Here is a 461,373-nt window from a genome sequence, read left to right on the forward strand (position 1 = left end):
GCTGATTTGTGTCCATCGTCAGGTTTGTTACTTTAATGCGGCTATTTGTTAAAGCAGCTAAAGCGAAAAAATAACTTGCTGTTGAAGCATCTGCTTCTAGATCAAGTGTTTGACCATTATATGCGGCAGGAGGGATGACCATTGTTGTTAGCTCATCATTTGCTTCAACCTTTGCGCCAAAACGTTCCATTAGGTCAATCGTAATCTTTACATAAGCATGTTGAACAATGTGATCTGGAATCGTCACAGTGACTTCGTTCTCAGCATAAGGACTAGCAATCAGTAATCCACTAATAAATTGGCTCGATTGTGCACCAGAGATTGTGACAGGACCACCTTTAAGGCCTTGGCCTTTCACTTTTAGTGGGTAATAGCCCTCTGATTCAATCGATGCACCTAATGTACGAAGACCTTCAAGCAGTAATGCAACAGGTCTTTGGCTCATGCGTTCACTTGCTTCAACAAACCATTCTCCACTTTTTGCGGCAGCAAGTGTACCTGGAAGAAATCTAGCAGTGGTCCCAGCTGCCCCGATATAAAGGTCAGCTTCTTTTACTGGCCAATCACCTGCGCACCCTTCAATCTCAATCGTGTCGCCCTCTACTTTTGTTTGAATCCCCAGTTTGTTTAGTGTATCAATGCACCAATAGGAATCATCACTACGTAAAATACCTGAAAGCTTGGAAGGACCTTTCGCCATTGCAGCAATAATGAGGGCGCGATTTGTGAAGCTTTTACTTCCTGGAATACGGATATCTCGATCAATTGTGTTCTCAAGTGGACTAATCGTTACAGTTTGAACACCATTTAATGATGACCAATCTGAGCGAGCCCGAGAATCTGGAGTATGCACAGAATCACCTCGGTTAAAATTATTTTAACCCTACTATATCATGAAAAGCCGGATAATGATGGTGTCCTCTAGCATTTCCTCTCATTTAGAAGGTATGGAGCTACACATCGATCGTTCTAAAATCAAGGTTTGCTAATGCCTGAGCGATGGATGGGTAGATGTTAAACCCAGTAAACTTAATGCCGAGCTGAACCGCTGTTTGTGCGATCTCCGGGCGAATCCCTGACAAGGAGGTACGTGTGCCGATTAGCGTAAGACCTTGAATAAGCTCTGATAACTGACTGGCGACCATGGTATCGATGTGAGAAACTCCAGATAGATCAATTAATAAACAACCGACTTCATACTCTGCACAAAACTTTATCGTATTTGAGACAATGACTTTTGCCCGTTCAGTATTTATTTCACCAACTAGAGGCAGCAAAGAAATATGATGGTTTAGTTGAATGACAGGTGAACTCAATTCATTAATCAAATTCGTTTGAGCCAAAATAAACTGCTTTGACTTTTCCTGGTTTTTTTTGCTGTAAAGCACAACGACACGTTGAAAGGTATCTGTGACTTTTTGTATGTATGATTGATAATCGTTAAAGTTAAAGTCATCACTGTGATGTTGAAAATATGTATGTAGGTAATCCAAATAGATTTGCTGGTTTTCTAAAAATTCCTCTACCACCTCAGGTAGAAGGGTATTAAGATGTGCTTCATCCGAAGTTACTTCATCAAGCCATTGTTTAAATGTCTCATCCTCTAAAACACTTTCATCATTAAAAAGCTCAATAAAAATACGATGGAACCGTAAATTCTGTTCTTTTAATGTAGCAATTTCATCGGGATCCTCTGTCCCGTAAACCCCGCCTTTATGCTTATCCAAGCTAGCGTACCAAGCATCAGTAATGGACTCTGCATTGGATTTGAAAAAATCATAAAGTGTCACTTTTATACCCTCCTTTTAATCTACTACCTGTTCTTTACCCATATTAATAGAGATTAATTCATCTTTTTTACAAAACCTTAAGGGGATGAGACATTTAATCCAACAAAAAGCATCGGATGATTCTTGGTAGAATCACCCGATGCTTAATTAGTTCCTTTGGTTAATTTGCATTCTCTTTCATTTCCTTAGAAGTCAATACACGTTCATTTCCCATAAATGCCACCGTAACTGCAGCGATCGCAATGGGAATGAGAGCCAGTGTGAACACAAAGGTAACAGAATCAGACATGGCCTCAGTAAGCTGTGTTAACAGTTCAGGTGAAATACTGCCTCTTGTTTCTGGCTGGAAGATTTGTTGGATATCACCTGGTTCGTTCATAGAGTCTGATCCAACGCTTGACTCACTAATTCTTGATGCAAATATACTTGTTTGAATCGTTCCATAGATTGTAACGCCCACTGTCATCCCGAATGAACGTAGGAATGAGTTGGTGGAGTTGGCAGATCCACGATGACGAGGGGAGATTCCATTGATTGATGCGGCAGGCAGCAATGAAAAGGAGAACCCGACGCCAAACCCAACAAGTGCAATATAGGCGCTTAAAGCAATTCTCGATGTTTCAACAGACATTCCTGATAAAAGGAACATTCCAATAAAGAAAAAAGCAACGGATACAGCCATTAATCGTCTGAAAGTAACCTTCGTTTGAAGCATACCACCAACCATGCTTCCTGCAACCGATCCAAGCATCATCGGCATAAGCACAAATCCAGCACTTGTGGCTGAACCTCCGTATACGGCTTGAACATAGATAGGAACAAACACAGCCAGGATGATAAACGTACCACCATATAAGAAAGCTAGAATTTGCGAGGTGGCAAATAATCTGTTCTTAAACATCCAGAACGAAATAATAGGTTCGGATGCTTTTCGCTCGGCAAAAAAGAAAGCAGTAAACATGACCGCAAACCCGACAAATAAACCGATGATTGGTGCAGAACTCCAGGCGAATGACTTCCCGCCTAACTCAAGCGCAAACATCAAACAGACGATGGCGATGACCAATGTCGAAGCACCAAGCCAGTCAATTTTTTGCTTAATCGTGTTTCGTTCTTCATGATAGTTCCGAAGAATAAGGAAGAAAGCAACAGCACCAATTGGGATGTTAATATAAAACACCCAGTGCCAGCTTAACGCATCTGTAATAAACGCACCGAGCAATGGCCCGAGAACACTTGATAATCCAAAGACAGCACCAAATAATCCAGTCATTTTTCCTCGTTTTTCAGGTGGGAACAAATCAAAGATAATAGTGAAAGCAATTGGCATTAAGGCTCCGCCACCAATCCCTTGAACCACTCGATAGGCAATGAGCTGTTCCATACTTGTAGTTGTTCCACAGAGAACAGATCCAATGAGAAAAGCGAGTAACCCAAAAAGAAAAAAGCGTTTACGACCGTACATGTCAGATAATTTACCATAGATCGGCATACCGGCCATCACTGCAACCATATAGCCTGCCGTTACCCATACAAATTTTTCATAGCTGCCAAGATCAGACACAATCGTTCCCATTGCTGTAGCGACAATGGTGTTGTCGATGGCTGCCATGAATATCCCTAGTAGTAAACCTGCTACAACAAGTTTACTTTGCGAAGATTCGTTCATATTCTATCTCCCACTATACTGTTTTATTTCGTTATTTTACCATATATTGCACCCGCAATGAATCATAGATAAGTCATGAGATCGATACCGAAGAACTAGGTCTATTGACGAATACATTCAGCTTAGAGAATGAGAGCTCAATCGTTCAATTAAAAAACCTCCCTGTATTTTCCCAATGTTCATGGTAGAGAATGTTTGCTAGGGTTGTACCAAGCCAGAACATTCTGGTAAATCATCTAGGAGGGATTTCATGCAGTTTCAAGCACGCAAATGGACGGTTGGTCTATCATTAGTGGTTACCCTATCAGCAATACCGGCAATTGCAGGGGCGGAAGATGTGAAGGAAAGGTATCTAATCGGATTTAAAGAAGAAGCCGATGCGAATACATTCTCGACCCAAGCAGAAACATCTGAAAACCAAGTAGACGTAGATATTTTAAGAGAATACGAGAATTTACCCATTATTAATGCAGAATTAACAGAAGAGGAGGCAGAAGCACTCGAAGCAGAAGCCTCTATCGAATATGTAGAAAAAGACGTCAAGATGAGCACAATGCAAGAGATTCCATACGGGATTCCGCAGGTCAATGCACCAGCCGTGCATGAAGCAGGGAACGTTGGTTCAGGTGTATCCGTAGCTGTCATCGATACAGGGATTGCGCAACATGAGGATTTAAATATCGTAGGCGGGGAAAGCTTTGTCAGCTCAGAGCCTTCTTATGAAGACTTAAATGGGCATGGAACACACGTAGCCGGGACCGTGGCTGCGCTTGATAATTCAGTTGGAGTTCTAGGTGTTGCTCCAGAGGCAGACCTTTATGCCGTGAAGGTGCTGGATCAATTTGGAGACGGCTATACAAGCGATATTGCAGCAGGCATTGAGTGGGCAGCTAACCAGGACATTGATATTGCCAATCTCAGCTTAGGCGGTCCAATCGGTTCTCCGGTACTTGAACAAGCGGTGGACTACGCTGAAGAGCAAGGCACACTTCTCATTGCAGCAGCAGGAAATTCAGGAACACGAGGAATTGGATTCCCCGCAGCTTATGAGAATGTCGTTTCTGTCGCAGCAGTTGATTCAGAAAATAACAAAGCCAGCTTCTCAAGCTTTGGACCTGAGAACAACATCGCCGCACCTGGCGTCGACACCTTGAGCACGTACCCAGGTGGACAATATGCAGAGCTTAGTGGAACCTCAATGGCCTCTCCACACGTAGCAGGAGTTGCCGCACTCGTACAAGCAGCAAACCCATCCGCAACGGCTACAGAGATTCGCGAAACACTACAAGCATCAGCCACACCACTTGGAAACCAAGAATACTTTGGTAGTGGATTGGTGAATGCAGAGGCGGCAGTGGGTAGGTAAGGGAGAGTATAAAGAAAAAGCACCTCTAGGTTAAATTGATAACCGTAGAGGTGCTTTTTCTCAATCGTTGTTCATTAGATTGGTTTTGCTACAGGAGGTAGATAGGGACCAGAAAGTGTTTCAAAAGATGCTAAATTAAATTGTGTAACATCTGTTTGAAGTGCTAATATAGCAACTACTAGTAGTGAGCTAGTTAAAAGAACTTTTTTCAATTTTTAACACCTCCTTAATATAGTTGAATGTACAACTTATAAAAATTATTTGATAAGGTATGACGGTTGTTATTACTATGCCATTCTGCTAACTCCAATAATGCTGGTTTGGAATAGCTATACATATCATTTTTTTGAAAATAGTGTATATATTCTTTCTCAAGAAAAGAATAATATTTTTCTTTCTCAAAGATACTATACTTCAATTTTTTAGCTTGGAGTTTATAAATTTTCGAGGAACATTTAGATATATAAGAATCAATTTCCTCTATGTAAATCTGTAACTCTGAATCCTCTATTTTCATTTCAATAAGAACTTCGACTAAAGAAGTTAAAGAAATAAGCATATCATCGTACTTACTTTGACTATCAGGAAGGCTCTTATAATATTCAATGCACTTTTTAAGATATTCACTAGCTTTTGCGTACTTTTTGTTCGTTTTTAATAATAATGAGTAGTTGTGAAGTAATTTATGATAGATGTCAGTTTGATTTAAGAGTCGAGCATTTCTTAAGAGAGTACTATAAATAGATTTAGACTCTGCAAACAGATGCATATTCTCATAGTTAACTGCTAAAATCATTTGAATATGGATTATTCGGATGTAATTATTACGATCTTTGAATAATCTTAAAGCTTCTTGTGCATAAGGTATAGATTTTTCGTATTGACCTAACTTAGTGAAGTTGAGAGCAAGATTGTACGATATTTCGAGTACGGTAACATTATTACTATTTGCTTTAAGTTTCAGGAAATGTTCTATTGCTTCATGGTATTTCCCCTCTACTGCAAGATAAACACCAATTAAATTTTGGAACAGTAAATCCTCTAAAGGAGTAAGATTTGATCGGTTTCTCTCAATAACTTTAATATGCTCATTACCTAGATCATTCTTATTCTTTTGTAAGTAGTATCTACCCAAATTAATATGATAAAGATTTACGAGATTAGTACGATTATAATAACTTTCTTCACTTTCAATCTGTTTACATAGTTCGTCAGACCGCTCTTTATCGTAATAATAGATTGCATCTGAAAACTCTTCCAACTGCTCCGAAAGTACCCCGTACCTCTCAACCTCATCATTTATATCAAGTCCTAGGCGTTCCATTAGCATGGCTGCCGTTTCTTTGTTGACACTGTAGGCGTTGTTCTCGATTTTGGATAGGTGAGGGATTGAGCAGATACCATCTGCTAGTTCTGCCTGGGTAATTCCACTTTTTAACCGGTAGTATTTGATTATTGGTCCAAATTCCATGATTCACCAACCCATGTCTATAGTTTTCATTATAAAACAAAATCCGTGTTGATGGAGAGGATAATGTTGTTTTTCTGTTGGGAAAAACAAGGTCAGCGACTAGGTCTTATCTCTTATGTAAGGCGATTGTAGCAAGCTATTCCTTTATGTTCAAGAAATATATTGGAATAATTAGGTGAAAACGGTCTTATGAATCGTCTTACTGGAAAATTAAGAAAAGCTAGTGTCTGTATGGTTATTTGATAGGTCTAACCTCCTTCTGAATTAGGCATGCAGTATTTTGATTTAATTTTTAAAGAGGTTGGGAAATATGATAAGGTCATAAAAAGTAAGACTCTTCACAAGAGAAATATGAGCTTATTTTTGTTTTAATATAATAAGGAAATCATTCGTTTTCTATAGGAGGGACCACTATGTCGGACGTATCACAAATAGCTGCATTCATCAAAAAAGCATCGGCCATTACAGTCTTGACAGGAGCTGGTGTATCCACTGCCAGTGGTATTCCTGATTTCCGGTCTGCAAGCGGTGTGTGGACTGAGGACCGTTCAAGGGAATATTATATGTCCACTCGTTATTTTTCACGGGATCCCGTTGATTTCTGGAAACGGTATAAGGAAATCTTTCACATAAAGCTCATGCAGAGTTACAAGCCAAATTTGGTTCATACGTTTCTGAAGGAGCTTGAGAAAGAAAAACAAGTGTATGTGGTGACTCAAAATGTGGACGGGCTTCATCAAGCGGCGCGAAGCTCTTCTGTGATTGAATACCACGGGTCTCTGCGGACCGCCACTTGTCCTGCTTGTGGATCAAAAAAGTCGGCTGCGCAAATTGTTGAAGAAGAGATCCCGAGATGTGACAACGAAAGCTGCCAGACCATCGTCCGACCAGATATCGTCTTGTTTGGAGATCGAATTTTAAAGCATAGTGAGGCAGAGCAGGTCATTGATTCAAGTGATTTCATTCTGACACTGGGCACATCGCTTCAGGTAAGTCCATTTAACCTGTTACCTGAATATGCGGTTTACGAACGTGGGTTACCAGCTGCTTTATTAAATGGAGAGCGGACAATGATGGATTCTTTGTTTACTTTAACACTACGTGGAGATTTAAGTCAGACGATTACTGCATTAAAAAAAGAGCTCTCAAAATGAAGAAAGCTCTCTACTCATGTGGAGGGTAATACCCATTCTGAAGGTCGTTAATGGAATACCCAAAGTCCATTTGAAGATGAGGATAATCTTTAAAGCGTGACCAGTCTCCACCCCAGGTAAAGCCAAGTGCCTTCGCCAAATCCACGACTTCCAGCCAATCCGCTTTTCCGTTATTATTCCCGTCATAGTTCATATCCCATATGACATCTCCATCATTTGTACGGAGGGCAAAGTCAACGGCAAGGCCGTAATTGTGGTAGGACTCTCCACCTCTTGCATTTGTAACGACCTGACCATTGGCGTCTCTACCACGATCATATAGGGAATTTTGTTCTTCTATTGAGCGAAAGTCGTCAGTAATGACTACTTGGATATTCAGTTCTTCAGCTTGTTCAACTAATTGGTTCACTTTATCAGCAACCGTCGGATGAAGGTCTGTTGTTGGTTCAGCTGCTTCATTCTTTTGTTTAGCAAAGGCTTCGTGTGGGCCTTCTAACTGCTTCTCTTGATAGAGGATAACTAAAAAAAGAGAGATAAGAATGAGAATGAAGCTCCACGAAAGAAGTACGCCTACTGTTCCTTTCATTCTATGAAACTCCTTTACACGGAAGATGTCGAAACTCCACTTATTGTAACGCATATGAGGTGAGATTCCTATTGAACGTTCTATGAAAATCATGGCAGAAAAAAGAGACTGGAACATAACTAAAAACCAATAGAAAAATGGCGAATGATTCAATTGCATAATCATTCGCCATTCGTGATTTTATTTGAACAAGCGGAAGGAGAACCTGAGACTCCTACGGAACAGAACGCGGTGAAGACACTGTAGCGGCGTCCTTTCCGCGAAAGGGGCTGAGGCCGTTCCCGTGGAAAGCGAAGGATTCTCCTGTAGCGGATATATTTCTATGTTCGTGTTTAGCTACCCATATTAATGTTAAGTCCCAGCCTGTTTTCTCATCGTTCCTGTAAATTCAACACAAAATTTGGGTTGCGGCGAATTTTAATAATAAAGTAAATCAATCCAAGTAAAAGCCATGCAGATCCAATGATTAATGCATTTGTACTAATGCTGCCGAGTAGCCAGATACAGAATGCAGCACCTGCTCCTGGAACAATTAAGTAGCGCAGGGTCTGAGTGAAGCTTCGATTCTGACCGCGGATATAATAATGTGCAATCACAGACGCATTTACACTTGTAAAGCCGATCAATGCGCCAAAGCTAATGAAGGAATAGATAATCTCAAGCTCACCAAAGATAGCCGTTGTTGAAATGGCACCTACAAATAAAACGTTAAATAATGGCGTCTTAAGCTTAGGATGCACATACCCAAAGAACCGTCTTGGTAGGGAATCGTCTCGCCCCATTGCAAATAACAGCCTTGATGCACTTGCATGAGAGGATAGAGAAGAAGAGATAACCGCAACCATCGTCCCCGCTAAGAATAATGAGTGCATGAAGCTTCCGCCGATATACCCAGCGATTTCAAGAGAGACAGCTTCTGCATTCGCGTAGTTTTGAAAGTTAGGATAAACCTGATGCAGAAAATAAGATGTTACGGTAAAAAGAACCCCACCGATCAGAACGACTAAAAAGATGGCACGGGGGATATTCTTCTTTGGATTGATCGTTTCCTCTGACATGGTCGAGATCGCATCAAATCCAAGGAAGGAAAAGCAAAGGATGGATGCTCCCGTAAAAATAAGTGACATATCAAGTGAAGAACTGTAAAAAGGGACGGGTGAGAGTAACTCTCCTGTACCAAGTCCTGCTGTGAGACCTTTAATAATGAAACCAACAAACACAAGAGCAACAATCACTTGAAAGGTCACGAAAATAGCTGTGATGTTTGCCGTTAGTTTAATTCCAAACACATTAATGATCGTAATACTAAACGCTAAAATCAAAACCCATATAAATGGAGGAACGGACGGAAAGGCTGCGTCTAGATAAGCCGCTCCAATGGCAAAGTTCACCATAGGTAAAAAGAGATAATCGAGTAATAAGGTCCATCCCGCAATGAAGCCGGCATGAGGGTGAATGCTTTTCTGCGCATACGTATACGCTGAGCCCGCTTTTGGATACGCCTGTACCATTTTTCCGTAGCTGTATGCGGTGAGTAAAAGTGCTACAATCGTAAAAATGTAGGCAGCAGCCACGTGTCCTTGCGTTAATTGAGCAACGATTCCATAAGAATCAAATACAACAAGCGGATCCATATAGGCTAGTCCGATTACAATAAGCGGAACCAGCGTAAGCGTACGCTTTAATTTCTGTTCTTTCTCCAAGTTAACCACATCCTTTATTTGAACTGAAATCAGTTTAGTCGATCACACGACCCCTTTCAACAATTAATTTTACATAAAGCCTAATGTAAGCGATACCAGATAAAAATAGGTGAAAGTCGGTATTTTGTGGTGAATTTTATATTGATTTTTTAGTCACCAGATAATAGTATGAATCCATATTCTAGTGAAATAGACATATGTCTTTATGAGGGGGAATTGCTAGAGATGGAAGTGACGTTATATGCATGGTTAATTGTTTCCAGTGCAGTACTCATAGTCTTTTACATATTATCAAGAAAATATAACTGGTCTAAGCAGGTGCTCATCGCACTCTTTTTAGCCATTAATGCAATCTATCTTGGCTGGCGTGCCGTTTATACGCTACCAACAATGAACACGATTAGCATCATTGCGGGTGTTTTGCTTTTACTAACTGAGGTTGCTGGGTTTCTTCAGTCGATTGTCTTTAGTGTGATTTCGTGGAAACCATTTAAGCGGAAGCATATTCCGTTATCTGAATTTGAGAATCTACCAACCGTAGATATCTTTATTGCTACGTATAACGAATCTGAGGATCTATTAAAACGAACGATTGCTGCGTGTACACTCATCCGTTATCCAAAGAATCTAGTCTCGATTTATGTGTGTGATGACGGAAGAAGAGCGAGCGTCCGTGAGCTTTGTGAGGAATTTGGAATTGGCTATATTGATCGGAAAGATAATAGCCACGCCAAAGCGGGAAACCTTAATCACGCGCTTACCAAAACAAACGGGGAAATTGTTGTGACAATGGATGCGGACATGGTACCTCAAGCCAATTTCTTAGAACGGACACTCGGACAGTTTACTGATCCGGAAATGGTGTTTGTTCAGGCCCCGCAAGTGTTCTATAATGATGATCCGTTTCAGTACAACTTGTTTTTTGAAGACCAGATTACTAATGAACAAGACTTCTTTATGCGTCAGCTAGAAGAAGGAAAAGACCGGTTCAATGCCACGATGTACGTGGGAAGTAATGCATTGTTTCGCAGAACAGCCCTTGATGAAGTAGGTGGTTTTGCTACAGGTGTCATTACTGAAGATATGGCAACGGGTATGCTACTACAATCAGATAACCGGAAAACAGCCTTTATTAATGAAACATTGGCTGTCGGTCTGTCACCTGAAACGTATGCTGATCTGTTGAAGCAACGCGATCGCTGGTGCCGTGGGAACATTCAGGTTATCCGTAAGTTTAATCCGTTAAAGATGAAGGGATTAAGCTTTATGCAGAAGCTTCTGTACATGGACGGCATTCATTACTGGTTCTTTGGCATTTATAAGATGGTGTTTCTACTTGCGCCATTGTTGTTCCTTGTTTTTAATATTTATAGCTTGGACGTCGCCTTCACCCAGCTATTATGGTTCTGGGTACCAGCTTTTATTTCGTCACAGCTGATGTTTAAGTCCCTTGCCAATAAAAAGCGAACGGTGCTTTGGAGTCATGTCTATGAAGTGGCGATGACGCCCTATATGGCGATCTCCGTACTATCAGAGATTTTTCTCAAGAAGAAATTTAAATTTAACGTGACAAGAAAAGGTGTTCAAACGAATCAAAGACGTTTTCTTTGGGTTACAAGCATTCCGTACTTGCTTCTAGCGGCACTCACTCTTGTCGCTTTGGTAAAAGTGGGTCTTTACTACGTGTATCCAGACAGGTACTCGGTTAACCCGGATGTACTATATATTAATATTTTCTGGGTGCTTTATAACGCAGCAGCTATTATTCTAGCGATCTTTCTTACGTTTGAACGCCCGCGTCATCGGAACTCAGAGCGCTTTTCCGTTGATCTACAAGGGGTTCTTCATGGAAGTGAGACCTCTGTCTCGTTCAACATTTTAAATATTAGTGAAAGTGGTGCTCGTATTGAGTTAGATGCGCTTTCCCTTGAAGAGCATTTATCTAAGGAACAGAGCTTTGTGATCGATTTTGCCGGAGTCGAAGGCCTAGCAGTAAAAAAGGAATGGATTAACGAGAAGAACGGGAAGCTGTTAATGGGTGTTTCATTTATCGATCCGGATCTTGATCAATATGCCGAAACGATTCGTGTATTGTTCAGTGAGCCAGTCAATGCAGAGATTGAAAAGTATTATGACAAGGCCCTCTTAACAACGGCGATGTACCGGTTCCTTCGCCGGACAAAAAGGGAGGATCCAAGCTTTCATCGTCAATCCATCCGCAAAAATGTCTCTCTTCCTGGACAATTAAACATTGATGGCCAAACAGTAGAAATGACCGTACTGGATTACAGTGAGGCAGGTTGTAGCGTACGGCTTAACCGGAGTCTTCGGGTGGACCAGTTGGTAAAAGTATCTACAAACGAACGAGAACTAGCAGGACGAACGGCACAAATATGCTGGGTTCGTAAAAAAGGCAGAAATCGATATGTCGGACTGAAATTTGTCGCTTGATTTTTAGTATACGGGGAGAAAACAACTTGAGAGAAAGACAGAAGATTTGATGAGACAATCGACTGTCGTTTGTTATTACACAGAACAAGCGGAGGGAGAATGCGAGACTCCTGTGGATACAGTACGTGGTGAAGACACTGTAGTGGTGGGTTTCCACGAAAGTGGCTGAGGCCGTACCCCATAGCCGTCAAGTTAAGTAAAATCGGTTTAATTATAGACGATTCTTCGTTAGGATGGGGGTTTAACCAGTCCTAGGGAGGGATCGTTTGTGTCTTTAAAAGAGGAGTTCAGTACGTTTGCGAAAACCGTGTTGGACGTTTTATCTGTACCGAACCTTCGCCAATCTGCCCGAGACGTTGGGTTTGTACAGCGTCTAAAGAAATTAAAACCTGAGGATTTCTTGAGTATTTGTGCGTTTCTGCCTCAACCCGTGGGTTCTACAGAGTTAACACAGCTTTGTGGAGCTCTTTCGCGTGAATCGAATACCCAGCTCTCCAAACAAGCCTTACACCAACGCTTCGATGAAAAAGGAGCCGCTTTTTTGAAGCATGTGTTTTTTCAATTGGCGGGCAAACAAGAGGTCATCGCCATGCCACCTCTTCCGGAGACCCCGTTTTCTCGGATCCGCATCTTAGATGCGACTTCATTTGAACGACCAAGGAAAGAAGGTACTTCTTCAGATGGAGCGAAAATTCATTTAGAGTATGAGCTATATGAGGGGAAATTTTTGCATACCTTACTTTGCGGTTCAAGAGAAAGTGACCATCACGCCGCCTATGCATTAGCCGATACGATCCAGCCAGGAGATTTGATCATCCGTGATCTCGGCTACTTTTCTGGCGACCATTTGAAACAAATTGATCGTGCAGGCGCTTCTTATATCACGCGGACGCCGGCCAATATGACCTATTGGACTAGAGATGATCAAGGGGAACGAATCCAAATCAAACCAGAAGAAGATGCGAAGCAGCTAGAACCGGGAGCGATCAAAGATTATGGGGTCATCCAATTAGGGGTCAAAGGAAAGAACACCCTTCAAACCCGTGTCATCGTGCAACGATTGACAGAGGATCAACAAAACAAGAGGAAAGCCGGTTTACGAAAAAGAAGACGGAAAGGGGGTCATACCCAATCCGCCGACAAAAAGGATCATACCCAAATCCTTGCCACTAACCTAACACAGGAAGAAATGGATGTGCAAGCATTGTATCCGATGTATTCCTTACGCTGGCAAGTCGAGATTCTTTTCAAAACGTGGAAATCCCTTTTCGCCATTGATCACGTGCGCGCGATGAATCCAGATCGGTTTCTCTGCCACATGTATGGGAAACTTATACACATTCTGCTTTCTTCGATGGTGGCGTTTCAATGCCGGTTCTATCTTCATCAAAAACACCACCTCGAAGGCAGTGAATACAAGTGTATCCATCATGCCAAAAGGGCTATAGAAGAGTCAAAAGGATACGCTCTCTATCATCGTTCTTCATTAGAAGACGTTCTAGAAAATATCTACGAGAACATTTACCGATATGGACGAAAAGACCATCGCCACCGCCATCAAAGTCCCTATGACATCTTACAGATCGCCTATGAAACACATGCGCGTATGGAGTAAAACGGTAGAATCCGGTGCAAAAAAATATAAAAAGAGCCAATCTATCCATACGTACCCTGATGGAAAATACTAGATCCACTACAAGATAAAGGATGAGCTCTTTCTTTTTCCTTTCTTAACTTGACGGCTATGGGCCGTACCCACGGAAAGCGAGCATTTCTCCCGGAGCGGATATATCTATAGAATTAGTGTTTTCAAATCTAATTTATTGTGTTGTCCCAGCCCCTTATTTTTAATAGAAATATGATACGATAGCTTAAAAGAAGGGAGCGAATCACAATGAAACGATTGAAGCCAGAAGAGTTGAAGAAACAGATGGATTCAGGTACATCAAATCTTGTAATTGTTGATGTTCGCTATGCTCTGTCAGATACAGATAAAGGAAAACAACTATACGCGGAGTCACACATCCCAGGAGCCATCTACCTGCACATGAGTCATGATCTATCAGGCGAGGCAAAAGAACACGGAGGACGACATCCGATTCCAGAAACAGAAGAGATCTCTAAAAGACTAGGCGAAGTCGGAATAGATCAAGATACAATTGTGATCGCCTATGATGATAAAAAAGGTTCGTTTGCAAGCAGATTATGCTGGCAGCTTTATTACTTGGGACACGACAAACATTACATCTTAGAGGGTGGATTTGAAGCCTGGGTTGAAGCAGGTTACTCTACAACAACTGACATACCGAAATACTCTGAAAAAACATTTGTTCCTACTTTACGCAAAGAGGCAAGAGTTACGCGGGAAGACGTCTTGAAGAGACTTGGATCAACGGATTCCATACTCATTGATGCAAGAGCACCCGAGCGTTATGCGGGTGGAGCCGATTCACTTGATGCCAAAAGTGGACATATTCCTGGTGCGCTTAATTATTTTTGGGAGGACCTCCTGGACCATTCAGGGAATTGGAAAAGTGGGGCTGAGCTTGTTGAGCATTTCAAAGCCCTACCAAAGGATAAAGAAATCATCATCTACTGTGGTTCAGGCGTAACGGCATGCCCGAATGTATTTGCGCTAAGGGAAGCTGGGTTTGAACACGTGAAACTTTATTCGGGTAGCTGGAGTGACTGGACGAGTTATGAAGATAGTCCGATTGAAACAGGAAGATAAAAAAAGAATATTTTTACAAAAAGCTAATGACTTGGTCGCAGTCATTAGCTTTTTGTTATAGATGGATGGAATTAGATTCGAATCGCTTTGTAACAAGCAGCTATAGCAGATAGGAGCACTTTAGGTACTCTTTTTGGAAAAAATCGGTAGACTTTAAACGCAAATTTTAGATCATTCCACTGATTGCATTGTTTACTTTGTTTGAAACGGGCAACATCAATCACTTTAACTGAACCTTCTTCTGTCAGCATCAAATTGTGTAGATGGATATCAGAAGGATTTAATCCCTTCAAACGCGCCCCCTCAATCGCTTGATCAACTGATTTTACATTCTCGGTCCTCACCCGAATTCCGTGCAGTAAGCATTGGAAAAAGGTTTGTCCTTTAATATAATCAATCACAAGATATCCGTGGCCAACCTCATATAAAGCAGGATAATGCGCAGTATCAGCTAACAGTTGATAAATTTCTGCTTCTTGGTACGCTAGCTTTTCATAAGGTGGATAAAATACCTTTAACACTCGATTAACAGTTGGTAGCTTAAAAACATAAGCGCTTCTCCCACTACCAACGAGGGTTAAGCTTTGATCATAATTTAAGACAACGGTCTGCCTCCCCTTATTACTAAATGTTACACTGCCAGCGAGGCGCGAAACAGAGGTTGGACGTACTTGCGCCTTCTCACTCATCGACAACACTACCCCTTTTTCGTTTGTTTACGTTTTGTTAGTTCTTGCTTTATCTTAGGTAAGACGTGTTTTTGAGCTTCTTTTAGCCCCTTTTTCACCATCGGATTTCCCAAGAGCTTTATAAGTTTAGACATATATGACTCTCCTCTCGTCTTTTCTTAACCAAATAAAAGAGACCCAAGCCACTGTGACTTGGGTCTACCAACTAAAAAGAGACCTTTGCCACGAAAATGTGACAAAGGTCTCGCAAACAACAATGATATGTTGCCAACAGTACCGAGGGACAATATCCCTGTAATGACGATAGCTGCTGAACTGCTACTCCCCTTTGGAGTATTTAATTAAGTGTTTTCAGTATAATCGGTATATATGAGAGGGTCAATCGTTTCCATTGTTTCACATGAAATCTTTACAAAACGTTTAAAAAATATGTTAATTACTTAATTATAAATCAATTTATCCGCTGGTGGGTCACTCAATGTATCCTTGTGACTAAAGTATGAAAAGCGATGATTTGTCCTTATTTTAGGTTTTAGACCTATCTGTAGGGGTAATTGGTAAATTGTAGATAAAACTGGGTTCGCTAAAAGGTCTAATGGAGTAAGTAGTTCAATAATAAGATAGACATAAAAAAGGAGAGAATTATCTTGAAAATAAATAAAACAGGGGTTGCCGTATTACTAATAAGTGTTAGTATCCTGAATGCGTGTGGTAACAATGAAGGTCAGTCATCAGAGGACATGACCACTAGTGGATCTGAACAAAGCGATGCAAATAGCCAAGTCGAGGGGAGTTCAGAAGGATTAACGGAGAAGATAGATTCCAGTTCAGATGATGGAGATACTGAAAAAGATTCAAGTCCAAATTTAGGTGAAGGAACAACGGAGGATCAACTAGATCTTCGTATTGGTGATACAGGTCAAATTGAAACATCACTAAATATGTTTGAGTTGACGGTTAACTCAGTTGAAATGATGGATGATATCAATGGAGAAACGCCTGAGATTGATAAGATTATTTTAACTAATGTTACATTAAAGAATCTTTCAGATACAACGATGGATATTTCAGAGGCGTTAGATGTAATAGAAATTACGTCAATGCTAGAAGGGTCTGGTTTTCCTGATTTTTCAAAATACTACGATAGTGTAGAAACATTAGAAGGTCAGCTAGATAGTGGAGAAGAGATTAAAGGTCAGTTGGTATTTGAAGAAAATGAAAGTGATGAATACTTCATTAGGGTAAGTGAAGGACTGATCGCAGCTGGTGGAGCGAAAAACCAAGCGATCTGGACATTTGCGAAGGATGACGCTGAATAACTTAAAGGGGAACAAGCCTGGAATGATCAGAATTATGGAAGAGTCCATGAACTTGCCCAGGGTGAGCTTAATGAAAGTGAGCGAGCACAGAAGCTTTCTGCTGAAAGCTATTATCAAGAGGATAATTTAGATGAGGCTTGGAAGAAGGCAAATGAATTAAACAACACGGATCTGAAAATACGAATCAAAGAAAAAGACATAAAAAAGGTTGAAGAAGATGACGATTTAGACGATGATGAAAAAGAAGATCGTATCAATAAATTTAAAGATGACATTAAAGAATTAAAGGAACAAAACGATTAAAGGGTAACCGCTGTACCTAGGTCTACACGACAGGTACAGCTTTTTTGAACAACTAAATAGATGGCTTAGGGAGGATTAGGAATGAAGTACAGCTATGTGTCACACCTAGAATGTCCAAAATGTTATGAAGTGTATCCAAAAGGGGAGGTCCATCATCTCTGTTCATGTGGTTCGCCGCTTCTTGTTCGTTATGATTTGAAGGCGTTATCAGAAGCGATGAATCCAAAAGATCTAATGGAACGGGAACTTACTTTATGGAGATATCATGAGCTGTTACCTGTTGAAGATTCGGGCTCGGTTGTCAGCCTGGGCGAAGGCATGACTCCACTTGTTCCTATGACAAAGCTTGGCAGGGAGATGGGACTCTTTCACTTATATATGAAGGATGAGGGTATGGTGCCGACGGGTTCATTTAAAGCTCGTGGTGCCGCAGTTGGTGTGTCAAAAGCAAAGGAGCTTGGCGTCAAACAAATTGCGATGCCAACCAACGGCAATGCCGGTGCGGCGTGGTCCCTTTATGCCGCCAGAGCGGACATCAAAGCGACCATTGTCATGCCGGTGGATGCACCTGAGATCACACGCAAGGAGTGTATCGTGGCAGGAGCCGACCTTCATTTAATTGATGGACTGATTAGTGATGCAGGACAGGTTGTGGCTAAAGCTGTAGCGGAGCACGGAATCTATGATGCCTCTACTCTTAAGGAGCCGTATCGCATTGAAGGAAAGAAAACAATGGGACTTGAGCTCGTTGAACAAATGAACTGGTCGATGCCTAATGTCATTCTTTACCCAACAGGCGGTGGAGTGGGGTTAATTGGGATCTATAAGGCATTACTTGAACTAAGAGAAATGGGTTGGATTGAAGGCAATCTTCCACGTTTGGTGGCTGTACAATCTACAGGCTGTGCCCCAATCGTTAAGGCATGGCAGGATAAGAGCCGCTCCTCCGAATACTTTGAGAATGCCTATACCCAGGCATTTGGAATCAATGTACCAAAAGCCATTGGAGACTTTCTTGTGCTTGATGCCATTTATGAAACAAATGGCTGTGCAGTCGCCATAGATGATGCCACAATGCTTAAAGAGCTTGAAACCATAGGTCGGACAGAAGGAGCCTTTGTTTGCCCAGAAGGTGCTGCAGCCTTTGCGGCGGCTAGAGAACTGAAGCAAAAAGGGTGGATTGGCGAAGAAGAAACCGTTGTTATCCTGAACACCGGACAAGGCATTAAGTACCCAGAGACCGTGCAAGTAGACGTAGAGGTTCTGAGGAAAGGTGAAAGCTTGTCGCGTGTGTAGGTGAGTGGAGCGTTAGCAGTGAAAGTGGAGTATTAACCAATCGAATTGGAGCGTTGAAGGAAGGAATGGAGCCTCAACCATCTAAATTCGAGCTTTAGCCATCAAATAATGGACACGAATCAAAAAAGACGATGACCCAATTGAATTGGATGTCATCGTCTTTTTCTACTATGAGGAAAAGCTGATCTATGCTGTTCCTCCGCAATATTTCTGAAAATATATAAGGGCAAGATACGGTTGATTAAAATACGAATGAAAGAATAGCACCGATTACAACAATAGCACCAACGATCATAAAAATTGTGCGAATCATCTTTATCATCCTCTCCTTGTTTCTTACCTCTATCATTCCTTAATTCACAGATTCGAAACATATTTGGACCACAGGTTCGTAAAAATAGTCTAATCTGCTCATATTATGGGTAAAGAAGAAAGAAAACTGATTCGATGGTTTAGAAAGCAGGGGACACAATGGGAACAACGGTTGTTTGGTTTAGAAGAGATTTACGTTTGCATGATCATACTGCGCTGTCAAAGGCTCTTTCATCACTTGAGAAGGATGATTCGTTAGTTGCGTTATTTTATATTCAACCTACGTTAAACGATAAATTTACAGCTAGACATGATTATTACTATGAGACATTAATGAAGCATGTCGAAAAGTGTGAGAAGGAAGGATTTCCGGTGCACTTTGTTACAGGAAGTTTTGAAGAAGCGTTCCATCAGATGCAGAATCAGCTGCCAGATGTGGATCAGCTTTATTTCAATGCGGATGAAACAGGTGGAGGTGCTAAAAGAGATCAAGAGGTAATGGATTATTTTGAGTCGACCTCAATTAGTGTCTTCCCATGTATTGACCACACGATTCATGGGGCGACTGAAGTGAAGAAGCAGGATGGCTCTCTTTATAAAGTATTCTCCTCTTACTATAAGCAGTGGCAGCAGCTAGATAAGCCATCTATTCAAAAAGTTGACCTGAAGAAAGTGAAGGAGCATGCGATCGACATACGTGATTCCTTTAAGCGTGGTGCGAATGCCTATCAAAAGCTAATGGAATCAAAGACAGGTAAATGGAAGTATGCAGGTGAGGATCATGGACTCGAACGATTAGAGGAGTTTACGCATAGTAAGATGTATGACTATAAGAAAAAGCGGGACTACCCGTCTATAGCTGGAACAAGTATGCTTTCACCTTACTTGCGCACAGGAGCCGTCTCAGCTAGAACAGTGTATTACACGATCTTAGATGAGTTGGGTGATCAAGCAAACGGTCAAGGACCTGAGACATATATTCAAGAGCTTGCTTGGCGTGACTTTTACAATATGGTCTTTTATCAATTCCCTGAAAGCAAGGATCAGGAGCTAATTGAAAAGTACCGGGGCATGGATTGGAATCAGGATGATGAGCTTTTTGAAGCATGGAAAAAAGGAGAAACTGGTTTTCCGATCATTGATGGAGCTATGAGACAGTTGAATCAGATTGGATGGATGCATAACCGTCTCCGCATGGCCGTAGCATCCTTTCTAACAAAGGATATGCTGATGGATTGGCGCAAAGGTGAGCGTTATTTTGAGGAGCAGTTAATCGACTACGAGCCGGCCTCAAATATTGGAGGGTGGCAGTGGGCATCTTCTACAGGTACAGATGCGGCACCGTACTTCCGCATTTTTAATCCGACCAGACAATCAGAACGCTTTGATCAAGATGGAGAGTTTATTCGAAAGTATGTCCCTGAATTAAAAGATGTACCGAAAAAATACATTCATTCACCTGAAAAGATGCCAGAGGATCTTCAGAAGGAAGTAGGCTGTGAAATTGGGAAGGACTACCCGCATCCTATCGTTGATCACAGTACCATGCGCAAGCGAGCACTCGAGCTTTATAAGGAGAAGGGCTAAACCCTATAGTCAGGCTCGTTGTCTGCTTGTTATAATAAGGTAAAAAGCGCTTCAGCCAGTAAGATTGCGAGGAATGCTATGACACAAACAACTTCTCACGTTTTTCGCCAGCCATTTCGCTCTCTAGAAGAGTTTGCCGAGATGATTAGTTATTATTTACATTGTCCAGTAACGATTGAAGATGCCAATCATCAGTTGCTTGCTTATAGTACACATGGAGATGGGGCGGATAAAGCACGCATCTCTACGATCATTTCAAGAAGAGTACCAGAGAGACTTATTAATCGTTTCTGGAAAGACGGCATCATTCCAGCATTAAATCAGACGAGAGAACCCGTTCGAGTACCTGAGATGAAGGAGTATGATCTTGGAAGCCGTGTAGCGGTCTCGATTTGGAAGCATCAAGAGGTGCTCGGGTACATCTGGGTATCTGATCATTTACAAAAGCTATCTGATACAGATCTCCTCCTGTTAAAGGAAGCGGCCGCAACGGCGAAGCAAGAGCTTCTTAAATTAAGCAGGCAACGCAAGCAAACGCATAAAAGCCGAACGGAATTGCTTTGGCAGTTAATAGTTGGAGATGAATCAGAGCACATTCAATCAGAACTTCATCTTGCGCAAATGCAGCCCGATGAACAAGTATTTGTAAGCTTATTTGTATTTGACGAACAGGACGAGGAAGCGAGGCGTCATATTGACTACATGCTTCAGGCTTCTTATCAGGATACGATTCCTCTGTTTCTTTGGGATGAACATCAGCTTGTCTGTTTAGTGAGGGCAGCAGACGTGCAATCGAGACACTACTTTCTAAAAAAGTTAACAGGGCAGCTTCAGGAGCGGTTTGTCATTAAACAGAAGGAGAGCTGTTCCGGGTCTTATGTAACAGGCTTTGATCACATTTCAGAAAGCTACCAGGAAGCAAAACGAGTTCTTTCTTTAAAGAAGAGGTATCCGGAAGAGCTTGATACGGCTCACACCTTCTCAGATTTAGGTGTGTTTAAATACATTGATCAGATTCCACAAGGAACAAAGGTGCATCCAGGCATCGAACGTATTGTGGAATATGACAAAAAGCAAGGCACCCAACTTTATGAAACGTTGATTCTCTTTTTAAAGAAAGATGGTAATGCGAATGAAGTAGCTAAGCAGCTGCATGTACACGTAAACACGCTAACCTATCGAATCAAACGCCTTGAGAGCATTGGGCGCTTTTTGTTAAAAGACCCTGCACAGCGAATGGGGCTGTATCTAGATCTGCTCCTCTCAAGAAAGTAACATAAATCCTTTTTGTGAAAATCAACAAAGGGAGGCCGTTGTTTTCTTCATATCCCACGATGTCAGATTGTCCGGCTCTTTACTATACTAAAAAAAGGGAATAGTAGAGAGTGAAGGAGGAGTCAATATGATTATTGCGGTACCGAAGGAAGTAAAGAATAACGAAAACCGAGTAGCGATCACACCTGCTGGGGTATCTACACTGGTCAATGGCGGACACGAATTATTTATCGAAGCGGGAGCAGGTGAGGGCAGCGGCTTCACTGATCACGAGTATAAGACAGCCGGTGCAACGATCATGGCGACGCCTGAGGAAACATGGCAGGTAGCCGAGATGATTCTGAAGGTGAAGGAGCCGCTTGAATCGGAGTACGGTTACTTCCGCCAAGGACTGATTTTATTTACGTATCTTCATCTTGCAGCGGAGCCGAAGCTTGCCAAGGCACTGGCTGAAAGTGGTGTGACGGCCATTGCGTATGAAACGGTTGAGGTGAACCGGACGCTTCCATTACTCACACCGATGAGTGAAGTAGCAGGACGCATGGCCACTCAGATTGGAGCACAATTCTTGGAAAAACCTAAAGGAGGGAAGGGCATTCTTTTAGGTGGCGTACCAGGTGTAAAGCGTGGGAAGGTAGCTATTATTGGAGCAGGTGTCGTTGGAACAAATGCAGCTAAGATTGCGGTTGGACTTGGTGCGGATGTCACGATGCTTGATCTGAGTGCAGAGCGCCTTCGTCAAATCGACGACCAATTCGGAAGAGATGTACAGACGATTATGTCCAATCCAATGAACATTGCAGACGCGGTCCGAGAGGCAGATCTTGTGGTTGGCGCCGTTCTCATCCCAGGAGCGAAGGCACCAAAGCTTGTAACAGAAGAGATGATTAAGTCAATGAAGCCAGGTAGCGTGGTTGTGGATGTCGCTGTCGACCAAGGTGGAATCATTGAAACGGCTGACAAGATTACAACACATGACGATCCAACCTATACAAAGCATGATGTCATTCACTACGCAGTAGCAAATATGCCTGGAGCCGTTCCACGTACCTCAACGATTGCACTAACAAACGTAACCATTCCGTACGCAAAGCAAATTGCAGATAAAGGAGTCAAGCAAGCATTGACGGACAACCCATCACTTGCTCTCGGCTTAAATGTCGCAAATGGACAGATCACATACGAAGCCGTGGCACGTGACTTAGGCTACACCTACGCAACTGTTGAAGAAGCGTTAGGCGAATAAGGAGGAAGGACCATCACTGAGTTGTGATGGTTTTTTTCAAAAAGAGGAGAGTGCAGTGGTAAGTATCGATGTGCAGTGGGGAGACGCAAAGGTGAACCTAACGTGGAACCCAAGTGAGACTCTTCCACAAACAGATCTTGTCACAAGTGTGCATGGTTTTTGCTTTCAAGGTGATGACATGCTGTTAGTACATTTGCAAGATAGAGGCTGGGACTTTCCTGGAGGACATGTAGATGAAGGAGAAACCCCTGAGCAATGTTTTCACAGAGAGGTGTTTGAGGAGGCAGCTGTCAGAGGAGAGGCTAAATGTCTTGGATCTATCATCGTTGATCACACGGAGAATGACTTGTGGAATGACACAAGTCCTTACCCTAAGATTGGCTATCAAGTCTTTTATAAGATGACGATTAAAGAGCTGCAACCCTTTCATCCAAATGAAGAGTCGACTGAACGTCGGTTTGTAAGCCCGCATAAGGTCTCTTCCTACTACAAAAACTGGCATCCGGTCTATCAAGCGATTTTGGATCGAGCATTAGATATAAAAACGGACTGATTCCTTGAAGTGAATCAGTCCGTTTTTTAATATGAGTAGATACTGCGATGTAATTAGGCCTTAGTCCGATGTATTGCAGAGAAACGCGATGTAATTAGGGCGCAACCCGATGTATTGCAGAGAAACGCGATGTATTTAGGGCGCAACCCGATGTATTGAGTGAAAGCGCGATGTATTTGAGCTGTAACCCGATGTATTGAGTGAAAGCGCGATGTATTTAAGCCACAACGCGATGTATTCCACTCAACTCCGATGTATTCGACACATTCTTCTTACTAAACTAAACCTACCCAACCTCACGCACGACATTCAGATTTCGTCCGGCACCAAGGCCAACGCCTGTCATTGCGATGAGGACAACCATAAACATGAGCAAGGGTGCGGTCCAGTTATGGAACCAGTCAAAGACGAGTCCAATTATGATAGGGCCTGATGCGGCAAGCAGGTACCCAAGTGATTGAGCCATGCCGGATAGCTTGGATGCTTGTTTGGCATTGGCACTACGCAATCCGATAAATGTAAGGGCGAGACTGATACTTGATCCAGAGGCAAGTCCCATGAATAAGATGGACACGACTAGGAACGGCGTTGAGCCTCCGTAGATGAGCCCTATAAGTCCGATAAAATAAAGAATACTAATCACAATCACTAATCCGCGTTGATCCTTTAGTTTTCCAGCGATGATAGGCGCGAGAAAGTTTCCTGGAACTCCGGCAAATTGCATGATGGATAGCATCCAGCCTGCAGTTACAATACTCATGCCGTGGCTTCGCATGATTTCAGGTAACCATGCCACAGAGGAGTAAAAGAGAAAGGACTGTAATCCCATAAAAAGTGTGACCTGCCATGCGATTGAGGATTTCCACATGGAGCTTGAGACAGGTTGAACATCAACTGGTTTTGGTTCGCTGTTTTTGCCACGAAGCTGTGGAACCCACACGGCGAGTCCAAGTAAAACGAGTGCTCCCCACAACAGTAATGTGGTATTCCAGCCGAGGCCTAAGCCATCGGCCATAGGAACGGTGATTCCTGATGCAAGTGCAGCAAAGATCGACATAAGTGTCGAATAAATACTGGTGATTAAACCAACTTTTAAAGGGAAGTGAAGCTTTGCAAGTCCGGGTAAAAGGACATTACAAATGGCAATCCCGACACCGACTAAGGCTGTTCCGATAAATAGAAAAGATAAAAGTCCCGTTGCGCGCAAAAGGATTCCAAGCAGTAACAGGCTTAGTCCGGCAACGATGGCGCCTTCAAAGCCAAGCTTTTGACCAAGCTTTGGTGTGAGCGGTGAAAGGGCAGCAAATGAAAGCAGGGGCAGGGTTGTAATTAATCCCGCTGCACCATTGGATAATCCAAAGTCTGCGCGGATTTCACCAATCACTGGTCCAACCGATGTAATGGCAGGACGTAAATTAAAGGCAATCACTGCAATGCCTATGATAAGTAGGATCGTATGTTTTTTTGATAAACCTTGTTGGTGAGTCATGATGTTGTAGCTCCTTTTTAGATTCAGGCCAAAAAATGGGCTTCTATACAGAGTGTCTGCATAGAAGCCAGTTGCATTCGTTTAGTTTAAGAATTTAAGACATACAGGCTTGGACACTTCAAGTGTTGAATCAAGCTGTGTAATCGTACCTTTTTCCGGATCGCGTTCAAATAGTACAACATTTCCTGTTTCTTCATTTGAAACAACGACAAAGGCTTCCGTTGGATCAAGGACAAAGTCTCTTGGCCAGTTCCCAGCAGATGGGACACGTTGGATGAGTGAAAGCTCTCCAGAGTATGGATTTACTTCGTACACGACGATTCTGTCATGACCTCTGTTTGCTGCATACACGAAACGGCCATCAGATGAAATGTGGATCGCACTTCCTTGGCTGTTTTCTAGGAAATCATCCGGTAATGTAGGAACAACTTGTACTTCTTTAAATGCGTTAATTCCGTCTTCATAGGAAAGAGTAATGATTTCGTTACTTAGTTCAGTAAAGACATACACATACTTTTCTTTTGGATGGAAGGCTAAATGTCTTGGACCAGAACCTGGGTTACATGTGTAGCTTCCAGCTTCCGTTAGCTTGCCATCTTCATAAGAGTACGTCACGATCTTGTCCGTTCCAAGATCGACGGCAATCACGTATTGATTGTCAGGAGTGAAACCAGCAAAGTGAGCGTGTGGTTTTTCTTGACGTTCGTGTGGGCCTGTCCCTTCGTGTTGTGCATAGGATGAAGCAGGAGCGACACTGCCATCTGCTTGTAGTGGGAATGCTGTAATTCTTCCACTATGGTAGTTTGCAGTCACCGCTAGAGACTCGTTAACACTTACGTGGCAAGGAGAGCCATCTTCTGTTAGTTCCGTTGTTAGATGAGTGAGCTTACCTGAATCTTTGTCAATCTTATAAGAGGCCACTCCACCTTCAGAGCCTGCTTTCACAACGGCATAAAGGTGTGTTTGCTCAGCGTCAAGATTTACATATGTTGGATTATCTAGCTCTGCAGCCACCTCAAGCTCTTGGAGGCGCTTCGCTTCCGTATCCAGTGTGAAAGTATAAATTCCTTTACTATCTGCTTTTGTGTAGGTACCAATGTACCCTCTAAATGTACTCATGTTTGAACAATCTCCTTTCAAATGAAAACACTAAGCTGGTTGTTGTGTTGCACGTGTGACTTTCTTCAAGCGTCTTCTCGTTTGTAGCTTTGAATACGTGAACAAGCCCAAAGCAATCCAGATACAGATAAATGCAAGAAGCTGGATGCTTGAGAATGGTTCCTTGTAAAGAAAGACTCCAATGATAAGCATAAACGTCGGAGCGATATACTGCAAGAATCCGATCACTGTGAAGCTAAGCTTCTGAGCAGCGGCTGCAAATAATAGCAGTGGAACAGCCGTGATTACTCCTGCACCGGCTAAAACTAACATCGTCGGAACCGATTCAGAAAAATAGGAGGCTTCCGGTAATAAAAACAAGAACAGAAGGGCAAAGGGTGTCATCAATAAAGTCTCAACCGTCAAACCAGTCCAGGGACGGATTGAGACGGAGCGTTTAATGAAGCCATACGAGCAAAATGAGATCGCAAGTAAAATCGATGCCCACGGTACGTGACCATAATATAGAGTTAACACAATGACTCCAACAAAAGCGAGTGCTACAGCCACTTTTTCAAGGTTGGCTAGCTTCTCTTTTAAAATGACAGTTGCAAGCACAACATTCATCAAGGGATTAATATAATAACCGAGGCTTGCATCAATAATGCGGTCACTATTCACCGCGAAAATAAAAATAAACCAATTCACTGTAATTAAAACGGAGGCAGCTGAAATAGCGAGAAGACTTCTCTTATGATTCCAGATCTTCTTTATCTCTTGAATCACTTCCATTAGCTTACCCATCAAAGCGAGCGCAATAATCATAAAAAGAAACGCCCAAATAATACGGTAGGCAAGGATTTCTGCTGAAGAAACGTCCTCAGCCATTTTCCAATACAAGGGCATAATTCCCCAAAGAACATACGCACCAGCCCCGAGCAAAACAGCTATAGCGGACTCATTTTGTTTATTCATTCTTTCACCTGATTTACATCGAAATTTTATACGTTATGATGTCTAATCATACATCACTTATTTAGGGAATGGAAAGATTTAAATTTCTCACCTCTACCCATTTGATTGAAAATTCGCTAGACTACAACAAAGGAAGTGATAAAGATGAATCAATCATATGATGTCATCATTATTGGTGGAGGTTCAATGGGGATTGCTGCGGCCTATTATGTAGCTAAATCTGGTTGTAAAGTAGCCGTCCTGGACCGTGATACGATTCCAAATGAAACAGGGAGTCACCACGGACAAACAAGAATGATGCGCTTTGGATACAGTGAAGGCGAAAGCTACGTGCCACTTGTTAAACATGCGTACGAGCTTTGGAGGGGGCTTGAGCAACAATCCAATCGTTCTCTTTATGTACAAACAGGAGCACTGCTCATGGGAGAAGAAGGATCAGATTTTTTAAATGAAGTATTACATAGTTCAACCACTCACTCGCTTCCTCATGAAGTGTTAACAGCAAGGGACATTCATGACAGATGGCCGGAGATTACCCTGCCAGAAACGTTTAAAGGAGTGCTGGATACATTAGCTGGTTTCTTGTTAAGCGAGGAATGTGTACAAGCTTACAAGGAGCTTGCACTGGAACTCGGGGTAGATATCTTTGAAGATGAATCCGTCATACATGTGAATCCAGTAGCAGAGGGTGTAGACGTGGTTTCAGAGCAGCGTACACTTCATGCGGGTAAAGTCATTGTGACTGCAGGTGCTTGGACTCACAAGCTTTTGCCAGAAGTGAAAATGCCCATCCAGCCGATCCGAAAAACAATTGCCTGGTTCAAGCCTAAAACAGAGGATGCATTCGATTCGTCTTCTTTTCCATGTGTTGTCTTTAACACGTCATTCGGATTATATTATGCCTTCCCAGACTACAAGGGAGCAGGCTTTAAGATTGGCAGACATGACGGGGGCCAGCTTGTTGAACCCGAGGAACTAAATCGTAGATTCGGTGCGTACGAAGAAGATGAACCGGAGCTAAGACAACTACTTGATGTACATGTTCCAAAAGCAGCGGGTGCGCTTAAGCGTGGTGCCGTTTGTATTTATGACCAATCGCCGGATGAAGACTTTATCATCGATTGGCACCCAACTGATGAGCGCATCATTCTTGCAGGAGGATTCTCCGGACATGGATTCAAATTTGCAAGTGTGATTGGAAAGCTCTTAAGTGAAATGGCATTAGATCAACCATTAATCCATCCAATCGACTCCTTTAAGCTGAGCCGTTTTTCGTAATGAATATAGAAGAGCTTGGGACGTAACTTAAAATCATTAAGAATGGCGAATGATTCAATTGTAGAATCATTCGCCATTCGTGATTTTATCAGAACAAGCGGAAGGAAAACCCGAGACTCCTACGGAACAGAACGCGGTGAAGACACTGTAACGGTGCCCTTTCCGCGAAAGGGGCTGAGGCCGTTCCCGTGGAAAGCGAGGGCTTCTCTTGGAGCGAATTTGTTGCTATGTTTGTGTTTTAATCGTTGCTGTAATGTTATGCCCCGCTCTCGTTCAATTTTCTTTTTAACTTCTTGAGCTTGACGGTCTTTCTAAAAGCTTTCTAATTAAATTAAAAACGAAGAAAAAGAGTAAAGCACTAATAAGAACTGTAATGGCAAACTAGATCATAATTAAATACCATTTGGAACCTGCATCAATCAAGGATGAACCTAGCCCCATTCTTGCTGCAGTAGTAAACGCACCAAAAAATAAGGCGAAATAAAATGTGCTCATTATGTTAAGTAAAGAACTCATTATATTCTCCTCCCTCATTTAATGGTTATCATTTCCCAAATCCTTCAAGTAGCAAACGTATAAAAAGTTGAATTAAGAAGATAAGAGACACGAGGTTCAATTATGTTTTTAAATCGATATCTTTTCTATTGAAATCCAAATAAAGGAACAGGTATACTAATGTAAGAAAACGCTTTCATTAAATATGATACACCCTAGTTTTTGTCATATAACCTCACGAACTGCTTTTCAATTTGTCTGATTTCTTTGATAATTAGGTAACTAAATGGAATTTCATCAACGAGGAGGATGCTATGAAGCTCTATTTATCAGTGGATATGGAAGGAATTACGGGTTTCGCAGATGATCAATTTGTTGATTCATCAAACAGACATTATAGGCGTGGACAGTCGTTGATGACGGCTGAAGCAAATCATGTGATTGAAGAAGCCTTCAAGCAGGGAGGCAAAGAGGTGATCGTGAATGATAGTCATTCAAAGATGAACAACCTTTTAATTGAAGAGTTACATACGGAAGCAAAGCTAATTACAGGAGATGTGAAGCCATTTTCGATGGTTCAAGGGTTAAACGATACGTTTAGCGGAGCTTTTTTTCTTGGATACCATGCGCGTGCCTCTCAAAGAGGAGTAATGAGCCATACGATGATCTTTGGTGTTCGTACGATGTACATTAACGATCACGAAATAGGCGAAATGGGCTTTAATGCGTATGTCGCAGGGTATTACGGTGTACCTGTATTAATGGTTAGTGGAGATGACGAGACAGCAAAAGAGGCTGAAGCGCTCATTCCGAATGTGACCACAGCCGTTGTAAAAGAACAACAATCAAGATCCTCTGCCCTGTGTTTATCTCCTCAAAAAGCAGGAGAACTGCTCAGGGAAAAAACAAAGCTTGCCTTACATAATCAGCACAACGTCAAACCACTCATCCCACCAGATCACCCGGTCCTACGAATTGAATTTGCAAACTATGGTCAAGCAGAATGGGCAGCATTAATGCCAGGTGCAACCATTGAGGAAGGCACAACAACGGTTCGTTTTGAAGCGAAGGATATCTTAGAAGCCTATAGGGCGATGCTTGTTATGACAGAGCTTGCCATGAGAACAGCATTCTGCTGAGAAGGTAGGTGAATCATGCTCAAATACATTGGAAAACGAGTGCTCGGGATGATTGTTACCATGTGGGTCATCATCACCTTAACATTTATTCTGATGCACGCCGTTCCCGGTTCCCCGCTTAACACAGAACAAACAACGAATGCAGCGGTACAAGCAAATATGGAAGAGCACTTTGGGCTGAATGATCCGTTATATGTGCGCTATGTTGATTATCTTGTCTCACTCGCACAGTTTGATTTCGGACCATCGATTAAACAATCTCCAACCACTGTAAATGAGTTAATCTCACGTGGCTTTCCCGTTTCACTTGAACTGGGAATTGTTGCATTAGTTGTTGCCATCATTTCAGGGATTACACTTGGGATCCTTGCTGCCCTTAGACGAAACGGTGTAATTGACTACGGTATGATGACTTTTGCAGTGATCGGGATTTCTGTTCCCAATTTTATTCTAGCTACTCTATTAATCTATCAGGTAGCCGGTCAATGGCGGCTGTTACCAGTCGGCACGTGGGCGAGCTGGAAGCATATGATTCTGCCTGCCTTAGCACTTGGCACAACACCAATGGCCATTATTGCGAGACTCACTCGTTCAAGTATGGTTGAGGTATTAACACAGGATTATATTCGAACAGCGAAGGCAAAGGGGATCTCTCCCTTCAAGATTGTCGTCAAACACGCGCTGAGAAATGCTTTGCTTCCTGTGGTTACAATCCTTGGAACATTAGTAGCATCCATCTTAACGGGTAGCTTCGTCATTGAGAAAATTTTTGCGATTCCTGGAATGGGCCGCTACTTTGTAGAAAGTATTAACAGCCGAGATTATCCCGTCATTATGGGTACAACCATTTTTTACAGTGGAATCTTGATGATTATGCTGTTGATTGTTGATATCATGTACGGCATCCTTGATCCGCGGATTAAGCTCCATAAGAAGGAGGAGTGAGCTTATGCCTCAAACGAACTCACCTGTTTCAGATGAACTCTTTAAAAGAAGAAAACCGGATCATAAAAAGGCAGAGAGAGTCGTCCGGCCCTCCTTAAGCTATTGGCAGGCTGCCTGGTTAAGTCTACGAAAAAATAAGCTGGCGATGGCGGGGCTCATCATGATGATTCTACTTGTGGTGATGGCTATTATCGGACCGATCATTAGTCCGCATAGTGTAACGGAGCAGTTGCGAACCAATGCTAACCAGCCTCCCTCCATGGATCACTGGTTTGGTACAGATAGTTTAGGAAGAGATATGTTTGCACGAACATGGTACGGCGCGCGTATTAGTTTGTTTGTTGGGTTTATGGCTGCATTAATAGATTGTGTGATTGGGATTATCTATGGTGGGATATCCGGATATAAGGGAGGACGCACGGATAACGCGATGATGCGTGTCGTTGAAGTGTTATACGGTCTCCCGTATCTATTAGTTGTCATTCTTCTCATGGTTGTGATGGGACCAGGTTTATTTACCATCATTGTTGCGTTAACCGTTACAGGATGGGTAGGAATGGCTCGAATTGTTCGAGGGCAGGTCCTGCAACTGAAAACAAATGAATATGTTTTAGCTTCAAGGACCCTCGGCGGAAAAGCGAGCCATATCATTCGAAGAGCACTTCTTCCCAATGCAGTGGGCGCCATCATTGTTCAAATGACATTAACCGTGCCGTCAGCTATATTCGCAGAGGCTTTTCTCAGTTTTCTAGGACTAGGCGTGCAAGCTCCTTATGCGAGCTGGGGAGTGATGGCTGAAGATGCGCTCGGAACATTAACATCAGGAGCATGGTGGAGGTTGTTTTTCCCGGCATTCTTCATATCAATTACGATGTTTGCATTTAATGTGTTAGGAGACGGTTTGCAGGATGCGCTCGATCCTAAGCTAAGGAGGTAATAAGTAGTGAGCGATCCATTGTTAGACGTTCGTAATTTGCATGTTTCATTTCATACGTATGGTGGACGCGTTCATGCGGTTCGCGGTGTGAATCTGACGCTTAAAAAAGGAGAAACACTGGCGATTGTAGGAGAAAGCGGGTGCGGGAAAAGTGTGACGGCACAAAGTATCATGCGTCTTCTTGCCGAGCCTCCGGGAAAGATCACTGAGGGCACGATTCATTTTAAAGGGGAGAACCTGCTCTCTTATTCGGATAAGAAAATGAGATCAATCCGTGGTCACGACATGGCGATGATCTTCCAAGATCCAATGACATCGTTGAATCCGACACTTACAATCGGCGATCAGCTTACTGAAGGACTAATTAGTCATCAGAAACTCTCAAAAGCAGAAGCCCAAAAGAGAGCTTTAGCAATGCTTGATCTAGTAGGAATCTCTAATGCGAAGGAACGGTTAAAGCAATTCCCGCACCAATTTAGTGGCGGAATGAGACAGCGAATCATGATTGCTATGGCTCTTATGTGTGATCCAGAGGTCTTAATTGCCGATGAACCAACCACAGCCTTAGACGTAACAATCCAAGCTCAAATTCTAGATCTCTTTAAAGAGATTCAACGAAAGCTGGGTGTAGCGATCATTATGATTACGCATGACCTAGGTGTCGTGGCGCAATTAGCTGACCGAATTCATGTGATGTACGCAGGCAAGATTGTAGAAGAAGGGAATCGCAGAGAATTGTTTTACAAGGCTCAGCATCCGTATACGCGTGGACTACTCCATTCTGTGCCAAGAATGGATGCGGATCGAAGTATACCTCTTGTTCCCATTCCAGGTACGCCGCCAGATTTATTTTCGCCACCACCGGGATGTGCGTTTGCTGATCGATGTGACTATGCCATGGATGTGTGTACGCAAGTGGAACCACAGCGAATGAACGTTGAAAAGGGACACCATGTGGCTTGTTGGTTGCAGGATGAACGCGCACAACAGGCATTAGGTAAAGAATTCCCGCTCCACAAGAAATCCGTCTAATCTTTTAATCTTATAAGGAGGTCATGGTATGAAAAAATGGTTAGTGATGATGCTTGTTGCGCTTGGGTTAATGGTCGTCTTAGCTGCTTGTACCACTACGGGAGGGACAGGTACAGATGGAGGAGACAGTGGAGATGATGAAACTGAAACAACGGACAATGAAGGTGGAGGAGAGAAGATCTTACGTTTGAACAACGAAAATGAGCCGACTTCACTGGATTCAACCAAGGCCTTTGATAATGTTTCGTATAACATCTTAAATAACTTAATGGAAGGATTAACGAGACTCGGAGATACACATGAACCAGAAGAGGCAACAGCTGAGAGTTGGGACGTATCCGATGATGGCCTGACTTACACGTTCACGATTCGTGAGGAGGCCAATTGGTCGAACGGTGAACCAGTAACGGCTGGAGACTTTGAATTTGCTTGGAAACGTCTTGCTAATCCTGAAACAGCGGCTGATGCTGCGTTTCTAACAGACTTAATTGAAGGAGCGAGCGAGTACAACAGTGGAGAGGGTTCAGCTGATGATATGGCTGTTACTGCTCTGGATGATAAAACGCTTGAAGTGACATTAAACAGTCCGCAGGCTTATTTTCTAAGTATCATTTCCAATCCAGCCTTTTTCCCGGTTCATCAAGAAACGGTAGAGGCTGATGATAACTGGGCGGCTGAAGCAGACACGTTTGTAGGGAATGGACCCTTTGCTCTATCAAGCTGGAGCCATAATTCAAATCTAGTGATGGACAAAAGTGCTGAATACTGGGACGCGGGTAATGTGAAGCTTGACGGTGTGGTTTGGGAAATGGTCAGTGACCGTAACACCGAGTATCAACTGTTTGAAACAGGCGAGCTTCACACATCTTCTATCCCAACGGAACTGGCTGAGCAGCTTATAGCCGATGGTGAGGTAGAGTTTGAAGATCAATCGGGTACGTATTTTTACCGCTTTAACACGGAAATGGAGCCTTTCCAAAATCAGAACATCCGCAAAGCCTTTTCAATGGCTGTAGATCAGCAAGAGATTGTTGACTACGTAACCAAACGTGAAGAAAACGCAGCGCATGGATTTGTCGCATATGGATTTCCAGAACCATCAGGACAGGACTTCCGTGATGTGGGTGGTGATCTGCTTAGCTTTGATCCTGAAGAAGCAAAAGCGTTACTAGAGCAAGGAATGGAAGAAGAGGGATACGCTGAGCTACCTGAGATTACGTTATCGTATAACACAAGCGATGAGCATAAGCTGATTGCAGAGGTGCTTCAGGATATGTACAAGGAGCATCTTGATGTAGAGGTAACTCTAGCAAATACAGAGTGGAATGTGTTTTTAGAAGCGCAACAAAACTTAGAAATGCAGTTCTCACGTTCGTCGTTTATTGCAGACTTTGCAGACCCGATCAATTACTTGGAAAGCTTTATCACAGGAAGCTCCATGAACCGAACGGGCTGGAGTAAGGAAGAGTACGATCAGCTTATTGCTGATGCGAAATCTGAGGCAAATGAAGAAGCTCGATTTGACCTGATGCATCAGGCAGAAGAGATTCTACTTGAAGAAGCTCCTATCTTCCCGATCTATTTCTACAATCAGCCTTTGCTACAGGCAGATGAAGTGACTGGGATTGTTCGTCACCCAGTTGGATACATTGAGCTGAAATGGGCAGATTTGCAATAGTTCTTAAAGGAGGGTCTGGGAAACTGGACCCTTTTTCTACAGAAGAGGGAGGCACAACATGAAGCCACCATCATTAAAACCAGGAGACACGATTGGGCTAATTGCACCGTCAAGTCCTCCGAATCTTAATCAGCTTGAAAAAGGAATCAAGCTTTATGAAGGGTATGGATTAAACGTAAAGATAGGACGCTCTATCCACTTAACAGATGGTTATTTAGCTGGTGGAGATAGGGACCGGGCGGACGATCTAATGGAAATGTTTCAAGATCCTGAGATTAAAGGTGTGTTTTGTGTTTATGGGGGGTATGGATCAGCAAGAATGGTTGAGCTCCTTGATTTTGACGTCATACAAGCGAATCCAAAAGTGTTCTGGGGTTATAGTGATGTCACGTTTTTACATCAAGTCATCTATCAAAAAACCGGAATGATCACCTTTCATGGACCAATGATGAGTAGTGATTTAGGAGGAGAGGTTCATCCTTTTACAGAGAACTATCTAAAGCAGGTGTTTAAGCCCACAACCATAACCTATGATACAGCCATCTCGGATCTCACTATCTTAAACCCTAATGAAAAAAGGAAAGTGAGTGGACCGATTGTTGGAGGGAATCTCTCACTGATTATTAGTTCGCTTGGAACACCGTACGAAATAGATACAAAAGATAAGCTCTTATTTATTGAAGATGTAGGAGAGGAACCGTACAGACTGGATCGTATGTTTAATCAGTTAAGGCTCGCTAACAAGCTACAGGATGCAGCTGGTATCATTATTGGAGACTTTCACGCATGTGAGCCTCTAAAACGAACCGATTCACAAAACGTAGATGAGGTTGTTACCCATCATCTAACAATGGCCGGCACACAAGCGATTGTTGGTTTGCAAGCGGGTCACTGTACGCCTACTCTTTCATTTCCTCTTGGAGCGATGGCAACGATTGATTTAACCGAACGTAGAATCTCAATTGAACCTGGTGTAAAAGGAGAGTGATTCATATGAAACGATGTGCAGTTCGGACCGCAGTCGCAACCATTTGGACAGATCCCCATTCCAGCCGAGAGATCGATGAACCGGCTTTGCAGTACCCTGTGCACATTCAAGATTGGCTGAGTCAGCTCACGCATGAACAACGGCTTGACCTCTGCACCTCTAATCGAACACAAACGCAAGCACTGTTTGGTCAGGAAATTCTAAAAGTAAGAGAAGAGAATGGTTGGGCAGAGGTACATGTGGTTGACCAGCCAACGGCTAAATCAGAGCTTGGTTATCCTGGATGGATGCCTACAAATCAGCTTGAAGCCATTCCAAATCTGATTGAGACCTATCCTTACGCATTTATTCAAGCAAAAACAACGACGCTTTATCACATGAATCATGAAGTTGGAATGGAGATTAGCTTTCAAACACGTCTTCCAATCATTGAATCTGATGCGGCTTGGGTCGTTGTTCAAACACCAATCGGTAAAGGGAAGCTGCGTAAGGAAGATATTCGAGTCGTGTATCCGGATGATCGCTTATGGCCGGATTCTGGTGAGGAGCTTGTAGAGCTGGCAAGAACATTCAGAGGGCTTCCCTATCTATGGGCAGGTATGAGTGGATTCGGATTTGATTGCTCAGGGTTTGTCTATCAGCTTCATCGAGCCTTTGATCAAACGATTCCAAGAGATGCTTCGGAACAAGCAAAGCAAGGCATGGAGATCAATACAGATGACCTGCAGCCTGGGGATCTTCTTTACTTTGCGTATGAAAAGGGCAAGGGACGTGTACATCATGTAGCAATGTATACAGGAGACGGTCGAATGATCCATGCGCCAAACACAGGCAAACAGATAGAAGAAATCCCAATCAGTGGGATCTATGCGAAAGAACACTGCATCTCAAGAAGATATTGGTCCCCTTTGAATGAAGGAGGAACGAGGTATGTCTGATCAGCGCTCAGAAGACATCTTAACTGTAACTCATCTTAAAAAGCACTTCTCAGTTGGTAAAAATCAAACGTTAAAGGCAGTAAATGATGTCTCCTTCTCCTTAAAAAGAGGGGAAACCTTTGGACTGGTTGGAGAATCCGGGTGCGGCAAATCAACACTTGGAAGAACCTTGATTCGCTTATATCAAAAAACAGCCGGGGAGGTGACATTTAACGGAATTGATGTGTTTCGAGCAACTGAAGCAGAAAAAAAGAAGCTCACCCGACAGATTCAAATGATCTTCCAGGATCCATACGCTTCACTTAATCCTCGTGCGACTGTTATGGACAGTATCGCAGAAGGAATGGATATTCAAGGGTTACATAAAGGTAAAAAAAGAAAAGAGCGAGTGCATGAACTTCTTGAGACGGTTGGATTAAATGCAGAGCATGCCCAAAGGTATCCGCATGAATTTAGTGGAGGGCAAAGACAGCGCATTGGCATTGCACGCGCGTTAGCCCTTGAACCAGAACTCATTATTGCGGATGAACCGATCTCTGCATTGGACGTATCCATTCAAGCACAGGTTGTGAATTTATTAAAGAAGCTGCAGCAAGAAAGAGGGCTGACCTACTTATTCATCGCGCATGATCTGTCGATGGTCAAGCACATTAGTGATCGAATTGCCGTGATGTATTTAGGGGAAATTGTAGAGCTTACGAGCAGTGATTCTCTTTATGCAAATCCGCTTCACCCTTACACACAAGCACTCCTTTCAGCGATCCCGATCCCGGATCCGGATCTTGAAGATAAACGTGAGCGAATCATCTTAAGAGGGGAGCTTCCAAGTCCCATTGATCCACCGAGTGGCTGTGTGTTTCGGACGCGCTGTGTTCACGCGATGGACGTCTGTGCAAAAACAAAGCCAGAGCTCAAAGAGTGGACAAATGGTCACTTAGCCGCTTGCCATTTGCTCGACGAAACAAAGGCTCAAAAGGAAGCGGCTGCGAGCAAAACATCTTAATCTGTAGCAATTACTCGGTCAACTGCTTGAATGAAATGTTGAACATACGAATCACTATGAGGAACAAAATCCTTTTTAGTAATAGATACAGTGGAGACACTCTTTTGGTTATTTTCTAGCAGGAAACCAGTTGCATGAGCCTCTTCATTGGTCGTAGAGAAAATACGTTTAAAGTCCGACCACTTCATACGGAACATTCCTGAAATTTCTTCTACCTGGATGGAATAGTGCAACACGGATTCTGGGATGGCTTCACAAAGGTACACATGACAGAACTCATTATCGTAAATCGATGGAGTCGTAATGGCATCAGCAAACGTACCAAGTGGCAATAAGTGTTCATAAGCGACTTTAATCCCGAGCTCCTCTTCCAGCTCGCGGACGCCGTTTTCCTTAACCTCGTGACTCTGCAGGTGACCTGCTGCTGAGATATCGTACATGGACGGAAAATCCTTTTTATCAGCACTTCTTAATTGAATGTCTACATAATATGTTTGGTCTCGTTTGCCAATCATCCAGCAATGAAAGGTTTCATGCCAATCACCGTTACTATGAACATCTGCTCTGGATTTAACACCGATTGGTTTACCTTGCTCATTGAAGATTCGTACTTGTTCGGTTTGCATGGCTCCACATCCTTTTTTCATAAAACTAGCACAAATCTGTTTTTTTCGCTTGTTTCAAGAACCCATATACTGTATGATAAAACAAATAACTTGAGGAGGGATGCTTTATGGCAAACGCATATGTAGGAACGCAGAATTTCATAAAGCAGCCCATCTAACGGATCAATTTCTTTTTTTATTGAGCATGTATATACATGGTGGGCTGCGACAATGTCCGCAGGTATATGTACGAGAAGACCGCGGAGAACCGCGGTCTTTTTTTGATGCTCAATTATAAGGAGATGACCAAAATTGATTGAAACAAAATATGGTTGGAATGCAAAAAGACAAGAAGAGTGGGAGCAGCTTCAAACGGATGAATGGATTCCTGGACGAGTAATTTTGGAGCATAAACGTTTGTACCGGGTGATTACGGCTTCGGGTGAACTTTTAAGTGAAGTGTCGGGCAAATTTTCATTTGACGCATTTGATCGACAGGACTTTCCTGCGGTTGGTGACTGGGTGGCCGTATCTGTGCGAGAGGGTGAGGGCAAAGCCATCATTCATAAGGTACTGGAGAGGTCGAGTCAATTTAGTCGCAAAGCAGCTGGTTATACGTTTGAAGAGCAATTGGTAGCGGTAAATGTAGATACGGTCATGCTCGTTATGGCTTTAACAAACGATTTTAACCCGAGAAGAATGGAGCGTTATGTGTTATTGGCTTATGAGAGTGGAGCAAACCCGGTGATTGTCTTAAGCAAACGAGATTTGTGCCAAGACCTTGAAACGCCAATCGATCAGCTTGAAAGGGCTTGCCCTGGTGTACCTATCTATGCAGTGAGTTCATTAACTGGAGAAGGAATGGAGCAGCTTTCAGGTTACCTTCAAGAAGGAAAAACGGTTGCGCTACTTGGCTCATCTGGAGCAGGCAAGTCCAGCCTGACAAATGCTTTTATGGATTATCAGTTACAAAAGGTGAACGAGACCAGGCTATCTGATGATCGTGGAAAACACACGACCACACATCGTGAGCTTTTTCTATTACCAAATGGTGCAGCCATTATTGATACACCCGGCATGCGTGAAATCCAACTGCTTGGTGCTGAAGCTGGCTTGGAACAAAGCTATGAGGATATTTATGCCCTTGCTGACTCGTGTAAGTTTAATGATTGTAAGCATCATCACGAGCCAGGGTGCCGTGTGCAGGAGGCAATCCAAACAGGGGAGCTAAGCGAGCAACGATACCAGGGGTACGTTAAGCTATTAAAAGAACAGGCCTTTGCTAAAAGACAGACAGATAAGCGAGAGATGATTAAAGAAAAGAAACGCTGGAAACAAATCACTAAAAGCAGGAGAAAGTAACCGATCAAGCGACTCTTTTTAGGTGAAAAAGTTTGAAGCCTGAAAAAAGAGGAATCCTTCCAATAAGAGAGGAAGGGAGCAAGTAGATGGGGAAACGAATGGCTTTATACGCATTTGCACTCGTGTTTGTTGTAGCAGGAATAGGTCACTTTACCATGGATGACGGGTTTGCGCGGATGTTTCCAGAGTGGGTCCCGTTTAAATATCCGATTGTCTATGTAACTGGAATTATTGAATGGATATTGGCCGTGTTTCTGCTTGTACCGAAAACACGGCGACTAACTGGAATCATCACGGCCATTTATTTAATCTTAATCTTTCCGGCAAATATTTATATGGCGATTGAGGAAATTCCTGCGCCGTGGGATGATTATACGAATCCAGTCATTCTTTGGATTCGGCTATTGTTTCAGCCATTACTGATATGGTGGGTGCTAGCGGTTTCCAAAGAATAGAGCATAAAAAGAGCTTGTGACAGAACTAAAAATTAATTAAAAAATGGCGAATGATTCTACGATTGAATCATTCGCCATTCATGTTTTTCGGATTATTTAGTAAGACGAGCGGAGGGATTCTCCTGAAGCGGGTTTATTGCTATATCCGTGTCTTACTAGCTACATTCGCGTTTTATCATTTACTTCTCTTCAAACGGGTATGTAAGACCCCATTCGGCACGTACCTGGTCAAGTAGTCGCATAATATCAAGTGATTCATCCAGTGTAATGACTGAGCTTTCTTTTTTGCCTTCAAGAAGAGCACGTCCTACTTCTTCTGCTTCGAACTTGTATCCAGAAATGCCTTGATCTGCTCTGTTGTCCTTGAATAGCTCAGGTTCTTCCCCGTTCACATGAAGGGTGGCCTGATCAGCAAACAAGAATTGTGGGACATGAATGTAACCCTTTGTACCGTGTATAAAAGCATCGTTTGGTAAATGAAGGCGAACCCCACCGTGAAGGGAAGCGGTTTTTCCTTCACCGTAATCAAGAAGGATAGAGAAATGTTCGTCCACACCTGTTTCACCAATATGAGCCGTTGTCCAAAGTCGTTCTGGGTTCGGACCAAAAATCATTGAGGCAAATGAAACAGGGTAAATGCCGGCATCAAGAAGGGCACCACCACCAAGCGCAGGATTTAACAATCGACCTTCTGGGTCCCAGCCGATGTGAAAGCCAAACTCTGCTTTTACAATCTTAACCTCACCGATTTTTCCAGCATCAATCCACTCACGTACTTTTATTAAAGCAGGTAAAAAGCGTGACCACATCGCTTCCATAAGGAATAGGTTTTTCTCGCGTGCAGTTGCCACTAGTTCCTCGAGCTCTTTTGCATTAACAGTCATAGGCTTTTCACATAGGACCGCTTTTCCTGCGTGAAGAGCGCTTAGCACATTTTCTTTGTGAAACGGATGAGGTGTCGCGACATAGATCGCCTCAACATCTGGATCCTGTACCAATTCATCATAGCTTCCGTAAGCATGCGGAATGGAATATTTCTCAGCGAATGATGCTGCCTTTTCTTTTGTGCGGGAGCCAGCTGCATAGAGCTCTCCGTTCTCTGCATGAACTAAGTCCGTTGCAAACTTCTCGGCAATTCCACCAGTACCAAGGATTCCCCATTTGATTTTACGTGACGATTCAGCCATTTCAATGTCCTCCTTTTAATTCCGTACATTTTTGTAAACGCTTCATTCGCTAATAGTGTATCAGATCTTTTAAAGTAAATGGTGAAATTACTCTTAATCATCAAAATAAAAAAGACTGCCTTTTCAAAGACAGTCCGACTTTATCGGTTATGCATTATGTTCTTGAAGGGATTCATTCTCTTCTAGGTCTTTCAAATGCTTAGCATGTTTGCTTCCCCATTCGTGCATGGCATCTAAAAGCGGTTGAAGACTTTTACCGTATTCCGTCATGGAGTACTCCACTTTTGGCGGAATTTGAGCATAGACCTTACGGATCACAATATCGTGATGCTCGAGCTCACGTAATTGAGCGGTAAGCATCTTTTGAGTAATTCCAGGAATCGCACGTTTTAATTCATTAAAACGCATCACATCATTTTTAGATAGCTCAAACAAAATTCTATGTTTCCATTTGCCCATAAGAATCTCAAGGGCTGTGTCTACTTTGCACGTTTCCATTGTGTAGCCTCCTTTAGTTTCCATAATGACACTATACTACTTTTAAGTGCCTACTTCTATAAAAATCTTTTATGAAGCATACTAAACGTATCGGAAATTAAAATAGGAGGTAGATATAGTATGAGTATTCATCCAGAGACAACACTTGGCCATGTAAGGCTTCGAGTTTCAAACCTAGAGAAGTCCATTCAATTTTATAAGGAAGTAATTGGTTTTTCAATCGCGCAGATTGAAGGTAAGGTTGCTTACTTAAAGGTAGAGGAAGGGGATACTCTTCTTGTATTAGAAGAAATTCCACATGCGACACGCTTACCGGAACGATCTGCTGCAGGCCTTTATCATGTAGCCATTCTGCTTCCGGATCGTCCATCCCTTGCAAGCATTCTGTATCATTTTGCAGATAAACGAATTCAAATCGGGCAAGCGGATCACTTAGTAAGTGAAGCATTGTATTTAGCTGACCCTGATGGTAATGGCCTTGAGATTTATCGGGACCGCGATCGATCTGTATGGGAAGTGGAACAAAATGGCGACTATAAGATGGCGACAGATCCGATTAATATAGAGAGCTTAATTCAAGAGGCAGAGGAACACTCAAGGAAAGGGCTTCCTCAAGGAACGATCATAGGGCACGTACACATGCATGTGTCTAATTTAGAAGAGACTGAGGCCTTTTATCGCGATGTAATTGGCTTTGAAACAGTAGGGGATTACAGTCGGATGTCCGCTAAATTTATGGCAGCTGGCCGGTACCACCATCATCTAGGCTTTAATATTTGGGCAGGTCAGGGTGTTACACCAACGCCAGATACGGCTGTAGGCATGTCGTATTACACTGTGAAGCTTGTAGACGATCTAGAGAGAGAACAGCTTGTTAGACGACTACAGAAGGCGAATCATCCGTTTAAAGAAGAAAGCTCCATCATTTGGGTAGTAGATCCTTCCGGTATGAACGTAAGATTTGAGTAAAAAAGGTTGCTTTAACAAACAATAATAATTCCGTTGACTGTCTATAATAGGACGGATCATATCTATAGGAGGCACCCAACATGAATAAAGACTTTTTTCAAGCAATTGCAGATCGACGTTCTTATTACGCTGTAAGTAAAGAGCATGTGGTTGAGGACGAGCGTATCACTGAAATCGTTGAGCACGCAGTGAAATATGTACCATCAGCATTTAACTCACAAACGACACGCGTGATTGTCTTATTAGGAGAGAATCATGATAAGTTCTGGGAGTTAACAACAGGTGTACTGAAGAAGATTGTACCAGCCGAGAATTTTGCTGCGACACAAGAGAAAATGGACTTATTTGGGAATGCGTATGGGACAGTACTCTTTTTTGAAGATGAGGAAATAGTAAAGGGTCTTCAGGAGCAGTTTGCTTTGTATGCAGATAACTTCCCGATTTGGTCAGAACAAACAAGTGGCATGCATCAGTTTGCTGTGTGGACAGGGTTAGAAATAGAAGGCTTTGGAGCGTCCCTTCAACACTACAATCCAATTGTGGATGAAGAAGTGAGAAAAGAGTGGAATGTACCGTCTACTTGGAAGCTTAGAGCACAGATGCCATTCGGAAAACCAGTAGCATCTCCTGGAGATAAGGACTTTAAACCACTTGAAGAACGAGTGAAAGTATATAAGTAAGAGAGTCATACAAAAAAGCACCCCTCAAACGAGGAGTGCTTTTTACTACTTAGTTTTTGTTGTTAAGAAGTTCTTTTTTGAACTTCTCTGTACAGGAGTCCACAACTTCTGGCTCTGTCACACTGTCATCTGTTACATGAACTTGCATCATTTGATTGTTGTTCATGAACTTAAACACACCATTGTTAAAGTCTGTTCCTTGCTCTTTAAAGAAAATCCCTTCAAACAGTGCATCTTTTGGATGTGAGAAGCTTAAACGATAAGCACCTTCGTTATCTTTAGTCAGATACGCACGGCAGCCTTTTTCGTAATGGCCTTCCTCGCCCTTAAGAGCACGGTCTACTGAAACAACATGGAAATCAACAAACGGAACTTCACGAAGCAACACATTCATAAACGAACCTTTTGTAATCTCTTCCCAACGACTTTTCGCTGTTTGACCGATAATAATTTGTGTAATATGTTTTTCGCGAGCAATTTCCGCAATAACTTTTACAGCTGGACGCTTTTCATTGTCACGAATGATAAATTCCTCAACGTTGTGCTCTTCGGCAAGCTGTTTCCAGCGATCAATGTAATCGGATTTCTCCGCATCTAATTCATCGTAAGGAAGTGCATCAATTGTTAGGATGTAGAGTGGACAATCCAGCATGCTAGCGATTTTACAGCCACGCTTGATTAAACGCTCACCGTTAGGTCCGTAGTACACACACACTAATATGCTTTCATCCATTCTTCCTTTAATTTTCTTCATTGTATACTCTCCTTGTTCTTTTCAAGAATTAATCTATTTTAAATAGTTGTCGTATGCATATGTTTTGGCGTTAGCACAGTATATACTGAAACATTCAACATTTCAATTTAAACTTATGATTTTTTTTGAGGGAAATTTGACTGGGTGAATGTCTGATTATAAGCGTAGAAATGGGTTTGTCGAAAAAACAAAAATTAGGGGAAATTGTTACGATTTTGAGACATGACCCAAATCTAGTCTCTATGAAGTGCATTCATGTGAAATTTATTATATACTTTTCATTGAAGAGTAATGGTTCTTTGTATTGTTTACGTTCCCATCTACACTTGAGTAACAAGTATGTCCACTTGTCATTAGGTTACTCCTACTTTCATAAAGCAATCCCTGCACGTAATCTATACCATGCTCATGTAGACTGCGCTTAATTTTGCACAGTCCTATTGGAATGGTCAAAATTAGCTTTTCCACGCGAATTCCATTATTTGCTTACATCATACACCTATATTACATCCAATTCAAGGACTACTTCACATCGTAAATGAAATCATGATGTGAGGGAATTAATATAAAAAAACGTCAGTATCTGAACATTCAGGTGTCCTGGTCGAAAATCTAGGAGGTCATGCTTTGAGCTGGTTAAATTTCGCCATATTTCTACCGATTCTGTACGCTGTTTTTATTCCATTCTTTTATAAGAAGGTACCCTCGGTTCACACAGGTTGGTTTGTCTTACCGATTCCATTCGTATTATTTATTTATCTCACAACCTCTATTCCGGATATCGCAAATGGCGGTTGGTTTATGCATACGGTTTCTTGGATTCCGTCCCTCGGTATAAACTTCACAACATATCTTGATGGGTTAAGCTTAATTCTAGCTTTGCTAATAACAGGAGTGGGAACGCTTGTTATTGCCTATTCAATCTTTTATCTATCCATGAAAAGAGAAGCCCTTCATAATTTCTATATTTACTTGCTATTATTTATGGGGGCAATGTTAGGTGTTGTATTATCTGATAATTTAATGGTTCTTTATCTTTTCTGGGAGTTAACAAGTGTATCTTCCTTCTTATTAATTGCTTTTTGGTATCAACGTGATAAATCACGCTATGGTGCCCAAAAATCTATGCTAATCACCGTAAGTGGTGGAATTTCCATGCTTGCTGGTTTTATTATGCTTCATTCAATGACTGGGTCTTGGAGTGTACGTTACATTATCGAAGAAGTAGGATCACTTTCTGACTCTAGTTTGTTTATTCCAGCCATGTTACTAATCTTACTTGGAGCCTTTACGAAATCAGCCCAGTTTCCTTTCCATATCTGGTTACCTGATGCGATGGAAGCACCAACTCCAGTTAGTGCGTATCTTCACTCAGCAACCATGGTTAAAGCAGGAATTTATCTTGTTGCTAGATTCACGCCTGTTTTTGGTGGAGAGGCAACCTGGTTCTGGATCGTAAGTATGATTGGACTCGTCACGCTGTTCTGGGGTTCCTTTACCGCAGTTAGACAGACGGACTTAAAGGCTTTACTTGCCTACTCCACAATCAGTCAGCTTGGAATGATTATGAGTATGCTTGGAATGGGGTCGGCTGCATATTATTTTGCTCCTGATTCCAAAGCGTTTGAGTATTCATCAATGGCAATCCTTGCAGCGTTGTTTCATCTAATTAACCATTCAACCTTTAAAGGTGCTCTCTTTATGGTGGTTGGAATTGTCGACCATGAAACAGGGACCCGAGATATACGTAGACTTGGCGGTTTAATGACCATTATGCCGATCACGTTTACCTTTGCTGCGATTGGAAGCTTTGCGATGGCAGGGTTGCCACCGTTTAATGGATTCCTGAGTAAGGAAATGTTCTTCTCTGCTGTACTGACGGCATCAGATCTTGGCATCTTCCATATGGAAACGGTTGGACTGATGTTTCCAATCATCGCTTGGGTAGCAAGTGTACTCACATTTGTTTATTGTATGATTCTTGTCTTCCGAACGTTTACCGGAAATTACAATCCGGAGAAACTTGAGAAAAGCGCACATGAAGCTCCTATCGGAATGTTGATTCCACCAGGTATTCTCGTTTCATTTGTTGTTGTCATTTTCTTCTTTCCACAAACAATGGCTGATTACATCTTAAATCCAGGTGTGGAGGCTGTATTGCCAATACCAATAGAAGATGTTAATTATTACACTCAAATTTCTGCGTGGCATGGCTGGCATGCACCTGAACTTTGGATGACTGTAGCTGTAGTAATCTTAGGAAGCCTGTTATTTGTATTCCTGCGTAGCTGGCAGGGTGTATACAGCCTGTTCCCAAGAGACTGGTCATTTAACACGGTATACAATGCCATTCTTGTTGGCTCAGAAAAGGGCTCAGAGAAACTAACTGAAAAATATATGACAGGATCATTAAGACATTATCTGCTGTATATTTTCGCTTTCTTAATTCTGGCAGTTGGAACTGTCATCTTTGCTACAAATGGATTTGTGATTGACAGGTCTAATGATGCACCTGTGAACATCTACGAATTGATTCTGATTAGTATCATTGCCATCGCAGCCGTTGGAATCATCTTTGCCAAATCAAGATTAACTGCCATTATCTTAAATGGTGTACTTGGTTATATGGTTGCCATCTTCTTTGTTATCTTCCGTGCGCCGGATTTGGCTCTTACACAGCTCGTAATTGAAACAGTGTCAGCTGCCTTGTTCCTGTTATGTTTCTTCTTCCTTCCTGAATGGAAGAAAGAGAACGTGACTCGAAAGGTGAAAGGTTTTAACCTAGTGATTTCACTAGGTGTCGGTACAATTGTGACGCTTGTGATGTTGTCTATTCAAGGCAATCGATTATTTGATAGTATTTCAAGCTACTTTGAAGATGCCTATAAGTTAGCTGGTGGTAAAAATATCGTAAACGCCATTTTGGCTGACTTCCGTGCATTTGATACGATGCTTGAAATTCTTGTACTAGCAATTGCAGGACTCGGAGTCTATACATTGATTAAATTAAAATCGTCGGAAGGGAATGATAAACGTGAAAGTAAATGATGTGATTCTACAAACTGTCAGTAAGATAGCTACGTTTATCATTCTCACTTTTGGTGTCTACTTGTTCTTAGCTGGACACCATGAGCCCGGTGGTGGGTTTATCGGTGGCTTAGTGCTCGCATCTGCCTTAGTTCTGCTGTATCTTGCCTTTGATATACAGACTGTAGAAAAGGGAATTCCGATTAACTACCGTCTGATGGCTGGGATTGGTGTTCTGGTTTCTGTTTGTACAGGTATTAGTTCGTTATTCTACGGAACGAATTTCTTGAATATGGAGTTCGATTACTTTAACCTTCCGATCTTTGGAGAGACTGAGCTAACAACAGTTACGATCTTTGAAATTGGCGTATCTCTAGCTGTTATCGGGACGGCGCTAACAATTATTCTAAGCATAAGTGAGGATGTTGATTAATGGAGACACTTATGGCGTTATTAGTTGGATTATTATTCACGGTAGGAACCTACATGGTTCTATCAAAAAATATTGTTCGTATCATTCTGGGCACTGCAGTCTTTTCACATGGTGCGCACTTACTGCTTATTACAATGGGAGGATTAAAGGGAGGCGCAGCTCCATTACTTGATCAAGGTAATGATGCTTTTGTCGATTCGTTGCCTCAAGCTTTGATTCTAACCGCCATTGTTATTAACTTCGGTGTAACGGCATTTTTCCTTGTGTTAGCTTACAGAGGATATACCGAGCTTGGGACAGATGATATGAATCAGCTAAGGGGGAATAAAGATGAATAATCTTGTTATCTTCCCGATGCTCATTCCGGTCATTGCGGGACTTATCATGATTGTCTTTAGACATCAAATTACATTCCAGCGGGTATTGAGTATCGTTTCTACACTTGCGATTGCAGGAGTAACGGTTGTTCTGATTCAACAGGTTAAGGCTCAGGGAATACAAACCATTCACCTCGGAGGCTGGGAGCCACCATTTGGAATTGTGTTTGTAGGAGATATGTTTGCACTTATTCTTGTACTAACCTCTGCAGTTGTTGCGATTGCTTGCTTATTTTATGCTTTCTCATCAATTGGAAGGAAACGAGAGACGTTTTACTTCTATGCCTTTGTACAATTTTTACTTGCAGGTGTCATTGGGTCATTCTTAACTGGAGATTTGTTTAACTTATTCGTCTGCTTTGAGGTGATGTTACTCGCTTCGTATGTGTTAATCGCGCTTGGTGGCGAGAAGATTCAGTTAAGAGAGTCATTAAAATATGTATTAATCAATGTTCTTTCTTCCATGCTATTCCTTATTTCGGCAGGGTTTTTGTACGGGGCTGTTGGAACACTGAACATGGCTCAGTTGGCTGAGCGTGTAGCTGAGGCGGAGCAGGGAGGAATTTTAACAACGATTGCCATCTTATTCCTCATTGTCTTTGGCTTAAAGTCTGCGTTGTTCTTATTCTTCTGGCTGCCTGGTGCATATGGAGCTCCACCAACTGCTGTAGCAGCACTATTTGGTGCTCTTTTAACGAAAGTAGGTATCTATGCATTATTTAGAACCTTTACGTTGATTTTCCCACATGAGCCCGGTATTACTCATACATTGCTAGGGATCATGGCGGGCGCGACCATGCTGCTAGGAGCAATAGGGGCCATTGCTTATCAGGATATTAAGCGAATTGTATCCTATAATGTAATTGTAGCGGTTGGATTTATTATTGCTGGACTGGCGATCTTTACAATGCCATCGATTGAAGGGGCAATTTATTACTTGATTCACGATATGATTGCGAAAGCCTTGTTGTTCTTGTTGGCTGGTACGGTGATCTACCTTACGGGTCAAAAGTGGTTAAAAGAGATAGGCGGTTTGATTCGTCACTTCCCTGTACTCGGTTGGACATTCTTCATTGTTGTTCTTGCATTAGCTGGTATTCCACCGCTAAGTGGATTTATTGGGAAGGTTCTTGTCACACAAGGAGCCATCATGGAAGGATCTTACGTGCTTGCAGCGATTGCGCTAGGCTCAAGTATTCTTGTTCTTTATTCACTCCTTAAGATTTTCAAGAACTCTTTCTGGGGAGAGGCTATTATGGGCAAGGAAGAGATGGAGCCACTTAAGTTGGGCATGCTGATTCCATGTGTGTTCCTAGCTGCACTAAGTCTTGCATTTGGTTTAGGAATCGAAGGGATCTCAGCTTACGTCACGCAAGCTGCAGAGACTTTAATGGAACCTTCCAAATATATTGATGCTGTTCTCTATAACCAGTAAGCTACCAGCTTAAAAGAAAGAAGGTGAAGAGTTGTCTATCCAGTTACTTTTAAATATATTCATTGCTCTCCTATGGGTGTTCTTGCAAGACTCGTTTGAGATTACAAACTTTATTACAGGATTTCTAGTTGGGTTGAGTTTAATCTTTATCATGAGAAGATTTTTTCCAACACCTTTTTACCTTAAAAAAGTCTTCTCGATCATTCACCTGCTCTACCTGTTTATTATGGAGCTTATCATTTCAAGTGTCCTGATCATCAAACAAATTCTTCGCCCGAAGTTAAATATCACACCAGGTATTTTTAGCTTCGAGACGGAGCTTGAAGGCGACATGGAAGTAACAGTGCTTGCATTGTTACTAACCTTAACGCCGGGATCCGTTGTACTTGAAATTGCAGAAGACAATAAAGTGTTCTATATACACGCGATGGACATTCCTGAGTCCAGAGATGCGGTTCTTAAAGCAAAAGAAACGTTTGAAAAAGCAATTATGGAGGTGACAAGATAATGTTAGAAGTTGTAGGGTACATTGCTTTAATCTTTCTCTCCATATCCATTTGCATCGGGCTATACAGAGTCATTAAAGGTCCTTCTATGCCGGATCGAGTCATTGCCCTTGATACAATCGGTATTAACTTAATTTCTGCAGTAGCGGTTATTTCAATTACTCTTGATACAGGGGCTTTTCTAGAGGTTATCTTGTTACTTGGAATTTTATCCTTTATTACAACTGTAGCCTTTTCAAAATTCTTGGAGAGGGGTGTAGTCATTGAGCGTAAGCGGGACAGGTGAGATCATTGCAGCCGTTCTGATCTTAATTGGAACATTAATGAGTGTCATAAGTGCGTTTGGACTGATTCGATTACCTGATGTGTACACCCGTTCTCATGCAGGGACGAAAAGTGCGACACTTGGAGTATTATCTACATTAACAGGAACGTTTATATTTTTCTGGTTCGTAAATGATTTTATAAGTGTACGTTTGATTCTAGGAATTGTGTTTGTATTTCTAACAGCACCAGTGGCAGGTCATTTAATTAGTCGTGCAGCTTATCATTCAGGTGTACCAATGACTGAAGACAGTGTACAGGATCAATTAAAAGAAGATATGGACAAGAAGAAAAAAGCAGAAGCAAGAAAAGAAGAAGAATGAAAAAGCCGACTGGATGCTGATCCAGTCGGCTTTTCATTTAGTTAGCCTCTTCCCAATAGGGAGAACGGTCATAGTGAGCGTATAATCTGCTCTCGTGTTCTCTTGTAAATGGCTCGTGAATTTCATAATCAGGTGCACTTTCAATTAATTCTTTTTCAACGCTTACGGTAATGGTTTTATCCTGCCAAGAAATATCTGTGATCCATTCAGCCGCGAGTGGAACCGGTTCTCGTGTGAATGTTCCACCAACATCTACAATAATGTAGTTAATTGTCCAGTCATGTTCATTTAACATAAAGTCCAATGCTTTACCGACCTCACCATTCTTGGCATGAATCTTGTACCCGCGCAAATCATTAATACTTTGCAGCGTATTTTGTTCTGTCTGCTGCGTCATTGCATCTTGTTCATCTTCTGTACGATTAAGGTTAGGATTGGCAACCGGATGTGGCACCATCATGCCAGGTGCCGCAGGGTAAGCTCCAGGGGATCCTAGTCCCGCGCTTGCTCCACCTATTGGCGCTCCCCAATAATGTCGCCATCCATAATGATCACGAAGCTCAGCTTCATATTGACGTGAAACGGGTTCGTGTGCAGAAGGCTTAGGGCTATCTTTAATTTGTTCTTTTGTTAAATTAACATCTATTCGTTCATTTTCCTGTTCAATTGAAGTAACGGATTCAGGACTTAGTAGAACTTTTCCACCAAAAAACCAAGTACGCGTATCTCCAACAAAGTAACGAAGGGTAAATGTATCGGATTCAAAATAGAGATCATCGATTGAACCTAGCTCGCCGTCTGTGGCATTCATTGAAAAGCTTTCTAAGGTTTTTGCTTGAATAAACATTCTACTCTCCCTTTCCACATGAATCATTTATTTGTACTCTGTATAACCGCTTTCATCTGTTTTGAAACACGTGAGCATTTGTAGATGCAGGTTGGGAAAATTTCAGAATGTATGAATGATCCAACTTCTACTAAGAAAAATCATGTATAATGAAAGCGCTTTAATCAATTACATAAGGAGGAGTTCTATGTCGAAAAAAAGGCGTAGTAAGAAGGTTTTAGTCGGACTTATGGTTGGGGTATTGGCATGTGGGAACATATCCGTACATGAAGCGTTAGGGGAAGAAAAGATGCATGAATTATCCGTAACAGAAGTGACAGACACCGAAGTCAAATTGTCTTGGGAAAAAGAAAAGGGTGCAGAATCTTATAATGTTTACTGGGCCGATAAAGACACAGAGAACATGGAGTACCGCTTAGTTGATAATGTAACGGACACGACTTACACCTACGAACGATCCACACATATTCCTCACTATTTCAAAATAGCTCCAGTTATCAATGGAACCGAACAAGAGACGTCAAACACTGTACGATCGAGTATACAAAAGGAATTTAATCCACAGCTTGAAGAACTAGATCGTGGAGTCGTTGCTGTTGCAACATCTGAAGGGGTTTTTCTTAGCTGGCGATTAATGAAGGAAGAAGCAACCGGACATTCAGATACAGGTCTAACCGGGGTAGACTTCCATGTGTATCGGGATGGAAACAAAATTGCTGAAGTGACGGACAGCACTAACTATCTAGATGCTAGCGGTACGGAGGGATCTGAATATACCGTGAAAGCTGTTGAAGAAGGCGCTGAGATCGATGAAAGTGAGCCGGTCAGTCCGTGGGCTGATGGTTATTATGACCTGCCTCTTCAAAAGCCTGAAGATGGAGTAACGCCAGCTGGTGAGCACTATACGTATCATGCAAATGATATGAGCGTAGGTGATGTGGATGGGGATGGACAATACGAATTTATTGTGAAATGGGATCCATCTAATTCGAAGGACGTTTCTCAAAAAGGATATACAGGAAATACGTATATCGATACGTATACCTTTAGTGGGGAGTTGTTATATCGCATTGATCTAGGTGTAAATGTTCGATCTGGTGCACATTATACGCAGTTTCTAGTTTACGATTTTGACGGTGATGGCAAAGCTGAAATGATGTTTAAGACAGCGCCTGGCACAAAGATCATTAAGTATTCTGATGATGGGACGGTAGAATCAGAAGAGTACATCACGATGCCGGAAGAAGATCTAGCTGAAGGCTATAGCCATGAAGATGATTACCGTATGAGCTCAGATGATTACTACGAGCATTTGGTAGAGATGTTTATGGGCTGGCACGAGCATGAGGAAGTAGTTGCGGGCAATTGGCCAGAGACACTGGAAGAAAGCTTTGGGATTGACCCTCAATATGAGTACCCTCTATCAAAAGAAGATGCAGAAGCGTTAGTTGATCATTTTATTGACGATTATGCGCCCTCTCGTAGCAGCCGAAATGATCTTCGTGATTTCGAAGGTTTTATCGTTGATGGGCCTGAGTACTTAACTGTCTTTGAAGGAGAGTCAGGTAAAGAGTTAGAAACCATTCACTATAAACCAGGTAGATCCGATGATGGCTTAATGTGGGGAGACTACGCGATGGCACGTATTGAGCCAGGAAATCGTGTAGATCGGTTCCTCGCGGGGGTTGCTTATTTAGATGGAGAAAAACCTTCTGCTGTATTTGCGAGAGGGTACTATACGCGAACAACACTTGTTTCATACGATTGGAATGGGAAGAATATAGAAGAAAAATGGTATGTAGACAGTGGCTGGACGCCAATGTCCAACCCATTTAATGATGGTCCACACGGAACAGATGGAACAGATGAGGAATTTGGGACGATTACCACACAAGGGGCGCATTCCTTAAGTGTTGCTGATGTAGATGGGGATGGAAAACACGAAATCATTTACGGAGGAGCAACCATAGATCATGATGGCTCTCTTCTCTATAGCTCATTTGATACGCTCCCTCCTGGAAGTGGTAATCCTGGGTCTGAAGCAAGACTTGGACACGGAGATGCACTTCATGTAGCCGACGTCAATCCAGATCGACCAGGGCTTGAAAGCTTTATGGTATTTGAGGGTGGACAGTGGGCTCCTTATGGATACGCGTTGCGTGACGCTGAATCGGGTGATGTTCTTTACGGAGGTTACACAGGTAGAGATACAGGCCGAGGTATGGTAGGGGACGTGAATCCAAATACAAGAGGACTTGAAACGTGGGCCGTTGGTTTATGGACGGCTGATGGTGAGAAGCTAAGCGACAGAATGCCTGGCACAAATTTTAACATTAAATGGTCTGGTGATCTTACTACTCAAATTGTGAATGGTTCCATTGATCAGACACCAACGATTGATGATTGGCAAAGAGGCAGACTTCTTACTGCAGAAGGGACCCTCACAAACAACTATACAAAAGGGACGCCTTCGCTTGTAGCAGATATCTTTGGTGATTTTCGAGAGGAGCTTCTTGTTCGCACAACAGATAGCTCTGCGATTCGAATTTATACAAGTACAGAGGTGACTGAGCATAAGCTGTATACACTGATGCACGATACACAGTATCGGACCGGGATTGCATGGCAGAATGTCACGTACAACCAGCCTTCTTATCCTAGCTTTTATTATGCATCAGATATGGACTGGGAGTATGTACCTGTGTCAGAGACGGAGCAGCAGGTGGATCCACTTGGGGAGCTGGAGTCTTCTTTAACGGCTTTTGTGGATGCGGGAGATGTGACGGAGCCTTTATCCAAGACGTTATTTAGAGAAATTGATCGGGCGAAAATTCATGCTGAGAGTGGATCGAAGAAACAGATTATAAGAGGCATGGAGGCATTTAAAGCAGAGCTACATGAGGATAAGAATAAAGCGTATGCTACTGATGAAGCGAGAACGGTGTTAACGGAATGGGTGGAGCAGGTTATTGATGAATCATCTAATTAATCCGGGAGAACGTTGAGCTTAGAGCTTCGACCATCGCTACCGAGATGGGGGCACGCTTTCCATGGGCGGGCGCTGAACTAAACCGGCTACGCCAGGTTCATTTCACCCCTGCCCTTTCCTCCCATAGGAGTCGGCCCCCATGCCGTCCGCTTTTATGAGGCGCATGCATTTATTTTGCGGGAAGAGATGTTTTGGGATGGAGCTTCGGCCATCGCTACCGGAATGGGGGCACGCTTTCCTAGGGAGGGCGTTGAACTAACCTGGCTACGCCAAGGTCATTTCACCTTTGCCCTTTTCTCCCTCAGGAGTCGGCCCCATGCCGTCCGCTTTTATGAGGTGCATGCATTTGTTTTGCGGGAAGAGATGTGAAAGGCATGCTTTCTAAAAAAAGGGCGAGTGATTCGATTGATGAATCACTCGCCCTTTTTGATTAATTTTAAGGATGGTTCAGACTCTATCTTTCCCTACTGTTATCGCCCGAATCTTTTCTATGTCTGCTTTTGGCTCTCGGTCGTAGGTTAGGAGCCCGTTTATTTCTTGTTCTACGTCTGTGAGCTGTGTGTAGCAAAAGCCTTTGACGAGAGGGGATTCGTATAATGCTTCGATCACTGCCGTGTATCCTTTGAGAAACTCTTCCTCGTTTGTTGCATGAGAATATCCCCAGCCGTCCCAGTCGCTTTGTTTAAACGAGATTCCTCCAAACTCCGTGACGAGTATCGGCACATCTGAGTATTGGTAACCTGGCGCATAGAGTTTTTTTCCAGAGGGAAGAAAGCTAAGAGCCCCTTCGAGTGTCTGATACCTCTCTTTAAGAACGGCTTTAGAGGCTTCGTAGTCGTGAATGGTACATAGATCTGACTGCGTATGCTCCCAGCCGTCATTTGACATCACCAACCGCGTCTGATCAATTGATTTAGTTAGATGATACATGGTCGCACTGTGATGACGCTGCTTGGCACTTGTTAATAAATCCGGGACACCCCAGCTTTCATTTAAAGGGACCCAGGATACGATACAAGGATGGTTGTAATCACGCTTAATGACTTCAAGCCACTCGTTGGTTAACCGTTTAACCGCTCGATCACTATAGGCATAGCTATTAGCCATTTCACCCCATACAAGCAGTCCAAGTCTGTCAGCCCAATAGTAATAGAGTGGATCTTCAACCTTTTGATGCTTTCTCGCCCCGTTAAAGCCCAGTTGCTTTGTCAGCTTGATATCCTGGATGAAGCTCTCTTCAGATGGAGCTGTAAGAATGCCATCTGGAAAGTAACCTTGATCTAAAACAAGCTTCATATAATAGGGTTTGTTGTTTAAATAAACCTCACCATTTGAGACAGACACTTTTCTCATTCCAAAATAACTTTGTACCTCGTCCACAACACGGCCTCCATCATGGAGCTTGAAGGTAACATCAAAGAGGGAGGGATTCTCCGGACTCCATAGCCACTCTTCATGCTGTGTGGCCGGATGAACAATCGAGTACTGTCGTTGGCCCTGCTCAGAAAGAACAGAGATGCGGTCGTTCACGATGATTGTACCGTTAAAAGAAATGGCGACCTCAAGCTCAAGATTCGTGGCTCCCCCAAGAACGTGATAGTCTAGCTTGATTTGCTTCTCATCAATATCAGGTGTGAATTGCACGTGAGACAGATGGCTTTCATGCACGGTTTCTAGCCAAACCGTCTGCCAAATGCCTGTTGTTCTTGTATAGAATATGCTTTCTGATTCTTCCTTCCAATACTGCTTGCCACGTGGCTGATCCAGGTCAGTAGATGAATCCACCGCTTGAACAACCACCTCATTCTCACCAGAGTCAACAAGCGAGGTTACGTCCAATTGGAAGGACGTGTGACCCCCTTGATGAAATCCAGCTAGCTGACCATTTATCCAAATCGTAGCCTCGTAATCGACTGCTCCAAAATGAAGGAGATAAAGAGATTTTTTTTCTTTTTGTAAGCGGAATTGACGCTTATACCAGACTCGGTCATGGAACGTTTTATCATGTATGCCGCTTAATGCAGCCTGGTAGGCAAACGGAACATGGATGGACTTAGAAAATGAATGCTCCTTGTACCATTTCTCAGTGATCCCAACAGCATGATCATCATATTCAAATAACCATTCTCCATTTAAATTCGTCCACTTAGGCCGTTTGAAATGTGGTCTTGGATACTCCGTACGAATCATAGTCAATGAGCTCGCTCCTTTTTAATGAGTTATCCTTTTATTCCAGTAAAGCTGATCCCTTTCACAATCTGTTTCTCAAAAAGCAAGAAAGCGATGATAACTGGGATGGATGCAAGTGCGTTCACCGTCATCGGAAGAATGTAACTCTCTGAATAGTTCGAGTTAAACATTGGAATTCCTACTGGAAGTGTATAAAGAGATTCAGAGATAATCGCCAAGTAAGGCCATAGGAAGTTATTCCACGAACCAATAAAGGTTAGAATTCCAATGGCAGCAAGTGCCGGCTTGGCTAGTGGCAACACGATATTCCAGAAAAGACGAATGTCTGTGCAGCCATCAATCTGCGCACTCTCAATCACTTCATTAGGTACACCATCAAAGAAGCTTTTCAAGATAATGACCCCAAGCGGAGCCGCAATCATTGGAAGAATCAAACCACTATAGGTATCCAACAAATTCATTGCCCCAATGATCTCATAGAGAGGGATAATCATAGCTTCACCAGGAACCATCAAACCCGCAATAAAGAATACAAAAAGCGCGCGGCGATAACGAAATTTCATTTTAGATAACGCAAACGCAGCCAGTGAAGTAAGGACAAGTGTTAGTATCGTAGTCACGATCCCTACAAAAAAGCTATTCCAGATCCATAAAAAGATATCACTTCCACCGATCACATCAATGTAATTCACAAATGTATAAGGAGGAAGGAACCACTCAAGCGGAGAGGCAGCAGGCTGACTTTCGGGCTTGAGTGACACAAAAATCATCCAAAAGATCGGGAATAAAAATAAGAAGGTCATAAACAAGGCCAGTATGACCTTAGGTAATCGAAGCGGATCCCGTTTTTGAGATAATGCCGACTGTTGCTGATTACTCATATCATTCGTCCTCCTTTACCGCCCAGGCGTAGTTGAACTAATGAGAGAAGGAGTAGGACAACAAACAGCAAGTACGACATGGCAGCCGCATATCCAAGGTCATATCTCTCAAAGCCCATTTCGTAGATGTACAGAATGATTGGTCGTGTTGATGTACCAGGTCCTCCTCCTGTAATTAAAAGAATTTGTCCAAATACCTTAAAGGATGCCAGTACCTGAAGTAATAAGATCACTCGAGTAATTGGAAGGAGCTGTGGTAACGTAATTTTCCAAAACATCATCATTCGAGTAGCACCATCTACTTCAGCTGCTTCATATAAATCATCCGGGATATTCTGCAGGGAGGTTAGGAATAGAATCATATTAAACCCGACCGTCCACCATAACGTCACGCCAATAATACTAACCCAAGCAAGGGATGGCTCTGCAAGCCAAAAAGGCTCCTGATCAATGCCAAAGGCTTGGATTAAGTTGTTCACTACACCTGTATAAGGCTGTAGCATGAAGATGGCCACATACGAAATAACAGAGACTGATAGAATACTAGGGATAAAAAAGGCCCCACGTATTAATGTACGAAACCGTGTATTTAAATTCGCAAGCAAGGCTAGAAATAAGGCTAAGATCACCATCGTTGGTGTAGACAAAACCACAAACAGCGTGGTATTACCAAAAGCTTCCCAGAAGTTCGGATCCGTTAAGACATTCTGATAATGTGCGAGTCCAATAAAATCCTGTTGCTCAATGAGTGTCCAGTTAAAGAAGCTCATCTGCATCCCTTTAAAGATGGGAAAGACCGTAAATGCAACATACACAATAAAGAAAGGAAGAATAAAAGGGAGCGGACGTAATTCGTTTTTCCATGATTTCTTGTTCAAAGGGCACACCTCCTTATGCGTACATATTTTTATCGAATCGTCACTTCAAGGTCATTAATCATCTTTTGAATGCCTTCTTCAGGCGTAAGTCGACCAGCCATAATTTCATCCAGGCTGCGTGTCATATCTGTTTCTGCAGCACTTTGATAGATGGTTTGATCCGTGTACACAACATCAGGAGAGATGGATGCGTAGTCAGAGCGATAGGGCATATCCTGATATTCCTGTGACTCGACAATCTCAGGCTTAGAAGGGATGTGACCAGCTTTTGCCCACTCAAGCCCGCTGTCACTAACGTATTGGATAAACTCCATTTTTGCTCGTTGACGTTCATCTGTTGTTTCAGAGTGAATGGGCATGATCAGCGTATGCGAACCACCCTGTGCTGCATCTACATCAAATAGCTGTGGAAATGGAACCGCTGTAAAAGGCAAGTCAGCAGCCTCCCAAATACCCGTGCCCCATACTCCTGTCATCAAGCTGAAAGCATTACCAGATTGAAAGTTTTCATAAGGGTCACTTAAATGCATAGGTATCACGTCTCCAAAAAACTGTAAGAGATAGTCTGCAGCTTCTACGGCAATCTCTTCATCGAGCGTAATTTCCGGATTCGTTAAATCATCAGAGAAGATCGGTGTTCCACCCATTTGAAAATAGGTCATCCACCACCAACGGTACACATCGAGTCCACCTGTTGGAATGGCGATTCCCGTCTTGTCAGGTAAGGCCTCCGTGGCTTCTTGGAAAAAGTGTAAGAAACCTTCTGGTGTTTCTTCAATGATCGGTTGCCCATCATCATCTAAAAGGCCAGCTTCTTCTGCTAGCTCGGTGTTAATATAGAGAATGAAAGGGTGAGAATCAATAGGAACCGCATGAAAGCTTCCTTCAACCTCCATCGCATCTTGAAGATTCTCATAAAAATCATTAAAGTCCAGTCCAACCTCCTGTGAGAGATCATTCAGTGGTTCGGTTAATCCTTGGTTCACGAGTTCCGGTAAAACAGCAGCATGTGATACCGCAACATCAGGTCCACGGTTCGCCGCAACACTAGTAACGAGTTTCGTATAATAATCATCAAAATCCTGTAAGATAATGTTTACATAGATATCGTCTTGCGATTCATTAAAGGATGTAACAATGTCTTGCATGTAACTTAAATCTCCTCCACCGAACAATACCCAGTAATTCAGTTGAATCCGACCATCACTTGTTGTGAGTTCTGTGCGGTTGCACGCAGTTAAAAGAATGAGAGAGCAGCTTACGACCAGTAACCATTTTTTACTTTGACCAATCATCTGTTAATCTCCTTTCTAAAACAAGTCTGGTAAACGCTTTCAAAAAATGATGCTCGCATTAACCTATTCGTATAAATAGATTAGTATAAGCGGGTAAAAAGTTAATTTATACGTACCACTTTATCACCGGGCGATTTGTAAGTCAATTTACAATTTACTAACTTCTTATTAAAAATCATTGATTAGCTGACTTGTTTTACCTATCTTTTTCAGTTTTAATAGATAGTAACAGGATATGATATGGAAAAAGGGGACTAGACACCATGAATAAGGTTATGGTTGTTGGTTCTTCAGCTGGGGCGGGGAAATCGACATTTGCAAGAAAGCTATCAAACGTACTTCAATTACCAGTTCATCATCTGGACACACTGTTCTGGAAGCCGGGCTGGATAGAAGAAGACAAAGAGATATTTATTGAGAAGCAAAGGGTGCTAGCGCAAACGGAACAATGGATTATAGAAGGAAACTATAATGCATCAATGGACATTCGTTTAAGTGAAGCGGATACCATTGTGTTTATCCACTGTTCTCTTTGGCGGTGTCTGTATCAGGTTGTTAAGAGAAGAATCATGTTCCACGGAAAGTCTAGACCAGATCTGACAGAGGGTTGTAAGGAGAAAATAGATTTCGATTTTATCTGGTTTATCATTAAAACCTATTATCCAAGACAAAAGAAGATGAAGCAAAAGTTAAAGCATTTTGAAGAGAGCTCTGACAAGCACACGGTGTATGTTCTTTCAGGGCATAAGGAAATGGCACAATTTTTGGCTACGCTAGAGGAGGATACAAATGGAGCAGGATTTTCTTAATCAATTAAAAGCAACGGATGAAGCATTTGAAGGGTGGGACTTTTCATACGTGTCCGAAACGGGACGAATCTCAACCTCCCTTCTTACATGGTCATACGGGAGTATCGTTAAGAGACATATGGCTACTGCCACTAGTATGCTTGATATGGGAACAGGTGGGGGCGAGTTACTTAGCTATCTTAGACCTTACCCCCCACATATAAAAGCAACGGAAGGGTATAAACCTAATGTTCCCGTAGCGAAGAAAAGATTAGAGCCTTTAGGAGTTACGGTTTTGCCTTTTACAGAAGATCATGACCTTCCTTTAGAGGACGAGGAATTTGATTTAATTATTAATAAACATGATTCATTTGATGTTAATGAAGTAAAGCGTATTCTAAAAACAGGCGGAACCTTTATCACTCAGCAAGTAGGAGGAGACGACTGCCGCGAGATCAATGAATGGTTTGATGTTCCTGTGTCATACGAGGGCTGGAGCCTGAAGAAGGCTGAAACCGAGTTAAAGGAAGCAGGGTTCCGTGTGATCACAGCTAAAGAAGAATATCCAACTCAACGTTTTTATGATCTGGGTGCACTTCTGTACTACTTAAAGGCAATCCCTTGGCAGCTTGAAGGATGGAAGCAAGAAGACCATCAGGATGACCTGTATCAAATCTACCTTCGCATGAAGAAAGAAGGATATATTGATGTCGCGCAGCATCGGTTTCTCTTGATCTGTGAAAAGGTGTGATGGTAGTAAAGCGTTAATAGTTTTTAGTAGAAGAGGCTGGGACATAACAACTCACTTTGAAAAGGCGAATGATTCGATTGCAGAATCATTCGCCTTTAGTGCTTTTATTTGAACAAGCGGAGGGAGAACCCGAGACTCCTGCGGAACAGAACGCGGTGAAGACACTGTAGCGGCGTTTTTCCCGCGAAAGGGGCTGAGGCCGTTCTTGTGGGTGCGAGGGATTCTACTGTAGCGGATTATTTGCAGCATTCGTGTTTTACTCCCTACATTTAAGTTAAGTCATGTCCTGCCCTCTTTTATTTATTAATCTAGTTCAGTCTTAACAATCAATAAGTAAAGTTTTCCCACTAAACAAAAAGTAGAACGTAATCATATTTTGTTCATCCGTGCGTAGAATAGAATTATGTAAGCGCTTACTTTATTGAAGGGGGACAACAAGATGGATAGAGTGTGGCGTAAATGGGTGATTGGTTCAGCATGTGCAGCTTCAGTATTAATGATGTCAGCCTGTGGTGGAGGAGAAGAGAAGGTAGAGGATGGACAAGTTGAGTTAACCATTTGGCTTTGGAAATCAATGGGCATTGAAAGCTTAATTGAGCAATATGCAGAAGAACATGATATCAAGGTAAACATCCAGATTGCTGATTTCAACGATGTGCATACGAACTTAACGACCGCACTTGCCGCAGGGAGTGGGGCCCCAGACATTTCGGCTGTTGAGGTAAAAGGAATCGATAGAATGAAGGCAAACCCAGATCATTTTCATAATTTATTTGATTATGGAGGAGCAGAGGCAGAAGGAGATTACTTGGATTGGAAGTGGCAGCAGGCGTTGTCTATTGATGGAGAATATCTGCTTGGGCTTCCTACGGATATTGGACCTCAGGCACTTGCATATCGAGTGGATTTATTTGAAGAATCAGGCCTCCCAACGGACAGAGAAGAAGTCGCTGAACAATTACAAACATGGGATGATTTTATTGCAGCAGGTGAAATAGTAAAAGAAAAAACAGGTAAAGCATTCCTGCCGAATCCAGGGAACATGTATGCAGTGATGGAAGGGCAGGGGGATGCGAAGTACTTTGATGCGGAAGGAAACATCATTGTTCAAGATAATCCAGCAATTACGCGGGCATATGACTATGCTATGGAAATGATTGATAAGGGTCTAACAACCAATATGGAAGACGGAAGCACAGAATGGTCTGCAGGACTTGTAAATGGGGATTTTGCAACGGTTGTTGCTCCTGCATGGAGAATGACACAAATTCAAGAAAGTGCACCAGATGCAGCGGGCCTTTGGGATATTACACAAATTCCAGAAGGGTCAGGGAATATGGGTGGATCGTTTCTGACGGTACCAAAGGAATCAAAGCATCCACAAGAAGCGTATGACTTAATTGAATGGGTCTTGGCTCCAGAACAACAATTAACTGTCTTCAGAGAACTTGGAAATTTCCCATCTACGCCTTCTGTCTATGACTCTGAAGAACTAGTAAATTATACAAGTGAGTATTTTAATGATGCACCAGTAGGGAAGATTTATTCCGAAGCGGCAGAACGAGTAACTCCAATTCTTGAAGGGCCAGAATCGATTCAAATTGAGAAGATTCTTGGAGATGCTGTGACAAGGGTTCAGGATGGTCAGGATACTCCAGAATCAAGTTGGGATGCAGCAATGAAAAGCTTAGAACGAGAAATTGGCAGGTAATCACAACCTTTATAGGGTGCCGTACAAAGGCGGCATCCTCATATAAAGTAAGGGGGCAAGTGATGAAGGAGAGTTCTGTAAAGAAACCTAAGAAGCTACTAACTCAAAGTAAAAAAGATCATATCTCGGCTTATTTATACATCTCACCTTTTTTTCTATTATTTGCAGTCTTTGGTGTGTTTCCGATTTTGTTTACGGCCTATATCTCATTTCATAAATGGGACATTCTTGGAACAAAGGAGTTTGTGGGTTTAACGAACTATCAATGGCTCCTAACTGATCCACTGTTTTGGAAAGCTCTTGGAAACACCATGAGTATCTGGGTCATGTCAACTATTCCACAGCTGACACTTGCACTTGTGCTGGCATTTGTTTTAAATCAAGCGTTACTCAAAGGTCGACATTTTTTTAGACTAGCTGTATTTCTTCCAAACATCACCTCAGTTGTCGCGGTTGCCATTGTATTTGATGCAATCTTTGGTCAGCATTATGGAATTATCAATTATCTTCTTTCCCTTGTTGGTGTTGAACCAATAAATTGGAAAGCGTCTGTTCTTGGCACACATGTCGCGATTTCAACCATGGTTATCTGGCGATGGGTCGGTTATAACTCCATTATTTACTTGGCTGCGCTGCAAAGTATTCCAAAGGATCTTTATGAAGCAGCAACGATAGATGGAGCAAACAAAATACAACAATTTTTGTTTGTTACCATTCCCATGATTCGACCAATGATCATCTTTACCGTTATCTTATCAACCATTGGTGGAATGCAAATCTTTGCTGAACCTCAGACGTTCTCAGGTATGGGCGGCGGAGCTGTGAATCAAGGTCTTACATTAACTCTATATTTATATGAAGAAGCGTTTCTAAGAAATTCGTTTGGATATGCGTCTGCCATTGCATGGCTGTTATTCTTGATCATTGTTCTGTTCTCGTTACTGAATCTATTTGTGACGCGCAAAATTAAATCTGCTGATTAAGGATGTGAGTCTTATGAGAGAAGTGGGTAGCAAGCCATTTAGTATGGGTAGAATCGGTATATACAGCGCACTTGTTTTCTTTAGTCTGTGTGCGCTTTTCCCCTTATATTGGATGTTTGTCATTGGTTCAAATCACACATCTGCGGTTAGTCAATTTCCACCTGCCATCATGCCTGGAACGGAATTTTTCGTAAATGCCGGTAAAGTGTTTACGAACATTAATTTCTTGCAGGCGTTATTTAACACTTTTATAGTAGCGAGTCTTATTACGATATCTGTTTTGTTTTTCTGTTCGTTAGCAGGTTTTGCATTTGCGAAGCTGAAATTTAGAGGGAAGAATGGCCTGTTTATCTTTGTGCTTGCCACCATGATGGTGCCCGCTCAACTAGGTCTCATTCCTTCATATATGATCGTGAGTCAGCTCGGCTGGATTAACACGTTAACGGCTTTAATTGTTCCAGCAATGGTAAATGCATTTGGAGTCTTTTGGATGAGACAATATATCTCAACAGCCGTTCCAAATGAATTAATTGATGCAGGAAGAATGGACGGATGTTCAAACTTTCGCTTGTACTGGACAGTTGTTCTTCCTATCCTTCGTCCGGCACTCGCCACTCTTGGTTTAATTACGTATATGAATGTGTGGAATGACTTTCTTTGGCCGCTTGTTGTGCTTAAGGATCGTAGTGTTCATACCATTCAAGTTGCGCTTAAGACATTAAATGGAACCTATGCTCAGGATTATAGTATGGTTTTAAACGGAACGTTCTTAGCAACATTGCCTTTGTTGGTGATCTTTTTACTATTCAGCAAGCAAGTGATCGCGGGTATTACAGAGGGAGCAATCAAAAGTTAAAAAGAAACCTTCAATGAATCATTAAAAATATTATACATTCAGAACGAAAACAGGTAGAATGATAGCGTATACATGAAACGATGATTTGAGTTTCTTTAAGCGGTTGATTCTTTTTAAAGGAGAGTGAGTTCGATGCAGAAAGCCAGAGTAGGAATTGTAGGCTGCGGCACAATTAGTGATATTTATCTGCAAAATTGTGTCTCAGATGAGTTTATTGAAATTGCGGCTGTCAGTGATTTAAATGAACAAGCAGCAAGAGAAAAAGCAAAAGCTTACAATATTCAAAAAGTCTTAACGCCAGATGAGCTTTACGCAGATCCTGATATTGATATGGTTTTAAACTTAACCATTCCAGCGGCGCACGCTGAAGTGTCACTCAAAGCATTAGAAGGTGGCAAGCATGTGTTTCTTGAGAAACCGTTGTCTATTTCATTGCAGGACGCTGATCAAATCCTGCAGCTTGCCAAAGAGAAAGGCCTTCAAGTTGGTGTGGCACCAGATACATTCTTAGGTGGTGGCTTACAGACCTGCCGCAAGATTATTGATGAAGGCTCAATTGGTAAGCCAGTGGCAGCGACGGCATTTATGATGTCACATGGTCCTGAAAGCTGGCACCCAAATCCATACTTCTACTATCAGGAAGGCGCAGGTCCGCTTTTTGATATGGGACCGTATTACTTAACAGCACTCATTCATCTAATTGGTCCATTCCGCCGAGTGACGGGTTCAGCCCAGTCTGCATTAAAAGAACGAATTGCGACAAGTCCAGAGCGTAACGGTGAAGTCATTCCAGTGAATACGCCAACACATGTAACTGGCGTCATTGACTTTGAAGATGGTGCAGTTGGAACATTAATTATGAGCTTTGATGTCTGGGGAGCTACATTACCTTGGATCGAAATCTATGGAACAGAAGGAACATTAAGAGTACCAGATCCAAACACGTTTGGTGGGCCAGTCTATATTAAAAAAGCAGGAGAACTCGAGTGGACTGAGCTTGCTTTGACTCACGGACACACTGAGAATGAACGAGGTCTTGGCTTAAAGGATATGGCACGTGCTGTTGTCACAGGAAGTCCAACTAGAGCATCTGGTGAGATGGGCTATCATGTACTTGAAGCGATGCATGGTTTCTACACAGCATCCGCGACGAATCAGCATTATGCCATGCAAAGTCAATGTGAGCGCCCCGCGCCCGTTGAATCAAACTAAGGAGGAGATTATATGAAACTAGGAGTTTTCGCCGTATTGTTTGCTGATAAACCATTTGAAGAAATGCTAGATCATATTAAAAGCCTAGGACTTGAAACCGTAGAAATTGGAACAGGAGGCTATCCTGGTAATGCCCATTGTAATCCGGCTGAACTTTTAGCAGATGAATCGAAGCTAAAAGCGTTCCAGCACGCAGTGGAGAGCAGAGGGCTGACGATTAGCAGCTTAAGCGTCCACGGGAATCCCATTACACCTGACAAGGAGTTTGCTGACAAGTGCCATCAGGAATTTCTTGATACCGTTCGCTTAGCAAATAAGTTAGGTGTAGAGGTTGTGACAACGTTCTCAGGTACACCTGGTGCGTATGAAGGAGCAAAAGCACCAAGCTGGCCAGTTGCACCGTGGCCTAACGAGCATGCTGAGATTTTAAAATGGCAATGGGAAGAGAAGCTGATTCCATATTGGAAGGAAGCAGGTAAGTTTGCAAGTGACCACAATGTGAAGATTGCACTTGAGTTGCACGGAGGGTTTTTAGTACATACCCCAGCAACCTTGTTAAAGCTTCGTGATGCAGTGGGTGAGGTAATCGGAGCCAACGTGGATCCTAGTCATTTATGGTGGCAAGGGATCGATCCCATAGCTGCCATTAAAATTCTTGGAAAGCGCAATGCCATCCACTTCTTCCATGCGAAGGACACATATATTGACCAGGAAAATGTGAATATGCACGGACTGCTTGATATGCAATCGTATGCGAATATGCAGGATCGTGCCTGGATCTTCCGCTCAGTTGGCTATGGCCATGATCTGAAGGTATGGTCAGATATCATAAGTGCACTGCGCACAGTCGGATATGACGGGGCTGTCAGCATCGAGCACGAGGATGGACTAATGTCCATTGATGAAGGATTCAGTCGAGCAGTCAGCAATCTTCAGCAAGTATTAATTAAAGATCCAGTACCAGACATGTGGTGGCTATAGAATTTAACCAAGGTGAGAGGGGTACAATCATGAAAAAAATAAAAGTAGCTGTAGTAGGAAATGGAAGTATCGCTAAGTATCGTCACATTCCAGAATACGCAAGCAGAGAAGATGTTGAATTTGTAGCCTTTTGTGATTTTACAATCGAACTGGCAGAAGCGAATGTCGAACAATATGGTGGAAAAGCCTACACAAGCTACGAGGAGCTTTTAGCAAATGAAGAGGTTGATGTAGTAAGTGTCTGCACACAAAATGCGGATCATGCGAAAGTATCAATTGCGGCAGCGAAAGCAGGAGCGCACGTTTTATGTGAAAAGCCAATGGCAACTTCTCTTGAAGAAGCCGAGGCCATGATTCAAGCCGCAGCTGACAACAACGTCCAGCTGATGATTGGGCACAATCAGCGACTCATGCCACCTCACGTAAAAGCAAAAGAAGTGTTAGCATCAGGGCGCTTAGGTAAAGTGCTTACGTTTAAAACGACGTTTGGTCATGGTGGACCAGATGCTTGGAGTGTACAGGGTGATACAAGCTGGTTCTTCGATAAATCCAAAGCATTTGTTGGTGCGATGGGTGATTTAGGTGTACACAAAATTGACTTAATTCGCTGGTTGTTTGATGAGGAAGTCTCTGAGGTTGCTGCATTTGTTGAAACCCTTGATAAGCAAGGCGATGTAGATGACAACGCAACATGCCTATTGCGTATGCAGAGCGGCGCCATAGGGACAATGGCAGCCAGCTGGACGTATTACAAAGGTGAAGATAACACAACGAGTATCTACTGCGAGAATGGTGTGCTTGAAATTATAGACAACGCAGATGAGCAGGTTGTAGTTCGTTTAACAGATGGAACGGTTGAACGATATTCAGTTGGAGCCATCGCAACCAATGAAGAGGGCGGACAGTCTTCAAGTGGAGTCATTGATGCATTCCTCGATGGCATTGTAAATGGAACGGAGCCCGTAATTAGTGGCGAAGAAGGATTGAAATCGTTGAATGTGGTCCTTGCTGCATTAGAGTCTGCAAGTACACGTGCATTTGTGAAAGTAAACTAGTTCTGAGAGGATGATGAACATGGCACAGTTACCGATCGCTTTGCAGTTGTTTACACTAAGAAATGAAACAAAAGAGGATTTTCTAGGAACACTTAAAAAGGTAAAGGAGCTTGGTTACGATGGCGTGGAATTTGCCGGATTCGGTGGCTATGAAGCCTCTGAACTCAAAGCCTTTTTAGAAGAGCTTGACCTAAAGCCTTTTTCAAGCCACGTTGGAATCGAGCTTCTTGAAGATAATGCGGACGAGATCATTGCTTATCACAAAGAACTGGGTGTAGAAACGATGGTTATTCCATATCTTGTCCCAGAACGTAGAACGAGTAAGGATGACTATGTGAAGCTAGCTGAACAATTGAATCACTATGGTGAAAAAGTGAAAGAAGCTGGCATGACTCTTTGTTACCACAACCATGATTTTGAATATGAAAAATATGACGGGGAATTCGGTCTGGATATCATCTTTTCTCAAACAGACGCTGAGCTAGTACAAGTAGAGTTAGATACTTACTGGGCAGAATACGCAGGGATTTCAGCTGTAGAATATGCAGCAAGGTACAAAGGAAGATTACCACTTGCACATATTAAAGATATGGCAGATACGTCAGACCGTACATTTGCTGAAGTGGGCGAGGGAACACTTGATATTAAAGGAATTGTTACAGCCGTTCAAGAGGCCGGGGCCAAGCGTCTTATTGTTGAACAAGACGTCTGCCAAAGACCACCACTTGAGAGTGTAGAGATTAGTATTCGTAACCTGAAAGAGATTTTAGGTTAAGAGTGATAGAAAAAGTATTCAACTAAAATTCAATTAGAAAAGGGCGAATGATTCGACGATCGAATCATTCGCCCTTTTTTTGTCCTGGCCTTTCCCGTCTACAAGACCACGCGTAATCTAAGCATCTCACGATGGAAAAAGATAAGCACTGAGCAGGTTGCGATCATCCCACCAATGGCAATGGTGCGATGTGTGTCTAAAGCATCTCCCAATACGCCAGCAATAAAAGCAGCTAACGGAAGAAGAGCCATTGTGATAAATCGGCTACTTGCTTGAACTCTACCAAGCATATGAGAGGGTGTTAACTTCTGCCGAATCGTTTTCACAACAGGATTAAAGGACGCAGCACAAAAGGTTCCAATGGCATTTGCAATGAGCAAGGTTACAAATGATTCCGCAAAACCGAGCCAGATGAGAGAAGCTCCTCCACCAAAGTATCCTACAAAGAGGATCGCTCGTTGACTAGCTACCTTTCTAATGCCAATGGATAAAAATGAACCAGCAATGGCAGCCGCTCCTCCAAATGAGAGAATCCATCCGATTTGAAGTGGAGTCAAACCGACTGTTGATTGAAGATGAAAGACGAGTAGCGTGAGCGAAAATGTCACTCCAAAACTAATAAGGCCACTACCGATGTTCGTTAAAAGAAGGAGCTTCTCCTTATAAATAAATCGGAACCCTTCTCTTACATCTTGAAAAAATCCACGAGTGGCAGGTTGTTTTGTTGGCGGTGGAACGTTAATAAAAAATAGGGTCAAGAAAGCTAAAAAGAATCCAATACTGTTTGCCATTAATCCGATGCCAGGATGAACAAAAGCAATAAGAAGTCCCCCGAGAGTGGGTCCAATTAAAATGGTTGTATGGTAGAGGCTTGACTCTACTGTATTGGCTAGAGGGAGGTCTTCCTTCTTCACAATAGAGGGAATCACGGCAAACTGTGCCGTATTATAGATCTGTGTGCATAAGCCGATGAGAATTGAAGCAACAACCAATGTAAGAAAATGCAGCATATCTATTACATAAAGCACACTCAGTATTAAAAGAATCACTGCCCTCGTGAAGTCACTCAAGAGCAATAACGTTCTTCTGTGGTACCGATCAATGAATGGTCCAATTAAAGGCATAAACCAAACCGTGGCTTGTCCAACAGCAGCAATTGTCCCCATAGCAACAGCTGAACCCGTTAGTGATAAAACAACAAGAGGGAGAGCAATCAGGTAAATTTGAGCACCTGCAAAGGAGGCAAGGTTGCCTCCCATCAGCCAATAGAACGAGCGATTTTTATGTAACGATTGTATAACCTCACTCACTCTCATTCCACCCTTCATTTAAATAATCCGTAAGACCTCGATCGATATCTGCGAGCTTTGTTTTGTTTAAGCTGTATTTATTTTTCGTAGTTAACACAAGTCTTGCTGATCGCAATTGAGTGAGATGATGATGAAGTGTTGATTTTGGCATATCCAATAGAGACGCTAGTTCCTGTAGGCTTTTGTCTCCTGAATACAAAAGTTTGACCATTTTTAAACGAGCTTCATCTCCTAACGCTTTATACGTTAAGGCAAGCTTTTTATCTGGGATAAGAGGATCGAAAGGATTAATGCTTGCATTAGCAATCGGATAGTAAAACACTTTTGTGCCCTTAAGATCAGCAACAATTGTCCAAGGTCGATACGAAAAATGTGGAATGAGAACAACCTTTGTAACAGATGGTTCAGGAGAGTAATCAACTCCGTCCGTTACATACTGAACGAACGCGTCCAGAGAAGGGTACGTCTTTTGTTTCGCACTTTTTAGTTCGATGTCTCGACACAGCATGTCCTGTAATGCGTGCTGCTGTGGGTGAATGAGCTCCTCAAACCAGCCAGTCATCACTGAAATGAGGTGTTCCTTTAACGGATCTATTTCGGTTGTGCAGATGTACTCAATGTAATCAGGCATGAATGCGATATGTTGATTGGCTGCGGCAATTGTTTTAACGGCTTTTGCATCGCCGCGCGCTGCCAATCTTACAGTCTCTTCTAGTTTTTGATTCAGATAAGGGAGACAATATCTTCGTAGCTCACTTTCATTAAGAGAATGGACAAATGTTTGAAAGGATTCTAACGAATGGTCATCTAGATAGTGCAGTAGCTGTAGCAATGCTTTCCATGTATTACGAGTGTGTACAGTATCCAATTCTGTTTTTAGTTGGATCGAAATGACATCCTGATAAATAGGATCAAAAAAATCTTGCTCTGTCAGGGAATGAGTAATCTTCTTGTGTGTAATGGCGGCAATTCCGAGAGCCGCTTCCCACAAAAGAGAGTGTTTAAATTCAATGGAGTAGCTTTCCCTAATCAAGAATATTCATGTGTTAATCTCCTTTATCTTCCATTATAGATCCATTATAATAGGCTAGACTTATATATTCAATATATTTAGAATATTATATTCGGTAATATTGGAATTATTGTTTTTGCAGGTTTTTCTTGCGCATGACGTAACGTCACAGGCTATACTCTAGATAGATGAGAGGAGCTTACGATGGAGAAACGTTATACGATAGGAGAGTTTGCTAAGTTAACAGGAACAACGGTAAGGACATTACGGTTCTATCATAAGAAAAAGCTCTTAGTGCCTTCTTCATTTAATGAGCAGGGGCACCGTTTGTATGGGAAGGAAGATCTGTTTCTTTTTCAAAAGATCATTACATTTAAGTATTTAAATTATACGCTCGATCAAATTGCCGATTTTATACATGATGAGGATTTGAATTTAACTGAAACCATTTCGTTTCAAAAACGTCTACTTGTAGAGAAGCAAAAAAGTTTACAAAAGGTTATTGAATCGTTGGAGACAGTTGAAGAGGTTGTGAATAGTGAAGTTGAGATTGATGCAGACGTCATTCTTTCATTTATACACACGTTTCAACAAGGTGAAGAGCGAAAGCAGTGGTTATCAACCTTCTTATCACAAGATCTTGTAGATGTACTCTTTTCACTTGAAACACAAAAACAGTATTGGTTGCTATTGAGCGGGTTGGTTAACATAGTGAAAACGGATAGCCCGACAAGCGTTCAAGCTCAAAGCAAGGTACTCGAGCTCTCTTCATCCATTTCTTCCTTATTTACTAAGGAGATGTTGAATGAGCTTGAAACGAATGCTGAAAAAATAAAAGATGCCCCGCCCTTTCTTATGGATCAGGTAAGTGAAGAGATTGAACGCTATTTAATGGATATGCAAAAGGAGATGCAAAAAAATGAAGCAAACAGAGCAAGCGACGAACCAGCGACCTAAATGGAAAGAATTTTGGCAGCTGTTAATGAATTATCGCCCTTCCTACTGGCTAATGGGGGGTGCCATCGTACTAGGATTAGGAGAAACGATTCTTTCCTTACTTGTCCCACTATTAACGATGCAGCTTGTGGATATCTTGTCTGTTACCACAATATCTATGGGACTTGTAGCAGGGCTTGTGGCCGTATTTCTAGCTCAAGCGGTTATGTCAGGTTTCTCGATCTATATGATGACACGTGTGGGTCAACATATGATTGCGAAGCTGCGCGAGGATTTGTGGAAGCATGTTGTAAAACTGCCGATTCCGTTTTTTGATAAACGGAATTCTGGAGAGACAATGAGCCGCATCACTAATGATACAAACGTGGTGAAAGAATTTGTTGTGATGCAAATCATTCCATTTTTCTCTGGCCTCATTTCAATCATTGGTTCTGTGATCCTACTATTAATCATTGATTGGAAGATTACATTAATGATGCTAGTGATCATTCCCATTGCATTTGCGATTTTGATGCCACTAGGTCGAAAAATGTATCGTGTATCTAAGGCAACGCAAGACGAAACGGCTGAATTTCAAGGAGATCTTGGACGTGTACTATCTGATATCCGTTTGGTGAAATCTTCACTCGCTGAACCAAAAGAAGAAGAAAAAGGGATCTCACGAATTACAAAGCTGTTTACGTACGGACTAAGAGAAGCCAAGATCAATGCAATTGTGTCTCCGCTTATGATGACAGTCAACCTAGTCATGCTTGTTTTCTTAATTGGATATGGGGGATTCCGAGTATCTGAAGGAACATTAAGTGCCGGATCACTTGTTGCTATCATCTTATATATGTTTCAAATCATCGTTCCGTTTAGTCAAATGGCCACCTTTTTTACACAATCGCAAAAAGCGATGGGGGCGACTGAACGCATTCGAGATATTATGAATGAGGTAGTGGAAACTGACGATAACCAAGAAAGAACTGACACGAGTAAAGCGCGCGAAGGACTAATCTTTAGGGATGTATCGTTTGGATATACAGAGAATAAACAGATTCTGGATCAGTTATCCTTCACGGTTGAAAAAGGGAAGGTTACAGCATTTGTTGGCCCGAGTGGTGCTGGTAAAACGACTGTCTTTTCATTAATTGAACGCTTTTATCAACCTCAACAAGGTACACTCACGTATGAAGGGAACGAGCTTCAGGCATTCGGGCTAAGAGAATGGCGCAGCAAGATTGCGTACGTTTCTCAAGAAAGTCCAATGATGGCCGGGACTATTCGCGATAATTTGTCTTATGGACTTGATGGAGTGACCGATGAAGAGATTGACGTGGCGATTAAGCAGGCGAATCTAGGAGAATTCATTGAAGGATTACCTGATGGATATGATACACAGGTTGGGGAGAGAGGCATTATGGTATCTGGCGGTCAGCGCCAACGCCTTGCGATTGCACGAGCAATCATTCGAGATCCTGAACTCCTTCTTCTTGATGAGGCAACCGCTCACTTAGATAGTACGTCGGAAAGCCTGGTTCAAGAGGCTCTTCAAGGACTCATGAAAGGAAGAACAACACTCGTGATTGCCCACAGGTTATCCACCGTTAGACATGCGGACCGATTAATCGTACTTGAAAAAGGACGGGCAACGGGAATTGGTACACATGATGAGTTGATTCAAACGCATGATGTGTATAGAGAGATGGTTGAACAGCAATTTGAATCCGTCTCTGTTGGAGAGTGATAAAGATAGAAACGCTGGGTCATACCATTAATGTAGATAGTAAAATACGAACATAGCAAGATATCCGCTACAGGGGAATCCCTCCCTTTCCGTGGGTACGGCCCATAGCCGTCAAGTTAAGTAAAATCGGTTTAACTATAGACGATTCTTCGTTAGGATGGGGGTTTAACCAGTCCTAGGGAGGGATCGTTTGTGTCTTTAAAAGAGGAGTTCAGTACGTTTGCGAAAACCGTGTTGGACGTTTTATCTGTACCGAACCTTCGCCAATCTGCCCGAGATGTTGGGTTTGTACAGCGTCTAAAGAAATTAAAACCTGAGGATTTCCTAAGTATTTGTTCCTTTCTTCCTCAACCCGTCGGTGCGACAGAGTTAACACAGCTTTGCGGGGCTCTTTCACGTGAATCCAATACCCACCTTTCCAAACAAGCCTTACATCAACGCTTCGATGAAAAAGGAGCGGCTTTTTTGAAGCATGTGTTTTTTCAATTGGCGGCCAAACAAGAGTTGATGGCCATGCCACCTCTTCCTGAGACCCCGTTTTCTCGGATCCGCATCTTAGATGCGACTTCATTTGAACGACCAAAGAAAGATGGTACTTCTTCAGATGGAGCGAAAATTCATTTAGAGTATGAGCTATATGAGGGGAAATTTTTGCATACCTTACTTTCCGGTTCAAGAGAAAGTGACCATCACGCCGCCTATGCATTAGCCGATACGATTCAACCAGGTGATTTGATCATCCGTGATCTCGGCTACTTTTCTGGCGACCATTTGAAACAAATCGATCGTGCAGGCGCTTCTTATATCACGCGGACGCCGGCCAATATGACCTATTGGACTAGAGATGATCAAGGGGAACGAATCCAAATCAAACCAGAAGAAGATGCGAAGCAGCTAGAACCGGGAGCGATCAAAGATTATGGGGTCATCCAATTAGGGGTCAAAGGAAAGAACACCCTTCAAACCCGTGTCATCGTGCAACGATTGACAGAGGATCAACAAAACAAGAGGAAAGCCGGTTTACGAAAAAGAAGACGGAAAGGGGGTCATACCCAATCCGCCGACAAAAAGGATCATACCCAAATCCTTGCCACTAACCTAACACAGGAAGAAATGGATGTGCAAGCATTGTATCCGATGTATTCCTTACGCTGGCAAGTCGAGATTCTTTTCAAAACGTGGAAATCCCTTTTCGCCATTGATCACGTGCGCGCGATGAATCCAGATCGGTTTCTCTGCCACATGTATGGGAAACTTATACACATTCTGCTTTCCTCGATGGTGGCGTTTCAATGCCGGTTCTATCTTCATCAAAAGCACCACCTCGAAGGCAGTGAATACAAGTGTATCCATCATGCCAAAAGGGCTATAGAAGAGTCAAAAGGATACGCTCTCTATCATCGTTCTTCATTAGAAGACGTTCTAGAAAATATCTACGAGAGCATTTACCGACATGGACGAAAAGACCATCGCCACCGCCATCAAAGTCCCTATGACATCTTACAGATCGCCTATGAAACACATGCGCGTGTGGAGTAAAACGGTAGAATCCGGTGCAAAAAAAAATAGAAAAAGAGCCAATCTACCCATACGTACCCTGATGGAAAATACTAGATCCACTACAAGAGAAAGGATGAGCTCTTTCTTTTTCCTTTCTTAACTTGACGGCTATGGGGTACGGCCTCAGCCCCTTCAGCGGAAAAGGCGCCGCTACAGTGTCTTCACCACGTACTTATCCACAGGAGTCTCGGGTTATCCCTCCGCTTGTTTTGTAAAAATACGAATGGCGAAAGATTTGTTGAGTCTTTCGCCATTTTTCAATTGATTTTTAGTTATATCTCAGGCACTTCTTCTTTTACGATTTTAAATCGTAAGCAGAAAGCGCATAGATTTCTTTAAATTGTGCTTGTTTATATAAATGAATAGCTGCGACTGAATCCACAGACACACAAAGGGTAATGGTTTGAATAGAAGAGAACGAAAAGATCCAGGAAATTGTGGCATGTAGCAGCTGTGTACCAACCCCTTTTCCTTGGCTAGCAGCATCCACCGCAAAGAAATGGATATCTGACTCACCGAATTGCGGACTAACCTCAGCATAAATATAGCCAATAACACTCTCATTTTCCTTATAGAGTAATAAGCGATGTGTTGGATCAATGGATTCGATCATCTCGTCAGCTGTTAAGTAAGCTCCTGGAAAATGAGTCTGATGAAGAGCTATAAAGGCATCCTTATGGATAAGTTCAAATGGTTTAATTTCAGAGGGAGCTTCCTGTGGCTCATAAAATGAACGATCCAATGTAAGAATAAGGTGATTTCCCTGAAATGTAGCGCCAAGCGTTTTGGCAAAATGAACAGTATCTTTATTCGAACTATTTATAAAAAATGAGTACTCTTCGATCGACATAGGGACGTGGTCGATTAAACCTTTCCAGAGCTCAAACGCCAGATCCTCATTCCAATGATTTTTAAAGTATGGTCCCCATATCTCCGCAGATCGATCGTCTTTATCAAGATCAAAGCCAAGAAACCCAATTAATTCTTCATTCATAAAGATTCCTAGAGCTGAATCCTCCAACGGGAGATCTGAGAATTCGTTTTCAAGCGACTGTTGGATTTCTTTTGCTTCTGTTCCAATGTAGCCAATATGCTTAGATGAGTGCTGTTGACACTGCGAAAGAAACACTGAAAGACTCTTACTATTTTTAATAGAATCTAGTCGAATCACCTGTATCCTCTCCTTTACTCACTTTATCTTATCATATAAAAGAAAGCGGTTTAACTAGAATATGACAAGGGTAGACAAAGCAGGAGGGACAAGTAAACGATTCAAATATATAGAAAATATCTGCGCCAACTACATACAGCATACGAATCTCTCAAACCCAAATTGAGAAGGAGTTTTTTTATGCAAAAAAAGTTAGCTACACCGATTTGTCTTGTCGCCCTGTTCACGCTTGCACTTCCGTATCAAGCACTTGCTAATGAGGATGAAAGTGCAACTTCCATCTTAAAGAAATCGAACGAAGCCATGCTTGAGCTTGAGAGCTACTCAAGTGAAACGCATATTGAAATGACCATGATGGGAATGGGTGAAGAAGTCACCATTAAAATGGACTCAAAAGAAGATGTCATATTAGAGCCATTTGCGATGCACCAAACAGTTACAACTTCAATGGCAGGTGAAGAAGAGACATTAGAGACGTATTGGACAGAGGAAGGCTTTTACCAGGAAACGGCTGATGGAGAGTGGGTTAAGCTTCCAATGGAATTATCAGATGGTTTGGATGAATTAATGGAATGGGCCATGGCAAGTGATCAGGTGGAGCAAGCTGAGTTATTTGGGGACGACATGAGTGTAGAGGACAACGGAGATTCGTACATATTGACTTATGAAGGTGATGGGCAAGATTTAGAAGAAGCAATGAAAGAATGGATGGACATGTCTATGGGGCAGGATGAGGACATGATGATGGAAGAATTGATGGCAGACATCACGTATAATGATGTCAAATATGAGATGACGATTGAAAAAGATACTCATTATATGACAAATTTAACGATGCACCTTGATATGGATATGGAGGTTGAAGGGGAAACAACCAACATGACTCAAAAGATTGAGATGGATGTTCATAACTTTAACGGTGTAGATTCGATTGAAGTACCAGCGGACGTGCGTGATAATGCGCAAATGCTTGATGAAATGGAAGGTGGAGCATTACCGGATACAGCCTCAAACAATCCGATGCTAGTTGTAGCTGGTGGACTGATCACGGCACTCGGTGTATTCCTTTTTGCTCGTAGAAGAATCACGCACGCTTCGGCGTAACATATGAAAAGGACTAGCTCCCAAGCTAGTCCTTTTTTCTATCTATGTTAACATAATGAATCCTTTGGTTTCGGGTTGGATAACCCAAATAGCGGGCGAATATATAATGCTAGAGCTGTTCCAAGTATCGCCATCACAGCCCAGACCCAGCCATGTAGGCTAAATGAAGCAATCCCGCCGAAATAAGCGCCAATATTACAGCCGTAAGCGAGTCGTGCACCATAGCCCATAAGGAGTCCACCGATCACAGATGCACCGACAACCCCAGGCTTTACACGTTTAGGTCGGAATGTTCCCTGCAATGCCGCTGAAACAAACGCACCAAGCATAATACCAAAGTTTAAAACACTTGTTGAATCCGCTAAGACTGTGCTTGATAATGCCTCAGCATTTGCTCCTGTGAAATAATCCCACGAAGCGACATCGACACCAACAAAGTCTAGAGCCTTTCCTCCCCAAAGTGCAAAGGCTGAAGTAATCCCCCAAGGAGTTCCACGCACAGCTAATACAAGTGCGTTCAGCACAGCAAGAACAATGGCCGCGGAAAATAAAGGCCATGCACCACGCAGGATCTTTTTGAAGCCCGATGTCGTTGTTAGTGGCTTCATTTTAGGAGGATTCTTCCACTTAGCAAACATCACGGTCCCAAAATAAATCAGTGCGAAGAGACCCATTTGCAGAGCCCAGCCACCAAAGAAACCAAAACCGGTTGTCTCAGCAAGGGAGATTGGTTCAAGCTGAGGAGTCGTTTGCCAATATGCCATGTGATACGCACCAATGACAGAACCGACAATGAAAAAGAAAAGTGTGACAATCATTGAGGAAGAACCTCCCCCAACGGAATAGAGTGTTCCAGATGCACAGCCACTCCCTAACTGCATACCAATTCCGAACATGAATGCACCAACTAATAAACTTATCCCAACTGGTGATACATAACCCGTTGGTTCAATGCCTGTGAAGCTAAAGCCAGATGAGAAGATAAGGGCAAACAATGTTGTTGCCACGGCAAGCATTAACATATGAGCTTGAAGACCTTGCACATTACCCACCGAAACCAGTCGACGGAATGCAGACGTAAATCCGAAGCGTGCATATAATAAGGCCATCCCTAAAGCAAGGCCAATGAGAAATAAGAACCCTTGCACCCAATCAACAACAAGTACGGTTGTTGTGAATAAAGCAATAATAGCAAGTAACCCAAGAATGACGTACGGCGTTTGTATGGATTGAAGCGGGCCCTTAACGGTTGTAGATCGCTGATTCCAATTGCTTGGAATATCTGTTGATGAGGACTGAGCCATAAATGAATAACCTCCGTTCAAAATGATGAAAATATAAAAACAAGACGATATGGTGTATACCCAAAAGAATTGTAATTAAAACCAATAAGTATAATCGGATATTATTACATATAGAGTTAGATTACAAGAGTTGTGCCCTTAACAATTAAAAAACGAGTGACCAGTTTAAGGGTCACTCGCTCTTACGATTACTTAATAATAACGATTACTTAATAATCTGAGTCTCGCCAATAACAGGAAGTGGCTTTGTTTGTCCATTAGCTACATTCACTACACCAAGGATAAATAGAACAAGCATCAGTATTCCGAAGAGAGGGGTTAAAAGAGTACTGATTAGGCCAGGAAGTATTTCGAGAAGGAAGAAACCTACTGCCCACACAATCGTAACAAGCACACCTTGATTCGTATGGAATCTGGCGAAAGGAGAATCCTTTGCAACAAATAATGGGATCAAAAATAAAATCGGTAAGTAGGCAACGATGGAAACCAGCTTATTGTCTGTAATGTCTTTGTTTGCTTCTTTCATAGTATATTCCTCCTTAGGAAATGTTTTGATCTACTATGTATATACCCAATTACAAACAAAAAAGTTTCAAGAATTGCGAAGAATAAGAATATAGTATGACAAATATTCTTTATTTTCCAATTGCTAGTTAAAATGTAACAAAAAAAGAAACCTTACATGCCAGAAGCATGAGAGGTTTCCTTCTTATTAGCAGCTTTTTCGTCGCGTGCTTGCTGTTTCATACGTGCTAATTCAATAATTCCGTAGGAGATTCTCATAATGAGATAAGCTGGAACACTTACTCCAAAAAAGATCACAGTAGCTGGGAATGACATCATCGCGTAAAAAGTGGTTCCGAGTGCAACAATCATAAGGATGGACAGCAAAGGGTTCACAGCCATTAAGAAAAAGGCTGTTTTGAATACTTGGCGGATGTTTAATTCGTAATGCACGTAAACAGGAAAGACGAACAATGTTCCAAGCGCAACAAGTAACGTCACAAAAAGAACCGGGTAATAGAAGTAAGCGACTACTCCTTGACCTGAGAAGGTAAGGAGAAACTGAAGATCGACATACAAGATAAAGCCAATAACGATTAAAACCAATCCGATAAGATTAGCCCGAATGAAGTCTTGTTTTAAATAGGAAAAGAATGTTTTAAATACAGGAAGATCTGATTCACCCATGATCCATTTTCTAAGAACGGCAAACATTGCAAATGTCGCAGGAAAGATAGTGAATAGAATAAGGCCAGCTAATGTGAAGCCAAGCCAAAGTAAATTAAGGTAAGCCATACGAGTAATCCATTCAGCAATCTTTTGCAAACCTCCCATTGGTCCACGCATATCCATGTATCAAACCCCCTATTGGTTTAAGGTGCGAATTCAAAAATGTATGCAACGTATAAACGAGAGACGTCTACTAACATGTTACGTTCACTATACCATGTTTATCCCTTTAAGTGAACGCTTACATTTAGAGGTTGTCTATCGTTCATCATTTTATTTATACGAAAGGGGGATTAATAAAAATTGGCGAATCTCAAATGTTTAAGATTCGCCAGTAGATAGCCTTTAAGGCATGATATCTGCTACAATTTCCTTCGTTTCAAGTGTGCCAAGATCGTAGACCATCTGGTACACCTCCCTTAGGTCATTTTGAGTTTGGTCTTTCTCTTGATCAGCAGCTTTTTCATCAAACGGATTTTTAAACACTTGATTTTGATCAAAGTCCTCAGATTTCACTCGCTCTAGCAAGCCGGCAAGCTGTTCCTTTTCTTTGTCTGTCGCGTAAATTTGATATTGAATCGTGTTATCAGGCATTTTCTCTTTATTTATGGACATCATCGCCATATCTAATGTGACATAATAAGACTCGCGTTTAAAGGTAGACATAGGCACGCTTCCTTTCTGAAATGTATGTGTTGTTCATGCTATACCCACATTTCAGACATTTACACGTCTATTGGTCACTTGGGAAGACGAGACCGATTTGTCTACGGGCTTCATCCAGTACTTGAAGCGTAATGGCTGAATTCTTATGACTGTTTTCTATGGACTCCATTGTCTGATCAGAAACAAGCTTAGCAAATTCAATGGCCTCATAGTACATCGGATTCTCGTGCTGTTCTTCTGATATTAATGTTTCTGTTTTATTGATTCTGTCATGGTGTGTGACAGAATGAAAATCACTCCAGTGTTTAATGACTATACTTCCATTCTCGCCTTGAATTTCAGAAGGGATGATAGATTGGGTGATCTTTGAATGATTAATGATGATCTGAGATTCATCATATTTTAATAAGATGCTACCAGCGCCATCAACACCAGATTCAAGCATATGTCCTTGAGCTCGAACTTCATTTGGGCGACCGAACAGTGCAATCATTGGATAGACTCCATACACACCTATATCCATTAAAGAACCATTTGAGAACTCTGGCTTAAAGGCATTTTGAATGTCTCCATTTTTATAAGCGTCATAGCGTGAGGAGTACTGACAGAAGTTTGCGAATCCTGAACGAATGGTGCCGAGCGTATCTAACTTCTCTTTTACCGTTAGGAAATTCGGCAGCTGTGTTGTTTTCATTGCTTCCATTAATACCACGCCGTTCTCACGTGCAGCTTCGGTCATTTTAGCCCATTCCTCATAATTTGAAGCAGCTGGCTTTTCAACCAACACATGTTTTCCGTGTGAAAGCATGAGAATGGACTGATCAGCGTGAAGGGAAGTGGGGCTAGCAACATAAACAGCATTAATATATGTACTTGCTGCCAACTCCTCAAGCGAAGTATATGTATACGTTACACCGTGTTTTTGGGCGAACTCAGTTGCTCGTTCCTCTGTTCTTGAATAAACAGCTACAACCTCATAGTCATTCAGTTCTGATATCGCGTCAAGCAACCGTTCCGTTATGAAGTTCGTTCCGATTACACCAAGTTTAATCGTCATCTGCATTTCCTCCTACTATATGAAATGCCATCATCGTACCACTCTTTTTCATTCTTCGCATCTGATAACCTTATTAAGGGGATTCCGCTTTCCTTCCTTTAGCAAATAGAATATAGTAGGACTTGATTACTAGATAAATTCAATATATTATCTTTAAAAAGAAGTACTTAAAAGGGGGTTAGTCACATGGTTATGCAACTTTCTGAACAAAATCAAACACTAAACATAAAGAACTTTCAAGACTTTGAAGAAGTAGCTACACAGGTACTACTTTTGTTAAGTCATCAGATACACGTTAATACTCTGTTTATAGCTAAAAATGATAAAAAAACAAACCGCATCATGCATGCGATTAATAAAGATGAAGTTCTCTTACGTGTGGGAGAGGAATTGGATTACAACCAAACTCTTTGCAAGCTAAGTGTGGATTACGGTGAGAGGGTATTAGTCATTCCAAGCTTAAATGATGATGAAGAGGCTTGTCTCCTAGATCCAGTTAAACAGTTAGGTACAGGAAGTTTCATTGGGATTCCAATCTACGATGGGTGTGGAGGGGTATATGGCACGATCTGTGGCTTAGATAATGAAATCATTGGGTTTTCGGAAAATGATATAGAGCTTTTCCGAACAATGGCTTCGTTATTAACATATGTGCTGGATCTAGAATATGCTCACGAACAGCTTTCTGACTTATCTGCTCCACTTGTACCTGTTGCAAAAGGAATTGGTGTCTTACCTGTCATTGGAAGTATTACATCGCTACGGATGGAATCGATCGTTGATAAGGTGATGACTCTTAGCAATAAGCTGGAATTACATTATTTACTCATTGATGTATCAGGGATCATTAGTTTAGATGAAGACACAAGTGAACAACTGTTAAGGCTGGCTCATATGCTTAAGCTAATAGGAGTTAAAACCATGTTCACTGGAATTAGACCGGATCTCGCAATGAAGATTAATCGTCTGCGTACGAGTTTCATGAAAGTACAAACGTTTGGAACCTTAGCTCAAGGCTTAGAAAGTATAGGGTTTATCCCACCTGAACTGTCAAAATCATAAGGATTTTGCTGAACCATCTGTCGAAAAAAACAGATGGTTTTTTTATTTTAACGTATTCTTATTTATTTTTACATATTCGTAACTTTTAAGCGGGTTATACCGTATACTTCTTAACAGTGTATTTACACAGGTGATTTGTTTTCTACTCTTATTCTACGAAAAAAGTAGTTTAGTTTAGGCACTGAATTTGATATAATCATCTTTTGATGTATATGAAATGGTTTGAACTCTTTTTTTGGTGGAATAGAGAATCAAGTATGTCTAAAGAAGTGCAACCGATTAACGCGCTAATTTCTTGAAATGAAAGAGAGGAGCACCAAGTCTTATGGAAAAAGTAAAGTCTGCGCTAAGCCGATTAAAGTTGTATTGGTTAGCTGTATTCATGTTAACAATTAAATCATATATTCTTTATAAAGTTGGGTTTAACATCTCAGCAGATAATATGCTTCAGGAGTTTATATTGATTATTAATCCTTTAAGCTCTGCTGTACTATTCTTTGCAATCGCTCTGATGTTTAAGCACCGACTTCGCAACATCATGATTGTTGCTTTCAGTATCATTGCTACTCTAGTTTTATACTTTAACTTGTTATACTACCGATTTTTCACAGATTTCTTAACGTTACCGGTCCTATTTCAAACAAGTAACTTAAATGATCTTGGAACAAGTATTGTAGGATTAATGCATTTGGGTGATTTATTAATCGTCGCAGATATTCTTATCCTGACATTACTCATCGTGACAAAACGTGTACCAGCCGTTCGTCGCTTAAAGCGTGAACCGGTCATCCTCATGTCACTGGCTGTTGTGCTTTTTTTAGCTAACTTATCGATTGCACAAGCGGAACGCCCACAGCTGTTGTCTAGATCGTTTGACCGTGAGTTACTCGTTAAAAACATCGGACTATTAAACTATCACGTTTATGATGGATATATCCAATCACAGTCTCGCGCGCAGCGTGTGTTCGCTGATAGTTCAGATATTGTAGAAGTGAAGAATTACGCTCAAGCTAACCATAAAGAGCCGGATCCAGAACTCTTTGGAATTGCTGAAGGCAAAAACGTTGTGATGATTTCACTTGAATCATTACAAACATTTGTCATTAATAACACAGTGAATGGAGAAGAAGTAACCCCATTCTTAAACGACTTAATTGAAGATAGTTATTATTTCGAGAATTTCTATCATCAAACGGCGCAAGGAAAAACATCGGATTCTGAGTTTATTGTAGAGAATTCTATGTTTGGCCGAGACAGTGGTTCGGTCTTCTTCACACATGGTGGCAATGAGTACAATGCACTTCCAGAGCTTCTAAGTGATAAAGGCATGTACAGTTCCGTTATGCATGCGAACAACAAAAGCTTCTGGAACCGCGATATCATGTATCAATCACTGGGTTACGATCAATTCTTTGATGTGAATAGCTATGAAGTAAATGAAGAAAATTCAGTAGGTTGGGGTCTGAAGGACGTTGATTTCTTCGAACAGTCCATTGATCTTCTACAATCACAGCCTAAACCTTTTTATACTAAGTTCATTACCTTAACCAATCATTTCCCATTTGAACTAGATGAGGAAGACAAAATGATTGATGAGTATGATTCCAATAGTGGAACACTGAACCGTTTCTTCCCAACGGTTCGTTACATGGACCATGCGTTAGAGCGCTTCTTTGAAGAGATGAAGGAAGCTGACCTATATGATGATACAATCTTCATTTTATATGGTGACCATTATGGAATCTCTGAGAACCACAATAAAGCAATGAGTATGTATCTTGATAAGGATGAAATCACTCCTTTTGATACCGTTCAGCTTCAACGTGTACCAATGATCGTTCATATTCCTGGACACGACAAGCATGAAACCATTGATACAGTTGGAGGCCAAATCGATGTGAAACCTACACTGATGCACCTGTTAGGTCATAGCACAAGAAACGACATCCAATTCGGAACGGACCTTTTCTCACCTGAAAATGAATCTATGGCCGTATTACGTAATGGAAGTGTGATTACGGACGATATCGTTTACACAAACGGTACGTGCTATAACAAAGATGGAGAAGAGATTGAAGCTGAATCATGTGAGCCATATGTGGAAAAAGGGCTGCAAGACCTTGAACACTCCGATCGCATTATTTATGGAGATTTATTCCGATTCTTTGATTCACAAGAAGATAACGAAACCGAACCAGATGAAGAAGATGCCGCATAAAATGAGCCACCACGATATGAGTATCGTGGTGGTTTTTTTACATATAAAAAAGTGAAGGGCCAAAGAATGGGACCCTTCACTAACTGTTTTTAATTCATTGGATGAGGTGGTTCTTGATCTTGAGATTTAGGAGAATCTTTACTCTCAAGCTTATTCTCGAATTTAGAAAGCTGACGTTTTGCAAACTCGCGACCGCCAATACCAAATGCAATAGCAAAGGCAACAGCTAAGCTACCAAGAATAAGTAAGAACGCTAGATTTACAATGGATGTAGCAAATCCTAATTGATCAAGTGTCATAAAAACAGCAAACAGGATAATGACGTACTTTACAATGTTTGCAGAGAATGAGCTTCCAGTGTAACGAGCAATCAGTTGCTGAAGAAGGTTTGCGGCTACTAATCCAAGTCCTAAAATCAACAGTGCACTCACGAGCATTGGTAAGTAAACGATGATTGCATTTCCAATCTGGTTTAATACGTTTAATCTCAGAACATTTAATGCCTCTACTGTAAAGAACAGAATGATGAGAACTTTTACAATCTGTCCAAGGATCTCGGCAAGCTGGAAACGTGGTGTTCCATCACTTGTTGGTCTGAAGCCAAAGTATCCATAGATGGAGTTAATGCCTGTGCGGTTTAAAAGACTTACTAGCAGGCCAGATACAAAGCGAGCAAGATAATAACCAACAATCACTAGAACAATAGCAACAAAGATGTTAGGGATCATTCCAATCACTCGATCAAGAACAGACACGATCGGTTGAGAAATCATTTGGATATTTAATGCTTCAAGTGCAATCGTAATGACTGGGACAAGAAGAACAAACATCACAATGTTTGAAAGGACGGTAGAAAGAGTTTCCTTTGGAGGTTGCTCTTGCTTCCCTACATAAATTTTATTAAAAAAGCGATCAATCTGTAAGCCATTTAAAAGATTGTAGACAAGGTTGCGAACAAACCTGATTACGATAATCCCGATCGTTAAGATAATTGCGGCAGCAAACAAGTTAGGCAAGAATGCAAGAAACTTTTGCATCATACTTGAAATGGGTTGAGAAACAGAGTTCATGTTCAACGCGTCAAGTATACTCGGAATAAATAATATGAAAACTAAGTAATAAGCAATGGTGGCTAATGATTTTAACGTGTCGAGGCCCTTTTCCTCAGTTGGAACGACTCTTCCTCTTGCTAGAAGTCGTTGAACTCCCAGTTTCTTAAGCCCTTTTTCCAATATTCCCTTCACAATCGTCGCTACTGCAAATGCAAGCAATAAGAGCAATAATGCATACACCACGTTTGGAATGTTGGATACAATCTGGTCAAACATGTTTCTAAACGAGTCAGTTACACCATTCAAAAAATCATCTCCTAGTATATAAAATATGTACTACAAGGATTTCATTCCTTTAAAGTAGGTGTGTTAAACATGAGAATGTTTATAAAAAAATTATTCATACGAAAAAGGCCTCTGAACAAGAGTCAGAGGCCTTTCAAACATTAACCGTTAATGACACTTCCGCCATTTACATGAATCATCTGTCCTGAAACGTAGGATGAGTCACTTGAAGCGAGATAGACATAAGCTGGGGCGAGCTCTGCAGGTTGTCCAGCGCGCTTCATTGGAGATTGATCGCCGAACTGTGCCACATCTTCACCAGGGAAGGAAGCAGGAATCAGTGGTGTCCAAATAGGACCTGGAGCCACGCCGTTTACGCGAATGCCTTTTTCCACTAAGTTTGTGGCAAGAGAGCGGGTGAGAGCGACAATGGCTCCTTTTGTTGCGGCATAATCCATGAGAACAGGATTCCCTTTATACGCGACAATGGATGCAGAATTAATGATCGAGCTGCCTTCTTTTAGATGTGGCATCGCGGCCTGGATGAAGTAAAAGTATGAGTAGATATTTGTCTGGAATGTCCGTTGAAGCTGAGAGGCAGAGATGTCCTCAATTTTTTCTTGATAATGCTGCTCTGCTGCGTTGTTAACAAGAATATCAAGCTGCCCAAATTCATCTACCGTTTTCTTCACAGCATCGTGACAAAACGTTTCTTCACCTACGTCTCCACTCACTAGAAGGCAAGAGGCACCGTGCTCCTCTACTAATTGCTTTGTTTTCTTAGCGTCTTCATGTTCATTCAAATAGATGATACTGACGTTTGCACCTTCTTTTGCAAAAAGAATCGCGACAGCTCTCCCAATTCCGCTGTCCCCACCAGTAATTAACGCCGTTTTCCCTTTTAACTTAGAACTTCCTGTGTACGATGGATCATCGTAAAGGGGCTCCGGCTTCATTTCACTTTCAAATCCTGGTTGAACAGACTGTGTTTGTGCTGGCTTGTTCTTCATTTGTTCCTGTTTTTGTTGGATATCTTTTTGACTGGACATGAAAACACTCCTCTAAACTGATTCGTATTAGTCTTTACCTTTTCATTTGAAAATATAAACGTAGAGTAAAGTAAATCAGGCTGGGGGATAACTAAAAATCAATTTGAAAAGGCGAATGATTCGATTACAGAATCATTCGCCTTTCGTGATTTAATTTGAACAAGCGGAGGGATTCTCCTGTAGCGGGTTATTTGCTAAATTCGTGTTTTACTCGCTACATTAATATTATGTCCCGCCCTCACGGTGATTTTTAAATCTATCAGTATAGCTCTGAAAGAGTGACAATCGGTCCTTCTGGCAAGAGGTTGTCTGGCTCGGGTTCAAGTGTGATCGCGATAGCCTCGAATAAGTCTTCAATATTCGTATCGGAATCAAGGTCATATACGATGGCACCTTCTCCTTGTTCATTTGTTGTAAAGGAGCCTGAGGGTAATGGTGTTTCATCTTGGAATAACCAAATTTGATAGACCTCTGAATCCACAGGTTCAGGCATTTGTTCGACCTGTACAATTAATTTGTAGCCATCTTCTTGTTGAACAATGGAGGCCTGACCAACATGCTCATTTTCTTCACTTTCAGAAAGGAGAGAGGTTGAAGTGATCACTTGTTCGATCTGCGCCGTTCCAGATGAAGGCGGTTGTTCTGCATCATTTATTTGGCTAGCTAAAAGGTCGCGCTCTAGTTCTGTATTAGCAAGTTCTGATTGCGAATCATTTAATTGATTTATCGTATAGATGTTTATTCCGATCGAAGCGATTAAACCGGCTGCAATAATCTGAGCCCATGGCTTCCATTTATTTTTCTTTTTAGTTGGTGTGTTAATTGGAGTAATAACATCATTCTCTGGCTTCTTTTCGGTTGTAGATGGTTTCTCATCTTCAACAATCGATCCTAGAATTCGTTTCTTCATGCCACTAGGCGGTGTGTGCTGTGTTGAATGTTCAGATATATCATTATTAAATTCAAAGAGCTCCTGTAACTGCTGCTGGCACTCTTCGCATTCTAATAAATGGAGTTCAAATTCTTCTTTCTCTTTTGGATCAAGGTGATCATTAAAATAGTCAAGTAAGTTTATGCATTTGTTATCACTCATAGATATCGCCTCTTTCACCCTTCCTGTTAAGAGTCTTACGTAGTTGGGTTAGTGCTAAACGTAGCCTGCCTTTAACAGTTCCAAGGGGAATCTTGCAAATCTTTGCTATGTTCCTTTGTGGTTCTCCGTCAAAGTAAAATAACTTAACTACATGCTGTTGTTCTTCTGGTAAATGGGCCAGAGCTTTTTGGATGGTCTGGCTTTCTTCTTTAAGAACAACAACTTTCTCTGGTATTTCTAGATCTGGCTCAGCGTCTCGGTCCTGAAACTCCACTTCCGTTACCTTTTTCTTTCTAATCTGATCAATGGCTGCGTTTCTAGCGACGGTCAAAAGCCAAGAGGAGAACTTTCCTTTACCTAGATCATAATTGGCTTTATTTTGCCAAAGCTTCATAAAAAGATCCTGCATCAATTCTTCAGTTAATCCCTCGTCCTTTGTAAATCGATAAATGAATGAAAATAAAATTCGTTCATACCGATCATACAGCTCCTCAAGAGCCTTCTTATCATGCTGAACAATTTGTTGATATAATTGTTCGTCGGTAAGATGTGGCATGTATAACTCCTTTGTACGCTGCTCCCTTGTATTAGAAAGTCTCTCCATAGGTAACCTGCATTAATACAACACCGTAATTGTTAGACTTCCTTTCATTAAGCATACGTAAATTGAACGGACTTGGATCATTAAGCAAGATAAAAACCCCGTTAACTTTTTATTGTATCCGTTTACTCTCTATAAATCTATCATTTGAGGTTTGAAATTTCTTCTTGAAGGTATAGAAAACAAGCTACATAAAAATTAGGAGGAATGTTTAAATGACAAAAATATTGATACCTTATTACTCATCTTACGGTCATGTCTTTCAGCTTGCAAAGGCAGTGGAAGAGGGTGCAAGCAGAGTAGAGGGGGCAGAGGTACGTTTAGTGAAGATTCCTGAATTTAAGGAAGTAAAAGAAGCGATGTCTGCACAGGATGCTTACGTAGAGGCACAAAAAGCTCAAGATCGTATAGAGGAGGCAACGCATGATGATCTAGTATGGGCTGACGGAATCATTTGGGGCTTCCCAACCAGGTACGGAAATATGCCGGCACAGGCGAAGCAGTTCTTAGACTCTGCAGGAGGCCTTTGGGCAAATGGTTCGCTTGAAGGACGTGTTACATCCGTTTTTACAAGTACGGGCTCAATCCACGGAGGACAGGAAACAACAATTTTAACTTCACTTGTCCCATTACTACATTTTGGACTAATCTATGTAGGTCTTCCATACGGAGAGAACCAGGAACAGTTAACAACAGATGGAATTGGAGGCAGTCCTTACGGCGTATCAACCGTAGCTGGACCAGATGGAAGTAATGGCCTTGATGAGAGAGAATTAACGATGGCGAAGAGATTAGGAGAAAGAGTAGCAAACGTTGCAGCGAAGCTTTCAAAGTAATGCAAAGAACCTAGGGATCGTCATTTCCTAGGTTCTTTTTTCTATTCTAGTTTATTTCCAAAAACGGTCGTATAATAAGAGAAAGAAAAACAAGGGAGGCTTCAACACGTGAAAAAACGACTATCAAATAAAACCCTGTTTATTATTATAGCTGCAGTAGCGTTTGTATATGGAATCTCGTACTGGTTTGTGACAGGAAAAGCCACGATCTAATAACAGGTTCTTATATTTCGCCAGCTCATTTCCCGGGGAATTTGTCGGCTGGATAGAGAAATTGAGGCATCGGACAACTTGTGACAACAATTGTTGCAACGCCGGTTGATATGACAGCAATCGTTGATAATACGATTTCTTCAATCGTAACAATGGATAGACCAGCTACAACAGCGAGCATATCAAAAAAGATGATAAGCACTCCTACATTGTAAGGGACCTTTGTAGCAATCATTTGTGCCAATAAGTCAAAGCCGCCTGTACTAATATCCATTCGAAACATGATTCCTGCCCCAATGCCGAGTAAAAGACCGCCGGTAATTGCACTTGGAAGTGGACCAAGGATAGCGAGATCAGGAGAATAAAGAGAGACCCAATCAATTAAGAAAGAAGAAACAATGACACCTGCAAGGCTATTGTAAAAAAATGAACGGAAGTAAAACCATGCAAAGATGTAAATTGGAATACTCACGACCAGAATGGTTATTCCAACTGGTGTATTCCAAAGATAATGGGCGATTAAGCCAATTCCTATAATCCCACCATCTAGTAGATGATACATCGTAAAAAAGAAATTAATCCCGATACTAATTAATAAACACCCAATCAAAAGTGTCAGTACATAACGAACCATTTTTCGCATCACACCCAACTTGAGATATCCGATTGACAAGCTCTTTCACTTATATGCGGATGGTCCAAGCAGTATGAGTCAGATCACAAAAAATGAAAAAATGCGAAGATCCCACATAGGATCTTCGCATTTTTTTATGTTAAATTCGTCAAAAACGCCGTTGCAATACCAAAATAAATTAGTAACGAAAAGATATCATTTAAAGTAGTAATTAAAGGTCCTGAAGCAACAGCTGGATCCACTCCAAATCGGTGAAGAATAAGAGGGATGATTGTCCCAGCAAGTGTTCCAATAATTAACGTACAGAACAGGGACACACCGACAACCATACCTAGAGAAGGATCACCAATCCATAAGAACGCTATGAGTGTAATCAAGGTTCCGCACGTGACACCAATAATTAAACTTACGCGAAATTCCCTGAGAATAAGATTCGTCACTACTTTTTTATCAATGGTGTTCTGGGAAATTCCTCGTACAACCACAGCAAGAGATTGAGTGCCGGTATTACCGGTCATTCCCGCAATCATCGGCATAAAGAACACAAGAGCAACAACCTGGGCAAGCGTGGCTTCAAAGTAATTCATAATACTACCTGATACAAGTCCAATTAATAAGAGCAGAATCAGCCATGGAAGTCGTCTGATAGAGGCTGTCCATGCTTTAGTCGAAAAATCGATATTTCCTGACGCGGAAAGCTTTTCAATATCTTCGTTTGCCTCCCGAATGACAACGTCTAGAGCATCATCAACGGTGATAATACCAAGTAACGTGTCTTCATCATCAACAACTGGAACCGCAATAAAGTCATACCGTTCAATGATGTTTGCGACCTGCTCCTGATCATCGGTTACCTTCACTGCGACTGTACGCGTAAACATGATATCTTCGATGACTTCATTGATATCCGCAATTAATAGGTCGCGATAGGAAACAACGCCAACTAATTTCTTCGCTTCATTAATGACGTATAAATAATAAATGTTTTCTGAGAAGCTCGCGTAATCCTTTAGTTTATCAACCGCTTGTCTAACGGTTTGATTGGCGTGAATCCAAATAAATTCGTTCGTCATCAATCCTCCGGCTGTTTCAGCTGGATAACTCATGAGTGAGCGAATTTTTATGGAATCTTCCTTTTTCATTACATCTAGGAACTCTTGAATGCGTTCCACGGAAAGCTCGTTCAATAAATCGGCTAATTCATCATTTTCCATTAAATCCATTACTTTTGATGATTCTTCAACACCGAGCTTCTGAAGGATCTCTACTTGGTACTCTGTTTCAAGTTCCTCAATTAAGTCGGCAATTTGATCGGGGTTCAAAAATGTTAGAAATTTGTGATGATGTTTGACCGGGAGAGAACGGTAGATTATCGCTACATCATAGGGGTGTAGTTCATCTAATAGTTCCTGTAATGAGTGTCGTTTGGCCTCTCGAATATATTTAATAACCAAAACGAGAAGTTGGTCTTCTGTCATGTTAGCGATCATTTCTATGCACCTCCATACTCATCCTAATTACTTTACAGAAAAAAACACAGCAAGTAAACCGGATATTATCTCCTCTCATTATTCCCTTTTCCTTGAGGGATGTAACCTGAAACAGAATATTCTCATAAAATTAGTTGACAATGAGAATCGATTTCAATTAAGATGATAGTGAGAATTATTATCAAATGAAGGTGAGGGTATGACATGACGTCTCTAATGATTGTAGGAGCTGATCATTTAGGTTCCATTCCAAAGAAGCTTGAGGACATGGGGTTTGCGAACATTCTACATATAAGCGGAAGAAAGACAAAAATGGTGAAACGTGAGATCCCCGCAGACATTGATATGATTCTAGTATTAACAGACTTTATCAATCATAACCTAACGACCGTTTTAAAGAAAAAAGCCATGGAGCAGGATGTGCCTGTATGTTATGCAAAACGCTCGTGGTGTTCTATTTATAAAGCCATAGGCGGGTGTGAGGCTGGCTGTCCAATGAGTAAGAAATAATCGTAAATGAGAATCCTTCTTTATAATGATTATAAAAAGGGTTTCTTTTTAATTGAGAATTGTGATACTATGGGAATAGTTAAAGAAACGAGGTGGAGACCCATGGAGAAGACACTGAACGTGCTTCATGATCTTTTTACCGCAATGAAAAAAGAGGTTAAAAGGTATATTCAAATTCTTGAACCAAAAACCACTAACCCTAGCAACGACTATGAACGTATGCTTGTGCGTAAAGCATTAGGCATAGAATACGCCAGAAAAAAACGAATTAAACAGACTTTACGAAAGCTTAATGAGTGGCTCGAAGCAGATTCACATAAGGATCTGGCACAGCATGAACTTATTGGGTTGTATGCAGATCTCCAGCTTGAACGATTTGCCCTTCAGGCATTTAGTCAACATGTGGAGGATGCACGCGTATTGGATTACGAGACAGAAGAGAATGAATTAGATAAGATGCAAGAAAGTGTACAAACACAAGTTGATGAACTTCAAACGATTTTAGAGGAGATCCAAAGCAATTGGGTGGAACCGACTACGTTTACCGAAGAAGAATCAACGCAGTCAAATGATTTAGAGAGACCGGCTTTCTCAGTTGGAAGTCTATTGTAAGACGAAAAAAGGAGAGTGAGTGCAATGAGTAAAGCATCAAGATATCCAGATGCACCTTTAAATGAAAGTGAATTTAATCACTTAGATCAAGTGGTTGCAGATATGGCTAAAAGCCAATTAGTGGGTCGCAAATTTATTAGCTTACATGGACCGCTAGGAAGAGGCGTACAGACAATCCATACAGATGTATATCTAGATGACCACGAAGCCATTATGGATCATCAGGGATTAAATGAAGAGATTGCTGAGTCAACAAAGCGCGTGAGCCACACAATCCCTCTTATTTACAAAGACTTTGTCCTATATTGGAGAGACGTTGAGCAAGCAAAAACATTAAACATCCCGGTTGATTTCTCCGGTGCAGCAAACGCAGCTCGCCAGGTTGCCTATCTGGAAGACCAAATGATTTTCCATGGTTCAAAGGAATTTGATATTCCTGGGCTAATGAATGTGAAAGGTCGCTTGTCACATGTTACCGAAAGCTGGTACGAATCTGGACATGCCTTCCAGGATATTGTTGAAGCTAGAAGTAAGCTAATGGAGCTTGGACATCATGGACCATATGCACTTGTGCTTTCACCTGAGCTATATGCGATCCTACACCGTGTTCATAAAGAAACAAACGTACTTGAAATTGAGCATGTTCGTGAAATTGCAACGGCTGGTGTATTCCAATCCCCAGTATTAAAAGGCAAGACAGGCGTTCTTGTGAATACAGGGCAGCATAACTTTGACCTTGCTGTATCTGAGGATTTTGAAACAGCGTACCTTGGTGAAGAAGTCATGAACCATCCGTTCCGTGTTTATGAAACATTGGCTCTTCGTATTAAGAGACCATCCGCGATTTGTACGTTAGAAAGCCAAGAAAAAGAATAATATACAAAAAAGAAAAAGCATGCGGCCTAAGCCAGCATGCTTTTTTGATTAATGGAAATAATGTTATGGTCCGGTTCAGCATAGATCACGAAGTCTGTGTAGCCATTCTCTTCAAGATGTTTTGCACCGATATCACAAGCAAGTCCTTCCACCTCACGTTTAAACGGAGACGTAAGACAACCTTCGTTTACCTCACACAGTCGTTCTAAGTATTGTAGTGTATCTGTTAGCAGGTATGTTTTAGCATGAGAATTTTCTAATTGGCAAATTAACTTATGCTCTAGGTTCTTCATTATGGAAATTTCATCAATGTTAACAATGAGTCGCTCACCGTCATTCGTCATGAAACCAACGGACTGATAGACACCACGTGTTTGTTCAATGCTTGTAAACACCGGGTGTTGAAATTCTTCTCCAGAACGCAATCGAATCGATTTAGCCTCAATGGCACCACCGACTTTACGTTTGTTTGTAAGTACAGTGTGGATATCCTTCAGAGCGTGAACAGTTACTTTTTTCACGAAAGCTCCTCCTTCGCCGTATCATTCTAGCGTAAGTATACTAGAGGATGATAATCATTGTCAATTGTATCTCGGTTTAAATTGGTAATATTCTAATAATAGTATGGCTAAGACATGAGAGGATTATACGTAATTAGAAAGAGTAACATAGGGAGAACTAAACAATAAGGTTTGTTATAAACACGAACATAGCAACAAATCCGCTTCAGGAGAATCCCTCCCTTTCCACGGGAACGGCCTCAGCCCCTTTCGCGGAAAAGGCACCGCTACAGTGTCTTCACCGCGTTCTGTTCCGTAGGAGTGTCGGGTTCTCCTTCCGCTTGTTTTAGGAAAATATAAATGGGGAATGATTCAGCCGTCGAATCATTCCCCATCCTTTAATTCATTTTTAGTTATGTTCCATTAAACCTTACTCCATAAAACGTAGAATCATTAATCCCACAACAATGACTGCGACGACAATCCAGATGATTTTCTTCTTTTGCTTTTTCTTTTTTTGATTGGCCCAGCGGTTTGGGTTAAAGCTAGGCTCCTCGCTATCATGCACGTGTCGATTGTAATGTCTCGCTTGATAAGGCTTGGCTCCAATTGTGAAAAGGGGAGCAAGAGCCATACCAGCAAGAAATCCAAATAGGTGGGCAAGGATGTTGATACCTGGGTTTACAAACGTCATAACTAACGCAATAATGGTGATGGTTATAACAAGTTGAGAATTTGCACGGTCAATGAGGTCTTTGCGGGCCCATATCATATAAACAAGTACGCCAAACAACCCAAAGATGGCACCAGATGCCCCTAAATGAAGATACGTAATGGCGCCTAAGTAATACGTGGCGATATTCGCAAGAATTCCAGATAGTAAATAAACGGCTGTAAACTTTACGGTTCCGAGTATCCGTTCAATGGCCGGGCCGAAGATCACAAGGGAAAATGAATTAAACACCACGTGCATTAAACCCTGATGTAAGAAGATCGGTGTAATAAGTCGCCAAAATTCTCCAAACATCACTTGAAGGTTACTTCCGATCAAAAAGTAGAATACCTGATTTCCATATGGAAAGAAGTTGACCCATAAAAACAAAACCAAATGAATGGCAACTAAGATCGTGACAACAGGATAATTTTTTCTAAATGAATAAAAGCTTTCGTTGCGTATGAACATCGGTGCCCTCCTTTTAAAATGAATAAATGATCAATAGAATTGAGGTTTTTTAACATGATTCACGGAATAGGTGTTGATATTATTGAGCTTTCGCGGATTGAACGGGCGATGAAACGAAATGCCCGATTTGTCGAGCGTATCTTAACAACACAGGAACGAGCTGCACTTCAAACCATGTCTGATTCAAGAAAAATAGAATATGTAGCAGGACGGTTTGCTGCAAAAGAGGCTTTTGTAAAAGCTTCTGGCATAAAAGAGGTATCATGGATGGATGTTGAAATCTTAAATGCTTCCACTGGTAAGCCGACGATGACCGGGCCCATTCATGAAATCATTCACTTATCCATTTCACATAGTCAAGCATATGCGGTTGCACAGGTAATTATAGAAGCGAAATCTTTCTGAATCAAGCTTTAGGACTCGTCTGCATATTCACTTAGGTTGTCTCATATAGTTGTAGTGCGAAGGGAAATAGCTCGTCAATTAGACGGTCGTTTCTCTAATTAGCGGCAAAATGAGATGGAGGGGTGAAGGATGAAACGAGTTAGCTGGTTCTTCCTGGTGAGCGTGTTAATGATGATCGTGCTTGCTGGTTGTGGTGAGAAAACACAAGAGGACGTCTTAGAGGATTTGGGAACAACACTTGAGGAGTTAACAGGGTATAAAGCAAAGGCGACAATGCAGCTTGAGACGGGCAATGAACCTCAAACCTATGATGTAGAGGTCTGGTATCAGAAGGAAGGGTTCTACAGAGTGATGCTCAACAACAAGGACAAGGATCAAAGTCAAATTATCCTGCGTAATGATGATGGGGTCTTTGTATTAACACCTGCATTAAATAAAAGCTTCCGTTTCCAAAGTGATTGGCCAAAAACAACAAGCCAAAGTTATTTATATGAGTCTTTAGTGGCTGATATCTTAACAGATCAAGAGCGCGTCTTCTCTCAAGATGAGGATCATTACACATTTGAAACAGCAACCAATTATCAAAACAAGAATTTAAACAAGCAACAAATTCAATTAAACAAAAAAGATCTAAGCCCAGTAAAAGTAGAGATTCTAGATAACGAGCAATCTCCACTAGTCACACTTGATTTTACAGAGTTTGATAAAAACGCGACGTTTAATGATGATGATTTTGAAATGGAACGGAACATGACGGGTGCACAATTGTCTGAGCCGACACTCGCTAGCGGTCAAGAAGATGAGATGGAGATTTTGTACCCAATGTACGTGCCTGATGGAACAAGTGCTTCTGCTTCAATAGAAGTAGAAACTGAAGATGGAACTAGTTATGTTCAGGAATACACTGGAGACAAATCGTTTACATTGATTCAGTCCCAAGCAGATGCCGTCCCAGCTTCTACCACATTTACAAACATGGCTGAAGGACAGCCGGTTGACCTAGGATTTACGATTGGTGTACAAACAGGAGATGCATTAATCTGGTCTCATGGTGGGTCTGAGTTCTATCTTGCTTCCTCTGATCTCGGGGCAGAAGAAATGGCAAGTGTTGCCCGCTCAGTTTACGGAACAACTGAAAAATAAATCATTGAATCAAGCAAGTGATGACGTATATTCCAACCTATTGGAATGTGCGTCTTTTTTGTTTAGGTTAGTCCAACTGGACTTTCGGGTATGAATGGTTATTATTTATTTCAGAGGGATGACAAGATGAGAACAGTCAATGAAGAATTGATTAGAGGGTGGATGCCAAGTCGAGAGGGTGACCAGGATACAACAAATAGAGATTATGGTCAGGTTTTATTAATTGGCGGGAGTGCAGGGATGGGCGGCTCAATCATTATGTCGGCAGAAGCCGCGGTTCAATCAGGTGCAGGCTTAACGACTGTTGCAACAGATGTCGAGCATCATGTGGCTCTTCATACGAGAGTGCCTGAAGCGATGGCTTTACCTCTACATGACTTAACGGGTATAAGTGAGCAAGTGAAGAAGAGTACGGTGATTGCAATAGGGCCTGGACTAGGGTTACACGAACGCGCGGTGAACGTGTTTCGACTTGTTCTAGCGAGCATAAGAGAAGATCAACTCCTTATCCTTGATGCGGACGCATTAACCTTACTTGCTCGTGAAAAAAGCAAGCTGCGTACTCCAAAGGTGATCCTAACCCCTCATGCTGGTGAATGGCAGAGAATAACAGACTTAGAGCCAGAAAAACAAACCGACGAACGGAATCAGGAGTGGGCTGAACAGCTTCACGCAACGGTTGTCCTAAAAGGAGACCGAACTCGCATCTATACAGAACAAGAATTCTTTTTAAATATTCAAGGATCATCAGCCATGGCTACTGGAGGGATGGGTGACTGCCTAACAGGGATCATTGCCGGGCTATGTGCGCAATCGCGTGACAAGGTAGAAGGTCTAGTCTCAGCTGTTTACATCCATTCGCTCATAGGCAGAGATCTAGGGGAACATCAGCATGTAGTCCGCCCTGTACAGATCGCGGAGCTGCTGCCAACTTATATAAAAAGGATATCGAGTCAATCATAAATTGACAGGTTACAATCGAGCCATTCATAATCAGATTATCCAAAATGATGAATGATAAATGGAGAGTGACCGAGATGCAAGCTGAACAAATGGATTCCTATTATCGTGATACATGGGTGGAAGTTAATCTTTCCGCTATTGAACAAAATGTGCGCTCCCTGGCGCATGTTTATCAAAATCAACAGACAACCATTATGGCAGTGGTAAAAGCAGATGGCTATGGTCACGGCGCAGTGCCTGTGGCAAAAGCAGCGATCGCTAGCGGCGCAACCTATTTAGGTGTAGCCATATTAGATGAGGCCCTTGAATTGCGCGAGGCTGGAATAACAGAACCAATTCTTGTACTTGGACGCGTCAGGCCAACCGATGCGGCTGTGGCTGCGAAGCATCATATAGCTGTGACGGTGTTTGCAAAAGAATGGCTTGTTAGTGCAAAGGATCTTTTGGACCCATCAAATCCTTTAACCATTCACGTGAAGTGTGATACCGGAATGGGGCGTTTGGGAATAACAGACTCATTAGAAGTAAAAGAAATGGCGCTGATCATTCGCGAGTCAAATACGTTTCATCTGGAAGGAATGTTCACTCATTTTGCAACAGCAGATGAGCTGGATACCACCTATTATCAGGAGCAATTTCAACAGTTTCAGCAATATATCCAACAGGTAGAGGAAGAGAATCTGTCTATTCCGTTGATACATTGTGCTAATAGTGCAGCAGCGTTGCGTTTTCCGGGGCGTGCCTTTAATATGGTGCGATTTGGGATCTCTATGTATGGCTTAAGTCCATCCCCTGAGATTCAGGATCAGCTCCCGTTTCCACTAGAGCCGGCATTCGAGCTCAAAACAAGGCTTGCTCAAGTAAAGAAGCTAGTGGGAGGAAAGGCCATAAGCTACGGCGCCACATATGTAACTGAAACGGATGAATGGATCGGAACCCTGCCTATTGGCTATGCCGATGGATGGATCAGAGCCCATTCAACGAACGGAGGGACCGTTTTAGTGGATGGTGAAGAGCTGCCTTTTGTTGGAAGGATTTGCATGGACCAATGTATGATCCGGTTAAATTCAATAAAAGAAGAAGGTACGATTGTCACATTAATTGGACAGGACCATGGCAAGGAAATTTCAATGGACACAGTCGCACGAAGGCTTGATACCATTAATTATGAAATCCCTTGTATCATTAGTAAACGAGTGCCAAGACACTACTTTAAAGATGGGAAGTTAGTCTCTGTTAAGAACCAAATTTAAAGAAAATGTATAGCCAAAACTCGGTAGGGAATGATTTCTAACAAGAATATCTTAAAAACCTTCCCAAAAACCTCTTTGCAATCCATACACTCCAATGCTATGATAAATCTTGAGTAGAAAAGGTAAAAGCAGTAAGCTTGTTACCGTCGAACGGCAGAGTGATTTTTGTACAAGGCGTTTTATGGTGGAGGTTGATACGTTTTATGAAGGATCAACAATTTAAGGATATTACCGTTACGTTACCCCAACAATTGTTAAACGAGGTGGATGCATTGTTAGAACAGGAAAACCTTAACAGAAGTGAATTTATCTCTAGAGCAACCAAAACGTATATTATGGAAAAACAACAATCCCAAATTCGCGAATCGATGCAGCAAGGTTACATGGAGATGGCAAAAATTAATCTGACAATTGCATCAGAGGCTTTTCTTGCGGAGGAGGAAGCGGATCTAACCCTTGTTCGTTTAGTAAGTGGGGTGTAGCATTTGATTGTGAAAAGAGGAGACGTATATTTTGCGGACCTCTCACCGGTGGTAGGTTCCGAACAGGGCGGTGTCAGGCCTGTTTTAATCATTCAAAATGATATTGGAAACCGTTTCAGTCCTACTGTAATTGTTGCGGCAATTACAGCGCAAATTCAAAAAGCTAAATTACCGACTCACGTTGAAATTAATGCGAAAAGGTATGGATTTGACCGTGATTCGGTTATTTTATTAGAACAATTACGTACAATAGATAAACAACGTTTAACAGATAAGATTACGCATCTTGATGAAAACATGATGAATTCAGTCAATGAGGCATTATTTATAAGTTTAGGTTTAGTTGATTTTTGATCTGACCATTTTAAATCCCCCTTTTAAGATAGTGGGGATTTTTTATTGTTTAGAGCAAATTGATAGAATTTAGGGTAGTTTCTCTTTGCAACAAATGCAAACTCATGGAATAATGAGGATAGAGACTATATTTGGAGGATATTCTATGCAATCGACCGCACTTTCCTATTTACACAAGCATCAAGAGCGAATTATCAACCAATGGGATCAGCAGTTATCAGCTTTACGCAGTGAGGGAGAAATCAAAGCTTCACTTGAAAAAGCTGTAGAACACACAAATCAAGAATATATGACCTTAATTCTTCAAACAGCTAGGCTGAATGAAGAGGACTCTTTAGAAGGGTTAAGGCAATTCACCGAGCAGTATATTCAATCGGGACGGTCACTGACTTACTTTACAAAAGCACTTCAGGGCCTTAGAAAAGCGTTTCACCAACAGCTTAAAGATGTTCCACCAGATGAGGCGGATGTCTTAGATATTTATAGTGAACTGAACGAATGGATCGACAACATGAATAATTTTCTTGTATCTAAGTACATTGAATCGTGGGAAGATACATTAGAAATGCAGAAGCTATCATTACTAGAATTATCGGCACCTCTTATTCCTGTATTTGAAGGAATAACGGTTATGCCTCTAATCGGCAGTATTGATACGACTCGAGCGAAGTTAATCATGGAAAACTTATTAAATGGAGTCATTAAAAATCGTTCAAAGGTTGTTTTAATTGATATTACAGGGGTGCCTATTGTAGATACGATGGTGGCTCACCATATTATTGAAGCCTCTGAAGCGGTAAGACTTGTTGGAGCAACGTCGATTCTTGTGGGTATTCGCCCTGAGATCGCACAAACCATTGTTAATCTAGGCATTGACCTAACGAAATTCCCAACAAAGAGTACGCTACAAAAGGGAATGCAAAAAGCGCTTGAAATGTGTAATCAAAATAAGATTGAGTTGTAAGCTGGAGGTATAGGGGTTATGAGAATTCCAATTTTAAAACTTGGAGAATATTTACTAATTAGTATACAAACTGAATTAGATGACCAAACGGCTCTTCAATTTCAAGAAGACCTTCTCAATAAAATTCATCAAGAAGGGTCATCAGGCGTAGTCATTGACCTTACGTCAGTTGATATGATCGACTCATTTATTGCGAAAGTTTTAGGTGATGTGGTCGATATGTCGAGCCTTATGGGAGCAAAGGTTGTTCTAACGGGGATTAGACCTGCTGTTGCCATTACATTAATTGACATGGGAATCAAACTCGAGGATGTATCAACCGCACTAGATTTGGAACAAGGTTTAGAGAAATTGCAACAGGAACTGGAGGGTTAGATGATGGAAACCCAATCCTGTGTTGAAGTAAAAAATGAATGGGGAATTGTTGCTGCAAGACAGGCAGGAAGAACCCTTTCGAAGGAGCTTGGTTTTGGAAATGTAGATCAGGCTCGAATTACGACAGCCATCTCAGAGCTTGCTCGTAACATCTACCTTTACGCACAACGTGGAGAAATTAAGATCGAGATCGTTGAAGATAAAGGAAAATTCGGAACGAAAAAAGGAATTAAAATTATTGCATCGGACTTAGGACCAGGAATACCAGACTTAAGACAGGTCATGGTAGATGGGTTCACAACTTCAAGTGGACTTGGAGCGGGTCTCCCTGGTGTAAAACGATTAATGGATGATTTTAATATTGAATCTGAAGTAGATAAAGGGACAACCATTACGGCAACTAAATGGCTCCGCTAAGGAGGACGACAATGCACTATGAATTACACAGACAACAATATCGAAACGTCCTATAAAAAGATTTTAGAGTCTTATTTAAATACAGGGAGCGAGCATGTTCTATACGAAGCTCAGCAGTTTACGCGAACATTGCTTGAGCACAAGACTTCTCCGGAAGAGCTTGTAAGCCTGCATCGCTCCATTATGGATCAGCTCTATCCAGAGCTACCTCATGACATTCAGGCATCCTTTGATTTTCTTTTAGAAGCCATGATGGGCTATGGAATGGCATACCGGGAGCATCAAATTTTAAGAGATCGTCAGCAAGAGCTCGAGGCAGAGATTGATGTTGCAGCAAAAATGCAACAAACACTCCTGCCTCGTGAAGAGGTCTCTGTAAAAGGGTTAGATATAGGAATTGTGAGTGTACCCGCTAAGAAAATGAGCGGTGATTACTATCACTATGTAATGGATCAAAATGGAAGTATTGGATTAGCCATTGCCGATATTATCGGAAAAGGTGTGCCTGCAGCCCTATGTATGTCCATGATCAAGTATGCCATGGACAGCCTTCCTGAGCAGCAGTTGAATCCAAGTGCTCTTTTAGAGAATTTAAATCGAGTCGTTGAGCAAAATGTAGATGACAGTATGTTTGTGACGATGATGTACGGTTACTACAATGTTCAAGCTCACGAATTTACTTATTCTGGTGCTGGGCATGAGCCTGGTTTCTTCTATAATGCCAAAAATGACTCGTTTGAGGATTTAAGCGCAAAGGGTTTAGTTCTTGGAGTCTCAAAAAAGGCAACGTATCAAGAATATGTGAAACAGCTGGACATTGGAGATATGGTAATCCTTTTAACCGATGGTGTAACGGAGTGCCGGATGGGAGAAGAGTTTCTTGAGCGTGAGGAAATTGTGGATCTGATTCGCAAATCAAAGAATCTTGAGGCTCAGGAATTAGCTGAAAATGTGTATCGTGAACTAAGCAAGCTACAGGATTTTACATTAAGAGATGATTTAACCTTAATCATTTTAAGAAGACAGGTTTAAAGAACAGCGCTTTGTGGTAAACAAGGTACATTGAATACTAGACACAAAGTCGAGACGGTTCTAACTCAAGGAGGTTGCTACATTGAATTTGGATATACGAGTTGAGGAATTAGAAAGTCAAAAGAATGTTTTTCTCACTGGAGAAATTGATACGTATACAGCACCAAAGTTAAAGGAAACCCTTATTCCGCTTACTGAAGGGTCGGGAGCAGAAATTGTGGTGGACTTATCTGAGGTACAATATATAGATAGTACGGGTTTAGGAGTATTTGTTGGCGTTCTTAAGGCATCTGACTCAAACGACAGCACGTTGACATTGGTTGGTATGTCAGAGCGCATCAAGCGTCTTTTTGTCATTACAGGTCTAGATGAAGTGATGAACATCGTTGATCGGGGGGAAGAAGCGAAATGAATGAACATCAAGTAGACCATATTGAAATGAGTATTCCTGCGAAAGCGGAGTACGTCGGTGTTGTACGCCTGACCATTTCGGGAATTGCCAATCGGTTAGGTTTTTCTTATGACGATATTGAGGATATGAAGATCGCAGTGGCTGAAGCGTGTACAAACGCTGTAAGTCATGCGTATGAAGATGGTGGCAACGTTAAGATTGCCTGTGACTTATATGAAGATCGAATTGAAATCATCATCGCGGACGAAGGTCAAAGCTTCGATAGCAAAGAGCTGCAAGGGAAGCTCGGACCTGTTGATTCCAAACAGCCAATCGGTGATATGAAAGAAGGTGGACTTGGTTTATTCCTCATTAGTACCCTTATGGATAAAGTACAGATTCACGATGAAGCCGGTGTGGTACTGATGATGACAAAGTTTCTACGGAAAAATGAGGTGGAAGAACATGTCGACGGAATCTCATCACTACAGTCAGAACAAGGATAAGGTTTACGGATGGATTAAAGAGTTTCAAGAAACCCGTAACGATGATGTCCAACTGAAGCTGGTCAAGCACTATGAAGCTTTAGTTCGTTCTCTATCAAGGAAATTCTCAAAGGGCAGAGAGCATGATGAGGATTTATTCCAAGTTGGTATGGTCGGCTTACTTGCTGCATTGCAACGGTTTGACGGAGAATTTGGTCGTAGCTTTGAATCCTTTGCTGTGCCGACAATCGTTGGTGAAATTAAGCGGTTTATTCGTGATAAGACATGGAGTGTACACGTTCCTCGTCGAATTAAGGAGCTCGGACCTAAGATCAAAAAAGCAGTAGATACGCTCACATCTGAATTACAACGTTCACCTCAATTACATGAGATCTCAGATTTCCTAAATGTATCGGAAGAGGAAATTCTAGAAACCATGGAGATGAGCAAGAGCTATCAAGCTCTATCAGTTAACCGTGCGCTTGAAGCGGACCAAGAAGGTGGAGAGGTTACTCTGCTTGACCTAGTTGGTAAAGAAGATAGTGGCTATGAGCAAACCGATCAGCAGATGCTTCTAGAAAAAGCATTCCAAGTGTTAAATGAACGGGAAAAATTAATTCTTCAATACACATATTACGATAACTATAGTCAAAAGGAAGCGGGAGAGCGCTTAGGAATCTCACAGATGCATGTATCAAGACTTCAACGACGTGCATTGGAAAAACTAAGAGAATCGATTCGCGTGGAACCGTCTGAGATTTTGTAATGGTTATGTATACGCAAGATCATCACATTGAAGTCGCTGTCTTAGAACGATCAAAGAATAACGGAGAGTATTGTGGAGATGCTCATACTGTTATTAATACAGAGGATTATGTGGTATGTGCCGTCATTGACGGTTTAGGAAGTGGAGAAGGGGCAAGCGAATCAGCACAAGCTGCAGCTGAAGTCGTGAATCTTGATCACCATTTACCCGTAAAAGAGATTGTTGAGAGGTGTAACCAAGCATTACTCAACAAGCGTGGTGCAGTTTTAACGGTTGTTAAGCTGGATTTGAAAGAACGCAAGATCAGTTACAGCAACATGGGTAACATCGGATTTACGATGTATAATCCGAATGGAACAGCCGTTCAACCGATTTCGAGAAGAGGATACTTGTGTGGTCGAAATGAAAAGATACAAGAAAGTCAATACCATTACGATGAAGGAACGATCTTTATCCTCTATTCAGATGGTGTGGCAAGTCCTCCTCCGAAATTAACCCTACTTGAGATCAACAGCTTAAGTGAAAACAATAATCGAATATTCGATGCAGCCAAATATGTAGATAATGATGATGTCACTTTGTTAATAGGGAAATTAAAATAAGCTTTTCACCGCTTGATGAGGTGGAAGGCTTATTTTATTTGCTGTCGAAGTCTATGATAGAATAGTTTTATGGAAACAAAGGAGGGCGAGATCATGGAAGAGTCAAAGGAATCAATGATGCAGCAGATTGCCACAGAATTAACAGTAAAAGTAGCACACGTCAAACAAGTGATTGCCATGATGGACGAAGGGAATACTGTCCCGTTTATAGCGAGATATCGTAAAGAAATGACAGGTGGAATGGATGAAGTTCAGCTGAAAGAACTTGCTGAGCGTTGGACTTATGTCAACCAATTAACCGACCGCAAAGCAGAGGTCATTCGCCTCATTGATGCACAAGAGAAGCTTACAGATGAATTACGCCAAGCCATTGAAGCAGCGGATAAATTACAAATCATCGAAGACTTATACAGACCATATAAGCAAAAACGCCGCACTAGAGCAACCGTTGCGAAGGAAAAAGGGCTAGAACCACTAGCAGAATGGTTATTTGCCTTACCAAAAAGCGGTGAGCCAACAGATGAAGCAAAGACATACATATCTGAAGAGCATGAAATTGAAACAGTGGAAGCCGCACTTGAAGGGGCGCAGGACATTATCGCTGAGTGGGTTGCAGATGACGCAGACCTCAGAAGTCTTATTCGGACCAAAACGATTAAAGAAGGTAACTTAGTAGCTGAAGTGAAGAATCAGGAAGCAGATGAAAAAGGTGTGTTCGAGATGTATTACGATTATTCCGAACCACTTAAATCGATTGCGCCTCACCGTGTGTTAGCTGTAAACCGTGGGGAGAAGGAAGGCATTCTTAAAGTACGTGTGAGTGCTCCAGATGATCGATTAACAAGTGAGCTTGTTCGTAAAACGATTCGTTCATTTGGTTCAAAAGCAGTTCCTTATGTAGAAGTTGCAGTCCAAGACAGCTACAAACGTCTAATCCAGCCATCAATTGAACGAGAAGTGCGTAATGAATTGAACGAGGCAGGAGAAGAGCAGGCCATTCATATCTTCGCTGAGAACCTGCGTAATCTATTGCTTCAGCCACCGATGAAGCAGCAAATTGTCCTTGGAGTTGACCCAGCGTACCGGACAGGCTGTAAGCTGGCCGTCGTGGACCATACAGGGAAGGTACTGGATATTCGAGTGATTTATCCAACACCACCCAAATCCCAAGTAGAACAATCATCCAAAGTGGTGAAACAGCTTATTAAGCAGTTTGGTGTAAACGTCATTGCCATCGGAAATGGAACGGCATCCAGAGAAACGGAGCAATTCATCGCAGATACGATTCGTGAGGTAGAAGATGAAGTCTTTTACGTGATCGTAAATGAAGCTGGAGCGAGTGTGTACTCAGCTTCGGACAATGGGCGTGAAGAATTCCCGGATCTGCAGGTAGAAGAGCGCAGTGCCATCTCGATTGCCCGCAGACTTCAGGACCCACTGGCAGAGCTTGTCAAAATTGATCCGAAATCAGTCGGTGTTGGTCAATACCAGCATGATGTGTCTCAAAAGAAACTAACAGAGTCCCTATCCTTTGTTGTCGAAACCGTAGTAAACCGAGTAGGGGTGAATGTGAACACCGCATCCGCTGCGCTCCTGCAATACGTAGCAGGCTTATCTAAAACAGTAGCCAACAATATCATCAAAAAGCGTGATGAAGAAGGCCGCTTTAATAGCCGAGCAGAATTAAAGAAAATCCCACGTCTTGGCGCCAAAACATACGAACAGTGTATTGGGTTCCTGCGTATTCAAAATGGTAAGCAGCCACTTGACGCCACGGGTATTCACCCAGAGAGCTACAAGGTTGCAGCGTCCATCCTGGAGAAAGCAGCCATTCCGGCGACAGACATTGGCACAGACGTGGCGAAGGAGCGACTACAGGCAATGAACGTTCAATCCTTGGCAGAAGAGTTGAACATTGGTCTTCCAACCTTACAGGATATCATTGATGCCTTTATCCGCCCAACACGTGACCCACGTGATGAAGTAGCCAAGCCACTTCTAAAGCAAGACGTCTTAAAGATGGAAGACCTGGAGCCAGGGATGGAGCTTGAAGGAACCGTCCGTAACGTTGTTGACTTTGGTGCCTTTGTGGACATCGGCGTTAAACAAGATGGACTCGTCCACATTTCGAAGCTCACAAAACGTTTTGTGAAAAATCCAATGGATGTTGTTGCAGTCGGAGATATCGTCACCGTCTGGGTCTCATCTGTAGATGTACAAAAAGGAAGAATCGCTTTAACGATGCTCCCACCAGAAAATCAGACCCTTTCTTCATAAGGAAATGAAAGAGGCCGAGGCATAACTTATATGTAACGAGTTAAACACGAAGATAGCACCAAATCCGCTACAGGAGAATCCCTCGCTTTCCACGGGAACGGCCTCAGCCCCTTTTGCGGAAAGGGCACCGCTACAGTGTCTTCACCGCGTTCTGTTCCGTAGGAGTCTCGGGTTCTCCCTCCGCTTGTTCAGATAAAATTAGAAATGGCGAATGATTCTGCAACCGAATCATTCGCCATTTTTCTATTTCTGTTTCTCCCCGTCCTTTTGTTGATAATAAAACCAGCACTGGTTCAACACGCGGAGCTGATACTTGTTCTTCTCGACGAATGCACGTTTCAGTTGCTTCTTTAACCAGTTAGGCACGATTCGCCAACTCCTTCGTTCATATGATAATATTATCTACTATATGCAATGGAGTTTGTCAGTGTTTCCTAAAAGACAAACAAAGAGAAGAAAGGATTGAAATCACATGCGCGAGCAAGACCTGCAGCAGCTCGTTGAAGACCTGTCTAACACATACTTCAAACGACCCTTTCTGCACAAAGCCCGCTTTAACCCAAGACTCCGAACGACCGGAGGAAGGTACTTCTTACGCTCACATGACATTGAAATCAATCCTAAGATGCTTGAAGCCTTTGGGGAAGAAGAGCTCATTGGCATCATCAAACACGAGCTGTGCCATTACCACCTACATATTTTAAAAAGAGGCTACCAGCATAAGGATCAGGACTTTAAACAGCTCCTGGCCCAAGTAGGAGGGCTAAGACATTGCCAGGTCATTGAAGGCGCGCAAAATACCCCGAAACAGCTGCATACCTACATATGCACAAACTGCACACAAACCTACACACGCAAACGCAGAGTCAACACCGCGCGTTATGCCTGCGGAAAATGTAGAGGGAAATTAAAAAAAGTTTAAAAAAGATATTGCTTGGACCACTTGTCTGTGATATATTATAGAAGTCGCCAAAACGACAAGCATGTTACATATTCCACAGTAGCTCAGTGGTAGAGCAATCGGCTGTTAACCGATCGGTCGTAGGTTCGAGTCCTACCTGTGGAGCCACGGAGAAGTACCCAAGTGGCTGAAGGGGCGCCCCTGCTAAGGGTGTAGGTCGTGTAAGCGGCGCGAGGGTTCAAATCCCTCCTTCTCCGCCATTTTTTAGGCCCGTTGGTCAAGTGGTTAAGACACCGCCCTTTCACGGCGGTATCACGGGTTCGAATCCCGTACGGGTCACCATTTCTGTGAAACCAACCGAAGAGATTCGAAGGTTGTCACAATTATATTTCCTGGTTTGGCAAGAAGAAGCGAGAAGGTCGAGGACATGAGTTTTTGAAGGAAGGAGCGTACCTTAGTACGTGACTGACTGAAAATAACGAAATGGACGAAGAGATTCGAAGGTTATTCGCAGCCAAAATGGAGGATTAGCTCAGCTGGGAGAGCATCTGCCTTACAAGCAGAGGGTCGGCGGTTCGAGCCCGTCATCCTCCACCATTTTTTCTTGAAATAAATATTGGTCCGGTAGTTCAGTTGGTTAGAATGCCTGCCTGTCACGCAGGAGGTCGCGGGTTCGAGTCCCGTCCGGACCGCCATTATCTTATTATCTAAATACGCGGGTGTGGCGGAATTGGCAGACGCGCTAGATTTAGGATCTAGTGTCTTATGACGTGGGGGTTCAAGTCCCTTCACCCGCACTTTTCACAAAGTGCTTTTTTTTATGCAACAACGAGCGGTTGTGGCGGAATGGCAGACGCGCTAGGTTGAGGGCCTAGTGAGGTTAAACTCGTGGAGGTTCGAGTCCTCTCAACCGCATATAGGTGAAATCGAGTAGTAGCAAGGCTTTCGGAGCTTTGGTGCTATTTTTTTTGCGTTCTAAAACTGGAGAGTATCAAAAATTCTTTCCGCATTCTTTCCACACATGTTTTGGTGCATGATAACGAAAATCTGTAATGTTCGGTTTTAGCCATTTAGCGATATTTTAAAGAAAATAGTCAAACAAATTTTGATACGTGTAAAACAGTAAAAATGACAACGCAATTCCAGCCATTATAGATGAAGATGTTATGACAATGAACTTGCGTATTGTAATTTCATTTTTCTTATAAGCTATTTTCAGTACCTTAACTATAAAGAAAATTGTCATAGCTATAATCAGTGTTGAAAATAAAGTTGCTAAAGTTGCTTCCATGAGATCAATCCTTTCAAGACGATTTCAAATTTGGTTATCTTTATTTTACAATGTATTTTGACCAGTTAAAACAGTTCATCGAGTCTATCTGCTGTTTCTTGTTGTTTGTTAGGATAAAGGTGACCATAAACATCGATTGTAGTCTTGATTGAAGCATGTCCTAACCTTTCTTTTATCGTAGCATAATCCTCTTTTTGATGTATTAGCAAAGCGACATGAGAATGACGTAAATCATGCAGCCTAATTGGATCTAAGTCACTATCTTTACATATCAACTTTATTTTCCTACTGAAACGATCTTTAGTAGGAGGGACGTCTTTGTACTGGAAGATATGTGTTTGATCAGTGTGAGTCATTCTTAGCCTATCAAAAAGGTACTTTTGCTTTTCTTTCCATTCATCAAGTAATAAAAGAAGCTTACTATTTACACTTATACGTCTAATAGAGCTCCTTGTTTTAGGTTCAGCTATCACCAGTTCGCTTCTATTATAAGATAAAGACTTATAGACATTTATCTCACGTCTATATGGATCAATGTCAGTCCAATTCAAGGCAAGCATTTCACCACATCTCATACCAGTTAAATAAGCTGTGGAATAGAAAGCTCTAAAAAGGAAATCTTCTTCTTCGATCAAAGACAAGAATTGTTTAAACTCATCAGGTGTCCAAAACTTCATTTGTTTAGTGGTCTTTCTGAGGTTCTTAACGTTATCAGATGGATTAAATGACATGGCATTCTCTTCAACAGCTTTTCTGAAAATACATTTAAGTATAATCATAATGTTATTAATGGACTTGTTAGCCATCTGAGAAGCAATAAGTTTCTCCTGAAATTTCCTCACATCTCTTGTTGTGATACCTCGTAAGAAACTATTCTCCCAGTAAGGAGTAATATGTTTCCCCACAACATAACGGATCATTGAAAAGGTGCTTTGTTTCGAATGTATTTTGCAATCTTCAAGGTACAGATCTCTGACTAAAGAAAAACTTAAATTACGTTCTCCAAAAATTTGCTTTGTATTATAGATATGATGCAATTCATCTTCGTATTTTTCCGCTTCCTTTCTAGTGTTAAACACTTTAATTTTTCTTCTTCTGCGACCAGTAACTGGATCTTCTCCTAAACTAACATCAACTTTAAACTTGCCATTGTCAGTCGGTTTGATTGGCATATTAATACCTCCTAAACAGATTTTTAAGTATGAAAGCATGTCAGAAGTTTTTCTGCAAACAAGTCAGCTTCTACATTTTCATCACTCCCTAAAAACAATGTGCAATTAATTAGTTTAAAAAAGTCATTATCCCTGTGTAAAAAATAATGACCTAGCTCATGAGCTAGGAAGAATTGAATGTCAGAAAAAAACTTAGAAACATGTATCACAAAAAATCCATTATGTACTTGTGACATGCATTCAACTTTTCCTAGCTCACTATAGAGGATGAAGATATTAAGCTTATCGCAAATTTCCCAAGGGTTACTAGTACCTAATGTTGTTGTAACTGATTCACATTCTAGAAAGATTTCATCTTCTGACAACAAGAAAACCACCCTCTTCTGTATTTATAGAAATTACAATAAAAGCATTGTTTTTCTAAAATACGGGGTGATTATCCATATTGTTTCACAAAAATCGATAAACAGTAAGGTAGTCCTACAAAATAACTGGAAATTTACTTTTTCTTGTTATCTTTAGCGGATAAATACTCTTCTACAAAATTCACACCATTTTTAAGAGCTACTTTGACTAACTGTGCAGTCTCATCATCAATTTCTCCATTAGAAAGAAACTTAAGGTCTTTATAGCTTAATTCTGTTAATACATCATTGAATGCCTTGTCTAAAGGACTACTAAGATCAAATTCTCTTGTATCCTCTGAATTGATATCTAAAAGGAAATCAGCTGATACATTGTATAGCTCGGCTAATTTTTTTAAGGTCTGTGTGTCAGGGTCTCTAATATCACGTTCGTAAGTAGACAATACGTTTCCTGAAATATTAATTTTACTAGCTGCTTCATTTTGTTTGAGGTTAGACTTAATTCTAGCAATTTTAAGACGTTGTCCTAAAGTCATAATTTCACCTATTCCACTTAAAGTTTATTAATAACATCATACCAACAAGCTAACCAAATATCCTTACTTTAGCCAAAAAGTCAATAAAGTATAAGTTAGTCTTATAATGTTTTTATACTCACTTAGTCGAAACCAAAATAAATAATTTAATATTACACTAAGTGTTGACTTACACACTATGATCAATTATATTAAGTATAAGCAATTAAACTTTATAAAGAGGTGATTTAAATGAGTGAGTTTTTAACACCTAAAGATGTTCAACAGATTCTACATGTAAAGGAAGCAAAAGCTTACGAAGTGATTAGGCAATTAAATAGAGAATTAAAACAAGAAGGGTATATGGTTATCAGAGGAAAAGTGAGTAAGTCTAAGTTTGAAGAAAGATATGTTTATAAAGGTAAGGTGGGTTAAATGCAGTTTGTTGAGATGCAGACATTGATGCAAGAAGCTATCCCACTTGCGAAAAAGATGGAAGGTGACTGGCAAGCAAGAATGAAACTGGCCTTACATACTGTGAAGATAAACCACTATATGAAACAGCCTATTTCAAAGAAAGTCATACAAAAATTGCTTGAACATGGTGTCTCATACAGAAGGATTTCAAAGAACTATAAGCTAGGGAGAAAAGAAATATCAGTATTTGAGGGTAAACATTGAGTGTGAAGATAAACCACTTATAGGAGAGCTTAAATACCAGGAAGGGTTGAGAGTACCTTGATAATTACATATAGAAAGAAAGCGCACCTGACAAAGTCAGATACGCCCTAATAAAACTGTGGAAAGTTTATTATAGCGTACTCTACTTAAAATGTCACGTTCGTGAGTATTAAGTGGACACAGCTAACACTTGTTAAAATGCTGTAGCAGGAACGAATATTCGTGCTGATGGTCATAGCTTTGACCTACTAGGTCGCAAAGAAGGCGACTGATAAGCGCCATGATGGATACAGAACCGGAGCGATTTTTCTTTTTATAGATTGAGTTGAACTGTTGAAAATGGACGAAGAGAAAACACAAAACTAATTTAACGAAAAGAGGAATTGTATATGAATTTAAAAGCAGGAATTAAACCGGATCAAACAGAGACATTTGGGACGCTAGTGTTTATGGGGTTAGCAAGAGAAAGAATGTATTATGACCGTGAAAAAGGTGAACGCACAGATAAGTTGGAATCGAGAATCTATAACTTGGGTTCAAGTATTCAACAGGGGCAGATTGAAGTCACGCTACCTGATTATATTGATCTAAAAGAATATGATTTTATGAGTGAAGTTGAACTGGTTCATCCTAGAATCACAGCTAGAGCACAAGTGAATGGAACTTTTGCAAATATCATCTATACGATTGTTGCGGAAGATATTAAACCATTGGGACAAAAAGGCTTTGATAAGAAACCACAGGATAACAAAGAACCAGTTGGAGCAGGGGCAGATAAAAAATAAATGTTATCTCGGAGCGCATTATTTCTATAGTGCGCTCTAATTTTTTTTACTGTGTGCGGTTCCCAAAAAGCTAATTAGTAATACCGCACAAATAAAAAGTGAATTAAATACACCAATTATCACAAATAACATGATGAAGAATGAATCACGCAAGTGGTCTAAAAAAAATTTAGACACTTGATGAATGTTGAGCAATCCGCTATTTAGCAGTAAACCATAAGTCAATAGAAAGATTGTTGTTAAATCTGACATAAACCCGTGAATAGAGTCCATGTGAAATTTAGGATAATGGTTACTTCTTTTCACTTTACCTTCATCCTCTAGATTTGTTATTTTTTTGATGTAATATCTATGGTAAAAGAAATGCCATAATGCTGTGAATCCAGTTAAAGCAGCTACTACTATGAATATATTTAGCCAGTCATAAGTGGTTATATTGTTATTTGAGAAATGTTCAACGACTGTGTTAGGTAATATTTTTATGAAGGAAGTAAAAAAATCAAATGGTATGTTAGTGCTGACTGAAAATAAAATATTGCTGATTATCAATAGTAATATAATGAAAAAACTATACTTGTTGTATAGGTTAAAGATATTCTCCAATATTAGCTCACTCTCTCTATGAAAGGATGTTTACATGAGGACAGGATGGCTATTTTTCGATATTCTCTTTAATACATTCTTTGTGGTTTGTTTATTCATAATGTTCGGTGGATTTCATGTTATCAAAAAAATTGTAAGAAGTAAAAGAAATAAGTAGATAATTGGAAGGAGTAGATACTATTAAGAATAAACTCTGGAAATATCGAGGGCATAGAATCTTACCACATATGAAGAATGGTGTGCGGAATGCGATATTAATAGTGTTCATTCCTATTTTCCTTTTAGGAATGTATGTTAGTTTTCGTAAACACTTTCCTATCATTGATTGGTTAGACATTAAGCAGTATCAAGTGTTTACTCAACTAAGCGATTGGAATTGGTTATTGATTGCAAGAGGGGCAGGGGTGTCGTTTTTTATTGGATTGGTAGCTGTGATCATTGCTTATCTTCTTTTTCATGAGAAATATAAAAGTATATGGCACAGACAAAAGATTACTAGAATGTTCTTTTCAAATCGCTTTGTAGAAGAACAACGTATACAAAGTGAATCGCAATGGTCAGAGAAACAGGTGAGTAAAAATAAAATTACTTACTTTCCAAGAGCCTATTATAAGAAAAAGAATGGTCATATCTATATCAGAATTTCGATGGATATGAGCCGATTTCAAGACCGTTATCTAAACCTAGGGAAGGATTTAGAGAGTGGTCTTTTTTGTGATCTCGTAGACCGTGAAGTGGAAGAAAACTTTGTGGTATTCAAGTTATTGTACGACGCTAGTAAGAAACGGATTCCAATACAGGAAGTGACCGTTCAGAACGGATCTATGAAGTTGATGGATGGCGTGTATTGGTCGTTTGATAAACTTCCGCACATGCTGATCGCAGGTGGAACAGGTGGAGGGAAGACTTACTTTATCTTAACGATTATACAAGCGGTGATTAAATCAAATGCTGAAATTAAAATACTTGATCCTAAAAATGCTGACTTGGCTGACTTAGAAGCGGTATTGCCAAAAGGTACGGTCTTTTCAAAGTCTACAGGGATTCTTATGACGCTTAGAAAGTCAGTCGAAGGAATGATGAAACGTTCCGAGGACATGAAAAACATGCCCGAGTATCGAACGGGTGAAAACTATGCTTACTTAGGCTTGCCACCTGTTTTCATTTTCTTTGATGAATATGTTGCATTCATGGATTTATTGGACCATACCGAAAGACAGGAAGCTATGGGATATATGAAACAACTCGTTATGCTTGGTCGGCAGATGGGTTATTTTTTAGTACTTGGAGCGCAACGACCTGACGCTAAGTATCTAGCCGATGGGATACGTGACCAGTTTAATTTCCGAGTGACGTTAGGCAGAATGTCGGAGACAGGTTACGGGATGATGTTTGGTGATTCGGATAAAACCTTTATTAATAAGAGTGTTCAAGGGCGTGGCTATGCGGATAGTGGTACATCTACCATTATGGAGTTTTACAGTCCATTTGTACCTAAGGGTTATGATTTTATGAAGGAGATAGAGCAAGCGTCCGTTGGAGAGGTTGGCGCGTCGGCGACGGCAGTCGCCAGTGGCAACGTAGCGACAGCCTCGGAAACAAGCGTAGGGAATGAGCGCAGCGAGTGACCTACTGAACTAACCCCCCCTAGCTAACAGGGGGGTAGTAATTAAAAATAAGAAACAGAGGTGAACGGAGTGGAACATGAGTTAAGCGCTATGATGGATTACCTTAGAGTGTCTTTCAAAACACAAGATGTTGATTTAATCCTCGAAAAGGTGGTTCATCTAAAGAAAGCGTACATGCAGGAATTAGAATCAGGCTTTTACGGCTACATTGGAACCTTTCAGCTAGATCAAATCAAAGTCTTCTACTCGAAGCCAGGCGATAGCCGAGGGATACTCGTCGAAATGTCGGGGAAAGGGTGCAGGCAATTTGAGACATTCTTAAAAGCTCGGAATAAGACATGGTTTGATTTCTTTCAAGATTGCTTAAATTTAAATGGCAAGTTTAGTCGGGTAGATATTGCGATTGATGATCGGAAGACCTATTTCACTGTCCCTTATTTGCTTGAAAAGGTTCAACATGGCGAAGCCATATCAAGGTTTAGGAAATCGGATTTTAATGGTTCTGTCAGTATAAAGGATGGCTCAAACGGAGGAACAACCCTATATTTTGGCTCGAAAAAGTCAGAAACATACCTTTGTTTCTATGAGAAGAATTATGAACAGGCTGAAAAATATGATCTACCTATTGAAGATATGGACGACTGGAATCGATATGAACTGCGGATGAAGAATGAACGAGCACAAAAAGCGATTCTTTCACTAATGAAAACGAATCAGTTTTTAGATATCGCTATGCAAGTGGTGAATAACTATATTCGCTTTGCGGATAAGGATGAAGAGAAACCACGTTCCAAATGGGAAACGAGCCAATTTTGGCAGGATTTTATCGGTGACTTTGGGCGTTTAAGCCTGTTGATGAATCCCGAAGAAGAATTTTATGAGAAAACCAAGCGCTGGTTAAATAATTCATGTGCACCATCCATGAAAATGGTTGTTGAAGCAGATCAGGTACTCGGTACGAATCAGCTATCTGATATGGTGACGAATGCTGAATTGACCAAGAAACAAGAAAAAATGCTTGATGTATGGTTGGGCGAAGTCAAAGATATGGTACACGCATAAATCAAGGCTCTGCATATGGTATCTGTCAACGGTAAATGTCTGACTGAAACAACGTGAAAGGAATTTAAGGAGTTGATAGAGTATCGGTAATACACCCTCTTGGCCTAACAAAAAAACACTTTTTTTTGTTCGCCTACCGGCTAGGGTCGCCCCCAAGATTGGGGGATGGGGGATGATATAAACTTTTGGTCAAGCTAAATTAGCTTGCAGGTTTGGACAGCGTCCAAGGTTTTATTATTAAGAAAAACCCACACATTTCTGTATGGGTTAGGAGTCAAACATTTCGTAATGCAGTTTTTACATCTTTGTAGATAGTAAAGGTGTTAAGTTTAAGCCCGAGTTGAACAATCGTTTGAGCTAATTCAGGTCTTAATCCTGTAATTACAGAATCTACACCTAAGATTTTCAAGGTTTTACTGATATCAAAAATCTTACCTGCTACGAACGTATCAAATGAGTAAATTCCTGAGAAATCTAAGATGAGTGTTTGAACTTCGGCTTCAGCAACATTAGGTAGAGTAACATTAAAAATTGTATCTAATCTTTGACTGTTCAAAGAACCTACTAAAGGAATGACTGAAACATCCTCTTTTATAGGAACGATAGGAGCTGATAGAGATAAAATCTCTTCTTCAGCAAGTGATAAGTGATTCTCATGACGTTTGGTATATTTAATGCTTGTTTGTAAGATGGCTTCATCAAAGATACGTATAGTTTTGTTTGAGAGTCTATTACAATCTTTAGAATGGAAGTTACTTTCTTCACAGGTTTCTTGATATGCAAGAAGTAACTCATATCGATAATTACTTAAAAGTTCTATAAGATCAAAAATACCCATTCCGAGTTCTGCTGCTTCGTCTAAAATATCAAAATCTAAGGTAAAAGATTCTCCTTGTTGTGATTCATCTGTAAGGGTTAATTTAATTTGTAATAAGATTTCATTTAATAGTGTCCAATGTAATGTTTCTTCTTTTTCTGATAGGTTCTCTAAAAGGTCATTATCTGCAAGGTGAGTTTTATTGTATATTCTGGAGGTTAGCGAAGTTAGATCTTCAAACATCATATTCGATATTTCTACTGATTTCATGTACAACACCCTTATTTCAAATAATTTATATACTGACTGTTTGTTAAAAAGCTTTGAGTGATAGCAAATTATGCTATTCGAAATCTAGGGACTGTGAAATTGATGATCAAAATAATATGTAATGGCTTCTTCTGATACTGAGATGCTATCCCCCTCTCTTTTAGTAGGTCTTTAATTTTGAACACAAACCTTAATACCCTTTTGAGAAATATTTGAAACATCTTCTTATAAGAAAACAGACTTTAATTTAAATAAGGAGGTTATTTCTTTGATAAGAACGATCCTTTCATCTCTTTTACTAGTTAGCTTCTTTATAGTGACTACTTTTATAGCTTTTACTGTGATGTATATCTCGATTGAAGAACAGGTAATTCTCGGGGGAATCATTAGTCTTGTCATGATTTTTATTGTATCAAGTGTCTGCACATCGAATCTAATTCGAATCAAGAAGACAAATGTATGATGTTCATAGATGTGGTCAAGGAATCAATGTTGAATGAACTATTGATTAGAAAAAATATTCAACGCCAATGGGAACCGATCTTTGATCAGTTGGCTGAGTTTACACGCCACACTGAAATAGGAGAACAAATACATGTTCATTTGGATGAATACAGTCGAGAGACAGAAGGGAGTTAGGATTTCTTTTTTACTGTATTGGAATTGAAAGATGAAGGAGTGATTGAATTATACTTTCAGAACCATCTAGTCGAACACTTTCCAAGAAAGTAAATTATGAAAGGATGATGAATATATGAATAATGTGATCTTACTCAATCGTTCGAACCTAGAGGATCAATTAGATAATCAAGGTATCCTAGAGGTGGCTGAACAGTTAATTGAACGAATGAAAGAACACGTACAATATATTGCAAAAGGTGTGTATGAACAGTTCGTCATTGATGTGAAAATGGTTGTGGATAATGTGTTGAAAAACATCACCGCACACTTTATCGTTCATGAAGATGAAGACGAACCATATCAAGAAGAATCAGAAGGACTGAAATATATCTTGTTTCAAGACGTAACCACTACAGATAAAGGATAGTGGTATTTTTTATGCTCACACAATATAAAACGATGGATGAACGTTTCTTAGAGTTAGGTTTTACGGTGGGAAGGGGATCTGTTGTTTATGTTAAAGAGTTAAGTCGATTGACTATGTTAGTAGTGGAGGGAGAACGTAAAAAAGGGTATACCACTTATCGGTATACCTTTTATAAAGTATCTTACTTGCCTAATGGCGACCGAAAACATGAAAAAGTGTATCTCAAAGATGCTTCACCTCGGAAGGTGTTACAAAAGGTAACATCTTTTTTACGTTACATCAATGAACGCTAAAAGATGGTAAGCAATCTACTATGGTTTGTTAAGACAGTTTCTAAAAACTGAATATCTTTTTGTATTTCCACTTTTAAGTTGTTGTCAACGGCGTATAAAAGGTCTTTCTTTAGCCTTTTAATCTCTTCTGTAAATAAGAGATCATCATTCTGATTAACCAATTTCCACACCTCTTAAATTAAGTTGTCTCAAATTCAAGTACCCTTTTAACCCATTTCAAACAAATCTGCGAACAGGAAGGAGTTTATCAATGAATATATTTAAACGAATTAAAGGTCGAACACAAAAAATTAAAATTCCACAGAAGCGAAAAAGTCCAATGAAGAAGGATCATTCAAAAAGGACTGCTTTAGCTGTTTGGTCACTTTTAGGATCAATCGTTGTTCTATCCATCCTTACAATCCTACTATCGGTCAATACAAGATCAGGATTAAATATAACAAACGCTATGTTGAATGAAAAGGAAACCGAAGTTAAGGAAACCATGTCGCAGCCGTTAGCCGAACAGTTTCTATCGGGGTTCATTCCAACCTATATCAACGTAACGAATAAGAATGAAGCGATCGAAATACGTAAACAGAATCTAAGAGAATACATGATTCATTCAGAAACCTTTCTGAATGAACGAAATGAGTTCTATCAATTGTCAGGTATTCAAGGAGATCGAGTGTTAAAAAGTTATTCGCTTTTTGATGTGCAAGACGAACAAGAAAATGAAACGTTGTTTCAGTACAAGGTAACATTCACGAATCGCATTCACCATGAAAAAGAAGTGGAAGTTGAACAAGAAGAAAATGATGATGAAGATAGAGAACCTGAAACCGAAATAGTGACAGAAACAGAAGAAACGGATCAAACCTTACTATTAAGCATTCCTGTTCAATCGCAAGAAAATCAATTTGCCGTATCAGGTGTGCCGTACTTCTCCGAAGTACCAACCGTGAAAGGAGTGATTGATCAGGAAGAAGAAGAAAGAGCCGAAGCCTATACAGGGGAAGACACTGAACCAATTCATACGTTTTTAAATACCTTCTTTACTCGGTATGCGTCCGAGCCGAAAGAGGAATTAGCGTACATGATGAAAGAGCCAACGAGTTTGAATGGAGCGTTTGAATTAGATGAACTAACGAGTACCCATATCGTTGAAAAAGAAGAAGGCTATCAGGTATTCGTGACAGTCTTGTTTAGAGGTGTCGAAACAAATATTCCGCACGTGGTGAATATGGAATTAGATCTCCAACGTCATGAAGGAAATTTCTTTATTGAAACCTTGGAATACCAATAAAACATAGGAGTGATTGAAATGAAATTAACGGAACTAGTTGTATTAGCGAACTCGAATGTACCAGATGATTTACCGACATTAAATGTAGTTGAGAATTGGGGATTAACTGTTATTCTTCAATTGATTAGTTTACTCGTCTTCTTCATGGTGGCGAAACACTTTGCTCGCTTTAAATTTGGTGGAATTGTCATGACCATGATTCTTGGTGGGGTTGTTACTTTTGTAGTTCAAAATTGGTCACGAGTAAGTGCGTGGGTGCAAGCCTTCATTGATACATTCTAAGGAGTGTGAACGACATGAGATATGTATTTAATTACCGAAAAGCCATGAGAGAACCGAAACAGGTTCAACAGCTAACAAAAGAATATAGCTTACCTGTTGCCTTTCAGTTGATTCACGTAATCAACTTTTTTTTATTCTTCTTTATCGTCCTAGGATTAGGCTTACTCATTCGCATGGGATTCCCTCATGCGTTTGGGAAAAGCTTTCTCGTTTTCTTAATTGGTATTCCTATCGGATTAACGGTTTTAGTGACTAAAATTAAACCCGAAGGGAAAAACCTTTATCTCTATTTTTTAGATGTCGCACGATATTATCTGCAAATTAAGTTACCAAAAAAGCGGTTCTGCCAAGATCATGAAGTGCAATGGATGGATGAACCGCAAACATTTAAACCCTGTGTAAAGGTGGTGCAATCCAACTATGAGTATGTTAAAAACACCGATGAAGACGCTACGGAAGAACTTACTATTGACGAAAACGGGCGACGTGTGGGGGTATTATCGAGTCAAGAGTCAATCCATTCCCATGCAAAATAAGAAAGTCGTCAACCGCTATAAAAAGAACTGGAAAGCCTACTTTGAAGAAGTAACCGAATATAAAGATGTTCACTTGATGATGTACCCACAAGATTATCAACTAGAAGAAAAGTTTGATGATCTGAATGATGATTTAGCGGACGATTCAAAAGAAATGGCCATGTATTACACCGAAGAAACCCAGCGCATGTTAAATCAGCGATTAGGCAATGTCACAAAAAATGACTTTATTATCGGTGTTCGCTTACGGTCTGATTTGGTCAACGTGGACGCTGATTTAAAAGAAAATATGATGTCGATGTTTTCAACGGCGACTGATACCATCATCAATTTATTAGGGTGGGAACAGGACGTATCCGAATCCTTTTTTAAACAATTTAAAGAAGCCGAAGAAACGATGGCAAACGTGATGATGATGGTTGGTGGTGTCAGACTGTCAGAAGAAGAATTGATCTATGTGAATCGCTATAACTTCATTCGAGGAATTGACCATCAGGTCGATGAAGAAATGGATAAAACAAGCGTGAATGCCATTACCGACGCATTGATTGATCCCACGTCCACTGGTGTACTGAAATTGAATGGAGAATTTGATGAAGCCTATACCTCCTTTGTAGTTGTCGACGAATTTCGACATAACATGGCAGAGAGTGAATTGTTTTATGAAGCACAAACGCTTCCTTTTCCTGTAGAAGTGCAAATGAAAATTCAAGCCGAAGGTAAATCAAAAACGAAGATGGATTTAAACATGAAGAATCAACAACTAAAAGAAACGAGCAACGAACAAAATCAGGTGGGAGAAGAAACCGATTCTTCCGTCAGTACCAGTTCATACCTTGTGAAACATTTGAGGGATGAAATCAAAAATGATGATGTGAACATGATGAACTGGCTATCGGTGATTGTCATTACAGGTGAGAGTAAAAAAGAGTGTAAGAAACGAGCGAAATTAGTGATCCGTCATATGAAGTCAGCAGGAATCACGTGCCGACTACCTGTAGCCGATCAACTACCTTTATTCTATAAATTCCTACCAGGGGAGCGACTGGACGCAACGAGCCGAAATTGGATACAGAAAACGACACAAGATGGATTAGCCGAAGGTTTATTCGGGGTCACAGCTGACATCGGTTCAAAAGTTGGCTTCTTCATCGGATGGATTGATCCTTTTGCTAAACATACGGACTTATCGAGTGCGATTCATTCAAGCCGTTTTCCTGTCCTCTATCACATGTTTCTAGCGAATCAACAATTACGAGGATCAAAAACACGATCGCCACACGTACTCATCACAGGTGATACAGGAACAGGAAAATCGTTTCTAGCGAAACTCCTTTTCTTATATGTGAGTATGTTGAATGTGCGGTCACTCTATATTGATCCAAAGAAAGAGTTAAGGAAATGGATTAATAAGGTGATGAAAAATCCGCAAGTGCAGAAGGATTACCCACTGTTTGCGGAACACCTTGAACGATTTCACTTCACGACGTTGGATTCAGAGAATAAAGAGAATTGGGGTTCGCTTGATCCGATTGTCTTTCTTCCACCCATGCAAGCGAAAGAAATGGTACAGGTCATTTTCTCCCAAGTCTATGACTTTAAGGGGAAGGATGATATTCATACCGCATTCTTGCAAGCCATAGCCAAAGTCATCGAACGAAGACAACAAGAAGAACAAGTGGGATCAATGCAGATCATCGAACTTATGAGAGAACATGAAGAACCGATTGTTCAGAAAGCAGGAGACTTTCTACATGAGGTCGTGGCGGATAGTATTTTAAAATTATGTGTGCATGATGGATCAAATGAAGCGTTATCGCTGACAGATCGTATTAACATCATCGAGGTTGAACATTTGGATTTACCTGACGCAACCGATCCGATTGAAAGTTACACGAACTCACAATTAAAATCGAGTGCGGTCATGTTTGCGCTTGGCAAGTTTTGTGAGTTATTTGGCATGGATAAGAGTGAACGAACGATTGAATTTATTGATGAAGCATGGGTCTTTACATCGAGTAAGCAAGGGAAGAAAGTCGAGAAGCAAATGAGACGAGTCGGACGAAGTTATGAAAATGCGTTAGTTCTCATTACACAGACGACTAAGGACGCATTAAGTGAAGAAGAATCAGGGAATTTTGGTGTAGCGTTTGCTTTTGACGAACCAAACGAACGTGAAGACGTACTCAAATGGATGAATATGGAGCCAAGCGAAGAAAACATCGAAATGATGGATAACATGTTTCAAGGACAATGCCTATTTAAAGATTACTATGGACGTACAGCTAAAATCAGCATTGAATGTCTCTTTGAAGAATGGCAGGGCGCATTAGAAACGGTCGAAGAATCAAAAGTAGCCGTGGCCGAGGAAAAATATCTATAGAAATGAGGTGAATGAAACAGATGAAATTGGCGATTTTAAATTCAATGGTTGTAACCAATCAAGGGTATTACAAAGCGGAGAAGATCACGCTGCTTGAAGCGAGGAAAATCATGTTTGATCATGAAACCGACTATGAAAGCTACGTGGGGCATGAAGCGTCATCAAGAGTGCTTGAAGAATTACTCGGCTTTCCCGTTCCAGTTAATAGGATTCGCTTTAAACAGAATCGTTTTCAACGAGCGATATGTTTTAAGCTGTATGACCGTTATCAAGAGTATCAGCGATTAAGTAAAGAGGAATTACACCACGTGAAATATGACTTTTATCTCCTGACACGGATCGATTAGAAAGGAGGATTAATGTGAAACGAAAACTACTATTGTTAGGGGGGGCGATATTGCTTCCCCTTTTTCTTGTGTTCGCAACGTTAGGTGTAACGTATGCCGAAGATGAAGAAGAACCACCGCAAGGGTCAGAAAATATGTCCGATGTGAATATCGAAAAAAAAGGGGGCGTCGAGTTAGACATCAAACGTTACCCCTTAAATCGATATTTTGCGAATAATGAAGATCGTAGTCATACCCTACGGGGAGCATTTGTAGGTTTTGCGAATTTAAGTTTTACCATTGGTACGTTTGTAGTTCAAGCTGTTGATAAATCGATGGAAATTATGTATTCGCTTGAACCGATTGAAAAATTTGCTGATCTATTAACGGGCGTAACGTCTACGGTTTATGACACGTTGCAAAAATATTTTGGAGAATTATTCTTCATCATCGCCATTGGATACATGATTTATTTATGTATTGTACGTGGAACTATCAAAGAAGCGGTTAGACGATTTCTTTTATTACTTCTTGTCTTAGTAGTCGGAGGGTACTGGATGATGAATGCAGGGTATCTTCTGAAAAGCATGAATGCGGTATCGGTTGAAGCGCAGGGGTATCTACTAGAAGCAGGGAACGGTCTGATTACCATTGCGAACGGGGATGGCGTGTATGCCGATACAGAAAACATTGACGAAGAAGATAGGCTCAATGGTACAGTGTCCGTCATGCGAAATATCTATTTTGATTTAGCGGTGAAGAAACCTTATCTCATTGCGAATTATGGCACGACAAGCGAGAATTCAGTGAATAACCATGACGCTGAACCGTCCAAACTTCCGGGCGAAGGGCAATATAATCGGGTGGATCGATTGTTAGCTTTTGAGTTAACGAGTGATGGAATGAAAGATCGAGATGTATATGTAGATGGCGAAATTAGTGAGTTAAACAATGATAACTTAGGATCAGGAAATGTATTTTCACAATTAGGTGTATCGCTACTTGTTTTAGTTGGTGCGATTGGTATAGGTGTTCCATTCTTCCTTTTACCCTTTTTAAATCTTATCTTAGAGATTCTTGCCTTAGCGTTAACGTTTGCGTTGCCATTTGCGTTTATTATGGCTTACATTCCTACCTTCGCTAATTCTGGGTTTAAAGCCATTGGAAAACTCTTAAGTGTATTTTTAATTAAAGCGTTGCTTGGTATTCTGGTGCTTTTCGTCTATCTTCTATGTTTCATCGTGGATACCCTTTTACCACCGAATGGCTTTGCGATGTATTTAGTGAATCTGTTTTCTATGATCATTCTCTTTTTCTTAATGATTAAGAAACGTGATTCGCTTGTTAATTTTATCACGGCTGGTAAGGTTCAATCCGTTGATAATAACATGGTAAAGAATGTTCAACGTGATGTCGTCAATCCTGCGTTACAACCGTTGCAATCAAAGATGGCAGGCTTACGATTAGCTTCCTCTAAGCAGGCAGGACAAGAAGTTTCGCCTTCTTCCAGTGTGAATGCGCCAACTGCCACAAGGGAACAGGCAACTTCCACAGGGAAGAAAGGGGTGGCGAAAGAGGATCGCACGGCGCAGACAAAAGATCATCAGGAAACCCCAACATCAGGAAGCACAGCATTCGTAAAAACGAATAACGAACGTACACCACAACAAGGGAAGCAAACAAGAGCCGAGCCGAAGAAAGAACAGAAGGAGGAAAAACGAAAAGCGAAACAGGGTCAGGATCAACAACACGCTTTAGCTCCTATGTCAGAGAAAGAGATGACTGACCGCCGAGCCACAAAGCAGAACCTACAAACACCTCATACAACACGAAGTAAACAACAGTCGAAGGAAGATCAAAAAGGGTTACAAGCACAGGAACAACAAGGACGAAAAGCAAACACCGTTACGAACTTAGAAGATCATAAGGCGTTGCGTAGTGTACAAAAAGGAGATTCGTCTCATAAACAACCATCAAAAGAAACGAAACAAAATAGAACGAGCCAAATTCATCAAGATGCTTTAAAGCCGAAGGAACGTGAGATAAAAACACCTACTCAAAGAGAAGTAAAATCGAAGGGAACACGTACAAAGCATTTAGAAGAATCATTACAGCCGAAAGAAAGAGAAAGAGATTCTAAACCTTCGGTTCAAACGTTCTCTAACCATTCACAAGCTAGAACAACCACTAATCATTCTACCAATCAACCACAAGTGACGAAGCAAAATAAAGGTCTTCATCCGAAACACGATCAAACGAAACAACCTTCTCAATCTGTTAAGAAGGAAACAGACTCCGAGGGAAGCTCTCAACGTGAGAAACGAAACCAATCTTCTTCAACAATTGAGAGAAAAAGTACTAACGAACGATCACAACAAGCGTTACACGCCATTGAAAAAGAAAAAGATCGCCATAGTCGTAGAGGGTAGGACATCTTAGGATGTCCTTTTTTTGTAGGAAAGGAGAAGTGACATGAAAAAACTAGGTTGTCTGTTTCTTATACCCGTTGTCGGTATGGGTCTATTATTTTTAGGAATTATGATGACCATTACTGGTGAGAATGATTCAAGTGCAAACGAAGATATGAGAGATGAAGAATTCACCTATGACGGTGACTATCGATTTAATGGCGTTAGTCTTGAGATTGAGCGGTATCGACCTTTCTTTGAAAAATACGCCAAGGAAAATGGAATTGAAGATCATACTGAAATCTTAATGGCAATGACCATGCAAGAAAGTGGAGGACGATTAGCAGACGTTATGCAGAGTTCAGAAAGTCTAGGATTGCCTGTTAATACGATCACTGATCCCGAAGAATCGATTCAGCAAGGGGTTTACTATTTTTCAACCGTTTTAGAATCAGCGGGCGGTGATACAAAACTAGCGTTACAAAGTTACAATATGGGACATGGTTTTATTGATTATGCGAAGGAACATAACAACGGGGAATATAGTCAACCTTTAGCACAGCAATTTTCCGATCATATGAAACAACGGTTAGGGTGGAATGTCTATGGCGATCCCAATTACATTGACAATGTGTACAGATATTTAGATACGAATGAACCTGACTATGCAAGGGGAGGAAATTCTGAATGGACGCTGCCATTAAAAGAGATACGTATAACCAGTGAATTTGGTCCACGTACACACCCGATCACAGGGGAAGTCAATTCGTTTCATGGTGGGTTAGATTTTGGATGTACACCATCTGACGATATCTTAAGTGTGAAAGATGGCAAAGTCGTTGAAGCGATTCATAGTAACATTGGATACGGAAATTATGTCACGGTGAAGCATGGTGACAATGAGTTTAGCCGATACGCTCATCTGACATCCATTGGTGTACGAAATGGTCAATCTGTGAATCAAAGGGATGCGGTTGGAAAGTGTGGAACAACAGGATCAAGTACAGGGAATCATCTTCATTTAGAACATATGACCGAGTTAGGGCAACCGCATCATGCGAAAAAAGATCCAAGAAAAACGCTTGGATTATAGGAGGTAGAAAAAATGAAAAAGCAACTGATTGCAGGGTCTATACTAACAGGCGCACTGGTGGTCTATTTACTGATTCAGAACAGCCATTTGAAAAATGAAAATCAGGTATTAATAGAAGAAAGTCATGCCGAAGATCAAGAAATCGTCGTGCCATCTTTTTATGAAGAAGCGAAAACGTCTGCCCAGACATTTATTGAAGGTTATTTTGATTATGAAGATCAACCTGTGAAAGAGAACGTGGAATCTTATGTCACAAAAGAAGTGTTAAGTCAATTACAGTTTAATACCCATGAGGGACTAGAAGGGAATGAAAATTTACACGTTTCCTCTAGCGTCGAAGATTTATCAATTTATTTCGGTCAATCATTAAAGGATCGTCAAGAATTACTTGTCTTATTTACAAATCGAATTTCGTTTAACGATGTAGATAGTCGAGCGCAAACGATTATGAAACTAAATATGATTGAACAAGAAGGGGACTGGAAAGTGCATGAATTTTCGTTTACTCAATACTAGCTTGAAAAAACAGTCAATGATCGGTAAGATAAAAGATAATAGGAAATTATATGGTAAAAAGGAGGGATATACGTGAAGAAGTTAAGACTTACTTTATGGATGATTCCATTGACCTTACTATTGATTGCGTGCGGTAATGGGGAGTATGACCAAGCTATTGATGATGTTATCGAATTTCATCATGATACTAGAAATGGAACGTTTTCCAGTACCTATGAGTATGAGAAAAGAGAAAATGGTAATATCGTTGTACATGATAATGGTAAGTATATCTTTCTTTCATTTTATGATCCTGAGAACGATATGAGAGAAGGGAATAAATACTATTATGAACGAGCAGGTGAAAGTTGGAATAAACTTGAACAATTTGAAGGGCAAGCAATGATAGGTAAGACGCCTGAATATCAAGAACAATTAGGAGAAGAAGTTTGAAACCTAATACAAAAAGTAGTAGAAAACTAGATGTATAAATAAAAGCCAAATACTCTTTTTTATTTGGCTTTTAACTGAGATTAATTCATGTCTAATATGTAAAGCGAGTTTAATAGAGATCTATTATCCTCATTAATATCTTGTAAAATGGGCTTATCTAAATTTATGAAATTGTAATCCTCAGTATTATTAATATACTGTATATTCTCCTTAATAATTGAAAAGAAGACTTGATTATTAATAGACAAATAGTATTTTGATAGAAAACTAAACATTTGTTGCTTTAAGTTAATAGCAGTTTCATTCTTTATAAATGAATCCATTGCAAATGGTAGATTGTACGGAGAGAATTGACTTATTAAATTTGCATATAGAGTATACAGTGCTAACATTTTTTTATTTGAGTCAATTCCACTACCTGTAACTTCTTTGAAAGTATAAAATTTGATATCATCAAGTTTAATATCCTTAAAGAACCTCTCGTACTCATTGATCAATTCATCGTAGCTTTTTTTTATGGTTTTCTTTAGTTCAGAGCCTCTTTTTTTCTCCTTAATAATATCTTTTCTGAGGTTACTGATATTAGATATCAATTCGTTTTTATCGTAAACTAATTCTTGTTCAATTTTAAAATACTTATTATTGAATTCTTGTTTAACTCTATCTTCTATATAATAATTTAAATCAGTGTATTGTTTATTTTTTTCTGTGATGTCCTCTAATCTAGAACCTTCTAATAATAGATTGTTCTTTCTTTCAATTATCTCTTTCAATTTCAATTCATAATTCTTCTTAGATTTCTTGTTTAAATCTAATTGCTCATTTATTTCAAGGTTATTATTTCTTAATTTTAATCTTGTTAAGGACTGTTCTTTAGTAAGTTTTGAGTTACAGTGAACACAAACGTGTTTAATTTCTATAAATTTCTTTCGATATTCTTGTTTTAATTTAGTAAGTTCGCTTATTTCTCTGTTAGCGTTATTAATTTTAGTTTCTATACTCAATTGATCTCGATTTATCTCTGAGATATTGTTACTAATGTTGTTTATCTTGCTTAAATGGTAATTAATTTGATCTGAATTTAATATAGTATCACTTTGAATATTTTCGTTGTGATCTATTTTATATACAGGTGGTGTAAACTGTAAATTTTCATTCTGAAGGAGTGCGAAAGCTTCAATTTTCTTAGTGACATTATTAAGATTTCCTTCTAAATTGTTCTTTTCTATTTCTAAATTAACTATTTTATTATTATTAATGCCAAAAAAGAAATCTATAACACTGGTCACTGTATTGCTATATCGAGAAAAGGAGTCAGAGGTTTTACTAAAAATGAAACCATTCCAAGATTTATCTTGATCAATATAAAACGGTAGTAAAACTTCACTTGAATACACATCAACTAAAGATTTACTTTTCTTATCTTTTAATTTTATGTTTAAGGAAATAAACTCTTGCAACCATAAAGAAAATTCCTTTTCTGTTAGAATTTCATTTTGTTCGTCTATATAAAATAAATCTTTTTGTCTAGTAATCAAATGGGTTCGATTATTTTTTGACACTTTAATTTGAAAAACCATTTGTTTAGAATCCCACCCAGTAGGCCAAACTTTAATGTTAAAACCCAAGCAATAATAAATGGATTTCATTAAACTTGATTTTCCAATGGTATTAGTTTCACTTACTAAAATATTTGTTTGATCAGTGAAATTGTACTTATTAATTTTCTGGTTAATGTAATCATAAATAATGATATAATTTATAATCATTTTAAAAATCATCTCCTAACTCGCTAAGACTCTCTACTCCGACAGATATAAGTATAAAAAGATCAGGTTCCTTTGCTTCGAAATTTTTAATTAACCTATTTATTACGTCTGTATTCGTTTCAAATAAATACATTGGTGTTTGAAAATGAGCTCTTAAAAACTCTTTCATTTCTTCTTTTAAACTAGATTTGTTCAATTCTATTTTTAATCGTTCTTTTTTTATTTTTAAATTAGCGGCATGGTTATAATTTAACGAGTCTAGAATATTGTCAAATCCATCTAATGATTTACAAGTAATAAAAAGTTGTTTGAGGTATTCAGCAGTAATAGATTTTATTTCTTTATTAACACCTTCACTTAGAATTTCCTCAGCTTTTTGATCAATGGTCAAAGATAATTCTGCTATTATATTTCTTCCTCTTTTATTATCAACGGATATATCATTATCACCGAGAGAACCAATAAGGTATTTTTCGGCTTCTATTAAATTAGTACTTATAGGAGGGATTATAATGAAAAACTTATTAATCCTTTTTGCTATGTCATTTGGCAATAACGCAATTATGTTTTTTTTTGCATCTGCATTTAATGCATACATTTCTGTACAGATAGTTCCTGGTTTCTTTTTAACAAGTTTTTTAGAATCAGTAGATCCGAATTCTTGAACTATTAATTTATATGTATCATCTGATAAACCAGATCTTAAATTTTTTTCGAGTATTGACTCTTTTAACTCTTTATCTTCAGTGTTATTTTTAGGCTTTGTTGTAATGGTTTTAAAGGTATGTTTCTGTTTCTTAACCTGGATTAGTGCACGGTAATCAGTATCCTCCGCAACTATATCATCATCCGATTCAATATAAATTCTAAAGTTATCTTTATGAAAGTTATTGATAGCTAAAAGAATCAAATTAGCTTTTTGATAGTTGAAACCTTTGATTGCTTCAGCTCCGCCATTTTCGTAATTATCCTTTATCATTATATTACCTCCTAACTGGGGTGATTCATTAGTGCTATACTACATGATTTTATTTGAAAAATATGTCGAAACATGTATTTATTATTGTTTATATGCTAAGTTATCACAGGAAAAAGTAGGACAAATGACAATTAATAGTTTATAATAAGTAAAAAGTAGTGGGTATTTTAGTATGATTTTAATTATAGTAGATTGACTAAGAATTTTCTTGTAGATGAAGGGAGGATGAAAAGTGTCTAAGTATTATGCTGTTAAAAAGGGAAGAAAAATTGGTGTTTTTAGTAATTGGGAAGAGTGCAAAGTACAAGTAAGTGGTTATCCTAATGCTGTTTATAAATCTTTTAATACATATTTAGCAGCGAAAGAATTCTTAAATGAAGGTATATCATCAAAAAATATCTCATCAAACGATAAGAAAGTAAGTAGAATACCCGATGTTATAGCCTATATTGATGGAAGTTATGATCACAGTAAAAAAATGTATAGTTATGCTGGTATTCTTATTACAAAAGATAACGTTAAGACTAACTTTGCCTACACTGACTCTAATAGTTCCCATATTAGTTTAAGAAATGTGGCAGGGGAACTTAGAGCCGCTATGCATTCAATAAAATTGTCTTTAGAGAATGGAGCTAAGTCAATAGAAATTTATTATGATTATGCGGGTATTGAAGAATGGGCAAATGGTAATTGGAAGGCTAAGAATTTTTTTACTCAAGATTATGTGAAGTTTATAGACGAGATGAGATTAAATATTGAAATAACATTTAATAAAGTGAAAGCTCACTCTGGAGTTAAATATAATGAAGAAGTAGATTTATTAGCAAAAGAAGCTATTAAGAACAACGAACCTAGACACCAAGTTCAATTGCTACAAGAAGTATCAATTAAGGGTGAGAAAAACCAAATTGATATTTTTAATGATTTGAAGTCCACAAAAAAAAGAGTTAGTTTAAACCTTCTTGTAGAAGATGAAGTTTATGATAATGATAGATTATATGATATTTTTAAATCATTATGTAAAGAAAAAGGATTAAAAATGAAAGATATTGAAGGATTTATAACAGTTTTTGATTTCGATAATAAACAAATACTTTTTAAAGTGGAAGCTTTAGGAACAGTGGAAGTTATGAGATATGAAATCTGAAAGGGGAAATTCTAGTGGCTAAAAATATATACATTAACAAGGGACAGTTAGAAAGAATAATTATCGATAATTCTAATTCATATAGTATGGAGTTAATAAATGATTCTCAAGGTTTTTATAAATACTTTATTGAGAAAGATGAAGTGAGATTTATCTTATCAGTTTATTACACGAAAAAGAAAGGTACTACTATACTTGCTAGCTGTGAACATGGTAAAGAATTAGAACAAATAATTGTAAATGCTGTGGAATATAAAGATGTTAGAAGTGGATCTTTTAGTGCTCAAATGTCAAAGGAATTTTTCAATTCTATTATTGACTTATTAGGCACGTTACCTAATATTAATGTTACAGAGCCTGATGATAAGGGACAAAATGGCATAATAATAAAGATAAGTACTGATTTTGGTGATTCTGCTACTTTGACTTATTTCACTTCAAAAAGTAAAATGTTATATCAAGGCTTGTTTATGAAACTTTATGCTATAATAAAATCATATTTGTTGACATTGCAGAATAATATTTCAGAGACCGAGTTTAATGAACCTACATTAGATGTAAAAGTGCAACAACATATAAATACAAACTTTCCTAACGGTTGGAACCTTTTAGAACCTGTATTAAAAGGTCTAATTAAAGATAGCTTTTCATTAGTTGAAGAAAAAAGAGAACTCAGTGATTATGCTGCGTGTGTTATGCCCATAATTAGGGTATTAGAGTATAGAATAAAGAAAGTATGTTTAGACTATGGAATAAACATAAACGATAAAAAAGGTTTTAGATACATCAATGATTCCAGTAATCCTGATTCCACAAGACCGATATTTATTGTAAGAGATGATATCGTAGAAAGCGTTAATACAGAAATTACAAGTATGCCTGAAGAAGCTAAAGAAACTATAATCCAATGTTATGACTTTTTACGTAAAAATCGACATGAAATGTTCCATGCTACACAGATTTTGTTAGGTATGAAATTAGTTGGTACAAAAGATGAAGCATTGAATATGATAATAGAAACTTCAGCAAGAATTGAAGAGTCTCTAACTATTAAAATTGCTTAAGGGAGTGATTAACATATGAAGCTATACAACGTTTTAGACTTGAAAAGCGATCAGCGTAAAATTATTGTAGCAACTTCATATGTTAGTCCTCTTTCTAATATAATTGAGGTTGAAAACGAATTAAAGAAATCTTATTATAAGGGTGAAATATTATTTGATCTCTTATTATCAAATGGCTTTGCACAAAACAGGTTTTTAAAAGCAGTTTTTGATGGCGAGAAAATAAGTCTTAATACATTAGAAATTTCACCTAAACTATGTGGCAGTATTCTCGATGAAATATATACTTATTTTTATGAAAATCCAAAGTTCATTAATCAAAGTAGTTTGTCAGAGCCTCAAAAACAGATTATATTAAAGAAAGTTTTAATAGGAGAAATGCCTGTTAATTTATAATATGAAAAATAACTACCATGGCATTATGTCATGGTTTTTTATTAATTATGTTTCAAATAACATTAGAAATCGTAGAAGGTAAAGCTCCTCATTATCAAGTTAGTTCTTCTGTTGATATTGACCACTTCTCACGAATTTTAGCGTCCACTTTAAGTAAAAAATTTATTGTTTCATCAACGATATTCACAAAAAATTCAACGAATATATAATAATCTTCCTGATCCATTTTTGAAGATATTACATATCTCTTCTCGTTTATTAATAACTCCTGAACATAATTATTACTATGAGTAAAATCATTTCTTAACTTCCAAAGTGCTTCAAGTTGCTTATGAAGCTTGTCAGAAGAAAATTCTTTTGGTAAACCTATAAAATTACTGTAATTTTTATATTTTTTATGCCACAGCATACCTAAAGTCTTATAGTCAGTTACCTTATTAATGTATTTTTCTCTAATATCCTCTATATCATTAAAAGTAACAATATCATTTGCAGTAAAAGTTATTTTTTTATCGGATAGACCCTTATTTAATAATGAATAATTATTTTTCATGCATGAGTTTAAAGACTCTTTTAAGAAAGCTTCTAGATATACGGTGAAATTGATTGTCGCGGTTCTTATTGAATCAAGGTATACTGAACCTATTAAAAAATCTTGTTCAGTTGTCAACCTATTGTTGATAGAATGAATAGTATCTAATTTATTGTAAATCTGAGATTTCTTAATGATTTTACCCCATTCTAAAAGGTCACTTTGTTTTATTTGACTGTTTAAGGCAATTCTTAATTTTAAAGAACTTAAATTAGTTATAAGTCTCGCACTTGTAGCAGAAATGATCATTTAAACCCCGTCCTTATGCGCTAAAATTTTAAGTAATTAACCCAATTAAACTGCATAGTGTTGCGAATATAATTTTAATTATATCATGTTGTACAATTTGGCTTGTATAAGAGAGGTGGATAAACGAATACTTTATATTTTTTAAGTATAAATGTTCGGTAATAATTAAATGGTTTCTTTCCGATACCTTTCCATAGTATATTTAATTTTAATAAAGTAGCGGTAAATATATATTTATTTATGGATAATATATAGAGAATAAACCCATTATCACCTATACACAAATTTGAGGGCCTAGTGAGGTTAAACTCATGGTGGTTCGATTCCTCTTAACTACATACCACTAGTACCAAAGCTTTAAGAGCTTTGGTTATTTTTTTGGGGGATATATAGGGAAGTGAGCGGACGGTTAAGATTAGTGGCTACTTAAAAAGTTCCTCATAATGGTTTTATTTAGCCTGACCATATGTACAACACCAGAGAATAGTTGCCTTTTTCAACTAATTCATCTATAATTTTAAAAAAGTTGCTTTTGTCAACTAAATTGATGAATATAGGAGTTTTTAATCATGTCAGAACCTAATCTTTCTACAATTGACGGAATTAGAAGATTCAATCGTTTTTACCTAAACTACCAGAGTTTACTCAATCAACATGTGTATGATAACACTTTAACTTTAACAGAGATAAGAATGTTATTCGAAATCAAAGACAAAAATAAATGTACTGCAAAAGTGTTACAAGAAAAATTACAGTTAGATAAGGGTTATGTGAGTAGAGTATTAAAGAGTTTTGAAAATAAGAATATAATCTACAAGGAAAAATGCGAAAATGATAGCCGTGTTTTCTTTCTTCATTTGACACCAGTGGGTCATGATATGTACCAGCGTTTAGAAGTAAAAACGAATCAACAAGTAATACAACTTTTTAAACATATTAATTTGAGAGACCAACAAAAGCTTTTGGAATCAATGGTGACAATTGAAAATATATTAACCAAACAGCATCATGAAATTGAATCGGTCGTTGCTATAAGAGATCATTATACAGATGATGATAAGGAGAAAATGATTGAAAAACAAAGAAGTTTCTATGCAGATAACTGTGGATTTAATGAAGAATTTTTAAAGTATCTCCATAGTACTTTTAAAGTAGATATTGAAAAGATATGGATTGCAGAAGTAGACGGAGAATTTGCTGGATGCATAGGTTTAGTCAAAGAAAATGATACAATAGCTCAATTAAGATGGTTCATTGTTGATACCTCTGTTCGTGGGAAAGGAGTAGGAACAAAATTAGTACAAACATTGCTTAGTTATTGCCGAGACATGCAATATGAGAAAGTGTCTTTAGAAACAGTAAGTCAACTGAAGACGGCTCGGAATTTATATAATAAATTCGGATTTGAGTTAAAAAAAGCAAACCAACAATACATGTGGGGACAAGAACTTGTGAATGAGCAGTGGGAATTAGAGTTAGAAAATCATGAAAATCTTTTAAATACCATCATATAACAATGATGGTATTTAATTTTGGATTATATTAGTAGGTTTTGGGAACATAAAGCTTACCCTCTGTACATTGATATAGATAAGCCACTCGATATCCAATAGTGAGTGGCTTTTTGTCTTATACATATTTGAAATACAATATAAGACCTGAGAAATGAATTACAATGAATATCTTTGAACTTAGATGCATTTTCTAAAATAGATCTAGATTGCCTGTAAAAAGTCCATTGAGAAATACCTCATTCTCATTTATATTTTAATCTTCTTGATTATAATTTCTGCAATGATCAAGTTAACTGTAAATGACAACCATACAGCTAGGGTGTAAGCATGTCCATAATCGAATCCCAACGCATTATGAGAAATAGCTACGACAATATATATTGTCAAGTTAGCGTAAGTTAACATAAAGCTTCGAATCATCCAATTTCTATGTTGACTGATTTGTTTCTTTATAATATAGAGATACCCATTGATTGTAGTCATTAGCCAAAGTGTGTTTAGAATAAGAAAACCTATAATACTAAGGAAGCCACCGTTGGCAAAGAAAGATACATAATATCCTGGTATCATGTTTAATAGTATTGAAAGAATATATATCCTGCCATTCCAACGGTGAATGGTTGGTCTTTTGTTTCTTATTCGTTTTGATAATCCTAGTGGGCCCGTCATTAAAGCGACAACGGCTAAAATAATATGAATTTGTATCATAATCTTCCAAAGGTTCACGTTGGACAAAGTAGCATCTTTATTTCCTAAAAAGGTTGTGAATTCTGGGTCAACTAGAAAGTTTTTTGATACTGTATGAAGAATCCACATAAAAGATATAACAGATAAGGTAATAATGATTGTTTTTCTCTTCATATATGAAAATCCCATCTATTCCGAATCATTAAACTCGTTTTGCGATAACCTTAGAAGAAATGAGTCCGGCTTTCGCTACTCCTTTTAATTGATTCTCTACTTTGTGTACCTCGAATTTTAGTTTTAACGACATTGGCTTTTTGACTTTTTGTGTCCAAGTTATACTTTCTTTACTTACTTGAACATCTTCGAGAAGTGATACATTCGCTTTATCTGAACGGTCAGTGGCTGTACCAGTTAATACTCCGTCTTTATTTATAAATGTATAGATAAGCTGCATTTTACCGACAGGTGTTGATATCGACACTTCCCAATCACCTAAAAGATCGTGTTGATCTAGATTTTCGGTTTTCTCTTCTTGATGAAAGACACTTTCTTCTTTTGGGGTCTCTGATAAAATTGGTTCGACTCCTTCATTTTTCCATACAGTACCTCTTTTTTCGTATTGAAAGAATTGTTCAACTTCGTGTGCAATGCGTGGGCCAAGTTCTCGTTCAACTACATAAATCGCTAAATCCAATCCGGAAGTTACCCCAGCACCTGATATGATATCTCCATCATCTACTACTCTTGCATTTATTGGAATGGCTCCAGTAGCAGATAATAAGTCCATTCCCATATAATGGGTAACGACATAACGACCTTCCAGTACTCCAGACATAGCCATAATTAATGAACCGCCACAAACAGATGTCACTAACATTTCGGGATCATTAATAGCTTCGATTATTTGTTCTCTCAGTCCTGTTTCAGAAGCTCTCTTTAATTTCATCGGAACAGAATCTGGATCATTTTCATTTACACTCCCAGAAGCACCAGGGATTAAAACGATACCTTTTTTTGATAAATCCAGTTTATGGCTCACAGTGAGAGGATAATCGTTAATTCCACTTAACACGTGTTCTTTATCATCAGCTCCGACAAACTCAACCATGATATCCTCCGAAGTATACATTGCAGCTGCACTAAAAACTTCGTAGGGAGCAATGGCGTCTAATAAATCTACACCTTCAAACAAGACAATTTGAATATTCATTATGGCACCTCGTTAGTAGATAATTTTAGACCGAACCGTCCGGTCCGATTTGATTATAACAATATAACTACAGGTAATACAATGTTTTTATATTTTTTATTTTTTTGTGAAACCATTTAAAAGAACCTTCACATACTTTATGTTTGAATAAATGTGTTCATTATTTAACGTTAACCTGCTAGTCATTATGGCACCTTCCATTGAAGATAGAATATAAGATGCTAGTGAATCAGGGTCTGTTTCCTGCAAAAATTCTCCACTATCTTTTCCTTCGCTAATAATTCCTGATACAAATTGAATCATTTCTTGAAAAGCCATCGACATGAGTTGTTTTAATTCAGGAAAAGTGGAGTCACTTTCAACAGCAGTATTAAGCAATGGACAACCTCCTTCAATTGGGGGATTGTGGACGGCATCTAAGTAAATTTCTGATAGTGCAATAATTTTTTTCGTTGCAGTGCTTTTTCCTTTAATCGCTTCTTTCATATACGACCAAATGATCAATCCTGCTTTCTCATAAGCAGCTAAAGCAATATCGTTTTTATTTTTAAATCTCCGATATATAGCTCCCTTAGGTAATGAAGTAATATCCATAATATCTTGAATGGATGTTTGGTGAATTCCTTTCGTATTAAATAAAAATAACGACTGATCGAGAATTAAATTATACGTATCATCTTTTTTATTCATAGTGATTGCCTCCAATTTAATAGTTTTCATTCTGTAGATCTGAATTTATCCATGCTTAATTCTAATCATTCAGTCTGATTGTTACAAGTATACAATAGTTAATCATTATATTAATCCTAATGAGATTAACAGAAAACGAATAAAATATGTGTATCTTAAATTGTTATTCGGGATTTATGAGTGGGGTACCAGTATAAAGGTTCTCCAATTGGCTAAGGATAAGGGGATTTTAACTTCACCAAATCTTCACCACAATTTCTGAAAATGAATGATTTTATGTGAAATAGGTGTAAGTGGGTGTAAGTAGTATGCGTGATTGCAAGAGATAACACGTTTCCACGTCATTGAGGGCTTAGTGAGATAAAAATCGTGGAGGTTTGACTCCTCTCAACAGTATATCAGAGTACAAGTACCAAGGCTTTAAGAGCTTTTGTACTTTTTTATGATAAAGTTTATTCGGTATTAAGAATAGTGAGAATACAAAGTCTAGTTTTATTTATAAAATTTCTATAAATAATTACTAATAACCATAGACTAACACCTTACTATATATTAATATATTTCATTTGTTGAAGTATTTTACATAAAATTGAATATTATGGAGGATAATAATGAAAAAGTATCTAGGAGCTTTGTTGGTGGCACTTGTAACAGCTATACCTATGGGGTATGCTAATGCTGAGGAGAATGACTCAGTAATAATAGTTAATAAGTTTGATAATGAGATTGAAGTTAATTTTGAAGAAAATATTGATATTGATCAAATTACTGATTCAATGTTGCAGACAATCGTTGATCAAAGTGCAGACTTAAACGATGAGAGCGACAGTGTTACGATCCATAGTATTGATGATGGCGATGAAGTTGATGAAGTTGATGAAGTTGATGAAGTTGATGAAGTTGATGAAGTTGATGAAGAATACTTTGACGAAATTAGTAACATTGATAACGATAATACTTTTAATTTAATGGCAGCAGCTACTTGGAATGTCACAAAAAAGGTTACAGGCTCTAAAGTAAATGGATATGCTAAAGAAATTATAAGTGTGCCAAGAGGAGCAACAACGACATTGACTTCTAGTTTTAGTATATCAAATAAGAGAACTGTTTCTATATCGGGTGGAGGCTCATTTCCTTCAGGGCTTAGTGGAAGTCTTACTTCAGGTATGGAAAGTACAAAAAGTAAAACAATTACTGTTAGTAGAAAATTTACTGGACCAGACAAAAATTCAAAATTTAATACTACTATATACTATGTAACGCCTTTTCGTGACACTGGAACATGGTCAGCTTATAAAAGTAACAAGAAAAACAAGAAATATACTGGTAGTTGGTCGCAACCTGCTAAAAGCGGAGCGTTTGTAGAGTGGTCTCAAAATTATAAATAAGATACGAGGGAAAATAAATGAACTGGGGTAACGTTCTTAAATTTGGTTTATTAGGTTTTTTTATTGGAGTAGGTATCAGTTTATTTATACCAACTGTATTTATTGATAATGTTCAAAGTGATCCATATATCAGTGTTTTAGATCATTATCCTGTTGGAAAAGTCATTCTGAATATTGCAAGATATGGGGTTATTGGCTCATTTACGTTCATCTGCTTCACTCTTGCCTATCAATTAAGAAAAAAATAAAAAATCTAATTTGAACGTTATTTAAGTTATAATCTGAGATTCTCGTGGGCGCAAGTGAGTGCAAGTCGTATGCGTATTTACAGGAGATAGCACGTTTCCATGGAATTGATGCCTTAGTGAGGCTTGTAGCCTCTTAACCGAATACTATAAGTACAGGGATTTTAAAAGCTAAGCATTGTTAAAGCAGTAGAATTATAAAAAAAGGTCAAACTAATTAGCTTGACCTTTTTTCTTAGATAGTTTGAATTGAACAGTTCCTCTAGAAAAACCATTAAACCTAAGGCATCAACTTAATGTGAATAGGCGTGTAGGAAATACTAAAAGTAGTCTATAAACACGTGCACGAATAACTCATTAATTGATAATATAATTGCTCATTTGTAATTGACAAAAGAGTCTCCATATTTACTCCATTAAAGAAAGAAATATTAATAAAGATATGGAATTAAAACAAAAAGATGTACCTATACAAAGGTTTTGTAACTCTTATTACCCTTTCTCGTCATTGAGGGCCTAGTGAGGTTAAACTCGTGGAGGTTCGAGTCCTCTCAACCGCATATAGGTGAAATCGAGTAGTAGCAAGGCTTTCGGAGCTTTGGTGCTATTTTTTTTGCGTTCTAAAACTGGAGAGTATCCAAAATTCTTTCCACATTCTTTCCACGCATGTTTTGGTGCATGAAAACGAAAATCTGTAATGTTCGGTTTTTGCATTCAGTACTTTGCATTTTTATATAGCACCAGATATGAGTCAACATTATTTACTTTGCTCAACAATTCCTAAGGATTATAATGTTCAAAAAGGTAAATGCTATTTTTTATGGGGTGAGATCTTGTATGTCTCTATTTATCAGTATAAGCGGTCTAGTTTAGATTCACTATTTAACTTTCCAATTAAGACTTCTCAAAATAACTTTATTGAGCTTTCTTCTTATAGGAGTAATGATGTCTCTTCGGAGTATTATTATGACAATATGCTAACTAAGCTAATAGAATCTAGTAATGATAGTTATCCTATAAAGTTATATGTAGAGCTTTATCAGGAGATTGATGAGGAGCTTCTTAATAATAAGATTAACTTTATGGTCTTATGTGAGTCATATGAAAAAAAGCTCTACTGTTTAAATATCTGTAATCGAGATGAATTAAAGTCTTCATTAAAGTTTTTTTATCAATCAGGCATGGATTCTTTGTTTAACACTATCACTAAGTCAGACCAAAAAGTTCATATTACAATTAAAAATCAAATTGTACTATTTGCGGACCAAGACCTCGAAATTCCATGTTTTAGCTTTACGCATGATTTACAAGGTCTAATATTATTTGGACAAGAAAAATGGACAAGTGAGGATTTTGTAAAGAAAGAACTACTTGGAGATAGTTTAGTAATAGAAGAAGTCGATATTCTTTAATAGAACAGTATGATTTAATGAGATTCATTAACCTAGTGAGTGATTTACTTGCTAGGTTTCTTTTAACCGTACCATAAGGAAAAGTAGCTCTCTGCATGTATTAAGATGATTGAATTGATAAAAGAGGATTCTAGAAGCTGGAATGGATCATACCTTCAAGAGTATGGAGTAAGTCGGTTATGTTATGTTTTAATCATTAAATTACTATTTATAGTCTCTAAAGATGAGCTTTAGTGAATGGAGTGACACAATGAAGAGCAATCTATTTAAACAATTTTTTTTGACAATAGTATCTGCTATAATTACAACTTTTCTGTTAGCATTTATTTATGTTTTATTTACTCAGGTTTATAGATATTTCAATAACTCAAGCGAAACATCTGATATTATCTATGAATTTCTATTACTTAATATGTTAATAATTCCATTTGTAATTGGTTTGTTTATTATAATTTTTTTGGTTTACAAGATCCTCAACTGGTATGATACTCGGAACAAAAGCATATAAATTCTGAAAATCTTGAGGTTATAATCAATCAGATTATTGAAACCCCCCTCTTATCTAATAGGGGGGATGTAATAATGTTAGATTACTAGAAAAGATAACTTCATTCTTTACTTCTTTGCAACAGCTCCATGTTGAATCAGTAAGATTGATGATGCTATTCCAATAAAGTTAAGTATGACTCCAATTGGTACAAGGATGAATACCAGTATTGTTGGTAAATCCATCAAGGAGGGAAGGATGCTAAGCGGCATACCAATTAATAAAGTGATTAAGACGTTTCTAAATAAATTCTGCTCCTTCATTATGAGTAGCTCCTTAGATTAGTTATGAGTACGATTTAAAGCTAACGTAGCTATTCATTTTCTTTCTCAAATACTATAATTTCCACTATCCAAAAAACCACAATAATAATTATCATGCAAACTGAGAAAGTGGTACTAGAAAAGTTGAAAACATTCTTTGCAATTAACAAAAGAATTAATAAAGGGAAAACAGTAAGAAATCTAAATTTTAATCTTTTTATAATGACCATGCCTTTCAATTTAACTTTCACTTTCTAATTATATCAAAAAGATGAATTTATTAGAAGTTTTTAAACACATTACGAGATTTAAGGAAGTTCATAAGAATGTCGTCCATATTTTTTGTGAATTTTCCAAGCCAGATCAGGTGTCCCATGTACCAGTTTATAACTAGTATATCCTTCTTCTATGTGAGAACAGTAACAAGATTAGCTACTGAGAACCTTGATATACTTTAATTGGGAATTTTAGATATTATTTAACTTGATCATGATATACTATATAAAAGTTACTTAAAGGGGAGTAAATAAAGATGGCACCTAATAAAGAATTTAAAGTGCATATTACTGCTGCTCTGATAGCGATGTATCCAATGCTCATTCTTTCAATCGCTACACTTATCTTTGCCTTAATTAATAGTGACCTTTGGTTATTTAGTTTTATAGGAATCTTTTATTTCATGCTGTTTAGAGACATCGATCAAATAAGAGCAGCTCATCTAAAGAAATACTTACTTAACTAACGACGTGGTCACGTCGTTTTTTTGATTGCCTGTTATGACCAAGAAGAATTTGCCGAGACAAAAGAGCTTAAGAAGGGGGATGCATAAGCAACTAGGGTTCTAATTTCACTAGGGACGAAAATATAGCGTTGTAAAGAGTCCATAATCTAAATAAAAAGCCCTCAATATAGGTTGAGAGCTTTGAGTTTATTTCTGTTTGTGCACTACACGAGTACCACAAATGAGGTCATGTAAGGCTTTCTTATCTTTAGTAAAACCAGCCATGAGATAACCGATCATTAAAGTAAACGTAGAGATCATGTAAGCGAAGTATCGACCAATGGATCTGCCAATACCAATTTGTTTGTTATCAAGGGTTAGTACTTGAATACCTAATATTAGTTTTCCAGGAGAAGCCTTAAGTTTGCTTGCAGTAAAGATGACGATGAATACTGCAGAATAAATAAGTATGAAGATATCTAATGTTGTAGAATCCTCAAAATTAATTGATGGAGCTTCAAGAACGAACATTAATAGTACACCAATTACTCCCATTATTAACCCATCAATTATTGCAGCCATAGCTCTAATCCAAAAGCCTGCCGGTTCGTAGTTCATGGTGCATTCTCTCCTTAACATATGTAATAGATTACAATCTATATTTTACCTTAATATACAATATTCTTAAATACGAAAGAATTGCAGTCTATTGAAGTAGTTCATATGAAAGATTTAGTAGATGACGAAAATATGCAAATAGTTGATAAAGACGAAATTAGTAAGAAGGTAAAAGCAACGAGAAAATTGTATATATGGTTTATATAGTGTTTGGATAAAGATATGTTTCCAGAGGCATTAAGATCTTATGATGCTAATCCATATTGATAGTAGGTTGTTTCAACTAAGAAATCAAAAAAAGCTACAATTAAGTAGCTTCTAGTTTCGTTTTTTAGTTTAAGATCACATTCACTTATCCAACTTCTCTGCACCCATCCCAATTCTCTTTAACAGGTCAATCAGTTCGTTTTTTTCTTCATCAGTTATGAATGAAAGGTTTTCAGAGATGGTTGCTTTGTGTTGTGGGAAGATGTCATCAAATAAGGCTTTGCCTTCTTTTGTTAGCATGACATCAAATGTTCTTTTGTCGTTAGGGTTGGTTTGTCTTTCTACTAATCCCTTTTTCTCTAGCTTATTAACGACATAGGTGATGCTACCACTTGGGATAGAGAGAATCTCACTGATTTTTTGAACCGGGTGAGATCCTTTACTGTAAAGTAATTCAAGAACAACAAAGTTTTCATTACTAATTTTATGACGTTCGATATCCTTTTGGATGTTATCAAAAACAGCTTTTGAAGCTTTCATCCACACACGAATCACTTTTAAGTCGACATTATTCTGATCTTCCATTGTCAACCTCCTATAGGTATAAGGTTATCTAGGTTTTCTATATAGAGGATAATCGACTTCGGTCGGAATTTCTATCAATACCATGCGAAGTGCTTTTTCGTTAGTCTTAAATGTGTATGTTTCATCCTTCTCTGATTGAATGATGAAAAAATCCTTATTCTCAAATGAATCCCCTAGATCATTAATCATACCACCATTCCCTCTAATTGCTAGTCCAGCTAATGTGCGATTAGGTGAAAGCGTGTGCGAGTAAACAGCACCACTCTTGACTTCAATATCATACATCTTAACATCTGTAACGAGATTGATGGGTGACTGAGCACCAATGATTGTCTTAATTGTTACATCTTTTTCTGTTGTGATTGGAAAATCTTCATGTACATAATTTGCGTAAGTCGGTGTTCTTTGTATTGCTTGGCTTAAGTGTGGTTCAAACCAAATTTGGAATCCCTCTGCTGGTTCTAGAACAGATTCGGCATGCTGTATACCAGAGCCTGTTTGCATAACTTGCGCGCCGCCTTCATCCATGATGCTATCCGTACCAAGTGTGTCTTGATGACGCATTTTGCCCTTAATTGAATAACTTACGATCTCAAAGCCTTGATGAGGATGAAACCCAACGCCACCTTCTCCATCAGATTTTGCCCATGCCCAGTAGAATAAAGGTCCTAACCGATTAATGACTGAACCCTCTCCAGAAAAGCCAATCGGTTTCTGTTCGGTTATTTTTCCATGATCAAACTGCCCATTGCCTTGATCTTCAGGTTTAACAATTCTTATATTCATTAGACACGCTCATTTGTTTTTATACCAATGATCCAACATTAAGTAGTAAGACAATTAGACCAAGAACAAATAATACGATAGGCATCATGAGTTGACTCGCGGAATCTTTTATTTTGATGTGTGTGAATATCGCACCAAGCATTGTTACAACAACTAATAATCCACCCCAAGCTGCTAACTGAGTATTCCAGATCCCTACGATTAAGATGATTGCAGCAACAACCTCAACCAGCCCAGTAAAGATTCTAAAGCCTCCCGAATAACCGTATCGACCAAAATCATCAACCATCTGCTTTGAACCGAACTTCATAAATCCAAACATTAAAAACCCTAACCCCAATACCCCTTGAAGAATAATAGACAAAATTGTCATTTACATTCACTCCTATAATCAATTCATTTAATTTATCCTAACCTTAGGACTTTTTTATCCTAGCATTAGGGTAAAAGGTAGTCAAGGATTAAATTTAATGTCTGATATGAGATTTGGGACTTTAAGGGCTGCTTTTATAAAAAGGTTTTAAAGGAGATCTGTAGAAAACTTTAGTTAATGTCTTCAAATAAATGTTTTTTTACATTTTATATTTAATCACTAGGAGGATATCCTGATGACATATGAAGAGGATGAAATACTAGTAGGTGGGAACGTATCGTATCGCTCATCCATTTAGAATAGGAGACCAAAGATGATTGAATTGCGTAAAGTAACTGTGGATAACATAGATGAAGTGACAGCACTTGATGTTGGAGAAGATCAGAAAGCTTTTATAGAGACGAATAACCTTAGAAGTATTGCAGATGCATACGTATTAAACGCAGATGGAATACCAGCGACTCCGTTTGCTATTTATGCTGACGAAATCGTAGTGGGTTTTTTGATGTATATTTATGATACGATTGATCATGAATCTTTTCAAAATGAAGGTTATTACAAACAAAAAACCTATTTTGTTTGGCACTTTATGATTGGCGAAGATTTTCAGGGAAAAGGATATGGCAAGCTTGCCCTTAAAAAGATGTTGGCAGATATAGAAGCTATGCCATACGGAGAAGCAAAAAATGTAGGCCTCTTTTATCATAAGAGTAATGTCGCTGCAAAAAGATTGTACGCTTCCATTGGTTTTGTAGGTACAGGAATCGTACAAGATCAGTCTATTCATGCGATTAAGAAACTCTCTTAGAATGGACATGAAAGGTAATTAAAATGAATTAAATATTATAAGAAATTATCCATAGTACCAAGGCATTCCGAGCTTTGGTGCTTTTAATATTTAAAATCATTAATTTGTGTTACAGCATGTACATCAGGTGTTGATAAGAAACTTGTGGATAAGTAAGTATTCTAACTTAAATCTAACTTATTTAGTTAATTCTAAGTCGATTTCGGATTGTTTTACAATATATGCTATCGGGTAATTTAAAACAAGGGAATTTATAGGAGGTTGATGATGAAGTCCAAACCGTTAATCTTAAGTGGATTTATGACAATAGTAGTCAGTTTAGCGCTGCTACTCTTTGTTGTGTATTATTATCCAACTGGATCTGATAACACTTGGGGAGGGATAGGCATACTATTGATATCACTGATTTTGGGTTTAGTTGGGTTATTAATCATAACGATAGGGTCAGTCGTGATATTAAGGGAGAAACATCTTGAAAAGGTATGGGTAAAAAGAAACAGGGAGTGAAGATCAATAAGTACTCACAAGAAATACGCAGCCATTAATGCATTCCCAAGCGGAATCATTGCCTTACTTTTTGTTACGTTCTTTGCGGGAGGTGCTATAGGGGAGAATTACACCGACGACACCAATGTTAATCCTGAAGCATTACTTGCTATTCCCATTTGGTTAATTTGCGTTTTAATCGCATTCCATTAAAAGTTTTTCGTTACTGGGGTAGTTTTAATGTATGTTCTGCCTCTTATATCAGTACTTATTTTACTTTATTGGGGAAATCGTTAACATTGTCTATTACAGACAATGTTTTTTTATTTAGATTGAAGGGTTCTTTAGCAAGGGGTTAATGACCGAATGTATGGTTGGGTATGTAACTATTAGAATTCAATTAGTGGAGGTATTCCGGCTTCAGGTAACAAAAAAGCGAAAACCGTAAAGAGAATGAAAAAAGATGAGAACATTAATGTGATCAGACCGGATACTATTTTCTTTTCTATAAAAATAGAAAATATCGACATAATAAAAGCACCCACAGATAAAGTGGTCCAAAATGAGAATTCTACATAAACATTCGACGATATAATCCCGAAAAATCCAATAGTTACATAGTTAATTAGGAATAATAGAACAAGTAAAATGGATATCCGTTTGAATCTATTCTGTTTCTTCTTTATTGTAATCACCTCTAAGTGTTAAATCGTTTATCTATCCAGTGTTGTGTTTAGAATGTTAACTTCATTATACCTCTTTCATGCACAAAAAAAGAACTGACATTCAGTTCTTCTTTACTAACCAAGATAGTAGGTTCTTGCCTTCCTCAATCGTTAATCTACGGTTAATGATAGAATCAACGATTGAAATCCAGGCTGAATAAATCACCGGTCCTAACCCGTTTATCTTCGTTTCTCCACACAAGTCCTCAATAAATAGATAGACTTTGTTCGCTTCAAGGCTTAGAGAATCAGTAAATAAGTTAGCCATATCCTTTTTAATCACAAAGTCTAACCCTGTTTTTAAAGCAGCTTCGATTTTTTCAAAAGGCGTATCAAATAATTCAATGACTCCTTCCATTCTGTCGACGATCCTTTGTTCTACCTCTCTTTTAATGATATCTAGAAGTTTTGATTTCGACCCAAAGTGATGATAGATCGCTCCAGTTGTTACGTTTGCGTTTTTGGCTATCTCATGAATATTCGTATCTTCAAATCTTTGCTTAGTAAAAGTCTCTAATGCACTCGATAATATCTTTTCTTTTGTGCTTCCTGGTAGTGGGATATATTCTTTCATAGAAACGATTGTAACATATTGACATACATACGTAAAATGATTATGATTTACGTAATCTAATTATGTACTCAATAGGAGGAATTTGTTAATGAGACTTGCTTTTTTATGCCATCCGACAACAGACTTAAAAAGGGCGCTCTCTTTTTATCGTGAACAACTGGGATTGGAAGAAGCTTGGAGAGAAGGAAGTCATACAGTCGCACTAAAAATTGAGGGAAACAATGAGGTTCAATTAATGGTTGAAACGGGTGAAAATGTACCAGCAGGAGGCGTTTTTATCGTAGACGACGTTAACAAGTTCTATGAAGAGAATCAATCAACCCTCGATTTCATTAAAGAACCATGTGATATACCGCCGGGAAGGTATGCTATTTTTAATGATATCGACAGTAATCCTCTAAGAATCATTGATATGACTAATGAAACGTATGGTAAATAAAACCAATGTATCTAGTTCTTCATTTATATCCAGTGCAGCAAAAGTATGTAGAGGAATTATTAAAGGTTAATCATAAAGCAGCGAATATTTACAAAGAGTATGGCGCTATAGAAGACAAAACATTAAAGCACAATCCTAAAAAAGGAAACCTTGGAGCTTGTATGAGGAGTTATGACATAAAGGAGAACGAAGTCTACATTATGAAGAGACCATACTAAAAGTGAATCAAGACAACAGGATTGGTGAGTTATTTAATCAATTTAAAAAGATAGTAGATGTAAGCAGAGTCATTGATGCAGAGTTTGAAGTGGAGTAATTTTTAAATTTAAAGAGTTAATAAACGAACTTGTCACTAAATGAAGTTATCAATTTGAAAAATTTGGGTATGGTTGTTCATAGAGATGTATAGTCATCAAGGGGGCAACGATATGAAAAAGCCATTAAAAAATTTATCATTTCTATTGTTTAGTATTGGTCTATTCGGCTGCAATCAACTTGAGAATGAAGTGGAAGAACTGGAACAGAAATATGGAATTGAGATGCAAATCAATGAAATCGGAGATCGAGATCCAGAAACTATTCCTACGTTTGATAGAGATGAGGTTGAAACGCTATTAACCTACGTCAAAATGTTCAAAGAAGAAGAGCAACAAGAAGGGCATACAAGTCATTATCTTGGGGATGCTCTTTTAGAGTCAGTTCGAACAGGTGACGAAGAGGAAATACCCGTAGATTCCTATCGTCTATATCTGGGGACAAAAGGAGAGGAAGTCGATGTATATAATCTGTTGACAACCATTAACTTTTATTCAGATCGTGATGGTATGGTAGTAGCTGGTGTTGATGCTGTAAGGACTGGGAGAGGCGGAATGAATTGGCAACAAAGTGCAGGGGAAATCATTGATGCAAATCAAGAACAGGCAGAATTTTATCTAGAAGGTGAGTGGCTCGGTGAGTTTATTTATGAAGGAAAGATCTTGTCTTTTACTGAACCTAATGTTTTATCATTTATCTTGACGCAGGAGGAAATAGAGGAGTATCGACAGCAGGCCAGTAATATAGATGCTGTATCCTAAAAATGAATTTCACAACAACCTCTATAATAAAAGTAAGCGTTATGCATGGAGTAAAGGAGGGTTTTATATGTTAAAGAAAACATTAGTATTCACTTTATTTTCTGTTGGCTCCTTAATAGGTGTGCTTTCACTTCAAACAGCACTTGGCGAGGATGAAATATCTGATTATTCATTAAACGATGCAGGAGAAACGTATCGATCGGCGTTATATGCTGCATCTTCAGCAGATGAGCCTGATCTAATCCAGGCTATGGAGTAGATGGAACAGAAGGATATGTAAAAAAAGTAGATTTAGACAGGGTCACTGGAGGAGCCGAGGTACCGAAATCACCTGAAGAAGCGTTAGCAAAGCAAGCGGAACGAGAAAGGAATCAAGATACAGACATTCCTTTATACGAGTCAGATGGGGAAACGGTTATCGGTGTGTTTACTATCGCTATTAGTGCTGAATGATAGTAGTTTTGATAACTCTCAGTAGCTATTAACATATGATCTTTTAGTTCCAGTTGAAATTAAGATATAATGGTACTTTTCATTATGTCTGGGGGTTTCAAAACGTGTTAAAAAAGATAAGTTTTATTTTACCGATTCTCATGTTGGTTGCATGCCAATATGATGTAAGTGGAGCTGCAATGGTGGAAATAACAGAAAGATTTGAGGATGAAGGGAACTCTTACATAAAAGTTAAAAATCAAGGTGACGAGGTTTATACACTAGAAGTAGATGAGAATGTATTTAATCTCGTAGAAGTAAATGAAGAATATTTTGTTTCGTATAAGAGTGACAAAGATAGAGTGGGGTTCTTGGAAACTATTGAACCGAAATAAATAGATTGAGTAAAAGCGAACTGGAAACTGCTTAGTTCGCTTTTTGTATTGTTTTATAAGCAAGCTACAGGGTAGATTTTATTTATGAGGAGTTTTTTAGACTAACAGTTCGTATTACATTGGAGGTCATATAATGAGCAGACGTTTAAAAAGAGCATTCTTCATTTCGTTAAGTTCGGCTGCCATCATGACGTTAATAGGATTTATACTGGGAGGGGAATTCTACTGGCAGGGTGTTGTTGGTTTTGCCTTAGGAGGTTTTTTCGGAGGGTATTATATTTTTCCTTATCGGAAATAAAGAAAATTTTAAATGAGTGAATAGAGGTGAATATTGTTGATGAATCAGTATGGAGACGATTTATTTAAAGGGACCGCTACATATTATTCAAAGTACAGACCTATGTATCCGCCCACTTTAATCCGGTTTTTAATTGAGACGTTCAAGTTGAACGGTAAAGAGAAGATGCTTGATATAGGTTGTGGGACTGGTCAATTAACAGTGAGATTTGCAGACTGGTTTGAGAGGATCGTTGCTATAGATACCGATCCTGAGATGCTGCTTGTGGCCAAGCGTCTTTGTGAAGAATTAAGAGTAGATAATATTGAGTTTTTTAACGCCTCCTTGAAAAACTATCAGAATAGGAACCAAGAGAGTTTTACTCTTGTAACGATTGCTAAGGCCTTTCATTGGCTGAATCGAGAAGAGACACTTGTAACCTTATACGAACTGTTACCAGATCATGGAGGAGTTGCAATCATCGATTGTTACTCACCAAATACTGAATGTTTGCCTTGGCAGAAGAAGCTAAATGAAGTTGTAAGAGAGTGGTATGGGGAAGAAAGAAGAGCAGGGAATACAACCTATACGCACCCAACTCTAAGTCATCAAGAAGTTGTTCTAAACTCACCATTTCTATTAGAAGAATATCAATTACCTAGTTATGAGCATGTTTGGTCAATTGACTCGATCATTGGCAACCTTTATTCAACTTCCTATGGGACACACAGGTTTCTTGGAGAGAAAAAGGATCAATTTGAAAAGCATCTTAGAGAAGAGTTACTTGCTATAGATGAGTCAGGTGTTTTTAAAGAAGAAATGACGTTATCCGTTCTTTTAGCTATGAAGAAATAAGCTCGATATCTGAAGCGTTGTAAGATCATCTCCTCTAGATCGCTTGAATCATATTCCATATACGAGCATTTCATTTTGATGTATACTAAACGTACTACAAAAATTTAATAGGAATTGTTTATAGGAGGAGCCTGTCACCAGGGGATGATTATGTCCATTTGGTGATGGGCTTTTTGCGTTTTATAAAGGAGATGATCAGAATGCTAGTAAAGATCGAACACATACTATTTAAGAGAAGTCACGTCATTCCTTTAACACAATTAAAAGGTCATATCACATATATAGGAAAAAAGGTCTCGGGTAATACCCCTTATTTTGATCATGAGCACAACCAAACATCAAAGACTCGATTTATTAAGGTAATGAGTAGCCTTCCTTCAAAGGGAAATGACTGTGGCTATCGGATCGTTATTCATTTTAATAAAGAGGTTTCGGGTTATGACGAAGAATCTATAAAACAGTTCATAAGAATGAGTATGGATGATTTGCAAAAATTGATTGGATATAGAATTGATTGGTTGGGCATTAATCACTTCAGTCATGAAGATGTTTCTCCCCATACTCATCTCATTATTTGTGGGTATAATCTAGTGAATCAGGTGAAAATCAATTTGAATTCGTATCATTTTTTACAATTGGAGAAGAGTCTCCTCTCACAGTTTTCATCAAATCTATATGAACGTTTGTAATTTAACGAAACCTTAATGAAATTTCAAAATGACACACCTATAAATTATATACGATTAGAATGAATCCATATGTATAAGCTGGGGTGAGGATATGGCAAAACTTCTAATGTATTTATTAAGTGTTTCGTCCCTGTTCACTTTGTTGGGGTGTACATTAGATGATCAGAAGGAAATGAATACTAGGATTGAAGGAAGATTCTTGAAGTTAGCTGATGGTCAAAGTATTTTGGTTAATGATCAAGGAATTACGGTTATGGAAAGTGAACTCGATCAAGGTGAGGCATGTAAGGACGTTAAGGTTGGTGACAAGATCGCAATCAATGCGAACGCAGTGAATGACAGTGAACCTGCCTCTGCAAATGTTGCATCTTGTACATTAATAGAGGAAGGGGAACTGAATGAAGTACCAAATAAAACGTTAGATCGTCTCCAAGAAATGGGATGGGTCGTTGACCAACCAGAATAACTGACACAAAAAAACTAGTTGAAGAGATTTTTATCTGGATTTCAGGTTTGAACTTTAGAAAAATGGGTATAAAGATTTTGATAAACAATATCAGTTGAACTTGAATACTATACAGTAAGGAGCGACTACCATATTCTTCTATTCTATTAAGTTTACTAGCGGACAAAATTATTACTTTGGCTCATCCTCTTTCTTAGAAAATCCAAACGATATTACCTCTTATGCAATCGCAAAGGGGTTTATGTACAAGCAGGATATCTTAAGTGTGCTTGCTGCAAGAAGAGTACGATCAGACCAAATTAAGGGTGTGGCGAAGGTCATTTGAAGCACGTATATTTACTTGTACGATAGTTAAATCGTACAACATTGAGATGATAATGATACGCATATAAAACGTCATTCACACGTAAGTGGATGACGTTCTTTTTTATGAAATTGAGTATACTAGAACCAATCTTACTTATACGAATGGGGGATTACCATTGAAAATTGTACAAGTCACAGAAGAAACGAAAGAGAGTTTGAACTTACCAAATGAACCGTTTCAGTTAGTTGGTGATTTAGTTGTAACGAGGCCGGGGGATCAATGGGAGTATCACGAGCGAGTCTTTGAGAATCCGAAGGAGAAAACGTTTCCAGAAGAAAACTACTCACTTGAGAACATCAATCAAAAGGGGTTTGCCATAGCTGCATATGAACAAGATGAATGTGTTGGTTTGGCGGTATTTGAAATGGGATGGAATAAATACTGTTATCTAAGTGATCTCAAGGTAAAGGCGAGCCATCGAGGTAGAGGCATATCTAAACAGATGCTTGATTTTGCGATTAACCTAGCTAAAGAAAAGAATTGTAAGGGCTTAAGTACAATCGCCCAAGCCTATAATCTAGCTGCAAATCGTTTTTATCTGAAGTATGGATTTGAAATAGGAGGGTTAAACACAAGAGATTACGAATTTACATCTGAAAGAGGAAATGCGGATATTTATTATTATCTAAACTTTTGAGAAACAATTTAAGCTAATAAGACCTTTAAGTATCTTTTTAGATACTATACCACATATAAGTGCGTACTTCTTAAAATGTAAAGATGGATCTATACTATATGTATTAATTCGAGAGTGATCTCAATTAAATAGATATATAGGGGGATTCAGTTATGAACTTTAAAGATAAAGTAATTATCGTGACAGGTGCAGCAGGCGGCATCGGGAAAGAAGTTGTAAAGAAAGTATCTGCTGGGGGAGCTAAGGTTGTATTGGTTGATTTAAATAAAGAAGCAATCGAGGCAGTCCAGTCTGAGCTATCTTTAACTGAAAAGAATAGCCTTGTTGTACAGGCTGACGTATCTAGTGAAGAGAGCGTGAAACACTACGTTGAACACACAGTGGCTACATTTGGTCGCATTGATGGCTTTGTGAATAACGCAGGTGTAGAAGGACCAGCTAAGCCAATTGAAGAAATTACTGAAAAAGAGTTTGATTTCGTATACGGAATTAATGTAAAAGGTGTCTTGTTTGGTTTAAAATACGTGTTGCCGGTCATGAAACAACAACAGGCTGGTTCCATTGTAAATACGTCTTCTGTAGCTGGATTAACAGGAGCGCCAACTATGGGATTGTATAATTCTTCAAAACATGCTGTGATGGGGATTAACAAAGTAGCTGCCTTAGAATCAGCTGCTCATAATGTTCGTGTGAACACAGTAAACCCTGGGGTGATTAACACTCAAATGATGCGTAATATTGAAGCAAATGTTTCAGAGGATGCAGAGGCTGCTAAACATGCATACAACGATGCCGTTCCAATGAAACGGTACGGTGAGCCGGATGAAGTTGCAAACCTGATTGCATTCCTATTATCAGATGAAGCTGCTTACGTTACTTCGTCTTCATACACAATTGATGGTGGATTATTCAACGTATAATAGAGAAATAGAAGCATACTAGTTTAACGACTAGTGTGCTTTTTTTGTAGAAAAGAAAAAGGATAATTTTTCAAAATTTAAACTATAATGAAAGGTAGATTACGATAAGGAGGGCACGATGAAGAAATATATCATGGTATTGTTTGTCATGCTCATCGGTGGAGGTTGTGGATTTAGAACATTAGAACCAGGAGAGTGTAGACAGTACGGAGCTATTGAGGCATCGCTTGAATGGATTCCTTTTACAGACTCTGTGAAGCAAGCGGATCTTATTGCAGAAGTTGAAATTCTGGATAATGAGACGGTTTTTGAAAATATGTGTAAGACCAAGCACAGTGCAAAAGTGGTGCAGACTCTAGTCGGGGAAGCAGAAGGGGAGATAACGTTTTTGCAATCAGGATCGGATAGAGTGCTTTTTAATCAAAATCAGATCTTCGAGGCAGGTGACACCTATCTTCTCCTTCTACGTCAGACCACGAGCGGAAGTATGGCTGATTATTGGATTTACGGTGAAGAACTTGGAACGTATCATATTGATGGAGACGTTCTTAAAAGAAAAATAGAAGATGAAGAATTAACATCGATTGAACCAGTAAATCATGACGACTTCTTAGGGCCGGATATTCGGCAGGTAGTTGATAGAGAAGCTTTTAACAGCTTAGTAGAGGAAATACGTGAATAGGTATGTACCCTAACTTGTGTCTAATGATGCAGGCATAAGCAACCAGAAAATGTTAGGAGGTTTCTATGATGCCGATCTCGAAAGATAGTAGTAGAAGATTCATCATGATCATGTTACCTGTATTTTTAGTGAATTTAATCTTTATGCTTACGTTACCGAGTCATGTGAGGATGTTGATTGTATTCGTAATCTATACGATTGCAATGATTGTCTTTTTAATTTGGACGATCGTTTCTAAAAGAAAAAAACAAACATAGTGAGTGCACGACAAGGAGGGGCAATGGAGGACAACGATTGCGTATTTTGTGACATTGTTCATAAGAAGGTCAATTCATATATGATTAATCAAACGAAGAATACGACTGCTTTTTTAGACAGTAATCCAATCGCAGACGGTCACATGCTTGTCGTACCAAATAAGCATGTGGAAACACTTGATCAATTGGATGATGCAAAGATTGCGAGCGAGCTGATGCAATCAGTCATAGGTGCTGCTACTCTTTTAGTGAAAGCAGGAGTTTGCTCGGATTATTCTATACTCCAAGATAATGGAGAACATGCAGAGCAAGACATCAAACATGTTCATTTTCACATCATTCCTAGACATGCTAATGATCATGTTCAATTTAATCTTAAGACGAATTTAGATGCACTACAGGAAGAATCAAAAGTTAAAATATATAACAGACTAATAGCTACCAATGGAGGCATCTAATGAATATATCCATAATGAAACCAAGTGATATTAAAGAAGTAAAGAATATTGCCGAGCTTAGCTGGCACGATACGTATGATGGCATAATCCCTGTTGAAGTTAGAACAAAATTTCTCAGTGAAGCGTACAATGAGGACGTTTTGCTTATGAGACTGGAGCGGTCCCCCTTTTATGTAGCGAAGGTGGATAATCAAGTGCTCGGGTTTGCTAATTTTTCGAATAAAAAAGAGAACGGGGACGTGGACCTTGCTGCAATCTACTTACATCCAGCCTATCAAAAAAAGGGACTAGGATCAGCCTTACTTGCATATGGATGTAAGCAATTAAAGCCTAACCAGGTATTTGTTGAAGTCGAGTCTGATAACGTAAAGGGGAAAAGCTTTTACGAAAAAAAGGGTTTTATAGTGGTGGATACCTTTGATGATGTCTTTGACGGACATATTCTGAAAACAGTACGGATGTCGTTGAACGTATCTGAATAGCAAGATCATCTCTTATTGGCGTACACTCTAGCCATGCTCGAAGGAATAAATGTAATTGTATAAAGTCCACTCAACTCTTCTTTTAATCTCTTTGTTAACTGTACACCAGCCTTATTATGATTATCCTCCATCTCGATTCCATTTGGGATTAGTGCATCTGAATCCCAATCAATCCATTTTCCGTAGAGTTCAGCCCATGCCCCAAGCTCTTCGGCTAAAGAAGTAGATAGATTGAACTCAGTACACTCGAGATTAAACCCACAAATTTTACACCAAAGTGGATCAGCACCCACATCTGCTTCTACTTTTAATGCTTTAAGTGTCGTACATGCACAACTCATCCTTAGTACCTTCTTTCCTATAAAAAGCGCATTAGACTATAACTAATGCGCTTTTTTATTTTTTCAGGTTTCTATAAAAAGAAAGATAGCAACAACAGCTGATCCAACAGAGATCGCTCGAAACAAAGAAGCTTTATCTTCAAGTATAATTATACTGCAAAAGTATGATTTGGGGATATCTGAACGAGTTTAATAGAACGTGCAGTCCATTCCTTAGTAAGATAAAATACAAGTAGCTTCAAACTACACGATAGAACAAAGCGGGTGCAGAATGTGAATAAAGCAATATTTGTTGATATTGACGGAACATTAGTAAATGATAATGGTGTCATTCCAGAGTCTGCTAGACATGCGATCCAAGCAGCTAGAAACAAGGGGAATCTTGTATTTATCTGTACAGGTCGATCGATCGCAGAAATATATCCGGACATTCTTGATGTAGGATTTGATGGAATTATTGGAGCAGCAGGTGGCTATATTGAACACGGGAACGAAGTCTTGCTGCATGAACGTATCCAAAAAGAACAGGTTCAATTATTAGTGGATTTCTTTAATAAGCATGAGATCGATTTCTATTTAGAATCAAATGGTGGGTTGTTTGCGAGTATCAATTGCAAGAGTCATCTACAATTAATTATTGATCAATTTATTAAAGAGAACCCAGACTCTGAAGATGAAATTAAGAATGGCTTGCAGCCTTTCTATGATGTATTAATTGAAGGAGAGGATTTAGTTAGAGATGACATTAACAAAATCTCTTTCTTAGGATCAGATATTCCATTTGATGAGATAAAGAATTACTTCCAATCTCATTTTACTGTGATCCCTAGCACTGTTCCAATGTTTGGAGAAAATAGTGGGGAGTTATCTCTTCAAGGGATCCACAAGGCCACAGCCATTGAGAAGTTAATCAAACATCTAAACATTGATAAAGAGAACACATTCGGCTATGGGGATGGACTTAATGATATTGAGATGCTTCAATTTGTGAATCATGGAATTGCGATGGGGAATGCGAAGAGAGCTGTTATGGACGTAGCTGATGATGTAACAGGTAGTCCAGATGAAGACGGGATATTAAATAGTTTTAAAAAGTATCACTTAATTTAATCTTACGAAAAGCACCAAGGCTGTTAGAGCTTTGGTGCTTGTTTAATAATTCGTCTTAAAGTTATTTGCTTGCAAGAGGGATGTTAGTGTGTGGAGCAGATCTTCAATGAGTGCTAAGACATCTCCTCCCATCCAGCTTCCGGGAAGAAAGTCAGGAGGTAACATCGGATCTTTATCTAATAATTCTTCTTTTATCGTAGTTAACTTTAGTAGCTGGGAAATGAGAAATTGATCATCAACATGTGACTGACTTGTAAAATTAATAAGTTCATCTTTTAAATTGTTTACAAGTTTTAGTTGTTCAGAATACATAGAAGATATATGATCCAGATCCCACACTCTTCTGATCGAATTGGCCCCAGAGAATCCCTCTTCGGTTATCTTATTAAATAGAAAATCATTACTTCTGACAATAGTTACGTAATTTTCTATTTCTAACGTATCAATTGTGTCTATAATCTTTTCGCTGATATCCCAAGGATATACATAGACGTTATTATAAAGGTGTCCGAACCCTCCGTTAATTAAAAAAGTGCGAAAGCTATCTCGTTTTTTCCGCTGTGCTTCAGGTATACCTATTAGGACTATAAGCCATTGACCATCCCATTTATTATAATAAAAATTAGGCTTAGGATTTGTCTCTAAAAAAAGCGACAATCCTTTTTTTGTTGGGCTATATATTCCTCGTTTTTCTGTATAGACGTATTCAAGTTGTTTCATTTTTGCTAATGCATTTCTTATCGACTGTTTGGTAAACCCTTGGTTTAAGAGAGCAGATACAATTATTTTGCTCTCTAGAGTATTAAATTTATTTAAAAGAAATATGATTTGCTTTTCAAGAGTCATGTATTCATCCCCCAATTAAGATCATAACATCACATAATTATTATTCAATCCTAAAAGCATTGACAAAAAAGCGGCCTATATATACTATTTTATATAACGATCGTAATTTTTATATTATAAATAGGGAGGCTGAGGCATGGAGCAATATGATGAGATTAATGAATTTAAATTAAACCAAGTATTAGACAGGACAGGTGAGGTAACGAACTCTGAGTTAATGCCGGATCTAACTAAAGAGCAGCTTATTACACTTATGGAGAGGATGGTTTATGTACGCATATTTGATGAAAGATGTGTTTCATTGAGTAAGCAGGGTAGGTTAGGATTTTATGCTCCAGTTGCTGGACAGGAAGCGAGTATGATAGGCAGTCAATATGTGTTAGAAAAAGATGATTGGATCTTGCCTGGTTACCGTGATTTACCGCAAATCCTATACCATGGTGTACCTATGTCTCAGATATTTCTCTGGTCCAAAGGACATCATCAAGGCGGTCAGATGCCTGATAATGTAAACGTAACACCTCCTCAAATTATAATTGGAGCTCAGATTGTTCAGGCAGCTGGTGTGGGATTAGGGTTAAAGAAAAAGAGAAAAGAAAATATTGTACTAACCTACACAGGAGATGGGGGCTCATCACAAGGTGATTTTTACGAAGGATTAAACTTTGCAGGTGCATTTAAGACGCCAACAGTTGTTATTGTCCAGAACAATCAGTACGCAATCTCTACTCCATACGAGAAACAAACTGCTGCACAAACAATAGCTCAAAAAGCTGTAGCAGCAGGAATTAAAGGAGTAAGAGTGGATGGGATGGATGTATTAGCTACATATGCGGTAACGTTGGAAGCTAGAAAACGAGCGATCTCGTTAAATGAACCGACACTTATTGAAGCTGTGACCTATCGATATGGTCCTCACTCGATGTCTGGAGATAATCCTGAACTTTACAGATCAAAGGATTCTGAATCTGAATGGATAAAAAGAGAGCCTCTTCATCGATTTAGAGTATTTCTCCAAAAGCAAAATTTGTGGACAGAAGATCAAGAAGAACAAGTAATAGAAAAAGCAAAAGAAGATATAAAAACGGCAATTAAAGAAGTGTAAGCAACAAAAAGGTCATCTATTAATGATTTAGTTGAAAATATGTTTGAAAAATAATCTATTTTAAAATAAGTTTGATTGAGCAAGAGATCAATAAAAAGGAAACAGTGTTTGTCTCTAAACTTGAAATTTGAACCCGATGTGATAAGATAAAATCAAAATTACTTGTAACTTTATCATAACCTTTAAGTTAAATCATATAACTAAGACTTCCTAGGGTTCCGCTTTATTGTAAAGGACTGGACCAAGAGGAAGCGCAAAGATTTGTCTTTGTACACGGAGGGATAAAAGCCCGGGAGAGACGCAACCTAGTTGTGTCATCTCCCGGGCTTTTTTATATATAAGGAGGAATTGATGATGAAAAATGTTCAGTGGATATTGGTTATTATTGCAGCAGTTTTTGAGGTTGGTTGGGCAACTGGGTTAAAATATGCAGATTCATCTGTAGCGTGGTTATTAACGATCATCGCTATCGTCTTCAGTTTTGGTTTGTTGATTGTAGCCTCTACCAGATTACCTACTAGTACCGTGTATGCTGTATTCGTGGGATTAGGGACAGTTGGTACGGTTATAGTCGATATCTTCTATTTTGGAGCAGGTGTGAATGTTGGACTCATTCTATTTATCGCCTTGTTAATTACGGGAGTCATTGGCCTAAAGTTTGCTACAACAGAGAAGAGGGAGGTAGATAGAGGATGAGCTGGGTCATACTTATTATCGCAGGATTACTCGAGGTTGTTGGTGTGAATGGAATACAAAGGTTAGTCAAAGGTGAGAAAATAATGGGTATTCTATTTATGATCTTTGGATTTTCTATTAGCTTAGCACTCTTGGGAATGGCCATGGAGCACATCCCACTCGGTGTAGCTTATGCTGTGTGGACTGGGATGGGGACAGTAGGGAGTGTTTTACTGGGGATGTTATTTTATAACGAATCAAAAGATGCCAAGCGGATGTTCTTCTTGAGTCTGATCATCATTGCTGTGATTGGATTAAGGATCGTAACGATTTAAAGGAAGTATATGAAGGAGCGTCGAATGATTCTCTAGAAGGGGGGATCTACGTTGAACGAACTAGCTACTCAATATTGGCATAACTTCTGGGAGAGTGAAAATCTTACCGGAAAAGTAGTGGAAGCGGGTCAATTCGGTGATCAACCAGATCACTTACTTGAGTTGGTTATAAACGGTGTAAAGACAGCGACATGTTACGGTGCAATTTTTTATACCATTGAAAATAAAAGAACGCCTCAACCAGGAGATTACAGCATTATTCTTGATAGTAAAGATAATCCACGAGCTATTATTCAATTAACTAAGGTTGAAATGGTACCCATGAACAAAGTTACCGAAGGGTTTGCAGTAGCTGAAGGTGATGGTACTTATGAGAATTGGTACGAGATTCATAGAAAATTTTTCTATGAGAAGTGTCGCGAAGCAAAGATCGAGTTTCATGAAGCGATGACTCTGGTGTGCCAGACATTTCAGTTGGTTCACGTGAAGCATTCTTAGTCTGGGGAGGTACTCATTTGAGGTTTTTTATTGCTTTTCTCACTTCTTATATCTTACTCATACTCCTTATATGTCTCCTGTTACTTGTAGCTGGTGACTTTGACTTTACCTTCCTAATCATTTTTCTCTATTATGCATCACCGGCATTTTTCATATTCATTCCATTGTCTCACTTTTGTATTAGATGGATACGAAACAGATATAAAGTGATACGACCTCTTGCTTATCTACTAGCAGGTTTCGTAAGTGGATTCATTTGTTTACTGTTTATTAGTGAAGGTCGGTTTTACACGGATTGGCCAGCCGCAATGTTCCTACTAGGGGTAAGCTGTGTGAGTCATGTAATCTTTTGTTTCTGTTATCTACTTCGGTGGAAGAACTAAAATCAATGAAACATGTTGAATAAGGGACTAATGTACTCTGGCTTCATTGGTCTTCCCTTTTCCAATGTGATAAGTCTATCTAATGAAATCCAAACTCTCATAATGGATCTAATGTAATCAATAAATCAAATTTTCTTGATTAATCATCTCTAATCCTATACACTTTAATTAATCAAAAAAAGTTGATTAAAGAGGTGAAAGCATGCAGTCTCAAGGTTGTGAACCGAAAGAGTATGATTTTGATGTACTCGAAACACAATTCAAAGCTTTAGCGGATAAGAAACGAATTCAGCTGCTTCATTTATTGAGTACAAAAGGGCAAACCTGCGTGTGTGATTTAGTTGAGGATATGAATATGCCTCAGTCGAAATTGTCCTATCATTTAAAGATCCTAATGAATGCGGACTTACTTACAAAAGAAACAAAGGGGACATGGAGTTATTATGCTGTGAACAAACATGTCATGGATCAACTCTTATCAGAACAATTGTGTTGCGTATTAAAGCCGTCAAATTAATGGCTTTTTTAACTTATTAATCAAAAAAAATTGATGTTAGAAGGGGCGAATAACATGACTTATGTTCACATTGGTTTACATGTTAAAAATTTAGAAGAAAGTAAGACGTTTTACGAGCGTTTTCTGGGAGTTACTCCAGTAAAAGAAAAAGAAAACTACGTAAAGTTTCTAACTGAATCTCCTGCTTTGAACCTGACATTAAAGGAAGAAGAGAAGTTCGAAGGAAATCAGATTAATCATTTAGGTGTTCAAGTTCATTCTGTAGAAGATGTACTTTTCCATAAAACAAGATTAGAAAAGGAAGGTTTCTTTGCAAGAGAAGAAATGGATGTGAATTGCTGTCATGCCATTCAGGATAAATTCTGGGTAACTGATCCAAATGGAATTGAGTGGGAATATTTTTATACGAAAGAGGATGTAAAGTGATGAGAGGGGAACGTTTACTTTGAGTTCGGTGATTTTAGCTTCAGCTATCTTTGTTTTAACGTTAGTTTTTGTCATTTGGCAGCCTAGAAATTTAAATATTGGCTGGTCGGCATGTGGAGGAGCGATTCTTGCTCTTCTAGTAGGTGTTGTATCATTCACTGATGTGATGGACGTAACGAGTATTGTATGGAATGCGACCTTAACCTTTATCGCCATTATTCTTATTTCCTTAATACTTGATGAGATTGGATTGTTTGAGTGGTCGGCCTTACATATGGCCCGAATGGCAAAGGGAAATGCAGTGCTTATGTTTATCTATGTTTGTTTATTAGGATCTGTGGTCGCAGCCTTTTTTGCAAATGACGGGGCGGCACTCATCTTGACTCCCATCGTCTTATCCATGGTACGTTCTCTAAAGTTTAATGAGAAGATGGTGTTTCCATTTATTATCGCAAGTGGTTTTATCGCGGATACGACCTCTTTACCGCTCGTCGTGAGTAATCTTGTCAATATCGTATCTGCTGATTATTTTGGCATTGGATTTGTTGAATACGCATCACGCATGATTGTGCCAAACATCTTTTCCCTTCTAGCAAGTGTTCTTGTTCTCTATCTTTATTTCAGAAAAGACATTCCAAAACGATACGATCATTCGGAGCTACAGGAGCCGGCCGAGGTTATTAAAGATCATAAGATGTTTCGCCTATCATGGCTTATCTTAGCCTTGTTGCTTATTGGTTATTTAGTAAGTGAATTCGTACATATCCCTGTATCCGTTATTGCGGGAGTGATTGCACTTGTTTTCTTAGGATTTGCGAGTAAAAGCAAAGCGGTTGAAACGAAAAAAGTCGTAAGCGGTGCACCGTGGAATATTGTGTTTTTCTCGATTGGTATGTATGTCGTGGTCTATGGGCTTCGTAATGTGGGACTTACAGATCTGCTGTCAAATGTAGTCCAAGTGGCTGCAGATCAGGGACTTTTCCTAGCAACGATGGGCATGGGATTCTTAGCTGCCGTTCTTTCCTCTGTCATGAACAACATGCCTACCGTATTAATTGATGCGATTGCAATAGGGAATACCGAAACGACAGGCATCATAAGAGAAGGTTTAATTTATGCAAATGTTATTGGTGCAGACCTTGGACCCAAAATTACGCCGATTGGTTCACTTGCTACGTTGTTGTGGCTCCATGTGTTAACTCAAAAGGGAGTAAAGATTTCGTGGGGAACGTATTTTAAAACAGGTGTAATCATTACCCTGCCCGTCTTGTTTATCACACTAATGGGTTTATACCTATGGTTACTTATTATTTCTTAAATAAAGGAGCATGTAACGATGACGAAAAAAAGTATTTATTTTCTTTGTACAGGTAACTCATGTAGAAGCCAAATGGCTGAAGGGTGGGCTAAGGAATATCTAGCTGATGAATGGAACGTATTCAGCGCAGGGATTGAGGCGCATGGTTTGAATCCGAATGCAGTAAAAGCGATGAAGGAAGTAGGAATCGATATCTTAAATCAAACCTCGGATACAATTGATTCTGAGCTTATAAACAACGCAGATTTTGTAGTGACCTTATGCGGTGATGCAGCAGACAAATGTCCTACAACACCCGCGCATGTCAGAAGAGCGCATTGGGGATTTGATGATCCTGCTAAAGCTACAGGAACAGAGGAAGAAAAGTGGGCATTCTTCCAACGTGTGAGAGATGAGATTGCTGAGCGAATCAAGCGATTTAAAGAGACTGGTGTATAAGAGCTTCACGCATTAAAGATGAAATAGTCCTTTGACTAAACCAACGATAAGGCGAGGGAAATATAATAAAATTTCAAACAGTAGTCCGATCCAATCTATGTACTCGCGCTTTTTCTTTTGCTTTTTCATAGATCCTCCTTGTTTTTTACTAATCGTATCTATTGTATCTAAAAGACTGAGTGTAAGTTATAAAGTTATTATAAAGTCTGGTGTTTTTATAAAAAGTTTATAATGATTTAGTACGATAAGAAAGATAGTACAAAACTCACACTTAATTAAACTTGGAGATGGGAATGGATGAGACAGAAGCCAGCGGGTTTTTGGGTACGATTTTTTGCAACATTTATTGATAGCATCATTGTTGCTGTCATTAGCATTATTTTATCTATTATCTTTCAGGATGCTCCTAATAGTCTTGAAGATTCGACTTCAGCTTTTATATTTCAGCTTATGTATTCTGTAATAGGAGTCATCTATCTTACAGCGAGTCGTTTTAAGGGTACGCCAGGGAAGATTATTTTAGGGATACAAGTTGTAAAGGAAGATGGAGAGAGAATTGGCATTGGTCGCTCCATTGGCCGTTTCTTTGCTTACTTTCTTTCAGCCTTGATTTTTTATATTGGATACCTAATGGTGGCATTCAGAGAAGACAAAAAGAGTTTACACGATTTGATTTGTCATACGAGGGTCGTGTATCGAGATATTAGAGAATAGTAGGAGTCGAGAGATGAAAGAAATGATTTGTTTTACTTTTGATGACACAATTGATGTTCCGGTGGATTTTGTTTTCACCTGTTTAAACGAAGATAAACATGTTCTGGAGTGGAATGATTTTATCGTTGAGAATGTGTATGACGGGGATGAGCGAGATTTAAAAGAAGGAGCCATTTTTATTACGAAACAAAAGGTAGGAAAGAAGATTATCGAGCTTGAAGGAGAATATACTAAATTTCAACCGCCATATGCTGCAGAAGTAAAAACAAGCACAAAAGAAGGTGTAGGTTTTACTCGGTATCAGTTAATTGAAGATGGCAACCAGACTCATTTTAAGGTTGAAGTGGCACTTATCCCAAGTAATATGTATTATTCTATTCTTACTAAAACATTCAAGTGGAGCTATAAACTTATGTATACGGAGCAGTTTGAGAAATTTGTTGAGTATACACGTATGCAATATAAGATGAGCAAAGAAGTACCCGTAGAACTTACTCCGTAGCAAGTAAGCACCAAAACCATCTCGGTTTTCGGTGCTTTTTTCTATTGTAAGGCATTTCATGTACAATAAAGAAAACACATGAAAGCATTAAGAAGGTGAGTCCAGATGAATTTAAAATGGTTAGAGCTTTTCTGCTATATCGTGGAAGAAGGAAGTTTGAGCGCAGCTGGAAGGCGAGCTTATATCACTCAACCATCTGTAACCAAATATATGAACTCGCTTGAAGATCATTATGGTTCGCTTCTTTTACATCGTACAAATGGAAGCGTCTCGCCAACTTCTACGGGTCATGAATTATATGCACACGCAAAAAGGATTTTAGGCGAATACTACAATTCACTTGAAGCCGTTCGTTACCTTGAAACGGGCATTCAGAAGCAATTGATTGTAGGTGCTTCCTACACGATTGGCGAATATATTATGCCTTCCGTGCTCGCGAGGTATCAACAGGCATACCCAGATTCGGTCATCCATCTCGAAATTAATAATACTCGTACGATTCTTAGACAGCTCGATAATCAACAATTAGATGTGGCTTTTATCGAAGGAGAATTAACAGATCAGCGGTTAATGAAACAAGTCATTTCATATGATAACGTTCAATTAGTTGTTGGCCCTGCTCACCCGTGGGCAGAACGTTCAAGTGTGTATATTAAAGAGCTAATGAACGAAAAATATATCGCTCGCGAGTCCAAATCCTCTACGCGGCGAATTGTCGAACGAAAATTGAAAGAACGATATAACGAGTATGACGTCACACCTCATTTAGAGTTAAATACAAATCAAGCCGTGAAAAATGCCATTCAATCAGGTTTAGGATATGGGTTTGCCTCCTACTATGCGGTCAGACATGAGATCGATCATGGACTTCTTGTGAATGTTCCACTCGCCAACTGCAAAATCGAGCGACCCTTCTGGAGGGTGAAGAAACCTTTGAGATTTGAGAAACCGGCACTCGAAACGTTTGAGGCCATTGTTTCCGAAATCTTACAAACGATCTAAACGAAGGTTAATCCGATCAGATTACCTACCTATGCCAAAATGTTATAGGCTATATATCCTCTCGCTTCTCGCTCTTTCACTTCTTTATTCCCTGTAATATAGGAAGTGTTGGAGGGCGAGAAGATGACAGTTATATTACTAATTCTTTTAGGACTTATTGCGAGTTCATATGGAGTAATTATTGGTGCAGGAGGAGGATTTATATTTGTTCCACTGCTGTTACTATTTTACGATATAACGCCTGCAGAAGCTGCAGGTACGGGGTTACTTATTGTGTTAATTAGTAGCTTGTCTGGAGTATTCTCTTATATCAAACAAAAAAGAGTCAATTATAAAATCGGACTGCTTGTAGCAATAGGAGCAATACCCGGAACGTTTTTGGGAAACACTCTGATCTCTTTTGTGCCGGAAGCAACATTTTATAAGATCTTTGCTTTGATGCTTTTAGGATTAGGTTTCTTTCAGATCTTCAGGGCACCAACTGAACAGAATTCTCTAGTTATAAGTAAAGAGAAACAACAATTAATTCTTCCGCTCATTGGAGTCGGAGTCGGAACTATTTCGTCCTTTTTTGGAATTGGTGGAGGCTTTATTGTAGTTCCTATCTTAATCTATGTGTTTGGATTACGGATTCATCTAGCAACAGCTACTTCTATTTTCGCGTTAATGATCTATTCATCCATTGGATCGATTCCTCCATTACTAAAAGGAAGTATTGATTGGACTGTACTTGCCTGGTCTGGAATTGGTGTGCTAATAGGGTCTCAGCTAGGAGCCTTTATTTCTAAAAGGTTGAATACAACTGTTGTGACGAGGATGCTTGCAACAGTTGTGATATTGATGGGTGTTCTGTTGATTTGGTAAGTAGGTCCATACATAAAGAACCAAGGCTCTCTCGGGCTTTGGTTCTTTATGTTTGTATAGAAAGGCTTAAGAAACAATTAAGAAATGAGAGTGAATAAATGGTGTAATATAGAAAAAAAGGTTGAAACTTTAAAAGGAGTGTTATGATGAAAAAGGTTGGAATTCTATTTAGTTTGGCTGTATTAGGATTAGCGGTATATCTATTTGTAACTAGAACCTATTATTTTTACCCAATGTTCCCGGTATCGAATTTATCTGCGCGTACGGTCGTTGCACAGTTTGATCGTTCAGAAGAAGATGTTGCGAAGATAGCAGAATTAGAGGACTACACGTGGTACCTCACAGAGAGTGATAGGTATGAGGGCTACGCAAATGCAGATAAAAAAGTCGTACAATTTATAGAATCCAAAGGCTGGGATTATAAAGAGAAGATTGGATCTGCATTTATCTTTCAAAACGTAGAAGAAGAACTCATTGTCAGTACGCAAATGTGGACAGAGAAATATATTACTCTCCAAGTGGAAAATAAAGTAGAGGATCTCTAAATGTATAACTTCGACTTGGTGACAAGGTATAGCCAATCAAATCCTATGATTATGAGTACCTATGAAGTAGAAGAAGCTCTTACTTCAACATTTCATGCGTTTGAAATTCCTCTTACGTCCATTAGTAGCCAGGACTATCTACATGATGAAGAAGTTGATGAGACATCTATCTATAAGCTGTTAACCATTACAGATAAGAGAATCCTTCCCACGATACAAACAGAAGAAGATAGAGATGTATTTAATGATTCTTTAATCATAAAAACGAGGAATTACCTTGAGCATATCGGGTTTCAACTAAAAGCTACTGATTCAGAGGCGCGCGTATATAACAAACTGATTCATCAACATAATACGGGTACAAGAGTATCTATATTGCTGGAGAAGGAATCAGAGAGGACCGTGTCTAATTTTAAAGTATATGGATTTGCAAGCATACTCGTTTCTTATTTACATGCACAAGTGGGAGTAGGTGGAATGGTGTCAGACGACATACATAATCACGAGTTTCAGCTGTATTTAAAAGCACTGGCAGAGAATGGATGCATCTAAACTCGCAATAGGAGGGAAGCTATGGGCTCTAAATTTTTCGTGGATGTCACACCTTTAAAGCAGTCACCTGAATTTAGACGATTGTGGTTGGGGGAAGGTATCTCCACGTTTGGTGGATATATGGCTGCATATGCGGTGATGTATCAAATTTATAGCATTACTCAAAGCTCAATAGCTGTTGGAGCTGCTGGATTATTTATTGCGATCCCATCTCTTTTGTTTGTACTATTTGCAGGAAGTTTGGGTGATTCATTTGATCGAAGAAAACTCGTTTTGTCTACAACAATCGGTCAGATCGTGGTGGCTTCCATTTATTTTATTCAATCTTCCTTGCAGAATGAACAGGTATGGATCTTATACGGGCTACTTGCGATGCAATCCCTATTAACCTCGATTAATGCTCCCGCAAGAGCAACCTTTATGCCAAGGCTTCTACCCAAGAATCAGTTTCGATCAGCAGCAGTACTGAACATGGTATTTATGACATTCTGCGGGGTGCTGGGACCGGTCACAGCTGGATTCATTACTTCCCTTTGGTCGATGAATATTAATTATTTGATTAATGCTTTGTCATACATAGCTGCTTTATATGGGGTGTTCCGGTTACCTCCGATGCTTCCAGAAGGTGGGTCAGCCAAGCCATCCATTGGAATGATTGCTGAGGGGATAAGATTCATAGTAAAGAACCAACGAATTAAAGGGGCTTTCTTTACGGATATGAGCGTTACACTTTTGGGGACCTCAACCGCACTTTTTCCAGCGATCACAGCCCTGTATTTTAGTGATGATCCAACCATTCTAGGTTACTTTATGGCTGCGCCAGCCTTAGGTGGATTTCTTGGATCCATCTGCTCAGGTCAGCTCACGAAAGTAAAAAGAGAAGGAAGAGCAGTTATTATATTAGCTTTTTCCTATGCTGTATCAATCATGTGTTTTGGACTAAGTGTCAATTCAGTAATTTTCTTGCCATTATTCTTCTTAATGCTCTCAGGTGCAGCGGACTCGCTCATGGTTGTCTTAAATCAAACCATTGTTGTCCATACCACTCCAGATCACTTACGCTCAAGAGTGAATTCGGTGGAGTACCTTCTCGGATTTGGCGGACCTCAACTAGGCGACTTTCGTGCTGGGGCAGTAGGAACGGCGCTCTCCCCAAGAAGTGCTACAATGCTCGGTGGAATGACGTCAATCCTTGCTGTAGGAGTCATTTATCTGTTGTTACCATCATATCGTACATTTCATGTTGAAAATGAAGTTGAGGGTGAGGCTGAACAGGTTACATGAATATCTATTAATACTAATCCCTCTCATACAAATCCACATACATTTTACCAAACGAATCTACTTGAGCAAGGAAGACGTCTTTAATCTCAGTCGCTCCTTGCTTTTTAATTTCACCGAGCAACCATTCTTCTGTGTAACCATGTTCTTCTAATCCTTTTCTTAAAAGCTTTCCATCCATAATCAACACTCTAGGTCCATGCACCATTTGAACGGATACACCAGAGGTATGGGGTGTTAAAGGCTGTTGGTCTGATTTTAATAAAATACTAAGCTGGCCATTGGTTTCTAAGACGGCCATCTCAACATCTGATATGTTAAAGGTTCCTTTTTCTCGGAGGAGAAGCATCAATTCATCTGCAGACAATAGGTTTTTCTTCATGTTGTGTTCAAGGATGGACCCATCTTGAATAAGAATGGCCGGGCTGCCATCAATGATTTTGGTAAACCATCTTGATTTTAAGCTAACAAACGCTAAAATACTTGGGAACAAACCCCAGATGAGCAGCGCCATTAACCCGTTTGAAATCTTTACATTTTGATCCACAGACATGGTTGCAGCAATGGATCCAATGGTAATGCCCACACAGTAATCAAAGAACGTAAGCTGTGATATTTGTTTTTTGCCCATTAGACGAGCCATCATCATTAACAGAAGAAAGGATACAATGGAGCGGATTAAGACTAAAACAAGTTCAGGCATAGAATGAGTCTCCATTTCAAGTAAGATGCAATCTTTTCTTAGTATTAGGTAATAATAACCTCCATATGCGAATGATGAGGAGGCCTTTAATGATAAGAAAGATGGGAATTAGTCTAATTATAATTTTGCTATTATCAAGTTGTGGAAATGTTGTTGGAAGTCATGCGTTTTATGAAGTGTTAGATCAAATAGAAGAAGCATTGGATCAGTCTGATTGGGAACAGCTTGATCAGTATGCGGTCCAATTTCAAGAAACGTACGATCAAAATAAGTGGAAGCTGCAGCTTGTTGGAGATGAGGCAGAATATGAGGCACTATATGAAAGCACCCAGAAACTACTGGCAGGGGTAAAAGAGCAGGATTCAACCGTTGTCCGAGTTGAAATGGCCAACGCACGTGCGCTTGTTTTTGAAATGTATTCCCTTTAGAGGGATCAAAGCTCAAATAGCTTTGGTCCTCTTTGATTTTTAGTGGGTTAGAAGGGTGATGTTTCTTTGTAAGTGTTTGGTTTTCCTTGGTGTGGGGTGGTTTGAGCTTGGTATGAACGCTGGGGTTCTTAGTATCGTAGGTGTGCTCTTGCCAAGTTCCAGTTTCTTCTTGGTATCGGGGACTGTTTCTTGATGGGATGGGCTCCGGGCTTGGTACATATCTTGTTCTTCTGGCTAACGTCTCTGCACTCTTGGTTATTTGTGCAGAGTTCTTGGTGTAAGCTTCTTATTTCTTATTTTTCTTTAAGCAGGGATTGAAGTACGGTCCATATAAGTATATATAGATCATAAGCTTTGAGGAGGGATCACATGAACAATCATATAGCAGACCAAAGAGCAAGTATATATGGAAATCAGTCCAGTATCTTAGATAGACGAACATTACAAACAGCCCATAAACAGCTGGCCGAACGACTTGAGCCTGGGATGACTGTTCTTGATATTGGATGTGGGACTGGTGCCATCACAAAAGATATCGCGATTGCTGTTGGAGAAAAAGGCAGGGTTGTAGGGATGGATAACAATCCATCGTTCATTGAGAAGGCACGTACAATACATGCAGATGTACCCAATGTACAGTTCGAAGAGAGAACGATTTATCACTTAAATAAGGAGAATTCATTTGATCTTGTGACATGTTCAAGGGTTTTACAATGGTTAGCTAACCCCTTAGAAGCATTAAGACAAATGGTCCTGGCTACAAAAGTGGGTGGAAGGGTGATCGTATTAGATTACAATCACGAGAAAATAATCTGGGACCCATTACCTCCAAAGAGTACAAATGATTTCTATTCGTCATTTCTAAAATGGCGAGCCGATGCAGGAATGGATAATGCAATCGCTGATCATATGCAGAGCTTATTTCACGAAGCGGGGCTTACACACACAAATGTAACAGCCCAGCATGAAGAAACAGTTCATTATGATACGAATTTTGACCAACGGGCGGGAATTTGGGCCGATGTCATGGCAGGTAGAGGCAGGCAAATGGTGATGGATCAATATATAAAGGAAGAGGAGCGAGCGATTGCTGAAAGAGATTATAGGGAGTGGGTGACCCGAAGTGCCAAGTCTCAAACGATGTATTTGTTAGCGGTAGAAGGAATTAAGCGTTGAGAATCGAATGCTTATAAGGAAGGATGTCGTTAAATGACGGAACATGCATCTTCTCTGAACTGGATTAAATACTCTGCCTTACTCATAGGCATCGTTTGCTTTTTTTTAACCTTTGTACCTTTTACAAGAGTGGTCATGATTGGCTCGTTAGTTGGTGATTATATCATCTTTGTCTTAACACCGGTTGGAGCCATTCTTTCAATCATTGCTTTGATAAGGAGTTCTAGAAAATTCATTCCAATTGTTGCACTTGTCTTGTCTCTATCCTTTCCTTTGTTTTTGATCTTAGTGTTTGTCTTAATCTTAACAGGAGTGATGGACTTTGCTCCATAACTACGAGGTGTTTTTTTGAACGTGCATGTTAAGAAAGTGATATCTGTATGCCTTGTCGTGTTATTCCTAGTTAGCTGTCAAACAGCTTTTGGCACCTCAGACCTGAAGATATGACAGCGATTTTACAAGATCCAATTGAAGTTGAATAGGGTAAGGTGTGTCTTACCCTTTAATAATGACATCTGCTTCGGTAACAAAGATCGCTTGTTTGTTTGAGATGGGCAGGAGATTTAAGGTGGATTGGTACTTTTCTATAATCTGTTCTACTGACTCATTAAAATAAGCGTGTCCAACATGTGGAACTGGATAGCCTTGGATCAAACCAAGTCCTTTATGATCACTGAGACTAGTACCTTTAGCTTTGTCATCCATATGTTCGATGTAAGTAATGCTCGGTGCCATAATAATGGATCCAGCTGATTCACCGATATAAAGTTTCCCTTTCTGGATCTGTTCAATGATTAATTGATCAGCGCCGGACTTCCGCAGTTCTTGCAAAAGGAAAAAAGTATTGCCTCCAGATACATAGATGTAGTCATTTTTGTTTAACGTTTCTCGAATGGCTGAAAATGGTGCGGTTGATACATCTAACTTGTCTACCGTGATTCCAAGGGAGGTAAATGCTGACTTCGCTGCATCAACATAATGAGTTATTTCTTCAACATAGCTTGCCGTTGGAATGAAGGTGACACTCTTACCAACCAATTGCTCAGAGGTAGATGTTTTAAATAAATCTAATACATCGACAAAGGAAGAAGACAAAAACATATTCATGATTGATTAAACTCCTTTAAGCTTGTTGGGAACGTACGATCTTATTATAGGGTAACAAGTCTGGATATTCAATTTTGATGAAGGAGGAGCTTATGTACATATTCAGTTATTTCAAAACAGGGGAAGAGAAATTATTTTTGGCAACGAGTGATAATGGACTTGAATGGGAGGACATGAATCATGGGGAGCCACTTTTTGCTTCCTCCGTAGGGACAAAAACGATGCGCGATCCTTTTATCATTCAAGATCATGAAGGCATCTATCATTTACTATGGACAAACGGATGGAACAGTCAGAGTATTGGGTATGCACGTTCTGAGAATCTGGTGGATTGGAGTGATGAACGATTACTTCCTGTCATGGAGAACGTTCCTCAAACAAAAAACTGCTGGGCACCAGAGGCTTATTTTGATGTGGATGACCAGCTTTATCGTTTGATTTGGTCGTCTACCGTAGGAGAAAAGGAACGCGATCATCGAATTTGGTCTGTAACTACGTCCGACTTCATACATTATTCAGAGCCTGAGCTCTTCTTTGATCCTGGTTACAATGTGATTGATGCAACAGTTATTACAACACATGAGCAGAAGCACTACTTGTTCTTTAAAGACGAACGAGGGTTAAATGACCCAGGAACAGAGTTCAAAGCAATTCGGTCATGTCCATTTTCCACTAAGAACGGAAAAAAGGTCTTTCATCAAATCTCTGACCTGTTAACGTCTGAGCTAACAGAAGGTCCAACGGTTTTCTCGGTTCAATCAAACAATTATGAGAAATGGATCATGTTTGTTGACCCATTCCGAAAACCAGGTTATGAGATCCTTGAATCAACAGACTTAAAGCATTGGACCGATATCACTTCGAGTGTGCAGTTACCGGAGGGTCCTAGACATGGCTCTGTGATTTCTGTGAGAACTGTTAAGGGAGAGATGTAGGTGGCAGCTTTTCTTTTATTCGTCATGCTACTATCGATGATTGTGATGATCGTCTTATTTGTATTAAGTTTCTCGGGCAACCGAGGTAAATACCTGATTGGATCTGGGATTAGCTTAGGTGCAGTTCTATTCTTTGGGCTCGGAGCTGGCATAGCTACTATAGGGGCTTCTTTCACAGAAGGAGTGGCAGCTGAGTCGGAGATTATTGAGGTTGAGGAAGAAGTCGAGTCAAAGGTAGACGCTAAAGAAGAGGAGAAAGACAAGGAACAAGAAGGAAAGAAAGAGGAAGATAAAGAAACAAAGGTAGATGAAAAAGAAACAGAGGAACATGTAGAGAAAGAAGAACAAGCAATTGCAACCGAAGAGAAGCAGAAGGAAGAAGAGGCAAAAGAAGAAGCAGAAAAAGCAAAAGCAGAAGAAGAACTTGCTAAGAAAGAGCAGGAAGAAAAAGAAGCAGAAGAGCTTGCTAAGAAAGAGCAGGAGGAGAAGGAAGCAGAAGATCTAGCAAAGAAAGAAGCCGAAGAAAAAGAAGCAGAAGAGCAGGCTAAAAAAGAGGAAGAAGAACGGAAGGCTGAAGAGGAAGAAAAGAGCCAGACAACATTCTCTCAAAATCAAGCCATAGAAACGGCTGAAAACTATCTTAATTACACAGCCTTTTCAAAGTCGGGTCTGGTTGAACAGCTTAAATTTGAAGGATTTAGCCAGGATGAAGCAAATGAAGCAGTCGAGTTAATAAGTGTAGACTGGCAAGAACAAGCCATCGACATGGCTGGGAACTACCTAGACTATACGGCTTTTTCAAAGTCTGGCCTGGTAGAGCAGCTTGTGTTTGAAGGGTTTAGTCAGGAGCATGCATCACATGCTGTTGAACGTGTGTCTCCCGATTGGCAGGAGCAAGCTGTAAAAATGGCGCAAAACTATCTCGATTATTCCTCGTTCTCTAGACAAGAATTAATCGATCAATTGGTTTTTGAAGGATTTAGCTCCGAGCATGCGAGTCACGCTGTTACTCAAGTTGGCCTTTAAAGGATTCCCTTTGCATCAAAGCTAACTAAGGCTTTGGTGCTTTTTATATAAGGAGGCGTAAGATTGGATGTACAACTGATTGTTGGTGAGTTACTTAAAGAGAATGTGATTAAAACCTTCCCTACTACTATAGTACAGCCAACTGGAGGGACGATGAGTAAGGTTTATGTTTTGGATGATACATATGTTATAAAATCAAATCTTCCTCAGATGATAAAAGTAGAATATGAGTTTTTCCAGATGTATCACTCACTAAAGCTCTTTCCGAGGGTATTATACATTTCTCCTACTTATGACTATATGGTGTATTCATATATGAAGGGAACCGTCGCGGACCAGTCTATTAAAAAGAGGGAGGTTCTCGAGGTATTAGTTGAGGAAGTCATCAACCACTATACTCCTGGTCATAATGATGGAGTGTGGGGATGGGTAGATGAACCGGTTTATACGTGGCAAGCATTTCTCTTAAATGAAGTGGCAGAAGCAAGTATTCTAATAGGTTCTCGATTAAAGTCAAATGACCACCAAGCTGTTAAGGATCTTGTGCAGGAGGTTTCTAGTGGAGTGACTCCGTATGTTATTCATGGGGACTTAGGCTTTCATAATTTTATTTTCTCAGAAAACCAATTAAGCGGAGTGATTGATCCGACTCCTGTGTTTGGAGATCCTTTGTATGATCTGATCTACGCTTTTTGTTCAACTCCTGAAGACTTGACTAAGGAAACCCTAGATGGTGTAGTATCTTTTCTCAATGAAGACCACAAAAAAGATCCATATCTTTTATATGGAAGTGTATTAATAGGATTGTATCTTAGGCTAGCAGCTTGCCTTAAACATCATCCGGATGATATTGAGACATATTTGAAGGCTTGGACGTATTGGCTGAGTATCGTATTTGCTTATTTTGGTTTAAAAAAGGCAAGGGATTCGTAGGTGATTGAAGGAAGGGTGATTAGCTTGAAAAAAATTGTTGAGCTAGCCAAAGGTTTGTCTATGTTGGTGTGTTTCTTATTCTTTTTCTCATTGCTACGAATATCCTTGATCTGTTCTTTGAAAATAGACAGCTTACAATCATATTAAGTCTTCTTACATTCTTTGCCGTCTTAGTTGTGTCACTCGTGATCAGTAGGAAGATTTCACAGTGGCTGGATCAACAGTTTAAATAAGCATTAGGTAATGAAATACAATTTCTTGTTTCAGTATTTAGAACTCTTTCTAAGTAACTAATATCTTTTTGAATGTTTATTTTGAGTGTCTCATCGATTGCATAAAGCATGTCTTCTTTGAGCTTTTTGATTTCTTGGGTAAATAAAAGGTCATCATTTTGATTCAGCATTTCATCGCACCTTTTCGTAAGATCTAAAAAGTCATTACCCTTTTTCAATTTCTTTTAAACCTCTTATTTAAAATTTTAATTACAAATTCTCATTATGAAAAAGCCAAAGGATAAATACCCTTTGGCTTTCTATTAATTATCCAACCAACTATCCGTTAGTTCACGATTGTTTTCGATCCATTCAGCCGCTGCTTCCTCTTCATCACCTAATTCCTGTCTAAGGGAAAGAAGCTCAGCTAATTGATTCTCTTCAAAGAAACTGTTCTTCAGCCAACTGTCGGCCTTTGGAAAATCTTCTGAGAATCCGTTACGTCCCATATAATAAATGCTATCTGGATCGCCAAACACATTATCTGGGTCTTCTAAGTATTTCAAGTCATAATCCTCAAATGCATAATGCGGGCTCCAAAGAGTCACAACCACAGGTTCTTGGTTTTGATAAGCTGTATCAAGCTGTTGCATCATCGCTTGTTCAGATGAGTTAGTGAGTTCGTACGAATCTAATTGATAGTGAGGGATAATGTCGTTATTCATGATTTGCATAAGTGAGGAACCGGGATCGATTCCAGCTATTTCTCCATTAAATTGATCAATGGCATCAGGCAGATCTTCTATCGAATTAATATCTTCCATATAAGTAGGGACAACTAACCCATTATGTGCACCTTCATATAAAAGATGGTCCTCTGTTAATTCCATTTCATCTGAATCCAATGTAACATAGGCTTCATCGGTAAAAGGTAACCATGCTGGAAATGCTACATCTAAATCTCCGTTAATGGTTCCTTCAAATAAGAATGCCTTTTCAAACGTTGTAATATTAACATCGTATCCTTCTTCTTCAAGTAGCTGTTTCCATACGTAAGCAAAGGCCGTTCCATCAGAATATGTAGTATGACCTAACGTAATCGTGCCGCCTTCACCCGTTTCGTCACCTCCACAGGCTGTTAACGCCACAGCTGCAGTGATTAGCGCACCGGATAATAGTTTCTTTTTACCTACCATAAAAATGTACCACTCCTTTATAAAGTTCAATTCATTAATACCCGTTTTAGTCTTTTGTTAAACGCTTAACTTAAAAGCACTTGTTTACAATAAAGCCTAAAATTGATAAATTGTTCTTTTAAGGATGTATTGATAGTGGTGAGCTAGCCGAGTATGGCTATTTACTCATACACTCACTCATGAATCTCATTACAGAGGTCAGATAGTAGATTGGCAAACATCTAGGTTATAAACCACCTAAGCTTATCTTACCAAAGCCCATTTACGAAAATAACATAAGGTTCAATGAAGCAATTAAAATAAGAATCAGCAGGTTCCTCTTAGTCGCTTGAGGTTTTGCTTTATCAAGTGATTTAAAACCAACAACAGTCCCTAAGATTACCGCAATAATACCTACTATGAGAAATGGCAGCAAGGAGGTTTCAATATCTCCATTTGCTGCATGAAGACTAATTGAAAAAATACTGGAGATAATAGCTGAAACTTGTATACTAACAATATAGGAAAAGCGTTGGTTTGGATAAAGCATGATGAAAAACGTAGCAATAAAAATGCCTCCAATGCCAAACATGCCTCCCACAATCCCAGCAAGAATTCCAAGAATGAAGCTAACCCATCGCTTTGGGGACTTTCTTGTTGCTGTCTCTTTCTTTGAAAACCTTGGAAGCAGAAGCTGATAAAGGGCCACGATGAACAAAAAGCCACCAAGCCATACTTTAATCGCATCCATTTCACCGTAATTTGAAAGTATAAAAAAGGCGATGAGTCGACCGATGATTACGTAGATTATAAACTCGGTAATTTTCTTCCACTCAATATATTTGTAATATTTAATTACAGCTGTCACACCACCAAATATTAAGATCGTTAATATGATTAAGGTTGTGTCTTTGACTGTCATAAACAGAGGTAATACGGAAACCACAACTAACCCTGTTCCAATTCCACTAATACTTTGCAAAAAAGCACCCACAAAAACCAAGGCAAAAACGAGAATAAATAAGATATGTATCAGTCCTCATTTGAGATTTGCTAAAACCTACATTGAGTATAGCATGAAAAAATCAACAAAAAGGAGATGACACTTATGGATATCCTGCAAGCGGTTGGTCCGCTTCTGATCGTTGGAATCATCGTATTGTTTATTATTAACCGTCTCAAATCTATGCATAAAAAAGGGTCAATGGCCAAATTTAAATCTAAACGAAAACAAGTACTCATAGATAGCGCAATTCCATTAGGGATGATTGCAGGCGCAGGAATAGGAATGGTTGTTGGGATCATAAGTAGTGAGTTCGTATACGACATTAGCTTAGGTGCTGCATTTGGTATGCTCATTGGATATTTTGTGTTCGCATATTACAGCAAACGCACCCGTTCACATACCAACTAAACGATTATTCGTACGTGGCATCGCTTTTTCGATAAGCGGTTAAAGCTGTCTTCATGCCCGCATATGTTCCGACGGCTGCATTCCCGTAAAAGAATCCCATAAAGAGTCCGGCCGGTAAGTCATGCCGGTGACTGTAAAATACAGAGATCAACACGCCAAGCACAGTTGCGACGGTGGGAATATATTTGTGAGGGATGCGAGTCATCCATTTAATAAGTTCCGTAACAATTAAGACAACAGGCACAGCAAGTACGGCATCCCAGATATTTGTTTGAATTGTAGGTAGATCCATCAATTACCCTCCTAGAGATCGTCTTATCTATAAGATGTCCGTTTCTTTGGAAAGTATTTTTAAAAGACGTGTAAAGGGGATAGTTATGATGAGCAGGACCGGGATCGTTGTTCTAGGAAGTGTTTTATTAATGGTATGCTTTGGGTGCTCGGATCCGAACGAAGCTAAAAGGGTACGTTATGAAATGGAGGGTAGGCTGTTAAAGTCTGGTTCAGATAGTCAGCTCATATTGAGTGGCAATACTGGTGCAGTTTCAATGGGAAATCAAACAGGCGACGAGGAGATTTTTGATGATCTTTCAAGTGGGGATTTTATCCGTGTGACGATTAGTGAGATCGCCGAGAGTTACCCTGGTCGGACAACGGTCTATGACCTCGAATTAATTGAGGAAGGCACAGTGGAAGACCTTCCTCAAGATGAATTGGAAGTGTTGAATGAAATGGGTTGGACCGTTGAGTGAGCACGCGCGTTAAAGCATCCGCTTCATCCCATCATGACTCGCTTCAAACCCAAGGCGCTCATAAAAACGGTGGGCGTCTTTTCGTGTTTTATCCGTGGTTAGTTGCACCATGCTGCAATTTGCTTCTTTTGCACGTTCAAATGCATCTTCAAAAAGCTTTTCGCCAATGCGCTTGCCTCTATGCTTTTCGTCGACACGAACACCTTCAATTTGTGCGCGCTTCATCCCCATTCGCGATAGACCGGGAATGATGGTGAGCTGCAGAAACCCAAGAAGTTCTTCCTCTTCCACGGCAACTAGAATACAATTTCCTTTTTGTTCCTCTATTGCATTAAATGCTTCGTCATATTCACTTGGCAAAGGGTCCTGGTATGATTCTCGTTTGGAGCCTAAGACGTCGTCTGCTAACATTCGAACAATTTCTGGTAGATCCTGTTTGGTTGCTTTTCTAACATTCATAACCATCGTCCTCCACTTAACTTTTATTTCCGCGGAAGTACCAATCCATTGCGTTTTGATACAGCACTTTATGAATCGCTTCTTCATCCTTCAAACACTTTTTCACAAGATCGATGTCTGAATCCTGGAAGGGTCTTGGTGCACGGGTAGATGGTAGATCCGTTCCAAACATTAAGGCATCATTATTGATTCGATAGATGTCTTGAATCATTTCGGCTGCATCAAAATCTAATCGGCTAAACCCCGTTGCTTTTACTTTTACACCATGAGAGACAAGCTTTAATAAATCGTCTGAACCTGATTTAGATAATCCGAGGTGATCAATGGAGACGGCAGGTAATGTTGTAAGCGCATCGTAAATGTCCGCTAATCTTGCAGAATTGATGTATAACTCCGTATGCCAACCGACTAAGTCATACACTCGATTTGAGAAGGCTTCCAATTTTGATAGATCTTCTGAACCTCCTCTGTTTACATTAAAGCGTAACCCTCTCACACCAGCTTCATTTAACTCAATGATTTCTTCATCGCTTGTTGTGTAAGGTAATTGAGTGACACCAACAAACCCACTGCCTAATTGTTTAAGGGATTCCTTTAAATACGTCTGGTCAAATTTTTGGAAGGAGCCAGATACAATCGCGCCATTCGTGATAGATAATCTCTTGGCATCAACGGAGTAGTCTTCTGCTGTATAAGAGTCCGGTGTAAATCCTTGATTCTCGTAAATAGGAAAACGTCTATCAATAATATGTAGATGGGCATCAAAGATCTTCATGTTTCTCTCCTTCTTTCTATGTAGGTATAGTCTCATCTTATCAAAAGCGATAGAATAAGAAAAAGACAAAAATCTTCTTCATTTTAATAAGAAAAACTTATAGTAAGGGTGGACTGAGTATGAAGGTAGACGATCATCAATTAATTGTTGCGTTATCAGAAGCTGGTACGATTAAAGAAGCATCTAAAGCGCTTTTAATATCACAGCCTGCAGTTAGTCAACGACTTAAAAGTATCGAAGCCTATTGGGGAAAGCCGTTGTTTATTCGTACACCTAAAAAGCTAATCCCAACGCCGAATGGAGAGAAGGTCATTTCATTCTCTAGAAACATGATGAATGAGACGGACCAGGTTATGAATGCATTATCGATGGAGTCAGGTACGGTTGAAGGTACGTTATCATTGGGTGTTTCTTCAACGATTGGCCAGTATTATCTTCCAGCTGTGCTGGGTGATTTTATTACGAACTATCCAAAAGTAAATATTGAGCTTTTTACTGGATTATCAAGTGAAGTAATTGGGCAGCATGAGGGATTTCATGTATTCATTACTCGAGGAAACAAACCAAAGACTCATTCATTTCTTCTGTTAGAAGAGAGATTGTATTTATTGAGGAAGGTAGAGGCGCAATCAAATGTATTAATCGAATTTCAAACAGATTCAAGTTTCCAAACGATTGTTAACCAATGGTTTATTCAGCATCCAGAGCAACATGTGTCAACGAAAGTTAAGGTTGATCAGATGGAAACCTCTAAACAGCTGCTGAAACACGGAATTGGAGCCACTGTTCTGCCGGAGCTTGCTGTAGGTGACTTAGACCTATCAGATTATCATGTGACCTTGTTATCAAATGAAGATGAACAAATCATTCGGAAAACGTGGGTAAGCTATTCAGAATATGCCGGGTCATTCCCTCAGGTACAAGCGTTTTTAGCATTTATTCGTTCGTACAACAAGTAAAAAAACCGTACTAGTCCGTAGAGCTAGTGCGGTTTTGGTCTTTTTTAAATAATTTGTATAATTGTCGAGTAGATAATGCCCCTATCAGGATTCCTGTAAACACTACATTTTGTGCTTTCTCTAGAGGAATAATACTAAGCTGAACCATTGATATAATAAGAATGGAAAATGCGACAAGAACCAAATGAAGGATAAATTTTGTTTCATCTTTCATAACGGTTATCTCCTATCTTTCACTTTATGTGATATTGTTATTGCTCATTATATCACATTTATAGATTCAAATAGAAATGTACATCATTCTTTATGAAATCTTTATTAATTTAAGTCATTTGTTTGTAGACAGATTATCAAACGTATAATAGGAATGATTGAACAAGGAGGAATTGTAATGAATCAAAACTCAAAGGTAGATGCTTTTTTAGAAAGGGAAAATAAATGGAAGGAAGAGTTTACCGCACTTCGCCACATCGTTTGTACAGCTGAAGTTGTTGAAGAGTTTAAGTGGGGTAACCCTTGTTATACAGTGAACGGAAAAAATGTCGTGTTGATTCATGGATTCAAAGAGTATTGTGCTCTCCTATTCATGAAAGGAGCCCTGCTTACAGATACAGATGGACTACTTGTTCAACAAACAGAAAATGTACAAGCAGCCAGGCAGATACGGTTTAAAGATCTACAAGAGGTTGAAAAGAACAGAGAAAAGATCATCGCGTACATAAATCAGGTGATTGAAGTAGAAAAGGCCGGATTAAAAGTGGAATTAAATCTCGATACAGAAAAGACAATTCCTTTAGAGCTCGAGCAGAAGTTTGATGAGAATCCAGACCTAGAAGAAGCCTTTAAAAAGTTGACGCCAGGACGCCAGCGGGCATATCTATTGTACTTCTCACAAGCGAAACAAGCCAAGACTAGAGTGACGAGAATTGAAAAATATGTCCAACATATTCTAGATGGAAAAGGGTTGAAGGATGAATAGAAAGAGAACGAAAGACCCTTAAGGCTAGGATTTCATTTCCTGACTAGGGGTCTTTTTAAATAATCGAGTGTACTCTCTGCTGAATTGGGACGGGCTTTCGTAGCCTACTTTGTAGGCGATGCTTGCTATATCTGCTGTCTCAGTTAATAACAGACGTCTCGCTTCATTTAATCTTAACTGCTTTTGATATTGTATTGGACTCATAGCTGTTACTTCTTTAAATTGCTTATGTAAGGTAGACGTGCTTACATTTGCTATGGTTGCTAATTCCTCCACTTTCATTGGTTGATCGTACGTACGTAATAAGTATGTAATCACCTCCTTCATCCTAAAAGCAAGGCTTCCTTCTACGACCATTTGTTTTAACATCGTCCCATGTGAACTATCTAAAAGCCAATACATGATTTCTTTCTTTAGAATTGGCGCGAGTCCTGTAATGTGAGAAGGATCCTTAAGTAAAAAAGTAAGTCTGGTCAGAGCATCGACTAATGGATGGTTGATTTGCTTCACAAACATCGCGCGATTCGTTTCTTTTCCCTTTAACGTTCGTGTTTGCTCTGACTGATCCATTAACTCAAAAATCTCTGCCAACGTAAATTCAATCTTAATTGCTATATAGGGTAGATCTTTTGTTGCATGGACTACCTGTCCAATAACAGGCAAATCAAAGGCACCCACAATGTAATCGCCAGCACGATATGAGAAGTGCTGACTGCCCATGTTCATTTCTTTTTGACCTTGCAGGACAAGACAAAACGAAGGTTCGTTTACTCGTGGAATGGGTTGGGTGGGCTCAGATTCGCGAATGAGAGATAGTGATGGGATCACGGTTTTATGTACTCCATCTGTCATTAAATGTTTAATGACAAAATGTCTAAGCCTAGTGAGTTGCGAATCACACATGTTTTTATTCTCCTTTTTACTAAGAAGTATACGTTGAAAAGAAGGTACATGGAAGCAATGTAAGAGGAATAGGCAAGAACAGAATAGCTTTAGGTTAAGAGTTCTTAGTAAATCATGTCATACTTAGATAAATGCTAGAAAGGATAGGTGAGTAGAATGGAGTATGTCAAACTGGGTAAGACAGGTTTAGATGTTTCTCGCTTATGTTTAGGCTGTATGGGATTTGGTGATTCTACCAAATGGATTCATGATTGGGTGCTAAAAGAATCAGATTCTCGTAGTGTGATTAAAAAAGCACTCGATTTGGGAATCAACTTTTTTGATACGGCCAATGTGTATTCGCTCGGTACAAGTGAAGAGTATGTCGGAAGAGCGTTAAAGGAACTAGCTCGTCGTGAGGAGATTGTTCTTGCAACAAAAGTTCATGGGAAGATGCACGATGGCCCAAACGGATCTGGACTGTCAAGAAAAGCCATCATGAATGAGATTGATAATAGTCTTAAACGACTAGAAACGGATTACGTTGATTTGTACATTATTCATCGGTGGGATGAGCACACACCGATTGAAGAAACCATGGAGGCGTTACACGACGTCGTGAAATTAGGAAAAGCAAGATATATCGGGGCATCTGCCATGTATGCTTGGCAATTCCAAAAGGCATTACATGTCGCGGAGAAAAATGGATGGACACGATTTGTTTCCATGCAGAATCACTTGAACCTTATTTACCGGGAGGAAGAGAGAGAAATGCTGCCGCTTTGTGTGGAAGAAGGGATAGGGGTTACTCCATATAGTCCACTTGCCTCGGGACGCTTAACCCGTGATGTAACCGTATCTACAAAGCGCTCGCAATCCGATCAAGTACAAAAGTCCAAGTACGATGGAACGGTAGCCACAGATCAAATCATCGTGGAGAGAGTGGCGGATCTTGCACTTAAATATGGGGTGCCTCGTTCTCGCATTGCCATTGCTTGGCTGCTACAGAAGGAAGCTGTTACTGCACCTATTATTGGGGCGACAAAGGAGCAGCATCTAGTGGATGCAGTCGGAGCGCTTGAGGTTGAGCTTTTACCAGAAGATATAGCTTATCTGGAAGAGTGCTATATGCCACATCAGATCGTTGGTCATAAATAAACGCCAAAACGCCGTACTTGTTTATTCAAACGAGTACGGTTTTTTCATTTTATGAAGGAGTCAGAAAAGAAAAAGAGAAGGTAGTACATGAATTGTAAGCGTTTTTATAATCTTGAGTTCAGAGGGGGAGATTACACTGACTAAACCATGGGAAGCTGGGAAGCTCGCTGTCCATCCCAATCAAACCTATCTAGTCAATGGGGACCAACCATTTTTCTGGTTAGGGGATACTGCTTGGACGCTTTTTCAACGGTTATCCATCCATCATGCAAAAACGTACCTAATCAATCGAAAAGAAAAGGGTTTTAATGTGATTCAGTCTATTCTCATCAACGTGGCGCATAAGGAGGACCCTGTCAGTCATCAACAAATCGAGAACGAAGATGTGTTAAAAACCATTGCTCCTGAGAATGATTCATATTGGAAGCGAGTGGTGGAGCTTGTTGATTTTGCAGCTAGTGAAGGCTTGTACTTCGCGCTTTTACCTGTATGGGGAAAGGTGGCTAAAAAGGGCTTTCTACATGAACGTAATGTAGAGGCATATGCGGATTTCTTAGCTGAAACATTCAAAGATAAACCGAATATTCTCTGGTTACTAGGTGGAGATACAAGGGGAGACCTTGAACCTAAGCTTTGGAATGTATTTGGCCAAAAGCTGAAGGCAAGTATGCCGGACATGTTGGTTGGCTATCATCCCTTTGGGCGGACGTCATCCTCGTATTGGTTTCATGATAAGGAGTGGCTTGATATTAACATGTTCCAATCAGGTCATCGCAGATACGATCAACCCGCACTCCAGTCGTGGGACGACGCATATGCACAGGAGCCTTGGTACGGTGAAGATAATTGGCAGTATGTGTTGCATGACCTTGAAAAAGCTCCGACCAAGCCTGTAATTGATGGGGAGCCCTCATATGAACAAATTCCACAGGGGTTACATGATTCCTCCGAACCTTATTGGCAGGCGCATCACACACGTAGATATGCATATTGGTCTGTACTATCTGGAGCGTTTGGGCACACCTATGGACATAATGCCATCTTTCAGTTTAACGGGGCAGGGTATAAGTCAGAGTACGGGGTGAATGCGACGTGGGCTGAGGCGCTACATGCAAGTGGAGGCAGCCAAATGCAATATCTAAAAGAGTTGATGCTTGAGATTCAATTTCAAGAATGTGAACAGATTCAATCGATATTGTATCCAGAGGAAGCGTCGGAGCCAAAGGAAGATAAAGTCTTAGCCTTTGGAAGTGACCAGCATCTTGTTGTGTATACGTACAGTGGTAAAAGCTTCTCACTTCATAAACCCGAAACAACTATGAATTACAAAGTCTATTGGATTGACCCTGTGAATGGCAGCAGAAGCTATACTGGTCTCTATTCGTTAAATGATGTCGTAACGTTCCATCCACCACCAAAGACTTCCGACTTTACAGACTGGGTGTTGCTGCTTGCTGCAACTGAATAGAGAAGGGAGAAGGGGGCGCTGTGAGGTGTCCTTTTTCAATTGGAATGTCCTGTCATTTTAGTATTGAAGCTAATTGGAGAAAGATGGTAGGCTAGAAAGAGGTGGAACAAATGAGAAGGAGGAAACCATGAGAATTTGGTATTCATATGTTTTTCTCGGATTAACCATACTATTAAGTTTCCGATTATTTGTTGATCATGGATTTTGGATTCCGTTTCTTTTCTTATTGTTCCTTAATGTTCTTTGTTTGATCAGGGAACGCGCTTTGCTGAGAAAACTGAAGGAAAATCAGGAAAAGGACCGTCAATTGGAATATGCAAAGTTAGCTATTACGCAGGTTGGGTTAACAATTGTGTTGTTTATAGTGGTTGTTATTGTGATTTGAGGAGGTTTTTGTGAATATTCACTTGTTGCTTTATAACTTGACACAAGATCGTATGCTTTTTATGAAAGAAAAAACGCAGATATTTCTTCCTTCCTTTATTACAAAACCGTTTCATATCGCTGAGACCACAGTCATCAATGACTATCTCTTTAATGAGTATCAACTACAAACAAATGTGGTCAGATGTCTTGATCAGGGTCCTACTCAAAGAGTGTACGAAGTAGAACTGCTTACTCCGGTTTTAGAAGATGATCAAAACATGGTATGGGCACCTCCCGCATGCCAAGAGAATAGAACCTTCTTGGCACAAGACCAGCAGTGGATTCTTGATCTCTGGTTAGCTAGTCAACCTTCCAACGTACCATGGATGCGATATGGATGGAGAGAGTGCGTTGAGGATTGGATGAGCCATACTTTAACGGAAATGAATCTCAAGATCACACAGAACCGGAATTGGGGGAAGTGTTCACTTTATCAGGTAGAGACGGAAACAGATAATTATTATATTAAAGCGGCCCCTGAGCTATTTAAACATGAACCGTTTGTTCATAGTCAACTAGGTGATTACGCCCCTCAAATCTTGTCTATACATAAAGATGTTTCGATGTACGTAATGAAAGGGTTAAAAGGTACGTTACTAGGATACTCAAGGCAATTTAACCATTGGAAAGAGACGGTTAGGAGGATGGCTTCTGTTCAGAAAAGATACGTATCAGGAGATCTGCTAACTCAAGTGGAAGTACCAGTTCGACCTTTGACTGAGGTATTAAGCGAACAATCTTTATGTATAGCCATGCGAATGTTAGAAAAAGAGATCCCTTCAAATGAATATCAGCTCATTTCCTCGACCATACCTGCAGTTCAGGCTACGGTACAAATACTTTTAAGGAAAATGCCACTTTCACTTGATCATGGTGATCTATTTGGAGGAAATGTCATCGTTGAGCAGAACATCCCTTATATAATCGACTGGTCTGACAGTTCCATTACGCATCCCTTTTTAAGTGTTGTTCAGCTATTCGATGAAGTGATGAGCATTTTTTCTGAGGCAGCAGCGGAGGAATTACTTTGTTATTATCTAGATTTTTGGACAGAGTATGGTTCTGAATCTCAGTTAAAAGAAGAGTTTCACACCATTCAAAAATTAGAGCCAGTTTTTTATTTAGTTGTTCATTTACTTTACATTTTTCCCGCGTTTACTGAAAACGTTGAAAAAGATCGCATCGTTCAAGAGTATTTCTTACAGTGGACAACACATTTTCAATAAGGAGTGATTCGAGATATGCCTACATGCAATCATTGTGGAGCACAGTGGACTTGGTGGCAGACATTAAAGCGTTCATTTACAATTAGTCCGGGTATGCCTTGTCCAAAGTGTGAGAAGGAACAATTTGTGACGAAGCGATCGAAGAAGAAAAGCGGACTATTAGGTTTTATTTTTCCTCTCATGTTACCTATTGTGACAATGCTACAAGTTCCAGTAATGCTTATTCTGTTCATCTATCCTAGCTTGTTCTTACTACTTATCAGCTTGTATCCATTCCTTATTGAATTCTCCAATGAGGAAGAATTTATGTTCTAGGCTCTGGCACCTGCCTAATTCATAATCTCTGCATCTCTTTTAAGTTATGTCCCGCATACAATATTAAACTAATGTTAAGGGGCGCTACTTATGAAGAGATACAACGGGCAAAAACAAGAAATAGTGAGTCGATATCCTCCTAATTTTGGGACGCGGCTTGCCTATGTTGGAAGTATTTTAGTGACGATTGGCGATGCAATTGCAACCCTTGGTGTGGCGATTGATTTAGAGCAAATTGAGGTGGATGAGGCGAACCAGGCGCTTGCGGACGAAACGCAACAGCAGGATATGACGGCGATTCAAAACCAGCTTGCTGCACTACAGCAGGAAATTCAAGACTTAAAGAAGAAGAAGTAAAAACATAATCAGTAGGAGTACATTATGATTCGCACATATACCAAGCACGATCTTTCATTTATTGTAGATTCGCATTATGAGTTGTATCATCAGGAGTTTCAGTATGATGAAACGTTTAAGGCCTTTATTCAACATAAGGTGAAAGGCTTTCTTGCGCGAAACCTCCCTCGTGAGTCCATTTGGATTGTCGAAGTAGACGGGGAAAATAAGGGCTCAATAGCTATTAATGAGGTAGATGATGAGACCGCTCAATTAGGTTTATTTTTAATGGACCCATCCTTAAGAGGGAAGGGGTACGGCCAGAAACTCATTCAAACAGCGATTCAATTTTGTATCGATCAGCACTATAAATCAATCATCCTTTTCACCAATCAGGAGCTTGTGAGTGCACGCATGCTCTATCAAAAAAATGGTTTTTCCCTTATTGAAAGTTGGGTTGACCTCAAGTCGAACAAAGAGTTAGTGGAGGAAAAGTGGAGAGTAGAATTGATTCCTGAACTGATCCATAAATAAGGCTATGCGCTAAAAGAATTTCCCTTAGGCAATTCTTTTTTGCATAGCTTAAAGATGTTTACTCGGGTTAGAATATTGCTATAGACCCACTCAAAGTGGCTGTGGTACGATGTGATTCGACTTTAACACAAAGAGGGAATCTAATGAATCGAACATCTTCCATCGCGCTTTTATCTGTTATTAGTAATGGGTCCGTTCTTACTTTAAAATTTATTGTGGGTATCATGACTGGCTCTGTTGCCGTTATTTCTGAGGCGATCCACTCCTCATTGGACATGCTGGCCTCTATTATTGCGTTTGTTTCTGTAAGAATTTCTGGCAAGCCCGCTGATTCAGAGCATCCATTTGGCCATGGAAAAGTAGAGAACATTTCAGGTACGATCGAAACCTTGCTCATTTTTGTAGCAGGCATTTGGGTTATTTATGAATGTATCCATAAGCTTTTGCATCCAGAGGATATACAGATGCCAATGCTTGCGATTCTAGTGATGCTTGTTGGAGCGACTGTTAATTTCATCGTTTCAAAGGTTGTTAAAAAAGAAGCAGACCGCGTCCAATCTGTAGCCATGAAATCAAATGCGTTTCATCTTTTAACAGATGTATATACGTCACTTGGGGTAGCCATTGGTCTTTTGATCGTTGCGATTACAGGTTGGTATTTTCTAGATCCGATCATTGGAATTGTTCTAGCTATTTATATTATGGTAGAAGCTGTGAAGCTCATGAAGGAAGCCTTTCCTCCATTACTTGATGCCCGGTTGTCAAAAGAGGAAGAAGAACAGATCTTAGATATTATTGAAACGTTTGATGAGGAATATATTGAAGTGCATGATTTTCGGACAAGACGTGCCGGAGCTCAAGCGTATATTGACTTTCATCTCGTTGTGTCATCACATGAAAGCATAGAAACCTTGCATCATTTATGTGACAGAATGGAAGAACGAATTGTTGAAGAGTTTCATCAAGCAGAGATTCTCATTCACCTAGAACCGGAAAGTGAGCGCAAGAGTCATATAGAATAATATGAAAAATCCCATCCATTCCTGGACGGGATTTTTGATTATAATAAGGTCAACAGCTGACCACCAATGGCTCCAGCAACAACAACGGTCCAAGGAGGCAGCTTCCAGTAAGCAAGCATAAAGAACAGGAGAGCTGCAAGCGCAAAGTCTAAGGTTGAGCCAATGGCACTTAGCCAAATTGGTTGGTAAAAAGCAGATATTAAAATACCAACCACTGCAGCATTTACCCCGAGTAGCGCGGCCTTCATTTGTTTATGTTGGCTTAGAGACGACCAGAATGGTAGTGTACCAAAGATTAAGAGAAAAGCAGGTAGGAAAATGGCAGCCGTTGCGATGAATCCGCCTGTCCAACCAGCAATATCCGCACCTATGTACGCCGCAAATGTAAAGAGTGGACCCGGAACCGCCTGTGCGGCGCCGTAGCCTGCAAGGAAGGATTCTTCACTTATAAGACCGGTTGGCACAAACTCTCTTTCAAGTAATGGAAGAACAACATGCCCCCCTCCAAATACGAGAGAGCCTGAACGGTAAAAGCTATCAATCATGCTAACCCATGTAGAGGACATCCATGTAGCGAGAAAAGGGAGTCCAACTAGTAAAATAAAAAAGAGAGCTAAGCATACGGCTCCAACCTTTTTAGAAAGTGGAATGGAAAAGGATTCCGTTTGAGTTGTTTGGATGCCTTTAAATAGAACCCATCCAATGAAACCGGCGATCACGATTACACTCACCTGAGTAAGAACATGCGGAATAAGTAATGTGGCGAGAAGTGAGAACAAGACAATTGTCTTTCGCTTTAGGTCAGGAGCCAGGTTGGCAGCCATACCGATGATCGCATGGGCGACAACCGCTACTGCCGTCAGCTTTAATCCTTGGATAAAGCCGGCGTCCATAACGTTAAATTGATTAGCGAGAAAAACGAATAGGATGAGTGCAAGAACAGAAGGCATGGTGAAGCCAATGAATGAAATGAACCCTCCAAGTGTCCCCGCGCGAGACACACCGATCCCGATCCCAACCTGGCTGCTTGCCGGACCAGGGAGGAACTGACAGAGAGCCACTAAGTCTGCATAAGCCTTGTCAGTGAGCCACTTACGCTTGTTTACATATTCTTCTCGAAAGTACCCCAAATGCGCGATCGGCCCTCCAAATGAAGTGAGTCCAAGTTTAGTTGACACGACTAAAATCTCAAGTAGTCTTTGAAAATAGGTCATGTTCGCCTCCTACGTTACTCTTTGATTTCCTTAAATAATTCATACGCCTTGTTTCGTGCTTCAACTAGTACGTCTTCCCCTTGTTTTGTGGTGGAGTAATATTTTCTAATTTTCCCCTCCACATTGCGGTCTTCTCTCGTTAGGAGTCCATCTGATTCCATGCTGTGTAAGATTGGATAGAGAGTCCCACTACTGATCTCGTATCCGTGCTCCTTCAGTTCTTCAACCATCCACACACCGTACACCGGGTGCTCTTTTGCGTGGTGAAGGATATGAATCTGGATGAACCCTAAAAATAATTTTCGAATGACTCGTCCTTCCATGTTTTCGTCCCCTTATTTCTAATTTCGATATCGAAAGTCTATATCGATTTTCGTCTATTGTCAACAGGAGGGAGGTTGACAAGGGGATGGTATACTTAAGATGAATACAAAAACTAGAGTAGGTGTTACATCTTGAAAATGAAAAAACCAAACATATCAGAGCGATTGATCACGGGAGATTTCCGCCAGATCTTTGATGACGAAGATCCATATCTAAGCCAAATGAATATCTCTGGATCCATTTTTGAAAATGAAACAATAGACCGAGTTCATTTATCAAACATGATCATTTCAAAGTGTTCGTTTCAGAACAATCGCTTTCAACGAATTGATCTAACAGATGTACAGTTTGAACACTGTGATTTCTCGAATTCAGACTTAAGCGAAGCGAGTATCCACCGCGTCACATTTAAAAATTGTAAGTTCATGGGTGCGGACTTATCGGATGGGCGGTTCGGACATGTCACATTTGATGAATGCTTATTAAACCTTAGCCAATTCGGTGATTCAAAAATGGAGAAAGTGGCTTTCCAAGCGTGTAATCTGACAAGTGCTGATTTCTTCCAATGTAAACTGAAAGAGGTTAAATATACGGAAAGTAAGCTTGATGGTGTAAGCTTTGACCGTACGAAACTAAAAGGAATTGATCTAAGTACATCGCAATTCGATTCCTTAGTTGTTTCACTCGAGGACTTAAAAGGCTGCATCGTATCAGAGTGGCAGGCACTTGCCTTTGCGAGAATGCTGGGGCTGGTTGTGAAGTAGGACGGGAGGGGGAGAGGATCAGGTGATGATCCTCTCTTTTTATGTAGGCGTTGGATAATCAAGAGGATAGACTGATATACATCGGGAAATGAGCAAATACAACGGGTTGGAGCAGCAATACATCGGAGAAAAGGGAAATACATCGGGCTAGAGCAGAAATACATCCGGACAAGGGCAAATACATCGGGTTAGAGCAGAAATACATCCGGGAAAGAGCAAATACATCGGTCTAGAGCAGAAATACATCGAGGAAAAGGGAAATACAACGGACTGGAGTAGAAATACATCGAGGAAAGGGCAAATACATCGGGCTGGAGCACAGATACATCCGTTCAATCGATCTCAACAAAAAAATGCCCGGATTCAACCGGGCATTCTCAAACATTAACTATAGTTCCAATTGTTCTCCAGCGAATGCTTTTGCTTCAGCAGGTCCAGCTAAGAATTCAGGGATTTCTTTTAAAAACGCAGTGAAATGCTCGCTCGCGTTATGAATCTTCGTTGCTTCTTCGTCTTTCCATGTTTCGATCATGGAGTAGGTATGCTCTTCTTCTGTGCTTTTCATTAGCTCATATGAAATATTGCCTTCTTCTTTACGAGTTTCTGCTACGAGGTTGTGCATGAGCGCTAAGAAGCCTTCTTCTTTTTCTGGTTTAATTTGAAAACGTACGTGTGTAATAATCATGTTTGTTATCTCCATTCTACAATTTGATTGACATCTAGACGTGAAGAAGAGTAGCCTTCTTCGTTTGCTTTTCCGATAGACAGTAGCATTACCGGATAGTAGCGTTCTTTATCCATGTTAAATGCTTCGGCAATTTTGCCTTTTTCATATCCACCCATTGGATTTGTATCATACCCGTGTGCGCGGGCAACAAGCATGAGCTGCATGGAGATTAGGCTCGCATCAATGACGTTCATTTCTTTTAACTGATCATAGCTCATCCCAGCTAGTAGTCCAGCAACAGTTTTCATTTGACGGTCTTTCACTTCTTGAGGCATAAATCCTTTTTCAACAGCTGTTGTAAGGATGCCTTCAAGGTACTCTTGGCTTTGCATATCTGCAAAAACAGCAATGACTGCTGAAGATGTTTCCACTTGAGTTTTGTTGAATTTTGCAAGTGGAGTTAGAGTTTCTTTTCCTTCTGGTGTATCAATCACTACAAAACGCCAAGGCTGAAGATTCACAGAAGACGGAGCCTTTGAAGCTTCAGCGATGATTTCGCTTAATTCGTCTCGGCTAATTTTTACACTTTGGTCGTACGAACGGATGGAACGGCGACCTAGAACGATTTCATTAAAGTCATTTGACTTTGTTGGTTGCATGATTTATTTCTCCTTTTTTTCGATTGAATCAATATTTTCTTGGATCTGGCTTAATAGCTGATCTAGTGTGAGGCAGTCTTGTTCTGAAAGCCCCCGGAACAGTTGCTCTGTAAAATGAGTTCGTTCATCACAATAAGAGTGAACACGGCGCAGGCCTTCTTCTGTCATCTTAACAAAGGTGACACGGTTATCTTCTTCAGATTTACGCCTGGTGACCATGCCCTTTTCTTCAAGCTGCTTGAGGTGACGGGTGATTGCAGCATTGTCAATATTAACGCGCTGCTGTAGTTCTTTTTGGCTTAATTCGGTTGCTTCATAAATGGCATGAATAACTTCAAGACGAGACTGGCTAATCCCTGTACAACGCTCAAACTTTGGCATCAGTCGCTTATTAATTTCGTTAAATCGAAACAGTGCCCTGGCTTGAGTGGATTCATGATCCCGCAAAAGCGTTCACCTCCAAAATTGTTTGATGGGTCAATCATTGACGTATCAAATAATAATCGATAAACATAAAACTGTCAACTGAATTGATTTTGTATAAGATGAATTTCCTTCTTATGCCGTTTACTTTATAATAAACAGAACAAATTAAAGCTTGGAAGTGGTACGAATGAAGAAAACCATGGGAGCTCTAGTGCTTACGATGATGCTTGCTGGTTGTGGAGCAAATGCTGATTCCCCGCAGTCAGAAGAGATCCACGTGATGGCAGCGGCAAGTTTAACAGATGCACTTGAGGAAATGAAGCCTACATATGAAGAGGAACATCATGTAAAGCTTGTGATAAATTACGGATCTTCTGGAAAGCTCCGAGAACAAATTACACAAGGTGCTCCAGCAGATTTGTTTCTTTCTGCTTCAGCCACTGATATGAATCAATTAATGGAGAATGATGAAATCGAAGAGTCTTCTAATCTGCTGATGAACCGACTTGTCCTCATTGCTACTCCGGAGGTTACGGACTCATTACAAGACGTTCAAGATCTCTCAAATGAACAGCTAAAGAAGATCTCCATTGGACAACCTGAAAGCGTACCAGCAGGAAGATACTCAAAGCAAGCCCTAGAATCGCTCAGCCTGTGGGACGAGGTAGAAGACCGCTTGATTTACGGATCGGATGTCCGTCAGGTTCTTACTTATGTAGAAACAGGAAATGCAGATGCAGGCCTTGTGTATGAAACGAATGCACGAACATCATCAAGTGTAGAGCTTATTGACATCATACCTGAAGATACTCATGACCCTATTCACTACCCAATTGGTCTCTTAAAAGAAGCAGCGAATAAAGAGCCAGCCGTAGACTTTTATGATTACTTACAAACAGAAGAAGCACTGAATGTATTTGAATCGTATGGATTCAGAAGAGGAGAATAGGAATGGGAGAAGAGTTTTGGACCCCCATTATTGTCTCATTGAGAGTTGTCATGGTTGCCAGCATTCTCGCATTTCTTTTAGCCGTCCTTTTCGCTTGGTGGTTAAAGAAACGAACCTTTAAAGGAAAAATTATTGTAGAGACAATCCTTATGCTTCCGTTAGTTCTGCCACCAACTGTCATTGGATTTGGACTGCTTGTGATTTTTGGGAGGAGAAGCCCACTTGGTCAATGGTTTGAAGCCGCATTTAATCAGAGCATTGTCTTCTCCTATTTAGCGGCTGTTATAGCAGCTACTGTAGTGGCATTTCCGTTAATTTATCAAATGCTGATTAACGGGTTTGAGGCAGTTGAGGATGAGCTTGAGCAAGCGGCGAGACAGATGGGGGCGAGCGAATGGAAGGTATTTTATCATGTGACGCTTCCAATGACGTGGCGACAGGTTGTTTCGGCTTATATGCTGGGCTTTGCTCGAGCGCTTGGAGAGTTTGGGGCCACGTTAATGTTTGCCGGGAGTATTGCGGGAATCACACGAACCATCCCAACAAGCATTTACATTGCCGTGGAGTCTGGAAATGTACTGCTCGCCTACTATTGGGTCTTCTCCATTATTTTGTTTGCCTTTGTATTACTTGCTGTTGTTCAGAGATTTAAAAAGATCGATCCTCATTCAGTCTAGGTTATTCATTGATATTCAATGAATCAATGTTACAGTTAGGGAAGAGTTAAAAGTCTAATCATTTAGGAGTTTTATACATGCAGGGTTCAAATGAGAACTTCCAGGCTATAAAAGACGAGATCTTGAAGCAAAAGGATGAGCTAATCTCAATGCCACAGGGGCACTCAGTTGTTAGTGATAATACATTAACGATGCAACTATCTCCTTGGAGAAAACAACTGATTGAGGTTTATGCTAATTCAATTATGACCTCTCCAGATTCTTCGAGCCATGATATTGAAGAGTGGGGCAAAGAAGTATCAGGCTTACTTGTTCAGTTAAAGTTCCCTTTAGACGTCGGCTTGCATGAGATTTCTTTTTACCGAAACAGCATTGGTGAAATTGTGAGAGATGAAGCAATTCGTCAAGAACTAAGCATTAATGAGTTTTACTCCATTATCTCTGAATTTGATGCGGTTGTTGACCAAGCTGTGCAGATTGTTAGCCGGTCATATATGGAAGAATTTCATCGAACCATTGAAGTAGCAAAGTATGCGATTGATGAGCTCTCCGTACCTGTTGTTCAACTCACGAAGGATACCGGCGTTATTCCGCTTATTGGGGAGATTGATACAAACCGGGCACAATACCTTTTGTTAAACGCTTTGGATCAAGGCGCTGAATTAAAGCTTAGTCGAATCATTATTGATCTTTCCGGTGTCAGCGTAGTCGATACGATGGTGGCCGGGCAAATCTTTAAAGTGATGTCTTCATTAAAGTTAATTGGCATTGATTCGGTTCTGAGCGGGGTGCGCCCAGAGGTTGCACAAACGATGGTGAATCTCGGAATTAAGGTTGAAGGGAAAGTGTATTCAAGCTTACGTAAAGCCATTGAACATAAGAAGCTTGTAGATTAATAAGGAGGGCGGACACCGAATCAAGGTGCCCGCCTTTTTTTATAAGTAATCGAGTAGAGAACTTGCAATATAAAAATAAATAAATAAGCTAAGAATATCGCTAATGGCTGTGACACAAGGACCGGATGCAAAAGCCGGATCCATTTTAAGCTGATAGAGTAGTAAAGGAACAACGGCACCAAGTAAACATGTAATCGATAACGACAACGATATGGCCACTCCAACAATACCTCCAATGAGCCAGCTGCCACCGAAGTAAGGAAGCAGTGGAATGAGTAGCGAAATAAAGACTCCACATGCCAGACCTGTAAGAATTCCTGTACCAAGCTGTTTTTTTAATATCGTTATGATTGCTCTACGACTGAGAGTTTCTGAAGATAACCCTCTCACAACAAGGGCTAAGGACTGTGTCCCAATGTTACCGGCAGATCCCATGACTAAAGGGATAAAGATGGCTAGTAGTACGACAGATTCAAGTGCCTGTTCAAAGTGTTTGATAACACCGCCCGTCAACAAACCGATGATCATTAATAAGATTAACCAAGGCGTTCGTTTACCTGCCCCGGCTATGGGAGAGAGGGCGAGGTCCGTGCTTAATTCTTCTTGTGTTGGTTTGATGGATACGTCAATTGCTCTTTGCAATTCGTTTGTGGTGATAACGCCAACGATATGATTTCTTTCATTAAGGACAGGCATCGCATGTTCATTGGTGTCTCTGATCTGCTCTGTTATTTGATTCAAATCTTCATGCAGCCCTATAGATAAACAAGGTGAGTACATAATGTCTGAGATTAATAGATGATGATCTGAGGTGATAAGATCTTTAAACGACAGGGTACCTACTAATTTTTCGTCTTCGTTCACCACGTATAAATTTGACGATGTGGAAGGAGATTCTGTTGTCTTCAGTCGGTGTAGAACGTCCTCTACAGAGAGCGTATCTACATACGTTAAAAAGGTGGTGCTCATCATTGATTTGAGTGTCATTGCTTGCATGTTGTTTCCTCCTCTCGAGACTCGGAAACAGAAAAAAGGTACCTTCAACGAATGAAGATACCTTTAAAAAATAGCGGTTAGAGCATGCTTAATACGCATACGGGTACATCTAATCCAACATGATTGCAGACCTCATTCGTAGAGCTTTAGCACTGTGTGGCATAGGATAATACCAGCTACGTTAAAAACCACCTTATCTCGATGGTTCCTGTTGACCCGTTGGCGTCTTTCGATGTTTCCGGGCAGCAGCGTATCTCCAACACAGGAGCCTCACCTAACGATCCTTTATTCTGTTCGATGACTATCGTAAAACGTATTACATCATTTGTCAATCTTGCATTTATTTTAATTCGCTTTGCTTACTGCGACGAACAAGCAGTGCTAAGATCACAGCAGCACATGCAAAATAAAGGCCTGTAGAGAAGCTTAACTGTGAACCGTACGTCATAGCATCAATTGTATCTGCATCAGTAGGATTCGCAATATCAGCAAGGAAGTTTTGCTGTCCATTCTCCATAACAGCAATAAACAGAGCTGCACCAATGGCACCAGATACCTGCATTAGCGTATTAGCAATGGCCGTACCGTGTGGATAAAGCTTTGTCGGTAATTGATTCAAACCGTTTGTTTGTGCAGGCATCATAATCATTGCCACTGAGATCATTAAGAACGTGTGCTGAAGCACGATGATCCACACAGGAACACCTGGAGTGGTAAAACGGAATGTAAAAACAGAGATTGCTAAAAGGATCGTACCTGGAATTAGAATTGGGCGAGGCCCAAATTTATCAAATAGGCGTCCCATAATTGGTGACATCGCTCCGTTAATTAATCCACCAGGAAGCATAACAAGTCCGGCAGTTACAGCAGATAAGGCTAGAGCGCCCTGCATGTATAACGGCAAGACAAGCATCATTGCAAACATCGTCATCATCACAAGCATAACAAGGAGTAATCCCACTAAGAACATTGGATAGCGGAACACGCGAATATCAAGCATTGGCTTCTCTAGACGTAGCTGTCTCCAGCTGAATAAACCAAGTGATACAAACCCAACGATTAAACAAGTGAAGACAACAGGATCAGTGAAGCTAGCGTCACCTTTCCCGGCAGCGCTAAATCCATAAACAATTCCACCGAATCCAAGTGTTGATAGAATAAAAGAAAGAATATCTAGACTTGGCTTTGAAACCTCTGTCACATTCTTTAAGACTTTCATTCCGAAAAGAAGTGAGAAGATCGCAATTGGTATAACGATAAAGAACAACCAACGCCAAGACAAGCTCTCTACTATTAATCCTGATACAGTTGGACCAATGGCTGGTGCAAACATAATAACGAGACCAACCATACCCATGGCTGCACCGCGACGCTCGATCGGGATAACAGATAGGATGACGTTTGTAAGTAGCGGAATCATAATCGCAGTTGCGACCGCTTGAACGAGTCGTCCGACAAGTAAGATAGAGAACACTGGGCTAAATCCTGATATCACGGTCCCAAGTGTAAATAACGACATCGCTGTGATAAATAGCTGACGCGTTGTAAAACGCTGCATAAAATAGGCTGAGATCGGAATCAGTGTTCCGATGATCAGCATATAACCAGTGACTAACCACTGAACCGTACTATACGCAACATTAAAGTCCTCCGTAATGGCATTTAATGCGACGTTTAAAATCGTTTCATTTAAGATGGCAACAAATGCGCCTGAAAGCAATACAGCTAAAAGCGGTACGACCTTTATCTCAGGCATCTCTTTTTTTGCACTTACTTCTGTATGTCCTACGTCCACATACATTCCTCCCCATACATCAATTCATTTACGAAACGGTATCGTTTCCTAACGTATCGTACCACCAGAAGAAACGAAACGCAATCGTTTCGTTTTTTATTTTAAAAAAAGAAAATTACTGGTATGATGGAACCACAGGTAAGCTCATAAGGGGGAAATTTATCATGAGTGATTCCGTTAAGCCGCAACAGGATGAAGAAACGAAACGTGGTAGACCGATGGATTTATCCCGTAACGAGGTCATCGTTCAGACGACCTTAGAGCTTCTGGCAGAGGTTGGGTTTGATGCATTAACAATTGAAGCGATTGCACACCATGCAAAGGTAGGCAAAGCAACCATATATCGTAGGTGGGCATCAAAAGAGGAGCTTGTCATCCATGCCGTATCCTCTATCAGTCCATTTGAATCGATTATAGATGAAATCGACCAGACAAAAGAGCTACGGGAACAGTTAATTGACTTGCTATGCTTTTGCTTCCGAGAAGAGCATGAAGTCTATCAACAAGCCATGACAGCGATTGGTTCGGCAATGCCTCATAATAAAGAACTAGAGCAAGGGTTACACAACGATTTTTATCGTAAGTTAAGAGCCGCACTATGGAAAATGATTGAGCCTTATCTAAAAGAAAACCATAACTTGCACTCTGATAAGCTAGATTTGCTAGCTGATGTCGGTCCCGCTCTCATCGTCTATCGGTTGTTTCTCGTGCGAAAACCGTATGACCGATCCTACATCGAAAACATTGCTGATCATTTAATGATGCCAATGATCGAACCAAATTTAAAAACAAATAAATAACCCTCAACTCATGGTTGAGGGTTTCTTGTGGTTTAGCTTAGACTTTGTCTAGCACATATGCTGGCTTCTTTCGATAATACTTTTCCCCGTCATTTGAGGAATGCTCAAACAATCCTTCAAACATCTGAACCACTTTATACTCGCGCTCCGGATGAGAAAATACATCACTTTCATTTGAAGAGAGAATCACCACATCCGATGTTGAAAGAAACTGATCAATGTCTGCAGCCTTATAGTGATTGCCTACCTCTAACTCTTTCACCTTGTTCATGTGTAAAACCTCCTAGTCATTCATGTCCTATATGTATGCCATTACCGGTACAGGAGATTTTAAAACATCATGATTCATTTGGAAGGTTGTCGATCCAAGCCTTTAGTTTTTTCAAAGGGAAATAGATTTGACCGTTAACTTTTATGTGAGGAACTGACGGATAATCCTTTACAAGAGACGTTGCATCCTCCTTTGAAAGGCCTGTGTAATCGTGGATTTTGCTTTCTTTAACGAGTTTGGGTGTACCCCAGATTTCATCATCTAAAAAATCACTATAGTTCTCACTTTTTGGTTTGCATTGTTTAAAATGTTTCAATCCATCTCCAATAAAATAAGCAAATCCAACGGCTCCAATTGCAAACCAGATATCCATACTACCACGCCTTTTCAATATTTGTATGCGTTCACTATACCATAATTACCCAATAAGGAGTAGAATAAATTAGCAGAGGGAGGCATCAAGATGAATGTCCATAAAATAACCGAAAAACAACGTCACAACGTTGAACAGTTTTTTATCTCGAATTGGGGTTCTTGCGAAATGGTTACCTCAAGTGGAGTGTATGATTGCAAGGAGTTAGATGGGTTCATTGTATGCAATGATAAAGATGAGATTAGAGGTCTTATTACATATACAGAGATAGATAGAGTGTGCGAAGTGATCTCTTTAGACAGCTTAGATGAAGGGAAAGGAATTGGCTCAGCTTTACTTGAAGCAGTTGAGTTTGAAGTGAAGCGAACCTGTAATGAAATAAAACTCATTACAACAAACGATAATATGAAGGCGCTGGGGTTCTATCAAAAGAGAGGGTATCGCTTGGCACGTGTTATGAAGGACGCAGTGACTGAAGCGAGAAAACAAAAACCGGAGATTCCTCTTATTGGGGAGAACGGAATTCCGTTGTTTGATGAGCTTGAGCTTGTGAAGGAGCTTATCTATATTTCGTTGTTAACCGAACAAGACGGACCGGCGCTCTATCAATTTGAACTTGAGAACCGTGAGTATTTTGAAAAGATGGTTCCTGGGCGTGGGGATGACTATTATCAATATGAGAATTTCTGCGAGAGTCACCGTGGGTTGTTGAAGGAGCAGGACGAAAAGCGTTCTTATTTTTATTTAGTGAAAGATGAGACGGGAGAGATTGTAGGTAGGATAAACATTGTGGATATTAATGTGGAGGGTGTAGGGGCTGTTGGTTATCGCATGGCACGTAGCGTTGCGGGCCAGGGCCTTGCCACAATAGCGCTGAAGCTGTTAATTGATGAGGCGAAGTTATTACCGAATGTGCGGATACTTGAAGCGAAAACAACATCAAATCATTTTGCCTCACATAAGGTGCTAGAACGGAATGGGTTTATTCAAGGAAGCGTGAGCGAGGAGACATACGTGAATGCGGCAGGTGAGGAGTGGCCGTTTGTTGAGTATAGAAGGGAGTTGACATGGTGAGTAGAGCTTTGCTTGTGATTGATGTGCAGAAAGCATTTGAAGACAAAGAGTGGGGAGAGCGTAATCATCCTGAAGCAGAGGAGAATATCGCTCAGATTCTTGAGCGTTTCCGAAGAAAAGGGGAATATTCAACACGTATCCACTAATTCGAATTCTCGCTTTTTTATAGAGAAAGAAGGAGTCGAATTCAAAGAAGTGGCTACGCCTCTGGCTCACGAGGCAGTCATTCAAAAAAAGGTGAACAGTGCATTTATCGGGACAGGATTAGAAGAACGTTTAAAAGAACTGAACATTGAGCAAGTAGTGATCGTTGGCTTAACTACTCCGCACTGTGTCTCAACAACAACAAGAATGAGCGGGAATCTAGGATTTGATACAACGCTCATAGCAGATGCAACAGCTGCGTTTGAGCTAACGGATCACAAGGGGATTACGTATAATGCCGATCTAGTGCACAACCTGACACTAGCAACCTTGCATGAGGAGTTCGCTAGAGTGATAAGTATGAAGGATTGGTTGCGCGAGCAGGGGGAGTAAGTAGGGGTGGAGAGGTAGTAAGTAAGAGGATTGAGGTAAATACATCGACTCTGCGGCGAATACATCGGTCCAGCGTAAAATACATCGAGAATAGAACAAATACATCGGTTCAGCAGAAAATACAGCGAGAAAAAGACGAATACATCGGCTCAGCGGAGAATACAGCGAGAAAAGAGCGAATACAACGGTTCAGTAGAAAATACAGCGAGAAAAGAGCGAATACAACGGTTCAGTAGAAAATACATCGAGAAAAAGACGAATACATCGGCTCAGCGGAAAATACAGCGAGAAAAAAGCGAATACAACGGCTCAGCGGAGAATACAGCGAGAAAAGAGCGAATACATCGGTTCAGCGGAAAATACAGCGAGAAAAGAGCGAATACAACGGTTCAGTAGAAAATACAGCGAGAAAAGAGCGAATACAACGGTTCAGCGGAAAATACATCGAGAAACAGATGAATACAACGGCTCAGCGGAAAATACATCGTGAAAAGAGCAAATACAACGGCTCAACCTTCAATTACATCGCAACATCTCTACACAAAAAAATGAGCGCCACCCTGTCAAGGTGGCGCTCCCCACTCCCATTCAACTCTTCATCGACAACACCGCACGAAACTCCTCTGTCAGCAACGGCACCACCTCAAACAGATCCCCAACAATTCCGTAATCCGCAATTTTAAAGATTGGTGCTTCTGGATCTTTGTTAATTGCAATGATCAAACGGGATTGACTCATGCCGGCTACGTGCTGGATGGCGCCACTGATTCCGCAGGCGATATAGACTTCGGGCGTCACGACTTTACCGGTTTGACCGATTTGCAGCGCGTAATCGCAGTAGTCGGCATCGCAGGCGCCACGCGAGGCACCGACCGCGCCTCCGAGTACTTCGGCGAGCTCTTCTAGTGGCTTGAAACCGTCACTGCTTTTAACTCCGCGGCCACCGGCAATGACGACTTTTGCTTCAGCAAGGTCGATGGTGCCGGTTGACTTCTGGACAACATGTTTAATCACGGTGCGGAGTGTGCTAGGCGGGGTATATTTAACCTCCACGATCTCGCTCTCTACATCCGATTCACCAGCTGCCGGGATATTATTTGGGCGAATCGTCAGTACCCAAGGGGTGCTGCGGAAGGTTTTTTGTTCAAAGGCTTTTCCAGCGTAGATCGGTCTTGTAAAACTGACTTGATCTCCTGATTGTTCAATCGCGATGACGTCAGAAATTTGTCCCGCATCCAGCTTCGCAGCAATGAGGGGAGCGACGTCCCGGCCAACGGTTGTATGACCAAACACAACACCGTCTGCACCTGATTTCTCAATGAGCTCCATAAGAACGGCTGCATACACTTCCGGATTATAATGCTTACAGTCTTCATGGTCTAAGGTATAAATGGTAGCCGCACCACTATTTTTTAGTTGCTCCGTCACTTCTTGTAGCTCGTGTCCTACAACTGCTAGGTGAACGGAAATCTCTCCGGCAGTAGCTAAACGAGCTGCTTCGATTGCTTCATACGTCACTTGTTTAAGGTTGCCATTCTGATGTTCTGCGAGTACCAGCACTTGGTTTGTCATATGATCTCCTCCTTAAAAAAGATTGGTTTTGCTTTTTAACTGAGAGACTAATTCCTTCACTTGTTCGCTTGGCTCACCGGTGAGCTTTTGCCCAGCCTGTCGCTTTTCAGGTAACGAGAGATCAAGTCGTGTGGTCTTTGAAACGAGTGCATCTTCTGAGATAGATAGATCATCTAGATTAAGTGTGGTGAATGGCTTTTTCTTTGCTTTCATAATGCCTGGCAAGCTAGGGTAACGCGGTTCGTTGAGTCCTTGTTGAGCAGTAAGCAAGGCAGGCAAGGAGACTTCAATTTCTTCTGTATCTCCCTCGGCATCACGCTTCACCATAGCCGTCCCCGCATCAACAGTTAACTCTGTAATGGAGCCAACATGTGGAATGTTCAGGAGCTTCGCTAAACGAATTCCTACTTGACCAGCCCCGTTATCCACGGAAAAATATCCACCTAAAATGACGTCATAGGCTTGATCACCTAAGTAGGCAGCAAGCACCTTTGATACAGAGGCTTCGTCTGTGCCAATGCGGTCATCATGGATGAGGATCGCTTCATCTGCTCCCATCGCAAGTGCTGTTCTCAGAGCCTCGGCACTACGCTCCGGACCAACTGAAATGACGTAAACGCTTCCATTTGTTTGATCTCGAAGCTGAATCGCTTCCTCCACTGCGTATTCATCGTAGGGGTTGATGACAAACTGGACACCATCCTCTGAGATGGTGCCTTTTTCAATTGTGATCGTTTCTTCTGTATCAAAGGTTTGTTTTAACAGAACATAAATATTCATCAATCATTCTCCTTTCAAAATAAAAGATTTATGAGTGTGCCTGTAATCCTTTTAGAAAAAACTCAACCGTTTTGTCTACCTGATCTGAGAGAGAGAACTTTTGTCCTGAGATGAGCCAGGTAGTGACAACTTCATCCATCGCTCCAAAAAGCAGGAGGCGTGTTAATTTTGTATCAAGATCTTTTCGGAATGACCCTGATTCAATGCCCTGCTTGATCACACTTTCTAGAAGCTGGATATAAGGCTTTACCACTTGCCCAATGGCTACTCGCATGTCCATATTGCTTTGTCTTAGCTCGATTTGAGTGACGTAGGCAAAATCAACATCTGCTTCAAGTTCTGTGTAGTGAATGCGACAGATTGTGCGAATGGCGTCCTCTGCATTTGTTATATGCTCGAGGCTCGTTTGAAATTTCTCGACAAGCTCGCCAAGCTTTTCGCGAAATAAAGAAATTAAGATGTCTTCTTTGTTTTTAAAATAAAGATAGATCGTTCCATCGGCAACGCCTGCTTCTTTTGCAATCTTTGAAACTTGTGACTTATGATAGCCATTTTCCGCAAAAACGGTAATCGCAGCTTCAAGAATCTGGTGATATTTTTCTTTTTTTCTACTTGTCATCGTTCCACCTCGGTGTTAAGCTTCATGTAATAGTGAATGAATACTCATTCATTTTTAATCATCTTAGTCGAATTTCAACCTTCTGTCAACGAGTGAACACGCGATTTTTGTAGTCTTTTTGTAGAGGGGAGGTAATATCTTGGTGGTAAGGCAGCTAGTCGTATGGAACATCCATGAGAGGACTGATTCAGAATGCTTGCGTGGATCCAATTTTTATCATTTCTTATTGTAAACGGTTTCAGTTTGTATATCTTTTTAATGATTATGTACAACCGATATCTCAATGTGAAAATGGGTCAACCAAAAAAGCTAGATCAAGAATTAGGTACGCGGTTGAAAATCTTTTTTGTGCAAGTGTTTGGTCAGACAAAGCTAATGAAAGACCCTAAAAGCGGAATTATGCATCTTGTCGTCTTTTACGGGTTTATCATCCTTCAGTTTGGCGCTCTGGATATCATAGTCAAAGGTTTTGGGTTTGAAGGATTGCCAATCCCAGGGTACGACGTCTTTGTTTTGACTCAAGAAATAACAGTATTTCTCATTCTGCTTGCGATTGGGTATGCAGCGTACCGTCGCTATGGTGAAAAACTGCCAAGGCTGAAAAAAGGCTGGAAGCCGAGTATTGTGATTTTCTTAATTGTTTCGTTAATGATCTCGGTTCTTGGAACGCTTGCTTTTGAACGAGTGTTTCATAGCTTAGAAGCTTCCTGGTTTGCACCAATCACATCATTCATCGCCGCACCATTCCAAGGGCTTGGAACGACGGTGGGGGCCATTGGATTCTACGCATTCTGGTGGATTCACTTACTTATTCTCTTAAGCTTTCTCATCTATGTTCCACAATCCAAGCACTTTCACTTAATTGTTGCGCCAATCAATATTTTCTTAGGGCGAACAGATTCGGTTGGCAGGCTAGAAAAGCTGGACCTGGAAGATGAGGATGCTGAATCGTTTGGGGTTGGAAAGATCGAGGATTTTACCCAAAAGCAAATGCTTGATTATTATGCCTGTGTTGAATGTGGGCGTTGTACGAATGTTTGTCCAGCATCAAATACAGGGAAGCTCTTGTCTCCAATGCATCTGATTGTGAAGCTTCGTGATCATTTGACGGAAAAAGGGGCAGTGACTCGAAAAACGCCTTGGACTCCCGCATTTGCTTTTCCGCAGCCTGCAACACATGGTGTTCAAGCAAGCAGCGCACAAGGTTATGACTGGAGCGGTGGGCCAACGACATCCATTGAACCTACGCTCGCAATGCAAAAACAAATGTGGGCTACAACGGATAAGCCAGTCGATGAGCTGAACTTAATTGGAGATGTAATGACTGAAGAAGAGATCTGGGCATGCACGACATGTCGCAATTGTGAGGATCAATGCCCAGTTGGGAACGAGCATGTCGATAAAGTTATTGATCTGAGACGCCATCTTGTCTTAATGGAAGGTAGTGTACCAACAGACGGTCAGCGAGCCATGCAAAACATCGAGAGACAAAGCAATCCATGGGGGATTAATCGAAACAGTCGAGCGGATTGGAAGGAAGAAGAGGATGTAAGTCATGTGCCTACGGTGAAGGAGAATCCCGATTTCGAGATTCTGTATTTTGTGGGGTCGATGGGGTCCTATGATAACCGCAGCATGAAAATCTCTAAGTCCTTCACAAGGTTGTTAAACAAAGCAGGCGTAAACTTTGCCATTCTAGGTAATGAAGAAAAGAATTCAGGGGACACGCCAAGACGAATGGGGAATGAACTGCTTTTCCAGGAGCTCTGTATGGAGAACATCTCAATCTTTGAAAAATACAATGTCAAAAAAATCGTGACAGCCTGTCCGCATACATTTAATACATTTAAAAATGAATATCCGGACTTTGGGCTTAAAGATGTTGAAGTCTTGCATCATACGGAGCTTCTAGATCAGCTTGTCAAAGAAAAAAGGCTCGTGCCCACATATGAAATGAACGAACGAATTACGTATCATGATTCCTGTTATCTTGGACGTTACAACAATGTCTATGATCAGCCGAGGGACATTCTTAGGGCTATACCAGGCGTTGAATTAGTTGAAATGACGAGAAGTCGTGAAAATGGGATGTGCTGCGGCGCTGGAGGTGGAATGATGTGGATGGAAGAGGACGCAGGCAAGAGAGTCAACATTGCTCGCACAGAGCAGGCGCTGGAAGTGAATCCGAGTGTAATCAGCAGCGCGTGTCCATTCTGTCTTACTATGCTAGCAGATGGAACAAAATCAACCGAAGTCGAAACAGTAAAAACCAAGGATATTGCCGAGATTCTCGATCTTGCGGTGTTTGGTGAAACGCCAAATCATATTGAATAGGAGGCGACATACATGCACGATCAAATCAAAAAAGCAGCTGTTATTGGTTCTGGTGTGATGGGCGCAAGCATTGCGGCACATCTTGCAAATGCAGGCATCCCAACGCTTTTGATGGATATCGTTCCAAAAGACGCCGACCAAGAAAACCGGAATCAATTAGCCATCTCTGCGATTAAAAAGCTCAAAAAGCAAAACCCCGCTCCCTTTTTTGATCAGCATTCAGCCAGACTCATTACGCCTTTAAATCTTGAGGACGATCTAAACCGCATTAAAGAAGTTGATTGGGTGATTGAGGTTGTTGTTGAAAACCTGGAAATCAAGCAGCAGCTTTATCAACGAATAAGCGAGGTTTGGGAGATCGGCACCATTGTTAGTTCGAATACGTCAGGGATCTCCATTAACGAGATGGTTTCAGAATGTAGCGAGGAGTTTCAAGAGCATTTTCTCGGAACGCATTTTTTTAATCCGCCACGGTATATGAAGCTACTTGAGGTAATACCGGGCAAATATACGAAGCCGGAAATCTTGGATCAGATGACCCGCTTCTCTGAAAAAACATTAGGAAAAAAAGTTGTGCGTTGTAAGGATACGCCTAACTTTATTGCAAACCGAATTGGAACGCATGGGATGCTGATCACGCTACAAGAAATGATTAAAAATGGCTACACCATTGAAGAAGTTGATGCGGTGACTGGGCCTGCAATGGGCAGACCGAAAAGTGCCACATTCCGCACGCTTGATTTAGTGGGGATTGATACTTTCTATTTTGTTTCAAACAATGTCTATGCAAAACTTGAAGACCCTGAGGAAAAAGAGATTTTTAACGTGCCACAGCTTCTTCATGACATGGTGGAAAAAGGCTGGATTGGGGAAAAGGCAGGTCAAGGCTTCTACAAAAAAATGAAAACGGAGAAGGGGAAACAAATTCTTTCTCTGAACCTGAAAACGTACGATTATGAGCCATTAGCGAAACCAAAGGGTGCGTCCCTAGAAACCGCAAAGCTTGCAAAAGGCACACCCAAAAAACTAAAAGCCCTGCTAACGGGTGGAGACCGATTTTCCGAGCTTGCCTGGAACGTAACGAAACAGATGCTGATCTATTCTGCGGAAAAAGTAGGTGAAATTGCTGACTCCATTGTAGAAATTGATGAAGCAATGAAATGGGGCTTTAACTGGGAGCTTGGTCCATTTGAAACATGGGATGCTATTGGTCTTGAAAAATCGGTTAAGCGGATGGAAGCAGAGGGATTATCTGTCCCTGCTTGGGTAACGGATTGGATTGCAGATGGTCACACGTCATTTTATGAGCAAAAAGAAGGAGATCGTTTCTATATCTCAAGTGGTGAGTACAAGAAGCTAGAAACCGCACCTGAAGAAATTAGTCTTGCGCGCCTTAAAGCTCAGAACAAGGTTGTGCGCTCAAACAGTGGAGCAAGTCTAATTGATATTGGAGACGGCATTGCCTGTTTGGAGTTTCATTCGCCAAACAATGCGATAGGTGCAGACATTCTAACGATGATTCAGCAATCCACAGAAGAGGTGAAAAACCAGTTTGATGGACTTGTCATTGCCAATCAAGGCCGGAACTTCTGTGTTGGCGCCAATCTCATGATTCTACTTATGGAAGCACAGGACGAGGAGTGGGATGAGGTTGATCAAATCATTCGCATGTTCCAGAACACCATGTATAACTTAAAGCACTTTGAAAAACCAGTGATCGCAGCACCTCATCGGATGGCACTGGGCGGGGGCGTGGAGGTTTGCTTACCAGCAGACAAAGTCGTCGCTTCAGCAGAAACGTATTATGGACTTGTAGAAGTGGGCGTAGGTCTCATTCCAGCTGGAGGCGGATGTAAGGAGTATATGCTTCGCTTAAGTCCAGAGTCGGCTCCGAGTGATCGTGACATTCAAGCAGATGTGAATCGTGTTTTTGAGACGATTGCGACGGCTAAGGTTTCAACGAGTGCCGAACATGCAAAGAAACTAGGATACATGCGTGAGGCAGACGGATTTGTGATGAATGAAGGACATCTTATTTATGAAGCAAAACAAGCAGCACGAAAGCTTGCGAACGGATATCAACCTAAAGGCCGCGAGAAGATTCGAGTAACTGGTCGTGAGGGAAAAGCGATTATGAAGCTTGGAGCCAGACAAATGCAAATGGCAGGGTATGCAAGCGATCATGATGTGTTCATTGCAGGGAAGCTTGCCCATGTCTTAGCTGGTGGTGATGTGCCTAAAGGGACACTCGTGAGCGAGCAATACATGCTAGATTTGGAGCGCGAAGCCTTTCTCAGCCTGTGTGGCGAGCCGAAAACACAGCAGAGAATGCAGCACATGTTAAGCAAAGGAAAACCACTACGCAATTAGAGGAGAGGTGAATGATATGAGAGAAGCAGTGATTGTTTCAACAGCTAGAACGGCGTCTGGGCGAGCAAAAAAAGGAAGCTTAGCCGAAACAAGAGTGGAGGATTTGGGCAAAGCTGTGCTTGATGCTGTAATCGACCGGGCACCTGGGCTTAAAAAAGAGGATGTTGAGGATGTCATCTTGGGCTGCGCAATGCCTGAGGGAGAACAAGGTCTAAACGTTGCACGAATTATTTCCTTGTATGCGGGCTTTCCTGTTACGACTCCGGCACTCACAATTAATCGATTTTGTTCATCGGGCCTTCAATCCATTGCGTTTGCTGCAGAGCGAGTCATGCTAGGGCACGCGGAGGTTGTCATTGCTGGAGGAGTAGAAAGCATGAGTCACGTACCGATGACAGGCTTTCACTTTTCGCCTCATCCAACGATTGCCGAAGAGCTGCCTGAAGCTTACATGGGAATGGGCTTCACAGCTGAAGAAGTGGCGAGCCAGTTTAATGTATCGAGAGAAGATCAGGATGCATTTGCAGCCAAGAGTCATCAAAAAGCGTATGAAGCTCATGTAAATGGCTTCTTTAAGGATGAAATTATTGCTGTTCACACATCTAAAAGTGGTGTAACAGAGGATGGTAAACGGTGGGAAGAGTCCTATACCTTTGATCAGGACGAAGGCATTCGAGGTGACACAACAAGTGATATTCTGGCTTCCCTTAAGCCTGCTTTTAAACAAGGAGGGTCTGTCACAGCAGGGAACTCTTCGCAAATGAGTGATGGAGCGGCAGCCTGTGTTGTGATGAGTAAGGAGAAGGCAGAGTCTTTGGGTTTAACCCCTCTTGCGACATTTAAGTCATTTGCCGTAGCCGGTGTGGAGCCTGAAATTATGGGTGTTGGTCCAGTGAAGGCTATTCCAAAGGCCCTAGCTATGGCAGGCATCACTCAAGCGGATGTTGATTTATTTGAGATCAATGAGGCTTTTGCTTCTCAATGCTTGCACATCATTCGAGAGCTTAAACTTGATGAAGATAAAGTAAACGTGAACGGTGGAGCGATTGCCCTTGGTCATCCACTTGGCTGTACGGGAGCGAAGTTAACATCTACGTTGCACCATGAGTTAGGACGTCGTGGCGGCGGGTATGGTGTGGTCTCGATGTGCATCGGTGGAGGAATGGGAGCAGCGGGTGTATTTGAAATTCATGCAACATAATGTAATCAAAATCTAGGAGGGTGTCTGTGATGCTGAAATCAGTGACTGGCGGCGGATTTATCATTGAAGAAGTTGATTATCAAACGGTTGTAACCCCTGATCAATTAACAGATGAACAACGAATGATTGCTGATACGACAAAGGATTTTGTGGAGCGTGAGGTTCTTCCACACGATGAACAGCTAGAGGGTCTTGATTACAAACTAACTGTAGATTTAATTCGAAAGGCTGGCGATCTAGGTTTACTTGGCGCCGATGTTCCTGAGATGTACGACGGCATGGAGCTAGATAAGGTCAGTTCGACGCTTATTAATGAACGGTTATCCAAGGCTTCATCCTTTGCCCTATCCGTTGGAGCACATGTAGGAATCGGCACGCTCCCCATCGTATACTTTGGAACAGAAGAACAAAAGAAACGCTACCTGCCGGATTTAGCGGCTGGACGCAAGATTGCTGCTTATTGTTTAACAGAGCCATCATCTGGTTCGGACGCACAAGGGGCAAAGGCCAATGCGGTGTTATCAGAAGACGGCACGCATTACACTTTAAATGGTACAAAGCAGTTTATCACCAATGCAGCTTTCGCAGACATTTTTATTGTGTATGCCAAGGTCGATGGCGAGGCGTTCAGCACATTCATTGTAGAGCGCACGATGGACGGGGTGAGCATTGGACCCGAGGAAAAGAAAATGGGGATTAAGGGCTCATCTACGTGCCCGTTGATTCTAGAGGATGTAAAGGTACCATCTGACAATTTGTTATGGGAGGTGGGAAAAGGTCATTTAATTGCGTTTAACATTTTGAACATTGGCCGGTTTAAGTTAGCTGCTGGAAGTGTAGGCGCAGCAAAGGAAACGATTGAGCTATCTGCTGACTATGCAAACGAGCGGACCCAATTTGGTCGCCCAATTGCTTCATTTCCATTAGTCGCTAAAAAGCTCGCTGAGATGAATGTGAAGACCTATTTGCTTGAAAGTATGGTGTATCGTACAGCAGGGATAATGGATGAGGCGATGAAGGATATTGATTTCAGTAAACCTGATGCAGGTGTTGTCTCGGCAAAAGCGATCGCTGAATATGCCTTGGAGTGCTCGATTAACAAAGTATTTAGCTCAGAAGCGTTGGACTCGATTGCAGATGAAGGTGTTCAAATTCATGGAGGGTACGGTTATATTCAAGAATACAAAGTAGAGCGTATTTACCGTGACTCGCGTATCAATCGTATTTTTGAAGGGACAAACGAGATTAATCGCCTGTTAATTCCGGGTACCTTAATCAAACGTGCGATGAAGGGGCAGCTTCCGCTTATGGAAAAAGCTCAAGCTCTTCAATCCGAGCTGTTATCGATGGTCCCAGGTCAAACATTTGATCAAACGCTAGAGCAGGAAGCTCATTTGATCGAAATGGCTAAGAAAATGTTCTTATTAATAGGAGGTCAGGCGGTTCAAAAATACCAGCTTGAGCTTGAGCGTGAACAGGAGCTCCTTAGCAACCTGGCAGACATGATGATTCAGATCTACGTAGTGGAAAGTGCGTATGCCCGCACGAAGCAATTCATTGATCAAAGAGGAGAAGAAAAAGCAGCAACAGCCATTGCGATGACAGAAATTGCTGTCCATGAAGCATTCGATCAAATTGAGTTGCTTGCCAAAGAGTCTCTCGCTTCGATGGAGTCTGGTGACATGCTGCGTACACAAGCTTCGATTCTTAAGAAATTAGGACGCAGAACACCAATTAATGCCACAGCAAAAAAACGCCAAATCGCCGAAAAAGTCGCGTATGCAAAGAAGTATGTTGTGTAATGTTTGAGCAAAACACCAAAAAGGGGTGTTGATCATGCAGGACAGAATTTGGTTAACCCACTATCCAAAACAAGTTCAACCAACGTATGAGTATCCAAAGCAGCATTTGGCTCACTTTTTGCTCGATAGCGCCAGAAAGTATCCAGAGAGTGATGCGTTGTTTTTTCTCGGGAAAACGGTTAAGTATAAGGAATTATTAGATGCTACGTATCGGCTGGCCAATGGGTTACAGTCGCTCGGCGTAAAAAAGGGGGACCGGGTAGCGATTATGCTACCCAACTGTCCACAAGCAGTCATTGCCTACTATGGTTCCCTGCTCACCGGCGCCATCGTTGTCCAAACGAATCCGTTATATACGGAGAGGGAAATGGAGCATCAGTTAAATGATTCTGGCTCAACATTCCTAATTACGTTAGATATCTTAGGAAGGCGCGCAGGGAATGTGATAGGGAAAACAAGTGTGAAACACACGATCTTCACTTCGATCAAAGATTACCTGCCTTTTCCAAAGAACTTACTGTATCCGCTTACACTCAAGAAGGATGGCTTAACTATGAAAGTGGATTATTCAGACTCCAAACATTCATTTAAGGAGCTACTGGCCAAATCGACAAGCTCACCGGTTCTCGTTGAAGTGGACCCAGAGAAAGACTTAGCCTTACTTCAATACACCGGTGGTACAACGGGAGTATCAAAAGGAGTCATGTTAACCCACTACAATTTGATTGCCAATACTCATCAAACGAAGGCCTGGTCGTATCAAACAAAGGAAGGCGAGGAACGGTATCTAGCGGCTTTACCTTTTTTTCACGTATTCGGTATGACCGTGCTGATGAATCTGGCTATGCTACAAGCTGGGATGATTGTGCTCTTACCAAAATTTGATGCGGAAGCTACTTTAAAAGTGATCCAGAAGAAGAAGCCAACAGTTTTTCCAGGTGCGCCTACGATGTATATTGCCTTGCTTCATCATCCTTCGCTTCGTCAATATGATTTGTCTTCAATTAATATTTGCATTAGTGGGGCAGCGCCATTACCTGGTGAGGTACAGGAGCAATTTGAAGTCATTACAGGTGGGAAGCTGACGGAAGGGTACGGATTAACAGAGACGTCCCCTGTGACACATGCGAATAATATATGGGATAAACGGAAGCTTGGCTCAATTGGAATTCCATTTCCTGATACAGAGGCAAAAGTTGTCCAATCAGATACGGGTGAAGAAATGGATGTTGGTGAAATTGGAGAACTCATTGTAAAAGGTCCCCAGGTGATGAAAGGCTACTGGAATGCAGAGGAAGAAACGGCACGAACGCTCAAGGATGGCTGGCTTTATACAGGAGATATGGCTCAATATGATGAGGATGGTTTCTTCTATATCATGGATCGCAAGAAAGACATCATCATTGCAGGCGGATTTAATATTTATCCTCGAGAGGTTGAAGAGGTTTTGTTTGAGCATCCGGCCGTGATGGACGCTGTGGTAGCAGGTATTCCTGATGAATACCGTGGGGAGACGGTGAAGGCATTTCTCGTCTTAAAGGATGGTGCCAAGGTGGATGAAGAGGAGCTCGACCGGTTTTGCCGTGAGAGGCTCGCAGCCTTTAAGGTTCCGCGAAGCTACGAAGTACGGGAGTCTTTACCTAAGACGTTAATCGGAAAAACGTTGCGTCGTAAAGTAGTAGAAGAAGAGCAAAACAAGCAGCAAAACGCGTAAAGGGAAAGGAGTGGAGAGCCATGTCTCGCGCATCAGAAGCTTTTCTAGAAAAAGCCACATCACTTGCCGAGAAGACGTTTTGGGGATATGTGGGCTGTGAGATGATTGAACTTGGCGAGCAACGCGTCATTGTTGAACTCAACGTGGAGCCGCATCATTTAAATTTAATCGGGATTCTTCACGGGGGTGTTCATGCGACGATGCTTGATAGTGCGATGGGAATCCTCGTTATGGCGGCTCACTCAGATGCTAAGATGGTGACCACTAATTTAAATATTCATTATCTAGCCCAAGCAAAAGAAGAGAGGGTGCGTGTGGAAGCTGAGATTGTTCATGAATCAAGGTCAATGATGACAACGGAAGGAAAGCTACTAAATGAATCGGGCGAACTGTGTGCATTGGCTACGGCAACCTTCAGAAAAAGTTAAGGGATTAGGAGCACTGGGACATGGGTGCTCCTATTTTTTGATTCGAAGTAAAAGCTGGGCGACTAGAGCTAAAACAGGCAGTTCGATAAGTGGACCAATGACAAGGGCAAGAGCAATCACTGGTTGATCCGGAAAGGCCGTAATCGCAACAGCAAGCGCAACGGGAGAGTTGCGAGCAAGAGTAGTAAAGAGCAGACTTACCGTATCCTTTTGACTCATTTTCATCTGCCTCGCAACATATTGGGCAAGAATGGCATTTATTAAAAAGTAGAGGAGAATAGGGATAAATAAAAGGGATAAGACATCCAAGTTTGTCCACAAATACGTTCCTTGAGATGCAAACATCGCAACGATTGCTAAGCATAACCACAACAGCTGTGAAGAAGAGAAAAAAGGAACGATTCGTTTTTCAACGATCCCTTGTCGATGTTTAAACAGAAAACGAGTGAGCTGAGCTAATGTAAAAGGCAAGATAAAAACAAGCAGAACACTTTCAAGAATCGTTGAAAGGGAGATGGCTCCTTCTGTTCCTGCAAAAATCAACAAGTACATAGGCAATAACAAGACTTGTAGAATGAGGTTAACAGGTAGAACCGAAGCTGCCAGAGTCACATTCCCTTTGGCAATCGATGTAAAGATCAAATACCAATCTGTACATGGTGTAACCATTAGCATGATGAATCCAATCCACAGAGCAGGATGGTCTGATAAAAAAAGATAGCCCAATCCCCAGGCAAGGATTGGTGTCCAGATGAAGTTCATCCCCAAACTTGTCCCCAAAAAAGGAAGATGGCCAAAAGCCCTTTTTAATTCATGAAAAGGAATCGTTAAAAACAATCCATAAAGCATCAGAAGTAAAAAAGGAAGAATGAATGCCCCGGAATGTTGAGCGATAACAGATACCTGTCCAAAGCTCAGGCCGAGTATGATGGATACGATGATAAAAATAGTTTGGAACTTCTCCAATTTACTCAAGATGCTTGTCCTCCAACGCGTGATCTAGCTCTGTTAACCGAATGCGGTAAAATGCTTTTCTGAATTCCGATGGCGTCATGCCCTCGGTTTTTTTAAATAATCGCATGAAGTATTTTTCATCTTCAATCCCTATGGATAGGGAGATCTCTCGTATACTTTTCCTCGTACTTGAGAGAAGGTCTTTTGCTTTTGTTATTTTAACAAGATTAATATAACGTTGTAACGACATCCCAATCTTTGTTTTAAACTGTCTTGATAAATAATTAGGATTGTAATGAAAGTGCTCGGAAATTCCTTGGACTGATTGCTCTTTATCATCATTTACACGAATCCATTCGATGATATGTGCAAGTTCATGATCAAGTGGACGCTTCTTTTGCTTGTGAGAGTCAATCGTCTGATTAGACAACTCTATGAGTAACGATGTCATGAGGTAGCTTGAGGCAAGATATGCATGCGCTCCAGCTTGAGAAAGATCTAACAGTTGATTAAATAGAATGTTAAGCCGTTCAATACTCGGCGGTTTCGAGTAGGTAGGAATATAGATCGTTGGACTAAACGCCTGACTCGTAGGCTCTTGAATCATACTTGCCAGCTGCTCCTTCATATGCTCAATTGAACTGTAGCTAGCAAGATTATCATCTAAATAAAAGTGAAACCAGTAGTAGGAAAGAGGCGAAAGACTATGAGAAAACCCGATGTGCTGGATGCCTTTTTTTAATAGAAGCGTAGTTCCCTTTGTTAGCACATAAACTTGGTTTTCTTGTTGGATCTCAAGTGTCCCTTGAAGTCCAATTAAAAGGACATAGCTGTCGAGTGTTCGTGTTGGATGACGAAAGGGCTGAGAGGTTTCCACTCGTCCACATGACGCAAATTGAACAGGTTTCGTTGCTTGAATCGTTAAATAATGCGCAGTCATCAAATCTCCCCAATCACTTATTTCTTTGAGCGTATAAAAAATATGTGAAAAAGTCCACCTATTGTATATGATGTGCTACCGACAAGGAAGAAAAGATTTGGTAAAGTCTATTGTAAGCGATTACATAAAAGGAGGATGATTATGACAGTTCAATCAAAGCAGCAGGTTAAGCTTACCGATTCATTTTGGGGAAGGTATCAATCATTGGTACGGGAAAAGGTCATTCCCTATCAGTGGCAGGCACTAAACGATCAAATAGAGGGTGCTGCGCCGAGTCACGCGATAAAGAATTTCAGAATTGCAGCAGGCGAAGAAGAAGGAGAGTTTCATGGGTTTGTTTTTCAGGATAGTGATATTGCAAAGTGGATCGAAGCAGTTGCCTATTCTCTAGAGACGGAGCGTGATCTAGAGCTTGAGAAGACATGCGATGAAGTCATTGATTTGATTGGAAGAGCGCAACAGCCTGATGGCTATCTTAATACGTATTACACCGTAAAAGAACCAGGGAAACGCTGGACAAATTTGCGAGATAATCATGAATTGTATGTAGGGGGGCATTTCATCGAAGCGGCTGTTGCCTATTACGAGGCAACAGGTAAGAAGAAGCTACTGGATATCATGTGTCGTTTTGTCGATTACGTTGATACAGTTTTTGGCTATGGAGAAGACCAGATCCGTGGGTATGACGGCCACCAGGAAATGGAGCTCGCGTTAATTAAGTTATACCGTGTGACTGAAGAAACGAGGTATTTAAAGCTTGCGCAGTTCTTTATTGATATTCGCGGGGAACAGCCACATTACTTTAATCTTGAAGCCGAGAAGCGTGGAGACAAACCACATCGCTGGTTCCATGACAGCTACAGTTATTCACAGTCTCACCTACCCGTGCGAGAGCAGGAAACAGCGACGGGGCATGCGGTTCGTGCGGTCTACATGTACACGGCGATGGCTGATTTAGCAAATGAGCTAGATGATGACAGCCTGAAGAAAACGTGCAAAATGCTGTGGGAGAATGTCACACAAAAACAAATGTATCTCACAGCAGGTATTGGTTCAGCTGAATTTGGCGAAGCATTTAGTTTTGATTATGACCTGCCGAATGACCTCGCCTATACGGAAACATGTGCCTCGATTGGTCTCGTTTTTTGGGCGAAGAAGATGCTTGCACTTGAGCCTGATGGTGTGTACGGAGATGTCATTGAACGGGCTATCTATAACGGTACCATTAGTGGCATTCAACTTGATGGGACTAAATTCTTTTATGTTAATCCACTTGAGGTTTGGCCGAAGCAAGCAAATCATCGGCATGACTATAAGCATGTTAAAGCAGAACGACAGCCTTGGTTTGGATGCGCCTGCTGTCCACCAAACATTGCTCGCTTAATTGCATCAATCGGATCGTATGTGTATTCCGTTCGCGATCACATCGGATTTGTCCACCTGTACATCGGAAGCGAAACAACATTTACATTAAGTGGAACTAAGTTAGAGGTAGCTCAGAACTCAAATTTCCCGTGGAGTGGGGATGTTCATTTCACTGTGAATCCAGAACGAAGTGTTGAAGGAACACTTGCTTTCAGAGTACCGGGATGGGCCAGGTCCTTTTCAATTAAGGTAAATGGGGAAGAAGCGAATACTCAAGTGGATAAAGGATACGCGTATATCACTCGCTTGTGGAATCAAGGGGATGAGGTAGACCTCGACATCCCAATGGAAATTGAGCGTATGATGGCGCATCTTGATGCATTGGCAAACGCTGGAAAGGTTGCGCTGCAACGCGGTCCAGTGGTGTATTGTTTAGAGCAAGCGGACAACGGTGCGAACTTATCAAGTCTTGAGATTGATGGCGATGGGTTGATTGAAGAGCATTTTGAAGAAGAACTTTTGAATGGAATCATGGTTCTAAGTGGGAAGGCGAAGCGAACTGAGGTCGCGAGTGATGCGGGTCAGGCGCTATATATGAAGCGTTCGAAACTAAAGAAAAGTGAAACGACATTTACCGCGATTCCTTATTATGCGTGGGCGAACCGCGGTGAGGGTGAGATGATGGTTTGGGTTCGGAGTGGGGAGTAATGAATGTGGATTGAAGAGCTGTCTCCAGTGTGGAGGCGGCTTTTATTTGTTACCGCAGGGGTAATGATGGTGCGGGAATCGACGATGATGCGCTGGGAATCAACGAAGAGAGGAAAGAATCAACAGAGAGCAGTTGGAATCAACAAAGAGAAGAAAGAATCAACAAAGAGCAGCTGGAATTAACAAAGAGAAGAAAGAATCAACAAAGAGGAGCTGAAATCAACAAAGAGAGGAAAAAATCGACGAAGAGGAGCTGAAATCAACAAAGAGAGGAAAAAATCGACGAAGAGGAGCTGGAATCAACAAAGAGAGGAAAAAATCGACGAAGAGGAGCTGGAATCAACAAAGAGAGGAAAGAATCAACAAAGAGAGGAGAGAATCATCAATTAGAAAAAAGAATCAACAAAGACACAAACGAACTGCACTAATCACTTATAAAGGAATTAGATGAGATTCTGTCGGATAGACTATAAGGAGGTATGTGACAGCATGTAAAGAGGGTGAGATCTTGAGGACCAGTAGAATAGCGTTTTTATCGGTGATGAGTAATACATTTGTTGTGGCATTGAAGATTGTAGTTGGTTTGATCACGGGATCGGTGGCCGTGCTTTCGGAGGCGATTCATTCATCTCTTGATTTAATGGCATCGTTAATTGCCTTTTTTTCCGTCCGTATTTCAAAGAAGCCTGCAGATTCTGTGCATCCTTATGGACATGGAAAGGTTGAGAATCTGTCTGGTACGATTGAGACGATCTTGATCTTTGTTGCAGGGATTTGGATTATTTATGAATGTGTTCATAAGATCATTCATCCAGAGCCACTGCAGCTTCCTTTGCTTGGGGTACTTGTAATGGTGATTGGTGCGACAATAAACTTTATTGTCTCAAAGATTGTTCGGAAGGAAGCAGATCGGGTCCATTCGGTTGCGATGAAATCAAACGCGCTGCATTTACTCACTGATGTGTACACCTCTCTTGGGGTTGCCGTCAGTTTACTCTTAGTTACATTAACTGGTTGGTATATTCTTGATTCGATTATTGGGATGGTTCTCGCTGTTTATATAATGATTGAGGCTTTTAAGTTAATGAAAGAAACCTTTCCGCCACTTATTGATTCACGCTTAACTGAGAGCGAGGAATCTGCCGTACTTAAAATAATTGAAAGCTTTAAAGATGAGTACTTAGAAGTTCACAATTTTAGAACAAGACGCTCTGGACCACAGGAATACATTGATTTTCATTTGGTCGTACCATCTGATGCGAACATGGGGGATGTTCATGATCTTTGTGACCGGATGGAAGGAAAGATTGAAGAAGAGTTTCCTCATTCTGAAGTATTCATTCATCCGGAGCCTGAACACGAACGTGAAAATAAGTAGAGTTAAGACCAGATCCTACATCTGGTCTTTTTGCATTGTGTAATTTTATCTAGAAGGGTTTCTCTTTTCGCTCAAGTGGGAACAGTACTTTATATTCATATAAATGAGAGACATGCTGATGCAACTTCAGACAAGTCAGAAATGAAGGATGATAAAAAATGAACACAGGGAAAAAAATATGGATTACCATTCTCTTTGCGATTGGTGGAGGGGCAATTACGGGACTCATTGGCTCCGGTGTATTATTCTTGATCGAATCGATTTGGCCAGACGGTTTAATAGCCGATCTATCAGTAGGAACAACCTTCTTAGTTACCGTGCTACCTGGTGTGGTTGCTTCCTTCTATTGGTCGTTTTTCTATATAAAGAAACAAAAAAACGAAACCAAGCACTTGGATGATCATATTCCTAAAAACGAGCAGAAGTTTTAGAAAGGCCTTTTAAAAAGGTCTTTTTTTTGTGAGGAAAACTCACACAGCAATGTAAGGAAGAAACGAAAACCAGTAAACTAAGGATGGAGGTGCATGATGAGTGTACGAATTAAACAATTAGATACGATTCAACCTTATAAATCTGAGCTTTGCTCCCTACTCATAGAGACAGTTAATCAAGGAGCTTCGATTGGTTTTCATTTGCCAATGCATGAGGAAGAGGCACGAGCATTTTGGAACGATTATCACCCGAACGAATATCGAGTTACATTAGGGGCATTCAAGGAGCAACGCCTTATTGGCACCGTCAGTCTTGAACTAATCAGTAAATCAAATGGAAGCCATCGCGCAGAAGTCTGCAAGCTTATGGTCCACCCGGGTGCTAGACGACTAGGAGCGGCAAAAAAATTAATGATTGAACTAGAAAACGTTGCGAAACAACACAATAGAAGTTTACTGGTTTTAGATACAAGAGAAGGAGATCCTTCAAATAAACTTTATATCAGCTTGGGCTATGAGGTAGCAGGAACGATTCCTGACTTTGCGAGTAATGAAAAAGGCGAGCTTGAAGCAACCAATTTATATTATAAACTCATATAGAATCACTCTTTCAACTCACCAATGGTGGGTTGTTTTTGTTTTTTAATAGGAGAAATCAGATGGAATGTAGAAGGGATAAGGAGTGAAATGAAGGGGGATTGCCCGTGGTGGATGATTGTGTGTTTTGTTATCCAGAGCTTGATAGGGATCAACGGGTTGTGATGAGTAATGAGACATGTCTGTTTTTGCAATTGTGTTCTGCTCAAAAGGAAGGTGCAGCTTTGAATGGAGCGGGTGTCATTGTGCCGAAGCAGCATCGAAACAACACGTTTGACTTAACAAATGAGGAATGGAACGATACCTTCTCTCTTCTCATATTGGTTAAAGATTGGCTAGATGAAACGGTCAAACCGGATGGATACAACATTGGATGGAACTGTGGAAAGGTAGCAGGGCAGCATCTCTTTCATGCACATCTTCATGTGTTGCCTCGGTACATCTATGAGCCAATGGCTGGAAAAGGAATACGCTATTTGTTTAAAAATCAGGGAGGGAAGCTATGATTCGACTTGCCACATTAGATGACGCTCCATCCATTGCCCAGCTAACTTTGCAATTAGACTATAACATTGGTCTAGAGACTGCCAAAGAAAGACTCACTCACCTTCTCCATTCAACTGATCATGCGTTATTTGTATTTGAAAATAAAAACGAACTCTCAGGCTGGGCACATATTTACATAAAGCGTTTAATTGAACTCGAGTATGCCGAAATTGGTGGGATCGTTGTTCAGAAAAACAATAGGAGATCAGGAGTAGGGTTTAAGCTCATACAAGCATGTGAAGAATGGGCTAAAGCAAATAAGATAGATGAGGTGAGGCTGCGTTCTGGTGAACAACGAGCAGAGGCCCACACGTTTTACTTAAACCTCGGTTATGAGCATGTTCGGAATCAAAAAGTTTTTATAAAGAAGGTGTAGCACGTGAAGCTATCAGATCACGAAGCAAAGGCATTCGGGGTGGAAACCAACCATGAGAGGATGGAGAATGGCGAGCATCGATTTAGACTGAACCATGTAGACGGAAGTTCCTATTGCCGTACAGAAGCTACTGACCCTGGATGGCAAAACAGTCATTACCATAAAGGGGTTACAGAATGGTACGTAGTACAAAGTGGATGGATTGCTTATGCTGAATGTTCTTCTACAAATACATTTCACCTAACCATATTAGAAGAAGGGGAAGGAATTACTGTCAGTCCAATGGTTCCTCATAACATCTATCTGTCTGAGAATAGTGTAATTCATACCATTAAAGCGACAAAGGAAAAGCAAGAAAATGATTGGTTTGCTTCTCCTGAACTCGATGTCTATACGTCTCAATTTACGGATGAAGATTTATCTAATAGAAGAATGATGAAAACCCTAAAGTCTTCGCGCCTAACTTTACGTGAACTCTCCTACTCTGATTGGGAGTCAATTCACGCCTATGCGAAACGTCCTGAAGTGAGCAGGTATCAAGTCTGGAACCCTCAAAGCGAGGTCGACTCGCAACTTTTTTTAGCTGAAAGAATAAGGATATCGTTACTAGAGCCTAGATCTCAGTTCGCTTTTGCCATCATTGAAAAAGAGACCAATATACTGATAGGCTCTGTTGAATTAACTATAAGAGATACTCAACACCAAGCTGCAGAGCTATCCTATATTATTCATCCCAATTATTGGGGAAGCGGATACGCATCGGAAGCAGTAAGGCTGATGCTTACCTTCGGATTCTCCCAACTGAACCTCAACCGAATCTATGCCAAATGTGACCCACGGAACAAAGGGTCAGAACGAGTAATGCAGAAAGTGGAGATGGTATGGGAAGGAAGGTTGCGAGAAGATCTACTTCTTGCAGACGGCTGGAGAGACTCGCTTATTTACAGTTTACTCGCACGCGATTTTAACTCATAAGGAGGCATCACATGTACGCAATTCGCCCACTCCATTCATCCGAACATTACTTTTTAAAAGAAATGTTTTACGAATCAATCTTCATTGAGGAATCAAAGAAGCCACCACTTGAGGAGCTTCTAAATTCTCAGAATCTACTTAAGTACCATACAAACTGGGGAAAACCAGGTGACTGTGCTTTAGTCGCTGTAAGTAAAGAGGAAAAAAAGCTAGGAGCAGTCTGGTTTCGATTACTACAAGGGGATGAAGCTGGGTATGGCTATGTGGACGAGCAGACTCCAGAGCTTGGTATTGCTTTAACGAAAGGAGCGCGTGGAAAAGGCGTTGGTAGAGCGCTAATGGTTCAAATCATGAAGCAGGCTAGAGACGATCAGTTTAAGGCACTTTCGTTAAGTGTAGATCCCGACAATCAAGCTGCTGTAGAGCTTTATGCAAGTTTAGGGTTTGTTCAAGTGGCGATGGAAGGAACGTCTTTAACCATGGTTGTTCAGCTTGAAGAAGGAGAAAAGATTCAGCAGTTTCGAGAACTTGAAGAAAGTCATTTACAACCAGACGTCCGAAAATCTCCAGAGAAACTCAGTATGATATTAGCTGATGCGTTTGTTGAATTTGGCAGTTCGGGAAGATCTTTTGGAAAGAAAAAATGTCTTGAAGAAAGTGTAAGCCAAGATCGTCTGGTCATGCATCACTTCAAATGTAATCTAGCAACTGATGATGTGGTGTTAACGACTTATCATATTCAAAATCGTACAAAAGATCAGTGGACATTACGCAGCTCTGTTTGGAAGCATATAGACGGAAGGTGGCAGTTGTATTTTCACCAAGGCACGTTTCGTGATGAAACAAAAAACAAGTGAGGCGGATCATCCGCCTCACTTGTTAAAACGTTTTATTTCTCTGTTTCCACTGACTCTGACTTTTCTTCCATTTGCTTAGATGGCCAGAATGCCCATTTTCCAAGCAGACTTGTGATTGCTGGTACAAGTAATGGTCTTACAATAAAGGTATCAAGTAAAACACCAATCGCTGTAATTAAACCAAATTGTACGAGCACTTGAATAGGAAGCGTAACAAGGACAGCAAAGGTTCCTGCAAGGATAATCCCTGCTGAGGTGATGACTCCACCACTTTGACCGACACCTTCTGTGATAGCCGCTTTGAGTGGACGACCACGCTTTTTCTCCCAAATATTTGAGATCATGAGGATGTTGTAGTCTTCACCAAGTGCTGCGATAAATACAAAGGCGTAGATTGGGATCAAGGCTGAGATCGATGGGACATCGAAGCCATAATGAAGAATGGCCCAACCTAAACCTAATGCACTTGTGAAGGAAATTAATACCGTTCCAACAAGATAAATCATTGCTGTAATGGAACGTAGGTAGATGAGAAGTAAGATAGATACCACCACAACAACTAGGATGATGATGTTTGTTTGGTCATTTTCAATCACTGAGCGTTGATCGATTTGCTCAGCTGTTTGACCAGCAACCCACACATCATTTAGTTCATAGTCATCTTTTATATTTGCTACACCTGCTTGAATGGATTCTAGATCATCCATCGCCTCATTGCTATATGGATTTTGATCTAATTCCAACTGGTACATCACAATATTTTCATTTACTTCACTTACTTCAGGCTCTTCAACTTTTGCTACACCATTTAGATTTGCCAGATCTTCTGTTAGATCAATATCTTCTTCTGCTGTATCAAAAACAACTTTAACAGGTGCTAAGTCTCCTGACCCAAATCCTTCACTGATAATGGAGAAGCCTTCACGAGACGGTGTATCTTCAGGGAATGAAGACAATGTGTCATATGAAAAATCGATCTGAATGATGAATAATGAGCTACCGAGTAAAAGAACCATCGTCACAATCATTGTTCGAATCGGTTTAAATGCAGCAAACTCACCAACTCGATGCCAGAATGTTGATTGCTTGTGTTTTTTCACTTTTTTGTTCTTCTGTTTCGCACGTTTTTCTTCCATTTCTACTGTTCTAGGAACAAATGGGAAGAAGGCTGTGCGACCGATGACACTGAGTAGTGCTGGTACGAGTGTTAATGAAGAAATCATCATGATAAAGATTGATACACCAAATGGTACAGCAAAGTTTGTGATGGTTGCGTATTTTGAAATGAGCAGTGACATTAATGCAGCTACAACCGTTAATCCACTGATTCCAATCACACCAGCCATATCGGATAATGCTAAACGAATGGCCTTCATTTTGCTCTTTTCTTCATATAAGAATAGGCGGAAACGAGCAATTAAGAATAAGCAATAATCCGTTCCTGCTCCAAATAGTAGTACAGTCATAATCGCAATACCCTGTGAATCATATGATATGATTCCTTCTTTCGCTAGCCATCCGAGGATCGGAGTAGCTACTGCATATGCAGCCCCTACGGCTAGTAGCGGAATAAGCGGAAGGATAGGCGAACGGTAGATCAGTAAAAGAATTACTAGAACGAGTAAAACGGTCCCGATTAATAAGGTTACATCGGCGTCCGCAAATAATTCCGTCGCGTCAACGCTAATTCCAGCTGGGCCAGTGGCACGTGAAACGAGTTCGTCTGAATCGAGTGCAGCACTAAACGGATTATCCGATAGAATGTCTGTAGCTCTTTCTTCAATTTCAGTGAGTCCTGCTTTTGTTTCTTCAGCTGAGGCATAACTTTTAAAGAGAATAGTTTGAATAAAGGTTGTTCCATCCTCTGAAATCATTTCCTGCAATGCAGGGAGAGGGAAATCCTGATAAGGAATAGCCATTTCCTGGGCGTCCACTTCATTATCAGTCATACTTTGTGAAAGCTCTTGAATAGCAGCTAAGTCCTCTTCTTCTAAACCAGATTCTCGGTACCATGTAATTAATCCCGGTAACCCGTCGTTATTTGGAAAGTATTCTTCCATAATGCTTGCTGCTTGCATGGAAGGCTGATCATCAGATAACGGTTCAATTGTGTCATCCGTGTAATCTCCTGATGGAGGAAGTAAAAGCTGAAACGCTATAATAGCTAAAATCCAAACCCCGATTGTAATCCATCGGCCTTTCTTACTAACAATTGCATGTACGATATTTGTCAGTGCACTTCGCATGGTTTTCTCCTTTTAATTTATAATCCTTATCAGTTGATAAGTCGATTGTCTAATAGGGTTATATCACGATCAAAAAAACTTATCAATTGATAAGGCGTACGATCTATCAAATTATATTTTTTACGAACAATCCCTCCACATAATTGCAATAATTATGGGGTTTATGTACACTAAAGGTACAATTATCCACAAGAAGGAGTGAGTGTTGTGGTTCAACTGATTCTTGCCGGGTTACTCGTTGCGATCGTTATTTTTGCAGATGTGTTGGATTTCAGACAAGATCAAAAAAGATGGGGTTGGTTTAAGTCTTGGTCCAAACCAGCTAAGCTTTCTGTACTCGTTGGAATCACCCTGATATTCACTGTCTTCTGGACAGTAGTCAGTTTAAAGTATGTCTAGATAGAAGCTTTTACAAGCAAACCGTGTCCATGGAGGATACGGTTTTTCATATAGGGTATAGAACCATGAGCAACCTGTTAGACAAACTTCATGTTCACGATTATAGTAGGACAACTAATTATTTTTTTGGAGGTATAGAGTGATGAGTCAAATAAAAGGAATAGATACTATGTTTCATCCTGTGTCATTAAAAAATGTCATCATCCCCAATCGGATTGCGATGGCACCGATGACACGAGCTTTCTCACCAAATGGGGTGCCGAATGATAAGGTCGCTGCATATTACCGAAGACGATCAGAAAATGGCGTAGGTTTAATCATTACGGAAGGGACAGCTATTCCTCATCCGTCAGCTGTTAGTCATCAGGACATCCCGCGTTTCTACGGGGATGATGCTCTTGCAGGCTGGAAGAAGGTTGTTGACGAAGTACATGAAGCTGGTGGCATGATCATTCCTCAAATTTGGCATGTTGGCGGAGCTCGTAAAAAAGGTGAACATCCAAATAAAGAGGCGTTACCAGTGAGTCCATCTGGGTTAGATCTAGAGGGGAATGAAGTCACTGAACCGTTAACGGAAGAAGAGATTCAAGATCTTGTTCAGGCTTACGCTCAAGCTGCTTCGAATGCAAAAGCAATTGGATTTGATGGAATTGAAATTCATGGGGCACATGGGTATTTAATTGATCAATTCTTATGGGAGAAAACGAATAAGAGAACTGACCGCTATGGGGGAGACTTAAAAGAGCGGACAACCTTTGCCAAAGAAGTGGTGGAAGCATGCCGAGAAGCCGTAGGCCCGGAGTTCCTTATTGTATTCCGCTTCTCGCAATGGAAGCTGGGAGACTATGATGCAAAGCTAGCTCATTCCTCTCGGGAGCTTAATCAAATTCTAGAACCATTATCCGAAGCGGGTGTGGATGTATTCCATGCATCAACAAGACGCTTCTGGGAAGCGGAGTTCAAAGAGGAATCAGACTCGTTAAATTTGGCTGCCTGGACGAAAAAGTTAACAGGCAAACCAACAATCACAGTTGGATCATTAGGGCTCGATTATGCCTTCAGAGATGAACAAGGTACTTCGCATGAAACGAGTGTAACAGAAAATATCAACAAATTAGTTGAGAAGCTGGCAGACGATGAGTTTGATCTAGTAGCCGTTGGACGAGCACTGTTAGCCGATCCAGAATGGGCAAGAAAATTAAAGGATGATGAGTTAGAACAAGCAGTTCCATACACGAGAGAGTCCGTTCAAACACTGTACTAATTAGTAAAAGCCGTACACATTATCTTGATGTGTACGGCTTTTTGTTATATCCACTTCACAATGTCATTAAGTGGTTGTCTTGTTTTCTCTCTAGCTGGTTCCGTTTCTCTATAACCGAAGGCGGCCATAACAGAAACGTTCCATGTATCCGTATCAATGCCTTCGTCTGCTAGAATCTTGTTTACGGCATCTGGAAGATATCCTTCAATTGGACATGAATCAATCCCAATTTGTGCAGCGGAGGTCATCATATTAGCAAGAGCGATATACGTTTGTTTGCTCGCCCAATCAAAAAGAGAGCGTTCAGATTCAAACAAATTCTGTGCATCGTCTTGAAATGCCTTATAACGTGGGAGTATGTCTTGAATCATCTTTTCTGGAACCTGCTTCACGTGTTTATGAATGTTATAGACATAATCTGAATCGTAGCGCGCATTCTTATGTGCAAGAATAACAACAAAGTGGCTAGCGGTATCTAACTGTCCACGTGCACCAGATGAGACTTCTTTTAGTTTTGCTCGCAAATCTGGATTTTGAACAACTAAGAACTTCCAAGGCTCGTATCCGACAGAACTCGGAGAAAGTCTTCCCGTTTCCAAAATAAATTCAAAGTCTGAATCAGATATTCTTTTGCTTGAGTCAAATGATTTTGTCGCATGCCTGAAGTGAAAGGCATCTATAATTTCTTGTTTTTTCTCAGTAGATGTTGTCATGTTCATTCATTCCTCTCCTATTAGGTTTCATACTTGAGCGTAGCGAAGTTTTCCATGTGAGACAAGGAATCTGCTCTCTATTTATTGGAAGGTTTTTTTCAAGTTAAATAGAAGGAAGTAATAGAGGTTTTATATATGGGAGGAATATAAATGAAGAATTTGTCTTTTATTATGCAAGGAATCGCTTCCGTTCTGTTTGTCATTCTTGTGTTTATGTATTTCATTGGCTCATGGCGAGCGGATCCAATAATTGAGATTCTGTTCTTTTTTATCATGGTCACATCTGTTTTTGGATTTGGCATCGAAACAAACAAAAGAGTATCTAAATCATGAGGCAGGTCATTGCGCTTGGAGGGGGAGGGTTCTCTATGGAACCTGACAATTCAACGCTTGATGACTATATCTTGGCACAAGCAAACAAAGCCAAGCCTAAGATCTGCTTCATCCCTACAGCCGGCGGCGATCAGGACGGATACATCACACGCTTTTATCGTGCTTTCAAAGAGAAGCCGTGCACACCGGTTCACTTATCTTTATTTGATGCAAACTTCAATGACCTCGAAGATTTTGTGCTTGAGCAGGATATTGTGTATGTAGGTGGGGGAAGTACTCGGAACATGATGGTGCTGTGGAAGGAGTGGGGTTTAGATAAGATTCTTGTACAAGCCTATCAAAGGGGTTTGATCTGCGCCGGTTTAAGTGCCGGCGCCATTTGCTGGTTTGAACAAGGTTTAACCGATCCGTTAAACGGTCCACTTTACCCAATCAACGGATTAGGCTTGTTAAAAGGAAGTGTTTGTCCGCATTATGATGGAGAGGAAAAAAGACGTCCTGCTTATGAACGGTATATTAATGATGGCAAAATGCTTGAAGGCTATGGAATAAACGACGGAACAGCACTACATTTTATTGACGAGGAACTATATCATTCCATTCAATCAACGAATAAAAGTGGAGTAGGGTACGAACAAGTAGGGAGTAAAGCAGATAGCATCGAAGCATTAAAAGAGTAATCTAAAAGCAATGAGAGTATAATAAATGTTGTTCTGAATATCGAATTCTATGAGGTGAAAGCAGTGAGTAAAAAGGTTGCAATCGTAACAGGTGGAGGCAATGGACTTGGACGTGCAGTGGCTGTGAAGCTTGCAAGTCAGGGAGTAAATGTTGCTGTAGTAGATCTAGCTGAAGGGCCAGGTCATGAAACTGTTGATCTTGTAAAGGAACAAGGCGCAGAGGCAATATTTGTGCAAGCCGATGTTAGTAAAGCGGAAGACGTTAAACGGTATGTTGACGAAACCGTAAAAGCATTTGGAACGATTGATATGTTTTATAATAATGCGGGTATTTCAGGTCCCGGCAAACGATTTGTGGAAAATACTATTGAGGAAATTGACCTTGTACTTGGAATTAACCTGCATGGTGCATTGTACGGGTTAAAATATGTGCTTGAAGTGATGCTTAAAAATGGTGGAGGCTCCATCGTTAACACCTCTTCTACAGCAGGACTTGTCGGACAGGAAACAGTGGGATCGTACTCTGCAACTAAGCACGGAATCGTTGGGATTACAAAAACGATTGCTGTTGAATATGCGCGAGAAGGAATCCAAGTGAATGCCATCTCACCAGGTACAACAGAAACACCAATGGTAGCTGAGTATCGTAAGGCTAATCCTGAACAAGTGGAAAGTGTCTTAGCTGCTATTCCACAAAGACGCCTTGGGAAGCCTGAAGAAGTAGCAGAGCTTGTTTGCTTCTTATTAAATGGTGAAGCGAAGTATATCAATGGTGCAGTAATCCCAATTGATGGTGGATTTACAGCTCAATAAAAGGTGAGTTATGAGGCTGGACATAACTATACCTAAACAAGCAAATGGCGAATGGTTCAATTATTGAATCATTCGCCATTTGTGTTTTTTAACAAAACAAGCGAGGGATTCACCTGTAGCGGTTGTATTGCTATGTTCGTGTCATTTTAAGTCAATTACTGTTCTGACCCATATTTTTTTGTTTGTCGAAATCTCTGTTAAAAAGCAGGTATTAACCATTTATTAGTCAAATATATAGATAGATAAGGGGGAACGCCCATGGATGATGACATTATAGAAAGTGAGAGAGCTTAGTGAAGACAAACAAAGGTATGGCCTTAATCATCATTTTGTGGTTATCCTTTTTCCTGTATCCTCTGCAGACTTATGCTTCTGGGCAAGAAACACCGTCTGGCATTCCAGTCTCAGACATTGAAGCAACCATTGATGAGTATGTAGATGAATGGGTAGGTAATACAACGGCTGGAGCGAGTATTCAAGTGATCAAGAATCACGAAGTCGTCTTTTCAAAAGGATACGGCCTCGCTGATATTGAACAAAATGTTGCGATGAGTCCAACTGAGACCATCATGGAATGGGGATCAGTCAGTAAGCTTCTCGTTTGGATTTCATTAATGCAGCTTGCTGAGCAAGGACAATTGGATCTATCAGATGATATCGAGCCCTATTTACCTGATGGGTTTCTTACAAAATTGAGTAAAGAAGAACCCATTACATTTCTAGATTTAATGCACCACACGGCTGGATTTGAAGACAATGTGTTTGATCTTGGATTTCCTACACCTGAACATGTGACGACGCTTGAGGAAGGGCTAAAGATTGCAGAGCCACATCAAGTGTATACGCCAGGAGAAGTCGTAGCGTATTCAAATTTCTCAACAGCCCTTGCTGCGTTTATTGTTGAACAGGTAACAGGTGAGCCTTTTTATGAGTATGTAGAGAACGAAATCTTTGAACCTCTGAAGATGAATCACACAGCGATTCATCCAACGTTTCTTGGCAAGGAAGAGCTAAAAGACCAAAAAGCAAAGGGGTATCTGTTAGCTAATCCTTCTACGTTTGTTGAGTCAGATTGGTTTTACATGTCGATGTATCCAAGTGGTGGTGTGAACGGGACGGCAAGTGACTTATCTACTTTTATTCATGCCTTATTGCCACACGAGGGGAAATCGTCGCCGTTGTTCCACGAACAAGAAACGCTTCATACATTTCTGTCACAGAGCTATACAGCCGATGAATCGGTTAATGGAATTGCTCATGGCTTGTGGGAGTATACAGGGGCCGCGCGTGGCCTGTATCACGGAGGTAACACAAACTCTTTCTCCAGTCATGTTCATCTAGTGCCAGAAGAAGAATTTGCAGTGGTTGTGATGACAAACCAAGCAGGCGAAATGGAGATTAACTATGGTTTAACAGAGCTACTTGTTGGAGCAGAAAGCGTACAACAGGACGTAGGAGCACAAGATTTACCACCTACAATCGAAGGATCGTTCATTGCTACTCGCAGACCTCAACATAGCTTTATAAGCTTATATTTTGATCTTATGCCACTTACTATTAAGTCCTCAGAAGAAAATCAAGTTGAGGTGCACTATGCCGGTTTTTCTGCAACCTACCTGCAAACAAGTCCTCATACCTATAAGTTAGTGGAGGGGGACCTTGTATTCCATGCGATGGGTCAGCTATTTGTGCAGATGGAGAATGGGGTTGTTGATCGAATCTCAACATCGATATCAGATTATGAACCGTTTCCACCTGGTAAGGGTATGCCATATCTATGGATATATGGAGTCCTTGCAGTTGGAATTGCGCTCTATTTCCTCTTGATTCCGATTATCCTATTAATAAAAGTAATTAGAAATAAAAGCAAACGTCCAAGTTCGGGAATATCAATGGCACATGGAGTTCTTGCCTTAAGCGGAACAGTGTTAATTATTAATCTTCTAATCCTAGTTATTCGTATGCTAATGAATGCCTCGCGGGCGTATTCAGAGATCATGCCTCAACTCGTGATAAATGGAGTGTTCACAGGGATTGCAGGAATCGCCATGTTATTTATGATTTTAAATTGGCGCAAAACAAGGTCAACCGTAAAAGAGAAGATCATGTATATGTTATCAATAATCTTTATTGTGGTATTAATCATTCTTATGAGTGTGTTTGAGTTTTATAGGTAAGCAAATAGAGAGGTGAGCGAGGATGAGCAGAGCAGAGACGAGTCATTATTTAGAGTTAGATCGAGTCATTTTTATTGGAAGAACGTTTCATGAATATATGAACATATTTGGGTTGAATGAGCAGGATTTACAAGGTAAAAAAGTGCTTGATTGTCCGGCCGGGGCGTGCTCGTTTACAGCGCATGCCCATTCCAAAGGTGTAGATGTAACGGCATGTGACATGGCTTACACTCATTCGATGCAGTCTCTGCACGAGAAGGGACTAGAAGACGTTGAGTATGCGATGAAGGGGTTATCGAAAGCAGAGGACAAGTATCTATGGGACTACTTTAAAAATGTAGAGGATGTGAAAGAGCACCGTCTTGCGGCGCTCGCAGACTGTACAGATCATATGAGGACGTATCCTGAGCGATATGTGTCAGCCATGCTTCCGGTTCTCCCTTTTGCAGACCAACAATTTGATCTAACGCTCTCGGCCCATTTTTTATTTATGTATAGTGATCGACTGGATCAGGCATTTCACCTTAAAACAATCAAAGAATTGCTCCGTGTCACCAAAAAAGAATTGAGGCTTTTTCCTTTAGTTGATCTTGAAGGCGCGAGATATGCTGCTTTAGATCAAGTAAAAGCAACGTTAATTGAAGAAGGATATTCAGTCTCGGAAGTCCGAACAACGTATGAGTTTCATAGAAATGCGCATACGATGTTAGTCATTAAGCGATAAATCGTAGAGAAAAGAGGGTGTACGATGTCTATTCGAAAGGCCGTTATAAAAGATGCGCCTGCTATGGCAAAGGTCCATGTCGATAGCTGGCGTACTACATACAAAGGGTTACTACCCGATGAAATGTTGGAGAATCTTTCATATGATGATCGAACAAAGCTATGGGAGAACAATATTCAGAACGAACGAGCGATCATTTATGTAGCTGAGGACGAAGATGGTCAAATCATTGGTATTGCCTCAGGGGAAAAGCGTGATAAAAGTAAAGATGAGAATGTAGGGGACTTAACGACTGTTTACCTTTTTAAAGAAGAACAAGGAAAAGGAATTGGCGCTCGTCTAACCAATCAAATTTTAGAAGACCTCTATACATTAGGCTGCACAACCATCTACGTCGAGGTCTTAGCTAATAATCAATCAAAAGTTTTCTATGAAAAAATGGGAGCAACCCTTCAACAAGAAGAACAAATTACGCTTAAAGGTGAGAATGTTGATGTACTAATTTACAAATGGAAGAAGGAAGCTTGAACCAATAGATCCTGTATACGCTTGTGTACAGGATCTATTTTATTTCTTAACTTTTTCTAAAATTAGTGTGAATGAAGATCATTTCTAGCGGATATCTGTATAAAATGGAGGTCAGTACGTGATTGAAACAACATTTTTATGGTTATTTATCGTAGTCTTTATGGTTCATGACTTTGAAGAAATCATCACGGTCGAGCACTGGGCAGAGAAACGAAAAAGGCTTCTCCGATCAAAATGGACCAAACGAATCTGGACCTTCTGGGATATTCGATCTAATGAGTTTGCTAAAAGAGACGTTGTCATCTTTCTTTTTGTATCAGTGGTTGTCTTCATGCGGGTAGAATATTCTTTTGTGCCTGGTGTTGAAATGGGTTTTCAGTTATTTCTATGGATTGTATGTGTACATAACCTTATCCATCTCATCCAAACATGTGTAGCCAAAACATATACGCCAGGCCTTTACACGGCAGTCTTTCTAGTCACACCCTATACGTTGTTTCTTCTAATTCATCTATAGATAGTTAAGGGGGGATAGCATGTTCTTTAATAGAAAAAAGTTACAATGCTCTAGCTGTAAAAAAGAGCTTCAATCAGATGAAAAGGTAGCTCTATTCGTTCATGCAGGAGAGCTTAATGGTATGACGAATTTAAAGGCATTCGCAAAGCTACAGCGGTTGGAATGTCTAGAATGTGTCGCAGTAGAAAGGAAGTAATACCCGACCACAGCGCTCATCTCAACGAACTTTGTGTAAAATAACAAACATTCATAACCTGGTACTAACATTAGGTATAAACTAATCAGTAAGAATGAGGAATTAGGGGGTGTTCATTTGAAAGAAAAGAATCGGAAAGCATCTATCAAGATCGATCAGGCCATCGATGAGGTGCTCTTACTCGCGGAAGAGGATTATATTGATGTGTCTACGTATGAGGCGGTGAAGAAGGGGTTTGATGCAAAGCTTCTGGCTTTAGAGGAGCGAGAAAAAGAAGAGCTTGCTCAACAAAAAGCAGCTGAGATTGCAGAGAAGGAGCTACAGCTATCTGAAGCTACGACGGCCGAAACGCAAGAGCAAGAGCCTCTCGCACTTAAAAAACCAGTTCAAACACAGCCTGTTCGTCCAACCATTGTCAAAAAACAGCGTACTCCTGAGGAAAACCGTAAACGTCGCTTAACATATATTCTGACGTCTGGGGTCGCGTTGTTGCTCTTGGGAGGTGTGCTGCTTGCATTAACCAATTGGCTAGTACTTGCTCCAGTAACAAAGGTTTTCTTAATTAGTGGCATTGCCGTATTGTTTGCAGGAATGAGCTATGTGGCTCATCGTCTTAACATTAAACAAACGATGCTTGCTTTTCTCATGCTGTTTGCCTTTTTTGTTCCGATCGTGTTTTTCTCCATTAGCTACTACGGAATCTTTGGTGACTACTTATCAATGGGCGGAGAGGGAAGTTTGTTATTTGCAGCTCTTTCATCTCTTACGTGTGCTGTACTTTACGCGTTTTTATATAGCATAGAAGCAAACCGTACATTTCAGATTGTTGCACTTCTCGCGACCGCTTCAAGTATGTTGTATACGGCTGGATTTATTTCATCCACGATTGAGACGTATGTACTCATACTAGCAATCTTTGTGTTTGCTCAACTGCTTGTTTGGAACAAGGCAATGGGGTTATCTGCGTTGCAGTCGTATCGTGTGTATCTACCATGGTTTATACTCGCGCAGATCATTCTCGCGACCTTTATTCAATTTATCTTATTTAACTGGAGCCGTGCTGGCTTTGGTAACTATGCGTTACTTGGGATTCTTTATTATTGGTTCGCCTTAAAGCAGCCTGTGTACAGAATTCTCTCTATCCCTGCCGTTTTAACCTTTAGCATAGGTGTAACGGGCTTTATCTTCTGGAACGCGAATGAATATGACTGGTATAATGCCTTACTTACGTTAGTGTTGCCGACGATCCTACTGGCGGTTTATCAGATAGAGAAGAAGAAAACCGGGGACGCCTTATTGTATATGCCGATTCAGATTATCTTTTTTGTTACGATCTTTTTCACACATATCTTTAGTCAACTAATGCTCCTTGACGAGTATTTTTCTCCTAACTTGTACGGCATAACCATTTGTGGGACAGTGGTACTTCTGATTTCGGCTGGGTGGTTAGCTAAACAACGAGTGACCTTGTTCTTTGGTTATTTGTTAGCCAGTTATTCAATCTGGTATTTACTCAGTAAATATCTTAACTCTATCAGTACTAAAGTACTGATGTATGTTGCGCTCTTTGTGGTTCTTTATGTAGCGACAATCTTCCTACGTAAGTTAGATACGAGGTTGATTCGCCATCCAATTAAGCTCATTTCTGCAATGTCACTCGGAATGATTTCTTTGGAGCTTGCTGTCTTTTTAGAATGGTGGCTACTGACTGGGGTTTTACTCGGTTTAGCCATATTTGTCACTGTTTTGTTTAGGTATGAAGTAAAAGCGTATCAGCGTGTGTTAAGTGTAAGTGGAGTCATTGTCTTATTCTTTGCGGTAATTACATCTTATTTTGCCAGAGCAAGTGAAAGCATCTATCTTGCTCCACTTGATACAACGGTTCACTTTATAGTAGGTGCAGGTTTACTTTCAGGCTTACACTTCGCCTACAAAAAATGGCAAGGTATGCAGACAGCCATTGTTTCATATGCTTCTGGTGGCTTACTCTATCTTATCGTTCTCATGACGATCCTGTATCATTATCTTGTATTCGCTAATGAATACCCTATTGTTCTAACTGGCTATCTGCTTGCTGGAGTTCTTTACTTCCTGGTAGCTGCTGTTGTTATATTTAAGGAATCAGGATATTACGCAGGTGTTCTTGCTTTTGCGCTACTTACGTATATGAGCTTACTGAATACAGTGCTTGCTGAAACGACAGTAGGCTTCTGGGCCATTCTTCTCCTTTCAGGCGGCGTCTTCATATGGATCGGAAAAGGGATCAAGCGAAGCACCTCACTGGGAGGAACCTTGTTCTATGTGACAGGTCACATTCTCCTTTTTACCGTGGGCCTTTTCTATACACTTTTCATCTTCGTCAGTGATTTAAATGTTCATGGATTACTCGTACCATTTGTTTTCTTTATTGTAGAAGTCATTCGTTCAAAGAAACGAGCGTGGCGTCTTGCTCAAAGCTTATGTGCGGGAATCTTCCTATTGGTCCACAACTTGATTTGGTTTCTTGAGCTACCGGTGGTTACAGGGGCAGACAGCTTACTGCTTACAGGGGGAATCATCCTTCTGTGTATGCTTTGGAAACCACTGTCCTATCAAAGAAAAGGAATCGTGGTTGGGTTGGTCTTACTGAATCTCTATCCTATTTCATTACTTCTTTGGGAAGCGACAACGTATGGGATCATAAAAATAGCGATTGTTTTTGCGGTAAGTATTGCAAGTATTTATTACCTTGAAGAGAAGCTTAAAAAAGGAAACTACACTGCAATCCCATATGCGTTCGCTTCACTCGTCGTTCTTTTCGGAAATGAAAACACGCTTCTAACTGTTATTTTACTCGTCGCCTTAGCGTTTGCAGGGAAAGCAACAGGTGTTTATTACGTAGGCTGGTCCTTCATTTCAAGCAAACGAGTAAACAGCTATCAAATCATAAGTACGCTACTGATCCTATTTGCGAGTTTGCAGCTTCGTGGTGATCAAACGATTGGAACAGCTGTGGAGCTTACGCTTGCAACCATACTGTTTGCGTATCTCGTTCTGCTCTTTATCAAAGAGCCAAACAAGGGAGTTCGCTTTGTGAAGGCGGCTACGCTGTTAATCGGATTTTACTATCCGTACTCGCTGTTCCTGACGCTTCTTCCAATTGCAGATGAGTATATGGTCTTTATCTATACGGTTCCATGTATGCTTCTTGTGAGCATTCTCCTTCGAATGGTTGCCAAAGATTACTCATGGAGACCACCTGTTGAGATGGTCACTGTCATCCTAGGGTTTATTGTGATGAGTTTATCAACGCTTGCCAATCAAACACTTTATGGCAGCTTAACCTTAAGCATTCTTGCCGTTCTCGCCATACTCGCTGGCTTTTATTTGAAATACGCTGCCTATTTTATAACGGGTGTTGTTGCATTACTCGTAAACACTCTTTATGCCACGAGAACATTTTGGGCAAGTGTCCCTTGGTGGGTGTATCTTATGGCAGGGGGAGCCATTCTGATTGGATTTGCTACGTATCAGGAGCTTAAGAAACGAGAAGAAGATACCTCAATAAAAGATCAGTGGAATCAGTCAATGAGAAAGCTGAAGAACTATTTTACAAACTGGAAATAAGAAAAGGCAGAGACAAAACTAAAAATCAATTAAAAAACGGCGAATGATTCTACGATCGAATCATTCGCCATTCGTTTTTTGCCATCCGTATTAATGTTATGTCCCACCTTTTTTAAAGGAATCTTGCCGAGTCTATCGAATGCTTGTTAAAAGGAGTGATCAAATGAGTGTACCGAAACACATTGTCTCAGCTGCAGCCATTGTCTTAAATGATCAAAATGAGTTACTACTCGTTAAGAATCCACATAGGGGATGGGAGATGCCAGGTGGTCAAGTGGAGGAAGGCGAATCCATTGAATACGCAGCCATTCGAGAAACGGAAGAAGAGAGTGGAATTATCATTGAAATTACTGGATTCTGTGGCATTTATCAAAATGTTGAAGGGTGTATCTGTAATACACTATTTTTAGGAAAGCCTATAGGAGGAGAGTGCCGACCATCAAATGAAAGCGATGAAGTCGCATTTTTCCCTTTAGAGCAGGCACTAACGATGGTTAAGTGGAAAAACTTCAAAGAACGAATTGAAAAAAGTTTAAATCGAGCAGAGCACCCTTTCTTTGTTACATTTTGATACACTAAGGTAAGCAACTAAAGAAACAGGAAGTGAATGAAATGAAAAAACGAATTGCCATTGATATGGATGAAGTGATGGCTGACTTTATCCCGAAACATTTGTCTTTATACAACAAAGAGTATAATGACGAGATTAAGATTGAAGACTTACATGGATGCACGTTAGAGTCACTAAGACCAGAACTTGAAGACAAGATTAAAGGCTACATTAAAGACCCTACATTTTTCCGGGATCTTGCAGTGATGAAGGATAGTCAGGAAGTCATTGAAGAATTAACCCAAACGTATGAAGTCTACATAACAACCGCAGCCATGGAATATCCAACTTCTTTTACAGCTAAATACGAATGGTTGAAGGAGCACTTTCCTTTTCTAAGCGATCTGAACATTGTCTTTTGCGGAAAGAAAAGCATTATCCGAGCTGACTATCTGATTGATGATAACTCAAAGCATTTTAAAACCTTTGAAGGACAAGGAATACTTTATACCGCTCCTCACAACATACATGAGACAGGTGTAATTAGAGTAAACAATTGGAAGGAAGTACGGGATTATTTTCTATAAGAATAGGAGTGAATGGATGTGCCAATAAAACTGGATATGGTAGGTATTGTTGTTAAGGATATGAAGCGGGCGCTTGATTTCTATCGAACATTAGGATTTGAAATCGCATCAGAAATGGACAACCAGGCCCATGTAGAAGTAAATCAAGATGGAGTAAGACTTGCCTTTGATACAGTGGAGGTAGCAACATCTGTCTATGGGTCGTGGGAAGAGCCAACAGGTCATCGGATTGAGTTAGCTTTTGTATGTGAGGATGCGAAGTCCTTAGATGATTTATATAAAAGTGTTATGGAGCAAGGTTACACTAGCTATAAAGAGCCGTGGGATGCGTTGTGGGGACAGCGCTATGCCATTATTACTGATCCAGATGGAAATTTGATTAGTCTTTTTAGTGATAACAACTAGATTTATAATCTTCTTTATGAGAGGTGTAAGCCAATGAATATCATAAAAGTTCTTTATGAATGTAGTAATTGGTTAGCTATGGTTATGTATCTTCACATATTGTGGGTTGTATTCACGCTTGCTGGTTTGGTCGTTCTAGGTATCACGCCGGCAACGATGGCCCTATGTTCAGTCGTTCATAAATGGTACGATAAAGATTTTGACTTTCCTATATTTAAACAGTTCTATTCGACCTATAAGGCACAATTTAAGAAATCCAACGTATTGGGTTTGGTCTCGATGGGAGTTGGATTGTTTCTATATATTGATCTAAAAATCTCAGAAGAAATGATTCAATCATTTTACTTACATGCTGTCATTCTTTTCATCTGCTTCGTCTACCTCATTACAGTCATTTATATGTTCACCATATTCGTCAGGTATGAGTTAACTTTACTCTCCTACTTTAAACAATCATTATTTATTGCATTAGCAAGACCGATGGAAACTATCGCGATCGTTCTCAGTCTTTTCGTTTTGTATTTTCTCTTTAGCTTTATGCCGGTTCTTTTCATCTTTGCGGGATCTTCAATAATCTTTACCCCGATTGTATGGTTCTCTTATCGCGCTTGTTTATTAGTTGAAGAAAAGAAATTACATGTTCTAAACAACACGATTTCAGATTCAAAATAGTAAGATTCTTAAGAAGCTACACGGGTAGCTTCTTTTTAAATATTACTTCAGAAATGCTTGTATATGACATGCTTGAAGGGATGTCATAACATACACATTCCATCAAGAAGAACATATTCAGAGATAAGTAAGCCTAATTAATGTAAGCGATTTCATTGTTTGTTTGCACCATTGTGTCAATTTTTTGAAAACAACATATTGATACTATTTCTCTTCCAGTGCTACGATTGGAGCAATTTAAGAGAAGGAGGTATTCAATGAAACTACATTCAAAAACGCTCCCTGTAGAAAAGACACCTTCTACAATTCCACCTAAAAAAGTGAACAATAAAAAGACAAAAAAGATTCTACAGAACTGGCAGCTTTACATATTCATCTTACCCGCTTTTCTTTACTTTCTTATTTTTCATTATATGCCCTTGTACGGACTGCAGATTGCGTTCAAGGATTTCACTCCCGTTGCAGGGATAACCGGAAGTGACTGGGTTGGATTCAAGCATTTTACTCGTTTTTTTGAATCGTACTATTTTTGGGATCTAATTAAAAATACCCTCGGACTTAGTGTTTATGAGTTAATTGTTGGATTTCCTTTACCAATCATATTGGCACTTCTGTTAAATGAAGTAAAAGATAGCTTCTTTAAACGAACTGTACAAACTGTAACCTACGCTCCTCACTTTATATCTGTTGTAGTTATCGCAGGAATGGTCATTGCCTTTTTATCACCAGTAACTGGAATTATCAATCATGGTATTCAGTTGATGGGTTTCGAACCGATTGCGTTTATGACAGATCCTGCATGGTTTAAGACAGTCTATGTATTTTCTGGTGTGTGGCAAAGTACTGGTTGGGGTACCATCATCTACTTAGCAGCCTTATCAGGTGTAGATCCACAACATCATGAGTCCGCCGTTGTTGAAGGTGCAAATCGCTTGCAACGAATATGGCATATCAATATTCCATTTATCTTTCCAACGATGGTGATTCTTCTCATCATGAACGTTGGAAATATTATGGCACTAGGTTTTGAGAAAATTTTGTTATTCCAAAACCCTCTGAATCTAGAGTCTTCAAATGTCATTGCTACATTTGTATATAAGGCTGGTCTTTTAGATGCTCAGTATAGTTTTGCAGCCGCAGTTGGTCTATTTAATGCAGTCATTAACGCAATTTTATTGATTGTTGTAAATCAAATTGCAAGAAAAACAAGTGAAACAAGCTTATGGTAAAGGGGGAGCTATATGAACACATCATCAATACAAGAAACAAAGGTAGATAAGCTGTTTAAAGGATTTGTTTATCTTTGTCTGACACTTGCTTTGATTGCCGTTTTATATCCTCTCATCTACATCATTAGTGCTTCAATTAGTAGTCCTGCATCAGTGAATAGTGGACAGATGTGGCTTTATCCCGTTGATATTACGTTTGCCGGATATGAAATGATCTTTCAAAACAGTCAAATTTGGAGAGGGTATTTAAACACAATTTTTTATACAGTACTTGGAACGTTAATTAACCTGCTGGTGACTATTCCTGCTGCTTATGCCCTATCACGTAAGGATTTCTTTGGGAGAGGTTTCTTTACCGGTATGTTTGTTTTAACGATGTTCTTTAGTGGTGGGTTGATTCCGACATACCTCGTAGTAAGGGACTTAGGCTTAATTGATACAGTATGGGCGATGGTCTTACCAAATGCAGCAGCTGTATGGAATATCATTATTGCCAGAGTGTTTTTCCAATCAACAATACCAAAAGGATTGGAAGAAGCTGCAACCATTGATGGAGCCTCAAATTTTAAGATGTTCATGAAAATAATATTACCTCTTTCTGCCCCAATCATCGCAGTTATGGCTTTGTTTTATGGTGTTGGTCATTGGAATGGTTACTTTAACGCATTAATCTACTTATCGGACCGTAATTTGTATCCGCTTCAAATGGTACTAAGAGAAATCCTTGTCCTTAATGAGTTGTCATCAAATAATACTCAGATAACTGGCGAAATGGCAGAAGCGCTTCATAGTAAACAACAGCTTGCTGCGATTGTGAAATACGGAGTGATGATTGTTTCTACATTGCCTATCATCATTGTATACCCTTTCTTACAACGTTTTTTTGTTAAAGGTGTAATGATAGGTTCTTTAAAAGGATGAGCCTTTTTTAAGCTAAATTGGGGGTGAGTAGGGAAAGGGCCGGTATGACTAATTAGAGTTTCACCTAAAAACGAGAGGGGTTAGTAGGATGAAAAAATCGTTAGCGCTTTCCTTAACTGCAGTTGGTTGTCTAGGTTTAATAGCGGCATGTAGTTCAGATGATGCTACTACGGATAGCTCGTCACCATCTAGTTCAGATGTTGAGATCAACAAGGAAGGTTTTCCGATTGTTGATGAAGAAATAACACTCTCATTAATGGCTCCTGGTACCGGAATGGCCGAGTGGAAGGATATGCCTACACTTACCGAGTATAGTGAGTTAACGAATATTAAATTTGATTATACTACGCCTCCGATGAGTGATTTTGGAACTAGACTCAACTTAGCTTTTGCTAGTGGAGATGTAGCCGACATTATTTATGGAGCTGGTAGTGGTAATTTAACGCCTGGTATGGAAGTAGATTACGGAAGACAAGGAATCTTAATTCCATTAGAAGACCTTATTGCCGAGTATGCACCTAATATCCAAAAACTCCTAGATGAAAATCCGGAGGTTGCTAAGTCCATTACTACAGTGGATGGACACATCTATTCGCTTCCTGCCATTAATCAGCACCCAAACGCTGGATGGGCTGTTCCAATGTGGTACAACGGCGCTTGGCTCGATGCATTAGATGTTGAAGAACTACCGAAAACAACAGATGAACTTTATGATTTGCTAGTTCGATTTAAAGAAGAGGATCCAAATGGAAACGGCGAAGCGGACGAGATTCCATTACTTGATGTTCAAATGAATAGCACGCGCAAAGCGTTTTTAGCTGCATTTGGCATGAAGGATTGGGGAGTAGAAGAGATTAACGGTGAGATTCGTTATGCTCCTAGTTCCGAGAATTACAAAGAATATCTAGCATACATGAACAAGCTATATGAGGAAGGGCTACTAGATCCAGAAACCTTCTCACAATCTGATGAGCAGAAAAAGGCCAAAGGCCAAGAGAATAAATTGGGTCTATTCCCTGACTGGTTCTCTTTCTTCACAACTGGTGAAACAGAGGAAGAATCGATGAACAATCCAATGTTTCATCCTCTATCTAGTCCAATTACGGATGAGCCACTTATTCCAATCAATCCTGGAATCTCAAGAGGAACCTTCTCTATTACGAGTTCTAATGAACATCCAGAGGCATCTATTCGCTGGGTAGACTATTTCTATTCAGAAGAAGGATCTGAGTATCTAAACAGAGGCCCAGAAGGTTATCTATATGAGATAGATGATAGTGGCAATAAGGTTGAGTTAGATCTACCGGCAGGATATGAAAGTACAGAGGAATATCGTGGAACGTTAACTCCGGCATACGGCATTCCAACACCAACACTTGTTATGCGCTATGCAGATGATGAAGTATCTGAGTTTGATCAGTTTTTAGATGATGAAACAGCAGAAAAGGTTGATGCATTTGGAGAAGTGCCGATTCCGTTATTGTATTTAACCAATGAAGAACAGGAAATCGTGAACACGATTGAAGTCGACCTTAAGTCATACGTTGAACAATTAGAAGCTCGATTTATCACTGGAGTTGAGCCATTATCAAATTGGGATAACTACGTAGAGACCATTGAAAGCATGAATATTGAAAAATATGTTGAAATCTATCAAGAGGCTTACGATCGTTGGGCAAGCAGTTAATTTGATGAGAGGAAGCTCGTATCATACTTGAAGTTAAGTAGAATACGAGCTTTTTCCAATTGAATTTAAGAAGGAGGATTATATGAATAAAGAAGAACAGTCTTTCAAAATAGATGAAGGTGTTCATTCTTATACAAATGAACACAGATGGGTGAAGCCGCAGGAGAAAGCTCTTCTAGAACAAATCGAATGGTTTAAGGATCAAAAACTAGGAATTATGATGCATTGGGGACCCTACTCTCAACTAGGTGTTGTTGAATCGTGGGCGTTAAGTGACGAGGATGCAGAGTGGTCAAGAGATGAGATTGATTGGGAATCAAATAGCGAAGTATTTAAGCAACAGTATGTGAGTCTAAACAAAACATTTAACCCGGTTCGGTTTGAACCAGAGAAGTGGGCTGATGTCGCAAGTGAAAACGGCTTTAAATATTTAGTGTTCACAACAAAGCATCATGATGGATTCGCCATGTGGGATACGCAAACAACAGAGTACAAGATTACAGGAAGCGAGTGTCCATTTCATACACACCCTAAAGCAGATATTTGTAAGGAACTCTTTGATGCCTTTAGAGCAAAGGGTCTTCCGATCTCTGCTTATTTTTCAAAAGCTGACTGGCATGTACCAACCTATTGGGCCAAGGACATGCAAAGAGGGACACATATGTGGCGTGGACCCAGTTATAACCCATTAGAGCATCAAGAGCTATGGGAAGATTTTGTCCAGTTTACTCATGAGCAAATGAACGAATTGTTAACAAGCTACGGAAGAATTGAAGTCTTGTGGCTAGACGCAGGGTGGGTCTCTGCTGACAATAACCAGGATATCCGGTTAGGTGAAGTGGTAGAACGCGCGAGAGAAACGCAGCCTTGGTTACTTGCTGCTGATCGAACGGTAGGTGGTACGTATGAGAACATCATTACTCCTGAACAAATCGTTCCATCAGAGGTGATGCATGTACCGTGGGAAGCATGTATCACAATGGGAAGTGCGTTCTCTTTTCGATATGAGGATACCTATAAATCAGGGAGAGAGCTTGTTCACTTATTGTTAGAAGTTGTTGCAAAAGGAGGAAATCTGGCCCTTAACGTAGCACCACAGCCAGATGGAAGACTGCCACGAGGAGCCTTATCCAGTATGAATGAGCTTGGATTCTGGTTATCTACTTACGGGGAAGGAATCTATGGGACTAGACCAGTAGCACCTTACTTCAAAGATGGATTTGCGTTTACGCAGAAGGGAAGCGCAATCTATGCCTTTTATTTGCAGAATGAAAAAGAGCCTACTACAGAAGAGTTCATCCTTCCTTATTTTAATGAAGTACAGCATGTAGAACTCATATATCCGAATCTGGCCCTTCCATTTAAGCAAACGAGTGAAGGAATTCATCTGAACCTACCTTCAGACACAAAAGAATTGGATAAATCTTATGCATATGCCTTCAAATTAACGTAACGATACAACATGAGAAGAGGAGCTGTTTCTTGTGCAACAAATAAGAAGATGTATTCAGTATGTCGGTGCGCTAGTTAATACCCGAACAGAGAAAACAGAAGACTGGAAAGCAACGCGTGCTTATTATAAACAACCTGGAGAATATGAGTTTAAGGATCCAAACCCATTTACGATAAAAGTGGGGGATAAGCTAATTGAATCGGGGGAGACCCTATTTATAGAGAATGAACTCACTGCTCCGCCATCATTTGATGGAGAGTATGGCATTGAATTTAAAGTGGGGCAACATGGAATTCCGACCAATCATGAAGGGTTAGTTTACCTGAACGGGGTTCCTTATCACGGCATTGATCGAAATCGTAGCTATATTCCTTTACCAAAACAAAAATCATATCATTTAAATATTGAGCTTTTTAATCCTACAGCTCAAGTAGTGGATCAGCTTAATTTTCAAAATGAACCTGCAGAATTCGATCCTGCTCCACTTTATTTGTTAGAAAGTAAATGGGTACAACCAAATAAAGCACTTGAGGATTTATATTACACAATGAAAGTATATTATGAGTCTGCCATGTTACTTCCCGATGAGGGGTTAACAAAACAAACATTGCTAGGCGAGTTAATGAAATTAAATGACTGGATTCAAAACACTTCAAAGGAAAACTTACTACATCAGCCAAAATTAATTGAAGAACAGAAAAAGAACTTTCTTCAGTCTATTAAAACATTAGATTTAAATGACCGTGGGACGATGCATATGGTCGGTCAGTCCCATATTGACTTAGCCTGGTTATGGCCAATGAAGGAAGCGGTGCGAAAAACAAGTCGTACCTTTTCAACTATGAGCACGCTGCTTGATCAATATAGCAACTTTACATATGCCCAAAGTCAGCCACAAGCCTATGAATATGTTAAGACCTACTTTCCGGAGCTCTATAAACGTGTGAAAAAACATGTGGAAGATGGCCGGTGGGAAATTGTCGGTGGAATGTGGGTAGAGCCAGATTTAAATATTCCTTCCGGTGAATCATTGGTGCGTCAGCTCATCTATGGGATGGAGTTTTTTAAGGATGAATTTAATGTAAGACCAACAATTGAATGGTTGCCAGATACATTTGGCTATTGCGCATCACTTCCTCAACTGCTAAAGAAATCAGGTATGAATTACTTTATGACAACAAAAATGAACTGGAATGATACGAACCCATTCCCATACGATTTGTTTCATTGGGAGGGCATTGATGGCACTTCCATTCTTTCTTACCTAAATCATGGAATTAACGAATATACTCACCCAAAAGAAATAAAAGAACACTGGGATAGCTTTAAGCAGAAGAACGAACTCCCTGAACAAATGCTTTTATACGGGCACGGTGACGGTGGAGGTGGAGTAACAAAAGAAATGCTTGAGTACGTCAAGCGTTCTGACAATCTACCTGGATTACCCTTACAAATAAATAGTTCGGCTCGCGAATTTTTTAATAGAGCTGAGGAAGTGAGTTCTAGTCTACCAAAATGGGTAGGAGACCTATATCTAGAATTACATCGTGGAACGTATACGACTCATGCGAAGAATAAACGCTGGAACCGGAAAGCGGAAGTCTTGTATCGAGAGGCTGAAATATGGTCCATTTTAGCACCAGTAGCTATTTGTAAAGATGACGCAAGAACATTAAAAGAAGGCTGGAAGCTTCTATTATTCAATCAATTCCACGACATTATCCCGGGTACATCGATCCCGGAGGTATACGTGAAATCAGAGGAAGATTATAAAGAAGTCTTCTCTATTGGTCAAGAAGTAAAAGATGAAGCTATGTCCAATATTGCCAAGGAAATGAATACGGAGGGAGAAGGACAGCCGTATGTATTGTTCAATAGTTTATCTTGGGACCGAGACGAGGTCATTGAACTAAGAGGGGGAAGAGAGCTTTTAAATCTTTCAGTTTACGATGAAAACGATCAAGTTTTAAAAAGTGATCTGGTTTTTAAAAGCGAGGATGACATTCAATTATCATTTGTTGCTTTAAAGATTCCACAGATGGGCTACAAAACAGTGTGGTTACGCTCTACTCAAAACAAACTAACAAATGATGATCATTCTTCTGTCTTTAATGGAAGTTGGGAAACATCATATTACCGGATTGAATGGAACGCTAATGGTGAAATTTCTAGATTATATGATAAATCAGCGAGTAGAGAGGTTCTCCTAAAAGGAGAGCTAGCAAACCAGTTCCAGCTGTTTCATGACCAACCAACGTATTGGGATGCTTGGGATATTGATCCTAATTTCAATAGTCAAGAAGCTAACAAGCCAAAGCTACGTTCCGTTGAGGTAGCACTTAAAGGGGAAACTAAGGATGTGCTACGTTTCCACTGGACCGTTTCTGGATCTAACATCTGGCAGGACGTCATCTTTTATCATCATTCATCAAGAATTGATTTTCAAACAAAGGTTGAATGGAAAGAAACACATAAGCTTTTGAAGGTTGCTTTTCCTGTTGATATTCAAACGACAAAAGCGACATATGAAATCCCGTTTGGAGCTATTGAACGAGCAACACATACAAATACTAGTTGGGAGCATGCACAATTTGAGGTGTGTGGTCACAGGTTTGCAGATTTGTCCGAAGGAGCCTATGGCGTAAGTCTCTTAAATGATTGTAAGTATGGCTACGATGTGAAAGGGAAAACAATACGTCTTTCACTTCTGAGAGCACCTAAATGGCCAGATCCAACAGCAGACCAAGGAGAACACCACTTTACGTATTCGCTTTGTCCTCATCAGGGAAATTGGATTGAAGCAAACGTGACAAGAAAGGGATATGAGCTCAATCATCCCATATCAATCTATCACACAGATTGTCATAAGGGTTCTTTACCATCACAAAAAAGCTTCATTCAAACGGATACTACTCATGGAATTATCGATACAGTGAAACAATCTGAAAACGGAAAAGGGATCGCGTTAAGACTTTATGAGTCTAGTGGGAGTAGAGAATCGTTTACAATTCACTCTGATTTCTTAGAAGGAAAAGCATATGAAACGAATTTGTTGGAAGAGAAGCCACAAGAAATAATATCAGATCGCTATTCCTTAGCACCGTTTGAAGTGAAAACCGTTGTATTTGAATAACTACCTTTTGAAGCAGAGGTGAATAGAAAATGAAGTATAAAGATAGTCGTTTACCAATCAATGAACGCGTTGAAGACTTATTGGAGCATATGACGTTGGAGGAAAAGGTAGGACAGCTGAATCAAAAGATGTATGGTTGGGATGCTTATAGGAAAACAGAAAACGGCATTGAATTAACAGAAGCATTTAAAGAGCATGTAGCCCTAGGGAAAGGGATGGGCGCATTGTACGGTCTGTTTCGATCAGATCCTTGGTCAGCTGTAACCTATGAGAATGGCATTCCTACAGAAGATAATGTGAAGGTTTCTAATATGATCCAGCAGTACGTTAAAGAACATACAAGACTTGGTATACCAGTATTACTTTCAGAAGAGTGTCCACATGGACATCAGGCTTTAGATGGAACAGTGATTCCAACAAACATAGGAGTTGGATCTACATGGAATCCCGAACTGATGGAACAGGCTTACCAACATGTGGCTTTAGAGATTCAATCAAGAGGAGCGCACATTGGATTAATTTCAACTTTAGATTTGCTAAGAGATCCACGATGGGGTCGATCTGAGGAATGCTATAGTGAAGACCCTTATTTAGCTTCTAAAATGACAACGGCAGCTGTTACAGGACTTCAAGGAAGAACTGATAAAGAGGAATACCCTAGAATCGCAGCCGTTTTAAAGCATTTCGCTGCTCAAGGAGCTGGTGAAGGTGGATTAAACGCAGGAACAGTTGCGATCGGTGAACGAGAACTACGCGAAATCCATTTGTCTGGTATGAAGGCGGGGGTAGAGGCAGGAGCTTTAGGGTGTATGGCTGCCTATAATGAGATTGATGGAGTTCCTTGTCATGCCAATGCTAGATTGCTTACAGAGATCCTTCGTGAGGAATGGGGTTTTAAAGGGATTGTCATGGCTGATGGAACAGCTGTAGACCGATTAAATCTGATGACTGGGAGCTATGAGAAATCGGGTGCGTTAGCTCTCCAGTCTGGGGTCGATTTAAGTCTTTGGGATGTTTCTTTTACTCAATTAGCAGGTGCTGTGAAGAGAGGTTTTGTCGAGGAACAATATGTTGATGAAGCGGTACGCAGAGTATTAACCTTGAAGTTTTCTCTAGGGTTGATGGATCAAACATTCTCTGAGACGAACAACACAAAGGTAGTGGTAGGAAGTGATGAATTTAAAAAGGTGAACCTGCAAGTAGCTCGTGAATCGATTGTTCTGTTAAAGAACCAAGATCAGATTTTACCATTAAACCGAAAAACGAAAAAAATAGCTGTCGTTGGGCCAAATGCAGATCAAATCTATCACCAGCTAGGAGACTATACGGCCATTCAAGCTCCAAACAAAGGAAAAACAATCTTAGAAGGAATCTTTAATCAAAGTGAAGGTAATGTTTCCTATGCAAAAGGCTGTAGTGTAAGGGGAACGTCTGAAGAAGGCTTTGAAGAAGCGATTCAACTTGCAAGGGAAGCTGATGTGGTGGTAGCAGTCATTGGGGGCAGTAGTGCTAGAAATTTTGACATCAATTTCGATATCAACGGTGCAGCCATTGTATCGGGGAACCCCTCAGATATGGATTGTGGAGAGGGGGTTGATGTTGCAGATCTTACGCTAGGAGGGTTACAGGAGAGATTGATTTATGAACTTTCCCAAACTGGTACGCCAGTTATTGCCGTGTTAATACAAGGGAGACCTCATGCGATTACTCCAATTCTAGAGCATTGCCAGGCGATCATTTGTGGGTGGTATCCAGGTCAAGAAGGTGGAACGGCAATCAGTGAAGTGATATTTGGAGATGTCAATCCAAGTGGGAAATTATCTGTTTCTATACCACGGTCAAGCGCTCAGCTGCCTGTTTACTATAATGCTAAGGAACAGAGTAGCCAGCTTAGGTATCTTGACATGGAGCGTGCGCCACTCTTTTCATTTGGGTATGGGCTCAGCTATACAACGTTTGACTATCAACTGGCTTACTTGTCCAAAGAAAAAATTACTGTTAATGAACTTAACAACGGAAAACGTATTTTCATTTATATTGATATAATAAACACTGGATCGGTAGATGGAGCTGAAGTAGTTCAGCTATATATTAGAGATGTAGAAGCAACTGTGACTAGAAGAACAAAAGTCTTAAGAGGGTTTAAGAAACTCATGCTCTCACCAGGCGAAAGGAAAACGGTCTCTTTAGATATAGGCAAAGAAGATTTGTCTTTATGGAATCACCAAATGAAAGAAGTAATAGAGCCTGGTGTTTTCCATGTAATGGTTGGTGGAAGCTTAGAGTCAACTACTCAACTTGAACTTACAGTCGTAGAGTGACAAAAAAGTTCAAAAATTAATCGGAAAGAGGTATACTTAATACTATATGTAAGGGTTTTCATTAATAGGATATTGTTTTTTTTAGCTAATCACTGGTAGGAGGGGAAAGGATGCTTCGGAAATCGAAAAATAGATCCAAGCTACTTTATAAATATATCATCTCCTACCTTCTTATTTTCCTAGTGCCATTTGTCGTGATGAGCGTTGTTATTTATATCAATGCTGTCTCGAGCTTACGAGAAGAAATAGAGAGCTCAAATATCTATAATTTAGAACAAGTGAGAAATTTAACGGATGACCGGTTGTCCGAACTTGAGACGATTACAACTCGTATTTCATTTGATCCGAGATTGACTCCTTATATGATGGATCATGGATATTATGGTGGAGAAGCGATTAATGAATTAAAGAAGTACAAAGCAAACAGCGCGATTATTGAAGAATTATTTATTTATTTTTATAACGATGAAACGTTATATTCTACAAATGGTTTATATTCAATTGATGCATTAGTGCAGAATAGCAAACAATTGGAGAGGTTAGGTAAAGAAAATATACTTATGGATTTGAATACAGACCTACCTCTAATTCGGACAATTGATGAACTGGAAATTAATTCAGAGACGCATGAGAATTTAATTGTGTATTATCTGCCCGTTAAATTGAATTCAGTTACTCCATATGGCACCGCTATGTACTTTATTGAAGAATCCACACTTATAAGCATGATTCAAAACATTCTTGGGGAAATGGAAGGCAATGTATATGTCTTCGATGAAGGGGGGCAAGTGATTGCTTCTACGATCCTTGATGATTCAATCAGTGCTTCGAATGTAATTTCTTTGTTAAACAATGCAAATGGGATCGACACGATTGGGTTAAACGGTAAGGAGTATTCAACCGTTTCTGTTCAATCGGGTATGAGTGGCTGGACGTTTGTAACGGTTATGGATCCCAATCAATTATTTAGTAAGTTATCTAGTATGAAATACATTGTTGCGTTTTTTCTAGTCGGATTATTTATTGTTGGTTTGGTTTTAGCTGTGATCTTAGGGAAAAATCAATATAAGCCAATTAGAGCTTTATCTGATATTGCAAAAAGAGGGGAAAATGCACCCTCCTCCACTGACGTAAATAACAATGAGAATGAATTAGAAACAATCGGAAGATCTTTTACAACATTATATGAACATCATGAACTATTAAATGAGACGGTTTTCTTACATCAACCTTTTGCGAAGGAGCAGTTTCTACTTAGATTACTAAGAGGATCCTTTAATCATCATAATGAATTGGCGGCAGTGATGGAATCGTTAGATATCTCCATTGATGAAGGACAACACTTTGTGGCTATATTACATTTTGAGGCAGGCTCGTTTTGCGAAGAAAGTATTGGTGAGAAAGATCACCTCATTAAAAAGCTTCAAGAGATCCACTTAGCTAACTCAAAAGTGTATGCAGTAGACCTCCTTTACTCTGATTCCATTGCAATCTTAGTGAGTACTTCAGCCAGCACCATACCGGATATTCATTCTTTAATCGAACAACAAGTAACAATCATACAGACACTCGTAAAGCAAAATTTTGAAAAGCTCCCTACAATCTGTGTAGGGCAGTCCTATCGCTCGTTGGAAAAGGTAAATCGATCCTACATTGAAGCGCTTGCTACTGCTGAGTACAAATTTACGAAACCTCTTGGCAGTATTCTATTTTTTAAAGATATTGGAGAACAATCACATCCGCTTATTGGATATTTCAAAGAAGAGCAAATTAAATTCGTTCAGAGCTTAAAACAAGGCGATGTGGCGGTTGCCCATGAAATGCTGGGAGACATATTTAATGTTTTAGAACAAAAGAATCATTCAATACATGAAATCAAGTGCATTTGCTTCGATCTTGTTAATACTACCCTAAAAACAATCTCAGAAATTGGATGCCAAGATCAGTTCATTGATTTAAATCAACTCGTTGAATTTCAATCAATAGAGGATCTTAAGAGCCAACTAATGAATATTGTTGAAATGATCTGTGAAGAAGTCGAACAAAAGAAGGATAGTCACAATTCCAAGCTTAGAGATGAGCTTCTTTTATTCATTAGAAAAAACTATACATCCTATGAGATCTCGTTAGAGTTTGTAGCCAATCACTTTTATCTATCTGTGTCTTACCTGAGCCGTTTTATTAAAGAACAAACGGGCGTTACTTTTACTCAATTCATACAAGATCTGAGAATTCAGCATGTGAAAAATCAGTTAACAAAAACAGATCAGCCAATTAAAGAAATTGTGGATCAAGTTGGATACAAGGATGTAGCTAATTTCATCCGCAAATTTAAAAAAATTGAAGGAGTCACACCTGGTCAATATCGAAAACTTCATAAATAAGCTATTGTAAGATCAAAAAAGAATATGGAGATAAGAAACATATCGTTACTGATTTAACATATTTTCTGAGAGAACCGCACTGTAGAATAGGCTAAAGCAGAGTTTTAAACAATGAATGAGACAGAGAATATTCAAACCAACATATTGAAGAACCCCCTTCTCCAATTTAAAATTGTAAGCAGTTACAATATTACTTTTTGCTAAAAGAGAGGCGGGTTTGACTATGGAGAAACAAGTCCCTAAATCAATGACAAGCTACATCGAAGAAATGAAAAAGCACTTTACTTCAGATGAAAAAGCGCAAGAGCTATTTAGTCGCTGCTTTGTTAACACATATGATACAACCATCAGGAAACAAAAGGACGGGTCCACATTTGTTATTACAGGTGATATTCCTGCTATGTGGTTAAGAGATTCAAGTGCTCAAGTTCGACCTTACCTTCTTTTAGCAGAACAAGATCCTGACATTGCCGATTTAATCGAAGGGTTAATCCTAAAGCAATGCATGTATATTAATCATGATCCTTATGCAAATGCGTTTAACGAAGATTACAATGGTAACCGGTATCATGAGGATCGTACAGAAATGACCCCTTTAATATGGGAAAGAAAATATGAAGTTGATTCACTATGCTATCCCATTCAGTTAGCTTATTTATTTTGGAAATCAACTGGAAGAACGACGCATCTCAATAAAGAGTTCTTAGACGCTATTCAAAAGATCTTATCTGTATGGCAAACAGAACAACACCATCAAGAAAAATCCCCGTATTATTTTGAACGTGATAACTGTCCTGCCCAAGACACACTGTCTCATCAAGGAAAAGGAACTCCGGTAGCTTACACAGGTATGACCTGGAGTGGGTTTCGACCAAGTGATGACGCGTGTACATATGGCTATTTAATCCCTTCTAATATGTTTGCAGTTGTCGTTTTAAAACATTTGCATGAACTAGCAAAAGAGGTCTTAGAAGATGAACGGTTAGCGGCTGAGGCTATTGAACTAGCAAATGAAATGGATCAAGGAATTCAAACGCATGGGACAGTTCATCATCCTACGTACGGAACCATTTATGCATATGAAGTAGATGGTCTTGGTCATGTAAACCTAATGGATGATGCCAATGTTCCAAGTTTACTGTCTATTCCTTACCTAGGTTATTGTGCGTTTGATGATCCCATTTATCTAAATACAAGAGCATTTATTTTAAGTAAGGAAAATCCTTATTACTTTGAAGGAACTGCTGCAAAAGGAATAGGGAGCCCGCATACCCCTGATCAATATATTTGGCACATTTCACTCGCTATTCAAGGTATGACTACGACTGATCAAAGGGAGAAAGACTACATTCTCTCGTTATTTAAAACAACGGATGCGAATGAAGGCTTAATGCACGAAGGTTTTGATGTGAATAACCCTGAAAGGTTTACCCGGCCTTGGTTTGCATGGGCAAACTCCATGTATAGTGAATTTCTAATGTCCTATTGTGGATATGCAGTAAAAGGAAGTCCGCTCAAGCGATCACTTAAATCAGAAATGAATGGGGGATCTTTAAATGAAAGCAGGAATTAGCACGTACAGCTTATTAGAAGCAATTGAGTCTGGTGAGATGGATATACTTGATGTCTTGCAATGGACGGCTGATCACGGTGGCGAACACGTTGAAATCGTCCCGTACGGTTTTACACTTGTAGATAACGAATCTCTTGCAGCTAAAGTACGGGAGAAAGCGGAAGAGTTAGGTCTTTTGCTATCAAGCTACTCAATGCCTGCTGATTTTGTTAAGGATACAGAGGAAGAGTTTGAGCAAGAAATAGATCGAGTAAAAAAGCACGTTGATCTCTTGCACTCTATGAATATTAGGCATTTAAGACATGATGTCACAGCCTTTACGTTGCCACCTGAAAAAAGGACGATTGAGTATTTTGAGAGAAACCTTCCACGTATGGTAGAAGGAAGTCAGCGAATTGCAGATTATGCAGCAACATTCTCTATTACAACAACAATCGAGAATCATGGGATGGCTGTTCAACATAGTGATAGAGTGCAGCGGGTCTTACAAGCAGTTAACAAACCAAACTTTAAAACCACGCTCGACATTGGAAACTTTATGTGTGTCGATGAAGATCCTCTAGTTGGGGTGACTAAAAATCTACCATACGCTTCGCTTGTGCATGTGAAGGATTTTTATATACGACCTAGTTATGAGGACCCTGGTTCTGGAAAGTGGTTTAAGACGGCAAATGATAACAATCTAAGAGGAGCTATATTTGGTCAGGGGGACCTCCCTGTTAGAGAGCTGTTAAAACGAATTAAACAATCGGGTTATGACGGCTTTTTAACGTTAGAATTTGAAGGTATGGAAGAATGTCGACTAGGAACGCGCATTGGTCTTGATAACTTAAAAAGATTATGGGAAGAGCTGTAACTCTACTATCACAGAAGAAGAGGTGAAGTGCCTAATGCAAATCGCAATTATGACTGAAGCTAAGAACCTCGATTCTTTACGAGACTATTGGTCTCATTATAAAGAGATTCAAGTTGCTGAGACGTTCTCTTTTCAAGGGGAGGAGAGTAGTACTCAGGCTATGCAGGAATTCATTTCAATTCTCCGTTCAAAACGTGTTCAATTTGTTGATCTCTGTATTTTAGATAAGGGAAAAGAAAAGGTGTTACATGCACTTATTGATGAAGAAATCAGTGTGTTAACATGTTATCCAATTGCTGAAACAGAAGCAGCAACCAAATCCCTTCTAAAAAAAGCAACCAGGAATGGTGTGAAAGTGATAAATCGTGATACTGTTCATTTTCTGCCTGAACGTATGCAAGCTCAAACAGAGGTGCAAAAAGGAGCTCTAGGAAACCCAGGTGTACAACGAATTTCAGTTCGCAAAAAATCGTCTAATGCCTTCGAGAGATTGGCAATTGGACAATTTGAATGGATTTCAGAAACATTTGGCGCTGTAAAACGAGTAATGGCTAAGCAAGTTCGGAAAGACCTTTCTGATAACGGATCGATTGAATACTATTCCATTTCGTTAAGGTTGGTAAATGATTCTTTTGTTCATTTAGATCTGTGCTTAATAGATTCCGAAGAGATGCAATCATTTGAATTAACCGGAAACAAAGGCATGCTGAGTTTTCATAGTGAGAACGCCTCACCCATTAGAGTGTTCCATACGGGAGAATTAAATGATTCTCGTGAAAATGTAAACCGTGAGCTATCATACCTTGCTTTAGCCATAAGTAAGGAACAAAACATGTCTTATCAGAGTGAATCCATATTGCATGCGCTCAGGATTCTCGAGGCGACAAAAGAATCCGTACGGTTAAGTCAACCAATTGAAGTGAGGGGTGAATAAGTTGAAGGTCGGTATAATCAGCTTCGCACATATGCATGCAAATAGTTATGCAGCAGCTTTAAATAACCATAAAGAAGCAGAATTAGCTGGGATTTGGGATGCGAATAGTGAACGAGGCCAAGCGAAAGCGAATGAATTTCAATCCACATTCTACGCCTCTCTAGATGAATTGCTTTCATCAAATATTGATGCTGTTATTATCTGTTCGGAAAACGTAAATCACCGTGAACATGTGATCAAAGCAGCAGAGTACCGAAAGCATATTCTGTGTGAAAAGCCAATTGCAACGGAACTGTCTGATGCTATTGATATGATTCAAACGTGCGAACAGCATCAAGTAACTTTACAAGTTGCTTATCCAGTACGTTTCTCCGAGCCTATCCAAGAAATGAACGCGATGATAGGTAGCGGGGAAATTGGAGATGTTCTCGCAGTGAATGCGACCAACCATGGTCAAATGCCAGGTGGATGGTTTGTTGAAAAAGATCAATCGGGCGGAGGTGCAGCAACGGACCATATTGTTCATTTAATGGATCTTCTTAGATGGACCCTGAAGGACGAGGTGGCCTCTGTATACGCTGAATTTGACCGTCGTTTTTATGAGATAGAGGTTGAAGATTGTGGTTTGGTACAGCTGGAGATGGAGTCGGGAGTTGTCGTTACCATAGACCCAAGCTGGTCAAGACCTAAGTCATTTCCAACATGGGGAGATGTTACGTTAGAAATTATAGGAACAAAAGGGGTCCTCTCAGTTGATGCCTTAAAACAGCACTCTGTTTTATATAATGATGAAATCAATCGAATAGAGCGAAAGTCTTGGGCAGCTGATATGGATGAATTACTAGTGGATGATTTTATTGACTGTGTGAAAAATGATAGGGCTCCCTTTATCAGTGGGGAGGATGGGTTAAGAACGTTAGAGGTTGTGAAAGCAGCATATCAATCTGACCAAGAAAAACAATCAATAAAGCTAAATCGGATTACGTATTAACTTAATATGATAGGAGGTTAAAACATGAAGCTAGGCATGAGTTCCTATAGTTTAGTAGGTGCTATCCAGTCTAATGAACTGTCAATTGTTGACGTAATCGATTGGACAGCTGAACAAGGGGGGGAGCATGTAGAAATTGTTCCGATTGGTTTTAATCTAACGGAGTCTGAACATTTAATTGATGAGATCGTTGCGAAGGCAAAAGCATGCAAAATTGATCTTTCAAATTATGCGATAGGAGCGGATTTCTTAAAAGAATCAAGGCATGCGTTTGAGGAAGAAATAAAAAGAGTGAAGGAACAGGTAGACATTGCTAATCGACTTGGTGTGAAGAAGATGAGGCATGACGTATCCTTTAAACCACCCGTACAGGCTACGATTGAGCAATTTGAAAAAGATTTGCCGACCTTAATTGAAGGCTGCCAGATTATTGCTGACTATGCCTCTGACTATGGAATAACAACAAGTATTGAAAATCATGGATTTTATATTCAATCAAGCGATCGGGTTAAACGATTCATTTCTGAAGTAAACCGAGAAAATTTCAAATTAACACTGGATACGGGGAACTTCCTTTGTGTTGATGAGAGTCCTTATGCAGCCGTATCAAATACCGTTCATTTGGCCTCGATGATCCATGTAAAAGACTTTTATGTACGTAAGGCATCAGAGTTTAATCCGGGAGAAGGATGGTTCCAGACAACGAATCAAAACTACCTAAGAGGTGCGATTACAGGACACGGGGATATTTGCTTGAGAGATGTCTTAAACGTAATAAAGCGCTCAGGTTACGATGGTTTCATCTCAATAGAGTTTGAAGGACTAGAGGAATGTAAGAAGGCTGCGGCGATATCTCTTAATAACGTGAAGAATATGTGGTATGAGTTACCGAATGAAAAAGAAGGGGTGTACATAGGATGAGTGTCATTAAGATTGGGATTATCGGAGCAGGCTCGATTTCTGATATGCACTTTGATTCATATGCCACAAATTCTCAAGTAGAAATTTATGCCGTATGTGACCTCAATCAGTTAAGAGCAGAGGAAAAGGCAATCAAATATGGGGCACAACATGTTATGACTGATTATCACGAGCTGTTAGCTTTAGATGAGCTGGATGCGGTCAGTATTTGTACATGGAACAACTCTCATGCAGAAATTGCTATTAGTGCATTAAAAGCCGATAAACATGTGTTGGTTGAAAAGCCATTATGCAAAACCGTAGAAGAAGCAGAAGCCATACAAAAAGCTGTGAATGAAAGTAATAGGAAGACACTTCAAGTTGGTTTTGTGCGACGTTTTGCATCAAATACTCAGGTATTAAAAACGTTTATTGATGCTGGTGATTTAGGAGATATTTATTATGCAAAGGCTTCATGCTTACGAGTCTTAGGCAATCCTGGTGGTTGGTTTGCCGACCAGGAACGATCTGGAGGCGGTCCGTTAATTGATTTAGGTGTTCACGTCATTGACCTTTGTTGGTATTTAATGGGTAAACCAAAGGTTAAATCAGTGACTGGCAACACATACAACAAGTTGGGGAACAGGGCCAACATCCAAAACAAATCTTATTACAAAGCTGCAGACTTTGATTCGAATAAGAATGATGTAGAGGACTTAGCTAATACACTGATTCGATTTGAAAATGGAGCTTCGTTAATGGTTGACGTTAGTTTTACACTTCATGCTAAAGAAGAGAAGATGGAGATTCATTTATTTGGTGAGCGAGGCGGAGCTCAGATTGAGCCAGCTCTCGAAATTGCTACTGAGAAGCACAATACAATGTTAAATTTGGTTCCTCAAATGGATAGTCGGACATTTGATTTTGCAAAAGGCTTTCAAGATGAGATTAATCACTTTGTAGAGTGTGTACAAGGGAAGCAAGAAACAATTAGCCCCGTTGAGGATGGTGTTGAGATCATGAAGATTTTGACCGCTATCTATGACTCTAGTAAAACAGGTGCAGAGATTCAATTTTAAAGCATTTCTACAGACGTTTAATTGGATAAGGAGGCAGCCTGATGAGTAATCTTGATCTAGCAATTCCTTCGCCACAACAGGTAGCTTGGCAAAACTTAGAGCTTGGACTATTTGTTCACTTTGGCTTAAATACATTCTTAAATCAGGAGTGGGGAGACGGAACCGATTCCCCACAGGTCTTCAATCCCACCTCCTTAGATGCTAAGCAATGGGTCAAAGTAGCCAAGGATTTGGGTTTTAAGTACTTTATGCTAACGGCAAAGCATCATGATGGGTTTTGTTTATGGCAAACAGAAACAACCAATTACTCAGTGAAAAGCAGCCCTTGGAAGAATGGAGAAGGGGACGTAGTGAGAGAATGCGCAAATGCGTGTGAGCAACTTGGAATGCCCTTTGGACTCTATATCTCTCCTTGGGATCGACATGAGCCTTGCTATAAAGATAAAGATGCCTATGATTCGTTTTATTGTAAACAGCTAACGGAGTTACTCACAAAGTATGGACCTATTATTGAAGTATGGTTTGATGGTGCCGGTTCTGAAGGGCGAGAATATAACTGGGAACGAATTATTGGAACTGTGAAGAAATATCAGTCTGATGCAATGATTTTTAATATGGGCCAGCCAACAATCAGATGGGCTGGAAATGAAGATGGCATTGCTCCAGACCCTTGCTGGAACTCAAGACAAACTTCTAAAATAAGTTTGTTCTCAAAAGAAGAATCAACCTGGTTGCCTGGAACTCCTGAATGGCTACCAGCGGAGTGTGATGTGCCAATTAGAGGAGATCATTGGTTCTGGCATGAGCATGATGAGGAGAGATTGAGATCAGTTGGTAATTTGTTAGAGATTTATGAGAAGTCTGTTGGGCGAGGAGCAAATCTATTATTAAACGTGGCCCCAGATCATCATGGACTTATCCCTGAAGTAGATATTGAACGTCTTAATGAATGGAAAACTAAGATCAACCAAGCTTATACGAAGCCAGTAGCTTCATCCTCAGGCAGTGGGTACGAGCTAACACTTGAGCTTGGTAAAGACAGTAAAATAGGTGCAGTAATTCTTAAGGAAGAGATCCGAATAGGTGAAAGAATCCGGTCATATAAAGTCGAAGCCTTGCTTCATGAGACCTGGCATACTGTAACTAAAGGGTCAGCCATTGGACATAAGCGAATACACAGATTTCAAGCAATTGAGACCAATAGGCTTCGTTTAACGATTGACGAAACCGTAGGAAAACCAGAAATAATTGAATTCTCTGCTTTTATTTCTGTGAATCTACAAAACAATCAATGACATTAAATGCCTTCATGCTATACTAACAAAAAGGAGGGGTGTCACATGTTCGGAATCCATCAAATGTGAACGCTTTACTGATTTATCTTTTTTGACTCTGTATTGATAAGAATTTAATCAAAAAAGATAAATGAGGAGAATGTGATTATGGATAAAAAAATGCTAGAAACAAAGGTAGACGCAAAGCAAAAAGAGATTGAATTTTCAGGTACTGTGTTAGTAAAGACAAAAACGGATACGTGGACAAAGAGCTATGGTTGGTTAAATCGTGCGGAGAAGATACCAAACACAGACCAAACACGCTATGGTATAGCATCTGGATCAAAACCGATCACAGCTGCAGCTATTAGCTTGTTGATGGATCAGGGGAAACTGACGCCAGACGATCGATTCATTGATCTTGTAGACCACTCGTTTCCACACTTTGATCAAACAATCACCATTCATCAATTACTTACTCATACATCCGGAGTGCCGGATTATTTTGATGAAGATGTAATGGATGATTTCGAAGAGCTTTGGGTGAAACACCCGATGTATCTTATTCGAGAGTTAAGCGACTTTCTTCCATTATTTCAGGATGAGAAGATGAGGTCAGAGCCTGGCACACAATTTCACTACAATAATGCAGGGTATATTCTGCTTGGACTTGTAGTAGAGAAAGTAAGTGGGGTTCCGTTTGATCAATTTGTTCAAAAACAGATCTTTGATCCTCTAGGTATGAACGATTCGGGTTACTTTGAACTTGACTCATTACCAGAACGGACGGCTTTAGGATATATTGAAAAGCCAGACGGTGGCTATCGTACCAATGTCTATAGTTTGCCGGCTAAAAGCGCTTCTGATGGTGGCGTGTTTGTCACGGCAGGGGATATGCAAATCTTTTGGGATGCAATTGTAGGTTATAAGCTTTTAAGCGAAGAAGCAACCAAGCGCTTTCTGACTCCTCACGTGGAGGAAGACGATGGATTCTTTTATGGATATGGTCACTATATGGAGGTAGATCAATCCATCATTCGTCGCCACATCATGATGGGTTATGACCCAGGTGTTAACTTCAGGGCAGCGTTCTTCCCTCAATCTGGTGTGAACATTATTGTTTGTTCAAACCTGTCAGACGGAGCTTATGAGATCATTACAGAAGTACAGGAAATGCTTGAATGATAAAATAAGAAAAGCCCCTGCTCACTGTTTTTAGTGAGCAGGGGCTTTTTGTCATTAGTTTGTTTCTATGCTGCTTTCCACATGATCGATACCAGCTGTTGTAATCTCTAGGCATAGGTTATCGCGGCCTTGTCTTTCTGTATGGATCAGGCCTTTGTCTTCAAGATACTTATAAGCTAGTTCTTCCTCAACCTTTGTATCAGTGACAGTAATCGTCATCGGTTGTCCCGTGTGATTAAAATGATGCTGATACAAACCCTCTAATAATGTGTCACGAAGCTTCTTTCTTTCTTTGATGGCTTCCAAAAGTGATCTCCTCCTAAATGTTCTTATGATTGCCATTCCCCGTGAGATTTTATATCAAACTGAATTTTTAATATTTATCTGGAAATTTGTTTTTTCGTCAAAGTGTCACCATTCAATGTCAGCATCATATGGTACATAAGGCTATATAAAGTAGGGGGAACATGAATGGGACATTCCTTCAAATCAGGAGCGTTGTTTTTTATCGTAGTCATTATTTTTATCTTGTTTAGTATCGGCGCTGGTCGATCTGATTCAACTTTAGGAAGTGATGAGATCATATCAACTTAAGTGGAGGGCTTAGTGAATGGGTAAGGACAACAATCAATATGACGGCATGTTTTCAAATTATAGTTTGTCTCCACAACAAATCGCTGTAATTACCGGTATTTTATTAGATGCTCTGGTTGTTCAAGCCGTTTTAGTTGATAACAATCAACGAGTGGAGATTGTGCTTGAGGGGCATTTATCTGAAAAAGGAAAAGTAAATTCAGTGGTTAATGACATTTATCACATGAAGTTTGGTGAGATCTTTAATGGGTTTCCAAGAAAATAGAATGGATAGAAGAAGCTTCCTCAGGATACCCTTAACATGTCCTGAGGTTTTTTACATAATTCAATCTAGTTTAGGAATAAGTTGACGGAATAGGGGTATTAAACATCTTAACGAAGTCGCGTCCTCATACGTTCCAGTGAACCCCTTTCATTATGAAACGATGACTAGTATACTAAATGTGGACGAGAAAAATGAATGTTCTTGTCTCTAAAAGGAAGGTCAAAAATGAATAAGAGAACCATTCAAGCTGAAATGTCTAGTTTTGTAGGCAAATTGTTAAGAGATAACTTTGGTAAAGGTCCATCCTCTGTGTACGTATCGATTAAAGAACCCTTTATTACGATGCATTTAAGAGAATTCCTCTCACCAATGGAACGTGTCTTAATGGCTCAAAACAAAGATTTAAAGGTGGAAGAGATTAGAGATCTATTGATGAATGAACTTCTTCCTGAAATCAAAGCTACACTCTATGCTAATCATAATCTGAAAGTATCAGAGTTATACTACGATTGGTCTTTACATAATCGCTCTGGAATTATTATTGGTGTGATTGATGATAACAAGGATCAAGCCGCTCACATGCTGGAGGACTATCCAAATAAAGCCGCCATCCATAGAGAAATTGAACAGGTGAGCAAACAGGCTGAAAAATTACCAGATGCAGTCAATTCGTGTTATCTGAATGATCGAACATTGATTGTAAGACGCGAGGGAATTCTGGTTCGTATTGAAAAAGAACTGATTCGTGGAGGCTTCATCGAGCCACTAAAACTAACGAAACGTCATTTAGAAAAGAGTCTTCTCGAAACCGGAGACTTTAACGATATGTTGAATGCTGAAATCATGGACATCTTTGTTGACTGGGATTTCATTGAAGATATAAGTTATATTGTATTTATTTTAAAGCCAATTCAAAATCAAGGTAGCAACGATTCAGACAATTAGTGCTGAACGTAAGCCGAAAGGGAGAATTCTCCTTTTCGGTTTTTTTTTATGAAGAAAGGGGAACATTACTATGAAATATCTAATTGATACAACGCAGAAACTTATACACAGGTCCTCCTTCGTCCGTGATTCTTGTGCATTTCATACGACGACACTTGAAAGCAGAGAAAGTACTCATAGTGAGGCGTATGTTCAGAAGCTCATTAATGAACAGAACTATAAAAAGTGTGAGCGATGTTATTCGACTATCTATAGAAGAGACTTCTAGAAAGGAATCTGTATGTTTGGCTTATATGATTTATTTAGATTAATAGTTGCAGCGATTGTGATCCTTCCGATTACGTCAGTCATAAGAGAATCAGGTTACTATTTAGCTGTTACAATCCTCGGTGCCAAAGAAAAGAAATTGATTGTTGGAAGCGGACCAATCTTATTTTCATTGCCAACAATTGAAGTAAGAAGATATTTCTTTATGTATAGTTGGATCGAGTACGAGGAACTGAATCCAAAGAATCGTTTTTGGCATGGGTTTATTTATGCATCACCCATCATCGGTCCCCTTCTCCTAGGGCTTGCAATAAATATGATGCTAGCAAATGGTGTCATTGAATCAAACGTGTTTTGGAGTACATTCCTCTTTTACATCTTCTATTATATCTTCTTTGATGTGATTCCGGTTTATTTACCAGATGGGCAGCCAACAAATGGACGGGCGATCTTTGATTTAATCTGGCATGGAGAGCGCTCTGATTACAAAAAAGCAAGACTCGAGAAAGAGAAAGAAGAACAAGAGAACAAATCTGAAGAAGACTCTGCTAAGAATTCCGAAAAAGAAGGATATACTGAAGCTCAGGAAGAAACGATCGAGAACCGTGACCGTGACCAAGAGACAAGGGAAGACCACACAGACCCCTCTCATAACCAATCATCTTCTGATAGTGAATCAAACAAAGGCTATACAGAACAACAGGAGGAGACGATTGAAAATCGTGATCGAGATCAAGAAGAACGCTCTGACCATACAGAACCAGAGAAAAAAGACTAGGTATCTCTATTCATATATGTTAGACTACTGGTATATTTAACCAAGTAGAGCGTGGAGGTGAGAGCTTGATCATCGTTAATGATCGTTTAACCTTGAAACCCTTAAAGGATGAAGATATGCATCCGTTTTGGGCGCTTGCTTATAAGGATAAGAATCCAGAATGGAAGAAGTGGGATGCTCCTTACTATGAGCATCAAGCTATTACATACGAGGACTTCATGAAGAAGGTAAGTACTCATTATCTTGAGCAGGAAGATGTGTACGGAATATTTGAGAATCGGCGTTTAATTGGCACGGTTTCTTACTACTGGGAGCATAAGCCGTCTAATTGGCTTGAGGCAGGAATTATTATCTATGATTCTACTCTATGGAATAAGCAGTACGGAACGCCATGTTTTAAAGCCTGGATTACGCATTTATTTGAGACTCTGTCATTGGTTAGAGTAGGTTTCACAACCTGGTCAGGAAACAAGCGAATGATGAGGCTCGGAGAGAAGCTGGGGATGACACTCGAAGCAAAACTTCGAAACTGTCGATTGTATCAAGGCGAGTATTATGATTCCATTCGCTACGGTGTCTTAAAAGAAGAATGGTTTAACTAAAAAGAGTCGCCAACTCATTGTGCGATTCTTTTTCGTATATTTAGAGGGGGGAAGAGTGGATGGGTTTAGAGATGAGAAAAAGCTGTGAACGCTGTAACAAAGCGCTTAAAGATCATTTGATTGCCTACATTTGTGTACATGAATGTACGTACTGCAAAGATTGTACAAGCGAAGTTAAGAATATTTGTCCTAACTGTAATGGAGAGCTTGTACGCAGGCCAAAACCGCCGATACATCAACACGTTTAAGTTTAGTCGAGTTTAACCATATGACATTTGTCATACGGCTCATATGATAAGTACTACTTACGCTTTTTCCCGAATGCACTTATAGTTACGTTATAAGTAAGTGACGGAGGAGACTGATATATGACTCACACTGACCACATTCAAAAAACAAAAAAGTTAACACAACAAGTACTTCAATATGCTAAAGGTGAGAATAAAAGTAGTATTATACAACTAATGAATACATTTATCCCATTTATTGCTTTATGGGTAGGCGCATACTTCTTAATGGAGGTTTCGTATCTTCTATCGCTTCCACTTATTGTAGTGGCAGCTGGATTTCTCATTCGAATCTTTATTATTTTTCATGATTGTTGTCATGGATCGTTTTTTAAAAACAAACAAGTGAATCATATTCTTGGAACGCTAACAGGTGTCTTGACGCTGTTTCCTTATCTACAATGGAAGCGGGATCATTCGATTCATCATGCAACAAGCAGTAACCTAGACAAACGCGGAACTGGTGACATCTGGGTAATGACGATTAGTGAGTATCAGGAAGCTTCTAAAAGAGAGAAGTTGATGTATCGACTGTATCGTAATCCATTGGTGATGTTTGGACTTGGACCTGTTTATTTATTCTTACTTAAGAATCGATTTAATCGAAAAGAAGCACCGCGCAAAGAGCGGATCAACACCTATGTAACAAACCTATGTATTGTCTTTTTAGCTACTGGTACGTGTCTGCTTGTTGGCTGGCAGGCGTTTCTAATGATCCAACTTCCAATCTTCTTTATTTCTGGGATGCTAGGCATTTGGCTTTTCTACGTACAACATACCTTTGAAGATACGTACTTTGAGGAAGACGAAAATTGGGATTATGTAAAAGCGGCTGTTGAAGGAAGCTCATACTACAAACTACCTCCACTATTGCAGTGGCTAACTGGGAATATTGGCTATCACCATGTGCATCATCTTAGCCCAAGAATTCCGAACTATAAGTTAGCAGAGGCTCACAATAAGACCGAGCAATTAAAAAATATTCCAACGATCACTTTACGAACGAGTCTCACTTCTTTAAAATTCAGACTCTGGGATACAGAAGAAAAACGATTTGTTGGTTATAATGTACTAAAACAAGTTTCTCAGAGTACAGTGAACCGTTCTCTAACATGATAGGATGATTACTATGCTAGAAAAAATGCAGAAATTTAATCTTCATACCTATAGTGGAATATCGCCTTATATCTGGGCGGTATTCTTTGTTCTTCCGTTCTATTTTATTTTTCAATTTTCATTTGAAGTAGATATCATTTCAAGTGTCATCCTAGTCGTTAGCTTTTTCATCTTCTATCGAATTGCCTTTCTTTCTAAGGGATGGCTTGTCTATGTATGGCTCTTTCTTTTAATGGGTATCTCGACCTCGACCATTCTTTTATTCGGCTACACCTTTTTTGCCTTTTTCATCGCTTACTTTATTGGTAATATAAGGGACAAGCGATCGTTTTATTTGTTATACTTTATTCACTTAGTCGCTACATCATTTGCGATTAACTATGGAATTATTAATGAACCAAGCTTATTTTTACCACAGCTGGCATTTGTTATTATTGCCTGGATTAGTGTTATCCTTCTGCCGTTCAGCACACATAATAAAAACGAGCGTGATGTGCTTGAGCATAAGCTTGAGAATGCGAATGAGCAATTATCTGAGCTAATCAAGGTTAAGGAACGTCAACGAATTGCAAGAGATTTGCATGACACACTTGGGCAAAGCCTTTCTATGATTGGACTTAAGAGTGAGCTAGCCCGAAAGTTGATCTACAAAGATCCGGAACAAGCTGCAATAGAAATTAAAGAGGTCCAGCAAACAGCCAGATCCTCATTAAATGAAGTAAGAAAGTTAGTTTCATCGATGAAGGGCCTTCGATTAAGGGATGAACGAATGTTATCAGCTCAGATGCTAAAAGCTGCGCACATCGACTGGAGCTGGCATGAGGAAGACACAGATCTAGTATCTAACATCCAATTAATTACGGAGAACATCTTAGCCATGTGTTTAAAGGAAGCTGTCACAAATGTGGTGAAGCATAGTAACGCAACAAGCTGCGAAGCGTCTATTCAGACGAATCAAGGCCAACTTCTCCTGATTGTAAGAGATAACGGGACATTTAAAAAGACAGAGAATGATCTTGAGAAGGGTAATGGCCTTGTAGGGATGAGAGAGCGCTTGGAATTTGTAGATGGCAGCCTTGAAATTAACTCTGAAAATGGAACAGAGCTTCGAATTCAAGTGCCATATGATATTAAAATAATCTACAAGGATGGGAATTCATGATAACAATCTATATAGCCGAAGACCAACAGCTGTTGCTTGGTGCACTTGAAGCATTGCTAAACCTTGAAGATGATATGAAGATTGTTGGGAAAGGAAAGACAGGACAAGAAGCCGTTGATTTTGTGAGTCAGCACCAGCCGGATGTGTGCATCATGGATATTGAAATGCCGACAAAAACAGGGCTTGAAGCTGCGGAAGAATTAAAGCTTCTTGAATTTGATACGAAGGTTGTTATTCTTACGACGTTTGCACGGTCCGGGTATTTTCAACGTGCTCTTCAAGCGGGCGTAAGTGCCTATTTACTAAAAGATAGCTCAAGCGACGAGCTTGCTCAGGCCATTCGACACGTAGTTATAGGGAAGCGTGTGTATGCGCCTGAATTAATGGATGACGTCTTTCGCGAGACAAATCCGTTAACTGAACGAGAGAAAGAAGTTCTTTCATTAATTGCAGAAGGAAAAAGCACAAAAGAAATATCTGCCGAACTTGACCTCAAGCTCGGAACGGTGAGAAATTACGTCTCTGTTATTTTAGAAAAGCTAGATGTAAAAAATCGCATCGAAGCAGTGACACATTCAAAAGAAAAAGGCTGGTTTAACTAGTCACCTTACTCACCACGAGCAGCAGCATCGGCAATGACTGTGACGCGCGGGTGTCGTTTTAAAATGGATGCAGGAACAGCTTCTGTTTCTTCTCCGTGTAAAAGGTGGTGCAAGGCATCCTTCTTGCTCTGACCAGAGATTAACAACAGAATTTCTTTGCTTCTCATGATACTTGCGATACCCATCGTAATGGCGTGGGTCGGAACCTCTGCAAGAATGTTGAAGAATCGTGCGTTTGCCTTACGAGTTGTTTCCTCAAGCTTTACAATATGAGTGGTGGACTGAAAATCAGTTCCCGGCTCGTTAAAGCCAATATGTCCATTACTTCCAATCCCAAGAATTTGTATATCAATTCCCCCATGAGAATAGAGAGCATCTTCGTAAGCTGCACATGCGACTTCTGGTTCCTTGATATTACTTTCTGGTATGAAAACCCGCTCGTCCCGTATATCAATGTGTTCGAAAAGCTGCTCTCTCATATAGGTGTGGTAGCTTTTGGGGTGGTCATATGAGAGACCAATGTATTCGTCTAAATTAAATGACGTGACTTCTTGATATGACGTTTGGTTTTTTTTGTGATCTTCTACTAATTGCTCATATAGACCAACTGGTGTTCCTCCTGTTGCAAAGCCAATATTTATAGCAGGGTTCTGTTTTAAATGCCTGAGTACATACGCTGCAGCTTTTACACTCATATCCTCGTAATCCCGTGCTTTAATGATTTGCACCCGTAATTCCTCCTTCTTGTACATACGCACATTTGCCCTGGCAAAAAGTCATAACGACTTCATTTGATTGACCTAAAATAACAAGGTCTGCATCTTTCCCAACAGAAATACTTCCCTTTTGATCGTAAACGTTTGCTTGCTTTGCTGGATTTACAGACGCCATTTGTACAGCCTCTTCTAAAGAGCATCCAGAAAAATTCATCATATTTTTAAGCGCTTGATTGAATGTGACCACACTTCCTGCTAACGTTCCATCACTTAACAAGGCTTCTCCTTCCTTCACATTGACAGATTGACCTCCCAAATCATATGATCCGTCCGGCAATCCCTTGGCTCTCATCGCATCCGTGATAAGTAGTAACCCCTCAGAACCTTTCTGTTTAAAGGCTAACTTCACAATCTCAGGCCGAACATGAATTCCATCTACAATCAACTCTGCTTTAAGTGAATCGTGTAGGAACGAGGCTCCTACAACACCAGGCTCTCGGTGGTGAACTCCACTCATCTGATTAAAAAGATGAGTCACCTGACTAGCGCCTTTCTCCATCGCTTCATCAACCTCATCGTATGTAGCATTTGAATGGCCGATTGATGGATTAATCTTTTGTTCGTTTAGGTAAGTAACTAACTCTAAGCCACCTTCCATCTCAGGAGCTAACGTAACGATTTTAATAGAGTTTCTTGATAGAGAATGCCATTTTTTAAATGTATCTATACTTGGTGGAACGATATGTTCAACTGGCTGTGCTCCCGCTTTAACAGGATTTACAAAGGGGCCTTCAAGGTGGATTCCAAGAATTTCAGCCTGGCCAGGTTGTTGATAGGAGTGAATATATTCACCGACATGGAACAGAGCCGCCTCAATGGCCGGAGAACTTTGTGTCATTGTTGTTGCAAGGAAGCTGGTTGTTCCTTCCTTTGGAAGATTTATTGCAAGGGTCTGCAAGGCTTCAGAGGTCGCATCCATTGCATCTGCACCATATGCACCGTGGATATGAATATCGATGAAACCAGGTATCAACTTGTAATCAGATGGGAGTTCAATCAGTTGAACATCAGTAGAAAGCAAATCTAACTCATTGATTGAGCCAAATGCTGCAATACGTTGGTTCTCGATTAGCAAGTAACCGGATTGGATGATTCCGTCTTCAGTGTAGACATTCATTCCTTTTAGGATGATCGGTTTTTGAGTTTGTTGCATCATACATGTCTCCTTATTTTCCATAATCTAAAAATAAAAAGGATCAATGAGAGGAAACCATTTTATTTGTTTCAAGCTTTTAGTATTGTTAAGAGATATCCCTTTTAAACATAACATAGTTATAATTTATGAGTGAGGTAGAATGTAAAAAAAGAATTGAAGGAGATACTGCGATGATGAATTATCTTCAAAGAATAGGGCGTTCTTTAATGCTGCCGGTAGCCGTCCTTCCAGCTGCCGCCATTTTAATGGGAATTGGATATTGGATTGATCCAACTGGATGGGGCTCTGAAAATGTGTTTGCGGCCTTTTTAATTATAGCTGGTGAATCTATTATTGAGCATATTCCTATTTTATTTGCAGTGGGTGTCGCTTTAGGAATGTCGAAACAAAAAGACGGGGCTGCTGCACTTAGTGGACTGGTTGCCTATTTGGTCATTACAACATTGCTTTCAACAGAATCTGTAGCGTTAATTCAAGGAATTGAAGTAGAGAACGTGAATATGGCTTTTGGTAATATTGAAAATGTATTCATCGGTATTATATCAGGAATCATTGCTTCTATTATGTTTAATCGTTTTAGCCATGTTCAACTACCAAGTGCCCTTGCATTTTTTAGTGGGAAGCGATTGGTTCCGATTCTCACATCAGCTGTTATGATTCTTGCATCTGTATTTTTTTATATGGCATGGCCAACTGTTTACAACGGACTCGTTGCTTTTGGAGAGTCTATAAGTACATTAGGAGCAGTGGGTGCAGGTATTTATGGTTTTGTAAACAGACTGCTCATTCCCATTGGGCTACATCACGCGTTGAATGGTGTCTTCTGGTTTGACCTTGCTGGGATCAATGACATCGGAAACTTTTGGTCCGGTACAGGAGTGAAGGGTGTTACAGGTATGTACCAAGCGGGATTTTTCCCAATTATGATGTTTGGGATACCTGCAGCTGGTCTAGCGATGTACCATACTGCTAAAACAAACAAGAAAAAGGTTGTCGCTTCACTTATGCTAGCTGGCGGGTTTGCAGCTTTCTTAACTGGAGTAACTGAGCCAGTTGAATTTGCCTTTATGTTTGTTGCGCCATTGTTATATGTTGTCCATGCACTCTTAACAGGATTGTCTTTTGCCATTGCAGCGTCCTTTGAATGGACAGCTGGATTTGGGTTTAGTGCGGGATTAATTGATTTTGTCTTAAGCTCACGATTACCGATGGCCAACCAACCGTATATGTTACTGCTTCAAGGTCTTTTCTTCTTCTTGTTATACTACTTTATTTTTAAATTCCTAATTTTAAAATTTGATATTAAAACGCCTGGTAGAGAAGAAGAGGAAGTAGAAGATGTGGCTCCTACAGAAGAACCTTCTACTGACCGAAACCAATCATTTAACGAAATGGCTACAAGGATTTACGAGGAATTAGGTGGACAGAGCAACGTCACCTCGATTGATAATTGTGTCACGAGACTAAGGCTAGAAGTAGAAGATCCCTCAATCATTGACTCATCAAAACTAAAAGCCATCCATGGCGTATCAGGATTCATCGTTACAGGGAAAACCAGCGTTCAAGTTGTTGTCGGAACGCAGGTTCAATTTGTTGCTGATGAAATGAAAAAGATAAGTAAGGAATAAGCTGGCTCCTATAAGAGGCTGGGACATAACTAAAATCAATTAGAAAATGGCGGATGATTCGATTGTAGAATCATTCGCCATTCTTGGTTTTAATAAAACTAGCGGAGGGAGAACCCGAGACTCCTACGGAACAGGACGCGGTGAAGACACTGTAGCGGCGCCCTTTCCGCGGAGGGGGCTGAGGCCGTTCCCGTGGAAAGCGAGGGATTTTCCCAGAGCGGATTTTTTGATCTATTCGTTTTTGACTCGCTTCATCAATGTTATGTCTCGGCCTCTTCTTTCAGTGACATCGTTTGAGATAAGAGAAGGTCTAGTAGTACAATAGAACAAAAGAAATGAAAAAGGAGTGGAGAATGATGAAGAAGCTTACGATCGCAAGCATTCCTGGAGACGGAGTCGGAAAAGAAGTTGTGCCTGAAGCACAAAGAGTATTGAAAGCGGTATCTGAATTGCATGGTGGGATTGAGTTTCAATTTTCCTCCTTTCCTTGGAGCTGTGAATATTATCTAGAACACGGAACAATGATGCCTGAAGATGGCTTAGAGCAATTAAAGGACTTTGATTCTATTTTTCTAGGGGCGGTGGGGAACCAGAATCTTGTTCCGGATCACGTATCATTATGGGGACTACTTATCAACATTCGCCGTGAGTTTGAGCAAGTGATTAATGTTAGACCAGCTAAAGTACTCGACGGAGTGAGGTCCCCACTTGTGAACCCTAAGGATTTTGATCTGTTAGTTGTTAGAGAAAATAGCGAGGGTGAATACAGCTCCATTGGTGGAAGAATCCATCAAGGAGAGGACGAGATTGCCATCCAAAATGCAGTTTTCTCCAGACGAGGCACCGAACGCGCTATGCGTTATGCCTTTGAGCTAGCCAAATCAAGACGCGGACATGTGACTAGCGCAACAAAGTCGAACGGGATTGTGTACTCCATGCCATTTTGGGACGAGGTGTTCCAGGAGGTTAGTCGGGACTACCCATCGATACAAACAGAATCACAGCATATTGATGCCCTAGCTGCTTTCTTTGTCACACGACCTGAGAAGTTTGATGTTATCGTAGCCTCTAATTTATTTGGAGACATTTTAACCGATATTGGTGCAGCGATTATGGGGAGTATTGGCGTCGCTCCTGCAGCAAACATCAACTTAAACGGTAAGTATCCATCGATGTTTGAGCCCGTTCATGGATCTGCACCTGATATCATAGGTAAGGGCATTGCTAATCCAATTGGGCAAATCTGGACTGCTAAAATGTTACTTGATCATCACGGGGAAACCGAGCTGGGTGAACATTTACTACACTCGATTGAACAGGTAACGAGTAAGGGAATCATTACGCCAGACATTGGCGGAGGTCATTCAACAACGGAAGTGACGAATGAGATTATTAAGACGTTGCAAAAGAAAACCATTTAATAACTTTAAAAGAAAGTAAAACCCTTAGGACGGCTGTAAGGCGCTATCAGGGGTTTCTTTCTTTTCGAAACCTTTGAAAAAAGAAAATGAGTTTTCGGTTGAAAGTTAAAACCAGTTATTGAATACTTATAGAATAGATAGATTTGTGTGAAAAAGGGGAGAATTCTATGACACAGTTAAAACGTATTGCAGTATTCTGCGGATCAAGTACCGGGACGGATCCGGTTTACATGGAGGAGGCAAGCAAATTAGGGACATTGCTTGCAAATAGAGGGATTGGTCTTGTCTATGGAGGCGCTCAAGTAGGCTGCATGGGTGCGGTTGCGAACGCATGCTTGGCAGCTGGTGGTGAAGTGATCGGAGTGATACCGGAGAAATTAATGAATGTTGAACTTGCTCATAGCGGATTAACAGAGCAGCATGTCGTGAAAACGATGCACGAACGAAAAGCGATGATGGCTGATTTGTCTGATGCCTTTATTGCATTACCTGGAGGGGCGGGAACTTTAGAAGAATGGTTTGAAGTCTTTACGTGGTCGCAGTTAGGCTATCATTCTAAGCCGTGTAGCTTCTTAAATGTAAATAACTTTTATCAGCCACTGCTACAAATGATGAATCATACAGTTGAGCAAGGATTTATGAGACCGGCTTATCAGGATCTGATTATTTCCGAGACAAATGCAACGGACTTGTTACACAGGTTGGAAACCTTTCAACCACTTGAAATCTCTAAGTGGGGAAACTAATGGATCCGTCCTTCGATCGGAAAAAGGAACCAATTATAATCGAAGATCCAAAGGATTACTGGCAGATCAAAGCTCAAGCAGAGAAGGACCATTTGTTTGAGCTTCTGCGTTACGGTCATTTAGTAGAAATTGAACATATCGGGAGCACGGCTGTACCTGGATTAGCAGCAAAGCCAGTCATTGATTTGATGGCAAAGGTAAAGGATTTTAGCAAGATAGATCAGATTATTGACATTTTGCAGAAAAACAGTTGGATTCACATCCCGGCTTTAGAAGGCGAAGAAGAATGGCGGAAGTACTTTATCAAATTACATAACAATAAACGAGTGGCTCATCTCCATATCGTTGAAGAAGATTCAGAGAAATGGGACGAGCATATCTCTTTTCGAGATGCCCTGCGTAGCACTCCTACACTCGTCAAAGAGTATGCCGAGTTAAAGAAGAAGTTAGCTTCTCAGTTTACTTATAATCGAGAGCAATATACGAGTGGAAAATCAGCTTTTATTCAATCGGTACTGAACAGACGACATAATTGATACAAAACAACAGAGACAAAGGGGGAGCCTAAAATGAAGAAAGAAAGTATTTATAAACGTCTTCAACTCACGCATCCCATCATTCAAGCTCCAATGGCAGGTGGGATTTCTACACCTGAACTAACGGCAGCCGTTTCCAACCATGGGGGCCTTGGAACGATTGCTGCAGGATATCTGACACCTGAAGCTCTTCGTGAACACATTCAAGAAGTCAAAAAGAAAACGGACCACTGGTTTGGAGTCAATGTTTTTGTCCCTTCTACCTATCAAGTTGAAGACTGTGCCTTACATACATCCAAGACATTACTACATCCAATCCATCAAAGTTTAGAGATTGAGCAGGAAGAGGTTTCCTTACCCAAGTCAGAGGAAGATTTTCGAACGTATCAAGCTTTAATTGATGTCATCATTGAAGAGCGTGTTCCAGTATGTACCTTTACTTTTGGTATCCCTTCGCACTCGATTATTGAGCGTTTAAAGCGACACAATATCGTGGTTATCGGCACAGCGACCACTGTAAAAGAAGCCATTGAGATTGAACGAGCAGGGCTTGATATGGTGATCCTGCAAGGAAGTGAAGCAGGAGGACATAGAGGCACATTTCTACATACAGAGGAAGAAGGCTTGATTGGCTTGATGGCACTGATCCCTCAAGCCATTCGTCTCATTCATATTCCGATTATTGCAGCCGGTGGAATTATGGATGGACGTGCACTGATGGCTGCCAGATGCTTAGGGGCGGATGCCGTTCAAATGGGAACAGCCTTTTTAACATGCACAGAAAGTGGAGCCTCAGATATTCATAAAAAAGCCATTACAAAAGCAACCGATAGTCAAACCATTTTAACAAGTGTGTTCTCCGGGAAAAAAGCGAGAGGAATCAACAATACGTTTATTCGAGTCATGCAAAAACACGAGGAGGACCTACCGGCGTTTCCTATTCAACACATACTCACTAAGTCCATTCGTCAGGAATCGATGAAGCAGAAGAATCGCGAATACATGTCCCTATGGTCTGGTCAAAGTCCAATGCTTGCAACCGTTCAAACAGCTGGAGAGTTGATTGAACGTGTCATGGAAGAAGCGGAAGAGGTATGGAATGGTGTCTAATTCCGACGATAAAACCAAAGTGGTGATTTTAGGAGTCGGGCATGCCAATCAACTTGTCTCTAAGGCTTGTCAACCGGCAGTCTATCGCGCTTTTTTTGACAGGGTTCAACCTGATGTGATTGGTGTGGAACGGGAGCCAGCGGCCTTTTTGAGATCAGATTTCTACGAATTTACTCATGAACAGCAACATATTATTATACCTTATGCAGAAAAGAAACAATGTACCGTTCGACCATTTGATTGGAATCCATCAATGGAAGAACAAAAACTAGCTTGGGGAGTAGCAGATAGTGAGCAGCTCCCTTTTAGTCGTTCTCATTCAACATTTAAACCATTTATATTCTTTCCAAGCCCGTTTACGTATGAAGATGATTTTTTCTTTTCTGAGAAAAAAGAGTCAGTTGATTTGATTAATGGAGAGTTTGAGGAAAAGAGGGGAGAAGCGGATTTTCCAAGACGATTTTTTTTGTACCGAACGTATATGCAAGCTATGCGTATTAAGCATATTGCACACGAGGCACGAGGAAAAACAGTACTAATTGTTGTTGGACACCTGCATAAGCCAGATATTGAACAAATTCTAGTTGAAAACAATGAGATTGAGCTTGTTCCACCTTCTACCTATGGATATCCAACAGAATCAGAGATTAAAAACCAATTCGAATCAAAGGACGCATCCTTCATCTTGGCGTTTAATCTGTTAGGACTTCAATCTCAATACGACATAGAAGTGAACTGGCTGAGGGATGTGCTAGAAAAATTACCAAGAGAGCAGATTTTTGAGAAAAAGCTTTATCAATTAAGACTAGCAACATTAACAGAGGAACTACAACCAACAGATGTAATAAAAGAGTATAAGGAGTTGGCTGATGGAATTGGATGGGAGAAGCGCTTCTTGTTTCAGACATTTAATCCAACGAGTAACCGAATGGACTCGTATTATGATCCGTTTGGCAATGTATCGGTAAAGGCAAGAATCTACATTGAGCTAGCCAGAGAATACGCTAAACAAGCTTCATATCAAAAAGCTGATGAGTTGAAAGCCTATTTACTTGAAGCTTCAGGTTGGACGTTGGAGGAAAAGCTGCGACTTGAAGGATATTGGGAAGAATTTGTGTTAGATATGTATTAGGACTATGCCAATAAACTCAATAGTATAGAAGGAGTGCCTGAATGAAGACGATTCTATTTGATTTTGATGGAACACTCGCCAATACATTACCCGTCTGTTTTAAAGCATTTCAAGACGTGTTTCGCTCGTTTGATGCAGTGGAGCTTACTGACAAAGATATTGTTAAAATGTTTGGCCCATCTGAGACGGGAATTATACGGAATCAGCTGAAGCATCCTGACGTAGAAGCTGCGATCGAATGTTACTACGCAAGTTACTCTGAGCACCATACCAAGCTTGTTGAGAAGAATGGGGATATTCAGGTTTTGTTGGAAACGTTGTTGGCTGATGGATATCAACTTGGAGTTATAACAGGCAAGGCTAAACGAAGCTTAGAAATTTCCCTTCAAGCACTGGACATGCATTCCTATTTTGATGTGTTGATCTCAGGAGATGACGTGACCAAACCAAAACCAGACCCAGAAGGCATTAAGCTCGCTCTTCAAAAGCTAGATTCTCACAAGGACGGCGCGATCTACCTTGGCGATAGCGATGCCGATCTGATAGCAGGGCATCGTGCGCAGGTGCAAACAGGTGAAGTGCACTGGCTGCCAGAATATCAACCAACGCTTACAGTGGAGGGAGATCGGGTGTTTCGTAGTACTGCTGAGCTAGTGGAGTATTTGGATGAGAGTAATGAGATGGGTGGGAAGTGAAAGGGTAAGAACCATTGTAAGAATAATAACAATGGAAACAAAGTGGGGTTCGCTGATGAAAGGACTCAAATGATTAAGCAATTAAACATGAACAACTCAACCATAATGATAAATGTCTGGAACCTTCAAATGAAATCATACCAAGTAGAAGCAAGCCTGATTGGCGTACGTACGTTTCCTCCACTTCAAGAAACGGTTGAAGATTATGTAAAGAGTCTCGATCTTTTCTATGGGGTCTACGAAAAAGAGGAATTAGTAGCCGTTATCTCCATTCAAGCTCAAGGTTCTACGATTGTCATAACAAGATTAATGGTTGATCCTGGACACTTTAGAAAAGGGATTGCTACTTCGTTAATAAACTACGTGAATACTCTTTATAAAGATCAAACTCAAATAAAAGTCTCAACTGCAAAGTTAAACGCACCGGCTGTTCAAGCGTATCGTAGGAATGGCTTTACCCAAATAGAAGAACATGTGACGCCAGAGGGAATCTCAATCGTCACATTGACCAAGAAACAATAACTGCATTTGACCTATCTAACATTGCAATATATACTTTACATTATGTAAGGTATATATTGCTTTTTTGTGGAGTGAGGAATGATGCGAAACAACGTTAGGGTCGCTCGGATAGAACAATCGTTAACGCAGGAACAACTTGCCAAGGCAGTAAAGGTAACAAGACAGACAATTGGTTTGATTGAAAAAGGGAAGTACAACCCAAGTTTACAGCTGTGTATGGCCATTGCCATGAAGCTTGATAAGACGTTGGATCAATTATTTTGGGAGGTAGACAAATGAAGTCGTGGCTTTCAATTTTCTTACCAGATGATGAATACAAACGAGAGAGAGTTATTTATTTCTTAGCTGAAGGTGGCGTTCTGTTGCTTCTTTATTTTGTTGGTGCCCTACTTATTAGTAGACTAATTCCTTCGCAGAATTTGACAGGACAGCTTGTAGTGCTTATCGGGTTTGGCTTGTATGCAACATACACAACACTACGATACAGTCTATCAGGTATTGAATTTGCAGATGTCATTGAACCTAATCACTTTAAGAAACAACAGAGGAAGCTTTTTAAACAGTCGATCGGTTTCTTTGTCATTTTCTTAATGATATCTCTGCTCTCACATTTTGATAATTTGTTGCCGACCATAGTTATAGCTTTGGTTGCTTCGATGCTCTTATACGTCCTAAACTACACTTCTCTTAAAAGATCCTACACGAAAAATAAAGAACTCATTGATTAGAAAAACAGTTGACTCTCACGTTACGTGATAGCTTAGAGTGATTTTTGAGGGAGGTGAGCTAGTTGCTAAAGATAAAAGAGGTAGCCAATCTGGTGGGGATTAGTGTGCGCACACTACATCACTATGATGAGATCGGTTTGCTTTGTCCGGATGAGGTGACCGATTCAGGCTATCGTTTATACTCTGAACGCAATCTTGATGACTTACAGCAGATTCTCTTTTACAGAGAACTCGATGTCCCTCTAAAAAAAATCAAAGAAATCATGAGTCGTCCTTCATTCGATCAGGTAGAAGCGTTACAAAGTCATCGCTCTATGCTGAGTGATAAAAGAAATCAACTTGATGAGATGATTTGTACGATCGATAAGACGCTCAGATTTAAGAAGGGTGAGATTCAGATGTCTAATCAAGAAAAGTTTGCTGGGTTTGATTTTTCAGGATGGAATAAACATGAGCAAGAGGCGAGAGACCGTTGGGGTGACGATGTTGTTGATAAAGCAACAGCCAATGTTGCTGGAAATGAAAAAGAGATGGGCGAAGAAATGAACCACATTTATCGCGAGCTTGCGGCTATCCGTCATCTAGATCCGACAAGTAAGGAAGCACAGGAGGCAATCAATAAATGGTTCACGTTCTTGAATAAGATTGGGACCTATTCGCTTGATGCTTTTGCTGGACTCGGAGAGATGTATGTCGCTGATGATCGGTTTAAAGAAAATATTGATCAGTTTGGCGAGGGCCTTGCCGCATTTATGCGCGAGGCAATGAGTGTATATGCAAGAGAGCAGCGATAAGCCAGGATAAAGCCTGAGAGTCAAGAGACTCTCAGGCTTTTTTTGATTTAATACATTATCGACTAGTATAACCAGCATCTGCATGAATGGTTGTACCTGTGATATAAGAAGCCTGATCAGATGCAAGCCATAATGATGCTTGTGCAACCTCACGAGGTGATCCAAAACGATTAAGCAAGCTTAATTGTGGAGCGTACTCTTCTTCTGTATGACCAAATTGTTCAAGTGCGGCACGTAGCATTGGAGTATCAATGGCTCCAGGAGCTACTTGGTTCACTCGGATATTTTTATCACCATTTTCAAGTGCAGCTGTTTTAGTCAGACCGTTCACACCATGTTTAGCAGCTACATAAGTCGCGTTATTTGGCTGTGGGCGGTATCCACTTACTGACGAAATATTAACAATTGAGCCGCCTTCACCTTGTTTGATCATTTGTTGAAGCTCATATTTCATACAAAGAGCTGTTCCCTTAAGGTCAACGTTCATCAACTTGTCCCAATACTCTTCATCAAAGTCAGATACCGGACGATCATCTGGAGTAATGGCAGCGTTATTTACTGCAACATCAAGACGACCAAATTTGTTAACTGTTGCTTCAACAAGCTGTTTTACTTGTTCAGATTTTGATACATCAACCTTATGGAAAAAGGCTGTTCCGCCATTTTCATTAATCGCAGCTGTCACTTCTTTCCCTTTCTCTTCGTTAAAGTCTGCTACGACAACTTTTGCTCCAGCTTCTGCAAATAACTGAGCTGTTGCTTGTCCCATACCCATTGCTGCTCCCGTGATTATAGCTACTTTACCTTCTAATACTGGAAATGTTTTCATGGTGTCACGCGCCCTTCAGCTAATATGTAATATATAGTGTGTACTAAGTACATGGTTATTATATCCTTTTTATTAGTAAGTAAAAAGTAATACGACTTACGTAGTGATTAGCGTAGGTTTGTCTATTTTAAACATGCGAAAACTTTCTTGTTTTATTTGCAAGGGTTCTTGATGATGGAGTTGTGTATTTGTTAAAACATCAATGAAGCCGTGGTGTAGCAATTGATTTGGAACAGAAATTTGGACGGAAGAGTTTTTTCGATTAATGACATAGACAAGCATGTCATTGTTGCTATGTGTTGAATAAATCAATACATCATCGTCACCTGATTCATAAAATTCAATCGAATCAACTGAACCCATGGGTAGGAGCTGTTTGCGCCAGGATATTAATGTTTTTATAAAGGAGAACAATTCAAGGTCTTGTTTGTCTTCATCCCAGACCATACATTCCCGGCAGCCAGGATCATTACCTCCTGTCATGCCAATCTCATCTCCGTAGTAAATGCAAGGTGAACCTGGCATGGAAAAGAGCATTAAATATTGAAGCATCACACGTTGTTTGTTGCCCTTGCTTTCTGTTAAAACACGTGCTGTATCATGGGAACCAAGTAAATTGAACTGAACGTGATTAACAGTCTGCGGATAGCTGAACAAGTGCCTAGTCACTGATTCTTTGAAGGAAGTCGTTGAGTGATTTTTTAAAATAAATCCTTGTATTGCATCTGTTAATGGATAGTTCATAACCGCATCGAATTGATCCCCTTGTAGCCAAGGAGAGGCCTGATGCCAGATCTCACCTAATATATAGACTTCAGGATTTATGGCTTTAACCGTCTGCCTAAATTCTCTCCAGAATGAGTGGTCCACTTCATTTGCCACATCCAAACGCCAGCCATCAATGTCAAAGTGTTGAGTCCAATAACGTGCCACTTGAAGTAGGTATTCTTTGACTTCTGGATTCGCCGTATTGAGTTTTGGCATCGTCCCTTCAAAAGCAAAGGTTTCGTAGTTTGGCTGTTTGTCTGTAGGACGTAATGGAAAGCTATGTGGGTGAAACCAATCCTTATATGGAGATTGCTCACCATTTTTTAGGACATCTTGAAAAGGGGCAAAATGGTACCCACTGTGGTTAAACACCGCATCAAGCATGATCCGAATGCCCCGCTCATGACAAGCTTGGATCAGGGTTTTTAGCATTTGATCATCACCAAATTGTGGATCAATCTCCATATAATCAATGGTATCGTACTTATGATTGGAGAACGCCTTAAAAATAGGAGTGAAATAGATGCCTGTGATCCCGAGAGAGTTTAAGTGATCCAAATGGTCATATACTCCTTTTAAATCACCACCAAAGAAAGAGTTCACCTTTGGTTTTTCGCTGCCCCATTCCAGCGTCTTTTCTGGATTAATAGAAGGATCGCCGTTCGCAAACCGTTCCGGGAAAATTTGATACCACACCGTATTACTCACCCAGTCTGGAGAAGTAAACTGTTCATTCGTATGAAGGTAGGGAAGACAAAAGAAAGGTGCTACATGTTCAGGAATCTCTTGAGTGAAACCTCGTTCAGTATAAACAATAGACTGGTCATCAGCTTGAAGTAAGAATCCATATCGCAATCGTGAGTGGGGTAAGTGAATGGTGACCGACCAATAATCATGTATTCCATCGCTGCCTACCCGTGACATAGCACTTTGTGTAACCTGCCATTTTCCTTCAGCCCAGATATATGGATCACCATATAACAGTGTAATCTGCTGAACATCACCTAAAGCTGTTTTTATACGAATGGTGATAGACTTGTCTGATGGGGAATAGATTTCAGCGTGTGTTTGTTGATGAATAATAGAAGATAGGATCATAAACGGGACCTCCTGTATTCATAAGATAGCTAAAGTGTAGAGGATGACTTTTAAGCTGTCAACGAAAAAATGCAAGCGTTTTCTTAAAAACTATTGCTAAATAGTAAGGTTCAAATTATACTGTTTGTGAAGTAAAGAGTTTTACATTTATCTTTTTGTGCAAACGTTTGCGTAAGTGTTCTGAATGTAACTATATACTAGAGGGGGAAGGGACATGACAAAAAGAAAGAGATTTATGTGGCCTGCTGTGATTGGTCTTTCTTTTACTTTAATGGCTTGTGGACCAGATCGAAGTGGGGTTCTGGAACAGTTGCAGCCAGAACCAGCAACAGAAGAGAATAAACCAGATTCGTTAAGGGTTTGGGTACACGACACGGAAACGTACCTACAAGCTTACAAAGTAATCGCTGAGCAATTTACAGAAGAAACAGGAATTGAGGTACAGCTTGTTCCGTTTGGGTTGTTCGATCAATTGGAAGCGATGTCACTCGACGCCCCTTCAGGTAGAGGACCTGACTTGTTTTTTCAACCACATGATATGACAGGTAACGCCTATCTTCAAGGAGTGGCTGCAGAGATTGAGTTAACAGATGAACAAAAGGAAGGATACATTGATGGATCGTTAGAAGCGTTGAGTTACAACGGAGTTCAAGTAGGGATTCCGGCATCGGTTGAAACATACGCTCTGATGTACAATGCGGATCTAATTCCCGAAGCACCGGAAACGATTGAAGCGCTTGAGCAAGTTGGCGAGGAATTAACAGATGCATCAAGTGATCAATATGGATTTCTCCTAGAAGCACAAAATGCCTTTTTCGCCTATCCATTTTTGGCGGCTTACGGAGGATACTTCTTCGGCGAAGATCAAGGAGTATACGATGTAGAAGATATCGGAATAGCCAATCAAGGTACGGTTCAAGGAACTGAGTTAATCCGCTCCTGGTATGAAAAAGGATATCTTCCTTCTAACTTAAACGGAGACATTATGAACGGATTGTTCTTACAAGGAAATGTGGGTGCAGTTGTGTCTGGTCCTTGGAGTATAAATGAGTATCGTAATGCGCTAGGAGATCAATTACGTACAGCTCCACTTCCAATGATTAATGGAGAGAGACTTGAATCCTTCGCCGGAGTAAAGGGATGGATGGTGAATGAGTACAGTGAGCATATCAACTGGGCAAAAGAGCTTGCATTGTTTATGACAAGTAAGGAAAGCTCAGAAATTTTCTTTGACTATGCACAAGAAATTCCTGCTCGTAGCGACATTGATCTTGAAGATGAGGTCTATGATGCGTTTATTGAGCAGCTAGAGTATGCAACATTTATGCCAAACGTACCAGCCGTTTCTGCTGTCTGGGAACCACTCGGGGATGCATTAATCTTCATCAGTAATGGCGATGATGCCGAGGAAGTGCTTGTTGAAACACAGGATATGATTGAAGACGAAATTGAGATCATGGGAGGTGGTGAGGAGTGAAACCAGTTCACAATTCACCTCATATAAAGAATTCAAATTCTATCCGAACAGCGGGATTACTGTCGATCATACCGGGTTTAGGGCAACTTTATAATAAGCAACGAGTGAAGGGAATCTGTTTCTTTGTGCTAGCCGCAGCCTTTGGGATTGTCTTCTATGACATTCTTAACATTGGTTTTTGGGGACTTGCCACACTTGGAACCTTACCAGGGGTTGATGATTCTAGAACGTTAATCGGACAAGGGATCGTAGCTGTATTCCTGACCGTGTTTGCAGCTCTCTTTTACATATTAAATATAAGAGATGCGCGCAAGATTGCTAGGAGCAGACAGCAGGGGCATGAGCCTTTAAGTCTAAGAGATGGATTCAGACACTCTTGGGATAAAAGCTTTCCGTATGTTCTGATTACACCGGGTCTAATCCTGTTGTTTATTGCGGTTATCTTTCCATTACTCTTTATGATTGTTCTTGCATTTACGAATTACAACTTATTTAATGCACCCCCAAGAAATGTATTGGATTGGGTAGGGATTCAGAACTTTATCGATCTGGCAACGATCCCAATTTGGCGGAATACATTTTTCTCTGTGCTTTCCTGGACCATTGTGTGGACAGCCATTGCGACAACTTCACAAATCGTCCTTGCCATGCTTCTTGCAGTCATGGTGAATGACAAGCGGGTTAAATTTAAACGATTGATTCGAACAGTATTGATCTTGCCTTGGGCAGTTCCAAGTTTTGTAACGATCCTAATCTTTGCAGCGTTATTCAACGACGGCTTTGGCGCCATTAACCGTGACCTCCTAGAACCGTTATTTAATACAACCATTCCGTGGATGACAGATCCATTCTGGGCGAAAATCGCCTTGATTTTAATCCAGACATGGCTTGGATTCCCGTTTGTGTTTGCTTTATTTACGGGAGTCTTACAAAGCGTATCTGATGACTGGTATGAAGCTGCGGACATGGACGGGGCAAGTCGAATTCAAAAGTTTCGTTTTATTACTTTGCCACACGTTTTGTTTGCAACGGCACCATTATTAATCATGCAATATGCAGGGAACTTTAATAACTTCAATATTATCTATCTATTTAACGAGGGTGGACCCCCAGTTAGAGGACAAAATGCAGGTGGAACAGATATCCTCATATCCTGGGTTTACAGCCTAGCCTTTGAAAACTCTCAGTACAGTATGGCGGCTGCAATCTCAATCATTATTGGTTTAATCGTGGCTGTGTTTGCTATTTTTCAATTTCGTAAAAGTCGTTCATTTAAGGAAGGGGAGTAACGAATATGAAACAAAAAACAAGATCGCGGATAGAAGTAGGGTTCATCTATCTCTTCATCGCATTTATGTTTGTTGTCATTGGTTATCCATTGCTATGGACAATCGGACTTTCTTTAAATGAAGGAACCAACCTATATAGCTCAAGCATTATTCCGGAAAACTGGTCTCTTGAGCATTACAAATGGCTTTTCTTTGATGAACAAAGTAACTACGTTCAATGGTATAAGAATTCACTCATTGTCGCATTTGCTACATCGATCTCAGCGACGATCATCGTTTGTTTAACATCGTATGCTTTTTCAAGATATAAGTTTGTGGGTAGAAAAAATGGCTTGTATTTCTTTTTAGTCCTGCAAATCTTCCCGGTTATTATGGCGATGGTCGCAATCTACGTTCTCTTAAATACAATTGGACTGCTTAATTCATTGTTTGGATTGGTGTTGATCTATGTAGGCGGGGCCATTCCTATGAACGCTTTTCTGGTAAAAGGATACTTTGACACGATTCCAAAAGAGCTAGACGAATCCGCCAAGCTAGATGGAGCGGGTCACTTTCGGATCTTCTTTACAATCATGCTGCCATTAGCTAAACCAATCCTTGCTGTTGTAGCGTTGTTTAATTTTATGTCTCCATTAATGGACTTTATCCTTCCGCGAATTGTTTTGCGGAGTCCAGAAAATTATACGTTGGCGCTTGGTTTATTTAACTTTGTAAGTGACCAGTTTGCTAATAACTTTACACGATTCGCGGCGGGAACCGTTTTGATTGCGATTCCGATTTCGATTGTCTTCTTGTTCTTACAACGATACTTAATTTCAGGCCTTTCCTCTGGAGCAACGAAGGGTTAAAACGCTTAGAAAATGGGGTTAATAGAGATGAAAAACCAATGGTGGAAAGAAGCTGTATGCTATCAGATTTATCCGAGAAGTTTTTATGATTCAAATGGAGATGGGATTGGGGATTTACAGGGAGTCATCGAGAAACTCGATTACTTAAAATGGATGGGGATTGATGTGATCTGGATGAGTCCTATGTATGATTCACCTAATGATGATAATGGATACGATATACGAGACTATAAAGCAATCATGACAGAGTTCGGAACGATGGATGATTTTGATCAATTGCTAGAAGAAGTGCATAAGCGTGATATGAAGATGATCATTGATTTGGTGATTAATCATACTTCAGATGAGCATGAATGGTTTGTTGAATCAAGATCATCCACCACAAGTGAAAAACGAGATTGGTACATTTGGAGAGACGCAAAAGAGGATGGATCCGAACCGAATAATTGGGCATCGATCTTTAATGGCTCGGCCTGGGAGTGGGACGAAGAAACAGAGCAATATTACCTCCACATCTTCTCAAAGAAACAGCCGGACTTAAACTGGGAGAATCCAGACGTACGCCATCAGTTGTACGATACGATGAACTGGTGGCTTGATATGGGAATTGATGGATTTCGGGTAGATGCCATTAGTCATATTAAAAAAGTAGAAGGATTACCGGATATACCTAATAAGAGCGAAGCTGAACCTTATATTGAGTCTTTTGATGGGCACATGAATCGTCCTGGGATTCAAACCTTTTTACAGGAAATGAAGCAACACACACTCGATCAATATGATGTGATGACAGTGGGTGAAGCAAACGGCGTTAGCATGGAGGAACCTGACGACGTTCGCGCGTGGGTCGGCGAAGAGGATGGGGTGTTTAACATGGTTTTTCAATTTGAACATCTCGGTCTTTGGAGTAAAGATTCAAGCCAAACCCTTGATGTGCAGGCGCTAAAGGAAGCTCTTTCTAAATGGCAATACGGACTTGAAGGAGTTGGCTGGAATGCTCTCTTTATTGAAAATCACGATCAGCCTCGATCTGTCTCATCATGGGGAAATGATACGAATTATTGGAATGTGTGTGCAAAAGCACTAGGTACACTTTATTTCTTTATGAAAGGCACGCCTTTTATTTATCAAGGACAGGAGCTAGGCATGACCAACGTTCAATTCCCATCTATTGATGATTATGATGATGTATCGATGCGTAATTATTATAAGCAAGAGCGGTCAAAGGGCAAGTCTCATGAGGATGTGATGCAGGTGGTCTGGAGCCAAGGAAGGGATAATTCACGTACCCCTATGCAGTGGACAGACGAATTACACGGGGGATTCAGTACCGGTGAACAAACGTGGATGAAGGTGAACCCAAATTATAAACAGATTAATGTGAAGGATCAGGAGGAAGATGACTCGTCCATACTCAATTATTACCGTGAAATGATCAAGCTTAGAAAGATGCATCAAACATTTATCGACGGGGTCTATGAACTACGAAATGCTCGGGATGAACAAATCTTCATGTATAAACGAATAGGTGAAGGTGCCAGCTTTACGGTTATCGTAAATCTCTCAGAAAAAATGAAAGTGCTCGAGCCACTCTCATTAGGTACATGTGTGTTGAGTAACTACGACATAGAAGTAAGTGATCAACTCCAACCGTACGAAGCAAGAGTTTACCAATCACTCTAGACAAATGAAGTGCTCATTGTCATGATAAAAGAGTGTATAATTAATGCCTGCTTATAAAGGATGGAAGCACGATGACAATAACTATAAAAGACGTTGCCAAACGCGCAAATGTCGCTCCTTCTACCGTTTCAAGAGTCATTGCAAACAATCCAAACATCAGCATGAAGACAAAGGAAAAAGTAAGAAGTGTGATGGAGGAGCTCGGTTATTATCCGAATGTTAACGCGAGAAATCTAGTCAATAACCGCACAAATGTAATCGGAGTAATTATGCCGAGTGCAAGCTATGCACCATTCCAAAATCCTTTCTTTCCTGAAGTTTTACGTGGCATCACGGCTGAAGCGAATGAAAAAAGATATGGGCTATATTTGTCTACAAGTCAAACGGAGCAAGCGATTTTAGATGAAGTGAAGGATATGGTACATAGTCGTCGTGTAGATGGGCTCATTTTGCTGTATTCAACGATTGATGACCCGGTCATTGATTTTCTTCTGGAAAAGTCTTTTCCGTTTGTAATTGTAGGGCAACCGGCAGAGCAGCTGAGGGAATCGGTTTCTTTTGTAAACAATGATAATGTTCAAGCAGCGAAGATGATGACAGAGTATTTATTGCTCCTAAAGCATAAACGAATTGCTTTTATTGGTGGTAGAAGCGATGCGTTTGTAACGATTGATCGCAAAAGTGGCTACTGTAATGCGTTAGAAGAGGCTGAGATTGAACTTGATGAATCACTAATGGTCTATCATGATGAGATTTTTGAGGGCGGGGAGAAGGCTGTTATTGAATTAATGTCGAGAAAAACACCACCATCGGCCATGATTGTTACCGACGATTTAATGGCGCTGGGTGTTCTTCGAATGTTATTCAGTATGAATATCTCTGTGCCAGATGACATGTCAGTCGTGAGTTTTAATAATGTCTTAATGTCAAAGCTCTCTACTCCACCACTTACAACGTTAGATATCCGTATTTTTGAATTAGGCTATAAAGCGGCTCAAATGGTTCGCCAAAGGATTCTTGATCCTAAAACGCCACCAAAAGGCTTAATTGTTGATCACCACTTAATCCGAAGAGCAACAAGTAAAACGTATGTCGAATAAAAAGATAAAAGCCTGAGAATTGGAGACAAATTCTCGGGCTTTTTTTGGCTATGTAAGGTCGTCCGCCAGCTACTTCATGTGATACAATGGGTAAAACTGTCATAAAGGGAGTGACCACAATGATTGATTATCTACCTTACATGCTTATAATCCTTGGTGGGACGTATTTGATTGTATTCATTCTAAACGGCATCCTGGATACATTGTTTGGACTTGAACCAAGTATAAAGAAGTGGGCGTTATCTTCTAGTCTCATCACACTGCTGATCTTAATTGCGATGCCATTACTTGGCGGATTGTTTGTGTAAGGCTACCAATAATGCTTCATTAGCTCATGAGACCATGTCGGTTGCGTGATTGTTCCTTTTGGGAGAAATTCTTTCATAACGGGCTTAATGTCGAGGACAGGTGTCCCATCTATACAATCCAAGTTTTCGACAATCAGTGTGAGCCCCTCTCTTTTGATCATACGAGCGGTCGTCAGTCCTAAACGGTTTGGTCTGTTTTTACCTCGCTGCGCAAAGATTCCTGTTAAGGGATAGGCCTCATTATTTCGTGGGTGTCTCGCACCCGTAATAATCTTTTCCTCCTCCACTTCATGGAAATAAAAGATCACTTCTACATGAGAGAAGGATTCAATCTCAAATAAAGATTCTTCTGAAAATGAATGATTAACCACAATCTTTGATTGGACTGATCCCCAATGGTCATCTTTAACTTCGCTTCTTTCGCTTGCTACTACGCCGATTGGCTCGATTTTGATCATCATATTACTCCTCCTAAAAATATACAGATATAAGTATACTTATCATTGTACATAATACTCCTAAAAGTTTCTTTGAAAAAAATAAAAAAAAGGCTTTATTTCTTTGAACAAGAGGCGTATGATCAGCTTTAGAAATAAAAGAAAAGCGCAGAATATTTCAACCGAAATAACGGGGGAACCATTGAGTTTGTAAACTCTGGGGTTAATTATTTCTTACCTTTGAGTAAGGAATAACGGGCACTCTCAAGTCCGAATCCGTCAGCTAACCTCGTATGCGTATTTGAGAGAGAACGATCTATGCTGAAGCTAAAAGCTCCTAGATGATGCTCTCTTTTCTTGGAGTTTTTTTGTGCTGTTAAACAACCTTAGGAGGGTATGTAGAAATGAACATGGAAGAAAAAATTATGGTATGCCATATTTCAGAGAATCAGAATGGGGATCCTCTTGTACAAAGAGGGGTCCAGCTTTCGCAAATGTTTGATTCTCCTTTATATATATTGTATTTGAGTGGGCAGTCTGAAGATGAGGAACGCTGTAAAGATCAGTTATCACGATTAGGCTGTCAGGATTTGGTCGATGATGAACGTATGAACTCGATCTTTCAAACGTATAACGGACAGGATAAGCTTCCGCAAATTATTTTAGATCAGGCACGTGAGAATAAAATCACACAGCTAGTGATCAGTGAATGCAGTAAATCAAGATGGGAGCTTCTTAAAAAAGGAGATTTCATTAATCGTCTAGTGAGTAAGATGGGTGACATTGATTTGCATATCGTTCCTTCAAGTAGATAACAAGGAACAAGGGATGTGTAGGAGGAGAAATTCTTGAAAAAACAATTTATCGTAATCGGTCTAGGGCGCTTTGGCAGTAGTTTGACTCAGACATTAGTTGAGGCAGGGCACGAGGTTCTAGCTGTAGATAAAGATATTGATTTGGTTCAAAGTATGTCATCCATTGCTACACATGCCATTCAAGCCGATTCAACGGATGAAGAGGTATTAAAAGAACTTGGAGTTGGGAACTTTAGTCATGCGATTGTTGCGATCGGTGAGAATCTTCAATCAAGTATTCTAACAACACTTCTGCTGAAAGAAATGAATATTCCAAAGGTTACGGTGAAGGCAAAAAATATCATGTACGGGAAGGTTTTAACCAAAATAGGTGCGGATCAAGTGGTCTATCCAGAACGAGACATGGGTATTCGCTTAGGTAGGCAATTAAGCTCAAATAACTTAATTGATTATATTGAATTGTCTCCTGACTATAACTTAGTTGAGCTTAATGCACCGGCTATGATGAACGGATATACGATTCAAGAGCTTGATGTCCGTGCCAAATATGGTGTGAATATTATGGCCATCAAATCAGCAGATGGGATGAATATTTCACCGCTAGCAGAAGATAAGATTCGGACAGGTGATACGCTACTTATTATTGGAGCGAATGAAGATATAAGTGCACTGGAACGTAAGTATGAATAACATGGAGCCCCATATCCATCAAAAGAATGCATTGAAGGTTAAACTTTCTCAGATGACAAACAAGATGAGCCCACCTCAATTCGTGATGCTCGTCTTTCTTTTTCTTATTTTAATCGGAGCAATATTATTAGCTTTACCAGTTTCATCCGCTAGCGGACTGTCGATTGGTTTAGTAGATGCATTATTTACAGCAACCTCTGCCGTCTGTGTAAATGGACTTGCAGTTGTAGACACCGGCACTGTGTTTTCTACTTTTGGTCAAGTTATTATAGCTGTTCTCATTCAAATTGGTGGACTTGGGTTTATGACTATGGGAGTAATCATAGCCATTTTGCTCGGTAAACGAATAGGATTAAGACAACGATTAATCATTCAGCAAACCACTCAATCCAAGTCTTCTTCTGGTTTAGTAAAGCTATGTCTATACATTGTTTGTATTGCTTTTGCTTTTGAGATGGTGGCAGTAGCGGTTTTAACCTTACGCTGGACGGGAGATATGGGTTTTTCAGATGCATTATACAACGCGATATTTCATTCGATCTCGGCGTTTAACAATGCTGGATTCGCGTTATGGTCGGATAGTCTCTCTGAATACGTAAACGATCCGGTTGTGAATCTTACAATCATTTGGTTACTTGTAAGTGGGGGATTAGGGTATATCGTCATTGTTGAATTGATTCGAAAACGAAAGTGGAAGCCTTTATCCTTGCACACAAAAATTGTGTTAGTAAGTTCAGGCAGCTTACTCCTGGTGGGGTTTGTTCTTTTGTTTGCATTGGAGACCTTAAACCCTCATACATTCGGTCAATTAAGTGTATCTGAACGGATCTGGTCAGGATTCTTCCAAAGTGCGACAGCCAGGAGTGCCGGTTTTAACACAATAGATATCAGTTCAATGCTTTCAGCTTCTCAGCTTGTATTAATTATACTGATGTTTATCGGTGCTTCTTCTGGAGGGACCGGAGGCGGAATTAAAACAACAACATTCTTTGTATTAATTTTAGCGACGATTAATACTTTCCGTGGTGGTGGCCAAATCCATGCATTTGAACGTAAGATCTCAACGGATGTGATCATGCGTGCACTTGCGGTGGTCATGAGCTCCATTCTATGTGTGCTTATCGTTGCTTTGCTCCTGACTGTAACAGAGGGAATTTATGAAGAACATTTTATGGAGGTTCTTTTTGAAGCGACTTCAGCATTCAGTACAGCTGGTCTCTCAATGGGACTCACAAGTGAACTGACTGAGCCCGGAAAAGCAATTGTGACAGTCACTATGTTTATTGGACGTTTAGGCCCCCTGACGCTTGCTTATGCATTAGCGGAGAAAAAGCGTAAGTCAAAGCTTGGGTATCCCGAGGATCATGTGTTAATTGGATAAAAAGAAAGATGACGAATTCCATTTTAGGAGTCGTCATCTTTTTTTGTATGTTAAGCAAATAATTCTTCAGTTAAATCTGCATTCACCCCAATCCCTGCCTTATGACCCGATGCTGCTGACACAATAAGCTGCGAATAGGCAGGACTGATCGCATCTCCTGCTGCATAGATGTTTTTAATAGATGTGCGTCCGAAATCATCAATGACCAGAGCCCCGTGCTCAGTCAATTCAAAATTCATCTTTTCTCTAAGTGGATTAAATATAAACGTAGGCGCTACAAATCCACCAGAACGATCAAGCTTTGTTCCATCTTCAAATGTTACGCTTGAGAGCTGTCCATTTTCTCCAGAGAGCTGGACGATTTTTTGGGTCTGAATGGTAATACCCTTTTCCTTAAGCTTCTGTATTACTTCAGGCTCTATATCAAAGTCGGAACCATTTGTCGCTAACACTAAATCCTTTGACCAATTATAGAGAACCTTCGCCATATGACTGGCATGCTCCGTATCATTAATAATAATCAAAGGCTGATCTCTGAGTTCCCATCCATCACAATACGGACAATTAAATACACTTTTTCCGTAAAAATGGTGTATTCCTTCTATAGAAGGGAGAGACTCTTTAAAACCGACGGCGAGAATTAATTTCTTCGCATAATAGCGTTTAGCATCAGATGTAGTAATGGTAAAAAAAGAATCATCATTAGCTGGAGCGATGGATGAAACGGTCTGTTCAATAATATTAACGGAGGAGTACGCTGTTACATCTTCTCGTCCGAGTCTCCGAAGCTCGGAGGGGGTTGTACCGTCCCTTGTGAGAAATCCATGAGATTCATGTGTCACTTGATTACGATTTGTTGCATCATCAAATAGAAGAACGTCTCTACGGGATCTTCCTAGCACGAGAGCTGAACTAAGGCCAGCTGGACCGCCTCCAATGATTGCACAATCAACAATATAGTTGGGTTGCATCTTGTCGCCTTCTTTCGTCTCCATTATAGATACTCTATATCTATAATAGAAGGGATGATTGAAAAAAGCAAATACAAAGAGACTGTTTATTGACGCTTGCGAATGTCAATTGAGATAATAACCTTAACTACATTAAGATGCCGGGTGATTGAATGAATTATTCAAAGGGAACAAACTATGCTTTACATACGATGTTATATTTGGCTTCGCAGGACGAAAATCCAATCATTGGTGTTCAAGAATTAGCAGATCATCAAGGAGTATCTTCATCTTATCTCTCAAAGATTTTAACTAAGCTAACAAAGCAGGGGCTTATTGAATCTCATTCCGGTGCTCAAGGGGGATACCGTCTGAGTCGAGACAAATATTCGATCTCGTTTCTGGAGATTATCCAAGCAATCGAAGGGAATGCTCCCTTATTTAAAGGCTGTGAAAGTAATAAGCCTGGATGTTTAATCGAAGACGTGATGATGAATTCCGAGAAAAAGATGGATGAATACCTACAGTCCCAGATGATTGGGGATATTGCCGAGAAGGCCACAATGGCACAGAAGTAAACTTATTTTATTCTTTTTTGAAAAACCGTATCTTAATGAACGGTTTTTTCGTTTATATAAGTGAAGTCAAAGAAATGGAGGTAGACATGCGCTCAATGGTTCAAGGTACTTCAGTTAATGAAAACTTTGAAGAAGTGGTTTCTCCGCACCTAAAGTCATTAGAGAGATACTGTCACTACATTGCCTACACGAAATGGGACGCTGAGGATCTGATGCAAGAAACATTAGAAAAGTTGTATCGTTATTCACTCCATAAGCAAGTGCCCGTTTCCAAAGCTTACTTACACAAGATCGCTTCGAATACATGGACGGATCGCTTACGCAAAAAGAAGATTGAAGAAGTGCTGACGGAGCATAAGGACGAAATTTCAGGCGAAGCTAGTCCGACAATTGGCATTGCTGATGAAGCAATTGAACAATTGCTAAAATCCTGCACACCAAAGCAACGAACAGTATTTTTACTTGTTGAAGCGTTAGGCTTTTCGTTAAAAGAAACAGCTCGTGTTCTCGGAATGTCTGAAGGGTCCATTAAATCGAGCTTACACAGAGGGAGGAAGAGAGTTCATGCTGATTTTTTTAATGATGAGCGTGAGATAAAGGAAGATGTCGTGTCGCAGTATCGGACGATTTTAGCAAATGGAGATGTGAATACATTACTTCGACTTTATCTTGCAGAGAATGAACAAAGAAAAAAACCAACAATGGCACCTACATCATTTTCAAGTTGTCTTCAGATGGTTGCTTAGATGAAGGGGGAATTTACCATGACGAATGCGGTTCCGTATGTTGTTGAAAAAACAAACCAAGGGGAAAGAACGTATGATATCTATTCACGATTACTTAAAGACCGAGTTGTCTTTCTTGGTTCAGAGGTGAATGACCCGATTGCAAATAGTATCGTTGCACAGTTATTATTTCTTGCCGCAGAAGATCCCCAAAAAGATATTTCTCTCTATATTAATAGTCCTGGAGGTTCAACCTCAGCCGGAATGGCTATTCTTGATACAATGAATTTAATTAAACCCAACGTGCAAACCATTTGTATAGGTATGGCTGCCTCAATGGGTGCAATCCTCCTAACTGCTGGAGCGAAAGGAAAACGAATGGCGCTTCCGAATAGTGAAATTATGATTCATCAACCTTTAGGAGGTGCGCAGGGTCAAGCAGCTGATATTGAAATCAGTGCTCGGCGTATTATAAAGCTTCGAGAGCAGCTAGAAGAGTTTATAGCGCTACAGACGGGGCAAGCAAAAGAAAAGGTATCTAAAGACATGGATCGCGATTACTTTATGACTTCAGAAGAAGCACTTGAATATGGCGTCATTGATAAAATAATTACCTCGCAATAAGATGAAAACGCGCCATTTATAGGTGCGTTCTTTTTTGCGTTAAAAACTTAAAACCTATTTGACACATAGGAATTATAAAGTTAGGATAAAGTAGTAGATTAATATGGGAAAGTACATAGTAATTTCAACTAATAATAAGATGATTGTAGATTATCTTTTTTGTGAGGTGGAAATCGTTGCAACTTCATATTCAGAATAGTCCTTTTTCTCAAGAGCAAGTTGATTTATTGAATCAATTAGTACCTACATTAACAACAGAGCAAAAGATTTGGATTAGTGGTTTTTTAGCGGCTAGCCAAACAACGGCCAGTACGATTGAGCCTGTAACGCAACAACCCACACAACAAGCAGATGTGGCTCCTGTATCTAAGGAAATAACGATCCTATACGGGTCGCAAACAGGGAACGGCCAGAGCTTATCGGAAGAGTTCGGACTAAAGCTAGAAAGCAAAGGATTTAATGTTACTGTTTCTTCGATGAGTGAGTATAAGCCAAAAGAGTTGAAGAATCTATCAAACTTATTACTGGTTGCAAGCACTCATGGTGAGGGGGACCCACCGGATAATGCGTTATCTTTTATTGAGTTCCTTAATGGAAGAAAAGCTCCCAAGCTAGAAAATTTGCATTATTCTGTTCTTGCATTAGGGGATACCTCCTATGAATTCTTCTGCAAAACAGGAAAGGACATTGACCAACGGCTAGAAGAGCTCGGTGGAAAGAGGCTATATCCTCGAGTAGATTGTGATGTTGATTTCACAGATGATGCAGAGGAATGGTTTGAAGGTGTGTTAAGAGGAATTAGTGATCTTACAGAATCGAGCTCTGTGGGGAGTGCTGCTCTTAGTGATACTCAAACACAAAGCACCGAGCAAACATCGTATTCAAGAACTAATCCATTCCACGCAGAAGTATTAGAAAATCTTAACCTTAATGGTCGTGGATCAAATAAAGAAACAAGACATATCGAACTCTCACTAGAGGGATCAGGTTTAACTTATGAGCCGGGCGATAGCCTTGGCATTTTTCCTACAAATGACAAGTCTATTGTTGATGAGCTCTTACGGGTAACCGGTTATAATCCGGAATTATCCATTCAAATCAACAAACAAGGTGATCTTCTTTCATTAAAAGAAGCATTTAGCAGACATTATGAAATAACCGTTCTTTCAAAGCCTTTATTAGAGAAGTTCGTTCCGTTTGTAACGAATGAAGAATTTAAACGTTTACTAGACCCTGAAAATGCGGATGCATTAAGAACGTATTTATCTGGGCGAGATCTAATTGATTTGGTGAATGATTATGGTCCCATTCAAGCGGATGAGATCGAATTTACTTCTATATTACGAAAAATCCCGCCTCGTCTCTATTCGATTGCGAGTAGCTATGAAGCAAGTCCTGACGAAGTTCACCTTACAATTGGTGCCCTTCGATATGAATCACACGGCAGAGATCGAGCTGGCGTTTGTTCCGTGCAATGCGCTGAACGCTTAGAGCCTGGTGATACCGTTCCGGTTTTCATACAACGTAACCAGAACTTTAAACTACCTGCCGATGAGCAAACACCGGTTATTATGGTAGGCCCAGGTACTGGGGTTGCACCATTCCGTTCATTTATTCAAGAACGTGAAGAACGTGATGTGTCAGGGAAGTCATGGTTATTCTTTGGCGAACAGCACTTTATGACTGATTTTCTTTATCAAACAGAATGGCTGAAATGGATAGAAGATGGTGTATTAACAAAGCTAGATGTTGCTTTTTCAAGAGATCAGGAACAGAAGGTATACGTTCAACACAAAATGCTTGAACACAAGAAAGAGCTTTTTGAATGGCTAGAAGCAGGCGCTGTGGTTTATGTGTGTGGAGATGAAGCACATATGGCCCATGACGTACATGCAACGCTTTTGTCCATTTTACAGACTGAAGGTGGATTATCCTCTGACCAAGCAGAATCGTATCTTGGAGACATGCAACAACAGAAACGTTATCAGAGAGATGTCTATTAAGAGGGTGAAAGGAGAATATCATGGTTAAGGTAGATAAAATTCACGCACAAGCAGGCCCACCAAGTGATGTAGAGCAGATTAAGGATGAAAGCCAGTATTTACGTGGTTCCCTGGCTGAAACATTGGAGAGTCCTCTTTCAGCAGGAATTCCTGATTGGGATAACCGCTTAATGAAGTTTCACGGCAGTTACCTTCAAGATGATCGGGATTTGCGTAACGAGCGCCGTAAGCAAAAGTTAGAGCCGGCGTATCAATTCATGGTTCGAGTAAGAGCCCCAGGTGGAGTAGCAACTCCAGACCAGTGGCTAACAATGGATCGTTTAGCTAGAAAGTACGGGAACGGAACGTTAAAGTTAACGACTCGACAGGCGTTTCAAATGCACGGCATCCTTAAATGGAATATGAAAAAAAGCATTAAAGAGATTAATGATTCGCTTATGGATACACTAGCAGCATGTGGAGACGTGAACCGGAATGTCATGAGCAATCCAAACCCATATCAATCTGAAATCCATGGAGAAGTATATGATTGGGCACGTAAGTTAAGTGACTATCTTTCTCCTCGCACTAGAGCGTACCACGAAATCTGGTTAGATGAAGAGAAGGTAGTAGACAGCTCAGCTGATGAAGAACAAGAGCCTATGTATGGAAAGTACTACTTGCCAAGAAAATTTAAGATAGGTATTGCGATTCCACCTTCAAATGATGTGGATGTCTATTCTCAAGATCTTGGTTTTATTGCAATTGTAGAAGATGGACAACTAAAAGGATTCAACGTTGCAGTAGGTGGCGGAATGGGTATGACACACGGAGACACTAATACATATCCTCAACTTTCGCGTGTTATTGGCTTCTGTACACCAGACCAGCTACTTGATGTAGCAGAGAAAATTATTACGATTCAACGAGACTATGGAAACAGGTCTATTCGAAAATATGCAAGATTTAAGTATACAATTGATTCAAGAGGTCTAGATTGGGTAAAACAAGAGTTAACTGATCGTTTGGGCTGGGAGCTTGAGACAGAGCGTGAGTATCATTTTGAGCACAACGGTGACCGCTATGGCTGGGTAAAAGGTACAAACAATAAGTGGCATCTAACATTATTTATTCAGAATGGACGAATTGTAGATACGGAAGATTATCCACTTATGACAGGTTTACGAGAGATTGCAGCGATTCATACGGGAGATTTTCGGATAAGTCCTAACCAAAATCTAGTGATCAGCAATGTAACAATTCAGAAAAAGCGTAAAATAAATGAGCTGGTTGAAAAGTATGGCTTAACAGATGGCAAAGAGTATTCTGCTCTGCGTAGGAATTCTATGTCCTGTGTTGCACTACCAACCTGTGGAATGGCAATGGCTGAATCAGAGAGGTATTTGCCTGAATTAATTACTAAGATTGATGTCTTATTAGAAGAATCCGGTTTAAGAGATGAAGAAATCATTATAAGGATGGCGGGCTGTCCGAATGGATGCTCGCGGGCAGCACTCGGTGAAATTGGCTTTATCGGTAAAGCGCCAGGTAAATACAATGTTTATCTAGGGGCAGGATTTGCTGGAGACCGACTAAGCAAATTGTATCGTGAGAATATTGGAGAAGCCGAGATTCTGAATGAACTTAAGCCAATCCTTTCAGATTTTGCAAAACATCGCGAAGACGGGGAGCACTTTGGTGACTTTGTTATTCGTGCTGGATATGTCGCTCGTGTAAATTCAGGAACAGACTTTCATGAATGAAGTGTAGAAAGCCTTGTATATAGCGCCTTTTAAGGGAGGCGCTATATACTTAAGTTATTTGAATTCATAGACTTTTAAAAAGTTGAAAGTTTTTTTAAAAAAACTATTGCCGCTTTTAAATGAACATGATATATTATTACTTGTCGTTAAGAGCGACGCGATAACAACAGTTCTTAAACAGGTTGCACGATGATTACTTCATTGCATGCGCCCGTAGCTCAACTGGATAGAGTACTTGACTACGAATCAAGCGGTTAGAGGTTCGAATCCTCTCGGGCGCGCTTATCATTTTCTATTACATAGACTTCGGGAAGTAGCTCAGCTTGGTAGAGCACTTGGTTTGGGACCAAGGGGTCGCAGGTTCAAATCCTGTCTTCCCGATCATCATTTTTATAACATGCGGGTGTAGTTTAGTGGTAAAACCTCAGCCTTCCAAGCTGATGATGTGAGTTCGATTCTCATCACCCGCTCCAAATTATATATTTGGCAGAACGTGCTTTTTTTATGTCTTTTTTTGGGCCTGTAGCTCAGCTGGTTAGAGCGCACGCCTGATAAGCGTGAGGTCGGTGGTTCGAGTCCACTCAGGCCCACCAAAAAAAGTTGTTGACAAACAAAACATTGTTTGATAACATATAAAAGTCGCTAAGATAAACAAACGACAGACAAGTTCTTTGAAAACTGAACAAAAGCCAAGCGTACGAAGAGATACAAGATATCTCATAAGTATAAAAAAGTCGTAGTGTAAGCTACGCAATTGGAAAGTTGATGGTAACATCAACGCCAGCAGTTGAGCAATCAACTCACCACTTTTATGGAGAGTTTGATCCTGGCTCAGGACGAACGCTGGCGGCGTGCCTAATACATGCAAGTCGAGCGGACGTTTTTGAAGCTTGCTTCAAAAACGTTAGCGGCGGACGGGTGAGTAACACGTGGGCAACCTACCTTATCGACTGGGATAACTCCGGGAAACCGGGGCTAATACCGGATAACATCTAGCACCTCCTGGTGCCGGATTAAAAGAGGGCTTCTTGCTCTCACGATGAGATGGGCCCGCGGCGCATTAGCTAGTTGGAGAGGTAACGGCTCCCCAAGGCGACGATGCGTAGCCGACCTGAGAGGGTGATCGGCCACACTGGGACTGAGACACGGCCCAGACTCCTACGGGAGGCAGCAGTAGGGAATCTTCCGCAATGGACGAAAGTCTGACGGAGCAACGCCGCGTGAGTGATGAAGGGTTTCGGCTCGTAAAGCTCTGTTATGAGGGAAGAACACGTACCGTTCGAATAGGGCGGTACCTTGACGGTACCTCATCAGAAAGCCACGGCTAACTACGTGCCAGCAGCCGCGGTAATACGTAGGTGGCAAGCGTTGTCCGGAATTATTGGGCGTAAAGCGCGCGCAGGCGGCCTTTTAAGTCTGATGTGAAATCTTGCGGCTCAACCGCAAGCGGCCATTGGAAACTGGGAGGCTTGAGTACAGAAGAGGAGAGTGGAATTCCACGTGTAGCGGTGAAATGCGTAGATATGTGGAGGAACACCAGTGGCGAAGGCGACTCTCTGGTCTGTAACTGACGCTGAGGCGCGAAAGCGTGGGGAGCAAACAGGATTAGATACCCTGGTAGTCCACGCCGTAAACGATGAGTGCTAGGTGTTAGGGGTTTCGATGCCCGTAGTGCCGAAGTTAACACATTAAGCACTCCGCCTGGGGAGTACGGCCGCAAGGCTGAAACTCAAAGGAATTGACGGGGGCCCGCACAAGCAGTGGAGCATGTGGTTTAATTCGAAGCAACGCGAAGAACCTTACCAGGTCTTGACATCCTTTGACCACTCTGGAGACAGAGCTTCCCCTTCGGGGGCAAAGTGACAGGTGGTGCATGGTTGTCGTCAGCTCGTGTCGTGAGATGTTGGGTTAAGTCCCGCAACGAGCGCAACCCTTGACCTTAGTTGCCAGCATTCAGTTGGGCACTCTAAGGTGACTGCCGGTGACAAACCGGAGGAAGGTGGGGATGACGTCAAATCATCATGCCCCTTATGACCTGGGCTACACACGTGCTACAATGGATGGTACAAAGGGTTGCGAAGCCGCGAGGTGAAGCCAATCCCATAAAGCCATTCTCAGTTCGGATTGTAGGCTGCAACTCGCCTGCATGAAGCTGGAATTGCTAGTAATCGCGGATCAGCATGCCGCGGTGAATACGTTCCCGGGCCTTGTACACACCGCCCGTCACACCACGAGAGTTTGTAACACCCGAAGTCGGTGAGGTAACCTTTTGGAGCCAGCCGCCGAAGGTGGGACAGATGATTGGGGTGAAGTCGTAACAAGGTAGCCGTATCGGAAGGTGCGGCTGGATCACCTCCTTTCTAGGGAGTTTTACTTCTAGTCGATCACACAGTTTATCTGATGTGAATACGCTTTGGCTTTTGTTCGGTTTTGAATGAACTTATTCATTCAATGTATTACCCCAATTGGGGGCCTGTAGCTCAGCTGGTTAGAGCGCACGCCTGATAAGCGTGAGGTCGGTGGTTCGAGTCCACTCAGGCCCACCATTTTTAAAAAGTAATAAAGGGGCCTTAGCTCAGCTGGGAGAGCGCCTGCCTTGCACGCAGGAGGTCAGCGGTTCGATCCCGCTAGGCTCCACCATTATCTCTTTAGAACAAAATAAGAGTCATCGAACGTCTTTTTTTGTGTCTTGGAGCTGGTTCTTTGAAAACTAAATCGTGCAATGCAAAACACACACAACGCAATCATCGTTAGATGAAAGCGAGTCTATATACACCATACTTGATGAATGACATCTTGCGATGTTCTGAAGTCAACTTGGTTAAGTTATGAAGGGCGCACGGTGAATGCCTTGGCACTAGGAGCCGAAGAAGGACGCGACGAACGGCGAAACGCCTCGGGGAGCTGTAAGTGAGCTTTGATCCGAGGATATCCGAATGGGGGAACCCACCATTTTTAATCGAATGGTACCCGTATCTGAATACATAGGATACGAGGAGGCAGACCCGGGGAACTGAAACATCTAAGTACCCGGAGGAAGAGAAAGAAAAATCGATTTCCTGAGTAGCGGCGAGCGAAACGGAAACAGCCCAAACCTGAAGGCTTGCCTTCAGGGGTTGTAGGACATTCCATTGGAGTTACAAAGAAACGGAGTAGGTGAAGCATCTGGAAAGATGCGTCAAAGAGGGTAACAACCCCGTAGCCGAAACTTCGTTTCCTCCGGAGTGTATCCTGAGTACGGCGGGACACGTGAAACCCCGTCGGAATCCGGGAGGACCATCTCCCAAGGCTAAATACTCCCTAGTGACCGATAGTGAACCAGTACCGTGAGGGAAAGGTGAAAAGCACCCCGGAAGGGGAGTGAAAGAGATCCTGAAACCGTGTGCCTACAACTAGTCAGAGCCCATTAACGGGTGATGGCGTGCCTTTTGTAGAATGAACCGGCGAGTTACGATGTCGTGCAAGGTTAAGCTGATGAGGCGGAGCCGTAGCGAAAGCGAGTCTGAATAGGGCGAATTGAGTACGCCGTCGTAGACCCGAAACCGAGTGATCTACCCATGTCCAGGGTGAAGTTCAGGTAACACTGAATGGAGGCCCGAACCCACGCATGTTGAAAAATGCGGGGATGAGGTGTGGGTAGGGGTGAAATGCCAATCGAACTCGGAAATAGCTGGTTCTCCCCGAAATAGCTTTAGGGCTAGCCTCGAGGGAAGAGTCTTGGAGGTAGAGCACTGATTGGACGAGGGGTCCCCACAGGATTACCGAATTCAGTCAAACTCCGAATGCCAAGTACTTATCCTCGGGAGTCAGACTGCGAGTGCTAAGATCCGTAGTCAAGAGGGAAACAGCCCAGACCATCAGCTAAGGTCCCAAAGTATACGTTAAGTGGCAAAGGATGTGGAGTTGCCCAGACAACCAGGATGTTGGCTTAGAAGCAGCCACCATTTAAAGAGTGCGTAATAGCTCACTGGTCGAGTGACTCTGCGCCGAAAATGTAACGGGGCTAAACGTATCACCGAAGCTATGGATGAACACCTTAGGTGTTCGTGGTAGGGGAGCGTTCCAAGGACAGCGAAGCTAGATCGTGAGGACTAGTGGAGTGCTTGGAAGTGAGAATGCCGGTATGAGTAGCGAAAAGAGGGGTGAGAATCCCCTCCGTCGAAAGCCCAAGGTTTCCTGAGGAAGGCTCGTCCGCTCAGGGTCAGTCGGGACCTAAGCCGAGGCTGAAAAGCGTAGGCGATGGACAACAGGTTGATATTCCTGTACCACCTCTCCACCGTTTGAGTAATGGGGGGACGCAGAAAGGTAGGGTGAGCGCGCTGATGGATATGCGCGTCTAAGCTGTTAGGCTGGAAAGTAGGCAAATCCGCTTTCCGTTCGGCTGAGCAGTGATAGCGAGGGAAATTTAGTACCGAAGTCCCTGATCCTCCGCTGCCTAGAAAAGCCTCTAGCGAGGTGGAAGGTGCCCGTACCGCAAACCGACACAGGTAGGCGAGAAGAGAATTCTAAGACGCGCGGGAGAACTCTCGTTAAGGAACTCGGCAAAATGACCCCGTAACTTCGGGAGAAGGGGTGCTCTATTAGGGTGCAAGCCCGAGAGAGCCGCAGTGAAAAGATCCAAGCGACTGTTTAGCAAAAACACAGGTCTCTGCGAAGCCGCAAGGCGAAGTATAGGGGCTGACACCTGCCCGGTGCTGGAAGGTTAAGAGGAGGGGTTATCCTTCGGGAGAAGCTCTGAATTGAAGCCCCAGTAAACGGCGGCCGTAACTATAACGGTCCTAAGGTAGCGAAATTCCTTGTCGGGTAAGTTCCGACCCGCACGAATGGTGTAACGATTTGGATACTGTCTCAACGAGAGACCCGGTGAAATTATAGTACCTGTGAAGATGCAGGTTACCCGCGACAGGACGGAAAGACCCCATGGAGCTTTACTGTAGCCTGATAGTGGATGTTGGTATCGTTTGTACAGGATAGGTAGGAGCCTTTGAAACCGGAGCGCCAGCTTCGGTGGAGGCATTGGTGGGATACTACCCTGACGGTGCTGACATTCTAACCTCGACCCGTGATCCGGGTCAGGGACATTGTCAGGTGGGCAGTTTGACTGGGGCGGTCGCCTCCTAAACAGTAACGGAGGCGCCCAAAGGTTCCCTCAGAATGGTTGGAAATCATTCGAAGAGTGCAAAGGCATAAGGGAGCTTGACTGCGAGACCTACAAGTCGAGCAGGGACGAAAGTCGGGCTTAGTGATCCGGCGGTGCCGAATGGAAGGGCCGTCGCTCAACGGATAAAAGCTACCCTGGGGATAACAGGCTTATCTCCCCCAAGAGTCCATATCGACGGGGAGGTTTGGCACCTCGATGTCGGCTCGTCGCATCCTGGGGCTGAAGTAGGTCCCAAGGGTTGGGCTGTTCGCCCATTAAAGCGGCACGCGAGCTGGGTTCAGAACGTCGTGAGACAGTTCGGTCCCTATCCGTCGCGGGCGCAGGAAATTTGAGAGGAGCTGTCCTTAGTACGAGAGGACCGGGATGGACACACCGCTGGTGTACCAGTTGTTCCGCCAGGAGCATCGCTGGGTAGCTACGTGTGGACGGGATAAGTGCTGAAAGCATCTAAGCATGAAGCCCCCCTCAAGATGAGATTTCCCATAGCGTAAGCTAGTAAGACCCCTTAGAGATGATGAGGTTGATAGGTCTGGAGTGGAAGTGTGGCGACACATGGAGCGGACAGATACTAATCGGTCGAGGACTTATCCAATTTGGTGTATGACTGTGTGAGCACGATTTAGTTTTGAAGGAATCATTTTCTTTCAATGAGTCCGGTGGCAATAGCGAAGAGGTCACACCCGTTCCCATGCCGAACACGGCCGTTAAGCTCTTCTGCGTCAATGGTAGTTGGGGGCTTCCCCCTGCGAGAGTAGAACGTTGCCGGGCACTGATTAAAAACCTTTCATCTTATGATGAGAGGTTTTTTTGTGGTTTTCATTGAAGACAGAAGAGCAGAGAAATAGCCAAAGAACCAAGATGAGAAGAAGAAGCACTAAGAACTCTGGGCCGTTACAAAGGAAGATGCAGACAAAATCAAGCCCCCAGCACATTCAATCAAGAATGAGTCCACGATACCAAGGGGCAAGCCGAGATTAATAAGAAGGAAGCTTCTTGTACCAAGAAGCACCCCACTATAATAAGAAGATTACGAGCAAAACCATGAAGAAAGACCTTTTTATCAAGGAAAAGCACAATACCAAGAAGACTAATGAAAAGAGTAAGACCACACTCTCAATATCAAGAAAGAGAAAAGATTAACCAAGATTGCGCGTCTTTTACCAAGGAAAATGACAAATATACCAAGCCCACAGTACCTTTAATTAAGAAGCACCCCCTGATACCAAGAAGCAAATCAACTTTATTAAGAAGGAAGCTTCTTGTACTAAGAAGCACCCCGTCATAGTAAGAAGAGTAGGGGCAATACAAAGAAGAAAGAACAACTTACCAAGAAGCTTTGCTTTCCTCTATACAGAGCAACTCGCTAAGTACATAAATAGAATCTTAACACGAGATCAACGTTACAGAAATCTAGAAAATTAGCTCAACAAATCATACAACTGCGCATACCACCTCACTCAAAAATCAATTCTAAAAAATATACGACAAATTTCGCGAAATGTGTTGCATCGTGTCTTTAGACATGTTATTCTAATTCATGTGTTAGAGAAACTCACATACAGTCCGGTGGCAATAGCGAAGAGGTCACACCCGTTCCCATGCCGAACACGGCCGTTAAGCTCTTCTGCGTCAATGGTAGTTGGGGGCTTCCCCCTGCGAGAGTAGAACGTTGCCGGGCATTAAGATCGCGCATTTCAATAGGAAATGCGCGATCTTTTTGTATGTTATTGTCTAAATTTTTTGTGAAATGATCATTCATTGCTTTTAACTATGCTAGAATAGGAAGAAGGGAAAGACTTCCAATCTTACATACACTAAGGAGAATGCTATGATTACGTTTGATCATCCAGAAGCGAGACAGTTCTATGAATTAATTGAGATCGGAGTATTTGCAGTCAGTCCGGAGGAGGATCAGGTTATCTTTTCGGCAAATTTGAGTGGAGTATTCGAACTATGGGGGATGAACACAGATTCTCGTTTTCCTTATAAACTGACTTCCATCGGTCAGAGTTGTTATGATTTAACGTATAGCAAGGATGGTTCATTTATCATTGCATCGTTTGATCATGATGGAGATGAGAACACTCAAATTTATGTATTACCTCGTAATGGTGGGGTGTTAAAGCCACTTGTGACAAAAGAAGGTCAACGTCATATGCTGAGTGGGCTTTCTGAGGATGGTACAACGCTCTTCTATAATACAACTGATGAAAATGAGACGTATTTAAATACGAATGCTTATCACCTTGAAACTGGAGAGGTGAAGGTCCTTCATGAGGGTGAAGTTGCGCCAACTTTTTTAGCAGCAAAAAATGCGGACGGGTCTAAGCTTGTTGTAGGACGTATGTTTGCAAACTCACATTCGGTTCCTTACTTATTAGATGGAAATGAATTAATCCCACTTGTAGATCAACCTGAGCTATCTTACACTTTTGGTAAGGTTGCCTTTCTGAACGATACGTTTATTTATTTTACAACTAATTATCAAGCTGATTTTTATTATTTAGCTTCTTATAATATAGAAACAAAGGAAATGAAAAAAGTAGCAGAGGTAGAACGAACGGAGCTGCGATCCATTAAACTTGATCGTGATCAGGGAATCCTCTATGTACCTGCGACGATTGGTGTGATGGACAAGCTTTATCAATACGTAATAGAAAAGCAGGAGCTCACAGAATTAACGATTCCAGTGACGAGTATTTCAAAGGTCGTTATAAGTGAAAAAGGAACAGTGTATCTCTCGGGAGGAACGGCAACTTCACCAGTTAATTTGTATGTCTATAAGAAAGGTCAGGAATGGGACGCTCTGACACAGATTCAGGTTCCAGGGATTGCCCATGATCAATTGTCTGAGCCTGAAGTCCTTACATACAAGTCCTTTGATGGCCTTGAAATTGAGACGTTGTATTTTAAAGCAAGACCTGAAGTAGATAATAAACATTTGATTCTTTGGCCACATGGTGGACCCCAGGCATCTGAAGGGAAATTCTTTAGAGCGATGTTTCAGCATTTAGTATACTCAGGCTATAATATCGTTGCACCGAACTTCAGGGGATCTAGTGACTACGGTGCTGCGTTCCTGAAAATGGTTGAAGGTGACTGGGGCTACGGACCGCGACTTGATAACATTGCGTGTGTAGATTATATGATTGAACAAGGATACGTAGACAAGGATAAGGTATTACTTATGGGCGGAAGCTACGGCGGATACATGGCCTTATTGCTTCATGGACGCCACCCAGACTACTTTAAGGCAGTTGTTGATATCTTTGGTGTGTCTAATTTATTTAGTTTCTACGAGAGTGTACCGGAGTTCTGGAAGCCAATTATGAAGATATGGATAGGGGATCCGGTTGAGGACAAGGAGCGCTTTACAAGGGACTCTCCGATTACGTATTTGTCTACAATGACAAAACCGATGCTGGTTATCCAAGGAGCAAATGATCCACGTGTTGTAAAAGCAGAGTCTGATCAAATTGTAGAATCTTTGAGGGCGCAAGGGACCGAAGTGGAATATCTGGTGTTTGAGGATGAAGGTCATGGCTTCTCCAAGAAGGCAAATCAGATCACAGTCAGTGAACGAGTATTGGCATTTTTTGATCAATACATTTAATAGAAAAAGAACAGGACATCACTTGTCCTGTTCTTTTTCTTAATGCTCTTCTTCTGGATCAAATGATCGTTTGCCGAGTTCTGCATCCATCATTACGAAGGCACTGCTGTCGACATCAATTCGACTCACCTTGGCAATCATGTCACGAAACATACTTTCTTCTTCAACTTGTTCTTCTACAAACCAATTCATCAAAGCGATTGTTGCGTGTTCTTTATGGTCTGTTGCTAGGTCAGCGATTTTATAAATGGCTTTTGTTACATCTTTTTCTTGAGCTAAGGAGTGTTCGATTGCCTCTAAAGGGGATTGGAACAGATTCTTTGGTTGTTCCAGTGTTTCGATGGTGACTCGTTCACCCACATCCACTAAGAAGTTATAAATTTTCATTGCATGAAATCGTTCCTCATCCGCTTGTACAAGGAAAAAATTCTTAAATCCTTTAAAACCTAGGTTTGCAAAATAGGCAGCAATTGCAGTATAGGAATGAGCTGCGTACAATTCAAAATTTACTTGTTTATTTAAAGCTCTTGTTAAATCATCTGGTAGCATGGGTAAGCTCCTCTCGAGTTAAAACAACGTCATAGCTTAAGTGTATCGTAGCACAAAGAACAGGTCAATAAGGATTGACCTGTTTAATAAGAATGAGTCTAATTTAATATGCACTCATGTATTTAATTGGTTTGTATATTCTCAATCAGTGAGTTCTGTTATCAATTATGCTGATATTTTCTACGGAGTTTTCGGCGCCGTTTTACAGTGTGAAACAGTATATAGCAAGCGACTACAAATAAAATAATAAAAGCAATCATACTGCCTACTAAAAACTTGTGAGCAATGATGGAATCACTTAATTTCTGCCAATCCCACCTCATATGATTTCCCGCGAATATAAACGTATGAACCCAAATAAAAGCGCCACTATACGCATACAATGAAAACCTTTTATAAGGCAGATTTGATATTCCTGCAATGTAACCTGTTAGGTGTCTTACGCCTGGAATAAAATATCCAATTACGAGAATAAAGGTACCATACTTTTGAAACAAGACTTGAGCTCGGTCTATTTTCCTGTGAGACAGAAAGAATTTTGAACCATGTGTCATCAAAAAAGGCAGGCCGAGTTTCTTTCCTAAGAAATAGCTAATTGAGATTCCGATGATTGAGCCTAGTAAAGAAATAAGCAATGCAAGGTATAGGTTCAACTCACCTGAGTGAGTAAAATATCCAACAGTTATAAGCAGCAATTCGTCGGGGATGGGTAGACCCACAATGCCTCCAACTAATGCAACGAAAATGCCAAAGTATCCATACTGGGCAATTAACTCTTTTACAAATTCCATTTTGCTATCCGTCCTATCGCTAGATGTCTACTTACAGTATATCTAGTTTTTGGGTACGGGGCACTATCTTTTTTCAACATCTACTGTTTGAACATGATCAATATCTTTAATGAGATAATAGATATCAGTGATATACATTGACTTTGGAATGGAGAGTGTGATATCCATTTGTTGATTCCCACTTGTTAGGTCTTTAATTTGGACATCTCGCACGGTAAGTTGTTTCATACGTCTCTCCTTTATCGTTGTTCCTCGTACCTGTAATGCGTCAATGATACTGCTCATTTGCCCTTCTGGCGTGATCACAATCCGAGTGTGGACATCCTTTGAACTTAAGGAAGTAGGTCCTACTGCAGTAAGGATAGCGGGTATAACATTAATAGCAATAAGGATAAGAATTACGGCAAAGGTTGCCTCGATATAAAAGCCAGCGCCGATCGCAATACCAAGTCCAGATGCTGCCCAGATCATGGCGGCTGTAGTTAGACCGGAGATCACATCATTGCTTCTTCGTAATATGACACCAGCGCCAAGGAAGCCGACACCACTTACCACTTGAGCAGCAAGTCGCATTGGATCCATATTTGGTGTATGATCAGATGCGTACTTAGCCACTGCTTCAATGGAAACAATGGTCATTAAGCAGCTGGCTATGCAGATAACCATGCTCGTCTTAAGTCCAAGTGGTTTATGTTTAATTTGTCGGTCGACCCCAATAAGAAACCCTGATAATAGGGAAGCAACAAGTTTAATTAATAATATATCCATTTTAATCACCCCAGAAAAAGTTTGTACATATATAGGGTATGCTTCTTGCGTATGCATTCATACCTCAATAAATGAACCGTTTAGTCAATGTGTTTAGTATACAGAAAAGAAGAGTGGTGAGGAATGGTGCACTGGAGAATAATGATGGCTGTTTTTGTTGGTGGTGCCATAGGAACGTATTTTAGGTATCTCACTTCTTTGTTAATTACAGGTCAAAACGTTTTTAATGCTACTTTATTTGTGAATGGTACAGGTAGTTTGTTGCTAGGCTTCATCACAGGCTGGTATTTTATAAGATCTAGTCGTCAATGGCTAAAGTTTGGACTTGGGACAGGCTTATGTGGAGGGTATACAACCATGTCAACGTTTGCTGCTGAAAGTGTACATTTAGCGGAAACTTCTCAAAGTACAGCCATTCTGTACGTTTTAATTAGTGTAGTAGGTGGGATTTTTGCGGCATGTCTTGGCGTCGTGTTAGGAAAAAGGTTGGCGGAAATGAGGATGAGGACATGATTTCAGCTTATATTGCATGTGCTGGCGGGATGGGAGCACTAAGTCGGTATCTGCTAAGTATTTGGATAGGCCGCTTAGCTTGGCGGACAACGGTGCCTCTTCCGATTATGATCATTAATCTACTCGGTGCTTTTTTACTGGGGTATGTTCAGGCTCATCTTCGAATGGATCTGGAAAACATCAGATTGATCTTAACAACTGGTTTTCTAGGTGCCTTTACAACCTTTTCGACCTTCAGCGTGGAGGCGATGGAGCTTTTTATGCAAAAAAGATGGAAATCACTTTTGATTTACATGAGCGGGAGCATACTTGGTTGTATTCTTTTTTATCTTATTGGTTTCTATTTAAATTGAAAAAGCCTCCAGGGAGTTTCCCAGGAGGCTTAAAAGAAATCGCACTTAGCGATCGTTATGATTAATAAACTCAATAAAGTGAGTCAGGATCGGTACATCGGTCAGAAGTAACACAGGCAATAGTAATAGTGTTAGACCTAGAGCAACAGGAGTAAGAAGCATTGTACGACATGCACTTTTAAATTCAGACATTATTATTCTCTCCTTTTTTAAGACGAAATTGTCACAAAAAATTCATATCTTTCAATCTATGAAATGAATCATACTCCTATTAAATAAAAAAAGCAATCATTTTGTTTGAAATTTGTTCAAAATTTATAGTTGCACTATATTGAATACCATGTTAAGATATATCTTGTGTCACAGAAACGGTATGAACATAACGATTTTGGTCATACTGATGATATACACATTTATATAGCGACGCGGGGTGGAGCAGTCTGGTAGCTCGTCGGGCTCATAACCCGAAGGTCGAAGGTTCAAATCCTTCCCCCGCAATACTGAAATAAGAAAAACCGAGGCGAAAGCTTCGGTTTTTTTGCATGGAGTAGCCATTCGCATCTTTTATGAAAATCAGCTAAACTGGATAGGTGAATGAGTGATAAGGGGAGGCCCTTTACGTGAAGGACGAATTTGAATTTATTGATCAGATTAAACCGGCATCACATCATCAACCTTCATTAGTAATGGGGATTGGTGATGACGCTGCAGTTTATGCATCAACTGAAGGCATGCGTGAGGTTGTTTGTGTGGATACGATGATTGAAGGCGTGCATTTTACAAAAGATACATTATCTCCATTTCAAATTGGCAGGAAGGCTCTCGCGATTAACGTCAGTGATTTGGCCGCAATGGGAGCTGTGCCTCGCTTTTACTTAGTATCGATTGCCATTCCTTCTGTTTGGGAAGATGAAGAAGTAAGCGACTTATACAAAGGAATGCAGGAACTCGCGAACCAGTTTAAGATGGATTTAATTGGTGGAGATACGGTGTCTGCTAAGGAAGCACTCGTCATTACGGTTACGGCCATCGGTCAGGTGGAAGAAACGGTTTCTTTGTATCGAAGTAAAGCTGCTCCTGGAGATGTCGTATTTGTTACGGGAACGGTCGGGAGCTCTGCTGCAGGACTTGAGCTGCTCTTAGAAAAGGGGCGGCATGCTTCGTTTAATAAGTCAGAGGCTGAGCTTGTTCTCATGCACCAACAACCAGAGCCGCAAGTTGGAGCAGGCCGGTTATGTGCGGAAACCAAAGCGAGGATATCTTTAAATGATATTAGTGATGGTGTAGCGAGCGAAGCGAGTGAGCTTGCTGAGGCAAGTAAGGTATCCATATATCTTCAAGCTGACCAAATTCCTTTTCATCCAGCGCTTAATAAGTTCAATGAAGAGCAGAAGCTTGCGTTTGCGTTTAATGGTGGAGAGGACTTTCAATTGATTGGTACAATAGAAGAAACAGCATTTTCATCGTTCGCAGGGAATGCTCTAAAATCAGGTATTCACATTCATCAGATTGGCGAAGTGAAAGAAAAAGCCGAGCATTTGGTTTATATTATGGATAAGGATCAAAGTAAACCTTTACAGAAGGGAGGGTTCAACCATTTTAAAAAATGATGAAGCAATGGGCAGGTACAAAAAGCAGGTTCATTCTCCACTTGAGACGATGGTGCTTGCGGAGAAATTAGCCATGCTTGTTGGGCCAGGTGATGTCATTACGCTTGAAGGTGACCTTGGAGCCGGTAAAACTCACTTTTCGAAGGGGCTAGCAAAAGGACTTGGTGTAAAGAAGGTTGTAAACAGCCCGACTTTTACCATTATAAAAGAATACGAAGGCCGTCTTGCTTTTTATCATATGGATGTGTACCGTTTAGATGAAGAGAGTGAAGAGGATATTGGCTTAGACGAATACTTTTATGGAGAAGGCATCACGGTTGTGGAATGGGCTTCAAAGATTGCAGATCAACTGCCTGACAAGCGATTAGATATTACCATTCGTCACGTGGGAGAAGAAAAAAGATATTTGCTGTTTGAACCGCACGGTGAACACTTTGAACAGCTTTGTAAGGAGTTAGCAGAATGGGAATAACGTTAGCATTAGATACATCTTCATATGTGCTCGGAGTGGCTGTATTAAAGGATGGACAGGTTGCAGCAGAACTCACGACTCATATGAAAAAGAACCACTCGCTTAGATTAATGCCTGCTGTGAATAATGTACTAGCTGAGCTTGATCTAACCCCAAAAGACATCTCAAGAATTGTGGTTGCTGTTGGACCGGGTTCTTATACAGGTGTTCGAATTGGTGTAACTACAGCCAAGACGTTAGCTTGGACTCTAGATATTCCGTTAGTTGGAGTGTCGAGTCTTGAGGCTATGGCACAGCAGGGGCGCTATTTTCAAGGAACGGTTTGTCCAATTATTGATGCCAGACGTAATCGAGTGTACACCGCTTGTTACTCAAGTCTTGAAAATGGAGACCTATCTCTACAAGGGGACGAGCAATTAATTGAACGTGATCAACTGCTTGAGGACTTAGTAGAACAAGGAAAACCGGTTTTATTTACGGGTTCAGACATTTCTATACATAAGGATGTCATTCAAGAGAAGCTTGGAGCCCTCGCTCACTTTGCTCCACCCTCCAAGCAACTGCCAAGACCAAGTGAGCTTGCCGCTTTAGGTGAGGCGAAACAACCGGTTCAAGATGTTCATACTCTTGTTCCAAATTATCTTCAGCTGTCAGAGGCTGAAGCAAAGTGGGAAGAAGCACAAAGAGGGAAAGTCAATGAGTGAGGGTCCCATCCGGTTCATGACTCATGATGATATTGACCAGGTGCTGGAAGTGGAGTTAGATGCATTTACGTCACCGTGGACAAAAGAGATCTTCGAGAATGAATTAACGCTTAATCATTATGCGCATTATATTGTGTATGAGTTAGAGGGACATATTGTTGGTTATTGTGGATTTTGGTTAATAGCTGGAGAAGCACAAATTACCAACATCGCCATTCATTCTTCCGCACGCGGAAAGAAAAGAGGCGAAGAGCTCCTAGGTGCAGCCATTACCTTAATAAAAGGAATGGGCGGGACGAAGGTTTCGTTAGAAGTAAGAGAATCAAATGTCGTCGCCCAGAGCTTATATCAAAAGTTTGGGATGAAAAAAGGCGGCATACGAAAAAACTACTATCAAGACAATGCGGAGGACGCATGGGTTATGTGGGTGGATTTCTAATATGACAAAGATTAAACGAATTTTAGCAATTGAAACAAGCTGTGATGAAACAGCGGCATCTGTTATTGAAAATGGCACAGTGATTCGAAGTAATGTCGTGGCCTCCCAAATTGAGAGTCATAAGCGTTTTGGTGGCGTTGTGCCAGAAGTAGCATCGCGTCATCATGTGGAGCAGGTAACACGGATTATTGAGCAAGCGTTAGCTGAAGCAGAGGTTCGTCCTGATGAGTTAGATGCAGTGGCGGTTACAGAAGGTCCGGGACTTGTAGGGGCGTTATTAATTGGTGTACATGCGGCAAAGGCTATGGCATTTGCGCATGGTTTACCGCTAATCGGCGTCCATCACATCGCGGGGCATATTTATGCCAATCAGCTTGTTCAGCCAATGCAATTTCCCTTAATGGCGCTTGTGGTGTCAGGTGGGCATACAGAATTAATTTATATGGAACAAGATGGGCAATTTGAAACGATTGGGATGACGCGAGATGATGCTGTTGGTGAAGCATACGATAAAGTAGCGAGAACGCTCGGCCTACCTTATCCAGGAGGTCCTCATATTGATCGTCTAGCTCATACCGGATCTGCAGAAATGGATTTCCCACGCTCTTGGTTAGAGCCTGATTCATTAGACTTTAGCTTCAGTGGTCTGAAATCACATGTGTTAAATGTGGTTCACAACCAGAAGCAACGTGGTGATGAGCCGAACATACCGAATTTAGCAGCTAGTTTTCAAGAAAGTGTCATTGATGTGTTAGTAACGAAAACAAGAAAAGCTGTAGATCGGTATGAGGTGAAGCAATTAGTTGTTGCAGGTGGAGTTGCTGCGAATAAAGGGCTACGTGCAGCACTTGAAAAAGAGTTTAGTGAATCGATCAAGCTGTCTATTCCTCCTCTTTCATTATGTACAGACAATGCTGCCATGATTGGTGCAGCAGCTTTTTATCAATTAGAGAAGCAATCATTTGCTGGATGGGATCTCAATGGTCGCCCAGGAATGGACCTATAATCGTTGGAACCAAAGAGATTACATTCTTTTTGGTTCTTTTTTTATGAAAACATCTGTTACGTGGCACACTATATAAAAAGAAAGTAAGTTGTGCATAACATTATCCACAACATGTGAGTAATGTGGATAATGTTGTGCGTAAGGATTGTAAAGGAAATAATAAGAACGTTATGATCATGTAAAAAGAGAGTAATGAATGCTCGATGAACGCTATCTCCTGTGGAAATGTGTGTGGATAATGTGGATATGTCAGAAAATAGTGCAAAATACATCAGGTGGTCTTTATTCGTTTTCTTCATCATGTTGGTAGTGAGTGCCTGCCCTAATTGGACAGAGGCCAAAGCGGATGATGTGCGTCTTGCACATAAGGATCAAGTCATCATTATCGTGCCGGGTATGAGCTTTGAAGAAGCGGAGTGGTTTCTAGATCATGGGGATGAGGCTTTATGGTCTGGTGCCTATTCAGGGGCAATGAATACAAAATCAGCTGGACTACACTCTGAACTGGGTAGTATGCTTACGCTCTCAGCCGGGAGAAGGTCAGCAGCCATTCCGCATACGACGCCTTACGAATTTGAAGAAGAAATGGAAGGGCAACTTGCTGGAGATCGGTACACACAGCTTACTGGTAACCTTGTAGTTGACGGGATCGTTTATCCACAGATTCAAGAACTACATAAAAAAAATCAAGACACTCATCATAAAGCACGTTTTGGAATGGTTGGAGACAGGCTTTTAGATGCAGGAAACCGTACATTTGTTATGGGAACAAGTGATACAGATCAATTCCATCGCTTTGCGCCGTTTCTTACGATGACTAGCAAAGGGATGACAGAGGGATCCTTGAAAGAAAGTGTGATGAAGGATACCACAAGAGCGTATGGTGTGAAAATGAATGCCGAGTGGATGCTTGATGAAATAGCGAAGAGATCTGAAGTAAACTCACTTATCGTGGTTGAGTGGGGAGACCTGTACCGGTTGTTCACGTTGAAAAATCAAATGACCGATGTCGTATATGAAAAGCAACGAGAACAGGCACTGCGAGAGCTGGAAGCATTTATAGTAAACGTCCGAAAGGTACATCCTGATATGTGGTTAATCTCTCCTTTTGTTCATAAAGAAGCGTATTCGGACAAGAAGCAGCTTGCCCCCATTTATGAATGGACTAGTAATGGAGAGGGAGGCGCACTATTCTCTGATACAACAAGAAGAACGGATGTGCTAAGTAATGTGGATGTAGCGCCAAGCTTGATCGAGCGTATGGGGCTTTTGTCCACAGATTATGATCAAGGGTTTCCTTTAAAAAGAATCACGAATGAAATCAATGATCCCAACCAATTAATTGAGCGAGTGGAAGAGTCATTCCATGTGTTTAAAACGAGAGCTTGGGTTTTATCCGTTTATGTAACAAGCTTAGCCATTTTGCTGCTTGGAGTAAGTGGATGGACGTGGTTCGGTAGGGAAAAGCAAACACAAAAAACGTTTTTAGAAATCCTTCTTTTATCTGCCTTAAGCTCTCCTCTATGGTTTTTATTATTAGCTAAGCTTGAATCAACCTCGTCTGCTGCGGGATTTTTTGTGCTACTCTTTTGTTGTTCTTTGTTGTGGGGAGGGAGTGTTAGGCTGCTACGAAGCTGGGGAATTCTGTTCACGGCACTAGTTACGGTTATAGCACTCAGCGTCGATCTTGTGACAGGCTCAACACTTTTATCCCATTCTTACTTAGGGTATGATCCGTTAATCGGTGCACGGTTTTACGGGATAGGAAATGAATATGTGGGAATTTATATCATCTTTGTGTTTGTGATTACCGTCTATCTAGTAAATATCCGAATAACCTGGCTAAGATGGGCGACATCGATTGTATTGATTTCAGGCCATCTCCTTTTCTTAGGGCACTCACAGCTTGGTGCAAATGCAGGTGGCTTTCTTTCTGCTTGCTTGGCTAGCTTCTTCTGGCTTATGTGGGCAATTCCGATCAAAGTGAGTAAGAAGAAGGTCATTTTTATTCTTATCGGAAGTGGTGTAGGTGCCTTATTCCTTCTATATGCTCTGCAGGCTGCTAGTCATTCGTCTCATATTGGAGTAGCCTATGAACGATTACTTGCAGGAGACGCTTCATATATTATAGATACCATTGCCAGAAAAGTAGAAATGAATGTTAAGCTCTTTAAGCATTCAAACTGGACGCAACTACTCGTCATTAGTTATCTTTTAGCCGGGCTCATTCTCTGGAGAAGACTTGATCGATGGGCAGACGAAGGGAAGCAGGTGTTTATTAAAACAGGAGTGATAGGGTCCGTTATTCTACTTTTAATAAATGATTCAGGTGTTGTTGCAGCGGCAACCTCTATGTTTTGTGTTGTGTCGATTTATTTTTATTGGAGACAAATAGAGCAAACAGACTACTGATCATCTGGAATCAGTAGTCTGTTTTGTTTAGATCGTACCTATTCTTCTACTTGAAGGGTTTCCCATTCTTCCATGAGTGCCTCAAGTGTCTCGTTGGCACTGTTGATAGAGCCTTGGAGCTCTGTAGCACGGACGTGATCCGCGAAAACGTCTGGATCGCATAGATCTGTTTCATATTGCTGAATCTTCTCTTCAAGTTCAGCCATTTCCGCTTCAATGGCCTCAATTCGGCGAACACGTTGACGTTCCTGTTTTTTCGCTTCTTTATCCTGTGAGTAGTTTTGTTTTGTTGTATGAACATCGTTTGATGATTGTATACTATTAGTTTGTTCTCTCAGTTGCTCGAATTGTCGTTGTTCTTCTTTTTTTTCTAGGTAATAATCGTAGTCACCTAAAAATGAAGTCGTTTTCCCATCAGCTAACTCAACGGTTCGAGTGGTTAAACGATTTAAAAAGTAGCGGTCATGTGAAACGAATAATAATGTGCCTGGATAGTCGATGAGTGCCGCCTCAAGAATTTCCTTTGAATCAAGATCAAGGTGGTTGGTAGGCTCATCTAGCAGAAGTACATTCGCCTTTTGCATCATTAGCTTTGCAAGCGCAAGGCGTGCTTTTTCCCCACCACTTAAAGCTGTGACAGGCTTTAACACATCATCCCCGCTAAATAGAAAATTCCCCAAAACAGTACGGATTTCCTTTTCAGGAGTCAGTCTATGCTCATCCCATAGTTCATGTAAAACCGTCTTATTTGAATGAAGCTCGGCTTGAACCTGATCGTAGTAACCAATCGTCACGTGAGAGCCAAAGCGAACCGTACCAGAGTCTGGCACAAGCTTGTTCATAATCGCTTTTAATAGTGTGGACTTCCCGGCACCGTTTGGACCGATTAAGGCAACATTTTCTCCGCGGTTTAACTCAAGCTGCAGGTGATCTAGAATGGTTTGTCCAGAAAAGGATAAGCTTAAATCGTTCACACGAAGAACTTCGTTTCCGCTTTGGCGCTCAATGTCAAAAGAGAATGAGGCAGATTTCTCAGAACCAGCTGGACGATCAAGTCTATCCATCTTCTCTAGCTGCTTTCGCCGACTTTGGGCTCGCTTGGTAGTTGAAGCTCGAACAAGGTTACGAGCAATAAAGTCCTCAAGCTTAGCTACTTCTGATTGCTGTTTCTCAAATTGCTTTAATTCTTGCTCATAACGCGCCGCTTTCTCATCTAAATAGAAGCTGTAGTTTCCAGGATAGCGGATCGACTTTTGTCTGGAAAGCTCCACAACACCTGTAACAATTTGATCAAGAAAGTATCGGTCATGGGAAACAAGTAGAATGGCACCTTTGTATCCTGTTAAAAATTGCTCAAGCCAGGATAAAGTGTCGATATCTAAGTGGTTGGTAGGTTCATCTAGAATTAACAAATCTGGTTTTTGTAAAAGGAGCTTGGCCAGTGCTAGTCTTGTACGTTGTCCACCACTCAGTGTTGCGATACTTGTTGTGTAATCAAAGCTAGAAAAATGAAGTCCTGACAAGATACTGCGAATGTCTGCTTCATATTGATATCCGCCTTGATCCTTAAACGTTAATTGTAGTTCATCGTATTCCTTAATTAATTTGTTATAGCTTGTCTCATCTGATAGGACTGATGGATCCGACATAAGCGACTCTAGTTCTCTTAATCGCTTCTCCATTTGCCGAAGGGGTTCAAAAACGGTAAGCATCTCATCCCAAATGGAACGTTCAGATGCAAGGCCACTATGCTGTTCAAGGTAACCAACACGTATGCCTTTTGGAATCATAATTTGTCCTGAGTCGGGCTGATATTCCCCTGCAATGATTTTAAGAAGCGTAGATTTACCTGCGCCATTTCGCCCAACGAGAGCCAATCTATCACCTGTTTGAACCTCAAGCTTTACATTCTCTAAAACAGGGTCAGCCACAAAGGCTTTCGATACATTTATACATTGTAAAACAATCATAATAAGTCCTTCCCGTGTACAGTTCTTTTTCTCTAGTGTAACGTATAATCAAACATCGTAACAACTTATGAATACTTCTCATGCGAACCCTTACATTCGCAGAAAAATAGTGTACAATGGATGTAGTTCTCTCTTCTAAAAGAGATGAACAGTCTCGGGAGGAACGTAATGAAGTCAGAACACATGAAGATACCACAAGCAACAGCTAAAAGACTTCCGCTTTATTATCGGTTTTTGGAGAACTTACACGCTTCAGGGAAACAACGAGTGTCATCTACAGAATTGAGCGAAGCGGTTAAAGTGGATTCTGCAACAATTAGACGAGATTTTTCGTATTTTGGTGCATTAGGAAAGAAGGGATATGGTTATAATGTAAATTATTTGTTATCATTCTTTCGCGAAACATTAGACCAAGATGATTTAACGAAGGTAATGCTGGTTGGAGTCGGGAATTTAGGCACAGCATTTCTACACTATAACTTTTTTAAAAATAATAATACTCAAATTGAGATGGCTTTTGATGTTGACCCAGATAAAATAGGAACAGATGTTGGAGGCGTAGAAATCTACGACCTTAACGACTTTGAGGAAAAGCATACAAAAGAAATCACGGTAGCCATTTTAACAGTACCAGCGACAGTCGCTCAGAAGATTGCGGACAGGCTTGTTGCTTCCGGAGTGAAGGCCATTCTGAACTTCACGCCTGCTAGACTAACCGTTCCAGACTCAGTGCGCGTTCACCACATTGACCTTGCAGTTGAATTGCAAGCGCTTGTTTACTTTTTAAAGCACTACCCACTCGATTCACCAGAATAAGGAGGATGAAATAGTTATGCAAATGGGACCATGGAGTATCATTTTAATAGCAATTGTTGCTTTATTAATATTTGGGCCTAAGAAGCTGCCGGAGCTTGGAAAAGCATTTGGCTCTAGCTTAAGAGAATTCAAAAATGCAACAAAAGGTCTTGCAGATGATGAAGAAGAAAAGAAACGTGAGAAAGACCAAGCTTAATCTAAGGATGGATCTTATATGAAAGAACAGGACATGTCCATATGGGCCCACCTTGAAGAATTAAGGCGAAGACTCTTTGTCGTCCTCGCCTTTTTTATTGTGGCGCTAATAATCGGATTCTTTATTTCATCACCCCTCATCACGTTACTACAGCAAACACCTGAAGCACGCGATTTACCAATGAACGCTTTTAAGATGACGGATCCACTTCGTATTTTTATGACATTCACGTTAGCGATTGGATTGGTCTTAATCTTTCCAGTGGTTCTTTATCAGCTTTGGGCTTTCGTGAAGCCAGGCTTGCATGAAAAGGAACAAAAGGCTACACTTGCTTATATTCCTATCGCCTTTGTATTGTTTTTAGTTGGCGTTGCATTTGCTTATTTTGTTTTGTTTCCATTTATCCTTTCGTTTATGTCTACCATGGCGGATCGGTTAAATATAACAGAGCAATATGGAATCAATGAATACTTTGCTTTTCTCTTTCAATTAATTTTACCGTTTGGTGCGTTATTCCAATTGCCTGTTGTTGTGATGTTTTTAACGAGAATTGGTCTACTTACACCTGACTTTTTACGTACAATCCGCAAGTATGCTTACTTTGTCTTATTAGTCATTGCTGGGTTTATAACACCACCAGATTTATTTTCACATTTAATGGTAACCGTTCCGTTACTGTTACTCTACGAATTTAGTATTTGGCTTTCTAAGCTGACCTATCGTAAGTACAAATTAACTGAAGACGTAGCCGAAAAGAAGCAATCAGATTAAAAATAGAAACGATATGGAGATGTGATTAGCCATGAATACAGTCAATCAATCATTATATGAATTTTTGCAAGAGCGAACTAAAGAAGTGACTGAGACATGGTTTAAAACGCTTGAAGAAGATGATGTAGATTCTGTCTATTCGGTAAAGGATGCCGATTCCATCTATAAGCTTATGCAGCAAAATGAAGAATACATAAAGAATCTGACTCGTCTTTTTATCACACCAACTTCTGAAGTACACAACCGTATCCTAAGCTGGATTGGTGACATTGGAAGTGATCGGGCTCATCTACAAACACCTCTAAATCAAATGTTTCGTGAGTTTGTTCGGACGAGAGATATTTTTCTGTCATACATTGAGAAGTTTGTTGAAAAGAGTTCAGTTGAGGTAACAAAAGAACAGCACGACGAATGGAAACATCAAGTTGTCAAAACTCTTGATTTCACAATTCAACATTTTATTAAGAAGATTGATACAAATACAACCGTTCAATTAGAAGCGCAGAAGGAAATGATTAACGAACTTAGTTCCCCTGTTATTCTTCTACAAAATAGCAGTGCACTCCTGCCACTTGTAGGAGATATTGACACGGCTCGTGCAAAATCTATTCTAGAAAATACGCTTGCACAATGTGCAGAAAAGGGCGTAGATCACTTGTATCTAGACTTATCTGGAGTTGTGATCATTGATACAATGGTTGCGAATGAAATCTTTCAATTAATCTCTGCTTTGTCCATTATCGGAGTAAGAACCACATTATCTGGTATCCGCCCTGAAATTGCACAAACAGCCGTTCAATTAGGACTTTCATTCGATCAGATTCGAATTAAATCTACACTTGCTCAAGCGTTGGCTGAGAAATAATCTGTATGAGACTGATCATCCTTAAATAGGATGATCAGTCTTTTTGTTTTTAAGTCTAGCTCCTTACCTTAAAATAGTTTGTGAAATTATGAACAAAGTTTGTCATTCTTCTCCAGACCCACACAAATCAAATGAAATCGCTTATACTATGAGTAGAAAGAGAATGTGAAACACTTCACATAATACAAAACAAGGAGGAATTCATATGTTTATTCGATTTTTAAGAGAAAGTAAATGGGCTTCTGGAATACTGGCATTCTTACGTTTGTATCTAGGGTGGACCTGGTTAACTTCAGGTCTTGGAAAAGTAACTGGAGAATTTTCTGCAGGAGGATTTTTGCAAGCAGCTGTGACCAATCCTGTAGTAAAAGGTGAAGAAGTCGTGTATCCATTCTATGTGAGCTTTCTTGAGAATGTCGCATTACCATATGAAGGACTCTTTAGCACTGTTGTTGCTTGGGGAGAAATTTTAGTAGGTCTTGGATTAATCTTAGGATTTTTAACTACTGCGGCTGCATTCTTCGGAATCGTGATGAATCTATCATTTTTACTAGCGGGAACTGTATCTGTGAACCCGATCATGATCGTACTCGGATTCATTATTTTAGTAGCGGGAGTGAATGCAGGTAGGTTTGGATTAGATCGATACATCCTCCCATTTATAAAACGAAAATGGAACAAAAAAGATAAGCATATAGATCGTCTAGACACTAGAGCTGGACAACCGGCTTAATTGTTTAAACCGGCACAAAACTAAAAATTAATGAGAGAATGGCGAATGATTAGATTATGAATCATTCGCCATTCGTGGTTTTTAGAAAAACAGCGGAAGGAGAACCCGAGACTCCTACGGAACAGAACGTGGTGAAGACACTGCAGCGGCGTCCTTTCGGCGGGTAGGCTGAGGCCGTTCCCGGCGGGTGCGAGGGACTCTTCTTTAGCGGATTATTTGCTATATTCGTTTTTTACCCGCTACATTCAAGTTATGTCCCGCTCTCTTTTCTATATGAAATAATAAAAGATGTTTTGAAAAAATGTGGGAGGGTATATAAAATCATGATAATACATTTGGAGGAATGAGCGATGAATAAACTTCACGTTTGGATTCCGCTTTTTTTTATGGTCTGTTTGATTGGTTCAATTAGTAGTGAGCCTGTAACCACCAGTGTGCAATCTGATGAGTATACATCTTCATATCAAATAAATGAACATTCACAACAACAAAGAGCGGCTTCTACTGAGGCAGTAAGTACACAAACACTTGTATTTAAAGATGAAATAACGGAGGAACCAACAAGAGAACGGGAGTCTACTCATAGAGAACATCTGATGAATAATTGGTCTATTGTTATAAATGAATTATCAAAAAAGAAAACAAAAATCGCATACGATGAACTATAACAAAAAAGCCCATCTCCACTTTGGAAAAGGGCTTTTATGTATGATTTTGAATTAATCTTTCTTTTGCATGTTTTTGATGGTCTTTCTGAGGATAAGGAAACGGAAAGCCATATAAAAATCATAGGCCGCTAAAGCAGCTAGCAACACATTAATAAAGGTCCAACCGTTTCGACTAACGCTGTTTGAAGTTAGAATGGTTATAAACACTCCAAGTAGAATATAAAAGGTTGCAACAAAGATTGGAGAAAAACCTCTCATATTACCCTCCAATCAAACGCAAGATCACGGATGCGTCAAGATTAGATAGTTGTTCAGCTTGCTCGAGAATACGTTGAATTTCATCGTAGAATACCACTTGTATAAGGACAACAAATGAATTTAATGAAATGTGCGCAATGATTGGAACAATAATTCGTTTACTGATGACATACAAGAAAGCAAAGGCATAGCCCATAGCAAGGTAAACGAGCAAATGCTCAAAATCCCAGTGTGCTGCTGCGAAGATTAATGAGCTAATGGTACTTGCAAAGAAAAAGTTCATCTTCTTATGTAACGAACCAAATAGAACTTTTCGGAACACAATTTCCTCAATAATTGGACCGAGTATCGCAATGACAACCATCATTAGTGGCACGGCTCTGCTTAGTTGCACAAGTGATTCAGTATTGTCCGATCCTGCTTCAATGCCAAAAACAAAGATCTCAATTAAAGCGGCGGCGTACTGAGCGACAAAGACAAGAACTACACCGGTGATTGACCATACGATGGTCATCCCTACACCTGAACGATCACGATCAAGATTTCCTTGACGCATATCAGGCAACAACAATAAGAAAATAATTAACGTACCTATTACGTAGCTTGCAACAGTTGAATATCCAATTAACACATTAGCTTCTGTTATCCCAAGTGCTTGAAAAAGAAACACGAAAGGAACAGCGCCAAAGAGCATGGCTATGAAGGTTACAAGAATAAACCAATACCTAATGTTCAAAACAATTGCTCCTTTTTTGTGGTTTAATCATCTGTTTATTTTATCATAGTCTGTGCAGAAAATCAGAAGGGATGCCTTATGAATATGCCGAATAGAATAAAGAAATACAGGGTATAAGAAGTTGGGCAAAGATAGAAGGATTTCGACAAAAAAAATCGAGTAAATGACTTGCAAAAGATTGCTGGAATGATTATCATAATAAATGTGTTAGCACTCACACCAATCGAGTGCTAATAAAAGACTACTACATAGTACGTAAAGGGAGGGTGTTTTCCTTGTTAAAACCATTAGGTGATCGTATTGTTTTAGAGCAAATCGAAACAGAGGAAACAACAGCAAGCGGAATCGTATTACCGGATTCAGCAAAAGAAAAACCACAAGAAGGTAAGATTGTTGCTGTAGGAGCAGGTCGTGTAACAGATAATGGCGAGCGTGTAGCGCTTGAGCTTAAAGAAGGCGATTCTGTAATCTTCTCAAAATATGCAGGCACAGAAGTGAAATATGAAGGAAAAGACTATTTAATTTTACGCGAGAGCGACATTCTTGCTGTAATTGGCTAATAAAGAGCACATATTTACGATTTTAATTTAGGAGGCTGACAAAATGGCTAAAGATATCAAGTTTAGTGAAGATGCTCGTCGTTCCATGCTTCGCGGAGTAGACGCACTTGCAAACGCTGTTAAAGTAACGCTTGGACCAAAGGGACGTAACGTGGTTCTTGAGAAGAAATTCGGTTCTCCACTTATCACTAATGATGGTGTAACGATTGCAAAAGAAATCGAGCTTGAAGATGCATTCGAAAACATGGGTTCGAAGCTTGTTGCTGAAGTTGCTAGCAAAACCAACGATATCGCTGGTGATGGTACAACAACTGCAACGGTTCTTGCTCAAGCGATGATCCGTGAAGGACTTAAAAACGTAACATCTGGTGCAAACCCAATGGTAATCCGTAAAGGAATTGAAAAAGCAACAGCTGCAGCGGTTCAAGAGCTTCAGAAGATTGCTAAACCAATTGAAGGAAAAGAATCCATTGCACAAGTGGCAGCGATCTCTTCTGGCGATAACGAAGTAGGCCAAATCATTGCAGAAGCAATGGAGCGTGTTGGTAACGATGGCGTTATTACAATCGAAGAATCAAAAGGATTCTCTACAGAGCTTGAAGTTGTAGAAGGTATGCAATTTGACCGTGGCTACTCTTCACCTTACATGGTAACTGACTCTGATAAAATGGAAGCTGTTCTTGAAAATCCGTACATCCTTATTACAGATAAGAAAATCGGTAACATTCAAGAAGTACTACCTGTTCTTGAGCAAGTGGTACAACAAAGCCGTCCAATCTTAATTATTGCTGAGGATGTTGAAGGTGAAGCACTAGCAACTCTAGTTGTGAACAAGCTTCGTGGAACATTTAATGCAGTAGCTGTTAAAGCTCCAGGTTTCGGAGATCGTCGTAAAGCAATGCTTGAAGACATCTCAATCCTAACGGGTGGAGAAGTGATCACTGAAGATCTAGGTCTTGACCTTAAATCAGCAAACATTTCTCAACTTGGTCGCGCAAGCAAGGTTGTTGTGACAAAAGAAAACACAACAATCGTTGAAGGTGCTGGTCAAGCAGACCAAATCGCTAGCCGCGTAAACCAAATCAAAGCTCAGCTAGAAGAAACAACATCTGACTTTGACAAAGAAAAACTTCAAGAGCGTCTTGCTAAGCTTGCAGGCGGAGTAGCTGTTCTTAAAGTGGGTGCGGCAACTGAAACAGAAATGAAAGAGCGTAAGCTTCGTATTGAAGATGCTCTAAACTCTACTCGTGCAGCAGTTGAAGAAGGAATCGTAGCAGGTGGTGGTACTGCACTTGTTAACGTACTTAAAGCTGTTCAAGCAGTAGATGCAGAGGGAGACGAAGCAACGGGTGTGAATATCGTGATCCGTGCTCTAGAAGAGCCAGTTCGTCAAATCGCTCACAACGCTGGTCTTGAAGGATCTGTTATCGTTGAGCGCCTTAAAGGCGAAGAAGTTGGAATTGGCTTCAACGCAGCAACTGGTGAATATGTAAACATGGTTGACTCTGGTATCCTTGATCCAGTTAAAGTAACTCGTTCTGCACTTCAAAACGCATCAAGCGTATCTGCAATGCTTCTTACAACAGAAGCTGTAATCGCTGATAAGCCAGAAGAAAACGCTGGCGGCGGAATGCCTGACATGGGCGGTATGGGTGGAATGGGCGGAATGCCTGGAATGATGTAATAAACCATTGATGTACAGGGCATATCTGTAAGCCAATGGATTGAAGAAGCCTTCGTTATTTGTTAACGGAGGCTTCTTTTTATCTAGAACACCAAAAAAAGCGAATAGGCAGCCACCTATTCGCTTTTTTCTATGAAACCTCTTCGACAGACCAATAATAGCCTGGCTTAGAGTAGTTATTTAATTTTTTCATTAGTCGTTCTGCCTCGACGAATTCCGTAAAGGATTTGTCCAAATGGCTGTTCGGTGCCTTTAAGGTTTTCGTTTCACCGTCAAATGTACGTACAATTCGATACAAACGGATCAACTCCCTCATACAGCCTTCGTTAGCTGTAACCCAATTGTCTCATACAAAAATATGATTAGATAGGGTGCATCTTGACTAATATTGTCTAAAAGCAAGGAATAGCAAAATTTAATGTTCTTTTAAATCTTCACATGTACATCCTTTGTCATTTTCCGTACGAATGTCATCGTTCCGAGTACAAGTAATGCGATTAAAGGTAGAGAGATGAACGGAGAGAGATCAACAACAGGTAAGAAATTCAAGACTGTTGATTCATTTTCACCTAGAAGATAATCATGAAAGGCAACAACAACGATGGCTATTCCTATAAATACAGCTCCAAAGATCCAATGATATCTATGGAATGCGGCCATGATCAACCAGCCAAGGAAATAGTACAAAAGAAAACGTAAAAGTAGAGAAAGGAATAATGCGAACGTAATAGAGATAGATCCACCTGTGTCTAATCCAAGCTGCGGAAAAAGCATGTCTTCAAAAAGGAAGGTAGTGATTAATGTAATAGCCGATAACATTATGCTATACAAAACGGCTGAAGCAGAAACCCCGACAAAATAATCTTTTCTCGAGATCCCATTCGAAACACCATAAGAAAGCAAACCCATATTCATGATGCCAAGGATTAACATATAAAATTGTGTAGCTTGACTGCTTGTGTCGTAAAATGACCAGACGGTTGTTGCAGCGAAAATAATGGCAAGGAAATGGACTACGATTAAGGTAACGAAGAAACCAATTGTCCATTGAGTATAGAATGAATTGAATTTCCGACAGATCAGCTTTGCCTTCGCATTCATTCTGATTCAACTCCTTCTTCTGTTAAATGAATAAATAGATCTTGCAATGTGACAGGGCCAAGCTCTAACCCAGCTTCAGAAGCCGCTTTTCGTTTTTCTGGTGTGATTGAACCATATACCATAGTAGATTTTGTATGGCCAAGCGATTGTTCCTTTAGAGTGGTTAGGCCAGCTGTCCATGCATCCACACGTTCTGCTGTTCCAGTTACAGAGAGACCTTCTGTTAAAAACTCTTCTGTATGTTTGTGTAGGAGTAAGGCTCCTTCTTTTATAATTACTACTTCCTCAAACAACGCATCCATTTCAGAGATTAAATGTGTAGAAAGAATAATCATTCGTGGATGCTCCATGTAATCCCTTAACACTTCCTCATAAAAGATCTCCCTGGCAGGTGCATCCATCCCAAGATAGGCCTCATCAAATATCGTAATCGGACAACGACTGGCAAGACCTAATGTCACAGTTAGGGCGGATTTCATACCACGAGACAGGTTATATACCTTTTGGTTCATCGGAATCTTAAATCGTTTCATTAAATGGTTTGCATAGTCTTCATCAAAGTTTGGTCGAAAATCTTTGCGATCGTTTAGCCACTTTTTAACTTTGTCGTACTCATATTCAAAGGATTCTTCTTTGATAAACGATATCTGTTCCATCGCGAGAGAGTGATCAAAGATGTCTTGGTTGTTTAATTGAAGAGTGCCAGCCGTCTGCTGCCGGTAAGAAGCGAGCAATGAAAGTAAGGACGTTTTGCCTGCAGAATTGCGTCCAAGCAGACCAATAATTTTGTGGCCACTAAGTTCAAATGATAGATCCTTGAGAATCAATTTTGAACCAATGGTAAGAGAAAGATTATTTGCTTTTATAGTAGGTTCAGTCATGATCGTTCCTCCCTTTTAAGTCGTCCATCATTGATTTAATTTCCTGCTCAGAGATGCCAAGTCGGTTCGCTTCCTGCAGCATGCTCCACACATATTCTTCTTGGAACGTACGCTTTCTCATGCTTCGTAACTTCTCACGTGCCCCTTCTGCAACAAACATTCCGACCCCTCTTTTCTTAAATAGAATCCCGTTGTCCACTAACTCATTGACGCCCTTAAGTACGGTTTGAGGATTGATTTTGTAATACGCCACAAGTTGGTTCGTGGAAGGTGCTTTCTCTCCCTCAGGAAGAATGCCCTCAACAATATCTTCTTCGATCATTTCCTTTATCTGCTGAAAGATCGGTCGATTCTCATCTAATTTCGAACGCACAATGTAAGCACCTCCTGTTATATACTATGATGGTTAGTTGGTTGTGTGTATAACCATATAACGAAGGAGTAAGATTGTCAATACTTGAACTTAGGGCATTTGCACATGTGCTATAGGCGATTCCCTAATGTGAAAGATCTCGGGGCAAATTCATAATAGAGATATGATCAGATACTGTAAACAGGCTTCTTCCATGTGTGACTGAACCTAAGGAGTGAGAGCGATATGAAACGAAAAATGGGGTTAAACTTCTTTAAACCTAAAGAAAGCTATTCAAACAATTGGTCTATTCTTGAAGAGAAAAATAGAGATTGGGAGAATATGTACCGTCAAAGATGGTCACACGATAAAGTGATTCGTACAACACATGGAGTGAATTGTACGGGATCATGTAGCTGGAAGGTGTTCGTTAAAAACGGGATTATTACCTGGGAGAATCAACAAATTGATTATCCTTCCTGTGGTCCAGATATGCCGGAATTTGAGCCAAGAGGATGTCCAAGGGGAGCCTCATTCTCGTGGTATGAGTACAGTCCATTACGTGTCAAGTATCCATACATGAGAGGGAAGCTATGGAGACTTTGGAAGGAAGCAAGGAAGACCTATTCATCTCCAGTGCGAGCTTGGGCGAGTATTGTAGAGTCACCTGAGAAAGCTCAGCAGTATAAACAGGCCAGAGGGAAGGGCGGTCATATTCGTGTGAAATGGGATGACGCGCTTGAACTGATTTCAGCGCAACTTATCTATACCATTCAAACTTATGGACCAGATCGAATTGCTGGGTTTACACCCATTCCTGCCATGTCGATGGTCAGTTATGCGTCAGGAGCAAGGTTCTTATCCCTTTTAGGAGGACAAATGCTCAGTTTCTATGATTGGTACGCAGATCTTCCACCTGCTTCACCACAGATTTGGGGTGAGCAAACCGACGTACCCGAATCCTCTGACTGGTATAACGCAGGGTATCTGATGATGTGGGGTTCAAATGTACCGTTAACGAGAACGCCTGATGCTCATTTTATGACAGAGGTTCGTTATAAGGGAACGAAAGTAGTATCAGTGGCTCCCGACCATGCTGAAAATGTTAAGTTTGCTGATAACTGGCTAGCTCCAAATCCAGGAACTGATGCAGCGTTGGCTCAAGCAATGACACATGTAATTTTGGACGAATTCTATCAAAAAAGGCAAGAACCTATGTTTACAAACTACGCGAAGCAGTATACAGACATGCCGTTTCTCATTCTTCTTGATAGGCATGAAGGTTCATATAAAGGTGGGCGGTTCTTACGGGCAAGTGATCTAGGAACAGAAGCTGACCATGCTGATTGGAAGCCCGTTATTTTCGATGAGGCAACTGATAAAGAGATCGTTCCAAATGGGACTATGGGTCAAAGATGGGAGAAAAAAGGTAACTGGAATTTGAAGCTAGAAAATGAAGATGGAACCATTATAAAGCCAGCATTAAGTGTAGAAGGTCATCAAGAAAGATGGGTAGAAATCGTTTTTCCATATTTTGATAACGCAGGAAACGGTGTCTTCAAACGAATGATCCCTGCAAAGCAGGTCACTCTTACTGATGGTACAGTTCGTTATGTCGCAACAGTTTATGACTTAATGATGAGTCAATACGGGGTGGCGCGGAAAGAGAGTGAATACAATGCCGAAAATTATTATGACGCGACTTCAATTTATACGCCTGCCTGGCAAGAAAAGATTACGAGTGTTAAGGCATCTGTGGTTGTCCAAATTGCACAGGAATTCGCTCAGAATGCTTTAGATACGGGCGGCAGATCCATGATTATTATGGGGGCGGGCATTAATCATTGGTTTAATAGTGATACCATCTATCGTTCCATCTTAAATCTTGTCATGCTAACGGCATCTGAAGGGGTCAATGGAGGAGGTTGGGCTCACTACGTTGGGCAAGAGAAGTGTCGTCCAATTGAAGGTTGGTCAACGATTGCATTTGCAAAAGACTGGCAAGCAACAGCTAGACAGCAAAACGCAACATCTTTCTTTTATTTTGCGACAGAACAATGGCGGTATGAAGATAGTGGGACGGAGTCGTTAAAGTCACCTACTGCGGGTAAGCTTCATTATCAGCATCCTGCTGATTACAATGTTCTGGCTGCAAGGCTTGGGTGGTTGCCTTCCTATCCGCAGTTCAACAAGAACAGTTTGACTTTTGCGGAGGACGCAGCTAAAAAAGGTATAAAATCAAATCAATCAATTATCGATTACACAGTAGAACAAGTGAAATCCAGAAATACCTCATTCTCTATTGAAGACCCAGGTGCAGCTGTGAACTTCCCACGTTCATTATTTATTTGGAGGTCTAATCTTATATCGAGTTCAGCTAAAGGTCAGGAATACTTTATGAAGCATTTACTTGGGACATCAGATGGGTTACTTGCGGAGCCGAATACGAGGGAGAGGCCAGAAGAAATAAAGTGGAGAGATGATGTGGAAGGAAAGCTAGACTTAATGGTTGCTCTTGATTTTCGGATGACCTCTACTCCTCTCTATGCAGATATTGTCCTACCAGCAGCAACTTGGTATGAAAAGACAGATTTATCTTCAACAGATATGCATCCATTTGTGCACCCGTTTAATCCAGCGGTTAATCCGCTTTGGGAGTCAAAGTCTGACTGGGATATTTATAAAAAGCTTGCAGAAACCTTCTCTAAGATGGCTGAAGATGAATTACCTGGTGTATATAAAGATGTCGTCACCACACCATTGGCTCATGACACACAGAGTGAAATCTCACAGCCAATGGGTCTTGTGAAGGACTGGACAAAGGGCGAGATAGATGCAATTCCCGGGAAAACAATGCCGAACTTCTCCATTGTCGAGCGTGATTACACTAAAATCTCCGATAAATTCACAACACTTGGTCCAAATCTAGCAAAAGGAAAGGTTGGCGCGCATGGAGTAAGCTTCTCCGTTTCTGATGAGTATGAGGAGTTAAAGCAGATGAATGGTACACATGGAGGAGATTCAATTAAGAGCGGTTTACCTAAGCTTGAGACTGCTCGTAATGCAGCCGATACAATGCTCCACCTCTCTTCTGCTACAAACGGTCGTGTCTCACAAAAGGCATATGTTGAAGCAGAACGAGATTCAGGGGTTCCTTTAAAGGATATCTCCAGTGATCGTGCAGCTGAGAAAATTACGTTCCAAAACATTACTGTACAGCCGAGAGAAGTGATTCCAACGCCTGTGTTTAGTGGATCAAATAAGCTAGGGCGCAGGTATTCTCCTTTTACAACAAGCATTGAGAGACTTGTACCTTTTCGTACGTTAACGGGCCGTCAGCATTTTTATATTGATCACGAGGTCTTTCTTCAATACGGAGAGTCATTGCCTATTTATAAACCAACGCTTCCACCAATGGTTTTTGGCACAAGTGACAAGAAAGTAAAAGGTGGAGTAGACACATTAGTATTACGTTATCTAACTCCTCATGGAAAGTGGAACATTCACTCCACGTACCAGGACAATCAGCATATGCTAACTCTATTTCGTGGAGGTCCAACAGTTTGGATTAGTAATGAGGATGCTAAGGCACACGATATTGAGGATAATGATTGGCTTGAAGTGTATAACCGGAATGGCGTGGTAACGGCGAGAGCCGTTGTGAGTCATCGGATGCCAAGAGGAACCATGTTCATGTATCATGCCCAGGATAAGCATATTCAAGTACCTGGCTCTGGTATTACAGATACTCGCGGCGGTAGTCATAATGCCCCAACACGTATTCATCTTAAACCAACACAGATGGTTGGAGGGTATGCTCAATTAAGCTATGGGTTTAATTACTATGGTCCAATTGGAAACCAAAGAGATGTGTATGTGGCAGTACGTAAAATGAAGGAGGTTGATTGGCTTGAAGATTAAGGCACAAGTCGCAATGGTGATGAATTTGGACAAGTGCATCGGCTGTCATACGTGTAGTGTAACGTGTAAAACAACCTGGACGAATAGAAAAGGTGCGGAATATGTCTGGTTTAATAATGTAGAAACAAAGCCAGGTATCGGATATCCGAAAAGGTGGGAGGATCAGGAGCAGTATAAAGGAGGATGGCAACTACGGAAAGGGAAGCTTGAACTAAAGTCAGGTAACACTCTTTCAAAAGTTGCGCTGGGTAAGATCTTCTATAACCCGGATATGCCAGAAATGAAAGACTACTATGAGCCGTGGACATACAACTACGAGCACTTAACAAACACAGGTGAGAAAAAGCATTCTCCTGTAGCGAGGGCCCACTCTGCTGTTACTGGGGAAAAAATGGAACCTAAGTGGGGACCGAACTGGGAAGATGACCTGGCTGGTGCTCATATAACTGGTCCAGAGGATCCGAACATCAAGAAGATCGAAGAAGAGATCAAATTTAATTTTGAAAAGTCTTTTATGATGTATCTGCCAAGACTGTGTGAGCACTGCTTAAATCCTAGCTGTGTAGCATCCTGTCCATCGGGAGCTATGTACAAACGAGATGAAGACGGCATTGTTTTAGTTGACCAGGATGCTTGTCGCGGTTGGCGTTATTGTATGACTGGATGTCCATATAAGAAGGTTTACTTTAACTGGCAAACAAATAAGGCAGAGAAATGTACCTTTTGTTTTCCTAGAGTGGAAGCAGGAATGCCTACCGTTTGCTCCGAAACCTGCACTGGCCGTATTCGGTATCTAGGCGTCTTATTATATGATGCTGATCGTGTTTCTGAAGTAGCTTCTATAGAAGATGAACAAGCATTGTATCAGGCTCAATGTGATTTATTCATTAATCCAAATGATCCAGAAATGATTAAGCAAGCAAAAAAAGACGGGATCTCAGAAGATTGGATTGAAGCCGCGCAGCAATCGCCTATTTATAAGTTAGCGATTGAACACCAGCTGGCCTTCCCGTTACATCCAGAGTACCGTACACTTCCAATGGTCTGGTATGTACCACCACTTAGTCCGATTATGAATTACTTTGAAGGTAAGAATTCGATTCAGAATCCAGACTTATTGTTTCCGGCTGTTGATGAAATGAGAACACCCATACAGTATTTAGCAAATATGCTAACCGCCGGTGATACAAAAACGGTCAAGCAGTCTCTTCAACGAATGGCAATGATGAGATCTTATATGAGAGCTAAAACAACAGGTGCTTCATTTGATACTAGTCAGTTGAATCGTTTAGGAATGACACCGGAGCAGACAGAAGAGATGTATCGATTACTTGCGATCGCAAAGTATGAGGACCGTTTTGTGATACCGAGCTCTCACAAGGAGAATCATGCTTCTAACCCATACCGTGCACAAGGGATGGAAGGTTTTGATCAGCATGGCATGGGAGGATGGGGAAATGAATCAGGAGGATGCTCTGGGTGTGGGCCTGCTTCATTAATTGAATCTGAGATAAGTCCAAAATCTTCTACTCAAGACAGAGCATACGGTGAGAACTTCTATGGAGGGATCTGGCGTGATTGATTTACAGCGTTTAGCCACATATAAGACGTCCTTTGCATTTTTTAGCAGACATCTAATCTATCCAGACAAGATAGATTTTCACCCTTCTTTGCTGGAAGAAGCATTTGATGAGAATCATCCTTCCATTTTTTCTATACAAACGTACTGGTCTCTTATGCATCAGTATAGCCTTGATGAAATTCAAGAGATGTATACAGCTACATTTGATTTTGAAAAAAACAACACGCTATTTATGACGTATCACAAATTTGAAGATGGAAAAGAACGAGGGCAGATGCTAGCACAAATCAAAGCAATTTATGAGATGTTTGAGCTTGATATGGAAACAACGGAATTATCGGACTACCTTCCCCTCATTTGTGAGTTTTTCTATGTGGCGAATTGGGATCAAAAGCTATGGTCTACAAAGTTTTTAGGGCTTCTTTTAGCCGTTCTGGAGGATGGTACCTTTCATTTAAGCCAATCACTAAAAAAACAAGACAGTCCTTATTATTATTTAATTCAAGGGTTACGAGAATGCTTTAAATCTTGTATCCAGGTGGAGGCATCCAACCATGAGCGCACTTAACCAATTTCTTTGGGTGATTTATCCTTATCTTTGTCTGGCAGTATTCTTTTTTGGTCATATCATTAGGTATCGGTATGACCGGTTTCACTGGACGGCTAAGTCTAGTGAGTTTATTGAGAAGAGACAATTGATGATTGGAAGTTTGCTTTTTCATATTGGAATTATTCCAGTTATATTCGGTCATGTTGGTGGATTATTTGTTCCTAGAGAATGGATGCAAGCTATCGGTGTAAATGACCACATCTATCATATCGGTGCAATATATATAGGAGGACTGTTTGGGTTTGTTACACTGATTGGAATGTTTATCTTAACTTTACGCAGATACTCAAAGAAATCAGTACGAAAATTAAGTTCATTCTCTGATCTTGCTGTAAACAGTCTGTTGTTACTTATCATTATACTGGGTATGTACTCAACACTTGTTACGAATGCCGTACAGCCTGATTTTGATTACAGGAGCACCATATCCATTTGGTTTAGAGGGTTGTTTTTGTTTAATCCAGATGGAGTTCTCATGCAAGAGGTGCCTCTATCTTTTAAATTTCACATTATAGCAGGGTTTGGTATCTTTGCTTTTTGGCCTTTTACTAGACTCGTTCACGTTTGGAGCGTACCATTGAATTACATTGGAAGAAGTTATATTCTTTATAGAAAGCATAAATTGTAAGGTAGGCTATTCTATCTTAGAGGGAGATTCAAAATATGACTGAAAAAATGGTATACAGTTCCTTGTTAAGACGTATACAAGATGAGTTATCGTGTGACCTTGTCGCTATCGCTCTAGTAGAATCAGCCGAGAAGCAATATGTTTTAAAGTGGAGATATACAATGGGACAAGTGAACGATCGATTAAAGAACATTGTCTTGCAAACAGGTAAAGGGATTGCAGGAGAAGTATTTAAAACGGGAAAGCCCTGTTTGATTAAAGATGTGTCAACTTTTGCTCGTAAGAACGAACTGTTTAACTATCCAATACTCTTTTTGGAAAACTTAAAGAGTATCGGAGCCATCCCGTTATGGCAAAACGATCGAGTAATTGGTGTGATGCTTGCCGGCTATCGTGCACCAAATCTCATGAATGAGGGTGGCATTTCACAAATGTTGAAAAAGGTTGAAGAAGAAGCAACCACGTTAACAGAGTGAAGGAGTTACAAATGAATATTTCTACAAATGATGACCTATCCAATCTGATGACTAAGCTCTTTGAACATAGTACGGATCTCATCTTTTTCTTTGATCAGATGGGAACTATTACAACAATGAATCCAGCGGCAGAACAAATCATTGATGATCACATGATAAGTCAAATTAAAAGTCAAGCAGATCATGCAATTTGCCAAGTGTGTATGGGTTATACGAGTGAGACAGAATCGAGAACATGTAGGGATTGTTACTTATCAGCTACTGACACAAAAGATTTTTCATCTTTTCAGGTATATCTCACAACAAAAGAAAAGGGAATTGTGCCCTATATGGCTTCCTTTCAAACGATCGATGAAGTAGCAGGTACAAGAATTTTACTACTTAGAGATCAATCGACTCAGTATGAAACACAAGCAAAGCTTCATCAAAATATGTTAACAAAGCATGTTATAAAGGCTCAAGAAAATGAGAGAAAGCGAATTTCTAGAGAACTACATGATAGTGTGGCCCAAGAGATTTTAGGGGCATTGGTGGATTTGAGGGTCATGAAGTACATGACGAATGAACAAAACGTGTTGGATAAAGTGGAAAACACAAAAGGTGTTCTAACAAGACTGCTAGATGATATTCGAGACTTATCTGTTGAACTGCGTCCACTGGCATTAGATGATTTTGGTCTTGAAGCAGCATTTCGCTCTCATTTCAAACGAATTGAACAAAGATATGGGTGGAAAATTCTTTTTCAATCAACCAATGAGAATAATCGGTATGAGCCTGAAGTTGAAACAGTAGTTTACCGAATTTGCCAGGAGGCAGTCATGAATGCCATTAAATACTCTGGCGTGGGAGAAATCTTTGTTTCTCTTATTGATAAGGATAGAGAGTTAGTATTAACGGTTACAGATCAAGGCGTAGGATTTCATCACGAAGATCAACCACAAGGGACAGGGTTGGGTCTATATGGAATGAAAGAACGGGCTGAATTAGTATCAGGGAAGTGTACAGTGACAACAGAAGTAGGAAAAGGCACAAAAGTCCATCTTCAGGTGCCAATTAGAAAGTGGGGGGGGAAGTAATGCGGATCATTATCGCAGACGATCATGCTATTGTCAGAAGTGGTTTTTCAATGATTTTGAATTATCAAGATGATATGGAAGTGATAGGATTGTGTGCTGATGGGATAGAAGCCTATCAAATGGTAGCAAAATATGAGCCCGATCTGTTACTAATGGACCTAAGTATGCCTCCGGGAGAGAGCGGACTCATTGCAACGGGGAAAATCAAAGAAGACTTTCCACAAACAAAAATCCTGATCCTTACCATGCATGACGATGATGAATATCTTTTTCATGTGTTAAAAAATGGAGCTTCTGGTTATATGCTCAAAAATGCTCCGGATGAAGAACTGCTTCTTGCTATACGTACAATCCATAATGGAGGAACGTATATTCATCCAAATATGACTACCTCTCTTGTTCGAGAGCTAGTGAACCATCATGAGCCATTAACGAATCCCAATGACCCGTTCCATGTATTGTCAAATCGTGAACTTGAAATTCTCCCTCTAATCGCAAAAGGATACGGCAATAAAGATATTGCTCATAAGTTATATATATCTGTTAAAACAGTAGAAGCACACAAGGCGAAAATTATGGAAAAATTACACCTGAAAAGTCGGCCGGAACTAGTAGAATATGCTCTTAAAAACAAACTGTTAACCTTTTAACTCTATATTATTTAATGTTCTGATAATGGGAAAGTACTTGAAAGAACACTCGAATCATAGTAGACTCATATAAAATCAAACGAATAAGAAGAAAATAGCAATCTGTATAACCTCTAGAATACGGCTAGAGGGTCTCTACCAGGAACCATAAAATCCTGATTACAGAAATGGTCTTGATCCATTTTTGTAATCAGGATTTTTTTGTTGTTTTCTCTTTAGAAGGGGAGATAAAAATGAACGTAAAAGTATATATTCTTGCTTTGTCAGTTATTGCTGTTGGGCTGGTTGAACTAATAGTCGGTGGAATTTTACCCACAATTGCAGATGATCTGAATATCTCATTGAGCGCGGCGGGTCAATTGATTACTGTCTTTGCACTTGTCTTTGCAATAGCAGGCCCGATCTTGTTAGTTGTAACAAGCAAAGTAGAAAGAAAATCGTTATACCTTATAACACTACTTGTTTTCTTTCTCGGAAACATCTTGACTTATGTTAGTTCTACGTTTTCATTTATGATGTTTGCTAGAGTTTTAACAGCAGCTAGTACGGCTTTAATTGTTGTATTGTCGCTAACGATGGCTGTAAAAGTCGTTGAACCCCAGCATAAAGCAAAGGCATTAGGTCTCATTTACATGGGCATCAGTTCCTCCTTGGTGTTAGGTGTCCCTGTTGGAATCTTAGTTTCTGATTTATGGGGATGGAGAGTCATCTTTTTAGGAATTGCTGCTTTGTCATTGGGATCAATGGCTCTCATTTACTTTTTCTTAGAGAAGATAGAAGGAGAAACTCAGATTCCATTTTCAAATCAAATAAAAGCACTAGGTCAAACAAAAATGATTGGAGCCCATCTTGCTACCATGTTTATGTTAGCAGGTCACTACACAATCTATGCGTATTTTACGCCCTTCCTAGAAACGAATCTCCAATTGAATTCAACTTGGATCAGTGTGTTTTATTTTATTTTCGGAATCGCTGCAATTAGTGGAGGAGCTTTTGGAGGAATGCTTTCTGACCGAATCGGATCCAGGCCAAGCATTTTAATTGTTATTGGTGCTTTTGCAGTCTCCTTATTTCTATTACCGTTTGCTGCTTCAACCATGATTTTATTTATTCCTGTAATGATTATCTGGGGAGCATTAAGCTGGAGTCTAGCGCCTGCTCAACAAAGCTACATCATTGAAAGTGATCCTGTCACATCAGATATTCAACAAAGCTTTAATAACTCTGCACTACAGATTGGTATTTCGATCGGATCGGCGATCGGTGGATTTGCATTGACCCAAACAGGGTCAGTTAGTTCAAACGCCTTGGTTGGTGGAGGGCTTGTCATACTTGCGTTCTTATGTGCGATCTATTCTTTCACAAGATCAACATCAACGAAAAAAGAAAAACTAGCGGCTTAAAACAAGAGTCCGACAATGTTAGTTGTCGGGCTCTTTTCTATAGAATATGCTAAGATTTAAGTGAGGTGGCAAACATGGAACAGTTAACGTATACCCTTTTAGCTTACATAAACAATTCTTTAGAGAAAGACATCAATGACTCCATTGCGAGAAGCTTTTTGAAACATATTCATAAAATCGAAACGTTTTCTTTAGATTCTATTTCGGAGACGTGTAATGTCGCACCATCAACCATTAATCGCTTCTGTAAACGAATTGGGTTCAGGAATTTTTCTAATCTGCGAAATAGTGTCATCTTATCAAAAAAGACTGATCCAACAGCAGGAAAACCACATCACGTACTGGATGCCTATTTATTCAACAAAAAATTCCAAGAAAATGTGGAATTGATTGACCAGATTTCAATCGAACAGGTAGATCGTCTAGTAGATCGGTTGAAGTTGTCAAAACGAATCGTGATCTTAAGCTTTGAGAAATATCAGATACATACTGTGGAATTACAAAAAAAACTACTCTTACTCGGTAAGTTTTGTGAGTGTTCAACCAATTTGTTTAAACAAATGGAAACCCTAGATGACCTTCTAGAGGATGATTTGGTTATCATGATATCCATTCAAGGGCATTTACTAAAAGAAGAATTGCCACTAATAAAAAAACTCCGGAATTCAAAAGGTCACAAATGGTTAATTACGTTCTCAAACAACCTCGGTGATCAGGCTGAATTCAATGAGGTTATACAATGTGGTTATCCTGAACACAGCGAAGTCAGTAGTCATACATTACTTCGGTTATTTGATGTGTTTGAACATTGGATGTTAGAGCGTTCTTAAGTCATTTCTAGGGGATTCCCGAACGAGGAGCAAGGGACTCCCTAATTTTTTTTCATTTCAATCAAAATTAAAATAGGAGTAGGATGAAGTCCTAAAACTTTTGATTGGAAAAGGTGAGATGATATGAAAAGTAAGATCCAATTACCACTTCAGACATCAAACTTAGTTGTTGGGTTTATGGTATGGGTTATGATCTCTGCGTTAATTCCATTTATTACAGAGGATATTAGAGTGCCACAAGAAGGTCTTGCACTTGTTACAGCGTTGCCTGTTATCTTAGGCTCCATTTTGCGAATTCCCTTTGGATATTATGCAAATGTATTAGGAGCGCGAACTATCTTTCTTTCAAGTTTTATCCTCCTTCTATTCCCCGTTTTTTACTTAAGCGAAGCTACTTCTTTTACTGATTTACTTATAGCTGGTGTTTTTCTTGGAATTGGTGGAGCCGTGTTTTCAGTTGGTGTAACATCCCTGCCAAAATACTATCCAAAAGAGAAACATGGCTTGGTAAACGGAATATACGGGGCTGGTAATATCGGTACGGCCGTCACGACTTTTGCTGCACCTATGATTGCTGTTCATATTGGTTGGTCTCAAACGGTAAAGGTCTATATTGGTATATTACTTCTGTTTATCCTAATGAATGTGTTTTTAGGAGATCGTACCGAAACGAAGGTACAATCACCAATAGCGGATCAAATAAAAGAAGTATATAAAAATGAGAAGCTGTGGTTTTTTTCACTCTTTTATTTTATTACGTTCGGTTCCTTTGTTGCTTTCACCATTTATCTTCCAAATTTCTTGGTTGATCATTTTGGGATTGATAAGGTGGATGCTGGAATGCGAACAGCAGGTTTCATAACATTAGCCACATTTATGCGTCCAATTGGAGGGTGGCTTGGTGACAAGCTCCAGCCTTTTCTTTTATTAATGGGGACCTTTTTGATATACACGATCTCCGCGATTGTTCTTGCCTTTTCTCCATCTATAGGCTTATATACCGTAGGAACTCTTGCAATTGCTGTCTGTGCTGGTATTGGTAACGGTATAATCTTTAAGCTCGTTCCATTGTACTTTTCCAAGCAATCAGGCATTGTGAATGGCATAGTCTCCATGATGGGAGGGCTCGGTGGGTTTTTTCCACCAATCCTTTTATCGTTCATTTTTTCCATGACAGGACACTATTCCATTGGATTTATGTTATTATCTCAACTCTCTCTTGCAAGTCTCGTGATTGTGGTTTGGATGTATTATCAAGGTCGACTCCATCTGGCAGGGGAAGTATTTGATTCTACTGGTCAAGGCATTCTCGTTACTGACGTATCTGGCACCATTAAGAGCGTTAACCCGGCCTTTCAACAGCTCACAGGATTTGATCAATCTGAAGTAATTGGTCAAAAACCAAGTGTCTTAAAGTCAGGTAAACATTCTAAATCCTTTTATGATTTGATGTGGTCGGAAATCAGCAAGAATGGAATGTGGCAAGGAGAGATATGGAACAAACGCAAAAATGGAGAGGATTACTTACAATGGTTAACCATCAGTGAGGTAAAAGACGACAGTGGAAATGTTATACGATACGTAGGAACTTTCTCAGATCTAACACATTATGAACAGTCAGTGGAAGTCGCCTCATCTGAATTAGGTGTAAAAGGTGATTAATATTGGAATAAACAAACACTAATTCAGAAGTATAGCCTCATGCAGCTTTCCATAACCTAACCTAATGAATAGACTCCTTCGGGTGCTAGGAGGGTTAGTATGAGAAGGCTGTTATGGTTGGTTTTCGTTATTTGTTTTTTTATGTTCATGCTCGATTCTCCCATTTCCACTGCTAAAACGAAGGACCGGTACGATTATGAGCAGACGGGGAAGGCGATCTGGGATATTCCTACAACAAAACCGTTAATTGCTTTAACATTCGATGACGGGCCACATCCGGTGTATACAGAGAAGATTATGGAGATTCTTGATCGATATGATGCAAAAGCAACGTTCTTTGTCACGGGAGAGCAAGTTGAGAAGCTACCAGATGTCGTAAGAAAAGCAGCTGATCACGGACATGAGATCGGGAACCATACGTACCACCATGTTCCACTCTTTGGTATTTCGAAATCAGCCTTACGTTCTGAAATCAAACAGACTGAGAAGTTAATTGTTGAAACGACGGGTGTTCATCCTCGTTTATTCAGGCCGGTTGCAGGCTACTATGATGATGTCATTATTGAAACGGCTGCAGAAGAGCAATATCAGGTGATTATGTGGTCGTGGCATCAGGATTCAAGGGACTGGGCTAACCCGGGTGTAGGAAGCATCATTCGAAATGTCCTGCCAAATGTTCACCCTGGAGATATTATCTTATTTCATGATGCAGGTGGGAAGAGGGTTCAGACTGTACAAGCGCTAGAAGTCATTATTCCAGCGTTAATAGAAGATGGGTATGAGCTTGTGACCGTTTCTGACTTAATTAAGCTGACAAATCATTGGACTTTATTTGAACATTTATAAAAGTATTGAGGTTTGGTGCAGGATTTTATAAGATTAAGTCGAATGCACTCATAGAGAAATTGGAGGGGAAAGACCTATGGCACATCAGTTATTCGACTATTTAGATAAAGAACAGGATCGACTTAAGTCCAAAAAATCACCTGTTGAAGAAAGAGAATACCGTTTTTATCAGGTGGTAACCGAGCTTTTTGAACAAATTGATAACGCTTTAAAACCAGCAATTGACAAGAAACAGCTTGAAGTAAGCGATGTTTCCGTTGGACCAAATCGGTTTAATGTCATTGGAAAACAGATTAAGGTATACGGCAAAAAGCCAGTTATTCTTTTGCCGGATGTAACAGGCAGTCAACGTGGTGAATATAAGATCTCCATTCAGAACGGGGCAACAGTTCTGCAAAGTACATATTTCTTCTATGATGATGGAAAATGGAAATCAACTCGTCACGAGTTTGGTGGAGTACAAAAGGCTGAACTGAACGAAGAAACATTTTTAGATCTACTTTTGATATTTATACGCTAATTCACGCGCAGCCGAACCGAATGTTCTGGCTGCGTTTTTTTGAGACGAGACCAGTTGAACAAGACACGCCCTATTCGCATATTTATGAAGATACAATTTGAGCGAATAGGATGGGTGATGATGGGAACATCTTCAGGAAAAGACTATATTAAACGCATTGATGCTCTCCAAAATGTGATCTGGCTAAATGGAGAGAAGGTAGGAGGAAACGTCTCAGAACATCCTGCTTTTCATGGGATTATTCAAAGCAAAGCTGCTCTTTATGATGAGGTCCAGCAACACCCAGATCTACTAATGGACCAGACTGAACAGTTTAATTTTGCTTATGAAATCCCAAGGACCAAAGAGGACTTAAAGAAACGTGGGATGGCAATCCGTAAGTGGGCTACACAAACAGCAGGAATGCTTGGGAGATCGCCGGATTATGTTAGTTCTGCTATTATGGCGATGGCAGCATCCTCCACTTTTTTTGGAACGTATCAACAGAACATGGATCGCATTTTTCAAGAAGCGAGAGAAAAGGATTATACGTTTACGCACACCTTCATTAATCCTCAGGTTAGCCGAAAATTTTACTGGCCGGATGGGGATGACGAGACGATCATTGCTGCAAAAGTAATAGACGAAACAGAAGAAGGCATTGTTATTCAAGGAGCGAGAATGTTAGCTACTCAAGGCGGATTAACCGATCAGCTACTTGTTTTGCCTGCAGGAAGTTTCACTGATTCTTCGTATTTGTTTGGGTTTTGCATAGCATCAAATACACCTGGTCTTTCTTTTGTATGTAGACCTTCCTATGCTGAAGGCACAACGTCGTTTAACGATCCACTTGCCTCTCGGTTCGATGAGGGAGATGCTATGGTCCTATTCGATCATGTGTTAGTGCCATGGGATCGTGTTTTTCTCTATGGAGACTCAGATGCGGCAGCTGTGATAAAAACAGAAACGGGAATGGAAGCCTTTTTGTTATATCAATCAGCAAACAGGCAAATAGCAAAAACAGAGTGGATGCTTGGAATTGCTCAACTGATGGCTGAGAGTCTAGTCGTTACCGAATATCAGCATATTCAGGAGAAAATTAGTGAGATCGCAATGGCTCATGAAATCATGAAAGGGTTTGTTCTCGCTGCCGAGGAGGAAGGGAAAGTGAACGCCCGAGGCTTATTCGTTCCAAACGGGCTAAAGCTTAAGATGGCATTTCATTATTTCCAAAAAGCGTATCCAAGACTTACAGATATTCTTACGCTTATTGGTGCCAGCGGCTTGATTGCGATTCCTTCAGAAAAGGATTTTCAATCGGCAATTGAACCAGCCCTGTCAATGACGTTACGAGGGGAAAAGATAACAGCTGAAGACAAGGTGAAGCTTTTTAGATTGGCATGGGATTTAACCATGAGTGCATTCGGATCCAGACAGACGTTATATGAACAGATGTTTTTCGGTGACCCAATCCGCACCCCTGTTTCTTTATACGCTTCGTACGATAAAGAAGTAGCAAAAGAAAAAGTTGCATCCTTTTTAAACATCGAACTAGAAGAAGAGTAGAAGTGCAAACGCCTCAATCCTTTGGGGCGTCTTATTTTATTTGTTATAATAAAAAGAATGTTCTGTAATAAAAGGAGAGGTGTTAATTGTTGAAAGAAGACTATCATATAGCTGTACCAACGGCTTTTAGCGACAATGAAGAGTTGGATATCAAACATACGCTTGAACATATAAGTAAGCTTGCAGGACAAGGTGTACGTTCGGTCCTTGTCTGTGGTTCAACAGGCGAACAGCATAGTCTCACACTTGAAGAAAAGCTACTTTTAGTTGAAGCGCTTGAAGCGTACCCTCTTACTCGCGAAATGGAGGTTATATTTGGTGTTTCATCCGTTAGGCAAAGAGAGGCTGTTCGTTTAGCTGAAGCAATTAAGCATACATCAATCGCTGGAATTATGCTTGGGTTTCCTCCATATATAAGGCCGAGTCAGGAGGAGGTTGCGCTCTATGTGGAAGAGGTCGTTAAAGCAGGACAAAAACCAACGATCTTATATAACAACCCATTGAGAACAGGGTTTGATCTTGAGGTAGATACCATGATTCAACTTTTTAACACATATGATCAAATCTTTGGATTAAAAGAAGCAGGGAATAAAACGCAGAATGAATTAGCGGAAATCATAGACAGTTGTCATGGGATAAAGTTGTATGCGGGTGGCGAGATGGAGCTTCATCTCAAACTCAGGATTGGCTTCAACCGTCTTTCCTCTATTGCCGGAAATGTGTACCCGATTGACGTGCACGAGTGGTTTATTCGATTACTTCATAATAAAACTGACGCACAGAAGGATATTAACATGCAACAAATGCTTCACTCATTTTATGAGCAAGGCTCACCGATTGTAACGATTAAAACCCATCTACATAAGCAAGGTCTTGGTGCAGGAGTCTGCAGGAGCCCTCTAGGCCAATTTAAATAGGCAAGCTCATCATCTTTTCTGGCATCTCGTTCCTCATGTATGTTTCAAGCAAATGGTCATACATATAAAGTATTCAAACATTAGGAGGATGAGATGACTCAGACTGAGCGCACCATTCAAGTTCAAGGAGAATCAGTTCTATCCATTCGGCCGGATCAGCTTTCTATCACACTCGGAGTAAAGACGGAGAACCAATCCGTTCAGCAAGCTCAAACAGAAAATGCAGATGCGATTCAAGCGATTATCCAGTCACTTATGTCTTTAGGGATACACGGAGATCAAATTCAAACGGTGGTTTATCAGGTCGACCCTCAATATGACTACGTTGATGGAACACAAGTGTTTCGAGGCTATCTTGTGACGCATCTTTTGGAAATCACCGTTACCGACCTTACCTTAGCTGGAACCATCATTGATCAAGCTGTAACAAATGGGGCAAATAGTGTTTCTGGCACTCAATTTACACTTGGAAACACCGCTCAAGCAACACGTCAAGCATTGGATCAAGCGATGAATGATGCGTATCAAAAGGCACAAGCTATCAGTCGTACTCTTTCCGTACCGCTTGATCCTATGCCGGTGTGGGTGCGGGAGATTCCGGTTCATGAACCTGGTGTCGTTCGTCCGTTTGCAATGTTTGATGCAGCCTCGTCTACCTCCATCCAACCTGGGTTAGTTGATATCAAGGCAGTCGTTGAAGTGCTGTTTAAATATGGTTAAGTTGATCCGATACGAATAAAAAGAGCAGGCGTGCTATACTAACAATGGATACATTATAGACAGATAGGATGGAGAGACTACATGATTAAATTAATTGCCATTGATATTGATGGTACGCTACTGAATGATAAGCACGAGGTAACAGACGAAGTGCAGCAGGCCTTGCACGCAGCGAAACAAAAAGGAGTCAAGGTCGTATTATGTACCGGAAGACCCATTGGTGGTGTGAAGCAATACCTAGATGCACTAAACTTAACGGAAGACGGAGACTTTGTTATTGCTTATAATGGGGCATTGGTTCAAAATGCACATACAAACGAAGTCGTGTCTGAGCTTACGCTTGAATATAAAGACTTACAAATGATTTACAACATTAGTAAAGAGCTAAATTCACCAATGCATTACTTCGATTCGGCGAACCTGTATTCACCTAATCGCCAAATTAGTGAATATACAGTACTGGAATCTTACCTCACAACCGTTCCACTAAGCTACATGCCTGTTGAAGAGGCGCCAGAGGACATCATTATTCCTAAAATGATGTTCATTGATAAGCCGGAAGTATTAGATCAAACCATTGCCCGTATCCCGGCAGAGATGAAAGATAACTACATGCTTGTGAAAAGCTCACCGTTCTTCTTAGAAATCTTAAATCCAAATGTAAGCAAAGGAAATGCTGTGAAGCTGCTTGCTGAAACATTAGGAATTAAACAAGAAGAAGTGATGGCCATTGGCGACAATGGAAATGATGTAACGATGGTCCAATTCGCTGGGTGTGGAGTTGCCATGGGTAATGCGATTCCTGAATTAAAGGAAGTAGCTAACCATGTCACAGCGACAAACAACGAAAACGGTGTAGCCAAGGCCATTAACGAATTTGTGCTTTAGTAACTAAATGAAACATAGATGAAGCTGGGACATAACACAAAACTAATATGAAAATGGCGAATGATTTAACAATCAAATCATTCGCCGTTTGTATTTTTTACAAAACGAGCGGAAGGAGAACCCGAGACTCCTGTGGAAAAGTACGCGGTGAAGACACTGCAGCAGCGTCTTTCCGCGAAAGGGATTCTCCAGTAGCGGATGCATTGCTATGTTTAAGTTCTCGTAGGTGAACTGATGTTTTGTCCCGGCCTCTAACTTATTTTCATAAAACTAGCGGAAATATCTACTTCGAACGACTTTAAGTAGCCAAACCGCATCCTTACTATGAAGTAAAAGGAGAGATTCTGTGAAAGGGGTAGAAGTCATCCGAGCCATTCAAACCACACTTAAACTATTAGCGATCTTTGTGTTAGGGTATCTTCTCTTTTCACTAGAAGATCCTACTCGTGGTGTAACGGGCATGTGGTTTTTGCTTATTGTGATCTGTTTTACTATTTACTTTTTATCTAAGATTACTAGAAACATTCGAAACCAAAGCAGGGGTGGATAACAATGATTCATCATATTGAACTGTACGTATCAAACGTAGAAGAATCAAAAGCATTTTGGGGTTGGCTTTTAGAAGATTTAGGTTATACGTTATACCAGGAATGGGACGAGGGCTTTAGTTTTAAGCAAGATCACAGCTATATTGTCTTTGTTCAAGTAGAGCCACGTTTTATAGAAGAAGGATACCATCGTAAACGAATTGGGTTAAATCATCTTGCATTTTTCGGTCGCTCCCGTGTACATATTGATGAATTAACCAACTCATTACAAGAACGAGGCACGCGTCTCTTATATCAAAATACTCACCCCTATGCTGGAGGAGACAAGCACTACGCTGTTTATTTTGAGGATCCAGATCGAATAAAGGTTGAAGTTGTCGCTCCTTGACAGGTTTTAATTTCTTCTAAGCGGGTACTTAATTTTTATCTATTAAATGAACGTTTCCCGCGTATTACTAGTCATAATCTAGTAAAACACTGCATAAACTATAGTGTTGAAGAATAAAAAGGAGTGAGTAATGTGAGATCATTATTTGTGCATGTCTTTCATCCTCTGTTTGTGAAGCTATTCGAAAAAGAGATTGAGCAACATGAAATGATTTTGCATGATGACCTTGGCCCAAAAAGCTAAGGTTTTTTTGTTTGTAAAAAATAGTTTCGGGAAAAGATCTGTAACGATAAAGGGGGCCAATCGAGTGAGTGAGAAGAATGCAACAGCATATGATCATGTGATTGAGCAAATAGAAGAAGCTACAAAGCGAATGAAAATCGATCCAATCATTGAGGACTTTCTTAAGACCCCAAAACGGGTGGTACACGTTGCATTTCCAGTTGAACGTGACGACGGTTCAACGACTTTATTTCAAGCCTACCGTTCTCAACATTCTGATGCACTAGGTCCGTATAAAGGAGGGTTGCGGTTTCATCCTGATGTCGATCTTGAGGAAACAAAAGCTTTATCAATGTGGATGAGCTTTAAATGTGCATTAGTAGAGATCCCACAAGGGGGAGGAAAAGGTGGAGTGGTTTGCGATCCAAGTGAATTAAGTGATCGCGAAATTCGCAGAGTCAGCCGGGCATTCATGGAAGCAATGGGCGATCTTGTCGGTCCAACTCAGGATGTTATGGCTCCTGACGTCAATACGAATCCAACAATCATGGGTTACATGATGGATACATATTCTAAGCGTCAGTCCGGTTTTATTCCTGGCATTATTACAGGAAAGCCATTAATTCTCGGTGGATCTGAAGGCAGAAATCAGGCTACTGCACAAGGGGCCGTTTATCTGATTGAACGAATGTTACAGGACTTAGATATGAAGGCTGGTTCAACCACGGTTGCCATTCAAGGGTTTGGCAATGGTGGCCAGATTGCGGCCAGACTTCTGTACGATCTAGGATGTAAGGTCATTGCAGTGAGTGATTCCAAAACCGCCTTATACAATCAAAATGGGTTAGATATTCCGAAGGCACAAGAAGCGAAGGAAAACGGAGATCTCTCTTCTTATGGTGAGGATGATTGTATGAGCTCACCAGACGAATTACTTTACGTGGAAACGGATATTTTAGTGCCAGCAGCTCTTGATGGCGTGATCCACGAAAACAATGTGAAACAAATAAAATCTCAGTTAATTGTTGAACTTGCAAACGGTCCTACGACTCCTGCTGCAGAAAAAGCACTGGTAGAACAAGGTGTGCGTATCATACCTGATATTTTAGCAAATAGTGGAGGTGTCATTGTTTCTTATTTAGAAACGGTTCAAAACCAAATGAATTATTATTGGGAGGAAGAGGAGATCCTCAAGCAATTAAAAGATCGTGTGATTACTAGCTATGAAAAAGTAGTGCAACGCGCTGAAACATATGAGACAAGCTATCGCACAGCAGCTATGATTACAGCAATTGAGCGTTTGCAGGAAGCGATGATTGCAAGGGGCTGGCTATGATGTTTGTCTTTACGATAGACGGGGTATTTTGATAAGAGTACTTACTTTTTATAACTGAAAGGAATGACTAAATAAAATGAAGGTTTTAGTAGTAGGAGCAAATGGACAAATTGGGAAGCAAGTAGTAGAAAAGATTCAAAAGGAAGGTAAGCACACAGCTAAAGCAGCCGTTCGTAAAGAAGAGCAATTATCTCAATTTCAAGATCTAGGAGCTGAAACAGCCCTAATTGATCTAGAAGGTAGTATTGATGATATCGCAGAAGCTGCAAAAGGAACAGATGCTGTCATTTTTGCTGCTGGATCAGGTGGACATACTGGTGCAGACAAAACCATTTTAATTGACTTAGATGGCGCGATAAAAACAGTGGAAGCAGCTAAACAAGCAGGTGTGAAGCGTTTCTTAATGGTCAGTGCGATTGGGGTTCACAGACGTGAGAATTGGAGTAGTGAAATCCAGCACTATAGCGCGGCGAAGCACTATGCAGATGTATGGCTTGAGTCAAGTGGTCTTGACTACACAATTGTGCGTCCAGGAGGACTGACAAACGACGAGGGCACAGGCAAGGTTGTTGCAGCGAAGGATCTCGATCGTGGGTATATTCCACGCGAAGACGTAGCGAACACACTTGTTGCAGCACTTGACGAAGAGTCTGTTATCAATAAAGGCTTTGACTTGGTGTCGGGTGAATTATCCGTTGAAGAAGCACTAAAAGAAGTATAAGTTGTATCTGAAAACAGGTAAACAGCGGTGCTGTTTACCTGTTTTTTTATGTGGTCGGATCCTTAACAAGTAGAGATGAATTGGTTTTCTTAAGGTGCTCCAACCGCTGTGTAAGCGATCCTGTATGAAATTCAATAAGGTGTCCATCAGGATCACGCACATATATGGATTCCCCCTCACTAGATGGATCACGGCTTCTCCCTGGAACGACATTCGCCTGAAGCGAGTTGAGTGTATCATGCATCTGATCCATGTCCTCTGGCTTCATAGAAAAGGCAACATGTGAATACGAGTCGTAGATGTCATCTCGCCTAATATCAGTTTGAAGATTCAATGCAATCCAGATACCACCCGCTTCAAAATACGCGGTTTTCTCTCCTAACACAACGGGTGAAACACCTAAAAGAGATGAATAAAATGGTACAGACCGTTCCATGTTTGAAACAGAAAAAGTAATATGGCCAAGTCCTTGAATCATGATATCACTCCTTTATTTTAGGCTAGCATAAACGTTTAAGGAATAAAATAGAAAAAAGAGTCATTTTATGCGTATGAAGAATGAAAAATATAAAATATTTATAAAAGATTACGGATTTTAGATTAATTTTGTGAGAATTGTGGTATTAAATAGAATAAAAATGATCGTAGCAGAGGAGAGATGTTTGGTGCTCATTGATCAAGAGTTATTTCTTCAAGTCATTCGAGATTTCGAAGAGAAGCTTGACAGGCGTTTAACGAAAGACGAAATTGAGTTACTGTATACCGTCCTCCAAACGAAGAATTGAATAGAATAATCTTGGCGATAACGGACACGGCTTCTACTAAGAAGGCCGTTTTTGTTTTGGTTGCGTTTACAAAGAATTCATAAAAATAAGATCTAAGATTCACATTTTATCAAACATTACAAGGTAGCATATATATAAAAGCTGAATATATGAGGCTATTCGGAGGTGACTGACTGTGAAGATTCTTGTGACGAATGATGATGGGATCTTCAGTCCAGGAGTAGCAGCCTTAGTAGAAGTACTGCAGCATTTTGGAGAGATTTTTGTCGTGTGTCCTGATCAAAAGCGTAGTGGCATTAGTCACTCTGTTACATTACGACAGCCCCTTAAAGCAACGGCAGTGAAGGCGTTTGGAGACAGTGTGAATTCTTGGGCGGTGAAAGGAACGCCTGCAGATTGTATTAGACTTGCACTGGACGTGCTTATGGATGAAAAACCTGAAATTGTTATTTCAGGTATGAATATTGGCGCAACAATCGGACGAGATATCTATTATTCGGGTACCATGGCGGCAGCATCAGAGGCGTCTCTCTACCAAGTCCCTGGTATGGCAATCTCAATCGACCATTTAAATGATTCAGAAATCAAGTTTCACAAACCAAAGAATTTACTTTATGGATTACTTGAAACGATGTTTGCTGAACGTCTTCCTCGGAATGTCTTTTATAATATCAACGTCCCTTATTTAGAAAAAAAGGATTGCAAGGGAGTCTATCCTGTCGCGGCCGATAGTAGTGTAAGTCGTTATAATTATGTGGAGCTTAACGATCCAGATGGATTTGTCTACTATTGGGTAAAAGATCGCCTAAATCAGCCAGTCATGTATCAAGATGGATTGGATTTTTCAAAATTAAAAGAAGGCTACATCACTATTTGCCCAATTGAAGGCATGGTCACACAGAGGAAGCAGTTAAAGCGATTAGAGAAATGGTTTCCGCCCTTAAATGAATCTCAATAAAAACAGGGAACGAGCGAATGATCCTTTAAAGGACATTCGCTTTTTTGTGATGTGGCTTTGTAAAAGGTTTGTAATGAATGTGTAAATCGACACAATCAGACATAAGGATCTACTAAACTATTGAATAGTGAGTACATAAAAGGAGGATAAGTAGCAGATGAAAAAAGCACAGCTAAAGCTATTAATAGCCTGCACGGTTTTTACTTCAGTTGCCTTCATGCCTACAGCATTCGCTGAACAAGAAAGTGAAGCAGTTCAGACGGAAGAAACGGTTGAATCAACGGAAGTAGAAGAAGCAGAAGAAGTTGTAGAAACAGAAGTCGTTACAATAGAAGATGAACGATTAGCGGAAATACTTCTTGAGCAAGTCGAAGCGAATGGGTTCGAAGAGTTAACAACAGAAGCCATGGAGAGTATCACTGAACTGAAAGCAACAGGTATTGGTATCTCTAAGTTAACTGGACTCGAGCATGCAACAAATCTTATCACGTTAAACCTCTCGGAGAATCATATCTCTGATTTATCACCACTACAAGACTTAACAAAGCTTGAAGATCTGAAGCTAGAATCAAATCAGGTGAGAGATGCCAGTCCGCTTTCAGGCTTAACGTCTTTAAAGAAATTAAACCTACGTACGAATAGTGTAAAGGATTTAAATCCATTGCAGCCCCTTGAACAACTAGAGAAGTTAGATGTACGTGAAAATGGTTTATCCTCAATTGATGTAGTTGCTTATTTTCCAAAACTAAAGGAGCTAAACCTTAGGGAGAATGCCGTAACGGATCTTGAACCGATCAGAGGTTTAACTGAGCTTGTTGAGTTGAATCTTCATACAAATCACGTCCAAGATCTTGATCCTTTACGTGAGCTAGTAAAGCTCGAAGTCATTACGATGAGACGAAATCAGATTTCAGATATCTCAATTCTAGCTAATTTACCGTTACTAAAAGATCTAAACCTACGTGATAATCAGATTACCTCTATTGAAGCGTTACGTAATCATCAGTTTTTAACAGTTCGCTTAAATCTACGAGATAACCCAGGGCTAACAGACTTTTCACCGGTTGCTTCGTACTATGATCAAATTGAAGATGTAGACTTCGTTATTCCGGCTGATAGCGGGAAGGACTTTGAAGATCTAGACCTTAAAGACGGTGAGGAGAGAATAGCCATCCTTACCAAACGTTTTATTGAAAACAACCGCTATATCCAAGATCCTACGGTTCGTAACCAAAAGTTCAGTTTAATTGAAAGCAGTCCTTTTTCATTCTATCGTGGTTCAGCACATCTTTTCTTTGAGGATGCAGCAGAGGATGGATTGATTGTACCGAGTTCATGGGCGAGTGCACCAGTGGACACGTGGATCACTGGAGATTTTCACGTCGAGAACATCGGATTCTATGGAAATGGTGATCGTCAGGCGATCTTTGATTTTAATGACTTTGATGAAGTAGCGGTTGCGCCGTATTACTACGATCTATTACGGTTTGGGACAAGCCTCTATTTGTTAAATGATGTAGCTCCTGCTCTTCAACTTGATAAAGAAACAATGAATGATACCCTTCATATATTTACAACGTACTATCAAGATGCATTAGAAGACATCATAAATCAACAAGTAGATGTTCAATCGTTTCAATTTACAGCAGATCAGCTTTCAGGATTTGTTGGAAATCATGCAGCAGACCTAGCCTCACTTGATCCGTTTTCAGAGCTTGGACGCTGGACACAAATCGTTGATGGAACAAGAACATTAGATCCTTCCAATGCTCGTTTGGCAGAGGTGACTGATGAGGAACGCGCGGAGCTTGAGAATGATTGGAGCGCTTATGTAGAAGGTATTGATGCTGCGATTCTGGATGAAGTCGGAGAGGATTACTTTGCGATTAAAGATATTGCGAGAAGAACAGATGCTGGATTAGGCAGCCTTGGCACAGAAAGATATTATGTATTGATTGAAGGAGCAACAGCTGGTCAACAGGATGATGTTATTTTAGATGTGAAGTCACAGCTTCCTTCCGCAGTGGATCGAGCAGGTGTAGGCAAGACATCATCGTATCCAAACCATGCTGATCGTACGATTGATGGAATGTCAGCACTCCATAACAATCCAGACATTCATTGGGGTAGCTTAACAACAGACAAGCATTCCTATCTTGTAAAGGAACGTTCGGCATTTAAGGATGAATTTGACCAATCTTCGTTTAGAAATGCTGATGACTTTGATTCATACCTGTTCTATAGTGCGAAAGCGTCTGCCTATGCGCATACGAGAGCAGCGAACAAAATTGGTAACACTCAGTTTGCTCAAACGGCGCATACACTTATGAATCAAGACACGTTCCAACAGGAATTTGCTGACTTGTCCTTCCAGTACTACGGACAAACATTAAAGGACCACCAAAACTATCGCACCCTTTATAATGCAGGGGCTTTAAGTGATGAAGCATTTGAGCCAATTGAAGAACCAACACCGCCACCAGCGGGAGAGGAGCCACCCGGAGGAGAACCAACACCGCCACCAGCAGGAGAAGAACCACCTGTAGAAGAGCCGACACCGCCACCAGCGGGAGAGGAGCCACCAGGAAAGAATCCAACTACGCCACCAATAGTGGAGGCTCCAAAAGGTGAGGACCCACCAAAGTCTAATGGTGGGAATTCAACGGTTACGCCTGGTCAGAAGGGATCGAATCAATCAAACGATAGCACGAAGACTCCTAGCAAAACGGAGCAGCCAAAACCATCTGCTTTAGGAGGACTCCTTCCAAAAACAGCTACAGAAACGATTTTGTATCTTGCATCTGGATTAACTCTAGTGGTCATTGGAGTAGGATTGTACATCACTCAACGTAGAAAGAAAGCGAATGTGAAGTAAGAGGTTTACGAAGGCCTGCCGTGGATAACGGCGGGCTTTTTTTCTCAAAAAGATAGCTGCTTGACAAATGAAACAAATAGGAACATAATGCAGACATAAACACGGACAATTGTTATCCGGGTTAGTCGTTATTAATAGATTTTCTAGGGGGAGTTTCTATGAATAATTTAAACAAGTATTTTGACCTATTTGACCAGTCGCGCGCGAGTGAGCAGGCTTTCGAAGAATTAGTCAGTCTTTTCTCTGAAGATATTACGTTTGTTTTAAATGGTCATAAAAAAGAGGGCATCCATAATTGGAGAGCATTTGTAACAAAAATCTACGAAGAAAACGTAGATTTGAAACATATGTTTGAAGGTTGGTTACCGGTTGAAGGAACAGAAACCTATCAAACAAATTGGGCTATTTGTGGAAAACATAAATCGGGAAAAGTGTATACCCAAACAGGTAAAGATATTGCAAAACTAAATGAACAAGGTGAAATTTGTTACTTAGAAAATATGCCAGATAACACAGATTTGTTTAAGGGATACTAAAGGAGTGAGGATGTTTGCACATTAAATCTGGTTTTGAACAGGCTGTTTACGCCCTATTATTACTTGATATGCTTCCTGAAAAAGCTGTTTTACCTGGAGAAGCGATTAGCGAACACTTAAGTAATTCGCCTTCCTACTTGCAAAAATTAATTCGTAAGCTGGTCCATGCTGGTATTGTTACGTCAGTCACTGGAGTAAAAGGTGGCTTTAAATTAAGCAAAAATCCGGAGGACATTCAAATATACGATGTGTACGTAGCGATTGAGGGGAATCAATCTATGTACTCATCGAATGGTGTGCTAAGCAGTTTATTACGTATCGATAAAGATGACTGTGAATGCTTATTAGAAAACATCATGCTAGAAGCTGAATCAAACTGGATTAAAACGTTAAAACAAAAGACCATTTCTACTTTGGCAAAGGACTTACAGAGTGGTCCGTTTGATTCTAAAGTGAAGCCGATCGAAAAATGGATACAAGAAAAAATGGTCTTGTAGCTTAAGATCACAGGAGAAGAAAATGAACTCGATCATTAACCATAAAGGATATAAACAAACATTTATTGAGAATAAATTAACGCTAGGCTTAGCTTTTCCGTTAGAAGCACGAACGAGTATGGATATAGGTGAACAAGTTAGACTTGCTCAAAAAGCAGAAGATCTTGGTTTCTCTGCTCTTTTCGTAAGAGATTCACCTTTACACGATCCAAAGTTCGGGGATTCTGGTAATCTCTTTGATCCTTTTGTCTTTCTGTCCTATCTAGCTGCACATACGAAAAAAATTGCACTTGGTACTGCTAGTGTTGTGACTCCTTTAAGGAATCCCTTACACTTAGCGAAATTAGCTGCTTCCTTAGACATTCTTTCAAGTAATAGATTTCTATTTGGAGTGGCAACTGGGGACCGCCCCATTGAATATCCGGCCTTTAAGGTAGAATCAGATGATAAGGGACGATTATTTAGAGAATCAATCGAAGTGATGAAGAAGGTTTGGAGCGAAGACTTTCCGACTATTGAAACGGAAAAAGTGAACCTTACTGTAGGGGATGTATTACCAAAACCAAGTCAATCTCACATCCCTCTCCTTGGGACGGGCTATGCAAACCAGTCGATGGAATGGTTAGCTGAGCATATGGATGGTTTTATGTTCTATATGCAGGAAGGGTTTAGACAGAAGGAACTAATTAAGACGTGGAGAGAACACACGGGTACGTTTAAACCATTTATCCAACCAATTATTTTGGATTTAACAGAAGATCCAAAGAAACCGCCATTTCCAATACCTATTAAAGCTAGTCTAAAAACCGGAAGAAACTTCTTAATAGACTATCTTTATGCATTGCAGGATATGGGAATTAACCACACGATGTTGTACTTGATGCCTGGAAATCGACCAGCTGAAGAAGTGATTCAAGAAATTGGAGAGTACGTTGTACCACTCTTTAACAAAACGAAAGGAGTATTCAAATGAAAGAACTATTAAACAAAATTAACGCATTGGCCAAAAAAGAACGTGAGGTTGGACTAAGTTCTCTTGAAAAAGAAGAGCAGCAACAATTGCGGAAAGAATATATTAAAAATTTTAGAGGACAAGTCTTAAGTACACTCACTGGTTTAACCATTGTAGATCCACTTGGTAATGATGTAACTCCAGAGAAGGTTAAGAAACTAAGTTCAGACAATGAAAAATGAGGATTTTAAGAAATAGTTTGGATTATAATTAGCTCTTTTACAAAAAAACTGAGTCAGAACAGAAAATCACTCTGGAAACACGAACATAGCAATCTATCTGATGCAGGAGAATCCCTCCCACCCGCGGGGTACGACCTCAGCTTCTTACGCGGAACCCCATTGCTACAGAGTCTTCACCGTGAACTTATCCATAGGAGTGTCGGGTTCTCCTTACGCTCGTTTTGAAAATACAAATAGCGAATGATTCAATCGTAGATTCATTCGCTATTTTCATCTACCTCTTGTTAGCCATTTAACATTATTTTATCTATCCTAATAAATGAAAGCTATATTTTAATCTCGAGTTCACCTACTATTTTCTACATTAATTTCCTCTATTCCCCTACAAACGTTTCAGTTTCATTACGAATCTCCTTCATGGCTTTTCAACTTGTGTAATTTCATGTATGATGTCAAAAGAACAAATGGGTACTTTCTGCAAAAGAGAAAGGATGAATGATTTGAAAGAGATAAAGCGAGCGTGTCTTTTAACGATGGCAACGTTTCTGATTGCAAGTCTTGGTTTTAGTCAATTCGCACTTGCTGAAGGATCAGAGGGGCAGACTTTTTTCTATAAGGAACAAACATTATTAACGCCGATCGAAGCAGAATGGTCTTATGAGGGAAAGAATGGTCCTGAATATTGGGAAACGTTAAGTAATGAATATGAAGCATGTGGAAAAGGGGAAGCTCAGTCTCCAATTGATATTGAGACAGAACCGGCTTCTAAATTAGATGTGTCAGATCTTGAGCTATCGTTTGATTACAATGAAACGATCTACTCTGTTGAAGATCATGATGAGATCTTCCAGGCTAATTCATTTGATTTAAATAATAATACACTTACTCTTGATGATGAAGATTATAGATTAAAACAAATTGCCTTACATACTCCTAGTGAGCACACCATTGACGGAGAAGAATACCCACTTGAGATTCAGTTGGTTCATGAGAACGAGGATGAAGAGCAATTAATCATTAGTGTAATGGCTGAGGAAGGTAAAGAAGATAAGGTGCTTAAGAAGGTTTGGATGGCGTTACCTAAAGCGGATGGCGTGGCTAACCGAGCTGTTGACTTCGATGCATCTGAGCTTATTCCGGAATTAGAAAGCCTCTACACGTATGAGGGATCATTAACAACACCACCTTGTACAGAAAATGTGAAGTGGTTTGTGTCAGATGAGCCAATTAGCTTATCTGGAGAGCAGATTGAGGCCGTGCAAAAGGTGTCATCTGAAAATAATCGTCCGGTTCAAGACCTAAACAAACGTGATATCTTAAAAGTACAGCCATAACAAATAGGAGCCACCAAAGAATGTTTTTCTTTGGGGCTTTTTTGGTTCGTATGATTCTTGTAATGGACTTCCTTTGTCTCATAGACTCGTAGTACGCTATACTTTAATAGAAAAGATCAGAATGTTTTTACAATGTAGGGAGGCGTTACGTGTGTCAAAAGTAAAAAAAGCGTATCAGATTGATAAAGAAATTGAGACGGTCTATTCTCATTTGTCAGCTCATCCAGATGTAAAGAAAGGACTAGCCTTTTTAGAGGCTGATCAGGCAAAGACACTACAAGAACAAATTGAATTAGCCCAAATCAGTGCTCCTCCTTTTCAAGAGGAAAACCGAGCACGCGCATTGATGAACAAGTTAGAGGAGCTAGGACTTGAGGAAGTTCAGCAAGATCAGGAAGGGAATGTGTTTGGACGGTTAAAAGGGGAAAGGCGAAGCCCTGCTTTATTTGTTAGTGCCCACATCGATAGCGTCTTTTCTATCGAAACAGACGTGACAGTTACAGAAAAGGATGGCATTTACTACGGTCCTGGAATTACAGACGATGCAAGGGGCCTTGCTGCCTTGTTATCGATTGTCCGCGCATTCAGGCAAACCGGTATCAAACCGGAAGCGGATATCATCTTTGGTGGGACAGTAGGAGAGGAAGGACCAGGAGACTTACGTGGAGTAAAGGCATTTTTTAATGAGCACCCGGAAGTAGAAGGCTTTATTTCTATTGATTCAGTGTCTCCAACTGAAATTGTGTATAAGGGGACGGGAAGCTATCGTTATGAGATTACGTATACAGGTCCAGGGGGACATAGCTTTGGTGCATTTGGTACACCAAGCGCTGTTCACGCAGCAGGGAGAGCCATCTCAGCTATTGCTGACTTAACACCTGCGAAATATCCTAAAACGACATTTAACGTAGGTGTTGTACAAGGGGGAACGATCCCTACCGCAATTGCAGAGGAAGCGAAGCTGTATCTAGATATCCGTTCAAATGGAAAAAAAGAATTAGATGAACTCGACAGTCGCATTCACGTGATCCTACAAGAAGCAGCTGAAATGGAAAACCGCAAAACAGGTCAATATGGTGACGCAGGCATTCGCATAGATATTAACAAAGTAGGTGAACGTCCGGTTGGTGTGCAAGATGATCAAGCGAGAATTGTCCAGACTGCATGGGCTTCTACGGAGCAGTTAGGGCTTGTTCCGACATTGGAGGATGCAGTTAGTACAGATGCGAATCTTCCTATTAGCATCGGTGTGCCGGCATTAACACTTGGCGCAGGTGGTAATGGCGGTGGATATCATTCGTTGGATGAATGGTTTGACCCGACAAACGCTCATTTAGGACCACAAAGAGTGTTCCTGACGATTCTTGGCTTAAGTGGTATCGCTAAAACAACATTACCATTATTACCGGAGAAATAAGATGGATTCCGTTACGCATACGCTTTTTGGTTTGACCACTTACGGAGCTTTAGATAAATCAAAAGTAGATAAGCAGACTAAACGAGCATTGCTTTTTACTGCTTTGTTATCAAGTCAGGCTCCGGATCTAGATGTGGTTGCTAGAGTAACTGAAACCGGTCGGATTATGGACCAGATGTGGCACCGAGGACTGACTCACTCCGTTTTCGTTGCCCCGATCTGGGCCCTTTTGATCTATGCACTAGTTTGGGCCATTTGGCGAAAGAAAGATAAAATGATTTTTTATTTAGCATTTGTAAATGTCATGATTCATATTGGAACCGACTCTCTTAATGCATGGGGAACTGGTTTCTTTGAACCTTTCTCAAATATGAGAGTGAGCATTGGGGTACTACCGATACTCGATTTTGTCATTTGGGGTATATTTCTTGGTGCATACATATATAAGAAAATGAGAAGCAATCAATCAACATATAAGGTCTGGCGTGTGGCATGGATTATTGTATTGGCTCACATTAGCATTCAAACAGCGCAAGGATTATGGATTCACCAGGACGCGCGTAGCACATATGAAGAAACAACGTTGACGGCAAGCTTTTTGCCAGCACACTTCACTGTCCTTGCCAAAGAGGACAATCGCATTCTCATTTATGATCAAACGTTATGGTCAAAGCAGGAAGAGCCCATTGTTATTGAATCAAATGAAGAAGAAGATTTAACACCTTTGTTTGAGGAGAATCCACGAGCTGAAGTCTTAATGACCTGGTCTCCTTTTGTTGTTATCACAACAGATGATGGCAAACTGGGCGTATATGACCCACGTTTTTATCGGGGAGACGGCCCAATGATCTTTGAGTCAATTGATCTGACAAACTAGGAGGGTGTTCAATGAGGGTAGAAATCTTAACACAATGGAACCAACTTGAACCATTCATTGGCTTACTGCAAACAAAAGAGGTGGCTCACAATTTGGCGATTGGCTTAATTAAGAAAAATCAAAAAAGCCATGAGCAGGATCCACTTTATTTTTCTGCCGTCTTCTATGAAAAAGAAGAGCCAGTCTTGCTTATCCTACAAAGTATTGAGGAGCAGGCTATTCTTGCCGTTTTGGGTCAAGTAGCTGAAGAAGAGCTAAAAGATTGTGCGGAGATCTTAGCTAAACACAAATACAGTCTCCCTGGGGTAATGGGTGAAATTCCTTATGCTGATGCATTCTCGCTTCATTATAGCGAGCAAACTAAAACAGCACGAATGCTCCATACCGCTCAACGAATTTATCAACTGCGACATGTGAAGCCTCCGAAAGGGATCCCTGGAGAGTTGAGATTAGCTACAAAAGATGAAACGGAACTTCTAATAAATTGGGCAATACAGTTTGGTGAGGATGCAAATGTTCCACTAACGGAAGACGAAGCACGTGGGCGAGTGGAACGTTTTTTAGGACAACAATCGATGTATGTTTGGGAGTTTGAAGGGAGACCTGTATCAATGGCTGCAACATCTAGACCAACTCAAACAAATATTAATATTTCCTTTGTATTTACACCGGCAAGTGAACGGAAGAAGGGATACGCTTCAGCATGTGTAGCTTCACTTAGTGAAAAAATGCTAGAAGCCGGGTATGAGACCGTTTCACTTTATACAGATCTCGCTAATCCGACTTCCAATCATATTTATCAAGAGATCGGGTATGAAATGGTCGTAAACTCAAAGCTGTATTATTTTCAATCGTAATGGAAAAAAATGAGTAAGGCATAACAGTAAATCACTTATGAAAATATGAACATAGCACAATATCCGCTACAGGAGAATCTCTCGCTTTCCGCGGATACGGCCTCAGCCCCTTTTGCGGGTGGCACCGCTACAATGTCTTCACCACGTATTTAACCGCAGGAGTCTCGGGTTCTCCTTCCGCTCATTTTTGTTAAAGATACGAATGGCGAATGATTCACGTAGAATCATTCGCCATTTTCTAATTGATTTTATGTTATGTCCCACGCTCCTTTTACTATTAGGCCGGAACCTTTTCTTTTGTCACATGGTCTTGCATGATGTTCGCTGAGATAAGTCGCTTGCGAACGGTAATACCGATCCAGCTAGCTAGAAAGGCTTTGATTATCCCAGGGATGATGAATGGAGTCACACCTGCTGCGATCGCTCCAGCCCATGGTAGGGAGGCTGCATATTTTAACCAGATCGTACCGAGAGTTAATGCAAGTGTGGCTGCTAAAGTGTTGGCAATCATGGCGTGAACGAGAGTGAAGGACGTTTTTTCTAAATAATAGCCTGTAATAAATGCAGTAATAATAAAAGCGAAAATGTAGCCACCTGTTGGTCCAAATAAAATATGTACGCCACCTGTTGCTCCAGCAAATACTGGTAAGCCAACAGTACCAAGTAAGACGTAGCAGAGCATCGCTAGTGCGCCTTTACGGCTGCCAAGGATTGTTGCTGCAAGTCCTACAGCAAGGGTTTGTCCACTAATAGGCACAAGTGGAAGAGGGATCTCGAGTTGAGCAAGTACGGCTGTAATGGCTGCGAAAATTCCACAATGGATCAAATCTCTTAGCTTGTTTGATTGTTCATTCACGTCTAGTCACTCCACTTCTCTTTATTGTTAACCTTATTTTATTGAAGGTTAACATAAAAGTGAAGAGAGGTGTTAGCTTTTTTTACACGTTTCAAAACATTTTATCCTTTTTCGTACAAAAAGGGCAGAATCATCAAGTGATGAACTACCCTTAATACGTATATGTTATGTCTGTTCACTGTGATCCGTAGGGTTAGCGAGCGTGATAATTCCAATTACTCCGCATGGTACCGTTAAAAGAAGTGTCGTTAACATGTTGGCACCAATGTAAAAATGGAATAGAAGAAATGCTGCGATGGAAACAACAATATACACGTACCCAACTTTTTTTGAGAAATGAAATGGATTGGCCATTGGAAAACCTCCCCTTTTTTGTTCTATAAAAAGCGTAACACGTTGAAAAGGGAGGATAAAGAGCCACCCTAACCTGATTGTGACAAAAAACAGCCTGTGCACATGCATCAGGCTGTTTACATCTTACATCATCGTTTACGTCTCCGGTCCACATACCAGCCACCTGTTAGCAATAAGCCAGCTATTGTAATTGCACTTGACTCGATAAAGTAAGGAGGGTAATACGAAAAGGTTATTTCGTTTTCTCCATCTTGAAGTGCAACCGCCATAAAGGCAAAGTTAGCCTTTTCGACAGGTACTTTCTCACCGTTTACGTTTGCTGTCCATCCTTTTTCAAAAGGCACTGGAATGGTAAGGTATTCGTTTGAGTTGGCATTTTCAACGGTAAATGACATCTTGCGTCCGTCAATGGAAACAGAGAGATCAGATTCATCTGCACGCTCAACCGCTTCATCTAGCTTCTCGTAGTTTTCTTGGTAGATGGAGAACTGATCGAGTTGGTAGCTTCCTTTACGCATCCGGAAAGAGACGGTCTTATCCATTGGCACACGTATTGTTAAATCATTCACGCCTGTTTTGTAAATAGACTCTCGTGATTTGCGATCGGTCACGTAGTCATTCACCTCAAGCTTAAAGAGCTTGGCTGTCTCTGATTGATTTAAAAGGTGGAAGGATACATAAAGATCACTATCTTCGTCATCTGAAATGGACGTAGGAATCTGTAAATCAAGACCGCCACGATCCTCTGTGATCGTCAGGATTCCATCCTCATATGATCCACCAACCGCCTCAAATTCAACATCTTGAATAAAGTTTTCGTTATTGCTTGGCTCGCTTAACGTGTTATCTGACGGATTCTCCAAAATTACACCGTCCAGCATAGCATGTTCTCTTGTTAACATAGGTTGATCCTGCATTTGCTCCTCACTATAAATCGTTGATGTTACACGAGCAAATGGAAGCATGTTCTGATTTTGATAGACTACATACGATTCATTTTCTTCAAAGGGTTCAAATCCATAAGGTGCATGAATCTCTTGCTCCTTAGGGAAAAGAATATATTTCCCACCAAGTAGGCTATATAAATTTGCTCGATCTCCAAAACCAGAATAGCGACTGACGCTTTCTCGTTTCATATCAATTTGAAGATCATTATAGTAGAAAAAGAGCATGTGCTGATTTAATACACTTGAATAGCTACTAATGCTAGGGAACCCCTGTACCATCCCTGTATTATTCCGCCCGCTTCGGCCGCCAACAACCCATTCAAGTCGTGCTAGTGGATCGTCATCCTGATCCAGCACGGAATGAATCAGATCAACCTGCTCACTTGGTTGATACTCTTCTGTGATAAAGGCAACATTTGCATTGGTTAAGTTTCCAGCCTGTGATAGCTGCTTATCTTGATAGTGGTAAGCAAGTAAAAGCTGGGTCGCAATGACAGAGGTCGCAAGTAATCCAATTGCATACGCTGGTCGCTTCCAAATGACCCATACAAAAGCCAAAAGCATGATCGGAACAAGGAGGAAGAATTCTTTTATCCCGACACGACTTAGTTGAAGGGTTCGGTCTGTCACAAACACTATGATGAACAATAAGAATGTACTAACCGTAGAAAAGATCATTTGTTTTCGCGGCATGTGAGCGACCTTTGATAATGCAACCGACACTGCACCACCTATGGCAAATGAGCCCATGTATTCAAACCGATTCTGAGGAGCGGAGAAGCCATTAAAGACACTGGCTATAATCGGAATGTAGTGCATGATTATAAAAAGCAAAGATAGTACGGCAAAGAACCGAAACATTTTATCCTTGTACAGTGATTTGATAAACACGAATAAAAGAAAGAGTGCGGGTAAGATCAATGTCCGGCTTGTAAAGAAGATATTATCATGTAATGAAACCCAATCAATTGGATCTTCAAAGGGAGGACGATAGTTATTTAAGAACCCGTATACCGCAGGAACAAACGATATCGCTCCGATGGCAAAGCTGAGTAGAATTGAAGGTATGTAGTATTTCACTTGTTCAAGGATGGATGCACGGTCATCCTTGAAGCGAATGAACCAACGCAACAAAACATAGATTGCCACAAACAGGCAGCTCATATAAGCAAAATAAAAGTTATTAAATAAGGCGAGACTTAATCCGAGAATAAACCAGAATGGTTGTTTTTCCCGGATGATTTTTTCGATCCCTAAGACAAGCAAGGGGATCCAAAGATAAGCATCTGCGAAAAATTCCCAAAAAGCTGCGTGTCGATAATACATAACACTACTAGCGTAAAGCAATGCTCCTGTAAACGTAGGAAGGTATCCAAGCTTAAATGTTCTGAAGGCAGCTGTTGTTAAAAGAATGATGATCATCATTCTGAACACACTCACAATTACGCTTGATTGCGCCCAGAAAAGGAGATCAGGACTACTTATAAATGAGAATGTTTCCATCAACCAAACAAAAAACACGGTTGCGAGAAACACCATGTTTGTGGAAAAGTAATAAGCTAGCTGACCGAACGTGCCACTACCAAGTCCAAAGTCATGGGAGTAGAACCACTCTCCATTTGTATAATGTTGATAAAGAAAATGCTTAAACGGAACCATTTGTGAGAGCCCATCATTGGGCCCCACCATAAACCGACCATGTGAAAGTTCTTTTAAGAAGAAAAAATGTGCAAGAATGGCAAAAGCGAGACTTCCAATGATCAGTAACCAAACTGTACTTTTACGTTTCATGTTGAGCTCCATTTTGTTTTAGGATTTTTCCGGTGACAAGAAACGTGACAGGGACCGTGATAAACATCGCAGCAATAGGAGCAATATTACTAGAGAGCGAGAAAAGCTCAACAAAGACAAACACTAAACTGGATGAAACGGTTATATTCACTAGCTGTGTCAGAGGAAACTGAAAGAATTTGCGCCAGGTTGGTTTAACCCCGTAGGTAAAATAACAATTAAGAAAATAGGAAATAACCATGCTAATTAAAATACCAGTGACGTGCGCAATCATATAATAAACATTAAACACATTGTTGAAGAGTAAGAAGATGAGGTAGTAATTCAACGTGTTTACTCCCCCTACAATGACAAACCGAAAAAATTCATTATTTAGCTTTTTCATACCTGATGCCTCGATCCAGATTTGTTTCTTTCACTAAGTAGTGTGGACGCCTTTTGGTCTCATTATAGATACGTCCAATGTATTCTCCGATGATTCCTAAGCTTACAAGCTGAATGCCGCCTAAGGCAAGAATAGCGGAAATTAACGTGAAGTAGCCCGGTACCTCAACGCCTGTTCGCATAATCTGGAAAAAAGTAAAAACAATATAAGCGAGTGAAAATAAAAGAATGCCAGAGCCTGCATATAAGCACAGACGCAATGGTTTCATGTTAAAGGATACGATGCCATCAATTCCGTAATTAATGAGCTTTTGCATCGACCATTTTGATTGACCATTCTTCCGCACAACATTCTCGTAATGAACCACTTTCTGGTCAAAACCAATCCAAGAGAACAAGCCTTTTGAGAAACGGTTTCCTTCACTTAAAACAAGCAGAGCATCAACCGCGCGACGACTTAAAAGACGGAAGTCACCTACTCCATTTTCTAGCTTTACATCAACCACTTTGTTCATTAATTTATAGTACAATGTAGACAATGTACTACGAACAAAGCTTTCACCTTTTCGGTCGCGCTGGGCAATGACTTGATCGTATCCTTCTTCAAAACCAAGCAAAAGCTCATGCACAAGTTCTACAGGGTGTTGAAGGTCGGCATCAATCACAATGAGACAATCACCTTTTGCATGTTGAAAACCAGCTAGAATGGCTGACTCTTTACCGAAATTCCGGGTGAACGATACATATTTAACATTTGAATGCCACTTAGAAAGACGTTGTAGTTCTGTGAGTGTACGGTCAGAGCTTCCATCATCAACAAAGATGACTTCAAGGCGATAGTGAGTGGATGCCACTTCATCTCTCATTGCCCGATAAAAAGCATCGACATTTTCTTCTTCGTTATATGAGGGAACGATAACTGATAATAATGGTTTGTCCATATAAAGGCCTCCTACATGTTATGTTTAGTTCAAATTTGTGGCCATAGAAAAGTAGTGGTAAGCAATAACATAATACCCTTTTTCACAAAAAGAAACCTACATTGCCCCTTGTTAAAAAAACAAAAATTGTGGTGTAAACAAGAGAGAATATGGAGAATGTTTCAATAAAGCCCAAGGGAGGCTCTTACTGTATGAAACAAAAACGTTTAATAATATGTTCAGTACTTGGACTTCTTGTCGCAGGAGGAGTGTGGTGGATGATACATCAAGAGAAGGAGACCATTCGTTCCTTAGCTGAAGACGACTCACTTTTGTTTGGAACGGCTATACGATATCTGCCTTTTTCTGAAGACCCTGACTATCTACATTTGATCAAAAACGAATATAATGCTGTTACAATAGAGAATGAGTTAAAGATGGAACTCATGATGCCTGAAGAAGGAGTCTATGATTTTGAACAGGCAGATGAGATGATTCACTTTGCAGAAGAGAATCAAATAAGCGTTCGAGGCCACACTCTTGTCTGGGAACGAGTCCCCTGGTGGCTTGAGCATGGTAATTATACAGATGCAGAAATCACCAGCTTATTAAAACAGTATGTCCAAACGACAGTTGAGCGATACAAAGGAAAACTGTACGCCTGGGATGTGGTGAACGAGGCATTTGAGTCAGACGGAAGCCTAAAGGATAATTTTTGGTTACGGCACATAGGACCCGACTACATTGCGCTTGCCTTTCAGTGGGCGAAGGAGGCGGATCCTGATGTATTGCTTTTTTATAATGATTACGAAAACGACGTATGGTCTCCTAAAACGGAAGCAGCTCTTACGTATCTCACATCGCTTCGGGGAAGTGGTGTGCCAATTGACGGGATTGGGCTACAAATGCACCTGGATCTTGCCAATGATTTTGAGCCGGAGCAACTTGAAGATGTAATGAATGTGATGGGGCAGGCAGGATTTCTTGTGCACATTACAGAATTAGACATTAAGCTTCAACATAGTGGTGAGGATCTTGAAACCAAAAGGCAAAAGCAAGCTGAACGATATGCAGACATTATGAGCGTATGTCTAGCAAATCATGCGTGCGATACATATATTGTCTGGGGTGCGGCAGACCCTTACAGTTGGATCAGTTCTACAGATGAAGCATCAGCTGATCTGGCCTATCCTCTACTTTTTGACCACGAATTGAAACGAAAGCCAGCATATGAAGCAATCAAAAAGGTTATGAAATCAGAAAAATAGTTTAAAAGGAGCCATTACCTATGATAGAGCCTGATCAGTTTATTGAAAGCCTTTACAGTAAAAGACAACAAACAGCCTTAGAGCCATCTCTAGCCAGAATGGAGCTAGAAAAGCTTCTTGGAGACGTTCCACAAGCAAGTTTAGATGTGGATTTGACCAAACTAGAAACAGTAGAATGCATCGGTTACACAAGAGAACGTTTCCGGTTTAAAGCAAGTGATGATCTATTTATCCCTTTTTATGTGTTAACGCCGCATACCACAAGTCAAACGCAGTTTAAGAGCATTTTAGCGTTGCATGGACATGGGTACGGTAGTAGAGAATTAATTGGCTTAAACGCAGATGATACAGAAGAAGAAGGAGAACCGGGAATACATCGGCAGTTGGCTGTACAGCTCGTACAGAAAGGTTTTAAAGTATTTGCACCTGAAATTCTAGGGTTTGGTGATCGCAGATTTACGAAAGACAAGGAAGAGGATAACAAAAACTCATGCTTCAGTCTAGCGGCTGCTCTGATGATGTCAGGTTCAACCTTAGCTGGCATGAGAGTGTTTGAAGCAAGACGAATGATTGATGTGATGGCTACGTTTCCTGACGTAGATGAAGAACAAGTTGGACTCGTAGGATTTTCAGGTGGAGGACTTGTCTCAGCGTTGGTTTCGGCACTGGATACCAGAGTAAAAGCAACGGTATTAACTGGTTTTGCAAATACATTCAAGGATAGCATTCTTGATCGTAACCACTGCTTAGATAACTACATACCGGGCATCCTCTCTATAGGAGAGCAGCCGGATATCCTTCGACTCGTTGCCCCAAGAGCTTTGTTTTTAGAGGCAGGAGACGAAGATCGTGTGTTCCCGCTACGTGGAGTGAAGACAGCCATTGAACAGGTTGAAGCGGTGTATAAGGAAAACAATATGCAGGATCAATTTGACTATGATATCTTCTCAGGTGGTCATATTATTAACGGGCGTACATTTATTGATTGGTTTGAGCGGGTGTTGGTGAGTTGAAAACACAGAAAAGAGACTGAAACAAAACTATAAATCAACTAGAAAATGGCGAATGATTCTACGATCGAATCATTCGCCATTCGTTTTTTTTATTATTTGGTGAGACGAGCGTAAGGAGAACCCGAGACTCCTACTGAACAGAACGCGGTGAAGACACTGTAGCGGTGCTTTTCCCGCGGAGGGGGCTGCCGTTCACGGCGGGTGCGAGGGATTCTCCTGAAGCGGATTTATTGCTATGTTCGTGTTTTACTATCCACATAAATGTTATGTCCCAGTCTCTTTTCATTTTGAGGAATAAGTCTGTTTATTCACTTAAATCTTCTTGCTAAACCCCGTACTTTTAGCCTGAAAGCCCATTTTTTCATAGAAGGCATGCGCTGCTGCTCGTTCGGCGCGGTTCCCACTGTTTAACACCAGGGTGTTGATACCCTGCGTTAGAGCCCATTCCTCAATGGCTTCAATTAATGCTTTTCCCACACCGTTTCTCCGCTCATTTTCATCAACTACAAAGGCAACGATTCGAACGTATTGACCAGTTGCCTCATAAAAAAGACCACGATGTAAGCCGGCAAAGCCGATACATTGATTGTTTGATTCTACAACCAATGTATGATAGTCAGCATTCTTTGATAGCGTGTCAAACCTAAGAATTAGGTCTGCCTCAGTGGTTGGATAACCAAGCTGTTCCATTAAATGAACTAATTTTTGAGGATCGTTTTTGTCTATCGGTCTAATATTCAAAGTGGGGCTCCTTTCTTTAACTCGCTTCATTTTTCTGAAGACGGTACATTTGTGCATACGATCCGTCGAGCTTCATGAGTTCATCGTGATTTCCTTGTTCTACAATCTCACCACGATTTAATACTAAGATCTGATCGGCATCCTGTATGGTAGACAGTCGGTGTGCAATGATAAATGTAGTCCGACCCGTCTTTAAGGATTCCATACCCGTTTGAATAAGTCCTTCTGTTTCCGTATCAATACTTGAGGTGGCTTCATCTAAAACAAGGATAGCAGGGTCGGCAACGAGGGCACGCGCAAAGCTGATCAATTGTCTTTGGCCACTAGAAAGGGTATTTCCTTTCTCCTGTACTTCTTCATCAAGTCCGTTTGGCAAGCTGTTAAACAGCTCCGTCCCTCCAACTAAATCAATCGCGCGTTCAATTTGCTCTCTTGTGATATCAGGGTTCTCCATTGCTACATTTGAAGCAATCGTTCCGGTGAAAAGATACGGTTCCTGTAACACAATTCCCATGTGCTCTCGTAAGCCTTGTGGAGATATGTCTTTTGTACTCTTACCATCAATCAGGATTTCACCTTTTTGACAGTCGTAAAAACGGAAGAGTAAATTCATGATGGAGCTTTTACCGGATCCCGTATGTCCAACGAGCGCAACGGTTTCCCCAGGCTCGGCTTTAAATGTTAAATCTTTTAAAACATATTCCTCGTCTTTGTACGCAAATGATACATGATTAAAAGCCACTTCGCCATGAGGTCGATCAATCACTGAATCATCGACATCACTGCCGTCTTTATCCATTAATTCAAACACGCGGTCACCAGATACACGCGCTTGCTCTAAATTAGCTAACTGATTCACAATTTGGCTAACCGGCTCAAACAAACGGTTTACGTAATCAACAAACGCATAGATGACTCCAAGTGTTAAGAAGCTAGACCAGCCTCCGCCTCCAGTACCACCCATGATTACAACAATCAACGCAACAAAAACAAGGTTTCTAAGCACACCTGTTAAGTTATGAGACGTTAAGGAATTTAAGCGAAGCATGTTTGTTTGGAATCCGTAGTGCTCCTTATTTAAGCGCTCAAACTCTGTGGATTGCTGATTCTCTCGATTAAATGCCTGAATGATTGGCATGCCTTGAATATTTTCATTCATGGCCGCATTAATTTCACTAATCTTTGATCGGATGTTTCGGTTGTAGTTAACGGAATACTTCCGGTAAAGCTTCATCCAAAGATATAGGATAGGAAGCAAGACAAGTGTAATCAGACCAAGCCTTACATCTAATAGGAATAAGGCAATGTACACCCCAATAATTGAGATGGCACTTGAGAAGAAGTTAGCCAAAACCGTCATATATAATTCGCGAATGGCTTCGGTATCATTTGTCACCCGAGATACGATTTTACCCGCTGGAAGATGGTCAAAAAATCGAACGGGTAAGCGGGACAAATGATTAAATGCATCTGTACGAATTCGCTGAATGATGCGGTTTGCTGACTTTTGCAGCAAGTATCTTTGACCGTATTGGAAAAAGGAAGAGCCTACGATCAGAGCGAGATACAGCCCAAGCAACATCATAATCGGTCGAATCTCCGGCTGATAAAAAGCCATAACCTCATCAGTTGAGAGAGTTTGAGCTGCTGCTTCAAACGTACCGTCTGCATTTGTTACTTGAAGCAGTCCGTCTTGATACCTAAATTCTCCGTCTGGTAATGGGTCTGATGTAACATAAAAGTCTAAGCCGTCTTGATGAATGTAGATGGCTTCACCAGTTTGATCGGCAGAGGATACATTACCACTGCGCGTATACGTTGTTCCTTCGTATTCAACAGATTGAGTTCCGCCCTCTGTCACATACCATGCTTCATCAATACTTGAAATGTGGTTATCAATGATCGTCTTAGCGATGAATGGACCGGTTAAAGAAGCGGCTACCGACACGCTTAGTAGGAGCAAGGCAATGATGATCGTGTTTTTACTTGTAAGTGCGTATTGATATAAGCGTTTCTCTGTACTCATAATTACACCTCCTGTTCCATTCCTCTTGTTTGTTCCCGAACCTGTTCAAAATACCAGCCACGTTCGTTCATTAGTTCGTTATGAGTGCCAAGCTCAGCTTTTTCCCCGTCTTCTAGAACCAGGATCTGATCTGCTTGTTCAACTGCTGACATTCGGTGAGCGGTAATAATGGTTGTTAAACCTTGTCGCACCTCACGTAAGTTCGTGATGATCTTTGCTTCTGTTTTTGCATCGACCGCTGATAGTGAGTCATCTAAAATTAAGATCGGTGGCGCTGCGATAAGTGCACGAGCAATTGAAATTCGTTGCTTCTGTCCTCCTGATAAAGAGACGCCATTCTCTCCAACGAGTGTATCAAGCCCATCGGGTAGGAAGGCTAAATCCTGTTCAAAGGCAGAGATCCGAATGGCTTCATCAAGTTCATGGTCAGTCGCCTCAGGCTTACCAAATAGAATGTTTTCTCGGACTGTTTTTGAAAACAAGATATGGTCCTGCGGGACGTAACCAATCTTCTGGCGTACCTGCTCCTTGCTTTGATCCGTAATGGACTGTTTTCCGACACGAACCTCGCCAGTTCCTGCTGGGTAGTATTTTAGTAGTTGTTTAATAAACGTCGATTTCCCACTACCTGTTTTTCCAACAACACCAATGGTTTCTCCTGATTGAATCATAATGGAGAGTTCCTTTAATTGTTTCTGACTGGAGGAAGGATAACCGAATGTGACCTGATTAAATGTTACATTGGCTAGTGGGTCTTCTTCAGTTGAATGAATAGGATCGGGTACAGCTTGATCGACCGCTAGTGTTTGATCGACTCGCTGCAAAGAAGCCGCCCCTCGTTGCATAATGTTAATTAATTCTCCAATCGCAAACATCGGCCAAATCATCATGCCAAGATACACATTAAAAGTAATCAGCTGACCGAGCGTAATGGTCTGAGCAAACACAAGGTACGAACCATATCCAAGACCAATCACATAGCTTAGCGCAACAACAATGTTAACGACAGGCTCAAAAAACGATTCAATTTTAGCAACCTCAAGATTGCGTTTATACACGTCTTCACTCATGTTTAAGAACTTATTCTCATCATGACGTTCCCGTCTAAACGCTCGAATGACTCGCATCCCGGCTACGGATTCTAGTACGCGCCCGTTAAGAGATCCAAATGCTTCTTGCGCCTTTGTAAAACGGGCGTGGATTTTTATCCCAAGGATCGAGATCATGATTCCAATCAAAGGAAGAGGGAGGACCGCTGCTATAGTCAGCTTCCAGTCCACAAGGATCATCATGGCACCTAGGATAATAAGCATAAACACAACGGAATCAACTAGAGTTAAAATACCGAAGCCAGCCGTCATACTTACCGCTTTTAAATCATTTGTTCCTTGGGCCATTAAGTCTCCTGTTTTTCGTTTTTCATAGAATGGAATGTCCATTCGCAATAAATGATTCATAAATCGTGAGCGTAATTTTCGTTCAACAAGTAGGGCCCCTCCAAAGAGTTTGGACATCCAAATGTACGTCAGGCCGTAACTGGAAATAGCAATGACAAGAAAGACACCGATGTACATAAACCCTTTTTCTACAGTAAGCGCATCACCCTGAAAGTCATCGACGATCAGACCGAGCAATCGTGCAGGCATTAAATCGATAAAACTCACAATGATAAGTAGAATAATAGCGACGGTATACCGCCTCCATTGCTCTTTAAAAAACCAAGACAACTGACTAAACACACGCAACACGAGCAACACATCCCCTGCAATTTAAGTAAAATGACAAAACAAAAAGGAGCACCGCTATACACGGTACTCCTGAATAAATGAGTTCATTGTAAGCTGTTTTGACACACAGCTCACCTACATCCTACTGGTTAGGAAGAAATAAATGTAGTATGGGCGGAGCTGTGCGAGTATGAAATTAGTGTGTGATGTGGATGATGTACGTTTTCCATGACTCTTCGCTCCTTCCTTTTAATATCTTGAATGTTTTTAATCTTCTTCATTCTAACCAGACTCCTTCCAGTTAGCAACAGTTTTTTACAATATTGCTCGCAAAAATGTTCTTGCAAACATCGACAGAGTGAGTTAAGGTTTAATTGAGAATGATTATTAGTGAGCTATAACTAGGAGGAACATAGATGAAGATTGATGAAGTTATTCGAAATAGACGTTCCATTACAAGCTTTAAACCAGATCCGGTATCTACAGAGGAAATCATTGATTTACTTGAAGTGGCGAAATGGGCTCCAAATCATAAGATGACTGAGCCATGGCGCTTCCTTTTATATAATGGAGAAGGCACAGAAACATTTGTTCAAGCTTTTATTGATGCACAGCCAGCTCCAAATGGAGAGGTGTCAGAAGGTGTAAAAAGAAAGGCAGATCATTTTCGCTCGATCCCAGCTCATCTGGTCGTCGTTATGCCAGAGGATCCTCGCCAAAAAACTTGGGATGAAGATCATGCAGCTGTCAGTGCACTGATTCAAAACTTCCAACTAGCAGCCTGGGCTCGTGACATTGGCATGATCTGGCGTTCTAATGATTGGATTTACAACCCAGCTTTCAGAGAAAAAATTGGCGTGAAGCCTGGTGAAAAAATCGTTGCGACATTGATGCTTGGATATATTAAAGATGTACCTAAAGCGAAGAAACGTACCGATATTCGTGAGATGCTGACGATTATTGATCAACACCAATAAAGGGATGTGACCGACTGATTCTGAATGAGAATCAGTCGGTTTTTTTGTATGGAGTGTATTTGGATGTACTTATGTGAGATACCGATGTAATTATGTAAATGTTCTTAGTAAGGACCTACAAGAATTTCTTTGACAAAAAACGCCAAAAACTCAATAAGAATATGATAAACTGTTTTCAGATACATAGATTGATTACTTTAGGCATCGAAAGGTGAGATAGACATGCGTCATACAAGAAAAGGTTTAATTGTGACAGGTCTTGCAACAAGCCTCCTATTAACAGGTTGTTTTGGGGATGAGCCTGATCCAAAAGAAACGCTGAATGCATTTTTAGAGAATTGGTCAGCTGAACAATATGAAGAAATGTACGCAAAGCTTGATGAAGCTACAAAACAGAATATCTCTCAGGATGAATATATAGAACGCATGACGACACTATATGAACAAATGCAGGCAAATGCACTGCAACTGGAAGCGGTTTATCCAGAAGACGCGGAGGAGAACGAGCCGGAAGAGGGTGTTTATACCGTTCCTTTAAATGTGGAGATCACAACGTCAATTGGTGAGCTTGCGTTTGAAGAAGAGATCTCGTTAACTCTTGAAGAGCAAGAAGAGGGGGAAAACTGGGTCGTTAATTGGCAGGATACTCTCGTCTATCCTTCATTGTCTGAAGGAGGCGGATTTGAGCTTGCTTCCATTCAGCCCACTCGTGGAGAGATTTTTGATCGGAACGGGAATGGACTTGCGGTTAATGGTGAGGTATTGCAGATTGGTAGTGTGCCAGGAAGAATTGAGGACCGAGAAGACTTTGTCAGTGAGTTTTCTGAAGTCACTGGCGTATCACGTGAAACGATTGAGTCAAGGCTTGATCAATCTTGGGTAACGGACGAAGCGTTTGTACAAATTCACTATGCTCCAGCTTCTCAAATTGACTGGGCTCAAGAGGAATTAAGAGATGGTATTCCTGGTGCAAGCTACGAAGTTCATGAGGGCCGCGAATACCCATACGGAGAAAGTGCCGCTCACATAACTGGATACATTCGTGATATTACAGCGGAGCAGCTTGAGGAATATAAAGATCAGGGCTACGGGCCAAACGATAAGCTAGGCCAAACGGGACTTGAGCGGGCATACGAAGAGCGACTTCGTGGCAAAAGCGGTGGCGTTCTCTATACAACCAATGATGGAGAGAGAGAAGAGGCTATTTTAGAGACGGAAGCGGAGGATGGAGAAGACATTACACTGACGATCGACATGGAGTTACAACAGGAACTATCTGATGAAATTGGAGATGATTCAGGTACGGCGACAGCGATCCATCCAACAAATGGTCAGGTGCTGGCACTCGTTAGTAAGCCTACATTTGATCCGAATTTAGCAGCAGTTGGCTTTACACAAAGGCAACGTGAAGATATAGACACACAGGATAACCCGCAAATGAATCGTTTTGCACAAACCTATTCACCAGGATCAACATTTAAGCTATTAACAGCGGCTATGGGTCTTGAAGCGGGTACGCTTGATCCGAATGAAACGATGGATGTAAACGGAAAAAGCTGGCAGCCAGAAGGATCTGATTGGGGTGGCTATGAGGTCACGCGTGTTAATGATTACGGTGAGCCAATTGATCTTCGTAAGGCACTAGTGTATTCAGATAATATCTACTTTGCACAACAGGCTTTGAATTTAGGGGAAGAGGAATTTACAAATCGGGCCAATGAATTTGGCTTTGGTGAAGATCTTCCCATCCCATTGTTCCATACGTCTTCATTAACGGCTGAAGGCAGTATGACAAATGATATTCAACTGGCGGACAGTGGGTATGGACAGGGTCAAATCCAGATGAATCCTCTTCATCTTGGGTTAACATTTACAACATTAGTGAATGAAGGAAACATGATTAAACCAGTTCTTGAGCTTGATGAGGAATCAGGAATGTGGAAAGAGGGACTCATGACACCAGAACATGCGGAGCTACTTCAGCAGGATCTAGTTGATGTCCTTGAAGATTCAAAGGGAACAGCAAAAGCTGCAGCAGTTGAGGGTGTTCGAATTGCTGGTAAAACGGGAACAGCTGAACTGAAGGCGACAAAAGATAAGCCAGGACAGGAGCACGGTTGGTTTGTCGCACTTGAAGCAGACGAGGATCCTGAGCTACTTGTTGTGATGATGATTGATGATGTGAGTGATAAGGGAGGAAGTGGATACGTAGTTGATAAAGTCGCTTCCATTCTAGAATCAAATCTTCGTTAAGTCAGTCACTTTTCTTAGGCAAATAGCATAGCATACATGGATTGCCCTAACAGGGAGGGAAGTACATGTATCCAATGAATCAATCAAGACAATTCAGACGTCCCGGGTATGGCCGTCCTCCATTTGGAGGTTTTGGAGGGTTCGGTGGTGGATTTGGCGGCGGGTTACTAGGTGGATTCTTAGGAGGATTTGCTGGAAGTACGCTTTTCCAGCCTCAACCATACGGTTATTATTATCCTCCTTATCCGTATCCCTACCCGCCATACTCACCGTACCCTTATCCATATTACCGGTCATAGTAAAAAGGCTGTCAGCATACTGACAGCCTTTTTTTAGCAATAACCGACTCCACCAATAATAACGAATAGGATGAAGAGAAGAACGATTAATGCAAAGAAGAATCCTGTATTTCCGCCTTTTTTGTAACCAGGGTAGCCACAAGGCTGACAAGGAGCTCCGTACCCGTAGTATGGTTGACCATAGAAGGGCTGAGCGTATCCTCCACCATAGTATCCCATATGAATAAACCACCTTTCCTTTTAGTACAACATATGGAATGGTTACGTGTATGGTGTGCGCAAAACGAAGAATTGGGCGAGCTATTAACTAGTTTTGAAAGTACACTTGGGTTCCATCATGAATTGCGTTCGCTGCGTTTTCTCTAAAGCTTGACGATTTCATCCGATCTGCTTCACCGGCATTTGTAATGAAACCGAGCTCGAGTAGAACTGCAGGCATTGCTGTATTGCGTAACACACTAAAATTGGCATCCTTTACACCGCGATCGCGAGTGCCTAGGTGACTTACAAGCTCGTTTTGAATATTCCCCGCCAGGCGTCGGCCATTTGTGCTTGTTGGAAAGTGATACGATTCCGTTCCAGTAGCACTTGTCGCCGCGGCTGCATTTGCATGAATACTAACAAAGATATCTGCATTTGCTCGGTTTGCAATGGCGGCTCGTTCTTCAAGGGCGATAAATTGATCAGATGACCGTGTCATGATGACGTTGGCTCCAGACGCTCGAAGCTTGTCCGCTGCTCGTTGTCCAACATCTAGAACAACATCTTTTTCTTGAAGTCCGTTTGCAACGGCTCCTGGATCATTTCCGCCATGACCTGGATCGATAACAATGGTTTGTCCAGATACGGAGGCTGAACTTCCTCCATTTGAGGAACCAGATGAAAGGTATTCAGTTGCTATGTAACCAGTTTGTCCATTATAATCAATCGATGCCCAACCACTTGCGACATCAACATATGTAACTTCTTCTCCTCGTGATAATGATCCGATAATCTTACTGGATGTAGAAGGTTCGGCACGAACGTTTAACGTACTCCCTACATCAACAACCCCAGTTTGTGAAGCGTGTGCTAAAACGGGTGCTACTATCGATCCGATCATAAATAATAAGAATAGTAGCCCGACAAAACGGCTTAATTGTTTCACAGATTCAACTCCTTTTTCGCTTTAATATGAGAATGTGGGTTCATTATACAGAACCATGTGATGGTTTCAAAGAATGCGAGAAACGTAGTAAAAACTCACAAAGAGTCGAAAGTCCTGCTTTGTTTCGCTTTGCGTGTCAAGTTAAAAGCTTGTAACAGAAAAGCGGTTTGAAGAGGGAAACGGCTTTGAAGGATACGATTGAATATTGGGAAAAAGGAGAAGGGATCGACACCTGCTTCAAGAACTATAAATAAACAGTAATTGGATATTAGAATATACAAAAGAACGGTTTTAAAAAAATCAGCGAAACCGCATGATTTTTAACTATTAGAGGATGTGTGGAGATGTATGTGAAGGTTACTCTTTACTTGTTAATTGGATTAGCTGTTTTATATATTCTTTTTTTACAGATTAAAATTTATCAACATAGTCACCAAGAACTTCCTGACGAAGCAGATTACTTAATTATTCTTGGAGCAAGAGTAAAAGTAGAGAAGCCATCGTTAAGTCTTCAATATCGAATTGATGCAGCTGCTGAGTATCTGCTTGAAAATAAGCAAACCATTGCAATCGCATCCGGTGGACAAGGACCTGATGAGGGGATATCTGAAGCATTGGCGATTAAGCGTGGACTTGTTCTGCTAGGAGTCGAGGAGGAACGTATTTACTTGGAGGATCGTTCAACGTCTACATATGAAAATCTTGAGTATTCAAAGGAATTCATTGATGACTCGCACTCAAAAGGGATTGTGGTGAGTAACAGCTTTCACTTATATCGAGCTGTTCTTATGGCCGAAGAACAAGGTCTCGATGTAACAGGACTTCCAGGCAAAACTCCAAGAATTGCAGTGATACAAATGCATGTAAGAGAATATGCAGCCTTAACGAAACTGTATCTTGATTTGTTGTTGAAATAGTTAAAAGAAGAGAAGAGTCTGGGACATAACTAAAATTAAACGCAAAACTGGCGAATGATCCAATCGTTGAATCATTCGCCAGTTTTTTTTTGCAAAAATGAGCGGAAGGAGAACCTGAGACTCCTGCGGTAAAATACGTGGTGAAGACACTGTAGCGGCGCATTTTCCGCGAAAGGGGCTGAGGCCGTATCCGCGGAAAGCGAGGGATTCTCCTGTAGCGGGTATTTTGCTAAATTCGTGTTTTGTCGATCATCTCACCGACATGGGAAGATGTATTGTAAACTGATCTTTCTCCGAGTCAGTGTCCCGATAAAAATTGTACTGATCAAGATATGGAGAATAGGTTTTAACGGTTACCTCTGTGCTATTTGTTGGAATGGATAAAAGGCGCAGATAGCCTTGACCACCCATAGGCCCACTTTGGTAATCAGCCAGTAGCTGATATACAGTACGATCTGGCTTGCCATCTCCATCATCATCAAAGCGATCCACTTTCTTATTCGCACCGTGATAGTGCCCACATAATACAACGTGAATCGAAGCGTGTTTCGCGACAAGTTCTTTGAAAAGAAATTCGCCTTGTTCAGAACGGGCTCCATCTGCTTTTAAATACTCATGTACATTTAAAAACGCGATTCGTTCTGGGTATTTATTAAGAACTGAATGAGCCCATTCAAGATCCTTCTCAGTCATACCCCATCCTAAATAAAGCATGAGTAAGTCTCGGTCTCCAGCTGTGACAAGGTCAAAATGATTTCGGTTATTTTGACTTGATCCTGCAAATTCCTTCTGATGCTTAAATCGTTTATCGCCAAAGTAATGGGTAAATTTCTCATAGTCAACTCTAGAATGACCAACATCATGATTTCCGGCGAGAACACCGTAAGGAATCGGTGAATGATCAAGCTTTTTTAAGGCTTTATGCGCCGTTTTCCATTGATCCTTTTCTTGATATTGGTCAATAATATCACCTGTGTGAACAGCATATTTAATTTGATGGGGGACTTGATTTTCCTTTATCCAGTCTGTCATCTTAAAAAAAATCTCTGGATATTCTTTGGAATAATATTGTGTATCCGTCATCCAGACAATGGTGTCGGATGTTGAGCTTGCTTCTGCGTGATCCACTGATGATTGACATATTGTAATCATGCTCACAATAAAGAAAATTAAGCAGATACGACTTCCTAAAAGCGTAATCTTTTTCAACCCTGCACCTCCTATTCATGACCTTAGGATGAGCAGGATGGGTGATGGATATGTATAATCGTTTGTTAAGAAACGCAAAGTAAAGTTAATGATCTAAATTGTACTTCTCCGTTAGATACTGAATGAACTCCCCAGATTTAACATCTTCAGCTAATGCATCTAAAAAAGTGTAATACGTTAAAGCCCCTTTTGTTTTTTCGATCATACGCAAGGCTTCCTGATACTCGTCTTCTGACTCGGAAGCGTTTAGCACGGCTTCATATTTAACCTGAGCCTTTTGGAAGGTTTGTTCGTTTTTTTGAATATCTGTTTTCCATAGATTAGTGAAAAAAGTAGAAAAGATGTGAGTGAAATCTCCTTTCGTTTGATAAAGATCTTTGCGCTCATCTCTTCTATAGACACGCTCGATAAGTTTGTTATCTAGAAGCCTCCGCACTCCAAGACTCATACTTCCTTTACTCATTCCTGTTTCGTCTCTTAAGTCGTCCAGTGTCATCGGGCCGTTATGAAGATATAAAGTAGAATAAATCTGTCCTATCGAGCGACTGCCTCCATAGATTTCAACCGTTTCTGCCATGCTTTGTTTAATCATCTGATGAATCGCATGTATTTCATCAGTTAAGTTATCATCACGCACTTAGAATCACCTCGAATTTATGAAAAAGATGAATGACTTTCATCGTTTAGTAGCCATAGTATAGACATTCGCTCATTTAAAATCAATGCGTCAAAAACGCTATGAGAGAGATGCCATCTTACAGGTGTTTCATTTGTATATTTCATTTTCATTAAGGTTGTCCCTTTCTTTTGCCTGATGATGGGGGGCATGGTACGATAGACCTTAGAATTAGATAGGAGGCAAGACTATGGAAGAATTAAATCAATGGTTCGAAAAAGGATTAAGTCGCTACGCTTATATCCACTCAATGCAAGTAAATCAAGAAAATCTATTAAAAATATATAACTCTTTTCATTTAGATCCATTTGAAAAGGAAGCCTTACAACTCCTTCAATCCAAGAAATATCGAGCGCTTATCATCACTGCTGATTGGTGTGGCGATGCCATGGTTAATCTTCCTATCTTCATGAGAATTGCAGACGAAGCTTTAATTGAAACACGTTATTTTATTCGTGATGATCATTTAGAACTTATGGATCAGTATTTAACGAATGGAACAGCAAGGTCTATCCCAATTATTGTGCTTATTGACCAGGATGGGAAAGAAGTCTTGAGATGGGGGCCAAGAGCTCCAGAGCTTGAAGAATTTGTAGCAGAGAAGAAAGCTCATTTGCCTGAGAAAGATGCAGATGATTTTGAAGCTGCATTTAAACAATTTGTTAAAGAAATGACAAGCACGTATACAGAGGACCATACGAGCTGGGACTGGATCAAAAATGATCTATTAAAGGCTCTTCAAAAAACAGTTTAGCACGACGACTAGCACTTGACAGGCTAAGTGAGACGAACGATCCCTAATTGGGACCGTTCGTTGTTTGCATAGAGTGAAACGTACCCGCTTACATATACGTCAACTCATTATGTATCTATACGAGAGGAGACAGCTTATGCATGCAGCAAAACAAATAGAAACGATTATCGAGAACATCGAGCGTGTGGTTGTTGGAAAACGGCAAGAAATTAGCCTGAGCTTGGTTGCGATACTAGCAGGGGGGCATGTCCTTCTAGAGGATGTTCCAGGAGTAGGTAAGACAGTGATGGTTAAAGCCATTGCTAAATCATTTGGTGCACACTTTAAACGAATTCAATTCACTCCGGACCTTCTTCCTTCAGATGTCACGGGTGTGTCGATCTATAATCAAAAGTCACAAGAGTTTGAATTTAGAAGAGGACCAATTATGGCAAACATTGTACTTGCCGATGAGATTAACCGTACCTCTCCAAAAACACAATCCTCCTTGCTTGAAGCGCTTGAGGAGGGGCATGTGACAATTGATGGGGACACACATGCGATTGAACAGCCATTTTTTGTGATGGCCACACAAAATCCGATTGAATATGCGGGAACCTTTCCTTTACCTGAAGCACAGTTGGACCGTTTTCTACTAAAGATCAAGCTAGGGTACCCGAGTCCAGATGAAGAACTAGACATATTAAGTCGCCTAGAGAATCAACACCCATTAGATCAGATCACTCCAGTATTAGATACAGCCGAATTGTTACAGCTCCGAGCACAGGTAAGTTCGGTTTACATTGATGAAGCGATGAAGTCTTACCTTGTTTCAATTGTACAAGAAACGAGAAATGATGAATTCATTAGCCTTGGGGTTAGTCCGCGTGGCTCAATTGCTCTTTTAAAAGCAGCTAAAGCTCTTGCGCTGGTTAACGGGAGAGATTATGTTCTACCGGACGATATTAAGTATTTGGCTATTCCTGTATTATCTCACCGTTTAACGCTTTCAACACAGGCGCGAATGAGCGGAGTGACAACACACGAAGTGCTTGAAAAATTGATCAATCGAATCAGGGTTCCCGTTCCAAAAAGGAGGCTTACTTCTTCGTGAAGAAGAGGCGAAATTTCATTAAAACGATGTTAAAGGGACTGGCTGCCATACTTGTAATAGGAGGCTGTTTCGCCTATGCGATGTTTCAAGGGGGATTTGTAAGTTGGTTCTTATTTTATAGCGTGATCATTGTAGGACTTATTATGACTATCTCGATTCTCTTTCCTGCCTCCTTTACCCCAAGCCGCACACTTGGAAGAGCAACGTGTTATTCGGGTGAAGCAGTGGAAGTGACCATCACGGTGAAGAAGCGCAGGTTGCAGCCTTTTATGTATTTAACAGTAGAGGATGCTGTTCCTTCTCATGTTGGACAGGCAACAGATACGCGCGCCATGTTCTTTTTCACAACAGCGAGTACCTTATCCTTTACGTATCGTCTATCGAACCTAAAGCGGGGCTGCTATTCATTTCATGACATTCACTTAACATCGAGCGATTTTTTTGGGTGGTTTGAAAGAAGACAAAAGGTAAAAGCAGAAACGGAGCTTTTTGTGTATCCTAGGTATCATCAGCTAGGAGATGTTCAAGCTTTCCAAACACCAAATCATACAAACGGAGTTTCGGCAACATCCTCTTTTAAAGATGAAGAGAGATCCCTTGCAGGTGTAAGGAGTTATGTTCCGGGAGACAGATTAACAAGTATTAATTGGAAGCAATCAGCCAGAAGGAAAGAACTCATGACAAAGGAGTTCGAAACCTACGAGGGCAAGCGAACGATTATCGCGTTTGATCCGTATCGACGAACGGTCACTCCTGAGCAATTTGAGGATGTTGTGGAGCAGGTGGCATCCATTGCCTCTACATTTATTCAAGCAAACGTTGAAAGTCAGTTAGCTACTTTTCATAACAATCAACATTGGTTGATTGAAGAGTTGCAAGCACACACGTGGGAAAAGGTGTTGAGAATGCTGGCATCTGTGGAAGCTTACCCGCAACCAGCACCAACAATTCATCCAATCTATAGTCAATGGACCAATCAAACGGTTATTTATGTCTGTGCAGAGCTGGATCAACAGGTGATGCATACGATCGAAAGGCTCGCTTTAGAGAGCATTGATCTAAAGGTCTGTCTTTTAGAGTTTGAGCCTGAGCAAATTAGCTTGGCAGAACAATTGCGTGTAAAGGGCATTGAACCAATCTACATGACGTCTTAGCAAGGAGGAAGGTATCTATTGAATCAAAGAAAAAAACACATCCATTATGGTAGAGATGGATTCCTTTATGGCTTAAGCTTCTTGCTACTACTGGAGTGGTTGTTACCTTTACCATTAATGACAGATACAGGATCAATCAGATATTTTTTGATTGCTACGTTTCTTTTTTTTCTTATCTCCTTTTTACAAACACCACTAATTGTTAGTTTTTTGGCAAGAGTAGTTGTAATTGGAGGAAGCCTCTACGTTTTATTTCCTGCTGGAAGTGTCACTCCAATTGAGTGGATCCCATTATTCTTCTCAGATCTAACTACGAGTATTTGGAGTATTTTAACCGGAAGCTGGTATGACTTATCTGACGTATTTCGCAGCTTTTTATTTTTAGTCCTGCTATCAATTATGAGCTTTTTACTATTTTATTGGACGGTTTATCTAAGAAGAATCTTCTTTTTCCTCTTATCAACAGTCCTTTATGTTACAGTCATTGACACGTTTACAATCTACGATGCAACCATAGCTATCATTCGTATCATTGGTATCGGGGTTCTGTTGCTTGGATTCATGTACATGTATCGAACGATTGAAGCGAATCGATATGCTACTATTCCTCGGTTATTACCTATTCGAATGGGACTTGTGATCACTGGATTATTTGTGATCACGGGTTTTATTAGTTTACTTCTTCCAAAGCCAGATCCTAAATGGGACGACCCTGTTCCGTTCCTTCAAGCTGCAGTGACAGGTGATGGAACAGGGCAAGGAGGCCCCCGAAGGATCGGTTATGGTAATAACGACGAGCAGCTTGGCGGCGGCTTTGTTGATGATGATACCCCAGTATTTAGGGCTACTGTGGAGCGTGGGGTTTACTGGAGAGGTGAAACAAAAGACTTTTATACTGGGGCTGGTTGGGAGCAAACAACAACTGCTTCTGGAGGATACCCGGCGTCGGTGAGTTATGGTACGACTGAAGCAGCTGAACGTTCAATTAAAGAAGCGAATGTTAAGATGTACAACCAGATGCGTTTTTCACACTTGTTTTACCCAGGTGAGTGGTTTTCAACTACGATTGAGGAGTATCAAAATGATCCTGTTGTAGTTGATGAGTTTACACAAAAAGCTGAAATCCTTTCTGGAGGAGAAGCACTTTCCCCTCAGGAATATACCTTTGAATATGTCGATACTAATTATAATATTGATGGCCTTAGAAATCTAAGTGAGCCTGATCAGAACTCAGAGTTAAATGAGTACTATACTCAACTTCCTAATTCTGTACCAGAAAGAGTGTTTGAGTTAGCGGAGGTGCTAACAGCAGACGCAACGAATCGATATGATCAAGCAAAGGCGATAGAAGATCACTTTCGGGGACCGGAGTTCACATATGAAACAGAGGATGTTGCTGTTCCGGCGGCAGGTCAGGATTACGTTGATCAGTTTCTTTTTGAGACACAGCAAGGTTATTGTGACAACTTCTCCACATCAATGATTGTTCTGCTACGGACGCTTGATATTCCAGCTAGATGGGTAAAGGGTTTTACGGCAGGAACAATGGTTGATGTAGGGGAGGATGCGAATAGCTACACGATTTCCAATTCAGATGCTCACTCATGGGTAGAGGTCTACTTTCCTGGAGAAGGCTGGGTTGCCTTTGAACCCACTAAAGGTTTTACAAACACGTACTCGTTTGACCAAGAATTTGAAAATGAAGCAGATCCAATAGAAGCACCTGATCGTGAAACAAATCAAGAGGAAGAAGAAACGGAAGAAGTAGACGAAGAGGAAGTAGAGGAAGAAGTGGAAGAGGACGATCAAACGGAGTCTGCTGTTGCAGAGGATCAGAGTACTCCTTCTTCACCTTTAATGTTATGGATAACAGCCTTGATTCTACTAGTATGTTTAACGCTATTTGTTATCTATCGCAAGAAACTCATTACCTCAACGGTTTTATGGTATTATCGTTCGAAAAAAGACGATCGTGTGTTTAACCAAGCGTATGAGAGATTGTTGTGGCTACTTGAGTTTAATGGTTATAAAAGAGAATCGAGTGAGACATTAAGTGAATTCGCAACACGCTTAGATGATCAATTTGGATTGAACGACATGAGTGTATTAACTCGTGAGTATGAGCGCACATTATATAGTGGAAAGCCAGCTGATAATGGATGGGCTAGGCAAAGGCACCTTTGGGAACGAATTGTTATGAAAATCAAGCCTTGACCACTTAAGGTTTGCCTTGTTAAAATAAGTCGGTGTATAGCAGAAGCTACGAATATCAGATGTTTTAACTTCTTAAGGCCAATGCAACGTGCATTCTGATATGAAGCTGCTGGTATTCTGCCAAAGATTCACAATAAGGCAGAGTATCAGCTTTTTTCTTTACGTATGACTTCATGGCAGAATTGTACAATTTAATAGGAAAAGGATGGAAGATCATGACTGAATTTGATCAAGAAATGATTGTTGTTCTCGACTTTGGAGGACAATACAATCAGCTGATTACAAGACGTATACGTGATTTTGGAGTGTACAGTGAGCTTCACTCACATAAGATTACAGCTGAGGAAATAAAAAAATTAAATCCAGTAGGAATTATCTTCTCTGGTGGACCGAATAGTGCGTACGTGGAAGGTTCTCCACACTGTGATCCAGCGATCTATGACTTAGGTGTGCCAATTCTTGGGATCTGCTACGGAATGCAGTTAATGACTCAGCACTTCGGTGGTAAGGTTGAAGCTGCTTCTCATCGCGAATATGGAAAAGCAATTATCAGTGTTCAAAATCAATCTGAAGTATTTAAAGGCCTTCCTATTGAACAATCTGTATGGATGAGCCATGGTGATAAGATTGTGGCACCGCCTGAAGGATTTGTTGTTGATGCATCCAATCCATCGTGTCCTGTTGCGGCAATGAGTAATGAAGCAGCAAACCTATACGGTGTGCAATTCCATCCGGAAGTTCGTCACTCTGAGTTTGGGGACGAACTCCTTAAGAACTTTACCTTTGAAGTGTGTAAGGCAAAAGGTGAATGGTCTATGGAAAACTTCATTGAAGTTGAAACGGAAAAAATCCGTGAGCAAGTTGGAGATAAGCACGTACTATGTGCACTTAGTGGCGGTGTAGATTCTTCAGTTGTCGCTGTTCTTTTGCATCAAGCAATTGGCGATCAATTAACGTGTATGTTTATTGATCACGGACTTCTTCGTAAAGGTGAAGCAGAGAGCGTGATGAAGACATTTAGTGAAGGATTCAACATGAACGTCATTAAGATTGACGCAGCTGATCGTTTCCTTTCTAAGCTTCAGGGTGTATCTGATCCTGAGCAGAAGCGTAAAATCATCGGTAACGAATTTATCTATGTGTTTGATGAAGAATCAGCAAGCCTTAAAGATATGGATTTCCTTGCACAAGGAACCCTTTATACAGATATCATTGAAAGTGGAACCGATACAGCTCAAACGATTAAATCTCACCATAACGTGGGGGGTCTTCCTGAAGACATGCGTTTTGAACTGATTGAGCCATTAAAAGCATTATTTAAAGATGAGGTTCGTAAAGTAGGGACTGAGCTTGGTATTCCGGATGAAATCGTTTGGAGACAACCATTCCCAGGTCCAGGTCTTGGTATTCGTGTACTTGGAGAAATTACGGATGAGAAGCTTACGATTGTTCGTGACTCAGATTACATTCTGCGCGAAGAAATCAAAAAAGCTGGACTGGACCGCGAAATCTGGCAGTACTTCACAGCCCTTCCTAACATGCGTAGCGTAGGTGTGATGGGTGATGCGAGAACATACGATTACACAGTCGGTATCCGTGCCGTGACATCAATTGACGGTATGACAAGTGACTGGGCTCGCATTCCTTGGGATGTATTAGAGTTAATCTCAACACGTATTGTAAACGAAGTAGCTCACGTAAACCGCGTAGTGTATGACATTACGAGTAAGCCACCAAGCACGATTGAGTGGGAGTAAGAACAGAAGTCTCTGAGAATTTTTTCTCAGAGGCTTTTTTTTGTTGAGATCGTTATTTATATTTTAATATCACATTATCCCAATTGATACATGGCGTTAATGTTGCTAGTCTACACTAGAAATAGATAAAAAAAGGGAGGAATGGAAAATGAATCGACTAAGATATATTGGAGTGACAACGATCTTACTACTTGCATTTACTGCTGAGGCAAAAGCAGAAGAGACAACCATCCAGATTCTACATACAAACGATGTACATGGACGAGCTTTTGAGGGCGAGTTCGACGGGATGGGTTATGCAAAGCTAGCGGCTCTCATTGACGAAACCCGCTCTGAGCATTCCTTGTTACTTGATGCAGGTGATACATTTCACGGCACAACATTCGCTTCTCTTGAGGAAGGAGAAACGATTGCGCAGGCGTTAAATCTGTTAGGCTATGATGCGCTTGTTCCAGGGAACCATGATTTTAATTATGGCTTAGAGCGACTCCAGGAGCTTGGAAGTACATTGGATTTTCCGATCCTTGGGGCCAACCTTTTAAACGATACGCAAGAGACGTTCTTTGATCCACATCTAATTAAAGAAGTAAACGGCATAAAGATAGGCATCTTTGGTCTTTCTACTCCAGAAACGGAATATAAAACGCATCCTAATAATGTTCGTGATGTAACGTTTGAAGATCCGTCCATCACGGCAAATCGGATGGTAGAGCAGCTTGAAGAAGAGGGTGTGGACTTAATTATTGCACTGGCACATCTCGGAATCGACAAGTCAAGCGAGATTACAAGTGAGAAAGTAGCTGAGGATGTACCAGGCATTGATGTAATTATTGACGGACACAGTCACTCTGAATTAAAGATCGGAATGGACACAGGAAATGGAACACTGATTGCGAGTGCAGGAGAATACGTCCAAAATCTTGGAGTAGTTGAACTTGTATTCGAGGACGGCGAGCTCGTTGACCGGAGCGCACGATTAATTAATCAGACCGAGGTTGAAGAGATCGAACCTGATCAAGAGATGGAGTCCCTTTTAGAAGAGTTAGAAGAAGCCCAGCAAGTCATTCTAGCAGAACCCGTTGGAGAAACAAAGGTAGAGCTTGAAGGGGAACGTGAGCAGGTACGAGTAGAAGAAACCAACCTTGGAAATTTCATTGCTGACGTGTTACGTGAATCAACAGACGCAGATATTGCCTTAACAAACGGAGGAGGAATACGCGCTTCTGTCGCTGCTGGCACAATCACAAAAGGGGATCTTGTGGAAGTCTCTCCATTTGGAAACTATGGAGTGACAAAGGATGTAACTGGTGAGCAGCTTTTGGAGATCCTGGAAATTGGAGTAAAAGATTACCCTGAGCCAAGTGGTGGGTTCCCACAAATAAGCGGATTCTCGTTTTATGTAGATGAATCAAAGCAGCCGGGGGATCGTGTTCATTCAGTCACTATAGAAGGTGCCCCACTAGACCTATCTAAAACATATACCCTGGCAACCAATGATTTTCTAGCAAGTGGTGGTGATGAGTATGAGCCACTAGCTGGGCTCCCTATTACTAATGAATATAGTGCGCTGGATGAGTTATTAATTTCATACTTAGGAGAATCAGGGGAAATCGCACCAAAGGTAGAGGGACGTATACAATTTGGAGAGCTTGAAAAAGAGGGATCCAGTGACAAAGCAGTTCAAACTGGATCAGATTCTTCGTCTTATGTTGTTCAACCAGGTGATACACTATTTAAGATTGGGCTGCGTGAAAATGTAACCTGGGAGACATTGATGGAATGGAATCCAACGATTAAAGACGAAGACTTGATCTACGCAGGTGAAACAATTTATTTCTCTGAAGAACCAAGTCAAAAGTAGAAACATTCGCGATTTTTATCCTTCCATTCTTTTCCTCGGACAAACAGAGTAACCTAGTAAAACACACAAGAATGAAGGATCATTCTTGTGTGTTTTTATTCGTTTTCCGAATAATGCATATGAAATCGCACTCATTGTTCGGTTTTTATTGACAAATTGAATAAAGGTTGCTAAACTCAATTCATAAACAACCACATATCATTTCTCGTATATTCGCGGAGATATGGTCCGCGAGTCTCTACAAGCTGCCTTAAAGAGCTTACTACGATGTTATCCCAATAGAGGACGGACGGTCTTCTATTTTGCTGATAATGTGTACGCTCGGAGCAGGATGCTCGGAGCTTATTTTTATGGGGAAAACCCCCAAGGAGGAGCAGCATGGATCGATTTTTTGGATTAACAGAAAAAGGTACGACTATTAAAAGAGAGGCAATTGCTGGACTTACTACATTCCTAGCCATGGCATACATTTTGGGCGTAAACCCAATGATTCTTGGTGATGCTGGTATGGATGTGAATGCAGTCTTTGTAGCAACAGCTCTTTCTGCTATGATTGGATCACTGATCATGGGACTTGTTGCGAATTATCCAATCGCTGTCGCTCCTGGAATGGGATTGAATGCGTTTTTTGCTTATACAGTTGTTCTTGGAATGGGATTAAGCTGGCAAGCAGCATTGTTTGCTGTATTTGTTTCAAGTATTATTTTTCTACTTATTACTGCATTTAAAATTAGAGAAATTATTATCAATGCAATTCCCGCAGAGTTAAAGCATGCGGCAGGTGCAGGTATTGGTTTATTCATTGCTTTTATTGGTTTAAAAAACGCAGAGATTATTGTTGCGGATCCAGCGACATTTGTTGCATTAGGTGATTTAACATCAGGTCCTGTATTACTTGCGGTGTTTGGTGTTGTTCTAACTGCCATTTTTGTCGTTATGGGTCTTAAAGCAGGCGTATTTTATGGACTAGCTATTACAGCTGTAGTTGGAATTATCTTTGGTTTAGTTGGTCGTCCTGAGGGCATTGTAGCGTCTGTTCCAAGCTTGTCTCCAACGCTTTTTGCAGCGTTTGATATTAGCAGTTCTGAAATTTTTAGTGCTCAAATGGGTATAGCTATCTTAACTTTCTTATTCGTTACATTCTTTGATACAGCAGGAACATTATTTGCTGTTGCAAACCAAGCAGGATTCGTGAAAGACAATAAGCTACCACGTGCAGGAAAAGCGTTATTCTCCGATGCGAGTGGTGGAACGATTGGTGCACTTCTGGGTACATCAACAACAACTGCTTATGTAGAGTCAACCTCTGGTGTAGCTGTTGGAGGCCGTACAGGTCTTACTGCGGTTGTCACGGGAATTCTATTCTTAATCGCACTATTTTTCTCACCACTACTAGCAGTCGTTACAGGTCATGTAACTGCCGCTGCTTTAATTATTGTTGGTGTCATGATGGCTTCATCTCTACGCTTTATTGACTGGACGCGTATGGAAGTAGCAATCCCAGCCTTTGTTACATTTGTAGCAATGCCACTAACGTATAGTATTGCAAACGGAATTGCGCTTGGATTTATCCTTTATCCAATTACAATGGTTGTTAGTGGAAACGCGAAAAAAATGCATCCGATTATGTATTTCTTATTTGTAGTATTTGTTCTGTACTTTGCGTTTTTAAGTCATTAATCCTTGAAAAACCGCCTCTCCAAATCGAGGCGGTTTTTTTGTTATCGTATTTGCGCGTACACACAAGTGTCTCTTAACTCTTCACTATCAATCGCCTTTGCTTCCTGTTTTAATACGGCCTCGAGTTCAAAGTTCAGCCTCTCAGCAATCGCGCGGCTTTTCACGTTTTTTGCATCACAGCGAATTTCAACTCTGCGTGCCTTTAATTCTTGAAACGCAAAGGTTGTAATCCCTTGAACCGCTTCGGTCATATAGCCTTTTCCACTATATTCTGTTCGAATCCAATAGCCAATCTCCACTTTAGGAACGTCCCAATCGATTCGATGCAGGCCGGATGAGGCTACAAGTTCCCCAGTTTCTTTATGGAATACGAGTAAACGAAGGTCTTTCCGGGTTAAAAAGTTGACGTGAGCTTCGCGGATGTTTGCTTCTGTTAGCTCTGGTGATTGTTCGAAATGTGCAAAGGGCAACCATGGTTTAAGCTGCTCGATCGATGAACTGACCGCTTCGTACATCTTCGCGCCATCACCTGGTTTTGGAGCTCGAATGAGTAATCGTTCGGTTTCAAAGCTATCTGGAAAATCAATCATTAAAGGATTCATTTGTTTCACCTCATCTGTAGTTCTCTACAGTTTACTTGAATGAAAGGTTCCTGCCAATAGAATAAAATGAATATTTTCCCTATTGCGAGGCACGATAAGCTTATCAACGAGTGAGGTGGAACAAACATGCCTTCTATCTATTCAATTAGTACATATGCACCTCCGCACAAGCTTCGTCAGGAAGACACAATGGAGTTTGCGAGAGAATTATTTAGTGAAAGCTTTGAGGACATTGAACGTCTCTTAACCGTATTTGGCAACGGCCAAATCGATGAGCGTTATTTTGCGGCACCAATGGAGTGGTTCCACGCGCCACATACGTTAAAAGAGAGAAACGACTTATTTATTGAACTGGCTGTAAAGTACGGTGTAGCTGCAATTCAAAGTTGCCTTCAAAATCATACGTTTCTAAAAAGAAGAGTCGGTGTGGATGAAATTGACGCGATTATTTGTGTCACCAGCTCAGGCATGTCGACTCCCGGACTAGAAGCAAGAATGATGAATCATCTTTCATTTGATAAACATACAAAGAGAATTCCCATATGGGGGCTGGGCTGTGCTGGAGGAGCTGCGGGATTAAGCCGTGCCTTTGATTATTGTCAGGCTCACCCAAAGGAAAATGTTTTGCTCGTTTGTGTGGAATTATGTAGCTTAACCTTTCAACATAATGACCATTCTAAGAGTAATTTGATAGGTACCTCACTATTTGCAGATGGGGTGGCCTGTGCGTTAGTGGGTGGAGATGAGAGCTCCCTTCGATTTGATCTTGTGAAAGAAACCTCCCCTCGCTTTCTAGGTAGCAGGTCAACACTTATGCCTCAATCAGAGGATGTGATGGGGTGGGATGTACGGGATTCAGGTTTACACGTTGTCTTTTCGCGAAGTATACCTGGAATTGTGGAAAAATGGCTTGAACCAAATGTGAAAGAATTTTTGCAGGAAGAAGGCGTACAGCTCTCTGACATTGATGCCTTTATAGCACACCCTGGTGGGAAAAAGGTGCTTGAATCCTATGAAAAAGCTCTAGGCTTCTCCCCTGAAGAAACGGCTGTGTCTAGAGAGGTATTACGAACGTATGGAAACATGTCCTCACCTACAGTGCTATATGTGTTAAAAGAATTTATGGAAGCAGACAGACCACTCGGTTATCGCGGGTTGATTGCTGCACTTGGGCCAGGTTTTTGTTCTGAGCTTGTTCATGTTGAGTGGGAGGGAATGGTTCATTGATACTCGTTTATCTTTTTATTGGACTTGTCATCTTGCAACGACTAGCTGAAGTAGGGGTGGCTAAATCAAATGAACGATGGATGAAGGATCGTGGTGCATTTGAAGCAGGAGCAAACCATTATCCTGTTATGGTTGCTCTTCACGTTTCATTTTTCCTTTCATTATTACTTGAGGTAACCTTAAGGCAATCAGAATGGACGATGTGGAGTATTTTGCCGCTTGCTCTCTTTGTACTTGCTCAAACGATTCGAATATGGGCACTTGCCACACTGGGAAGAAGCTGGAATACCAAAATAATCGTCTTGCCGGGAGCGGAGCCTGTGAACCGAGGGCCCTACAAATGGATTCGCCATCCTAACTATGTGGTTGTTGTCTTAGAAATTCTCTTTTTGCCGCTTGTTTTTCAGGCGTATGTAACGGCTATCGTATTTAGCCTGTTAAATGTGGTGATGCTAAGCGTTCGAATTAAAGCGGAAGAAGACGCACTTAATCACGAAGGTAGCTATCAACAGACATTTAAACATGTGAGGCGGTTTATTAGTATACGGAAGAAATAAAAGATCGGCGTTCCAGTCCTCTCGGATTGACGCCGATTTTGTTTATCTTCCCTTTATTCGAGTTCATTGTAAACATCAAAGAGATAAGGTTCAAAGGTGGTGTCCGTTCCATCAGGGAATAAGGCCCATCCTTCAGGCGCGGGGTGAAAAGCCTCGTTCCAAACAATCATGGGAAGAGCGAATGCTTGATTTGTCGCATCATAACGAACTTCATAAGGAAGGCCCAGGAGCGTGTAATAAAAAAGAGGACTCGTCTCAAATTGGATCTGAGTGTTCGTGTTGTTTTCAAATGTATTGACGTAGTTCAAGCTCGTCTGAACATAAACAGATGGTGTGCTTGTGGATTGTACCAGAGATGAAATAGTTTCGATATTCGGTACAATCATCCAATCATTGTTGTCTTGTCTAAGATGGAATTCAAATTCATGCTCCCAGTACGCATCCCATTGAATGGTGACAGGGATGTAAACTCCACCTTCGCCTTGCTCATGCACCTCTCCGATTACGTAGCCTTCAAAAGGTTCAAACTCGTCAAGCTGCTGTTCAATGAGATCAAGAAATTCATCATCTACTTTTGAAGAATCAATAAATGCTAAAACGTCGTCAGAACGAAAAGGAAAATCTGTTTGCTGTAATTGTTGGAGGTATTGATTTAATCGTTTTTCAGGTCCTGTTTGTTTTAGAAGGGTGAAAAAGAAGTACGAAAAAGTAACTGCGCTTATGATACTTATTAGGTAGAAGCGTGTTCTTCGTTTAGACAATTCATCACCCCAATTCCCTGACATAAAATGGTGTGTCTCTAGTTTAGCGATCATCATCCGTACATTCAATGGATCATTGGATTTTGTCGAACGAAAGAGGTCCTCATGCTACAATTAACACAAAGATCGTTTAAGGGGGAGTTACATTGGCTAAAAAACGTAAACAACAATTTAGTGTTGCGCCAGAGGAGAGTATAGCAGAGTGTCTCGATCGTATGAAAGACGAAGGATATCGTCCTATTCGACGCATGGAGAAGCCAGTTTTTAAAGAAAATGGCTCAAAAACTCCAGTTATTAGTCATCAGCAGATTATTTTTGAGGGAATATTAGAGGAAGACGAACAATAATTCTTTAATGAGATAAAACCGTTCGACTTTTAGTTGACACTCTTAAAAATACCTTGTAAGATTAATGTGCATTGTCGATAAAAAACGAAATAACACCTCATATAATTTTGGGAATATGGCCCATACGTTTCTACCTGATAACCGTAAATTATCAGACTATGAGGGAAGATAGCGTACATTTGTCTACCGTTTTTAGTAGATGGGGTACGTAAAGCGCGGAATTAGCTGTCTTTCTCTCATTGTGCAGATTAGGATCTGATTCTGCGTTTTTTTTGTTTGAAACAAGCAGTCATACGAGGGAGTGAATGATGGTGATGGAGCCAGCTGTTGGCGTAATCATGGGAAGTACATCTGATTGGGAAACAATGAAACACGCGTGTGACATGTTGGATGAGTTAAATGTTCCTTATGAAAAGAAAGTGGTATCTGCTCATCGTACACCAGACTTAATGTTTCAATATGCTGAGCAAGCAGTTGGACGAGGTCTAAAAGTCATCATTGCTGGAGCAGGAGGAGCTGCTCATCTACCAGGTATGGTAGCAGCAAAAACGCCACTACCTGTAATTGGGGTTCCAGTTCAATCCAAGGCTTTAAATGGACTTGATTCACTTTTGTCAATCGTCCAGATGCCAGGAGGTGTACCGGTAGCAACGGTTGCCATTGGTCGTGCCGGTGCAACCAATGCGGGGATCTTAGCAGCACAAATTGTTGGGACTACGAATCAAGTGGTACAGGATGCCGTGCTAACCAAACGTAAACAAACAGAAGAAGCTGTTCTTGCGAGTAGTGATACGCTATGAGCGATGTTCAAGTGAAACCAGGAGCAACCATCGGTATGATCGGTGGCGGACAATTAGGAAGAATGATGGCTCAATCAGCAAAGCAAATGGGGTACCGAATTGCGGTTTTAGAACCAGGACACGATTCCCCGTGTGCTCAAGTAGCTGATCATGTGATTGAAGCAAATTATGACGATCTTGACGGCGCAGCTAAGCTTGCGGAGTTAAGTGACGTCATCACATATGAGTTTGAAAACATAGATGAATCAACGGCAAAGTGGCTGACAGAACATGTTGATTTTCCACAAGGTTTTGACGTGTTACGAGTGAGTCAGCATCGTTTAACTGAAAAACGAACAATTGAATCATTCGGCGTACCTGTAGCACCCTATGCTGAGGTATCATCACTTTCAGACATCCAAACAGCATATGAGACTGTTGGACTTCCAGCTGTTTTGAAAACATGTCGAGGAGGATACGACGGAAAAGGCCAGGCTGTTGTTCGAACGTTTGAAGAACTTGAACAGGCTGCAATAGAGCTAATACAAGCAGGTGAGCTGGTACTCGAAGGATGGATTTCATTTCAGTGTGAAGTATCGGTGATTGTGACACGTTCTCGAAACGGAGAAACAAGTACGTTCCCAGTAGCTGAAAATATTCATAAAAACAATATCTTGCACCAGTCGATCGTGCCAGCGCGTATCTCAGAAGAAACAGCTGAAGAAGCACGAGCCATTGCCTTAAAGCTTGCAGAAGGTCTTGAAGTAGTTGGGACGCTTGCAGTTGAAATGTTTGTTCAAGAGGATGGTCACATTCTTGTAAATGAGATCGCACCCCGTCCACATAATTCAGGACATTACACGATTGAAGGGTGCCTGACATCACAGTTTGAACAGCAAATTAGAGCGGTATGTGGGCTGCCACTTGGTAGCACAGAGCTCCTAAAGCCTGTTGTCATGGAGAATCTACTCGGTGAGGACATTAAGCCTTTATACGAAAAGCTACACCTTCTAGGTGATATTTCGCTTCATCTATACGGGAAAGCAGAAGCAAAGGAAAAACGAAAGATGGGTCATCTGACTGTTCTTGCAGATACAGTAGAAGCTGCACTTAGTCAGCTTGAGCAATTCAAGAAAGTAGCAACGAACTAATTTATAGATACTATATGGAGGCTTACTTACATGATTGAACGTTATACTCGTCCGGAAATGGGCGCCATTTGGACTGATGAAAACCGTTATAATGCTTGGCTAGAGGTTGAGATTGTTGCGTGTGAAGCATGGTCTGAGCTAGGAATGATTCCAAAGGAAGATGTTCAAAAGATTCGCGAGCATGCGAGCTTTGACATTGCACGAATTCTTGAAATTGAAGAAGAGACAAGACACGATGTGGTTGCCTTTACACGTGCGGTATCTGAAACACTTGGAGAAGAGCGCAAATGGGTTCATTACGGACTGACGTCAACAGATGTTGTAGATACAGCCCTTTCTTATTTACTTAAACAAGCAAATGATATTTTAGCTGCAGACTTAGATCGTTTTCTAGAAATCTTAAAAAACAAAGCTATTGAACATAAGTACACAGTAATGATGGGACGTACGCACGGTGTTCATGCAGAGCCAACAACATTTGGATTGAAGCTTGGCTTATGGTATGAGGAAATGAAACGTAACATTGAGCGCTTTAAACACGCAGCGGAGGGCGTACGTTTTGGTAAGCTGTCTGGTGCCGTTGGAACCTATGCCAACATTGACCCACAGATTGAACAGCTTGTTTGTGAGAAGCTTGGTCTGAATGCAGCACCAATCTCTACTCAAACCTTGCAACGTGATCGTCACGCAGAATATATGGCGACTCTTGCACTGATTGCAACGTCTGTAGAGAAATTTGCTGTTGAAATTCGTGGTCTTCAAAAGAGTGAGACGCGTGAAGTTGAAGAATTTTTTGCAAAAGGTCAAAAAGGATCTTCTGCAATGCCGCACAAGCGTAACCCAATCGGTTCTGAAAATATGACTGGGCTTGCTCGTTTAATTAGAGGCTACATGCTGACAGCCTACGAAAACGTACCATTATGGCACGAACGTGATATCTCTCACTCATCTGCTGAACGAGTGATTCTGCCGGATGCAACGATTGGTCTGAACTACATGTTAAATCGTTTCTCAAATATCGTGAAGAATCTTACTGTTTTCCCTGAAAACATGAAGCGTAACATGACGCGCACATACGGGCTTATTTACTCTCAACGCGTGCTTCTTTCTCTTATTGATAAAGGCATGGTTCGTGAGGAAGCCTATGACCTTGTTCAACCAAAAGCCACACAAGCGTGGGAAGAAGGTATTCAATTCCGCGAGCTTGTTGATGCAGAAGAGCGCATTACAGCGGTGCTATCTAAGGAAGAAATTGACGAATGCTTTAACTATGAACATCACTTAAAGCATGTAGATACGATTTTTAATCGCCTTGGCTTACAGTAAACCTTAGGGAGGTCCACACCAATGGAAAAACAGCAGCAGCTTTACGAAGGAAAGGCAAAACGAATTTATCAAACGTCTGAACCGGGTGTTCTTTGGGTCACGTATAAGGATGACGCAACAGCATTTAACGGAGAGAAAAAGGACACGCTTGAAGGTAAGGCGAGATTAAATAATGAGATTTCCACGTTAATCTTTACTCATTTAAATGAAAAAGGGCTTCATAGTCACTTCATTCGGAGATTATCTGACACGGAGCAACTTGTTCGTCAGGTGGAGATCGTTCCACTTGAAGTGGTTGTCCGAAATGTCGTTGCTGGAAGCATGGCAAAGCGTCTTGGAATAGAAGAAGGCACGCCACTTGTTGAACCAATCGTTGAGTTCTACTACAAAGATGATTCGTTAGGTGATCCACTTATCACAGAGGATCATGTGTATCTCTTAGGGGCAGCAACAGCCGAAGAGGTTGAATCTCTTAAAATTCAAGCCAAAAAAGTAAATGAGTTATTAGTAGAGTTGTTTGCAGGAATTGGTGTAAGACTCGTTGATTTTAAACTAGAGTTTGGTCGTACAGACGAAGGGAAGCTGCTGTTGGCTGATGAAATTTCACCTGACACATGTCGTCTTTGGGACATTAAAACAAACCAGAAGCTAGATAAAGATCTGTTTCGTCGTAATCTAGGAAGCTTGCAAGATGGATATCAGGAAATACTAACACGCTTGGGAGGCCAATAATGTATAAAGTTAAAGTCTACGTAACGTTAAGAGAAAGTGTTCTTGATCCTCAGGGGGTAGCGGTTCAAAATGCGCTACACACAATGGAGTATAAGGAAGTAGAAGAAGTACGTATCGGAAAATACATGGAGCTGACACTTGCAGATACAAGCAATGTGGACGCTCGTGTAAAAGAAATGTGCGAGAAGCTTTTAGCGAATACCGTTATTGAAGACTATAGCTATGACATTGAGGAGGTTGTCTCTTCATGAAGTTTGCGGTCATAGTATTTCCAGGCTCAAACTGTGACGCGGATATGTACCATGCGATCCGCGACCAGCTTGGGGAAGAGGTAGATTACGTGTGGCACAACGATACCTCACTTGATGGGTATGATGGCATTCTCTTGCCGGGTGGTTTCTCACATGGAGACTACTTGCGTTCAGGTGCCATTGCTAGATTTGCTCCAATTATGAATGCGGTCATTGAAGCGGCAAATGCAGGCGTACCCGTTCTTGGTGTTTGTAATGGATTCCAGGTTCTCTTGGAGGCTGGATTGCTTCCGGGTGCCATGAAGCGTAACGAGGGACTTAAATTTATCTGTCGTCCGGTACAACTATCGGTAGAAAACGCAGATACATTATTCACTTCAACTTATACAAAGGGGCAAGAGATTACGATTCCAGTCGCACATGGTGAAGGAAACTATGAATGTGACGAAGAAACGTATCAAGCTCTTGAAGCAAATAATCAAATTGTGTTCCGTTATAGCGAGAATGTAAATGGATCTCGTCATCAAATTGCAGGAATTGTGAACGAGGCAGGAAATGTACTCGGTATGATGCCTCACCCAGAGCGTGCTGTAGAAGAACTTCTTGGCAGTGATCAAGGGCTACCATTATTTCAATCTATTCTAAAAAACTGGAGGGACTCTCATGTCACTACTCGTTGAACCAACATCTGAACAGGTAAAAAAAGAAAAGCTGTATCAGGCTATGGGTTTAACTGATGATGAATTCCAGCTTGTTGAAGAGATTTTAGGGCGTACCCCTAACTATACAGAAACCGGATTATTCTCAGTTATGTGGTCAGAGCATTGCAGCTACAAAAACTCAAAGGTTCTTCTTAAGAAGTTCCCTGTAACAGGTGAAAAGGTTCTTCAAGGACCTGGTGAAGGTGCAGGAATTATTGATATTGGTGATGAACAGGCGGTTGTTTTTAAAATTGAAAGCCACAACCACCCTTCAGCGATTGAGCCTTATCAAGGAGCTGCAACCGGAGTTGGCGGAATTTTGCGTGATGTGTTCTCCATGGGAGCACGACCAATCTCGATATTAAATTCTCTTCGTTTTGGTGAACTAACGTCTCCAAAGGTTCGCTACCTATTTGAAGAGGTTGTTGCGGGTATTGCAGGATACGGAAACTGTATCGGTGTCCCAACAGTAGGGGGAGAAGTACAATTTGATCCTTGTTATGAAGGAAACCCTTTAGTGAATGCAATGTGTGTTGGTTTAATTGACCATAAAGACATTCAAAAAGGGCAAGCAAAAGGTGTAGGAAACACAGTGATGTACGTTGGCGCAAGCACAGGCCGGGACGGGATCCACGGTGCAACCTTTGCATCTGAGGAGTTAAGTGAAAGTTCAGAAGAGAAACGCCCAGCCGTTCAAGTAGGCGACCCATTTATGGAAAAGCTTTTACTTGAAGCATGCCTTGAGTTAATTCAAAGTGATGCGTTAGTTGGGATTCAAGACATGGGAGCGGCAGGACTAACATCGTCTTCTGCTGAGATGGCTAGTAAAGCTGGTTCTGGAATTGTGATGAACCTAGACCTGATTCCACAACGTGAAAAAGGCATGACTGCTTATGAGATGATGTTATCTGAATCTCAAGAGCGTATGCTTATCGTTGTGCAAAAAGGAAGAGAAGCTGAAATCAAAGAAATCGTCGATCGTTGGGGACTACTTTCAGCAGAGGTTGGTTACGTAACAGACGATAAACGTCTTCGTTTGATGCATAACGGCGAGGTAGCGGCAGATGTTCCTGTAGATGCACTAGCTGAAGAAGCACCTGTTTATCACAAGCCTTCATCTGTACCAGCTTATTACAAGGAGTTCCAAGAACAAGCTGCTTATGTACCTAAAGTAGAAGACTTTAATGAAACATTACTTAAACTACTAGCTCAGCCAACCATTGCGAGTAAGGAATGGGTCTATGATCAATACGACTACATGGTTCAAACAAACACGGTGGTATCACCTGGTTCCGATGCAGCTGTTGTGCGCATCCGTGATACACGTAAAGCACTTGCGATGACAACAGATTGTAATTCACGTTATCTATATCTAGATCCTGAAGTGGGTGGCAAGATTGCTGTAGCCGAGGCGGCTCGTAACATCGTCGCATCTGGTGGCGTACCTCTTGGAGTAACGGATTGCTTAAACTACGGTAGCCCTGATAAGCCTGAGATCTTCTGGCAGCTTGAAACATCAACAGACGGAATGAGTGAAGCGTGCCGTACGCTTGAAACACCGGTTATCGGTGGAAACGTTTCTCTTTACAATGAAACAACTGGTGGAGCGATTTACCCAACGCCTGTAATCGGTATGGTTGGACTAATTGAGGATCTTGATCATATTACAACGCAGGACTACAAGGCAGTTGGCGATCTTGTTTATCTTTTAGGCGAAACAAAACCTGAGTTTAGTGGAAGTGAGCTTCAAAAGCTTCAAGAAGGACGTATTTTCGGTAAGGCGCCTGAGATTGATTTATCTCTTGAGAAAGCTCGTTTAGAACAGCTTTTAAAAGCAATTCAATCTGGTCTCGTTGCATCTGCTCATGATGTATCTGAAGGTGGTCTTGCGGTTGCATTAGCAGAAGGAATGACATCTGGTACATTTGGTGTTCGCGTTCAACAAGAAGGTACAAACCCGGTTAACCTTTTTGCAGAAAGTCAGTCTCGTTTTGTTGTGACTATTTCTCCTGAACATCGTACAGCCTTTGAAGCGATTGTAGATGCGGAATGTATTGGTGAAGTCACAAATGAGAATCAATTAGTTGTATGTGACGAGAACGGCAAGGCAGTTCTTGATGTGTCACAAGAAGAAATCGTTAAGGCTTGGAAAGGAGCCATTCCATGTTTGCTGAAATAAAAGGCTTAAATGAAGAGTGTGGAGTATTTGCTGTTTGGGGACATAAAGACGCAGCGCAAATTACGTATTATGGTTTGCATAGTCTTCAGCATCGAGGTCAGGAAGGAGCAGGCATCGTTGTTTCTGACGGAGACACGTTGAATGTTCATAAAGGACTTGGTCTCGTAAATGAAGTCTTTGACCAGCAAACCTTACATTCTCTTCACGGCTCTGCGGCGATCGGTCATGTTCGTTATGCTACAGCTGGCGGCGGTGGATTCGCGAATGTACAGCCACTGATGTTTCGTTCACAGGTAGGCGGACTGGCCATTGCACACAACGGAAACATTGTGAATGCCAACAACCTTAAGCTTCAGCTTGAAAACCAAGGAAGTATCTTTCAATCTACATCCGATACAGAAGTACTCGCGCATCTCATTAAGCGTAGCGGCTATTGGTCTTTAGAAGACCAATTCCGCCATGCACTTGCCATGCTTAAAGGAGCCTATGCGTTTGCGGTGATGAATGAACATCAACTCATTGTTGCAATGGATCCAAATGGTCTGAGACCACTTGCTATTGGTCGCATTGGGGAAGCATACGTTGTCGCTTCTGAAACCTGTGCCTTTGATATCATCGGTGCAACATATGAACGTGACGTATTGCCTGGAGAAATGGTGATTATTGATGACAACGGATTACGTAGTGAACAATATGACAAATCACCGAATCCTGCGATCTGTAGCATGGAGTATGTGTACTTTGCTCGCCCTGATAGCAACGTTGAAACCATCAACGTTCATACGGCGAGAAAACAGCTGGGGAAACAGCTTGCCATTGAAGCACCAATCGAAGCAGATGTGGTAACTGGTGTGCCGGATTCTAGTATTTCAGCAGCCATTGGCTATGCCGAGCAAACAGGAATCCCTTATGAACTTGGATTAATTAAGAACCGCTATGTTGGACGTACGTTCATTCAGCCTTCACAGGAGCTACGTGAGCAAGGTGTGAAGATGAAGCTTTCAGCCGTACGTGGGGTTGTTGAAGGCAAACGAGTAGTTATGATCGATGACTCCATTGTTCGCGGGACTACGAGCCGGAGAATTGTGAATATGTTGAAGGAAGCTGGAGCCCTTGAGGTTCATGTGCGCATCAGTTCGCCTCCGATTAAGCATCCATGTTTCTACGGAATTGATACATCGACCACTTCAGAACTTATTGCTTCGCAGCATTCATTAGAAGAGATGCGTGACATGATGGGTGCAGATAGCTTAGCCTTTTTAAGCACAGATGGGTTAATGAAGGGAATTGGACGCAATCCGGAAATGAGTAATTGTGGTCAATGTTTGGCTTGCTTTACAGGAGAATATCCAACAGAAATTTATGCAGATACAGTTCATCCACACGCAAAGGTGTAATAAAGGGAGGCAGCATTCGCATGTCAGATGCATACAAACAAGCCGGTGTTGATATTGAAGCAGGCTATGAATCAGTAAAACGAATGGGACAGCACGTGAAAAGAACAGCTCGTGCAGGTGTTCTTGGAGGTCTAGGTGGATTCGGAGGCAACTTCGATTTATCTTCTCTAAACTACAAAGAACCGGTCCTTGTATCCGGAACAGACGGTGTAGGAACAAAGCTTATGCTTGCTTTTATGATGGATAAGCATGACACAATCGGTGTAGATGCCGTTGCGATGTGTGTGAACGATATTGTTGTTCAGGGTGCAGAGCCGCTTTATTTCCTTGATTACATCGCATGTGGAAAGGCTGATCCAGAGCGAATCGAAGCCATTGTCAAAGGAGTGGCAGATGGCTGTGAACAAGCTGGCTGTGCTCTTATTGGAGGCGAAACAGCTGAAATGCCGGGTATGTATGATCCGGAGGAATACGATCTAGCAGGATTTTCTGTTGGAGCTGTAGAGAAGTCCGCACTGATTACGGGCGATGCAATCAAGCCTGGCAATGTTGTCATTGGTCTAAGTTCAAGCGGCTTACACAGCAATGGTTTTTCACTTGTGAGACATGTGCTACTTGAAAAAGCAGGGTATGCTCTTACCGATCAAGTGGATGGTTTAGAGGACACATTGGGTGAAGTGTTACTAACTCCAACTAAGATCTATGTGAAGCCATTACTTGCTGCGATTAAACACCACACTGTAAACGGGCTTGCTCACATTACAGGCGGTGGTTTCTATGAAAATGTTCCGAGAATGCTGCCATCAGGTACAAAAGTAGAGATTGATAACGGCTCTTGGCCAGTTCCTTCCATCTTTAATGTGCTAGAAAGAGAAGGAGAATTGAGTGAAAAAGATCTTTTCTCTACTTTTAATATGGGAATTGGAATGATGCTTGTTGTTCCAGAAGATGAGCACCTTGATGTCATTCGTACACTTGAGTCAGAAGGTGAGCAGGCCTACATCATTGGGCGTGTGTCTCGCGGCGAAGGTGTAACTATTGGAGGCATTGATTCATGAAGATCGCTGTATTTGCTTCAGGTACAGGCTCAAATGCAGAGGCTCTAATGCAAGCCGCATCCCAAAAGCAACTAGGCGGCGAGGTCGCGCTTCTTATTTCTGATAAGCCGGGAGCTGGTGCGCTTGAAAAAGCTGAACGCTACGGGGTTCCTGCTATTGCGTTAGCGCCAAAGGACTTTCCAACGAAAGCAGATTATGAAGCAAAAGTAGTCTCTCATTTGCACGAGTACGGTGTGGAATTTGTCTGTCTAGCAGGATATATGAGATTGATTGGTTCCACCTTGCTAGATGCATACGAGGGACTAATTGTGAACATCCACCCATCGCTTTTACCAGCTTTTCCTGGATTAGACGCAGTGGGGCAGGCACTCGAAGCAGGAGTAAGTGAAACCGGTGTAACCATTCATTATGTTGATGCAGGCATGGATACTGGACCGATTATTGCCCAAGATAAAATTGTCATTGAAGAGACCGATTCAAGTGAAGATGTGTTCAAAAAGATTCAAGAAATTGAACATAAGCTGTATCCGCAAACGGTTAAGCAAATCATGGAGAGAAAAGTTGTAGGAGGAGACGGACAAAAATGAGTAAGAAACGAGCATTAATCAGTGTATCTAAAAAAGAAGGATTAGTACCATTTGTTCAAGGACTCGTAGAACAAGGCATTGAAGTCATCTCTACAGGTGGAACAAAAAAAGCGCTTGAAGAAGCCGGTGTCCCTGTGATCGGTATTTCAGAAGTGACGGGCTTCCCTGAAATTCTTGATGGACGAGTTAAAACCCTTCATCCAAACATCCATGGTGGCTTACTTGCGATGCGTGAGAAAGCGGAGCACCAGGAAGCTCTTAAAACACACTCGATTGATCCAATTGATTTTGTTGTCGTAAACCTATATCCATTTGCTGAGACAATTGCGAAGGAAGGCTCTACATTTGAAGACGCCATTGAAAATATCGATATCGGTGGGCCAAGCATGCTTCGTTCAGCAGCAAAGAATCACAACCACGTAACAGTTGTTGTCGATCCTTCCGACTATGAGCATGTGTTAGCTGAACTAAAAGAAAATGGAGCAGTTAACGGAGACACGCGTCGTCGTTTAGCAGCAAAAGTTTTCCGTCACACAGCTGCGTATGATGCGATGATTGGAAGCTATTTAACTGAAGCGGTGGGAGAAGAATACCCTGAATCTCTAACCCTTACATATGAGCGCAGTCAATCTCTTCGTTATGGAGAGAACCCACACCAAAAAGCAGCATTTTACAAATCTGCTCAAGGAGACAAGAGCTCAATCGCAAATGCGACACAGCTTCACGGCAAGGAGCTCTCTTACAATAATATTGGTGATGCGAATGCAGCTCTTGAGATTGTAAAGGAATTTTCTGAACCAGCAGCTGTCGCTGTAAAACACATGAATCCATGTGGAGTCGGTACAGGTGAAACAATTGAACAAGCATTCAACCGTGCGTACGAAGCAGATTCTGTATCCATTTTTGGTGGAATCATTGCATTGAATCGCGAAGTAGATGCTGTGACTGCTGAGAAGATGTCTACCATTTTCTTAGAAGTGATTATCGCTCCTAGCTTTACAGAAGAAGCAAAAGCGATCTTAACAAAAAAGAAAAATATCCGCTTACTTCAGCTTGCTATTGAGACAACAGAAAAAGCAGTGAACAAAGTCACATCTGTTCAAGGTGGATTGCTCGTACAAGAGGAAGACAAGCCAGAGGTAGATGAGACGAGCTGGACTGTTCCAACGAAACGTCAGCCAACAGGAGACGAATGGACAGCCTTAAAGTTAGGCTGGAAGGTTGTAAAGCATGTGAAATCCAATGCGATCGTATTAACAAACGGTGAAATGACAGTAGGTGTTGGAGCTGGACAAATGAACCGTGTTGGTGCGGCAGGAATTGCCATTGAACAAGCAGGTGAACGTGCAAACGGCTCAGCGCTTGCATCCGATGCATTCTTCCCAATGGGTGACACAGTGGAAGCAGCAGGAAAAGCAGGAGTCAAAGCGATTATTCAGCCGGGTGGATCGATCCGTGACGAAGAATCGGTTCAAAAAGCGGACGAATACGGCATTGCTATGGTATTCACTGGAACACGTCACTTTAAACACTAAGAGCGGAGGATGCCACAATGAATGTACTTGTAGTTGGAGGCGGTGGACGAGAGCATGCCATCGCGTGGAAGCTCTCGCAAAGCACAAAAGTTAAGAACGTATTTGCAGCACCGGGGAATCCGGGAATGACAGATGTAGCTCAAGTGGTTTCTATTGGTGAAACGGATTTTGCAGGTTTGATTTCATTTGCTAAAGAAAACAACGTAGAGTGGACCGTCATTGGACCAGAGGTGCCTTTAAGCCTTGGGATCGTTGACCACTTTAAAGAAGCTGGATTAAAGGTATTTGGACCAAACCAAGCCGCTGCAAAAATTGAAGGCAGTAAGTCCTTTGCGAAAGACTTGATGAATCGGTATGGCATCCCTACAGGTGCCTCTGCCACATTTTCTGACTACGTGGAAGCTGCGGCTTATGTAAAAGCTCAAGGTGCGCCGATCGTCATTAAAGCAGACGGACTTGCAGCTGGAAAAGGCGTAACGGTTGCGATGACAGAAGAGGAAGCACTAGCTGCTTTGTCTGACGTGCTAGAAGCCAATCGCTTTGGAGATGCTGGAGCAAGTGTGTTAGTTGAGGAGTATTTAGAAGGGGAAGAGCTATCCCTTATGGCGTTTGTTCATAATGATATCGTCGTGCCAATGGTCGGAGCGCAGGACCATAAGCGTGCATTTGATGGTGACAAAGGTCCGAATACCGGCGGGATGGGTGCATACTCTCCTGTGCCTCAATTTAATGCCAATCAAGTTGACGTGGCGGTTCGTGCTGTATTAGAGCCGGCTGCTTCGGCAATGGTTGAAGAAGGCACACCATTTACCGGCATTCTATATGCAGGCTTAATGATGACAGCAACGGGTCCAAAAGTGATTGAATTTAACGCTCGCTTTGGAGACCCAGAAACACAAGTGGTGCTTCCACGATTAGAGACAGATCTCATCGACGTGATGGAGCAATTACATTACGGTGAAAAACCAGAGCTCCTCTGGTCAGAAGAAGCAGTGGTTGGTGTGGTTATGGCGAGCACTGGTTACCCTGGAGAGTATCCAAAAGGTGTAGCCATCGCCGGACTTGAAGCAGCCGCCAAAAAAGGACTCGTTTTTCATGCAGGAACAGCCCTTCATGATGGAATCTGGCAAACAAACGGAGGCCGCGTCCTCCTCGTTGCAGCCAAAGGAGAAACCATTCAAGAAGCAAAGGAAAAAGCCTACGAATCCCTGCTCCATATTAAGAGCGAAGGCCTTTTTAACCGGACGGACATCGCGGACAAAGCAATTAAATAAAGATGAGTACAGCATCTGCTTCGGCGGGTGCTGTTTTTTGTTGAGTTGGGAGCGAGATCGATGCGATGGAGAGCAGGATCGATGCGATAGGGTGCTGGATCCATGTGATGGAGGAGGGATCGATGGGATAGAGGGGTGGATTCATGCGATGGAGGAGGGATCGATGTGATAGAGGGGTGGATGCATGTGATGGGGGAGGGATGGATGCGATAGGGAGCAGGATCCATGGGATAGACGCTAGGAGTGAAACGCTAACCCAAAAACAACTATTGCCCAGTACTCTATTTCCATGTTTTACTAATATTATAAATGTCAATCAATTCTAATTTAGAGGAGACCAAGACTAATGATCAGACGCATCACTTTGTTTCTGCTTTTTGCTTTAATCCCGTATGGTTATATTGGAATGCAGTTGGACTTTTCGTATCATGCAGTTATAGGTTACATTGGGTGGGGCATTGTTTTTATTTTGGTTGGGTTCTTGACAAGACGTAAGGTCCTAGGTCTTGAAACGGTCGCCATTCCAATCATTTCATATGTCATTTCCTACCTCTGTGTTCAAGCCTTCCAAATCGAACGGTGGTCCTACTTTTTCATTCCTTTTGGTGTTGAAAGCACATTGCTTCTATTTTACATTCTTAGTTTACTTGGGCTAGGTATAGGGCTGTTAATTGGCAAAAAGAAAAAGAACCCAGCGCTATGATGGGTTCATCACACGTCCATCCTGATGATGTTCGTGTTTTTTTGTTTCTATCTGATTTGCCTTGTTCATATACTTAATAGGACAAAAGCGAGTAATTCCTTCGGCTACCTTTAATGCACCTAGAATAATGCCGATAAAACCAATAAGGGATGCTTGTTTCTTAGCCGAAAATAATCCGAGCAATGTGAGGCCACATGTAAGGCGAATAAATGATTCAATGAGATGTAAATTTGGTTTCATGATCAGTTCCTCCACTTTAAAAAGTTATTTAATGCTTTTCACAATTAATGTGTGAAAAGATGTCACAAGTTTTTCCTATATAGACTTGATTTTGTGATAACATATAGACAAAAGAAAAATGAAATGGGTGATCTGCCAATGACGGAACGCATATATCGCTGGACGAAGAAACGCTTACGCCAGCACCTTGATGTCGTCAGGGGAGAAAAAGCGCCTTCAATTGTTCTCAAAAATGCTACGTATCTCAATCACGCCAGACGTAAATGGCTTAAAGCAAATATTTGGATTGCGGATGATCGAATTGTTTATGTTGGACAGGAGCTTCCCCCGGTAACAGATAAGGATACAGAAATAATTGAATGTAAGAACTCAGTCGTTGTACCTGGGTATATTGAGCACCATGCTCATCCGTTTCAATTATATAATCCCCATAGCTTTGCAAGATATGCTTCAGCTCGTGGGACAACAACACTGATCAATGATAATTTATATTTCTTTTCGAATGTTGAAAAAAAGAAAGCGCTTTCTTTGATTGAAAAGCTAGAGGAGATGCCTGCAAGTATGTACTGGTGGGCAAGATATGATCCTCAGACTGAGCTTCAGAGCGAGGCTCACTTTACGAATTCTCGCATGAAAGCATGGCTTGAGCATCATCTGGTTGTACAGGGTGGCGAGTTAACGTCATGGCCAAAAGTGCTAGAAGGTGATGATTCTACACTCCACTGGATGCAGGAGACCAGTCGCTTGCGTAAACCAATTGAAGGTCACCTGCCAGGAGCATCAGAACGGACATTATCTCAGATGGCCCTGCTTGGTGTCACATGTGATCATGAGGCGATAAACGGGGAAGAAGCTGTACGCCGTCTGGATATGGGGTATATGACTTCACTACGTCATTCTTCCATGCGTCCTGATTTGCCGAATCTGCTTCGTGAAATGCAAGAGCTTGGGGTTGACCATTTTGTACGTTGTATCATGACAACAGATGGATCTCCGCCTTCCTTTTATGAGGACGGAGTCATGGATAAATTAATTAAAATGGCACTTGATGCCGGGTTATCTGACTTTGATGCGTATGGGATGGCCACGTATTATGTAGCCAGATATTACAACTTGGATCATAAGCTAGGAATGATTGCACCTGGGCGCATCGCACATCTTAATTTCCTGTCTGACAAACATTCGCCAAAACCAATTGGTGTTTTAGCAAAAGGACAATGGATTGTTCGAGATGGAGTTGAATGTCAAGGAGAAGAGTCATTTGGCTGGAGCGATTATGGCATCAAACCACTTGATACGAGCTGGGACTTGGATGAGAGTGAATTGCACTTCTCTATGCCAATGGGAATCGAAATGGTAAATGCCGTTATCTTAAAGCCTTATCGCATTTCAGTTGAAGGAACAGTGAATGAGTTAAGTGATACTCATGATGAAAGCTTCTTTGTTCTGATCGACAAGAATGGTAAATGGATGATTAATACCATGATTAAAGGTTTCTCAAATAAAATCAAAGGGTTTGCTAGTTCCTTTTCGAACACAGGTGACTTCATTTTAATCGGCAAAAATGTGAAGGACATGGTTGCAGCTTTTCGTGCTGTTAAGGCACAAGGCGGCGGAATGGCACTTGTAGAGGACGGCGAAGTCATTGGAAATATCGTTCTTTCCTTAAATGGTGCAATGTCCGATAAGTCAATGGAAGGCATTATGGAAGAAGAGAAGAAATTTGTGTCTCAATTGCGTGATCGAGGCTATAAGCATGAAGATCCAATCTACAGTTTACAATTCTTTTCATCTACTCATTTGCCATATATTCGCGTTACACAAAGAGGAATCTATGATGTTACAAAGAAAAAGATACTCTTTCCTGCGATTATGCGCTAAAATGGTAAAGTATAAGTTCCTGGTCAAAAGATCAGGCATGCCGAAATTTTTGGAAAGGCGTGAAATGATTGCAAATCGATAAGTTACGCGGTAAGGAACTTGATCAACTGTTTAAAGCCGTTCTTTCACTAAAAGATTTAGAGGAATGCTATGAATTCTTTGATGATCTTTGCACAATTAATGAAATACAGTCACTGGCACAGCGTCTTGAGGTAGCTAGAATGCTTCAAAACGGATATACGTATCACAAAATTGAGACAGAGACTGGGGCAAGTACAGCAACAATCTCTAGGGTCAAACGTTGCTTAAATTACGGTAATGACAGTTACACGATGGCACTCGATCGTATCAAGGAAGAACAAACCGAGTCAACCGAATAAGTAAAAGCTATCTGACATGGTTCTGCCATGCTCAGGTAGCTTTTTTTTGAAAAAAGGTGTGCATCGATCGCTAAAATAGACTACAATAGTTCAAATATAAAAAAACGTGTTTGAAAGGGGCTTGCACGATGAACGCAGAATCACTCAAAACAACCATTGCGGCTTCTTCAAAGCAGAGCGTACCAGATCTTGTCATTACAAATGGTAAAGTGATTGATGTTTTTAATCTAACCATAATCGAAGCAGATGTAGCTGTAAGTGGAGGTCTCATTGTTGGTATTGGATCCTACCCAGACGCTAACCAGCGGATTGATGCAAAGGGAGCCTTTGTTTGTCCGGGCCTAATTGATGGTCACATCCATATTGAATCAGCCATGGTGCCTCCTGAGGAGTTCAGTAAAATTGTGGTGCCAAAGGGCGTCACAACTGTTATTGCCGATCCTCATGAAATTGCAAATGTCGGTGGGGCAGAAGCTGTTCGATATATGATTGATGCATCCAAGGACCTTCCATTGGATACTAAAATGATGATTCCTTCATGTGTACCTGCTGCACCATTTGAACATAATGGTGCAGATGTAACGGCAACAGATGTCAAAGCTTTATTTGAAGAAGGGCACGCATTTGGACTCGGGGAAGTCATGAATTACCCAGCTGTTTTATCTGGTGAAACGGATATGCTTGAAAAGATTTTAAGCGCGCATGCAGGCGGCCATGTGGTAGATGGCCATGCTGCCGGCTTAGACATTTACGCGTTAAATGCGTATCGTACAGCAGGTATTCGTAATGATCATGAGGCAGTAACCGCGGAGGAAGCGTTAGAGAGAGTTCGTCGTGGAATGTATGTGCTAATCCGTGAAGGAACGGCAGCAAAGGATCTCGAAGCCCTATTACCTGCGATCACACCGGCGAATGCAAGACGTTTTGCATTTGCGACAGATGACCGTCACTTAGATCATCTAATTAAAGAAGGTAGTATTGACGGAAGCATACGTAAGGCGATTAATCTTGGTATGTCAGAGCTTCAAGCTATTCAACTAGCTACACTTAATGCGGCAGAAGCATTTGGACTCCAGGAGAAAGGTGCGATTGCACCTGGCTATGAGGCAACGTTCCTCCTGGTGAATGACCTATCCACATTTACGGTCGATTCTGTTTTTGTAAAAGGTGAGCTGCATGCCACAAAAGGAGAGCCTGTGCAAAATGTTCGGGAATCGATTGACGCACCTGACCACTTACTGAAAAGCATGAACATGGCTCCTGTCACACTTCAAGATCTGTTGCTTCCAGCAAATCCAGATCAAGATGCGACCATTATTGAAAGTAGCCCTGGTTCGATCATTACAAAATCAATTAAAGAGTCGATTCAAGTGAGAGAAGGCTGCTTTCAACCTGATCCAGCTAAAAATCAACTAAAGCTAACGGTCGTTGAGCGCCATAAGCAGCGAGGCAATGTAGGACTCGGCATTGTAAAAGGAATTCCCATTAAAAATGGGGCCATTGTATCCACTGTCGCGCATGATTCTCATAACGTGATTGCATGTGGTACGGATGATGAAAGTATTCTTGCTGCGATTAACCACGTGAAAGAAATAGATGGTGGAATGGCAGTTGTGAAAGAAGGAAAAGTGGTGGCTAGCCTATCACTTGATCTTGCTGGACTGATGTCAACAAAACCCCATAAAATTGTCCAAAAGGAAATTCAAGCATTAGAACACGCTCTCCAGACAATCGGTTTTAACGAAGACTGGGATCCATTTTTAACCCTCGCTTTCTTGGCCTTACCAGTTATTCCAGCCTTAAAATTAACCGATACTGGTTTATTTGATGTCACGCAATTCAAGCACGTTTCAATCCAGTGATAACACTCAGAAGCTAGATACATTCAAATCAATAAAGAAAGCAGACGATTCGATATATGGATCGTCTGCTTTTTTATTTGACGAATGAGTCGAGACTTCTTCTTAAAACCTGTCATAAAACTGTCAAGATTTTTTGACAAAAACAGCGTAAAGGATTATTCTATATACGGTAGTCAGTAAGGCCTTGCCCATATTTTGTAGTGTTTTTTTATTTATGTTTGTGAGTACATTCACATTTGATAAATTGCAAGAGGCTCTACATAATCCTATACAAGCTAGGAGAAAATAGCTCAAGGCTATAAAGTAAAGGAGAATTGTACATGTCAGAAACGAGCGAACAACAACAAGTTTCACTAAGCAAGCAACAAGTAGAATTACTTGATCAGCTTTTGAAACCAGAGGTACAAGAATCACTCACAACGCTAGTTGATCAATTACCAAAATTGACTGAAATGATTACAGTAATGACGAAATCATACGATTTTGCTCATTCTGTTGCTACTGATGATGTGCTGAAAGCAGATACAGTTGGAGCAATTACAGAAATTCTTGAGCCAGTTAAAGAAACAGCGAAGGAAGTTGCTCAAACAGCAATTGAAGCAAAAGAGCGTGCAGAAGCAAGTAATGAAGTCATTGGAATTTTTGGCCTAATGAAGCTTCTAAAAGACCCTCAAGCTCAAAAGTTATTCCGCTTCACTCAAGCTTACCTTAATGTTATGAACGAGCGTGAGAACAAGAAGTAATTCAAGTGAACGGCTGATTAGTTGACTTAAAAACGGAGGAAAAAAGAATGTCAAAACATATTGTCATCCTAGGCGCAGGTTATGGCGGACTTTTAGCTGCTTTAACTGTTAGAAATTATTACAGTGAATCTCAAGCAAAAGTAACAGTGGTTAACCAAACTGGAACTCACCAAATTATTACGGAGCTTCACCGTTTAGCAGCTGGGAACATTGCTGAGGACGCTGTGGCTATGCCACTTGAAAAGCTATTTAAAGGGAAATCCATTGACCTTAAAATTGCAACAGTTAACTCGTTCTCTGTTGATAACAAAGAAGTAGTGTTATCAGACGGAAGCACGCTTAGCTACGATGCATTAGTGGTTGGTCTTGGAAGTAAAACAGCTTACTTCGGCATCCCTGGACTTGAAGAAAACAGCATGGTTCTTAAATCAGCAGCTGAAGCAAATCAAGTTCACAATCATATTCAAGATCGCATTCGCAAATATGCAAAAACAAAAAATGAAGCAGATGCTACAATTGTAATCGGTGGTGGTGGACTAACAGGTGTTGAGCTTGTTGGTGAGCTTGCTGATACATTACCTGCTTTCGCTAGATCACTTGGTGTAGATCCACAAGATATCAAATTAAAACTAGTAGAAGCTGGTCCGAAAATTCTTCCTGTACTACCAGATCATTTGATCGAGCGTGCGACGAAGAGTCTTGAAAAACGTGGCGTCGAGTTCTTAACAGGTCTTCCTGTTACAAACGTGGAAGGCAACATCATTGATCTAAAAGATGGTCAAAAAATTGTAGCTAACACATTTGTCTGGACAGGTGGCGTTCAAGGAAATCCTCTAGTTGGAGAATCTGGCCTTGAAGTAAACCGCGGTCGAGCGACTGTAACAGAAGGTCTTCAGTCTACTTCTCATGAAGATGTGTTTGTGGTTGGAGATAGTGCTGTATACTTCTCACCAGATGGTCGTCCATACCCGCCAACGGCTCAAATCGCATGGCAAATGGGTGAATTGGTTGGTTACAACTTATATGCGTACCTTGAAGGAAAGAAATGTGCGCCGTTTAGCCCAATCGACTCTGGAACACTTGCAAGCCTAGGCCGCAAAGATGCTGTTGCAACGATTGGTCAAAATTCTACGCCATTAAAGGGAATGCCTGCATCTCTTATGAAAGAAGCAAGTAATGTTCGTTACTTAACGCACATTAAAGGACTATTTAGCTTAGCATACTAATGATTAATCTGAAGGCTCAACTAAGAGCTTTCAGATTTTTTTTGTTTCCCTTATAATAGAGATATATGAATAAAAGGAGATGACTGATATGGCACGTTCAAAAGCTCAAAAACACCGCAAAAAGCTTGAACGAGAAGGAATGCGTAACCCAAGTAAGAACCGTAGTCCTTATGCGTTTGCTGACCTTGCAACAAGAAAAACCAAAACGAAAAAAGATTATCTATATACACGAACATCACTGAATCATTCGATCCGAACAGGAGACGATGATTCTTTTTTTATGAACAGTTTTAGAAAAAGCTTTATTAATCGTTTACTTGGGCGGAATCATACGGTATGATAATGATTATCAATGTTACTACAGATGAATGAGAACATACGTGTAAAAATCACAATTTGAATCGTGTAATTGTCAAGATAGGATGAACAGTATGGTGACTCTTGAAGAAGATCAAACAGTAGAACTAAAAAAGATAAAAAAGCGTCCGTTTGTGGCTACGTTTATTTTGGTGGTAGGACTTTTCATTTTATGCTTAGCAATAGGGACCTCCATCGCTTTGGGAGCTGCAGACATTGATCTTCAAACAGTCTGGCAAGCGTTGGTTCACTTTAATCCAGAGCTTACCCAGCATCAAATTATTCAAGAATTACGTATGCCTCGCGCACTGGGGGCCGCTTTAATTGGGGCGTTTCTCGCTGTATCTGGCGCGATTATGCAAGGAATGACCCGAAATCCATTAGCATCCCCTTCTATTATGGGGGTGACGGACGGCGCGGCATTTGCCATTGCCATCGCATTTGCTTTCTTTCCACATACATCATCCTTCCAGTTAATGCTTTGGTCATTTGCTGGGGCTGGACTCGGTGCCTCTCTTGTTTTTGGAGTTGGCTCAATGTCGCGAGGAGGATTAACACCCGTTAAGCTTGCTTTAGCTGGAGCCGCGGTTGGTGCATTTCTAAGTGCGATCTCTTCTACGATTGCCATCCGGTTTGATGTTGCGCAGGATATTAGCTTCTGGTTTGCAGGTGGTTTAGCAGGTACAAGATGGGTAAGCATTCAGATCATTGTGCCAGTTGCAATCATCGGATTAACCCTCGCATTTATCCTTGCCAGATCTGTGACTGTATTGAGCTTGGGGGACGAGGTAGCGAAGGGGTTAGGTCAACGTACTCGGTTAATCAAGATTCTCGGAACCCTTGTTGTGTTGCTTTTAACAGGTGCTGCGGTTTCTGTAGCAGGTTCTGTAGGGTTTGTTGGGCTCGTGATTCCGCATATTACTCGCTTTTTAGTCGGAGTCGATTATCGGTGGATTATTCCTTGCTCAGCAATACTCGGAGCGCTCTTGCTTGTACTAGCTGATATCGGTGCCAGGATGGTGAACCCACCTTTTGAAACACCGGTCGGGGCGATCACCGCTTTAGTTGGGGTTCCATTCTTCCTTTACCTTGCTAGAAGAGACGGGAGGGGATTGTAATGGACTCGTATAATCTAACAAAACAAAGCAAAAAACCCTTTATCATATTCGGCATTTTAATTCTCGCCATTATCGGGGTGTTTCTTTTAAGTTTAAATCTAGGATACATTCGTATCTCACCCTTCGATGTACTTAAAACCTTCTTAGGTATGGGAACAGACAAGGATGCACTGGTGCTTTTTCAATTTCGCTTACCGCGTATGGTTATTGCTCTCTTAATTGGTGCGGGACTTGCGGTATCAGGTGCCATCCTTCAAGGCGTGTCTCAAAATGGACTCGCGGATCCAGGGATTTTAGGCATTAACGCTGGAGCTGGATTTGCAGTTGTCTTATTTATTTTCTTTTTCCAAGGATCACTTACGGGTCTCGGAACCCTTTCCATTTTCATTATGCCTTTCTTTGCTTTACTTGGTGCCGTATTAGCTGCCTTTTTAATTTATGTTCTTGCATGGAAAAAAGGCGTGACGCCTGTCCGATTAATCTTAGTTGGAATTGGAATTAATGCAGGCTTTGCCGCTGCTCTGCTTGTATTTCAATTAAAAATGAACCCGCGTGATTTTATGCAGGCAACGATATGGTTGTCGGGTAGCATCTGGGGAACAAATTGGAAGTTTGTTTTAGCGACATTGCCTTGGATTCTAATCCTCATACCGTTTACACTTTATAAAGCTCGGTATTTAAATATTTTAAACTTAGGTGATCAGGTAGCAACAAACTTAGGTGCTCGTGTAGAAAAAGAGCGGAGAATTCTCTTGTTCTTATCCGTTGCGCTTGCAGGAGCATGTGTAGCTGTTGGAGGAGGAATTGCCTTTCTTGGACTTGTTGCACCTCATATTGCCCGCAAGCTAGTTGGTCCGAAGCATCAATACTTAATTCCTGCCTCAGCGCTTGTTGGCGCATTGCTGTTGCTAGTGGCAGATATGCTTGGGCGCAATGTCTTACAGCCATCTGAAATTCCTGTAGGCCTCGTGGTAGCAATGCTTGGCGCGCCTTACTTTTTATATTTATTAATGAAAACCCCATAACTTGAGGAGTGAGTAGAATGGTTAGACTTCAAACAGAAGCTTTGGATATTTCATATGGTGATCGCGATATTGTTAAGGGACTTGATTTAGAAATTCCCGAAGGACAAATAACCACAATCATAGGTCCAAATGGATGTGGGAAGTCTACGATTCTAAAAACGATGGCTCGAATCCATAATGCAAAAAAAGGGGCAGTCTATCTTGATGGGACTGCGATTCATAAAGAATCAACGAAGACGATTGCGAAGAAAATGGCTATTCTGCCTCAAACACCTGAAGCGCCAAGTGGCTTAACAGTAACGGAGCTTGTGTCTTACGGACGTTTCCCGCACCAAAAAGGTTTCGGTAAACTGACGAAAGAAGATCATGACTTGATCTATTGGGCACTTGAAGTAACGGGTATGCTCGAATTTCATGATCGTCCAATCGATGCGTTATCTGGAGGCCAGCGTCAACGTGTCTGGATTGCCATGGCACTTGCACAGGAAACGGATCTACTCCTGCTTGATGAACCAACTACGTATTTAGACTTGGCTCACCAGCTTGAGATTCTTCAACTTCTTGAACGCTTGAATAAGGAACAAGGACGCACAATTGTGATGGTCATTCATGACTTAAATCATGCAGCACGTTTTGCTCATCATATGGTTGCACTGAACGCTGGTACCATCGTCAAAGAAGGAATGCCTGAAATGGTGATGACAAGCGAAGTACTAGAGCGTGTATTCAATATCGATGCAGAAGTTGTTCGAGATCCAAGAACAAATAAGCCTGTTTGCCTCACATACGACCTGCTAAGTACAAAAGTGATCGGTTCTAAACAAACATACGCGTACGCTTAATACGAACATCGTAAAATCTTTACATGTACTTTATGTTCTATTAACACGGTCCCCCTATACTTAAGATAACCATAAGAAGAGGGGAGCCGTGTTCATGGAGACAGAAGAGAACATTGTGATTGGGTCTGGCTGGGCGTTATTAATTAGCTTACCTTGCTGGGCGGCCTTATTTGGAATCGTTAAAGGAATCTCACTTCTACTATAATCGTCACTCTTCCATTAATAGAATCTCAGAACACGCCCTAAGCGCCTATGCTAGGGTTTTTTTGAGATTTATCAGATTATTTATAAATCCTTTATAGCGTTTAAGTATCAAAGAATGTTAGAATAGTTCGAACGCTTAGAGAGAGGAATGTTGGTTATGCAAGGAGTAGAGAGAGTAGGACAAGTGATTAGTAAGTATTTTGCACTTATTGTTATTTTAGTTAGTATTATCGCGTTTATAGCGCCTGGTGGATTTACATGGATCGTTCCGTACATCACACTATTACTTGGTATCATTATGTTTGGTATGGGGTTAACGATGAAAGCAACTGATTTTGCCATCGTCGCTAAGAAGCCAATCCCGGTTATTATTGGGGTTATCGCACAGTTTGTATTTATGCCTGGGATCGCCTTTGCGCTCACTCAGCTGTTTGATTTTCCTTATGAATTAGCTGTTGGTATTATTTTAGTTGGAGCGTGTCCCGGTGGTACAGCATCAAATGTCATGGTGTTTTTATCTAAAGGAGACTTGCCACTATCAGTAGCAATGACATCCATTTCTACATTACTCGCTCCAATTATGACACCAGCCATTGTTTTGCTTTTAGCTAGCCAATACGTGGATGTAAATACAGGCTCCATGTTCTTATCGATTGTACAAGTGGTTATTATTCCAATTGTACTCGGAATCTTACTTCGGAGGTTCTTCCCTAAAGTCGTTACTAAAAGTGTTCCTGCACTACCGCTCGTGTCAATCTTGGCGATCCTTGCCATCGTGACAGCGGTTGTGTCTAACAATAAAGAAAACCTAGCGACAACGGCTTTTATTCTATTTTTAGCTGTGTTACTTCATAATACGTTAGGGTTACTACTAGGATATATAGCCGCATGGATGTTTAAGCTTGATGAAAGTAAGAAGCGTGCGGTGTCCATTGAAATTGGCATGCAAAACTCAGGGTTAGGTGCATCGCTTGCCACGCAATATTTTGAACCGATCACAGCCTTACCAAGTGCAATCTTTTCAGTAGTTCATAACATCACTGGGCCAATTATGGTATCGATTTGGTCTAAGAGACCAATTAAGGAGTAAGCTGACGCAGGTACATCAGATCCATGATGTACCTGCGTTTTTTGACGGTTTTAAGCAATTGCTTAGACGACAACCTTCTCATTCTTTGTTATAATGTACGTACAAAAGTCTCATTTTACGTAGTATGAAAAGGTCCGCAGTTGCGGCTTTTTTTGTGTAAATGTCCTCTCAGGAGTTGATGATATGGCTGAGTATCAGCATTGGAAACATGTATTTAAACTTGATCCAAATAAAGAACTGTCCGACGCGGCTTTAGAAGCAATATGCGAGTCAGGTACAGATGCAATTATAGTAGGTGGCACAGATGGAGTAACACTCGATAACACACTTCAGCTACTCGTACGTATTAGACGTTATGCAGTACCTTGTGTACTTGAAGTATCAAATGTAGATGCCATCACGCCGGGGTTTGATTATTTCTTTATTCCAACTGTCTTGAACAGTCAGAAGGTAGAATGGATTACCGGCCAGCATCATGCGGCCCTAAAAGAATACGGAGCCATTATGAATTGGGATGAAGTGATCCCGGAAGGCTATTGTGTATTAAATCCAGACGCAAAGGTTGCCCAATTAACTGATGCCGCGTGTGATCTTGATACCGAGGATGTACTCGCTTATGCAAGAATGGCAGAGAATCTGTACAAGCTTCCGATTTTTTATTTAGAATATAGTGGAACCTATGGAGATCCTAACATTGTGAAGCAGGTATCATCTGTTCTTGAAGAAACAAGATTGGTTTACGGTGGCGGCATTGAGTCAAGAGCCAAGGCAGAAGAGATGGCGGCTTATGCAGATACGATTGTAGTCGGCAATGTCATTTATACAAACCTACAAGAAGCGTTAAAAACGGTTCAAGCAGTAAAAGGAGACTTGCTTTCTTAGTAGAATTTAGTAAGATAAAAATAAGAACATTTGTTTGGTGGTGTGAGTATGCAAGGAAATATAATTGAAAAGATGTTATCAGGACTTAATCCTGAACAGCGTGAAGCCGTTACAACGACAGAAGGGCCGCTATTATTAATGGCGGGTGCGGGAAGTGGGAAAACACGTGTGTTAACCCACCGTATTGCGTATCTCCTTCGGGAAAAAGAAGTGGCCCCGTGGAGTGTTTTAGCCATAACGTTTACAAATAAGGCAGCCAGAGAAATGAAGGACAGGGTGGCTGGTCTTGTAGGACCGATTGCTGAAGATATTTGGATCTCTACGTTCCACTCCATGTGTGTGCGAATTCTGCGCCGAGATATTGATAGAATGGGATACAGTCGTAGCTTCTCTATCTTAGATTCAACGGATCAATTATCTGTAATTAAGCAAATCCTTAAGAAGCAGAACATTGATCCAAAGAAGTTTGATGCAAAAAGTATTTTAGCTACAATCAGTGGAGCGAAAAATGAACTGCAAAAGCCAACTGAATTTGCGGCAAAAGCAACGGGTCCGTTTCAGGAAGTGGCAGCAGACGTGTACACAGAGTACCAGAAGCGATTAAAACAAAACAATGCGCTGGATTTTGATGACTTAATTATGAAAACGATCGAGTTATTTAAGCTTGTTCCAGATGTATTAGAATTTTACCAACGTAAGTTTCAATACATCCATGTGGATGAGTACCAGGATACAAACAGAGCTCAATACATGCTTGTAAAAATGCTCGGAGATCGCTTGAAGAATGTCTGCGTGGTAGGGGATTCGGATCAGTCTATCTACAAATGGCGTGGAGCTGATATTGGAAATATACTTTCATTCGAAGAAGATTATCCAAATGCAGCGGTTATTCTTCTTGAGCAAAACTACCGCTCAACGAAACGAATCCTAGATGCGGCGAACAAAGTCATTAATAATAATGGCAACCGTAAGCCTAAGAATCTGTGGACAGAGAATGATGAAGGTCAAAAGATTGGACACTTCTCAGGTTCAACCGAGCAGGATGAAGCCCATTTTATTGTTGAACAAGTTAAAGATGCGATCCAAAACAAAGGTTTCTCTTATTCTGATATTGCGGTTCTTTATCGGACAAATGCACAATCACGTATTATTGAGGAATTTTTCGTCAAATCTAATTTTGACTACAACATTGTCGGCGGAACTAAGTTCTACGATCGTAAAGAAATTAAGGATGTCCTTGCATACCTACGTTTAATTTCAAACTCAGATGATGACATTAGCTTACAGCGTATTGTCAATGTACCAAAGCGTGGACTTGGTGCAACAACTGTGGACAAGGTGCTTGCCTATGCATTGCAACACGGAATGTCTATGCATAAAGCATTGTTTGAAGTAGATGAGATGGGTGTGACCGCACGAGCTCTTGGTAAGCTTAAGGAATTTAGAGATTTAATTGCAAACTGGGTACAAATGCAGGATTACCTGACTGTTACTGAGCTTGTTGAGGAAGTTCTGGAGAAAACGGGTTACCGCGATGCGCTTAAGAATGAACAGACACTTGAAGCGCAAAGTAGACTTGAGAATATTGATGAGTTTATTACGGTGACACGTGAATTTGAGAAACGTAGCGAAGACAAAACGCTTGTTGCCTTCTTAACAGATCTGGCTCTAGTTGCTGATATTGATCAACTTGATGACCAACCAGAAGAAGGCCCTAAGGATGCCATTACACTTATGACACTTCACTCCGCAAAAGGACTGGAGTTCCCGCTTGTCTTTTTAATTGGATTAGAAGAAGGGATCTTCCCTCACAGTCGTTCGCTATTCGAACAGGATGAGATGGAAGAAGAACGCCGTTTGGCATACGTAGGAATCACACGAGCAGAAAAGCAGTTATTCTTAACGAATGCGCGACTGAGAACAATCTTTGGGCGAACAAATGCCAACCCGCCTTCTCGTTTTATCAAAGAGATTCCAGAGGAATTCATTGAGATATTAGGTGAACAAGCGGATCAGGTACTTCGCCAAAGAAGACCGGTTTCGCAAACTGCGAGCCGACCATCCAGACCATCACGACCACAGATTGCATCCACTGGCGGTGAGAGTTTTGAATGGAAAGTTGGAGACAAGGCAAATCATAAGAAGTGGGGCACTGGAACGGTTGTAAGTATAAAAGGAGACGGGCAGTCGGTTGAACTGGACATTGCTTTTCCGCCACCAACTGGCGTCAAACGATTGTTTGCACAGTTTGCCCCGATTACCAAGGAATAGAAAGGACGAGCTGAATGGATAAGAATCAAGCCACAGAACAGCTGAAGGAATTAAGAGAAAAGCTGGAGAAATATGGCTATCACTACTATGTATTGGACACTCCAATCGTACCGGACGAGGAATATGACCGGTTATTACAAGAACTTTTAAAGATTGAGGAGCTGTTTCCCGATCTGGTAACTGAAGATTCTCCATCTGTTCGTATTGGTGGGGCCATTTTGCCTCACTTTACTAAAGTGTCTCATAAGATCCCAATGATGAGTCTTGGGAACTCATTTAACGAGCAAGATCTTCGAGACTTTGATCGACGTGTCAGACAGTTTGCTGGCGAGACACCGGTGTCTTATGTGTGTGAGTTGAAGATTGATGGACTTGCTGTTTCCTTAACCTATGAAGCAGGCAAGCTTGTTCGAGGTGCAACAAGAGGGGATGGAACAACGGGTGAGGATATTACGAGCAATTTAAAAACCGTCCCTGCTGTCCCACTGCGTTTAAAAAATGAAGTTGATCTTGAAGTGCGCGGTGAAGCGTATATGCCTAAGCGCTCATTTGAAACATTAAATAAAGCAAAAAAAGAAGCGGAAGAGGAGCCATTTGCGAATCCTCGTAATGCAGCAGCCGGCTCCTTACGTCAGCTTGATCCTAAGATTGCAGCAAAACGTAATCTTTCATTGTTTGTCTACTCGATCGGTGAGTTAAAAGGACGAGACATTGACTCTCATTACGAGGGTCTGTCTTTCTTAGACGAATCAGGATTTAAAGTAAATAAGGAAACTAGACGTTGCGAATCCATAGATGAAGTGATTGCCTATACCGAAAAGTGGGTAGAAGGGCGCCATGAGCTTGACTATGAAATTGATGGGATTGTTATCAAGGTGGATTCGCTTAAGCTCCAAAAGGAAATGGGTTTTACAGCGAAAAGTCCACGATGGGCAACTGCGTTTAAGTTTCCGGCAGAAGAAGTGATTACGAAGCTTTTAGATATTGAGTTAAATGTTGGTCGGACAGGTGTTGTCACTCCAACAGCCATTCTTGAGCCTGTGAGTGTAGCAGGAACAACAGTAAAGCGAGCGTCGCTACATAACGAAGATCTTATACGAGAAAAGGATGTTAAGCTAGGCGATTCGGTTGTTGTAAAAAAGGCCGGAGACATTATTCCTGAAGTTGTAAATGTTCTCGTTGATCTTAGAACCGGGGAAGAACAAGACTTTCATATGCCAACACATTGTCCAGAATGTGAGAGTGAGCTTGTCCGTTTAGAGGGAGAAGTAGCCCTGCGCTGTATTAATCCAGAATGTCCGGCTCAAATTCGTGAAGGCCTCATTCACTTTGTATCAAGAACGGCAATGAATATCGATGGACTTGGGGAGAAAGTGATCACTCAATTATTCTCCCATCAGTTAGTGCATAATGTAGCTGATCTCTATGATTTGAAAAAAGATGAATTATTGAATCTTGAACGAATGGGCGAAAAATCAGTAGACAATCTGTTACAATCAATAGAGAATTCAAAGACAAACTCTTTAGAGCGAGTACTGTTTGGACTTGGTATTCGGTTTATTGGGTCAAAGGCTGCACGAACTCTTGCGATGCACTTTGAATCCATGCATAACATACAACAGGCTTCTAAAGAAGAACTTATTGCTGTCGACGAAATTGGTGAAAAAATGGCTGATTCAATTGTTAGCTATTTTGAGAAGCCGGAAGTTGATGAATTGATTGAGCAATTAAAGCAAGCGGGCTTAAACATGAATTATACTGGACCTAAACCAGTAATTGTAACTGATGCAGAAGAATTAAATTCTGCTCTTGCCGGGAAAACAGTTGTGTTAACTGGGAAGCTCGAACAACTGACTCGAGATGAGGCAAAGGAAAAGCTGGAGTTACTCGGTAGTAAAGTAACCGGCAGTGTAAGTAAAAAGACGGACTTGTTGATTGCTGGAGCCGATGCTGGTTCCAAACGAGCAAAGGCAGAGGATTTAGGCATTGAGATCTGGGATGAAGATCGGTTAGTTCAAGAGCTTAATAAAGGATAAATATAGGCACGAGCGAGAGGAGCAAGGCGGTTCATGTTTAAAAGATGGGGATTGGTGACTTTACCTTTGGCACTTCTCATGGCGGGGTGCTTCCCTTTTTCTCAGGACGAGCCTGAGAATACAGAGGTTGAGAATCCAACAAATGATCAAGAAATAACGATTGTACCACCTGTTAGTTCACCAGAGAACTACTATCAGGCCATTTTAGTGGATGGCGAATATCAAAGTGGGAAGGCTCGTGGATTCGGGACAGATGTGGTGTATAATCGCCTAGATCTGGACGAACTTGAGATGGGCTTAACGCGTATTGCAAAAGAACATTTTCCACAAAGTGAATACTCCTTAAGAGAAGGACAATTCATTGATAAGGGCGTATTAAATAACTGGTTAAGACGCTACGATGAAGCAGAAAATCCTCAGGGGTTAAATCCTGCACTTGGATCCGGAGATGATCTAAGAGCTCAGGAAGAGAATAGTCCTAGAACACTTTCGCATATCTTAGAGCAAAACTACATGGTGGAAAATGAAGACGGAGAAATTGAGCTTGGTGCCATTGTGATCGGCGTCTCATTGAACAGTGTGTATAACTTCCGAATTACAGATGAGAATGGATTATACGATTTCTACGCTACTCCTTTAGAAGAATCGGTTACACAGGAAGATGGCGAGCGGATCGCAAACGAAATTGTCACTCGTCTTCGGGATCAAGAGTTTTTAGAGTTAGATGGAGCGTTTAACAACATTCCCATTGTGGTTGGGTTATTTAGAGAACAACCACGAGAGTCCATTATCCCAGGTCATTACTTTCAGACAGCGATTGCTGAGCCAAACTCTGAATTAGGAAGCTGGTCGGGGATCGATGAAAACTCTTATCTTTTCCCGTCAGATCGTGCGAATCAAGATGTACGTGATGATTCAGATGAATTTGGTCGGTTCCAAGATCAGATACAAAACTTCTTTAGTACGTACGTAGGTGTGGTAGGAAAAGGCTTCTACCAAAATGATCGTCTAACAGAGCTAACAGTTGATATACCATTACGCTATAATGGCAAAACGGAGATTGTTGCCCTAACTCAGTTTATAGCTTCAATTATTCCTAACTATTATGATGATATTAAAGTAGAAGTTAACATTAATTCTGTGAGTGGTGAGCAAGAGAGCTTGATCGTCGCAGAGCCTGGTGAAGAGCCCTTTATCCATGTGATGGACTAAAGAAAAGCCTTGTTTCATTCCTGTTTTTAGGGAGAAATGAGGCTTTTTTGTGTAAATCTCTAACATTCTCAAAAAACTATTTTTCATTTGGTCCTTCGTATGATATATTAAGTGCGGTTGGACATGAGAGAAGGGTGGTCATCAGACTTCTGATGACTAGGGCCGCTCATTTACTACTACTCTTTAAATAGACAAGCTTCTGTGAAAAAGAGTTGGGACGTATAAATAAAAGGGGGCAATTTATTTTGAAAAAGTGGTTACAAACACTTACATTATCAACCGTGGCAGTACTAGCACTATCCGCATGTGGATCAGGTGATGACAATTCATCTGGTGGTGGAGAAGCTGGAGAAGGTGAATCAACAGAGCCTTCAGAATTTAAAGTAGGAATGGTTACAGACGTTGGTGGAATTGACGATAAGTCATTTAACCAATCAGCATGGGAAGGTTTACAAGCTTTTGGTGAAGAGCAAGGATTAGTAGAGAACACTAATTACAGTTATCTTCAATCTACTAGCTTAGATGAATTTGAACCAAACCTTCGTCAACTTGTACGTGACAACTATGATCTATCATGGGGAATCGGCTTCTTAATGGAAGATGCGATCCGTACAGTTGCAACACAAAATGAAGATGCTCAATTGGCTATTGTAGATACAGTAGTAAATGATGCAGACGGAAATCCTATTCCTAACATTGCTAATATTACATTTAAAGAACATGAAGGTTCATTCTTAGTTGGTGTAATTGCTGGTCTTCGCTCTGAAACAGACAAAGTAGGTTTTGTTGGTGGAGTAGAAGGTGAGCTAATTAAGAAGTTTGAGAACGGCTTCAAAGCTGGCGTGAAATCAGTGAATCCTGATGCTGAAATTGAAGTTCAATACGTTGCAGACTTTAATGATCCAACAAAAGCACAACAAATTGCTAATACAATGTACTCAAATGGTACAGACATTATTTATCACTCTGCTGGTGATTCGGGTAACGGTGTGTTCACAGAAGCGATCAACCGTGCACGTAACGACGAAAACATCTGGGTAATCGGTGTTGACCGTGACCAATATGCAGAAGGCGAATATGGTACAGACCAGTCTGTTACTCTAACGTCAATGGTTAAACGTACAGACCAAGCGGTTCAAATTGTTTCTGAAGATACAATGAACGGAAACTTCCCTGGTGGAGAAATTCTTGAGTTTGGATTAGATGACTCTGCAATCGATATTGCAGAATCTGAGCAAAATCTAACGGAGGATGATCTTAGTGCTGTTGAAGACTACAAAGGTCAAATCACAGCTGGAGAGATTGAAGTTCCTAAAACAGACGAAGAATACGAAACATTCTTAGAAACAGTTGAGTAACTCACACATCTAAACAAAACAAAGGCTAGTGACTACTAGCCTTTGTTTCATGTATATAGAAGGAAGGGTCATTGATGAATGGCATCGGTCCTGTTCATCAGTTTTACCCTTTTGGTTTGATCAAGCGTTTATTTGGAAGCAAGGAGTGAACAGTATGAGCTATGTCATTGAAATGAACGGCATTCGCAAAGAATTTCCGGGCATCGTTGCAAATGACAATATTACGCTTCAAGTAAAAAAAGGCGAAATCCATGCACTGCTTGGCGAGAATGGTGCAGGTAAGTCTACACTGATGAACGTATTGTTTGGACTCTATCAGCCTGAAAAAGGCGAGATCAAGGTACGTGGGGAAAAAGTAAATATCACAGATCCAAATGCAGCTAATCGTTTAGGGATTGGTATGGTGCATCAGCACTTTATGCTAGTGGAAAAGTTTAATGTTACGGAAAACATTATTCTTGGAAGCGAGCCTACTAAGGGTGGAAAAATTAATTTGAAGAAAGCAGCGAAAGAAGTTGCTGAAATCTCAAAGAAATACGGCTTGGCCGTAGATCCTTACGCAAAAGTAGAAGATATCTCGGTTGGAATGCAGCAGCGAGCTGAAATTCTAAAAACGCTTTATCGTGGCGCGGATATCTTAATCTTTGATGAACCAACAGCGGTTTTAACTCCGCAAGAAATAAAAGAACTAATGGGCATTATGAAAACACTTGTGGCTGAGGGTAAGTCTATCATTATGATTACACACAAGTTAAAAGAAATTAAAGCGATTTGTGATCGTTGTACGGTTATCCGTCGTGGTGTAGGCATAGGTTCTGTCGATGTGGCTGACACCGATACACAGCAGCTTGCCAATATGATGGTCGGACGCGAAGTGAATTTTAAAGTAGACAAGACACCATCAAACCCTAAAGAAACTGTATTAAATGTTAAAGATTTAACGGTTAAGGATAACCGTGGAATTGAGATGGTTAAATCACTCAGCTTAAACATTCGTGCTGGAGAAATCTTAGGACTTGCCGGCGTTGAGGGAAATGGTCAGTCTGAACTAATCGAAGCAATAACGGGATTAAAGAAAGTTCAATCTGGAGCAATCGAATTAAACGGCAAAAAATTAAATGGACTATCTCCGCGAAAAGTAACAGAAGCAGGCGTTGGTCATATTCCAGAGGATCGACATAAACTAGGTCTTGTGCTTGACTTTACAGTAGGAGAAAATATTGCATTACAAACATACTATAAAAAACCATTATCTAAATTCTTTATGATGAGTTATAAAGCTGTATATCAAAAAGCAGAAGAACTAATTAAGGATTACGACGTTCGGACACCGAGTGCGTATACCCCGGCTCGTGCCCTATCGGGTGGAAATCAGCAAAAGGCCATTATTGCCCGGGAAGTCGATCGTTCGCCTGATTTACTAATTGCTGCTCAACCTACAAGAGGATTGGATGTAGGAGCAATTGAGACGATTCACCAACGACTAATAAAAGAACGAGACAAAGGACGAGCTGTACTGCTTATGTCTTTAGAACTCGATGAAGTATTAAATGTCAGTGACCGAATTGCTGTAATTTATGATGGAGAAATTGTAGACATTGTAAATGCTCACGAAACGAATGAGCAACAGCTAGGATTATTAATGGCTGGCGGAAAAGCGAAAGCAGGTGAAACAGAATGAAGTCGTTTTTCATGAGCCGCGGCCGTATTTTTAACATTGCGATCCCGCTTATCGCCATTTTACTTGGTATGCTTGTTGGCGGAATCATTATGCTTGTAAGTGGATATGATCCAATTAGTGGATATAGTGCGCTTTTTAAAGGGATTTTGAGTGAGCCTTTTTACATTGGTGAAACGGTTCGGGCAATGACTCCGTTAATTCTTTCAGGTCTGGCTGTAGCGTTTGCTTACCGCGCGGGACTGTTAAATATAGGAGTGGAAGGACAAGTTCTTGTTGGCTGGTTAGCCGCTGTATACGTTGGGATTGTGGTTGAAGCACCAATGATCATTCACTTGCCACTTGCTATTCTTTCAGGAGCCGCAGCCGGTGCACTTTGGGCCTTTGTTCCTGGCTTATTAAAAGCCAAGTTTCATGTAAACGAAGTAATCGTTTGTATTATGATGAACTATGTCGGATATCATGTTGTAAACTCAATTATTCGTGCGTATTTAATTGTACCGGGTGAGCGTACAGATAATATCCAGCCAACGGCATCTCTTGAATCTGAATTTTTACAGACAATTACAGAGTTTTCCCGTATCCACTACGGAATTGTTGTTGCAATTCTAGCATGTATTTTTATGTGGTTCCTTTTATGGAAAACATCGCTTGGATATGAGCTTCGTTCAGTAGGATTTAACCAGCACGCCTCACGATATGCAGGAATGAGTGTTGGTCGAAATGTCATGATAACGATGACGATCTCAGGATCATTTGCAGGACTCGCAGGGGCGATGCAAGGACTTGGAGTATATGGTTATATGACCATTTTAACTGGCTTTACGAACATTGGATTTGACGGAATTGCCGTTGCCCTTCTCGGAGCAAACTCTTCCATTGGAATCTTCCTATCTGCGTTCTTATTTGGAGGACTTAAATCAGGTGCCGGCACTATGCAATCGCAAGCTGGTGTACCAATCGAATTAATTGATATCGTGATTGCATTAATTATCTTCTTTGTAGCATCAAGCTACATTATTAGATGGGTATTATTGCGAATTCAGAAGAAAAAGGAGGGGAATCAATAATGAGTTTGATGGCGATTTTAGCTCTTGTTGTTCCTGCTGCAATCTATGCTGCAGCTCCCCTTATGCTTACTGCACTTGGAGGACTTTTCAGTGAGCGCTCCGGTGTCATAAACATCGGACTTGAAGGCCTAATGGTCGTTGGAGCCTTCTCTGCGATCGTAACAACATTAACATTAGAAGCGGCGGGAGTAGGGGCGATCTCCACGTGGATTGGCCTTTTAGCAGCCGTTGTAATTGGTGCTCTATTTTCTTTAATTCACGGGGTAGCATCCATTCATTTCCGCGCAGATCAGGTTGTTAGTGGTGTAGCCATTAACCTTCTAGCTGTAGGGTTATGTGTGTTCTTAATTAAATTTATGTATGGAAAAGGTCAAACGGATTACATTTCAAACCGTTTCTATCGTTTTGATGTCCCTGTTTTGAGTGATATCCCTGTAATCGGACCAATGTTCTTTTCTAGTACGTACATTACATCCTTTATGGCAATTGCCTTAGCCGTACTCGTTTATTTTATCATCTACTTTACTCCATTTGGCTTACGGATCCGCTCAGTTGGTGAGCATCCGCAAGCTGCAGACACAATGGGTATTAATGTGACTCGCATGCGTTATATCGGTGTTATGTTAAGTGGAGCCTTTGGTGCACTAGGAGGAGCGGCTCTAGCTGTGACTGTAACAGGTAACTTCTCAGGAACAACCATTGCCGGCCAAGGATTTATGGCACTTGCTGCCTTGATTTTTGGTAAATGGCATCCGCTTGGAGCCATGGGAGCCGCTCTGTTCTTCGGATTTGCTCAAGCACTTAGTATCACAGGTGCGCAAATTCCAATGCTCTCTGGTGTCCCATCTGTCTTCCTACTGATTGCGCCATACGTGCTAACAATCCTAGCACTCGCAGGATTCGTCGGCCGGTCAGAAGGACCAAAAGCATTAGGATCCGCGTATTTAAAAGGGTCCAGATAAGTAGGATTTATGGAACCCCCATCGTTAATGATGGGGGTTTTGTGTGTGGGATTGGAAGGGATTTGTGTGATGGAAGCAGGATCGATGGGATAGGCGGGGGATTCATGTGATAGAAGGCGGGATCCATGGGATAGGCAGGGTATTCATGTGATAGAGGTCAGGATCCGTGGGATAGGAGTGGGATCCATGTGATAGAGGTCAGGATCCATGGGATAGGAGTGGAATCTACGTGATGGAAACAGGATCCAAGGGATAGGCAGGAGATCTGTACGATAGACGGGTGGATTGAAATGATAGAGGTCAGGATCTATGGGATGGAAGGATTAATTGTAGCAAAGGAGGGTGAAGCGAAACGATAACAGTCTAAACCCCTCCATTATAAAAACCGAACTGACTTCCCCCTCAGTTCGGCTTCATATCCTATTTAATTCCTGACATCGTAAAGCCGTTCACAATATATTTCTGGAAGATCGCAAATACGATCAAGATCGGAACAACCATGACTGCTGAGCCAGCCATTTGAAGGGCGTAGTTTTCACCAGCTTGACCTTGAAGTAGGGCAAGTCCAACAGAGAGGGTATAGAGATCCTGAGAGTTTGCGACAATTAAAGGCCACAAGAAGCTATTCCAGGCTCCAATAAAGGCTAGTATTCCTTGAACAGCGAGGATGGGCTTAGCCATTGGCAACACAAGTTTGAAGAAGATGTAGAACTCACCAGCTCCATCAAGTCTTGCTGCTTCAAGAAGAGCATCTGGGATGGTCGACATAAATTGTTTAAATAAGAAGATACTGAATGCAGCGACAAGACCCGGTAAAGCGATTCCAGTCATCGTATTCGTTAAACCAATTTGATTAAGAATTAAATAGACAGGGATCATTGTTACCTGGCCTGGAATCATCATCGTTGCAAGTACGAGAAAAAATAAGGGGCGGTTCCCTTTAAATCGAAACTTGGCAAAACTGTAGCCGGCCATTGCGTTTAATAATAATCCAATTAATGAGCATCCAACGAGAATTAACGTATTTCGAAGGTAAATGGCAAAATTCATCTCGGTGAATAGTCTTGTGAAATTTTCCAATGTCCACTTTTGTGGTAGGATACGCACTGGCAGTTGAATAAGCTCAGCATTTGGTTTAAATGCTGATAAAAGCATCCAGATAAAAGGGATGGATAAGATAAACCCGACCACAAACAGTAAAACGGTTACAATTCCTACCTCAGTTTTAGAGCGCTGGTTAACAGCCACACAAATCCCTCCTTATAAATCTTCTTGCGTTTTGCGTAATTTAAATTGAATTAAGGTCGCTATGATAATGATGACAAATAAAACGAATGAAGCTGCTGCGGCGTAGCCAAAGTTACTATAGCTAAACCCTGTTTCGTAAATAAAGAGAGCAATGGAAATGGTTCCGTCTAATGGTCCACCTTGAGTCATAACAAATGGTTCCTCAAAGAATTGAAGCCAGCCAATTAATGTTGTGACAGTAATAAAGAAGGTGGCGAATCCTAAGAGAGGAAACGTAATCTTAAAAAATTGCAGGCGGCGGCTCGCACCATCGATGGTTGCAGCTTCATAATAGTCTTTTGGAATGGCTTGTAGCGCAGCCAAGTAGATAAGCATATTGATTCCAATGCCCTTCCAAACAGCGAGAATGATTAAAGAAAGCTTTGCAATGGTTGGGTCTTCCAGCCAGAGGACAGGACCGGAATTAAGAAAACCAAGAATCTGATTAAACAATCCATAGGAAACGTTGTATAAAAATCCCCAGATGACGGCGATGGCTACAATGTTTGTAATGGCTGGCATGTAATAGATCACTCTAAAAAATTGAAATAATTTATTGGATCCATAGTTTAGGAGTAACGCAGCTCCAAGTGAGCATATGATGACAAGCGGTACTCCAATGATCACATAGAAAAACGTATTATATAAGGAGGTCCAAAAGATCGGATCGCTCAGCAACACACGGTAATTTTCCAAGCCAATAAAGGAAATGTTTGACCAATCTGTGATTCCTCTTAAGTCCATATCAGTAAAGCTAATGACTAAGGCAATCAGTATGGGCAATACAGCAAAAAGGATGAGCAGCGCGATGGCTGGCGTAATAAAATAATACGGTTCAGGTTTAAGCCGTTTTTTGGCAGGCTGATTTGAGTGTAACGTCTTCTTTCGTGCCATTTCCATGAACTATTCCCCCCTTAATCCTCTTCTGTTACAATCATTGGTTCGATTCTTGAACGGAAATCTGCAATCTCTTCTTCAACTGAGTACCCCGCACGTGTAATTCGTTGTTCTGAACGTTTCCATTCATCATTAATCCGATTCCAATTTAAAACTTGTGGTTGCGCTCGAGAGTGCTTAAGCTGATCAAAGTATCGGTAGAAGCGCTTATCTTCTTGTAAAGCAGGGTCATCCCAGGCATCTACTCTAGGTGGTAATACTTTTACATCCTTAAAGTAATCAATTTGGGTATCTCGGTCTGTTAAATAAGAAAGAAAAGCCACAGCTTCGTCAGGATGTTCTGTCCATTCAAACACGGCCATGTTAGATCCACCAATAACAGAGTCGTTATTCTCTTTGGTTGGCATGACCTTTGTATCCCATTCTTCGAAATCAGGATAGTTATCAATCAATTGTTGATAGCGAAAAGGGGGTTCAAAAAACATTGGTTGGATCCCATCAACAAAGGACTGCATTGGATCAAGTCCGAGACCTAATGGAGCTAAATCTTCTTTAAAAAATCGCGTATAGTAATCTACAGATTCAATAAAAGCAGGGTCAGAGAAATCGACTCCTTTAGTTTCAGTTTCAAATTCCACACCGTTTTGCCATGCAAAAATATAAGGGAGGGTATCATCGTTTTCCGGTAACGTCAGAGCGTATAACCCATCTCCTCTTTCATATAAACGAGTGGCGGCATCATACAGTTCTTCCCATGTTTCAGGCCCTTCAGGATACCCGACTTCTGCTAAAAGATCTGTACGATAGTATAGAACACGTGTCTCCACGTACCAAGGTACAGCCATCATGTCATCGTTGTACATTATAGAATCAACGGCTCCCTCAAAGAAATGCGAGGGGTCAAGATTTGGATATTCTTCTACATAGTCATTTAAGGGCATTAAAGCACCTGTACTCGAAAAATCTGCCATATATGAAGTGCCAAGCTGTACCACATCTGGTCCACTTCCTGAGGCTACGGCTGTTAATAGATTGTCGTAGATGTTATCCCATGGGATGGCTTGTAAATTTACTTTTACACCTGGATTCTCGTCTTCAAATGCCTTAATATATCCTTCATTAACGAGTTGCTCAGCTTCCCAACCAATAGCCCATACATCAAGCGTGATATCACCGCTTTCACGATCGTTAGAGCATGCACCTAGAACAATAGAGGTTAGAGCCACAGCTGAAGCCGTCAAAGCCAATCGTTTTTTACCCACATCATTACCTCCTTATTATAAATCTAACAGTGCAAATGACAGCTTGGTTAGTTTGGAACTTTCGCTGCTACTACCAACATAGATGTGAAAGGTTCCAGGGTCACTTTTATAAGATAGGTCACTGTGATAGTAACGAAGCATGGTCTCAGTCACTTCAAATTGAACCGTTTTCGTTTCCTTGGACTCTAAATGGACTTTCTTAAATCCTTTTAGTTCTTTACCCGGACGGACAACCTCGGCAACAGGATCTTGAATGTAAAGTTGAACAATTTCCTCTCCCGAAACTTCGCCAGTATTTGTAATGTCTAGGGTAATCGTTAACGATTCATTCGAAGTTAATTGGTCTGAAGAAAGATGAAGCTTGCTGTATTTAAACGAAGTATAGCTTAGTCCAAACCCAAACGAATATAAGGGTTCATTTGCTACATCAATGTAACGAGAGAAAAAGCGCTCATCGCTCCCTGGTGGTAAGGGTCTACCAGTCGTATAAGCATTGTAATAGACAGGTACCTGACCAGTTGTCCGAGGAAAGGACATCGTTAGCTTTCCACTTGGATTGGCTTCTCCGATTATCAAACTTGTAATGGCGCTGGCTCCTTCAGACCCGGGATGCCAGCATTCTAGGATGGCATTTACATATGGTTCAAGCTCTGTTAAATCGAGCGGACGAGCATTAAAGAGTGTGACGACTATGGGCTTTCCGAGTTCATAAAGCTTTTTAGCTAATTCAAGTTGGCATGGTGCTAGAGTGATAGACGCACGACTTCTTCCCTCACCACTCCGTTCACGTCCTTCACCCAAAGCGAGAACGATCAAATCAGCATTTGAAGCGGAATCTAACGCTTCGTTTAATAGTTCTTGATTTATTTCGTACATTTCACTGCCCTTGCTATAAGTGAAGTGTGAAAATGTTTTTTCCATAGAATCCTTAAGTGTATCGGTTTCTTCTACTTTCCCGAAGATTGACCATTCTCCGAGGAGGTCTTTATTGTCTGCATAAGGCCCAATAAGTGCAACGTTTGTGTTGGTAGAAAGTGGAAGCACTTTATCATTTTTTAATAGAACAGTACTTTTTTCGGCCGCTTTTCGTACGAGTTCTTTATGCTTGGAATTCGTTAACGTCTCTTTTTCTCGAGTGACACTGGTTTGACGGTATGGGTCTTCAAAAAGGCCTAATTCGTTCTTGAGCTCTAGCACTCGCTTTACTGCTTCATCTAAAAGAGCAAGCTCGACTTTACCTTCTTCTATAAGCCTTTTTAAAGAATGGGAATAGCATAGGCTCATCATATCAATATCAACGCCCGCATCGAGTGCTTTTTTGGCGGCTTCAGCTTCATCCTCCGCAACACCGTGTGGAATCAATTCTTGAACAGCACTGAAGTCAGAAATGATCACCCCATCAAAGCCGTATTCCTCTCTGAGCATGTCACGTAGTAAGACTTTGTTACCGGTAGCTGGAATGGAGTCAACGGTGTTAAAAGCAGTCATTACGAGCTTTACGCCTGCATCTAGAGCTGCTTGATAGGCAGGCATATGCATCTCCCTTAGCTCACGCTCTGAAAGATCAACTGTATTGTAATCTCTGCCACCTTCAGATAATCCATAAGCAGCAAAGTGTTTAACGCATGCGGCAAGATGCTGAGAACTGTTTTTTAAATCTGAACCTTGTAAGCCACGAACAGTGGCCTTAGCAAATAAACTGTTAAGGTAAGGGTCCTCACCCGTGGATTCCATGACTCGTCCCCACCGAGGGTCTCGAACGAGGTCAGCCATTGGAGTAAAACTGACGTGAAGTCCAGCGCTTGTTGCTTCTTTTGCTGAAACCGCTTGCAATTCTTCGGCTAAAAGGGGGTCCCATGTTGCTCCTAACCCAAGTGGAATCGGAAAAATAGATTCAAATCCATTAATTACATCAGCCATAAATAACAGTGGAATGCCGAGTCTGTTTTTTTCAAGATGATTTTTTTGGATCTCTAGTAGCTTCTCGGCACCTGCAATTCCTAATACCGATCCACTTACATCAATCATTTCTTGATTAACAGGAAATTCAATTCTCCCTGTAACTGGGGTACTCGATTGACTAGTAGAGTAAAAAACGCCAGCAAACTGAGTAAGCTGTCCGATCTTTTCTTCGATCGTCATTTCTTCTAAAAGCTGTGTAACTTTATCATTAATCATAAAACACCTCACAAAGAAAATAAAGTGAAACGTTTCACCAGTAAAGTAAAAAAATATATAGTATAGCTACTTTATCGATATATGACGTTTTGAAACGTTTCACCTTTTTATGTACCTACAGTATAAATCGACGGCAAATTAAAATGCAAGAAAAAAATAAGAACCTCTATCCTTACAGGTTATCCTGTAGTTGAGGTTCTTATTTTTAAGCTGGTAGGAATGAGTTCGTCATGGGTATCATCACTTTGAACGAGTTGGAGCAAGACCTTAGCTGCAATGTTTCCCCAGAGTTCTGTTGAATAATCAACAGTTGTGAGAGGAGGGGTAACATACTGGCTGAGTAAACTGTTATCAAAGCCTGCGAGCAAGATATCTTTACCAATCACAAACCCCTTATTTTGAAAATATTCCTGCATACCGATTGCAGGGCTGTCTGAGAGGGCTAAAACGGTTGTTGGCTCACCATTCCATTCACTTTCAATGATTTTAGCTGCCTCTAATCCGCCATTTAACCTGAAGTCTCCTTCTAACACTGAAATTTCTCGATGGGGTGCAAGGTCAGAGAAGGCGGCAAGGGCAGCTTTTGAGCGAATTTGGTTATCAAAATTTTGATTACTTCCAGTCACAAGATAGGTCGTTTGAGTAGGTAAGTCTACAAGATGCTGAATCATCTGTTTCATTCCGTTCTCATTGTCGAGAAGAACCTGACGTACGTGTTTGTGATAGAAGGTTCGATCAAGGACGACTAGCTTACGTCCGGCGTCCGCTAAGCGCATCACTTCTTCTGATGTAATGCGGTTGTCCATAACCAATCCGCCATCAACAGATCCATTATCTAAAGAGTTCAAAGCTTTTTCTCCTGTACAAACGACAACATCGTAGCCAAATTTCGAACAGGTTTCAATGACACCGGAAAGAATATCTCCAAAGAAGATTCCACGGTCTTCACGAATAAAAATACCAATTTTTTTTGTTAGTCGGGTTTTTAGCGTACGTGCGGCTGCATTAGGTCGGTAATTTAACTCTCTTGCTACTTGTTTGATGTGCTCTGTTGTTTTCTTAGAAACTTTTGGGTTGCCATTGAGTGCATAAGAAACAGATGTAACGGATACACCAGCTTTCTTTGCAATGTCTCGAATGCTCACCATTCGCCTCCGCTCCTTTTTAATCACTTTTACATAGTTTAACTTTTACAGAGGTTTGTTTAATTGTCAACAGAAGCAAAAGCAAAGATAAACAGTAAGAGTACACCTCTACACCACCACGTCACAGAAATAAAGTATTGCCTAAAAAAACTTAATTTATCCCGCTACATCAACGGTTTTTCACTTCATTCCACCATTAAATGTCTATATCCCTCTGTTGCTTGCCCGTCTTTAATTTGGTATAGTTTAAAGTATTGTCAACATGCGATTTTGGAGGTGTAATGAGATGTCTCGAATCTCAACAGATCAAGTGAAACACGTGGCAAATTTGGCGCGTCTTGCGATTTCGGAAGAGGAAGCTCAAATGTTCACAAAGCAGCTGGATGATATTATTTCATTTGCAGAGCAGTTAAATGAATTAGATACAGAAGGTGTAGAGCCAACAACTCATGTTCTTAACATGAAGAATGTTCTGCGCGTGGACAAGCCTGATGCTGGGTTACCAGTAGAGGAAGTCTTGAAAAACGCTCCTGACCATGAGGATGGTCAAGTGCGAGTGCCGTCTATAATGGAATAGCAGGGAGGATCCAGAATGTCTTTATTTGACCATTCAATTAAAGAGCTTCACGCGAAGCTTACGCAAAAAGAAATAAAGGTAACTGATCTTGTAGATGAATCCTACAAGCGTATTGCAGAGGTCGATGGGAAGGTTCAATCATTCCTGACACTTGATGAAGAAAAAGCTCGTGCGTATGCAAAAGAGTTAGACGAAGTAACGACACCTGAAGGCTTGCTTTTCGGTATGCCAATTGGTGTAAAAGATAACATTGTAACGAAGGATCTTCGTACAACGTGCTCAAGTCGTATTCTTGAGAACTTTAACCCGATCTATGATGCAACGGTTGTTCAAAAGCTTCGCCAAGACCAAGCGGTGACAATTGGTAAGTTAAACATGGATGAATTTGCGATGGGTTCTTCTACTGAGAACGCAGCTCTTGCAAAAACAAAGAATCCTTGGAATCTTGACTATGTACCAGGTGGGTCAAGTGGTGGTTCAGCAGCCGCAGTTGCAGCTGGAGAAGTCCTTTTCTCACTAGGTTCTGATACAGGTGGTTCAATCCGTCAACCAGCAGCTTATTGTGGTGTAGTTGGATTAAAGCCTACATATGGCCGTGTGTCTCGTTTTGGATTAGTGGCATTTGCTTCTTCTCTTGATCAAATCGGACCCGTTACACGTCGTGTAGAAGATAATGCGTATCTTCTTCAATCAATTTCAGGAGTCGACCCAATGGATTCAACATCTGCTCAAGTGGATGTTCCTGATTTCCTATCTGGTCTTACAGGCGATGTAAAAGGCCTTAAGATTGCTGTTCCAAAAGAATATCTAGGTGAAGGTGTTCAACCTGAAGTGAAGCAATCGGTTCTTGATGCGCTTAAGGTGCTAGAAGCACAAGGAGCTACTTGGGATGAAGTCTCACTTCCACATTCCAAATACGCTCTTGCAACATACTACCTAATCTCTTCATCCGAAGCATCAGCTAACCTGTCTCGCTTCGATGGAGTACGTTATGGTTACCGTACAGATAACGCAGACAACCTGCTTGAAATGTATAAGCAAACACGTGCGGAAGGCTTCGGTAACGAAGTAAAACGCCGTATCATGCTTGGTACATTTGCTCTTAGCTCAGGCTACTATGATGCGTACTACAAGAAAGCTCAACAGGTTCGTACGTTAATTAAAAAAGACTTTGAAGATGTCTTTGAAAACTACGATGTGATTGTTGGACCAACGACTCCTACACCAGCATTTAAAATTGGTGAAAAGACGGATGATCCATTAACGATGTATGCGAATGATATTTTAACGATTCCAGTAAACCTTGCAGGGGTACCAGCTATCAGTGTACCTTGTGGATTCCAGGACGGACTTCCACTAGGACTACAAATTATTGGAAAGCACTTTGATGAAAAGACTGTGTATCGTGTAGCCCACGCCTATGAGCAGGCAGCGGATTTTGCCGATGCGAAGCCAGCGTTGTAAAGGGGGTCCATTGACATGACAAATTTTGAAACGGTAATTGGACTAGAGGTTCACGTAGAATTAAAAACGGACTCAAAGATTTTCTCGGCGAGCCCAAACCACTTTGGAGCAGAGCCAAATGCAAACACAAGTGTAATCGATCTTGGTTACCCTGGTGTGCTTCCAGTTTTAAATAAAAAAGCAGTGGAATTCGCAATGAAGGCTTCTATGGCATTAAATTGTGAAGTTGCGACAGATACAAAATTCGACCGCAAAAACTACTTTTACCCGGATAACCCAAAGGCATACCAGATCTCGCAATTTGATAAGCCGATTGGTGAAAACGGATGGATTGAAATTGAAGTAGAAGGCAAGAAAAAACGTATCGGTATCACACGTTTGCACCTTGAAGAAGATGCAGGAAAGCTCACTCACTCAGCTGGTGGTTATTCTTTAGTGGACTACAACCGTCAAGGAACGCCGCTTGTTGAGATCGTATCTGAGCCGGACATTCGTACGCCAGAAGAAGCGTATGCGTATCTTGAAAAGCTTAAAGCGATCATTCAGTACACAGGTGTTTCCGATTGTAAGATGGAAGAAGGATCACTGCGTTGTGATGCAAACATCTCTCTTCGTCCAGTTGGACAAGAAGAGTTCGGTACAAAGGCTGAGCTTAAGAACCTGAACTCCTTTAACTTTGTTCGTAAGGGATTAGAGTACGAGGAAAAACGTCAGGAGCAGGTTCTTCTTTCTGGTGGAATCATCGAGCAGGAAACACGTCGCTTTGATGAAGCTGGTGGAAAAACACTTCTAATGCGTGTAAAAGAAGGATCTGACGACTATCGTTATTTCCCTGAGCCAGATCTAACAGCTTTACACATTGACGATGAGTGGAAAGACCGCATCCGTGCGGAGATTCCAGAGCTTCCAGATGCTCGTAAACAACGTTATGTGGAAGAGCTTGGCTTACCAGCATATGATGCGAAGGTTCTAACGCTGACTAAAGAAATGTCTGATTTCTTTGAAGCAACAATTGAACTTGGAGCAGATTCTAAGCTTGTATCTAACTGGTTAATGGGTGGCGTATCCGAGTATCTGAATGCAGAGCAGAAGGAACTTGCTGAAACAGCCATCACACCTGAATCACTAGCTGGTATGATTAAGCTGATTGAAAAAGGAACGATCTCTTCTAAAATTGCGAAGAAGGTATTCAAAGACCTGATCGAAAAAGGTGGAGACGCAGAGAAAATTGTTCAAGACAAAGGGCTTGTTCAAATCTCTGATGAAGGCGAAATCCGCAAAATGGTCACTGATGTATTGGATCAAAACGAACAATCCATCATTGATTTCAAAAACGGAAAAGACCGTGCTGTTGGCTTCCTCGTTGGTCAAATCATGAAAGCATCAAGAGGAAAGGCGAACCCGCAGCTGGTGAACCAATTCCTAATGGAAGAAATCAATAAGCGTTAATCCAGATAAGGAGCTTGCCCTAAGTGGCAGCTCCTTTTTTGTGCATACGAAGACTGTCAGAAGGGTACAGTTTAGGGTAGGAGGGGTTTGATGTGGCGTTTTAGTAAAAGTGAAGTAATTCTCGGGATACTAGCCATTCTACTCTTTGTGGCTAGCCTGTTTCAGCCGTGGTTCATGATTGGGATGAATGCAGTATTTGTCCTACTCCTAACAGTAGGAGTCATTGCGGGCTTTAAGGGGAAGGAAAGCAAATACAATCGAGTGGTACTTATTTTGATGATTGCTGTTGTGGCAAATGGATTGATTCGTGCCGTTCTTTAAATGAAAAGCCAAATTCCTGCGTAGAGGAATTTGGCTTATTTTTATAGGGCTGGAATGAGTATTTCGTTGTCCGAGCCATTAATGATACTTTTAAATGAATAAACCGGTTGATAAAAGCCTTTAGAATCTAGGAAGTAGGTAAGCTCGAGATCTTTCACTTCAATCTTGTTGATGTCTCCTTCTCCCCAGTCAAATGATCCTTCCATGAGTTGATTAAATGCTTGTTGCTTTGTCTTAATTGATTTGTCAGTCACTTTGTCGTATGTAATCATGGAATGGTTTATTCTTTTAATGGTATCGTCTGAGAAATATTCAACAGTTAATGTGCCATCTATTAGTTGATTACCCATTTCGTATAAATGGGTTTTCCACTCATACTCACCCGGCCCAAGGTGATGGAGTTCAGAAGTCTCTGGAAGAGTGATGCCAAATCTGTTAAGTTCGTTTAATAGTTTTGACTCATCTGTGTCTATACGTTGTATATCTTCCTCAAAGTAGTAGTTGTTTAGATTATAACTTCCGTCCATAAATTCAAACCAAAGTGAGTAACCTGGGTCCCCTTGAGTACTAAAAAAGCCGGTCTCCGCATCTCTGTTTACATCCATATCACTTGTGTCTACATCCATCTGTTCAAAGAAGGATTCAGCAAATTCTTTTGCTTCCTGCTCTGAATATGGCGTGACTTTATAAACAGAGGCAGGTATTTGATTTGTCTCCTCTAATATCACATCAAGATCAAGAATTACAGTCACCTCATTCATATCTACCTTGTGATTTGGCACAATACTAAGGTTGCCAAATTCCTTTAACGAATACGTAAAAAAGATGATTCCAAATGCGAGTGAGGTCAGGAGCAATGGTGATAGATAACCGACTGCTTGTAAGAATCTCTTATTCCATAACTTCAGAATACTCATAGTCAATCCATACCCAATGATGGCACCTAATGTGTTATTAAATAGATCATCGAATTCAAACACACCAAGCCCAGTGAAATATTGAAAGGTCTCAATTGATAAAGTAAGCAGAAGAGCGGCTGCAATGGTCCAGATGGTTTTCTTAAATCGGTCATGAAGCAGCGGTAATAGTATTCCTAAAGGAAGAAACATGACAATGTTTAAAATGACATATTGCCAATTCTTCACACTGAAATCGTTCCAAGCCTCAATATATGAACCAAACAATGTTAAGTCCATGCTCCCCATCATATAAGGACTTCTATTAAAAATGGTTACCCCAGCTACCATCATTAAATATCCAATCAACATGAATGTAACAACGGTTGGCTTAATTGAAAGGTTGGCCGTTCCCTTTAAAAGTTTTTTGTAAATGAGAAAATAAAGGGTAGAAAATAATAAAGCTAACAAGATAATAAAAAATAATGCGGTAGTAAAATGATCTTTGATGATAGATAAAACAATGTCTGCAGTCATAACGCTAATGTGATCTTCCTTTCCTATAAGTTCAAGTTCTATTATCTAGTAATATGGAAAATAAATCTAGATAAGATTGAGAGATATGTAGGAATTTGTTAGGTTAAGGTGATGAATGAGGAATCGAAGGGATAGATCGCGGGATCGATGCGATAGAGAGAGAATCGAAGGGATAGCCCGCGGGATCAATGCGATGGAGTAGCAATCGAAGGGATAGGCTGCAGGATCGATGCGATGGAATAGAAACCCATGCGATAGCCCCACACCCCTGCGTAACCTTCACACTTAATCAAAAGGTTTATCCAATTTTTATAAAGGGAAAAACTACATAGAGCGACTGATCTAATAAGACTAAGACACTTAACCGTTTCTTAACATGAAGTCAATTCGTCCTTAACTTTTGTAACAATTTGAGAAATAGGCAGAAAGGATTGTTTTTCGTCTTTTTTGCGATACAATACAAAGTAGAGATTTCTGAGCGGTATACCTTTAAGCAAAGTGGGAGAGCCAAATGAAAACAGCACGTTTAATTTATAATCCAACCTCAGGACGCGAGCAAATCCGTAAGAATTTAGCCTATGTGCTAGATCGTTTGGAGAAAGCCGGTTATGAAACGTCAGCGCATGCGACAACGCCAGAAGAGGGTTGTGCTAAGCGAGCAGCAAGACGTGCGGGTGAGCAAGGATATGATTTAGTGATTGCAGCCGGTGGAGATGGTACGATTTTTGAAGTCGTAAATGGGTTAGCTGAGCTTGAAAATCGTCCGATGCTTGGGATTATTCCAGCTGGTACTACAAACGATTTTGCGCGTGCTCTTGGGATTTCTAAGGATATTACCAAAGCGTGTGATGTATTATGTGGGGATCACATTGAGCCAATTGACATAGGAAAAATTAATGATAAATACTTTGTGAATATTGCTGCGGCAGGTGCGCTGACTGAACTTACATATGAAGTTCCGATTAAGCTAAAAACACTTGTCGGCCAGCTTGCTTACTACATCAAGGGACTTGAGAAGCTACCTCAAATTTCACCGACTTCGGTTCGGATAGAATATGATGGAAAGCTGTTTGAAGGCGACATTATGATGTTCTTAATCGCAAATACGAATTCTGTGGGTGGCTTTGAAAAGCTAGCACCACGGGCGTCTCTTCAGGATGGGATGTTTGATTTCCTTATTGTGAAAAAGACGACGTTTGCGGAGTTCATTCAAGTTGGTGGGCTTGCCTTACGTGGGGAACATATTAATCATCCGAAGGTTATGTACATTCAAGCGAACCGGATTAAGGTAGAAGTACTGGACGGCAATGCTGAAATGAAGCTGAACCTAGACGGAGAACGAGGCGGTAGCTTACCGGCCGAGTTTGTGAACTTATATAGACATTTCCAAATGCTTACGCCTGTTGCACGCGATCAAAAGAAGCTTGAAAATGGAGAAACCGACCAATAAGTGGCCGGTTTCTTTTTTTATGCTTGTACATGATAACGTCCTCTTGGAACAACCAAAGGAGTAAGTGAGACAGGATCAGGGATTACTGTGCAATCTAATCCGTAAATTTCTTTCACGGCCTCACTTGTAATCACATCTGTTGGCGCCCCTTCAGCTATGAGCTGACCTTTTCTTAAGGCAAAAATATAATCTGCGTACCTAGCTGTTAAATTAATATCATGCAACACCATGACAATCGTCGTTCCATGCTTCTGATTCAGATCTGTAAGCAGATCTAGGATTTCCACTTGATACGTGATATCGAGGAATGTTGTTGGTTCATCAAGGAACAGGATATCGGTTTGCTGTGCTAAGGCCATGGCAATCCAAACACGCTGTCTTTGTCCACCTGAAAGCTCGTCAATACTTCGGTTTGCAAGTTCCGTAATATTCATCATTTCCATCGCATCTGCTACAGCCGCATAATCTTTCTTTGACCATGTACCAAGCAGGGTCTGGTGAGGATAGCGACCGCGTCCAACTAAATCAGTAACAGTGATTCCCTCTGGAACAGTAGGTGATTGCGGCAGCATACCAATCACTCGTGCAAATTGTTTAGGAGAAAACGTGGCAACAGATTTCCCATCAAGTGTTACCATTCCATCTGCAGGCTTAAGCAAGCGAGCCATCGTCTTTAGTAAGGTAGACTTCCCACAGGCATTCGCCCCAATAATGACATTGATTTTACCATGCGGAATGGACACGTTAATCTCATTTAAGATGATCTTCTCATCATAACCCGCACTGATTTGTTCCGCTTGCAATGTATGAGTAGGTTTCATTATAAACTTCCCTTTCGGTTCATCCGGATAAGTAAGTAAATTAAATATGGAGCACCAAGTAACCCAGTAATAATGCCAACAGGGAAACGGACTTCAAAGGCAAATTGACCAATTAAGTCAGCTGCAAGAACGAGGTTTAATCCAACTAAACCAGCAGGCAGGACATTGGAGTAGCCTTGCCCGACCAGACGTTTTGCAATGGGACCTGAGAGAAACGCAACAAATGCGATCGGTCCGGTTGTTGCAGTAGCGACAGCAATCATCGCAACAGAACTTAAGATGAGCAGCATTCTCGTTTGGTTTGTGTTTAGTCCAAGTGAGGTAGCTGACTGTTCGCCAAGTTCTAGCAAGCTTAACTGACTACCAAGAAGGATGACGATTGGTGCGCAAATCACAACGGTAATCATTAATGGAGTGATCGCTTGAAGCTGTGCTCCGTTCAAGCTGCCACTTAACCAACGAAGAGCTGTTGCTAGATCCTGCTGAGCTCCTATAAGTAGAAGATAAGAGATCACTGCACTAAGCATGGCTTGAATGCCGATTCCAACTAAAATGAGTCGACCAACTGAAAAGGACTTTCCCTTTGCCAAAACATAAATGATTACAACAGTTGCGAGACCTGCCAGGACCGAGGCAATAGAGATCGTTGTATTACTTGTTCGGAATATTAGGATGCAGATAAGTGCAGCGACACTTGAACCAGCTGTAATGCCAAGAATATCCGGATTTGCGAGTGGATTCCGTAGCATCGTTTGAAATGTATTCCCGGCAATACCAAAGGCAATCCCAGCAAAAAGTCCTGCCAGCATTCGCGGAAGACGAATGGTATTAACTGCAAAGGTAGCACCATCGACTGGTTCGCCCATTAACACACGAATAACGTCACTGGCTGGATAAATGGTATTCCCTATCATCAGCATTGCAATGCAAAGGACACATGCAAGTAAGATCAATAGACTATTAACAAGAATCCAGCGCCTAAGCCGGTTACGACGGCCGCTTTTGATTTGAGTGATTGTATGTTCTCTCATAATGATCGCACTTTCATTCGAGTGGCAAGATAGATAAGGATTGGAGCGCCTAAGAAGGCTGTTAATACTCCCGCCTCAAGTTCTCCAGGACTTCCAAGCAATCTTCCGCACACATCGGATATAGTTAAGATGCCTGCCCCTGATAAGGCGGACATTGGAATAATAAAACGTAGATCCGCACCAAGCGTTAATCTCATTAGATGCGTGGCTAGTAACCCCACAAAACCAATTGGGCCAGCAAGTGCTGTAGCAGCCCCGCATAGAATTACACCGGCAAAGGCAGCAACCAATCTTAGTACGCCCGTCCGCACGCCCTGACTTGTCGCAACTTCATCTCCAAGTGCCAGTGCATTCAATGCAGGCGCCGTAATGATGGCAAGGATGACTCCAACAAGTAAAAAAGGGATAAAAAGTGTAGTGGAACTCCAACTTGCCGAACCTAAGCTACCAACCTGCCAAAAACGGAATTGATCCATTACATCTGAGCGAGGCAGCATAATGGCACTCACTAAAGAGGAGAGGGCAGCACTTGTCGCTGCACCCGCAAGAACAAGCTTAAGAGGTGTCGGTCCTGATCGTCCCATAGACCCAACCCCATACACAAAAACGGCCGTGAGCATCGCACCTGTAATGGCTAGCCAAATATACTCACCAGCTGTACTAATATTTAAAAAGGCAAGACCAGCGACCACAAAAAGGGACGCACCCGTATTAACACCTAAAATACTCGGATCTGCAATTGGATTACGAGTAACAGCTTGCATTAAAGCACCCGATACGCCAAGAGCAGCCCCACAGAACAAGCTAAAAATGGTCCGTGGAATACGCTCGCGAACAACACTTGCCCCGTACGATTCATATTCTGGTTGAAACAACCCTGCAAACAATTCCTCCCTTGTGACAACCCTTGAACCAAAGACAAGAGAGGCGATCATACAGGCAAAAAGAAGGGCAAAAGAAAGAAGGAGCACCTTCCAAAAATGCTTTGGAAGATGCACATTTGATTTCGTATGTGTACTCACAAAATTAGTCCTCGTTTTTTTGAATCGCTTCATCAATGAGGTCAACGTACTGATCAATTGTATAAGAGATAGAAAGCGGGTTCGGAGTACCAGCAGCAGCTAAGTCAGAGTTGCCATCAATAAAGACAACTGCACCGTTCTCAATGGCTGGGATTTGCCCTAAACGAGAATCATTTTGAAGAGCTTCAAGCAATGCATCGTCTCCGTATCCAACAATCACATCCGCTTCATTTAACGCATCAGCATTCTCGGCACTTAAATTAAGAGAGTAAGCCGTATCGTCTTCAATCATTTCGGATACATTCTCAGGGAAAACTAAGCCTAACTCTTGTAAGAAGGATACGCGTGTATCAACAGGCGTGTACAAATGAAGCTGTGATAAATCATTTGCAGAGAAGTTCACCCATAAAACATTTTTCCCTTCAATCTCAGGATGGTCTGCTACAGTCTCATCAATTAATGCTTCTGTATCTTCAACAAGCTGTTCACCCTCAGCTTCCATTCCCATACCCATTGCATTATATGTGATCTGTTCACGCCAAGTTGTTGTCCAAGGAGAAGTTGGGTAAGCAACTACAGGTGCAATTTGAGTCAGTAAATCATAATCCTCTTGAGAGATACCAGAGTAAGCAGCTAGAATGACATCTGGATTGGAATCAGCAATCGCTTCAAAATCAAGACCATCCGTATCCTGATACACATTTGGATCTGATTCTCCAAGCTCTTCTACTTTTTCTGCTGTCCAAGGAAGCATTCCTTTGTCATCAACAATTCCAAAGTTAGCTGCAGAAAATCCAACGGGTACCGTATCAAGAGCGAGTGCAATATCCTGGTTACCCCATTGAATCGTAGCCACTCGTTCAGGCTTCTCATCTAAAACGGTTTCACCAAAAGCATGCTCAATTGTAATAGGGTAGTCAGCACTTGTTTCGTCCGAAGCTGTTTGAGTATTCGTCGATTCTGATTTTTCTTCTTCACTTCCTGTTGTCTCAGAAGACTCACTTCCGCACCCTGCTAAAGCAACCATTAATGCAGCCGAACCAATTAACCACTTGAATTTCATAAATAACCCCTACCTATCTATTTATTTAGTATGTATCCAATAACAATAATCATTCTCAATTAGTGTATAGGTAAATGAGAGCGTTTGTCAATTAAATTTTGGTTTTATTATGACAATTTTAGAGGGGGGTAACAACATAAATAAAAACGAAGCGATCAATTTACATGGTCGCTTCGTTTTTATTTTATGTGTGTTTATTTTTAGCTTATTCATTATGCATCTTAATTCTTGTTACAGAATGTTGAGTAGGAGGTAAAGATTCCTCCTCTTATAATCGAATATTAACATCGAACTTTTCTTGGATAACGTGGTTTAATTTATTTCTTTCTTCTAAAGGAAAATCTTTGGGGAACTTTGGGAACATCACTGTTTTTTCAAAACCATTTGTGTACATATAAACGTACAATTCATCTGTATCCACAATCGCAAACTCAGACCAGTTATATTGCTTATCATTAATCTTTATCAACTCTTCATTGTATGTAAAAGTACATTTCCCTACAAAATCCTTATATATGTGTTTTTTATAAGAGGTTCTTTTCTTTGTTTTCACAAGAAATTCATTAATAAGTATATAACCAAGACCCACTACAGTAACGACTACAATATTGGTGAACAAAAGATATAAATAAACGCTAGGTACCAGCAGACTTAACAAAATAGTGAAGACTGTATAACCACCCGCAAGTAGGATAGAGAATACTAAACCAATGAGTTTACGTTTCTTATAATGTGGATGGTGCCTTACGAGATTCTCCACCCATCTTTCAAACGCTTCGTCATCTAAATCATAAGTAAAAATTCCTTTTCTCTCCTAATTTTCTAATGATTACAGTGTAACATGAATCAGTAGATTGAGATTGTTTAGAATGATGATAGAGTAAGCCTTTAAGTTAGTAACATGATTAGAGATGTTAACGCCTATTAGAGTAAATCAAGATACCGTGTTTAAACGAGTTGAATGAATTTAGCTTATTAGTAGTTTCACTTTTTAGTACCATTTTACTCTTTTACAGTGTTTCAATGATTGTTGTTAAACTATACAGAAAAACAATCTTATGATTAAATTGAAACCTTATGCCATTCGTTTTGGGTATGGTAATGTTGATTTAATATAGTTAAAAGCAGATCAAGAATTTTATACACACACATGGAGGTCAATTATGGATACGACTATTTTAATCGCTATTATCTTTGTAACATTTTGTATTATGGCCATCTTTAAATTAACAAACAACTTAAAGAAAACAAGTGAGAAAAATGAAAAACTTGTTATTAAAGCGCAAAAAGAACGACAGATGCAAACAGAATTGCTGGAAACCTTGTTGGAAAAGCAGGAGGAATTAACTGCAAAAATTGAGAAGTTAAAGAGTGAAAGAAAGTAGGATTGTATGGAGACACTTAAAATTTTTATATTTCTGCTACTCATTATTGCCATTATCGTATTGCTTTGTGTGAAGGTACCTTCACACATCAGAAATAGTAAGATCATGTATGAAACTAATAAGAGAATAGGCGAACACAATGTATTGGCACGAAAAACGGAAATGCGAAAAACAATGCTTATTAAAAAAACACTTAAATCTCAAAATAGCGCTTTAGATACACTAAGGGAAGATTCGATTTAATCAATTTATACGTGCACTCTAAGAAAAACAAAATAAAAAGACAAGAACGTTTAAAATCTTGTCTTTTTATTTTATATTATTAGATTAGCAAATTGTGGATTAGCTTCATAAAACCAAATTACGCTGTTATCGCAATTTGGCTCATTATATACATCAATGTACAAATTTATCAAAGAGTAGTTTTTTTGACTGGCCCGTTAGCTGAAGATGAATTTATCCTTCTACACCATTTTGGGGATTCCATGTCCCCTGTAACTTCCTAATATAAAGAATTTGTCCGGTATGGTATGTTGTATGAATAGTAAGATGGGCAAGGTCAGATGCTTTGTCATCGAGTGTTTGGGCATCTGCATCTTCTACAACGTTCTTCCATTCAGACATAATAGTAGTGATCCTCTTTACAATCTCATTCCAATTCAAGCCTTCTGAGTTTATAAACGTATTGGTATCATCAAATTTTTCGTTTGGTATGTTTTTAAACCTGTTTAAGTAACGTTGATTATAGAATATAAGGTGATTAACTATTTCAGAAATGGAATTGGATGTTTCACTTGGTTTCCAATTAGCTTGCTCTTCGGTAAGTCCATCAATTGAGTTAAGTAACGAGACAAACCAAGTATTTTCACGACATGAATGAATTTGTGCTAAAAACACATCTTTCACATTCATATTCTTACCTCCTTTTTTATAAAGCAATACTCTAATATGAGCTTAATTGTAGACTCTATACACAAATAGTATTGAACCCTGCTAACTTCTCCATTCTTCCATAGTAGAAACAATTTTTAACACATCCTCAGGCGCCAATGACGTGGACTGAGCTTTAAATACCTGAGAATCTTTTTGCCAGTACAGTTCAGTTAATGTACCTTCTTCTTGATCTTGGTTAATAAAAACCGTTCCTAATTCGTCTGGAGCTGGTAAAGTAATTTCCTCAAGTAAATCCACCACTTCTTTTGCGAGAGGTTCAGCCTCTTTAATTTGATCTCCACTTGCTATCGAGCGTAGTTCCCAAATTCCTTCATTCCATGCGACACCACTGTGCCCTGTTCCTGCTTGAACTTGACCCGTAATGTCATAACCTAAGTCAACCTTTTCTGTTTCACTTTCAAAGGTTAAATAACCGTCTAGTTCAGATTGTATATGATCAATAGCTGCTTCTTGGTTCTCAAATGTGCTAGAACTAAAAAGGAAAAAGGGATCCTCATCCGACAGAGCTTCATTGTTTATTGATGTTGGCTCATCTAAAGAAAACAATTCAACTTCATACGAGGTATTAGTAGAATTGGTTGTTGCTGTTAGGTGGTGTTCCTCTGATAAATCCAACGATGCTGGTGCCCAAATAGGTATATTTGTATCTAGTTGTTTTACGGTTTCTTGTAATACCTCTTCTTCCGTCAGAGAAGTATTTTCTTCCTCTAATTCCGCTGAATTAGAAGCCTCACCAGAATCGTTATCTCTCGATGCAGAACGTTCATCGCTGGGAGTATTGCAAGCAGATAAAATGGATAGAGAGGCAATAGACATAAAAGAGAATGCTTTTAATTTTCTCATCAGATAACTCCTTTTTCAGTTTCGTCTTGTTGTATCATGTTCTATCTTCGAACATAAGCTAACCGATTATAAAATCCCCCACTCAACTAATTCAAATAAACAACAACCCCAATAATAACCAAACAAACAACCAAAATACTTACATCTTTAGGCCAATCCTCACGCCACCTCTTAGCATCAACAGAAGAAGAGACGTTTTGGATCGATAGCAGCTTCTGATAAAGGAAGTGATAATAAAGAAGAAAAACAAGCCAGAGAAAAAAGTAAAAGCTGAATGTACTCCAATAAATAAAGTAGTAGTCAGTGAATAAAAACATGATAGCGAGTGCAACAAAGGCAATTATTAAGCTAAACGACGTATCTCGTAGTCGTTTAACAACTACCCGATTCCAGCTATCTTTTTGATGTTCGTTGTTCCACCTGAGTATAACGAAAAATGGGATGAGAGTGAGCACGATCGTTAGGCTTACAAAGACAATTGCAAAAAGGTCCGTTAATGGAAAGCGTATGATCTGTATAGACGTGATACATGGAAAGACATATAGAAGATGAAGCTTACTTTGTTCATCGTAATAAGGAATCGGATCATTCTTACTCATATCCATCACTTCCTCTCATTTAAAAGATCCAATAAAACATGACAAAAATAAAAATGACATATGCACAACCTGCAGTAGTGAGTTGCCTATAAAATGTTTTCTTATCATGTTTATCTTTAATCGCAGAAGCATTTTGTACGATTAATAGTCGCTTATACACAATACGACTGACGATGCCAAAGAAAATCCAGAAGCCAACTGTAAGGAGGCCAGCGACAAGCCGATTTAAGGTTAGTTCGACCGTTTCATGTAATAAGCCAATGAAGATGGATGTGAAAAGTAACGCGGCCATTGTAAATGCAACTTCAGACGCTTCTTTTGTAGCCAGACGTCTACGCTGCTCCTGACTTTTGCGAGCATGCCAAATGGAAAGCAGGGGGATCAAACCTGTTATGATACCGATGATTGTGTAAATAAGTACATCAGGTCGGTTTCTTTCTAAAATAAATCCATTGTTCATAAAAACAGCTATACCTATGATAAGGAAAGTAGACCAATGCTGTCTTTCTCGAGCTTTTTTTCGATTTTCTTTTCTCTGCTCCTTGTTCGGCCACATCCAATCAACTCCTTAAAATTCCAATACCTTCAAACGGAAAGAGTTAAATACAAATTTATAGTTGAAAATAATTCTCATTCTCATTAGAATGAAGGTAGCAAGAATGTGAAGGAGAGGGTGAGTCGATGTCTAAAATCGTATTAGTTTTTGCAAGTATGTCTGGTAATACAGAGGATATCGCTGATTTAATAACAGGAAAATTACGTGAACGAGGATTTGTTGTTGATCAAGAGGAAATGGAGGAGTATGATCCGACCAATCTAACTGAATATGATGGTATCATCATTGGTTCTTATACATGGGGAGACGGAGACTTACCGTATGAGGCAGATGACTTTTACGCAGCAATGGATGATGTGGACTTAACGGGTAAACAAGCTGCTGTGTTTGGTTCTGGCGATACGGTCTACCCAGAATTTTGTGAAGCCGTACATACATTTGAAAAGAAGTTAGTTGAACGAGGAGCTGCTCTTACTACTGAAGGATTGAAGATCGAGTTCACACCTGAGACAGAGGAAGATTTTCAGGCGTGCGACAGGTTTGTAGAAGAGTTTATCAAAAAGATGATGATTCACGCTTAATCTTTAGTTGACGAACCTGTGACTGTCGGGTAATATGCAAGTAACTACTTGCATTTCTTTAAAGGATGGACAGATATGTCAGCAAAGGATAAGACAAAGAAGCGAATTCTCAGTGCTGCACTCGAGCTGTTAAAGGAGCATGGCTACCAGGGAACAACCACTCGTTTAATTGCTGAAAAGGCAGGGTGCAATGAGGTTACGCTTTTTAGACACTTTGGAAATAAGCAAACAATCCTTGAAAAAGTCGTAGAAGGTCAAAGATTTGGTCCTGACTTAAAAGGAGTCATTGATCAGTCAATCGAATGGGATCTTGAGTCTGATCTTTATAAAATTGCGAAGGGCTATCTTGATTTTATGCGAAGTATAGAGGATTTTGTAATGCTGGGGTTTAAGGAATTTTATAAGATTGAAGAATTAAACGATGAGATTTCACGAGGTCCCATTGAGTTTAAACGTTACTTAACTCAATACTTTGAAAAGATGAAGGATCGAGAGCTTATTATCTCAATCGATTGCGAACAATTGGCCCTTCAATTTATCTGGATGAACTTTGGTTATTTTATCTCCAAAGCCAGATTTGGGGATATAGTGACGGCTTTGCCTGATGAGACATTTCTAAAAGGAAGTGTTCAGCTTTTTGTAAGAGGTATCTCACCTTAAAAGCATTCAAATGAATGCTTTTTCTTAAGAAAATAAATGCAAGTAAGTACTTACATTAATAGTTAGGATTGGGGAAACAGAATGAATACGTTTAAACAGTTACTTAAGCTTCCACAAACAAAAGCAGGAATTGTCACGGCATTGGTGTTCCAGCTTGTATTCTTTTTTGTCTGGTTAACAGCGTACGACGGGGTACAAGAGAGAATCACAGAGCTTAACGTAGCGCTTATTAATGAAGATGAACAAACAGGACAAATGGTGGCTGAACAGATTAAACAAAACTTACCGCTTACCATTGATACTTCCATGTCAGCGGACGAGGCAACAGAGGCTCTAAACAATCGTGAGATACAAATGATTGTCCATATTCCAGACAATTTCACAGACGTGTTGAGATCAGATGAGAAAGCCGAAATCACTTATTCTATTAACCAAGCATCTGCTACGGTTGGAAAACAGGCACTCGAGCAGATCGCGACGAAGTTTACAACAACGGTGAACGAGCAAGTAGCGAAACAACAGCTTGTCATGGGTGGAGAGCAACTGACCACACAGCTTGAAGAAAGCGGGTTACCGGAGCAAGCAGTTGCAGCAATTGGAGAGGAACTAACAACAGCATTAGAAACAGTTGATGTTGCTCCAATTCAAGCAAACATAAACAAGATTAACGATACAGAAGGCTTTGCAGCTACGATGATTCCGATGATGTTAGTCCTTGCTTCATTTGTAGGGTCAATGACGATGAACATGCAGATTCAGATTGCCGATATCACGCTTAACCGTCAAGGCTTTAGAAAATGGAGTGTGTTCTGGTCGCGTCAACTATTAAATGTACTTGTAAGTGCAGGTCTTGCTTTCTTAACGTACGGACTGATTGCGTTGTTTGATATTCAAGTCACTCTTCCATTCTGGACGGTGTGGTTCTATCAATTCTTAGTCTTCTTATCTTTCTTAATCGTTTCGCAGGTATTCTTAATCTTATTCGGACCATCTGGAATGATGGGGAATATCGTTCTACTTTCGATGCAACTGGTCACATCAGGCGTTATTGTGCCGATTGCGATGCTTTCAACTTTCTATCAAACCGTATCTAGTATTTTACCTGCAACATATGCAGCCGATGGATATTTTACCGTTATCTTTGGAGGCACGGGTGTAACACAGGAGTTTATGCCTTTAATACTAATTATGGCAGTGGCTCTTGCGATTTGTATGGCTAGAATTGCTTTGAAAAAACAAGCGCCAGTCGCTGTAGCAAAATAACGTATAGATCTAAAGAAAACCGGATGTGAAGTCATCCGGTTTTTTGTGAAGCATTTTTATCGAGTTCGATTAAACTTGACGTGGGGTACGGCGGATAAACAATTTCTTCAAAAGTATAACCAAACATAGAATTGAAACAAGAATTAATGTAATCGTTGCTCCAGGTGGAGTGCTGTACGTATACGAAGTAATTAATCCACTAGTCATCGCAATTAACGCAATTGGTATTCCAATTATAATGGTAGTGGCAAAACGCTTGCCAATACGCATAGAGATCGCTGCAGGTAATAGTAGAATAGCTGATACGAGTAGGGCACCTACAATGGGCATAATGATCGCGATTGTTACCCCAGTCAGGATATTAAACAAAATAGACATCGTCTTGATTGGTAATCCCGAGGTGAAGGCTGTTTCTTCATCAAACACCATGACATACATTGCCTTCCGAAACACTACATACAAGCAAATAATCAAGCCTGCAAGAATGTAAAGCACTGACACTTGCTCTGCACTAATCGTTACGATGGATCCAAAAAGAAATTGGTTAATTGAAATCGTTGTACTTCCTTGATGAAAACTCATCATAAATAAGGCAAGTGCCATTCCAGTAGACATTAAGATTGCGATGGATACTTCAGAATAGGTTCGATAAACCATTCGAAGGAGCTCGAGTAGAACCGCAACAACGACTACAACTAGCAAGTTTGTCCAGGTAGGGTTTACACTCAATAGAAACCCTAAAGCAACACCAGCTAAGGAAACGTGAGAGAGGGTATCAGCCATAAGAGATTGCCTTCGTAAAATAAGGAAGAGGCCGAGTAATGGAGCAATGAGTGAAATTAGGAATGCGGCTTGGAAAGCTCTTTGCATGAATCCATAGAGAAACATCTCCATGGCATTCCCTCCTTCCGAACTAACTCTATGTGCTTATTGCAATATTTACGTAGCTCATCATGATCATGAGATACCATTAGAATACCTTTACCATGCTTTTCACAGTTATGCTTTAATAGTTTGTAGAACTCTTCACGTGATCTTGCGTCCATCCCCGTCGTAGGTTCATCAAGAATGAAGAGATCAGGGTCTGTAGCGAACACACGAGCAATGGAAATGCGTTGTTTTTGACCACCTGAGAGTTCTCCTACTTTTTTGTTGCGCATGTCCCACATGCCGACAGATTCAAGAGAGCGTCTCACTTGCTCTCTGTCTGTTTGATCTAAACGTTTAAACCATTTTCCTCGTTGATAGCGCCCTGACTGTACAAGCTCTATAACAGTACTTGGAAACCCAACATTAAAAGATGCGACTTGCTGAGGAACGTAGCCGACAATTAATCGCTTTCCTTCACGATTTTTAGTAGCTAGCTTCACGTTGCCTACCGTTGGTTTTAATAAGCCTAAAATGCTTCGTATCAACGTTGTTTTGGCTGCACCATTTTCCCCTGTTAACATCACAAAATCTCCGGGATTAAGTTCAAATGATATATTTGTAAGTACGGGATCGTGCTCATAGTGATATGCTAAATCTTCTACTTTTACGTAGGACATCATAAAACCTACCTTTCTTCATAACAAGGTAATAAGCTTGGCTTACTACCTTACAATCTAAGATAGTCTAGCCAAGCTTATTTTTTTCTTCTTATTAATTAACACTTAACTGCAATGACTCCAGGTTCTCACGCATGGCAGCGATGTAACTCAGCTCTTTTTCTTTTAATTCATCAGTTAGTACTTCTAGATCATAAAGTGGAGCTGTTTCTGTATTTGTTTCAGTTGCTACAGTTTGAGCAATTGAAGAGTTTGCTCCTTGCTGGAAGTAAATAACCGGTACATCATTCTCTTTTACAAGCTCGCCAATTTCAGCAATACGAGAAGGACTTGGTTCAACCTCAGTAGAAAGTCCACCGACAGCAATTTGCTCTAAATTATAACGGTTTGCTAAGTAACCAAAAGCTTGGTGTTGCACAACAAACGTGCGGTTCTCAGCATCCGCTAGAGTAGACTGGTAATCCTCATCCAACGATTTAAGCTCGTTTATGAAGGTTTCTGCATTTTCTTCATACGTTTCTTTTCCATCAGGATCTGCTTCAATTAATGCATCACGAATGATGACTACTTGATCTTGTGCAAGGACAGGGTCAAGCCAAATGTGAGGATCAGCATTTTCATGATCATCAATAAAGATTGAAATAGGTGCTGATTCAGCATATACTTCGTGGTCATCGTTGTAGAGTTCAGCCTTCAATTCAAAACTTTCACCTGTTGTTTTATACTCAAAACGATTAGATTCTTGTCCTGATACAGCTTCCCACTCTTGATTTTCGTCTGCTCTCATAAACCAGTGCCAGTGATCAAAATCAACATCTTCTTCGGTTTCAGCAACAAGTGATACGACATCACCTGTATGGTAATGGTCAGCTACCCCAGTAACGGTAATTGCTGCTTCACCGTTTCCATGATCATGCTCTCCGTGCTCATGATCATCACCGTGCTCGTGGTCACTATGCTCATGATTATCAACAACAATTTCTACTGCGTCTGACTCAGCATATATTTCGTGATCATTATCATAGAGAATTGCTTGAACTTCAAAACTTTCCTCAGGAACTTCCATGCTTAAGGTATCTGTGCTTTGTCCAGAGATTGGTTGCCATTCAGCGTTTTCATCTGTACGCTGATACCAATGCCAGTGGTCATAATCTACGTCTTCTCCAAGCTCGGCTGTAAGCTCAAGATCTCCACCTGTATGGTAATGATCAGAAACTCCATGGATATGAAGGTCATCCGAATGTCCGTGCTCATGATTATCGTGTTCGTGTTCGCTGTGGTCATGAGCATGCCCAAAGCCTTCTACTCCATCTGCAGCTCGTGCAATTACTAAGCTATCATTTTCAATACTATTAAATAAACTTTCCACCCAAAATTCCATTTCTTCACTACTATATACAAATACATCAGCTTCACTTACAGTAGCTACATCTTGAGCACTAGGCTCGAAATGATGAGCATCTTGTCCTTCAGATACGAGTAATTTGACTTCCGCACGCTCACCGGCTATTTCTTTAGTGAATTCATACATTGGTAGGAAGGAGGTCACTACAGAAAGATCACCTGTTTCATTATCCGATGATTCCTGTTGATCGCCGTTTTGTGCCTGACAGCCAAACAAAAAGGCTGTTACAGAACCTGTAACAGCCATTGTTTTAAGCCAGTTTCGATTCATCACTTTCACTCCTTTAATTTATGTTGATAATGGAAAAAGGGATTGAAAAAGTGCTAGCTTTTCCTCTCCCTTTTTTTTTTAATGAGCTAATAAGTCTCTAACAATACCATCGCCATCTAATTCAGAAGGATAGTATGTTGGCCAATGTGTGACTTCGTTTAATAATTCTTCACGATCATCACCCCAGTATAGATGGAAGTGATGAGAGTCAGTAGGGAAAATAATGTGATCACTGAATTGAATGTACTGAGGTAGATCTTCTGATGCTTCAGCATCTGCTAATTTATAAATAAAGCGAACCCCTCGATTTCCTTTTTCATAGGTAAGAATTTCATACCCATCATATATATAATCGCCTGATGCTTCTTCACCATTTTGATAGAATGTAACATTCCCATCATTAATCACAATGCGTTCTACATCGGTTTCATAACCTACAGAATAGTAGTCTTTATATTCCTCAGCTGTCATGTCTCCATGGTCTGCTTTATGTTCGAATACTTCATCAAGTTCTCCGCTCTCAAGGTAAGGATAAACTGATTGCCAATCACCTTCCCAGTCAGATAATTCACGGTCCTTAACCTGATCATCTTCAAAGTATCCTTGATAGATTTGCTTGCTATCTTCATCGTGACCATGATGATCATCAATTTCAATAACCACAGGCTCAGATTCTGCAAATACTTCATGGTCATTATCATAAAGAGTTGCTTTTATATGT

The 461,373-nt window shown here is 40.7% G+C and carries 463 protein-coding genes, 14 tRNA genes, 4 rRNA genes, 4 pseudogenes and 6 riboswitches (2 of these 491 running past the window's edge); of the genes and pseudogenes, 349 read left to right on the plus strand and 136 right to left on the minus strand.

All coding sequences use genetic code 11. The features are described 5' to 3' along the window. From aroA to NSQ54_02760, 3 genes are all read right to left on the minus strand, one after another. On the minus strand, positions 1 to 853 hold the 5' portion of the coding sequence (gene aroA, locus NSQ54_02750; protein WYP27052.1) for a 3-phosphoshikimate 1-carboxyvinyltransferase. It extends 482 nt beyond the left edge of the window; only the first 853 of its 1,335 coding nucleotides appear in the window; its start codon is at positions 851 to 853; its stop codon lies off the left edge, out of view. A 100-nt stretch (positions 854 to 953) separates the two neighbouring features. Continuing rightward, a complete protein-coding gene (locus NSQ54_02755; protein WYP27053.1) occupies positions 954 to 1,790 on the minus strand; it encodes an STAS domain-containing protein in 837 nt (278 codons plus the stop codon). A 160-nt stretch (positions 1,791 to 1,950) separates the two neighbouring features. Then, positions 1,951 to 3,459 carry an MDR family MFS transporter gene (locus tag NSQ54_02760; GenBank protein ID WYP27054.1) on the minus strand — a complete coding sequence of 503 codons (1,509 nt, stop codon included), beginning with the start codon at positions 3,457 to 3,459 and terminating at the stop codon, positions 1,951 to 1,953. Between the two features lie 250 nt (positions 3,460 to 3,709). Here NSQ54_02760 and NSQ54_02765 point away from each other — a divergent pair, with 250 nt between their 5' ends. Then, positions 3,710 to 4,825, plus strand: a complete 1,116-nt coding sequence (locus NSQ54_02765) for a S8 family peptidase (GenBank protein ID WYP27055.1) — start codon at positions 3,710 to 3,712, stop codon at positions 4,823 to 4,825. Between the two features lie 74 nt (positions 4,826 to 4,899). Here the strand turns inward: NSQ54_02765 and NSQ54_02770 are convergent, their stop codons facing one another. Beyond that, entirely contained in the window at positions 4,900 to 5,037 is a 138-nt protein-coding gene (locus tag NSQ54_02770; protein ID WYP27056.1) for a hypothetical protein, read from the minus strand. 14 nt (positions 5,038 to 5,051) lie between these two features. Next, on the minus strand, positions 5,052 to 6,296 hold the full coding sequence (locus NSQ54_02775; protein WYP27057.1) for a helix-turn-helix domain-containing protein: 1,245 nt from the start codon (positions 6,294 to 6,296) through the stop codon (positions 5,052 to 5,054). A gap of 413 nt (positions 6,297 to 6,709) precedes the next feature. Between NSQ54_02775 and NSQ54_02780 the strand changes: the two genes are divergently transcribed. Continuing rightward, a complete protein-coding gene (locus tag NSQ54_02780; protein WYP27058.1) occupies positions 6,710 to 7,450 on the plus strand; it encodes an NAD-dependent protein deacylase in 741 nt (246 codons plus the stop codon). A 10-nt stretch (positions 7,451 to 7,460) separates the two neighbouring features. Here the strand turns inward: NSQ54_02780 and NSQ54_02785 are convergent, their stop codons facing one another. Both NSQ54_02785 and NSQ54_02790 read right to left on the minus strand, forming a co-directional pair. Then, entirely contained in the window at positions 7,461 to 8,036 is a 576-nt protein-coding gene (locus tag NSQ54_02785) for a M15 family metallopeptidase (GenBank protein ID WYP27059.1), read from the minus strand. 371 nt (positions 8,037 to 8,407) lie between these two features. Next, complete coding sequence (locus NSQ54_02790) at positions 8,408 to 9,739, minus strand: amino acid permease (GenBank protein WYP27060.1); 1,332 nt, start codon at positions 9,737 to 9,739, stop codon at positions 8,408 to 8,410. A gap of 225 nt (positions 9,740 to 9,964) precedes the next feature. Between NSQ54_02790 and NSQ54_02795 the strand changes: the two genes are divergently transcribed. The 3 genes from NSQ54_02795 to NSQ54_02805 all read left to right on the plus strand — a co-directional run bounded on the left by NSQ54_02795 (position 9,965) and on the right by NSQ54_02805 (position 14,921). Continuing rightward, positions 9,965 to 12,190: a glycosyltransferase gene (locus tag NSQ54_02795; GenBank protein ID WYP27061.1), complete on the plus strand. Its 2,226-nt coding sequence runs from the start codon at positions 9,965 to 9,967 to the stop codon at positions 12,188 to 12,190. 268 nt (positions 12,191 to 12,458) lie between these two features. After that, positions 12,459 to 13,805: an IS4 family transposase gene (locus NSQ54_02800; protein WYP27062.1), complete on the plus strand. Its 1,347-nt coding sequence runs from the start codon at positions 12,459 to 12,461 to the stop codon at positions 13,803 to 13,805. 279 nt (positions 13,806 to 14,084) lie between these two features. Further along, the gene (locus NSQ54_02805) at positions 14,085 to 14,921 is read left to right on the plus strand and encodes a sulfurtransferase (GenBank protein WYP27063.1); all 837 of its coding nucleotides are present in this window, start codon (positions 14,085 to 14,087) and stop codon (positions 14,919 to 14,921) included. Positions 14,922 to 14,992: 71 nt separating this feature from the next. Here NSQ54_02805 and NSQ54_02810 read toward each other — a convergent pair whose 3' ends face one another. Continuing rightward, positions 14,993 to 15,610 carry a protein kinase family protein gene (locus tag NSQ54_02810; GenBank protein ID WYP27064.1) on the minus strand — a complete coding sequence of 206 codons (618 nt, stop codon included), beginning with the start codon at positions 15,608 to 15,610 and terminating at the stop codon, positions 14,993 to 14,995. Between the two features lie 8 nt (positions 15,611 to 15,618). Beyond that, on the minus strand, positions 15,619 to 15,744 hold the full coding sequence (locus tag NSQ54_02815; protein WYP27065.1) for a hypothetical protein: 126 nt from the start codon (positions 15,742 to 15,744) through the stop codon (positions 15,619 to 15,621). 513 nt (positions 15,745 to 16,257) lie between these two features. On the opposite strand from NSQ54_02815, the gene NSQ54_02820 reads away from it, so the two are divergent. From NSQ54_02820 to NSQ54_02845, 6 genes are all read left to right on the plus strand, one after another. Further along, positions 16,258 to 16,929 (plus strand): DUF4352 domain-containing protein, encoded by a 672-nt coding sequence (locus NSQ54_02820; GenBank protein WYP27066.1) that lies wholly within the window; start codon positions 16,258 to 16,260, stop codon positions 16,927 to 16,929. Between the two features lie 384 nt (positions 16,930 to 17,313). Beyond that, positions 17,314 to 18,528: a threonine synthase gene (locus tag NSQ54_02825; protein WYP27067.1), complete on the plus strand. Its 1,215-nt coding sequence runs from the start codon at positions 17,314 to 17,316 to the stop codon at positions 18,526 to 18,528. A gap of 471 nt (positions 18,529 to 18,999) precedes the next feature. Then, positions 19,000 to 20,427 carry a deoxyribodipyrimidine photo-lyase gene (locus NSQ54_02830; GenBank protein WYP27068.1) on the plus strand — a complete coding sequence of 476 codons (1,428 nt, stop codon included), beginning with the start codon at positions 19,000 to 19,002 and terminating at the stop codon, positions 20,425 to 20,427. 78 nt (positions 20,428 to 20,505) lie between these two features. After that, the gene (locus tag NSQ54_02835) at positions 20,506 to 21,702 is read left to right on the plus strand and encodes a helix-turn-helix domain-containing protein (GenBank protein WYP27069.1); all 1,197 of its coding nucleotides are present in this window, start codon (positions 20,506 to 20,508) and stop codon (positions 21,700 to 21,702) included. 127 nt (positions 21,703 to 21,829) lie between these two features. Next, positions 21,830 to 22,948 (plus strand): alanine dehydrogenase, encoded by a 1,119-nt coding sequence (gene ald, locus NSQ54_02840; GenBank protein ID WYP27070.1) that lies wholly within the window; start codon positions 21,830 to 21,832, stop codon positions 22,946 to 22,948. Positions 22,949 to 23,003: 55 nt separating this feature from the next. Next, a complete protein-coding gene (locus NSQ54_02845) occupies positions 23,004 to 23,501 on the plus strand; it encodes an NUDIX domain-containing protein (GenBank protein WYP27071.1) in 498 nt (165 codons plus the stop codon). A gap of 286 nt (positions 23,502 to 23,787) precedes the next feature. On the opposite strand, the gene NSQ54_02850 is transcribed toward NSQ54_02845, so the two are convergent. The 3 genes from NSQ54_02850 to rarD form a co-directional block, all read right to left on the minus strand. Continuing rightward, positions 23,788 to 24,990, minus strand: a complete 1,203-nt coding sequence (locus NSQ54_02850; protein WYP27072.1) for an MFS transporter — start codon at positions 24,988 to 24,990, stop codon at positions 23,788 to 23,790. An 81-nt stretch (positions 24,991 to 25,071) separates the two neighbouring features. Continuing rightward, complete coding sequence (locus tag NSQ54_02855; GenBank protein WYP27073.1) at positions 25,072 to 26,109, minus strand: lactonase family protein; 1,038 nt, start codon at positions 26,107 to 26,109, stop codon at positions 25,072 to 25,074. Positions 26,110 to 26,139: 30 nt separating this feature from the next. Next, positions 26,140 to 27,063, minus strand: coding sequence for an EamA family transporter RarD (gene rarD / locus NSQ54_02860; GenBank protein WYP27074.1), 924 nt, complete (start codon positions 27,061 to 27,063; stop codon positions 26,140 to 26,142). Positions 27,064 to 27,207: 144 nt separating this feature from the next. On the opposite strand from rarD, the gene solA reads away from it, so the two are divergent. Then, a complete protein-coding gene (solA, locus tag NSQ54_02865) occupies positions 27,208 to 28,341 on the plus strand; it encodes an N-methyl-L-tryptophan oxidase (protein ID WYP27075.1) in 1,134 nt (377 codons plus the stop codon). Between the two features lie 381 nt (positions 28,342 to 28,722). On the opposite strand, the gene NSQ54_02870 is transcribed toward solA, so the two are convergent. Beyond that, positions 28,723 to 28,857 (minus strand): hypothetical protein, encoded by a 135-nt coding sequence (locus NSQ54_02870; protein ID WYP27076.1) that lies wholly within the window; start codon positions 28,855 to 28,857, stop codon positions 28,723 to 28,725. 293 nt (positions 28,858 to 29,150) lie between these two features. On the opposite strand from NSQ54_02870, the gene NSQ54_02875 reads away from it, so the two are divergent. The 8 genes from NSQ54_02875 to NSQ54_02910 are packed head-to-tail and all read left to right on the plus strand — an operon-like array spanning position 29,151 to position 37,496. Next, positions 29,151 to 29,975 carry a M55 family metallopeptidase gene (locus NSQ54_02875; GenBank protein WYP27077.1) on the plus strand — a complete coding sequence of 275 codons (825 nt, stop codon included), beginning with the start codon at positions 29,151 to 29,153 and terminating at the stop codon, positions 29,973 to 29,975. A gap of 15 nt (positions 29,976 to 29,990) precedes the next feature. Then, positions 29,991 to 30,920 carry an ABC transporter permease gene (locus NSQ54_02880; protein WYP27078.1) on the plus strand — a complete coding sequence of 310 codons (930 nt, stop codon included), beginning with the start codon at positions 29,991 to 29,993 and terminating at the stop codon, positions 30,918 to 30,920. A gap of 4 nt (positions 30,921 to 30,924) precedes the next feature. Further along, positions 30,925 to 31,857: an ABC transporter permease gene (locus NSQ54_02885; GenBank protein ID WYP27079.1), complete on the plus strand. Its 933-nt coding sequence runs from the start codon at positions 30,925 to 30,927 to the stop codon at positions 31,855 to 31,857. Positions 31,858 to 31,863: 6 nt separating this feature from the next. Continuing rightward, positions 31,864 to 32,889: an ABC transporter ATP-binding protein gene (locus tag NSQ54_02890; protein ID WYP27080.1), complete on the plus strand. Its 1,026-nt coding sequence runs from the start codon at positions 31,864 to 31,866 to the stop codon at positions 32,887 to 32,889. A 28-nt stretch (positions 32,890 to 32,917) separates the two neighbouring features. Beyond that, entirely contained in the window at positions 32,918 to 34,567 is a 1,650-nt protein-coding gene (locus NSQ54_02895) for a peptide ABC transporter substrate-binding protein (protein ID WYP27081.1), read from the plus strand. 58 nt (positions 34,568 to 34,625) lie between these two features. Further along, on the plus strand, positions 34,626 to 35,555 hold the full coding sequence (locus NSQ54_02900; protein ID WYP27082.1) for an LD-carboxypeptidase: 930 nt from the start codon (positions 34,626 to 34,628) through the stop codon (positions 35,553 to 35,555). 5 nt (positions 35,556 to 35,560) lie between these two features. After that, complete coding sequence (locus NSQ54_02905; GenBank protein ID WYP27083.1) at positions 35,561 to 36,493, plus strand: NlpC/P60 family protein; 933 nt, start codon at positions 35,561 to 35,563, stop codon at positions 36,491 to 36,493. Further along, the gene (locus NSQ54_02910; GenBank protein WYP27084.1) at positions 36,486 to 37,496 is read left to right on the plus strand and encodes a dipeptide ABC transporter ATP-binding protein; all 1,011 of its coding nucleotides are present in this window, start codon (positions 36,486 to 36,488) and stop codon (positions 37,494 to 37,496) included. Before NSQ54_02905 ends, NSQ54_02910 begins: the two co-directional genes overlap by 8 nt. On the opposite strand, the gene NSQ54_02915 is transcribed toward NSQ54_02910, so the two are convergent. After that, positions 37,493 to 38,122: an NUDIX domain-containing protein gene (locus tag NSQ54_02915; GenBank protein ID WYP27085.1), complete on the minus strand. Its 630-nt coding sequence runs from the start codon at positions 38,120 to 38,122 to the stop codon at positions 37,493 to 37,495. The genes NSQ54_02910 and NSQ54_02915 overlap by 4 nt on opposite strands. Before the next feature lie 291 nt (positions 38,123 to 38,413). Here NSQ54_02915 and rsgA point away from each other — a divergent pair, with 291 nt between their 5' ends. Next, the gene (rsgA, locus tag NSQ54_02920) at positions 38,414 to 39,463 is read left to right on the plus strand and encodes a ribosome small subunit-dependent GTPase A (GenBank protein WYP27086.1); all 1,050 of its coding nucleotides are present in this window, start codon (positions 38,414 to 38,416) and stop codon (positions 39,461 to 39,463) included. Positions 39,464 to 39,549: 86 nt separating this feature from the next. Continuing rightward, positions 39,550 to 39,918: a hypothetical protein gene (locus NSQ54_02925; GenBank protein ID WYP27087.1), complete on the plus strand. Its 369-nt coding sequence runs from the start codon at positions 39,550 to 39,552 to the stop codon at positions 39,916 to 39,918. Positions 39,919 to 40,097: 179 nt separating this feature from the next. On the opposite strand, the gene NSQ54_02930 is transcribed toward NSQ54_02925, so the two are convergent. Both NSQ54_02930 and NSQ54_02935 read right to left on the minus strand, forming a co-directional pair. Continuing rightward, on the minus strand, positions 40,098 to 41,105 hold the full coding sequence (locus tag NSQ54_02930; protein ID WYP27088.1) for a Gfo/Idh/MocA family oxidoreductase: 1,008 nt from the start codon (positions 41,103 to 41,105) through the stop codon (positions 40,098 to 40,100). A 147-nt stretch (positions 41,106 to 41,252) separates the two neighbouring features. After that, positions 41,253 to 41,603: a winged helix-turn-helix transcriptional regulator gene (locus NSQ54_02935; GenBank protein ID WYP27089.1), complete on the minus strand. Its 351-nt coding sequence runs from the start codon at positions 41,601 to 41,603 to the stop codon at positions 41,253 to 41,255. Between the two features lie 120 nt (positions 41,604 to 41,723). Between NSQ54_02935 and NSQ54_02940 the strand changes: the two genes are divergently transcribed. Both NSQ54_02940 and NSQ54_02945 read left to right on the plus strand, forming a co-directional pair. Beyond that, positions 41,724 to 42,572 (plus strand): VOC family protein, encoded by an 849-nt coding sequence (locus NSQ54_02940; protein ID WYP27090.1) that lies wholly within the window; start codon positions 41,724 to 41,726, stop codon positions 42,570 to 42,572. An 80-nt stretch (positions 42,573 to 42,652) separates the two neighbouring features. After that, positions 42,653 to 43,252: a nitroreductase family protein gene (locus NSQ54_02945; protein ID WYP27091.1), complete on the plus strand. Its 600-nt coding sequence runs from the start codon at positions 42,653 to 42,655 to the stop codon at positions 43,250 to 43,252. A gap of 49 nt (positions 43,253 to 43,301) precedes the next feature. Here the strand turns inward: NSQ54_02945 and NSQ54_02950 are convergent, their stop codons facing one another. Then, complete coding sequence (locus NSQ54_02950) at positions 43,302 to 44,006, minus strand: universal stress protein (protein WYP27092.1); 705 nt, start codon at positions 44,004 to 44,006, stop codon at positions 43,302 to 43,304. A gap of 627 nt (positions 44,007 to 44,633) precedes the next feature. Between NSQ54_02950 and NSQ54_02955 the strand changes: the two genes are divergently transcribed. Genes NSQ54_02955 through NSQ54_02985 form a run of 7 tightly spaced genes read left to right on the plus strand, consistent with a single transcriptional unit; the run spans position 44,634 to position 50,431 of the window. Next, positions 44,634 to 47,054 (plus strand): Na+/H+ antiporter subunit A, encoded by a 2,421-nt coding sequence (locus tag NSQ54_02955; GenBank protein WYP27093.1) that lies wholly within the window; start codon positions 44,634 to 44,636, stop codon positions 47,052 to 47,054. Beyond that, positions 47,041 to 47,466 (plus strand): Na(+)/H(+) antiporter subunit B, encoded by a 426-nt coding sequence (locus NSQ54_02960; protein ID WYP27094.1) that lies wholly within the window; start codon positions 47,041 to 47,043, stop codon positions 47,464 to 47,466. The genes NSQ54_02955 and NSQ54_02960 overlap by 14 nt, the downstream gene beginning before the upstream one ends. Then, positions 47,466 to 47,804 (plus strand): Na(+)/H(+) antiporter subunit C, encoded by a 339-nt coding sequence (locus tag NSQ54_02965; GenBank protein WYP27095.1) that lies wholly within the window; start codon positions 47,466 to 47,468, stop codon positions 47,802 to 47,804. Before NSQ54_02960 ends, NSQ54_02965 begins: the two co-directional genes overlap by 1 nt. Then, complete coding sequence (locus NSQ54_02970; GenBank protein ID WYP27096.1) at positions 47,797 to 49,278, plus strand: Na+/H+ antiporter subunit D; 1,482 nt, start codon at positions 47,797 to 47,799, stop codon at positions 49,276 to 49,278. The genes NSQ54_02965 and NSQ54_02970 overlap by 8 nt, the downstream gene beginning before the upstream one ends. 31 nt (positions 49,279 to 49,309) lie before the next feature. Beyond that, positions 49,310 to 49,786, plus strand: coding sequence for a Na+/H+ antiporter subunit E (locus NSQ54_02975; protein ID WYP27097.1), 477 nt, complete (start codon positions 49,310 to 49,312; stop codon positions 49,784 to 49,786). Further along, a complete protein-coding gene (locus NSQ54_02980; protein WYP27098.1) occupies positions 49,786 to 50,070 on the plus strand; it encodes a Na(+)/H(+) antiporter subunit F1 in 285 nt (94 codons plus the stop codon). Before NSQ54_02975 ends, NSQ54_02980 begins: the two co-directional genes overlap by 1 nt. Further along, positions 50,048 to 50,431, plus strand: coding sequence for a Na+/H+ antiporter subunit G (locus tag NSQ54_02985; GenBank protein WYP27099.1), 384 nt, complete (start codon positions 50,048 to 50,050; stop codon positions 50,429 to 50,431). The genes NSQ54_02980 and NSQ54_02985 overlap by 23 nt, the downstream gene beginning before the upstream one ends. Positions 50,432 to 50,468: 37 nt before the next feature. On the opposite strand, the gene NSQ54_02990 is transcribed toward NSQ54_02985, so the two are convergent. Continuing rightward, the gene (locus NSQ54_02990) at positions 50,469 to 51,278 is read right to left on the minus strand and encodes a PRC-barrel domain-containing protein (protein ID WYP27100.1); all 810 of its coding nucleotides are present in this window, start codon (positions 51,276 to 51,278) and stop codon (positions 50,469 to 50,471) included. A 187-nt stretch (positions 51,279 to 51,465) separates the two neighbouring features. On the opposite strand from NSQ54_02990, the gene NSQ54_02995 reads away from it, so the two are divergent. Then, on the plus strand, positions 51,466 to 54,267 hold the full coding sequence (locus tag NSQ54_02995) for a rhamnogalacturonan lyase (protein ID WYP27101.1): 2,802 nt from the start codon (positions 51,466 to 51,468) through the stop codon (positions 54,265 to 54,267). A gap of 447 nt (positions 54,268 to 54,714) precedes the next feature. Here NSQ54_02995 and NSQ54_03000 read toward each other — a convergent pair whose 3' ends face one another. From NSQ54_03000 to NSQ54_03015, 4 genes are read right to left on the minus strand one after another with little or no spacing between them, the layout of a single operon-like run. Next, complete coding sequence (locus tag NSQ54_03000) at positions 54,715 to 56,457, minus strand: sugar-binding domain-containing protein (protein ID WYP28487.1); 1,743 nt, start codon at positions 56,455 to 56,457, stop codon at positions 54,715 to 54,717. A gap of 29 nt (positions 56,458 to 56,486) precedes the next feature. Further along, entirely contained in the window at positions 56,487 to 57,338 is an 852-nt protein-coding gene (locus NSQ54_03005; GenBank protein WYP27102.1) for a carbohydrate ABC transporter permease, read from the minus strand. After that, complete coding sequence (locus tag NSQ54_03010; protein ID WYP27103.1) at positions 57,335 to 58,216, minus strand: sugar ABC transporter permease; 882 nt, start codon at positions 58,214 to 58,216, stop codon at positions 57,335 to 57,337. Before NSQ54_03010 ends, NSQ54_03005 begins: the two co-directional genes overlap by 4 nt. A 29-nt stretch (positions 58,217 to 58,245) precedes the next feature. Next, the gene (locus NSQ54_03015) at positions 58,246 to 59,511 is read right to left on the minus strand and encodes an extracellular solute-binding protein (GenBank protein ID WYP27104.1); all 1,266 of its coding nucleotides are present in this window, start codon (positions 59,509 to 59,511) and stop codon (positions 58,246 to 58,248) included. Positions 59,512 to 59,774: 263 nt separating this feature from the next. Here NSQ54_03015 and NSQ54_03020 point away from each other — a divergent pair, with 263 nt between their 5' ends. The 9 genes from NSQ54_03020 (at position 59,775) to NSQ54_03060 (ending at position 68,623) form a co-directional block, all read left to right on the plus strand. Then, entirely contained in the window at positions 59,775 to 60,320 is a 546-nt protein-coding gene (locus tag NSQ54_03020) for a topology modulation protein (GenBank protein WYP27105.1), read from the plus strand. Further along, positions 60,301 to 61,050, plus strand: a complete 750-nt coding sequence (locus NSQ54_03025) for a class I SAM-dependent methyltransferase (protein WYP27106.1) — start codon at positions 60,301 to 60,303, stop codon at positions 61,048 to 61,050. The genes NSQ54_03020 and NSQ54_03025 overlap by 20 nt, the downstream gene beginning before the upstream one ends. Before the next feature lie 439 nt (positions 61,051 to 61,489). After that, complete coding sequence (locus NSQ54_03030; GenBank protein ID WYP27107.1) at positions 61,490 to 62,761, plus strand: extracellular solute-binding protein; 1,272 nt, start codon at positions 61,490 to 61,492, stop codon at positions 62,759 to 62,761. A 62-nt stretch (positions 62,762 to 62,823) separates the two neighbouring features. Beyond that, complete coding sequence (locus tag NSQ54_03035; protein ID WYP27108.1) at positions 62,824 to 63,744, plus strand: sugar ABC transporter permease; 921 nt, start codon at positions 62,824 to 62,826, stop codon at positions 63,742 to 63,744. Positions 63,745 to 63,757: 13 nt separating this feature from the next. Beyond that, complete coding sequence (locus NSQ54_03040) at positions 63,758 to 64,600, plus strand: carbohydrate ABC transporter permease (protein ID WYP27109.1); 843 nt, start codon at positions 63,758 to 63,760, stop codon at positions 64,598 to 64,600. Between the two features lie 132 nt (positions 64,601 to 64,732). Beyond that, positions 64,733 to 65,812, plus strand: a complete 1,080-nt coding sequence (locus NSQ54_03045) for a Gfo/Idh/MocA family oxidoreductase (protein ID WYP27110.1) — start codon at positions 64,733 to 64,735, stop codon at positions 65,810 to 65,812. 12 nt (positions 65,813 to 65,824) lie between these two features. Continuing rightward, entirely contained in the window at positions 65,825 to 66,793 is a 969-nt protein-coding gene (locus NSQ54_03050) for a sugar phosphate isomerase/epimerase (GenBank protein WYP27111.1), read from the plus strand. Positions 66,794 to 66,822: 29 nt separating this feature from the next. Further along, on the plus strand, positions 66,823 to 67,848 hold the full coding sequence (locus NSQ54_03055) for a Gfo/Idh/MocA family oxidoreductase (protein ID WYP27112.1): 1,026 nt from the start codon (positions 66,823 to 66,825) through the stop codon (positions 67,846 to 67,848). Positions 67,849 to 67,867: 19 nt separating this feature from the next. Next, the gene (locus NSQ54_03060; protein ID WYP27113.1) at positions 67,868 to 68,623 is read left to right on the plus strand and encodes a sugar phosphate isomerase/epimerase; all 756 of its coding nucleotides are present in this window, start codon (positions 67,868 to 67,870) and stop codon (positions 68,621 to 68,623) included. 98 nt (positions 68,624 to 68,721) lie between these two features. Here the strand turns inward: NSQ54_03060 and NSQ54_03065 are convergent, their stop codons facing one another. Then, entirely contained in the window at positions 68,722 to 69,933 is a 1,212-nt protein-coding gene (locus NSQ54_03065; GenBank protein WYP27114.1) for an MFS transporter, read from the minus strand. Then, a complete protein-coding gene (locus tag NSQ54_03070) occupies positions 69,926 to 70,966 on the minus strand; it encodes a metalloregulator ArsR/SmtB family transcription factor (protein ID WYP27115.1) in 1,041 nt (346 codons plus the stop codon). The genes NSQ54_03065 and NSQ54_03070 overlap by 8 nt, the downstream gene beginning before the upstream one ends. 183 nt (positions 70,967 to 71,149) lie before the next feature. Between NSQ54_03070 and NSQ54_03075 the strand changes: the two genes are divergently transcribed. From NSQ54_03075 to NSQ54_03085, 3 genes are all read left to right on the plus strand, one after another. Next, positions 71,150 to 71,902: a MerR family transcriptional regulator gene (locus NSQ54_03075; protein WYP27116.1), complete on the plus strand. Its 753-nt coding sequence runs from the start codon at positions 71,150 to 71,152 to the stop codon at positions 71,900 to 71,902. Beyond that, positions 71,865 to 73,631: an ABC transporter ATP-binding protein gene (locus NSQ54_03080; GenBank protein WYP27117.1), complete on the plus strand. Its 1,767-nt coding sequence runs from the start codon at positions 71,865 to 71,867 to the stop codon at positions 73,629 to 73,631. The genes NSQ54_03075 and NSQ54_03080 overlap by 38 nt, the downstream gene beginning before the upstream one ends. 192 nt (positions 73,632 to 73,823) lie before the next feature. After that, entirely contained in the window at positions 73,824 to 75,170 is a 1,347-nt protein-coding gene (locus tag NSQ54_03085; GenBank protein WYP27118.1) for an IS4 family transposase, read from the plus strand. Positions 75,171 to 75,486: 316 nt separating this feature from the next. Here NSQ54_03085 and NSQ54_03090 read toward each other — a convergent pair whose 3' ends face one another. Next, the gene (locus tag NSQ54_03090; protein WYP27119.1) at positions 75,487 to 76,362 is read right to left on the minus strand and encodes a GNAT family N-acetyltransferase; all 876 of its coding nucleotides are present in this window, start codon (positions 76,360 to 76,362) and stop codon (positions 75,487 to 75,489) included. Between the two features lie 180 nt (positions 76,363 to 76,542). On the opposite strand from NSQ54_03090, the gene NSQ54_03095 reads away from it, so the two are divergent. Next, entirely contained in the window at positions 76,543 to 77,466 is a 924-nt protein-coding gene (locus NSQ54_03095; protein ID WYP27120.1) for an LPXTG cell wall anchor domain-containing protein, read from the plus strand. Between the two features lie 47 nt (positions 77,467 to 77,513). On the opposite strand, the gene NSQ54_03100 is transcribed toward NSQ54_03095, so the two are convergent. The 5 genes from NSQ54_03100 to NSQ54_03120 all read right to left on the minus strand — a co-directional run bounded on the left by NSQ54_03100 (position 77,514) and on the right by NSQ54_03120 (position 81,726). Beyond that, positions 77,514 to 78,770 (minus strand): YeeE/YedE family protein, encoded by a 1,257-nt coding sequence (locus NSQ54_03100; GenBank protein WYP27121.1) that lies wholly within the window; start codon positions 78,768 to 78,770, stop codon positions 77,514 to 77,516. 205 nt (positions 78,771 to 78,975) lie between these two features. Next, the gene (locus tag NSQ54_03105) at positions 78,976 to 79,296 is read right to left on the minus strand and encodes a hypothetical protein (protein WYP27122.1); all 321 of its coding nucleotides are present in this window, start codon (positions 79,294 to 79,296) and stop codon (positions 78,976 to 78,978) included. Between the two features lie 152 nt (positions 79,297 to 79,448). Then, positions 79,449 to 80,126 carry a YesL family protein gene (locus NSQ54_03110; GenBank protein ID WYP27123.1) on the minus strand — a complete coding sequence of 226 codons (678 nt, stop codon included), beginning with the start codon at positions 80,124 to 80,126 and terminating at the stop codon, positions 79,449 to 79,451. Positions 80,127 to 80,348: 222 nt separating this feature from the next. After that, complete coding sequence (locus tag NSQ54_03115) at positions 80,349 to 80,669, minus strand: hypothetical protein (protein WYP27124.1); 321 nt, start codon at positions 80,667 to 80,669, stop codon at positions 80,349 to 80,351. A gap of 67 nt (positions 80,670 to 80,736) precedes the next feature. Further along, a complete protein-coding gene (locus NSQ54_03120) occupies positions 80,737 to 81,726 on the minus strand; it encodes a Gfo/Idh/MocA family oxidoreductase (GenBank protein WYP27125.1) in 990 nt (329 codons plus the stop codon). A gap of 186 nt (positions 81,727 to 81,912) precedes the next feature. Here NSQ54_03120 and NSQ54_03125 point away from each other — a divergent pair, with 186 nt between their 5' ends. Then, positions 81,913 to 82,788 (plus strand): STAS domain-containing protein, encoded by an 876-nt coding sequence (locus tag NSQ54_03125; protein WYP27126.1) that lies wholly within the window; start codon positions 81,913 to 81,915, stop codon positions 82,786 to 82,788. A gap of 325 nt (positions 82,789 to 83,113) precedes the next feature. After that, complete coding sequence (locus NSQ54_03130) at positions 83,114 to 85,006, plus strand: LTA synthase family protein (GenBank protein WYP27127.1); 1,893 nt, start codon at positions 83,114 to 83,116, stop codon at positions 85,004 to 85,006. Between the two features lie 89 nt (positions 85,007 to 85,095). Here the strand turns inward: NSQ54_03130 and NSQ54_03135 are convergent, their stop codons facing one another. The 4 genes from NSQ54_03135 to NSQ54_03150 all read right to left on the minus strand — a co-directional run bounded on the left by NSQ54_03135 (position 85,096) and on the right by NSQ54_03150 (position 89,041). Next, positions 85,096 to 86,364 (minus strand): mechanosensitive ion channel, encoded by a 1,269-nt coding sequence (locus NSQ54_03135; protein ID WYP27128.1) that lies wholly within the window; start codon positions 86,362 to 86,364, stop codon positions 85,096 to 85,098. Between the two features lie 140 nt (positions 86,365 to 86,504). Then, positions 86,505 to 87,392, minus strand: a complete 888-nt coding sequence (locus NSQ54_03140; protein ID WYP27129.1) for an SDR family oxidoreductase — start codon at positions 87,390 to 87,392, stop codon at positions 86,505 to 86,507. Between the two features lie 259 nt (positions 87,393 to 87,651). Further along, entirely contained in the window at positions 87,652 to 88,485 is an 834-nt protein-coding gene (locus NSQ54_03145; protein ID WYP27130.1) for an anti-sigma factor, read from the minus strand. Beyond that, a complete protein-coding gene (locus tag NSQ54_03150) occupies positions 88,478 to 89,041 on the minus strand; it encodes an RNA polymerase sigma factor (protein WYP27131.1) in 564 nt (187 codons plus the stop codon). Before NSQ54_03150 ends, NSQ54_03145 begins: the two co-directional genes overlap by 8 nt. A 260-nt stretch (positions 89,042 to 89,301) precedes the next feature. Here NSQ54_03150 and wrbA point away from each other — a divergent pair, with 260 nt between their 5' ends. Next, positions 89,302 to 89,922 (plus strand): NAD(P)H:quinone oxidoreductase, encoded by a 621-nt coding sequence (gene wrbA, locus NSQ54_03155; protein ID WYP27132.1) that lies wholly within the window; start codon positions 89,302 to 89,304, stop codon positions 89,920 to 89,922. Between the two features lie 238 nt (positions 89,923 to 90,160). On the opposite strand, the gene NSQ54_03160 is transcribed toward wrbA, so the two are convergent. Together NSQ54_03160 and mgtE are read right to left on the minus strand one after the other, a co-directional pair. Then, entirely contained in the window at positions 90,161 to 90,769 is a 609-nt protein-coding gene (locus NSQ54_03160; protein WYP27133.1) for a YitT family protein, read from the minus strand. Positions 90,770 to 90,903: 134 nt separating this feature from the next. After that, positions 90,904 to 92,259, minus strand: a complete 1,356-nt coding sequence (mgtE, locus tag NSQ54_03165) for a magnesium transporter (protein WYP27134.1) — start codon at positions 92,257 to 92,259, stop codon at positions 90,904 to 90,906. A 204-nt stretch (positions 92,260 to 92,463) separates the two neighbouring features. On the opposite strand from mgtE, the gene NSQ54_03170 reads away from it, so the two are divergent. The 3 genes from NSQ54_03170 to NSQ54_03180 all read left to right on the plus strand — a co-directional run bounded on the left by NSQ54_03170 (position 92,464) and on the right by NSQ54_03180 (position 94,257). Next, positions 92,464 to 92,769 (plus strand): DUF2325 domain-containing protein, encoded by a 306-nt coding sequence (locus NSQ54_03170; protein WYP27135.1) that lies wholly within the window; start codon positions 92,464 to 92,466, stop codon positions 92,767 to 92,769. 102 nt (positions 92,770 to 92,871) lie between these two features. After that, entirely contained in the window at positions 92,872 to 93,381 is a 510-nt protein-coding gene (locus tag NSQ54_03175; GenBank protein WYP27136.1) for a hypothetical protein, read from the plus strand. Positions 93,382 to 93,405: 24 nt separating this feature from the next. Further along, positions 93,406 to 94,257, plus strand: coding sequence for a family 1 encapsulin nanocompartment shell protein (locus tag NSQ54_03180; GenBank protein ID WYP27137.1), 852 nt, complete (start codon positions 93,406 to 93,408; stop codon positions 94,255 to 94,257). A 26-nt stretch (positions 94,258 to 94,283) separates the two neighbouring features. Here NSQ54_03180 and NSQ54_03185 read toward each other — a convergent pair whose 3' ends face one another. Together NSQ54_03185 and NSQ54_03190 are read right to left on the minus strand one after the other, a co-directional pair. Then, positions 94,284 to 94,778 carry a hypothetical protein gene (locus tag NSQ54_03185; protein WYP27138.1) on the minus strand — a complete coding sequence of 165 codons (495 nt, stop codon included), beginning with the start codon at positions 94,776 to 94,778 and terminating at the stop codon, positions 94,284 to 94,286. Positions 94,779 to 95,187: 409 nt separating this feature from the next. Beyond that, a complete protein-coding gene (locus tag NSQ54_03190; protein ID WYP27139.1) occupies positions 95,188 to 95,940 on the minus strand; it encodes a rhomboid family intramembrane serine protease in 753 nt (250 codons plus the stop codon). 54 nt (positions 95,941 to 95,994) lie between these two features. On the opposite strand from NSQ54_03190, the gene acpS reads away from it, so the two are divergent. From acpS to NSQ54_03265, 15 genes are all read left to right on the plus strand, one after another. Continuing rightward, positions 95,995 to 96,345 (plus strand): holo-ACP synthase, encoded by a 351-nt coding sequence (acpS, locus tag NSQ54_03195; protein ID WYP27140.1) that lies wholly within the window; start codon positions 95,995 to 95,997, stop codon positions 96,343 to 96,345. Between the two features lie 129 nt (positions 96,346 to 96,474). Then, a complete protein-coding gene (locus tag NSQ54_03200) occupies positions 96,475 to 97,488 on the plus strand; it encodes an outer membrane lipoprotein carrier protein LolA (protein ID WYP27141.1) in 1,014 nt (337 codons plus the stop codon). Between the two features lie 126 nt (positions 97,489 to 97,614). After that, positions 97,615 to 98,451, plus strand: coding sequence for an NAD(P)H-hydrate dehydratase (locus NSQ54_03205; protein ID WYP27142.1), 837 nt, complete (start codon positions 97,615 to 97,617; stop codon positions 98,449 to 98,451). Positions 98,452 to 98,540: 89 nt separating this feature from the next. Continuing rightward, a complete protein-coding gene (gene alr, locus NSQ54_03210) occupies positions 98,541 to 99,704 on the plus strand; it encodes an alanine racemase (protein WYP28488.1) in 1,164 nt (387 codons plus the stop codon). 203 nt (positions 99,705 to 99,907) lie between these two features. Further along, positions 99,908 to 100,186: a ribbon-helix-helix protein, CopG family gene (locus NSQ54_03215; GenBank protein WYP27143.1), complete on the plus strand. Its 279-nt coding sequence runs from the start codon at positions 99,908 to 99,910 to the stop codon at positions 100,184 to 100,186. Positions 100,187 to 100,189: 3 nt separating this feature from the next. Continuing rightward, positions 100,190 to 100,540, plus strand: a complete 351-nt coding sequence (locus NSQ54_03220; protein WYP27144.1) for a type II toxin-antitoxin system PemK/MazF family toxin — start codon at positions 100,190 to 100,192, stop codon at positions 100,538 to 100,540. A gap of 145 nt (positions 100,541 to 100,685) precedes the next feature. Then, a complete protein-coding gene (locus NSQ54_03225) occupies positions 100,686 to 101,504 on the plus strand; it encodes an STAS domain-containing protein (GenBank protein ID WYP27145.1) in 819 nt (272 codons plus the stop codon). An 18-nt stretch (positions 101,505 to 101,522) separates the two neighbouring features. Further along, a complete protein-coding gene (locus tag NSQ54_03230; protein WYP27146.1) occupies positions 101,523 to 101,879 on the plus strand; it encodes an STAS domain-containing protein in 357 nt (118 codons plus the stop codon). Between the two features lie 3 nt (positions 101,880 to 101,882). After that, on the plus strand, positions 101,883 to 102,296 hold the full coding sequence (locus NSQ54_03235) for an anti-sigma regulatory factor (protein WYP27147.1): 414 nt from the start codon (positions 101,883 to 101,885) through the stop codon (positions 102,294 to 102,296). An 18-nt stretch (positions 102,297 to 102,314) separates the two neighbouring features. Further along, positions 102,315 to 103,328 carry a PP2C family protein-serine/threonine phosphatase gene (locus NSQ54_03240; protein WYP27148.1) on the plus strand — a complete coding sequence of 338 codons (1,014 nt, stop codon included), beginning with the start codon at positions 102,315 to 102,317 and terminating at the stop codon, positions 103,326 to 103,328. 82 nt (positions 103,329 to 103,410) lie between these two features. Beyond that, entirely contained in the window at positions 103,411 to 103,740 is a 330-nt protein-coding gene (locus NSQ54_03245; GenBank protein WYP27149.1) for an STAS domain-containing protein, read from the plus strand. Beyond that, the gene (gene rsbW, locus NSQ54_03250; GenBank protein WYP27150.1) at positions 103,737 to 104,225 is read left to right on the plus strand and encodes an anti-sigma B factor RsbW; all 489 of its coding nucleotides are present in this window, start codon (positions 103,737 to 103,739) and stop codon (positions 104,223 to 104,225) included. The genes NSQ54_03245 and rsbW overlap by 4 nt, the downstream gene beginning before the upstream one ends. After that, positions 104,185 to 104,970: an RNA polymerase sigma factor SigB gene (gene sigB, locus NSQ54_03255; protein WYP27151.1), complete on the plus strand. Its 786-nt coding sequence runs from the start codon at positions 104,185 to 104,187 to the stop codon at positions 104,968 to 104,970. Before rsbW ends, sigB begins: the two co-directional genes overlap by 41 nt. Further along, a complete protein-coding gene (locus NSQ54_03260; GenBank protein WYP27152.1) occupies positions 104,970 to 105,572 on the plus strand; it encodes a SpoIIE family protein phosphatase in 603 nt (200 codons plus the stop codon). The genes sigB and NSQ54_03260 overlap by 1 nt, the downstream gene beginning before the upstream one ends. Positions 105,573 to 105,665: 93 nt before the next feature. After that, positions 105,666 to 107,849: a Tex family protein gene (locus NSQ54_03265; GenBank protein ID WYP27153.1), complete on the plus strand. Its 2,184-nt coding sequence runs from the start codon at positions 105,666 to 105,668 to the stop codon at positions 107,847 to 107,849. Positions 107,850 to 108,092: 243 nt separating this feature from the next. Here NSQ54_03265 and cmpA read toward each other — a convergent pair whose 3' ends face one another. Further along, positions 108,093 to 108,215, minus strand: a complete 123-nt coding sequence (gene cmpA / locus NSQ54_03270; GenBank protein WYP27154.1) for a cortex morphogenetic protein CmpA — start codon at positions 108,213 to 108,215, stop codon at positions 108,093 to 108,095. Between the two features lie 106 nt (positions 108,216 to 108,321). On the opposite strand from cmpA, the gene NSQ54_03275 reads away from it, so the two are divergent. The 8 genes from NSQ54_03275 (at position 108,322) to NSQ54_03310 (ending at position 109,665) form a co-directional block, all read left to right on the plus strand. Further along, positions 108,322 to 108,771 carry a SprT family protein gene (locus NSQ54_03275; GenBank protein ID WYP27155.1) on the plus strand — a complete coding sequence of 150 codons (450 nt, stop codon included), beginning with the start codon at positions 108,322 to 108,324 and terminating at the stop codon, positions 108,769 to 108,771. Between the two features lie 72 nt (positions 108,772 to 108,843). After that, positions 108,844 to 108,918, plus strand: a tRNA-Asn gene (locus NSQ54_03280). Position 108,919: 1 nt separating this feature from the next. Next, positions 108,920 to 109,010: transfer RNA gene (locus tag NSQ54_03285), tRNA-Ser, on the plus strand. Positions 109,011 to 109,017: 7 nt separating this feature from the next. Further along, positions 109,018 to 109,092: transfer RNA gene (locus NSQ54_03290), tRNA-Glu, on the plus strand. 179 nt (positions 109,093 to 109,271) lie between these two features. Next, positions 109,272 to 109,347 (plus strand) — tRNA-Val (locus NSQ54_03295). Positions 109,348 to 109,368: 21 nt separating this feature from the next. After that, positions 109,369 to 109,445: transfer RNA gene (locus NSQ54_03300), tRNA-Asp, on the plus strand. Positions 109,446 to 109,465: 20 nt separating this feature from the next. Continuing rightward, positions 109,466 to 109,547, plus strand: a tRNA-Leu gene (locus NSQ54_03305). A gap of 35 nt (positions 109,548 to 109,582) precedes the next feature. Then, positions 109,583 to 109,665, plus strand: a tRNA-Leu gene (locus tag NSQ54_03310). A gap of 441 nt (positions 109,666 to 110,106) precedes the next feature. On the opposite strand, the gene NSQ54_03315 is transcribed toward NSQ54_03310, so the two are convergent. The 3 genes from NSQ54_03315 to NSQ54_03325 form a co-directional block, all read right to left on the minus strand. Further along, on the minus strand, positions 110,107 to 111,213 hold the full coding sequence (locus tag NSQ54_03315) for a tyrosine-type recombinase/integrase (protein ID WYP27156.1): 1,107 nt from the start codon (positions 111,211 to 111,213) through the stop codon (positions 110,107 to 110,109). A 23-nt stretch (positions 111,214 to 111,236) separates the two neighbouring features. Continuing rightward, complete coding sequence (locus tag NSQ54_03320) at positions 111,237 to 111,578, minus strand: hypothetical protein (GenBank protein WYP27157.1); 342 nt, start codon at positions 111,576 to 111,578, stop codon at positions 111,237 to 111,239. A gap of 134 nt (positions 111,579 to 111,712) precedes the next feature. Beyond that, complete coding sequence (locus NSQ54_03325) at positions 111,713 to 112,114, minus strand: helix-turn-helix domain-containing protein (protein WYP27158.1); 402 nt, start codon at positions 112,112 to 112,114, stop codon at positions 111,713 to 111,715. Between the two features lie 231 nt (positions 112,115 to 112,345). On the opposite strand from NSQ54_03325, the gene NSQ54_03330 reads away from it, so the two are divergent. The 5 genes from NSQ54_03330 (at position 112,346) to NSQ54_03350 (ending at position 116,852) form a co-directional block, all read left to right on the plus strand. Then, positions 112,346 to 112,528 (plus strand): ICEBs1 excisionase, encoded by a 183-nt coding sequence (locus NSQ54_03330; protein WYP27159.1) that lies wholly within the window; start codon positions 112,346 to 112,348, stop codon positions 112,526 to 112,528. Continuing rightward, positions 112,529 to 112,774: a hypothetical protein gene (locus tag NSQ54_03335; GenBank protein WYP27160.1), complete on the plus strand. Its 246-nt coding sequence runs from the start codon at positions 112,529 to 112,531 to the stop codon at positions 112,772 to 112,774. It begins immediately after the preceding gene. Positions 112,775 to 113,163: 389 nt separating this feature from the next. After that, a complete protein-coding gene (locus NSQ54_03340; GenBank protein WYP27161.1) occupies positions 113,164 to 113,559 on the plus strand; it encodes a DUF961 family protein in 396 nt (131 codons plus the stop codon). 830 nt (positions 113,560 to 114,389) lie between these two features. After that, positions 114,390 to 115,790, plus strand: coding sequence for an FtsK/SpoIIIE domain-containing protein (locus NSQ54_03345; protein ID WYP27162.1), 1,401 nt, complete (start codon positions 114,390 to 114,392; stop codon positions 115,788 to 115,790). Between the two features lie 69 nt (positions 115,791 to 115,859). Next, complete coding sequence (locus NSQ54_03350) at positions 115,860 to 116,852, plus strand: replication initiation factor domain-containing protein (protein ID WYP27163.1); 993 nt, start codon at positions 115,860 to 115,862, stop codon at positions 116,850 to 116,852. A gap of 274 nt (positions 116,853 to 117,126) precedes the next feature. On the opposite strand, the gene NSQ54_03355 is transcribed toward NSQ54_03350, so the two are convergent. Then, on the minus strand, positions 117,127 to 117,939 hold the full coding sequence (locus NSQ54_03355) for an STAS domain-containing protein (protein ID WYP27164.1): 813 nt from the start codon (positions 117,937 to 117,939) through the stop codon (positions 117,127 to 117,129). A gap of 268 nt (positions 117,940 to 118,207) precedes the next feature. Between NSQ54_03355 and NSQ54_03360 the strand changes: the two genes are divergently transcribed. From NSQ54_03360 to NSQ54_03370, 3 genes are all read left to right on the plus strand, one after another. Further along, positions 118,208 to 118,402, plus strand: a complete 195-nt coding sequence (locus NSQ54_03360) for a hypothetical protein (protein WYP27165.1) — start codon at positions 118,208 to 118,210, stop codon at positions 118,400 to 118,402. Continuing rightward, the gene (locus tag NSQ54_03365; GenBank protein WYP27166.1) at positions 118,399 to 118,578 is read left to right on the plus strand and encodes a hypothetical protein; all 180 of its coding nucleotides are present in this window, start codon (positions 118,399 to 118,401) and stop codon (positions 118,576 to 118,578) included. The genes NSQ54_03360 and NSQ54_03365 overlap by 4 nt, the downstream gene beginning before the upstream one ends. Positions 118,579 to 118,693: 115 nt before the next feature. After that, positions 118,694 to 118,987: a hypothetical protein gene (locus tag NSQ54_03370; protein WYP27167.1), complete on the plus strand. Its 294-nt coding sequence runs from the start codon at positions 118,694 to 118,696 to the stop codon at positions 118,985 to 118,987. 289 nt (positions 118,988 to 119,276) lie between these two features. Here the strand turns inward: NSQ54_03370 and NSQ54_03375 are convergent, their stop codons facing one another. Beyond that, positions 119,277 to 119,441: a hypothetical protein gene (locus NSQ54_03375; GenBank protein ID WYP27168.1), complete on the minus strand. Its 165-nt coding sequence runs from the start codon at positions 119,439 to 119,441 to the stop codon at positions 119,277 to 119,279. Positions 119,442 to 119,530: 89 nt separating this feature from the next. On the opposite strand from NSQ54_03375, the gene NSQ54_03380 reads away from it, so the two are divergent. The 9 genes from NSQ54_03380 to NSQ54_03420 all read left to right on the plus strand — a co-directional run bounded on the left by NSQ54_03380 (position 119,531) and on the right by NSQ54_03420 (position 128,541). After that, on the plus strand, positions 119,531 to 120,565 hold the full coding sequence (locus NSQ54_03380; protein WYP27169.1) for a conjugal transfer protein: 1,035 nt from the start codon (positions 119,531 to 119,533) through the stop codon (positions 120,563 to 120,565). Between the two features lie 18 nt (positions 120,566 to 120,583). Next, entirely contained in the window at positions 120,584 to 120,847 is a 264-nt protein-coding gene (locus NSQ54_03385; protein ID WYP27170.1) for a hypothetical protein, read from the plus strand. A 14-nt stretch (positions 120,848 to 120,861) separates the two neighbouring features. Continuing rightward, positions 120,862 to 121,383, plus strand: coding sequence for a conjugal transfer protein (locus tag NSQ54_03390; GenBank protein ID WYP27171.1), 522 nt, complete (start codon positions 120,862 to 120,864; stop codon positions 121,381 to 121,383). Further along, on the plus strand, positions 121,373 to 123,766 hold the full coding sequence (locus NSQ54_03395) for an ATP-binding protein (protein WYP27172.1): 2,394 nt from the start codon (positions 121,373 to 121,375) through the stop codon (positions 123,764 to 123,766). Before NSQ54_03390 ends, NSQ54_03395 begins: the two co-directional genes overlap by 11 nt. Before the next feature lie 20 nt (positions 123,767 to 123,786). After that, a complete protein-coding gene (locus NSQ54_03400) occupies positions 123,787 to 124,113 on the plus strand; it encodes a DUF1874 domain-containing protein (GenBank protein WYP27173.1) in 327 nt (108 codons plus the stop codon). 14 nt (positions 124,114 to 124,127) lie between these two features. Next, positions 124,128 to 126,521 carry a hypothetical protein gene (locus NSQ54_03405; protein WYP27174.1) on the plus strand — a complete coding sequence of 798 codons (2,394 nt, stop codon included), beginning with the start codon at positions 124,128 to 124,130 and terminating at the stop codon, positions 126,519 to 126,521. 43 nt (positions 126,522 to 126,564) lie between these two features. Then, entirely contained in the window at positions 126,565 to 127,593 is a 1,029-nt protein-coding gene (locus NSQ54_03410) for a lysozyme family protein (protein WYP27175.1), read from the plus strand. Positions 127,594 to 127,605: 12 nt separating this feature from the next. Continuing rightward, positions 127,606 to 128,109: a hypothetical protein gene (locus tag NSQ54_03415; protein WYP27176.1), complete on the plus strand. Its 504-nt coding sequence runs from the start codon at positions 127,606 to 127,608 to the stop codon at positions 128,107 to 128,109. A gap of 72 nt (positions 128,110 to 128,181) precedes the next feature. Beyond that, positions 128,182 to 128,541 carry a cystatin-like fold lipoprotein gene (locus NSQ54_03420; protein WYP27177.1) on the plus strand — a complete coding sequence of 120 codons (360 nt, stop codon included), beginning with the start codon at positions 128,182 to 128,184 and terminating at the stop codon, positions 128,539 to 128,541. A gap of 80 nt (positions 128,542 to 128,621) precedes the next feature. On the opposite strand, the gene NSQ54_03425 is transcribed toward NSQ54_03420, so the two are convergent. Both NSQ54_03425 and NSQ54_03430 read right to left on the minus strand, forming a co-directional pair. Then, the gene (locus tag NSQ54_03425; GenBank protein ID WYP27178.1) at positions 128,622 to 130,310 is read right to left on the minus strand and encodes a hypothetical protein; all 1,689 of its coding nucleotides are present in this window, start codon (positions 130,308 to 130,310) and stop codon (positions 128,622 to 128,624) included. Between the two features lies 1 nt (position 130,311). After that, a complete protein-coding gene (locus NSQ54_03430) occupies positions 130,312 to 131,289 on the minus strand; it encodes a DUF4297 domain-containing protein (protein WYP27179.1) in 978 nt (325 codons plus the stop codon). Positions 131,290 to 131,521: 232 nt separating this feature from the next. Here NSQ54_03430 and NSQ54_03435 point away from each other — a divergent pair, with 232 nt between their 5' ends. The 3 genes from NSQ54_03435 to NSQ54_03445 are packed head-to-tail and all read left to right on the plus strand — an operon-like array spanning position 131,522 to position 133,896. After that, on the plus strand, positions 131,522 to 132,436 hold the full coding sequence (locus tag NSQ54_03435) for a viroplasmin family protein (GenBank protein ID WYP27180.1): 915 nt from the start codon (positions 131,522 to 131,524) through the stop codon (positions 132,434 to 132,436). Positions 132,437 to 132,450: 14 nt separating this feature from the next. After that, positions 132,451 to 133,500 carry a hypothetical protein gene (locus NSQ54_03440; GenBank protein WYP27181.1) on the plus strand — a complete coding sequence of 350 codons (1,050 nt, stop codon included), beginning with the start codon at positions 132,451 to 132,453 and terminating at the stop codon, positions 133,498 to 133,500. Between the two features lie 15 nt (positions 133,501 to 133,515). Continuing rightward, positions 133,516 to 133,896, plus strand: coding sequence for a type II toxin-antitoxin system RnlB family antitoxin (locus NSQ54_03445; GenBank protein WYP27182.1), 381 nt, complete (start codon positions 133,516 to 133,518; stop codon positions 133,894 to 133,896). A 94-nt stretch (positions 133,897 to 133,990) separates the two neighbouring features. Here NSQ54_03445 and NSQ54_03450 read toward each other — a convergent pair whose 3' ends face one another. Beyond that, positions 133,991 to 134,737 carry a hypothetical protein gene (locus tag NSQ54_03450; protein ID WYP27183.1) on the minus strand — a complete coding sequence of 249 codons (747 nt, stop codon included), beginning with the start codon at positions 134,735 to 134,737 and terminating at the stop codon, positions 133,991 to 133,993. A 569-nt stretch (positions 134,738 to 135,306) separates the two neighbouring features. Between NSQ54_03450 and NSQ54_03455 the strand changes: the two genes are divergently transcribed. Continuing rightward, positions 135,307 to 136,251, plus strand: a complete 945-nt coding sequence (locus NSQ54_03455; protein ID WYP27184.1) for a helix-turn-helix domain-containing GNAT family N-acetyltransferase — start codon at positions 135,307 to 135,309, stop codon at positions 136,249 to 136,251. A 246-nt stretch (positions 136,252 to 136,497) separates the two neighbouring features. Here NSQ54_03455 and NSQ54_03460 read toward each other — a convergent pair whose 3' ends face one another. From NSQ54_03460 to NSQ54_03470, 3 genes are all read right to left on the minus strand, one after another. Beyond that, the gene (locus NSQ54_03460; protein WYP27185.1) at positions 136,498 to 137,112 is read right to left on the minus strand and encodes a DUF2306 domain-containing protein; all 615 of its coding nucleotides are present in this window, start codon (positions 137,110 to 137,112) and stop codon (positions 136,498 to 136,500) included. A gap of 28 nt (positions 137,113 to 137,140) precedes the next feature. Continuing rightward, a complete protein-coding gene (locus NSQ54_03465) occupies positions 137,141 to 138,148 on the minus strand; it encodes a DJ-1/PfpI family protein (GenBank protein ID WYP27186.1) in 1,008 nt (335 codons plus the stop codon). Positions 138,149 to 138,244: 96 nt separating this feature from the next. Continuing rightward, the gene (locus NSQ54_03470) at positions 138,245 to 138,838 is read right to left on the minus strand and encodes a TetR/AcrR family transcriptional regulator (GenBank protein WYP27187.1); all 594 of its coding nucleotides are present in this window, start codon (positions 138,836 to 138,838) and stop codon (positions 138,245 to 138,247) included. A 611-nt stretch (positions 138,839 to 139,449) separates the two neighbouring features. On the opposite strand from NSQ54_03470, the gene NSQ54_03475 reads away from it, so the two are divergent. The 3 genes from NSQ54_03475 to NSQ54_03485 all read left to right on the plus strand — a co-directional run bounded on the left by NSQ54_03475 (position 139,450) and on the right by NSQ54_03485 (position 141,883). Then, on the plus strand, positions 139,450 to 140,226 hold the full coding sequence (locus NSQ54_03475) for a hypothetical protein (GenBank protein ID WYP27188.1): 777 nt from the start codon (positions 139,450 to 139,452) through the stop codon (positions 140,224 to 140,226). Positions 140,227 to 140,243: 17 nt separating this feature from the next. Further along, complete coding sequence (locus NSQ54_03480) at positions 140,244 to 140,474, plus strand: hypothetical protein (GenBank protein WYP27189.1); 231 nt, start codon at positions 140,244 to 140,246, stop codon at positions 140,472 to 140,474. Between the two features lie 743 nt (positions 140,475 to 141,217). Further along, positions 141,218 to 141,883 carry a hypothetical protein gene (locus tag NSQ54_03485; protein WYP27190.1) on the plus strand — a complete coding sequence of 222 codons (666 nt, stop codon included), beginning with the start codon at positions 141,218 to 141,220 and terminating at the stop codon, positions 141,881 to 141,883. 615 nt (positions 141,884 to 142,498) lie between these two features. Here the strand turns inward: NSQ54_03485 and NSQ54_03490 are convergent. Continuing rightward, entirely contained in the window at positions 142,499 to 142,693 is a 195-nt protein-coding gene (locus NSQ54_03490) for a hypothetical protein (protein WYP27191.1), read from the minus strand. A 532-nt stretch (positions 142,694 to 143,225) separates the two neighbouring features. Here NSQ54_03490 and NSQ54_03495 point away from each other — a divergent pair. Then, complete coding sequence (locus NSQ54_03495) at positions 143,226 to 143,435, plus strand: hypothetical protein (GenBank protein WYP27192.1); 210 nt, start codon at positions 143,226 to 143,228, stop codon at positions 143,433 to 143,435. A 186-nt stretch (positions 143,436 to 143,621) separates the two neighbouring features. On the opposite strand, the gene NSQ54_03500 is transcribed toward NSQ54_03495, so the two are convergent. The 4 genes from NSQ54_03500 to NSQ54_03515 all read right to left on the minus strand — a co-directional run bounded on the left by NSQ54_03500 (position 143,622) and on the right by NSQ54_03515 (position 145,983). After that, positions 143,622 to 144,032 (minus strand): RDD family protein, encoded by a 411-nt coding sequence (locus NSQ54_03500; protein WYP27193.1) that lies wholly within the window; start codon positions 144,030 to 144,032, stop codon positions 143,622 to 143,624. Positions 144,033 to 144,380: 348 nt separating this feature from the next. Further along, a complete protein-coding gene (locus NSQ54_03505; GenBank protein WYP27194.1) occupies positions 144,381 to 144,824 on the minus strand; it encodes a MarR family transcriptional regulator in 444 nt (147 codons plus the stop codon). 24 nt (positions 144,825 to 144,848) lie between these two features. Then, positions 144,849 to 145,610 carry a pirin family protein gene (locus NSQ54_03510; GenBank protein WYP27195.1) on the minus strand — a complete coding sequence of 254 codons (762 nt, stop codon included), beginning with the start codon at positions 145,608 to 145,610 and terminating at the stop codon, positions 144,849 to 144,851. 19 nt (positions 145,611 to 145,629) lie between these two features. After that, a complete protein-coding gene (locus NSQ54_03515) occupies positions 145,630 to 145,983 on the minus strand; it encodes a DoxX family protein (GenBank protein ID WYP27196.1) in 354 nt (117 codons plus the stop codon). A 313-nt stretch (positions 145,984 to 146,296) separates the two neighbouring features. Here NSQ54_03515 and NSQ54_03520 point away from each other — a divergent pair, with 313 nt between their 5' ends. After that, positions 146,297 to 146,791 carry a GNAT family N-acetyltransferase gene (locus tag NSQ54_03520; GenBank protein WYP27197.1) on the plus strand — a complete coding sequence of 165 codons (495 nt, stop codon included), beginning with the start codon at positions 146,297 to 146,299 and terminating at the stop codon, positions 146,789 to 146,791. Between the two features lie 267 nt (positions 146,792 to 147,058). Further along, on the plus strand, positions 147,059 to 147,298 hold the full coding sequence (locus NSQ54_03525; GenBank protein ID WYP27198.1) for a hypothetical protein: 240 nt from the start codon (positions 147,059 to 147,061) through the stop codon (positions 147,296 to 147,298). Between the two features lie 765 nt (positions 147,299 to 148,063). Here the strand turns inward: NSQ54_03525 and NSQ54_03530 are convergent. Further along, a complete protein-coding gene (locus tag NSQ54_03530; GenBank protein ID WYP27199.1) occupies positions 148,064 to 148,576 on the minus strand; it encodes a TetR/AcrR family transcriptional regulator in 513 nt (170 codons plus the stop codon). Positions 148,577 to 148,664: 88 nt separating this feature from the next. Between NSQ54_03530 and NSQ54_03535 the strand changes: the two genes are divergently transcribed. The 13 genes from NSQ54_03535 to NSQ54_03595 all read left to right on the plus strand — a co-directional run bounded on the left by NSQ54_03535 (position 148,665) and on the right by NSQ54_03595 (position 157,008). Further along, positions 148,665 to 149,015 (plus strand): VOC family protein, encoded by a 351-nt coding sequence (locus NSQ54_03535; GenBank protein WYP27200.1) that lies wholly within the window; start codon positions 148,665 to 148,667, stop codon positions 149,013 to 149,015. Between the two features lie 428 nt (positions 149,016 to 149,443). Beyond that, on the plus strand, positions 149,444 to 150,091 hold the full coding sequence (locus NSQ54_03540; protein ID WYP27201.1) for a hypothetical protein: 648 nt from the start codon (positions 149,444 to 149,446) through the stop codon (positions 150,089 to 150,091). Between the two features lie 67 nt (positions 150,092 to 150,158). Beyond that, the gene (locus NSQ54_03545) at positions 150,159 to 150,350 is read left to right on the plus strand and encodes a hypothetical protein (GenBank protein ID WYP27202.1); all 192 of its coding nucleotides are present in this window, start codon (positions 150,159 to 150,161) and stop codon (positions 150,348 to 150,350) included. 298 nt (positions 150,351 to 150,648) lie between these two features. Beyond that, positions 150,649 to 150,918 (plus strand): hypothetical protein, encoded by a 270-nt coding sequence (locus NSQ54_03550; GenBank protein ID WYP27203.1) that lies wholly within the window; start codon positions 150,649 to 150,651, stop codon positions 150,916 to 150,918. Positions 150,919 to 151,255: 337 nt separating this feature from the next. Then, positions 151,256 to 152,050, plus strand: a complete 795-nt coding sequence (locus NSQ54_03555; protein ID WYP27204.1) for a class I SAM-dependent methyltransferase — start codon at positions 151,256 to 151,258, stop codon at positions 152,048 to 152,050. A gap of 200 nt (positions 152,051 to 152,250) precedes the next feature. Next, positions 152,251 to 152,739: a hypothetical protein gene (locus tag NSQ54_03560; GenBank protein WYP27205.1), complete on the plus strand. Its 489-nt coding sequence runs from the start codon at positions 152,251 to 152,253 to the stop codon at positions 152,737 to 152,739. A 91-nt stretch (positions 152,740 to 152,830) separates the two neighbouring features. Then, positions 152,831 to 153,205, plus strand: a complete 375-nt coding sequence (locus NSQ54_03565) for a hypothetical protein (protein ID WYP27206.1) — start codon at positions 152,831 to 152,833, stop codon at positions 153,203 to 153,205. A 482-nt stretch (positions 153,206 to 153,687) separates the two neighbouring features. Next, a complete protein-coding gene (locus tag NSQ54_03570; protein ID WYP27207.1) occupies positions 153,688 to 154,209 on the plus strand; it encodes a GNAT family N-acetyltransferase in 522 nt (173 codons plus the stop codon). Positions 154,210 to 154,361: 152 nt separating this feature from the next. Further along, a complete protein-coding gene (locus NSQ54_03575; GenBank protein ID WYP27208.1) occupies positions 154,362 to 155,129 on the plus strand; it encodes an SDR family NAD(P)-dependent oxidoreductase in 768 nt (255 codons plus the stop codon). 118 nt (positions 155,130 to 155,247) lie between these two features. Further along, entirely contained in the window at positions 155,248 to 155,811 is a 564-nt protein-coding gene (locus NSQ54_03580; protein WYP27209.1) for a hypothetical protein, read from the plus strand. 68 nt (positions 155,812 to 155,879) lie between these two features. Beyond that, on the plus strand, positions 155,880 to 156,068 hold the full coding sequence (locus NSQ54_03585; GenBank protein WYP27210.1) for a hypothetical protein: 189 nt from the start codon (positions 155,880 to 155,882) through the stop codon (positions 156,066 to 156,068). 23 nt (positions 156,069 to 156,091) lie between these two features. Next, positions 156,092 to 156,526, plus strand: a complete 435-nt coding sequence (locus NSQ54_03590; GenBank protein WYP27211.1) for an HIT domain-containing protein — start codon at positions 156,092 to 156,094, stop codon at positions 156,524 to 156,526. Further along, positions 156,526 to 157,008 carry a GNAT family N-acetyltransferase gene (locus NSQ54_03595; protein ID WYP27212.1) on the plus strand — a complete coding sequence of 161 codons (483 nt, stop codon included), beginning with the start codon at positions 156,526 to 156,528 and terminating at the stop codon, positions 157,006 to 157,008. The genes NSQ54_03590 and NSQ54_03595 overlap by 1 nt, the downstream gene beginning before the upstream one ends. A gap of 5 nt (positions 157,009 to 157,013) precedes the next feature. On the opposite strand, the gene NSQ54_03600 is transcribed toward NSQ54_03595, so the two are convergent. Continuing rightward, positions 157,014 to 157,349 carry a hypothetical protein gene (locus NSQ54_03600; protein WYP27213.1) on the minus strand — a complete coding sequence of 112 codons (336 nt, stop codon included), beginning with the start codon at positions 157,347 to 157,349 and terminating at the stop codon, positions 157,014 to 157,016. 273 nt (positions 157,350 to 157,622) lie between these two features. Between NSQ54_03600 and NSQ54_03605 the strand changes: the two genes are divergently transcribed. Further along, positions 157,623 to 158,459, plus strand: a complete 837-nt coding sequence (locus NSQ54_03605; GenBank protein WYP27214.1) for an HAD family hydrolase — start codon at positions 157,623 to 157,625, stop codon at positions 158,457 to 158,459. Between the two features lie 42 nt (positions 158,460 to 158,501). On the opposite strand, the gene NSQ54_03610 is transcribed toward NSQ54_03605, so the two are convergent. Continuing rightward, entirely contained in the window at positions 158,502 to 159,305 is an 804-nt protein-coding gene (locus tag NSQ54_03610) for a PaaX family transcriptional regulator C-terminal domain-containing protein (protein ID WYP27215.1), read from the minus strand. A gap of 136 nt (positions 159,306 to 159,441) precedes the next feature. On the opposite strand from NSQ54_03610, the pseudogene pdhA reads away from it, so the two are divergent. From pdhA to NSQ54_03685, 15 genes and pseudogenes are all read left to right on the plus strand, one after another. Beyond that, a pseudogene (gene pdhA, locus NSQ54_03615) lies at positions 159,442 to 160,407 on the plus strand (pyruvate dehydrogenase (acetyl-transferring) E1 component subunit alpha). A gap of 202 nt (positions 160,408 to 160,609) precedes the next feature. After that, positions 160,610 to 160,708: riboswitch (guanidine-I (ykkC/yxkD leader) on the plus strand. Between the two features lie 56 nt (positions 160,709 to 160,764). Beyond that, positions 160,765 to 161,106, plus strand: a complete 342-nt coding sequence (locus NSQ54_03620) for a multidrug efflux SMR transporter (GenBank protein ID WYP27216.1) — start codon at positions 160,765 to 160,767, stop codon at positions 161,104 to 161,106. Then, complete coding sequence (locus NSQ54_03625) at positions 161,103 to 161,420, plus strand: multidrug efflux SMR transporter (protein WYP27217.1); 318 nt, start codon at positions 161,103 to 161,105, stop codon at positions 161,418 to 161,420. The genes NSQ54_03620 and NSQ54_03625 overlap by 4 nt, the downstream gene beginning before the upstream one ends. A 51-nt stretch (positions 161,421 to 161,471) precedes the next feature. Continuing rightward, positions 161,472 to 161,918 carry an ASCH domain-containing protein gene (locus tag NSQ54_03630; GenBank protein WYP27218.1) on the plus strand — a complete coding sequence of 149 codons (447 nt, stop codon included), beginning with the start codon at positions 161,472 to 161,474 and terminating at the stop codon, positions 161,916 to 161,918. A 585-nt stretch (positions 161,919 to 162,503) separates the two neighbouring features. Next, positions 162,504 to 162,818: a metalloregulator ArsR/SmtB family transcription factor gene (locus NSQ54_03635; GenBank protein WYP27219.1), complete on the plus strand. Its 315-nt coding sequence runs from the start codon at positions 162,504 to 162,506 to the stop codon at positions 162,816 to 162,818. A gap of 54 nt (positions 162,819 to 162,872) precedes the next feature. Continuing rightward, a complete protein-coding gene (locus tag NSQ54_03640; protein ID WYP27220.1) occupies positions 162,873 to 163,244 on the plus strand; it encodes an ArsI/CadI family heavy metal resistance metalloenzyme in 372 nt (123 codons plus the stop codon). 19 nt (positions 163,245 to 163,263) lie between these two features. Further along, positions 163,264 to 164,562 carry an arsenic transporter gene (locus tag NSQ54_03645; GenBank protein WYP27221.1) on the plus strand — a complete coding sequence of 433 codons (1,299 nt, stop codon included), beginning with the start codon at positions 163,264 to 163,266 and terminating at the stop codon, positions 164,560 to 164,562. A gap of 18 nt (positions 164,563 to 164,580) precedes the next feature. Beyond that, the gene (arsC, locus tag NSQ54_03650; GenBank protein ID WYP27222.1) at positions 164,581 to 165,000 is read left to right on the plus strand and encodes an arsenate reductase (thioredoxin); all 420 of its coding nucleotides are present in this window, start codon (positions 164,581 to 164,583) and stop codon (positions 164,998 to 165,000) included. Between the two features lie 297 nt (positions 165,001 to 165,297). After that, a complete protein-coding gene (locus NSQ54_03655; GenBank protein ID WYP27223.1) occupies positions 165,298 to 165,714 on the plus strand; it encodes an RDD family protein in 417 nt (138 codons plus the stop codon). A gap of 13 nt (positions 165,715 to 165,727) precedes the next feature. Then, on the plus strand, positions 165,728 to 166,216 hold the full coding sequence (locus tag NSQ54_03660) for an SRPBCC family protein (GenBank protein WYP27224.1): 489 nt from the start codon (positions 165,728 to 165,730) through the stop codon (positions 166,214 to 166,216). A gap of 105 nt (positions 166,217 to 166,321) precedes the next feature. Then, positions 166,322 to 167,218 (plus strand): LysR family transcriptional regulator, encoded by an 897-nt coding sequence (locus NSQ54_03665; protein ID WYP27225.1) that lies wholly within the window; start codon positions 166,322 to 166,324, stop codon positions 167,216 to 167,218. Positions 167,219 to 167,341: 123 nt separating this feature from the next. Beyond that, positions 167,342 to 168,082, plus strand: a complete 741-nt coding sequence (locus tag NSQ54_03670; protein ID WYP27226.1) for a sulfite exporter TauE/SafE family protein — start codon at positions 167,342 to 167,344, stop codon at positions 168,080 to 168,082. Between the two features lie 146 nt (positions 168,083 to 168,228). After that, positions 168,229 to 168,627: a hypothetical protein gene (locus tag NSQ54_03675; protein ID WYP27227.1), complete on the plus strand. Its 399-nt coding sequence runs from the start codon at positions 168,229 to 168,231 to the stop codon at positions 168,625 to 168,627. Continuing rightward, complete coding sequence (locus tag NSQ54_03680; protein WYP27228.1) at positions 168,628 to 169,179, plus strand: hypothetical protein; 552 nt, start codon at positions 168,628 to 168,630, stop codon at positions 169,177 to 169,179. It abuts the gene before it with no gap. A gap of 21 nt (positions 169,180 to 169,200) precedes the next feature. Beyond that, positions 169,201 to 170,463, plus strand: coding sequence for an MFS transporter (locus tag NSQ54_03685; protein WYP27229.1), 1,263 nt, complete (start codon positions 169,201 to 169,203; stop codon positions 170,461 to 170,463). Between the two features lie 13 nt (positions 170,464 to 170,476). Here the strand turns inward: NSQ54_03685 and NSQ54_03690 are convergent, their stop codons facing one another. Beyond that, positions 170,477 to 171,163 (minus strand): DUF421 domain-containing protein, encoded by a 687-nt coding sequence (locus NSQ54_03690; protein WYP27230.1) that lies wholly within the window; start codon positions 171,161 to 171,163, stop codon positions 170,477 to 170,479. Positions 171,164 to 171,252: 89 nt separating this feature from the next. Between NSQ54_03690 and NSQ54_03695 the strand changes: the two genes are divergently transcribed. The 3 genes from NSQ54_03695 (at position 171,253) to NSQ54_03705 (ending at position 173,100) form a co-directional block, all read left to right on the plus strand. Beyond that, entirely contained in the window at positions 171,253 to 171,591 is a 339-nt protein-coding gene (locus NSQ54_03695) for a DUF4363 family protein (GenBank protein ID WYP27231.1), read from the plus strand. Positions 171,592 to 171,960: 369 nt separating this feature from the next. Next, complete coding sequence (locus tag NSQ54_03700) at positions 171,961 to 172,767, plus strand: methyltransferase domain-containing protein (protein WYP27232.1); 807 nt, start codon at positions 171,961 to 171,963, stop codon at positions 172,765 to 172,767. A gap of 33 nt (positions 172,768 to 172,800) precedes the next feature. Continuing rightward, positions 172,801 to 173,100 carry a hypothetical protein gene (locus tag NSQ54_03705; GenBank protein WYP27233.1) on the plus strand — a complete coding sequence of 100 codons (300 nt, stop codon included), beginning with the start codon at positions 172,801 to 172,803 and terminating at the stop codon, positions 173,098 to 173,100. A 162-nt stretch (positions 173,101 to 173,262) separates the two neighbouring features. On the opposite strand, the gene NSQ54_03710 is transcribed toward NSQ54_03705, so the two are convergent. Then, positions 173,263 to 173,877, minus strand: a complete 615-nt coding sequence (locus tag NSQ54_03710) for a Type 1 glutamine amidotransferase-like domain-containing protein (protein ID WYP28489.1) — start codon at positions 173,875 to 173,877, stop codon at positions 173,263 to 173,265. Positions 173,878 to 173,966: 89 nt separating this feature from the next. On the opposite strand from NSQ54_03710, the gene NSQ54_03715 reads away from it, so the two are divergent. The 3 genes from NSQ54_03715 (at position 173,967) to NSQ54_03725 (ending at position 176,768) form a co-directional block, all read left to right on the plus strand. Beyond that, positions 173,967 to 174,809: a glycoside hydrolase family 43 protein gene (locus tag NSQ54_03715; GenBank protein WYP27234.1), complete on the plus strand. Its 843-nt coding sequence runs from the start codon at positions 173,967 to 173,969 to the stop codon at positions 174,807 to 174,809. After that, on the plus strand, positions 174,810 to 175,835 hold the full coding sequence (locus NSQ54_03720; protein WYP27235.1) for an Ltp family lipoprotein: 1,026 nt from the start codon (positions 174,810 to 174,812) through the stop codon (positions 175,833 to 175,835). Positions 175,836 to 175,898: 63 nt separating this feature from the next. After that, complete coding sequence (locus NSQ54_03725; protein WYP27236.1) at positions 175,899 to 176,768, plus strand: phosphotransferase; 870 nt, start codon at positions 175,899 to 175,901, stop codon at positions 176,766 to 176,768. Between the two features lie 217 nt (positions 176,769 to 176,985). Here the strand turns inward: NSQ54_03725 and NSQ54_03730 are convergent, their stop codons facing one another. The 3 genes from NSQ54_03730 to NSQ54_03740 form a co-directional block, all read right to left on the minus strand. Then, positions 176,986 to 177,219, minus strand: coding sequence for a hypothetical protein (locus NSQ54_03730; GenBank protein WYP27237.1), 234 nt, complete (start codon positions 177,217 to 177,219; stop codon positions 176,986 to 176,988). Between the two features lie 84 nt (positions 177,220 to 177,303). Further along, positions 177,304 to 178,176: a glycine betaine ABC transporter substrate-binding protein gene (locus NSQ54_03735; GenBank protein ID WYP27238.1), complete on the minus strand. Its 873-nt coding sequence runs from the start codon at positions 178,174 to 178,176 to the stop codon at positions 177,304 to 177,306. Positions 178,177 to 178,438: 262 nt separating this feature from the next. Beyond that, positions 178,439 to 179,137 carry a sulfite exporter TauE/SafE family protein gene (locus tag NSQ54_03740; GenBank protein WYP27239.1) on the minus strand — a complete coding sequence of 233 codons (699 nt, stop codon included), beginning with the start codon at positions 179,135 to 179,137 and terminating at the stop codon, positions 178,439 to 178,441. Between the two features lie 126 nt (positions 179,138 to 179,263). Here NSQ54_03740 and NSQ54_03745 point away from each other — a divergent pair, with 126 nt between their 5' ends. Further along, positions 179,264 to 179,569, plus strand: a complete 306-nt coding sequence (locus NSQ54_03745; GenBank protein ID WYP27240.1) for a hypothetical protein — start codon at positions 179,264 to 179,266, stop codon at positions 179,567 to 179,569. Positions 179,570 to 179,573: 4 nt separating this feature from the next. Here NSQ54_03745 and NSQ54_03750 read toward each other — a convergent pair whose 3' ends face one another. Beyond that, positions 179,574 to 179,861, minus strand: a complete 288-nt coding sequence (locus NSQ54_03750) for a hypothetical protein (protein ID WYP27241.1) — start codon at positions 179,859 to 179,861, stop codon at positions 179,574 to 179,576. 88 nt (positions 179,862 to 179,949) lie between these two features. Between NSQ54_03750 and NSQ54_03755 the strand changes: the two genes are divergently transcribed. Further along, positions 179,950 to 180,321: a hypothetical protein gene (locus NSQ54_03755; protein ID WYP27242.1), complete on the plus strand. Its 372-nt coding sequence runs from the start codon at positions 179,950 to 179,952 to the stop codon at positions 180,319 to 180,321. A 9-nt stretch (positions 180,322 to 180,330) separates the two neighbouring features. On the opposite strand, the gene NSQ54_03760 is transcribed toward NSQ54_03755, so the two are convergent. Beyond that, positions 180,331 to 180,780 (minus strand): GNAT family N-acetyltransferase, encoded by a 450-nt coding sequence (locus tag NSQ54_03760; protein ID WYP27243.1) that lies wholly within the window; start codon positions 180,778 to 180,780, stop codon positions 180,331 to 180,333. A gap of 16 nt (positions 180,781 to 180,796) precedes the next feature. Beyond that, the gene (locus NSQ54_03765) at positions 180,797 to 181,555 is read right to left on the minus strand and encodes an amidohydrolase family protein (protein WYP27244.1); all 759 of its coding nucleotides are present in this window, start codon (positions 181,553 to 181,555) and stop codon (positions 180,797 to 180,799) included. 119 nt (positions 181,556 to 181,674) lie between these two features. Here NSQ54_03765 and NSQ54_03770 point away from each other — a divergent pair, with 119 nt between their 5' ends. Beyond that, positions 181,675 to 182,514: a LysR family transcriptional regulator gene (locus NSQ54_03770; GenBank protein ID WYP27245.1), complete on the plus strand. Its 840-nt coding sequence runs from the start codon at positions 181,675 to 181,677 to the stop codon at positions 182,512 to 182,514. A 10-nt stretch (positions 182,515 to 182,524) separates the two neighbouring features. Here the strand turns inward: NSQ54_03770 and NSQ54_03775 are convergent, their stop codons facing one another. After that, entirely contained in the window at positions 182,525 to 182,728 is a 204-nt protein-coding gene (locus tag NSQ54_03775) for a hypothetical protein (GenBank protein ID WYP27246.1), read from the minus strand. Between the two features lie 177 nt (positions 182,729 to 182,905). On the opposite strand from NSQ54_03775, the gene NSQ54_03780 reads away from it, so the two are divergent. Beyond that, complete coding sequence (locus NSQ54_03780) at positions 182,906 to 183,493, plus strand: YdeI/OmpD-associated family protein (protein ID WYP27247.1); 588 nt, start codon at positions 182,906 to 182,908, stop codon at positions 183,491 to 183,493. Between the two features lie 24 nt (positions 183,494 to 183,517). On the opposite strand, the gene NSQ54_03785 is transcribed toward NSQ54_03780, so the two are convergent. Continuing rightward, entirely contained in the window at positions 183,518 to 184,396 is an 879-nt protein-coding gene (locus NSQ54_03785; GenBank protein WYP27248.1) for an AraC family transcriptional regulator, read from the minus strand. A gap of 156 nt (positions 184,397 to 184,552) precedes the next feature. Here NSQ54_03785 and NSQ54_03790 point away from each other — a divergent pair, with 156 nt between their 5' ends. From NSQ54_03790 to NSQ54_03825, 8 genes are all read left to right on the plus strand, one after another. Further along, positions 184,553 to 185,533: an aldo/keto reductase gene (locus tag NSQ54_03790; GenBank protein WYP27249.1), complete on the plus strand. Its 981-nt coding sequence runs from the start codon at positions 184,553 to 184,555 to the stop codon at positions 185,531 to 185,533. Between the two features lie 112 nt (positions 185,534 to 185,645). Next, complete coding sequence (locus tag NSQ54_03795; GenBank protein ID WYP27250.1) at positions 185,646 to 187,001, plus strand: DUF4038 domain-containing protein; 1,356 nt, start codon at positions 185,646 to 185,648, stop codon at positions 186,999 to 187,001. 127 nt (positions 187,002 to 187,128) lie between these two features. After that, positions 187,129 to 187,386, plus strand: a complete 258-nt coding sequence (locus NSQ54_03800; GenBank protein ID WYP27251.1) for a hypothetical protein — start codon at positions 187,129 to 187,131, stop codon at positions 187,384 to 187,386. 10 nt (positions 187,387 to 187,396) lie between these two features. Next, complete coding sequence (locus NSQ54_03805) at positions 187,397 to 188,653, plus strand: phosphotransferase (GenBank protein ID WYP27252.1); 1,257 nt, start codon at positions 187,397 to 187,399, stop codon at positions 188,651 to 188,653. A gap of 15 nt (positions 188,654 to 188,668) precedes the next feature. Further along, a complete protein-coding gene (locus NSQ54_03810) occupies positions 188,669 to 188,968 on the plus strand; it encodes a TIGR04104 family putative zinc finger protein (protein ID WYP27253.1) in 300 nt (99 codons plus the stop codon). Positions 188,969 to 189,058: 90 nt separating this feature from the next. Then, a complete protein-coding gene (locus NSQ54_03815; protein ID WYP27254.1) occupies positions 189,059 to 189,325 on the plus strand; it encodes a hypothetical protein in 267 nt (88 codons plus the stop codon). A gap of 24 nt (positions 189,326 to 189,349) precedes the next feature. Beyond that, complete coding sequence (locus NSQ54_03820) at positions 189,350 to 189,838, plus strand: GNAT family N-acetyltransferase (GenBank protein WYP27255.1); 489 nt, start codon at positions 189,350 to 189,352, stop codon at positions 189,836 to 189,838. Between the two features lie 143 nt (positions 189,839 to 189,981). Further along, positions 189,982 to 190,860, plus strand: a complete 879-nt coding sequence (locus NSQ54_03825; GenBank protein ID WYP27256.1) for a cation diffusion facilitator family transporter — start codon at positions 189,982 to 189,984, stop codon at positions 190,858 to 190,860. Positions 190,861 to 190,898: 38 nt separating this feature from the next. Here NSQ54_03825 and chrA read toward each other — a convergent pair whose 3' ends face one another. Together chrA and NSQ54_03835 are read right to left on the minus strand one after the other, a co-directional pair. Next, positions 190,899 to 192,074, minus strand: a complete 1,176-nt coding sequence (gene chrA, locus NSQ54_03830; protein WYP27257.1) for a chromate efflux transporter — start codon at positions 192,072 to 192,074, stop codon at positions 190,899 to 190,901. 14 nt (positions 192,075 to 192,088) lie between these two features. Beyond that, positions 192,089 to 192,397 (minus strand): PadR family transcriptional regulator, encoded by a 309-nt coding sequence (locus tag NSQ54_03835; GenBank protein WYP27258.1) that lies wholly within the window; start codon positions 192,395 to 192,397, stop codon positions 192,089 to 192,091. A 138-nt stretch (positions 192,398 to 192,535) separates the two neighbouring features. On the opposite strand from NSQ54_03835, the gene NSQ54_03840 reads away from it, so the two are divergent. Beyond that, on the plus strand, positions 192,536 to 193,162 hold the full coding sequence (locus NSQ54_03840; protein ID WYP28490.1) for a pentapeptide repeat-containing protein: 627 nt from the start codon (positions 192,536 to 192,538) through the stop codon (positions 193,160 to 193,162). Positions 193,163 to 193,550: 388 nt separating this feature from the next. On the opposite strand, the gene NSQ54_03845 is transcribed toward NSQ54_03840, so the two are convergent. From NSQ54_03845 to NSQ54_03855, 3 genes are read right to left on the minus strand one after another with little or no spacing between them, the layout of a single operon-like run. After that, positions 193,551 to 193,847 (minus strand): putative quinol monooxygenase, encoded by a 297-nt coding sequence (locus tag NSQ54_03845; GenBank protein WYP27259.1) that lies wholly within the window; start codon positions 193,845 to 193,847, stop codon positions 193,551 to 193,553. A 5-nt stretch (positions 193,848 to 193,852) separates the two neighbouring features. Further along, entirely contained in the window at positions 193,853 to 194,488 is a 636-nt protein-coding gene (locus NSQ54_03850) for a nitroreductase family protein (protein WYP27260.1), read from the minus strand. A gap of 3 nt (positions 194,489 to 194,491) precedes the next feature. Next, positions 194,492 to 194,935 (minus strand): MarR family transcriptional regulator, encoded by a 444-nt coding sequence (locus NSQ54_03855; GenBank protein WYP27261.1) that lies wholly within the window; start codon positions 194,933 to 194,935, stop codon positions 194,492 to 194,494. Between the two features lie 166 nt (positions 194,936 to 195,101). Between NSQ54_03855 and modA the strand changes: the two genes are divergently transcribed. The 3 genes from modA to NSQ54_03870 all read left to right on the plus strand — a co-directional run bounded on the left by modA (position 195,102) and on the right by NSQ54_03870 (position 197,436). Next, positions 195,102 to 195,863, plus strand: coding sequence for a molybdate ABC transporter substrate-binding protein (modA, locus tag NSQ54_03860; protein ID WYP27262.1), 762 nt, complete (start codon positions 195,102 to 195,104; stop codon positions 195,861 to 195,863). 2 nt (positions 195,864 to 195,865) lie between these two features. Continuing rightward, positions 195,866 to 196,540, plus strand: coding sequence for a molybdate ABC transporter permease subunit (gene modB / locus NSQ54_03865; protein ID WYP27263.1), 675 nt, complete (start codon positions 195,866 to 195,868; stop codon positions 196,538 to 196,540). A gap of 77 nt (positions 196,541 to 196,617) precedes the next feature. Continuing rightward, positions 196,618 to 197,436, plus strand: a complete 819-nt coding sequence (locus NSQ54_03870) for an STAS domain-containing protein (protein ID WYP27264.1) — start codon at positions 196,618 to 196,620, stop codon at positions 197,434 to 197,436. Positions 197,437 to 197,475: 39 nt separating this feature from the next. On the opposite strand, the gene NSQ54_03875 is transcribed toward NSQ54_03870, so the two are convergent. Beyond that, a complete protein-coding gene (locus NSQ54_03875; protein WYP27265.1) occupies positions 197,476 to 198,432 on the minus strand; it encodes a magnesium transporter in 957 nt (318 codons plus the stop codon). Between the two features lie 122 nt (positions 198,433 to 198,554). Beyond that, a riboswitch (M-box (ykoK) riboswitch) is annotated at positions 198,555 to 198,721 on the minus strand. Positions 198,722 to 198,772: 51 nt separating this feature from the next. Further along, positions 198,773 to 200,227 carry an MDR family MFS transporter gene (locus tag NSQ54_03880; protein ID WYP27266.1) on the minus strand — a complete coding sequence of 485 codons (1,455 nt, stop codon included), beginning with the start codon at positions 200,225 to 200,227 and terminating at the stop codon, positions 198,773 to 198,775. A gap of 164 nt (positions 200,228 to 200,391) precedes the next feature. Here NSQ54_03880 and NSQ54_03885 point away from each other — a divergent pair, with 164 nt between their 5' ends. Continuing rightward, on the plus strand, positions 200,392 to 201,027 hold the full coding sequence (locus tag NSQ54_03885; protein ID WYP27267.1) for a helix-turn-helix domain-containing protein: 636 nt from the start codon (positions 200,392 to 200,394) through the stop codon (positions 201,025 to 201,027). 37 nt (positions 201,028 to 201,064) lie between these two features. Here NSQ54_03885 and NSQ54_03890 read toward each other — a convergent pair whose 3' ends face one another. Further along, on the minus strand, positions 201,065 to 201,298 hold the full coding sequence (locus tag NSQ54_03890) for a hypothetical protein (GenBank protein WYP27268.1): 234 nt from the start codon (positions 201,296 to 201,298) through the stop codon (positions 201,065 to 201,067). Positions 201,299 to 201,365: 67 nt separating this feature from the next. Then, the gene (locus NSQ54_03895) at positions 201,366 to 201,671 is read right to left on the minus strand and encodes a DNA-binding protein (GenBank protein WYP27269.1); all 306 of its coding nucleotides are present in this window, start codon (positions 201,669 to 201,671) and stop codon (positions 201,366 to 201,368) included. Between the two features lie 90 nt (positions 201,672 to 201,761). On the opposite strand from NSQ54_03895, the pseudogene NSQ54_03900 reads away from it, so the two are divergent. The 3 pseudogenes from NSQ54_03900 (at position 201,762) to NSQ54_03910 (ending at position 203,282) form a co-directional block, all read left to right on the plus strand. Next, positions 201,762 to 202,232, plus strand: a pseudogene (locus NSQ54_03900) (GNAT family N-acetyltransferase). Between the two features lie 66 nt (positions 202,233 to 202,298). Beyond that, positions 202,299 to 202,745: pseudogene (locus NSQ54_03905) on the plus strand (GNAT family N-acetyltransferase). Beyond that, a pseudogene (locus NSQ54_03910) lies at positions 202,739 to 203,282 on the plus strand (cysteine hydrolase family protein). The pseudogenes NSQ54_03905 and NSQ54_03910 overlap by 7 nt, the downstream one beginning before the upstream one ends. Before the next feature lie 588 nt (positions 203,283 to 203,870). Here the strand turns inward: NSQ54_03910 and NSQ54_03915 are convergent. The 3 genes from NSQ54_03915 to NSQ54_03925 are packed head-to-tail and all read right to left on the minus strand — an operon-like array spanning position 203,871 to position 206,253. Then, positions 203,871 to 204,854, minus strand: a complete 984-nt coding sequence (locus NSQ54_03915) for an electron transfer flavoprotein subunit alpha/FixB family protein (GenBank protein WYP27270.1) — start codon at positions 204,852 to 204,854, stop codon at positions 203,871 to 203,873. A 12-nt stretch (positions 204,855 to 204,866) separates the two neighbouring features. Continuing rightward, complete coding sequence (locus NSQ54_03920; protein WYP27271.1) at positions 204,867 to 205,634, minus strand: electron transfer flavoprotein subunit beta/FixA family protein; 768 nt, start codon at positions 205,632 to 205,634, stop codon at positions 204,867 to 204,869. Positions 205,635 to 205,662: 28 nt separating this feature from the next. Further along, positions 205,663 to 206,253 carry a TetR/AcrR family transcriptional regulator gene (locus tag NSQ54_03925; protein WYP27272.1) on the minus strand — a complete coding sequence of 197 codons (591 nt, stop codon included), beginning with the start codon at positions 206,251 to 206,253 and terminating at the stop codon, positions 205,663 to 205,665. 192 nt (positions 206,254 to 206,445) lie between these two features. On the opposite strand from NSQ54_03925, the gene NSQ54_03930 reads away from it, so the two are divergent. Genes NSQ54_03930 through NSQ54_03955 form a run of 6 tightly spaced genes read left to right on the plus strand, consistent with a single transcriptional unit; the run spans position 206,446 to position 216,102 of the window. Next, positions 206,446 to 208,587, plus strand: a complete 2,142-nt coding sequence (locus NSQ54_03930) for a heterodisulfide reductase-related iron-sulfur binding cluster (GenBank protein ID WYP27273.1) — start codon at positions 206,446 to 206,448, stop codon at positions 208,585 to 208,587. Between the two features lie 12 nt (positions 208,588 to 208,599). After that, positions 208,600 to 210,957 carry a 3-hydroxyacyl-CoA dehydrogenase NAD-binding domain-containing protein gene (locus tag NSQ54_03935; GenBank protein ID WYP27274.1) on the plus strand — a complete coding sequence of 786 codons (2,358 nt, stop codon included), beginning with the start codon at positions 208,600 to 208,602 and terminating at the stop codon, positions 210,955 to 210,957. Positions 210,958 to 210,973: 16 nt separating this feature from the next. Further along, positions 210,974 to 212,158 carry an acetyl-CoA C-acyltransferase gene (locus tag NSQ54_03940; protein WYP27275.1) on the plus strand — a complete coding sequence of 395 codons (1,185 nt, stop codon included), beginning with the start codon at positions 210,974 to 210,976 and terminating at the stop codon, positions 212,156 to 212,158. 29 nt (positions 212,159 to 212,187) lie between these two features. Then, positions 212,188 to 213,960, plus strand: coding sequence for an acyl-CoA dehydrogenase family protein (locus NSQ54_03945; GenBank protein ID WYP27276.1), 1,773 nt, complete (start codon positions 212,188 to 212,190; stop codon positions 213,958 to 213,960). 34 nt (positions 213,961 to 213,994) lie between these two features. Beyond that, complete coding sequence (locus tag NSQ54_03950) at positions 213,995 to 215,674, plus strand: AMP-binding protein (GenBank protein ID WYP27277.1); 1,680 nt, start codon at positions 213,995 to 213,997, stop codon at positions 215,672 to 215,674. A 20-nt stretch (positions 215,675 to 215,694) separates the two neighbouring features. Further along, positions 215,695 to 216,102 carry a PaaI family thioesterase gene (locus NSQ54_03955; GenBank protein ID WYP27278.1) on the plus strand — a complete coding sequence of 136 codons (408 nt, stop codon included), beginning with the start codon at positions 215,695 to 215,697 and terminating at the stop codon, positions 216,100 to 216,102. Positions 216,103 to 216,132: 30 nt separating this feature from the next. Here NSQ54_03955 and NSQ54_03960 read toward each other — a convergent pair whose 3' ends face one another. Both NSQ54_03960 and NSQ54_03965 read right to left on the minus strand, forming a co-directional pair. After that, a complete protein-coding gene (locus NSQ54_03960) occupies positions 216,133 to 217,077 on the minus strand; it encodes a bile acid:sodium symporter (GenBank protein WYP27279.1) in 945 nt (314 codons plus the stop codon). After that, positions 217,070 to 217,996, minus strand: a complete 927-nt coding sequence (locus tag NSQ54_03965) for an AraC family transcriptional regulator (protein WYP27280.1) — start codon at positions 217,994 to 217,996, stop codon at positions 217,070 to 217,072. Before NSQ54_03965 ends, NSQ54_03960 begins: the two co-directional genes overlap by 8 nt. 135 nt (positions 217,997 to 218,131) lie before the next feature. Here NSQ54_03965 and NSQ54_03970 point away from each other — a divergent pair, with 135 nt between their 5' ends. The 9 genes from NSQ54_03970 to NSQ54_04010 all read left to right on the plus strand — a co-directional run bounded on the left by NSQ54_03970 (position 218,132) and on the right by NSQ54_04010 (position 225,229). After that, complete coding sequence (locus NSQ54_03970; protein WYP27281.1) at positions 218,132 to 220,069, plus strand: beta-L-arabinofuranosidase domain-containing protein; 1,938 nt, start codon at positions 218,132 to 218,134, stop codon at positions 220,067 to 220,069. 3 nt (positions 220,070 to 220,072) lie between these two features. After that, positions 220,073 to 220,252 (plus strand): hypothetical protein, encoded by a 180-nt coding sequence (locus NSQ54_03975; protein WYP27282.1) that lies wholly within the window; start codon positions 220,073 to 220,075, stop codon positions 220,250 to 220,252. A 322-nt stretch (positions 220,253 to 220,574) separates the two neighbouring features. Beyond that, positions 220,575 to 221,447 carry a cation diffusion facilitator family transporter gene (locus NSQ54_03980; protein WYP28491.1) on the plus strand — a complete coding sequence of 291 codons (873 nt, stop codon included), beginning with the start codon at positions 220,575 to 220,577 and terminating at the stop codon, positions 221,445 to 221,447. 158 nt (positions 221,448 to 221,605) lie between these two features. After that, positions 221,606 to 221,878 (plus strand): hypothetical protein, encoded by a 273-nt coding sequence (locus tag NSQ54_03985; GenBank protein ID WYP27283.1) that lies wholly within the window; start codon positions 221,606 to 221,608, stop codon positions 221,876 to 221,878. A 96-nt stretch (positions 221,879 to 221,974) separates the two neighbouring features. Beyond that, complete coding sequence (locus tag NSQ54_03990) at positions 221,975 to 222,478, plus strand: GNAT family N-acetyltransferase (protein WYP27284.1); 504 nt, start codon at positions 221,975 to 221,977, stop codon at positions 222,476 to 222,478. Positions 222,479 to 222,585: 107 nt separating this feature from the next. After that, a complete protein-coding gene (locus NSQ54_03995) occupies positions 222,586 to 222,981 on the plus strand; it encodes an HIT family protein (protein WYP28492.1) in 396 nt (131 codons plus the stop codon). Beyond that, on the plus strand, positions 222,978 to 223,397 hold the full coding sequence (locus tag NSQ54_04000) for a GNAT family N-acetyltransferase (protein WYP27285.1): 420 nt from the start codon (positions 222,978 to 222,980) through the stop codon (positions 223,395 to 223,397). Before NSQ54_03995 ends, NSQ54_04000 begins: the two co-directional genes overlap by 4 nt. A gap of 3 nt (positions 223,398 to 223,400) precedes the next feature. Continuing rightward, positions 223,401 to 224,372 (plus strand): GNAT family protein, encoded by a 972-nt coding sequence (locus tag NSQ54_04005; protein ID WYP27286.1) that lies wholly within the window; start codon positions 223,401 to 223,403, stop codon positions 224,370 to 224,372. Positions 224,373 to 224,383: 11 nt separating this feature from the next. Then, positions 224,384 to 225,229 carry a GNAT family N-acetyltransferase gene (locus tag NSQ54_04010; protein WYP27287.1) on the plus strand — a complete coding sequence of 282 codons (846 nt, stop codon included), beginning with the start codon at positions 224,384 to 224,386 and terminating at the stop codon, positions 225,227 to 225,229. Between the two features lie 32 nt (positions 225,230 to 225,261). Here NSQ54_04010 and NSQ54_04015 read toward each other — a convergent pair whose 3' ends face one another. Then, complete coding sequence (locus tag NSQ54_04015) at positions 225,262 to 227,475, minus strand: MMPL family transporter (GenBank protein ID WYP27288.1); 2,214 nt, start codon at positions 227,473 to 227,475, stop codon at positions 225,262 to 225,264. A gap of 207 nt (positions 227,476 to 227,682) precedes the next feature. Between NSQ54_04015 and NSQ54_04020 the strand changes: the two genes are divergently transcribed. Next, positions 227,683 to 227,874 (plus strand): hypothetical protein, encoded by a 192-nt coding sequence (locus tag NSQ54_04020; GenBank protein ID WYP27289.1) that lies wholly within the window; start codon positions 227,683 to 227,685, stop codon positions 227,872 to 227,874. 142 nt (positions 227,875 to 228,016) lie between these two features. Beyond that, positions 228,017 to 229,138: an NADH:flavin oxidoreductase gene (locus NSQ54_04025; protein WYP27290.1), complete on the plus strand. Its 1,122-nt coding sequence runs from the start codon at positions 228,017 to 228,019 to the stop codon at positions 229,136 to 229,138. 44 nt (positions 229,139 to 229,182) lie between these two features. Here the strand turns inward: NSQ54_04025 and NSQ54_04030 are convergent, their stop codons facing one another. Then, positions 229,183 to 229,851, minus strand: a complete 669-nt coding sequence (locus tag NSQ54_04030; GenBank protein ID WYP28493.1) for an NAD(P)H-dependent oxidoreductase — start codon at positions 229,849 to 229,851, stop codon at positions 229,183 to 229,185. A 150-nt stretch (positions 229,852 to 230,001) separates the two neighbouring features. Between NSQ54_04030 and NSQ54_04035 the strand changes: the two genes are divergently transcribed. The 28 genes from NSQ54_04035 to NSQ54_04170 all read left to right on the plus strand — a co-directional run bounded on the left by NSQ54_04035 (position 230,002) and on the right by NSQ54_04170 (position 263,559). Continuing rightward, the gene (locus NSQ54_04035) at positions 230,002 to 230,184 is read left to right on the plus strand and encodes a hypothetical protein (protein ID WYP27291.1); all 183 of its coding nucleotides are present in this window, start codon (positions 230,002 to 230,004) and stop codon (positions 230,182 to 230,184) included. Further along, the gene (locus tag NSQ54_04040) at positions 230,181 to 230,864 is read left to right on the plus strand and encodes a peptidase E (GenBank protein WYP27292.1); all 684 of its coding nucleotides are present in this window, start codon (positions 230,181 to 230,183) and stop codon (positions 230,862 to 230,864) included. The genes NSQ54_04035 and NSQ54_04040 overlap by 4 nt, the downstream gene beginning before the upstream one ends. Positions 230,865 to 230,927: 63 nt before the next feature. Further along, the gene (locus NSQ54_04045; protein WYP27293.1) at positions 230,928 to 231,677 is read left to right on the plus strand and encodes a glucose 1-dehydrogenase; all 750 of its coding nucleotides are present in this window, start codon (positions 230,928 to 230,930) and stop codon (positions 231,675 to 231,677) included. Positions 231,678 to 231,970: 293 nt separating this feature from the next. Continuing rightward, a complete protein-coding gene (locus NSQ54_04050) occupies positions 231,971 to 233,854 on the plus strand; it encodes a serine hydrolase (GenBank protein WYP27294.1) in 1,884 nt (627 codons plus the stop codon). A 22-nt stretch (positions 233,855 to 233,876) separates the two neighbouring features. After that, positions 233,877 to 234,578, plus strand: a complete 702-nt coding sequence (locus NSQ54_04055; GenBank protein ID WYP27295.1) for an SAM-dependent methyltransferase — start codon at positions 233,877 to 233,879, stop codon at positions 234,576 to 234,578. A 24-nt stretch (positions 234,579 to 234,602) separates the two neighbouring features. After that, the gene (locus tag NSQ54_04060) at positions 234,603 to 235,106 is read left to right on the plus strand and encodes a GNAT family N-acetyltransferase (protein ID WYP27296.1); all 504 of its coding nucleotides are present in this window, start codon (positions 234,603 to 234,605) and stop codon (positions 235,104 to 235,106) included. Positions 235,107 to 235,224: 118 nt separating this feature from the next. After that, positions 235,225 to 235,623 carry an HXXEE domain-containing protein gene (locus NSQ54_04065; GenBank protein ID WYP27297.1) on the plus strand — a complete coding sequence of 133 codons (399 nt, stop codon included), beginning with the start codon at positions 235,225 to 235,227 and terminating at the stop codon, positions 235,621 to 235,623. 19 nt (positions 235,624 to 235,642) lie between these two features. Next, on the plus strand, positions 235,643 to 235,819 hold the full coding sequence (locus tag NSQ54_04070; protein ID WYP27298.1) for a hypothetical protein: 177 nt from the start codon (positions 235,643 to 235,645) through the stop codon (positions 235,817 to 235,819). A gap of 117 nt (positions 235,820 to 235,936) precedes the next feature. After that, entirely contained in the window at positions 235,937 to 239,425 is a 3,489-nt protein-coding gene (locus NSQ54_04075) for a hypothetical protein (protein WYP27299.1), read from the plus strand. Positions 239,426 to 239,588: 163 nt separating this feature from the next. After that, a complete protein-coding gene (locus tag NSQ54_04080; GenBank protein WYP27300.1) occupies positions 239,589 to 239,996 on the plus strand; it encodes an NUDIX hydrolase in 408 nt (135 codons plus the stop codon). 41 nt (positions 239,997 to 240,037) lie between these two features. After that, positions 240,038 to 240,562, plus strand: coding sequence for a 5'-3'-deoxyribonucleotidase (locus NSQ54_04085; protein WYP27301.1), 525 nt, complete (start codon positions 240,038 to 240,040; stop codon positions 240,560 to 240,562). Between the two features lie 18 nt (positions 240,563 to 240,580). After that, a complete protein-coding gene (locus NSQ54_04090) occupies positions 240,581 to 240,967 on the plus strand; it encodes a VOC family protein (protein WYP27302.1) in 387 nt (128 codons plus the stop codon). Positions 240,968 to 241,000: 33 nt separating this feature from the next. Continuing rightward, positions 241,001 to 241,639, plus strand: a complete 639-nt coding sequence (locus tag NSQ54_04095; protein ID WYP27303.1) for a DUF624 domain-containing protein — start codon at positions 241,001 to 241,003, stop codon at positions 241,637 to 241,639. A gap of 257 nt (positions 241,640 to 241,896) precedes the next feature. Then, positions 241,897 to 242,868: an ABC transporter permease subunit gene (locus NSQ54_04100; protein ID WYP27304.1), complete on the plus strand. Its 972-nt coding sequence runs from the start codon at positions 241,897 to 241,899 to the stop codon at positions 242,866 to 242,868. Between the two features lie 12 nt (positions 242,869 to 242,880). Beyond that, the gene (locus NSQ54_04105) at positions 242,881 to 243,789 is read left to right on the plus strand and encodes a carbohydrate ABC transporter permease (GenBank protein ID WYP27305.1); all 909 of its coding nucleotides are present in this window, start codon (positions 242,881 to 242,883) and stop codon (positions 243,787 to 243,789) included. Positions 243,790 to 243,877: 88 nt separating this feature from the next. Next, the gene (locus tag NSQ54_04110; protein WYP27306.1) at positions 243,878 to 245,476 is read left to right on the plus strand and encodes an extracellular solute-binding protein; all 1,599 of its coding nucleotides are present in this window, start codon (positions 243,878 to 243,880) and stop codon (positions 245,474 to 245,476) included. A gap of 82 nt (positions 245,477 to 245,558) precedes the next feature. Further along, positions 245,559 to 246,929, plus strand: coding sequence for an alpha-L-fucosidase (locus tag NSQ54_04115; protein ID WYP27307.1), 1,371 nt, complete (start codon positions 245,559 to 245,561; stop codon positions 246,927 to 246,929). Positions 246,930 to 246,960: 31 nt separating this feature from the next. Beyond that, entirely contained in the window at positions 246,961 to 250,062 is a 3,102-nt protein-coding gene (locus NSQ54_04120; GenBank protein ID WYP27308.1) for an alpha-mannosidase, read from the plus strand. Between the two features lie 29 nt (positions 250,063 to 250,091). After that, complete coding sequence (locus NSQ54_04125) at positions 250,092 to 252,383, plus strand: glycoside hydrolase family 3 N-terminal domain-containing protein (GenBank protein WYP27309.1); 2,292 nt, start codon at positions 250,092 to 250,094, stop codon at positions 252,381 to 252,383. A 110-nt stretch (positions 252,384 to 252,493) separates the two neighbouring features. Next, on the plus strand, positions 252,494 to 254,767 hold the full coding sequence (locus NSQ54_04130) for a helix-turn-helix domain-containing protein (GenBank protein ID WYP27310.1): 2,274 nt from the start codon (positions 252,494 to 252,496) through the stop codon (positions 254,765 to 254,767). Between the two features lie 223 nt (positions 254,768 to 254,990). Beyond that, positions 254,991 to 256,340 (plus strand): glycoside hydrolase family 125 protein, encoded by a 1,350-nt coding sequence (locus NSQ54_04135; protein WYP27311.1) that lies wholly within the window; start codon positions 254,991 to 254,993, stop codon positions 256,338 to 256,340. Next, the gene (locus NSQ54_04140; GenBank protein WYP27312.1) at positions 256,324 to 257,196 is read left to right on the plus strand and encodes a sugar phosphate isomerase/epimerase family protein; all 873 of its coding nucleotides are present in this window, start codon (positions 256,324 to 256,326) and stop codon (positions 257,194 to 257,196) included. The genes NSQ54_04135 and NSQ54_04140 overlap by 17 nt, the downstream gene beginning before the upstream one ends. Before the next feature lie 34 nt (positions 257,197 to 257,230). Next, positions 257,231 to 258,130, plus strand: coding sequence for a hypothetical protein (locus tag NSQ54_04145; GenBank protein WYP27313.1), 900 nt, complete (start codon positions 257,231 to 257,233; stop codon positions 258,128 to 258,130). 1 nt (position 258,131) lies between these two features. Then, positions 258,132 to 259,121, plus strand: coding sequence for a Gfo/Idh/MocA family oxidoreductase (locus NSQ54_04150; GenBank protein ID WYP27314.1), 990 nt, complete (start codon positions 258,132 to 258,134; stop codon positions 259,119 to 259,121). A gap of 24 nt (positions 259,122 to 259,145) precedes the next feature. After that, positions 259,146 to 260,042, plus strand: coding sequence for a sugar phosphate isomerase/epimerase (locus tag NSQ54_04155; GenBank protein WYP27315.1), 897 nt, complete (start codon positions 259,146 to 259,148; stop codon positions 260,040 to 260,042). Continuing rightward, on the plus strand, positions 260,039 to 261,100 hold the full coding sequence (locus NSQ54_04160; GenBank protein ID WYP27316.1) for a Gfo/Idh/MocA family oxidoreductase: 1,062 nt from the start codon (positions 260,039 to 260,041) through the stop codon (positions 261,098 to 261,100). Before NSQ54_04155 ends, NSQ54_04160 begins: the two co-directional genes overlap by 4 nt. Positions 261,101 to 261,141: 41 nt before the next feature. Beyond that, positions 261,142 to 262,395 (plus strand): alpha-L-fucosidase, encoded by a 1,254-nt coding sequence (locus NSQ54_04165; protein WYP27317.1) that lies wholly within the window; start codon positions 261,142 to 261,144, stop codon positions 262,393 to 262,395. A 147-nt stretch (positions 262,396 to 262,542) separates the two neighbouring features. Further along, the gene (locus NSQ54_04170) at positions 262,543 to 263,559 is read left to right on the plus strand and encodes a serine hydrolase (protein ID WYP27318.1); all 1,017 of its coding nucleotides are present in this window, start codon (positions 262,543 to 262,545) and stop codon (positions 263,557 to 263,559) included. Positions 263,560 to 263,613: 54 nt separating this feature from the next. Here NSQ54_04170 and NSQ54_04175 read toward each other — a convergent pair whose 3' ends face one another. Beyond that, the gene (locus NSQ54_04175; GenBank protein ID WYP27319.1) at positions 263,614 to 263,865 is read right to left on the minus strand and encodes a hypothetical protein; all 252 of its coding nucleotides are present in this window, start codon (positions 263,863 to 263,865) and stop codon (positions 263,614 to 263,616) included. Positions 263,866 to 264,030: 165 nt separating this feature from the next. On the opposite strand from NSQ54_04175, the gene NSQ54_04180 reads away from it, so the two are divergent. The 9 genes from NSQ54_04180 to NSQ54_04220 all read left to right on the plus strand — a co-directional run bounded on the left by NSQ54_04180 (position 264,031) and on the right by NSQ54_04220 (position 270,177). Continuing rightward, on the plus strand, positions 264,031 to 264,153 hold the full coding sequence (locus NSQ54_04180; protein ID WYP27320.1) for a hypothetical protein: 123 nt from the start codon (positions 264,031 to 264,033) through the stop codon (positions 264,151 to 264,153). A 16-nt stretch (positions 264,154 to 264,169) separates the two neighbouring features. Next, positions 264,170 to 264,418: a hypothetical protein gene (locus NSQ54_04185; protein ID WYP27321.1), complete on the plus strand. Its 249-nt coding sequence runs from the start codon at positions 264,170 to 264,172 to the stop codon at positions 264,416 to 264,418. Between the two features lie 225 nt (positions 264,419 to 264,643). Continuing rightward, complete coding sequence (locus NSQ54_04190) at positions 264,644 to 265,363, plus strand: Na-translocating system protein MpsC family protein (GenBank protein WYP27322.1); 720 nt, start codon at positions 264,644 to 264,646, stop codon at positions 265,361 to 265,363. A 280-nt stretch (positions 265,364 to 265,643) separates the two neighbouring features. Beyond that, complete coding sequence (locus NSQ54_04195; protein ID WYP27323.1) at positions 265,644 to 266,408, plus strand: hypothetical protein; 765 nt, start codon at positions 265,644 to 265,646, stop codon at positions 266,406 to 266,408. Between the two features lie 65 nt (positions 266,409 to 266,473). Continuing rightward, positions 266,474 to 267,010 carry a GNAT family protein gene (locus NSQ54_04200; protein WYP27324.1) on the plus strand — a complete coding sequence of 179 codons (537 nt, stop codon included), beginning with the start codon at positions 266,474 to 266,476 and terminating at the stop codon, positions 267,008 to 267,010. Positions 267,011 to 267,081: 71 nt separating this feature from the next. Then, positions 267,082 to 267,258, plus strand: a complete 177-nt coding sequence (locus NSQ54_04205) for a DUF1272 domain-containing protein (GenBank protein WYP28494.1) — start codon at positions 267,082 to 267,084, stop codon at positions 267,256 to 267,258. 120 nt (positions 267,259 to 267,378) lie between these two features. Continuing rightward, positions 267,379 to 268,413, plus strand: a complete 1,035-nt coding sequence (locus tag NSQ54_04210; protein ID WYP27325.1) for a fatty acid desaturase — start codon at positions 267,379 to 267,381, stop codon at positions 268,411 to 268,413. Between the two features lie 13 nt (positions 268,414 to 268,426). Beyond that, a complete protein-coding gene (locus tag NSQ54_04215) occupies positions 268,427 to 269,575 on the plus strand; it encodes a sensor histidine kinase (protein ID WYP27326.1) in 1,149 nt (382 codons plus the stop codon). Next, positions 269,572 to 270,177 carry a response regulator transcription factor gene (locus NSQ54_04220; GenBank protein ID WYP27327.1) on the plus strand — a complete coding sequence of 202 codons (606 nt, stop codon included), beginning with the start codon at positions 269,572 to 269,574 and terminating at the stop codon, positions 270,175 to 270,177. The genes NSQ54_04215 and NSQ54_04220 overlap by 4 nt, the downstream gene beginning before the upstream one ends. Before the next feature lie 5 nt (positions 270,178 to 270,182). On the opposite strand, the gene nagB is transcribed toward NSQ54_04220, so the two are convergent. Both nagB and nagA read right to left on the minus strand, forming a co-directional pair. Beyond that, entirely contained in the window at positions 270,183 to 270,905 is a 723-nt protein-coding gene (gene nagB / locus NSQ54_04225; GenBank protein WYP27328.1) for a glucosamine-6-phosphate deaminase, read from the minus strand. Beyond that, positions 270,892 to 272,106 carry an N-acetylglucosamine-6-phosphate deacetylase gene (gene nagA, locus NSQ54_04230; GenBank protein WYP27329.1) on the minus strand — a complete coding sequence of 405 codons (1,215 nt, stop codon included), beginning with the start codon at positions 272,104 to 272,106 and terminating at the stop codon, positions 270,892 to 270,894. Before nagA ends, nagB begins: the two co-directional genes overlap by 14 nt. Positions 272,107 to 272,279: 173 nt before the next feature. Here nagA and nagE point away from each other — a divergent pair, with 173 nt between their 5' ends. The 11 genes from nagE (at position 272,280) to NSQ54_04285 (ending at position 281,421) form a co-directional block, all read left to right on the plus strand. Then, positions 272,280 to 273,737, plus strand: coding sequence for an N-acetylglucosamine-specific PTS transporter subunit IIBC (gene nagE / locus NSQ54_04235; GenBank protein ID WYP27330.1), 1,458 nt, complete (start codon positions 272,280 to 272,282; stop codon positions 273,735 to 273,737). 356 nt (positions 273,738 to 274,093) lie between these two features. After that, positions 274,094 to 275,158: a tartrate dehydrogenase gene (locus NSQ54_04240; protein WYP27331.1), complete on the plus strand. Its 1,065-nt coding sequence runs from the start codon at positions 274,094 to 274,096 to the stop codon at positions 275,156 to 275,158. 167 nt (positions 275,159 to 275,325) lie between these two features. Continuing rightward, the gene (locus NSQ54_04245; protein WYP27332.1) at positions 275,326 to 275,904 is read left to right on the plus strand and encodes a TIGR00730 family Rossman fold protein; all 579 of its coding nucleotides are present in this window, start codon (positions 275,326 to 275,328) and stop codon (positions 275,902 to 275,904) included. Beyond that, complete coding sequence (locus NSQ54_04250) at positions 275,904 to 276,440, plus strand: GrpB family protein (GenBank protein ID WYP27333.1); 537 nt, start codon at positions 275,904 to 275,906, stop codon at positions 276,438 to 276,440. The genes NSQ54_04245 and NSQ54_04250 overlap by 1 nt, the downstream gene beginning before the upstream one ends. A 33-nt stretch (positions 276,441 to 276,473) precedes the next feature. Continuing rightward, positions 276,474 to 277,550 carry a nitronate monooxygenase gene (locus NSQ54_04255; protein WYP27334.1) on the plus strand — a complete coding sequence of 359 codons (1,077 nt, stop codon included), beginning with the start codon at positions 276,474 to 276,476 and terminating at the stop codon, positions 277,548 to 277,550. Beyond that, entirely contained in the window at positions 277,540 to 278,682 is a 1,143-nt protein-coding gene (locus NSQ54_04260) for a hypothetical protein (protein WYP27335.1), read from the plus strand. Before NSQ54_04255 ends, NSQ54_04260 begins: the two co-directional genes overlap by 11 nt. A gap of 41 nt (positions 278,683 to 278,723) precedes the next feature. Then, positions 278,724 to 279,377, plus strand: a complete 654-nt coding sequence (locus NSQ54_04265) for an HAD family hydrolase (protein WYP27336.1) — start codon at positions 278,724 to 278,726, stop codon at positions 279,375 to 279,377. 69 nt (positions 279,378 to 279,446) lie between these two features. Then, positions 279,447 to 279,899, plus strand: coding sequence for a GNAT family N-acetyltransferase (locus NSQ54_04270; protein WYP27337.1), 453 nt, complete (start codon positions 279,447 to 279,449; stop codon positions 279,897 to 279,899). Positions 279,900 to 279,980: 81 nt separating this feature from the next. After that, entirely contained in the window at positions 279,981 to 280,178 is a 198-nt protein-coding gene (locus NSQ54_04275) for a helix-turn-helix transcriptional regulator (protein WYP27338.1), read from the plus strand. After that, positions 280,175 to 280,627, plus strand: a complete 453-nt coding sequence (locus tag NSQ54_04280) for a hypothetical protein (GenBank protein WYP27339.1) — start codon at positions 280,175 to 280,177, stop codon at positions 280,625 to 280,627. Before NSQ54_04275 ends, NSQ54_04280 begins: the two co-directional genes overlap by 4 nt. Before the next feature lie 62 nt (positions 280,628 to 280,689). Further along, entirely contained in the window at positions 280,690 to 281,421 is a 732-nt protein-coding gene (locus tag NSQ54_04285) for a MerR family transcriptional regulator (protein ID WYP27340.1), read from the plus strand. A gap of 55 nt (positions 281,422 to 281,476) precedes the next feature. Here NSQ54_04285 and NSQ54_04290 read toward each other — a convergent pair whose 3' ends face one another. Together NSQ54_04290 and NSQ54_04295 are read right to left on the minus strand one after the other, a co-directional pair. Beyond that, complete coding sequence (locus NSQ54_04290; protein WYP27341.1) at positions 281,477 to 282,250, minus strand: glucose 1-dehydrogenase; 774 nt, start codon at positions 282,248 to 282,250, stop codon at positions 281,477 to 281,479. Between the two features lie 96 nt (positions 282,251 to 282,346). Next, on the minus strand, positions 282,347 to 284,116 hold the full coding sequence (locus NSQ54_04295) for a glycoside hydrolase family 13 protein (protein WYP27342.1): 1,770 nt from the start codon (positions 284,114 to 284,116) through the stop codon (positions 282,347 to 282,349). Between the two features lie 214 nt (positions 284,117 to 284,330). Here NSQ54_04295 and NSQ54_04300 point away from each other — a divergent pair, with 214 nt between their 5' ends. From NSQ54_04300 to NSQ54_04325, 6 genes are all read left to right on the plus strand, one after another. After that, positions 284,331 to 285,593: an extracellular solute-binding protein gene (locus NSQ54_04300; protein ID WYP27343.1), complete on the plus strand. Its 1,263-nt coding sequence runs from the start codon at positions 284,331 to 284,333 to the stop codon at positions 285,591 to 285,593. Positions 285,594 to 285,616: 23 nt separating this feature from the next. Further along, positions 285,617 to 286,882, plus strand: a complete 1,266-nt coding sequence (locus NSQ54_04305; GenBank protein WYP28495.1) for a sugar ABC transporter permease — start codon at positions 285,617 to 285,619, stop codon at positions 286,880 to 286,882. 5 nt (positions 286,883 to 286,887) lie between these two features. After that, a complete protein-coding gene (locus NSQ54_04310) occupies positions 286,888 to 287,730 on the plus strand; it encodes a sugar ABC transporter permease (protein ID WYP27344.1) in 843 nt (280 codons plus the stop codon). A gap of 27 nt (positions 287,731 to 287,757) precedes the next feature. Further along, entirely contained in the window at positions 287,758 to 289,413 is a 1,656-nt protein-coding gene (locus NSQ54_04315) for an alpha-glucosidase (protein WYP27345.1), read from the plus strand. 71 nt (positions 289,414 to 289,484) lie between these two features. Then, positions 289,485 to 290,513, plus strand: a complete 1,029-nt coding sequence (locus NSQ54_04320) for a LacI family DNA-binding transcriptional regulator (protein WYP27346.1) — start codon at positions 289,485 to 289,487, stop codon at positions 290,511 to 290,513. A 119-nt stretch (positions 290,514 to 290,632) separates the two neighbouring features. After that, entirely contained in the window at positions 290,633 to 290,821 is a 189-nt protein-coding gene (locus tag NSQ54_04325; protein ID WYP27347.1) for a hypothetical protein, read from the plus strand. A gap of 2 nt (positions 290,822 to 290,823) precedes the next feature. On the opposite strand, the gene NSQ54_04330 is transcribed toward NSQ54_04325, so the two are convergent. Continuing rightward, positions 290,824 to 291,279 (minus strand): SAM-dependent methyltransferase, encoded by a 456-nt coding sequence (locus NSQ54_04330; protein ID WYP28496.1) that lies wholly within the window; start codon positions 291,277 to 291,279, stop codon positions 290,824 to 290,826. 136 nt (positions 291,280 to 291,415) lie between these two features. Continuing rightward, positions 291,416 to 291,571: riboswitch (cyclic di-AMP (ydaO/yuaA leader) on the plus strand. A gap of 91 nt (positions 291,572 to 291,662) precedes the next feature. On the opposite strand from NSQ54_04330, the gene NSQ54_04335 reads away from it, so the two are divergent. From NSQ54_04335 to NSQ54_04345, 3 genes are read left to right on the plus strand one after another with little or no spacing between them, the layout of a single operon-like run. Further along, positions 291,663 to 292,073, plus strand: a complete 411-nt coding sequence (locus NSQ54_04335) for a hypothetical protein (GenBank protein WYP27348.1) — start codon at positions 291,663 to 291,665, stop codon at positions 292,071 to 292,073. A 33-nt stretch (positions 292,074 to 292,106) separates the two neighbouring features. Further along, positions 292,107 to 292,763 carry a TrkA family potassium uptake protein gene (locus tag NSQ54_04340; GenBank protein WYP27349.1) on the plus strand — a complete coding sequence of 219 codons (657 nt, stop codon included), beginning with the start codon at positions 292,107 to 292,109 and terminating at the stop codon, positions 292,761 to 292,763. Next, on the plus strand, positions 292,756 to 294,144 hold the full coding sequence (locus tag NSQ54_04345; GenBank protein WYP27350.1) for a TrkH family potassium uptake protein: 1,389 nt from the start codon (positions 292,756 to 292,758) through the stop codon (positions 294,142 to 294,144). The genes NSQ54_04340 and NSQ54_04345 overlap by 8 nt, the downstream gene beginning before the upstream one ends. Positions 294,145 to 294,194: 50 nt before the next feature. On the opposite strand, the gene NSQ54_04350 is transcribed toward NSQ54_04345, so the two are convergent. Beyond that, positions 294,195 to 295,139, minus strand: a complete 945-nt coding sequence (locus tag NSQ54_04350; protein ID WYP27351.1) for an NAD(P)/FAD-dependent oxidoreductase — start codon at positions 295,137 to 295,139, stop codon at positions 294,195 to 294,197. Between the two features lie 128 nt (positions 295,140 to 295,267). On the opposite strand from NSQ54_04350, the gene NSQ54_04355 reads away from it, so the two are divergent. The 16 genes from NSQ54_04355 (at position 295,268) to NSQ54_04430 (ending at position 309,540) form a co-directional block, all read left to right on the plus strand. Next, positions 295,268 to 295,672, plus strand: coding sequence for an Rrf2 family transcriptional regulator (locus tag NSQ54_04355; protein WYP27352.1), 405 nt, complete (start codon positions 295,268 to 295,270; stop codon positions 295,670 to 295,672). Positions 295,673 to 295,758: 86 nt separating this feature from the next. Continuing rightward, on the plus strand, positions 295,759 to 296,418 hold the full coding sequence (locus NSQ54_04360) for an RNA polymerase sigma factor (protein WYP27353.1): 660 nt from the start codon (positions 295,759 to 295,761) through the stop codon (positions 296,416 to 296,418). 18 nt (positions 296,419 to 296,436) lie between these two features. Next, positions 296,437 to 297,021, plus strand: coding sequence for an ATP-dependent Clp endopeptidase proteolytic subunit ClpP (gene clpP, locus NSQ54_04365; protein WYP27354.1), 585 nt, complete (start codon positions 296,437 to 296,439; stop codon positions 297,019 to 297,021). Between the two features lie 176 nt (positions 297,022 to 297,197). Next, positions 297,198 to 299,024, plus strand: coding sequence for an assimilatory sulfite reductase (NADPH) flavoprotein subunit (locus NSQ54_04370; protein WYP27355.1), 1,827 nt, complete (start codon positions 297,198 to 297,200; stop codon positions 299,022 to 299,024). 20 nt (positions 299,025 to 299,044) lie between these two features. After that, a complete protein-coding gene (cysI, locus tag NSQ54_04375) occupies positions 299,045 to 300,766 on the plus strand; it encodes an assimilatory sulfite reductase (NADPH) hemoprotein subunit (protein WYP27356.1) in 1,722 nt (573 codons plus the stop codon). 207 nt (positions 300,767 to 300,973) lie between these two features. After that, positions 300,974 to 301,047, plus strand: a tRNA-Arg gene (locus NSQ54_04380). 26 nt (positions 301,048 to 301,073) lie between these two features. Further along, a tRNA-Pro gene (locus NSQ54_04385) sits at positions 301,074 to 301,147 on the plus strand. A gap of 18 nt (positions 301,148 to 301,165) precedes the next feature. Further along, positions 301,166 to 301,239: transfer RNA gene (locus NSQ54_04390), tRNA-Gly, on the plus strand. A gap of 43 nt (positions 301,240 to 301,282) precedes the next feature. Continuing rightward, positions 301,283 to 301,359, plus strand: a tRNA-Ile gene (locus NSQ54_04395). A gap of 215 nt (positions 301,360 to 301,574) precedes the next feature. Then, a 16S ribosomal RNA gene (locus NSQ54_04400) occupies positions 301,575 to 303,126 on the plus strand. Positions 303,127 to 303,235: 109 nt separating this feature from the next. After that, positions 303,236 to 303,312: transfer RNA gene (locus tag NSQ54_04405), tRNA-Ile, on the plus strand. Between the two features lie 18 nt (positions 303,313 to 303,330). Then, positions 303,331 to 303,406 (plus strand) — tRNA-Ala (locus NSQ54_04410). A 179-nt stretch (positions 303,407 to 303,585) separates the two neighbouring features. Further along, a 23S ribosomal RNA gene (locus NSQ54_04415) occupies positions 303,586 to 306,519 on the plus strand. Positions 306,520 to 306,579: 60 nt separating this feature from the next. Beyond that, positions 306,580 to 306,695: ribosomal RNA gene (rrf, locus tag NSQ54_04420) — 5S ribosomal RNA — on the plus strand. A 794-nt stretch (positions 306,696 to 307,489) separates the two neighbouring features. Further along, positions 307,490 to 307,605 (plus strand): 5S ribosomal RNA (gene rrf, locus NSQ54_04425). Together the 16S, 23S and 5S rRNA genes with 6 tRNA genes alongside form the textbook arrangement of a ribosomal RNA operon. Positions 307,606 to 307,755: 150 nt before the next feature. Beyond that, positions 307,756 to 309,540, plus strand: a complete 1,785-nt coding sequence (locus NSQ54_04430) for a S9 family peptidase (GenBank protein ID WYP27357.1) — start codon at positions 307,756 to 307,758, stop codon at positions 309,538 to 309,540. 39 nt (positions 309,541 to 309,579) lie between these two features. Here the strand turns inward: NSQ54_04430 and NSQ54_04435 are convergent, their stop codons facing one another. The 3 genes from NSQ54_04435 to NSQ54_04445 all read right to left on the minus strand — a co-directional run bounded on the left by NSQ54_04435 (position 309,580) and on the right by NSQ54_04445 (position 311,648). Next, entirely contained in the window at positions 309,580 to 310,089 is a 510-nt protein-coding gene (locus NSQ54_04435) for a ferritin (GenBank protein ID WYP27358.1), read from the minus strand. Between the two features lie 161 nt (positions 310,090 to 310,250). Next, positions 310,251 to 310,880, minus strand: coding sequence for a DedA family protein (locus tag NSQ54_04440; protein WYP27359.1), 630 nt, complete (start codon positions 310,878 to 310,880; stop codon positions 310,251 to 310,253). A gap of 63 nt (positions 310,881 to 310,943) precedes the next feature. Then, a complete protein-coding gene (locus NSQ54_04445) occupies positions 310,944 to 311,648 on the minus strand; it encodes an MgtC/SapB family protein (protein ID WYP27360.1) in 705 nt (234 codons plus the stop codon). A gap of 123 nt (positions 311,649 to 311,771) precedes the next feature. Here NSQ54_04445 and NSQ54_04450 point away from each other — a divergent pair, with 123 nt between their 5' ends. Both NSQ54_04450 and crcB read left to right on the plus strand, forming a co-directional pair. Continuing rightward, the gene (locus tag NSQ54_04450; protein ID WYP27361.1) at positions 311,772 to 312,161 is read left to right on the plus strand and encodes a CrcB family protein; all 390 of its coding nucleotides are present in this window, start codon (positions 311,772 to 311,774) and stop codon (positions 312,159 to 312,161) included. Next, entirely contained in the window at positions 312,158 to 312,514 is a 357-nt protein-coding gene (gene crcB / locus NSQ54_04455; protein WYP27362.1) for a fluoride efflux transporter CrcB, read from the plus strand. The genes NSQ54_04450 and crcB overlap by 4 nt, the downstream gene beginning before the upstream one ends. Positions 312,515 to 312,559: 45 nt before the next feature. Here crcB and NSQ54_04460 read toward each other — a convergent pair whose 3' ends face one another. Beyond that, positions 312,560 to 312,706, minus strand: coding sequence for a hypothetical protein (locus NSQ54_04460; protein ID WYP27363.1), 147 nt, complete (start codon positions 312,704 to 312,706; stop codon positions 312,560 to 312,562). Between the two features lie 232 nt (positions 312,707 to 312,938). Here NSQ54_04460 and NSQ54_04465 point away from each other — a divergent pair. From NSQ54_04465 to NSQ54_04495, 7 genes are all read left to right on the plus strand, one after another. Further along, positions 312,939 to 313,012 (plus strand) — tRNA-Met (locus NSQ54_04465). A gap of 122 nt (positions 313,013 to 313,134) precedes the next feature. Further along, positions 313,135 to 314,124: a thiamine-phosphate kinase gene (gene thiL, locus NSQ54_04470; protein ID WYP27364.1), complete on the plus strand. Its 990-nt coding sequence runs from the start codon at positions 313,135 to 313,137 to the stop codon at positions 314,122 to 314,124. Between the two features lie 7 nt (positions 314,125 to 314,131). After that, on the plus strand, positions 314,132 to 314,596 hold the full coding sequence (gene tsaE, locus NSQ54_04475; GenBank protein WYP27365.1) for a tRNA (adenosine(37)-N6)-threonylcarbamoyltransferase complex ATPase subunit type 1 TsaE: 465 nt from the start codon (positions 314,132 to 314,134) through the stop codon (positions 314,594 to 314,596). Further along, on the plus strand, positions 314,587 to 315,300 hold the full coding sequence (tsaB, locus tag NSQ54_04480; GenBank protein ID WYP27366.1) for a tRNA (adenosine(37)-N6)-threonylcarbamoyltransferase complex dimerization subunit type 1 TsaB: 714 nt from the start codon (positions 314,587 to 314,589) through the stop codon (positions 315,298 to 315,300). The genes tsaE and tsaB overlap by 10 nt, the downstream gene beginning before the upstream one ends. Beyond that, positions 315,293 to 315,739: a ribosomal protein S18-alanine N-acetyltransferase gene (gene rimI, locus NSQ54_04485; GenBank protein WYP27367.1), complete on the plus strand. Its 447-nt coding sequence runs from the start codon at positions 315,293 to 315,295 to the stop codon at positions 315,737 to 315,739. The genes tsaB and rimI overlap by 8 nt, the downstream gene beginning before the upstream one ends. 1 nt (position 315,740) lies before the next feature. Further along, the gene (gene tsaD / locus NSQ54_04490; GenBank protein ID WYP27368.1) at positions 315,741 to 316,745 is read left to right on the plus strand and encodes a tRNA (adenosine(37)-N6)-threonylcarbamoyltransferase complex transferase subunit TsaD; all 1,005 of its coding nucleotides are present in this window, start codon (positions 315,741 to 315,743) and stop codon (positions 316,743 to 316,745) included. A 246-nt stretch (positions 316,746 to 316,991) separates the two neighbouring features. After that, a complete protein-coding gene (locus NSQ54_04495) occupies positions 316,992 to 319,157 on the plus strand; it encodes a hypothetical protein (protein ID WYP27369.1) in 2,166 nt (721 codons plus the stop codon). Positions 319,158 to 319,195: 38 nt separating this feature from the next. On the opposite strand, the gene NSQ54_04500 is transcribed toward NSQ54_04495, so the two are convergent. Continuing rightward, on the minus strand, positions 319,196 to 321,127 hold the full coding sequence (locus NSQ54_04500; protein WYP27370.1) for an ABC-F family ATP-binding cassette domain-containing protein: 1,932 nt from the start codon (positions 321,125 to 321,127) through the stop codon (positions 319,196 to 319,198). 168 nt (positions 321,128 to 321,295) lie between these two features. On the opposite strand from NSQ54_04500, the gene NSQ54_04505 reads away from it, so the two are divergent. The 6 genes from NSQ54_04505 to NSQ54_04530 all read left to right on the plus strand — a co-directional run bounded on the left by NSQ54_04505 (position 321,296) and on the right by NSQ54_04530 (position 325,176). After that, positions 321,296 to 321,943, plus strand: coding sequence for a redox-sensing transcriptional repressor Rex (locus NSQ54_04505; protein WYP27371.1), 648 nt, complete (start codon positions 321,296 to 321,298; stop codon positions 321,941 to 321,943). Positions 321,944 to 321,959: 16 nt separating this feature from the next. Continuing rightward, positions 321,960 to 322,139, plus strand: coding sequence for a twin-arginine translocase TatA/TatE family subunit (locus tag NSQ54_04510; protein ID WYP27372.1), 180 nt, complete (start codon positions 321,960 to 321,962; stop codon positions 322,137 to 322,139). An 18-nt stretch (positions 322,140 to 322,157) separates the two neighbouring features. Continuing rightward, positions 322,158 to 322,910, plus strand: a complete 753-nt coding sequence (gene tatC, locus NSQ54_04515) for a twin-arginine translocase subunit TatC (GenBank protein WYP27373.1) — start codon at positions 322,158 to 322,160, stop codon at positions 322,908 to 322,910. A gap of 31 nt (positions 322,911 to 322,941) precedes the next feature. Next, the gene (locus NSQ54_04520; GenBank protein WYP27374.1) at positions 322,942 to 323,775 is read left to right on the plus strand and encodes an STAS domain-containing protein; all 834 of its coding nucleotides are present in this window, start codon (positions 322,942 to 322,944) and stop codon (positions 323,773 to 323,775) included. Positions 323,776 to 323,980: 205 nt separating this feature from the next. Continuing rightward, a complete protein-coding gene (locus NSQ54_04525) occupies positions 323,981 to 324,508 on the plus strand; it encodes a DoxX family protein (protein ID WYP27375.1) in 528 nt (175 codons plus the stop codon). 350 nt (positions 324,509 to 324,858) lie between these two features. Continuing rightward, positions 324,859 to 325,176 carry a hypothetical protein gene (locus NSQ54_04530; GenBank protein WYP27376.1) on the plus strand — a complete coding sequence of 106 codons (318 nt, stop codon included), beginning with the start codon at positions 324,859 to 324,861 and terminating at the stop codon, positions 325,174 to 325,176. Between the two features lie 51 nt (positions 325,177 to 325,227). Here the strand turns inward: NSQ54_04530 and NSQ54_04535 are convergent, their stop codons facing one another. Together NSQ54_04535 and NSQ54_04540 are read right to left on the minus strand one after the other, a co-directional pair. Continuing rightward, positions 325,228 to 325,434: a DUF4305 domain-containing protein gene (locus NSQ54_04535; protein WYP27377.1), complete on the minus strand. Its 207-nt coding sequence runs from the start codon at positions 325,432 to 325,434 to the stop codon at positions 325,228 to 325,230. A gap of 1 nt (position 325,435) precedes the next feature. Continuing rightward, entirely contained in the window at positions 325,436 to 326,170 is a 735-nt protein-coding gene (locus NSQ54_04540; GenBank protein ID WYP27378.1) for a type II CAAX endopeptidase family protein, read from the minus strand. Between the two features lie 275 nt (positions 326,171 to 326,445). On the opposite strand from NSQ54_04540, the gene groES reads away from it, so the two are divergent. Next, positions 326,446 to 326,730, plus strand: coding sequence for a co-chaperone GroES (groES, locus tag NSQ54_04545; GenBank protein ID WYP27379.1), 285 nt, complete (start codon positions 326,446 to 326,448; stop codon positions 326,728 to 326,730). Between the two features lie 43 nt (positions 326,731 to 326,773). Next, entirely contained in the window at positions 326,774 to 328,414 is a 1,641-nt protein-coding gene (gene groL, locus NSQ54_04550) for a chaperonin GroEL (protein ID WYP27380.1), read from the plus strand. A gap of 130 nt (positions 328,415 to 328,544) precedes the next feature. On the opposite strand, the gene NSQ54_04555 is transcribed toward groL, so the two are convergent. The 4 genes from NSQ54_04555 to NSQ54_04570 form a co-directional block, all read right to left on the minus strand. Then, positions 328,545 to 328,712, minus strand: coding sequence for a hypothetical protein (locus NSQ54_04555; protein ID WYP27381.1), 168 nt, complete (start codon positions 328,710 to 328,712; stop codon positions 328,545 to 328,547). A gap of 128 nt (positions 328,713 to 328,840) precedes the next feature. Next, positions 328,841 to 329,515: a hypothetical protein gene (locus NSQ54_04560; GenBank protein ID WYP27382.1), complete on the minus strand. Its 675-nt coding sequence runs from the start codon at positions 329,513 to 329,515 to the stop codon at positions 328,841 to 328,843. Then, entirely contained in the window at positions 329,512 to 330,396 is an 885-nt protein-coding gene (locus NSQ54_04565) for an ABC transporter ATP-binding protein (GenBank protein ID WYP27383.1), read from the minus strand. The genes NSQ54_04560 and NSQ54_04565 overlap by 4 nt, the downstream gene beginning before the upstream one ends. Then, positions 330,389 to 330,769, minus strand: a complete 381-nt coding sequence (locus NSQ54_04570) for a GntR family transcriptional regulator (protein ID WYP27384.1) — start codon at positions 330,767 to 330,769, stop codon at positions 330,389 to 330,391. The genes NSQ54_04565 and NSQ54_04570 overlap by 8 nt, the downstream gene beginning before the upstream one ends. Before the next feature lie 225 nt (positions 330,770 to 330,994). Here NSQ54_04570 and NSQ54_04575 point away from each other — a divergent pair, with 225 nt between their 5' ends. The 20 genes from NSQ54_04575 to NSQ54_04670 all read left to right on the plus strand — a co-directional run bounded on the left by NSQ54_04575 (position 330,995) and on the right by NSQ54_04670 (position 352,237). Beyond that, positions 330,995 to 334,669, plus strand: coding sequence for a nitrate reductase subunit alpha (locus NSQ54_04575; protein ID WYP27385.1), 3,675 nt, complete (start codon positions 330,995 to 330,997; stop codon positions 334,667 to 334,669). Then, positions 334,659 to 336,251, plus strand: a complete 1,593-nt coding sequence (narH, locus tag NSQ54_04580; protein ID WYP27386.1) for a nitrate reductase subunit beta — start codon at positions 334,659 to 334,661, stop codon at positions 336,249 to 336,251. Before NSQ54_04575 ends, narH begins: the two co-directional genes overlap by 11 nt. Continuing rightward, positions 336,244 to 336,819 carry a molecular chaperone TorD family protein gene (locus NSQ54_04585; GenBank protein ID WYP27387.1) on the plus strand — a complete coding sequence of 192 codons (576 nt, stop codon included), beginning with the start codon at positions 336,244 to 336,246 and terminating at the stop codon, positions 336,817 to 336,819. The genes narH and NSQ54_04585 overlap by 8 nt, the downstream gene beginning before the upstream one ends. Then, complete coding sequence (gene narI / locus NSQ54_04590) at positions 336,806 to 337,489, plus strand: respiratory nitrate reductase subunit gamma (GenBank protein WYP27388.1); 684 nt, start codon at positions 336,806 to 336,808, stop codon at positions 337,487 to 337,489. Before NSQ54_04585 ends, narI begins: the two co-directional genes overlap by 14 nt. A 35-nt stretch (positions 337,490 to 337,524) precedes the next feature. After that, positions 337,525 to 337,965: a GAF domain-containing protein gene (locus NSQ54_04595; GenBank protein ID WYP27389.1), complete on the plus strand. Its 441-nt coding sequence runs from the start codon at positions 337,525 to 337,527 to the stop codon at positions 337,963 to 337,965. An 11-nt stretch (positions 337,966 to 337,976) separates the two neighbouring features. Beyond that, positions 337,977 to 339,041: an ATP-binding protein gene (locus tag NSQ54_04600; protein WYP27390.1), complete on the plus strand. Its 1,065-nt coding sequence runs from the start codon at positions 337,977 to 337,979 to the stop codon at positions 339,039 to 339,041. Continuing rightward, a complete protein-coding gene (locus NSQ54_04605; GenBank protein WYP27391.1) occupies positions 339,041 to 339,691 on the plus strand; it encodes a response regulator transcription factor in 651 nt (216 codons plus the stop codon). The genes NSQ54_04600 and NSQ54_04605 overlap by 1 nt, the downstream gene beginning before the upstream one ends. A gap of 82 nt (positions 339,692 to 339,773) precedes the next feature. Continuing rightward, positions 339,774 to 339,873: riboswitch (purine riboswitch) on the plus strand. 51 nt (positions 339,874 to 339,924) lie between these two features. Continuing rightward, positions 339,925 to 341,094 (plus strand): MFS transporter, encoded by a 1,170-nt coding sequence (locus NSQ54_04610; protein WYP27392.1) that lies wholly within the window; start codon positions 339,925 to 339,927, stop codon positions 341,092 to 341,094. A 74-nt stretch (positions 341,095 to 341,168) separates the two neighbouring features. After that, positions 341,169 to 341,924, plus strand: a complete 756-nt coding sequence (locus tag NSQ54_04615) for a hypothetical protein (GenBank protein WYP27393.1) — start codon at positions 341,169 to 341,171, stop codon at positions 341,922 to 341,924. Between the two features lie 123 nt (positions 341,925 to 342,047). Then, positions 342,048 to 343,586: an MFS transporter gene (locus NSQ54_04620; protein ID WYP27394.1), complete on the plus strand. Its 1,539-nt coding sequence runs from the start codon at positions 342,048 to 342,050 to the stop codon at positions 343,584 to 343,586. A 99-nt stretch (positions 343,587 to 343,685) separates the two neighbouring features. Beyond that, positions 343,686 to 344,432, plus strand: coding sequence for a polysaccharide deacetylase family protein (locus NSQ54_04625; protein ID WYP27395.1), 747 nt, complete (start codon positions 343,686 to 343,688; stop codon positions 344,430 to 344,432). 76 nt (positions 344,433 to 344,508) lie between these two features. Then, a complete protein-coding gene (locus NSQ54_04630; protein WYP27396.1) occupies positions 344,509 to 344,952 on the plus strand; it encodes a hypothetical protein in 444 nt (147 codons plus the stop codon). A gap of 120 nt (positions 344,953 to 345,072) precedes the next feature. Beyond that, positions 345,073 to 346,497 (plus strand): 4-hydroxyphenylacetate 3-hydroxylase N-terminal domain-containing protein, encoded by a 1,425-nt coding sequence (locus NSQ54_04635; protein ID WYP27397.1) that lies wholly within the window; start codon positions 345,073 to 345,075, stop codon positions 346,495 to 346,497. Positions 346,498 to 346,583: 86 nt separating this feature from the next. Next, positions 346,584 to 347,414 carry a dihydrodipicolinate synthase family protein gene (locus NSQ54_04640; GenBank protein ID WYP27398.1) on the plus strand — a complete coding sequence of 277 codons (831 nt, stop codon included), beginning with the start codon at positions 346,584 to 346,586 and terminating at the stop codon, positions 347,412 to 347,414. A gap of 93 nt (positions 347,415 to 347,507) precedes the next feature. Beyond that, positions 347,508 to 348,134: an SIMPL domain-containing protein gene (locus tag NSQ54_04645; protein WYP27399.1), complete on the plus strand. Its 627-nt coding sequence runs from the start codon at positions 347,508 to 347,510 to the stop codon at positions 348,132 to 348,134. An 81-nt stretch (positions 348,135 to 348,215) separates the two neighbouring features. After that, positions 348,216 to 349,022 carry a sugar-phosphatase gene (gene yidA, locus NSQ54_04650; protein ID WYP27400.1) on the plus strand — a complete coding sequence of 269 codons (807 nt, stop codon included), beginning with the start codon at positions 348,216 to 348,218 and terminating at the stop codon, positions 349,020 to 349,022. Positions 349,023 to 349,368: 346 nt separating this feature from the next. Further along, positions 349,369 to 349,572, plus strand: coding sequence for a hypothetical protein (locus NSQ54_04655; protein WYP27401.1), 204 nt, complete (start codon positions 349,369 to 349,371; stop codon positions 349,570 to 349,572). Between the two features lie 2 nt (positions 349,573 to 349,574). Next, positions 349,575 to 349,958 carry a VOC family protein gene (locus NSQ54_04660; protein ID WYP27402.1) on the plus strand — a complete coding sequence of 128 codons (384 nt, stop codon included), beginning with the start codon at positions 349,575 to 349,577 and terminating at the stop codon, positions 349,956 to 349,958. A 307-nt stretch (positions 349,959 to 350,265) separates the two neighbouring features. Further along, positions 350,266 to 351,516 carry a Glu/Leu/Phe/Val dehydrogenase gene (locus NSQ54_04665; GenBank protein WYP27403.1) on the plus strand — a complete coding sequence of 417 codons (1,251 nt, stop codon included), beginning with the start codon at positions 350,266 to 350,268 and terminating at the stop codon, positions 351,514 to 351,516. A 76-nt stretch (positions 351,517 to 351,592) separates the two neighbouring features. Further along, positions 351,593 to 352,237: an SDR family oxidoreductase gene (locus NSQ54_04670; GenBank protein ID WYP27404.1), complete on the plus strand. Its 645-nt coding sequence runs from the start codon at positions 351,593 to 351,595 to the stop codon at positions 352,235 to 352,237. Between the two features lie 46 nt (positions 352,238 to 352,283). Here NSQ54_04670 and NSQ54_04675 read toward each other — a convergent pair whose 3' ends face one another. Then, a complete protein-coding gene (locus NSQ54_04675; protein WYP27405.1) occupies positions 352,284 to 352,715 on the minus strand; it encodes a VOC family protein in 432 nt (143 codons plus the stop codon). A gap of 482 nt (positions 352,716 to 353,197) precedes the next feature. Between NSQ54_04675 and surE the strand changes: the two genes are divergently transcribed. From surE to NSQ54_04725, 10 genes are all read left to right on the plus strand, one after another. After that, on the plus strand, positions 353,198 to 353,980 hold the full coding sequence (gene surE / locus NSQ54_04680; protein ID WYP27406.1) for a 5'/3'-nucleotidase SurE: 783 nt from the start codon (positions 353,198 to 353,200) through the stop codon (positions 353,978 to 353,980). A 157-nt stretch (positions 353,981 to 354,137) separates the two neighbouring features. Further along, positions 354,138 to 356,855 (plus strand): DUF2252 family protein, encoded by a 2,718-nt coding sequence (locus tag NSQ54_04685; protein WYP27407.1) that lies wholly within the window; start codon positions 354,138 to 354,140, stop codon positions 356,853 to 356,855. Positions 356,856 to 357,013: 158 nt separating this feature from the next. Further along, entirely contained in the window at positions 357,014 to 357,391 is a 378-nt protein-coding gene (locus NSQ54_04690; GenBank protein ID WYP27408.1) for a nuclear transport factor 2 family protein, read from the plus strand. A 14-nt stretch (positions 357,392 to 357,405) separates the two neighbouring features. Then, complete coding sequence (locus NSQ54_04695; GenBank protein WYP27409.1) at positions 357,406 to 357,888, plus strand: Rrf2 family transcriptional regulator; 483 nt, start codon at positions 357,406 to 357,408, stop codon at positions 357,886 to 357,888. Between the two features lie 22 nt (positions 357,889 to 357,910). After that, positions 357,911 to 358,861, plus strand: coding sequence for an LLM class oxidoreductase (locus tag NSQ54_04700; protein WYP27410.1), 951 nt, complete (start codon positions 357,911 to 357,913; stop codon positions 358,859 to 358,861). Further along, entirely contained in the window at positions 358,858 to 359,082 is a 225-nt protein-coding gene (locus NSQ54_04705) for a DUF896 domain-containing protein (protein ID WYP27411.1), read from the plus strand. The genes NSQ54_04700 and NSQ54_04705 overlap by 4 nt, the downstream gene beginning before the upstream one ends. A 500-nt stretch (positions 359,083 to 359,582) precedes the next feature. Then, positions 359,583 to 360,416 (plus strand): carbonic anhydrase family protein, encoded by an 834-nt coding sequence (locus tag NSQ54_04710; GenBank protein WYP27412.1) that lies wholly within the window; start codon positions 359,583 to 359,585, stop codon positions 360,414 to 360,416. Positions 360,417 to 360,567: 151 nt separating this feature from the next. Next, a complete protein-coding gene (locus tag NSQ54_04715; protein WYP27413.1) occupies positions 360,568 to 361,833 on the plus strand; it encodes a M20/M25/M40 family metallo-hydrolase in 1,266 nt (421 codons plus the stop codon). Position 361,834: 1 nt separating this feature from the next. After that, positions 361,835 to 362,710 (plus strand): metal-dependent hydrolase, encoded by an 876-nt coding sequence (locus NSQ54_04720; protein ID WYP27414.1) that lies wholly within the window; start codon positions 361,835 to 361,837, stop codon positions 362,708 to 362,710. A gap of 11 nt (positions 362,711 to 362,721) precedes the next feature. Continuing rightward, positions 362,722 to 363,567 carry a GNAT family N-acetyltransferase gene (locus NSQ54_04725; protein ID WYP27415.1) on the plus strand — a complete coding sequence of 282 codons (846 nt, stop codon included), beginning with the start codon at positions 362,722 to 362,724 and terminating at the stop codon, positions 363,565 to 363,567. Between the two features lie 277 nt (positions 363,568 to 363,844). Here NSQ54_04725 and NSQ54_04730 read toward each other — a convergent pair whose 3' ends face one another. From NSQ54_04730 to NSQ54_04750, 5 genes are all read right to left on the minus strand, one after another. Further along, positions 363,845 to 364,423 carry a biotin transporter BioY gene (locus NSQ54_04730; protein ID WYP27416.1) on the minus strand — a complete coding sequence of 193 codons (579 nt, stop codon included), beginning with the start codon at positions 364,421 to 364,423 and terminating at the stop codon, positions 363,845 to 363,847. A gap of 165 nt (positions 364,424 to 364,588) precedes the next feature. Next, a complete protein-coding gene (locus NSQ54_04735; GenBank protein WYP27417.1) occupies positions 364,589 to 364,777 on the minus strand; it encodes a hypothetical protein in 189 nt (62 codons plus the stop codon). A gap of 128 nt (positions 364,778 to 364,905) precedes the next feature. Next, positions 364,906 to 367,515, minus strand: coding sequence for a YfhO family protein (locus NSQ54_04740; protein ID WYP27418.1), 2,610 nt, complete (start codon positions 367,513 to 367,515; stop codon positions 364,906 to 364,908). Next, complete coding sequence (locus tag NSQ54_04745; protein WYP27419.1) at positions 367,505 to 367,900, minus strand: GtrA family protein; 396 nt, start codon at positions 367,898 to 367,900, stop codon at positions 367,505 to 367,507. Before NSQ54_04745 ends, NSQ54_04740 begins: the two co-directional genes overlap by 11 nt. Next, a complete protein-coding gene (locus tag NSQ54_04750) occupies positions 367,884 to 368,840 on the minus strand; it encodes a glycosyltransferase family 2 protein (protein ID WYP27420.1) in 957 nt (318 codons plus the stop codon). The genes NSQ54_04745 and NSQ54_04750 overlap by 17 nt, the downstream gene beginning before the upstream one ends. Before the next feature lie 191 nt (positions 368,841 to 369,031). Here NSQ54_04750 and NSQ54_04755 point away from each other — a divergent pair, with 191 nt between their 5' ends. After that, the gene (locus NSQ54_04755; GenBank protein ID WYP27421.1) at positions 369,032 to 370,087 is read left to right on the plus strand and encodes an endo-1,4-beta-xylanase; all 1,056 of its coding nucleotides are present in this window, start codon (positions 369,032 to 369,034) and stop codon (positions 370,085 to 370,087) included. A gap of 20 nt (positions 370,088 to 370,107) precedes the next feature. Further along, complete coding sequence (locus NSQ54_04760; GenBank protein ID WYP27422.1) at positions 370,108 to 371,100, plus strand: alpha/beta hydrolase family protein; 993 nt, start codon at positions 370,108 to 370,110, stop codon at positions 371,098 to 371,100. A 312-nt stretch (positions 371,101 to 371,412) separates the two neighbouring features. On the opposite strand, the gene NSQ54_04765 is transcribed toward NSQ54_04760, so the two are convergent. From NSQ54_04765 to NSQ54_04775, 3 genes are read right to left on the minus strand one after another with little or no spacing between them, the layout of a single operon-like run. Further along, positions 371,413 to 371,841 carry a GNAT family N-acetyltransferase gene (locus NSQ54_04765; GenBank protein ID WYP27423.1) on the minus strand — a complete coding sequence of 143 codons (429 nt, stop codon included), beginning with the start codon at positions 371,839 to 371,841 and terminating at the stop codon, positions 371,413 to 371,415. A gap of 16 nt (positions 371,842 to 371,857) precedes the next feature. Beyond that, the gene (locus NSQ54_04770) at positions 371,858 to 373,867 is read right to left on the minus strand and encodes an ABC transporter ATP-binding protein (protein ID WYP27424.1); all 2,010 of its coding nucleotides are present in this window, start codon (positions 373,865 to 373,867) and stop codon (positions 371,858 to 371,860) included. Between the two features lie 2 nt (positions 373,868 to 373,869). After that, complete coding sequence (locus NSQ54_04775; GenBank protein ID WYP27425.1) at positions 373,870 to 375,615, minus strand: ABC transporter ATP-binding protein; 1,746 nt, start codon at positions 375,613 to 375,615, stop codon at positions 373,870 to 373,872. A 395-nt stretch (positions 375,616 to 376,010) separates the two neighbouring features. Here NSQ54_04775 and NSQ54_04780 point away from each other — a divergent pair, with 395 nt between their 5' ends. From NSQ54_04780 to NSQ54_04790, 3 genes are all read left to right on the plus strand, one after another. Continuing rightward, positions 376,011 to 376,571 carry a nitroreductase gene (locus NSQ54_04780; protein WYP27426.1) on the plus strand — a complete coding sequence of 187 codons (561 nt, stop codon included), beginning with the start codon at positions 376,011 to 376,013 and terminating at the stop codon, positions 376,569 to 376,571. A gap of 222 nt (positions 376,572 to 376,793) precedes the next feature. Further along, positions 376,794 to 378,824, plus strand: a complete 2,031-nt coding sequence (locus tag NSQ54_04785) for a penicillin-binding transpeptidase domain-containing protein (GenBank protein WYP27427.1) — start codon at positions 376,794 to 376,796, stop codon at positions 378,822 to 378,824. Between the two features lie 65 nt (positions 378,825 to 378,889). Continuing rightward, positions 378,890 to 379,123, plus strand: a complete 234-nt coding sequence (locus tag NSQ54_04790; protein ID WYP27428.1) for a hypothetical protein — start codon at positions 378,890 to 378,892, stop codon at positions 379,121 to 379,123. Positions 379,124 to 379,156: 33 nt separating this feature from the next. Here the strand turns inward: NSQ54_04790 and NSQ54_04795 are convergent, their stop codons facing one another. Continuing rightward, positions 379,157 to 379,342: a sporulation protein YjcZ gene (locus NSQ54_04795; GenBank protein WYP27429.1), complete on the minus strand. Its 186-nt coding sequence runs from the start codon at positions 379,340 to 379,342 to the stop codon at positions 379,157 to 379,159. An 88-nt stretch (positions 379,343 to 379,430) separates the two neighbouring features. Next, positions 379,431 to 380,270, minus strand: coding sequence for an N-acetylmuramoyl-L-alanine amidase (locus tag NSQ54_04800; GenBank protein WYP27430.1), 840 nt, complete (start codon positions 380,268 to 380,270; stop codon positions 379,431 to 379,433). Between the two features lie 344 nt (positions 380,271 to 380,614). Here NSQ54_04800 and NSQ54_04805 point away from each other — a divergent pair, with 344 nt between their 5' ends. Then, positions 380,615 to 381,187: a YdcF family protein gene (locus NSQ54_04805; GenBank protein ID WYP27431.1), complete on the plus strand. Its 573-nt coding sequence runs from the start codon at positions 380,615 to 380,617 to the stop codon at positions 381,185 to 381,187. Positions 381,188 to 381,436: 249 nt separating this feature from the next. Here NSQ54_04805 and NSQ54_04810 read toward each other — a convergent pair whose 3' ends face one another. Together NSQ54_04810 and NSQ54_04815 are read right to left on the minus strand one after the other, a co-directional pair. Beyond that, complete coding sequence (locus NSQ54_04810; protein ID WYP27432.1) at positions 381,437 to 382,396, minus strand: metallophosphoesterase; 960 nt, start codon at positions 382,394 to 382,396, stop codon at positions 381,437 to 381,439. A gap of 85 nt (positions 382,397 to 382,481) precedes the next feature. Beyond that, a complete protein-coding gene (locus NSQ54_04815) occupies positions 382,482 to 383,033 on the minus strand; it encodes a GbsR/MarR family transcriptional regulator (protein WYP27433.1) in 552 nt (183 codons plus the stop codon). A 229-nt stretch (positions 383,034 to 383,262) separates the two neighbouring features. Between NSQ54_04815 and NSQ54_04820 the strand changes: the two genes are divergently transcribed. The 7 genes from NSQ54_04820 to NSQ54_04850 all read left to right on the plus strand — a co-directional run bounded on the left by NSQ54_04820 (position 383,263) and on the right by NSQ54_04850 (position 393,585). Beyond that, entirely contained in the window at positions 383,263 to 383,826 is a 564-nt protein-coding gene (locus tag NSQ54_04820; GenBank protein ID WYP27434.1) for a thioredoxin family protein, read from the plus strand. Positions 383,827 to 383,962: 136 nt separating this feature from the next. Next, positions 383,963 to 384,919: a MoxR family ATPase gene (locus tag NSQ54_04825; protein ID WYP27435.1), complete on the plus strand. Its 957-nt coding sequence runs from the start codon at positions 383,963 to 383,965 to the stop codon at positions 384,917 to 384,919. Then, the gene (locus NSQ54_04830) at positions 384,916 to 386,073 is read left to right on the plus strand and encodes a DUF58 domain-containing protein (protein ID WYP27436.1); all 1,158 of its coding nucleotides are present in this window, start codon (positions 384,916 to 384,918) and stop codon (positions 386,071 to 386,073) included. Before NSQ54_04825 ends, NSQ54_04830 begins: the two co-directional genes overlap by 4 nt. An 18-nt stretch (positions 386,074 to 386,091) precedes the next feature. After that, entirely contained in the window at positions 386,092 to 388,287 is a 2,196-nt protein-coding gene (locus NSQ54_04835) for a transglutaminase domain-containing protein (GenBank protein WYP27437.1), read from the plus strand. A 215-nt stretch (positions 388,288 to 388,502) separates the two neighbouring features. Further along, positions 388,503 to 390,044 (plus strand): glutamine-hydrolyzing GMP synthase, encoded by a 1,542-nt coding sequence (gene guaA, locus NSQ54_04840; protein WYP27438.1) that lies wholly within the window; start codon positions 388,503 to 388,505, stop codon positions 390,042 to 390,044. A 148-nt stretch (positions 390,045 to 390,192) separates the two neighbouring features. Then, positions 390,193 to 391,905 (plus strand): 5'-nucleotidase C-terminal domain-containing protein, encoded by a 1,713-nt coding sequence (locus NSQ54_04845; protein ID WYP27439.1) that lies wholly within the window; start codon positions 390,193 to 390,195, stop codon positions 391,903 to 391,905. A gap of 185 nt (positions 391,906 to 392,090) precedes the next feature. After that, a riboswitch (purine riboswitch) is annotated at positions 392,091 to 392,190 on the plus strand. Between the two features lie 93 nt (positions 392,191 to 392,283). Next, complete coding sequence (locus NSQ54_04850; GenBank protein ID WYP27440.1) at positions 392,284 to 393,585, plus strand: NCS2 family permease; 1,302 nt, start codon at positions 392,284 to 392,286, stop codon at positions 393,583 to 393,585. A 41-nt stretch (positions 393,586 to 393,626) separates the two neighbouring features. Here the strand turns inward: NSQ54_04850 and NSQ54_04855 are convergent, their stop codons facing one another. Then, a complete protein-coding gene (locus NSQ54_04855; GenBank protein WYP27441.1) occupies positions 393,627 to 394,187 on the minus strand; it encodes a GNAT family N-acetyltransferase in 561 nt (186 codons plus the stop codon). Positions 394,188 to 394,313: 126 nt separating this feature from the next. On the opposite strand from NSQ54_04855, the gene NSQ54_04860 reads away from it, so the two are divergent. Continuing rightward, positions 394,314 to 395,414 (plus strand): 3-oxoacyl-[acyl-carrier-protein] synthase III C-terminal domain-containing protein, encoded by a 1,101-nt coding sequence (locus NSQ54_04860; GenBank protein WYP27442.1) that lies wholly within the window; start codon positions 394,314 to 394,316, stop codon positions 395,412 to 395,414. Then, positions 395,411 to 395,971, plus strand: coding sequence for an isoprenylcysteine carboxyl methyltransferase family protein (locus NSQ54_04865; GenBank protein ID WYP27443.1), 561 nt, complete (start codon positions 395,411 to 395,413; stop codon positions 395,969 to 395,971). The genes NSQ54_04860 and NSQ54_04865 overlap by 4 nt, the downstream gene beginning before the upstream one ends. 53 nt (positions 395,972 to 396,024) lie before the next feature. Here the strand turns inward: NSQ54_04865 and NSQ54_04870 are convergent, their stop codons facing one another. Continuing rightward, positions 396,025 to 396,732 (minus strand): hypothetical protein, encoded by a 708-nt coding sequence (locus tag NSQ54_04870; protein ID WYP27444.1) that lies wholly within the window; start codon positions 396,730 to 396,732, stop codon positions 396,025 to 396,027. Between the two features lie 146 nt (positions 396,733 to 396,878). Between NSQ54_04870 and NSQ54_04875 the strand changes: the two genes are divergently transcribed. The 14 genes from NSQ54_04875 to NSQ54_04940 all read left to right on the plus strand — a co-directional run bounded on the left by NSQ54_04875 (position 396,879) and on the right by NSQ54_04940 (position 410,752). Continuing rightward, complete coding sequence (locus tag NSQ54_04875) at positions 396,879 to 397,079, plus strand: NETI motif-containing protein (protein WYP27445.1); 201 nt, start codon at positions 396,879 to 396,881, stop codon at positions 397,077 to 397,079. Positions 397,080 to 397,156: 77 nt separating this feature from the next. Beyond that, a riboswitch (purine riboswitch) is annotated at positions 397,157 to 397,258 on the plus strand. A gap of 135 nt (positions 397,259 to 397,393) precedes the next feature. Next, positions 397,394 to 397,879, plus strand: coding sequence for a 5-(carboxyamino)imidazole ribonucleotide mutase (purE, locus tag NSQ54_04880; GenBank protein WYP28497.1), 486 nt, complete (start codon positions 397,394 to 397,396; stop codon positions 397,877 to 397,879). Continuing rightward, the gene (gene purK / locus NSQ54_04885) at positions 397,876 to 399,009 is read left to right on the plus strand and encodes a 5-(carboxyamino)imidazole ribonucleotide synthase (GenBank protein ID WYP27446.1); all 1,134 of its coding nucleotides are present in this window, start codon (positions 397,876 to 397,878) and stop codon (positions 399,007 to 399,009) included. The genes purE and purK overlap by 4 nt, the downstream gene beginning before the upstream one ends. Positions 399,010 to 399,039: 30 nt before the next feature. Then, positions 399,040 to 400,335, plus strand: a complete 1,296-nt coding sequence (purB, locus tag NSQ54_04890; protein WYP27447.1) for an adenylosuccinate lyase — start codon at positions 399,040 to 399,042, stop codon at positions 400,333 to 400,335. A gap of 21 nt (positions 400,336 to 400,356) precedes the next feature. Next, positions 400,357 to 401,067: a phosphoribosylaminoimidazolesuccinocarboxamide synthase gene (gene purC / locus NSQ54_04895; GenBank protein WYP27448.1), complete on the plus strand. Its 711-nt coding sequence runs from the start codon at positions 400,357 to 400,359 to the stop codon at positions 401,065 to 401,067. Further along, positions 401,067 to 401,318, plus strand: a complete 252-nt coding sequence (gene purS / locus NSQ54_04900; GenBank protein ID WYP27449.1) for a phosphoribosylformylglycinamidine synthase subunit PurS — start codon at positions 401,067 to 401,069, stop codon at positions 401,316 to 401,318. The genes purC and purS overlap by 1 nt, the downstream gene beginning before the upstream one ends. Continuing rightward, on the plus strand, positions 401,315 to 401,998 hold the full coding sequence (gene purQ, locus NSQ54_04905; protein WYP27450.1) for a phosphoribosylformylglycinamidine synthase subunit PurQ: 684 nt from the start codon (positions 401,315 to 401,317) through the stop codon (positions 401,996 to 401,998). The genes purS and purQ overlap by 4 nt, the downstream gene beginning before the upstream one ends. Next, positions 401,982 to 404,198, plus strand: a complete 2,217-nt coding sequence (purL, locus tag NSQ54_04910) for a phosphoribosylformylglycinamidine synthase subunit PurL (GenBank protein WYP27451.1) — start codon at positions 401,982 to 401,984, stop codon at positions 404,196 to 404,198. Before purQ ends, purL begins: the two co-directional genes overlap by 17 nt. Beyond that, positions 404,183 to 405,595 (plus strand): amidophosphoribosyltransferase, encoded by a 1,413-nt coding sequence (gene purF, locus NSQ54_04915; protein ID WYP27452.1) that lies wholly within the window; start codon positions 404,183 to 404,185, stop codon positions 405,593 to 405,595. Before purL ends, purF begins: the two co-directional genes overlap by 16 nt. 20 nt (positions 405,596 to 405,615) lie before the next feature. Further along, on the plus strand, positions 405,616 to 406,653 hold the full coding sequence (gene purM / locus NSQ54_04920) for a phosphoribosylformylglycinamidine cyclo-ligase (GenBank protein ID WYP27453.1): 1,038 nt from the start codon (positions 405,616 to 405,618) through the stop codon (positions 406,651 to 406,653). Beyond that, positions 406,650 to 407,240, plus strand: a complete 591-nt coding sequence (purN, locus tag NSQ54_04925) for a phosphoribosylglycinamide formyltransferase (protein WYP27454.1) — start codon at positions 406,650 to 406,652, stop codon at positions 407,238 to 407,240. Before purM ends, purN begins: the two co-directional genes overlap by 4 nt. After that, positions 407,237 to 408,775, plus strand: a complete 1,539-nt coding sequence (gene purH, locus NSQ54_04930) for a bifunctional phosphoribosylaminoimidazolecarboxamide formyltransferase/IMP cyclohydrolase (protein ID WYP27455.1) — start codon at positions 407,237 to 407,239, stop codon at positions 408,773 to 408,775. The genes purN and purH overlap by 4 nt, the downstream gene beginning before the upstream one ends. 17 nt (positions 408,776 to 408,792) lie before the next feature. Continuing rightward, entirely contained in the window at positions 408,793 to 410,049 is a 1,257-nt protein-coding gene (gene purD, locus NSQ54_04935; GenBank protein ID WYP27456.1) for a phosphoribosylamine--glycine ligase, read from the plus strand. 346 nt (positions 410,050 to 410,395) lie between these two features. Beyond that, on the plus strand, positions 410,396 to 410,752 hold the full coding sequence (locus NSQ54_04940) for a hypothetical protein (GenBank protein WYP27457.1): 357 nt from the start codon (positions 410,396 to 410,398) through the stop codon (positions 410,750 to 410,752). Here the strand turns inward: NSQ54_04940 and NSQ54_04945 are convergent. Continuing rightward, the gene (locus NSQ54_04945) at positions 410,747 to 410,992 is read right to left on the minus strand and encodes a DUF2892 domain-containing protein (protein WYP27458.1); all 246 of its coding nucleotides are present in this window, start codon (positions 410,990 to 410,992) and stop codon (positions 410,747 to 410,749) included. The two genes, NSQ54_04940 and NSQ54_04945, sit on opposite strands and share 6 nt — an antisense overlap. Positions 410,993 to 411,130: 138 nt before the next feature. On the opposite strand from NSQ54_04945, the gene NSQ54_04950 reads away from it, so the two are divergent. The 18 genes from NSQ54_04950 (at position 411,131) to NSQ54_05035 (ending at position 433,189) form a co-directional block, all read left to right on the plus strand. Further along, entirely contained in the window at positions 411,131 to 412,873 is a 1,743-nt protein-coding gene (locus NSQ54_04950) for an adenine deaminase C-terminal domain-containing protein (protein WYP27459.1), read from the plus strand. A 68-nt stretch (positions 412,874 to 412,941) separates the two neighbouring features. Beyond that, positions 412,942 to 413,253 (plus strand): YerC/YecD family TrpR-related protein, encoded by a 312-nt coding sequence (locus NSQ54_04955; GenBank protein WYP27460.1) that lies wholly within the window; start codon positions 412,942 to 412,944, stop codon positions 413,251 to 413,253. Positions 413,254 to 413,381: 128 nt separating this feature from the next. Then, the gene (ade, locus tag NSQ54_04960; protein ID WYP27461.1) at positions 413,382 to 415,115 is read left to right on the plus strand and encodes an adenine deaminase; all 1,734 of its coding nucleotides are present in this window, start codon (positions 413,382 to 413,384) and stop codon (positions 415,113 to 415,115) included. A gap of 320 nt (positions 415,116 to 415,435) precedes the next feature. Further along, a complete protein-coding gene (locus tag NSQ54_04965; GenBank protein ID WYP27462.1) occupies positions 415,436 to 415,858 on the plus strand; it encodes a DUF1641 domain-containing protein in 423 nt (140 codons plus the stop codon). A gap of 47 nt (positions 415,859 to 415,905) precedes the next feature. Beyond that, complete coding sequence (locus tag NSQ54_04970; GenBank protein ID WYP27463.1) at positions 415,906 to 417,084, plus strand: NAD(P)/FAD-dependent oxidoreductase; 1,179 nt, start codon at positions 415,906 to 415,908, stop codon at positions 417,082 to 417,084. A gap of 88 nt (positions 417,085 to 417,172) precedes the next feature. Beyond that, positions 417,173 to 417,424 (plus strand): hypothetical protein, encoded by a 252-nt coding sequence (locus tag NSQ54_04975; protein WYP27464.1) that lies wholly within the window; start codon positions 417,173 to 417,175, stop codon positions 417,422 to 417,424. Positions 417,425 to 417,515: 91 nt separating this feature from the next. Then, complete coding sequence (locus tag NSQ54_04980; protein WYP27465.1) at positions 417,516 to 418,559, plus strand: iron ABC transporter permease; 1,044 nt, start codon at positions 417,516 to 417,518, stop codon at positions 418,557 to 418,559. After that, on the plus strand, positions 418,559 to 419,584 hold the full coding sequence (locus NSQ54_04985; protein WYP27466.1) for an iron ABC transporter permease: 1,026 nt from the start codon (positions 418,559 to 418,561) through the stop codon (positions 419,582 to 419,584). The genes NSQ54_04980 and NSQ54_04985 overlap by 1 nt, the downstream gene beginning before the upstream one ends. Positions 419,585 to 419,601: 17 nt before the next feature. Next, positions 419,602 to 420,426, plus strand: a complete 825-nt coding sequence (locus NSQ54_04990; protein WYP27467.1) for an ABC transporter ATP-binding protein — start codon at positions 419,602 to 419,604, stop codon at positions 420,424 to 420,426. A 361-nt stretch (positions 420,427 to 420,787) separates the two neighbouring features. After that, positions 420,788 to 421,720: a bile acid:sodium symporter family protein gene (locus NSQ54_04995; GenBank protein WYP27468.1), complete on the plus strand. Its 933-nt coding sequence runs from the start codon at positions 420,788 to 420,790 to the stop codon at positions 421,718 to 421,720. Between the two features lie 183 nt (positions 421,721 to 421,903). Then, positions 421,904 to 422,602 (plus strand): heptaprenylglyceryl phosphate synthase, encoded by a 699-nt coding sequence (locus tag NSQ54_05000; GenBank protein ID WYP27469.1) that lies wholly within the window; start codon positions 421,904 to 421,906, stop codon positions 422,600 to 422,602. A gap of 48 nt (positions 422,603 to 422,650) precedes the next feature. Then, a complete protein-coding gene (gene pcrA, locus NSQ54_05005; GenBank protein ID WYP27470.1) occupies positions 422,651 to 424,873 on the plus strand; it encodes a DNA helicase PcrA in 2,223 nt (740 codons plus the stop codon). Between the two features lie 14 nt (positions 424,874 to 424,887). Next, complete coding sequence (gene ligA, locus NSQ54_05010; GenBank protein WYP27471.1) at positions 424,888 to 426,909, plus strand: NAD-dependent DNA ligase LigA; 2,022 nt, start codon at positions 424,888 to 424,890, stop codon at positions 426,907 to 426,909. Positions 426,910 to 426,942: 33 nt separating this feature from the next. Next, positions 426,943 to 428,121: a CamS family sex pheromone protein gene (locus NSQ54_05015; protein WYP27472.1), complete on the plus strand. Its 1,179-nt coding sequence runs from the start codon at positions 426,943 to 426,945 to the stop codon at positions 428,119 to 428,121. A gap of 245 nt (positions 428,122 to 428,366) precedes the next feature. Next, the gene (locus NSQ54_05020; GenBank protein ID WYP27473.1) at positions 428,367 to 429,479 is read left to right on the plus strand and encodes a BMP family protein; all 1,113 of its coding nucleotides are present in this window, start codon (positions 428,367 to 428,369) and stop codon (positions 429,477 to 429,479) included. 154 nt (positions 429,480 to 429,633) lie between these two features. After that, on the plus strand, positions 429,634 to 431,160 hold the full coding sequence (locus NSQ54_05025; GenBank protein WYP27474.1) for an ABC transporter ATP-binding protein: 1,527 nt from the start codon (positions 429,634 to 429,636) through the stop codon (positions 431,158 to 431,160). 11 nt (positions 431,161 to 431,171) lie between these two features. Continuing rightward, positions 431,172 to 432,227 (plus strand): ABC transporter permease, encoded by a 1,056-nt coding sequence (locus NSQ54_05030; GenBank protein ID WYP28498.1) that lies wholly within the window; start codon positions 431,172 to 431,174, stop codon positions 432,225 to 432,227. Continuing rightward, on the plus strand, positions 432,227 to 433,189 hold the full coding sequence (locus NSQ54_05035; GenBank protein WYP27475.1) for an ABC transporter permease: 963 nt from the start codon (positions 432,227 to 432,229) through the stop codon (positions 433,187 to 433,189). The genes NSQ54_05030 and NSQ54_05035 overlap by 1 nt, the downstream gene beginning before the upstream one ends. Positions 433,190 to 433,609: 420 nt before the next feature. On the opposite strand, the gene NSQ54_05040 is transcribed toward NSQ54_05035, so the two are convergent. From NSQ54_05040 to NSQ54_05060, 5 genes are all read right to left on the minus strand, one after another. Next, entirely contained in the window at positions 433,610 to 434,437 is an 828-nt protein-coding gene (locus NSQ54_05040) for a carbohydrate ABC transporter permease (GenBank protein WYP27476.1), read from the minus strand. Positions 434,438 to 434,449: 12 nt separating this feature from the next. After that, entirely contained in the window at positions 434,450 to 435,370 is a 921-nt protein-coding gene (locus NSQ54_05045; GenBank protein ID WYP28499.1) for a sugar ABC transporter permease, read from the minus strand. A 20-nt stretch (positions 435,371 to 435,390) separates the two neighbouring features. Beyond that, positions 435,391 to 436,635, minus strand: a complete 1,245-nt coding sequence (locus NSQ54_05050; protein ID WYP27477.1) for an extracellular solute-binding protein — start codon at positions 436,633 to 436,635, stop codon at positions 435,391 to 435,393. A gap of 15 nt (positions 436,636 to 436,650) precedes the next feature. Continuing rightward, positions 436,651 to 438,813 (minus strand): glycoside hydrolase family 3 N-terminal domain-containing protein, encoded by a 2,163-nt coding sequence (locus NSQ54_05055; GenBank protein WYP27478.1) that lies wholly within the window; start codon positions 438,811 to 438,813, stop codon positions 436,651 to 436,653. A 179-nt stretch (positions 438,814 to 438,992) separates the two neighbouring features. Then, entirely contained in the window at positions 438,993 to 439,961 is a 969-nt protein-coding gene (locus tag NSQ54_05060; protein ID WYP27479.1) for a LacI family DNA-binding transcriptional regulator, read from the minus strand. A 283-nt stretch (positions 439,962 to 440,244) separates the two neighbouring features. Here NSQ54_05060 and gatC point away from each other — a divergent pair, with 283 nt between their 5' ends. The 4 genes from gatC (at position 440,245) to NSQ54_05080 (ending at position 443,769) form a co-directional block, all read left to right on the plus strand. Next, positions 440,245 to 440,535, plus strand: a complete 291-nt coding sequence (gene gatC / locus NSQ54_05065) for an Asp-tRNA(Asn)/Glu-tRNA(Gln) amidotransferase subunit GatC (protein WYP27480.1) — start codon at positions 440,245 to 440,247, stop codon at positions 440,533 to 440,535. Positions 440,536 to 440,550: 15 nt separating this feature from the next. Continuing rightward, entirely contained in the window at positions 440,551 to 441,999 is a 1,449-nt protein-coding gene (gene gatA / locus NSQ54_05070; protein WYP27481.1) for an Asp-tRNA(Asn)/Glu-tRNA(Gln) amidotransferase subunit GatA, read from the plus strand. A gap of 15 nt (positions 442,000 to 442,014) precedes the next feature. Continuing rightward, positions 442,015 to 443,448 (plus strand): Asp-tRNA(Asn)/Glu-tRNA(Gln) amidotransferase subunit GatB, encoded by a 1,434-nt coding sequence (gene gatB / locus NSQ54_05075; protein WYP27482.1) that lies wholly within the window; start codon positions 442,015 to 442,017, stop codon positions 443,446 to 443,448. Between the two features lie 90 nt (positions 443,449 to 443,538). After that, entirely contained in the window at positions 443,539 to 443,769 is a 231-nt protein-coding gene (locus tag NSQ54_05080) for a hypothetical protein (protein WYP27483.1), read from the plus strand. A 41-nt stretch (positions 443,770 to 443,810) separates the two neighbouring features. Here NSQ54_05080 and NSQ54_05085 read toward each other — a convergent pair whose 3' ends face one another. Further along, a complete protein-coding gene (locus tag NSQ54_05085) occupies positions 443,811 to 445,202 on the minus strand; it encodes a VanZ family protein (protein ID WYP27484.1) in 1,392 nt (463 codons plus the stop codon). Positions 445,203 to 445,713: 511 nt separating this feature from the next. On the opposite strand from NSQ54_05085, the gene NSQ54_05090 reads away from it, so the two are divergent. Then, positions 445,714 to 446,652: a diacylglycerol kinase gene (locus tag NSQ54_05090; GenBank protein WYP27485.1), complete on the plus strand. Its 939-nt coding sequence runs from the start codon at positions 445,714 to 445,716 to the stop codon at positions 446,650 to 446,652. A gap of 17 nt (positions 446,653 to 446,669) precedes the next feature. Here NSQ54_05090 and NSQ54_05095 read toward each other — a convergent pair whose 3' ends face one another. From NSQ54_05095 to NSQ54_05110, 4 genes are read right to left on the minus strand one after another with little or no spacing between them, the layout of a single operon-like run. After that, complete coding sequence (locus NSQ54_05095; GenBank protein ID WYP27486.1) at positions 446,670 to 447,473, minus strand: ABC transporter ATP-binding protein; 804 nt, start codon at positions 447,471 to 447,473, stop codon at positions 446,670 to 446,672. Beyond that, complete coding sequence (locus NSQ54_05100; protein ID WYP27487.1) at positions 447,473 to 448,504, minus strand: iron chelate uptake ABC transporter family permease subunit; 1,032 nt, start codon at positions 448,502 to 448,504, stop codon at positions 447,473 to 447,475. The genes NSQ54_05095 and NSQ54_05100 overlap by 1 nt, the downstream gene beginning before the upstream one ends. Further along, positions 448,501 to 449,559: an iron ABC transporter permease gene (locus NSQ54_05105; protein WYP27488.1), complete on the minus strand. Its 1,059-nt coding sequence runs from the start codon at positions 449,557 to 449,559 to the stop codon at positions 448,501 to 448,503. Before NSQ54_05105 ends, NSQ54_05100 begins: the two co-directional genes overlap by 4 nt. Further along, positions 449,531 to 450,589 carry an iron-siderophore ABC transporter substrate-binding protein gene (locus NSQ54_05110; GenBank protein WYP27489.1) on the minus strand — a complete coding sequence of 353 codons (1,059 nt, stop codon included), beginning with the start codon at positions 450,587 to 450,589 and terminating at the stop codon, positions 449,531 to 449,533. The genes NSQ54_05105 and NSQ54_05110 overlap by 29 nt, the downstream gene beginning before the upstream one ends. 1,163 nt (positions 450,590 to 451,752) lie before the next feature. Between NSQ54_05110 and NSQ54_05115 the strand changes: the two genes are divergently transcribed. Further along, positions 451,753 to 451,974: a hypothetical protein gene (locus NSQ54_05115; GenBank protein ID WYP27490.1), complete on the plus strand. Its 222-nt coding sequence runs from the start codon at positions 451,753 to 451,755 to the stop codon at positions 451,972 to 451,974. A 456-nt stretch (positions 451,975 to 452,430) separates the two neighbouring features. Here NSQ54_05115 and NSQ54_05120 read toward each other — a convergent pair whose 3' ends face one another. The 4 genes from NSQ54_05120 to NSQ54_05135 all read right to left on the minus strand — a co-directional run bounded on the left by NSQ54_05120 (position 452,431) and on the right by NSQ54_05135 (position 454,926). Continuing rightward, entirely contained in the window at positions 452,431 to 452,886 is a 456-nt protein-coding gene (locus NSQ54_05120; protein ID WYP27491.1) for a DinB family protein, read from the minus strand. 81 nt (positions 452,887 to 452,967) lie between these two features. Then, positions 452,968 to 453,771 carry a hypothetical protein gene (locus tag NSQ54_05125; protein ID WYP27492.1) on the minus strand — a complete coding sequence of 268 codons (804 nt, stop codon included), beginning with the start codon at positions 453,769 to 453,771 and terminating at the stop codon, positions 452,968 to 452,970. 86 nt (positions 453,772 to 453,857) lie between these two features. After that, a complete protein-coding gene (locus NSQ54_05130) occupies positions 453,858 to 454,370 on the minus strand; it encodes a hypothetical protein (GenBank protein ID WYP27493.1) in 513 nt (170 codons plus the stop codon). Positions 454,371 to 454,389: 19 nt separating this feature from the next. Further along, positions 454,390 to 454,926, minus strand: a complete 537-nt coding sequence (locus NSQ54_05135) for a hypothetical protein (protein ID WYP27494.1) — start codon at positions 454,924 to 454,926, stop codon at positions 454,390 to 454,392. 125 nt (positions 454,927 to 455,051) lie between these two features. On the opposite strand from NSQ54_05135, the gene NSQ54_05140 reads away from it, so the two are divergent. The 3 genes from NSQ54_05140 (at position 455,052) to NSQ54_05150 (ending at position 457,430) form a co-directional block, all read left to right on the plus strand. Next, a complete protein-coding gene (locus NSQ54_05140) occupies positions 455,052 to 455,507 on the plus strand; it encodes a flavodoxin (GenBank protein ID WYP27495.1) in 456 nt (151 codons plus the stop codon). Between the two features lie 75 nt (positions 455,508 to 455,582). Beyond that, positions 455,583 to 456,167, plus strand: a complete 585-nt coding sequence (locus tag NSQ54_05145) for a TetR/AcrR family transcriptional regulator (GenBank protein ID WYP27496.1) — start codon at positions 455,583 to 455,585, stop codon at positions 456,165 to 456,167. Positions 456,168 to 456,248: 81 nt separating this feature from the next. Next, positions 456,249 to 457,430: an ABC transporter permease gene (locus tag NSQ54_05150; GenBank protein ID WYP27497.1), complete on the plus strand. Its 1,182-nt coding sequence runs from the start codon at positions 456,249 to 456,251 to the stop codon at positions 457,428 to 457,430. Between the two features lie 69 nt (positions 457,431 to 457,499). Here NSQ54_05150 and NSQ54_05155 read toward each other — a convergent pair whose 3' ends face one another. The 4 genes from NSQ54_05155 to NSQ54_05170 form a co-directional block, all read right to left on the minus strand. Further along, the gene (locus NSQ54_05155; GenBank protein WYP27498.1) at positions 457,500 to 458,324 is read right to left on the minus strand and encodes a metal ABC transporter permease; all 825 of its coding nucleotides are present in this window, start codon (positions 458,322 to 458,324) and stop codon (positions 457,500 to 457,502) included. Next, positions 458,270 to 458,977, minus strand: a complete 708-nt coding sequence (locus NSQ54_05160; GenBank protein WYP27499.1) for a metal ABC transporter ATP-binding protein — start codon at positions 458,975 to 458,977, stop codon at positions 458,270 to 458,272. Before NSQ54_05160 ends, NSQ54_05155 begins: the two co-directional genes overlap by 55 nt. Positions 458,978 to 459,071: 94 nt before the next feature. Continuing rightward, positions 459,072 to 460,652 (minus strand): zinc ABC transporter substrate-binding protein, encoded by a 1,581-nt coding sequence (locus NSQ54_05165; protein WYP27500.1) that lies wholly within the window; start codon positions 460,650 to 460,652, stop codon positions 459,072 to 459,074. Between the two features lie 78 nt (positions 460,653 to 460,730). Further along, positions 460,731 to 461,373 carry the 3' portion of a metal-binding protein ZinT gene (locus NSQ54_05170; GenBank protein ID WYP27501.1) on the minus strand. It continues 335 nt past the right edge of the window, so only the last 643 of its 978 coding nucleotides appear in the window; its start codon lies off the right edge, out of view; it ends in the stop codon at positions 460,731 to 460,733.

It is taken from the genome of Alkalihalobacillus sp. FSL W8-0930 (genome assembly GCA_037965595.1).
Lineage (GTDB): Bacteria > Bacillota > Bacilli > Bacillales > Bacillaceae_D > Alkalicoccobacillus.

What these genes read in the sequence shown, in the direction of transcription:
- NSQ54_04330 (WYP28496.1), bottom strand. Translation starts at nt 291,279, where the DNA reads ATGATCAAAATCGAGCCAATCGGCGTAGTAGCAAGCGAAAGAAGCGAA.
- NSQ54_02785 (WYP27059.1), bottom strand. Translation starts at nt 8,036, where the DNA reads ATGAAAGGAACAGTAGGCGTACTTCTTTCGTGGAGCTTCATTCTCATT.
- NSQ54_03735 (WYP27238.1), bottom strand. Translation starts at nt 178,176, where the DNA reads ATGGTAGGTAAAAAGAAACTATTATCCGGTGCGCTAATCACTGCAGCT.
- acpS (WYP27140.1), top strand. Translation starts at nt 95,995, where the DNA reads ATGATTCACGGAATAGGTGTTGATATTATTGAGCTTTCGCGGATTGAA.
- NSQ54_03780 (WYP27247.1), top strand. Translation starts at nt 182,906, where the DNA reads ATGAATCAAAACTCAAAGGTAGATGCTTTTTTAGAAAGGGAAAATAAA.
- NSQ54_03660 (WYP27224.1), top strand. Translation starts at nt 165,728, where the DNA reads ATGAAAGAAATGATTTGTTTTACTTTTGATGACACAATTGATGTTCCG.
- NSQ54_03975 (WYP27282.1), top strand. Translation starts at nt 220,073, where the DNA reads ATGTGGATTGAAGAGCTGTCTCCAGTGTGGAGGCGGCTTTTATTTGTT.
- NSQ54_03950 (WYP27277.1), top strand. Translation starts at nt 213,995, where the DNA reads ATGCAGGACAGAATTTGGTTAACCCACTATCCAAAACAAGTTCAACCA.
- NSQ54_05090 (WYP27485.1), top strand. Translation starts at nt 445,714, where the DNA reads ATGAAAACAGCACGTTTAATTTATAATCCAACCTCAGGACGCGAGCAA.
- NSQ54_03580 (WYP27209.1), top strand. Translation starts at nt 155,248, where the DNA reads ATGAAGAAATATATCATGGTATTGTTTGTCATGCTCATCGGTGGAGGT.
- tatC (WYP27373.1), top strand. Translation starts at nt 322,158, where the DNA reads ATGAAAGAACAGGACATGTCCATATGGGCCCACCTTGAAGAATTAAGG.
- NSQ54_04240 (WYP27331.1), top strand. Translation starts at nt 274,094, where the DNA reads ATGAAGAAGCTTACGATCGCAAGCATTCCTGGAGACGGAGTCGGAAAA.
- NSQ54_05160 (WYP27499.1), bottom strand. Translation starts at nt 458,977, where the DNA reads ATGTCCTACGTAAAAGTAGAAGATTTAGCATATCACTATGAGCACGAT.
- NSQ54_03035 (WYP27108.1), top strand. Translation starts at nt 62,824, where the DNA reads ATGAAGGAGAGTTCTGTAAAGAAACCTAAGAAGCTACTAACTCAAAGT.
- NSQ54_02795 (WYP27061.1), top strand. Translation starts at nt 9,965, where the DNA reads ATGGAAGTGACGTTATATGCATGGTTAATTGTTTCCAGTGCAGTACTC.
- NSQ54_02815 (WYP27065.1), bottom strand. Translation starts at nt 15,744, where the DNA reads ATGTCTAAACTTATAAAGCTCTTGGGAAATCCGATGGTGAAAAAGGGG.
- NSQ54_04325 (WYP27347.1), top strand. Translation starts at nt 290,633, where the DNA reads ATGATTGATTATCTACCTTACATGCTTATAATCCTTGGTGGGACGTAT.
- NSQ54_03620 (WYP27216.1), top strand. Translation starts at nt 160,765, where the DNA reads ATGAAAAATGTTCAGTGGATATTGGTTATTATTGCAGCAGTTTTTGAG.
- NSQ54_03875 (WYP27265.1), bottom strand. Translation starts at nt 198,432, where the DNA reads ATGCAAGCAATGACACTCAAATCAATGATGAGCACCACCTTTTTAACG.
- NSQ54_05135 (WYP27494.1), bottom strand. Translation starts at nt 454,926, where the DNA reads ATGTGGCCGAACAAGGAGCAGAGAAAAGAAAATCGAAAAAAAGCTCGA.
- NSQ54_03515 (WYP27196.1), bottom strand. Translation starts at nt 145,983, where the DNA reads ATGACAATTTTGTCTATTATTCTTCAAGGGGTATTGGGGTTAGGGTTT.
- tsaD (WYP27368.1), top strand. Translation starts at nt 315,741, where the DNA reads ATGACAAAGATTAAACGAATTTTAGCAATTGAAACAAGCTGTGATGAA.
- NSQ54_04850 (WYP27440.1), top strand. Translation starts at nt 392,284, where the DNA reads ATGGATCGATTTTTTGGATTAACAGAAAAAGGTACGACTATTAAAAGA.
- NSQ54_04635 (WYP27397.1), top strand. Translation starts at nt 345,073, where the DNA reads ATGGGAACATCTTCAGGAAAAGACTATATTAAACGCATTGATGCTCTC.
- NSQ54_04300 (WYP27343.1), top strand. Translation starts at nt 284,331, where the DNA reads ATGACAAAAAGAAAGAGATTTATGTGGCCTGCTGTGATTGGTCTTTCT.
- NSQ54_04505 (WYP27371.1), top strand. Translation starts at nt 321,296, where the DNA reads ATGAAGTCAGAACACATGAAGATACCACAAGCAACAGCTAAAAGACTT.
- NSQ54_02810 (WYP27064.1), bottom strand. Translation starts at nt 15,610, where the DNA reads ATGAGTGAGAAGGCGCAAGTACGTCCAACCTCTGTTTCGCGCCTCGCT.
- NSQ54_03775 (WYP27246.1), bottom strand. Translation starts at nt 182,728, where the DNA reads ATGAAAGATGAAACAAAATTTATCCTTCATTTGGTTCTTGTCGCATTT.
- NSQ54_03825 (WYP27256.1), top strand. Translation starts at nt 189,982, where the DNA reads ATGAATCGAACATCTTCCATCGCGCTTTTATCTGTTATTAGTAATGGG.
- NSQ54_03450 (WYP27183.1), bottom strand. Translation starts at nt 134,737, where the DNA reads ATGATCATTTCTGCTACAAGTGCGAGACTTATAACTAATTTAAGTTCT.
- NSQ54_03760 (WYP27243.1), bottom strand. Translation starts at nt 180,780, where the DNA reads ATGAATGTTAGAAAAGCAACCAAACAGGATCTACCAGAAATTGTTCGA.
- NSQ54_04040 (WYP27292.1), top strand. Translation starts at nt 230,181, where the DNA reads ATGAGGCAGGTCATTGCGCTTGGAGGGGGAGGGTTCTCTATGGAACCT.
- NSQ54_04205 (WYP28494.1), top strand. Translation starts at nt 267,082, where the DNA reads ATGAGAAAAAGCTGTGAACGCTGTAACAAAGCGCTTAAAGATCATTTG.
- NSQ54_03190 (WYP27139.1), bottom strand. Translation starts at nt 95,940, where the DNA reads ATGTTCATACGCAACGAAAGCTTTTATTCATTTAGAAAAAATTATCCT.
- NSQ54_03715 (WYP27234.1), top strand. Translation starts at nt 173,967, where the DNA reads ATGTACATATTCAGTTATTTCAAAACAGGGGAAGAGAAATTATTTTTG.
- NSQ54_04860 (WYP27442.1), top strand. Translation starts at nt 394,314, where the DNA reads ATGCCTTCTATCTATTCAATTAGTACATATGCACCTCCGCACAAGCTT.
- NSQ54_03640 (WYP27220.1), top strand. Translation starts at nt 162,873, where the DNA reads ATGACTTATGTTCACATTGGTTTACATGTTAAAAATTTAGAAGAAAGT.
- purD (WYP27456.1), top strand. Translation starts at nt 408,793, where the DNA reads ATGAATGTACTTGTAGTTGGAGGCGGTGGACGAGAGCATGCCATCGCG.
- NSQ54_03560 (WYP27205.1), top strand. Translation starts at nt 152,251, where the DNA reads ATGCTAGTAAAGATCGAACACATACTATTTAAGAGAAGTCACGTCATT.
- wrbA (WYP27132.1), top strand. Translation starts at nt 89,302, where the DNA reads ATGACAAAAATATTGATACCTTATTACTCATCTTACGGTCATGTCTTT.
- purK (WYP27446.1), top strand. Translation starts at nt 397,876, where the DNA reads ATGAGCGATGTTCAAGTGAAACCAGGAGCAACCATCGGTATGATCGGT.
- NSQ54_04000 (WYP27285.1), top strand. Translation starts at nt 222,978, where the DNA reads ATGATTCGACTTGCCACATTAGATGACGCTCCATCCATTGCCCAGCTA.
- NSQ54_04025 (WYP27290.1), top strand. Translation starts at nt 228,017, where the DNA reads ATGAGTCAAATAAAAGGAATAGATACTATGTTTCATCCTGTGTCATTA.
- NSQ54_04445 (WYP27360.1), bottom strand. Translation starts at nt 311,648, where the DNA reads ATGGATATATTATTAATTAAACTTGTTGCTTCCCTATTATCAGGGTTT.
- purC (WYP27448.1), top strand. Translation starts at nt 400,357, where the DNA reads ATGGAAAAACAGCAGCAGCTTTACGAAGGAAAGGCAAAACGAATTTAT.
- NSQ54_04685 (WYP27407.1), top strand. Translation starts at nt 354,138, where the DNA reads ATGAAAAAAGCACAGCTAAAGCTATTAATAGCCTGCACGGTTTTTACT.
- NSQ54_04735 (WYP27417.1), bottom strand. Translation starts at nt 364,777, where the DNA reads ATGGCCAATCCATTTCATTTCTCAAAAAAAGTTGGGTACGTGTATATT.
- NSQ54_03810 (WYP27253.1), top strand. Translation starts at nt 188,669, where the DNA reads ATGCCTACATGCAATCATTGTGGAGCACAGTGGACTTGGTGGCAGACA.
- NSQ54_04155 (WYP27315.1), top strand. Translation starts at nt 259,146, where the DNA reads ATGAAGCTAGGCATGAGTTCCTATAGTTTAGTAGGTGCTATCCAGTCT.
- NSQ54_05115 (WYP27490.1), top strand. Translation starts at nt 451,753, where the DNA reads ATGGATACGACTATTTTAATCGCTATTATCTTTGTAACATTTTGTATT.
- NSQ54_05155 (WYP27498.1), bottom strand. Translation starts at nt 458,324, where the DNA reads ATGGAGATGTTTCTCTATGGATTCATGCAAAGAGCTTTCCAAGCCGCA.
- NSQ54_03235 (WYP27147.1), top strand. Translation starts at nt 101,883, where the DNA reads ATGGAAACCCAATCCTGTGTTGAAGTAAAAAATGAATGGGGAATTGTT.
- NSQ54_03635 (WYP27219.1), top strand. Translation starts at nt 162,504, where the DNA reads ATGCAGTCTCAAGGTTGTGAACCGAAAGAGTATGATTTTGATGTACTC.
- NSQ54_03100 (WYP27121.1), bottom strand. Translation starts at nt 78,770, where the DNA reads ATGGCTCAGTCCTCATCAACAGATATTCCAAGCAATTGGAATCAGCGA.
- NSQ54_04790 (WYP27428.1), top strand. Translation starts at nt 378,890, where the DNA reads ATGTATCCAATGAATCAATCAAGACAATTCAGACGTCCCGGGTATGGC.
- NSQ54_03455 (WYP27184.1), top strand. Translation starts at nt 135,307, where the DNA reads ATGTCAGAACCTAATCTTTCTACAATTGACGGAATTAGAAGATTCAAT.
- purB (WYP27447.1), top strand. Translation starts at nt 399,040, where the DNA reads ATGATTGAACGTTATACTCGTCCGGAAATGGGCGCCATTTGGACTGAT.
- ald (WYP27070.1), top strand. Translation starts at nt 21,830, where the DNA reads ATGATTATTGCGGTACCGAAGGAAGTAAAGAATAACGAAAACCGAGTA.
- NSQ54_03335 (WYP27160.1), top strand. Translation starts at nt 112,529, where the DNA reads ATGCAGTTTGTTGAGATGCAGACATTGATGCAAGAAGCTATCCCACTT.
- guaA (WYP27438.1), top strand. Translation starts at nt 388,503, where the DNA reads ATGACTGAATTTGATCAAGAAATGATTGTTGTTCTCGACTTTGGAGGA.
- NSQ54_04160 (WYP27316.1), top strand. Translation starts at nt 260,039, where the DNA reads ATGAGTGTCATTAAGATTGGGATTATCGGAGCAGGCTCGATTTCTGAT.
- NSQ54_04995 (WYP27468.1), top strand. Translation starts at nt 420,788, where the DNA reads ATGCAAGGAGTAGAGAGAGTAGGACAAGTGATTAGTAAGTATTTTGCA.
- NSQ54_04855 (WYP27441.1), bottom strand. Translation starts at nt 394,187, where the DNA reads ATGAATCCTTTAATGATTGATTTTCCAGATAGCTTTGAAACCGAACGA.
- NSQ54_03160 (WYP27133.1), bottom strand. Translation starts at nt 90,769, where the DNA reads ATGGTTCGTTATGTACTGACACTTTTGATTGGGTGTTTATTAATTAGT.
- NSQ54_03590 (WYP27211.1), top strand. Translation starts at nt 156,092, where the DNA reads ATGGAGGACAACGATTGCGTATTTTGTGACATTGTTCATAAGAAGGTC.
- NSQ54_02905 (WYP27083.1), top strand. Translation starts at nt 35,561, where the DNA reads ATGAAACGATGTGCAGTTCGGACCGCAGTCGCAACCATTTGGACAGAT.
- NSQ54_03260 (WYP27152.1), top strand. Translation starts at nt 104,970, where the DNA reads ATGGTTATGTATACGCAAGATCATCACATTGAAGTCGCTGTCTTAGAA.
- NSQ54_04625 (WYP27395.1), top strand. Translation starts at nt 343,686, where the DNA reads ATGAGAAGGCTGTTATGGTTGGTTTTCGTTATTTGTTTTTTTATGTTC.
- NSQ54_04450 (WYP27361.1), top strand. Translation starts at nt 311,772, where the DNA reads ATGGTGCACTGGAGAATAATGATGGCTGTTTTTGTTGGTGGTGCCATA.
- gatC (WYP27480.1), top strand. Translation starts at nt 440,245, where the DNA reads ATGTCTCGAATCTCAACAGATCAAGTGAAACACGTGGCAAATTTGGCG.
- NSQ54_03565 (WYP27206.1), top strand. Translation starts at nt 152,831, where the DNA reads ATGGCAAAACTTCTAATGTATTTATTAAGTGTTTCGTCCCTGTTCACT.
- NSQ54_04335 (WYP27348.1), top strand. Translation starts at nt 291,663, where the DNA reads ATGAACATGGAAGAAAAAATTATGGTATGCCATATTTCAGAGAATCAG.
- NSQ54_03490 (WYP27191.1), bottom strand. Translation starts at nt 142,693, where the DNA reads ATGAAGGAGCAGAATTTATTTAGAAACGTCTTAATCACTTTATTAATT.
- NSQ54_05030 (WYP28498.1), top strand. Translation starts at nt 431,172, where the DNA reads ATGAGCCGCGGCCGTATTTTTAACATTGCGATCCCGCTTATCGCCATT.
- NSQ54_04080 (WYP27300.1), top strand. Translation starts at nt 239,589, where the DNA reads ATGAGTGTACCGAAACACATTGTCTCAGCTGCAGCCATTGTCTTAAAT.
- NSQ54_03055 (WYP27112.1), top strand. Translation starts at nt 66,823, where the DNA reads ATGAAAAAAATAAAAGTAGCTGTAGTAGGAAATGGAAGTATCGCTAAG.
- NSQ54_05045 (WYP28499.1), bottom strand. Translation starts at nt 435,370, where the DNA reads ATGGCACGAAAGAAGACGTTACACTCAAATCAGCCTGCCAAAAAACGG.
- NSQ54_04320 (WYP27346.1), top strand. Translation starts at nt 289,485, where the DNA reads ATGACAATAACTATAAAAGACGTTGCCAAACGCGCAAATGTCGCTCCT.
- NSQ54_04345 (WYP27350.1), top strand. Translation starts at nt 292,756, where the DNA reads ATGAATAACATGGAGCCCCATATCCATCAAAAGAATGCATTGAAGGTT.
- NSQ54_03475 (WYP27188.1), top strand. Translation starts at nt 139,450, where the DNA reads ATGAAAAAGTATCTAGGAGCTTTGTTGGTGGCACTTGTAACAGCTATA.
- NSQ54_03215 (WYP27143.1), top strand. Translation starts at nt 99,908, where the DNA reads ATGAAGGATCAACAATTTAAGGATATTACCGTTACGTTACCCCAACAA.
- NSQ54_04725 (WYP27415.1), top strand. Translation starts at nt 362,722, where the DNA reads ATGAGGGTAGAAATCTTAACACAATGGAACCAACTTGAACCATTCATT.
- NSQ54_03770 (WYP27245.1), top strand. Translation starts at nt 181,675, where the DNA reads ATGAAGGTAGACGATCATCAATTAATTGTTGCGTTATCAGAAGCTGGT.
- NSQ54_03920 (WYP27271.1), bottom strand. Translation starts at nt 205,634, where the DNA reads ATGAATATTTATGTTCTGTTAAAACAAACCTTTGATACAGAAGAAACG.
- NSQ54_03745 (WYP27240.1), top strand. Translation starts at nt 179,264, where the DNA reads ATGGATATCCTGCAAGCGGTTGGTCCGCTTCTGATCGTTGGAATCATC.
- NSQ54_03670 (WYP27226.1), top strand. Translation starts at nt 167,342, where the DNA reads ATGACAGTTATATTACTAATTCTTTTAGGACTTATTGCGAGTTCATAT.
- NSQ54_04145 (WYP27313.1), top strand. Translation starts at nt 257,231, where the DNA reads ATGCAAATCGCAATTATGACTGAAGCTAAGAACCTCGATTCTTTACGA.
- nagA (WYP27329.1), bottom strand. Translation starts at nt 272,106, where the DNA reads ATGCAACAAACTCAAAAACCGATCATCCTAAAAGGAATGAATGTCTAC.
- NSQ54_02895 (WYP27081.1), top strand. Translation starts at nt 32,918, where the DNA reads ATGAAAAAATGGTTAGTGATGATGCTTGTTGCGCTTGGGTTAATGGTC.
- NSQ54_05000 (WYP27469.1), top strand. Translation starts at nt 421,904, where the DNA reads ATGGCTGAGTATCAGCATTGGAAACATGTATTTAAACTTGATCCAAAT.
- NSQ54_03120 (WYP27125.1), bottom strand. Translation starts at nt 81,726, where the DNA reads ATGACGATTAAACTTGGTGTAATCGGAACGAACTTCATAACGGAACGG.
- NSQ54_04760 (WYP27422.1), top strand. Translation starts at nt 370,108, where the DNA reads ATGATAGAGCCTGATCAGTTTATTGAAAGCCTTTACAGTAAAAGACAA.
- NSQ54_05105 (WYP27488.1), bottom strand. Translation starts at nt 449,559, where the DNA reads ATGAAGCGATTCAAAAAAACGAGGACTAATTTTGTGAGTACACATACG.
- NSQ54_03105 (WYP27122.1), bottom strand. Translation starts at nt 79,296, where the DNA reads ATGAAAGAAGCAAACAAAGACATTACAGACAATAAGCTGGTTTCCATC.
- NSQ54_02850 (WYP27072.1), bottom strand. Translation starts at nt 24,990, where the DNA reads ATGACTCACCAACAAGGTTTATCAAAAAAACATACGATCCTACTTATC.
- NSQ54_04085 (WYP27301.1), top strand. Translation starts at nt 240,038, where the DNA reads ATGAAAAAACGAATTGCCATTGATATGGATGAAGTGATGGCTGACTTT.
- NSQ54_03385 (WYP27170.1), top strand. Translation starts at nt 120,584, where the DNA reads ATGAAATTAACGGAACTAGTTGTATTAGCGAACTCGAATGTACCAGAT.
- ligA (WYP27471.1), top strand. Translation starts at nt 424,888, where the DNA reads ATGGATAAGAATCAAGCCACAGAACAGCTGAAGGAATTAAGAGAAAAG.
- NSQ54_03025 (WYP27106.1), top strand. Translation starts at nt 60,301, where the DNA reads ATGGAGCAGGATTTTCTTAATCAATTAAAAGCAACGGATGAAGCATTT.
- NSQ54_03125 (WYP27126.1), top strand. Translation starts at nt 81,913, where the DNA reads ATGGTTATGCAACTTTCTGAACAAAATCAAACACTAAACATAAAGAAC.
- NSQ54_03610 (WYP27215.1), bottom strand. Translation starts at nt 159,305, where the DNA reads ATGACTCTTGAAAAGCAAATCATATTTCTTTTAAATAAATTTAATACT.
- NSQ54_04600 (WYP27390.1), top strand. Translation starts at nt 337,977, where the DNA reads ATGAATATTTCTACAAATGATGACCTATCCAATCTGATGACTAAGCTC.
- NSQ54_03700 (WYP27232.1), top strand. Translation starts at nt 171,961, where the DNA reads ATGAACAATCATATAGCAGACCAAAGAGCAAGTATATATGGAAATCAG.
- NSQ54_03800 (WYP27251.1), top strand. Translation starts at nt 187,129, where the DNA reads ATGAGAATTTGGTATTCATATGTTTTTCTCGGATTAACCATACTATTA.
- NSQ54_03030 (WYP27107.1), top strand. Translation starts at nt 61,490, where the DNA reads ATGGATAGAGTGTGGCGTAAATGGGTGATTGGTTCAGCATGTGCAGCT.
- NSQ54_03060 (WYP27113.1), top strand. Translation starts at nt 67,868, where the DNA reads ATGGCACAGTTACCGATCGCTTTGCAGTTGTTTACACTAAGAAATGAA.
- rsbW (WYP27150.1), top strand. Translation starts at nt 103,737, where the DNA reads ATGAATGAACATCAAGTAGACCATATTGAAATGAGTATTCCTGCGAAA.
- NSQ54_03820 (WYP27255.1), top strand. Translation starts at nt 189,350, where the DNA reads ATGATTCGCACATATACCAAGCACGATCTTTCATTTATTGTAGATTCG.
- NSQ54_04100 (WYP27304.1), top strand. Translation starts at nt 241,897, where the DNA reads ATGAAACTACATTCAAAAACGCTCCCTGTAGAAAAGACACCTTCTACA.
- NSQ54_04110 (WYP27306.1), top strand. Translation starts at nt 243,878, where the DNA reads ATGAAAAAATCGTTAGCGCTTTCCTTAACTGCAGTTGGTTGTCTAGGT.
- NSQ54_03275 (WYP27155.1), top strand. Translation starts at nt 108,322, where the DNA reads ATGCGCGAGCAAGACCTGCAGCAGCTCGTTGAAGACCTGTCTAACACA.
- purN (WYP27454.1), top strand. Translation starts at nt 406,650, where the DNA reads ATGAAGATCGCTGTATTTGCTTCAGGTACAGGCTCAAATGCAGAGGCT.
- yidA (WYP27400.1), top strand. Translation starts at nt 348,216, where the DNA reads ATGATTAAATTAATTGCCATTGATATTGATGGTACGCTACTGAATGAT.
- NSQ54_02970 (WYP27096.1), top strand. Translation starts at nt 47,797, where the DNA reads ATGAATAATCTTGTTATCTTCCCGATGCTCATTCCGGTCATTGCGGGA.
- NSQ54_03750 (WYP27241.1), bottom strand. Translation starts at nt 179,861, where the DNA reads ATGGATCTACCTACAATTCAAACAAATATCTGGGATGCCGTACTTGCT.
- NSQ54_03965 (WYP27280.1), bottom strand. Translation starts at nt 217,996, where the DNA reads ATGACTGCGCATTATTTAACGATTCAAGCAACGAAACCTGTTCAATTT.
- NSQ54_03695 (WYP27231.1), top strand. Translation starts at nt 171,253, where the DNA reads ATGATAAGAAAGATGGGAATTAGTCTAATTATAATTTTGCTATTATCA.
- NSQ54_03600 (WYP27213.1), bottom strand. Translation starts at nt 157,349, where the DNA reads ATGAGTTGTGCATGTACGACACTTAAAGCATTAAAAGTAGAAGCAGAT.
- NSQ54_04460 (WYP27363.1), bottom strand. Translation starts at nt 312,706, where the DNA reads ATGTCTGAATTTAAAAGTGCATGTCGTACAATGCTTCTTACTCCTGTT.
- NSQ54_02930 (WYP27088.1), bottom strand. Translation starts at nt 41,105, where the DNA reads ATGGCTGAATCGTCACGTAAAATCAAATGGGGAATCCTTGGTACTGGT.
- NSQ54_03930 (WYP27273.1), top strand. Translation starts at nt 206,446, where the DNA reads ATGCTTGCGTGGATCCAATTTTTATCATTTCTTATTGTAAACGGTTTC.
- NSQ54_03370 (WYP27167.1), top strand. Translation starts at nt 118,694, where the DNA reads ATGAATAATGTGATCTTACTCAATCGTTCGAACCTAGAGGATCAATTA.
- NSQ54_04270 (WYP27337.1), top strand. Translation starts at nt 279,447, where the DNA reads ATGATTAAGCAATTAAACATGAACAACTCAACCATAATGATAAATGTC.
- NSQ54_03665 (WYP27225.1), top strand. Translation starts at nt 166,322, where the DNA reads ATGAATTTAAAATGGTTAGAGCTTTTCTGCTATATCGTGGAAGAAGGA.
- NSQ54_04630 (WYP27396.1), top strand. Translation starts at nt 344,509, where the DNA reads ATGGCACATCAGTTATTCGACTATTTAGATAAAGAACAGGATCGACTT.
- NSQ54_02995 (WYP27101.1), top strand. Translation starts at nt 51,466, where the DNA reads ATGTCGAAAAAAAGGCGTAGTAAGAAGGTTTTAGTCGGACTTATGGTT.
- NSQ54_03940 (WYP27275.1), top strand. Translation starts at nt 210,974, where the DNA reads ATGAGAGAAGCAGTGATTGTTTCAACAGCTAGAACGGCGTCTGGGCGA.
- NSQ54_04845 (WYP27439.1), top strand. Translation starts at nt 390,193, where the DNA reads ATGAATCGACTAAGATATATTGGAGTGACAACGATCTTACTACTTGCA.
- NSQ54_03175 (WYP27136.1), top strand. Translation starts at nt 92,872, where the DNA reads ATGGAGAAGACACTGAACGTGCTTCATGATCTTTTTACCGCAATGAAA.
- rimI (WYP27367.1), top strand. Translation starts at nt 315,293, where the DNA reads ATGAGTGAGGGTCCCATCCGGTTCATGACTCATGATGATATTGACCAG.
- NSQ54_04275 (WYP27338.1), top strand. Translation starts at nt 279,981, where the DNA reads ATGCGAAACAACGTTAGGGTCGCTCGGATAGAACAATCGTTAACGCAG.
- purH (WYP27455.1), top strand. Translation starts at nt 407,237, where the DNA reads ATGAGTAAGAAACGAGCATTAATCAGTGTATCTAAAAAAGAAGGATTA.
- NSQ54_03040 (WYP27109.1), top strand. Translation starts at nt 63,758, where the DNA reads ATGAGAGAAGTGGGTAGCAAGCCATTTAGTATGGGTAGAATCGGTATA.
- NSQ54_04435 (WYP27358.1), bottom strand. Translation starts at nt 310,089, where the DNA reads ATGCTACCAGATGATTTAACAAGAGCTTTAAATAAACAAGTAAATTTT.
- NSQ54_03890 (WYP27268.1), bottom strand. Translation starts at nt 201,298, where the DNA reads ATGAACAAGGTGAAAGAGTTAGAGGTAGGCAATCACTATAAGGCTGCA.
- NSQ54_03200 (WYP27141.1), top strand. Translation starts at nt 96,475, where the DNA reads ATGAAACGAGTTAGCTGGTTCTTCCTGGTGAGCGTGTTAATGATGATC.
- NSQ54_03430 (WYP27179.1), bottom strand. Translation starts at nt 131,289, where the DNA reads ATGATAAAGGATAATTACGAAAATGGCGGAGCTGAAGCAATCAAAGGT.
- NSQ54_04265 (WYP27336.1), top strand. Translation starts at nt 278,724, where the DNA reads ATGAAGACGATTCTATTTGATTTTGATGGAACACTCGCCAATACATTA.
- NSQ54_03015 (WYP27104.1), bottom strand. Translation starts at nt 59,511, where the DNA reads ATGATTGGTCAAAGTAAAAAATGGTTACTGGTCGTAAGCTGCTCTCTC.
- NSQ54_04965 (WYP27462.1), top strand. Translation starts at nt 415,436, where the DNA reads ATGTCAGAAACGAGCGAACAACAACAAGTTTCACTAAGCAAGCAACAA.
- NSQ54_03145 (WYP27130.1), bottom strand. Translation starts at nt 88,485, where the DNA reads ATGAGTGATAACAAATGCATAAACTTACTTGACTATTTTAATGATCAC.
- NSQ54_04315 (WYP27345.1), top strand. Translation starts at nt 287,758, where the DNA reads ATGAAAAACCAATGGTGGAAAGAAGCTGTATGCTATCAGATTTATCCG.
- modA (WYP27262.1), top strand. Translation starts at nt 195,102, where the DNA reads ATGAAGAAAACCATGGGAGCTCTAGTGCTTACGATGATGCTTGCTGGT.
- NSQ54_03835 (WYP27258.1), bottom strand. Translation starts at nt 192,397, where the DNA reads ATGGAAGGACGAGTCATTCGAAAATTATTTTTAGGGTTCATCCAGATT.
- NSQ54_04030 (WYP28493.1), bottom strand. Translation starts at nt 229,851, where the DNA reads ATGACAACATCTACTGAGAAAAAACAAGAAATTATAGATGCCTTTCAC.
- NSQ54_02835 (WYP27069.1), top strand. Translation starts at nt 20,506, where the DNA reads ATGACACAAACAACTTCTCACGTTTTTCGCCAGCCATTTCGCTCTCTA.
- NSQ54_04985 (WYP27466.1), top strand. Translation starts at nt 418,559, where the DNA reads ATGGACTCGTATAATCTAACAAAACAAAGCAAAAAACCCTTTATCATA.
- groL (WYP27380.1), top strand. Translation starts at nt 326,774, where the DNA reads ATGGCTAAAGATATCAAGTTTAGTGAAGATGCTCGTCGTTCCATGCTT.
- NSQ54_04750 (WYP27420.1), bottom strand. Translation starts at nt 368,840, where the DNA reads ATGGACAAACCATTATTATCAGTTATCGTTCCCTCATATAACGAAGAA.
- NSQ54_05055 (WYP27478.1), bottom strand. Translation starts at nt 438,813, where the DNA reads ATGATTAATGATAAAGTTACACAGCTTTTAGAAGAAATGACGATCGAA.
- NSQ54_02950 (WYP27092.1), bottom strand. Translation starts at nt 44,006, where the DNA reads ATGAAGAAAATTAAAGGAAGAATGGATGAAAGCATATTAGTGTGTGTG.
- NSQ54_04140 (WYP27312.1), top strand. Translation starts at nt 256,324, where the DNA reads ATGAAAGCAGGAATTAGCACGTACAGCTTATTAGAAGCAATTGAGTCT.
- NSQ54_04975 (WYP27464.1), top strand. Translation starts at nt 417,173, where the DNA reads ATGGCACGTTCAAAAGCTCAAAAACACCGCAAAAAGCTTGAACGAGAA.
- NSQ54_03345 (WYP27162.1), top strand. Translation starts at nt 114,390, where the DNA reads ATGAAGAATGGTGTGCGGAATGCGATATTAATAGTGTTCATTCCTATT.
- NSQ54_04095 (WYP27303.1), top strand. Translation starts at nt 241,001, where the DNA reads ATGAATATCATAAAAGTTCTTTATGAATGTAGTAATTGGTTAGCTATG.
- NSQ54_04245 (WYP27332.1), top strand. Translation starts at nt 275,326, where the DNA reads ATGACACAGTTAAAACGTATTGCAGTATTCTGCGGATCAAGTACCGGG.
- NSQ54_04645 (WYP27399.1), top strand. Translation starts at nt 347,508, where the DNA reads ATGACTCAGACTGAGCGCACCATTCAAGTTCAAGGAGAATCAGTTCTA.
- NSQ54_03685 (WYP27229.1), top strand. Translation starts at nt 169,201, where the DNA reads ATGGGCTCTAAATTTTTCGTGGATGTCACACCTTTAAAGCAGTCACCT.
- NSQ54_04290 (WYP27341.1), bottom strand. Translation starts at nt 282,250, where the DNA reads ATGAAAACATTTCCAGTATTAGAAGGTAAAGTAGCTATAATCACGGGA.
- NSQ54_04360 (WYP27353.1), top strand. Translation starts at nt 295,759, where the DNA reads ATGCGCTCAATGGTTCAAGGTACTTCAGTTAATGAAAACTTTGAAGAA.
- NSQ54_04280 (WYP27339.1), top strand. Translation starts at nt 280,175, where the DNA reads ATGAAGTCGTGGCTTTCAATTTTCTTACCAGATGATGAATACAAACGA.
- NSQ54_04795 (WYP27429.1), bottom strand. Translation starts at nt 379,342, where the DNA reads ATGGGATACTATGGTGGAGGATACGCTCAGCCCTTCTATGGTCAACCA.
- narI (WYP27388.1), top strand. Translation starts at nt 336,806, where the DNA reads ATGAGCGCACTTAACCAATTTCTTTGGGTGATTTATCCTTATCTTTGT.
- NSQ54_02870 (WYP27076.1), bottom strand. Translation starts at nt 28,857, where the DNA reads ATGAGTTCTTTACTTAACATAATGAGCACATTTTATTTCGCCTTATTT.
- cysI (WYP27356.1), top strand. Translation starts at nt 299,045, where the DNA reads ATGGTTAAGGTAGATAAAATTCACGCACAAGCAGGCCCACCAAGTGAT.
- NSQ54_03130 (WYP27127.1), top strand. Translation starts at nt 83,114, where the DNA reads ATGGAAAAAGTAAAGTCTGCGCTAAGCCGATTAAAGTTGTATTGGTTA.
- NSQ54_03340 (WYP27161.1), top strand. Translation starts at nt 113,164, where the DNA reads ATGAATTTAAAAGCAGGAATTAAACCGGATCAAACAGAGACATTTGGG.
- NSQ54_03790 (WYP27249.1), top strand. Translation starts at nt 184,553, where the DNA reads ATGGAGTATGTCAAACTGGGTAAGACAGGTTTAGATGTTTCTCGCTTA.
- NSQ54_03785 (WYP27248.1), bottom strand. Translation starts at nt 184,396, where the DNA reads ATGTGTGATTCGCAACTCACTAGGCTTAGACATTTTGTCATTAAACAT.
- NSQ54_04495 (WYP27369.1), top strand. Translation starts at nt 316,992, where the DNA reads ATGTCAGAAAATAGTGCAAAATACATCAGGTGGTCTTTATTCGTTTTC.
- NSQ54_03470 (WYP27187.1), bottom strand. Translation starts at nt 138,838, where the DNA reads ATGAATAAAAAAGATGATACGTATAATTTAATTCTCGATCAGTCGTTA.
- NSQ54_04675 (WYP27405.1), bottom strand. Translation starts at nt 352,715, where the DNA reads ATGATTCAAGGACTTGGCCATATTACTTTTTCTGTTTCAAACATGGAA.
- gatA (WYP27481.1), top strand. Translation starts at nt 440,551, where the DNA reads ATGTCTTTATTTGACCATTCAATTAAAGAGCTTCACGCGAAGCTTACG.
- NSQ54_04440 (WYP27359.1), bottom strand. Translation starts at nt 310,880, where the DNA reads ATGGAATTTGTAAAAGAGTTAATTGCCCAGTATGGATACTTTGGCATT.
- NSQ54_02915 (WYP27085.1), bottom strand. Translation starts at nt 38,122, where the DNA reads ATGCAAACCGAACAAGTACGAATCTTCAATGAGCAAGGTAAACCAATC.
- NSQ54_03080 (WYP27117.1), top strand. Translation starts at nt 71,865, where the DNA reads ATGAAGCAAACAGAGCAAGCGACGAACCAGCGACCTAAATGGAAAGAA.
- NSQ54_03845 (WYP27259.1), bottom strand. Translation starts at nt 193,847, where the DNA reads ATGATTATTACACACGTACGTTTTCAAATTAAACCAGAAAAAGAAGAA.
- NSQ54_03575 (WYP27208.1), top strand. Translation starts at nt 154,362, where the DNA reads ATGAACTTTAAAGATAAAGTAATTATCGTGACAGGTGCAGCAGGCGGC.
- NSQ54_03400 (WYP27173.1), top strand. Translation starts at nt 123,787, where the DNA reads ATGAAATTGGCGATTTTAAATTCAATGGTTGTAACCAATCAAGGGTAT.
- NSQ54_03520 (WYP27197.1), top strand. Translation starts at nt 146,297, where the DNA reads ATGATTGAATTGCGTAAAGTAACTGTGGATAACATAGATGAAGTGACA.
- tsaB (WYP27366.1), top strand. Translation starts at nt 314,587, where the DNA reads ATGGGAATAACGTTAGCATTAGATACATCTTCATATGTGCTCGGAGTG.
- NSQ54_04660 (WYP27402.1), top strand. Translation starts at nt 349,575, where the DNA reads ATGATTCATCATATTGAACTGTACGTATCAAACGTAGAAGAATCAAAA.
- NSQ54_03005 (WYP27102.1), bottom strand. Translation starts at nt 57,338, where the DNA reads ATGAGTAATCAGCAACAGTCGGCATTATCTCAAAAACGGGATCCGCTT.
- NSQ54_03885 (WYP27267.1), top strand. Translation starts at nt 200,392, where the DNA reads ATGAGTGATTCCGTTAAGCCGCAACAGGATGAAGAAACGAAACGTGGT.
- NSQ54_03050 (WYP27111.1), top strand. Translation starts at nt 65,825, where the DNA reads ATGAAACTAGGAGTTTTCGCCGTATTGTTTGCTGATAAACCATTTGAA.
- NSQ54_03095 (WYP27120.1), top strand. Translation starts at nt 76,543, where the DNA reads ATGCAAAAAAAGTTAGCTACACCGATTTGTCTTGTCGCCCTGTTCACG.
- NSQ54_05015 (WYP27472.1), top strand. Translation starts at nt 426,943, where the DNA reads ATGTTTAAAAGATGGGGATTGGTGACTTTACCTTTGGCACTTCTCATG.
- NSQ54_04745 (WYP27419.1), bottom strand. Translation starts at nt 367,900, where the DNA reads ATGAAAAAGCTAAATAATGAATTTTTTCGGTTTGTCATTGTAGGGGGA.
- NSQ54_04500 (WYP27370.1), bottom strand. Translation starts at nt 321,127, where the DNA reads ATGATTGTTTTACAATGTATAAATGTATCGAAAGCCTTTGTGGCTGAC.
- NSQ54_05080 (WYP27483.1), top strand. Translation starts at nt 443,539, where the DNA reads ATGTGGCGTTTTAGTAAAAGTGAAGTAATTCTCGGGATACTAGCCATT.
- NSQ54_04990 (WYP27467.1), top strand. Translation starts at nt 419,602, where the DNA reads ATGGTTAGACTTCAAACAGAAGCTTTGGATATTTCATATGGTGATCGC.
- NSQ54_03655 (WYP27223.1), top strand. Translation starts at nt 165,298, where the DNA reads ATGAGACAGAAGCCAGCGGGTTTTTGGGTACGATTTTTTGCAACATTT.
- NSQ54_02760 (WYP27054.1), bottom strand. Translation starts at nt 3,459, where the DNA reads ATGAACGAATCTTCGCAAAGTAAACTTGTTGTAGCAGGTTTACTACTA.
- NSQ54_04700 (WYP27410.1), top strand. Translation starts at nt 357,911, where the DNA reads ATGAACTCGATCATTAACCATAAAGGATATAAACAAACATTTATTGAG.
- NSQ54_04560 (WYP27382.1), bottom strand. Translation starts at nt 329,515, where the DNA reads ATGAATGCGAAGGCAAAGCTGATCTGTCGGAAATTCAATTCATTCTAT.
- purQ (WYP27450.1), top strand. Translation starts at nt 401,315, where the DNA reads ATGAAGTTTGCGGTCATAGTATTTCCAGGCTCAAACTGTGACGCGGAT.
- NSQ54_03705 (WYP27233.1), top strand. Translation starts at nt 172,801, where the DNA reads ATGACGGAACATGCATCTTCTCTGAACTGGATTAAATACTCTGCCTTA.
- gatB (WYP27482.1), top strand. Translation starts at nt 442,015, where the DNA reads ATGACAAATTTTGAAACGGTAATTGGACTAGAGGTTCACGTAGAATTA.
- NSQ54_04530 (WYP27376.1), top strand. Translation starts at nt 324,859, where the DNA reads ATGAATAAACTTCACGTTTGGATTCCGCTTTTTTTTATGGTCTGTTTG.
- rarD (WYP27074.1), bottom strand. Translation starts at nt 27,063, where the DNA reads ATGAATAAACAAAATGAGTCCGCTATAGCTGTTTTGCTCGGGGCTGGT.
- NSQ54_03425 (WYP27178.1), bottom strand. Translation starts at nt 130,310, where the DNA reads ATGATTATAAATTATATCATTATTTATGATTACATTAACCAGAAAATT.
- mgtE (WYP27134.1), bottom strand. Translation starts at nt 92,259, where the DNA reads ATGATCGCTAACATGACAGAAGACCAACTTCTCGTTTTGGTTATTAAA.
- NSQ54_05095 (WYP27486.1), bottom strand. Translation starts at nt 447,473, where the DNA reads ATGAAACCTACTCATACATTGCAAGCGGAACAAATCAGTGCGGGTTAT.
- NSQ54_04060 (WYP27296.1), top strand. Translation starts at nt 234,603, where the DNA reads ATGTCTATTCGAAAGGCCGTTATAAAAGATGCGCCTGCTATGGCAAAG.
- NSQ54_03680 (WYP27228.1), top strand. Translation starts at nt 168,628, where the DNA reads ATGTATAACTTCGACTTGGTGACAAGGTATAGCCAATCAAATCCTATG.
- NSQ54_03945 (WYP27276.1), top strand. Translation starts at nt 212,188, where the DNA reads ATGCTGAAATCAGTGACTGGCGGCGGATTTATCATTGAAGAAGTTGAT.
- NSQ54_03505 (WYP27194.1), bottom strand. Translation starts at nt 144,824, where the DNA reads ATGGAAGATCAGAATAATGTCGACTTAAAAGTGATTCGTGTGTGGATG.
- NSQ54_04015 (WYP27288.1), bottom strand. Translation starts at nt 227,475, where the DNA reads ATGCGAAGTGCACTGACAAATATCGTACATGCAATTGTTAGTAAGAAA.
- NSQ54_02940 (WYP27090.1), top strand. Translation starts at nt 41,724, where the DNA reads ATGAGTATTCATCCAGAGACAACACTTGGCCATGTAAGGCTTCGAGTT.
- NSQ54_03925 (WYP27272.1), bottom strand. Translation starts at nt 206,253, where the DNA reads ATGACAAGTAGAAAAAAAGAAAAATATCACCAGATTCTTGAAGCTGCG.
- NSQ54_02825 (WYP27067.1), top strand. Translation starts at nt 17,314, where the DNA reads ATGAAGTACAGCTATGTGTCACACCTAGAATGTCCAAAATGTTATGAA.
- NSQ54_04610 (WYP27392.1), top strand. Translation starts at nt 339,925, where the DNA reads ATGAACGTAAAAGTATATATTCTTGCTTTGTCAGTTATTGCTGTTGGG.
- NSQ54_03555 (WYP27204.1), top strand. Translation starts at nt 151,256, where the DNA reads ATGAATCAGTATGGAGACGATTTATTTAAAGGGACCGCTACATATTAT.
- alr (WYP28488.1), top strand. Translation starts at nt 98,541, where the DNA reads ATGGATTCCTATTATCGTGATACATGGGTGGAAGTTAATCTTTCCGCT.
- NSQ54_02910 (WYP27084.1), top strand. Translation starts at nt 36,486, where the DNA reads ATGTCTGATCAGCGCTCAGAAGACATCTTAACTGTAACTCATCTTAAA.
- NSQ54_03870 (WYP27264.1), top strand. Translation starts at nt 196,618, where the DNA reads ATGCAGGGTTCAAATGAGAACTTCCAGGCTATAAAAGACGAGATCTTG.
- sigB (WYP27151.1), top strand. Translation starts at nt 104,185, where the DNA reads ATGTCGACGGAATCTCATCACTACAGTCAGAACAAGGATAAGGTTTAC.
- NSQ54_03075 (WYP27116.1), top strand. Translation starts at nt 71,150, where the DNA reads ATGGAGAAACGTTATACGATAGGAGAGTTTGCTAAGTTAACAGGAACA.
- NSQ54_03365 (WYP27166.1), top strand. Translation starts at nt 118,399, where the DNA reads ATGATGTTCATAGATGTGGTCAAGGAATCAATGTTGAATGAACTATTG.
- NSQ54_03170 (WYP27135.1), top strand. Translation starts at nt 92,464, where the DNA reads ATGACGTCTCTAATGATTGTAGGAGCTGATCATTTAGGTTCCATTCCA.
- NSQ54_03480 (WYP27189.1), top strand. Translation starts at nt 140,244, where the DNA reads ATGAACTGGGGTAACGTTCTTAAATTTGGTTTATTAGGTTTTTTTATT.
- NSQ54_04755 (WYP27421.1), top strand. Translation starts at nt 369,032, where the DNA reads ATGAAACAAAAACGTTTAATAATATGTTCAGTACTTGGACTTCTTGTC.
- NSQ54_03180 (WYP27137.1), top strand. Translation starts at nt 93,406, where the DNA reads ATGAGTAAAGCATCAAGATATCCAGATGCACCTTTAAATGAAAGTGAA.
- NSQ54_03850 (WYP27260.1), bottom strand. Translation starts at nt 194,488, where the DNA reads ATGCAACCAACAAAGTCAAATGACTTTAATGAAATCGTTCTAGGTCGC.
- NSQ54_03500 (WYP27193.1), bottom strand. Translation starts at nt 144,032, where the DNA reads ATGAACTACGAACCGGCAGGCTTTTGGATTAGAGCTATGGCTGCAATA.
- NSQ54_03230 (WYP27146.1), top strand. Translation starts at nt 101,523, where the DNA reads ATGAGAATTCCAATTTTAAAACTTGGAGAATATTTACTAATTAGTATA.
- NSQ54_02945 (WYP27091.1), top strand. Translation starts at nt 42,653, where the DNA reads ATGAATAAAGACTTTTTTCAAGCAATTGCAGATCGACGTTCTTATTAC.
- NSQ54_04575 (WYP27385.1), top strand. Translation starts at nt 330,995, where the DNA reads ATGAAACGAAAAATGGGGTTAAACTTCTTTAAACCTAAAGAAAGCTAT.
- NSQ54_04565 (WYP27383.1), bottom strand. Translation starts at nt 330,396, where the DNA reads ATGACTGAACCTACTATAAAAGCAAATAATCTTTCTCTTACCATTGGT.
- NSQ54_04350 (WYP27351.1), bottom strand. Translation starts at nt 295,139, where the DNA reads ATGGAGACGAAAGAAGGCGACAAGATGCAACCCAACTATATTGTTGAT.
- NSQ54_04165 (WYP27317.1), top strand. Translation starts at nt 261,142, where the DNA reads ATGAGTAATCTTGATCTAGCAATTCCTTCGCCACAACAGGTAGCTTGG.
- NSQ54_02875 (WYP27077.1), top strand. Translation starts at nt 29,151, where the DNA reads ATGAAGCTCTATTTATCAGTGGATATGGAAGGAATTACGGGTTTCGCA.
- NSQ54_03915 (WYP27270.1), bottom strand. Translation starts at nt 204,854, where the DNA reads ATGACAAACCAAGTGCTGGTACTCGCAGAACATCAGAATGGCAACCTT.
- NSQ54_03265 (WYP27153.1), top strand. Translation starts at nt 105,666, where the DNA reads ATGGAAGAGTCAAAGGAATCAATGATGCAGCAGATTGCCACAGAATTA.
- NSQ54_04970 (WYP27463.1), top strand. Translation starts at nt 415,906, where the DNA reads ATGTCAAAACATATTGTCATCCTAGGCGCAGGTTATGGCGGACTTTTA.
- NSQ54_05125 (WYP27492.1), bottom strand. Translation starts at nt 453,771, where the DNA reads ATGAGAAAATTAAAAGCATTCTCTTTTATGTCTATTGCCTCTCTATCC.
- NSQ54_03935 (WYP27274.1), top strand. Translation starts at nt 208,600, where the DNA reads ATGCACGATCAAATCAAAAAAGCAGCTGTTATTGGTTCTGGTGTGATG.
- NSQ54_03510 (WYP27195.1), bottom strand. Translation starts at nt 145,610, where the DNA reads ATGAATATAAGAATTGTTAAACCTGAAGATCAAGGCAATGGGCAGTTT.
- NSQ54_04035 (WYP27291.1), top strand. Translation starts at nt 230,002, where the DNA reads ATGAAGAATTTGTCTTTTATTATGCAAGGAATCGCTTCCGTTCTGTTT.
- chrA (WYP27257.1), bottom strand. Translation starts at nt 192,074, where the DNA reads ATGACCTATTTTCAAAGACTACTTGAGATTTTAGTCGTGTCAACTAAA.
- NSQ54_03330 (WYP27159.1), top strand. Translation starts at nt 112,346, where the DNA reads ATGAGTGAGTTTTTAACACCTAAAGATGTTCAACAGATTCTACATGTA.
- NSQ54_02805 (WYP27063.1), top strand. Translation starts at nt 14,085, where the DNA reads ATGAAACGATTGAAGCCAGAAGAGTTGAAGAAACAGATGGATTCAGGT.
- NSQ54_03045 (WYP27110.1), top strand. Translation starts at nt 64,733, where the DNA reads ATGCAGAAAGCCAGAGTAGGAATTGTAGGCTGCGGCACAATTAGTGAT.
- NSQ54_05025 (WYP27474.1), top strand. Translation starts at nt 429,634, where the DNA reads ATGAGCTATGTCATTGAAATGAACGGCATTCGCAAAGAATTTCCGGGC.
- NSQ54_02965 (WYP27095.1), top strand. Translation starts at nt 47,466, where the DNA reads ATGGAGACACTTATGGCGTTATTAGTTGGATTATTATTCACGGTAGGA.
- purL (WYP27451.1), top strand. Translation starts at nt 401,982, where the DNA reads ATGTCACTACTCGTTGAACCAACATCTGAACAGGTAAAAAAAGAAAAG.
- NSQ54_02935 (WYP27089.1), bottom strand. Translation starts at nt 41,603, where the DNA reads ATGGAAACGTGCAAAGTAGACACAGCCCTTGAGATTCTTATGGGCAAA.
- NSQ54_03150 (WYP27131.1), bottom strand. Translation starts at nt 89,041, where the DNA reads ATGCCACATCTTACCGACGAACAATTATATCAACAAATTGTTCAGCAT.
- NSQ54_02765 (WYP27055.1), top strand. Translation starts at nt 3,710, where the DNA reads ATGCAGTTTCAAGCACGCAAATGGACGGTTGGTCTATCATTAGTGGTT.
- NSQ54_04010 (WYP27287.1), top strand. Translation starts at nt 224,384, where the DNA reads ATGTACGCAATTCGCCCACTCCATTCATCCGAACATTACTTTTTAAAA.
- NSQ54_03675 (WYP27227.1), top strand. Translation starts at nt 168,229, where the DNA reads ATGAAAAAGGTTGGAATTCTATTTAGTTTGGCTGTATTAGGATTAGCG.
- NSQ54_03485 (WYP27190.1), top strand. Translation starts at nt 141,218, where the DNA reads ATGAGTCAACATTATTTACTTTGCTCAACAATTCCTAAGGATTATAAT.
- NSQ54_02780 (WYP27058.1), top strand. Translation starts at nt 6,710, where the DNA reads ATGTCGGACGTATCACAAATAGCTGCATTCATCAAAAAAGCATCGGCC.
- NSQ54_04705 (WYP27411.1), top strand. Translation starts at nt 358,858, where the DNA reads ATGAAAGAACTATTAAACAAAATTAACGCATTGGCCAAAAAAGAACGT.
- NSQ54_04255 (WYP27334.1), top strand. Translation starts at nt 276,474, where the DNA reads ATGAAGAAAGAAAGTATTTATAAACGTCTTCAACTCACGCATCCCATC.
- NSQ54_05060 (WYP27479.1), bottom strand. Translation starts at nt 439,961, where the DNA reads ATGGTGAGCATTCGAGACATTGCAAAGAAAGCTGGTGTATCCGTTACA.
- NSQ54_04525 (WYP27375.1), top strand. Translation starts at nt 323,981, where the DNA reads ATGTTTATTCGATTTTTAAGAGAAAGTAAATGGGCTTCTGGAATACTG.
- NSQ54_04980 (WYP27465.1), top strand. Translation starts at nt 417,516, where the DNA reads ATGGTGACTCTTGAAGAAGATCAAACAGTAGAACTAAAAAAGATAAAA.
- NSQ54_04185 (WYP27321.1), top strand. Translation starts at nt 264,170, where the DNA reads ATGGGTAAGGACAACAATCAATATGACGGCATGTTTTCAAATTATAGT.
- NSQ54_03985 (WYP27283.1), top strand. Translation starts at nt 221,606, where the DNA reads ATGAACACAGGGAAAAAAATATGGATTACCATTCTCTTTGCGATTGGT.
- NSQ54_04620 (WYP27394.1), top strand. Translation starts at nt 342,048, where the DNA reads ATGAAAAGTAAGATCCAATTACCACTTCAGACATCAAACTTAGTTGTT.
- NSQ54_05085 (WYP27484.1), bottom strand. Translation starts at nt 445,202, where the DNA reads ATGACTGCAGACATTGTTTTATCTATCATCAAAGATCATTTTACTACC.
- NSQ54_04740 (WYP27418.1), bottom strand. Translation starts at nt 367,515, where the DNA reads ATGAAACGTAAAAGTACAGTTTGGTTACTGATCATTGGAAGTCTCGCT.
- NSQ54_04210 (WYP27325.1), top strand. Translation starts at nt 267,379, where the DNA reads ATGACTCACACTGACCACATTCAAAAAACAAAAAAGTTAACACAACAA.
- NSQ54_04805 (WYP27431.1), top strand. Translation starts at nt 380,615, where the DNA reads ATGTATGTGAAGGTTACTCTTTACTTGTTAATTGGATTAGCTGTTTTA.
- NSQ54_02830 (WYP27068.1), top strand. Translation starts at nt 19,000, where the DNA reads ATGGGAACAACGGTTGTTTGGTTTAGAAGAGATTTACGTTTGCATGAT.
- NSQ54_03815 (WYP27254.1), top strand. Translation starts at nt 189,059, where the DNA reads ATGAAGAGATACAACGGGCAAAAACAAGAAATAGTGAGTCGATATCCT.
- NSQ54_04135 (WYP27311.1), top strand. Translation starts at nt 254,991, where the DNA reads ATGGAGAAACAAGTCCCTAAATCAATGACAAGCTACATCGAAGAAATG.
- NSQ54_03415 (WYP27176.1), top strand. Translation starts at nt 127,606, where the DNA reads ATGAAAAAGCAACTGATTGCAGGGTCTATACTAACAGGCGCACTGGTG.
- solA (WYP27075.1), top strand. Translation starts at nt 27,208, where the DNA reads ATGAATCAATCATATGATGTCATCATTATTGGTGGAGGTTCAATGGGG.
- NSQ54_04950 (WYP27459.1), top strand. Translation starts at nt 411,131, where the DNA reads ATGACGGAACGCATATATCGCTGGACGAAGAAACGCTTACGCCAGCAC.
- NSQ54_03445 (WYP27182.1), top strand. Translation starts at nt 133,516, where the DNA reads ATGAAGCTATACAACGTTTTAGACTTGAAAAGCGATCAGCGTAAAATT.
- NSQ54_04295 (WYP27342.1), bottom strand. Translation starts at nt 284,116, where the DNA reads ATGATCCTATCTTCTATTATTCATCAACAAACACACGCTGAAATCTAT.
- NSQ54_05145 (WYP27496.1), top strand. Translation starts at nt 455,583, where the DNA reads ATGTCAGCAAAGGATAAGACAAAGAAGCGAATTCTCAGTGCTGCACTC.
- NSQ54_03970 (WYP27281.1), top strand. Translation starts at nt 218,132, where the DNA reads ATGATTATGACAGTTCAATCAAAGCAGCAGGTTAAGCTTACCGATTCA.
- NSQ54_03225 (WYP27145.1), top strand. Translation starts at nt 100,686, where the DNA reads ATGCAATCGACCGCACTTTCCTATTTACACAAGCATCAAGAGCGAATT.
- NSQ54_02990 (WYP27100.1), bottom strand. Translation starts at nt 51,278, where the DNA reads ATGTTTATTCAAGCAAAAACCTTAGAAAGCTTTTCAATGAATGCCACA.
- NSQ54_04105 (WYP27305.1), top strand. Translation starts at nt 242,881, where the DNA reads ATGAACACATCATCAATACAAGAAACAAAGGTAGATAAGCTGTTTAAA.
- ade (WYP27461.1), top strand. Translation starts at nt 413,382, where the DNA reads ATGAACGCAGAATCACTCAAAACAACCATTGCGGCTTCTTCAAAGCAG.
- NSQ54_04115 (WYP27307.1), top strand. Translation starts at nt 245,559, where the DNA reads ATGAATAAAGAAGAACAGTCTTTCAAAATAGATGAAGGTGTTCATTCT.
- NSQ54_04820 (WYP27434.1), top strand. Translation starts at nt 383,263, where the DNA reads ATGGAAGAATTAAATCAATGGTTCGAAAAAGGATTAAGTCGCTACGCT.
- NSQ54_03020 (WYP27105.1), top strand. Translation starts at nt 59,775, where the DNA reads ATGAATAAGGTTATGGTTGTTGGTTCTTCAGCTGGGGCGGGGAAATCG.
- arsC (WYP27222.1), top strand. Translation starts at nt 164,581, where the DNA reads ATGACGAAAAAAAGTATTTATTTTCTTTGTACAGGTAACTCATGTAGA.
- NSQ54_04825 (WYP27435.1), top strand. Translation starts at nt 383,963, where the DNA reads ATGCATGCAGCAAAACAAATAGAAACGATTATCGAGAACATCGAGCGT.
- NSQ54_03840 (WYP28490.1), top strand. Translation starts at nt 192,536, where the DNA reads ATGAAAAAACCAAACATATCAGAGCGATTGATCACGGGAGATTTCCGC.
- NSQ54_03110 (WYP27123.1), bottom strand. Translation starts at nt 80,126, where the DNA reads ATGGATATGCGTGGACCAATGGGAGGTTTGCAAAAGATTGCTGAATGG.
- NSQ54_05165 (WYP27500.1), bottom strand. Translation starts at nt 460,652, where the DNA reads ATGAATCGAAACTGGCTTAAAACAATGGCTGTTACAGGTTCTGTAACA.
- NSQ54_03465 (WYP27186.1), bottom strand. Translation starts at nt 138,148, where the DNA reads ATGAATATTCAAATTGTCTTGTTTGAAGGTGTAGATTTATTAGACGCC.
- NSQ54_03585 (WYP27210.1), top strand. Translation starts at nt 155,880, where the DNA reads ATGCCGATCTCGAAAGATAGTAGTAGAAGATTCATCATGATCATGTTA.
- NSQ54_04945 (WYP27458.1), bottom strand. Translation starts at nt 410,992, where the DNA reads ATGAAACCAAATTTACATCTCATTGAATCATTTATTCGCCTTACATGT.
- NSQ54_03895 (WYP27269.1), bottom strand. Translation starts at nt 201,671, where the DNA reads ATGGATATCTGGTTTGCAATTGGAGCCGTTGGATTTGCTTATTTTATT.
- NSQ54_02885 (WYP27079.1), top strand. Translation starts at nt 30,925, where the DNA reads ATGCCTCAAACGAACTCACCTGTTTCAGATGAACTCTTTAAAAGAAGA.
- NSQ54_04535 (WYP27377.1), bottom strand. Translation starts at nt 325,434, where the DNA reads ATGAGAGGTTTTTCTCCAATCTTTGTTGCAACCTTTTATATTCTACTT.
- NSQ54_03495 (WYP27192.1), top strand. Translation starts at nt 143,226, where the DNA reads ATGGCACCTAATAAAGAATTTAAAGTGCATATTACTGCTGCTCTGATA.
- nagE (WYP27330.1), top strand. Translation starts at nt 272,280, where the DNA reads ATGATGAATTATCTTCAAAGAATAGGGCGTTCTTTAATGCTGCCGGTA.
- NSQ54_03990 (WYP27284.1), top strand. Translation starts at nt 221,975, where the DNA reads ATGAGTGTACGAATTAAACAATTAGATACGATTCAACCTTATAAATCT.
- NSQ54_03595 (WYP27212.1), top strand. Translation starts at nt 156,526, where the DNA reads ATGAATATATCCATAATGAAACCAAGTGATATTAAAGAAGTAAAGAAT.
- NSQ54_02775 (WYP27057.1), bottom strand. Translation starts at nt 6,296, where the DNA reads ATGGAATTTGGACCAATAATCAAATACTACCGGTTAAAAAGTGGAATT.
- purF (WYP27452.1), top strand. Translation starts at nt 404,183, where the DNA reads ATGTTTGCTGAAATAAAAGGCTTAAATGAAGAGTGTGGAGTATTTGCT.
- NSQ54_04615 (WYP27393.1), top strand. Translation starts at nt 341,169, where the DNA reads ATGGAACAGTTAACGTATACCCTTTTAGCTTACATAAACAATTCTTTA.
- purS (WYP27449.1), top strand. Translation starts at nt 401,067, where the DNA reads ATGTATAAAGTTAAAGTCTACGTAACGTTAAGAGAAAGTGTTCTTGAT.
- NSQ54_03395 (WYP27172.1), top strand. Translation starts at nt 121,373, where the DNA reads ATGCAAAATAAGAAAGTCGTCAACCGCTATAAAAAGAACTGGAAAGCC.
- NSQ54_03390 (WYP27171.1), top strand. Translation starts at nt 120,862, where the DNA reads ATGAGATATGTATTTAATTACCGAAAAGCCATGAGAGAACCGAAACAG.
- NSQ54_03955 (WYP27278.1), top strand. Translation starts at nt 215,695, where the DNA reads ATGTCTCGCGCATCAGAAGCTTTTCTAGAAAAAGCCACATCACTTGCC.
- NSQ54_04690 (WYP27408.1), top strand. Translation starts at nt 357,014, where the DNA reads ATGAATAATTTAAACAAGTATTTTGACCTATTTGACCAGTCGCGCGCG.
- NSQ54_04430 (WYP27357.1), top strand. Translation starts at nt 307,756, where the DNA reads ATGATTACGTTTGATCATCCAGAAGCGAGACAGTTCTATGAATTAATT.
- NSQ54_04520 (WYP27374.1), top strand. Translation starts at nt 322,942, where the DNA reads ATGAATACAGTCAATCAATCATTATATGAATTTTTGCAAGAGCGAACT.
- NSQ54_04130 (WYP27310.1), top strand. Translation starts at nt 252,494, where the DNA reads ATGCTTCGGAAATCGAAAAATAGATCCAAGCTACTTTATAAATATATC.
- NSQ54_04780 (WYP27426.1), top strand. Translation starts at nt 376,011, where the DNA reads ATGAAGATTGATGAAGTTATTCGAAATAGACGTTCCATTACAAGCTTT.
- NSQ54_03530 (WYP27199.1), bottom strand. Translation starts at nt 148,576, where the DNA reads ATGAAAGAATATATCCCACTACCAGGAAGCACAAAAGAAAAGATATTA.
- NSQ54_03690 (WYP27230.1), bottom strand. Translation starts at nt 171,163, where the DNA reads ATGCCTGAACTTGTTTTAGTCTTAATCCGCTCCATTGTATCCTTTCTT.
- NSQ54_03380 (WYP27169.1), top strand. Translation starts at nt 119,531, where the DNA reads ATGAATATATTTAAACGAATTAAAGGTCGAACACAAAAAATTAAAATT.
- crcB (WYP27362.1), top strand. Translation starts at nt 312,158, where the DNA reads ATGATTTCAGCTTATATTGCATGTGCTGGCGGGATGGGAGCACTAAGT.
- purM (WYP27453.1), top strand. Translation starts at nt 405,616, where the DNA reads ATGTCAGATGCATACAAACAAGCCGGTGTTGATATTGAAGCAGGCTAT.
- NSQ54_03545 (WYP27202.1), top strand. Translation starts at nt 150,159, where the DNA reads ATGTTAAAGAAAACATTAGTATTCACTTTATTTTCTGTTGGCTCCTTA.
- NSQ54_04215 (WYP27326.1), top strand. Translation starts at nt 268,427, where the DNA reads ATGCTAGAAAAAATGCAGAAATTTAATCTTCATACCTATAGTGGAATA.
- NSQ54_02980 (WYP27098.1), top strand. Translation starts at nt 49,786, where the DNA reads ATGTTAGAAGTTGTAGGGTACATTGCTTTAATCTTTCTCTCCATATCC.
- NSQ54_02900 (WYP27082.1), top strand. Translation starts at nt 34,626, where the DNA reads ATGAAGCCACCATCATTAAAACCAGGAGACACGATTGGGCTAATTGCA.
- NSQ54_03525 (WYP27198.1), top strand. Translation starts at nt 147,059, where the DNA reads ATGAAGTCCAAACCGTTAATCTTAAGTGGATTTATGACAATAGTAGTC.
- NSQ54_04195 (WYP27323.1), top strand. Translation starts at nt 265,644, where the DNA reads ATGTTTGGCTTATATGATTTATTTAGATTAATAGTTGCAGCGATTGTG.
- NSQ54_05120 (WYP27491.1), bottom strand. Translation starts at nt 452,886, where the DNA reads ATGAATGTGAAAGATGTGTTTTTAGCACAAATTCATTCATGTCGTGAA.
- NSQ54_04310 (WYP27344.1), top strand. Translation starts at nt 286,888, where the DNA reads ATGAAACAAAAAACAAGATCGCGGATAGAAGTAGGGTTCATCTATCTC.
- NSQ54_03625 (WYP27217.1), top strand. Translation starts at nt 161,103, where the DNA reads ATGAGCTGGGTCATACTTATTATCGCAGGATTACTCGAGGTTGTTGGT.
- NSQ54_05110 (WYP27489.1), bottom strand. Translation starts at nt 450,589, where the DNA reads ATGAAATTCAAGTGGTTAATTGGTTCGGCTGCATTAATGGTTGCTTTA.
- NSQ54_05035 (WYP27475.1), top strand. Translation starts at nt 432,227, where the DNA reads ATGAGTTTGATGGCGATTTTAGCTCTTGTTGTTCCTGCTGCAATCTAT.
- NSQ54_03205 (WYP27142.1), top strand. Translation starts at nt 97,615, where the DNA reads ATGAGAACAGTCAATGAAGAATTGATTAGAGGGTGGATGCCAAGTCGA.
- NSQ54_04770 (WYP27424.1), bottom strand. Translation starts at nt 373,867, where the DNA reads ATGAGTACAGAGAAACGCTTATATCAATACGCACTTACAAGTAAAAAC.
- NSQ54_02925 (WYP27087.1), top strand. Translation starts at nt 39,550, where the DNA reads ATGGGGAAACGAATGGCTTTATACGCATTTGCACTCGTGTTTGTTGTA.
- NSQ54_05140 (WYP27495.1), top strand. Translation starts at nt 455,052, where the DNA reads ATGTCTAAAATCGTATTAGTTTTTGCAAGTATGTCTGGTAATACAGAG.
- purE (WYP28497.1), top strand. Translation starts at nt 397,394, where the DNA reads ATGGAGCCAGCTGTTGGCGTAATCATGGGAAGTACATCTGATTGGGAA.
- NSQ54_04595 (WYP27389.1), top strand. Translation starts at nt 337,525, where the DNA reads ATGACTGAAAAAATGGTATACAGTTCCTTGTTAAGACGTATACAAGAT.
- NSQ54_04250 (WYP27333.1), top strand. Translation starts at nt 275,904, where the DNA reads ATGGATCCGTCCTTCGATCGGAAAAAGGAACCAATTATAATCGAAGAT.
- NSQ54_04720 (WYP27414.1), top strand. Translation starts at nt 361,835, where the DNA reads ATGGATTCCGTTACGCATACGCTTTTTGGTTTGACCACTTACGGAGCT.
- NSQ54_03000 (WYP28487.1), bottom strand. Translation starts at nt 56,457, where the DNA reads ATGATTCGTACGGAGTATCCAAGACCACATTTCAAACGGCCTAAGTGG.
- NSQ54_04220 (WYP27327.1), top strand. Translation starts at nt 269,572, where the DNA reads ATGATAACAATCTATATAGCCGAAGACCAACAGCTGTTGCTTGGTGCA.
- NSQ54_03240 (WYP27148.1), top strand. Translation starts at nt 102,315, where the DNA reads ATGAATTACACAGACAACAATATCGAAACGTCCTATAAAAAGATTTTA.
- NSQ54_03315 (WYP27156.1), bottom strand. Translation starts at nt 111,213, where the DNA reads ATGCCAATCAAACCGACTGACAATGGCAAGTTTAAAGTTGATGTTAGT.
- NSQ54_04670 (WYP27404.1), top strand. Translation starts at nt 351,593, where the DNA reads ATGAAGGTTTTAGTAGTAGGAGCAAATGGACAAATTGGGAAGCAAGTA.
- pcrA (WYP27470.1), top strand. Translation starts at nt 422,651, where the DNA reads ATGCAAGGAAATATAATTGAAAAGATGTTATCAGGACTTAATCCTGAA.
- NSQ54_03410 (WYP27175.1), top strand. Translation starts at nt 126,565, where the DNA reads ATGAAAAAACTAGGTTGTCTGTTTCTTATACCCGTTGTCGGTATGGGT.
- NSQ54_03140 (WYP27129.1), bottom strand. Translation starts at nt 87,392, where the DNA reads ATGTCCAGTCAAAAAGATATCCAACAAAAACAGGAACAAATGAAGAAC.
- modB (WYP27263.1), top strand. Translation starts at nt 195,866, where the DNA reads ATGGGAGAAGAGTTTTGGACCCCCATTATTGTCTCATTGAGAGTTGTC.
- NSQ54_03355 (WYP27164.1), bottom strand. Translation starts at nt 117,939, where the DNA reads ATGAAATCAGTAGAAATATCGAATATGATGTTTGAAGATCTAACTTCG.
- NSQ54_04180 (WYP27320.1), top strand. Translation starts at nt 264,031, where the DNA reads ATGGGACATTCCTTCAAATCAGGAGCGTTGTTTTTTATCGTAGTCATT.
- NSQ54_04055 (WYP27295.1), top strand. Translation starts at nt 233,877, where the DNA reads ATGAGCAGAGCAGAGACGAGTCATTATTTAGAGTTAGATCGAGTCATT.
- NSQ54_04605 (WYP27391.1), top strand. Translation starts at nt 339,041, where the DNA reads ATGCGGATCATTATCGCAGACGATCATGCTATTGTCAGAAGTGGTTTT.
- NSQ54_02855 (WYP27073.1), bottom strand. Translation starts at nt 26,109, where the DNA reads ATGAGTACATTTAGAGGGTACATTGGTACCTACACAAAAGCAGATAGT.
- NSQ54_03540 (WYP27201.1), top strand. Translation starts at nt 149,444, where the DNA reads ATGAAAAAGCCATTAAAAAATTTATCATTTCTATTGTTTAGTATTGGT.
- NSQ54_04355 (WYP27352.1), top strand. Translation starts at nt 295,268, where the DNA reads ATGAATTATTCAAAGGGAACAAACTATGCTTTACATACGATGTTATAT.
- NSQ54_04940 (WYP27457.1), top strand. Translation starts at nt 410,396, where the DNA reads ATGATCAGACGCATCACTTTGTTTCTGCTTTTTGCTTTAATCCCGTAT.
- tsaE (WYP27365.1), top strand. Translation starts at nt 314,132, where the DNA reads ATGGGCAGGTACAAAAAGCAGGTTCATTCTCCACTTGAGACGATGGTG.
- NSQ54_04260 (WYP27335.1), top strand. Translation starts at nt 277,540, where the DNA reads ATGGTGTCTAATTCCGACGATAAAACCAAAGTGGTGATTTTAGGAGTC.
- NSQ54_04125 (WYP27309.1), top strand. Translation starts at nt 250,092, where the DNA reads ATGAAGTATAAAGATAGTCGTTTACCAATCAATGAACGCGTTGAAGAC.
- NSQ54_04070 (WYP27298.1), top strand. Translation starts at nt 235,643, where the DNA reads ATGTTCTTTAATAGAAAAAAGTTACAATGCTCTAGCTGTAAAAAAGAG.
- NSQ54_03535 (WYP27200.1), top strand. Translation starts at nt 148,665, where the DNA reads ATGAGACTTGCTTTTTTATGCCATCCGACAACAGACTTAAAAAGGGCG.
- NSQ54_03755 (WYP27242.1), top strand. Translation starts at nt 179,950, where the DNA reads ATGAGCAGGACCGGGATCGTTGTTCTAGGAAGTGTTTTATTAATGGTA.
- NSQ54_03765 (WYP27244.1), bottom strand. Translation starts at nt 181,555, where the DNA reads ATGAAGATCTTTGATGCCCATCTACATATTATTGATAGACGTTTTCCT.
- NSQ54_03325 (WYP27158.1), bottom strand. Translation starts at nt 112,114, where the DNA reads ATGACTTTAGGACAACGTCTTAAAATTGCTAGAATTAAGTCTAACCTC.
- NSQ54_04190 (WYP27322.1), top strand. Translation starts at nt 264,644, where the DNA reads ATGAATAAGAGAACCATTCAAGCTGAAATGTCTAGTTTTGTAGGCAAA.
- clpP (WYP27354.1), top strand. Translation starts at nt 296,437, where the DNA reads ATGACGAATGCGGTTCCGTATGTTGTTGAAAAAACAAACCAAGGGGAA.
- NSQ54_04785 (WYP27427.1), top strand. Translation starts at nt 376,794, where the DNA reads ATGCGTCATACAAGAAAAGGTTTAATTGTGACAGGTCTTGCAACAAGC.
- NSQ54_05150 (WYP27497.1), top strand. Translation starts at nt 456,249, where the DNA reads ATGAATACGTTTAAACAGTTACTTAAGCTTCCACAAACAAAAGCAGGA.
- NSQ54_04510 (WYP27372.1), top strand. Translation starts at nt 321,960, where the DNA reads ATGCAAATGGGACCATGGAGTATCATTTTAATAGCAATTGTTGCTTTA.
- NSQ54_04170 (WYP27318.1), top strand. Translation starts at nt 262,543, where the DNA reads ATGGATAAAAAAATGCTAGAAACAAAGGTAGACGCAAAGCAAAAAGAG.
- NSQ54_05130 (WYP27493.1), bottom strand. Translation starts at nt 454,370, where the DNA reads ATGAGTAAGAATGATCCGATTCCTTATTACGATGAACAAAGTAAGCTT.
- NSQ54_03460 (WYP27185.1), bottom strand. Translation starts at nt 137,112, where the DNA reads ATGAAGAGAAAAACAATCATTATTACCTTATCTGTTATATCTTTTATG.
- NSQ54_02880 (WYP27078.1), top strand. Translation starts at nt 29,991, where the DNA reads ATGCTCAAATACATTGGAAAACGAGTGCTCGGGATGATTGTTACCATG.
- NSQ54_03115 (WYP27124.1), bottom strand. Translation starts at nt 80,669, where the DNA reads ATGTCTACCTTTAAACGCGAGTCTTATTATGTCACATTAGATATGGCG.
- NSQ54_05100 (WYP27487.1), bottom strand. Translation starts at nt 448,504, where the DNA reads ATGAGAGAACATACAATCACTCAAATCAAAAGCGGCCGTCGTAACCGG.